We start from the raw sequence: 459,498 nt of genomic DNA, 5'->3' as shown, positions 1-459,498 counted from the left end.
AAGGGAGCCTGCCGCGGATTCAAGGCCCGCTGGACGCGGTGCTCAAGAGAGCATAAACGTCACCGCGTCCGCGGCGTGAATCGCAGCGGTATCGAACACCGGCAGCGGGCTGCTCTCCACGGGTACCAGCAGGCCAATCTCGGTACAGCCGAAAATGACCCCTTCTGCGCCCTGCTCCGCCAGCGCTTCAATCACCTGCAGGTAATAATCGCGGGAGTCGTCGTTAAACGCGCCCAGGCACAGCTCATCAAAAATAATCCGGTTAATACGTTCACGATCGTCAGCGTCCGGAATCAGCGTCTCGATAGCGAACTGCGCCTGCAGGCGCCCACGATAAAAATCCTGCTCCATGGTATAGCGCGTTCCCAGCAGGGCAACCCGCTTTTGGCCTTTGGCGGTAATGGCTCGCCCGGTGGCATCGGCAATATGCAGGAACGGCACCTCACAGCGCGTTTCGATGGCCTGCGCCACTTTATGCATCGTGTTGGTACACAGAACAATCCCTTCCGCGCCCGCCTGCTGCAGGCCAACTGCCGCCTGCGCCAGAATCTCGCCGGCGCGATCCCAGTCCCCTGCGGACTGGCAGGCTTCGATCTCATGGAAATCGACGCTGTGCAGCAGCAGACTCGCCGAATGCAGGCCGCCTAAATGCGCTTTGATACCTTCGTTGATCAAACGGTAATAGGGAATGGTGGATTCCCAGCTCATGCCGCCCAACAGGCCAATCGTTTTCATCATCCGCTCCTGATTATGCTTTGCTCCAGTGAAACAAACTTGTGATCAACTTTCCACTTCTCTTGTCGATCGTTTCTTTCCCGACGATTCTGCGATAAATTAAATGAAACATTGTTTCACTTAACAACAGGACTGCCGGATGTTTATTTTTCATAACGAGACCACCCTTGAAGATCTGGGCAATGGCGTGACCCGTCGTATTCTTGCGCACGGTGGCAATATGATGGCCGTGGAGGTCAATTTCGACAGCGGGGCCATCGGTCCAATGCACAACCACCCCCACGAACAGCTGACCTATGTGCTATCCGGCGAATTTGAGTTCACCATCGGTGAAGAGAAACGGGTGGTGCGCGCCGGAGATACGCTCTACAAAAAGCCGCATATTATGCACGGCTGCATCTGTCTGAAAGCTGGCACCCTGCTGGATACCTTTACTCCCGTTCGTGAGGATTTCCTGTAAACCGCGCTTCCCAGGGGCATATTCGTCATGCCCCTTTTATCCATTCTTACTTGCCGCCAGAATAATTTGTTAAAAAATATGTAACAGTAAAATGATTAGCCTGCCACTCATCTTGCTCATCCCTGCATAAGATCTCATCTTCAGCACTTTCTACAAACCCCTATCAATCCTGGAAAATGCTCGCCATCTCATTTTTTGAAACATCGTTTCGACTTCGATCACACTTCCGCTATGAATCGAATGACTCTGTAATAAATCGCAATAAAATAAAATTAAAACGGCGTTTTATAAAACTGATGCGCCGGACAAGTAAAAACCGAAACATTCAGGCTCAGCAGGGACGCTGCGAGCAAAAACCCATAACAAACACAAGGTTAAAAAGGAAGCCAACGCCAGCTGAGACACCCGATACCGATTCACTTTCTGGCCGCGACTGGGCGCAGAAAACCACGACACCGAATCCGTTTTACAAACTCGTAAGCCAGGTAGGTATGTATGAATGAAAACAAGATGCTGGGATTGGCATGGATATCGCCCTATATCATCGGGCTGATAGTCTTTACCGCTTTTCCCTTTGTTTCATCTTTCTTCCTCAGTTTCACTGAGTACGATTTGATGAGCCCGCCGGTGTTTAACGGCATTGAAAACTATCGCTACATGTTGACCGAAGATGGCCTCTTCTGGAAATCCATGGGCGTGACCTTTGCCTACGTCTTTTTAACGATACCGTTAAAACTGGCCTTCGCACTGGGTATAGCGTTTGTCCTCAACTTTAAGCTGCGCGGTATCGGCTTTTTCCGTACCGCTTATTACATTCCGTCCATTCTCGGTAGCTCGGTAGCGATTGCCGTCCTGTGGCGCGCGCTGTTTGCTATCGACGGCCTGCTGAACAGCTTTATCGGCGTGCTGGGATTCGACCCGGTGAACTGGCTCGGTGAGCCGTCGCTGGCGCTGATGTCCGTCACCCTGCTGCGCGTCTGGCAGTTTGGTTCGGCGATGGTCATCTTCCTCGCCGCGCTGCAAAACGTCCCGCAGTCACAGTATGAAGCGGCGATGATCGACGGCGCGTCTAAGTGGCAGATGTTTATGAAGGTCACCGTGCCGCTGATTACGCCGGTCATCTTCTTCAACTTTATTATGCAGACCACCCAGGCGTTCCAGGAGTTTACCGGTCCGTACGTCATCACCGGCGGCGGCCCAACCTACTCCACCTATCTGTTCTCGCTCTATATCTACGACACCGCCTTTAAGTACTTCGATATGGGGTACGGCGCGGCGCTGGCATGGGTGCTGTTCCTGGTGGTTGCGGTCTTTGCCGCCATCGCCTTTAAGTCATCGAAATATTGGGTGTTCTACTCCGCCGATAAAGGAGGCAAAAATGGCTGATATTCAACAAATCACCCCGGCAACGGAAATTGCGGAGCGTGAAGTTGCCCGCACCCTGCGCCGCGAAAAAGTCAGCCGGACCATCCGTTATGTCATCCTGCTGTTCGTCGGCCTGCTGATGCTCTACCCGCTGGTGTGGATGTTCTCGGCGTCGTTCAAACCGAACCATGAGATTTTCACCACCCTGAGCCTGTGGCCGGCCCACGCGACCTGGGACGGCTTTATTAACGGCTGGAAAACCGGTACCGAGTACAACTTCGGTCACTACATGCTGAACACCTTTAAGTATGTGATCCCGAAAGTCCTGCTGACCATTATCTCCTCGACCATCGTGGCCTACGGCTTTGCCCGCTTCGAAATCCCGTGGAAGAAATTCTGGTTCGCCACGCTCATCACCACCATGCTGCTGCCGAGCACCGTCCTGCTGATCCCGCAGTACCTGATGTTCCGTGAAATGGGCATGCTGAACAGCTATCTGCCGCTATATCTGCCGCTGGCTTTCGCCACCCAGGGATTCTTCGTCTTCATGCTTATCCAGTTCCTGCGCGGCGTACCGCGCGACATGGAAGAGGCGGCGCAGATCGACGGTTGTAACTCCATTCAGGTGCTGTGGTACGTGGTGGTGCCAATCCTGAAACCGGCGATTATCTCGGTGGCGCTGTTCCAGTTTATGTGGTCGATGAACGACTTTATCGGTCCGCTGATTTACGTCTACAGCGTGGATAAATATCCGATCGCACTGGCGCTGAAAATGTCCATCGACGTCACGGAAGGCGCTCCGTGGAACGAAATTCTGGCAATGGCGAGTATCTCCATTCTGCCATCCATCATCGTGTTCTTCCTGGCACAACGCTACTTCGTACAGGGCGTTACCAGCAGCGGAATCAAAGGTTAAGAGGGAAATATCATGGCTGAAGTTATTTTCAACAAACTGGAAAAAGTTTACTCCAACGGCTTCAAAGCGGTACATGCTATCGACCTGAAAATCGCGGACGGCGAGTTTATGGTGATCGTCGGTCCATCCGGCTGTGCGAAATCCACCACCCTGCGTATGCTGGCGGGACTGGAAACCATCAGCGGCGGCGAAGTGCGTATCGGCGAGAAGATCGTCAACAACCTTGCGCCAAAAGCGCGCGGTATTGCGATGGTGTTCCAGAACTATGCGCTCTACCCGCACATGACGGTGCGTGAGAATCTCGCCTTTGGTCTCAAGCTGAGCAAGCTGCCGAAAGACCAGATTGATGCCCAGGTTAACGAAGCGGCCAAAATCCTCGAGCTGGAAGAGCTGCTCGACCGTCTTCCGCGCCAGCTTTCCGGCGGCCAGGCCCAGCGCGTGGCGGTTGGCCGCGCGATTGTCAAAAAACCGGATGTGTTCCTGTTTGATGAGCCGCTCTCTAACCTTGACGCCAAGCTGCGCGCCTCGATGCGTATCCGTATTTCCGATCTGCACAAGCAGCTGAAGAAATCCGGCAAGCCGGCGACCACCGTGTACGTCACCCACGACCAGACCGAAGCGATGACCATGGGCGACCGTATCTGCGTCATGAAGCTCGGGCATATCATGCAGGTCGATACTCCGGACAACCTGTACCACAAACCGAAAAACATGTTCGTTGCCGGCTTTATCGGTGCCCCGGAGATGAACATTCGCCCCAGCAAGCTGGTTGAACAGGCCGGTCGCCTGCACCTGACTATCGGCGATGAGCTGCTGCCGTTAAGCGCGACCCTGCAGGATAAAGTCGGCAGCCATAAAAACCAGCCGCTGTTCTACGGCGTCCGCCCGGAGTTTGTCTCCATCGCCGATGAGCCGTTCGCCGAAGGCGGCTGCTCGGGCGAAATGGTGCGGGTCGAAAACATGGGGCACGAGTTTTTCGTCTACCTGAAAGTCGCCGACTATGAACTGACCGCCCGCGTCCCTTCTGACGAAGCGAAGCCGATGATTGATAAAGGGCTGCATCGCAAGGTGTGGTTCAAATTCGACATGAATAAGTGCCATCTGTTTGATGCCGCCACCGAACAGAACATCTCTCTGTAATCACTGGAGTATTAAAATGAAAAAAGTGCTTTTAAGCGCCGTAATCTCCGCCACTCTGGGCCTTACCGCGTTACCGTCTCTGGCAAAGGATGTCGATCTGCGTATGTCATGGTGGGGCGGCAACGGCCGCCATCAGGTCACCCTGAAAGCGCTGGAGGAGTTTCATAAACAGAATCCGGACATCAACGTTAAAGCCGAATACACCGGCTGGGACGGCCATCTTTCGCGCCTGACCACCCAAATCGCCGGGGGAACCGAGCCGGACGTGATGCAGACAAACTGGAACTGGCTGCCTATCTTCTCGAAGAACGGGGAAGGTTTCTACGATCTGAACAAAATGAAGGATGTCATCGACCTCAGCCAGTTCGACGCCAAAGAGCTGCAGTCCACCACGGTCAATGGCAAACTCAACGGTATCCCGATTTCCGTTACCGCCAGGGTATTCTACTTTAACGACGAAACCTGGAAAAAAGCCGGCGTCGCCTTCCCGAAAACCTGGGATGAGCTGATGGCGGCGGGCAAAACCTTTGAGAGCAAACTGGGTAAGCAGTATTTCCCGGTGGTGCTGGAGCACCAGGATACCCTGGCGCTGCTGAACTCCTACATGATTCAGAAGTACAACCAGCCGGCTATCGACGAGAAAACGAAGAAATTCTCCTACAGCAAAGAACAGTGGGTCGAATTCTTCCAGATGTACAAAAAGCTCATCGACAGCCACGTGATGCCGGACACCAAATACTATGCCTCATTCGGCAAGAGCAACATGTATGAGATGAAACCGTGGATTCAGGGGGAATGGTCGGGGACATACATGTGGAACTCCACCATCAACAAATACTCCGACAACCTGAAGCCGCCGGCGAAGCTGGCGCTGGGCGACTACCCGATGCTACCGGGCGCCACCGATGCCGGCCTGTTCTTTAAACCGGCGCAGATGCTCTCCATCGGCAAATCGACGAAAAACCCGGAAGCGGCGGCGAAAGTGATTAACTTCCTGCTGAACAGCAAAGAGGGCGTGGATACGCTGGGCCTGGAGCGCGGCGTGCCGTTAAGCAAAGTGGCGGTGAAATACCTGACCGAAGACGGCACGATCAAAACCGACGATCCGGCCGTATCCGGGCTGAAGCTGGCGCAGTCGCTGCCGACAAAACTTTCGGTATCGCCTTACTTTGATGACCCGCAGATCGTTGCCCAGTTTGGCACGTCGCTGCAGTACATCGACTACGGGCAGAAAAGCGTCGAAGAGACGGCGGTGGACTTCCAGCGCCAGTCTGACCGCATTTTACGGCGCGCCATGCGCTAAGTGTTTGCCACCTCCCCTGCCCCGCAGCGCCCGCTGCGGGGTATTTTTTGTCAGGAGTGAACCATGAAGGGCAAGATTATCCCGTTGGATTTCCGCACCACGGAAGACAGCGAAACCGGACATCGGGTGATTCGGATGACGCCGCCGCACGTTATCTGCCACCGTAACTACTTCTATCAAAAATGCTTTACCCGGGATGGCAGCAAACTTATTTTCGGCGGCGGATTCGAGGGCCACTGGAACTACTATTTACTCGATATTGCCGCGCAGCAGGCCATTCAACTGACCGACGGGCCTGGAGACAATACCTTCGGTGGTTTTTTATCCGACGATGACCGCACGCTGTGGTACGTGAAAAACAATCAGCAGTTGCGCCGCGTGGATCTGGCTACGCGGGAAGAGCAGGTGGTTTACGAAGTGGATGACGACTGGGTCGCCTATGGTACCTGGGTGGCAAACAGCGATTGCAACAAACTGGTCGGCATCGAGATCAAAAAAAGCGACTGGCAGCCGCTCACCGACTGGAGTAAATTCCGCGCCTTTTATTTTACCCATCCCGAATGCCGCCTGATCAATATCGACCTGCATAGCGGCGAGCGCCGCGTTATCCTGCAGGAGAAACGCTGGCTGGGTCATCCGATTTACCGGCCGTTTGATGACCAGACCATCGCGTTCTGCCACGAAGGACCGCGCGATGCTATCGACGCCAGGATGTGGCTTATCAATACTGACGGCAGCAATATGCGCAACGTTCGCCAGCACCAGCCGGGACAGAGTTTCACCCATGAGTTCTGGGTGCCGGACGGCTCCGCGCTCTATTACGTCGCCCACCGGGAAAACGATCCGCAGCGCTATCTCTACCGTGCCGATCCGACCACGCTGGATAATCGTCGGCTGCTGACCATTCCCCCCTGCTCGCACCTGATGAGCAACCACGACGGCTCACTGGTCGTCGGCGATGGCGCACCGCATCATACCGGCGATATTCAGCTAAACGATCCGTTTATCTGGGTATTTGATGTGCAGTCCGGTACGCAGCAGGCCGTCTGTCGCCACGACTCCAGCTGGAAAGTGCTCGACGGCGATCGCCAGGTTACTCATCCGCATCCGTCATTTTCTCCGGATAACCGCTGGGTGCTATTCACTTCCGATAAAGAAGGGATGCCGGCGCTGTATCTGGCGGAGGTGTAGTCATGCAACATCGCCTCCGGGAAACCCCATCCAGACCAGCCTCTGACGATCTCCCCCGCTGGCGGCTGACGCCTTAGCGGGGCTACGAGTTCACCGCCGTCCGCGGGCCGGTAGCCCGGACAGATGTGCGGCATCGCCTCCGGGAAACCCCATCCAGGCCAGCCTCTGGCGATCTCCCCGCTGGCGGCTGACGCCTTAGCGGGGCTACGAGTTCACCGCCGTCTGCGGGCCGGTAGCCCGAACAGATGTGCGGCATCGCCTCCGGGAAACCTCATCCAGGCCAGCCTCTGGCGATCTCACCGCTGGCGGCTGACGCCTTAGCGGGGGCTACGAGTTCACCACCGTCCGCGGGCCGGTAGCCCGGGCGCGGCGTTTATGCCGCGACCCGGGAGCCCTGTCAGAAGAAATATTTGAAGCGAACGCGGGCACCGTAGCGGTCATCCGTACTGCCGGTTTTCGCCGCCGAAGAGTCCAGCCAGGAGGCATAGGCCCCGAGATAGATATTAAAGTTCGGCATATCCATAATATTCGGCAGTTGCCATGAGGTATGAATGGTGTGAATGTCATAACGTCCCGGCGCCAGAATCGCGCAGTCGCCGTCACATTCCCCGCTCACCCCGGACATATTGAACTGGTCGATTTTGTTATGCGCATAGATATAGCCCAGCTCTACACGATGCCATAATGCGTTGATACCGGCGCTGAAATCTTTCTCATCCGCCGCGTCAAGATAGGCGGTACTCAGATTCACCACCGCGCCATTTTCGGCATCGGTTTTCAGCGTGTTCCAGCTCATGGTCATCCCGTAACCGGTACGATTTGACTGGTCGACCCAGCCGCCATTTTGCTTATCATAACCGTAGGCGTTATTCACCAGGTTGCTCTCCGCCGCAGCCGCCACCGACCAGGCGCCGGACTGCCAGGCCACCACCGGGCGAACATAGGCGACGTTTTTGCGATTATCCAGCGCGTTGCCGTGATAGCTGCGGTTGACGAACAGCGAGCTGCCGTCCTCCACCAGCGTATTCAGCTCAAAATACCAGTTATCCAGCGTTTTGCTGAGCAGAAAGTTGCCGCCGCTGCTGCTACGCCCGCGTCCCTCTTTCATCATATAGATATAGCCGTAGCCGTCGCTGTACAGATCGTTGGCCGTATTACCGGAATACTCAATAAAGGTATCCTGATTCAGCGGGAACATATCATAGGCTTCAAAACGCCCCACTTTAACTTTCCAGTCATCCTGGCGGCCAAAGAAGAATACCGCATCATCGAGATTCATTTTCCCGGTCATATCCGCCAGCGGCTGCACGCTGAAGCCAGCATATTTCCCGTCAGCGCCTTTACGCAGGCCATCAAAGCCCAGCAGAATACGGCCGTTAATATCCCAGCGTTCTTTATCTCCCGGCGCCCAGTTTTTATTAGCACTGGTTTTCACCGACGTCAGGCTACCGGTGCGGCTGGCGCCATCCATATTAAATTCAACGTCGCCATAGAATTTTAATTCGCCATAATCATTAAGCTGTAAAGCCGGTTTAGCCGGTGCAACGCTGGCCACCGTCGCTGGCGTCTGCTGGCCTTTAAGCGTCTTAATTTCCGCCTCCGCGCTGGCCGCCCGCTGTTCGGTCGCCTTGAGCCGCTGCTCCATTTGCGCCAGCCGCTCCTCAAGAGATAACGGCGCCTGCGCATTAGCCAGAGGGGTAAATAAAGACGTCACAATACATCCGACCCAGATCTTTTTCATCGGTAAACCCTTTCTTATTATTTAATTAAATGAAATTTTTTATTTATGGATAAAACCGGCGACGACGATGACAATAATAACCCGCCCATCGCCGCGGACGGGTTATTAACAACATTGAGTTTATTTATTCTAACTGCCAGGCGCCGCCCTCAGATAATAAAGCGGTACCGCTCCAGGCAAATAATGATAATTCCCGGCGGGAAGCGTCCGGATAAATACGGCTACTCAGGCAGGCCTCGCCATCATTGACAAAGACCTCAACCGAGGAGCTATCAAAGAACAGGCGCAGTTTCAGCGGCGCAGCGGCGGTGAGCGGTACGCTGCGTACGCCGCACAGGCCGTACTGCGGATAGTGGCGTTCGAGCACCAGACGCTGCATCTGCGCGTCAACGTAGACGCGTAGACCGTCGCCAAAGCTCAGTCCATATTGTTCGGCGGTGCTGTTGGCGCAGTCCCAGTGCAGGATAACCTCCATCGCGTCGCAGTTTTCCACCATCAGCAACTGCTGATTCTTCACGGTGCTGACCGGCCACGGGAACCAGGCGCGACGCAAACACTCCACCTCTTTCGCCGGACGCATCTGCAGACGGTTGTCCTCACTCAGGCTCAGCTCACGCGGGAGAGAGAGCATTCCTGCCCAGCCGTCCTGCTGTTCCGGCATCGGTGATTCCCACATATCCAGCCAGCCGATGACGATACGACGGCCGTCGGGCGTTTCGAAGCTTTGCGGAGCGTAAAAGTCATGCCCGTGGTCCATTTCAACAAACTGACCTTCACGCGCAAAGCGCTGTCCGGACTGCCAGTCGCCGAGCAGGTAGCCGCTCTGGAATAAATTACGGTTCTCGTAGCCCTGCGCCGCCAGCCCCTGCGGAGAGAACATCAGCACGTGCTTATCGCCGAGGGTGAAGAAGTCCGGGCATTCCCACATATAGCCCATCTTCTCTTCCGCTTCGTCGAGGACCCCTTCCTCATGCCACTGATGCAGATCGTCCGAGCGGTACAGGCGCACCTGACCGGTATCGCCGACGCGGGCGCCGACGATCATGTACCAGCTGTCGCCGACGCGCCACACCTTCGGGTCGCGGAAGTGATGCAGTCCCGGCGGCGTATCCAGTACCATCCCCTGACGCTCAAAGTGAATGCCGTCGCGACTGGTGGCCAGACACTGCACCTGATAGAGATTCTCTTCGTCGCTGGGATCGCCGTGGAATTTATGCCCGGTATAGATCAACGCCAGCGTATCGCCGTCCACCACCGCCGAACCGGAGAAGCAGCCATCTTTATCCTCCGGCCCTTCCGGCGCCAGCGCCACCGGCAGGTGTTCCCAATGGACTAAATCCTTGCTGCGCGCATGACCCCAGTGCATCGGCCCCCACTGCGTGGAGTAAGGATGATGCTGATAAAAGGCGTGATACCAGCCGTCAAACCAGACCAGACCATTGGGATCGTTGATCCAGCCCGCACGGGCGGCGAGATGGTAGCGTGGGTACCAGCGCAGGTTTAACGCCTCGCGTTTCGCCTGCAGTTCCTGTTCAGCGTTAGCAACGGTATACATCATATTCTTCACTCTTTTCATTCAGATAGCGGAGGGTTGCGACATCATCGGATCCGAAGATGAGCGACTGGATCGCAACAAGAAAATGGAGATAAAGGTGGTGCAGAACACCAGCAGTCCCATAATCAGATAGGACTGGGCGAAGCCATATTTCTCGTAGCTGTAGCCCGCAAGCGGCGACAGCACCGTGGCAATGACCGAGCTGGTGCAGGCAAAGCCCACCAGGTACAGCGTGGAAGAGAGGCGTTTATCAAAGTTTAAGCTGTTGTATTTAAAGATGGCGACCAGCAGTACCGGCAGCTCCACCGCATGGAGCAGTTTGGTGATGGAAATCAGCAGCGGCCCTTCCACCAGCCCGGAGGCCACCATACGTAATGCCATGACCATCCCGGCGAAAATCAGGCCGTTTTTCGCGCCAATACGGTTAACCAGCCACGGCGCGCAGAACATCCCGGCCGCTTCGAGGAACACCTGGAAAGAATTCAGGTAGCCGTACATCGCGTTCCCTTCCTGCAAAGTTGCGAACTGCGAGGAAAAGTAGACCGGGAACTGTTGGTCGTAGACGCCGTAAATGCAGGTCCCGACGACAAAAAAGACCAGCGCCCAGAAACGCGGCAGCGTCAGCAGACGCAGCGCATCCTCCAGCGTTACTTTGCCGCCCGAGATCGCTTCCTGCATGGCCTGCGGTGCGGAGGAGACCCGCAGCCGCGCCAGCAGAACAAAGAATACCAGGCCGGAACAGCTGGCGACCGCAAAGTTAAGTTTCGGATTGATGTTAAACAGCAATCCGGCAAAAAAGGTCGCCACCGCCCAACCCAGCGATCCCCACATACGCGCCCGACCAAACTCAAACTGGCTCTGGCGCGCCACGCGTTCGGTATAGGATTCGAGAACCCCGATGCCGCCGTTAAAGGTTAAGCCGATATAGATCCCGCCAAAAATACTGCCGAGCAGCACGTTTATTTTCAGCAGATAACCAAACAGCAGATAGGCCGGCCCGGAGAGAATCAGTAGCACGGTGATATACCACAGCAGGTTTTTACGCAGCCCGAGCTTGTCCTGAATAAAGCCGTAACACACCTGGGCAAACAGCGCTGATACGGAAAGCACGGCGTAGATGATCCCGGTATCCCCCGCCTTGAGCCCGACTTCCTGGTGCAACCAGATAGAGAGCAATGAGCCGGAAGAGGACCAGGTAACAAAAAAGAAAAACAGTAAGGCGCTGAGGAGCGGATAGCTGTGAGAGTGATGGGCTTTCATCATGACATTCTCGTGTAGGGGTAATGCATGCAATGGTAACGTTAACAAAAAACATAAATCATGCCGTTTTACTGAGATACATGATGTTAATCACAAAAGTTAACGTTAACATAACGAGGGTGCGATCGCGATCAAATAATCCGGCCCACGGAGAGAACACGGCATACGATAGAATATCGTATGATCCTTTTACATCAGCAACTTAGTTGTATAGCCTGTTGCATGCGGCAACGGTGGAGTGTGAAATATGGCATCCTTGAAAGATGTGGCAAAACTGGCAAACGTATCTCTGATGACGGTTTCACGGGCGCTGAACAACCCGGAACGTCTGAAACCCGAGACGTTGGCTCGCGTTCAGGCGGCTATCGAACAGACCAACTATGTCCCCGACCTGTCAGCCAAGAAAATCCGCGGCGCGCGCGCCACGCCGAATACCATTGGCGTACTGGCACTGGATACCGTCACCACGCCGTTTTCGGTTGAGATCACGTTATCTATCGAAGAGACCGCCCGCGCGCATGGCTGGAACAGCTTCGTGGTGAATATGTTTTCCGATGATAGTCCGGAAACCATCGTCGATCTGCTGCTCTCCCACCGTCCTGACGGTATCATCTACACCACCATGGGGCTGCGCCAGGTCCCCGTTCCGGCCAAGCTGCTGACGCTCCCCTGCGTCCTCGCCAACTGCGAAAGTCTTAACGACCCGGTCGCCAGCTATATTCCTGATGATGAGCAGGGTCAGTACGCTGCGGTAAAAGCGCTGCTCGCCGCAGGCTACCGTAACCCGCTCTGTTTACATCTCCCGGCCAACCATCTTGCCACCGTGCGCCGCCGCCACGGGCTGGAGCGCGCCTGCCGCGAAGCCGGTATCGATCCGGATACGTTGGTGCACAGCTATATGACCTGGGGCGATCAGCACTATCAAGATATTCCCGCCGTGGTGCAGGCCCATCTCCGCCGGGGGAAACCGTCGTTCGATTCGATTATCTGCGGCAACGATCGTATCGCCTTTATGGTCTATCAGACGCTGCTGGCGCAAGGATTGCGGATTCCGCAGGACGTTGCGGTGCTGGGCTACGATAATATGGTCGGCATTGGCGATCTGTTTTTACCGCCGCTATCGACGGTGCAGCTGCCGCACTATGACATCGGGCGCCTGAGCGCCCTGCATATTATTCACGGTGATAACCATCGGGAAACGGTACGCGTAGCCAGTCCGTGGCTGCCCAGAGCATCCTTGTGATTAATTACCGATATTGCGCAGCTTTTCGCCGGACATCAGTCGGCGCTCAATATGTTCGAGCGTGACGTTTTTGGTTTCCGGAATCAGCCAGAACGTCACGCCGATAAACGCCACGTTCAGCGCGGTGTAGAGCCAGAAGGTCCCCGCTGCGCCAATCGTATCCAGCAGCGTCAGGAAGGTGGCGCCGATAATCATGTTCGACACCCAGTTGGTGGTGGTCGAACAGGTGATGCCAAAGTCGCGGCATTTCAGCGGCTGAATTTCCGAACACAGGATCCACACCACCGGCGCGGCGCTCATCGCATAGCCTGCAATGCACATCATGGTCATGCCGACGGAAAGCCAGGACAGCCCGCTGGAGGCGGTACCGTTATCAAACTGCATCAGGCAGTAGCCCAGCACCAGCGTTCCGATAGCCATCACGCTAAAGCCGATTTTCAGCGCCGGTTTACGCCCCGCTTTATCGACGGTAAAGACCGCGATAAAGGTCGCAAACATAAAGGTCAGGCCCACTACCAGCGTGGCAACCATCTGCTGCTCGGTGGTGGTGAAGCCGGCCATTTTAAAAATACGCGGCGCGTAGTACATGATGATATTCATGCCGGTAAATTGCTGCATCGCCTGTAACAGCATGCCAAGGAAGACCGCGCGGCGGACGTTGCGATTGATCTTAAACAGCGCCCAGCCGCCTTGCTTAAGCTTCAGGCTTTCGCGGATTTCATTGAGCTCATCACGGGCTTTTTCCGAAGTATCGCGCAGCATACGCAGCACCTCTTCCGCTTCGACGTGGCGCCCCTTTTCAGCCAGCCAGCGCGGGCTGTTCGGCAGGAAAATCACCAGAACCATCAGCAGGAGCGCCGGCAGCGCCAGAACGCCCAGCATCGCCCGCCAGTTACCGCTGTAGCTGAATGCGGTGTCGGACAGGAAGGCCATGACGATCCCCAGCGTCACCATCAGCTGATACATACTGATCATCTTGCCGCGCACATTTTCACTCGCCATTTCAGAAAGATACAGCGGCGCGGTATACGAGGCGATCCCCACGGCGATACCGAGAATGATCCTTGCCGCCAGCAGCATTTCGACACTCGCGGCAAACGCCGATCCGACCGACCCGGCCACAAACAGTACCGCCCCCGCCATCAGACTGTATTTACGTCCCAGTCGGAAGGAGAGCCAGCCGTTGAACAGCGCGCCAACCGCCGCCCCAAGCATCATGCTGCTGACCACCCACTCCTGCAGCCGGCTGGATAAGACAAAATGGTCGGTAATAAAGGGCAGCGCCCCGGCAATCACCCCTATATCGAGGCCAAATAGCAATCCAGCCACCGCAGCGGCAATAGAGACAAACTGGTTCATGCGTCGGGTATCACGCTGGCTACGCGCCAGGACCGTCGTGCCGTCACTGATTGAGGTCATTTTTTTCCTGCCTGAGCAAAGTAAGACGTTCAGTGAAAGTACGCGATCGACGCGACAAAGTGTCAGGGAGGAGACGTCAAAGATATGGATTAAATAGCTGGAAGGAGTTGTTTTGTGATGGACATTAAACTTTCTATTATTGCCGTTTCATCAATCACTGTTTATTAACTCCCTTTATTTATTGGTATATAGCTGAAAGCATGACGAAATGATATGGACGATCTTCAAATTAAGAGCCATCTCAATATGGATAATTAATGTTCATTTTTTATCGCTGTTGCGCCGGTTGCCGCATGGTGAAGTGACCTGGCCCACCGCCGCCAGGCATAAAAAAACCCTGCCGTCACAGCAGGGTTTATCGCCTGTCGCCGCGCGAGCTTAGCGCGCCAGCCAGCCGCCATCGACCGCCACGGTGTAGCCGTTAATGTAATCCGATGCGCTGGAGGAGAGAAAGACCACCGGCCCTTTCAGATCGTCCGGTAAGCCCCAGCGCCCTGCCGGAATGCGGTCAAGAATTTCCGCGCTACGCTGTTCATCGGAGCGCAGCTGCTGGGTGTTGTTGGTCGCCATATAGCCCGGCGCAATCGCATTGACGTTGATGTTGTACTTCGCCCACTCGTTCGCCAGCAGACGGGTCACCCCCATCACGCCGCTTTTTGATGCGGTGTAGGACGGTACGCGAATACCGCCCTGGAAAGAGAGCATCGACGCGATGTTAATGATCTTGCCGCCGTTACCCTGGGCAATAAAATGCTTCGCCGCCGCCTGAGACATAAAGAACACGGTCTTGATGTTCAGATCCATCACGTCATCCCAGTCTTTCTCACTGAATTCAAGGGCATCCTGACGGCGAATCAGACCGGCGTTGTTGACCAGAATATCGATATGACCGAATTCGGCAACCGCACGCTCAAGCAGTTGAGGAATACCGTCAATCTGGCGCAAATCGGCGGTCAGGCTCAGGAAACGACGTCCCAGCGCGGTAACACGCTCAATCGTTTCCACCGGCTCAACAATATTAATGCCGACAATATCGCAGCCCGCTTCGGCCAGACCGAGCGCCATACCCTGACCCAGACCGGTATCGCAGCCGGTGACAACAGCCACTTTACCCTGTAGAGAGAATGCATCAAGTATCATACTTTGTTCCTTAATCTTTCAGAGCCCGTACAACACAGGCAAGGTTCTATTTGTCCGATCCGCATCCCTCACGGTTGCTTACGCCAGGGGAAACGCTCTGGGTATTACCCACCTTAAAAATAAAACACAGTTTCGTTTTACTGGTGTCGACATCTTACCCCCGAGGAAAGGTGTTTTCAATTTTTATTAAAACAACGTTTCATATTTTCACCATCTATTTATCAAAAATGCAAAACCGATCACGGAGCGATGTGCAAGAAAAGATATAAAAATAATAAAATACAATGAGTTAATTTAACTTTGAAAAAGGACAGCAAAACGCAAAAAGTGGGCATGAAAACAAAGATCGCCTCGAGATGCCAGGTGACAGAGCGGTAAAACCGCGATCCAGAGCAACATTTTATGGCGAATTGCGCTCGTCATCACAAATAATGAAACGATGTTTTGATAAATTAACACTCATCTTTTAAATCAACCTCACCTGGCTACACGTCCCCTGCAGACAGGCGACATCGCGGGAAGGAAAAGGAGTACATCATGGCTAAAGGCATGCGGGTAAAATTGAATTATGCAGTCAGTCGCGATCCGGATACCGGCGCGGAGATCACCCGCTTAACCCCTCCGGAAGTAACCTGTCATCGTAACTATTTCTATCAGAAGTGTTTTTTTAATGATGGCAGCCACCTGCTGTTCGCCGGCGAGTTTGATGGCCACTGGAACTACTATCTGTTAAATATCGCGACAGCCGAGGCCGTTCAGCTCACCGAAGGCGCCGGCGATAATACCTTCGGCGGTTTTCTCTCACCGGATGACTCCGCGCTCTATTACGTTAAAAACGACCGTACGCTGCTGGAAGTCAACCTTTCAACCCTGCAGGAACGTCAGGTCTACCGCGTCCCGGATGAGTGGGTCGGATACGGTACCTGGGTCGCCAACAGCGACTGCAGCAAACTGGTCGGTATTGAGATTGCGAAAAGCGACTGGACGCCGCTCAACGACTGGCAGATTTTCCACGACTTCTTCCATAAAGGTCCGCACTGCCGTCTGCTGCGCGTCGACCTGCAAAGCGGCGAGAGCCGCGTTATTCATGAAGAGAAAAAATGGCTGGGTCATCCTATCTACCGTCCGTTCGACGACAACACCGTCGCCTTCTGCCATGAAGGGCCGCACGATCTGGTCGACGCCCGGATGTGGATGGTCAACGAAGATGGCAGCCACGTACGGAAAGTCAAAGAGCATGCCGAGGGTGAAAGCTGTACCCACGAATTCTGGGTCCCGAACGGTTCTGCGCTGATTTATGTCTCTTATCTGAAAGGTCAACAGGGACGGACGATTTATCGCTTCGATCCGGATACCGGCATCAATACCGCGCTGATGTCGATGCCCGCCTGCTCGCATCTGATGAGCAATTTCGACGGCACGCTGTTAGTCGGGGATGGCTCTGGTACGCCGGTGGATGTGAAAGATACCAGCGGTTACACCATTGATAATGACCCTTATCTCTATGTCTTTGATGTCGCGAAACAGGCTTACTTCCGCGTTGCCCGGCATGATACCTCCTGGGCGACGGTCGCCAATAGCCGCCAGGTCACCCATCCGCATCCTTCGTTTACGCCGGACGATGGCGCAATCTTGTTCAGCTCGGACAAAGACGGAAAACCGGCTATCTACATCGCGAAACTGCCAGCGCATCCGGAGATGCTGCAGGCGTAATATCCGTATCGTTTTTGAGTGTGTTTCTGTAACTGGCCTTGCCCTCCTTCGCGGAGGGCTTTTTTGTTTCATTACCGCCCGGCGGGGTATCTGAGGCAGGCAAAAGCCGTTTCTGCTCACCTTCTGTTGCACCCGTGCCGGTGAAATTTTCCGCGGCTCCTCTCAACAGCGCGGGCGGCAAACCTGCTTTCGCCAGAATCAGTGCTAAAGGACGCGCTGCCGGACGACAGCAACAGAAAACCCCGGCTAACGGCTCCGGGGTCATGACGGAAGAGGGTTTTATCAGAAGCTGTAAGCCACCCCGACGCGGAAACGGGTCTGGCGATCGCTGCGGTCATTCACCCCAACGTTGCCCACTTCACCATACGGCGCCCAGTTTTTGTCCAGCTTATAGGCCAGCTTCACGTTGTACTCCTGGGAGTAAGGCTTGTTGTCGTTGCGGTTCACCCCCTCGGAGCTGCGGGCATAAACATAGTTCAGCTCGGTACGCCAGTTGCCCATCACAAAACCGGCCCACGCATCGCCACGGTTCACTTTATCGTCTTCTTTGCCGGCGCTCGCCGGGTAGCGGGTATAGTCGTAGCGATAACGGGCCGCCACGTAGAAACCATTATCGAAGCTGTATTGCACCCGCAGATTGGGTTTGTAGATTGAGCGGCTATCGTTGCTCTCAATATTAAACCCCGGCGTCACGGAGAAGTTCTGATTCGCCTTCCACTGCCAGCTAATGGTCTCTTCGTGGCCGTTGCCGACAAAATCTGAATACGGTTGCGAGGTATTATCGCCGCCTGACTTCCACTTTGCCTCAACGGAGAAGCCGAATCCGTTGGCAAAGCGATGGGAGACCGAGACGCGGTCGGCGTTGGTTTTATCTGTTTTACCTCCATCAATGAATTCATGACGCAAATCAACGGTGACAGCGGAAGCGGAAAACGCTGCGGCACAGAGAGAAGCAAGGGCCAGAGATCTTGCAAACATAGGGTACCCCTCAAAATTAAAATTATGTTTCTATTTTATGAAACTGCATTTTATTTTTTAAGGACGTATGTTTTAGTGATCGAGATCGTAATTATTTGTTTCAAAAAACATGGCACAGCAGGACGTGACAAAGCTCAACAAAAAAGGCCTTTATCACCCCTGTTTCGCTGAATTTTGCCGGGATCTGCGGGGAGAAAAGCCAATAAAAAAGCCTCCGCAAGGAGGCTTGAGAAGCAGGTAAAGCAAAGCGGGACTATGCGCGTTCTACCGCCAGCGCAACGCCCTGACCACCGCCGATACAGAGCGTAGCCAACCCTTTGCGGGCATCGCGTTTAATCATCTCGTGCACCAGAGAAACCAGAATACGGCAGCCGGATGCCCCAATAGGATGGCCCAGCGCAATCGCCCCGCCGTTGACATTGACCCGCCGCTCATCCCATTCCAACACTCGTCCCACAGAAATCGCCTGGGCGGCAAATGCCTCATTGGCCTCGATAAGATCGACCTCATCCAGCCGCCAGCCCGCTCTTTCCAGACAGCGGCGCGTCGCGTGTACCGGCGCGATCCCCATCAGGGCCGGATCGACGCCGACGCTGGCAAAAGCGCGGATCCGCGCAAGGATCGGCAGACCGAGCTCCTGCGCTTTCGATTCGCTCATCATCATTACCGCCGCCGCGCCGTCATTGATGCTGGAAGCGTTGCCTGCGGTCACTGAACCCAGCCGATCGAAGGTGGGTAGCAGACTGGCCAGCCCTTCGGCGCTGGCATCGACCCGCGGCTGCTCATCGGTATCAACGGTGCGCGGCGCCCCGTTCAGCTCGGTGGTCACCGGCACAATCTCATCACGAAAGCGCCCTGAATCAATCGCCCGCCGGGCCTTTTGCTGCGAACTCAGCGCCCAGGCATCCTGCAGCTCGCGGCTGATACCATATTCACGCGCCAGGTTTTCCGCCGTGACTCCCATGTGATAGTCGTTGAAAGCATCCCACAAACCATCGTGAACCAGGCTGTCAATCAGCTGGCTGTTACCCAGCTGAGCGCCGGTGCGGCTATCGGTGAGAACGTGCGGCGCCCGGCTCATATTTTCCTGACCGCCGGCAATCACCACGTCGGCTTCACCGCACTGGATTGCCTGCGTCGCCAGATGCAGCGCCTTCAGTCCGGAACCACACACGTCGTTAATCGTAATGGCAGAAACGGTATTCGGCAGACCGCCGCGGATCGCCGATTGACGGGCCGGGTTTTGCCCGGTCCCTGCAGTCAGCACCTGCCCGAGGATCACTTCATCAACACTTTGCGGGTCGATACCGGTACGTTCCACCAGAGCCTTGACCACGAGACTCCCCAACTCTACCGCGGAGTGGCGCGACAACGTTCCCTGAAAACACCCTATCGGGGTGCGCAACGCACCAACGATCACGACATCTTTCATCCTCTACCTCTGCCCTGCCTGTGCGCAAAGAAACAGCAACATAGTAGAGAATTGTTATCAAAAAATTTCGCAATTGTTTAAAAAAAGTGAGGCAAATCACAAAGATTAGCCCCGCGTTGCGGGTTCCTGGCGCTGTAAATGCTGACGCAGCCAGCTCCCGGCTTTCCCCGGTGGCGCCTTCTTATTCCACAGTAAATCAACGGAAATCGCCCGCGGCCAGCCGGGAATGTTCAGCGCCACCAGCGTGCCTGACCCGGCAAACTCTTCAACCAGCGCACAGGGTAAAATGCACCATCCCAGCCCCTGTACCGTCATGCTGAGCAGCAGTAAATAGTTCGGCGCCGACCAGACCTGGCCTTTCGCAGGCTCCAGCGAGCTGGCCAGAAAAGTGCTCAGGCGCAGTTCTCGCCAGCTATGCAGCTCATCCCAGGTGACCCGCCCCTGTGCCGCCAGCGGATGCGCGGGGGCCACGTAGATAGCCATCGCCGTTTGTAACGGCAGCCGGGTGCTGCCAATCTCCGTCGGATAGCTATCCCGGGCCTCAATCAGCCCCACCTGCGCGCGCTCCTTCTGCAACAGGTCAATGACATCCTCATCTTCCCCTATCAGGCATTCAAACTCGGTGTGGGGAAAACGACGATCGAACTGCTGCAGCAGATCCTCCAGCACATCCGGGTGCAACGTGTCGGAGAGAACAAACGTCAGGCGCGCTTCCGTTTCATCAGACAGTGAAATAGCCAGCTCATCCAGCCGATCGCTGGCCGCCAGAATCGCTTTGACGTAACTCAGCACCTGTTCACCCTGCGGCGTCAGCGTGGGATGGCGGGTCGCGCGGTCAAACAGCGCGACGCCCAGATCGGCTTCAAGGTTTGAAATGGCGGTGCTGATGGTGGACTGGCTTTTGCGCAGCCGGCGGGCGGCGGCAGAAAAAGACCCGCAGGCCACGGCTTCAACAAATGCGGTGAGAGCTTCGGGAGAATAGCGCATGAACTATCTACTTTATCGATGGAATCTATCTTTTGTTTATCATATTTATCCATAAAATGCGGAGTAATTTCTCAGAATCTGTTCCCTCCCTGTCGCAGAGGAACCGGTCAGAGCAACGGCTTTTTCGGAGGTAGCAAGCCATGCAACAGAACCAATTTCAGCGTAAGACGCTGACAGAGCGCGTTATCCATGCGGTCAGTTTTGAAGGACTCGCCACATTAATTCTTGCCCCGACCGCCGCCTGGCTGATGCAGCGTTCGGTTCTTGAAATGGGTGGGCTGAGCGTGCTGCTCGCGACGCTGGCCATGGTGTGGAACCTGATTTATAACGCCGCTTTTGACCGCCTGTGGCCGGTATCTCGCGTGGTGCGAACCCTGAAAGTCCGCGCGCTGCACGCCATCGGCTTTGAGTCCGGGTTTATTCTTATCGGGGTCACCGCCGTGGCACTGATTCTCGGGATCCCGGTGATCCAGGCGTTTATGCTGGAAATCGGCTTTATGCTGTTCTTCCTGCCCTACACCATGCTGTTTAACTGGGGATGGGATAACCTGCGCGAACGGGTACTGAAATATCGCCAGCAGCGGATCCTGGCACGCAGCTAACTACACTTCATCGCCGGGGAGGATGCCCGGCGATCCCCTGCCTTATTTGTCATCCGAAAGTATCGCAACGGCGCATTCATTGTTGTGGTAAATTACACTCCTTTTTTTTGGTATTACGGTTGATAAATTCACACAATGTCTAAAATTTGGTCTAAAGAAGAAACTCTTTGGAGTTTTGCCTTATATGGCACTGCCGTAGGCGCTGGCACTCTGTTTTTGCCGATCCAGCTGGGGTCTGCTGGCGCCATTGTTCTGTTCATCACCGCGCTGGTCGCCTGGCCGTTAACCTACTGGCCGCATAAAGCACTGAGTCAGTTCATTCTCTCCGCGAAAGTTGCGCCCGGCGTCGGGATCACCGGGGCGGTTAACCATTACTACGGCAAGAAAGTGGGTAATCTGATCACCGCGCTCTATTTCCTCGCCTTCTTCGTGGTAGTTCTGATTTACGCCGTGGCAATCACCAACTCGCTCGCCGAGCAGCTGGCAAGGCACATGCCGATTACGCCCGCCGTTCGCGCCATGCTAAGTCTGGCCGTGGTCATGGTGTTGAACCTGATCTTTTTGATGGGCCGCCATATCACAATTAAGGTGATGGGTTTTTTGGTGTTCCCGCTGATTGCCTGCTTCCTGTTCTTGTCGATCTATTTAATCGGCGACTGGCAACCTGAGCACCTCACCAGTCAGTTGCAGCTGACCTCACATACGTTCCACCAGATCTGGATCTCGATCCCTGTGATGGTTTTCGCTTTTAGCCATACGCCAATCATTTCAACTTTTGCTATCGATCAGCAGGAGAAATATGGTGATCTGGCTATGGGTAAATGCAAAAAAATCATGAAGGTGGCCTATACCATCATCTGCGCCAGCGTGCTGTTTTTTGTCTTCAGCTGCCTGCTGGCGATACCGGTCTCCTATATTGAAAGCGCACGCAACGAAGGGGTGACCATTCTCTCCGCGCTGTCGATGATGCCAGGCTCCCCGGCATGGCTGGCGATAACAGGTATCGTGGTCGCCGTCGTGGCCATGTCGAAGTCATTTCTCGGCACCTATTTTGGCGTGATTGAAGGCGCCAGCGAAATCGTGAAAACGTCGCTGAATCAGGTCGGCATTCGTAAAAGCCGCGCCTTTAACCGCGCGATGTCGATTCTGCTGGTCTCAACGCTGACGTTCATAGTTTGCTTCATCAATCCAAACGCCATTTCCATGATCTATGCCATCAGCGGTCCGCTGATCGCCATGATCCTGTTCATCATGCCGACGCTGTCGACCTACATTATTCCCGCACTCAAACCCTACCGTTCAGTGGGTAATTTCATCACCCTGGTGGTCGGCCTGCTGTGCGTTTCGGTCATGTTCTTTAGCTAATTTTCCCCTCTGCGGCAGCGGTTATCACCGCCGCCGCACGTTCTGCCAATATTCCTGCCATCCGGACTTCCTCGCCAGGTTTACACTTAGGGTTTGCACACCAGTGGGGAGTCGCCATGTCCAGCGTAAAACTATCCGGAAACGGAACATTAGGTCATCGCCAGGTCTATCGCCTGGGTTACGGGGCCATGCAGTTAGCCGGCCCCGGCGTATTTGGTCCGCCTGCCGATCCGGACGCCGCTATCCGTGTCCTGCGCGCAGCGGTAGAGGCGGGGGTCAATCATATTGATACCTCCGATTTTTACGGTCCGCATATTACTAACCAGCTGATTCGCAAAGCGCTCTACCCTTATGCAGACGATCTCTGCATCGTGACGAAAGTCAGCGCTCGTCGTGATGAAAAGGGCAACTGGCTGCCGGCGATGTCGCCGGAAGAGCTCACCCAGGCGGTGGAAGACAACCTGCGTAATCTGGGGCTCGATGTTCTGGAGATCGTCAATCTGCGCAGCATGCTCGGCACCCACGGTCCGGTAGAAGGCTCACTGGAAGCGCCGCTGACCACGCTGCTTGAACTTAAAGAACGTGGGCTTATTCGCCACATCGGCCTCAGTAACGTCACGGCGAAGCAGGTGGCCGATGCGCAAAAACTGACGCCGGTTGTTTGCGTGCAAAACCAATATAACGTCGCCAATCGCGGAGACGATGCGCTGATTGATGAGCTTGCCGCACAAAATATTGCCTACGTCCCTTTCTTCCCGCTTGGGGGATTTACCCCGCTACAGGCACAGGAACTGAATGATGTTGCCGCCGCGCTGGAGGCGACACCGATGCAGGTTGCGCTCGCCTGGCTGCTGCAACGTTCGCCTAATATTCTGCTGATCCCGGGCACCTCTTCGCTCCAGCATCTGCAGGAAAACCTGGCCGCTGGCGCATTAACCCTGCCTCCTGAAGCCATCGCTACATTAGCGAAATTGCAGAGCTGACGGTCTTCGGTACACCTGTGCGTTTCCTTCCGCACAGGTCCTTGCCGGACGCCCTTTTCCCCTCCTATTATTTGGCTGGAATTAGCCCAACGCTGCTGGCACTATATATCCTACAAATGGGTATATGCTTGCACTAATCTGCACGAAACAACCCTATATACAGCATTGATTTATACTAATTTGACAAGTCCCCTTATTGGGGACTTCTGTCGTTTTTGCCTTCCCCAAAATTCTTTACAACTCTTGATTACAGGAAAAACAACATCTGATTCGACGTTTATACAAATCAATTTAGCGACAAAGATAGCTAATAACATCAAATGCTCATAAAAACATCTGGTTAATGCAATCAGAATGTTGGCATTGCCATAAGAAAAATTAACTACACACAATAAATAATCAACAAGGATTTTACATGACAGAGGGAACAATAAAGACCAGCAGGTATGAAATCATTGCTATTTTCAGGGAGGAACTTCGAAAGCAATCCGAGATAGAAATTTTCTTTAATAACAAAAACATCATGACCCGACTTACCCGGGTCGATTTTGCTGAGTTCCATATCGTCACCCATAGCAAAATCCCCCCTGGGCATAAATATAAATTCATCCTGCATAGTGATTCAGGAAAGATTGAGTTCTGTTCATCGTTAAAGAAAAGTTATAACTCCGACGCGGAACATGGCAATAAAGTCTCTTTTGCCTTACCCGAATGCATTCATGTGGTACAACGACGTCGCGACCCTCGCTTTCGTTTGCATCACCGTTATGACTTTTTTTGTCGAGGTCGACACAGAAATGGCGAAAACTATCTTTTCGATATTAAAGACATTTCAGATGGCGGCTGTGCGCTGATCGCGAAAAACCCGAATCTGAAGTTTCTCACGCATAATTCAATCCTCAAAAATTCAGTTCTGTCTCTGGCTGAGCATGGTGAAATCACTATTGATTTAGCGATAAAAAATGTTGTTGAAGTGACATTTGATGAAGACAGTGAAAGCTATCACCAGGTTTCCTGTCAGTTTAAATTCCGCAACCGCGAAGATAAGACCAGAATAGAGAAAATGCTGCTCGATTTGATTCTGGAAGCTAAGCGAAAAAAGAGAGTCTGACCCCTTGGACAGGATATTTCTGTATACCGATGATAATTTAATCGGTCAATCAATTCATCGGTATCTGGTTGATAACAATAAAAATATCACCATCTTCCGTTATCAGGATATCACTCGGGGGGCAATCGCCCCCCTGTCTGGGATCGTTATTTTCAACGCCATTCATAAGGACTTTTCTGCTGCCGATACGATGTTATTGCTCAACGATATGCGCTGGCGTCTTCTGCACTGCGCCCGGCTAATTCTGGTGGTCAGGAGCGATATTGCCAGCCTGTTCAGAGAACTAATAAACATAGATAACACAATGATTCTTACAGAAAAAACACCACTACACGATTTTTATCGCGCCGTCAGCGCGCCGGCAGACGACGGCGATTTTTCAGTACCGAAGAAGCTCTCCGCCAGAGAGCGCCAGGTGCTGGAGCTGACCCTGACCTGTCACAACAACAAAAAAATTGCCACCCTGCTGAATATTGACCATAAAACCGTACACAGCCACCGGATTCATATCATGCAAAAACTTGGCATGCATAATTCGCGAGCAATGCACAATAAAATAGTCGATATGTATCAATGCTAGAAAAAAAACCGCCCCCAATCGAAACCGGATAATTAATTGAAAAGTTACTTTTAATAAACATTCCAAACTGCAGAAAGGTCACTTATAATAATTTCACCCTGCAGCGATGTTCTGTAAAGTGCCTGACACGAGAAAATGAACGCTAACCTATTTTCTGACTATAACTTATCCCGTGGCGATATCTCTGTTCGTTATGTTTTTCAAAAAATGTTCTCACCGCGGGACACTCTCGTGGCAGTGGAGTGTTTAAGCCGCTTCGATTCTATTCCTGTGGCGCCGGAATTTTTCTTTCGCCATGCCAATGCGGCACTTCGTGAAAGTATTTTCATGGAACAACTGGCATTGATTGAAAAACATCAGGCATGGTTTATTGATAATGGTATTTCCGCGACAATCAATGTTGACGATCATATTCTCGGGATGTTGCGCCAGCCGCAACTCGAAACCTACATTAACCATCTGAAGTGTGTACATTTTGAGGTTACGGAAAATGCCAACAGCCTGCTTAATAACGCCTTAGCCAGCTGGAAAACTCCCCAGACGTCGACACTGTGGCTCGATGACTTTGGTTCTGGTTATGCCGGTATTAATGCTATTCGTGGATACCATTTTGATTATGTCAAAATTGACAAAGATTTTTTCTGGCATCTCATGCAGAAAGAATCCGGGCGGCCGCTGATGGATGCTCTGGTGACATTCCTGTCACGTAATAACCACAATGTCATTATTGAAGGTGTCGAGAGCGAAGCGCATAAAAACTGGCTTAAGGGAATGGAGTGGTTTGCTATTCAGGGTCATTACTGGAAAGAAGTCAGCATTGAACAACTGGTGCAGGAAAGGGTTAGCGCATAAAAATATCGCAATCATGCGGTATTTTTATACGCTAAATAACACGCGCTTAATTATACACGAGTTCCCAGGTTGCCCAGCTGGTCAGCGGGCCGGTTGTCGCTTTTTCCGGGGACGGCGTGACATAGCCGATATAATAAGTAAATACACCGCCATTAACCGATTTTTCAACAAGCGGTACCCGATTTTGTTGCGGATCGGCAGGGACAATTTTATTACTCTTATCCAGCGTATTATTATCATTGGTTGACAGCGCCAGATAGATATTACGCGCCCCATCCGGTAACGTATTCGCCAGATAGCCCGCATTTTCGTTCGCGACTGCATCGATCATAAATCCATCAATCCAGCGCACATTCACCGCGCGAATCTCATTTTTATCCGCCGCGCCGCCATCATGGCGGAGCTGACAATTCGACAACTCAAGAGTGAAGGACTGCGGCTTCATAAATGCGCCGGCCCCGCGGCCGTGGACTTCCGCCAGACTCACCGGCGCCAGCCAGACATTGCCGCTCCCGGCATTATTCGCGCCGTTAAGCGCAACGCTGCAGGAGATATCCGTCACCCGGCCGACAAAATCAACGCGTCCGTTATCATAATTGGTCATAAAACCGTAGGCCGACGAGGCGGCCAGCATCGCGCCAGCAACGGCCAGTCTGATGCATTGCCGGCCATATGTGCCACATCCATATTGCTTCATGCCCGCCTCCTGAATTAATCGTACGTCAGGTTAAAGATCATGTGCGATTCCACCTCGCCGGTACTGGTTGTCGGCAGGTATTGATAAAATCGCGCATGATAAGGTTGCGTAAAGTAACGCGTCTCCTGAGAACGCAACGTGCCTACGCTGTACTTCTTGTTAAATTCCAGCGGTACGCCATCCTTCAGTACCTGAATCCCGACCCCTTTGGCGGCGGAACTCCCGGCTTTTTCATTGAGCAATGCCCCTTGCTTAAGCGTGGTGCTGGTTGCCAGAGTTCCGGAAAAAGAGGTCTGGATATTGGCATATCCCGACTCGCTTAATCCGCCGCTGCACTGCAGCTCAATATTAAAATCCCGACCGCCTGCCGTTGTTCCGACCCCCTGCAGATCGCTACGCTTAATGCTGCCCACATCAACGTTCATATTCTTCCCGCTCAGTACCGTACAGGAAGGTGAGACAACGGTGATCGCATTGGCGCTCAGGTAGGTTTCCAGAATTGGGTTATTCCCCCTTTCCCAGTCATAGGAGGTATATTTCCCCGTTGCCAGCGTACCGCTGCCGGTCACCGCCGCGGTTTTGATCAGCTCAAGAGTAAAGCGCGAGCCTTCCAGAGAGTAGTTGGTCCCTCTGCCGCCGTTCGATGTAAAGGTGCCTGGATAAATAATATTAACCGTGGCACCGCCGCGGCTAAAACGCATGCCAATCCCTGGAACGCTAGTGGAATAGACCTTATTACCCAGATCCCGAACGCCAGTGGCAATAATATCGGCCTTAAAAGTGTTGCTGTTGGTACAGTAATAGCTGACGCCATTTCCCGCCGGCATGGTCCAGTCCTGCTTCGCGATAACCGCACCTACCGGCAGATCCGGTGATACCACTACCCGTCCCATGGCCATATCCAGCCTGACCGTGCTTGCCGCTCTACGCGAACAGTCCGCCCAGACCGTCGAGGTTCCAAGGGCCAGCAGGCCAACCGCCATCATCAATCGTTTACTCAGCGACATACCGTTTCCTTTAATTTTGCCTGGCCCAGATCCACCGCACATTGTCCGCCGCTCCACTTGACGATCGCCTGCTTAACCCCGGCATCGCTGATAAACATCATGCTTCCCTGACCAACAACCCCAATATCCTTACCAGACGGGTCCAGAATGGTGGCGGCAAACGGCAGCGGTTGGCCATTGGCCTGGCGCGCCTGAAGCGTGAGGGTGTTCTGTACCGTGGTATCAAACGAGACTTTCACCACGCTGCCTTCCCACGGAACGACCTGAGCCACAGTCCGCTCAAAGGCGATATCCTCCTGGCTGCCTTTCGGATCGATCTCGACGGCGTTGATCCGGTAAGGTCGCAGATAGGGCAGGATGGCGTAGCCGTTACTGTCGACTCGGGTCCCAGGTGAACCCGGCAACATGGCGCCCGCCGCATCTTTGGCTTCAATCAGCGCCATGGTATTGCCGCTCTCCGGTGAGAACACCACGCCATGACGATGGGCGATCAGCGTCCCGCTGGCGCCCAGCCCGCTCTGCCGGTAGCCTTCGCCCTGGCTGTAGCTGCCGTTAAGCGTGGTCCACGGCGTACGGTAGCTGCCGTTTAAGGCGACATCATGCTGACCACCGGTCGCTGCGGTCGTTGAAATGCCGTAGTTGAGGTTGTTCTCGCTATCCAGCGAACCGTTAACCCCAATCTGCGAGCTGCCGAAATGCGAATTGTTGAAGGTGGTGTTCGACGTCAGGTTGGCGGTGCGGTTCTCGCCAAACCACAGCGGATAGCTGAAGTTCAGCGAGATGCGATCGTCACGACGATGGCCGGAGTTATCGGGCGTATACACGCGCTGCGCGCTGGCTGACCATGAGAGGCGGCCGAACATATTGTTGTAGCTAAGCTGGTACTGCTTCTCGGTGCCCGAACGGTTCCAGTAATCGGCAATCTGGCCACTCAGATAAAAACCGCCCCAGCCGTCCGGCAGGTTCTGGTTAACGGTGAAGGTCATGCCGTTTTTCTGCCGCCACAGGGTATAGTTGTTATTGCGGTTCTTCTCCTGATCGACGGCGTACAGCGCGTCATTCAGGTTATAGTAGCCTTTCGTGGAGTAGCGGTATGCCGCCAGCACGATGCTGGTCTGGGTATCGGTAAACATCCGGTTAAAGGTGGCGCGATAGCTCTGCCCCTTTTCATCCAGGGTATCGCTCTTCAGTCGCGACTGGGTAATGTCAAATGACAGGGCGCCAATACCGGTATTCATCCCGGCCCCCAGCAGAAACGCCTGATAATCATCAAAACCGGTCACGCCGGTATAGCCGGTAAACATGTTGCTCAGGCCACGCTGCCAGGTGGCCTGGTAGAGCATGGGCTTATTGCGCAGCGAATTGTCATCGACTTTACCGGCCGACAGCGCATAGCGGGTCATGCCAGGACGCAGCAGCTGTGCCACCGACGCATACGGCACGCTGAAGACCTGCACCGATCCATCAGCCTCTTTTACCGACACCTCAAGGTCGTTACCGTACCCGGACGGGTAAACATCCTGCAAAGTAAACGGCCCCGGCGGTACCGAGGTCTGATAAATAATATTGTTGCCCTGACGCACCGTCACCAGGGCATTGCTCTGCGCCACGCCGCGAATTTCCGGGGCATAGGAGCGCATTCCGTCCGGGAACATGTTGTCATCGGTCGCCAGGTTGACCCCACGCAGACCGATGGTGTCGAAGAATTCGCCGTTGGTAAATATCTGCCCGCCGCTGACAATCGAGTTGATTTGCGGGATCGGGCGCTGAAGATAGGTTTGATTACTGTTCCAGTGCGCCTTCCCCTGCTGCTGCTGCCAGTCGAGGTTACCGATGTGCTTGAGGAGCCAGCCGTCCCAGGAGAAGCCGGCGTTAACGCCGAGATAGGCGCTGCTGTTGTCGGAGCCGTTGGCGGCAGAGGTATGGCTGGTCCAGGTGTTCGCCATCCAGCCAAGATTCAGCGCCGCAATGCCTTTATCCCAGAACTCCGGGCTGACAAAATTTTTCAGGCGCTGATCTTCGTAGATTTGCGGTACAGAAACTTCCAGCCGCAGCGAGGACTGTATCAGGTTATCTTTAACGTTTTCTTCGTTACGCCACTCCTTCAGACGTCCACAGTAACCTGCCTGCTGACTCAGCTGAGGATTGAGTTTTTCCGCCGCAATACCATAGCGCTCAAGCATTTCACGGGTGTAGCAGATCCCCATGTTGCCGTCTTTATCGCGGGTGACGTTCAGTTCATAGCGCCCTTTCCACTCATTGTTGGTATACACATCGAGCGAATAGGTCCCTTCCGTGATAGCACTGGCGGAGAAGCGAGACAGATCGACCTTTTCCCGGCTACCAACGATAAAACCATCATTAAACTGGTATACCGTTCCCGGGCTTTCCTGTCCGCTGGAAACTGGCGGAAAGCAGAACAGCGCCATCGCTACCGCTGTACTTAATCTTCCCGGGCAGATAGACCTCTGCTTCATGATCGTGTCCCTTATTTAACGGCTACTTTCACTGCCACATCTGCGCCATAGTCATTGATATTATTGATGGTCAGGGTCTCGCCTCGGCTCACGGAGGAAGAGAGGGACACGGTCTGACTGGACTGCGGAGCCAGCATCACCGTTTTGCTGTTCAGGGCTTTACCGCCATCGCGGGAAATACGGCTGACGGTGAGATAAAATGGCGTAGGGTTGCTGATTGACAGGCTGCTACCGCTGGCTGAAAGCGCTAATTTCTCCGGCGCCGCGTCGCGGTTACCCAGTCCGGCAGGACGGTAGATAAACTTAAAGCGCGAACGGATCGCCAACTGGAGGACGTTCTGCCCTTCATTTTTCTGGTTGGCCACCACCGGCGGGATTTCCAGAAGATTCAGCCACCACAGCGTCTCTTTATTTTGTGCCAGTCCGGCGGCGCTACCCAGTTTAATACGTAAAGTCTGGCCGCTCTTTGCATCGACGCGTGAAATCGGGGGCGTAATAATAAACGGCGTGGTAATGGTATCCGGCGTCGCATCGGCATTGCCGTTATCCAGCCAGGCTTGCGCCAGCGCCGGACGGTCTGCGGTATTAGAAAGCTGTACCGTTATTTCTTTTTCATTTCCAGGATAAATAAAGCGGGTGCCGTTGACGATAATATTGTTGGCGTTGGCCGCAACACTAAAAATGAAACAGAAAAAAAGGACAATATGCTTCATGCTGACCTCAGAAGAAAAAAATAAGCGGCAGCAACTGCCGCTTTATCGTTGTTTTAAACCGCCGTTCGCGGCGGTTTTATTTTCTGGCGATAATTACTGGTAAGTAATTTCGTAGGTCGCGTAGCTGTTAACCACACCGGTGGTAACAGAAGCCGGGGTGTTGGTTGCATAGCCAACGTAGTAAGTGAAGCGTGCGCCATCCTGAACTGCGGTTGCGTCGCCTTTCGCTTTCGGCTGAGTGCTCACGCCTGGGATGATTTTGTTGGTCAGCGCAGTCGCGCTATCGGTGGACAGAACCAGCTGAATATCTTTCGCGCCAGAGGCTTCGGTGTTTGCCAGGTAGCCCTGCTGCTCAGTCGTTGCGCCAGCCAGCAGGTTACCACCGGTCCAGTTCACACCCAGTTTGCTCACGTCGTCTTGTTTGTCGCCGTTAGCAGCCTGGCAATCAGAGACGTCAATGGTGAAAGATTTAGGCTTCAGGTAGGTATTAGCCGCCGCTGCTTTAACTTCGGTCAGGGTAACCGGTGACAGGTAAACGTTAGCATCGCTGCCCTGGCCGTTAACGGAAACAGTACAGGATACATCGGTAACTTTACCGAAGAAATTAACCTGGCCACCGCCAACATTCGTATCAGCTGCGTTCGCTGCAGTCATACCGAAAAATGCTGTTGCCATAGCTGCAGAGAGAAGAACCTTTTTCATTGCCATTTCCTTGTCAGAGTGAGTTTTATATCAATAAACCAACAGTAAACCTGCACAAAAGTCAGAAGCGTTATGCGATGCTCACTTGTGCAACTGTGAATAGAAACTTCGACTGACCGGAAGCCGCAATATTTAAGGCGTCAGGACGCGAACTCTGTTTAAAGAATTCGTTAATGCTGTCGGCGTCAAAGAATGCTATTTTTCGCCAACAAATATACATTTGCTTATAACTTGTTACATCGGGCTTACGATAGATTTCAGCTATTGATAACAAATAAACAATAGACAAAAAACAAACATTAAGTTATTTACATCAGAAGGGACAAGGCGCAGGCAATATATTTTGCAGAGGGACTATCATGGCAAATAATACGATTCCATGACTATAGCGAACATTCTGAATAATACTGAGAGGCGGGTTGCTGAAATAACATAAACCGGTTAAAAAATTTCCCCCTGCTATCTGACGTGTAGCTGCCCGCTACAGCTGCAGATGGAAGTGCTGGCGCAGCGCGAGCCTGCCTGTTCGGGTGATACTCACTTCACGAAATCCCGGCGTCAGGGTGAACCAGCCTTTGCGCTGACCATGCTCTAACAATGCGGCCCCGACGGCACCGCCGGGATGAAAACGCCGCTCGCTCCAGTCCAGACAGGCGCAGCATACCCTGCGCCGGTTCCCGGCCGGCAAGGTAATGCCCAAACGGGCAAACTGCGCCTCGCCGCTCGCCGTCAGCGCGCTACCGTCCGGCACAATCCACGCCTCACGCAAGAGAAAAGCATAAATCGCCACCGCCACTTCACCGGCAAGGTGATCGTAGCAGGTTCGCGCCGTACGCAGACCCACCGGGGTCCGGGTGGTCAGCACGATGGCGCTTTTTCCGGCCATCGCCATCATATTTTCCAGCAGTCCGGCAACATCGGCACTCGCCAGCCGGTAATAGCGATGCCGTCCCTGCGCCAGACAAACCAGCAAATGAGAGCTGACCAGACGGCTGAGATGGGCGCTGGCGGTTGAGGCCGAGACCTCGGCCACCGTCGCCAGCTCCGTCGCGGTCCACGCGCGCCCGTCCATTAATGCGCAGAGCATTTTCACCCGTGAAGCATCGGCCATGGCGGACGCCAGCGCGGTGATGGCCACGGCCAACGATTCATCATCCTCAATAACATGAGCGGGTTTTAGCATAACGCCTCACAAGGTGGTGGCCCAGGAACGCGTGGCTTCCTGCGCCAGTGGAAAGTTATCGGTCACCAGAATCAGGCGGTTAGCATGATCGCTGTACTGGGTCAGGATATTCACCCCGCGTTCGGCCAGCGCGTGAGCTATTGCGCCCAGCTCGCCGGGCTGTTCCTGTTTTAATCTGCGAATAAGCGGCAGGTAGACGCCCGCTACCGGGATCCCCGCCTGCTCCAGCACCGTTCTGGCCCGCTCCCCTTCAGCGACCAGAAAATGGGCGTGGCATTGATTGCCGACGGTGAAAATCCCGCCTCCTTCAAGCCCCACGCCATGTTTCCCCAGCGTTTGGCCTAATCGCGACAACTGGCCAGGACGATTTGGCAGAATGACATGAATATCATACATCGCCGTGCCCCTCCTGCATTTCTGAACCCCAGGCGCGAATGACCTGCACAATACGAATCTGGTAAGAGGCAAAAATAGTCGCCTTGCCCTCCTCCTGGGCCGCCTGATGGCAGAGATTGTTTTTCCAGGCCCGCACCGCCTCTTCATCGCGCCACCAGGACAGGGACAGGATCTTGCCCGGCGTGGTCAGACTTTGAAAACGTTCAATGCTAATAAAGCCGTCGAGCGTAGCAAGCAACGGCTTCAGCTCCGCCGCCAGCGCCAGGTAACGGGCCTGTTTTGCCGGGGTGACATCGGCTTCAAAGAGTACCGCAATCATCGTGTCGTCCTTCCTCAATCAACAGTGACGCCACTTTATCGTATCCATAAAGCCCGATACTTCGCCGCTAAACGAAGTATGCCCTGCGCAAAAACAGGGCAAAAGGCCCGCCCACACCTTCACTCAGGCAGTCCGTTGCGACGGTTTTCAAAAAAACGCATGGCAATAGCCATATTTTTTTAATTCATGAGGGTCGCAAGAAAACGATCAACGCATTGTTTTTTAATTAAAAAATAAAGACACCCTTAAAGATTCGTCATCTTACTGCCATAAAAGTGTGATCTAAATCGCACTTTTTGCAACGCTGGTTATAGTTAGCAGGCTTATTATAAACCCATCGAAAGCACAACGCTTTCCACCTAAAAAGTTAAAAGGAAAAACACCATGAAAAACGTAAAATTACTTGCCGCTGCCGGTATGCTCTCTCTGGTTTCTTTCGCCAGCTTCGCTCAGCACCCGGTCAGCGTAACGGCTGATACCCTGGATAGCGCAGAAGCTAAAATTGCGACCATCGCTAAAGATCAAGGCGCGTCTTACCACATTACCGAAGCCTATACCGGTAACCAGGTTCATATGACCGCTGAGCTGTCCAAATAAGAGAATGGTTGCAGAGGGAGCTGCCGGACAGGCCGCCTTACGGCGGCTCGTTTCGCTCCCGATTCACAATAACCATGCTGCAATGTCGGGCCCCTTTATGGGGCTTTTTTTGTTAATGCGCGCTGTATTGACAGTACGCTCAGCAACACCACGATTAACCCCACCAGCGCCCCCCCTTCTATCTTCTGTCCAAGAAAGATCCAGCCCAGAAGCACTGCCGTCACCGGACTCAGCAGGCTGAGTGCTGAGACAGCGACCGATGGGAGACGGCTAATCCCGCGGAACCACAGCCCATAGGCCAGCATCGCACCGGCCACGCAGAGCCACAGATAGCCAACCGCCTGGGTCAACGTCACCCCCTGTAGCGGCGGATCCACCAGCCATGCAACGGGAGCCAGTACCACGCCGCCAATCAGCAATTGCCAGCCGGTCAGCGCCACCACCGGTAGCGAAATCGCCCAGCGGCGAGACAGCCAGGTCCCCAGCGCCATGCTGACCGCGCCTGCAAACGCCGCCATGATCCCCAGCGGATCCAACACCGTATGCGGCGACAGCAGCAGCAGCGCCATGCCGATAATGCCAGTGACTGCCGAGAGCACCGCCACCCACGGCGAGCGCTGCCTGTCGACACACCACGCCAGCATCATGACCAGCAGCGGCTGAATTGCCCCAATCACTGCCGCCAGCCCCCCTGGTAACCGGTAAGCGGCAATAAACAGCAGCGCCTGAAAAGCGCCAATATTGAGGATCCCGGTAGCAATAAGCTTCCACCACTCATTGCGCAGAGGAAAACGGCGGCACCAGATAAGCAGCGCAATCCCTGCGGGCAGCACCCGCAGCAGCGCGGCAATAAAAGGTCTGTCCGGGGGTAAAAACTGGGAGGTGACAATGTAGGTCGTCCCCCAGATAGCCGGAGCCAGGGCGGTCAACAGCAAATCAATAACGGGAGAGCGTGAGAAAAAGGTCATGATTTTATCTTCACATCAAGGTAAATTAGTCGCTAAAGTATGTAACGACAGATGTCTTGATATCAAGATAAGTAGGCACAATTGGACAAATCATCGCAGGCTGATGCCGTCGATCGTATTCTTGAACAGTGGAAACGGGAGCGCCCGGATCTGGACTGCAGCCCGATGGGCCCCATCGGGCGCCTGAAGCGCTGCGCTCTGCTGCTGGAGCCGCGCGTAGAGTCCGCCTTTATCCGTCACGATCTGGTGCGCTGGGAGTTTGACATGCTGGCCACCCTTCGTCGGGCAGGCTCGCCGTTTATCCTCTCCCCGACCCAGCTTTTCTCTACGCTGATGATCACCTCTGGCACCATGACGCATCGGCTTAAGGCGCTGGAAAAACGCGGCTTTATTACCCGTTTACCGGCCCCTGACGATGCGCGGAGCCTGCTGGTCGCCCTGACCGAAGCGGGGCGCGAGCGGATCGATGAGGCTGTGGAAAGCCACGTGGAAAACGAACGCCAGCTGCTGGCCGGACTCTCCACGGAGCAGCGCCAGCAGCTGGATCGGGCGCTGAAGGTCTTTATGCGCCTGCTGGAAGAGCCCTGACAACCGGCAGCAATATAATCGCCGTTGGCGCTCATCGGGATCACGGTCAGAAACAGCACGCAGGCAAAGAGAATCAGAAGGACGCCGCCGGCAGCAGCCATTTCAGGCGACCGTCATCCCAGGCAAACGGGCCGATCGCCCGTTCACGCGGGTAGCGTGCGAGTTGTCATCATTTCTACCATTAAATGAATCTGAATTTCCGCCTGGCGGTAGCGGTGAGCATCGCCGCCAGCCTGCTATATTGTCCGCAGATTGCATTTTGCAATGCCCGTCAAATACGCATACCATCTGCCCATTCTACCGTCGTCGGGCAAGGAGAGGCTTGTGGAACATAATAACGCATCAGCGCAACCAGACAGCCACGAGAGCCGCTTTCATAAAGAAGAGTTCCCCTTCTTCTGGGTGGTCAATGTTTATGCAAAGTATACGCAGCTGATGGAAATCGAATTAAAAAAAATCGACATCGATCTTTCCCGCTTCCGGGTATTGATGCTGGTCCATCAGTACCACAGAGCCAGTATCTCCCGCATCACCGAATACGCCGTCAGTAAAATGCCCACCGTCACCAAAATCGTGGGGCGCCTGCGTGAAGATGGGCTGCTGACGACCCACGTCAGCGCCAGCGATGGTCGGGTCACGGAAGCGGAACTCACCCCCGCAGGCCAGGCAAAGGTCGCCGAGGCCAAAGTACTGAGTCAAAAAGTGTTCGCCCGGGCATTTAAGGGCATTACCCCCGCGCAAGAAAAGAAAATGAACCACGTTCTCTCCCTGCTGCTGCACAACCTCAATGACTGATCGCCCTCTTCCGCAGGCACGCTAATAGCCTTTTTAAATAAAAGGCTATTAGCGTTTTCTCCCCCTACCCTTCGTTTTTCGCACGCTTTTTTATCATTTTTTTAACTTATATTTTGCGGTTTATTTTGTGAGCCCCCTCAAGAGATTAAAATATAGACACTGAAAATATATATAAAAATCAATAAATTAAAATTTTTTATTTGTTTATAAAATGTTCTTATAGCCCAAAATGATGTGAAAAATACGTTACAAATTACTTGAAGTTTCAAGTTTTAATGACAAGATTATCTCAGATTCAATTCAGTCTGTTTTTTATACATTCGTCCTTCACTCGTCATCGTTAAACGGAAAAGTGAACCATGGCTAATGAACATCGTGCAGGCATGACATCCTCCCGTTCCGGGTTTATCTCGCGCTTTACGCTGGGTAGCGGCGCGCTGACGTTTGCCGCCAAAGATACTCTCGATATCGCCGGCTATCCCACTCGTGCCGGTAGCCCGGTGCTGCAAGATGCCCCGGAGGCGACGGCGCATGCGGCGGTGATTCAACAGCTGCTCGATAGCGGTTGTCAGCTGCGAGGGAAAACGACGCTCCATGAGCTGGCCTTTGGCGTTACCGGGATCAACGCCTGGAGCGGAACGCCGATCAACCCGCGCTACCCGGCGCTGATTCCTGGCGGTTCGTCGAGCGGTTCGGCAACCGTGGTGGCCGCCGGAGAGGTCGATTTTGCAATTGGCACCGATACCGGGGGTTCCGTGCGGATGCCTGCCGCCTGCTGCGGCATCGTCGGCCTGAAGCCGACCTGGGGGCGAGTGAGCCGTCAAGGGGTGATGCCGACCGACAGTTCGCTGGACTGCGTGGGATTTTTCAGTCGCGATGTCACCACGTTACGGCAGGTGCTGGCGCGGCTCCCAGGCGAAATCACCCCGGCCGTCAGCGCGTGCCAGACGGCCACGGCCTTTCTCTTCGGCCACGCCACGGCGGACATTGAACAGCTGATTCGCGCCCGTCTGGCGCAGGCGGGAATTTTTCCCGCAGACGCGACGCTGCCGGCATTCGCCGAGGCGCATCAGGCAGGGCTGACGATCATCTCCCAGGAGAACTGGCAGGCGTTTCAGTCTCTCGCTGAGAAGCCCGAACTGGCCGAGGATGTCGCCGTGCGCCTGCGCGCCGGCGCGGAAATCAGTCCGCACCAGCGCCAGGCGGCAGAGCGCATTCGTCAGACCTTTACCGAGGCTGTCGATGCGCAACTCGCCCGCACACCGTTTCTTTTACTGCCGACGCTGCCGGCCTGCCCGCCGACGCTGGAAGAGGCGGTGAATCCACTCAATGTAGTGAACCTGACCCGGCTGGTGCGTCCGTTCAATTTAAGCGGTCATCCGGCGCTGACGCTTCCCGTTGGCGAGTTAAACCAGCGGCCGGTCGCCCTGCAAATAGTTGCCGGGAAAAATAAAGAATATGAATTACTCTGTTTTGCTGAATCTCTGATGGCAAAACTGCAATACCCGTCAGACTCGCAGAGCAAATAAAATAATACATCCTGAATAATCTGCTTTACCGTGCCGCGGCCACTCCATGGCTAAGTGAAATAAATATCGCCCGCGCACCGGCAATCAGCAATATGACGGAGATAAATATTTATTCTATTTAACTGGAAGAGGCACAGTCGCATGTTAAACCCATCTGCAACTCTGCGTGCGGAAAAGACCCCGTACGCCAGTAATAGTGAATTCAGCGCATTGCTCGGCGAATTAAAAAAGCGCAGCGAGGAGTTCGAACAACAACGCTATATCTCTGACGATATTATTTCGCATTTTAAACAGGCTGGAGTTTATCGTGCGCTGGTGCCCGCGCAATATGGCGGCGATGAAATCTCGCCTGCCGAGTTCTGTCAGTTGATTGAGACCATCGCCACCGCCGACGGTTCCGCCGGATGGGTCGCCAGCTTTGGCATGAACCCCTTCTACCTCGGCGGCCTGCCGCTCAGTACGCTGGATGAGATCTATCGCCACGGCCCGGACGTGGTGTTTGCCGGCGCTATTTTTCCCCCGCAGAAAGCCATCGCTCAGGACGGCGGTTTTCAGGTCAGCGGGCGCTGGAGCTTCGCCAGCGGCTGTACCGGCGCCGAACTGATTGGCGTCGGCATTCTGCCTGACGACGGCTCCGCTCGCCCACTGCCGCGTATCGCGGTCCTCCCCGCCGGTCGCTTCACCATCGATCCGGTGTGGAATACCGTCGGTCTGGCGGGGACCGGCAGTCATGATGTGGTGCTCAAGGAGGCGTTTGTCCCCGAGGAGTGGACCTTTATTCGCGGCGGCGAACTCAATCTCGACGGCGCCCTCTACCGCTACCCGGTGCTGTCGCTGGCGACGCAGGTACTCTCGGTGGTAGCGCTGGGCATCGCCCGCGCCGCGCTGTCCGAAATCTATACCATCGCCGAACGTCAGAGTTCGGTCACCGGCGCCCCCTGTCTGGCCGATCGCCAGTTTGCGCAGATGGATATTGCCCACTGTGAAGCGGAGCTGCGCTCGGCCCGCTGCTGGTTTTACGATGCCATCGACGATGTCTGGCAGGTCATTTTACGCGGCGATGAGCCCGATGCAGGGATGATCAACGCCCTGCGCCTGTCATCGACGCACGTGACCCGCGTCTCTTCATCGGTGACCACCCGCGCGCTCAGGCTGGCCGGAATGCCCGGTATTACCATGCGCAGCCCGCTCCAGCGCTACGCCCGCGACACCATGGTCATCACTCAGCACGCCTTTATGGGCGAACTGACCTATATCAACGCCGGAAATATGTTCTTCGGCCACCCGCCGCTGCCCGGCTATTTATAACCCTTTAAGGAGTATGACGATGATCCGCGTTCTGTTTTGTATTGGCGTAAATCAAAACTTTTTCGATGCCACCCCGGAGGTCGGCAAACAGGTCTGGGCCGCGTTTGGCGAGATGATGAAAGGTATCGAACACACTGACGGTATTCAGGTGATCGGCAATATGGATGACGATCGGGTGATGGTCGGGCCGTCTACCGGCTGGCCGTGGACCACCTACGTCCTCGCCGATGCGCATGATTTTGACGCCGTCACCGCCGCCTGCAATCTGTTCCGCAGCATTCAGGTCGGCCCGGGGCCAGACCGGTTGTGGAAATATTGCAAAGTTGAAGCCCGAACCGGGCGCGAATTAATTATTCAGGCGTAACTCATGAATCTGGAAAAGTGTCTGCAGCGTCTGGATAAACTCGAAGCGGCCAATCAGATTCGCAACCTGATGAGTCAATATATGCATTTATGTGACGATTTATCTTATCCGGATATCGCTCAGGAAATTGCGGACTTATTTTGTGAAGATGCTATCTGGGAAGGCCTCGGCAGTTTATACCAAAACAAACTGGGGCGTTATTCCGGGCGAAAAAACATTGCCCAAATGATGGCCCGTTATATTAGCGAGCCCGCACACTTTGCCATCAACGTTCATTATTTAACGTCCGAACATATTGATATTGGTGCGGAGAATGAGGCCATTGGGCGCTGGAAAATGTTGCAGGTTTCCACCTTTCGCGCCGGAGGGTCGCATCTCAACAGCGCAGAGTTGGTGATTCGCTTTAAAAAAGCAGGCGAACGCTGGCTCATAGACCATTTCACCACCCGTAACTTATGGAGTCGCCCGGTGGATTACTGGCACTCGCCGGTGGATTTACCCGTACCCGACGCTACGCGGTCCCCGGAATGATTCAGCGCGCAGCCGATACATCTGCCCACTGAAGCATCACCGAGACTCAGGAGATTAAGCAATGTCTGAATGTATTCCGGTAAAAAATATTGAGAGCGGCTACGACGCCGCCACGCTGGGCGCCCTGGTTCAGTCCGACCGGGTTCATACCTCGCTGTATACCTCCGGCGACATTTTCGCCCTGGAGATTGAGAAGATTTTTAACCAGACCTGGGTCTGGGTCGGGCACGAAAGTGAAGTCCCCGACGCGGGCAGCTTTAAGTCCTCCATGGTCGGAACGCAGCCGGTCATCGTGGTACGCGATCGCAAAGGCAATATCAACGTCCTGCTGAACCGCTGTCGCCACCGCGCCGCCACCGTCTGCGAACACCGCAGCGGCAAAACCAACAGCTTTGTCTGCCCGTATCACGGCTGGGGTTACGGTCTCGACGGTGCCCTGCGCGGCGTACCGCATCCGGAAAGCTATGGCGATACCCTGGAGAAAGAGCAGCTCGGCATGGTGCGCCTACGCAGCGAAAGCTACGCGGGGATGATTTTCGCCACCTTCAACCGACAGATGGAACCGCTGACCGATTTCCTCGGACCGGCCATGAAGTGGATGGATCTGTTTATGAAACAAGGGGCCGGCTACCCGCTGCAGGCCACCACCGCCCACCGCTTCCGCTTCCCCGGCAACTGGAAGATTCAGCTGGAAAATACCACCGATGGCTATCACTTTCCCGTCGTACATAAGTCCTTCCTGAGCTCCGTCGATAAGCAGACGGAAGAGATGCTCAACTTCGTTGACGGCAAAGGTTTTGTCGAAGACCTCGGGAACGGCCACAGCGTGATGGTGATGATCCCGGAACTGATTGACCTTGAAGAGAATCTCGATGCGCCGGTGCCGGATCGCTTCCTTGAACTGGCTCAGGCGCTGCGCGAAGAGGGCCACGAAGAGCAGCAGGTGCGCCGCATCGTCCGCGCAGTGGGCGGCAGCGGCTTCAACCTGAACCTGTTCCCCAACGTTGCCTGCTCGATGGCGTTCTTTCGCGTGCTGCAACCCGTCTCGGTGCAAGAGACCGAAATCCACCACGTGGTGCTGACGATGAAAGATGGCCCGGCGATTGCCAACCAGGCGCGACTGCGGATGCATGAACACTTCCAGGGGCCAATGGGCTTTGGCACGCCGGATGATTCTGAAGCCTGGGAGCGCGTCCAGCGCGGCGGCGGCGCGGGCAACGATCTGTGGATCATGCTCAATCGCGGCCTGCCGGGAGAGACGCGCACCGCCGATGGGCTGCGCAGCGACGTCAGCGCCGAAACCGGCATGCGTGCCGCCTATCAGCAGTGGAAAAAGTACATGACCGCAGAAAACCGGGGGCAAAAATGAGCGCACAACGGACCTTAACCGCCGCCATTCACTTTATTAATCAGGAGGCGGACCTGCTCGACCAGGGCGAATTCCGCGAGTGGCTGGCGCTGTGGCAGCCGCAGGGAATGTACATTATTCCTGTCGATCGGCAGACGACCGATTTCGCCAACGCGCTGAATTACGCCTATGACAACCAGGCCATGCGCGAGAAGCGCGTCCATCGTCTGTACAGCGGCGAGTCGATCTCGACGACGCCCCGCGCACGTACCATCCGCATGACCGGCCGCCACCGCCTGATCGAGGCCAGCGACCAGCGTGTCGAGATCCGCTGCGCCCAGTTTCTGTATGAGTACCGCAAAGGCAAAGAACACCATTACGTCGCCGACCTGAGCTACACCCTGGTGCCGCAGGGCGAGCGCTTTCTTATCGCGCAGAAGGTCATCCGGCTGATTAACGGCGACGATTATCTGCATAGCATTGGCTACATCCTGTGAGGCTGCAATGACAAGAACCGTACTCATAACCGGCGCCGGCAGCGGCCTCGGGCTGACGATTAGCCGCCATCTGTGGCAGCTGGGTTATCAGGTGGCGATGGCGGATATCGCCATCGACGCCGCGGGCGAGGGCGCCCGGCAGATCGATGCCGAGGGGCAGCGCCTGCTGCCCCTGGCGCTGGATATCCGCGAACCCGAACACTTTCACGCTGCGCTGGCGTGGATCGACGAACGATTTGGCGGGCTGGATGTGCTGGTTAACAACGCGGCGCTCACGCTGACCACGCCGATCATGGAGATCTCCGTAGAGGAGTTCGATCGCGTCACCAGCACCAATCTGCGGGGCACCTTTCTCGGCTGTCAGATTGTCGGCCGTTATTTTAGTCAACGCCGACAGGGCAACATTATCAATCTCGCCTCGCTGGCGGGACAAAACGGTGGCACCGCCTCCGGCGCCCATTATGCGGCCTCGAAAGGCGGCATCCTGACGCTGACGAAAGTGTTTGCCCGCGCGCTGAGCGCCGCCGGGGTCAGCGTCAACGCCATTGCCCCCGGCCCGCTCGATTTACCGTCCGTTCATGCGGCGGTGCCGGAAGAAAAAATGCCGGCGCTGCTGGAAATGATCCCGATGAAACGCCTGGGCGATCCGCTGCTGGTCGCCCGCGCGGTAGAACTCCTGGCCGATCCGTCCGCCACCTTTATCACCGGGGCGACCTGGGATATCAACGGCGGCATCTATATGCGTTAAGCCCTGTCAGGGTGGAGAAGAAAGATGGCTGAAACACTGACCGTACGCGTCGCAGAACGCGAAATCCAGGGCACCGATGTGGTGGTCCTGACCCTGACCTCGCTGGACGGCGCGCCCCTGCCGCCATTTAGCGCCGGGGCGCATATCGATCTCTATCTCGGGGAGGAGATCGTCCGCCAGTATTCACTGTGCGGCAGCCCTCATCACCCGCAGCAGTATCGCCTGGGCATTCTCAAGGATCGGACATCGCGCGGGGGATCGCTGGCGGCGCATCGGCTCCAGGTCGGCGCCACGGTGACCATCGGCCCGCCGCGCAATCTGTTTGCGCTTGAGATGGATGCCAGCCACAGCCTGCTGATTGGCGGCGGGATCGGGATTACGCCGATGCTGGCGATGGCGGATACGCTGTTCCGCGCCGGAAAATCTTTCGCTATCCATTATTGCGGGCGGCGCCGCGACGGGATGGCCTTTTTGCACGAGCTGGCGGATTGCCCTTTTAGCGACCGCGTCCATCTGCACATCAGCGAGGAAGGGCAAAAAATCCGTCCTCACGAGGTGCTGGCCCCGCACCACGCCGCCGCTCACGTTTACGTCTGCGGCCCGGAAGGGTTTATGGACGGGATCGCCGATGCGGCGCGCGGCTGCGGTTATCCACCCGAACGACTGCATCAGGAGTTTTTTAACCGGGAAGTGGAAACCGGCGGCGCCAGCTTTACCGTCGATGTCCCCGGGCTGGGCGTCACCGTTACCGTCGGGGAGGACGAAACCATTGTCGCCGCGCTGCAGAAAGCGGGGATCAAGGTCAAAGTCTCCTGCGAACAGGGGGTCTGCGGAACCTGTCTCGCCAATGTGTGCAACGGCGTGCCGGATCACCGCGACGAGTATTTAACCGATGAAGAACGCGAAGATAACGACCAGATTCTGCTGTGCTGTTCGCGGGCCAAAACGCCCCGGTTGGTTATCGAAAGCTTCGAATACGTCAAACTGAAATAACGGATACCGCTATGAACCTGACATCTGATTTCCGTAACGCCATGGCACAGCTGGGCAGCGCCATCACCATTATCACCACCGATGGCCCGGCAGGCCGCTTTGGCTTTACCGCCTCCGCCGTATGCAGCGTCACCGATTCCCCCCCCACGCTGCTGGTCTGTATGAACCGTTCTTCTTTCGCCCATGCCAAATTTAAAGAGAACGGCGTGCTGTGCGTCAACGTGCTCTCTGGTCAGCATCAAAACCTGTCCGCTATCTTCGCCAATAGCCAGCTGCGTTCGGAAGAGCGTTTTTTACACGAGCAGTGGCTGACGCTGGAAACCGGTTCGCCGGTGCTGGCTACTGCCGTCGCCAGCGTCGACTGCACCCTATCCACCAGCCATGAAGTGGGCAGTCACAGCGTGTTTTATTGCGAGGTCAGACAGATTCGTCATCACCAGGCCGGCGACGGGCTGGTGTGGTTCAATCGCCAGTTCCATACCCTTAGCGCGCAGCCGTACCGCTAAGGTTCACCCTGACGAAAAATACCCTATCGCATAATGCCGCCCCATAAGCTTCGGGTTGCATCATGGCGCCAGCTCGTCGGCGCCCTCTTTTCACCTGTACTGGAGTAGATGTGATGTCTGGAACTGCAAGCGATACGCCGGTGAGCACTCCCCAATCAATGCGCAAATTGATTATCGGCTCTTTTCTGGGTAACTCCCTGGAATGGTATGACTTTTTCCTTTACGGCACGGCGGCGGCGCTGGTCTTCGGTCCCCTGTTCTTTCCGGCAACCGATGATCCGCTGCTCGGGGCCTTTCTGGCCTTTTCCGGTTTTGCCATCGGCTTTATCGCCAGGCCGCTGGGCGGCATCGCCTTTGGTCATCTCGGGGATAAATACAGCCGTAAAATGACCCTGATCATCACCCTGACGTTAATGGGCGCCAGTACCTTTCTGATTGGTCTGCTGCCAACCTATGAACACATCGGTATTCTGGCGCCGATCGCCCTGATTACCTTGCGTTTTATCCAGGGCGTCGCCTCCGGCGGCGAATGGGGCGGCGGCGTCCTGATGCTGAGTGAGAATGCCCCGGCGCAGCAAAAAGGCTACTACACCGCCTGGAGCCAGGTGGGGGTGTCCGGCGGATTTGTACTCTCTTCGCTGGCTTTTTATCTGGTGCAACTGCTGCCGCAGGAAGATGTGCTGGCCTGGGCGTGGCGCATCCCTTTCCTGCTGAGCCTGTTTATCTTTCTGGTCGGCGTCTATATCCGGCGCAACATTGAGGAAAATGCCGAGTTTGTCGCCCGAAAAAATGAGTCCACGGAGATACAGCTGCCGGTGCTCAGCGCCTTTAAACATCACCCGAAAGCGATCTTGCAGGCCATTGGTCTGCGGCTGGCGGAAAACGGCGCGGTCTACATCTTTTTCACCTTTTCCGTGGTCTATTGCAAACATATCGGCATTGAGACCAGTCAGGTGATCGCCGCCGTGACCATTGCCATGACGGTGGAGATCGCCACGATTCTCGGCTGGGGCTGGCTGTCGGACCGTATCGGCAGGAAAACGCTCTACTATATTGGCGTGACGGGCATGGCGCTGGTCGCCTTCCCGTTCTTCTGGCTGCTACACATGCATAGCTTCCCGGCGATTTTGCTGGCGATGCTGCTGGCGCTGCCGGTGTGTCACGGGGCGATGATCGCCGCCCAGCCGTGCATGATGGTGGAACTGTTTCCGGTAGAAGTCCGTTATACCGGTCTGGCGCTGGGCCACGAGATTGGCGCCGTTATCTCCGGCGGGATAAGTCCGATGCTGGCGGTCGCATTTTTAATGAAATGGGACAGCTACGTCCCCGTGGCGCTGATGCTGCTGGCCTTTGCATTGCTGGCCCTGGTGGCGCTGTTCAGTATTCGTCAGCCCGCGACGCCGCGCCAACAGCAGCCGGCGCTGTAAACATCCGCGGTTCGGTCCGCAGGGATGCGCGCTGATCCGGCAACCCGAACCGCCGGCTGAGGCTAACGCCTGTCGCCACTCTGATAAATTTAATTTTAAACAAAACAATGGATAAACAGGCACTTATTGCCGAGAGATAAAAAATATATCCACGCCACAATAACGCCTAATTATTATTCATATATCAGTATGTTTGGTTTATCAGAAAGGCAATATTTATGAAAAAACTCATTCTCACTCTGGTTACCGCAGCGCTGTTGCTGCCGACCCTCTCGGCTCAGGCGACTTACCGCAGTGATAACCGTCAGGACTCACGCGACATCCGCCAGGATTCACGCCAGGGCGGACGCGATGCCAAACAGCAGTGCGTCAGAGATAACAATCAAAGCAACGCCAGCTGCCGCCAGGATAAACGCGATAACCGCCGCGATGGCCGCCAGGATGCGCGCGACGAAAAATGGTAAGTTAAGCGCGAACGGGCAGGCGTGGTTACCGCGCCCGCCTTCCCCTGCCCCTTGAGATTCAGCGCAACGCCTCCCCCCTTATCAGCAATGCCGGCCTGCCTGCGGGCGGATCAACGCGTCAGGTTTAAGCTTTCCAGGGGAAAGGGGCGATCCTGGACCACGGTTTTCATCACCAGCGTCGATCGCAAATGCTGCACGCCGGGCATCGCCGAGAGCTTGTCATCATAGAGTTTTTGAAACGCCGGGAGATCCCGGGTGACCACGTGCATCAGATAGTCCGGATCGCCAAACAGCCGCTGAGCCAGCACGATCTGGGGGATCTCTTCAACCGCCTCTTCAAACGCGCTCACCGCTTTTTTATCACCCTCTTTTAAGGTCGCAAACACGATGGCCAGGAAATTAAAGCCCATTTTCAGGGGATCGAGGTTGGCCCGATAGCCGGTAATAACCCCATCCTGCTCTAACGCCCGCAGCCGTCGATGACAGGGAGAGAGGCTCAAATTGACCCGTTCAGCCAGCTCGGTAATCGACAGACGACCATCGGATTGCAGCTCAGCAATAATTTTTCGATCTATGCTATCCATTTGGAAGATTTTCTCTTAAACAGGAGGTTTTAAGCATAACATTGAAAACTTATTTCCCGGAAATCCCGATATTCTTTTCCTCTACAGCACACGGATACGGACGGGAGATCGTTATGCGCAATACCTTGAAACACGGTGGAGAGAGCCGGTCATGGAGATGAGTTTTATCGCCGGGTTCTGGGTTGTCTCCTTCCTGCTGATCATCACCCCCGGTGCCGACTGGGCCTATACCATTAGCGCCGGCATCCACGGACAACGGGTGCTTCCTGCGGTGATCGGACTGATGTCCGGGCATCTGCTGGCGGCCATTATCGTGATCGCCGGGATCGGCGTAGCCGTCACCGGCCACCCGCTGGTGCTGTCGCTGATCACTCTGCTGGGCGCAGCCTATCTGCTGTGGCTGGGGATCGCGATTTTGCGTCACCCCGCCACGCCTGGCGCCGCAACACAGCAGGCCGGAAGCTGGAACCGTTGGGCGCTAAAAGGGTTATGTATTAGCGGGCTGAATCCAAAAGTCTTTCTCTTATTCCTCGCCCTGTTGCCACAATTTACCGATCCTGCAGGCCGCTGGCCGGTCGCGCTGCAAATGTCGGCCCTGGGGAGCATTCACCTGTTGACCTGTACACTGATCTATTTCCTGGTTGGCTACGGGTCAAAAAGGCTATTAACCCACCGGCCAGAGGTGGCAAGAAGAGTCAGCATGACCTCCGGAGCGATGATGGTGGCGATAGCCATCCTGCTATTCTGCAGCCAGCTGAAATAACGCCGCCGACGCCGGATGAACAAAATAGATTCACGCCGGTTTAAGTTATTTGTGCCCTCTCGACAGGGGGCCATCGCTCTGTCTGAATATTTCGCGGCAAGGATTTGAATCTATTCGCCGTGGAAAACATCGTTTCCCTCAGATACCGGGGAAAGACTCCAGATAACTCCAGTAATCCTCATAACCCCCCAAAACACCGGCTTAACAAACAACAAGATAGCCAAAATCCCCAAGCAAAAGGCGTTAAATAACTCCAGTAAACCCCTGACCTCCGCCATTTTCAGCGCGCTACGCTTACGAAATCGCCCTCCGGCCCTGTGCCGAAATTAAGCCCCGTGGTGAGGGGACGCTGGTGTCTCCGGGCTTATTATTACTATTCTCAAACATAATTTTGCAGTATGGTTTAATCGCTGTTGTAGTGATGCGGTGAATGCTACCCAGGCGAGTATATCGTTCTTCGCGTTCTGCGAAGTGCTTCGCGGAATATTCACCAGGCCAGAGCCGAATTCACTTTTGTGAGGAATGGCAGCGGTTAACGGGCATTTAATTATTACCAGACCAGACACAAAAATCATTCAACCTGCGCTGAAGCGACAAGGGAGAACCCGGAGATGATTTATCCATTCCCGGCTGCTGAGAGATCCGCCAATCGTGATAGCTCATGGCAGCGCGGCATGTATCAGGATGTCGATATCCGTTGGGCTAGCGCCAGAGCGATGCCTTGCGCCCCTGTATCCCCGGCGTGCGCAACCAGGAGGAATGAAGGATGATCGGGACATGCTCCCCCCCAGGAACAGCGTCATTGTTTAACAAAAATAGATTTAATTCATTGCATTACATGAAGTCATTGGTTCCAGAGCATGGAGATACTTCATGATTCAACTAAATACCTGCCTTCTGATGACCCGGTTCAGCTTGATACAAGCTGGAGTACGTTACACGTTTTAAAAGCACCTGGCGCGATGGCGAAATATAAGCGAAAAGATGTTCAATCGGACAACAATACTGGCCTGACGACAACGAATAGTTCGTAATGCACGCCTGCAATTAAAAGGGAATATAATGAAGAATAATGCCGATATCAAAAAAAGGAACTTCCTTACTCAGAATGAGATTGAGTCGCTTCTTAAAGCAGCGAACACCGGGGCACATGCTGCCCGAAACTATTGCCTGACCTTACTCTGTTTTATTCATGGATTTCGCGCCAGCGAAATTTGTCGCCTGCAAATCTCTGATATTGATTTACGTTCTAAGTGTATTTACATCCATCGTCTTAAAAAAGGTTTTTCCACTACCCATCCTTTACTCAATAAAGAAATACAGGCATTGAAAAACTGGCTGGATATTCGAAAAGCCTATCCGCATGCCGACAGTGAATGGCTGTTTTTATCGCGCAAAGGTAATCCTCTTTCCCGCCAACAGTTTTACCAGATTATATCCTCCTCCGGAGGCGCCGCCGGATTAACGATTGAAATTCATCCCCATATGCTTCGCCATTCATGCGGATTTGCGCTGGCGAATATGGGTATCGATACCCGCCTTATTCAGGACTACCTTGGCCACCGAAATATCCGCCATACCGTCTGGTATACCGCGAGCAATGCCGGGCGTTTTTACGGCATCTGGGACAATGCAAAAGAGAAGCAGCGTCACAGCATTTTGCAATGACGGTCCAGGCGTCAAAAGGAGTTGACGCCTGATACTCGCGATGGCGTGAAAATGAACAGCTGTCGCTGAACACATTAATAAATATTAACCATGCGTTAGTTACGATTATTGTTCCCACAAGTTCTTACTTCATTCATAATACGTTTCCTGCTGATATCCTTGTAAATATTCAGGATTTCAATTCGTTATTTATTGTTTGGTTAAACCATTCAGCATTATATTTTCCGTCCAAAGCCATCTCTTCATTAACTTTTTTCCCTGTGATTTGATGTACCTGGCGTGAAGCCTTGATGCCGCTATTGTGATATGCCATAAAATCTATAAAAATAAGAATTGTCGTGTAGCTATATTTTAACTATGTGTAAATGTAATGTGACCATCTATTTTTGCAGCGCCAACATCATGGCAACGTGAAGAATGAACTGTATCTGTGCCTTCATATAATACGCCTTTAACACTGCGGATTATTTTTTAACCGTCCTGATAATTGCTTCAGGGCGCTGTCTTTGTGCAAATTAATTTCAGGAGCATTGTATTGTGAATCGACGTCGTTTTCTTACCGCCAAAGAAGTTCAGGCAATGATGCAGGCGGCACGGCAGGGTCCAACCGGAGAGCGGGATTATTGTCTTATCCTGCTGGCCTTTCGTCACGGGATGCGCATCAGCGAACTGCTCGATCTGCACTATCGCGATCTTGACCTCAATGAGGGTCGCATCAACGTCCGTCGGTTGAAGAATGGATTTTCGACCATCCACCCGCTGCGATTCGACGAGCTGGAAGCCATTGCGCGCTGGACCCAGGTTCGCGCCGGCTGGAAGGCGGCACAAAAAACCAATGCGATTTTTATTTCCCTCCGGGGCACTCAGCTTTCCCGCCAGCAGGCCTATCGGATTATTCGTAGCGCCGGCGAAGAGGCCGGAACCGCCACCCATACTCACCCGCATATGCTGCGCCATGCCTGCGGCTATGAACTTGCGGAAAGAGGCACAGATACACGTTTAATTCAGGATTATCTGGGTCATCGCAATATTCGGCATACAGTGCGTTATACCGCCAGCAATGCCGCGCGTTTCGCAGGATTGTGGGAAAGAAATAACCTGCTTGAAGAAAATTCTCACGGCACAAAGAAATGACATATTCATTTGATAAATAAGGATAAATTTAAAAATGAACAAGTCAATTGGGGCCAAACTGTTTATATCATAAAAATGTTTTGCAAACTTTTGCAACCGGCAAGTACATATATTCTCACAAATTAAATTCATCTGATTGATTATTATCACATTTTACCATTAAGAAACTTTACTTATCTCTTCATCCTTTCCGCTTACCCGTCATCTCATCCGCCCTGACCTCGCCCGATGACCGCCCTTCTTCAAAACAAAAAACCAGACAATAACCCCAACAAAAACCAATAAAACAGACCAATACACCAATAAAAATCTCAAAAAACCAAAAAATCAGTCATTTATCTCAATGAGTCAAAATGGCCCCAATTGACTCATCAGTTGGGCGAAAACTGCGCAGAGCCGGCAGTCGAACCATTCGGCTGATATATGGAATGCCTGGAAGGCACGACGACTGCCAATTTCGGTTCGTAATATCGACATTGTTTAAAGGAAAACAGCATGAAAATCAAAACACTGGCTATCGTTGTTCTGTCAGCCCTGTCTCTGAGTTCCGCGGCGGCCCTGGCTGACACCACCACGGTTAATGGCGGCACAGTGCATTTTAAAGGGGAAGTGGTCAACGCGGCCTGTGCCGTTGATGCTGGCTCTATCGATCAGACCGTTCAACTGGGCCAGGTTCGTTCAGCCAAACTCGCTACTGCAGGCAGCACCAGCTCTGCGGTCGGTTTTAACATCCAGCTGGATGATTGCGATACTACCGTCGCAACCAAAGCTTCCGTTGCCTTCTCCGGTACTGCCGTAGACAGCACCAACACCACCGTTCTGGCACTGCAGAACTCTGCGGCCGGTGGCGCGACGAACGTCGGCGTACAGATCCTCGACAGCACCGGGACTCCGCTGGCGCTGGATGGTGCAACCTTCGGTGCAGCAACCACGCTGAACGACGGCACCAACATCATTCCTTTCCAGGCTCGCTACTACGCGACTGGCGCGGCAACAGCAGGTACCGCTAACGCCGACGCGACCTTCAAAGTGCAATACGAATAATTCACTCATCACGCAAGGACGCAGCTCGGGCCAGGATGGCCCGTTATCCACAACAGGACTGGGGTGATAACGATGCAAGGAATGAAATCTGGCCTGCTGTTTTTTTTACTGTCGCCGCTCGCGCTGGCCGGAAACCACTGGAATGTGACGTTACCCGGCGGAAATATGCGCTTTCAGGGCGTCATTATTGCCGAATCCTGCCGCGTTGAAGCAGGAGACCAGCAGTTGACGGTCAACATGGGACAGATCAGCAGCAATCGGTTTCATTCGCCAGGGGAAGATACTGACCCTGTTCCTTTCGATATTCATCTCCAGGATTGCAGCACCGCCGTCAGTCAACGGGTTGGTGTCGCCTTTCATGGCGTCGCCGATGGCAAAAATCCGGACGTGCTCTCGGTTGGCGAAGGCCCCGGCATCGCAACCGGTATCGGCGTCGCGCTGTTCGACAAAGAAGATCGCCTGATTCCGCTCAACAGCCCAGCGGGCGCCTGGTCACGACTGTATACCGGCCCCACCACGCTCCATTTTGTCGCTAAATATCGGGCGACCGGACATCAGGTTACCGGCGGAGCCGCAAATGCTCAGGCCTGGTTCTCTCTGACCTATCAGTAATTAACCAGCAGGCATACCGGATGCAGGACATAACGGTGAGTATAAAAGGGGAAAACGTGAGAAAAACACTGGGGATGACACGCTGCTTACTGGCGGGCTTATTGATGATAGCGACCGCCGGTTTCGTTGCGCGTGCCGAAGCGGGCGTGGCGCTGGGAGCCACCCGAGTTATTTATCCCGCCGGACAAAAACAGGTTCAGCTGGCGGTGACCAACAATGACGACAACAGCACCTATCTGATTCAGTCGTGGGTCGAAAACGCCGACGGTCAAAAAGACGGGCGCTTTGTGATAACCCCACCGCTGTTCGCCATGCAGGGCAAAAAAGAGAATACGCTGCGCATAATCGATGCGACCAACGACAAGCTGCCGCAGGATCGAGAAAGTTTGTTCTGGATGAACGTGAAGGCCATCCCCTCGATGGATAAATCAAAGCTTAGCGATAACACGCTGCAGCTGGCGATTATCAGCCGCATCAAGCTCTACTACCGCCCGGGGAAACTCGCGCTGTCGCCGGATCAGGCGGCGGAGAAGCTGACGTTTCGCCGTAGTGCCAACACGCTGACGCTGATCAATCCCACGCCCTACTACCTGACGGTGACCGAACTCAATGCCGGCACCCGGGTGCTGGAAAATGCGCTGGTCCCACCGATGGGGGAAGCCTCGGTCAAAATCCCGTCCGACGCCGGACGCGACATCACCTACCGGACGATTAACGACTACGGCGCACTGACCCCACGGATGAAGGGCGTACTGCAATAACCACGGGGAAATAGCGTTATCCCCTGAAATATAAAAAGAACTGACAGCCGGGCGACTTCGGACCGGAGGGACTATGTCACATCTGAAATATGGATCGGACCGCCTGGGTGCCCGGCATGCGCGGCGCCGCGCGTCGGGATCGGCTCGCGTATTTGCCCGGTTCCCTTTGGCCCTTTTGCTTGCCATGCAGGCCTTTTCCGCGCAGGCGGAACTTTACTTTAACCCGCGTTTCCTCGCCGATGATCCTGCCGCGGTGGCGGATCTGTCGAGTTTCGAAAAGGGTCAAGAGGTGCCGCCGGGCACCTATCGCGTCGATATCTACCTGAATAACGGCTTTATGACCACCCGCGATGTCACCTTTAAGAGCGGAGAGAACCACCACGGCCTGGCCCCCTGCCTGACCCGCGGCCAGTTGGCCAGCATGGGCGTCAATACCGCCGCAGTGGCCGGTATGAATGCCCTCGCGGCCGATGCCTGCGTGCCGATGGCGGAGATGATCAAAGAGTCGACCAGCCGTTTCGACGTCGGCCAACAGCGCCTGTACCTCACCGTGCCGCAGGCTTTTATGGGCAATCGTGCGCGCGGATATATCCCGCCCGAACTGTGGGATGACGGCATCACCGCCGGGCTGCTGAACTACAACTTTACCGGCAACAATGTCCATAACGATATCGGCGGCAGCAGCAACTATGCCTATTTGAATCTGCAAAGCGGCCTCAACCTCGGCGCCTGGCGCCTGCGCGATAACACCACCTGGAGCTACAGCAGCGGCGGCAGTTCATCGAGCAACGAGAATAAGTGGCAGCACGTCAACAGCTGGCTGGAGAGGGATATTGTCCCCCTACGCTCGCGCCTGACGCTCGGCGACAGCTATACCAACGGCGACGTGTTCGATGGCATCAACTTCCGCGGGGCCCAGTTGGCCTCTGACGACAATATGCTGCCGGATAGTCAGAAGGGGTTTGCTCCGGTGATCCACGGAATTGCCCGTGGCACGGCGCAGGTCTCGATCAAGCAAAACGGCTATGAGATCTATCAAAGTACGGTGCCGCCGGGACCGTTTACGATCGACGATCTCTATGCCGCCGGTAACGGCGGCGATCTGCAGGTCACCATCAAAGAGACCGACGGCACCCGCCAGGTCTTTACCGTGCCGTGGTCAACGGTGCCGGTGCTGCAGCGTGAGGGCCATTCGCGCTTCGCCCTGACGGCGGGGGAATATCGCAGCGGCAACGACCAGCAGGAGAAGCCGAAATTCTTCCAGGGGACGCTGCTGCACGGCCTGGCGGCGGGCTGGACGCTGTACGGCGGCTCCCAGCTTGCCGACCGCTACCGTGCCTTTAACCTCGGCGTCGGCAAAAACATGGGCGAGTTCGGCGCCGTATCGCTGGATGTGACCCAGGCAAACGCCACGCTACCTGACGACAGCAAGCATCAGGGGCAGTCGCTGCGTTTTCTCTATAACAAATCGCTTAACGAAGTCGGCACCAATATTCAGCTGGTCGGCTACCGCTACTCTACGCGGGGCTATTACAGCTTTGCCGATACCACCTATAGCCGGATGAGCGGCTACGACGTCGAGACCCAGGACGGCGTTATCCAGGTGAAGCCCAAATTTACCGACTACTACAACCTCGCCTACAGCAAACGCGGCAAGGTGCAGGTCAGCGTCACCCAGCAGCTGGGACGCACCGCCACGCTCTACCTGAGCGGCAGCCATCAGACCTACTGGTCAACCGGCAAAGCGGACCAGCAGCTGCAGGCCGGGCTGAACGCCGCGGTGGACGATATCAACTGGACGCTGAGCTACAGCCTGACCAAAAACGCCTGGCAGCAGGGGCGCGACCAGATGCTGGCGGTCAACGTCAACATTCCGTTCAGCCACTGGCTGCGCTCGGACAGCAAATCAGTCTGGCGCCACGCCAGCGCCAGCTACAGCATGTCGCACGATCTCGATGGCCGGATGACCAACCTGGCCGGGCTGTACGGCACGCTGCTGGAGGACAATAACCTGAGCTACAGCGTGCAGACCGGTTATGCCGGCGGCGGCAACGGTGGGAGCGGCGGCACCGGATACGCGGCGCTGAACTATCGCGGCGGCTACGGTAACGCCAACGTCGGCTACAGCCGCAGCGATGGCCTGAAACAGTTGTACTACGGCGTGAGCGGCGGCGTGCTGGCTCATGGCAACGGCGTCACCTTGAGCCAGCCGTTGAACGATACGGTGGTGCTGATTAAAGCCCCGGGCGCCGACAACGTGAAAGTGGAAAACCAGACCGGGGTACGTACCGACTGGCGCGGCTATGCGGTGTTGCCGTACGCCACCGAATATCGTGAGAACCGCGTGGCGCTGGACACCAACACGCTGGCGGACAACGTCGACCTGGATGATGCGGTGGTCAGCGTGGTGCCCACGCACGGCGCCATCGTGCGCGCAGATTTCAAAGCGCACGTCGGCATGAAGCTGCTGATGACGCTAACCCGTCATGGCAAGCCGGTCCCGTTTGGCGCCATGGTGACCTCAGCCAATAACCAGAGCGGCAGTATCGTGGCCGATAACGGGCAGGTCTATCTGAGCGGTATGCCGCTGGCCGGCAAAGTGCAGGTGACATGGGGTGAAGGCCCCGATGCCAGCTGCGTGGCCGAGTATCAGCTGCCGCAAGAGAGCCAGCAGCAGGCGCTGAGCCAGCTGTCCGCCGTCTGTCGCTAAGGAAGAAATAATGATGACCAAATCGCTGTATCTGCTGGGGGCCGTGCTGTCGCTGACCATCGCCAACGCTTTCGCGGCCGACAGTACCATTACCATCAGCGGATATGTCCGGGATAACGCCTGCGCGGTGGCGGGCGAGTCGAAAGACTTTACCGTCGACCTGATGGATAACGCCGCTAAGCAGTTCAACACCATCGGCGCGACAACGCCGGTGGTGCCGTTTCGCATCGTGCTGTCGCCCTGCGGCAGCTCGGTGACTGCGGTCAAAGTGGGCTTCACCGGCGTGGCGGATAACGACAACACCAGCTTGCTGAAGCTGGACAGCGGCGCGTCGGCCGCGGCGGGCATGGGGGTGCAGATTCTCAATGGTCAGCAGACGATGCTGCCGCTGAACGCCCCCTCAACGGCAATCGCCTGGACGACGCTGACGCCCGGGCAGACCAATACCCTGAACTTTTATGCGCGGTTGATGGCCACCCAGGTGCCGGTTACCGCCGGGCACGTCAACGCGACAGCGACATTCACGCTGGAATTTCAGTAACCGGAGGTTGAGATGAAATGGATTCCCCGAGAATGGCTTCTGGGGAGCGCGCTGATACTGGCCTGCTCTCCTCTACAGGCGGCCGATATCACGATCACCGTTAACGGCAAAGTGGTCGCCAAACCCTGCACGGTCTCGACCACGAATGCCACCGTCGATCTCGGCGACCTGTATACCTTTAGCCTGGTCTCGGCAGGCGCCGCTTCGGCCTGGCACGGGGTGTCGCTCGATCTGAGCAATTGCCCCGTCGGCACCTCCCGCGTCACCGCCAGCTTTAGCGGCACCGCAGACGCCACCGGGTATTACAAAAACCAGGGCACCGCCGGCAATATCCAGCTGGAGCTGCAGGATGACGGCGGAACGACGTTGAACAACGGCGCCACTAAATCAGTCCAGGTCGATGATTCCACGCAGTCCGCCCGCTTCCCGCTACAGGTCAGAGCCTTGACGGTCAACGGCGGCGCCACCCAGGGAACCATTCAGGCGGTGATTAGCGTCACCTACACCTACGCCTGAATCAGGAGAGTAAGTTGATGAAAAAAATGATTACCCTGTTGACCACGCTGCTGCTGTTGGGCTGGTCGGTTAATGCCTGGTCCTTTGCCTGCAAAACCGCGACCGGGGCGACGATCCCCATCGGCGGCGGCAGCGCGAACGTCTACGTCAACCTGACGCCGGCGGTGAACGTCGGGCAGAACCTGGTGGTCGATCTCTCCACGCAAATCTTCTGCCATAACGACTATCCGCAAACCATTACCGACTACGTGACCCTGCAACGAGGCTCCGCCTATGGCGGGGTGCTGTCGAGCTTTTCCGGCACCGTAAAGTACAACGGTACCTCCTACCCCTTCCCCACCACCACGGAAACCGCGCGGGTCATCTATGATTCAACCACCGATAAACCGTGGCCTACCGTGCTCTATCTGACGCCGGTCAGCACCGCTGGCGGGGTGGCGATCACCTCCGGTTCCCTGATCGCGGTGCTCATTCTTCACCAGACCAACAACTATAACAGCGACTCCTATCAGTTTGTCTGGAACATTTACGCCAACAATGATGTCGTGGTGCCGACCGGCGGCTGCGATGTCTCCGCTCGCGATGTTACGGTAACGCTTCCGGATTACCCTGGCTCTATGGCCGTTCCGGTGACGGTGCACTGCGCGCAAAACCAGAATCTTGGCTACTACCTTTCCGGCACCACCGCCGATACCGCCAATTCGATCTTCAGCAATACCGCTTCGACATCGGCGGCGCAGGGGATTGGCGTACAGATGACGCGTAACGGCAGCATCGTGCCCGCCAACAGCACGGTGTCGCTGGGTACGGTCGGTACTTCGCCGGTCAATCTGGGGCTAACCGCTACCTATGCGCGAACCACGGGTCAGGTGACGGCAGGTAATGTGCAGTCCATTATTGGGGTGACGTTTGTCTACCAGTAATGGCTGCGCGACGCAGGCCTCCCCGCCGGTGGACTATATTCTTTCGCCCTGTGCGATCGCCGCCGAGGGGCTCTCTTCCATGATGGACGACGGCGGTCTGCTGCGGCCCAGGCGCCTGTTCCCTCAGCTTCACGAGGCGCTGTTAATCCCCGATATTGTGACCGTCAGGCGTATCGTGGTTTTTTTACCCGACGATCCGTTCTGGCTGCTGCTCACTCTGCGACAGGCGGGGCTGCTGCTGAAACACAGCGCCGTTCCGCTGCCGATGCTGATCCTCAGCCGCAGCCCGGCCAACTGGCTGTGGCAAACGCTGTTACATCAGGTCGGCAAGCCTCGCCATCTGGCCAGGGTACGGGCCGTGGCCTCTGATTTACCCTGTCGACAGCTGGCGGCACTGCTCAGCCCCGACGCCGGACAAAGCTATCCCCTGCTGGCGCAGCTGGCGTCCCAGGAGAGTGTCATCTGCGCTAAACCGGCCGCCGGCGTGAGCAAACCGGAACTGAGCACCGCGCTGGACTGGCTGCGGGGATTCAGCATCAATCATCAGGCGCAACGTCGGGGGCTTAGCCACAAAACCCTCTACACCCAGAGAAGCTCAGGACTGAAAAAGATGGTGGAACATCATCCCCATCTGGCCAGCCGTTTTCCCGGCAGCCAGACCAAAGGACAGAAAACGAGCGCGGTTGCCGCGCTCTCCGCTTTTGAACGCGAGTTCATCCATGCCATTCACTGCCGGCAAGTTTTTCCTGTGTTTCAGCCCATTACCGATGGCCGCCTGATATTACAGGGCATCGAAGTGCTGTCGCGTTGGCGACGCAATGGCGATGTGCTGTTGCCTGGCGAGTTTCTGCCGCAGATACACTCGGAGTATGCCTGGCTGCTGCTCACGGCATTTGTCCTGCAGGAGGCCGTACAGAATATCAATCAATATCCGGGCGACTATTATTTCGCGGTTAACATCCCGCCGGTCATCGCCAACAACGCCAACATTATCCGGATGATGGAGGCGGCCCGTCAGCAGCTGCAGGAACCGCAGCAGGGGGAGAGGCTGGTACTGGAATTTGCCGAAACTGTCGATCTCAATCGTCACAGTAAAACGGGCGACACGATCGCCCGCTTACAGCAGCAGGGCTTTCGCATCATGCTCGACGACTGCTTTTCGCGTAGCAGCGTCCTGTTTCCGGTCCGCACCGTGCGCTTTAATGAGTACAAGCTGGATATCAGTATCGTGAACGATCTGCAGCGGGATCCCCATGCTCTGGCGCTGATCAAAAGCCTGATCTATTACTGCCAGCTCTCCGGTAGCCGCTGTATTGCCGAAGGGGTCGATAGCCTGGAAAAATTTAATATGCTGAAGGCGTTGGGGATCGATCGCTTTCAGGGCTATCTGATCTCACCGCCGATCACCGGCGATAATCTGGCGGATCTTATTCAGCGTTTTTCGCCGGGGCGCTATCCCACCAGCATTGCCGGGTAAATCCCGCCCATTTTCAGCTCCGTCCTGCATGAAAAACCCCGACTATCCTGGTCGGGATTCTCCGTTAAGCCTCAGCCCCGATGCCGATTGAAACCGCCATTGGGATCGATGGCAGAACCCCTGGATTACGGGGGTAGTCCGCCAGCTCTTGATGAGCAGCAGCGGGCTGTTGGTAGCGGGGCGAGGCTGCTCAGCCGTCTCCGTTTCTCAGTCTGGTTACGTATCAGGCCGCTCACCTTGTGAGATCGACGGCACATTTCAAAGAGGCATTTGACGGCAGAAGCAATGAGTCCGAGGGTAGGTTTGAGCGAGGAGTGGGTATTCAACTTCAAGGGCATTATCTGATTTTTTCTGTGCTAAAGTGTTATCTCCGTTTCCAGTAGCGTACCGTTTCCGATGTAACGATTTTCTCTTTTTAACAGTGCTTATCTTCCGCGTTGCCTGTCGGCTACGTGGGTTTCTGTTATTTAAGATGAGAATCTTTCTGCATGAACACGTTGCTGTTTGCGCTCATTGGCGCACTGCGTAGCCATCGCTGGCTACGCCTGCTTGGTTTTGCCTATATCCTGTCATCGCTGGGCAATGGGCTTACTCAGGTCATTATTTTCGGCCAGCTTTTACACTGGCAGGCTTCTTCTGCAACGCTTACCCTGGTGTATATGCTATCGATGATGCCCAGCTTTGTTGGCAGCATCTGGGGCGAAATGCTGTGTAAGACAACCTCACCACTGCTGATCCTGATTTTTACTGAGATACTTGGTCTGCTTGCGCTTGTTTTTCCATTGTATGGTTTGCTGCATCATAACGTCCCGGCCCTGTTGGTCGTGCAGTGTGCGGAAGCACTGTTCAGCGGCATAAGCTACCCGGCGCTGACGTTATTGTTTAAACGCGGATTACGTCATGATCAACTCCCTGCTGCAACGGCCATGGAAACCATCATTTTTGCCTCACAGGTTTTGTTGGGTACCGGCTTGGGGGTTCTCCTGTTTGACTTGATTACGCCTGTGCATCTACTCGCCATTGATGCCCTCAGTTTTACGGCTTCAGTGGTTCTGCTTATGATGTCCGTTTCTACCTTTCGCGGAGCACAACCGCAACCTGCAGAGGCTACGTCTGGCCGAAAGAAACCGCTCTGGCACGCCATATCTCCCTTGCAAAAAAGAAGCATTATGCTGTTACCCGCACTTGCCGCTGTGGGATCACCAGCAATGGCGCTTTTACCTGCACTGGCACAAGAAATCCGGCCTGAGGATTCAGCCAGACTGGCATTACCGCTACTTTTTGCGCGCAGCCTGGGGCAGCTCTGCGGGCCGTTCATGCTTGATGCCCGTAAATTGCAGCAATTTAGCGCGAATAACGGCATATTGCTTATATGCCTGGGGACATTTATCGGAAGCTATTTTTTATTACCCCTATCCGCCGGATATCCCTGCGTCGGGCTAAGTCTGATCTTCAGTGCGCATATGGCATCGAATATTGTATTTTCTTTGGGTACTTTCGGTATTCTTAGAAACTTCTCGCAAACACACGTAGCGAAAGCCAGTGCGATGGCATGGCGCGGACAGGTACTGACCGCCGCTGTTTCCACCGGTATAACCAGCGTGATAGCGCAATACTTTGGCGCATTTAACGCACTCTACAGTGTTTCGTTGTTCAGTCTGGGAGCGGTCGGCGTTTTGCTCTGGTTGAATCGAATGAGCAACACAAAATAAAGTCAACCTCGCCTTCAAGTTTACGCTAAGTCCAGGTGGCAAAGCGCACGCCTTGCCACTGCCCGAACTCACAAGATATCGCACCTTGTCAGGCGGTAAAAAAAATAAAAGTCCCTGACGGACTTCGCACCAGGCCGGTACGACGATGCTGGCCGGAATATTGGCTTTAAATGGGATAAGACTATGGGTTCACAGGTATCCGCAGCGGATGATTCACTGCTGCGGCACAGGGCGTTCGTCACCTTTTGGCTGGCGCGCACCTGTTCATCGTTCGGTTTTCAAATGTTTTCGGTGGCCGTAAGCTGGCAAATTTATGCCATCACCCATAGCGCGATGGCGCTCGGGATGATCGGTCTGATGCAATTCTTACCCTCGGTCCTGTTGGCTCTCCCTGCGGGACACCTCGCGGATCAGTTCGATCGGCGGCGGATTGTGCTGCTTGGCCAGTTCATTGAATGGGTAGCGTTACTCGGACTGGTCGCGCTGACGTTGCTGCATTGGGCGGACAAGATTGAGATTTGGGGACTGGTCTTTTTAATCTCGGTGGCAAAAGCGCTGGAGTGGCCGGCGATCACCTCGATGCTGCCAGCCCTGGTGCCGCCGCCGATCCTCGCGCGCGCGATGGCGGCCAGTTCCGTCGGAGGGCAGGCGGCGGTCATTATCGGCCCAACGCTTGGCGGTCTGCTGTACGTGGCGGGTCCGGAAGTCGTGTATGGCGTATCTGCGCTGTTCTATCTGTTCTCTATTGTGCTGGTTAGCCAGCTGCGCTACGAGCGGCCGCCGCAACCCCGTCTGCCGATGAATCTCACTAACCTGTTTGCCGGCGTGCATTTTATCCGCGAGCGAAAAGATGTGCTGGGCGTGATCTCGCTCGATCTGTTTGCCGTCCTCCTTGGCGGCGCGACGGCGCTGTTACCGATCTTCGCCCAGGATATTCTCCATACCGGCCCCTGGGGGCTGGGGATGCTGCGCGGCGCGCCCTCGGTCGGCGCGCTGTTGGTCGGCGTCTGGCTCAGTCGCCACAAGCTGGAAAAGAACGTGGGCCTGATCATGTTCGCCTCGGTGGCCGGCTTTGGCCTGGCGACGCTGGTGTTTGCGCTTTCTACTCAGCTGTGGCTTTCCCTGCTGGCGCTGGCCGCGCTGGGCGGGTTTGATATGGTGAGCATGGTGATTCGCGGCGCGCTGGTACAGCTGGATACGCCTGATGATATGCGCGGCCGGGTCAATGCGGTGAACGCCATCTTCATTAATACTTCAAACCAGCTTGGGGAGTTTGAATCTGGTTTGCTGGCAGCGTGGATGGGCGCCGTACCGGCCGCGGCGCTTGGCGGGATTGGCACACTGGTGGTAGTGGCTATATGGATGACCATTTTCCCCCACCTGCGCAAAAGGCAGAAGCTGGAAAATGAAGGGCCGGGCTGACGACAGAAATGCTCCCGGTCGCGACTTCAGACGTCAGGCGGCATGCCGAACCCCTGCTGGCGCAAGAATATTATTCGCCATCATCGCCAATAACAGGCCCCCCGGATGCAGGAGCCCTTCATCATCTAAAATTAAGCACCGGCTTAGACCGGTGCTTTTATTTCAGGCCCGGATATCATCGTACTCGCGGGTATTATCAAACTCATGTTTCGCGAACGGACATAGCGGGATAATTTTACGCTGTTCTCCGCGCATCTTTTCCACCACTTTCGCCACCAGCTGTTTGCCTACACCTTGTCCTTTCAGGCTCTCATCGACATCGGTATGTTCAATAATGCTGAGATGCTCGCCGGTGGGAACAAACACAATTTCCGCGACCTGATTCCCTGCCGCATCGTTGACGTAAAACTTGTTATGGCCTTCCAGTATTTCCATCATTTCCTCACTTATTTCTGGCGATACTTCAGGGCGCCGCTCGGGCAGGTGTCGATCACGCGCACGACGGTGGCAACATCCACTTCATCCGGGATGATCCACGGCTTACGCTTCAGGTTGAAGAGTTTTGCACTACCGCGAACGCAGTTCCCCGAGTGCTGGCAGATGTCCGTGTTGAAGTAGACATCAATCTTCTCGCCGGTGTATGCGCGGTAGCCCGCCTCCAGTAATTCCTTATCCATGACATTGCCTCAGTTATTTTTCTTGTTCAGCAGCTAAGCATAGCCCCGCCGCGGAACGCCAGCTATGGTGAGATCAAAAATCACCTTCATATATGTCATAAGATTTATCGCATTGATGCGAAATAAACGATTTTATATTCACTTTTCCTGCGGGAGCGGCGCTGACGTCCCCATAAAATAGACAGCCCGTCTCTTCCCTTTGCTTTTATTTCCCCGAAAGGGCGATTAAACTCACTCCACAATGGTACGAGCGCTCAGGAATTATCCTTTGAATTATCGAGTGAAGCTGGCACGTCCGGCGCTATTATTCATGTTCTTATTTCTCTCTGGTTGTTCATTATCACCAGCGATTCCGGTATTAGGCGCCGCATTTCCTGGCTGGTTTTTCTGTTTATTGGGCGGCGTGCTGTTACTCATTCCCTGTCATATCCTGATCGTCCGCAAAGGCTGGCAATCACGTTTTTCTCCGCTGGTATTCAGCTACCTGGCTCTGATGTTCCTGTTCGCCACGCTCCTGTGGTTCCTTTTCTTTGTTTACTAAGCCCCTATGACAAACTCCAGCCCAAGCGTATTACGGAAAAAGTGGCCTCTGCTGGCCCTCGTCCTCGCCGCGATCGTGGCGCTTATCCTGGTTATCTGGCAGCTTCAGACCTCGCCGGAAACTAACGACGCCTACGTCTACACCGATACCATCGACGTGGTGCCGGAAGTGAGCGGCCGGATCGTAGAGATGCCCATCCGCGACAACCAGCGGGTGAAAAAAGGCGATCTGCTGTTTCGTCTCGATCCGCGCCCTTATCAGGCGATGCTCGATGACGCCCGGGCCAGGCTGACCACGCTGGATGCGCAAATCATGCTGACCCGGCGCACAATTAAGGCGCAGGAGTACAACGCCCAGTCCGTCGCCGCCGCGGTAGAACGCGCGAAGGCGCTGGTAAAACAGACCACGTCGTCACGCACGCGTCTTGAACCGTTAGTCCCGCAGGGCTTTGCTTCACAAGAAGATCTCGACCAGGCGCGAACCGCCGAAAAAGCCGCCCGCGCGGAACTCGACGCCACTCTGCTGCAAGCGAAACAGGCTTCGGCCGCCGTTACCGGCGTTGATGCCATGGTTGCCCAGCGGGCGGGGATACTGGCGCAGATCGCGCTGGCGGAACTGCACCTGGAATTTACCGAAGTCCGGGCGCCTTTTAACGGCGTGGTGGTGGCGCTGAAAACCACCGTCGGCCAGTACGCCTCGGCGTTAAAACCGGTATTTACCTTAATGGATGACGACCGCTGGTATGTCATCGCCAACTTCCGCGAAACCGATCTTAAAAATGTCCGCCCCGGCGTAGCGGCCAGAGTCACTATCATGACCAATCATGATAAATCGTTCGCCGGCGTAGTCGATTCCGTCGGCTCCGGCGTGCTGCCTGAAGGCGGGAGCGTAATTGAAGGTCTGCCGATTATTCAGAAGAGCATCAACTGGGTTCATGTTTCGCAGCGTTTCCCGGTGAAGATCGCGGTGAAATATCCTGACCCTGAACTCTTCCGTATGGGCGCCTCTGCCAGCGCCGTTCTTCAGCCTCAGTAAGGAGGCGCTATGCAGAACGTCTGGTCATTTTTGCACCGGGAACTCCGCGACGCGCCGGGGCGAGCAAACTACACCCTGCGCCTGACCCTGAGTTGCGCGGTGCTGATCGTCCTGTTTATGACCCTGCAGATCCCTTTTTTAGCCGTGGCGCTGATCGTGGTGTTTTACGTCAGCCAGCCTAATGTGTTGATGATAAAGCTGGTGAGCGTGGTCTTTTTCCTCACCGTCAGCGTGGCGCTGGGCTGCGTGCTGCTGATCATCAAATGGACTTATGACTATCCGCTGATCCGCCTGGTCGCCTCGGTAACGCTGTTTTTCGGCGCCATCTATCTGATGCGGGTGCTGGGCAAGCTGGGGCTGGCCTTTTTCGTGGTCGCCCTGGTCGTTATTTACGCACAGACTTTCCCTTCGATGACCAGCCAAAGTGAGATTCTGGTACGTCTGCTGCTCTGGCTATGGGTGGTCATCAACCTCGCCATCGTGGTCACGCTGCTGGTCAACGCCGGTTTTCAGCAGGCTTTTCCCGGCTATCAGTTCAAAGCGAGGATGGTATTCTTGCTCCGCCAGGTGGCGGTGCTTCTCGCTCGTCCGGACGCCCGTTCTCCGCCGACGTTCAAAGAAATTGCCGAACAGTTCGCCCAGCTTCAGTCTCTGTATCAGCAGGCGACCCGCTCCAGCCCCGAGATAGCCGATAGCCCGCAGGCGTGGCAATCCCTGATGGCCGCCACGCTTCACTGCTATCATCTGGCCGCGCTGCTGCAGCCGGAAGCATCCCCTTCCGCCGGGCGTCTGCAGCTTGCCGCCGCGCTCTCGACGCTGGCGCAGAATCTGGACGTCAGCACGCTTCCGGCAACCCTGCCGGAGGCCAGCGCGCGGGATACGGCGAACGGCGTAATTTTGCAGGAGATGGTCACCACGCTGAGCCGGCTGGCGCGCGGCGAACCGGTGCCGCTGCCGGCGGGCGAAGAGGAAAAAGCCCCCCTGCTGCTGCCTGACGCCTGGTCGAACCCCGCGTATTTGCACTTCGCGCTCAAAACGCTGCTGGCAACGCTACTGTGCTACGTTTTTTATACCGCCGCCGACTGGCAGGGGATCCATACGATTATGCTCAGCTGTGTGATTGTCGCCCAGCCGGGGCTCGGCGCAACGCTGCAGAAAACCTGGCTGCGAACAGGCGGCGCTCTGCTCGCTACCCTGCTGGCGCTGTTAATGATCGTCTTTATTCAGCCGCATACCGAATCACTCGTCGGCCTGCTGGCGATGACTCTGCCGGTAATGGCGCTGTCGGCCTGGATAGCTGCAGGGTCTGAACGCATCGCCTATGCCGGGATTCAGATAGGCTTTACCTTCTCGCTGGCGTTTCTCAGTTGGTTTGGCCCGCTGACCAATTTGACCGAGCTGCGCGATCGCGTCATCGGTATTTTACTCGGCGTGCTGGTCTCTTCGATTGTCCATCTCTACCTGTGGCCGGATAGCGAAGCCCCGCAGCTCAAATCGCGGCTGGCCGATCTCTACCGGCGGATTGCGGATGACCTGCGCGCCAGTCGCGATGAGGTAAAATTAGTGCCGCTGTTTCACGCCCTGAACAGCGCCGAAACGCTGATGCATCGGGTGGCGGCTGAACCGCTGAATGCTTATGCTCACCCGCATCCCGAGGCAAAAACCTGGCCGGTGAAGGCCACCTGGACGCAGGCCCTCGAAATCGTACGCTTCAGCGAAGGGTACCGGCTGTACGCTGCCCCGGGAGATACCTTTCTGCGCCACTGCGCCGGGTCGCTCGAGGCCTATGCCGATGATATCGACCAGCAGCGGGCGCCCGTGCCGTTCGGCGAGCTTCGGCCCGCCCCCGGTAATCCTTTTGGCCCCCCGCTGGTCACCCTGCTGACGACATTACCGAGCTGGTCGTCCGCACCTTCACCGCTTTTGCGACAGGCAGATAAGTCATGACAAAAATGGACACCGCAGCCCGCTTCCTGCGCTACTCACCGCTCGCCTTCGTCCTGACGCTGGTCACCGGCTGCGCGTTAATTCAGGACGATCCGGACCAGGTCACTATCGTGAACCCGCAGCAGGCTGAACTCGCGCAGGTGATTCACCTGGCCAACAGCGGCTGGCCAGCAGCCAGATGGTGGGAGGGTTATCACGATGCCCAGCTTAATATGCTGGTCAACCGTGCGCTGCAAAACTCCCCGACCATGCAGGCCGCCCGGCTGCGGATCGCGCAATCGCAGTCCACCGTAGAACTGGCGCAGTCGGCAATGGGTGTCCAGGCCACCGCCGTGGCGGCCCAGAACCGGCTGCGGGTTACCAACAAGCAGTTCACCTGGCCCTACTCTTACTCGCTGCCGGTCGATAAAAACGGTCCGTGGTACACCCTGAACACCGTCGGCGTCGGTGCCACGCTGAATATTGATTTATGGGGTGCCGATCGCGCCCGCGTTGCCGCCGCCATTGGCGAGAAAAATGCGCGTCAGGCGGAAACGGCGGGAATCGAGCTGGATCTCGCCAGCAGCGTGGCGCAGCTGTACTTTGCCATGCAGGCCACCTTCCAGAAGATGACGTTGTTGAATCAGCTGGAAGAGATTGCCCGTCTCTCTGTGCAGGCCCATGAGCACCGTACCCAGCGCGGCGTTGAGGATAGCGTGGATATCGCCAATGCCCAGGCCGAGCTGCTGGCGGCGCAGCAGCAGGTCATTACGGCAAACGGGACGCTGACGCAGTACCGGGAAACATTGCGGGCGCTGATCGGCGCCGATGCGCACAGCATGCCGGAGATCCACCCGGTCCCCCTGCCGACGCTACAGGAAACGCTGCCCGACTCGCTCTCCTTTGAACTGCTGGCCCGCCGCCCGGATCTCCAGGCGCTGCGCGGCTATGTCACGGCGTCATTAAGCCAGGTCGATGCGGCGAAGGCGGCGTTTTACCCGCACTTTGATATCAAGGCCTTCTGGGGATACAACGCCCTGAGCGTCGGGGATCTGTTTAAATCGTCCTTCCAGCAGATCAACCTGCTGCCGGGGCTGTATCTGCCGATCTTCGACGGCGGCCGGCTGAATGCCAATCTGCAATCGGTCCGTACCGCCAGCAATATTCTGATCAAACAGTACAACCAGGCGGTACTGGATGCCGTGCGCGATGTGGCGATCGGCTCCAGCGAGCTGAACGATCTTAATCAGCAGGTGGTGCTGCAGAAGCTGAAGGTGACGGCCGCCATGGCCACTTCCCGCAGCGCCAGCGCCCACTATCAGCGGGGGCTGGTCAGCTACTATGCGGCTCAGGAAGCGCGTCGGCCCGTCATCGCCCAGCAATTGCTCCTGCTGGATATCGAGGCGCAGCGGCTGAGCAGCGACATTACGCTGATTAAGGCATTAGGCGGAGACTACCGCGGCCCGGCGCTGGAGAATCTGGGGAAAGAGACGCGCTGAGGCGCCCCTTGCGTACCGGCGAGCGGGGTCAGCTGAATAACTGCCACTCGCGCGCCTGGTTCACCGCCTGAATCCGGCCATTGACCTGCAGCTTTTCGTACAGCTGCTTGAGATGCCACTTCACGGTTTCGGCCGTAATTCCCAGGGCCCGCGCGATCTCTTTGTTGGAGTAGCCTTCGGCGATCAGCCCCAGCGTCTGCTGCTCCCGCTCGGTGAGGCGAAGCTGCGCGGGCGCCCGACGGCTGATGGTCGGCAAGATCCCGGCAGCGCTGAATCTGGCGAGATGCTGCGCCAGCGCGTCGCTGAAGACCTCGTCGTGCCCCCCGCGTTGCTGGATAGCCGCCAGTAATGAGGCCATCTCTTCTCCACCATCAAACAGGCTGCGCCACAGTTTCTGCTGAAAAGCGCGACGCAGCGTCGGGATCGCCAGCGTTATCGCCCTCTCCCGTTCCCCGGCGCGCCACAGGGCGACGGCCTGAATAAGCCGCAGGCGTACGGCAAACAGCCACTCGCCGCCGCGCTCCTGCTCAGCGGCCAGCGTATCGAGCTGCCGCGCCGCCGCCAGCGGTTGTCCGCCGGCCATCAGCACCCGGCTCTGACTGAGGGTTAAACAGGCGCTGACCACATCATTTTTCTCCGCGCCGAGGGTCAGCCCCTGAAGGCGAAGAAGCAAACTGTCGGCCGCCGTGCGATCGCCTGCGTGGAGCGCATTGGCAATACGCTCAGCCAGCAGCGGCGCCTGCGCCCGCAGCCATCCACGCTGAACCGCCAGGCCTTCGGCATGCAGCAGCAGCGATGTCATCTCATCCGTCTGACCATGACGTTGCGCCAGCCTCGCCAGCACGATATAGCAGCGGCTAAACCCATCCGGCGGGCAAAAGTCATCGATCATCTCAAGACGTAGCGTCAGCAGAGTGGGGATGCGCTGCACTTCCCCCTGCTCCCAGGCGATTTCGGCCAGAATCGGCGCCAGGGTGGCGCCGCTGCTGGAGTGAGGGCCGGTCTGCTGTTCAGCATACTGGAGCGCCCGCCCAGCCTGCCGCTGCGCTTCGGCCAGATTGCCCTGACGCAGGTATCCCTGGGCCATCACAAACGCCCGGTAGACCTCCACGAACAGGTTGCGGTTCGCCACCCGCACACCCGACACCCGCTGCTGGACATCCAGCGCCTGTTGCGGCCGGGCGTTCGCCAGATGGCAGTAGCTGAGAATATTGCACACCAGGCCATCCACCCAGATATCGCCGCAGGGCACCTCGTGCAGCAGCGGTTCCACGATAGCAATACTCTGGGCAATATTATCGGCGAAAGCTTCGCAGATCGCCCGAACGACGCGGAGCTTCACCCACGAACTGTGGGCCATCGCGCTGCGGTTGGCGACCGCCAGCGACTCAATGGCGTCCAGCAGCTGGCGGGCATCGTGGAAACGAAAGCGGTGCGCGAGCGCCCAGGCGAGGTTCGTTTGCAGCTCGATGCGGGAAGGGTCCAGATTTGCCGGCAGATAGCGGATCCAGCGCACCATCGTCTCGATATCGCCCTCTTCCGCCAGCGACTGCACGCCGGCCTCCGCATGCCCGGCTCCCGTTTTCCCGGCTTCCAGCGCATGGCGAATCGCCTCTGCCCACAGCTGCTGGCCGGCAAACCAGTTACTGGCCTGTTCATGCAGCACGCGGATATCCACTTCCGCACTGTGCTGCAGACGATACAGCAGCGCTTCGCGCATCAGCGGGTGGTAGCGGAACCAGAACCCGTCGGCATCGAGGGCCGAGAGAAACAGATTGTGCCGGGCTATCCATTCCAGCATGGCTTCCCCGTTGCGTTTCCCGGTCACAGCATCGCACAGCGATGGATGCAGGCGGTTGAGTATTGAGGTTTGCAGAAGAAAGTCCAACACCCCGGCGGGCAATGGCGCAAAGATCACCTCTTCCAGATAGCGAAAGAGGGCGCGGGAGGTGGTATTCAGCTTGCCGTCGCTCGGGCAACAATGGGCGCTGCCGCTTGCTAAAGCCGCCATTTTCATACCGGCAACCCACCCTTCCGTGCGGGCAATCAAGCGCGGAATCTCCTGCGGGTCCGGTGCCGGGGAGATCGACGTTGCAAAATAGGTTCTGGCCTCCTCAGCATTAAACCGCAGCGCATGGTCATCGATCTCCACCAGCCGATCCTCCATGTGCAGGCGACTCAGCGCCAGGTGCGGCTGGCTGCGGCTGGCAATAATCAGATGCAGAGACGGCGGCGCATGGTTCAGCAGCCAGTTCAGACCATCATCAATCTCCGGGTGAGCAATATTCTGGTAATCATCGAGGATCAGAGACAGCGAAATCGGATAACGGTGCAGCTGGTTGACGAGCCCGGCGAGAAACAGCCGGAAGTCGTCTCCGGGGGCGCTTTCCGGCAGAGTATTCGCCGCTTGCCAGAGCGGTCGCAGCGCCGCCTGCAGATAGCGCATAAACAGCAAGGGCGTGCTGTCATCTTCGTCAATGCTCAGCCAGGCCAGCGTATCGCCCTGCTGCTGCCGATGCTGATACCACTGGGCCAGCAGCGTGGTTTTGCCGAACCCGGCGGGGGCGCATACCAGCGTCAGCGTGCTGGTGAGCGCGGCGTCCAGCCGCTGCAGCAGACGATCGCGCGGCTGCAATACCCCCGGTGAGCGCGGCGGCGTAAAGCGAGTCGCGATAAGCGGCAAGGTGCGCGCAAGGCGGAACGGTTCTTGATGAACAAACCCGCTCAATGCGTCATCCCTCGGGGGTAATAATTCCATAGCGCCATAACCTCCTCATCCCGTGCATACGCCATTATCCCCCCCCAACCGGGGGGTAGGCCACGTTTATCCATACCTATAAAGTAGTTTTATCCTTTGCCGCCGATGGGCAGTACGCCAGGCCTGCGCCTGCGTGCAGCGAACCTTTTCTCCATCAGGCATCCATCGTTTCTTAATCAGTACAAGGTATGTACAGAAATGGCTATCGAAAATAAAGTTGCATTAGTCACCGGCGCCGGTCAGGGCATTGGCCGCGGTATTGCTTTACGTCTGGCCAAAGAGGGTGCGTCGTTGATGCTTGTCGACGTGAACCCGGAAGGGATTGCGGCGGTCGCCGCCGAAGTTGAAGCGCTGGGCCGTAAGGCCGCCACCTTCGTGGCGAATATTGCTGAACGTGACCAGGTGTATGCCGCCATTGATCGGGCGGAAAAAGAGCTGGGCGGCTTTGATATCATCGTGAACAACGCGGGGATTGCCCAGGTGCAGGCGCTCGCCGACGTGACCCCTGAAGAGGTCGATCGCATCATGCGTATCAACGTTCAGGGGACGCTATGGGGCATTCAGGCCGCGGCGAAAAAATTCATCGACCGTAAGCAAAACGGCAAAATCATTAACGCCTGCTCCATTGCCGGACACGACGGTTTTGCTCTGCTGGGGATCTATTCCGCCACTAAATTTGCCGTTCGCGCCCTGACCCAGGCGGCGGCGAAAGAGTATGCCAGCCGCGGGATCACCGTGAACGCCTACTGCCCGGGGATTGTGGGGACCGGCATGTGGACCGAAATCGATAAGCGTTTTGCCGAAATTACCGGTGCGCCGGTCGGTGAGACCTATAAAAAATATGTGGAAGGGATTGCGCTCGGCCGTGCGGAAACGCCGGACGATGTGGCGAGCCTGGTCTCCTATCTGGCCGGCCCGGATTCCGACTATATTACCGGTCAGTCGATCCTGATCGATGGCGGGATTGTTTACCGTTAATCCTCGACCCGGGTTGTCATTTGTGCCAGCCCGGTCAACCGCCCACTCCGTTTTGTCTCCTCTCTTCTCTTAGCATTCGTAACCGTACTCGCCCTGTGTCAACGCAGCAGCAAAAGTGCTGGATTTAATTTTATACCGATCATAAACTTTTACCAGGTAAAAATTAAATCGCCAGCAGAGACCTGTTGAGGGAGCGCATCAATGAGTACCCGGCAAAAAGCGGAAGGATTGCGTGAGCAAAAAAAGCGCCTTACGCGCCAGCAGCTTTCCAATACCGCCACCGAACTGTTTATCAAGCAGGGCTTTGATAACGTCACCGTAAGCGATATTGCCGCCGCGGCGAAGGTATCGAAAATGACCGTATTTAACTACTTCCCACGCAAGGAAGAGCTCTACTTCGATCGCATCGACGAAATCCACCAGTTACTACAGGACGCCCTGGAACGTCACCGTACGCTGGCGCCGGTGGCGGTGTTCAGGGCCCTGACCCGGGAACTGATTGAGCAGGAGCATCCGCTTATCAGGATCGATCGGCGGGTTGCCGACTTCTGGCAAGGAGTGGCCGCAAGCCCGGCACTGCGGGTATATGCCCTGGAACAGTTTGCCGAACTGACGCAGGCGCTCAGTAACATGCTCGCTGCGCGCCTCTCTGCGCCTGAGCACAATCCCGTTGCCGCTCTGATTGCCAGCATCATCCTGAATAGCTGGCGTATCGCTTTTAGCGACGCACTGCGCCAGCCCGAACATCTTGCCCCCGCCGTTCGCCAGCGCTTTCTGACACTGCTGGAAAACGGATTTCGCGCCGCTGAAGCGGCGGCCCAGGATACGCCCTATGCCTGAGCCACGCGGCAAATACTGAACGCCATTATGAACAGAACCCTTAGCGTTATTTTTATGACCATCTGGCTCGATGCTGTGGGCATCGGGCTGATTTTTCCGATTCTGCCACAGTTGCTCAAAGAGGTGATGCATACCGCGGATATCGCCCATTACATGGGTATCCTGGCGGCGCTGTATGCCCTGATGCAGTTTATCTTCGCCCCGCTGCTTGGCGCGCTAAGCGATAATTTTGGCCGACGGCCGGTGCTGCTGGTCTCCCTGGCCGGAGCGGTGGTTAACTACCTGATAATGGCCTTTGCCAGCCATCTGTGGCTACTGTTGCTCGGGCGGGCCATCGCCGGACTGACCAGCGCGAATATCGCGGTGGCGATGGCATGGCTGACGGACATTACGCCCGCCGGGAAACGCGCCAGCCGTTTTGGGCTATTTAACGCCACGTTTGGCGCAGGCTTTATTATCGGCCCGGTGCTCGGTGGCGTACTGGGAGATTACGGTGTCCGGCTGCCCTTTTTCGTCGCCGCGGTGCTGAACGGCGCGAACGTTCTGCTGGCCCTCTTCGCCTTACAAGAGTCGCGCCAGCCGGCCAGGCAGAAAATGGCGCTTGCCGGGCTTAATCCCCTGCGCCCCATGCGCTGGCTCTTCTCCGTCAAAGGACTGCTGACTATCGCGCTGGTGTTCTTTTTCCTCAGCGCCACCGGCGAGGTCTATGGCATCTGCTGGGCGCTGTGGGGCCAGGATATGTTTCACTGGAACGGTTTATGGATCGGCCTGTCGCTCGCGGCCTTCGGGGTGTGTCAGACCCTGGCGCAGGCATTTTTACCTGGCCCGGCAACCCGTCTGCTGGGAGAGCGCGGGGCGATACTGGGCGGGATAGCCTGCTCCAGCACGGCATTAATAGTCCTGTCGCTGGCCCAGCAGAGCTGGATAGTTTTCGCGGTGATGCCGCTGATTGCCCTCGGCGGTATCGGTACGCCGGCCCTGCAGGCGCTGGCCACCCGCCAGGTACAGGCCGACAACCAGGGGCAGCTTCAGGGGGTGCTGGCGTCAACCGTCAGCCTGGCCTCGATTGTCGCCCCGCTGGTGTTCTCAAGCTTATATTTTGGCTCTCGTGCCTGGTGGCCCGGGGCTATCTGGTTATCGGTAGTGGTTCTCTACGTCTTCGCGGTACCGTTGATCTACCGCTGTACCCGCGCGCCGTCCTGACTGGCCTGGCAACCTCAGACGAAAAAAAAGCTGGCGCATTACGCGCCAGCTTACCGAGTGCCCGTTTCCGTTGCCGTCAGGCGTGGGTAACCGGTTTTTGTGCGGTTTTGTTCTGAGTGTTTTCCAGCATCCGGCGCACCGGTACGATCAGCACGCAGAGTACGGCGGCACAGATCAGCAGCGCAATCGAACAACGCGCGAAGAGATCCGGCAGCATATCCAGCTGGTCAGCTTTTACATGACCGCCGATCAGGCCGGCCGCCAGGTTACCCAGCGCACTGGCGCAGAACCACAGCCCCATCATCTGGCCGCGCATTCTTTCCGGCGCCAGCAGCGTCATGGTTGCCAGGCCAATCGGGCTCAGGCACAGCTCGCCCAGGGTCAGCATCAAAATACTGCCTACCAGCCAGAACGGTGATACGCCGGCCCCGCCGTTGTTCAGCACATTCTGTGCCGCCAGCATCATCAGGCCAAAGCCCGCTGCGGCGCAGAGAATGCCGATGACGAATTTGCTGATGCTGCTCGGACGGACGCCATTACGCGCCATGGCCGGCCATGCCCAGCTAAAGACCGGCGCCAGCAGAATAATAAACAGCGCGTTGATTGACTGGAACCACACCGCCGGGATCTCAAAGCTGCCGATCATACGGTTGGTATAATCATTGGCGAACAGGTTGAAGGAGGTCGGCTTCTGCTCAAATGCCGACCAGAAGAAGGCAGCGGAAACCAGCAGAATAAAGCACACCAGCAGACGGGCACGCTCTTTGCGGCTCAGTCCGGCGAAGGCAAACAGATAGATGAAATAGAGAACGACCGAAGCGGCAATCACGTATACCAGCATGCTGGCAACGGCAACAGGGTTAACCACAATCACCCCCTGCGCAATCAGCGTGATAATCACTGCGGCACCCACCGCCAGCGCCAGTAGCCAGGCGCCCACGCCGTTCTTCTTCGCCACCGGGCTGTTCCAGGTTGAATCGAGGCCCACTTCGCTGTCGTAGCGCTTCATCGCCGGTACCGCGAAGACCCGGAAGATCACCAGCGCCACCAGCATCCCGATGCCACCGATGCCAAAGCCCCAGTGCCAGCCGTGCGATTTAATCAACCAGCCGGAAATCAGCGGCGCGATGAACGACCCCATGTTGATGCCCATGTAGAACAGCGAGAATCCACCGTCACGACGCGCATCGCCTTTCTTGTACAGCGTGCCGACCATAACCGAGATGCAGGTTTTGAACAGACCCGATCCCAGCACGATAAACATCAGCCCGATAAAGAACAGGTTGTCACCCAACACCGCTGACAGGGCAATCGACAGATGGCCCAACGCGATGAGAATCGATCCGTACCAGACCGCCTTTTGCTGGCCCAGCCAGTTATCCGCCAGCCAGCCGCCCGGTAACGCCGCGAGGTACATACTGCCGGCGAAGATACCGACAATCGCCGAGGCATTTTCACGCGCCAGCCCCATGCCGCCGTCGTAAACGGTGGCGGCCATAAACAGTATCAATAAGGGGCGAATACCGTAAAACGAGAATCGCTCCCACATTTCGGTAAAGAACAACGAACCTAGCGGATAAGGATGACCAAAGAAGGTCCGGCTTTCATTTTTATTCACAGAGGAATGCATAACTTCTCCAGATAAGATGCACCGCAGTGCAGAGAGACCGCGGAAAGCGTGTTAGCCATGTTTACACTGGCCAATCATTTACATGAGGCATGATATTTTTTAACTATTTGATAACCAGCTTCTGGTTTTGTCTAGCCCCTCAACCCCATCTTTTAGATGAAAAGTCGACAAACGTCTACTTTTATAGATTTAAACTTGGCTGACAACAAAATGTGATTGACATCTCAAATGATAACAATGAATACAATTATATGTTTATAAACAACATGTTAGACAAACAGATATTCATGCTCATGGCGGATACGCATTGCAGATAAAACGCGATAAAAAGTAGGGTAAATACGAGGTTGGTCTTAACGACAGGAGAAAGTAGCGATAAGTCACGCTCTTGATTATTTAGTCACAGAGTGAGCTCGCACAGGCAACCGATGGCGGGCTGGACAGACGCCAGTATGACGCTGCCGCAGTATCAAACCTTACGCTTTGCACATATGTTCAGGGGGGAGCCAACGATTTCGCAGAGCCTCTGACCCCGAACGGGGCGCTGAAAAAGAGCAGCAAAGTCCGCGGCTAACGCCATTTAATTTCGTCGCGGTTGCCTTTTGCAAGATTACAGTCGTGGCATAGCAGCTGGAGGTTATCCAGGCGTAGCGCCAGATGCGGGTATTTACTGCGGGGCCGAATATGATCGACATGGATGACCACCCCATGTTTTGCCGCTGAACGCCCGCAGGCGCTGCAGGCACCGCCATATTTTTTGAGCGCCTGATAGCGAAGCGCGCGCCACTCTCTGGACTGGTAGAACGCAGCAGAGGCACTCACGTCTTTTTCCTCTGCCGTGGCCTGTTGCCGCCGGTTGATCGACTGAAACAACCCCTCGTCATCTTCATCTTTCGTTGCGCGATTGACGCGACGGTACAGCGGACCTTCGCCTTCCTTGCGCCCCCAGGCATCGCGATCTGGTTTGGCGCTTATGGGTTCCGTTTTGTACAGAGTCCTGGCCAACATTTTCACGCCTTTATACAAAAGCCATATGACACAGGCGATGGCTATAAACGACCCCATTTCTCAATCTCTTCAATAACCTGACGCGGTACAGAATAGCAAATATCCGCACTCAGCGCATGGAGTACTGCCCGCCCTCGTCTGCGGACAGGGCCCGCCGTTCTGTCACGCAAGAGCCCCCAAGCTATGGCCAGTCCCGGTTCTGCAGCACCACCCGATAGCCGTCATTATCGACAAATGTTTTGCCGTTGGTATCCCAGTAGGGATTAAACGAACTCATCGCACGAAAACCCGCCTCCGTCATTCTGGCGCACGCCCGCTGCCAGTCTGCTTTATCGGGGTAATACAGCACGAGCAGGTCTTCATCGGTCGGTGCAGGTTGTCGCGGATGATCGTGGCAGTGGGTAAACTCAATATGCCAGGCCAGCTCCGGACGGCCCACCATGATCCCGCTAAAGCCGGCATGGTCGGTAAAATCAGCAATCCGTTGGAGCTCTAATCCCTGGCTGTACATGGCGCAAGCGCGCGCCAGGTCGGTGACGGGTCTGGCAATACGCATATGGCTGAACATGATAACGGGCCTCCCGCTGGTTAAAATAGGTTTCCGGAATGGACAACGCCGCCCCTACTGTACCCGGGTTTCAGATTGCTATTTGTCGAGAAAAGCCGTTGCCACTGGTCAAACGCTAAAGCGTGCTGAGTTCAAATGGTACAAGATCAACGACGCAGGCCAGGAAGCTGAATACTTCAACATGCTGTTATTTAGTCCCTTCAGAAGTTACCCAAGACGCTTTCCTGAAAGGTGTTGGAGATAAGTACCACTCCTTTTTATCAACAGCTGACGGGAGCGCAAAGGTAGACATAAGTGACGGAGCTATTCACCTGTTTACATGGCTCATAAGGCTACATATCGGGCTTAAATGCGGGTGATCAGTCTGTCGATGAAATGACCATGCCCGGCCAGGCTTTTTCGTTCACGTGTTGCTATCGCGGTGTGACTCTGGAACTGCCGCCGACGTTAAGTTAAACGTTCATCTAGCCGTTAACTTTCCGTGACAACTAACCGTGCATTTTTGAGGGGTGGAACGAGAGACTGACATGCTATAGGAGGTAAGAAACTTGTTTCAAAAACAGCGTCTTATTTAAGATGTGTGACCGCAAGAGAAATTCTGGAGCGGGCGAAGGGAATCGAACCCTCGTATAGAGCTTGGGAAGCTCTCGTTCACTCCATCTCGATATTGTACAGGCCGATGTACCTGATAGCGTGATATTAGAGGATCAATATCATGGCGATCAACAACAATCAGTACCTTTTTCAAAACCGTACAGGCCTTTGGGTGTTTCAAATCTTCGTACCTAAATACATGCGCCACGTCTTCGGACATAAACGCGCCTGGCGCAAATCCACAGGGACAAAGGATATTGTTAAGGCCCGGCAATTCAGAAACCACCTTTTGATTGAATTCAATAAATTGAAAGAACAGCTAAGGCCAGATACCGAAGAGAAACGCATCTCCGGGGCAATTGCAGCGCTTTATCAGGAGGTGAGCACTAATCAGCAGATTGAGGGCAGATTCAGCCAGCCTGTAGACAACAAAAACACTTCCCCTACTCTCTGCCTTATCCGTGATGAATACGCAGAGAGCTATAAGAACCGGCGATCATATTCTACATTGAGCAAATCAGCGCGGGCTGTAGAGATCTTTCTGGCAACCATCCAGGAAACTGACATCAAGATCGATATGATTGGGCGGCGCATGGTGACGCAGTTTATCCGGTCACAACAGGAACAGGTTGCAGGTCAGACGTTACAGAACTGGTTAACGTGTTTAGGGAGCCTCTATGAGTTTGCACTGAGAACCTATGACGCCATCCCTGAGGGAAACCCTTTCCATGGTCATAATCTGGAGGCTCGCAGAACTATTGAGAGCTACGAACCGTTCACCACCAAACAACTGGTAACGCTCGTAGAGAATGCTGAGGATGAATTACAAGGGGTGATCCTGATTGGGCTATACAGTGGAATGAGACTGGACGAAATAGCATCCCTCAAGCGGGACGATATTGTAGAGATAGACGGGATCAGAGTGTTCAGCGTAACAAAATCAAAGACGAAGGCTGGCATAAGGTGCGTTCCTATACATTCTAAAGTGCTTCCCATCGTTGACAGGTGGCTCTCCTTAAAATCTGGTGAGTATCTCCTGCCAACTCCTAACAGAATTCAACGTGCAGACGGTAAAAAGGGGCCGTATTACTCCCAAGCATTCACTAGACTGAGAGACAAGATGATCCCAGAAGCTACAAATCGTCAATGTTATCACAGCCTTAGGGGACATTTTATTACGTGTCTGGACAGGAACGGGGTAGAAGAAACGAGAATCGGCACTATCACAGGTCAGGTTGAGAAAAAGGCTAAAACAGAGGCATTCAGGACATATAGCGCTGGGCCATTAATGAGGGAATTAAAACAAATAATAGAGCTTGTATCATATCCAGAAATAGAAAAGGGGCTTTAAGCCCCTTTCATTCCCCTAAAATGCTTTGGTTAATCTGGAAGTTCTGATCATCAAAAGCCCACTCTATGCGCTTATCAGCGACAGCCTCGACCATCATCCCAAACTCTGGACTAGGATTCACTGTCAGGTTAAAATCCGCTTTTAAATCCGGGATAACAGGTTGATATTGCATGGCTGGCGTAGTAGGCATCATTTGATTATACCAACCACCACTTTGTACCTGATTAGCGTACGAAGAATCTGAACCAGGGCTGACAAGATTTTTAACTTTGCTTGCCATATCGAGGACGCCCGGTGGCAATAACGACTCCCCAACAAATGTTGCACCTTGCTGGAAAATATTCTGTTCCTCTGGTTTATCAGTTCCGAGAAGTTTATTTTTCCATTCTGTGATAATGGACAGTATATCAAGAAGATCTTTAAAACCTTTCACAGTCTGAGCGGTTCCCGTTCCTAAATCCTTCACCAGAGGCACCAATGAACCCATTTCAGAGGAGAGATTTCGAGTATTGATTCCTAGGTCTTCCAGTCCTTTGCTAAAAGATGCCGCAAACTGATCACCTAATGATTCCTTAGCTTGGTTAAATACTGCTGACATCTCAGTCAGATTATTAATAGATTTCTGTTGAGCATCGTTCAGTGCTAAATGGGAATCAACCAGCGTATCCATAGTTTTTATGAGGTTCTGACCACCAGAATCAACGCTATTCAGAACATATGAGGCGTCATTGATTCTTTCCCCCATATTGACAAATTCCTGCGTGGTGATTTTGCCTGCATCTTTGAGACTACGCATAAATACAGCAAACTCAACTGGCGTTTTTAGCGACTGCAACTGTTTGACAGCACCGCTGTTGGAGTAACCCATCCTCTGGCGCATGACGTTGACCAAATCCGAGAACTCACCACCGCCAGTAAAATTGCCGTTTTTATCAGTGCTACCAAAAGATAAATCCCCTTGGCGGTCCTTTAGGTCTTTACTGAGATCGGCGTACTTAGCCCTGGAGATGTCAAAACCTGTCCTTTTCAGAGATTCCTGTCTCAACGCCATATACTCAAGGTCGTTTCCACCAAAACTCTGGATCATCTTCCTTCCTTGGTTCCGTTCAATCGCTCCCTGTAGCGTTCCAGAGATGATTTGATAGGCCTGTTGGGCAGCGTAAGCGCCAGCTACTGGCCCAAGAATTTCACCGGGGATGAATGCGCTTGCCTGGCGACTCAGCCAGCCAGAGGAACCTCTTTTAGGGGGTTGTCCTGATTGTTTAGCCTGCTGGCGCTGATTCCTCGCCAGGGCCTTTTGCTGGCTCATATGGATAGCCATTTGGCTGTTTAAATCACGCAACGAAATTGCACCTGCCTGATACTGTTTAACCATATTCTGCGCGTGTCGTGCTGCCGCCAATCTTTCTATACCATTCAGCCCCTGGAGCCTACCGATGTCGAAAAGAGCCTTGCGTTGAGCCAGCATGGCGTTTTCATTTGTTTTAGCGGTTTTAGCCTGCTGCTGAAGCTGGATTTTAGCCGCTCTGCTCTGGGCTGCCGCCAGCTTTTTTTGCTCATTGGCCTTTGATTTAGCGTCTGCGGCTTGTTGTTTTGCAGCTTGTTTCTGCTGTTGTTGAACCTGTTTCTGCTGCTGCATTTGTGCAGTATACGCCTGTTTTTGAGCCTGCATCTTTGCCTTGGCTATCGTTCCCTCTGTTTTGCTGAAATCCTTTTGCAACTTCCTCATATCGTTTCTAACCTTTTTCAGACTATTTAAATCTGTTCGGTAAACTATTTTATTTACCAGAGTGCTGGCAGTTACTTTACTTCCACTCATGTTTATTTACTCCATAAAGTAAAAAGCCTCAACCCCGTAAAGGGCGAGGCTTTAGATTAATATCATCTTTATTTATTTAATGCTGTTACCAGACTTCTATATTCACCATCGGGGTATTGACGGCATACCCTTGCACTCAGTGTGTATTTGTTCAAGCAAACCTTATTCGCCAATTTTGTAATATTAAAAATGCGAAACATTTCACCGTCTGTAACTTCCAGAGAATACTTATTTCCCTGGGAATCTGTTAGTTCTATTTTTGCCATTTGTATAATCTCCAGAGAAATATTAATAGGATATGGGCTGGTATTTGATGTTGACCAACCCAATATTCAAAAAACAGCACGACTAATGCTGTTGTGAAGATCATTAGCTGGAGATTGAACCAAATACAATTGAATCTGGAATGTTAACCTGTGGCAGGAATGCACTTTCGGTATGGATAGCAGGCCAACCCATACGATCAACATCTGTCATATATTGATGCACGAGACCAGGCTCACGACCTAAACGACTATGACGAACACCAATCCCCGTATGGAGTTTAAATCCGCCGTCAACCATAGGCACAACAGCAAAACCATTTTCACCAATATAGTCAGTCAGTTCGGAATATCCGGTGACGTCGATAACGTTTACAGTGTCCAGTTTCCAGGAACTAAATGCTGGATTCTGAGAAACGATTTTAGTAGCAAAATTATCAGAATCATTAAGGCTCAAAGTGTACACCATATAATCTTTAATAGACTGGTGATATTTAAGAGCTTTAGCAGCATTGCCAGCAGCGAGAATAACCGTTCCCTTACGCTTTTTGGCGAGACCAGAACCTAACTTAACATTGATGATTCGGTTCACTTCGTCTAACTGCTCAAAGACATTAGCTGTATTGGCAACATTCATCACATAGGAAGTTTTAGCACTGCCTGCCAGGAAATCAATATTCCCCTGTCCTGCGTATTGGCTCTCAACTTTGAGACCAAAGAGGGCATCAATCAGATATTGTTCAACAGTGTTAGAAATCTGTGAATACTGACGTTGTGAATACTCAGCCAGAACCATTGCAATATTCTCTTCGTGGTCTGAACCTGGAGCACGTAGCAGTTCGATATCGCGACTTGAAACAGTATTCAGGCTGTTTGTGTAAACCATATCGTAAAGAATACTGGTATAATCAGAGCGCTGGGCGGAGTTCCAGTCCGAGGCGGAAAATGGCATTTTTTCAGGTGCTGTTTCATTTGACTCAACCAGGATTTTATCCAGAAGGATTGAGTTTTTAGTATGATTTTCTTCTTCGAACAATCCAAGATTGGTAATAATCAGGTTAGGTTCGTTGGAATATTCAAACGGTGATGCATATTCGAATGTATTGTTGCGAGTATCAAAAGGCATATTTTTAAATCCTCTTTGTTATAATAGTTATTGGGATTGATTAATCAGGTTGTGCGCAGCGCAACAGTGGCGTAATCAGCAAACGAATGATGCAGAGCCTGGAGTTGTTCAACAACGCTATTGACGTCAACACCATTGGTAATCAGACCTGATTTTTTTAGGATGGTGTGATACGGATTCGCAACAACAATTGCGGTAGAACCAGCTTTAGCAAATTCGACGACGACGTAATCAGCATCGGCAGCAGTGGTGATAATTGCCCCGGTTGAATCTACGACAGAACCAACAGGCAAATCAGCAGGAATAGCGGCATTCAGTTTAACCAGTTCGTCTTGTTTAACACCATCGCTCACGTAAGCTACAACGGTATCACGCACGTATCCACGGCGACCTGAAAAAGTTTCACCATATTTATCAAAAAAAGACATTGTTAGGTCTCCTATTTATTTATTAGTCTGCGGGTTAACTCCGCAGATGAACGAATGTTCACCGACGTTTAGTCGGCTACGTTATTATTTATTAGATGCAATCCGATCCAGATGTTTGAATACTGGATTGATTGTAGATTTATTTAAATCATCGTCCTGTTCTATTACAGGAACATTGGCGTGTTTGGCGAGTTTGATTAGCTCGTTAGCAGTTTCGACGTCATCAACCAACAGAGTAACGGGGATTTTCCCGTCAAACGTTTTGACGCCCTTTGTGATAGTTACCATTTATAAAATCCTTTTGTTTCTTTGCAAAGAATAAAAAGAAAGGCCACTATTTAGGTGGCCTTAAAACATAAGAAGAATAATTGATTAACTCGAATTGAACTTTTGGAGGAACAATTCTCGACGCGCACTATTTAAATGCACATTGAGAATTGCCCCATTATATATTGTGGTGGGTGAACTAGTCCCGGAACAATAATGGGGATTCCCAAGGAAAGTAGACATTAATGCCAAAAAAATGCCTATTTTGGTTCGACGATTTGCGCTCGCCCTTATCCATAGAACCATCAGGGTTAGCTAAAGAATCACTACAAACTTTAACTATTTATTTTAATCAGGAGATGAGGAAGAGAGCCATATTAAATAATGTTCCTCATATATCTATTATATATTAAAAACACATAACCTGTCAATATTTAGAGTCTCTATTTAGAGATATTTTTAATATTTTTTGATTTTATTTCTTTCTCTAAACCACTCTTGCATTGTCTGGCATTTAATATTATCCAGAGTTCCAGTTTTATATTCTCTGTATTCATTTACACTATAACCTAATGTGACTAGGCACTCAGCCATTTTTGCCAGATGGTCAGGTGAGATATCAGGATTTTCGTAAAGCAGGATGCTTAAAATGCTATCTGCGGAATGGGATTCCAGTTCCTCACCTGTTAAAACTCTAATGCTGTTTTCATCATATACCAATGAATCCTCCATTGTGTTCAAACATGCCTCTCAGAGCGCCTGTATCGCATTCTGAGAGACTTTATGATTTAAGTGATAAAGTTAAGGCGAGACTTGTTCAAAAACGTTATGAATAGTTCTGGTGATAACAATCAGTTCCATCAGGTTAATATACAAAGCTGCATCAGCTTCCAGTAACCACTCCAAAAAGTATTCAGGGTGTTCAGGCAATTTATTCATCGCCTCCAGCAACATTTGGTAGTTTGAGTAATATGCTGCTGGGTCAGCGTAGGTATCAGCCATCAAGCTGTGCGCCAGCGTGTAATGCTGTTCTACAAACTGTTCTACAATGTTTTTGTGTTGTTCAAAATCGATCATTTTACCTTCCTTTATTATTATTGTTTTTAGTCGGTGATGCCGTTATTCACAACATCAATAAAATCTACGTCGTATTTTTCGTTAGACAGTTGTTGGAAATACAGCCAGTGGTTGTAATGATGTTCGGAAATAAACCCCAGCGCCTCAAACTGGAGCGGCTCTCTAGAGAACCTGAATCCGGTATAGCGTTGGCGAGGCTTCCAGTTAACACCTGGTATAGAATCGATTATTGATTGTTCGTCTGGTGTTAGTGGTGAAGATTCTTCGTAAAGTTTGATTATTTGTAGAGGTTTTAATTTCTTGGGATTTTTTACTTTTTTCGTTTGATTGTTAAATCCGATTGAAATCGATTCCTCAAATACCACATTTCTTGCTAATGCCAATAAACCTCCTATGATTATGCTGCTTTTTTTAGTTTTAGTTTTATGTTGCTAATGTAACGTGCTTCTAATCCTGTTAGTTGTGCAATCTGTTTTGGTTTTAGTCCCTGCTCAAGATAGTTTTTAACGATTTCCAACGTGCCATCACCTTTAGATTTAATCCTGATCATTTCTATTTTGATCAAAGCATCCTGAAAATAGTGCTTTTTTAGGTATTCGGCACAGCCAACATCAGGAACAATATAAACCTGTTTATTGTTGTTCCCTCTGACACGGACAGAACAGCGGGAAACAAACTGATAAACCTTTTCATAATTCAATGCAGCTTGCCGTTTCTCTTCGAGTTCTGCCCAATCCCAGCCGTTTAGGTCACAATATTTGCGCCAGTGTCCAATGGTTGTCCCATCAAGATTTGCACACCCCAGAAACGCCGCTTTATGCAGGTGCTGGTAATGGTTCAAACCATAGGAGGCCATCGAAACACGCTCACCACTCTCTAACACGTCATCAGCACGTGTGGAATAATAAAAACCGTTGCTGTACTGCTCATCGTTGTTGCTGGTATAGATAAATTTGTCCCTCAGTACTCTGCGTGTCCCGTTCAGGATATCGCTGTAATACTCACTCAGTAGTTTTTTGGTGCATTTCTGGTTAAACACCGGGATCAGTTCAATCCGTTTTGTGTCAGTGTGAACATGGCGCATCAGGTCAGGCTGTAACTCATTCTCAGCCAGCGAGATTTCTGCATTCAGGATGGTTTTAGCAGCGAATACAAACTCACTAATCCCAACGTTAGCGCCTAACACGGTGAATGATTTAGCCCACAGGGCGCTATACAGGATTGGGTTAGCAGTAAATGAGAAAAAATATCTATCCTCTTCCAGGAGCATTCCCTGACCTGTTAGCAGAGAAAATAGAGCCTGTTTTAACAGTTTACTGTTGGCGTGTTCTGAATCGTAATAGGCGAGGAATTTTTCTCTGTCCTCATCACGAACAAAACGTAGACCGTCCCGTTCCTCTAACCATCCGAGAAATGGGAAATTGGAATCACGATATTCCTCATCTTTATAGTCAATCTCAGCCCCGTACCAGGCTGTGGGGATTTCATCTATATAGATGTCAAATAGACGTAATTTCTTCTGCGTCCTTTCATCACGGTATGCATATAAACAAAAATGTAGTAGGCATTCTTGAGTCACAATAACAACGTTTCGCCCAAAATCATTATCCAGCGCGTTTATTAATGATCGTGTTGCGCTCTCGCCCTTATCTACCTGATTATGATATGCAGGGATGCCGAGTTTCTGGAGGTCTGATTGTGTTTGAGAGGCTAAATCGTGAGTTGGGACGGCGATCAGCGCCTTTTTATCAGGATTGTTCTTTATATATTGTTTGAGTTTGTAGCTTTTTCCACTGCCACAGATGGCGTTAACGATTTTTACTGTTAGGGATTGTTCCGTTTTGTTCATTTTTTTCCTCTTCGCTAAGGATTTTTTCAATTAGTTTGTTTACCAATACAGGGATGCTCGTATCCTGTTTTTCTGCCATCTGGTAGAGCTTGCTAAACACTTCAGATTTGAAATTTATATTCACTTTTTTGCTTCCTCTTGTTGACGGTCATAAATCCTCAAAGCCTCTCTGAACAAATCGGCGCGTGCAGTATAGCCACGCTGTTTGGCCATCATGAAGTTTTGGTAGATTTGATATCGGGTAGATGTACCCTCTTGGAGTGATGTTAAAATTTGCTCGATACTAAAGAACTTCAATAAACCTCCTTTTACTACAAAAATAAAAACACCTTGCAGCCTGACGGCTCAAAGTGCGGTGAGTTGAGGCTTTTTCTGTGCCTATGTAATTATTGTATACGATATTCTAACGTTAGTCAATAATTAATTTATTAAAGTAACCCAGAACGCACTATATCAAATTATGATGCTGGCTGTCAACCCTTTGACCTGTTATAAATCTGAAGTTGGGTTTAAGGTTGTGGGCTGGGGAGCCTGGGCGGCTTTAGTTGACGTTATACTCTCCCCTCCGGTAGATCACAGTATCGTTAAAAATGTCATATTTAGTCTAAAGATACTTAAGAGAAAAAGTGACATTTTAAATTAGGAGGGATAGAGAGTATGACTGATTGTTAGTTGATCACGAATGAAATGAGTTAGCAACATAGAATCAGTTATCACAATAATAGTGTTATTGTGGTTATATCAGGAATAGTTAATAGATTGAATGGTCGTATCGTTCAATCATTAGCTATGACGCTATGTGCATATCATCAGGCTATGTTAATGGTTTTATCCGTTGCTATAGCCTGAATGTTCCCGCGACAGTGGGTCGCGTATGATGATCATAGTTAATAGTTTATAAATAACATAAAGTTAATATACTTAAACTTATTAACTATTATGATTAATAACTATACGCTTACCTGTTCGCTATCGCTTCAGCATCGCGTATTATCTTTAATGCATTATATGATTATTAACTATGGTAAACTATGCATTACCTATTATGCTATGGTGATCTATCCATTATACATTTTATAGCATGGTGAATTATGCTTCTCTAAAGAGAATCATAAAGTCAACTAAAGCCGGAAAATCTGAATCTACAGTTCCATAGGGAATGATTCCCTATGGTCTTCATTAAAGAGTTAAATTCAAAGTTAACTTTTAACTATGAAAAGTAAAATGAATCTTCTTTGATATGTGATCATAAGTACAGGTGGAGCAAAACAACTATTGACATGCACATTACCGTAAACCAAATAACGCTTGCTTTAGTTAACGGTCAAGATTGCTAAGAAAACCTTTCTCTTTGCTCTTTTGTTATAATGTAACAATTATAAAAATCTTCATTTTTTGAATAAATTTTTTACTGTATAAATGATCAGCACTTTAGGTGATAATGATTATTATTTGATGGCAACTTTGGTGGGAAATATCATGACGCGATGTCGGTGATGTTGCGTGGAATGAGGGCAATATTACGTGGTGATCAGAGTGGTTAGATTACAATTTAGCAAACAGTAATCTAAGTTTATATGAATAAAACACTTTAAAATCAACTACCTACATGTTGCAACAGTTATCAAACAGGCGGTTGACCTGTTATATGCATAGTGTATGCAGTTCTTATGCAATTAGTTATCTTGCGGCATTATGATATTTTGATATTATTAGCGTGGTAATCAATCGTCAGATTAACTTGCTCAGTGGATCGGAAATAGAGCAAAAAACAACCAATTTAAATAGGGGTTAAATACCCCTTGAATAGGGGTTGAATGCCCTATAAATCCCTTTGATATTTTTAGCCAGTTAGAGGGTAACCCCGTCCCCCGTTTCTAGGTGGGCAGGGCTAAAAGTGGGGGGAGAATAAAACCAAAGTAAAAGCAATCTAACTTTTAAACTAACCACTTGAAAATGATCTAAAAGTGATCAATCATAATCTTCATTATGTAATCTAGATTAGAGGGTGGTAATCATGGCTAAGACATCGGCAGTATCGCCAGAACAGGCTAAACAAATCGAGGGTGTATTGCGTCAGCGTAGCGAAGTCGCGGCGGATGCATGGAAATTGAACCTACAACTGGCGTTACGTATCAGTGATCTGTTATCCGTTAAATATGGTGATGTACAGGGGAAGTTTCTCAGGCTCAAAGAGGGGAAAACAGGGAAACAGCGTGAGTTAGTCCTCAACACAGAGGCGATTAAAGTGCTCAAGCGTCGCCGGAAACAGAATCCAGAAGATATATTCGTCTTCCAGTCAAAATCTAACCGTGTTAAGGGTCAGGAGCCTAAACCAGTTTCACGTGTATTTGTAGCACAGGCCATAAAAGAGGCATCACAGGGGATTGTAGAGCCGGGGATTAGTGTTGCTACCCACTCAGCCAGAAAAACCCGCAGTCGCGCTCTGCTGAAGGCTGGAACGCCCATCGAGGTCATCTCCCGGATGCTAAACCATAGCAGCCCGGCAATTACTATGACCTACCTTGATATCACGCAAGACGAAGTGAATCAGACCTATCAGATGGTGATCTAGGTTCCTCACAGATAATGCGAGCCAATTGTTAACTATATGTTGCATACCTCTACCAAACAGGACTGAGGTCAGCCCCTGCGCTTATGGTGATTGCGCGGCATCACCCGCTTAATTAGTTCTACCGATGAAGAAATCAGCACTCGATCAAATTTTCATTTTTTTTCTGTTTTATTGACTTCTTCTCCAGGCCTGATGCGGCGCGGGTTGGATGATTATTAACCTTCTGAAACCTCAATTTAACGTCAAAATCAACCCTTGTACTCAAAAGATTCCTTAATAAAATATTGCTTATGTAGTAGGTAGACATAATCATGCCACTACATGTAGTGCCCGCGTCTGAATTTTAGACATAAAAAACCGGGTCCATTTTCACAAACCCGGTCTCTGAAGCATGACCGCCATGAGTTTGCAGACTCATAACGATTGTTAGCCTCATCATCATTTTTGACGACTTGATTGTGCCTGGCTTGGTTGGTTGTGTAAACCATAAGTTTTTACGCAAAAGGAATTACCATGCTTATTCAGAAAAAACGTATTAGAAATATCGATAACTACATTACCGCATTTGATGGTAGGGATGTTTTTATCGCACATGCATTACCTGGCCAGCAGAAGGGAGAATCGATTGGGTTTACTGCAAATCAATCTCTAGGTGAAGAAGTTCTCCCTCGCATCGTTGGAGCTGTAACTCGTTTCAATGCGAATGGTAAATCAGTACCGGATAAAACTTTGCCTAAAGAAACTGCTTACCGCCAAGTTTCCTGGACATGGAAAAAATGGGTTGGCAGGGGCCAAACTGAGGAGGTCACTGAAACGAGGGAAATCGAGTATCAGCGTTACCAGAGAGTTTTCACTCCACCTCCTGGCGTCGAATTGAAAATTGTTGAGAATCTAAACGGGGAGAAGTTAGTAATATCTCCTAAATTGACTTTGACAGATGAAAAAAAGAATCTTGTAACACATTGCGTTAACTTGTTTTTAGAGTTATTTGGTCTTTGCGAAGTGGTTGACGAGGAACTCAATACTATTGTCACCACTCAGTCTATAAAACTGAACTGGAGCCTCCTTCCTCAAGGGCAATATCCTTGGAGTACAATAGGCCCTCAGATAATGTCAGCAATCAAACCTCGAGGAAAAGGAAATTCTGCTGTAGTCGAGGGTAGACTTCAACTCATTAACAGCAAACAACCTGATTTTGTCGCTGTAGGAAAGGCTGGCTTTCAAGGTTACGTGATTTTTGGATTCCCCAACCACAATACCTATGTATTAGAAAGTTCACAGTGTAACAATGCAACCTACATTTTTGACAATGATTGGCAACATTTATCGCAATTAACTAAAGCTGAGATTTTAGATGGAAATTTGCATCATGCCAGAGTAATTCACCGTAGAAACTGGACTGCCGAAATTCTCAGATACTTACCTTAACTCTTTTATCGCGGGAGGTATACCTCCCGCAAAAGACCAATTGCAATAAAATGTGGAACGCCAAAGAGGAGAAAGACCTTACTAGCGGTATAAAGACATTTCGCATACGCAGAAGACCCAAAAGGGTACCGCTGCCCGAGTGTGAAGACGTTTAGGTAGGAAAACGTACAGGTATGGCAAACGGTTCAGATGGTTTAATCATTTTATATACGGTACCACACACAGTAAAAGTAAGTTTCTCAGTATCGATCACTCCCTCAACCTCTTTGTAGTCGAGTGGGAATTTCACCTTATTATCGTTAATTTTGTACAAGCCACCTGGGATGTTGGGGCCATGTTCGATTTGCAAATAATCGCCCTTGATTGTCCAGCGTCCTTCTACCTGGTATCCAATCGCGCTACCGTGCTCATTAAAGTAAATGCTCATGATGATTCCTTACTCTTTGAACTCAATTTCTTGATCATCAAACTCTCCATTACGAGAGAGTTTGATTGAAAAGCGCTTGAATGTATTGAAAAAGTCTTCCAAAGTTATTTGGACATTTTCTCTTCTTAACTCGCCAGTTTGTTCCATTATATATGCCTCTACATCAAAGAGATTCCCAGTTCTGAAGAAAGAAATGCCTTTAACTATCTCACCTTCTTTCAGAATCCCTTTAGCTCTCAGGAAGTCACTGAAGCTGTCTTGATCAGCCCTGTCCGCTGCAACAGTGCCTTTGTAGTCGTTATATTGAGTATTTGCTTTAAAGTGTTCTTTTTGCATGTTTTTATGTCCATTGCTGTGTGTAATCAAAGATAGCGTAGCGCAGATTTTGGACAATACAAGCCTTATTGCCCGTTGGTGGTAAGACAACGTGCGGAGCCGTTAGGCGACTTCATCAGGGGTTATGTCAGACAGTGAAATTTATCAGGATGACCATGTACCCGAAGGAGCGAGGCCGAACCGCTGGCAGAGCTTGCATGTGGTGTGCAAGTACCATAACCACCATAAACCTGTTTATTCCCTGCAACGTCATCTCGACGTGTGGCATGTAGGAGCATCGGCAAAAATGCGCTTCACTGAAAGCTTGGGGAATTATGCCGGGTAGACGGCTTTATGTTCATGTTGGACTGTCGCAGTATGAACTTGGAACTACTGCCAGCGTGATGATATGCTCCCCTGTACCACAGACCAATCACGCGACAGGTGCGGGCGTAGTACAATGGGTAGTTTAAGTTGTACCTGTAAAGCAGGGCAACGTAACTGACTGAATAATCTAACTTATTGATTATTCAGGAGAATTGGAGCGGGCGAAGGGAATCGAACCCTCGTATAGAGCTTGGGAAGCTCTCGTTCTACCATTGAACTACGCCCGCTTTAAGGTGCGAGGGCCATTATAGACCTTACGCACCGTCTTACAAGACTGAATCACGCTAACTGCTGATAAAATAACCTCTTAGCACTTTGGCTTACTGCCCTGCGGCGGTAAATAGCGCAGTGGATCGATGGCCGTCGCCCGGTAGCGAATCTGGAAATGCAGGCGCACGGAATCGGCGTCGCTACTGCCCATCGTGGCTATCTGCTGACCAATCTTCACGTTCTGACCGTTATTGACCATCATTTTGTCATTATGGGCATAGGCGCTGATGTAATCCTCGCCGTGTTTAATCATGATCAGATTACCGTAACCGCGGAGCTGATTACCGACGTACACCACTTTACCCGCCCCGGCCGCATAAACCGGCTGGCCGCGCGTGCCGGCAATATCAATCCCCTTATTACCACCATCATTTGATGAATAAGGCAGGATAACTTTACCGCTGGTCGGCCAGCGCCAGCAGCGTTGCCCCACCGGTGGCCAGGAGACCGGCGGCAGCGTGGCCGGCGGCTTGCTGGCCGCGGTGCGCTTACCGGCGCTGCTCTTCCCGGATGCACCGCTCCTGGTGGAGCCCGAGGCCGGATTCAGCTTCAGACGCTGTCCAACCTCAATGGTATACGGTGGGGAGATATTATTCAGTCGGGCCAGATCTTTAATGCTGGTACCGGTCGTCCGGGAAATACGGTACAGCGTATCGCCGCGTTTAACGGTGTAGACGGAACCGGAATCAGATGAACTGGAACATCCTGCAATCACCAGGCTGCTGACCAACATCATCATGATAAAAAAGCGTTTTCTCATCAGGCGTCCTGCACTCAGCACAGCTCTCATCTCGTCACAACGGACGACTATCATACCAGCCCGCGGGCAGATCCCCAATCGATACGCGGGCGTTGTCGGACTCGGGTTCCTCCATCAGCAGCGCCAGAAGCGCGTTTTGGTAATGCCTTTCACGCGGTTATCGGCTACCCTAGTGGCGAGTGCGTGACCAGGCGAGTATATGCCGGGTCATTTTTATTATCAGGAGTTGTCATGACCGGGGAACATGTCATTTTGCTCGATGAGCAAGATAAGCCTGTTGGCAGGCTGGAAAAATATGCCGCCCATACCCTCAATACCCCTTTACACCTCGCCTTTTCCTGCTGGTTATTTAACGACCACGGCCAGCTACTGGTGACGCGTCGTTCACTGGGCAAAAAAGCCTGGCCCGGCGTCTGGACTAACTCCGTCTGCGGACATCCCCAGAGCGGAGAGACCTTTGAACAGGCCGTGACGCGGCGTAGCCGTTTTGAACTGGGCGTTAACATTGCCAACATCGCATCCGTTCATCCGGCGTTTCGTTACCGGGCGGTGGCCCCCAACGGGATTGTCGAAAACGAAGTCTGCCCGGTTTACGCCGCACGCATTATCAGCCCGGTACAGGCTAATAGCGACGAGGTCATGGACTATCAGTGGTGTGAGCTGGAGGATTTACTGCAGGCGTTGGCGCTCACACCGTGGGCCTACAGTCCGTGGATGGTGCTCGAAGCGGCTGATGATAATGCCCGGCTCGCGTTGAGAAACTATGTCGCGCAGCTGCGCTATTAGCCGTATTGCCGGATAGCGGTTCTCCGCCGCCTGTCCGCATCCTCGCGCGCAGCGGGTGCGGAGGTACCAACAAAAAACCCCGGCCTGTAGCCGGGGTTGCGTTTTTAACGGTCGGTCTTATTTAACCGGTCGCATGGCCGGGAACAGGATCACGTCGCGGATGGTGTGGCTGTTGGTAAACAGCATCACCATCCGGTCAATACCGATACCCAGACCCGCAGTCGGCGGCAGACCGTGTTCCAGCGCGGTCACGTAGTCTTCATCGTAGAACATGGCTTCATCGTCACCAGCAGCTTTCGCATTCACCTGGTCCTGGAAGCGCTGCGCCTGATCTTCCGCATCGTTCAGCTCGCTGAAGCCGTTACCGATTTCACGGCCGCCGATAAAGAACTCAAAGCGGTCGGTAATTTCCGGGTTCTGGTCATTACGGCGCGCCAGCGGAGAGACTTCCGCCGGGTATTCGGTGATAAAGGTCGGCTGAATCAGGTGCGCTTCCGCCACTTCTTCAAAGATCTCGGTCACGATACGGCCCAGACCCCAGCTCTTCTCGACGTGAATGCCGATAGACTCTGCAATCGCTTTTGCGGAATCGAAGTTATCCAGATCCGCCATCTCGGTTTCCGGACGGTATTTCTTGATAGCTTCACGCATGGTCAGTTTTTCAAACGGCTTACCGAAGTCGAAGGTCTGATCGCCATAAGGAACCGCGGTGTTGCCCAGAATATCCTGCGCCAGGGTACGGAACAGGGATTCGGTCAGCTCGATCAGATCTTTATAGTCCGCGTACGCCATGTAGAGTTCCATCATGGTGAACTCTGGGTTATGACGTACGGAGATGCCTTCGTTACGGAAGTTACGGTTGATTTCGAACACGCGTTCGAAGCCGCCCACAACCAGACGCTTCAGATACAGTTCCGGCGCGATACGCAGGTACATGTCCATATCCAGCGCGTTGTGATGGGTGATGAACGGACGAGCAGACGCGCCGCCAGGGATCACCTGCATCATCGGGGTTTCGACTTCCATAAAGCCGCGGCCCACCATGAACTGGCGGATACCGGCCAGAATCTGGGAGCGAACCTTAAAGGTCTTGCGGGATTCGTCGTTGGAGATCAGATCCAGGTAGCGCTGACGGTAGCGCGCTTCCTGATCCTGGAGGCCGTGGAATTTGTCCGGCAGCGGGCGCAGGGCTTTGGTCAGCAGACGCAGTTCGGTGCAGTGGATAGACAGCTCGCCGGTTTTGGTTTTGAACAGCTTACCGCGCGCCGCGATGATATCGCCGAGGTCCCATTTTTTGAACTGCTCGTTGTAGACGCCTTCCGGCAGATCGTCACGCGCGACGTACAGCTGAATGCGACCGCCGACATCCTGCAGAGTGACGAAAGAGGCTTTACCCATAATACGGCGGGTCATCATACGACCAGCAACGGAGACTTCAACGTTCAGTGCTTCCAGCTCTTCGTTTTCTTTCGCATCGAAGTCAGCGTGCAGTTGGTCAGAGGTATGGTCACGACGGAAATCGTTCGGGAACGGGATACCCTGCTCACGAAGCTGAGCCAGCTTTTCACGACGGGCTTTCAGTTCATTATTAAGGTCAATTGCCGCGTCAGCGCCCTGTGCTTGTTGTTCAGACATGTTGGTTCCTCATAACCCTGCTTTCAAACTTGCTTCGATAAATTGATCCAGGCTGCCGTCAAGCACGGCCTGAGTATTGCGGGTTTCCACCCCGGTGCGCAGATCTTTAATGCGGGAGTCATCCAGCACGTAAGAACGGATCTGGCTGCCCCAGCCGATGTCGGATTTGGTATCTTCCATCGCCTGCTTCTCGGCATTTTTCTTCTGCATTTCCAGCTCATAAAGCTTGGCTTTCATCTGCTTCATGGCCTGGTCTTTGTTCTTGTGCTGTGAACGGTCGTTCTGGCACTGCGTCACTAAGCCGGTCGGAATGTGGGTGATACGTACCGCGGATTCCGTACGGTTAACGTGCTGACCACCCGCACCGGAGGCGCGGTAAACGTCAATACGCAGGTCCGCCGGATTGATTTCGATATCAATATCGTCATCCACTTCCGGATAGACAAACGCGGAGCTGAAGGAGGTGTGGCGGCGGCCGCCGGAATCGAACGGGCTCTTACGCACCAGGCGGTGGACGCCGGTTTCGGTACGCAGCCAGCCGTAGGCGTAATCGCCGATAATCTTGATGGTCACGGACTTAATGCCCGCCACTTCACCTTCAGACTCTTCAATAATCTCGGTCTTGAAGCCGCGCGCTTCGGCCCAGCGCAGATACATACGCGTCAGCATGCTGGCCCAGTCCTGCGCTTCCGTACCGCCGGAACCGGCCTGAATATCGAGATAGCAATCGGCGCTGTCATACTCGCCGGAGAACATGCGGCGGAACTCAAGCTGCGCCAGCTTCTCTTCCAGCACGTCAAGTTCGGCAACGGCTTCGTTGAAGGTCTCTTCGTCTTCGGCTTCGACAGCCAGCTCCAGCAGTCCGGAAACATCTTCCAGCCCCTGGGACATTTGATCCAACGTCTCAACGATGGCTTCCAGTGAAGAACGCTCTTTACCCAGCGCCTGTGCGCGCTCAGGTTCGTTCCACACGTCCGGCTGTTCCAGCTCGGCGTTTACTTCTTCCAGACGCTCTTTCTTAGCATCGTAGTCAAAGATACCCCCTAAGAACGTCAGAGCGCTCCGTGAGGTCCTGAATGCGGTTTTTTACCGGATTTATTTCAAACATGATCGATTTTCTTTTAATGGATTCGACAAAATGCGGTGATAAGAGCGGAATTGTACCGGATCCCCGCTCTCTTTTATATATACTTCGGCTTTCCGTGAGCCTGTTTGTTGACGGCTTTTTCGTCACACCGGCCAGAGATGGTCGATGATAAGCTGCAGGCTGCGGTTGCCACGGAACTCATTAATATCGAGCTTATAGGCCAACGTCACCTCGCGCACGCCGTTATCCGGCCAAATCGAAGTATCAACGTTGAAGGCAATCCCGTCCAGCAGCGGGCCGCCGCCAACCGGTTCAACCATCACTTTAAGATGCCGCTCGCCCACCAGGCGCTGCTGTAACAGGCGGAAACGACCGTCAAACAGCGGCTCCGGGAACATCTGTCCCCAGGGCCCCGCCTCACGGAGCAGATGGGCAACTTCCATGCTCATCTCAGCAGCTTCCAGCGGGCCGTCAGAGACCACTTCCCCCTGCAACAGCGCCGGATCCAGCCACTCGGTGACCAGTTCGCCGAAACGCTGCTGAAACTCCTCAAAGCGCGCCTCTTCCAGCGACAGTCCCGCCGCCATCGCATGGCCGCCGAACTTGAGAATGAGCCCCGGATGCAGCGTATCAAGGCGCTCGAGCGCATCGCGCATGTGCAAACCCTGGATGGAGCGGCCGGAACCTTTTAACAGTCCGTCGCCGGTTGGGGCGAAGGCGATAACCGGGCGGTGGAAACGCTCTTTAATCCGCGACGCCAGAATCCCGACCACCCCCTGGTGCCACTGCGGATGATACATCGCCAGCCCTCCGGGCAGCGTGTCGCCGCTGCGTTCAAGCTGCTGGCACAGCGTGAGCGCTTCCGCCTGCATCCCTTGCTCAATCTCTTTGCGCGTCTGGTTCAGCGCATCCAGTTCATTGGCCAGCATCCGCGCTTCGCCGACGTTATCGCACAACAGCAGCGCCACGCCGACCGACATATCATCCAGCCGGCCTGCCGCATTCAGCCGCGGTCCGAGGGCAAATCCGAGGTCGCTGGCCGCCAGCTTTTGCGGATCGCGGTTGGCAATCTCCAGCAGCGCTTTGATACCCGGACGGCACTTACCGGCACGGATACGGCTCAGCCCTTGCCAGGTGAGAATGCGGTTATTGGCATCCAGCGGCACGACGTCAGCCACCGTCCCGAGCGCGACCAGATCCAGCAGCTCAGCAAGATTCGGCGGCGTGATGCCCCGTTCTGCAAACCAGTTTTTATCGCGCAGGAACGTGCGCAGCGCCAGCATCAAATAAAACGCCACCCCGACGCCGGCCAGCGATTTCGAGGGGAAATCGCAGTCGCGCAGATTGGGGTTCACAATCGCTTCCGCCGCCGGCAGCGTCTCACCCGGCAGATGGTGATCGGTCACGACCACCGGGATCCCCAATGCGTGGGCACGATCGACGCCGGCATGGGAAGAGATGCCGTTATCCACGGTCATGATCATCTGCGCGCCGCGGGCGTGGGCCTGATCGACCACTTCCGGGCTTAACCCGTAGCCATCTTCAAAACGATTTGGCACCAGATAGGAGACATTGCTGTAGCCCAGCGCACGCAGCGCCAGCACGCTCAGCGCGGTACTGGTGGCGCCATCGGCGTCAAAATCCCCGACCACGACGATATGCCGCTCTTGCCGGAATGCGCCGTAGAGCATCTCAACGGCTTTTTCGATGCCATTCAGCTGCGTCCACGGCAGCATGCCTTTGACGCTGCGCTCCAGCTCCTGGGCATGCAGGACGCCGCGGCTGGCGTATAGCCGCTGCAGCAGCGGCGGCAGGTCGGCGGGGAGCTCAGCCCCTTCAACCACCTCACGGCGGCGTAGTTGTATCTGTGGTTTCACGCGAATTATTTACCGCTTGTCTGTTTTTGATGCTCATCAAGGAAGGCTTTCAGCTCTTTCGGCCCCTGATAGCCCGGAAGCACATAGCCGTTGCTCAGCACCATCGCCGGCGTGCCATTGACGCCGAACTGCACGCCAAGGGTGTAGTGTTTGCTGATATCGAGGTTGCAACTCGCCGTCGGTACGCCTTTGCCGGCCATGGCATCATCCAGCGCTTTGTTACGATCTTTGGCGCACCAGATGGCTTTCATATCCTGCTCGGTCTGGCTTTGCAGCCCCTGACGCGGGAAGGCCAGATAACGCACGGTGATGCCCAGCGCGTTATAGTCGCTCATCTCTTCGTGCAGCTTGTGGCAGTAACCGCAGGTGATGTCGGTGAAAACGGTGATAACGTGTTTTTCCTGCGGCGCTTTATAGATAATCATCTCTTTTTCCAGCGCGTTCAGCTTGCCCACCAGCAGCGCGTTGGTGACGTTTACCGGCTGTGCGCCGCCGACATCATACATCGGCCCCTGGATGACGTGTTTACCGTCATCGGTCACATACAGCACGCCGCTGTCGGTCAGTACGGTGCTCATTCCGGCAACCGGCGATGGCTGAATATCCGTACTCTGTACGCCCAGTTTAGCCAGCGACTGTTTGATAGCCGCGTTATCCGCATGGGCCGCACCGGACAGCGTCGCCGCCAGCAGAGTAAACATCAATAAACCTTTTTTCATACTCAGTCCTTTTATTCAGCACTCACGCCCGCGGGTGGTGCTGTTGATGAAGTTGTCTCAGACGCTCGGTCGCGACATGGGTGTAGATCTGCGTCGTTGAGAGATCGCTGTGTCCCAACAGCATCTGTACCACGCGTAAGTCTGCGCCATGGTTAAGTAAATGCGTGGCAAACGCATGGCGTAAAACGTGCGGGGAGAGCTTCGCGCTATCTATCCCGGCCAGCACGGCATAGTGCTTAATCCGATGCCAGAAGGTCTGGCGCGTCATTTGCTGCGCGCGCTGACTTGGAAAAAGCACATCAGATGCCACGCCGTTCAGCAGCCAGGGGCGCCCGTACTCCAGGTAGTTCTCAACCCACAGCACCGCCTCTTCGCCAAGCGGGACCAGCCGTTCTTTATTGCCTTTGCCCACCACCCGCAGGACGCCCTGGCGCAGGCTGATGTCGCTCATCGTCAGGCCCACCAGTTCCGACACGCGCAGGCCGGTCGCGTACAGCACCTCAAGCATCGCTTTATCGCGGAGTTCCAGAGGCTGCTCGACCAGCGGCGCCTGCAGCAGACGCTCGACCTGAGCTTCACTGAGATCTTTCGGCAGCCGCTGCGGTAGCTTCGGCGACGCCAGCAGCGCGCTGGGGTCATCCGGACGAATTTTCTCCCGATAGAGGTGCTGGAAGAAACGGCGCACGGCGCTCAACAGCCGCGCGGTGCTGGTGGCTTTATAGCCGCCCGTTTGTCTCTCAGCCAGCAGCGCCTGAAGATCCTCGCCGCTCACGCTAACCAGAGACGACTCGCGATGATGCAGCCATTCCACTACCATCGTCAGATCCCGACGGTAGGCGCTCAGCGTATTTTCCGCCAGATTGCGCTCCAGCCACAAGGCATCAAGAAACTGTTCGATTCGTGCGAGATCCTCTTTCACATCGCCCTCTTTGCTCGTTAAAACGGCTTCAGTATACCCAAATAAGTGGCCCGGCTGGGCAAAAACGGCTGTGCTGTTTTTCCCCGACTGGCTGGCCGCACAGCTTAAGTATGCGGCTGACGGCGGCTTTCTGATAAACTAGCCGCAAAATCACCGCATGAATTGAGATGTTTACGCCATGAACATAGGTCTTTTTTACGGCTCCAGTACCTGCTACACCGAGATGGCAGCGGAGAAGATCCGCGATATCATCGGCCCGGAATTAGTGACGCTGCATAATCTGAAAGATGATTCCCCTTCCCTGATGACTCAGTATGACGTGTTGATTCTCGGTATCCCGACGTGGGATTTCGGCGAAATTCAGGAAGACTGGGAAGCCGTCTGGCAACAGCTGGATACACTGGATCTGCAGGATAAAATTGTGGCGCTGTATGGCATGGGTGACCAGCTGGGTTATGGCGAATGGTTCCTTGATGCGCTGGGCATGCTGCACGACAAACTGAGCGCCAAAGGCGTTAAGTTTATCGGTTACTGGCCGACGGAAGGTTACGAATTCACCAGCCAGAAACCGATTATCGCCGATGGCCAGCTGTTTGTTGGCCTGGCACTCGATGAGACGAACCAGTATGACCTGAGCGACGATCGCATCCAGAACTGGTGCGAGCAAATCCTCGGCGAAATGGCTGAACAGTTCGCCTGATTTGCTTAATCCTGTGCCGGTTTTTGTAAAACCAACCGGCGCAGATCTCGCCACTCTTTGGCGTCCATACTGTCTGCAGCGACCCACAGATGCTGGCGGCGACGCGTTTGCATATCCTGCAGGCGCAGCAACATCCCGCTATTAATCACCCACGGCGTGCCGACAATCTCCCATTCCGCTTTTTGCCAACGCAAACGCGAATCGGTCATCAGCTTTATTTCCCCCCGGCAGGCGTGGATCCGCCGCTGGCTGCGCACGCTGTCGAACACCACCAGCGACAGCAGCAATAGCCATAGCGGTGTGTAGCTCAGCGGCCAGGGCATCAGCAGGACAATAGCCGCCACAATGCCGTGCAGCAGCAGCGAGAACCACTGCGAGCGCCAGGAAATGCGTAAATCAGATTGCCACAGGACCACGTTCCCGATTCCGAGTCTGGATTAATTTTACCATCCGTTGCAGTTGTGCATCAGCCGGTTCGCCATGATTCATCAGCCAGTTAAACAGGTCCGGATCGTCGTTTTCTAACAGACGGATAAACAGCTGTTTGTCTTCATCGCTGAGCGTATCGTATTCATACTCGAAAAACGGCATGATGGAGATATCAAGTTCACGCATACCCCTGCGGCATGCCCAGTGGATGCGGGCTTTATTCGTAATGTCCATGTTGTCCTTCCAGCATAAAGAGAGTCTTACGCGCCCTTCAGGTCGCCGAAGGGCTGCCTGAAAAGACGTCGTTGATAGGTTAGTTTAACCCGTTTTTTGCACTTACTTTACAGCAATATCGAGAACAGAGAACGCCATTCCACAAAAACCATATTTAAAATATGGCTTTATCTTTCTCCTTTGTTTCCCCGTTTGTGCTTTCAGGGCACAAATGGCCTGCCAAAAGCGCTTGCATTGCACCATAGCTCTTTTACCATTAGCTATTCACTCTGCGTTAAGCTATTCAGGACATGACTATGGCTTTTACACCTTTTCCTCCGCGTCAGCCTTCTTCTTCCTCTCGTCTGCCGTTAACGCTGATGACGCTGGATGACTGGGCGCTGGCAACGATTACCGGTCAGGATGGCGAGAAGTATCTGCAGGGGCAGATTACCGCCGATGTCAGCGCATTAACCGACGATCGGCATCTGCTTGCCGCGCACTGCGATGCCAAGGGCAAGATGTGGAGCAACCTGCGGGTTTTCCGCCGCGACGGTGGTTTTACCTGGATTGAACGCCGCAGCCTGCGCGATACCCAGCTCGCTGAACTGAAGAAATATGCGGTGTTCTCTAAAGTGACCATTGCCGCCGATGATGAACACGTCCTGCTGGGCGTTGCCGGTTTCCAGGCCCGCGCCGCGCTGGCGCCGCTGTTCAGCGAACTTCCGGGCAGCGACAAACCGCTCGTCACCGACGGCGTGACCAGCCTGCTGTGGTTTGAACATCCGGCGGAGCGCTTTCTGCTGGTGACCGATGTAGCAACCGCCACCCGCGTGGCCGACGCGTTGCGCAGCGACGCGCAGTTGAACAACAGCCAGCAGTGGCTGGCGCTCAACATCGAAGCCGGTCTGCCGGTCATAGACAGCGCCAACAGCGCGCAGTTCATCCCGCAGGCAACAAACCTGCAGGCATTGGGCGGTATCAGCTTTAAGAAAGGCTGCTATACCGGTCAGGAAATGGTCGCCCGGGCGAAATTCCGCGGCGCGAACAAACGCGCGCTGTGGTATCTGGCCGGGAAAGCGAGCCGCGTCCCGGAAGCCGGAGAAGATCTTGAGCTGAAGATGGGTGAAAACTGGCGCCGGACCGGCACCGTGCTGGCCGCCGTGCTGCTGGATGATGGGCAGTTGCTGGTGCAGGTGGTGATGAATAACGATATGGAACCAGACAGCGTATTCCGCGTACGCGATGATGCCGGCACCTTAAGCATCGTTCCGCTGCCCTATTCGCTGGAAGAGAGTTAAGCCTTAGCGCTGCCAGGCTCTCCGGGCGACAACATCCCGGACCGTGCGGCGCTGTAGCTCCGGCATGCGCCGCACCGCCGGGGGATTTCCCGCTGATGCGGCATCTTATTTACACCTGGCCGACGTACAAATAAATGGCCAGGAAGTGACATACGCTGCCGCCCAGCACAAAACCGTGCCAGATCGCATGGTTATAAGGAATGCGCTTGCAGACGTAGAAGATAACCCCCAGCGAATACACCACGCCACCGACCGCCAGCAGCGTTACTCCCCCTGCCGCCAGTTTGATCGCCAGCTGATATACCACAATCAGCGACAGCCAGCCCATCGTCAGATAGGTCACCAGAGAGAGGACCTTAAAGCGGTGCGCAATGGTGAGCTTAAACAAGATCCCCAGCAGCGCCAGGCTCCAGATAACCACCATCAGGCCGCGCGCGAGCGGTGAGTTGAGCCCGACCAGCAGAAAAGGCGTATAGGTTCCCGCAATCAGCAGATAGATGGCGCAGTGATCGAATTTTTTCAGCCACAGCTTAGCTCGCTGATGGGGAATAGCATGATAGAGGGTAGAGGCGAGGAACAGCATAATCATGCTGCCGCCGTACAGACTATAGCTGGTAATCGCCGTTGCGCTGGCGTTGCTGTCTACCGCCTGCACCAACAGGAGGACGAGGCCGACGATGCCAAATACCAGTCCGATACCGTGACTGATACTGTTGGCCACTTCCTCTGCCAAAGAATAACCCTGTGTGATTAATGGTTTGCGAACCATATTTGACTCCGAAAACAAGAACGCTTTCAATGCTCACCTAGGGTAACTGAGAATGATTCCAGTGAACACCTGTTAGCTAAAATAAAAAGATGAATATTTGTAAACACTATAAAATCATAATGTTACATTAAAATTTCAACTAACAGTCGTTCGCTATTTCATCAAAGCCTTTTGAATTCAATAACATAAAACTGGTCTTCGCCAGGATAGATCTCCGCAATCACCTGCCGCAGCTGCGCCAGGGTCATATTCTCCTGTTCGGCGTGGCGTTCCGTGAGCGTATCGAGCGTCACCGTGGACGTCGCCACCACGCTTATCGTGCAAAAATAGCCGTCATCTTCATAGCGGCCAACGCGCAGCACGTCGCCGGTTTTAAAATGCGACTCGGCGGCATTACGAATGGTGATGGTTTTGCGCCCGGCGAGGATGTCGTCCTGAAAGCGCTGAAAAAAGGTTATGTCATTCGGCTGCATGATATAATTCCATCCTGGTCATTATGAATTGTGAGTTATTACTGTGAGTATGTTCTCCCACGCCGCGATCGCCAGTCTCAATAATCTTGAGATGATGGTCTACCACTACGTCATTAAGAATCGTGACAAAGTGATGTATATGACCATCCGCGAGCTGGCAGAAGCCGCCGGGGTCTCCACGACCACCGTCCTGCGCTTTTGTCGCAAACTGCAGTGCGAAGGCTACTCGGAGTTTCGCCTCCGCTTTAAATTATATCTCGAGCAGAACCAGCCTCAACAGGCAAATATCGGCGCCAGTGAAATTATGAGTTTCTTTAAAAGCGTCAACAATGACGAATTTGATAATTTACTCGAGCGCGCCGTCGATATTATTCTCGCATCAGAACGTATTATATTTGTCGGCGCCGGTACCTCCGGGGCGCTGGCAAAATATGGCGCACGGTTTTTCTCCAACGTTGGGAAATTCAGCAACCATATCGACGACCCTTATTTCCCGGTCACCAACGACATGGCGCGTAACGCGCTGGCGATCGTTCTTTCCGTTTCCGGCGAGACCGAAGAGATTCTCCGCTTCGCCAGCCAGTTCAGCCTGCACAACTGCAAGGTGATGTCGGTCACCAGCCATGAGCACTCCCGACTGGCGAAACTGGCGGACTTCAACCTCTCCTGGCACGTCCCGCAAACGCGCATCGGCGGCGTTTATGATATTACCACCCAAATTCCGGTTATTTATATTCTGGAGTCTCTGGGCCGTAAATTAGCGCGTAAACTCGCCTGAAAATAACACCCTGTTTTTTCGATGTAACATATTCCAGCTGAGGGAAATTGTTATATCGTGACATTTATATTCCCTTTGTTAGACTCGCCAACAGATGCTATTTGATGAGACGAGCCAGGATGAAAAAAATTACCTTACCGAAAGACTTCTTATGGGGCGGCGCGGTTGCCGCGCATCAGGTTGAAGGCGGCTGGAATAAAGAGGGCAAAGGCCCAAGCATTTGCGATGTGCTGACCGGCGGCGCTCACGGCGTGCCGCGCGAGATTACTCGCCAGGTGGAAGCGGGTAAGTACTACCCGAACCACGAAGCCATTGATTTCCACGGCCGCTACAAAGAAGACATCAAGCTGTTTGCTGAGATGGGATTCAAGTGCTTCCGTACCTCCATCGCCTGGACCCGTATCTTCCCGCAGGGTGATGAAACTCAGCCAAACGAAGAGGGGCTGAAGTTCTATGACGACATGTTCGATGAGCTGTTGAAGTACAACATCGAACCGGTGATTACTCTCTCCCACTTCGAAATGCCGCTGCATCTGGTGCAGCAGTACGGTGGCTGGACCAACCGCAAAGTGGTCGATTTCTTTGTGCGCTTCGCCGAAGTGGTCTTCGAGCGCTATAAGCACAAAGTGAAATACTGGATGACCTTCAACGAGATCAACAACCAGCGCAACTGGCGCGCCCCGCTGTTCGGCTACTGCTGTTCCGGCGTGGTCTATACCGACTACGAAAACCCGGAAGAGACCATGTACCAGGTACTGCATCACCAGTTCGTTGCCAGCGCGCTGGCGGTGAAAGCGGCGCGGCGGATCAATCCACAGATGCAGGTCGGCTGCATGCTGGCCATGGTGGCGCTCTATCCGTTCTCCTGTAAGCCGGAAGACGTGATGTTCGCCCAGGAGTCCATGCGTGAACGTTATGTCTTTACCGACGTGCAGCTGCGCGGCTACTACCCGACCTACGTCCTCAACGAGTGGGAGCGCCGCGGTTTTAACATCGTTATGGCAGCGGGCGATGAACAGATCCTGCGTGAAGGCACCTGCGATTACCTCGGTTTCAGCTACTACATGACCAACGCGGTCAAAGCGGAAGGCGGCAGCGGCGATGCCATCTCCGGCTTCGAAGGCAGCGTGCCGAACCCGCACGTCAAAGCCTCCGACTGGGGCTGGCAGATTGACCCGGTGGGCCTGCGCTACTCGCTGTGCGAACTGTACGAACGCTATCAGAAACCGCTGTTCATCGTGGAAAACGGCTTCGGCGCCTACGATAAAGTTGAAGAGGACGGCAGCATCAACGACGACTACCGTATCGACTACCTGCGCGCGCATGTGGAAGAGATGATCAAAGCGGTGACTTACGATGGCGTCGAACTGATGGGCTATACCCCGTGGGGCTGTATCGACTGCGTCTCCTTTACCACCGGCCAGTACAGCAAACGCTACGGCTTTATTTACGTGAACAAACATGACGACGGCACCGGCGATATGTCCCGCTCGCGTAAGAAAAGCTTCAACTGGTATAAAGAGGTCATTGCCAGCAACGGCGAAAACCTCTGATTCCCTCTCCGTACCGCCCTCTCTTCGCCAGAGGAGAGGGCAATTGCCGGTCTTACAGACACTTCTTTACAGCTTTAACATTGCTAAAACGCGTTCGCCCGATAAGATAAGCCTCGTGAATCACAGAGGCGAAAATGATTAAGCAACAGCGAAAAGCCATTCTTCTTGTAGCCCTTGCCTGTCTGGTGGTGCTGGTATGCACCGCGCAGCGTATGGCCGGGCTGCATGCGCTGGTCATGAATGCCACCGCCGTGACGCAATCAGCCCAGCAGGGTCAGGATACGGCCGAAGCGCCGGTTACTCCCTGCGAGCTGAGCGCGAAATCACTGCTCGCCGCACCGCCGGTGCTGTTTGAAGGCGCCTTGTTTGCCGTCGCGCTACTGCTTACGCTGCTGGCGGCAATACCGCCGCGCATTGTCCGTCTCTGGCCTCCCCGCGTTATTTCCCCTCCCCGGCTACGGGTGCATTTGCGATTGTGCGTCTTCCGTGAATGAGGATTTCCTGACAGTTCAGGTTAATCAATCATTTACGGAGAAAATTTATGCTTATGGTATTCAGGCGACTGCTGGTCTGCCTGCTTTGGCTATGGCTGCCCGTCAGCCAGGCCGCCGACAGCGGCTGGCTACGCGCCGCCGAGAATCAACACGCCAGCGTCCGGCTGCGCGCACAACACGACGATGGCGGCACAACGCGCCTGCTGCTCGATGTGGCGCTGGAAAAAGGCTGGAAAACCTACTGGCGCTCCCCGGGGGAAGGCGGCATTGCGCCCGCTATCGCCTGGAAAACGCCGCTGGATGTCACCTGGCACTGGCCAACGCCGCAGCGGTTTGACGTCGCGGGGATCACCACCCAGGGCTATCACGGTAACGTCAGCTTTCCGCTGGACATCCGCGGACCGGTACCACAGACCTTAAGCGGCGTGCTGACGCTTTCCACCTGTAGCAATGTCTGCATTCTGACCGACTATCCCTTTGCGCTGGATATGACCGTCCCTGCGGGAGATGGCTTTAGCTATGATTATACCCGCGCGCTGGGCACGCTTCCGCGCCCGGATGGCCTGACGTCCCGGCTGACCTCGTCCTATGGCGGCGGAAAGCTCACGGTGACCGCCGTTCGCGAAGCCGGCTGGCAACAGCCGTCGCTGTTTATCGACAGCGTGGAGAATGTCGATTTCGGTAAACCCACCTTCTCACTGACCGGCGATACGCTGGTCGCACAGATCCCGGTCACCGACAGCTGGGGTGAGGCGGCGCCTGACCTCAGCGGCAAACGTCTGTCGCTGGTCCTTGCCGACAGCGGTCTGGCGCAGGAGAGCGCGTCGATCGTTAGCGAAGGTCTCCCGGCGCAGGCGCCGGCTTTATGGTGGGTATTGCTGATGGCCCTTGCCGGCGGGCTGATTCTTAATGTTATGCCCTGCGTCCTGCCGGTACTGGCCATGAAGCTCGGTTCGCTGGTGCAGACCGGGACGCGCGAACGCGCAACCGTACGCCGGCAGTTTCTGGCCTCGGTTTGTGGCATCGTAGTGTCCTTTCTGGCGCTGGCATTGATGATGACTCTGCTTCGCCTGGGGAATCAGGCGCTGGGCTGGGGTATTCAGTTTCAGAACCCATGGTTTATCGGCGCGATGGCGCTGGTGATGGTGCTGTTCAGCGCCAGCCTGCTGGGGCTGTTTGAGATTCGCCTCTCCTCCGGCGCCAGTACATTTCTGGCTACCCGCGGCGGCAAGGGTCTGATGGGCCATTTCTGGCAGGGCGCCTTCGCCACGCTACTGGCCACGCCGTGCACGGCGCCGTTTCTCGGTACCGCCGTCTCGGTCGCGCTGGTCGCGCCGCTGCCGCTGCTGTGGGGTATTTTCTTCGCCATGGGGGTAGGGATGAGTCTGCCGTGGCTGCTGGTTGCCGCCTGGCCAGGCCTCGCCCGGCATCTGCCGCGCCCTGGACGCTGGATGAACGTCCTGCGCGTGATACTCGGATTGATGATGCTGGGATCGGCCGTATGGCTGCTCGGCCTGCTGACGGTGCATATCGGTCGGATGCCGGTTATCGCCCTGACGGCACTTCTGGCCCTCGCGCTTCTTCTGGCGACGCTCTGGCGCTATCGCTGGCGCACGACGCTGAAAGCAGGCGCGCTGACGTTAGTTGTCGCCGGGGTCGTCGCTTTTCTGTCACCGCCTGACGGTCAGGTGTTGCGACGCGACCGCGTGAACTGGCAGCCGCTGAGCGAACAGGCGATTAGCGATGCGCTGGCAAGCAACAAGCGACTGTTTATCGACGTCACCGCCGACTGGTGCGTCACCTGCAAGGCCAATAAATACAACGTATTGCTGCGCGATGACGTTCAGAGCGCACTCTCTGAACCAGACGTGGTGGCCCTGCGCGGAGACTGGAGTCGCCCGTCGGCCACTATCAGCCGCTTTCTGACCACTCGCGGCAGCGCCGCCGTCCCCTTCAATCAAATTTACGGACCGGGATTAACGCAGGGCCGCGTGCTGTCTCCGCTGCTCAGCCGCGACGAACTCCTCGCCACTCTGTCCGCTGCAAAAGGTCAATAATCATGAAAATCATCGCTGCACTCCTTCTGCTGTGCGTTGCAACCTTCAGCCTTGCCGCTCCGGCAGAACAGCCGGAGGCATCCGCCAACGACCAGTTGGCAAAGCTGCTGTTTAACGATCCTGACAGCCCGCGACTGGGCGCCAAAGCGCCGCGCCTGACTATCGTCTCGTTTACCGATTACAACTGCCCGTATTGCAAGCAGTTCGATCCGATGCTGGAGAAGATCGTTGACGATAACCCTGATGTCCTGCTGATTGTAAAACTGCTGCCGTTTAAGGGGAAAAGTTCGGTCAACGCCGCCAAAGCCGCGCTCTCTACATGGCGCCAGCAGCCGGATAAATTCTGGGCGTTGCATCAGCGGCTGATGGCCAAAAAGGGCTACCACGACGATGCGAGTATTCTCGCCGCACAGCAGAAAACCGCCACCGATGGGGTGAAAACCGATGATAAAACAATGGACTCGCTGAAGATGAACCTGATTTTGTCTCAGGTGCTGAATATTCAGGGCACCCCGGCGACGATTATCGGCGATCAGATGGTCGCTGGCGCGATTCCTTATCAGGAGCTGGAGGGGCTGGTGAAAGAACAGCTGGCAAAAGCCGATGGTCAGTAAATTACGCCGCTGGCTGCGCGAGCTGATTATCCTGCTGCTGCTTGCCGGCGCACTCATCGGGGTGATGGATTATCTGCGTCGGCCGGCGCTACCGCCGAACCTGACGACGACACCGCTGCAGACGCTGGAGGGTAACGTAGTCGATCTGCACGCCATGAGCCAGCAGCGTCCGCTGCTGATCTACGTCTGGGCTACCTGGTGCGGAGTGTGTCGTTATACGACGCCATCCGTAGCGGCGCTGGCAAGCAACGGCGGCAATGTGATGACCGTCGCGCTCCGTTCCGGGGACGATGCCACGCTGTCCAACTGGCTGGCGCATAAGAAAATGGCGCTGCCCACGGTGAACGACCCCGACGGCGGGCTTTCTCGCCAGTGGGGCGTTCAGGTCACGCCAACGCTTATCGTCATCTCTCGCGGCGAGGTTAAGTCGGTAACGACCGGCTGGACCAGCGGTTGGGGAATGCGCCTGCGGCTGTGGCTGGCGTCATAACCCCCGACTGGCGCTGCGCTTAGCCGGGCTACGAGTGCCGTGGGGTAGCGGTTATTTACCGCCGGCCAGCGGCTGTAGCCCGGATAAGGCAGAGCGTTCGCACATCTTATTTGCCGCCCGCCAGCTCCAGGAAACTACCGGTCACGTAGGAGGCTTTGTCGCTCAGCAGCCAGGCGATGGCCTGTGCGACCTCCTCCGGCTGCCCGCCGCGCTGCATCGGCAGCCCCCCTTTCACCCGATCCACGCGTCCGGGCTCACCGCCCGACGCGTGCATCTCGGTATAGATAAAGCCGGGACGCACGCCGTTGACGCGAATTCCCTGCGCCGCCACTTCCAGCGACAGTCCGGTGGTCAGGGTGTCCACCGCCCCTTTCGAGGCGGCATAATCCACATATTCCCCCGGCGCGCCCAGACGCGATGCCGCTGATGAAACATTGACGATCGCCCCACCTTTTCCGCCGTGTCGATATGACATCCGCTTCACCGCCTCCCGGCAACAGAGGAAATAGCCGGTGACATTGGTACTCAGCACCTGATTAATCCGCCCGGCGGTCAGGTGTTCCACGGTGCTTTGCGCAAACAGGATGCCGGCGTTGTTAACCAGCGCGGTCAGCGGTTCCGCAAGACGGTCGATTCCGTCAAACATCGCCATGACCTGCGCCTCATCGCTGATATCGGCCCCCAGCGCAACGGCTTTGCCGCCAAGGACGACAATCTCATTGACCACCGCCATCGCCGCGCTGATGTTGTGATGATAATTGACCACCACGGTATACCCTTCCTGTGCCAACAGCAGCGCCGTCGCCTTACCTATCCCGCGGCTGGCGCCGGTAATCAGTGCTATAGCCATCCTCTTCCCCCAAAAAATAAAGGCGCCGAAGCGCCTTTAAAAGATAGTCCAGTCAGTGAATTACTGGTATTCGCTCATCGGTACGCAGGAGCAGAACAGGTTACGGTCGCCGTAAACATCATCCAGGCGCTTCACCGTCGGCCAGTATTTATTCGCCAGACCTGCCGGGAATACCGCCAGTTCGCGGGTGTACGGATGGTTCCATTCGGCAACCAGCTCGCCCTGCGTGTGCGGAGCGTTAACCAGCGGGTTATCTTCCAGCGGCCACTCGCCCGCTTGCACACGGTCGATTTCACTGCGAATCGCCAGCATGGCATCGATAAAGCGATCCAGCTCGACTTTGCTTTCGGATTCCGTCGGCTCAACCATCAGCGTACCGGCCACCGGGAAGGACATCGTCGGCGCGTGGAAACCGAAGTCGATCAGACGTTTGGCAATATCCAGCTCGCTGATGCCGGTCTCTTCTTTCAGAGGACGAATATCCAGAATACATTCGTGCGCCACGCGACCGTCGCGGCCGGTGTAAAGCACCGGGAACGCCTCTTTCAGACGGGTAGCGATGTAGTTGGCATTCAGAATTGCCACCTGGCTCGCCTGCTTCAGCCCTTCGGCGCCCATCATGCGGATATACATCCAGCTGATTGGCAGAATGGAAGCGCTGCCGAACGGTGCGGCAGAAACCGCGCCCTGACGGGTCAACATCCCTTCGATCTGTACCACGCTGTGGCCCGGAACAAACGGTGCCAGATGCGCTTTGACGCCGATCGGCCCCATACCCGGACCGCCGCCGCCGTGCGGGATGCAGAAGGTTTTGTGCAGGTTAAGGTGCGAGACATCCGCGCCGATAAAGCCCGGAGAGGTAATGCCGACCTGGGCGTTCATGTTAGCGCCGTCGAGGTAAACCTGACCGCCGAACTGATGCACGATTTCGCACACTTCGCGGATCGTCTCTTCGTAAACGCCGTGCGTTGACGGGTAGGTCACCATGATGCAAGAGAGGTTCTCACCCGCCTGCTCCGCCTTGAGGCGCAGATCCGCGAGATCGATGTTGCCGTTTTTATCACAGGCAACCACCACAACCTGCATGCCGGCCATCTGTGCCGACGCCGGGTTGGTACCATGCGCAGAACTTGGGATCAGGCAGATGTCGCGATGGCCTTCATTACGGCTTTCGTGGTAATGGCGAATAGCCAGCAGGCCCGCGTACTCGCCCTGTGCGCCAGAGTTTGGCTGCATGCAGACGGCGTCGTAACCGGTCAGTTTTACCAGCCAGTCGGAGAGCTGGGCGATCATCTGATGGTAGCCTTCCGCCTGTTCCGCCGGGCAGAACGGGTGCAGCTCGGCAAACTCTGGCCAGGTGATCGGGATCATTTCCGCCGCGGCGTTGAGTTTCATGGTGCAGGATCCCAGCGGGATCATCGCCTGATTCAACGCCAGATCTTTACGCTCCAGTGAGTGCATATAGCGCATCATCTCGGTTTCGCTGTGGTAGCGATTGAACACCGGATGCGTCAGGATCGCGTCGTTACGCAGCATGCTTTCCGGGATCGAGCGGCTGTCGAGCGCCACGTCTTTATCCAGGGTATCGATATCCAGGCCGTGGTCGTCGCCAATAATAGCGCGGAACAGGTTCAGCACATCTTCGCGGGTTGTTGCTTCATCAAGGGTGATGCCAACGGCATTATGGATGTCGCTGCGCAGGTTAATTTCCAGCGCTTCGGCGCGTGCCAGCACCGCCGCTTTGTCGACCACTTCCACGCACAGAGTGTCGAAGTAGTGGGCATGGCGCAGCTTGAGCCCTTTTTTCTGCAGCCCGTCGGCCAGAATATCGGTCAGCCGGTGGATGCGGCTGGCGATGCGCTTCAGGCCCTCTGGCCCGTGGAACACCGCGTACAGGCTGGCGATGTTTGCCAGCAATACCTGGGAAGTACAAATATTGGAGTTCGCTTTCTCGCGACGGATATGCTGTTCGCGGGTCTGCATCGCCATACGCAGCGCGGTGTTACCGGCGGCATCTTTTGATACGCCGATAATACGGCCCGGCATCGAGCGTTTAAATTCATCTTTTGCGGCAAAGAAGGCCGCGTGCGGGCCGCCGTAGCCCATCGGCACGCCAAAGCGCTGGGCGGAACCGAAGACGATATCGGCACCCTGTTTGCCCGGTGCAGTCAGCAGAACCAGCGCCATGAAGTCCGCAGCGACGCTGACCACCACTTTGCGTGCTTTCAGCTCGGCGATCAGCTTGCTGTAATCATGAATTTCGCCGGTGGTCCCCACCTGCTGCAGCAGCACGCCGAAAACGTCCTGATGGTCGAGCGCTTTTTCCGCCTCATCAACGATGACGTCAAAGCCAAAGGTTGCAGCGCGGGTGCGCACCACATCCAGGGTCTGCGGATGTACATCGGCGGCAACGAAGAAGCGGTTCGCATTCTTCAGCTTGCTGACGCGTTTGGCCATCGCCATTGCTTCAGCGCCGGCGGTCGCCTCATCCAGCAGTGAAGCGGAGGCGATATCCAGCCCGGTCAGATCGAGGGTCACCTGCTGGAAATTCAGCAGTGATTCCAGGCGACCCTGGGAAACTTCCGGCTGGTAAGGGGTGTAAGCGGTATACCAACCCGGATTTTCCAGCATATTGCGCTGAATAACCGGCGGCAGCTGCACGGCGGTATAACCCATGCCGATGTAAGACTTGAAGCGCTTGTTGCGACCGGCGATCGCCTTCAGTTCCGCCAGCGCGGCGAATTCGGTAGTCGCGTCACCCACCTGAGGGGGTGTCGCCAGCTGAATATCCTGCGGCACAATCTGGCCAATCAGGGCGTTAAGCGAATCGGCGCCGACGGTGTTCAGCATCTCCTGCTGTTGCTGAGCATCCGGACCGATGTGACGTTCAATAAAGGCGCCGCGGTTTTCAAGCTGACCTAAAGTCTGAGTCATGAGCGATGGTTCCTGAAACGTGCAGTGAATCGTATGTGTCTTTACTTACCTGAACAGGCAAAAATCATTCACGCTGCCGGCAGCAGATGCCCGCAGCGTGAAGGGACAAGATATTTACTCGTTTTCCAGCAGCGCCGCATAGGCATCCGCGTCAAGCAGGGCCGCAACCTGCGCTTCATCGCTGGCCTTAATTTTAAAGATCCAGCCGTCCGCGTACGGGTCGCTGTTCACCAGCTCCGGAGAGTCGTTGAGCTCTTCGTTCACCGCCACAATCTCGCCGCTAATCGGGGCATAAATATCCGAAGCTGCTTTTACCGACTCGGCAACCGCACAGTCGTCACCCGCTTCAACGGTTGCGCCAACGTCCGGCAGATCGACGAAAACCATATCGCCAAGCAGTTCCTGGGCATGTTCGGTGATCCCGACGGTGTAGGTGCCGTCAGCTTCTTTGCGCAGCCATTCGTGTTCTTTACTGTATTTCAGTTCTGCTGGTACGTTGCTCATCAATTAATCTCCAAAAAAGGGGAATCACACCACGGCTTTGCCGTTGCGTACAAAAACAGGTTTAGTCACTTTTACCGGCATTTCGCGGTTGCGAATCTGCACAATGGCCGTCTCGCCGATACCGGCCGGTACGCGCGCCAGCGCAATACTGTAGCCCAGCGTCGGGGAGAAGGTGCCGCTGGTGATAATACCTTCTTGCTGATTACCGTCTGCATCGCTAAAGCGCACCGGCAGACCGCCGCGCAGGACGCCTTTCTCGGTCATCACCAGCCCCACCAGCTGCTCGGTACCTTTTTCACGCTGCAGTTCCAGCGCTTCGCGGCCGATGAATGCGCGATCTGCGGGTTCCCAGGCGATGGTCCAGCCCATATTCGCCGCCAGCGGAGAGATGCTTTCATCCATCTCCTGGCCATACAGGTTCATCCCCGCTTCCAGACGCAAGGTATCGCGAGCGCCCAGACCGCACGGCTTCACGCCAGCGTCCAGCAGGCCACGCCAGAAATCAGCAGCCTGCTCATTCGGCATGGCGATTTCGTAACCGGCTTCACCGGTATAACCGGTGGTCGCAATAAACAGATCGCCGGCCTGCACGCCAAAGAACGGTTTCATCCCTTCTACGGCCTGACGCTGTGCGTCGGTGAACAGGGTTGCCGCTTTCGCTTTCGCCTGCGGCCCCTGTACGGCAATCAGCGAAAGATCGTCACGAACGGTCATTTCAAGACCATAGGGTTCAGCCTGCTGGGTAATCCAGGCGAGGTCTTTTTCACGGGTGGCGGAGTTAACAACGAGGCGGAAATAATCTTCGGTAAGGAAATAGACAATCAGGTCATCGATGACGCCGGCGGACGCGGTAAGCATGCCGGTATATAGCGCTTTGCCCGGCACCGTCAGCTTCGCGACATCGTTAGCCAGCAGATAGCGCAGGAACTCCCGAATGCGGCTGCCGTGGAAATCGACGATGGTCATGTGCGAGACATCGAACATACCGGCGTCGCCCCGCACCGCGTGGTGCTCATCAATCTGGGAACCGTAATGTAGCGGCATCATCCAGCCATGGAAGTCCACCATGCGAGCGCCGCACAGCGTGTGTTGTTCATACAACGGAGTCTGTTGAGCCATCTTTTCCTCATCGAATAAAACGGAACCAGCTACTGGGTTGGGCGATGTCATTGGGGCGATTTCGCCCCACGAAATCCGCCGTCGGCGCCATGTCCGGACGCCGACGCAAACGTTCTCTTTTGCCTGAACTTACCACCTAACCCGGCGCTAAACCATAAGCTAAATCAGGACATCACATTAGCTTATGACTAAAAGTCGCCAAAAAGACTACAGAGTTATTGACTGGAAAAAAGCGATTTATGCCACATAAAATTAACATCATGAACTGATAATACCGAGCATGATGGTATTTTATGCGAAAAAAAGGGCCTGTTTTCTGTTTCAAAAAAAGAGAGACATTAATAAAACTAATGCGAAAAAATGGGTGAGATTAGATTATTTCAAATGAGAGGAGAAAACCCGGCGCCGGGGCCGGGAGAGAGAAGTGTGACTCGCTTAACGTAACCAGGCAGGAAGATCGTTTAAGCCCATTGCCTGGCGAATCAACTGCGGTTTGACGCCGGGTAGTGTATCCGCCAGTTTGAGGCCAATATCGCGCAGCAGTTTCTTCGCCGGGTGGCTGCCAGAGAACATTTCGCGGAAGCCCTGCATCCCCGCCAGCATCATCGCAGCGCTGTGCTTGCGACTACGTTCATAGCGACGCAGATACAGGTACTGACCAAAATCTTTGCCCTGCGCATGCAGACGACGGAGTTCATCGATCAGTTCCGCTGCATCCATAAAGCCCAGATTCACCCCCTGGCCGGCCAGCGGGTGAATGGTGTGCGCGGCATCGCCCACCAGCGCCAGGCGATGCGCGGCGAACTGGCGCGCGTAGCGACCGGTCAACGGGAAAGTCTGACGCTCGCTGGCAAGCTGGCACAGGCCAAGCCGGTTATCGAAGGCAATATTCAGCGCCTGATTAAACGCCGCTTCGTCGACCTGCTGCATCCGCTGTGCTTCCTGCGGCGACAGCGACCAGACGATCGAACACAGATGCGGATCGCTCAGCGGCAGAAACGCCAGAATGCCGTCGCCGTGGAACGCCTGACGGGCAATCGCCTGATGCGGCTCTGCGGTACGAATGGTGGCAACCAGCGCATGATGGCGATAGTCCCAGAACGTCAGCGGGATATCCGCTTTGTTGCGCAACCAGGAGTTTGCACCGTCGGCGCCGACCACCAGCCTGGCAGTCAGCATCTTGCCATCCTGCAAGCTGAGAAATGCTTCGTTTTCTCCCCACGCCACCTGCTGCAGCTGCGCCGGGGCCAGCAGCGTGACGTCGGCGCAACGCTGCGCCTTTTGCCACAGCGCATGATGAACGACCGCATTTTCAATAATATGTCCAAGGTGGCTGAAGCCCATACTCTGGTCATCAAAGCTGATGTGGCCAAAGCTGTCCTTATCCCACACTTCCATACCGTGATAACAGCTGGCACGCCGGGCGACAATCTCCGGCCAGACATCCAGCCGGGTAAGCAGTTTTTCGCTGGCGGCGTTAATGGCGGATACCCGCAGCGCCGGCGGCGCATCGGCGTTTAACGGCTGCGGCTCGGCTTGTTCCAGCACCGCAACCCGCAGCCCGCTCCCCTGCAAACCGCAGGCGACCGCCAGACCCACCATGCCACCGCCAACAATGGCAACATCAACACTTTGCACGTTCAACTCCTTAACGAGGAACCCAACCGAGGGTACGCTGCGCCAGCGCGTCGCGCGCCGGGGTAAATAATTCCATCGCCATCAGACCCACGTTACGCCCCGCCACCAGCGGCGCCCAACGATTAGCGAACAGATGCACCAGCCCATCGGTCACGCCGATGGTCGCGGCCTTATCATCCGCTCGCCGCGCCTGATAGTGACAAAGAAGTGAGTAATCGCCGGGATCCTGTCCGTTAGCGCCGGCCTGGGCCAGCGTTTCCGCCAGGCTCATCACATCCCGCAGACCGAGATTAAAGCCCTGCCCGGCGATGGGATGCAGCGTCTGCGCCGCATTACCGACCAGCACCAGGCGATGGGAAACCGGGCGCGTAGCGGTAGTCAACGTCAATGGATAAACGCTGCGCTTCCCGGTATGAGTGATGCGCCCCAGCCGCCAGCCAAATGCCTGCTGCAGCTGCTCGCAAAATTGCGCGTCGGACCACCCCAGAACCTCATCGCGCCGCGACTGCGGGTGACACCATACCAACGAACAGCGTCCGTGTGACATCGGCAGCATGGCCAGCGGACCATGTTCGGTGAAGCGTTCAAAGGCGCGCCCTTCATGGGGCAACGCCGTGCTGACGTTGGCAATAATCGCCAGCTGCTGGTAAGGCTGCTGCTGCCAGCTCATGCCGCAGCGAGCGCCCAGCGTGGAGCGCGAACCATCGGCGGCAACCAGCAGTTGGCCGGCGATCGTCTCGCCGCTGTCCAGGGTGATGCTGACGCCCTCCTCCCACCGGGTGACGTCTTCGACTTTCGCCGGGCAGTGTAAGGTAATGCCCGGCGCTTCGCGCAGTTGCGCAAACAATCGCTGGCCGATATCGTGCAGCTCGACCACCTGCCCCAGCGCCGCCAGTCCGTAGTCCTGCGCATCGAGCGTCACGAATCCCGCATGCCCACGATCGCTGACGTGAACACGCTGAATCGGCGTCGCGCAATCGGCAATGCCTTGCCAGATGCCGGTACGCGCCAGCTGCTGGCAGGTCCCCGCCGCCAGCGCAATCGCACGGGCATCAAACCCCGGATGCTGCGACGAGTCCGGCTGCGCGGCCTCGACCAGATGCACCGGGAGCGCGCCGTGGGTTAAGCGCGAGATAGCTAACGCCAGGGTTGCCCCGGTCATCCCTCCGCCAACGATCAGGATGCTCATGACCGCCGTGCCGCCGCCATCAGCGCCTCAATATCATCAGCTTTTTTCACCACGCCGGCGGTGAGGTTTTCATTGCCGTCTTCGGTGATGACGATATCGTCTTCAATACGCACGCCAATGCCGCGATACTGTGGCGGCACATCGGCGTCGACGGCAATGTAGAGACCCGGCTCAACGGTCAACACCATGCCCGGCTCAAGGAGACGCGAGCGATCGACATCGTAGTGGCCGACATCATGGACATCGAGTCCCAGCCAGTGGCTCAGGCCATGCATAAAGTACGGACGGTGGGCATTGTTTGCCATCAGCTCGTCGACATCCCCTTTCAGGATGCCGAGACGCACCAGACCGGTAATCATAATGCGCACCACTTCCTGGTTAACCTGCTGAATGGAGGTGCCAGGACGGTAAAGCTCCAGCGCGGTTTCCAGCGACTCGAGGACAATATCGTAAATCTCGCGCTGCGCCGGGCTGAATTTACCGTTCACCGGGAAGGTGCGAGTGATATCGCCGGCATAGCCGAGGTATTCGCAGCCGGCGTCAATCAGCACCAAATCGCCATCGCGCAGCTCGGATTCGTTTTCCGTGTAATGGAGAATACAGCCGTTTTCTCCACCGCCCACGATGGTGTTATAGGAGGGGAAACGGGCGCCGTGGCGGCTGAATTCATGCAGAATTTCCCCTTCCAGCTGGTATTCGAACAGGCCCGGACGGCATTTCTGCATTGCGCGGGTATGAGCCAGCGCGGAAATTTCGCCAGCGCGGCGCATCACCTCCAGCTCTTCCGGCGATTTAAACAGGCGCATCTCATGCACCATCGGCCGCCAGTCAATCACCGAACCGGGCGCCTGCAGATTCTGGCGCACGCCTTTACGCAGTTTTTCCAGCGCGTTGAAGACGATTTTGTCAGCATAGGCATATTCGCCCTGGGCAAAATAGATCGCATCAAGGCCGTTAAGCAGCTGGAATAGCTGCTGGTTAATTTCGCTGAACGCCAGAGCGCGGTCGACGCCCAGCTTCGACGGCGCGGCCTCCTGCCCCAGACGACGGCCGAACCAGATCTCTGCGGTCAGATCGCGGACGCGGTTAAACAGCACGCTATGGTTGTGGGTGTCGTCGCTTTTAATCAACACCAGCAGGGCTTCCGGCTCATTAAATCCCGTGAAGTACCAAAAATCGCTGTTCTGCCGGTAGGGGTATTCTGAATCTGCGCTGCGGACCGCTTCCGGTGCGGCGAAAATTAGCGCGGCGCTGCCTGGCTGCATCTGCGCCAGCAATGCCTGGCGACGAGAAAGAAATTCCTGCTGTGTCATGACGCCCCCTCAACAAATTATCGTTAGTGTAATGTTGGCTTGCGAACTTCCGGTGCGGTTGGCTGCTGGCGAGAAAAGGTTTCGTGGCACAGCAGCGCAGCGACGCGCACGTACTCGATAATCTCTTCCAACGACATCTCCAGCTCTTCCTGATCTTCGTCTTCGTCGTACCCCAGTTGCGCAATGTTACGCAGGTCGTCGATGGCTTCACCGGTTTCGTCTTTGATTTTATCCAGTTTAGGCTGCGTAACGCCCAGGCCGAGCAGGAAATGGTTAACCCAACCGGCCAGCGCGTCGGCGCGTTCAAACACGCTTACCGCGTCACCTTCCGGTAAATAGAGCTGGAACAAGAAACCGTCGTCTTCCAGCGAGTCGCTGGTCACGGAATGTATGGTGCGCAGAGACTCGGCCAGCTCGTGACCAAATGCGAGGCCTTCGTTTGTCAGGTCGTGCACCAGCGGCTGCCAGCTGCTGTCTTTATTGCCGCCGCACAGGATCCCACTGATCAAACCGTGCATTTCGGCCGGGGTTAAGCCCACGCCCTGTTGGTTCAGTAACTGGTCTACAGCGTTGTAACCAGGCATTTCGTTCTGTATAGACATGCGCATTCGTCATCGTTGGGAGGAATATTCATGGTATGCTACCACTTTGGACCCTGGTGAACCAGAATAGGGCTTGTACCTTCGCACCAGGGTAGCTATAGTGTCGCCCCTTTGCAGTCCCGGATTCGGGTGTGAAGGCCGCGCAGTCAATCAGCAGGAAGGTGGCATGTCTGCACAACCCGTCGATCTCCAAATTTTTGGCCGTTCACTCCGCGTGAATTGCCCGCCTGAACAAAGGGATGCCTTGAATCAGGCAGCTGATGACCTGAATCAGCGGTTGCAAGATTTAAAAGAACGCACTAGAGTCACAAATACTGAGCAGCTGGTCTTCATCGCCGCGTTGAACATCAGCTATGAGTTGACTCAGGAAAAAGCGAAAACCCGCGATTACGCCTCCAGCATGGAACAGCGTATTCGGATGCTACAGCAGACCATCGAACAAGCGTTGCTTGAGCAAGGTCGCATAAGCGAAAGAACCGGGCCGAAGTTTGAATAACACTTTGCAGTTAACTGTGTTAGAGTAAGCGCAAGAACAAAATTTCTCTGAGATGTTTGCAAGCGGGCCAGTCCCCTGAGCCGATATTTCATACCACAAGAATGTGGCGCTCCATGGTTGGTGAGCATGCTCGGTCCGTCCGAGAAGCCTTAAAACTGTGACGACGCATTCACCTTGAACCAAGGGTTCAAGGGTTACAGCCTGCGGCGGCATCTCGGAGATTCCCTTCTTTTCAGTTCCATCCCTCGTGCTTCCTTTTCGGTTTTTATCACCTTGTGTATTACACTACGCCTACAGGCAACTGACCCACGTATTATCGTGCTCATGCTAAATCAGGCGACCCGTCATGACTCAACTTTCTGACACGCAAACTACCCGACAGCTGATTCGTCAACAGATTCGCCAGCGACGACGCGCGCTGACGGCAGAACAGCAGGCGCAGTTCGCCCGCCAGGGTGCCGATCGCGTGATGGCATATCCGCCCGTCGCGCAGGCGCAAACCGTCGCCCTGTTTCTGTCATTTGATGGCGAACTCGATACCCGACCGCTGATTGATCGGCTGTGGCGGGCCGGCAAGCAGGTTTATCTGCCCGTACTCCACCCGTTCAGCCCGGGAAATCTGCTGTTTTTGCGCTATCACCCGCGCAGCGAACTGGTGACCAACCGGCTGAAAATCGACGAGCCGAAGCTCGATGTACGCGACGTCCTGCCGCTGGGCCGGCTCGATGTCCTGATGGTCCCGCTGGTTGCCTTTGATACCGCCGGACAGCGGCTGGGGATGGGAGGCGGCTTCTACGACCGAACATTACAGAACTGGCAGGATTATTCCCTGCAGCCTGTTGGCTATGCCCACGATTGCCAGCAGGTCGACGCACTGCCCACTGAGCACTGGGATATTCCACTGCCCGCGGTGATTACCCCCTCGGCGCTGTGGCAGTGGCCATAAGCTATGGCGTACCGAGCTTCTTCAGTTGCCGGTTATGCCATCCGCTAAGTAACAAGATCGTCGTCAGCGCCCCCAGCAACGCGCAGAACATATCCGACTGCGTGTCCCACGGATCGCCCTGGGTGCCGAGAAAATCATCCGCCCCTTGCCCCATCGCCAGTGCCGCCCACCATTCGATAAGCTCGTAGGTGGCGCTGATCGCCAGCGCAATGCAGCACACCAGAAACGAGAGCATCTTGCGCCCGCGCACATAGCCGCCGCGCAGCAGAATTTCCCGCGCCGCCAGCGCCGGAACCAACCCCTGGAAAAAGTGGCCAAGCTTATCGTACGGATTACGACTTAAATTCAGCCACGCCTGCACATCAAATCCAATCGGCACTTTCGCATACGTATACATCCCCCCAACCATCAAAATAATGGCATGGAAGAAGATAAGCGTGTAGAGGAGCGGCGTGAGCGGGTAGCGTGAACGCGTCACAAGCAGCAGCGGAACGATGATAATGACCGGCGTCACTTCCATCAGCCAGGTGAGGCTATCGTGGGTGCCCAACCCCGTCCATGCCAGAATCAGCAACAGCAGGAAGACACCGGTATTCTGTAGCGATGTGCTCATCATGTAAAAGGATCCCCGCAGGGATCCTTGCGTCAATCAGAACAGCAGACGGGCGCGAATGGTGCCCGGAATCGCCTTCATGGCCTGCAGCGCCTGCTGGGCCACATCTTCTTCGGCCTCAATATCAATAACCACGTAGCCCATCTGCGGCGTGGTTTGCAGATACTGTGCTGCGATGTTGATGCTCTGCGCGGCAAAGATCTGGTTGATAGCGGTCAGCACGCCGGGACGGTTTTCGTGGATATGCAGCAAACGACGACCGCCGTGCAGCGGCAGAGAAACTTCCGGGAAGTTCACCGCTGAAAGGGTCGAACCGTTATCGGAATACTTCGCCAGCTTACCGGCCACTTCCAGACCGATATTCTCCTGCGCTTCCTGAGTTGAGCCGCCGATGTGCGGCGTCAGGATCACGTTGTCAAACTCGCACAGCGGCGAGCTGAACGGATCGCTGTTGGTCGCTGGTTCGGTCGGGAACACATCAATCGCCGCGCCCGCCAGATGCTTACGTGCCAGGGCATCGCACAGCGCCGGGATATCCACGACCGTACCGCGCGAGGCGTTGATCAACAGCGCGCCGGGTTTCATCAGCGCCAGCTCTTGCGCGCCCATCATATTTTTGGTGGAGGCGTTTTCCGGCACATGCAGACTGACCACATCGCTCATATTCAGCAGGTCGGAGAGGTGCTGGACCTGGGTAGCGTTGCCCAGCGGCAGTTTGCTTTCGATATCATAGAAATAGACGTGCATCCCCAGAGATTCAGCCAGAATACCCAGCTGCGTACCGATGTGTCCGTAACCGATGATCCCCAGTTTTTTGCCACGCGCTTCAAAACTGCCTACCGCCAGCTTGTTCCACACGCCGCGGTGCGCTTTCGCGTTAGCTTCCGGTACGCCGCGCAGCATCAGCAGCAGTTCGCCAATGACCAGCTCGGCAACGGAGCGGGTATTTGAGAACGGCGCATTGAAAACGGGAATCCCGCGTTTCGCTGCCGCGTCTAAATCAACCTGGTTGGTGCCGATGCAGAAACAGCCGACCGCCACCAGTTTTTCCGCGGCGGCGAAGATCTCTTCAGTCAGATGAGTACGGGAACGCAGGCCAATGAAATGGGCATCACGGATCGACGCTTTCAGCTCTTCGCTGTCCAGCGCGCCTTTATGAAATTCGATGTTGGTGTAGCCCGCCGCGCGGAGATTCTCCACCGCTTTTTGATGCACACCTTCAACCAGTAGAAACTTAATCTTGTCTTTTTCCAGTGATACCTTAGCCATTTCCCCGTCCTGTTTTGTCTTATCTGATGTCGTGCTGAACGAAAGTTCTTCTCAGCAACATATCAAAAAAAACTATCGCGGCAATATGAACGTTTGCGTCGACGACCTGAAGAAATATCACGCAGAGGGAAATGGCAGGACAAAACACCAGAAAGAAAAGAAAAGGTAGATTGTTACTAAGCCTGGTTGCATAAATGTGACAGAAGTCACCAAATTTAGCCTGGAGAAAAAATATTTGCGAGGGAGCCATTCGCTCCCCCGATTATATTATTTTACGATGGTTTTTACGCCATCGGCGGTTCCAATCAGTGCCACATCCGCTCCGCGGTTGGCAAACAGGCCGACGGTGACGACGCCAGGAATACCGTTAATTTTGTTTTCCAGAGCGATGGCATCAAGAATTTCCAGGCCGAAGACGTCAAGAATCACGTTACCGTTATCGGTCACCACCCCCTGGCGATACTCCGGACGGCCGCCCAGCTTCACCAGCTCGCGCGCGACAGCGCTACGCGCCATCGGAATGACTTCGACCGGCAGCGGGAATTTGCCCAGAATATCCACCTGCTTGGAGGCATCGGCGATGCAGATAAACTTGTCTGCTACCGAGGCGATAATCTTTTCGCGAGTTAACGCCGCCCCACCGCCTTTGATCATCTGCATATGGCCATTAATCTCGTCGGCGCCATCAACATAGATCCCCAGGCGGTCCACGCTGTTCAGATCGAAAACCGGAATGCCAAGGCTTTTCAGTTTTTCGGTGGAGGCATCAGAGCTGGAGACCGCGCCTTCAATCTGCCCTTTCATGGTGCCCAGCGCATCGATAAAATGCGCGGCCGTGGAGCCCGTACCGACACCGACGATGGTGCCCGGTTGTACATACTGCAATGCCGCCCAGCCTACTGCTTTTTTCAGTTCATCTTGCGTCATGATTATGGTCCGAGATGTGAATACCTGTGGCGCATTATAGAACACCGGGAGGGGAATTGTCCCTGCGACAGGGTCACACAACTGAACAGACCATTTTTCATCTTCATCAAAAACGAATTTATGTCATAGTGCGAGTTAATGAAAAGTGATAGGGGTACGCCAGAATAATGAAACGACCGGACTACAGAACACTACAGGCGCTGGATGCGGTGATAAGAGAACGTGGGTTTGAGCGCGCCGCGCAGAAGCTCTGCATTACACAGTCCGCCGTCTCTCAGCGTATTAAACAGCTGGAAAATATGTTCGGCCAACCGCTGCTGGTGCGTACCGTGCCGCCGCGTCCGACCGAACAAGGGCAGAAACTGCTGGCCCTGCTGCGTCAGGTTGAGCTGCTGGAAGAGGAGTGGCTGGGCGATGAACAGACCGGCTCCACACCGCTGCTGCTGTCGCTGGCGGTCAACGCCGACAGTCTGGCCACCTGGCTGCTGCCCGCGCTGTCTAATGTCCTTTCCGACTCCCCTATCCGCCTCAATCTGCAGGTGGAGGATGAAACCCGTACTCAGGAACGCTTACGTCGCGGTGAAGTGGTCGGCGCGGTGAGTATTCAGCCGCAGGCGTTGCCGAGCTGCCTGGTGGATCAGCTCGGGGCGCTGGACTATCTGTTCGTCGCCTCGAAAGAGTTTGCGCAACGCTATTTCCCTAACGGCGTCACCCGCTCAGCGCTGCTGAAAGCGCCGGTTGTCGCTTTCGATCATCTGGATGATATGCATCAGGCGTTTTTACAGCAGAACTTCGATTTGCCGCCGGGCAGCGTCCCGTGCCATATCGTTAACTCTTCGGAAGCCTTTGTGCAGCTTGCGCGCCAGGGCACGACCTGCTGCATGATCCCGCATCTGCAGATTGAAAAAGAGCTCAACAGCGGCGAGCTTATCGACCTCACGCCGGGGCTGTTTCAGCGGCGGATGCTCTACTGGCATCGCTTCGCGCCGGAAAGCCGAATGATGCGCCGGGTCACCGATGCGCTGATCGATTACGGCCACAAGGTGCTGCGCCAGGACTAAGCGCGGGCAATAAAAAAAACCACTTCATCTGAAGTGGCTTTTTGTTTTATGGCTTACTGTGCCGCATCAGGCTGCTTAGCCGGCGCTGCGGGGGCCGGGGCTGGCTGAGCGGGCTGCAGTTCAAAAACAACATCGACCTGATCGTCAAACTGAATGGTCGCCTGCTCGTAGGTTTCCTGTGCGGAAACCGGGGCCGCATCGGCAGCCTTCATCATGCGTACCATCGGGCTCGGCTGGTAGTTCGACACATGGTAGCGAACGCTATAAACCGGTCCCAGCTTGCTGTGGAAACCTGACGCCAGCTCTTGCGCCTGATGCACCGCGTCATCAATGGCCGCTTTACGCGCTTTGTCTTTATAGGCATCCGGTTGCGCAACGCCCAGCGAAACAGACCGCACTTCATTCAGACCCGCTTTCAGCGCGCCATCCAGCAAACCGTTCAGCTTGTCCAGCTGGCGCAACGTCACTTCGACGGTGCGCACTGCACGATAGCCTTTCAGGATGCTTTTGCCATTCTGATAGTCGTAATCAGGCTGGGTGCGCAGGTTGGCTGAGTTAATATCTTTTTTGGCGATGCCGTTCTTTTCGAGGAAAGAGAGATACTGCGCCACGCGATCGTCGGCCTGCTTTTTCGCCGACGCGGCGTCTTTCGCGGCAACATTCACTTCAATTGCCAGGGTGGCGATATCCGGCACAGCGGCTACGCTGGCGGTCCCCGAAGTCACAATATGCGGGCCATTCGGCAATTCATTTGCCTGTACTGCCATCGCGCTCAATCCGATTGCTGCCGCCAGGGCCATGAGTTTTAACTTCACTGTCGTTTCTCCATCTTACATTGGGTCGCCCGTCTACGGACGCATGTCTGCAAGCTTAACGCGTCCGCGGAGAAAGTCCATCGGACTAAGCCTGGTAAAACAGAGCCTGGACATGCTGGAGACCGTCTTTCGCCAGCTGCAGCGCAATAAACCACATCACCAGGCCGACCAGCACATTAATAATCCGCTGCGCTCGCGCGGTACGTAAGCGTGGCGCCAGCCACGCTGCCAGCAGGGCCAGTCCAAAGAACCACAGGAATGATGCGCTAATGGTGCCTAAGGCAAACCAGCGCTTTGGCTCCACGGCCAGCTGCCCTCCCAGGCTGCCCAGCACGACGAAAGTATCGAGATAGACATGCGGGTTAAGCCAGGTAACCGCCAGCATGGTGACGATAATTTTCCAGCGTCCCTGCTTCATGACTTCCGCACTGGCCAGTTCCAGGTTGCTGCTCAGCGCCGTTCTCAAGGCGCCGAAACCATACCAGAGCAGAAAGGCCACGCCTCCCCAGGTGACCAGCGCCAGCAGCCACGGCGACTGCATCAGCAACGCGCTACCGCCAAAAATACCGGCGCAAATCAGCAGCAGATCGCTCAACGCGCACAGCAACGCGATCATCAAATGATACTGCCGGCGAATCCCCTGATTCATCACAAACGCATTTTGCGGACCGAGCGGCAAAATCATAGCCGCTCCCAGGGCAAGCCCCTGAAAGTAATACGATAACATGGTGTTTTTTCCGGTAGGTCGTTAATGCCGGGGAATATAGCGCGATAAAATCATTAGAGGAAATTGAAAATTTTAATCATTAATAAGTTTAACTAATACAGCAGTAGCAATAAAGGCCAGCATCGCTGGCCTCTGGATCGGCGGCTGAATTACTCCACTTTCTCCTGCGGACGAACCATATGAACATCCATCTGCGGGTACGGGAAGCTGATGCCGTTAGCGTCAAACTCGCGTTTAATACGCTCCAGCACATCCCAGTATACGCTTTGCAGATCGCTGCTCAGACTCCAGACGCGCACCACATAGTTCACCGACGACGCCCCCAGTTCATGCAGACGTACGGTCATTTCGCGATCTTTGAGAATACGATCTTCCGATTCGATAATACGGGTGAGCAGCTGCTTGACCTTATCGATATCGGCATCGTAGGACACGCCGATAATAAATTCGTTGCGCCGCGCCGGCTCACGGGAAAAGTTAATGATATTACCGGCGATAATTTTACCGTTCGGAACCACCACAATTTTACCGTCGGCCGTACGCATGGTCGTAGAGAAAATCTGCACGCTCAGTACCGTACCGGCGACGCCGCCGAGATCGACATACTCACCCGCGCGGAACGGGCGGAACATCACCAGCAGTACGCCAGCGGCCAGGTTAGACAGCGATCCTTGCAGCGCCAGACCTACGGCTAAACCGGCGGCACCGAGGACGGCGATCACCGATGCCGTCTGCACGCCTACGCGGCCTAATGCGGCAATCAGGGTGAACGCGACAACGGCATAGCGTACCAGGGCGGACAGAAAATCGGCAACGGTCGCATCAATCTTACGCGCCAGCATCAGTCGGTTCACCGTATTAGAGATGACCCGTGCCACAATCATACCGACGATAATAATCGCGATAGCGGCAACGATATTGACGGCATAGCTCAGCAGTAATTCCTGATTGCGCACCAGCCAGGAACTGGCGTTGTGTAGGCTATCGCCAACGTTCAACTCTTCCATTTAATCTTCCTTATGAATACCCGTAGGGGGAATAAAAAACCCAACCTGTACAGCGACAGGTTAACTAAGGGTAAACAATATGCACATGATTTGCCAAGTTGATCACAATTCTCAGCGAGATATCGCGTTGTTCAGCCATAAAAAAAGCCCGCTATTCAGCGGGCTTTCTGGCAAGAAACAGACGTTTCTTACAGAACGTCGATCGCGTTCAGCTCTTTAAATGCCTGCTCCAGACGCGTCACCATGGACGTCTGTGCAGCACGCAGCCATACGCGCGGATCGTAGTATTTCTTGTTCGGCTGGTCTTCGCCTTTCGGGTTGCCCAGCTGGCCCTGCAGGTAAGCTTCGTTGGTTTTGTAGTACTGCAGGATACCGTCCCAGGTTGCCCATTGGGTATCGGTATCGATGTTCATTTTGATAACGCCGTAGCTTACGGAGTCTTTGATTTCCTGAGCGGAAGAACCGGAACCGCCGTGGAAGACGAAGTTCAGGCTGTTGTGCGGCAGGTTGTGTTTCTTAGAAACATATTCCTGAGAATCGCGCAGGATGGTCGGAGTCAGCACGACGTTACCCGGCTTGTACACGCCGTGTACGTTACCGAAGGAAGCCGCGATAGTGAAACGCGGGCTGATTTTGCTCAGTTCAGTGTACGCGTAATCAACGTCTTCCGGCTGAGTGTACAGGGCAGAAGCGTCCATGTGGCTGTTGTCCACGCCGTCTTCTTCGCCACCGGTGCAACCCAGTTCGATTTCCAGAGTCATGTCCATTTTGGCCATGCGCGCCAGATATTTAGAGCAGATTTCGATGTTTTCGTGCAGAGACTCTTCAGACAGGTCAATCATGTGAGAAGAGAACAGCGGTTTGCCGGTAGCAGCGAAGTGTTTTTCACCCGCGTCCAGCAGGCCGTCGATCCACGGCAGCAGTTTCTTCGCGCAGTGGTCGGTGTGCAGAATAACCGGCACGCCGTAGTGTGCAGCCATCTGGTGAACGTGATGTGCGCCAGAGATAGCACCCAGGATTGCTGCGCCCTGAGGAACGTCAGTTTTCACGCCTTTGCCCGCGATAAACGCTGCGCCGCCGTTGGAGAACTGAACGATAACCGGAGAACGAACTTTTGCAGCAGCTTCCAGAACGGCGTTGATGGAGTCAGTACCCACACAGTTAACCGCTGGCAGAGCAAAGTTATTTTCTTTAGCTACCTGGAACACTTTCTGAACGTCATCACCAGTGATCACGCCAGGTTTTACGAAATCAAAAATTTTAGACATGTTACGTAGTCCTGTATCTTCGGCCGTTTATGCTCGCCATCATTCGTGCGGCAGTCCTCTGGCTTACCTCGCTTACCCCGGTTACGTAAGAACCTGGCGTTCGCGCTGTCGCCACCTTCCGGCAACACGAATTATTTAGAGCAACAAATTGAATTTTATTTGCAAAACAGGCGGGATTTCCCCGCCTGATCAAACTTACTTCTTAGCGCGCTCTTCAAGCATAGCTACTGCTGGCAGGACTTTACCTTCCACGAATTCGAGGAATGCGCCGCCGCCAGTGGAGATGTAGGAAATTTTGTCCGCAATGCCGAACAGGTCAATCGCTGCCAGAGTGTCACCACCGCCAGCGATGGAGAAACCTTCGCTGTCAGCGATGGCGTTAGCCACGATTTCAGTCCCTTTACGGAAGTTCGGGAATTCGAATACGCCAACCGGACCATTCCACAGAATAGTTTTAGCGTTTTTCAGGATATCAGCCAGTTTCTGTGCAGAAACATCGCCCAGGTCCAGGATCTGCTCGTCATCTTTGATGTCGTTAACAGATTTCAGCGTCGCGGTCGCCGTTTCGGAGAACTCAGTTGCCACGCGAACGTCGGTCGGAACCGGGATATCGCAGGTGGTCAGCAGGCGTTTCGCTTCGTCAACCAGGTCAGCTTCGTACAGGGATTTACCCACGTTGTGGCCCTGAGCGGCAACGAAGGTGTTGGCGATGCCACCACCGACGATCAGCTGGTCAGCGATTTTAGACAGGGAATCCAGAACGGTCAGTTTGGTGGAAACTTTAGAACCACCTACGATGGCAACCATCGGGCGAGCCGGTTCTTTCAGCGCTTTACCCAGCGCGTCCAGTTCGGCGGCCAGCAGCGGGCCTGCGCACGCAACATCGGCGAATTTACCGATACCGTGGGTAGAGGCCTGCGCACGGTGTGCAGTACCGAAGGCGTCCATGACGAACACGTCGCACAGCGCCGCGTATTTTTTGGACAGCGCTTCGTCGTCTTTCTTCTCGCCTTTGTTGAAGCGAACGTTTTCCAGAACAACCAGTTCACCGGCTGCAACTTCAACGCCATCCAGGTAATCTTTAACCAGACGTACCGGGTTAGACAGTTTGTCTTTCAGGTAATTAACAACCGGCAGCAGAGAGAATTCTTCGTTGTACTCGCCTTCGGTCGGACGACCCAGGTGAGAAGTGACCATCACTTTAGCACCCTGTTTCAGCGCCAGCTCAATGGTCGGCAGAGAAGCACGGATACGCGCGTCGCTGGTTACTTTCCCGTCTTTGACTGGTACGTTCAGATCGGCACGGATAAAAACGCGTTTACCAGCCAGATCCAGATCGGTCATCTTAATTACAGACATGGTGAATCCTCTCAATGATTCTTAAAGTTTTGCAGACGCCATACGCTCCATCGCGAACAATGTTGCGCAGGGATGTCTCACCTGAAACCAATAACGGCCATCGCTAACGTCGTGTCGAGCATCCGGTTAGCAAAGCCCCATTCATTATCACACCAGACCAATGTTTTGATCAGATGAGCACCACTGACTCGGGTTTGGGTGCCATCAACGATGGCGCTGTGCGGGTCGTGGTTGAAATCTATCGAGACCAACGGCAATTCCGTATAGTCAACTATACCATGAAATGCACCTTGTGCTGCTTTTTGCAGCAACTGGTTGACTTCATTAGCCTTTACAGGTTTTTTCACCGTCACGCTAAGGTCAATCGCCGTCACATTAATCGTCGGTACGCGGACCGCAATCGCCTCGAAACGATCATTAAACTGCGGGAAAATTCGCGTGATCCCCGCAGAGAGTTTGGTATCAACCGGAATAATCGACTGGCTGGCCGCGCGCGTACGGCGCAGATCCGGATGATAAGCGTCGATCACCTGTTGATCGTGCATGGCGGAGTGGATTGTCGTTACCGTTCCTGACTCAATGCCGTAGGCATCATCTAACAGTTTTATGACCGGGATAATGCAGTTGGTCGTGCAGGAGGCGTTGGAGACAATACGGTGCTCCGTACGCAACTCATCATGGTTCACGCCAAATACAACGGTCGCGTCGAGATCGCTGCTGCCGGGATGGGAAAAGAGCACTTTCTTTGCCCCTGCCCGAATATGGGCTTCGCCATGCTCACGGCTGCCGTAAACACCGGTGCAATCGAGAACAATATCAACCGCCAGCTCCTGCCAGGGCAGCGCCTCAATCGAAGGTTCATGCAGCAGGCGTATGGCATCATCGCCGACATACAGCTGCTCTCTCTCCTGGCGAACATCCCAGGCAAAGCGCCCATGGCTGGTGTCATATTTCAACAAATGCGCGATGCCCGCGGCATCCGCCAGCTCGTTGATTGCCACCACGGTAATTTCCGCACGACGCCCGGATTCATATAAAGCGCGAACCACGTTGCGTCCTATGCGACCGAAGCCATTAATCGCGATGCGTATGGTCATAGGTCTCCTGCAAGGTTGTCCCTGATTTGAGATGGCTGACAGAGTAATCCAGCCACGCCCGAAGGGAAACCTTACCCGTCGCAAACTGCGACTGATTGATTAATTGTCGAACATTTAATCGACTGAAACGCTTCAGCTAGAATAAGCGAATCAGGGAATAAAAGGAATGACTGTCCAGCCAAAGAAGGCAGTTATCTGACGTACGTCACATTTTACCTACTGAGACGGGGGGCAATTATCCCAGTAAGTCGTAATAATCATTACGGCATAACTGGAATAATTTACCTTCACGCAATCCGATACTCACCTGATTCCAGCGTCTCCAGCGTCAGGTCGCCAGGCCGGCTAGTTTCCAGGACCCGACGAACATTCGGTCCGTCGGTACGCTCATAAAATGCCTCAGCATCAGCTCGCGATAATCCACCAGCCAGTTTACGGCCCACCAGTCGTGTACGAAGCGCATTGGCTGGGGCGCGAATAAACAGCGAGTAATCACAAAACGCAGCTAACGCTCGCCATCTTTCGTCATCGCGCAATAACCAGTTTCCTTCCACAATCACAATCGGCGCCGTCACTGTGATGGCCGCCTCTACCGGATCATGCTTTTGCCGGTCATATTGCGGCCAGCATCCTTCCCCTTCCCTTATCTGGCGCAGATTCTGCGCAAGTTTCCCCACATCAAAGGTTTCCGGCGCACCTTTGTAGGCCCGCAGATTATGGGCATCCAGCCAGCTGTTATAATGATGGAAGCCATCCATCGGCAGCGTCTGGATCTCCGGCAAGCAAGGATCATGGCGAGAGAGGTATTCCCAGAAGCTTGTCAGCGTCGATTTACCCGTCCCCGGCGGTGCGCTGAGAAAAACGATCGTTCGTCGCTGCGGGTTAGCGGCGTGTATTTTTGACAGCTGCTGCAATAACGGTTTGTGAACGTTCTGTATCTCATCATCCTGGTAATGTGCTTCAACCTGGAGCCCATTCACCGTTAGTTCGATTTTCACGGCGTTAATTCCTTTAAAATCGCCGTCACTGCCAGCGTCATTGCCGTCTTGACCATTGCGCTAAAGCGCACTTCAGACCACGCAGCAAAGTCAGCAAACTTCATCGACTCCAGCGCACCATAAAGGGTCGCGTTGCGGGTGATACTGTTGACGTTGCTGACAAAATCCCAGGTAATGTCATCGGCAAAACCGGGGATATTATCCTGCTCGTTCAGGTACTGATAAAACTGAGAAAAATGAGTAATGTCGGCATAAAGCCACTTATCCATTTTCCCCAGCGCATAAATCAGACGTAACGCAACGTCGATATCGTCAAGCGGCCCACTCTGGGCGAGTAACGGCTTCACTGCATATTCCACGATCTCTTCATCGTTATTGACGAACAGCGACGGTAGAAAGCGCTTAATGCCCTGGAGCAAAATGTTATGTGCCGTCGTCATAAACGAGAGTAAATTATTTTGAGCATCCAGTTGCTCAAGCACATCGTCTTCTGTCAGCGTCGTCATTCGTTTCTCGATGAATCACCATGAATGCAGGGAGTCTATTATATTACACGTTCGATCCGCGCCGCCGATCAGTAAAGTTTGCGTGCGCACACCATTCGCAACCTGTTGGATCCCTTTAACAAGATCGCCGCCCGTGACCCCCGTCGCGCTGAAGAGGATCTCATTTCCCCCTACCAGTTCGTCGAGCGTATAGATTCGGTTGATCTCAACGCCCATCTCCGCGCAGCGCTGACGTTCCTGGGTTGCAATCAGACGATGATCTGCGCTATCCCCTTTCGCTTCGCAAAAATCGATCAGCTCAGCCTGCATATCGCCCCTCAGCGCTTTAACCGCACAGGCTGAAATAACCCCTTCAGGCGCCCCGCCAATGGTATACATCAGGTCATAGGGATTATCTTGCATACAGGCCAGCACGCTGGCGGCAACATCGCCATCGGGCAGAGCAAAAACCTTGACGCCAAGTCGTGTCGCCTCAGCAATCGCCGGTTGAAGGCGCGGTTTATCCAGCGTCACCATACGCAGTCGCTCCAGCGGTTTGCCCAACGCCTCTGCTACATTACGCAGATTGTCTGCCAACGGCAGCGCCAGATTAATCGCCCCTTTGGCGCAGCGATTAACAACCAGTTTTCTCATGTACATATCTGGGGCGTGTAACAAACTGCCACGGGGTGCAAACGCCATGACGGCCAGGGCGTTGCTTTGCCCCATCGCCACCATTCGGGTTCCTTCGATAGGATCGACGGCGATATCTACCTCAGGCCCGACGCCGTTTCCCACCTCTTCACCAATCCACAGCATCGGGGCTCGATCAATCTCCCCTTCGCCAATGACGATTCGTCCACGGATGCCAATACTGTTCAATGCTTCCCGCATTGCCGTCACGGCCAGACCGTCAATCTTGTTTTTATCGCCGCACCCGGTTTGTGGCCAGGCGGCCAGCGCAGCCTGCTCCGTGATGCGAAATAGCGGCCATGCCAGCGACATCATATCGCCGCCTCCCCGATATCAACGCCAAAGTGCGCCAAAAGGTATTTTTCTGCCTTTTCATTCCAGATACCGTGCGTCTCTTCCACCAGCTGCGCCAGTTCTTTGAATAATGGGTCAGTTTTCCCTTTCTCCGCAAAATCAGCAATGGCAGTCAACGGCATGGTAACGCCGTTATATATAAGCTTTTTACCCCCGGGGATCGCAGGTAAATTCAGTACGGTTTCCGGAACCGCATCAAGGCCGCCAATATGCGTCACCATAAACGACGGTTGCAGCTGGCCGGTTGCACTGAGCGCAATTGCCTCTTTCATATCATCCGTTGAACCACCGGATGTCCCGACAACGTGAGTACTGTTGTAGTGCACGTTATAAAAATTAAACGGCACTTTGAAGTGACTGTCCGTAGGGCCGGCAAAGAAGTTCAGACAACCATCTTCCGCGAGCAAATCATCAGCCATTTCAATGACTGCAGGCACTGCCGCATACACAAAGATATCATCAAAACCTATGTCATTGGTTAACGCACGCAGCATCGCTGTCGGAGAGTCCATGCCGGAAGTATTCACATAGATAAGCTCAATCCCCTTTTCTGCCGCCAGCTCAACCGGCAACAGTTTTTTAGCCTGCGCCAGTCGCGCTTCGTCAATATCGACCACCACCACGCGTGACGGCTGAATACTGCCGTTAATGGCATAATCTATTGCGCCAATACCCATCGGCCCGGCGCAGGCCAGAAGGGCAATGCTTCCCCCCGGCTTAATCCCCATACGATGCTCATAGACGTAAGGCGTCGTATGATAGTTTGCGTTATAGGCGCCAATAATGCAGCACATCGGTTCTGCCAGTGAGGCGGCGGCAAAGTAAGATCCGTGGTAAGGCAAAACGCATCCCAGGTTAATCGCGACCTCCGGGATAATCATATATGTCGCATTGCCGCCAAAATATTCATAGCTGTACCCCGCTGAATAGCCACTTGGCAATCCCATCGCGGGTTGCAAAACAAAACGCTGACCTTTCTTATATTTATCCGTCAGGTTTTTTCCAACCTCAACAATGATACCTGCACATTCATGCCCGGTAATAACCGGATGATTTTCCAGATCGTCCGGTACGCGTTTATGATCGCTCCCTAAGGCTGCCGCTTTCCAGGTGGATAAACAAACGCTATCGGATATTACGCTGACTAATAATTCATTATCTGTAATGGCAGGCAGTTCAAACTCGCGGATACGAATATCCTGCTTGCCATATATGGCAGCAACTTTCGTTTTCATATTCACTCCAATAATAGAATAGGGTTAGTTCGCAGTAATGCGTTTAAATAAATCGTCCAACAGTGGGTCACCAATATAATTTTTAATCAGCACTAATGGCTTGTCACTCACACGTTTAACACGACCTTCAAGACTGGCATGGGTGACAATAATATCGGCATCTTGCGGAACGTTTTCGATGGCGTAATGCGTTACATTAATATTCAATCCCGCTTTTTCCAGACGTTTACGAAACGTGGTTGCCCCCATGGCACTGGAACCCATTCCCGCATCACAAACAAAAGCGACGCGTTTAATATTTTTATAAGAAAACTTACCTTCCTGCTTCATTGCCTTGACGGTTCTGGCTGATTCAGCGAAGCCATCTTCACTTTCTGTTTCGACGTTCTTTTCCATTTTCAGGATTAAAGAGGTAATAACAAAGGTGACAATCGTTCCCGCGGTGACTCCTGCAATAGTTGCGAGGAAAGAACCTTTTGGCGTTAATGCCAGGTAAGCGAATATTGAGCCGGGGCTCGGTCCTGCAACCAACCCACCGTTCAGCAGATAGAATACCCACGTCCCGGTCATTCCCCCGGCAATCATACCAATCAGGGTCAGAGGCTTCATCAACACATATGGGAAATACAGTTCATGAATACCACCGAGGAAGTGGATAATCATAGCGCCTAGCGCAGATTTCTTACTCATCCCCTTGCCAAAGATGGCAAAGCCAAGTAACAAACCTAACCCCGGTCCAGGGTTGGATGCCACCATGAAAAAAATCGATTTTCCCGTTTCTGAAGCTTGCTGCATTCCCAGCGGATAATACACGCCCTGATCGATGGCATTGTTCAGAAAGAGGATTTTTGCAGGCTCATTGATCACGGACAGCAACGGCAGATAACCCGCATGAACCAACGCTTCAATACACTCCTTCACAAAATTATTGGCAATGAGAACCGCTGGACCAATGACTTCAAACCCCAGCAAGCATAAAAGCATCCCCGCAATACCAAGTGAGAAGTTATTGATAACCATCTCGAACCCTGCAGGAATGCGTTTTTCCAGCAGCTGGTCAACATGCTTAATCACCCAACCGCCAAGCGGTCCCATCACCATCGCGCCAAGGAACATCGGGATATCCGCGCCCACAATCACGCCAATAGACCCAATACCTCCCATTACCGCGCCACGTTTCCCCCCCACCAGATGCCCCCCAGTGGAGCCAATCATGACGGGCAGTAAATAGGTAATCATCGGACCGACAATTTTGGCGAAATGCTCATTCGGCATCCAACCGGTAGGAATAAACAATGCGGTTATAAAACCCCAGGCAATAAAAGCGCCGATGTTGGGGATGACCATTGCAGTCAAAAACCCACCAAAAGCCTGGACTTTGGCACGAGCAGACTTGTTTTCCATAATAATATCCTGAAAGGAAACGGTTAATTATGCGTGGGCGATAATATCCGCCAATTGTTTCTCTGATTTAGCCGCTAACAACGCGGTCAGTACTTCCTCTTCACATAATAATTCGCTTAAGGCCTGAATAGCGCCAATGTGTGAATCTGCATTTGCCGCCGACAATCCGATTAATAATCGGACACCTTCATCATCTTCGGCAAATTTAACTTCCTGTTTGAGGAGTGTTAATGACATCCCGGTTTTTAACGCGCCACATTCCGGACGAGCGTGCGGCATGGCGACGCCAGGCGCTAAAATATAATAAGGGCCATTGTTAATCGTTGAATCTTTAATGGCCTGAATATAACCTGAATTGACATAATGATTAGCGAGTAAGGAAGACATAGAAAAGTCAATTGCCTCCTGCCAGTTCTTTGCGGAATTTTTTATTGAGATAGATGCTTCTGGAAAGTAATCAATCAGCCGCATATATTTTCCTTATTTTTAGGGTACGAGTGAGCGTTAAAAACAAAATACTCGAGCGGCAAAATGAAATCAATCGAGGAGAAAAACACATACAGCGCAGGATGCTTTTACATGAAGCCTTTAAAAACAATTAGTTGTTAACAAAAATATAAAAAGCAATACAAATTATGTGACGCGCATTACAAAATTCAAACATTGCTAAATATCATATTTGTGATTCAGATCTACAATATTGGGTTGCACAGACTTAAATAAATTTAATCCCATAAAAAACGGGCCGCCTGAGCGACCCGTTTTCACCTGTAAACGTAATTACAGCAGCGCTTTTGCCTTCGCAACCACGTTGTCGACGGTGAAGCCGAACTCTTCGAACAGCTGCTCTGCCGGCGCAGACTCACCGAAGGTGGTCATGCCAACGATAGCGCCATTCAGGCCCACGTATTTGAACCAGTAGTCGGCGATGCCGGCTTCGACGGCCACGCGAGCAGAGACCGCTTTCGGCAGCACCGATTCACGGTACGCCGCGTCCTGCTTGTCGAACGCGTCGGTGGACGGCATAGAGACCACGCGCGCCTTCACCCCTTCGGCCGTCAGTTTATCCCACGCGGCCACCGCCAGTTCGACTTCAGAACCGGTGGCGATGAAGATAAGCTCCGGCTGACCGGCGCACTCTTTCAGCACGTAGCCACCGCGGGCGATGTTCGCCAGCTGCTCTGCAGTACGATCCTGCTGTGCCAGGTTCTGACGGGAGAGGATCAGCGCGGTCGGGCCGTCATGACGCTCAACGCCGTATTTCCACGCCACCGCCGATTCCACCTGGTCACACGGACGCCATGTGGACATGTTCGGGGTCACGCGCAGGGACGCCACCTGCTCTACCGGCTGGTGCGTCGGGCCATCTTCGCCCAGACCGATGGAGTCGTGGGTGTAGACCATCACCTGACGCTGTTTCATCAGCGCCGCCATACGCACCGCGTTACGCGCATATTCCACGAACATCAGGAAGGTGGAGGTGTACGGCAGGAAACCACCGTGCAGAGAGATCCCGTTGGCGATCGCGGTCATACCGAATTCACGCACGCCGTAATGGATATAGTTACCGGCGGTGTCTTCATTAATCGCTTTAGAACCAGACCACAGGGTCAGGTTGGATGGCGCCAGGTCAGCGGAGCCGCCGAGGAATTCCGGCAGCCACGGGCCAAACGCTTCAATCGCATTCTGCGACGCTTTACGGCTGGCGATTTTCGCCGGGTTAGCCTGCAGCTTAGCGATAAATTCATTGGCTTTAGCGTCGAAGTCAGCCGGCATTTCGCCCTTCATACGACGGGTAAACTCAGCGGCTTCCTGCGGGAAGGCTTTGGCATACGCGGCGAACTTCTCGTTCCAGGCCGCTTCTTTCGCCTGACCGGCTTCTTTGGCATCCCACTGCGCATAGATATCAGACGGGATGTCGAAGGCCGGGTGTTTCCAGCCCAGGGCTTCGCGGGTCAGGGCAATTTCGGCATCGCCCAGCGGCGCGCCGTGGGAATCGTGGGTACCGGCTTTGTTCGGCGAACCGAAACCGATGATGGTTTTGCACATCAGCAGGGACGGCTTGTCGGTGACCGCACGCGCTTCTTCTACCGCGCGTTTGATCGCCTCAGCGTCGTGACCGTCAACGCCGCGCACTACGTGCCAGCCATAGGCTTCGAAACGTTTAGCGGTGTCGTCGGTGAACCAGCCTTCCACATGACCGTCGATGGAGATACCGTTGTCATCATAGAACGCCACCAGTTTGCCCAGCTTCAGGGTACCGGCCAGGGAGCAGACTTCGTGCGAGATCCCTTCCATCATGCAGCCGTCGCCCATGAAAGCGTAGGTGAAGTGGTCAACGATATCGTGGCCCGGACGGTTGAACTGCGCAGCCAGCGTTTTTTCCGCAATAGCCATGCCCACGGCGTTAGCAATCCCCTGGCCCAGCGGACCGGTGGTGGTTTCCACGCCAGCGGTGTAGCCCACTTCCGGGTGGCCCGGAGTCTTAGAGTGCAGCTGACGGAAGTTTTTCAGCTCTTCGATCGGCAGATCATAACCGGTGAGGTGCAGCAGGCTGTAAATCAGCATGGAACCGTGGCCGTTGGACAGCACAAAGCGGTCGCGGTCGGCCCAGGCCGGGTTCTGCGGGTTATGGTTCATGAAATCACGCCACAGGACTTCGGCAATGTCAGCCATACCCATCGGGGCACCCGGGTGGCCGGATTTGGCTTTCTGTACAGCATCCATGCTCAGCGCACGAATAGCGTTAGCAAGCTCTTTACGTGAGGACATTTTGACTCCAGTTCGGACTGTTGAAGGCCATACCCTTAACGACTTGACGAGAGCGCGTTTTGGGCTACGCCAGAAAAAAGTGTCAACAATGTAACCCAAGCGCGAAAGCATGTACATGGAGCATCCTTTTGTGGTTTAAGAAATCTCCGGAACACGTTGTGCTGCCCCGGAATCCTCTCGCCCGCGTCGCGCAATAGTCTTTATAATTTGTACAGGATGCGACAGCCTTATTGTTGCCTTTTTCAGTCAGATCATCGAACGAGTGTGGAAGATAAAAATGAAAATTCGCTCAACTATTCTTGCCCTTGGGATCGCAGCAACCCTCACCGGATGTCAGAACATGGACTCCAACGCCCTTCTCAGTTCGGGCGCCGAAGCTTTTCAGGCCTATTCCCTGAGCGACGCTCAGGTTAAAAGCTTAAGTGACCAGGCTTGCAAAGAGATGGATAGCAAAGCCACCCTCTCGCCGGCCAGCAGCGAATACAGCAAGCGCCTGAGCAAAATCGCCGCCGCGCTGGGCGACAATATCAACGGCCAGCCGGTGAATTACAAAGTGTATGAAACCAAGGACGTCAACGCGTTCGCGATGGCGAATGGCTGCATCCGCGTCTATAGCGGCCTGATGGACATCATGAACGATAACGAAGTTGAAGCGGTCATCGGCCATGAGATGGGCCACGTCGCCCTCGGCCACGTCAAGAAAGGGATGCAGGTCGCGCTCGGCACCAACGCCGTTCGCGCCGCCGCTGCCTCGGCGGGCGGTATCGTCGGCAGCCTGTCGCAATCTCAGCTTGGCGATCTGGGCGAAAAGCTGGTGAACTCGCAGTTCTCCCAGCGCCAGGAGTCCGAAGCGGACGACTACTCCTACGATCTGCTGCGTAAGCGCGGGATTAATCCAGGAGGGCTGGCCACCAGCTTCGAGAAGCTGGCTAAGCTGGAAGCCGGGCGTCAAAGCTCAATGTTTGACGATCACCCGGCCTCCGAAGAACGTGCTCAGCATATCCGCGATCGTATGAAGGCAGACGGCATTAAATAATCTCTCCGTCCCCTCTCTGCGCCGCAGAGAGGGGAAAAGAGCTTAGTACAGCGTCTTCTGCGGCGGCCCGGCAAAACGCAGCGCGCCAATCTGCCCCATCCTGACCTCTACCACCGACGGCCCCGGCGTCGCCAGCGCTTCGGTCATCACCGCGGTGAAATCTTCCGCTCGCTCAACGCTCCACGCCTGTAGACCGATAGCCTGCGCCAGCAGCGTGAAATCCGGCGTGTGCAGCTCGTTGTAATACTGGCGACCGCCGAAATACTTATCCTGAATACCGCGCATCACGCCATAGCCGCCATCGTTCATGATCAGCAGCGTCACGTTGGCCTTTTCCTGCGCCAGCGTCGCCAGCTCTCCGAGGTTCAGGCTCAGACCGCCATCGCCGACCAGGCCGACTATCTTGCGCTGCGGGTTGGCGATCGCCGTGCCGATCGCCATCGGCAGCCCCATACCAATGGCCCCCGCCAGCGAATGCACGTTCATCAGCGGGCCATTTGCACGGAACAGACGACTGCCCCACAGGCTGCCGGAGACGGTGATATCGCGGACCAGAATACCGTCATCAGGCAGCGCCTGTTCGATAGCGTCGTTCAGTTGGGCATAGGCGCCGCACTGTTCACGTAGCCCGTGCTCCGCCAGCGTCACCGCCTCTTTGACCTGTGCGTCCCAGTGACCATTGCCCCATTCACGCCCCTGCGCTTTGGCCGCCAGCGCCGCCAGTAAAGCCGAACAATCGGCGATCAGCGTGTTGTCCATCAGATAGTTACGGCTGGCCGCCGCCGGATCGATATCAATCTGTACGCGTGGCGAAGGCAGTTCAAGCGTCCAGGAGCGCGTTTCGTTACTGCGCAGACGCGAGCCCGCGACCAGGGTGAAATCACATTGCGCCATCAGCGCCTCAACGGAAGGCGAATTATGGAAGGCGCGCAGGCTGGCGCGATGGCTGTCCGGCAGCACGCCGCGCCCGTGGGTACTGGAGATCACGGTGATCCCCGCATCCGCCAGTTTTTTCACCGCCGCCGCGCTACCGATAGCCCCGCCGCCCAGCCACAGCAGCGGCTGTTTCGCCTGCCTGAGCTGCGCCCACAGGGTATCCACCGTTGCCTGAGCGACGGGCGCCGCCGGCGCGATGTTCAGCGGGGCGGTGACCAGCGCCAGGGGAATGCTTGCCCCCTGAATATCAATCGGGATCTCCACCGATACCGGCCCGCACGGCGGCGTCCGCGCTTCCTGAATCGCCTTGTGCAAAATGGCGATCGCCTGATTGGCGTTACTGATGCGATACGCGCGTTTCGAACTGGCTTTCAGGAAGGTCAGCTGATCGCGGGTTTCGTGAATAAAACCGGTATCCGCATCCAGCCAGGTTTTCTCTACCTGACCGGTCAGATGCAGCAGCGGCGTACCGGCATTCATCGCCTCCACCAGCGCCCCGACCGCGTTCCCCGCCCCGGCACCGGTGCTGGTTAGCGCGACTCCGAGGCCGGAAAAGCGACCGTGGGCGTCGGCCATGGTCACCGAACCGGCTTCGCCTCGCGCCGGAACAAAGCGGATGTTGCCGCGTTGGCCAATAGCATCGGCAACCGGCAGGTTATGAATAGAGATGACGCCGTAAATAGCCTCAACGTTGTACTGCTCCAGCGTTCTGGCGATGGCTTCGCCGACGGTTATCATTTCGCTCATTGCTCACCCTTCTCTCAATCGCACCAGTGATTCACGCTATTACCCGTCGCCAGATAAATGCTCTTTTGTTGCATCCAGGCTTTCAGCCCCTGAATACCTTTTTCGCGGCCCAGACCGCTCTCTTTAAAGCCCCCGAACGGGGTCGAAATGGAGAAAACCTTGTAGGTGTTGATCCACACCGTCCCGGCTTCCAGACGCTCGCTTAAGCGCAGGGCACGTCCGCTATCCCGCGTCCAGATCCCCGCCGCCAGGCCATAGACCGAGTCATTGGCTTCGCGGATCAGCTGGGCTTCATCGCGAAAGGGCATCGCCACCAGTACCGGGCCGAAGATCTCTTCCTGACAGACGCGCGCCTGATTCGTCAGCCCTTCGACGATCGTCGGCTGGAAGTAGCTCCCCGCCGCCAGCGCCGGATCGGCCGGAATCTCTCCTCCGCATAGCACCCGCCCGCCTTCGCGTTTCGCCAGTTCGACGTACGCGAGCACGCCGTCACGGTGCTGTTCATTAATCAACGGCCCGATGTGGGTATCGTCGCTGAACGGATGGCCAATCCGCAGTCCGCGCGTCAGCTCCAGCAGCCGCGCCATCAGCTGCGGGTAAACTTTTTCATGCACAAACAGCCGCGAACCGGCGATGCACGCCTGACCGCCGGAGCTGAAAATGCCGTAGCAGATCCCCCGCGCCGCCTGTTCGATATCGGCATCCTCCAGCACGATGGTCGGCGATTTACCGCCCAGCTCCAGCGATGCCGGGATCAGTTTTTCTGCCGCCACGTGCGCCAGATGGCGTCCGGTGCGGGTGCCGCCGGTAAACGAAATTTTGCGCACCAGCGGATGACGCGCCAGGGCGTCGCCAATCACCGATCCTTTCCCCGGCAGCACGCTCAGCAGCCCCGCAGGTAAACCGGCTTGCTCGAAGATCCGCGCCAGTTCCAGCGCCATCAGCGGCGTCGCTTCCGCGGGTTTGAGGATCACCGCATTACCCGCGGCGATCGCCGGCGCCACTTTTTGCATTTCGCTGGCGATCGGCGAGTTCCACGGGGTGATCGCCGCCACCACGCCCAGCGGTTCGTAGCGGCTCAGGGTCAACAGGTCTGCCTGACGCGGAGTCGGCAGCTCCCCTTCCAGCAGCTCGCAGGCGGCGGCGAAATAGCGGGCGCTTGCCGCCGCACTCATCACCAGCCCCCGCGCTTCCGCCAGCGGCTTGCCGTTGTCCCGACTTTGCATTCGCGCCAGTTCATCCAGACGAGATTCAATCAGATCCGCCACCTTATGCAGGATCTTTGCCCGCAGATGCGGCAGCATGTTGCGCCACGTTGGTTCCCGCCAGGCACGCTCGGCGCAGGTTATCGCTTCCTGCAGATCGTCGAGACTGGCCGCCCGCAGCGTCGCATTCACCGTGCCGTCCGCCGGAAAGTAGCTGTGCATCAGATTGCCGCCGCCGTGGCGCCAGTGACCGCCGATAAAGATCGTTAATTCGTCCATTGCCGCCTCTTAGCGTTGCGCCAGTTCACGGCAGGCGCGTACCGCGCTCAGTGCCGCCAGGGTAGATGTTTTAGGATTGTCGGCCAGCGGCAGGCCGCTCAGCTCGAGGCGAAACTCACCGAACGCGCCTTCAACATGTAACGTGTGGGTATTGCGCCGCGTGGCCGGATCGACCATCAGCTGCACCCGCGTGTCGTCCATTCCGATACCGCCCAACGCCACGGTTGCCGCCACGTTGGCATTCGCCGGAAACAGGCGTGCCGCTTCGCGAGCGCTGCCTTCAAAAAAGATTTTCGCCTCGCTGACCGCATTGAGGTCGATGAGCATTTCCGCGTAGCTTCCACGCCAGCTGGCCGGGCTTTTGCGCGACTGATAGGTCACGCGCTCAAGACCGCCCTCTTTTGCCGCCGCCAGTCCGTCAATGCCGGCCACCGCGCCGGAGAGCAGCGTCAGCCTGCCGCCCGCCTGATATAAACGCTGTTCGAGCGCGCTATCGGCCAGCGCGCCGGTAGAGATCACCGCCAGATGCCAGCCGCGGGCGAGAATGGCTTCGCCATACTGCGCAACCGCCTGTTGGCTGGCGCACTCCAGCACCAGATCCGGGGTTTCCGTACAGGATTGCGGATCGTCAAGCACCGTCACCGCATCGCCAAAGCGGGCGCGAATCGTCGCCTGATGGGCTTCCCGGGCGACAATCCAGCCTAACGTGACCTGCGGGGGCAGCCGTTCAATTACCGCTTGCGCCATGGCGCCATAGCCGATAAGCATAATTTTTTTCATGATGGCTCCTTAAAGGTGACGGCAAAAACCGCCGGAGACATCCAGCGCGGCGCCGGTGGTAAACGATGCCAGCGGCGAGGCCAAAAACAGCAGCGCCTGCGCAGGCTCCTGCGGCTTGCCGAGACGCGCCATCGGGATCCCACGTTTACGGGCGATATCCGCCGTCCACTCGGGCCAGCTCTGCTGCTTATCGGCACGATTTTCAAAGCGCCGCTGCCACTGCCCCGACTCCACCATTCCCAGCAAAATCGAGTTGACGCGAATGCCTTTTGCTACCAAATCTTTTGACAGCGTCAGCGTCATGTTGAGCAACGCCGCGCGGGCGGCGGAGGTGGCAATCATGTGCTCTTCCGGCTGTAGCGCCAGCAGTGAATTGACGCAGGTAATCGAGGCGATATCCGACCGCTCCAGCTGCGGCTGAAAGGCCTTCACCGGGTTGATCACGCCAAACAACTTCAGCTCAGCCTCATGCAACCACGCCTCGCGCGGGGTATCGGCAAAGTGCGCCACGTAGCCCTGCCCGGCGTTGTTGATCAACATGTCCGCGCCGCCAAAACGCGCCGCCACCGCATCGGCAAAGGCCTGCACCTCGTCTTCTTTCAGGACGTCGCAGCGGTAAGAGAAAACCTCCGCTCCGGGATACTCGTTCTGCAACGCGGCATGCGCGCTGGCGAGCCGGTCGGGATTGCGGCCGCAGAAAGCGACTTTCGCCCCTTCGCCCAGCAGCAGACGCAGCGTTTCAAAGCCGATCCCTGACGATCCTCCGGTGACTACCGCTACACGGCCTTCAATTTGTGCATTCATCGCGCACCTCTTCCCCTACCCGTAAAAGCTGTTGATTAAAAAAGGTTTCATTATCGAGATAGCTGGCGTGACCCGCGTGCGGAATCGCGGTGTACGGCATGCCGTAGCGTAGCGCCAGACCACGCACCAGCTCTGGTTGAGTGATAGCGTCCTGCTCACCGCACCACACCTCAAACCGGCCGTGATAATCGCCAAGCCAGCGGTGAATATCGTCGTGCGCCAGCATCCACGCCGCGGCCAGATAGCCCTCACGACGCAGCTTGCGCATTCCGGCGGCAACGGTGGCGATATCGGCCTCCGCCGCACAGGGATGCAGCAGCTTCGCCGCCCGGGTTTGCGCCAGCCGCTCTGCTCCTGACGCCATTTGCTGCTGGCGACTGCGCCAGACTTTTTCCCGCTGTTCCGCCTCCGCCTGGCCGTACCCCTGTGCGGCATCGGCTAACACCAGATAGCGCACGCGGCGGGGATATTTCGCCGCAAAGGCGCTGGCCACCAGCGCACCGAGCGAATGCCCCACCACGACCGCCTGCTCAACGCCGGCGTGGTCCAGCATGCGCGCCAGCGCATCGGCATAATCACCCGCATTCGCCTGCGCAACCGGCAGCATCGGGCTTTCGCCATAACCGGGCATATCCCAGGCCAGCACACGATAGCCGGACAGCGCCATCTGTTTATGCCAGGAAGCCGCGCCGGAGCTGATGCCATGTAACAGCACCAGCGGCGTGCCGTGCCCTTGTTCACGAAAACCCGTCATACCGCCTCCTTAATTACGTTTTACTTTCGACAGGGGGTGATCTTCCGGATAGGTCGGAATATTCGGCTTCCTGGTGCCCAGCATCACGCACATCAGCGCCTCTTCCTCACCGTGGTTAAACAGCCCGCGGTAGATGCCCGCCGGGACGGAGATCAGATCGCGCTCGCGCAGCACGGTTTCGGTATAGCTGTCGCCATCCTGAATCATCAGCGTTATCTGCCCTTTGAGCATGAAGAACACCTCCTCCACATCATCATGCAGATGCAGCGGCCCCTCACATTTCGCCGGCAGCACCATGGTGGAGAAGGTGAAGTTTTCCGCTGCCACGGTATTGGTATCGCTCGCCACGCCGGTGGCGCCGGTGCCGATATAGCGCATCTGGGCGCGACGGTATTTCGGGTCGAAATCAGCCTGGAATTTCAGCGCGTTCCAGTCATATTTCCGTCCCTCAAAGCGCGCGATACGCGACTCTACCCACTCTTCCATCGTCAGATGTTCAGGTTTGATACCCGGTTTTGCAGTCACGGTTGAATCAGTCATCGTTTTCTCCTCAGTAACGTCTCAGCAGCGGCAGTAACAGGACGCAGCCCACTGCCGCCATCACCGCCAGAAAAATCAGCCCGGAATCCATGCTGTGGGTGAAGGCGATCAGCGCCCCCATCACCGCCGGCGACAGGGCGCCTGCAAAGTTCCCCAGCCCGTTGAAAATGCCCCCCGCCGTGGCGCTGACCCGGGGATGGGTCGCCTTGGCCAGCAGGGCGAAAATATTGGGTGCGCCGGTGCCCCACATAAAGGTGCTGAAACTCATCGCCGCAATGACCGTCAGCGGGGTGGCGAAGTGCATCACCGCCGCCAGGCCAACCGCCGCCCCGGCCAGCGAGACAAAGCAGGCGGCGGCGCGTTTATCAAGACGATCGGAGAGCCAGGCGCCAATTATTTCGCCCAGCAGCATGGCGATAAACGGCATCGACGACAGCCAACCGGCATGCTCCAGATGGATCCCTTTACCTTTAATCAGATAGCCCGGCAGCCAGCCGTTGATGCCCCACAGATAGGCCAGAAAGGCGATGTTAAACACGCAAATCATCCAGAAATGCGCGCTGACGAACAGCTCCCGCCGCGCGGCGCGGCGCGCCTCCTGGGATACCTTTTCGCCGGACGCTTTGCTCTCCAGCTGCACCCCGCGCAGGCCGATGCGCACGAAAATCAGCACCGGCACCGTCAGCATCGCCATCACAAAGAAGGTGCTCTGCCAGCCAAAGGTATTGAGCAGCCAAATCGACAGCGGAAAACCAATTGCTGCGCCGACCGGTGTTCCGAGCAGCCACAGCATGGTGGCCCGCGCCTGAAGCCGCTGCGGGAAGGTGTGGCGGACGATGGCGAACGCCAGCGGAAACAGCGGCCCTTCGGCGATGCCGAGCAGAATGCGCAAGGTGACCATCACCGTGTAGTTATGGGTGAAGCCCATCATCACCATTAAAACGCACCACACCATCATCATGCCGGTGAGCAGGCGCAGCGGCGCGATGCGATCGCCCAATCCGCTGAGCAGCACCGAGGAAAAACCGTAGCTCAGCAGGAAGGCACTCATCAGAATGCCCAACCGCGTGGTATCAAAATCCATCCCCATCGCCTGCTGGAAATGGCTATCGGAAAACAAGGCGGCAATGCTGATTTTGTCGAAGAACGCCAGCAGTACGCAGGCCAGCAGCGACAGCGGAATTGCCCAGCGGACCGCCTTTTCAGGCGTATGGACGCCCTCACCGCCTGCCTCAAGCGGCGCGGTGTTTGTCTCTAATGTGGTCATCTCTCCCCCTTAAGGGTGCGCGGGTCTTATCGCAATGACATCAGCGAAAAGGCCAGGTCATCGAGCGGTACGGCGGAAAGATCTCTCCCCGCAGCCATCCAGCGTTTCGCCAGCTTGACGGTGCGAGCGTCGTTAAACGCCACCAGCTGAGTCAGGCGACCGTCAGCGTCGATCGAGAAAAATAGCGCTCCCTGCGGATCCCGGCGCGTCACCGTCCGACTGCCTGGCTGCGGAATGCCGAGGATCTGAATATTGTCGGCATATTGATCCGACCACAGCCATGGCGCGTCGGCGTAGCCGGCCGCCTGCGGGTTCAGCATCGCTTTCGCCGTCGCCACCGCCTGGTTCTGGGCAAAGGCCCACGACTGGATGCACAGGCCATACTGGTGATGCTGCGCCACATCTCCGGCCGCAAAGATCGCCGGGTCGCTGGTCTGTCCCAGGGCGTTGACAACGATCCCGCGATCGACAACCAGTCCCGCGTCCCGCGCCAGTTCGAGGTTGAGATCGACGCCGATCCCTACCACCACCGCATCAAAGGTTTCCCGCTGACCGTCGCAGTGAATAACCGGCAGACCGCCATCATCTTCCAGCTCCAGCGCACCGCAGCCGTGACGAATATCGACGCCCCGATCGCGATGGATCCGTGCCAGTTCCTGCGACACTTCCGCGCTTACCGAACGCATGCACAGCAGCGGCTGCTGTTCAAATAAGGTGACCGCGACGCCGCTTTTTCGCGCCGAGGCGGCAATCTCAAGACCAATCCAGCCGCCGCCGACAATCGCCAGCCGCGCGGTGGTCGCCAGCCGTTGCTTCAGGCGCTGCGCGTCCTGCCAGTGGCGCAGCGTGTAAACCTGCGGCTGTTTCGCCCAGGCTTCGCCGGGCAGGCGGGCACGACCGCCGGTGGCGATCAGCAGCTGGTCATAGCCGAGCTGTTCGCCGTTGCTCAGATGAACGCTTTTGCTCTGGCGATCGATGGCCTCAGCGCGCAGCGGGCGGAACCAGCGCAGGTTTAACGCCTGCTGCACCTCTTCGCTGAACAGACGCGGCAGCGGCGCATCGGCCTCCAGCAGCGTCGCTTTTGACAGCGGCGGACGCTCGTAAAAATCCCACTCTTCTTCCGCCACCACGCAAATCTCACCGTCGTAGCCTTCGTCACGCAGGGTTTTCGCCGCCCAGCCGCCCGCCTGGCCACCGCCGATAATGACTATTCGCGCCGTCATACCGCCTCCGGCTTTTTCTGCTGGCGGCGGGTATCGTGGTCGATCCCCCCTTCCACCGCCCACTCGGTAAAGGAGACCAGCGAGTGTTCCAGCTCGCGCGGGCGCCAGTTCTCCGTCAGGAAATCATCGTTGGTGTAGTACTCAAAAGCGCCGCCGGTCGGGCTGTTGACGTACCAGAAATAGGCGGAAGAGACCGGGTGACGGCCGGGACCAATAAAGGTGCTCCACGCGTTTTTATTCATCGCAATGCCGCCGCCAATCACTTCATGGATATCGCGCACGGTAAAGGCCACGTGGTTCAGGCCGCGCTTGCGGTTGGGCAGCTGCAATAAAAAGAGGTTGTGGTGGCCACCGCGTACGCCGCAGCGCAGGAATACCGCACGATTGATGTAGCGATCGGAAACCTGGAAACCGAGCACCTCACGATAGAAGGCCTCGACCGCCGCCAGCTCTTCGACGAAGAACACCACGTGGCCTACGTTGATCGGCTGCGCGCCGTCATACACCGGGCTTGGCGTATCAATCCGCCGCATATCGCCCCACTGGTTAATCGGCTCAACGTTCAGCGTCACCGCGACTTGTTGAGTGACCTGCACCCGCAGCGTCATGCCGTTGGGATCCTGGCACTCGAGGGCACCGTCAATCTCACGAAAGGCGGGCTGGCGGGACAATTTGGGCCGCAGAGCATCCAGCGCCGCCCGATCCGCCACGCCCCAGGTCATACGGCGTAGGGTGTTACCCGCTTCAAAGGCCGGCGGCAGATCCGGGCTATGGATCGGGTTCAGCTCCACCCGCGCGCCGCTTAAGGTGGTAAAACGCTGGCCGCTGGCGTCGCCCGCCAGGCCAAAATCACGCATAAACCTGGCGCAATGAGTCAGGTCGTCGACGCCAAATTCCAGCTTTTCAATTCCGGTTACGCTCATCGTTGGTAGCCTCTTTACCGTTCTGTCGCCCTGATTTGGGCGTAAAACATCCCCGACGCACGCAAGCGCCTGATGTTAAGTTATTGATTTAACTGGCTTGTGACAGGTAGCCTAAAAAGCCAGAAATTTTGTCCGCCGCCAGGCTGACGTCGCTTTGCAGCCGTTCCCGATCGCTTTGCGGGATCTCATCCGACGGCACCAGAATACTGACCACCGCCGCTACCCGACCGCTGCGATCGTAGACCGGGTAGACGATGGAAGAGATGCCGTGGCGGTAGAAAGATTCGCCAATCACATAGCCACGCGCTTTATCCTGCTGCACCATCTGCCATAGCGCTTCGCGATCGTGAAGTTGCCCCGGCGTATTGCCCGGCAGCCGTTCATCGGGAAACAGCTGCTCAAACTCGCCGCGCGAGACATCGGTCAGCAGCATGCGGCCCAGCGAGGTGCAGTGAACCGGCAGGCGGGTACCGATACTGACCTGATTGATCCGTGAACCGGCGGCGCTGACGCGGGCAATGTAAATAATGTCCCGACCGTCGCGGATCGCCAGATGACTGCTGCACTGACTGGTATCACGCAGCTGCTCGATCACCGGCTGGCCAACCTGCGCCACATCCAGCGACGCAATATATTCAAAGCCCAGACGCAGGACATTCATCCCCAGCGAGAAGGTATTGGTACGCGCGTTGCGCTCCAGAAACCCCATATACTCCAGCGTTTGCACCACGCGATAGGCGGTTGCTTTCGGCATATCCACCAGCCGATGCAGCTCGGCAAAGGTCAGATCGCGATGTTGCTCGCCAAATGCCAGCAGCAGCTGCAGTCCCCGCTCCAGCCCCGGCACCAGGTATTTCACTTCCTGAACGTTTGCCATACCGCCTCGCCTCTTTAGTTAAAAACAAATCCGCCGTTGACCGGAATCAGCTGCCCGGTAATAAACCGCGACAGGTCGCTTAACAGCCACACCACGCTGCCGGTGACATCTTCCGGCTGCTGGGCGCCGCTTAACGCGCGCCCGTTTTCGTACAGCTGATGACGCTCGGCAGGCACATATTCCGTCGCTTCAACCCGGGTCAGACCGGGGGCGATCGCGTTGATCCGAATACGCTTTTCGCCCAGTTCGCGGGCCATCGAGCGCGTCATGGCGATCACCGCCCCTTTGCTGGCGACATAGGCCATCAGCCGGGGGGCGCCCCACAGCGCGGTATCGGAGGCGACGTTGACGATCCCGGCCCCTTCACGCAACAGCGGTACCGCCGCCCGGGTCACCAGCCAGGTGCCTTTGACGTTTACCGACATCACCCGATCCCACAGATCCGGATCGTAATCGATCATATTTTTACCGCCGACGCCGGTGGCCATCGCCGCGTTATTGACCAGGCCGTCGATCTTTCCTCGTTCGCCGATCGCGAGGAACGCCTCCTCGATGGATGAGGCATCGGCCAGATCGATAGTCTGTGATTCAATGCGATAACCCTGCTCGCGCAGACGATGCGCGCTCTCCGCCAGTTCGCCCTGCAGGATGTCGCACATCACGACGTCAGCGCCCTGCTCCGCGCAGGCTTTGGCAAAATGAAAGCCCAGGCCGCGTGCCGCGCCGGTAATCACCATACGTTTGCCGGTTAACAGCCCGTTCATCAGGCCGCTCCCTGCTGCTCTTCCCGAGCTGCCAGCTGCTCTTTCGCCGCTTTTTGCATCATCCGGCGCAGACGAGAAAGGCCGACGTCATGCTGATACAGGTATTCGTGATCGCGGGCGTTCGGCGCCAGGCTTTCGAGCACCACGCGATCCTGCTCCAGCACTTCCCAGTGCAGTTTTTCCAGACGGTTGCGATACATAAAGCGCCACAGATCGCGCTGCCAGCCCTGCACGCCGCGAATACGCCAGAAGAAGACCCGGCAGTTGTCGTTATCTTCCGGCACCACCATGCCGACGATCCAGAAGTGGCCGCCCGGCCCAAAACGCTTCTGGTACGGGATAGACAGGCGCATCCAGTAAGCGCCGCTGTTGCCCAGCTCGACCCAGTCGAAGTTGACGCCGCTCTGGCCTTTTTTCTCAAAGATAAAGCCGGTTTTCGTTGGCTGCAGCACCATGTCGGCTTTGCGATCGCCTTCCGCCATTGAGTGCGAAGAGGAGTGCAGGTAGGTGCCGTGCATCGGGTCCATGACATTTTCCAGCGCATACTGATAGTTGCATTTCCACGCTGCGGTGCAGAGGAAGTTGCTGTATTTGTCGCTATCGGCCAGCTCTTCCGGGAAGGTGAGCGGTTCGGGCTGCTGGTCGGCCGTGGCCGCAAACCACAGGAATATCGCGCCATGCGCTTCCTGAACGTGGTAGCTGCGCACGCACTGCTGGCCCACCAGCGGACATTTGTCGACCGCCGGAACATCTTTCACTTCGCCGTTACCTGCCACTTCCACGCCGTGATACCAGCAGGCGATACGATCGCCGAGATTCCAGCCCATCGACAGACGAGCACCACGGTGCGGGCAGCGGTCTTCCAGCGCCTGCAGCTCTCCGTCCTTGTTACGCCACACCACAATTTGTTCGCCGAGACGGGTAATGCCCACCGGAGCGGACTGCACTTCCCAGCTCGCCAGAACCGGATACCACAGGCCACGTAAACCTTTATCGAGATAGTTTTGTACCGTTGTCGTCATCGCCGTGCCCTCAGTATCCGTTTACCTGCAAAAATACCCGAAAGCTCTCTTCGCTCCAGGCATCGCCTTGCCGATCGTGCATCTTCAGGGTATTCAGCCCGTCCACCAGCTGCGTCAGGCTCTCCGCCCCCTGCTCGAAAAGCGTTTCAAGGGTCGCGATAAGTTCCAGCTCCCAGCTTTCCGCAACGCGACTGCGGGTTTGCCAGATAAGGTTGTGATAATCGCCAGGCTTATGGATGTTGCCGTTCCCGCCTTCCGCAGGCGGCGTAAACTGGCGGCTTTCCGGCAGCGCCGGGTTAAAGTCCAGGGATTCGCTCATGCCACGTTCTCCTCGATAAAGGTAATCTGGATCTGATTGTCGTATACCCGCACCGGATAACGATTAAGGTTGCGCCCGCCGGGACCATGCAGACACTGGCCGGTTTTCACGTCGAATACCGCTTCATGCAGCGGGCATTCAACTTTGCCGTCTTCCACAAACCCCTGGCTTAACAGCGCATAGGCATGTGGACACACGTCTTCCAGCGCGTAGTACTCACCATCAATCAGATAAATACCGATTTCTTTACCGTCGATGTTGCCGCTATAAGGGAAATCTTCCTGTACCTGCTCTGCGTCACATACGCCTATCCAGCTCATCACGATCCTCCAGGCTTTTGTTTCATATATGAAACTCTGTTTCTTATTTAATACGGTCAATATAAAAGCGTTCAATCTTTCGTCAAGCGGCAATGTGAAGAATTTGTTAACCAGGGGCTGTTTAATTATCTAAGTGTGCAATTGATCACGAAAAAAAGTGGCAATATGAAATTGTGATATTTAAAGAGTGATATGAAATTAAATTAAGCTGTCGCTAAAAACCTCGTTAATAGCTATTGACTTTCGTTCTCAATGATCATTAAAAATGATAAAGGCAGCGCGCCATCAAGTTTCACTGGTGAAACAAAAGATTAAATTATTCATTTAAATCAACGAGTTTCACTAATGAACCATTTTACACCCGTGATTATCACTGCGATTTAAAAATAACAAGAACGATCCATCAATGAGCGAGGAAGAAGAATAACAATGACCGCAAAATGGCAGGGAACAATCGCATTATTGTTACTTATCATTATTTCTTACATTGACCGGGTAAATATTTCGGTCATGATTCTTAACCCCGATTTCGCCGCCCACTTTCATTTAAATGAAAACAGAATGTTACAGGGAATGCTGATGACCTGCTTTCTTCTGGGTTATGGATTCTCGGCGTTATTATTAACACCAGTTATAGAAAGTAAGCTGCATTACCGACAGGGATTGTTAAGCAGCGTGGTGATATGGGCGCTGGTCTGCGCCATCTCGCCGCTGCTGGGCTCACTAATGGGGATGCTGCTGGCCCGGATTATCCTTGGGATCGCGGAAGGTCCGCTGTTTTCCCTTAAAACGCGCTTTATTAGCGATAACTTCTCTGCCGAAGAGATCGGCAAGCCGAACGCCGTCACCGCCCTGGGGGTCTCGTTGGGGCTGGCGGTGGGCTTTCCGCTGGTGACTTTTTTAGTCGAGCACCAGGGGTGGATGGGATCGTTTTACAGCCTGGCGGGACTCAACCTGGTACTCGGCGGCGGAGCTATCTGGCGCTTTTTGCCGGCGCCGGCAGCCCCGGTAAACAGCGCGCGTCCCGGCTTGCAGCGGACCTTTCTGCTGGCCTGGCATACGCCGCTTCTCGGCTGGATCCTGCTGGTTGAGATTGCCACTCTCAGCTATCTGTGGGGCAGCAGCGCCTGGCTGCCGGCCTGGCTACGTGATGAACACCACTTTTCGCTGCAGGCCACCGGTTTGCTGGCCGCGATCCCATTTCTGCTCAGCCTCGGTTCAAAATTTCTCGGCGGCGTGCTGCTCGATAAGTTACGCCCGGAACAGGCGCCGCTGCTGTTTATCATCGGCGGCGCGCTGACCGCCTGCTCGGTCGTGGCGCTGATGCTTAGCCAGCAGCCGGCCCTGCTGGCGCTGTTCATGCTGTCGGCCAATATCTTCTGGGGATTGCAGGGGGCGGCGATACCGGCGGTAGTACAGCATCATGCGCCGCGCCAGGCGGTGGGCAGCGCTTACGGCATTATTAACGGCGTGGGTAACATCTGTGCGGCATTTATTCCGCTGCTGATGGGAATGGTGATGAAGTCGGCGGGATCGGTGAGTTCAGGATTTTCCGTGCTGGTGGCCTCGCAGGTGATAACGCTGCTGGCCGGGGGAATGCTGCTGCTGCGCATGCGTCGCGCAGCAGCAGTGAGCGCGTAAGGTTTATTCGCCTTTTTTCGCCGCCTGGATGTAGAGCATTTCCAGCGCCAGGGTCGCCGCTGCCAGGGCGGTGATCTCGGACTGATCGTAAGACGGAGCCACTTCCACCACGTCCATCCCGACGATGTTCAGATCCTTCAGACCGCGTACCAGCTTGATCGCGCGATCGGAGGTCAGACCGCCGATCACCGGCGTACCGGTGCCCGGGGCAAACGCCGGATCCAGGCAGTCGATGTCGAAGGTCAGGTACACCGGCATATCGCCGACGATCTGCTTCACCTGGGCGATGATGTCATCGACGGTGCGATCGTTCACCTGGCCGGCATCCAGGACGGTAAAGCCGTTATCCTTGTCGAACTCAGTACGAATACCGATCTGCACAGAGTGGTTCGGATCGATCAGCCCTTCTTTCGGCGCGGTGAAGAACATGGTGCCATGGTCGAATTCGCAGCCGTTGGCGTAGGTGTCGGTATGGGCATCAAAGTGCACCAGCGCCATTTTACCGAAATGCTTCGCGTGGGCGCGCAGCAGCGGCAGGGTCACGAAGTGGTCGCCGCCGAAGGAGAGCATACGCTTACCGGCCGCCAGCAGTCTTTCCGCATGCGCCTGCAGCTTCTCGCTCATCTCACGCGCGTCGCCGAAGGCGTAAACCAGATCGCCGCAGTCAACCACGTTCAGGCGCTCGCGCATGTCGAAGTTCCATGGGAAGCGGTTATGTTCCCACGCCAGGTTGGTAGAGACCTGACGGATCGCCGCCGGGCCATGACGGCCGCCCGCGCGCCCGGAAGTCGCCATATCGAAAGGTACGCCGGTAATGACCCAGTCAGCATCGCTGTCGTACGGCTGGAAATTCAGCGGCAGACGCAGAAAACCAAACGCGTTAGATACCAGGGAGTTATCGTATTGATGACCTAAGGTGCTCATGGGTATGACCTCTTTTTACAGTCGGTGTATGTAACTACAGATATAAAAAAACCCTTCCGCGTCGTTAGGCCCGACGAGGAAGGGTTTGAATAGGGTTGCTGCTTATATAGGCGAATTATCGCCGTTAATGTCTACGGGTTCAAGAGAGTATAGCAAATACCGAACCGTAGCTTGTTGCTGCCGGATGACGCTTCGTCTTATCCGGCCAGCGTCCGTAGGCCCGGCAAGCGCAGCGCCGCCGGGCAACAACGGTTACTCGTCTTCCAGATAAGTATATCCGTACAGCCCCGCTTCAAACTCTTCGAGGAACTGCTGCTGCAGCGCTTCGTCGAGACCGGAGTTTTTCACCTGATCGCGGAACTGGGTCAGCAGCGTGTTCGGATCGAGCTGCACATATTGCAGCATATCCGCCACGGTATCCCCTTCGTCGGAGAGCTCAACCTCAACGCTGCCGTCAGGGAAGACGAATACGTCCACCGCTTCGGTATCGCCGAACAGGTTGTGCATATTCCCGAGGATCTCCTGATAGGCGCCAACCATAAAGAAGCCCAGCATCGGCGGATTTTCAGGATCGTATTCCGGCATCGGCATGGTGGTGGCAATCCCGTCGCCATCCACATAGTGGTCAATCGCGCCATCGGAATCGCAGGTGATATCCAGCAGCACCGCGCGGCGTTCAGGCACCATGTTCAGCCCTTCCAGCGGCATCACCGGAAACAGCTGATCGATACCCCATGCATCCGGCATCGACTGGAACAGCGAGAAGTTGACGTAAATCTTATCCGCCATCCGTTCCTGCAGTTCGTCGATAATCGGTCGATGCGCACGGTTGCTCGGGTCGAGCTGTTTCTGTACTTCATGGCACATGTTCAGATACAGCTGTTCTGCCCAGGCGCGCTCCTGAAGATTGAAGGTACCGGACGAGTAGCCGATATGAATATCGTGGAGATCCATCTGGCTGTCGTGCAGCCATTCACGCAGCGAGCGGCGGTTGCCGGTCTCGTGCATCTCCTGCCAGGTTTCCCACATACTCTGCAGCGGACGCGCCGCGTCTTGCGCAGGCGGGGTCGCTTCGGTGTATTCGTTACGTTCAACGCCGATGATGTTGGAGACCAGCACGGTGTGGTGAGCGGTCACCGCGCGCCCGGATTCGGTAATCACCGTCGGGTGCGGCAGGCCGTTCTCTTCACAGGCATCGCCAATCGCCCAGATAATGTTGTTAGCATACTCGTTCAGGCCGTAGTTCACCGAACAGTCAGACTGTGAGCGGGTACCTTCATAGTCCACGCCGAGACCGCCGCCGACATCGAAGCACTGAATATTAACGCCGAGCTTATGCAGCTCAACATAGAAACGCGACGATTCACGCACGCCGGTGGCGATATCGCGAATGTTGGCCATCTGCGAGCCGAGGTGGAAGTGCAGGAGCTGCAGGCTTTCCAGATGCCCTGCCGCACGCAGAATCTCAACCAGCTGCAGAACCTGCGTTGCCGCCAGGCCGAACTTCGATTTTTCACCGCCGGAAGACTGCCATTTACCGGAGCCCTGCGAGGCCAGACGCGCACGCACGCCAAGGCGCGGCACGACATTCAGGCGCTCGGCTTCTTCCAGCACAATGGCGATTTCCGACATTTTTTCGATGACCAGATAGACCTTGTGGCCCATCTTTTCGCCGACCAGCGCCAGACGGATATACTCGCGGTCTTTGTAGCCGTTACAAACAATCACGCTGCGGGTCATACCGGCGTGCGCCAGTACCGCCATCAGCTCCGCCTTGGAACCGGCTTCCAGACCCAGCGGTTCACCGGAATGGATCAACGACTCAATCACGCGGCGGTGCTGGTTAACCTTGATCGGATAGACCAGGAAGTAGTCGCCGTTATAGCCATAGGACTCACGCGCGCGTTTAAACGCGGCGTTAATCGAACGCAGGCGGTGTTGCAGAATCTGCGGGAAGCAGAACAGTGCCGGCAGGCGCTGCCCCTGCGCTTCGCGTGCTTTCACTAATTCTGCAAGGTCAACGCGCGCTTCCGGGACGTCAGGATCCGGGCAAACGCTGATATGGCCCAGTTCGTTAACGTCGTAGTAGTTATTACCCCACCAGGCAATATTGTAAGTACGTAGCATTTTGCTGGCTTCCTGGGAGCTCATCGCAACCTCCTGCATGGAACGTAGTACGCCGTGTTCGCCTGCTGACGAAGGCGAAACTGAAGAAATGTCGTCAGACATAGCGAACCTCAAATTGTAATATTGACTACTATCGCAGTCCGAAGACGCGATAACAACCCATGAACAGTCCTAAACCCCAGCAGATAGTGCTGGCTTTGCGACTGCGCGACCGGTTTCTTATTCATATCATAGTAAAACACATACCCGAACGTAGTATGACAGTCCGGAGAAACCACGAGAAAACCCTTGCGACAGCAAGAGCGCCCTTGTTCAGTTTTCAGATAGCCTGCCGGCCCTGGAATCCTGAGAAGCGCCGAGACGGGTAGAACATCGGCTGATTTGCATGAAAGAGATGCAGATTGCGGGATAGCGACGCGCGACGGAACGACGCGACGAGTCGGATGAAAAACGTGGGTTCATTATCTGATATCACCTCCACACTGCCCCGATACGGGCCAGCGATAAGCCAAAGCTAGACATACCACAGCAGGTGCCAAAACACCGCTGCAGATTTCTGTAAAAACAGACTGCTTAACCCGGCTGGAAGTGGCGTCACGAGATGGGCTTCGTGCGCTTTTTTAATGAGCCGCGCGCGGCGTTTTATACCGATAAGCCGGCTAAAATGCAAAATAAAAATGGGCGAGTTGCCGCGAATGGCAGGAAAAATTGCCACCCTCTATTTTTCGTCAATGCGATCTGCATCAAAAAAGGCTGGAAATGGGATTAAGATTTGACCTAAAATAGCCATCCAGAAGTTAATCCGTCTATACTGATTAACACTCAGACTGCTCGTGTCACTACCTGCAAGTTTTGGTAGAATCATCTACCACAGCTAATCCACACAACAGTATGAGCTACACGAATACTCCACAGGTAAAATAAAACATGGCAAAACACCTCTTTACGTCCGAGTCCGTATCAGAAGGGCATCCAGACAAAATTGCTGACCAAATCTCCGACGCCGTGCTGGATGCGATTCTCGAACAGGATCCGAAAGCGCGTGTCGCGTGTGAAACTTATGTCAAAACTGGCATGGTGCTGGTCGGCGGTGAAATCACCACCAGCGCATGGGTTGATATCGAAGAGATTACCCGTAACACGGTTCGTGAAATTGGCTACGTGCATTCCGATATGGGCTTTGATGCCAACTCCTGTGCCGTACTGAGCGCCATTGGCAAACAGTCCCCGGATATCAATCAGGGCGTTGACCGCGCCGATCCGCTGGAGCAAGGGGCGGGCGACCAGGGCCTGATGTTTGGCTATGCCACTAACGAAACCGACGTCCTGATGCCGGCGCCGATCACCTATGCTCACCGTCTGGTGCAGCGTCAGGCTGAAGTGCGCAAAAACGGCACGCTGCCATGGCTACGTCCGGATGCGAAAAGCCAGGTGACCTTCCAGTACGACGACGGCAAAATCGTCGGTATCGATGCCGTGGTTCTGTCTACTCAGCACGCGGAAGACATCGATCAGAAATCCCTGCAGGAAGCGGTGATGGAAGAGATCATCAAGCCGGTTCTGCCGACTGAATGGCTGAGCAGCGCGACCAAATTCTTCATCAACCCGACCGGTCGTTTTGTTATCGGCGGCCCGATGGGCGACTGCGGTCTGACCGGCCGTAAAATCATCGTGGATACCTACGGCGGCATGGCTCGTCACGGCGGCGGCGCGTTCTCTGGTAAAGATCCTTCTAAAGTTGACCGTTCCGCAGCCTATGCCGCACGCTATGTCGCGAAAAACATCGTTGCGGCAGGCCTGGCTGACCGTTGTGAGATTCAGGTCTCCTACGCTATCGGCGTGGCAGAGCCGACCTCCATTATGGTGGAAACCTTCGGTACCGAAAAAGTGCCGTCCGAGCAGCTGACTCTGCTGGTGCGTGAATTCTTCGACCTGCGTCCTTACGGCCTGATCCAGATGCTGGATCTGCTGCACCCGATCTACAAAGAGACGGCGGCATACGGTCACTTTGGTCGTGAACATTTCCCGTGGGAAAAAACCGACAAAGCCGCTCTGCTGCGTGAAGCTGCCGGCCTGAAATAATCCCGACGTTTTTCTCCTGCCATGGCCAGCCTCGCGCTGGCCTTTTTGTTTTCCCCCCTTCCACACTTTCCCCCTTACGCCCGCCACTCCCGCATTGCCGCCGAACCTTTCCACCATTCAATGAAAGCGATTACATTAGAGCTGTAGCCAGAAATCATGCACGATAATGAGTTAGTGAAACAATTTTTCACCATATTGCATTATGTTTCAGGGTTATCTGATTATCGCTTTCCTCAGGAGGTTTTATAATCACCTATCTATTTGAAATTAATCTATTTTAATAGATTACGTTTCTTTACCTTAGTGTAACCGATTACACAGCCGTGACTGATATCACGTTTTTTTGCGATAGACTCCCCTACCCTAAGCATCGACAGAATCAATAACTCAACTGGAGGGCGTTATGCCTGACAACAAAAAACAAGGGCGCTCGAACAAAACGATGACGTTCTTTGTCTGTTTCCTCGCCGCACTGGCAGGTCTGCTTTTCGGCCTTGATATCGGTGTTATTGCGGGTGCCTTACCCTTTATTGCCAACGAGTTCCAGATTAGCGCTCACACTCAGGAGTGGGTGGTAAGCTCCATGATGTTCGGCGCTGCGGTCGGCGCCGTCGGCAGCGGCTGGCTCTCCTTCCGTCTCGGTCGGAAAAAGAGCCTGATGATCGGCGCGATCCTGTTCGTCGCCGGTTCGCTGTTCTCTGCTGCCGCCCCGAACGTTGAAGTGCTGCTCGTCTCCCGCGTGCTGCTCGGCCTGGCCGTTGGCGTCGCGTCGTACACCGCTCCGCTGTACCTGTCGGAAATTGCACCCGAAAAAATCCGCGGCAGCATGATCTCCATGTACCAGCTGATGATCACTATCGGGATCCTCGGCGCCTATCTGTCGGACACCGCCTTCAGCTACAGCGGCGCATGGCGCTGGATGCTGGGCGTGATTATCATCCCGGCAATTCTGCTGCTGATTGGCGTTATCTTTCTGCCGGATAGCCCGCGCTGGTTTGCAGCCAAACGCCGCTTTGTTGATGCGGAACGCGTACTGATGCGCCTGCGTGATACCAGCGCCGAAGCCAAACGTGAACTGGATGAGATTCGTGAAAGCCTGAAGATCAAGCAGTCTGGCTGGGAACTGTTTAAAGAAAACAGCAACTTCCGCCGTGCCGTATTCCTCGGCATCCTGCTGCAGGTGATGCAACAGTTCACCGGGATGAACGTCATCATGTATTACGCGCCGAAGATTTTTGAACTGGCGGGTTATACCAACACCACCGAACAGATGTGGGGGACCGTGATCGTCGGTCTGACCAACGTGCTGGCGACCTTCATCGCTATCGGGCTGGTTGACCGCTGGGGCCGTAAACCGACGCTGATCCTTGGCTTTATCGTCATGGCCACCGGCATGGGCGTTCTGGGCACCATGATGCACGTGGGTATTCACTCAGCCACCGCCCAGTACTTCTCCGTGCTGATGCTGCTGATGTTTATCGTTGGCTTCGCCATGAGCGCCGGCCCGCTGATCTGGGTACTGTGCTCCGAAATTCAGCCGCTCAAAGGCCGCGATTTCGGCATCACCTGCTCTACGGCAACCAACTGGATTGCCAATATGATCGTCGGCGCCACCTTCCTGACCATGCTTAACTCGCTGGGCAGCGCCAACACCTTCTGGGTCTACGGCGGTCTGAACGTCCTGTTCATCCTCCTTACCCTGTGGCTTATCCCGGAAACCAAAAACGTGTCGCTGGAACACATCGAACGTAACCTGATGAAAGGCCGCCCGCTGCGCGAAATCGGCGCTCGCGACTGACCGTTAACGCTTCCTCCTCTCGCGGGAGGAAGCGTCTGCCTCTTGCTCTCCCCTTCACGGCGCACTATCCTCTGGCGCTATGAAAACGCCCCGAATTCCCATCGCCATTCAGCAGGCCATTATGCGCAGCCTGCGGGAAAAGCTCGCCCAGGCCAACCTCAGGCTTGGCCGTCAGTACCCGGAACCGAGCCTGGTCTATCAGCAGCGCGGCACCTCCGCCGGTACCGCATGGCTGGAAAAGAACGAAATTCGCCTCAACCCGGTACTGCTGCTGGAAAACCAGCAGGCCTTTATCGATGAGGTCGTCCCGCATGAACTGGCGCACCTGCTGGTGTGGAAACACTTCGGCCGCGTGGCGCCGCACGGCAAAGAGTGGAAATGGATGATGGAGAGCGTGCTCGGCGTCGCCGCCCGCCGCACCCATCGTTTCGAACTCGACTCCGTTCGCCAGAACACCTTTCCCTACCGCTGCCAGTGCCAGCAGCATCAGCTTACCGTCCGTCGCCACAACCGCGTCGTGCGGGGAGAAGCGACTTACCGCTGCGTTCGCTGCGGCGATCTGCTGGTCGCTGAAGAGTAAATATCGGGTACAACTGGAAATTTTCTGATCTGACTGATTGCATCTGACAATCGCATTCGCTACGTTGCGGGCTCGTTTTGACACGGAGTTCACGATGTCCCGTATTTATATTTTTGCCGCGGCGTTTCTGACCGCCGCCTGTAGCGGCCAGGTCGCGGCCGAAGGAATCAACAGTTTCTCCCAGGCGAAAGCCGCCGGGGTAAAGGTCAATGCCGATGTCCCCGGCGATTTCTACTGCGGCTGTAAAATTGACTGGCAGGGGAAAAAAGGCGTTATCGATCTGGAGTCCTGCGGTTATAAAGTGCGTAAAAATGAAAACCGCGCCAGTCGGGTCGAGTGGGAACACGTCGTTCCAGCCTGGCAGTTTGGCCACCAGCGCCAGTGCTGGCAGGACGGCGGACGGAAAAACTGCGCCAAAGATCCGGTCTATCGCAAGATGGAAAGCGATATGCACAACCTGCAGCCGGCGGTGGGCGAAGTTAACGGCGACCGCGCCAACTTTATGTATGGCCAGTGGAACGGCGGCGAAGGCCAGTACGGCCAGTGCGCCATGAAGGTCGACTTTAAGGATAAGGTTGCCGAGCCGCCCGCTCGCGCCCGCGGTTCTATCGCCCGCACCTACTTCTATATGCGCGATACTTATCAGTTGACCCTCTCCCGCCAGCAAACCCAGCTTTTTACCGCCTGGGATAAGATGTATCCGGTCACCTCCTGGGAGTGCGAACGCGACGAGCGCATCGCTAAAGTACAGGGCAACCACAATCCGTACGTCCAGCAAGCTTGCCAGGCGCAAAAGAGCTAACCTACACTAGCGGCAATTGTTAATTTGCAGGTGCCGCTTTCCCCCGACATGGAAAAGCGGCACCTGCGCGAAGAACGGAATAGCCAGCATGCGCATCCCTCGCATCCACCACCCGGAACCTGTTACCGTAGGTAGTCAAATCGCCCTCTCTGACGATGCCGCCAATCACGTTGGCCGCGTATTACGTATGGGCAAAGGCCAGGCAATCCAGCTTTTTGACGGCAGCAATCAGGTTTTCGATGCCGTGATCGCCGAAGCCGGAAAGAAAAACGTGTTAGTTGACGTGCTCGGCAGCGAGACCGACGATCGCGAATCCCCTCTGCATATTCATCTGGGCCAGGTGATGTCGCGCGGCGAAAAGATGGAGTTCACCATCCAGAAATCGATTGAACTCGGTGTAAGCCTCATAACGCCACTGTTTTCCGAGCGCTGCGGCGTTAAACTGGATGCCGAACGTTTGCAGAAGAAGATCCAGCAGTGGCAAAAAATCGCCATCGCCGCCTGCGAGCAGAGCGGCCGCAACGTGGTGCCGGAGATTCGCCCGGCGATGCAGCTGGAGGCCTGGTGTGCTGAGCAGGATAATGGCCTGAAGCTCAATCTGCACCCGCGCGCCAGCGCCAGTATCAACACGCTGCCGTTGCCGGTTGAACGCGTTCGTTTGCTGATTGGCCCGGAAGGCGGCCTGTCAGCGGAAGAGATTGCGATGACCGCTCGCTACCAGTTTACTGATATTCTGTTGGGACCGCGCGTTCTGCGTACAGAGACAACTGCGCTCACTGCCATTACCGCCCTGCAGGTGCGTTTTGGCGACTTAGGTTGAAGCGTTAACGGAGAATAACCATGATCAAGCTCGGCATCGTGATGGACCCCATCGCAACCATCAACATCAAGAAAGACACCAGCTTCGCTATGTTGCTGGAAGCGCAGCGTCGCGGCTATGAACTCCATTATATGGAGATGAACGACCTGTACTTAATCAACGGGGAAGCCCGCGCCCGCACGCGCAAGCTCAGCGTGGAGCAGAATTACGATAAGTGGTATGAGTTTACCGGTGAGCAGGATCTGCCGCTGGCGGATCTCGACGTCATTCTGATGCGTAAGGATCCGCCGTTCGATACCGAGTTTATTTACGCGACCTATATTCTTGAACGTGCCGAAGATAAAGGCACGCTGATCGTCAATAAGCCGCAGAGCCTGCGCGACTGTAACGAGAAGCTGTTTACCGCCTGGTTTGCCGACCTGACTCCGGAAACGCTGGTGACCCGCAATAAGGCCCAGCTGAAAGCCTTCTGGGAAAAACACGGCGACATTATTCTGAAACCTCTGGACGGCATGGGCGGTACCTCTATTTTCCGCGTGAAAGAGGGCGATCCTAACCTGCCGGTCATTGCGGAAACCCTGACCGAGCTGGGCAGCCGTTACTGCATGGCGCAGAACTACCTGCCGGCAATTAAAGATGGCGATAAGCGCGTGCTGGTTGTCGACGGTGAGCCGGTGCCTTATTGCCTGGCGCGTATCCCACAGGGTGGTGAAACCCGCGGTAACCTCGCTGCCGGTGGCCGCGGCGAAGCACGTCCGCTGAGCGATAGCGACTGGGCCATTGCGCGCCGCGTCGGGCCAACGCTGAAAGCTAAAGGGCTGATCTTCGTCGGTCTGGATATCATCGGCGATCGTCTGACGGAAATTAACGTCACCAGCCCAACCTGCGTGCGTGAAATTGAAGCGGCGTTCCCGATCTCCATCACCGGTATGCTGATGGACGCTATCGAGAAGCGCCTCGGAAAATAGGATCATTCAGGCTAACGACCCGTATCGTTAGTCTGCAAAATCTTCTGATTCAACGAAAGATTTCAGGCTACAGGCAGGCGATGACGCAGCGAGTGCCCGGGAGCCTAGTCCGCTATGTGACCGGGTTGAGCGAGGAAATCAACGCCCCTGTCGCCTGAAAGATACGCCGCGAGATTCAACGAAAGATTTCAGGCTACAGGCAGGCGATGACACAGCGAGTACCCGGGAGCCTAGTCCGCTATGTGACCGAGTGGAGCGAGGAAATCAACGCCCCTGTCGACTGAAGGATACGCCGCGAGATTCAACGAAAGATTTCAGGCTACAGGCAGGCGATGACGCAGCGAGTACCCGGGAGCCTAGTCCACTATGTGACCGGGTTGAGCGAGGAAATCAACGCCCCTGTCGCCTGAAAGATACGCCGCGAGATTCAACGACAGATTTCAGGCTACAGGCAGGCGATGACGCAGCGAGTACCCGGGAGCATAGTCCACTATGTGACCGGGTTGAGCGAGGAAATCAACGCCCCTGTCGACTGAAGGATACGCCGCGAGATTCAACGACAGATTTCAGGCTACAGGCAGGCGATGACGCAGCGAGTACCCGGGAGCATAGTCCACTATGTGACCGGGTTGAGCGAGGAAATCAACGCCCCTGTCGCCTGAAAGATAAAGTTGAATCGACAGGTCCTTGCTTTACCCGCATACTGGGTGCTGCTTTTTGAACCAGGAACAGAACCTCTGACAATGAATTTACAGCATCACTTTCTGATTGCCATGCCTGCTCTTCAGGATCCGATATTCCGCCGCTCCGTGGTCTATATCTGCGAATACAACGACGATGGCGCCATGGGCATTATCATCAATAAGCCGCTGGAAAACTTGCAGATTGACGGAATTCTGGAAAAGTTAAACATTGTCGCTGAACCGCGCAATCCGGAGATTCGTCTGGATAAGCCGGTGATGCTCGGCGGGCCGCTGGCGGAAGATCGCGGTTTTATTCTGCATTCACCGCCTTCTGATTTTTCCTCCAGCATTCGCATCTCCGATAACACGGTGATCACCACTTCCCGCGACGTACTTGAAACGCTCGGCACGGACAAGCAGCCGGCTAACGTGCTGGTCGCCCTGGGCTATTCCTCCTGGGAAAAGGGTCAGCTGGAGCAAGAAATCCTTGATAACGCCTGGCTGACGGCCCCGGCGGACCAGAATATTTTGTTTAAAACGCCTATTGCCGACCGTTGGCGCGAGGCGGCAAAACTTATCGGTATCGACATTGTGACGATGCCCGGCATAGCGGGGCACGCGTAATGAGTGGAACTCTGCTGGGTTTTGATTTCGGTACCAAAAGTATCGGCGTGGCGGTCGGCCAACGCATCACCGGTACCGCCCGCCCTCTTCCTGCGCTGAAGGCGCAGGATGGTAAACCGGACTGGAACGTTATCGAAAAGCTGCTTAAAGAGTGGCAACCAGAGGCCGTCATCGTCGGCCTGCCGCTGAATATGGACGGGACTGAGCAACCGCTCACCGCGCGCGCGCGTAACTTCGCCAATAAAATTCACGGCCGCTTTGGGGTGAAAATCACTCTGCACGACGAGCGTTTGAGCACGGTAGAAGCCCGTGCCGGGCTATTTGAGCACGGCGGATTCCGCGCCCTGAACAAAGGCAGCATTGATTCTGCCTCCGCGGTGATTATCCTGGAAAGCTACTTCGAGCAGGGCTTCTGATCCCGAAGCCATGATGATGGCGCCCTCTTCTGCGAAGTGGCGCCATCGCTCTTTCGCCTGTCTTAATGCCTAGTGACGTAAATGCTCATTGGCCCAGCTGACTGCCTGGGTGCGGTTTTTGACGCTCAGCTTACGGAAAACATTGTACAGATGTGTACGTACCGTGTTTTCACTGATAAACAGCGCGCGAGCAATATCCATATTGGTTGCACCGCAGCGTAATTCATTGAGAATTTCACATTCACGCTCGGTGAGCGGCGAACTCTCCGTCGGGATCGATGTATGATCCGCGGCATACATCGCCGGGTGCATCACGCTCAATTCAGCCGTCTGTTCGCCATTAAGTACGGCCTTAACGCCCTCAATTAAACGCGATTCATCATCGTCATGGCGGAAAACGCCATACAGCGCTGGCCACTGCGCCATTTCATAAAGCTCATATTTTTGTGCGCTGTTGATAATCAGCAGCCGCGGGTTTTCCGCGCAAGATCGAATAATATCTCGCCACAGTCCGTTGAGCTTTTTATTCGACACGGCGATATCAAATAATATTACCGACTCTTTCGGCAGACGCTGAGTTAGCGGTTTGTTAATATTATGGAGCGTCACCCTGACCGACAATGTATTGGTCAGGTAATTGGCAAATGCCTGACTCTGAATTGACGGATGAGTAATAAAAACGATCTGACGGGAAGAAGATAAATTACCTGAAAAATTAATCACTTAAAACTCTCCTTAGCAAGCACCCACCATCATGGCGGTTAAATGAATTAAACCTAAAATTACAAATAATTAATAAATTTACATTTCAAAACAATATTTCACAAGAAACGTCCTGTTTCCATAAACAGCATAAGTCGAAGAGATGAAAAGTGTCAAAAGATAATCTTATTTTTTCTTTATTCTGCGAGGGAAATGCCGTTCGCCCTTTCACAGCCGTCATTAATTTGACGTAGTCATTTATGGCTAAATTATATTCAGCCATAATAACCACAAACATTAATAAAACATTACGATAACAACACTCAGATATGAAAACTGAAGATTAAAACAGCGCTTATAACAGACCCGCTGCCACACGCTGTTGAAAACTTTGCGTAAAAGTCAGCATTCCGGCTTGTTGACCGGTTTGCATGACCCCCGGCAATTGATGAGTTTTCCCCTCGCGAATCAAATTTGCTACCGCCGGGGTATTCACCAAAAGCTCGTATAGCGCAACTCTTCCCTCTGACGCTGTCGGCAGTAATTTTTGTGCCAGCACCGCACATAAACTTCCCGCTAGCTGGCTACGTATTTGTTCTTTTTCCTGCGCAGGGAAGACATCCACCAGACGCTCAATCGCCTGAGCCGCGCCGCGGGTATGCAGCGTGGCCATCACCAGATGGCCGGTCTCCGCAGCGGTCAGCGCCAGGCGGATCGTTTCGCTGTCGCGCAGCTCACCCAGCAGAATCACATCGGGATCCTGGCGCAGCGCCCCCCGCAGCCCCGTGGAAAAAGAGGGACAGTCGCGTCCGATTTCACGTTGTTGAATCAGACATCGCTTGCTGTGATGGATAAACTCCACCGGATCTTCAAGCGTCAGAATATGCCCTTCACGCTGCTGGTTGAGATGATTGACCATCGCCGCGAGGGTGGTCGACTTACCGCTGCCGGTGGCTCCGGTCACCAGAATCAAACCGCTTTCTTCATTCAGCAGTTCCGTCAGCGCCGCAGGAACACGCAGCGCCTCAATCCGGGGACAGCTTTCCGGCAACAGGCGCAGCGCTAATGAAATACCCCGAGCGTGAGAAAATGCGCTGGCGCGAAGGCGCGGTCCGCCGTCGGGGGTTAAGGCAAAATCCACCTGTCCGTTGGCCTGCCAGTGCGCGCGCTGTTTCTCATCGAGCCACCCGTCAAGCCATTTCCCGATATCCGGCGTGTGAAATGGCGCCGGCTCAAGCTTTCCCTGTCGACGCCAGCGCGCTGCCGAGGTATTGCACAGGTGTAGATCGGAGACATTATGCTTTACACTAAGGGCCACGATTTCTTCCAGCTCCATAACACATCCTCGGAATATGAACGATATTGCGCATAACCTGGCACAGGTCCGGGACAAAATCTCAGACGCTGCCGCGCGCTGCGGCCGCGATCCAGAAGAAATTACGTTGCTTGCAGTGAGTAAAACGAAGCCTGCGAGTGCGATTGAAGAAGCGATAGCCGCAGGCCAGGTGGCTTTTGGCGAAAACTACGTCCAGGAAGGGGTGGAAAAAATCCGCTACTTCCAGGAAGCAGGCGCCTCTTCGCTGCAGTGGCACTTTATCGGGCCGCTGCAGTCCAACAAAAGTCGTCTGGTGGCGGAACACTTTGACTGGTGCCACACCGTCGATCGTCTGAAAATCGCCACGCGGCTCAGCGAGCAGCGCCCTTCGCATCTTCCGCCGCTTAATGTATTGATTCAAATAAACATTAGTGACGAACAGAGCAAGTCGGGCATTCTGCTGCAGGCGCTGGATGCGCTGGCAGCGGAGATTGCCGCCCTGCCCAATCTGCGGCTGCGCGGATTAATGGCCATTCCGGCACCTGAGTCAGAATATGTAAGGCAGTTTGCCGTGGCCCAACAAATGGCGGTAGCATTTGCGCGATTGAAAACGCAATACCCTACGGTCGATACGTTGTCTTTGGGCATGTCGGATGATATGGAAGCCGCAATCGCGGCGGGAAGCACGATGGTGCGCATCGGTACCGCAATTTTCGGTGCGCGCGACTACAGCAAAAATTAAGGAATCTGAGGAACGCCATGAAGACGTTGACTTTCCTGCTGGCAACGGTCATTGAACTCTACACCATGATCATGTTGCTACGCGTCTGGATGCAGTGGGCACGCTGCGATTTTTACAACCCGTTTTCGCAGTTTATCGTTAAGGTCACCCAGCCTGTCGTCGGGCCGCTGCGACGCATTATCCCGGCCATGGGCCCCATCGACAGCTCCTCGCTGCTGATCGCCTTTATTCTCTGCGTCGTGAAAGCCATCGTGCTGTTTATGGTGGTCACCTTCCAGCCGATTATCTGGATCTCCGCGCTGCTGATTCTGATTAAGACCGTCGGCCTGCTGATATTCTGGGTGCTGCTGCTGATGGCGATCATGAGCTGGGTAAGCCAGGGCCGTAGTCCGGTGGAATTCGTTCTGATGCAGCTGGCCGACCCGCTGCTGCGCCCGATTCGCAGAATGCTGCCGTCGATGGGCGGTATCGATTTCTCGCCGATGGTGCTGGTGCTGCTGCTGTACGTGGTCAATATGGGCATCGCCGAACTGCTGCAGGCGACGGGTAACGTTCTGCTTCCGGGGCTGTGGATGGCGCTATGAGTGCCGTCGAAGCCTGCGCTGACGGGCTGGTGCTGCGGCTGTATATTCAGCCCAAGGCCAGCCGTGATAGCATCGTTGGTTTACATGGCGACGAACTGAAAGTCGCCATTACCGCTCCCCCCGTAGATGGCCAGGCTAACGCCCATCTGGTTAAATTCCTCGCCAAACAGTTTCGTGTCGCGAAAAGCCAGGTGCTGCTTGAAAAAGGCGAGCTTGGCCGCCACAAACAGATAAAAATCATCAACCCGCAACAGATCCCGACTGCGGTCGCGGCGCTGACAAAATAGACAGGATTAATGATGCAAAAAGTTGTTCTCGCCACCGGTAACGCCGGGAAGGTTCGCGAGCTGGCCTCGCTGCTGGAAGATTTTGGACTGGATATCGTTGCTCAAACCGAGCTGGGCGTGGATTCCGCCGAGGAAACCGGACTGACCTTTATCGAAAATGCGATTCTGAAAGCCCGCCATGCCGCGCAGATAACCGGCTTACCGGCGATTGCCGACGACTCCGGTATCGCGGTAGACGCGTTGGGCGGCGCACCGGGTATCTATTCAGCTCGTTACTCCGGAGAAGACGCTACCGACCAGCAGAACCTGGAAAAACTGCTCGATGCCCTGAAGGACGTCCCGGACGACCAGCGTCAGGCGCAATTCCACTGCGTGCTGGTCTATCTGCGGCATGCGGCCGACCCGACGCCGGTTGTTTGTCACGGCAGCTGGCCTGGGGTCATTACCCGTCAGGCGGCGGGCAACGGTGGCTTCGGCTACGACCCGATTTTCTATGTTCCGTCCGCAGGCAAAACCGCGGCGGAACTCAGCCGTGAAGAAAAAAGCGCGATTTCCCACCGCGGGCGCGCGTTAAAACTGTTACTGGAAGCGTTACGTAATGGCTAATTTGCCGCCTCTGAGCCTGTATATTCATATCCCATGGTGTGTGCAAAAATGTCCGTACTGCGATTTTAACTCGCATGCGCTAAAGGGCGAGGTGCCGCACGATGATTATGTGCAGCATCTGCTGACCGACCTGCGGACCGATGCGGACTACGCCCAGGGACGCGAAATCGGCACGATTTTCATTGGCGGGGGAACGCCGAGCCTGCTCTCCGGGCCGGCTATGCAAACCCTGCTCGACGGCGTACGCGACTGCCTGCCGCTGGCCGCCGGTGCGGAAGTCACCATGGAAGCCAACCCAGGCACCGTGGAAGCCGATCGCTTCGTAGAATACCAGCGTGCGGGCGTGAATCGCATCTCCATCGGCGTGCAAAGCTTTAGCGAACCTAAACTGCAGCGCCTGGGGCGTATTCACGGCCCGGATGAGGCAAAGCGCGCGGCGCATCTGGCAACGGGGCTTGGCCTTCGTAGCTTTAACCTCGATTTGATGCACGGCCTGCCGGACCAGACGCTGGACGAGGCGCTGTACGACCTGCGTCAGGCGATCGAACTCAATCCGCCGCATCTCTCCTGGTATCAGCTGACTATTGAGCCGAATACTCTGTTTGGCTCCCGTCCGCCGGTGCTGCCGGATGACGACGCCCTGTGGGATATCTTTGAGCAGGGACATCGTTTGTTGACGGCGGCAGGTTATCAGCAGTATGAGACATCGGCCTATGCTAAACCGGGTTATCAGTGTCAGCACAACCTGAACTACTGGCGCTTTGGCGACTACCTTGGCATCGGCTGCGGTGCGCACGGGAAAATTACCTTCCCGGACGGGCGCATTTTACGTACGGCAAAAACGCGCCATCCGCGGGGTTACATGGAAGGCCGCTACCTCGAACGTCAGCATGACGTGGAGGCCGCCGACAAACCCTTCGAATTCTTTATGAACCGCTTCCGTCTGCTGGAAGCGGCACCGCGCAGTGAATTCAGCCGCTACACCGGTCTGGAAGAGCACGTGATCCGGCCGCAAATTGATGCCGCCATCGCCCAGGGCTACCTGGCTGAAGATGAGCGCTGCTGGCAGATAACCGAGCACGGCAAGCTGTTTTTAAACTCGCTGCTGGAGCTGTTTCTCAGCGAAGATTAATCCCCCCCGGGCGGTCCTCGACCGCCCGCTGTTGCTCTTTTCCCCCACTTCTCCGTCCGTTTTGTTGTCCCCGTGTCGGTCAAATCACCTGATCACTTTTTATGCAATTCTTTGCAGCCAATCACAAATCCGCATCGACTTTTTTCCATTTCTTGACTCCGTTTTAGTGCAGTGGTAATCCTGCTTCATCGGTTGAGCAAATGTAAAACCGAAGTATCCTACATGTGAATTATTAGTAACTCTTATTAAAAAAGTCTGTATGACGTCGGCTCCGGCTGGCGGGCTCAAACCTATAAAAAAGAGGGTAATATAATGAATTACCGTAATATTTTTATCGCACTCGCAACAATATCCGGCGGTATTTCCGCGTCGGCACAAGCGGCCGAATCCGCCACCGTAGCATTTCTCATGCCCGACCAGGCCTCCACGCGTTATGAGCAGCATGATTTCCCCGGATTCAAAGCGGAAATGAGCAAGCTGTGCGCAGAATGTAAGGTCATTTATCAAAACGCTAACGCCAGCGCGACGCTGCAACAGCAGCAGTTCAATTCGGTCATTGCCCAGGGGGCGAAGATTATCGTTCTCGATCCGGTTGACTCCTCCGCGGCCGCCGCCCTGGTCGAAAATGCCCAGGCCCAGGATGTTAAAGTGATCGCTTACGATCGCCCTATCCCCGATAAGCCAGCTGATTTTTACGTCTCGTTTGATAACGAAGGTATCGGCTATGCGATTTCACAATCGCTGGTTAATCATCTGCAAGAGAGCGGCGTGCCAAAAGGGGCCGGCGTCCTGCAAATTAACGGCTCGCCGACCGATGCCGCCGCAGGGCTTATCCGCGATGGTATTCATCGTGGGCTGAAAGCATCGGGTTACGCCACCCTCGCGGAGTTTGATACCCCGGAATGGGCGCCGCCTAAAGCGCAGGAGTGGGCCGCCGGGCAGATAACCCGCTTCGGGGACAAAATTAAAGGCGTCGTCGCGGCCAATGACGGCACCGGCGGCGGTGCCATTGCCGCCTTTAAAGCCGCCGGCGTACAGCCGGTTCCGCCGGTCACCGGGAACGACGCGACAATTGCCGCGCTGCAGCTCATCATCGCCGGCGACCAGTACAACACCATCTCCAAACCGTCAGAAATCGTTGCCGCAGCCGCGGCGAAAGTGGCCGTGGAACTCATTCAGGGTAAGAAACCGCAGGCGAGCACCACGCTGTACAACACGCCTTCTCAGCTGTTTACCCCGGCAGTCATCACCGCCAAAAATATCAAAGCGGAAATTTTCGATAAAAAGATCCAGACCTACGCTCAGGTGTGTACCGGTGAATACGCCGCAGCCTGCCAGAAATTAGGTATTGAGAAGTAATGCTGCCCCTGCGTCCGTCGTCGCCGACGGGCGTAGTTTCACCATCATTGAGGTCTTTTTTATGTCGCAACAATCAGACATCGTCGCCGGCACCAGGCAACCTGTTTTAAAACTGAGTCATGTCTCCAAACACTTCGGCGCGGTCTCCGCTCTGACGGATATCGAGCTGGAGGTTCATGCCGGCGAAGTGGTCGCGCTGGTGGGCGATAACGGCGCGGGAAAATCCACGCTGGTGAAAATTCTCGCCGGCGTACACCAGCCCACGACCGGCACCATTGAGTTTGACGGTAAGGCCATCACTCTCGACAGCCCAGGCAAGGCGCTGGAATACGGTATCGCTACGGTCTTTCAGGATTTAGCGCTGTGCGAAAATCTCGATGTCGTCGCAAACCTGTTTTTAGGCCACGAGATTTCGCCGCTGCAGCTGGACGAAGTGGCGATGGAGGTACGGGCCTGGACGTTATTGCAGGAGCTGGCGGCCAGAATCCCGTCGGTGCGCGAGCCGATTGCCTCGCTTTCCGGCGGCCAGCGCCAGACGGTGGCGATCGCCCGTTCGCTGCTGATGAACCCCAAAATCATCATGCTTGATGAGCCTACCGCCGCGCTCGGCGTGGCCCAGACGGCGGAAGTGCTCAATTTGATTGAGCGCGTTCGCGAGCGCGGCCTCGGCGTCATCATCATCAGCCATAACATGGAAGACGTCCGTGCGGTGGCCGATCGCATCGTGGTGCTGCGGCTCGGGCGCAATAAAGGCATCTTTACCCCCGACGCCTCAAACCAGGATCTGGTGGCGGCCATTACCGGCGCAACAGAGAATGCCGTTTCACGTCGCGTCGAACGAAAATCACAGTCTAGCGCTTCCGGAGTGATTTAATTTTATGAACAGCAAGACAGCATCCCGCCCCGCACTGGATCGCAGCGATGAGCGCGTCCAGCACAACGACGGCCTGTTCGGCGTGGTACGTGCGCAGATCAATCGTATCAAAACCGGCGATCTGGGGACCGCGCCGGTCATCGCCGGGCTGATCGTGATCTCCCTGGTTTTCACCTGGCTCAACCCGGTCTATATCGCGCCCAATAACCTGGTTAACCTGCTTTTTGACTGCGCTACCGTTGGATTTATCTCACTGGGGATCGTCTGCGTACTGATGCTCGGCGAAATCGATCTTTCGGTGGGCTCAATGAGCGGACTCTCTTCGGCGATTGTTGGCGTGCTGTGGGTTAATGCCGGCTGGCCGGTTGCCGCGGCGATTGCCGTCGCGCTGCTGTGCGGTATCGCCGTCGGGCTGCTTTACGCCCTGCTGTATAACCGCGTCGGCATGCCAAGCTTCGTAGCGACGCTCGCCGGCCTGCTGGCGCTGCTCGGGCTGCAGCTGTATATCCTCGGTCCCAGCGGCAGCATTAACCTGCCCTACGCCTCTCCGCTGGTGCGGTTTGGTCAGCTACTGGTGATGCCGGGCTGGTTCTCTCATCTTATGGCGCTGCTGCCCGGGCTGGCGATCCTGGTATTTGGCCTCAAAACGCGTACGCGCCGCCTGGCGGCGAACCTGTCGGCGGAAGCCGTCAGCTCACTGTTATTGCGCGCGATTCTGCTGACGGTAATCTTTGAAGCCGCCGTGTTCTATCTTAATCTCGGGCGCGGCGTACCGTGGATTTTCGGCCTGTTCGTCGCGTTGGTGATGATGCTCAACTATGCGCTCAAGCGGACGCAATGGGGGCGCTCGATGTTTGCCGTCGGCGGCAACCGCGAAGCCGCGCGCCGTTCAGGGATCAACGTGCGGGCTATTTACGTCAGCGCCTTTGTACTCTGTAGCACCCTCGCCACCTTCGGCGGCATTCTGGCCGCTTCCCGGCTGGCCTCGGCGAGCCAGCAGGCCGGGACCGGTGACGTGAATCTGAACGCCATTGCGGCGGCGGTCATCGGCGGTACCAGTCTGTTCGGCGGGCGCGGCAGCGCCTGGTCCGCTCTGCTGGGGATCATCGTGATTCAGTCGATTTCGAATGGTCTGACGCTGTTGAATCTGCCGTCATCGCTACGCTACATCATTACCGGCTGCGTGCTGGCGATTGCGGTGATTATTGACTCGCTGGCCCGTCGTTCCCGCGTATCGCACGGACGTGCCTGAGAAGGATGAACGCGGTGTGCCCCGGTGAAGGCCGCGGCACACCGCAGAGAGCGTTATTTCAGGGAGCTCACCAGCGCCTTGCGGCTGTCTTCAAGGGAGACGACCCGGCTACAAACGTCTTTGCCAAATTTCTGGAAATCCGCTTCCTGGTTTTTCCACTCTTCCTGAATTGCCGTTTGCAGGCCGCCGAGGCTGCCGAGGATCCCCTGCAGCGGATTGCCCCCGCCTTTCAGCACCGCCTTTGCGCCCATCTCGTTGATGCTGTCCTGCAGAATGCCGCCCATCGCCTGATTAACCAGCTGCTGGCCGTCGGCGCGCACCTGATCGATCGCTTTGTAATGGAAAGTCAGGCCGTCGCTGCGACGTTCAATAATGCGGTTCATCTGGGTTTTCAGCTGCGCGTCAAGTTTGGTCAGACGATCATGCATACTGCTGCTGGCGCCAACCTGCTCGGTAATGATTTTATCCAGCGCCTGACGCCCTTTTTCGACTCGCGAACGCGCGCCGTCATCAATCCATGGCAGGCTGCTGCGCAGGCCGGCCTGATAGTCCTGGGCCTGCTCACGCTGGGCCGCAGACAGAGAATACTGTTTTCCGTTATAGGTCAGATTGCCGTCCGGTTTAATCACCAGATCGCCGTTCTCCCCGGTTACCTGCACCTGATGCGGGCTGAGGATCACGTCGTCACGCGGCGTGACGCTACATTGGTAGTCCGCGTGCGCGGACAGAGCGGTAACGGACAGCGCCACCGCCAGCAGCGTTTTGCGCATCATAAAACTCCCTTAAGACAAAACGGGTCGGCAATTGCCGACCCTTGTCAAACTTAGTCCCACCAGACGTCAAAAAGTTCGCTGGTGCGCACATCGGCAAGCCCGCGATCTTCCAGCCACTTACGCACGATAGCCTGATGCTCCTCGGTACATTTACCGATTTCCTGCAGGCAGATTAGCCCTTCCCAGGAGAGGTAACCGCTGCCGTCAAACGCCAGTTTGTTCGGCTCGATCACTTCCTCAATCAGGTCATTCACGGTGCGATCGATATGCTCTTCAGTGCTCCCTTCCGGAAAACGCCATGCGACGGAAAAACCGATTTCCTGAAACTCGTCGATATGCATTTTTTTACGCAGACGACGGCTACGATTCTTTGCCATTATTTCACCCTCTCGAACATTAAGTCCCATACGCCGTGGCCAAGACGATGGCCACGCTGTTCAAATTTGGTTACCGGACGCGATTCCGGGCGCGGTACATAATCGTTGCTTTCTGACAGGTTACGATACCCTTCCAGCGATGACATCACTTCCAGCATATGCTCAGCATACGGCTCCCAGTCGGTCGCCATGTGGAAGACGCCGCCCAGTTTAAGCTTGCTTTTCACCAGCTCAGCAAAAGGCGCCTGCACGATACGGCGTTTATTATGACGCGCTTTATGCCACGGGTCAGGGAAAAACAGCTGCACCATGTTGAGAGAATTATCCGGAATCATGGTGTGGAGCACCTCGACCGCATCGTGACACATCACGCGCAGGTTGTGTACACCCTCTTCTTCGGCGGAGGCCAGGCAGGCACCGACGCCCGGTGAGTGAACTTCGATACCGAGGAAATTCTGCTCAGGCTTCGCTTGCGCCATCGCCACCAGCGAAGCGCCCATGCCGAATCCGATCTCCAGCGTAGTCGGCGCGTTGCGACCAAACAGCGCGGCGAAGTCGAGCGGCGCATCGTTGAACTCAACGCCCATCACCGGCCAAATGTTATCCAGCGCATGCTGCTGCCCTTTGGTCAGGCGGCCCTGGCGGCGGACGAAGCTACGAATACGGCGCAGCGGGCGGCCGTTTTCATCGAATTCCGGAGATATGACGTCGTTTTTCATAAAAGTTAGGTCTGCTTGTGAGAGTGTTCGGAAAACGGGCATTATCCAAAGTTACCCGACGGATGCAAGGGTTTACAGCCTGTCGCCCTTATGCTGCAATCTGCCACCCTGATATCGCGATTCCGGAGCTGTAGCTTTGACTTTTCTCGCCGCGCAATTTTCAGCCCAGGTGCTGGACTGGTACGACAAATACGGGCGTAAAACCCTGCCATGGCAAATGGATAAAACGCCTTACAAAGTATGGCTCTCCGAGGTGATGTTGCAACAAACGCAGGTCGCTACGGTGATTCCCTATTTCGAACGCTTTATGGCCCGCTTCCCGACGGTTACCGATCTGGCCGCGGCGCCGCTGGATGAAGTGCTGCATCTGTGGACCGGACTGGGCTATTACGCCCGCGCGCGCAATTTACATAAGGCGGCGCAGCAGGTGGCGAGCCTGCACGGCGGCGAATTCCCGCAAACCTTTGACGAAGTGGCGGCGCTGCCCGGCGTCGGGCGTTCCACGGCCGGCGCAATTTTATCCCTCTCCCTTGGCAAGCATTACCCCATTCTCGATGGCAACGTGAAGCGCGTGCTGGCCCGCTGCTATGCGGTCAACGGCTGGCCAGGGAAAAAAGAGGTTGAGAAACGATTATGGCAGATCAGCGAAGAGGTCACGCCGGCAAAAGGGGTCGAGCGCTTTAACCAGGCGATGATGGATCTCGGGGCGATGGTCTGCACCCGCTCGAAACCCAAATGCGAGCTCTGTCCGTTAAGTAACGGCTGCATCGCTTACGCAAATCATTCATGGGCACAATATCCTGGCAAAAAACCAAAGCAGACCATTCCGCAGCGAACGGGCTATTTCCTGCTGATGCAGCACGGCAACGAAGTGTTACTTTCCCAGCGTCCGCCGATCGGCTTATGGGGCGGATTATTCTGTTTTCCGCAGTTTGAAGAGGAGGCCGCACTGCGCAAATGGCTGGCTCAGCGTGGGATAAAGGATGATGATCTGACGCAGCTGACCGCGTTCCGCCACACTTTCAGCCATTTCCATCTGGATATTGTGCCGATGTGGCTTAGCATAGATTCATCTGGCGCATGCATGGATGAAGGCAGCACACTCTGGTATAACTTAGCGCAGCCGCCGTCGGTTGGACTGGCGGCTCCCGTGGAGCGCTTGTTGCAACAGTTGAAGGCCGGGGCTCTTGCATAGCTTTCTGGCGAATAAAGAGGATGACTAATGAGCAGAACGATTTTTTGTACTTTCCTGCAGCGTGAAGCGGATGGCCAGGATTTCCAGCTGTATCCGGGTGAGTTAGGCAAACGCATCTATAACGAGATTTCGAAAGAGGCGTGGGCTCAGTGGCAGCACAAGCAAACCATGTTAATCAACGAGCAAAAGCTCAACATGATGAACGTGGAACATCGCAAGCTGCTGGAACAGGAGATGATCCAGTTCCTGTTTGAAGGGAAAGATGTGCACATTGAAGGCTACACGCCGCCTGAAAAAAAGTAAGAGTCCTCTGACTCTTAAGCACAACAAACACAACGCACACTCCCGGAATGATGAAAAAATATTTAGCGCTAGCGCTCATTGCGCCTTTGCTCGTTTCGTGTTCCAGCTCAAATAAAAAGGGCGATGGGTATAACGAAGCCTGGGTTAAGGACACCAACGGCTTCGATATTCTGATGGGTCAGTTCGCCCATAACATCGAAAATATTTGGGGTTATAACGAAGTTCTGCTCGCCGGGCCGAAAGACTACGTTAAGTACACCGATCAGTATCAGACCCGTAGCCACATCAACTTTGATGAGGGCACCATCACCGTCGAGACCATCGCCGGTACCGATCCGACCGGCCGTTTACGCCAGACCATCATTAAGACGCTGCTGATGGGCGACGATCCGGGGTCAATCGACCTCTATTCCGACGCCGATGATATCCAGATTTCGAAAGAGCCGTTCCTTTACGGACAGGTGGTGGATAACCACGGCGATCCGATTCGCTGGGAGTGGCGGGCCTCGCGCTATGCCGATTATCTGTTGCAAACGCGGCTGAAAAGCCGCAGCAACGGCCTGCGGATGATCTATAGCATTACCATTAATCTGGTGCCGAACCACCTCGACAAACGTGCGCATAAGTACATCGGCTACGTTCGCCAGTCGGCGCGGAAGTATGGCGTCGATGAGTCGCTGATTCTGGCGATTATGCAGACCGAATCCTCTTTTAACCCGTACGCCGTGAGCCATGCTGATGCGCTGGGTCTGATGCAGGTTGTGCAGCACAGCGCCGGGAAAGATGTCTTCCGTGCGCAGGGGAAATCGGGGCTGCCAAGCCGCAGCTATCTGTTCGATCCGGCGAATAACATTGATACCGGCACCGCCTATCTGGCGATGCTGAATAATGTGTATCTGTCAGGTATCGATAACCCGACCTCGCGCCGCTATGCCGTGATCACCGCGTATAACGGCGGCGCCGGCAGCGTATTGCGCGTCTTCTCCAGCGATAAGGTCCAGGCGGCCAATATTATCAACAGCATGACGCCGGGGGATGTCTATTCCACCCTCACCAACCGTCACCCGTCGGCGGAATCGCGCCGCTATCTTTATAAGGTGAATACGGCGCAGAAGTCCTACCGCCGGAAATAAGGTTATCTCCTCGCCCGCCCCTTTCCCGAGCAGAGAGGGTCGGGTTTTCCCGCTTCACCTCGCCTTTCCCATAGGAAAATGTTATTTGCATCACAATCTAATCTGCAAATTAATGGGGATTGCATTTTTTTGCGGAAGGTAACAAAACATCGCGGCGTTAACTGATAGAATTTCATCAAATTGAAACCCTGAATGTAATTATCACAACACATCCCCCGCTTACTCGTGAGGAAAATAACATGAACCTTAAGCTGCAGCTTAAAATATTGTCGTTTCTGCAGTTCTGCCTGTGGGGTAGTTGGCTGACTACACTTGGCTCCTATATGTTTGTGACGCTCAAGTTCGACGGTGCGTCTATCGGCGCCGTTTACAGCTCGCTCGGCATTGCGGCAGTTCTGATGCCAACGCTGCTGGGTATCGTGGCGGATAAATGGATCAGCGCGAAGTGGGTTTACGCGCTGTGCCATCTGGTGGGGGCAGGTACGCTGTTTATGGCGGCCCAGGTCACCACGCCTGGGGAGATGTTCTTTGTGATTCTGCTTAACTCGCTGGCCTATATGCCAACATTGGGCTTAATCAACACGATTTCCTACTACCGTCTGAAATCCGCCGGTCTGGATATTGTGACCGATTTCCCACCGATTCGTATCTGGGGCACCATCGGCTTTATCATGGCGATGTGGGGCGTCAGCTTCGCGGGCTTCGAGCTGAGCCACATGCAGCTTTACATCGGTGCGGCGCTCTCCGTTGTCCTCGCGCTGTTCACCCTGACGCTGCCGCACGTTCCGGTCTCCAATCAGCAGAAAAACCAGAGCTGGAGCAGCATGCTTGGCCTCGATGCCTTTGCCCTGTTCAAAAACAAGCGGATGGCGATTTTCTTTATTTTCTCCATGCTGTTAGGCGCAGAGCTGCAAATCACCAACATGTTCGGCAATACCTTCCTGCACAGCTTCGATAATAACCCGCTGTTCTCCGGGAGCTTTATCGTTGAGCACGCGTCGGTGATGATGTCGATTTCCCAGATCTCCGAAACCCTGTTCATTCTGACTATTCCGTTCTTCCTGAGCCGCTATGGCATCAAGAACGTGATGATTATCAGTATTTTCGCCTGGATGCTGCGCTTCGGTCTCTTCGCCTATGGCGATCCGACCCCGTTCGGCACCGTGCTGCTGGTTCTGTCGATGATTGTTTACGGCTGCGCCTTCGACTTCTTCAACATCTCCGGCTCGGTGTTTGTTGAGAAAGAGGTGAGACCTGAAATCCGCGCCAGCGCCCAGGGGATGTTCCTGATGATGACCAACGGCTTCGGCTGTATCCTCGGCGGCGTAGTGAGCGGGAAAGTGGTGGAGATGTATACCACCAACGGCATCACCGACTGGCAGCCTGTCTGGCTGATCTTTGCTGCCTACTCGCTGGTTCTGGCCATCGCCTTCATCGCGCTGTTTAAATACAAACACGTGCGTGTACCGGCCGGCGCGCAGACCACCCCCGCGCATTAACCGATTGTTCCCTCCCCTCTCTTCGGGGGGAGGGAAATTAACCGCACTTCGCTAAAACCCACGCCACCGACAGTAAATCCGCGCTCCCTCCCGGGCTTAAATGACGCTTTATCAGCGCCCGGTCCATCTCCAGCAAACGCCGGCGATCCCAGCCGTTTGCCAGCAGCGTTCGCGCATAGCTCTGCACATATCGCAGCCCATGAATACCGCCGCGCGACACCAGATTACTGTCCGGATTCACCGCCATCAGGCGCAGGAGCAAATCATGCAGCTGGCGGCCGTTCCACTGAGGCAAGACGCGACGTACCGTCGCAAAACCACTTTCCGCCTCACCGCGGGCGCCGGTTAAACCCAGCTGCCGGAACTGACGTTCGCCTGCGGTTGCTGCCGCGCTGCGGCCAGCCAGCTCGCGCGCCACCAGCCCCCGGCACAGAATTCCCACTTCGCGACAGAGGTTTGACGCGGTCACCTCCCGCACCCTTCCGGCGGCAAAACAGAGTAGCCCGAGAGCAAATATCCCCCCTTTATGAGTATTCACGCCACCGGTTGCGGCATACATTGCCTGCTCGCAGGCAATGCCCATCGGGCGTAGCAGGCGCAACTGCTCGTCTGCCGGTTGGTCTGCGTAGTCACTCCCCAGCGCGGTAAAGCGGGAGAGCCACGGCGCAATCGCGGTAATACTGCGAACAAACAGAGCGTGGTCCATATCGTGATGAGCCCCGTTGTTGAGTCGGTCCACCAGTCCCGGCTTAGGGGTCAGCTCCAGCTCCTGCCACAGGGCCTCTTCCGCCAGACGAGGGACCTCAATGGCGCAAAATTTAGTCGCGGGCAAACCAGTCATTGATAATCTTCTCCACACTTCCCACCACCTGCCCGACCGGATGCTTGCGCGAGCGAGAGCAGACATGCGCCGGCTCATCACACACCAGGCAGCGGCGCATGTGCAGGCCAAGCGACAGGCGGCCAACGTGGCCATCCTGCGGGCAGATCACATCCAGGTCCCACAGCCTGCCGAGCGGATGGCTCTGCTCCAACGCCACGCAGTGGGCCTTGATCTCCGGCGCATTGTGCGCCACGGACCACATCGCCTCAGGCCCCGTCGGGAGCCACAGTATCTGGCGATCCCGCACCGGCCAGCGGTTCTCCCACAGCAGCTGGTCGCACATCTGTAGCGCCACGCCCATCGTATTGCGGTAGCGGAGACTATTTTTTACCGTTCCCGGTGTCACCAGGGTCAGCGAAATAATCGGCTGTTGATAACGTTTTAGCCAGTCAGCCTGGCGCGCCGCGCGGCATTCTTTCGCCGCCAGCCACGCCTCAAGGCTGACACCCGCCGCCACGGGTGTCGCAGTGTTCATGTTGCTACTCCTTAACCTGGCGCACGGTATCAATCACCCGCCCGTCGCGGTAGCGAATGACGCCGACGATTTTGTCGGTGAATTCAATGGGTTTGGGGATCCCGCTTAGCGAGATAGCCCGCGCATACAGCGCGTCGATATCGACGATGTTCATCCCGGCGGCAATCAGGCGCGCGCGGATCTCCGGTCGCGCCGGATTCACCGCAATCCCGTGATCGGTGACCAGCACATCGATGCTTTCTCCCGGCGTCAGTCGCGTCGTCACCCGCTTGACTACCGTGGGAATGCGGCTGCGCAGCAGCGGGGCGACGACAATCGTCAGGTTTGCCGCTGCCGCCACATCACAGTGACCACCGGACGCCCCGCGCATCACGCCGTCGGAACCGGTAATCACGTTAACGTTGAAATCGACGTCGATTTCCAGCGCGCTGAGAATAGCCACGTCCAGCTGGTCGCAGCTCGCCGCCTTGCTGCCCGGGTTGGCATAAACGTTGGTGGAGATCTCCACGTGATTGGGATTGCGCGCCAGCGAAGCGGCCGCCTGACCGTCAAAGCACTGGGTATCGAGCAGCTTTTCAATCAGCCCCTTCTCATGCAGATCCACCAGACTGCCGGTAATCCCACCCAGCGCAAAGCGGGCTTTCACGCCGCTGCGCTCCATCTTCTCTTCCATAAAGCGGGTGCAGGCGGTAGCCGCCGCTCCGGAGCCGGTCTGCATCGAAAAACCGGCTCTGAAGTAACCGGAGTGCTCAATCACATCTGCCGCATAGCGGGCGATCATCAGTTCACGCGGGTTACTGGTGACGCGCGCCGCACCGACGCTGATCTTCGCCGGGTCGCCCACGCTATCAACCTGTACGATGTAATCCACCTGATCCTGCATCAGGCTCGCCGGCATATTGGGGAATGGCACCAGTTCTTCAGTCAGCAGCACCACCCGCCGGGCAAAGTGCGCATCGACCATCGCATAGCCGAGCGAACCGCAGCAGGAGCGCCCGTGGGTCCCGTTGGCATTGCCGAACTCATCGCTGCACGGCACACCGAGAAACGCGACGTCAATGTTCAGTTCGCCATCCTGTAGTAATTTCACCCGCCCGCCGTGGGAATGGATTTGCACCGGCTCATCCATCACTCCGTGGGAGATAGCCTCCGCCAGTTTCCCGCGCATCCCTGAGGTATAAATGCGGCGAATCACTCCGTTCTGGATATGTTCGATAAGGGCATCGTTGCAGGTCATCAGTGAGCTGGAAGCCAACGTCAGGCCTTTAAAACCCATTTGCGCAAGCTTCGCCACTACGCTGTTAATCACCCGATCGCCTTCACGGAAGGCATGGTGAAAGGAGATAGTCATTCCGTCCTGCAGGCCGCTGCGCGCCACCGCCTCTTCGAGGGATGCACACAGCTTACGACGATGCTTTTCCTCCACGTCGGCCAGCCAGGGCGTAGCGCTGAGGGCAGAATCAAACGGTTTTAAATCCCGCAGATGAGGGAAGGTCGCATGGAGAAGTTCTGTCTGGTTCATTGTTTTATCCTTAACGGCGCACGCCGGAGGCGGCCGCGCGTTCCAGCACTCTCTGTGCGTGGTTAATAATCGGGGCATCGACCATTTTGCCGTTGAGCGAGACCACGCCCAGGCCATTGCGTTCCCCCTCCTGCGCGGCTTCAATCACTAACTGCGCGTGTTCGACCTCCTGCCGGGTTGGCGCATACGCATTGTGCAGCAGGTCAATCTGACGCGGGTTAATCAACGATTTGCCGTTAAAGCCCATTTTGCGGATCAACTCGACTTCGCGCAGGAATCCGGCTTCGTCGTTCACATCTGACCACACCACGTCGAAGGCATCGATACCGGCTGCCCGGGCGGCATGCAGTACCGCGCAGCGGGCGTAGAACAGTTCGGTACCGTCGCTGCGCTCGGTCTGCATATCCATCACATAATCAAAGGCCGCCAGCGCAATCCCAATCAGCCGCGGGGAACGGCGGGCAATGGCCACGGCGTTAATGACGCCAACGGCCGACTCAATCGCCGCCATGATGCGGGTGGACCCCACTTCACGCCCGCAGTCGCGCTCGATACGCACCAGGTGGCTTTCCAGTTCGTCGATATCTTCCGGAGTATCGGTTTTCGGCAATCGGATCACGTCCACGCCAGCCCGCACGGCGGCTTCCAGATCCAGCAAGCCAAACGGCGTGCTCAGCGGGTTAATGCGCACCACGGTTTCGATATCCTGATACATCGGGTGCTGGAGCGCATGCCAGACCAGCAGCCGCGCGCTGTCTTTCTCACGCAGCGCCACCGCGTCCTCAAGATCGAACATGATCGAATCGGGACGGTAAATAAAGGCGGTAGAGAGCATGGCTGCGTTAGCGCCCGGCAGGAATAACATGCTACGACGGAGCCTGTTCATCACAGTGTCCTCCAGTCGATATGCGGTTCATCGACGGCGCGCAGCACCGCGCTTTGCAATCGCGCACGAATGACGCAATCCAGCGCGCCTTTGTCTTCGATGATAATCAATCCCTGCCGCACCGCCATCGCGCGCAGCGTTTCCTCAACCACCTGACGAATCTGCTCGCCAAACTGCTTCATCACTTCACTGTGGATGACAATCTCCAGCTCGCCGTCGGCGGGGGCGATTTTCACCATCAGGTCGCTGGACTCCTGCGTACCGGCCAGCGCCTCCCTTACAATTTTCATGTTCGTTTCCTGATAGTTAAGCGACTTCCGCGCTGTAGTGCGCTTCGAGATGCGCGAAAGTGGATTCCGGGACAATGTCCCGAATACGAGAATACTGTTCTGTCTTAAGTAAACGACGGACTTCCGAGGCCGAAATGGCGCTGCCCCCGGCCTTGATACGGGCCACCTCCTCAACGTGGATGTGGCCAGCCAGCAGTTCATGCAGCGTCTGGTTGTACTGACGGGTGATATCGCAAAACGGCTCGGAGCCGATAAAACGATGGGTAATGCCGAGAGACGGCGCGATGTAGTCGCGAAAGATCAGCACGTCGATTTCGCTCCACGCCTGCTGCACTTTTCCGCTCTCTTTCAGGAAGTAGGCCGGAAAAGTGGCGCGCGAGATGATGTACTGCGAGCCCTCGTGCACGGAGACATTCGACAGATGTGCCACTCCGGCCCGTACCATCTCCAGACGCGCGGTGAACGGAAAGAAAGAGGCGTCTTCACGTACCACAAACAGATGCAGCCAGTCGCAGCGTGCCGCCGCGTGTTCCACCAGATGACGGTGGCCAAGCGTGAACGGATTAGCGTTCATGACAATCGCGCCGATATCCTGGCCGGGCCGGCGCTCCTGGCGCAGCGAACGGCAGTAGCGCGTAATGCCCTGCGGCGTGTTTTCCATCAATACCGCGTTCTTGCCACTGCGGGCGACAGGCCAGAAGCCGCTGCGGGCAAAGCGCTCCTCGTTGCAGGGCCGGGTGCAAAGGAAGAGATGAAAATGGCCGCGCGCGAGGGCGACGTTTTCCACTTCCGCCAGCAGCCGCGCGCTAAGGTTCACACCGCGCAGCTGCTCATCGACCGCCACGCATTTGATAACGTTGGCGGCCAGCCCCGCGCAGCCCACCAGCTGCCTTCCGGACCAGGCCTCAACAAACAGCGTGATATCGTTGTCCATCCCCAGACCGCTGTCCGTCAGCAGGTAACGAATCTGGCTCAGACGTTCCGGGTGTTGGGCCACTTCCGTGAAGCGAAAGTCGATAGCGGGTTGCGAGTCCATCATCACGCCCTACTCAGTGTGCCGTCGTCAGCGTGCTGGCTGGCGCTTCCATGATCACATTGCTGAGATGGCCAATATGCTCAATCTCAACCTCAATGCGATCGCCCTCCTGCATAAACAGCGGCGGGTTACGCTTTTTCCCCACCCCGCCCGGCGATCCGGTGATGATCACATCGCCCGGGCTTAAGCGGGTGAAGGTGCTGATGTACTCGATAAGTTCCGCCACCTTGTGGATCATGCTGCTGGTGTTGTCATCCTGAACCATCCGGCCGTTCAGCCAGGTGCGGATCGTCAGCTGATGCGGATCCGGGATCTCATCCGCGGTCGCCATCCACGGGCCGAATGCGCCGGTCTGCCGCCAGTTTTTCCCCGCGGTAAACCAGCTGTGCTGCCAGTCGCGCGCGGAGCCATCCATGTAGCAGCTGTAGCCGGCAACGTGGCGCAGCGCCTCCTCGCGACGGATGTTTTCGCCGCCTTTGCCGATAATCACCGCCAGTTCGCCTTCGTAGTCAAATTCGCTGGAATGGCGCGGTTTCAGCACCGGCGCGTTGTGCGCCGTCTGCGAATCCGGGAAACGAACAAACAGCGTCGGCGCCGGATTGTGCTGGTCGAACTCTTTGCGCTTTTCGGCATAGTTCATGCCGACGCAGAGGATTTTTTCCGGCTGCTCAATCACCGGCAGGAAGGTGACGGCGCTCATCGGCACATCGACCGCATCGTTGAGATAGCGGCCGGCTTCCGCCAGCCCGTTGCCCTGCAGCAGCGCCTTGAGGTCACCGTAGCGATCGCCGAGGCGACGACCTAAATCGATCATCCCTTCCGCCTTGACGATGCCAAAGCTACGGGAACCCTGATAGATAAAGCTTGCGAGTTTCATGATGTTTTCCTGAAAACTTAAACGAGGAAGTTGCCGAGAACCAACAGCGAGATGGAGACGTTGATCGCCCCGCCGATGCGGGTGGCAATCTGGGCGAATGGCATCAGGCTCATACGGTTGCCGGCGGTCAGAATCGCCACATCGCCGGTGCCGCCCTGTCCGCTCTGGCAGCAGGAGACGATGGCGACATCAATCGGATGCATGCCAATCTTTTTGCCGACGAAGAAACCGGTCGCCACCAGCGCAGAGACGGTGCTGATAATCACCAGCAGGTTGCTGACGGTGAAAGCGGCGACCAGTTCGTGCCATGGGGTGATCGCTACGCCAACGGCAAACAGGATGGGATAGGTCACAGAGGTCTGGAAGAATTTGTAGACCACCTGAGAACCTTCAAGAATGCGCGGGGAGACGCCGTTAAACAGCTTCACCAGCACCGCCATAAACAGCATGCCAACCGGTGCAGGCAGACCAATCAGCTTGTGGCCCAGCATCCCCAGCATATACAGCAGTACCGCCAGCAGCGCGCCGGAAGCGATGGTGGTGACGTCGACTTTGCCGGAGAAGGCAGGCTGTGAGGCCGTTTCGTCGGTATTCGCGCGGTTTGGCATCAGCTGGCCTTCACCGGTCAGGTGCGGATAGCGTTTGCCGAGTTGGTTCAGACAGCCGGAGATGATAATGGCGGTAAGGCCGCCCAGCATCACCATCGGCAGGACGCGTCCCAGCGCCACGCCCTGATCCATATGCAGCAACGTCGCATAGCCGATCGACAGCGGGATCGCCCCTTCACCCACGCCGCCCGCCATGATCGGCAGAATGATAAAGAAGAAGATCTGGAATGGTTCGAGGCCGAGCGCCAGCCCCACCCCCATGCCGACGATCATGCCGACGATTTCCCCGCACAGCATCGGGAAGAAGATGCGCAGGAAGCCCTGGATCAGCACGGTGCGGTTCATGCTCATGATGCTGCCGACAATAATGCAGCAGATATAGAGATAGAGGATGTTGGTGGATTTGTAGAATTTGGTGGTGGACTCCACCACCACGTCCGGCAGCAGGCCGTAATAAACCAGCGCGGAGGGGATGAACGTCGCGCAAATCGCCGCCGCGCCGAGCTTGCCGACAATCGGCAGACGCTTGCCGAATTCACCGCAGGCAAAACCAAAAAAAGCCAGCGTGGCAACCATCACCACGATATCGCTCGGTAACTTCCCCCCCAGACAATCGATGGCGATCAGCAGCCCGGCAAGAACAAACAGCGGTAAAGGAATAATCCCCACTTTCCAGCTATCCATAATATGCCACCAGCGCTCTTTGAGCGAAGGTTTATGAATATCAATTGGGTCCTGGGTAACAGAGAAAGAATCGTCAGTTGTGCTCATAATTAAGCCCCTTGGTTATTTTGTGCAGGCAGCTTAATGTGCCCGAAGCAGACTTAATGTGAGGCTCAGCATATTAAAACCGAAACTTTAATGGACGCTATGGTTTTAATGGTTTCTTTTATTTAATGTGATTCACAGTTTATTTATTAGCGTGGTTTTTATGGTTTATTTTCTAAAACGAACAAACAAATAACATTTATTAACCTAAATTTAAGATCTGTGGCGACAGCAATATTTTTCTCATGCAGAGCGCTTGTGCAAAGGATCACAAGTTTCCGGCAAAGCAGATGTCAGCCGGAAAAAAGATGATATATTAGCCACTTCCCTTGATACCCAGCGTGATAGCGATGAAAGTTTCATTTCAAATAAAGCTGTTCATTTCACTGACGGCCTTTTTCTCAGTGCTCTTCGTGCTGTTAGGAGGCTATTATTATATTGATGTCGAAAAACAGCTGTATATGGAAATGAGCACGCGGGCAAAAATACAAGCAGAAGAGATCGCCATCATCCCTGTATTACGTGAAAATGTCGCCCGCAAGGATATTAGCGCAATCACTAATTTTATGCATAAAATAGCGGCGCGCAGTGATGCCAGTTTTATTGTCGTCGGCGATAATCAGGGCCGTCATTTGTTTCATTCGGCCTTCGCCGACCGGGTCGGCACTCTGCTCGTCGGCGGTGATAATGAGGAGGTGCTGAAGGGCAAAACCACCACCACCATTCGCCAGGGGGGTTTAGGGATTTCCCTACGCAGCAAAGCACCAATCTTCAGCGATGACGGTCAGGTGGTGGGGATTGTCTCCGTGGGCTACCTCACCAGCTACCTCGACACCATTACCGTCAGTAAAGCCGTCAATATTCTGCTCGCTGCCATTTTGCTGCTCGTTGCCCTGTTCGTGTTCTCGTGGTTTTTTACCCGCAGCATTAAGAAGCAGATTTTCTCGCTGGAGCCGCGTGAAATCGGCCTGCTGGTGCGCCAGCAAAAAGCGATGATGGAGTCGATCTACGAAGGGGTGATCGCTATCGATGACCATCTGCGGATCGAGGTGATCAACCAGGCTGCGCGGAAGCTGCTGGGCCTGAACCAGCCCGCCCGACAGCTGCGCGGACAGCCGATCGGCCAGGTGATCGCCCCCGTCCCTTTCTTCTCACCGCAAACGATGCTGCAACGGGACACGCATGATGAGATCTGTCGGTTCAACGATCTGACGGTGATCGCCAGCCGCGTACGGATCATGCTGGAGGATTCGCTGCAGGGCTGGGTGATAACCTTCCGCGATCGCAATGAGATAGACACCCTCAGCGCTCAGCTCAGCCAGGTGAAACGCTACGTCGACAATCTGCGCATCATGCGCCATGAGCAGCTCAACCGCATGACCACGCTCTCCGGCCTGCTGCATATGGGGCGTTATGAGGAAGCCATTGGCTATATTCAGGCCCAGTCAGAACACGCCCAGGAGCTGCTGGACTTTATCTCGTCGCGCTTTCATTCGCCAACGCTGTGCGGTCTGCTGTTAGGCAAGGCCTCCCGCGCCCGCGAAAAAGGGGTGCAACTCAGCTTCGATCCGGCCTGCCGGATGGCGAGCCCCTTCGCTCCGCTTGCCGAAGCAGAGCTGATTTCGATTATCGGCAACCTGCTGGATAACGCCATTGAAGCGACGCAGCGCGCGCCGCTGCCGCACGAGGCGGTAGAGGTGCTGATTAAGCTCAACACCCGTGAGCTGATTATTGAAGTCGCCGACCGCGGCGTCGGCATTACACCGGCCTTGCGCGAGAGGATATTTGAGCGCGGCATCACCACCAAAACCTGCGGCGACCACGGTATCGGACTGTACCTGATCGACAGCTATGTCAGCCAGGCTGGCGGAACGATCGAGGTCGCCGACAATATGCCCCGCGGCGCGATTTTTTCACTGTTTATTCCCGCCACGGGAAGCGCCTGGCGCCCGGAACAGGAACTGGAAGAGACCGACTATGCAACATGAACTTATCGATGTACTGATCGTGGAAGACGAGCACGCGTTGGCGCAGCTGCATGCGGAGCTGATTGGCAAACATCCGGGCCTGCGGCTGGTGGGCATTGCGTCATCCCTGGCCGACGCGCAGACGCAAATTGAGAGTAAGCGGCCGCAGCTGGTGCTGCTGGATAATTACCTGCCGGACGGGAAAGGCATTACGCTTATCGGTAATGCGCTGCTGGCACGTACCCCCTGTTCTGTCATTTTTATCACCGCCGCCAGCGATATGGATACCTGTAGCCTGGCGATCCGCAACGGCGCGTTCGACTACATCCTCAAGCCGGTATCGTGGAAGCGTCTTAACCAGTCACTTGAGCGCTTTATGCAGTTCGCTGAACAGCAGCGGGTGTGGAAGATCGTCGATCAGCAAAACGTGGATTCCCTGTATCAACTGCAGGCGAAAAACTACCGTCAGGATAACGGCAGCAAAGGCATAGAGGGGAATACGCTGGCGCGGGTACAAAATCTCTTTAGCCACCATACGCTGCGCTGCTTTTCGGTGGACGAAGTCGCGAGCGCGACGGGACTGAGCAAAACCACCGCCCGCCGCTATCTGGAACACTGCGTGGAGAGCGGTTTTCTCAGCGTGGAGATGCAATACGGTAAGATTGGCCATCCGCGCAGAATGTACCGACATAGCGCGGGCTGAGCCACCGCATCCCCTCTCCCGACACACTGCGGGAGAGGGGTCGCTATTAAGAAAGGCGCATAGCCGCCTGGTTCAGCACATAGCCGTACAGCCGCTTGATGCCGTCAGAATCCGTTTCGCTATATACCCCCTGCAGCTCGGGTGAAAAACCGGGCAGCATGTTGACGCCCTCTTCCAGCGCCAGGAAATAGCGCAGTACCGCCCCGCCCCAAACTTCTCCCGGTACCACGCACAGCACGCCCGGCGGATACGGCAGCGCCCCTTCCGCGGCGACCCGGCCTTCGGCCTCGCTTAACCGCACCAGCTCAACGTTGCCGCGAATAAACTCGCGGTTTGCATCCTGGGGGTTCATCACCACGCGCGGGAAGCTCTGCTTGCGGAACATCTCTTTTTGCAGATCCTTCACGTCAAAGCTGACATACAGATCATGCATCTCCTGGCACAGCTCGCGGAGGGTATAATCGCGATAGCGAACCGGATATTTGTTATAGATAGTCGGCAGTACATCGGCCAGCGGCGTGTCGGCTTCGATATGCTGTTCAAACTGCTCCAGCATCGCCACCAGGCGGGCCATTTTTTCCGCACTCTCGGCCGGCGTGAGCAGGAACAGGATCGAATTCAGGTCGCACTTCTCCGGCACAATGCCGTTCTCACGCAGGTAGTGCGCCAGAATGGTCGCCGGAATACCGAACCCGGTATATTCGCCGCTTTCGGCGTCAATACCCGGGGTAGTCAGCAATAGCTTACAGGGATCGACAAAGTACTGCTCGCTGGCATAACCCGCGAAACCGTGCCAGCTGGCGCCCGGTTCAAAGCTGAAGAAACGCCGCTCGCGGGCAATCGTCTCGGTAGGATAATCCTGCCATGGGCGACCCGCCACAGCCGGCGGAATAAACGGCTGTATCATTTTGCAGCGGGCGATAATCGCCTTGCGCGCTTCAATGCCCTGCACCACGCACTCTGCCCACAGCCGGCGACCGCTCTCTCCTTCATGGATTTTGGCGTTCACATCCAGCGCCGCAAACAGCGGGTAAAACGGACTGGTGGAGGCATGTAGCATAAAGGCGTTATTCAGCCGCTTATGCGGGCAGAATCGCGCCTGGCCGCGCAGGTGATTATCTTTTTTGTGGATCTGCGACGTTTGCGAGAACCCCGCCTGCTGCTTATGCACCGATTGGGTTACAAAAATGCCCGGATCGTTTTCATTCAATTCCAGCAGCAGCGGGGAGCAGTCGGCCATCATCGGAATAAACTGTTCATAGCCTACCCACGCGGAATCAAACAGAATGTAGTCGCACAGGCCGCCGATTTTATCCACCACCTGACGGGCGTTGTAGACCGTCCCGTCGTAGGTGCCCAGCTGAATGACCGCCAGACGGAACGGACGTGGCGCGTCGGCTTTTTCCGGCGCCACTTCCCGAATCAGATTACGCAGGTAGTGTTCATCAAAGCAGTGGTCATCGATGCCGCCGATAAAGCCAAACGGATTTCGCGACGCTTCGAGATAGACCGGCGTGGCCCCCGCCTGAATCAGCGCGCCGTGGTGGTTGGATTTATGGTTATTGCGGTCGAACAACACCAGGTCACCGCGCGTCAGCAGCGCGTTGCTGACCACTTTATTCGCCGCCGAGGTGCCGTTGAGGACAAAATAGGTTTTGTCGGCATTGAAAACCTTCGCCGCGAACTTCTGCGCATGCTTCGCCGAGCCTTCGTGGATCAGCAGATCCCCAAGCTTCACATCGGCATTGCACATATCGGCGCGAAAGACGTTTTCGCCAAAGAAGTCAAAAAACTGGCGGCCCGCCGGGTGTTTTTTAAAGAAAGCACCGTGCTGATGCCCCGGACAGGCAAAGGTGCTGTTGTCCATCTCGACGTACTGCGTCAGGGTATTGAAGAACGGCGGGAGCAGGTTCTCTTCATAGCTGCAGGCAGCGGCTTCCAGTTCGAGCCACTCCTGCTCCTTCCCGCCGATGATCGCCGTCACGCCGTCTGGCTTTGCCATGTCGCTATCGGTCAGCAGATAGACCGGCAGGTTAAAGCCGCTGCGTTTAAGCAGAGAGAGGATGCCGCTGCGGCTGTCCGCTGCGGTAATGACGACTGCCGCCACATCGGTAAAATCAGTACTGTCCAGCGCCACCACGCGACGGTGGGTAGAGAGATGAGAGACCAGCGCGTGGCTGGCGGCAATGTGCATTGATTTCATTAGCGCGAATACCCGTTTCCGGAGAGTAAAAGGCTTCAGGCAAGGCGTTGATGCCTTGCCCAACGAAATGTCAGGGTCCGACTGGATTCCAGCTCCGACCGCCAGACATCAGTAAAAGCAGACCGGGTCCGATCTTACTGTTGTCCTGCAGTGAGCATGCGCTGCCTTCACCGCATGGGGGGCAGGGAATCAGAATGCAGAGTAGCAAGATGAGACGGCTTACGCATCTGCGCGCAGCGGCAATGATGATGTACGGATGGGGTGATCATCGGCGGCCTCATCGCTGAAGAGAAGAAAATTCGCGCAATAATGTCACCTTTGACATACCTGCGCAAGATGAAATCTGTATGCAAACTGGCGACGTATTTGCAGGTCTTTACCCTGCTTTCGGGTCATAATGATGCCGTTGTCAGGGATAATGAACAGGAGCACTGCTATGGTGACAGGACCTTTTATTAATGCCGGCGCGGTCCTTTTAGGCGGCGTACTGGGCGCGCTGTTAAGCCAACGATTGCCGGAGCGAATTCGGACATCGATGACCTCTATTTTCGGTCTGGCCTCATTGGGAATTGGTATTCTGCTGGTAGTGAAATGCGCCAACCTGCCGGTGATGGTGCTCTCCACGCTGGTCGGCACTCTGCTTGGCGAAGCCTGCAATATGGAAAAAGGCATCAATACTCTGGTCAGCAAGCTTCAGCAGTGGCTCACGCCAGCGGGCAAAAAAAAGGCGCAGTTGAATACGTCGTTTATTCAGAGCTATGTCGCCATTATTGTCCTGTTCTGCGCCAGCGGTACCGGGATTTTCGGCGCCATGCGCGAAGGGATGACCGGCGATGCCAGCATTCTGATCGCCAAAGCCTTTCTCGACTTTTTCACCGCCACGATTTTCGCCTGCACGCTGGGATTTGCCGTTTCAGCTATTTGCGTCCCGATGCTGCTCATCCAGCTCACGCTGGCGGCCTGTGCATCGCTGATCATGCCGCTCACCACGCCGATGATGATGGCCGATTTCAGCGCCGTCGGCGGCATGCTGCTGCTGGCGACTGGCCTGCGTATCTGCGGAATTAAGATGTTTGCGGTGGTTAACATGCTACCAGCCCTGCTCCTGGCGATGCCGATTTCAGCGGCCTGGACGCTTTTTTTCACCTGAAAACGGGTGCTTTTAATTCAAACTGGTGATAGATTGTGCAGTCTGCATCGATTTAAATAAATTTCGTTGACGAAGCGAGGCGAATCGGTTTTAATGCGCCCCGTTGCCCGGATAGCTCAGTCGGTAGAGCAGGGGATTGAAAATCCCCGTGTCCTTGGTTCGATTCCGAGTCCGGGCACCACTTATTTAAAGAAACCAGCCTGATGGCTGGTTTTTTGCTTTCTGCAGCACGGACTCTTCATCGAACTTCGTTCGATTATTCGCGGCGCGCCGCTCACCCCTTCGGGGCCAGCGCGACAAGCGCGCTGTTCAACGCCTGCGGCGTTAGTCCGAGTCCGGGCACCACTTATTTAAAGAAACCAGCCTGAAGGCTGGTTTTTTGCTTTCTGCAACACGGACTCTTCATCGAACTTCGTTCGATTATTCGCGGCACGCCGCTCACCCCTCCGGGGCCAGCGCGACAAGCGCGCTGTTCAACGCCTGCGGCGTTAGTCCGAGTCCGGGCACCACTTATTTAAAGAAACCAGCCTAAGGGCTGGTTTTTTGCTTTCTGCAACACGGACTCTTCATCGAACTTCGTTCGATTATTCGAGGCACGCCGCACGCCGCTCACCCCTTCGGGGCCAGCGCGACAAGCGCGCTGTTCAACGCCCCAGCGGGCCCTCCCGAATCATTTGTGATGCGTAAATGAATGCCCCGCTCTCCTGATTAATGCAGTTTATACACGCCCGCCTGCCATGGGCTTAAGGCGATAGAGGTACTTCCCTGCGGCGTATCGTTATGCTGATTAGTCTCGATAACAACCTGCTCGATGGCATCACTGGACGGCAGGAGATAGCGAACAGGCTGCTCTTTAAAGTTCACTACGACCAGATAGCGCTCCCTGCCCAGGATTCGCGTACAGGCATAGACAGTATTATCCTGGGCATTGAGATCCTGATAGGCGCCATACACCAGCGCCGGAATTTTATGACGCAGCTGAATCATTTTTTTATAGTCATTCAGCACCGAATCTCCCTGGGCCGACTCGCGCTCGGCATTGATTTGCACATAGTTTGGATTGATGTGAAACCAGGGCTTGCCGCTAGTGAAACCAGCGTTAGGACCATCATTCCACTGGAAAGGGGTTCTGCTGTTATCGCAGCTGGTCAGGCGCACGTTATCGAGGAACAATGAAATCACGCACGTCAATCTGTATAAGGATTTACTGAAGCGTCGGGATATTGCCTTACCCGATAATCATTTTACCCATCTGTATGACTGGCAAGGGCTTGCGGGATATAACGCTTTCATGCCTGGCGGCGTGAACCGGCAGCACTACTACAAATCGCCTGGCGTGATGGCGATGACTGAATTACTCGATCCCCCCCAGTATCAAAAACTGGTCGCCGGTTGCCTGCGTATTGGCATGACAGAACGCGATGTGCATTATTATGCTGAACACATCACGGTTGATATCGGGCACGCCGATGGATGGCTGAATAACGTTATCGTACCGACAGGTAAAAGACATCCGGCAGCGATGGAGGAAGTGTACTTCGGCGCCGCGCTGCGACTGCAAACCTGCAACGATTACTACGATCGCCTGCTGGAGACGTTACGCGCACTTGAAATACCCAACACGGTACGATGATCAGAGCGTCCCGCCTTCGGAATAAATAAGAGCTTTCGCCGCACTCCAGGCCGTCATTCCCGGGGGGATCTCCCGGCACTCAGATGACTCAGCCTGCTGGGCGGCGATTGCGCCATCGATCAGCATGACCATCATCATCGCCACCCGTTCCGCCGGCTCCGGTTTTAATACGCTCACCAGAATGTCGCGAAAAAACTGGTAAAGGCGTGATTTAAACGTCGAGCAGGTCATCCGGATGGACTGGGAAGAAGTGCCATATTCGAAGAGTGCGCGGGTGAACATGCAGCCATGAAAATCCTCGCACTTAAACCAGTTGTTGTAGTATTCAAAGACGGCAAACAGCTTCTCCCGCGCCGAGGATTTATCCGCAATAATGTTCTGCAGATCCTGCATAAACTCGTATTCTTTCAGCTGTAAAATAGCGAGGATGAGCGCTTCTTTATCCGGATAGTAGCGGTAGAACGTCATTTTAGAGATGCCCGCATTTTCCGAAATTCGGTCGATGCTTGGCGACAGGTACCCTTCCCGGTTAAACAGGGACATGGAATGACGGATAATTTCCGCTTGTTTTGGCTTCATACGTCGTTTTCCTGTTAAAGGATGCAATATTAGCTTTATACTGAAAATCTTAAGCGATAAACATTCAATTGATACACTGCTTTGCACTGCGCAAAGACAGGAGGCGGCAAGTAACCACGCCGCCGCAGTCTCTGACCCCAACCTCTCCCCGCGTTAATGAAGCATTCATCGACGAAAAACACGTTGCCGAATGCCTGCACCCGATGCAAAAAGAGCACAGGTACTCAGCCATCTCCCCGCAGTCGCGCTTGCGCTGTGCGCCCGTTCCTGGACTGTTGTCACGGTACTGCTTTGCTCAACAACGAGATAAATTCTGACGTCTGCAACACGAACCGCATCCCCCTACCGACAAGATGATGAGCAAAGAGGGCTTCCCGCAGGCAAAGGGAAACGATGCGCCCTGATTTCGCACCTCACTCAACCAACCGTCAGCTCTATGACCTTAACTGCAAAGGTATGCCGTTCCGGGGGGAGAATCCCCTGCTGTTTCATAGCCGGTATCAGAATCTCACTGCGCTCAATCTGCGCACAATTCACCGGAGAAAAACCGCGGCGTTAACAGCATAAAATATCGTCAATGGAAATATAATACCTCAACGCCAAACATAATTATAATGATTCTCTCTTTACCAGGCTAATTGTTCATCTTCAGCTGAATCCGCCCGACCCGTTTCGACACAAGATTGATCCTTCTCACGCTATTATTTTAACGGCCGTCAACGGTTTTGCTGACCCGTTCCTTCCGGTATTCCCCGGAGGGGAATAAATCAGACGAAAAGATGACGCTGTAATTGACCTATTCTAATACAATAATTAGAATATTTTCGCACATCCACTTTCAGTGTTTGTTGAGGGATAATACCGATGAATATAAAGGGGTTAAAACATAGAGCAGTAACAGAGGAAGACATTGCCATAATATGCAACTTTATCAAAAACCCCACAGAACTATTCTATTTCTTCCCAAAAGCAGAGTTCCCTCTTACCGTCTCTCAATTGCGAGAAGCGATTACCCAGCGCCAGGACTCAACCGTTTTTGTTATTAATGAAGTCCCCGTAGGTTTTGCAAATGTCTACCGCTGGGAACAGGGAGGGTGCTGTTCTATAGGAAACGTAATTATTTCTCCTGAGTTCCGAGGACAGGGAGTATGCCGCTATCTAATAGCGACAATGTGTTCAATTGCTCGCGAGAAGTATCAGGCATCAGAGATTGCCGTCTCCTGTTTTAATCAAAATACAAGCGGGTTACTGGTTTACACGGCTCTTGGATTCACACCTTCCGCAATTGAAAAAAGAAAGGATAAATCAGGGAATAATGTGGCACTGATTCATCTCCACTTGACTGTATAAACTATTCGCCGCGCCAGCTCCCACCGAAGACAGGCATGCCGATGAATAGCTGAAAGCCCCGAAGAAACCCAAAGCTACTGACTCTGCTTTATTTAAAAAACACCACCTCTAAAATTATATCACTGGCCCTTGAAATCCCCACTCACCACTCTGAAACTAAAACAATAAACATTAAAAATAAAACCCCATCTAAAACAAAATCCTTATAGCAATAAAAATCATAACCAGGAAAGACACCTTCACCATTACAGAACCAGATTTATGTTTTCCGACAGCGGATTATTTGAACATCGGTAAAAGAAGTGATTTTCAGCTCTGCCATATGCGAAGCCATGACTAACGGAGAAGTCTATGGGCTGACAAGATTTTCTCGCCCATGTATGACTGATGCGGACCTGGCGTGATCGAATGACGTAACCCAACCTCAGAGGCAGAGAAAACATCGATGCGGCGATACCTCTGGTACCGGGCTCTGCCTACCCCCTGGCGAGCATGACCCTTTCCTGGCAATAACCTGTCTGGCCGCGATGGGGGGCGGATACAAACGACGGGCCTTATCGCTAAAGCCCGGGACATCTGCCCGGGCCAGTTTTTGCTTACCTCAGCGCGCCTGATAACCGGCGACCGCCCCCTGCGCTACCAGCGGTAATAGATATGCTCCGCATGCTCACGGGCCGCCGCCTCATCGCCCTGCAGACGCGCCGCCACCGTCAAGGAAAAATCAAACACCTTCCCGAGCCCCCGACCGCTAATCAGATTGCCGTCCTCCACCACATCGGCGTCAACATATACGCCGTCGGTCACCTGCCGCCAGAGCTCGCCGGAACAGACATAGCGGCGGCCTTTCAGCAGACCGTTGCCCCCCAGCACGCGCGCCGCGGCGGAACAAATCGGACACAGGTATTTACCCAGCTCATCGTGGCGGCGTACAAAGGCGATCACCTGCTCGCTTTGGGCCAGAAAGACGCTCCCTTCAGGCCCGCCCGGCAGGACCACCGCGTCAAAAGTCTGCTCCATGCTTTCCGCCAGCGTACTGTCCGCCATCATCGGAATAGCGTGATAGCTAACCACCTCGCGCGTCTGCGCGCAGGCAATCGTCTGCACGTGGATCTTCAAGCGCCGTAAAACATCGATTGCGACAATCGCTTCCCCTTCTTCGAAGCCCGGGGCCAATAAGACCGCTACCGTTTTCATGTTCTCTCTCTCCATTTCGCCATTACCACCACGAGTACCAGGTCTGGCGCAGACGTATCAGTGCTTCAAGATAGAAGTAGTCACCCCAGCTGCAGCACTGATCCACCCCTTTTCCACTGCCCATGTGATAAACCGAGTGCTTGAGCAGCCCTTCGGTCGGGTCATCGTCGGTCGCCAGATAGTTATCGGTCAGCGACTGGACGATACGCAACGCCATCTCCTCGTAATGCAGGCGATGCTGATCGAGCGCCGGCAGCGCATTGACCAGCTCCAGCAGACCGCAGGCGGTAATCGCCGCCGCCGAGCTGTCGCGTACCGCGTCGGTACCGAGCAAGGCCAGATCCCAGTGGCACACATCATCTTCCGGCAGGCGGTTGAGGAAGTAGTGGGCCAGGCTGCGCGACAGCTCCACCATACTTTTATCACCGGTATAGCGATAGCTGAGCAGGAAGCCGTAGATGCCCCATGCCTGGCCGCGGGACCAGCAGGAGGTGTCGCTATAGCCCTGATGGGTGTTGCCAAAACGCGGCTCGCCGCTGTTCACGTCAATGTAGTAGGTATGGTAGGTCGAGGCGTCTTCACGCACGATATAGCGCGCCGCCTGTTGCGCATGAGCCGTGGCCGCCTGCGCATAGCGCGGGTCCCCGGTCTGCTCGCTGGCCCAGTAGAGCAGCGGCAGATTCATATTGCAGTCGATGATCATCCGCCCCTGCTGTTCCGGGTCGTTCAGATCCCCCCAGGCCTGAATAATTCTGGCCGTCGGGTTGAAGCGCTCCATCAGCGTTTCCGCGGCCAGCAGCGCGCTCTGGCGGGCGGCCTCATTGCCGGTGAGTCGCCATGCGCTGACGCAGGAGAGTGTATAGAGAAACCCCAGATCGTGGGTCGCCGTATCGATACGCTCCTCGATGCGCCGGGCAAAAGAGGGCAGATAGCGCTCTGCCGCCTCGCGATAGGCGGGATTACCGCTCATTTCCCACGCCAGCCACAGCTGACCCGGCCAGAAGCTGGTCGTCCACTCGACGTTTTCAGAACGCGGCCAGATGCCGTTTTCACAGGCCTCGCCCGGGAATTTATCGCCAAAAGCGACAATGTTTTTATCGAGCTTGCGGGTCACGCGGGCCAGCGCATCATCGAGCTTCTGGCGCAGCGCCAGCCGGTCGACCTGATACAGCTCGACGGGGCGGAGGGCTTCGGTAATCACCTTTTTGGACATAACAACTCCTGAATTAATGTTTGGCCGGTTCAACCGGGGTGGCGTCCAGCGCCGGGGAAAAAGGTCGCGATGCGTCCCACGTCGAGCGACAGCGCGAGAGCGTAAAAGCGGAGATAAGGGTAAACAGCAGAGCGCAGCTGCCCATCAGCAGATAAGTATGCTCAAAGCCGATTTTGTCGTAGAGGTAGCCCGCCGGCGGCGCCACCACAATAGAACCGACGTAGATCATCGCCTGATAGCCCAGCAGGTACATCGTGGCGTTGACTCTGCGGTCAAAGTGCTCGGCGATGTATTTAAAGACCGAAATCAGCAACAGCGCGATTTCGACGCCATAAAACGGTTTGATAATCGAGATGATCACCGGATCGCTGGTCAAGCCTGAGGCGATCAGCCTGGCCCCGACAACGCAGCCGCAGAACAGCAGCCCCCGCTTTGCGCCGTAGTGATTCACCAGTAGCGGAATGAACATCATCATCACGAATTCCATACCGGACTGCACGGTGCTGAGATAGCCGTACCAGGCATTCCCCTGCTCTTTGGTGGCAAAAAAGGAGACGAAGTAGCGCGGAAACTGCTGCTCAGCAATAAACATCATCCATGCGACACCGGCGACATACAGGCTGAACATCCAGAATTTACGGCTTTTCAGTAACTGCATCACGTCGCTAAAAACGATTTTGTTCGCCGAAATCACGCTGTTGTTACGCAACTGCTCATCGCCGATCTTCAGGCTGATTAATACCAGCAGCATCAGGAGCGACGTGCTGCTGCTCAACAGAAAGTTGGCCAGCGGCGTGAAGTTGAACAGCAGCCCGGAAACGGAAGCGGCCATCGCCCAGCCGAGCGATCCCCACATGCGAATACGGCCGAACTCCAGGCCGTACAGCCGGCTAAAGCGATCGGCATACGATTCCGACGCTGCGACGCCCGCATACCAGCCAAGACTTAAATAGAGCGCGCCAAGGATGATGCCGATCGTCGTGTGGCTTTGCAGCAGAGGTTGATAGACGAAGGCAAAGAACGGCGCCATCAGGGCCGACACGGCGCAGACAAAATAGAGCAGCCATTTGCTCATGCCGATCTTGTCCATGATGTAGCCGTAAACCGGCTTCAGGATCACCGCGAACACGCCGTTGATGGCGAAAACGCTGCCGATGGTGATGCTATCGAGGCCGACTTTCTGGCTCAGCCACAGCGCATAGAGGCCAAAGCTTGAAGACCAGGTAAAAAAGTAGAGAAAGATAAAGGTGCTCATTTTGTACTGTGCGCCACGCACAGAGGATGAAGTGGTCATAGGACGTTCTCCGGGGACAGCGTAAGATGTTTTTCTTCCTGTGCCGTCACGAAGCGTACAGCATCATCGCTGATGAAGGCCTGTGGACAACCCTGCGGTGCAAAGGTGTCGGGATTCCCCGCCCAGACCGCACTTAACAACAGATGTGTTCCTGGTGCTAAATCACCGCGTAACACCGGAACCGCCGCGCGTTCGGCAAACAGCAGGTTGCTGTTAGGCGGCGTCAGTACCGCCTCGCCGCAGCGCCTTTGCGGGCTCAGGCAGAGAATGGCCGACGTATCGGCAGGGGTGATGATCCGGCAGCCGCCCTCCCCGTCCTGCACCTCAGGCAGGGGGCGGTTCGGCACGCTGAATCCCCCTTCGGCCGTATCAAGCGCGCGGGCCGTGCGGATACGATGTACGCGCAGCTGCCAGTCGCCCATCGCGATAAGCCAGGTCTCAATCGCCACATCGCGCCACGGCAGCCAGCGACTGTAAATCATGCCATCGGCAGTCGTCACCGCGTCACAGTCGCGCCGCCCGCGCCAGTAATCATCTTTCTCACAAAGCAGCAGCATGGAGTCAGGCGCAGCGTGGCTTAATCCATAGCGTCCGCGCTCAATCGTGAATCCGTAGCGCGTGGAGTAGGCAAACTTGCAATATTTCGCTTCGGTATTGACGAAGTTATTCCGCTCAAGCTGGCCGGAGGTGAGCATCCACAGATGATCGGTCTGATGCACCAGCACCTGATCGGCGTGCTTGATGCTGTGCTGCGCGGCGAGCGGCGGCAGCGGCAGCTCCGGCGCCAGCCAGAAGGGATCATCCTCACCCATCGCCAGAACCAGCATGGTTTTCAGGGCCCAGTAGGGAGAGCCCGGCGCATTGTAATCCTCGGCCATAATCAGATTCGGGTAGCTATAGCCCACGCTCAGCACGCCATCACGATCGAACAGCGGTTGCTTCAGCCACCAGCGGAGATGGCGCAGGACGATGCCCTTTATCACCCCCGGGGAGAATGCCTCCAGTCCGGCAAAAGCCGCCGCGCTCCAGAAGGCCGCCTGAGCAAAACGGTAAGTCAGGCTGCGACCAAACGGCACGGCCGCCCCGTCGTCGGCAAAAAAATGGATAAAGTCGGCGGAAAACAGCAGCGCCCGATGACGCAGTTCAGCACAGCGCTGCGGGTCGATATCGGCCATCAGCTTCGCGTAAATCAGCCCGTAGAAGTGGAAGCCCATCGAAATGTAATAGTCCCGCGGCCTGTCCGGGCCATCGGAATACCAGCCGTCGCCCAGGTAGTAGCGTTCCATGGCGTTAAAATGCGCTTCCCGCACCTGAGGATTGGTCGGCATCCCGGCGTGATGAAAACCGACCTGTACCAGAATGGGAAAGAAGTGCCAGTTATTGTCCGGGATCGCCTGCGCCTCGCTCTGCTGCAACCAGCGCCAGAGATGGGCTTTCTCCTGCTCGTTGAAATGCGTCAGCACGCTATCGCTCGCCAGCGCTAACAGCAGGCCGTAGGCGGCCATCTCCACGATGCGCTGATCGTAGGGGTTCACTTCTCCCCAGTAATCGGCATGCCGCGGGTTGGTTCCGTTTTTAATGGCCTGCAGGTAGAAAGAAAACTGTTGCGGCTCGCTGCCGCCTGCCAGCAGCGGCGTCACGCCCCATAGCAGGCGCGAGAAGGTTTCCATACTCGCCACGCGTTGCCCGTAATGGGCGGTGAAATTCGCCAGATCGACACGGCTGGCATCATTTTTAAAATTGGGCGACACGGCATTCAGCAGCTCATTGACCAGCTGCCGGAGGTCGTTGCCGGTTCTTAAAGGATTGGTCAGATGAATATTTTCAGGTTGCAAAAGGTCCTCCCGTCATGACACGAGAATTAGATAAGTTATTGTTATTTCGATTTTATAAAATTATTTATACGTCAACGGGAGGAAGAATAGTCGCTTTTATTTGTGCGGCTAAGTGAGCACAATCACAAAATTAAACCGCCATTTCATTTTTGCTGGATATTTCACGCTGCCGGGGGGATAAATTGCAAATGATGGCGTAAAAACTTAAATCTGTTGTCCTGGAGGAAAAATGAGTGAATCACAGCGGCTGGAACGCATCACACTCGATAGCCGGGCGATCTCTTTTAACCGATTGCGCTCAACCAGCGCGATTTACTACCACTGGCACCAGTGCGTCGAATTCCTCTATATCTCCAGCGGCTATGGCATTGTGGTGGTAGATAACCAGCACTACACCGCTCGCCCGGGGCGCCTGTTTATTTTTCCTCCGTTTCGCCTGCACAAAGTGCAGGTCGACCACAGCGAGAAAAATCCCTATCACCGCACCACGATGCATATTGAACAGTCGGTAGTCGAAAGCATTATGGGGGGGTTTTCGCGCCATCAGGCCCAGTTTGCCGCGCTTGCCGCCAGCAACGCGCCAGCACAAATTTACGACCTCAGCGAACACGGCCCTTTCATGGAGAGAATTCTGACCCAATTTGACGGGCTGTATCACGGCGGGCAGATCGCCACCAGCGAGGTGGCCTTTCTGGTGATGCAGATAATGGGCTTTCTCCCCGCGCTACCCGAGCCATGTATTCCCCGACAGCAGACGGTCGCGTCGCGGATTATGAGCTGGGTGGAGGCTCACTACGCCAACAAATTTTCGCTGGATGAACTCGCCCAGGCGCTGGGCCTGTCGCGCAGTTACACCTCGCGCATATTCCGCCAGCAAACGGGCGGCAGCATCCACGAGTATCTGCTGACGCGCCGAATAAAGCGCAGTTGCGATCTCCTGCGCAGCACCAGCGTCAGTATGGATGAGATTGCGGCCGAAGTCGGATTTCGCGAAGTGACCTACTTTATTACCTGCTTCAGGAAGATGATGGGCCAGACGCCGCTGCAGTACCGCAAGGCGAGTCTGGCCAGAAACAGCGTGCTAACGTAGCCCGCGGGGCTATTTCGAGACGTCCGCGCCGAAATAGTGCCTGGAAATTCGCTGATAGGTGCCGTCGGCGCGAATATCGGCGATGGCGGCATCGATCGCCTGGCGCAGCTCCGGTTCCCCTTTGCGGATCAACACCGCTTCTTGTTCAGCATCGGTTCTTTCCGCCACAATTTTCACCGGCGCGTCGGGCTTGTGCTTTTTGAAATCGAGGAACGAGAGGTTGCTGTTGATGGTCGCATCCGCGCGCCCCTGTGATACCAGGGCGATTGACTGATCAAAGCCATCCGTCCCCACCACCTCCGCGCCATTTTCACGGGCAATTTGCGCGTAGTTGCTGGTCAGCGTGTGGGCGGACTTTTTGCCCTTCAAATCCGCAAAGGTGTGAATATCCTGATTGTTGTTATTCACGATGAGGACCGCTTTCGGGGTGATATAGGGGACCGAAAAATCATATTTCGCCTGACGCTCCGGCGTAATCGAGACCTGATTAATCACCGCGTCGTAGCGATTAGCATCCAGCCCGGCCACCAGACCGTCCCACTTGCCCTCAACAAACTCCGCTTTCACCCCAATCCGGCGGGCAATTTCACGCGCGATATCGACATCAAACCCCACCAGCTTGCCGGAAGTATCATGGTAGGTAAAAGGCGGGAAGGTCCCTTCGGTACCGACTTTAAATACTCCTGCTGATTTTATCTTCGCCAGGTTTTCCCCGGCACAGGCCGCGTGCGTCACGCTCAGTTGAATGGCGGTAGCCAGCAATGCGGTCATCAATACTTTCATCATTTACTCCTTTATCTGGATTGCCGGGTTATTTTTTAAATTTCCCAGGAGTCGGGAAACGTCTCGGTCAGCGTGGAAATAAAAAGCTGCGTACGCGTTTTCTTTGCCCGGGTAAAAATGTCCCGCGAGGTCCCGCTCTCCACAATCTGACCGGACTCGAGGAACACCACCTGTCTGGCAATATTTGCCGCCAGCCGAAGATCGTGGGTCGCCATCAGCATCGTCGTTCCCTCGTGCGCCAGCTGGCGCAAAACGGCGATCACCTCCTGAGCCAGTTCAGGATCCAGCGCCGAGGTCGGCTCATCGCAGAGCAGCACTTTCGGCGAGGGGGCCATCGCCCGGGCAATGGCGACCCGCTGCTGCTGGCCACCGGAGAGCATCGCCGGCCAGGCATGGCGCTTGTGCGCCAGGCCGACTTTAGCAAGCAGCTCTTCCGCCCGTGCCCTTGCCCGTTCGCGGGGCCATTTCTGCACCACCATCAGCCCCTGCATAATATTTTCCAGCACCGACAGATGCGGAAATAACTGGAAGTTCTGAAAGACCATGCCGGTTTGCTGGCAAATACGCCGAACGTCTTTTCTTTTTGGCGTCGCGGCGGGAGAAAAAATAATCTCCTCATTACCAATCGTTAATTTCCCGACCTGCGCGATTTCCAGTAAATTAATGCAGCGTAATAATGTACTTTTACCGCTGCCCGATGGGCCAATCAGCGCCGTCACGCTCCCCTCAGGAATCGTTAGCGAAATATCATGCAGCACCTTCTGGCGGGCGAAACTCTTTTCAAGTCCGGACAGCGTTATCATGATGTTCTTCCTTTGCCACCGTATTTCTTTCTAAACGTAATTCCAGCCGGGACTGTAAATATGATAAAACCGAACAAATTAATAAATAGAGCAGAGCCGCTTCGCTATACAGAATAAGCGGCTGATAGGTGACGGCGGCAATACGTTGAGCGGCTAAAAACAGTTCCGGAACGGTAATGACCGAGGCCAGCGAGGTATCCTTAACTAATGAAATAAAGGTGTTCGACAGCGGCGGCACCGCCACTCTCGCCGCCTGCGGCAGAATAATATAACGCAGCGATTGCCCCCAGCTCATGCCAATAGAGTGCGCGGCCTCCCACTGCCCTTTGGCGACCGACAGCAGCGTCGCCCTGATCACCTCCGAGGTAAAGGCGCCGACGTTCAGGGTAAAGCCGATAACCGCGGCCGGAAAGGCGTCAAGGGTGATCCCGACGCTGGGCAGGGCATAAAAAATCAGGAACAGCTGCACCAGCAAAGGCGTACCGCGGATAATCCAGACATAAAAACGCACCACGTTTTTCAACGGTGCCGGGCCATATAAACGAATCAGCGCGACAATAAACCCCAGCAGCAGCCCGAGGAAAAATGAAATTAAGGTTATGGGAATAGTAAAAACCAGCCCGGCATAGAGCATCGGCCAAAACGAGCTTATTGCTAATGAAATAAATTCCGGCACATATCACCTTTCTGCAAATCATCATTATTTATTACTGTTCTTTCCGGGGAACAGCTTATTAAAGGAGCTTACCATGCAGAACACCGCATCAGCATGTATCAATACTGGCATTAAATAGCCGACTTTGTGCTTTGCGCGGGCCGACCGCTACTCGTTGTTGCCGTGCCTACGGCGCGTCGCTGACGCGACCAATGAATTTGCGCAGCTGGCGAAAAAATAATAATCACCAACCATAAAAATCTCCTGCAGCCTATGGAATATTTTCGCCAATCCTTTGCCGAAATAAAGATAAGCGTCGCCAGGAAAGGGATAATCCGGTGAAAAATACGGCAAAAAAGGGCTTATCTGGAAATCAACACACCCAGGCGGCTAACAGGCTTTCCCTCCGGATGGCTAAAAAGCATCTTATATTCCATTTCGCTCTTAATAGCGGACAAATATTCTTTAAATTACCAATTTTGCAGACCTACCATTCAAATATCTCGATACGAATGGGCAAATAGTTATGTCAGTCTTTCACTCCATTAGCGACCTGATTGGTCACACTCCCCTGCTTCAACTGCATAAGCTGGATACCGGCCCCTGCAGCCTGTTTTTAAAGCTGGAAAACCAGAACCCCGGCGGGTCGATTAAAGACCGCGTTGCGCTGTCGATGATCAACGAGGCGGAACGGCTGGGGAAATTAAAACCCGGCGGTACCCTTATTGAAGCGACGGCGGGTAACACCGGGCTGGGGCTGGCGCTGATCGCCGCGCAAAAAAATTACGCCCTGACGCTGGTGGTTCCCGATAAAATGAGCCGGGAGAAAATTTTCCATCTCCGCGCCCTGGGAGCCAAAGTGCTCCTCACCCGCTCGGATGTGAATAAGGGCCACCCGGCCTATTATCAGGATTATGCGCGCCGCCTGGCGGAGGAAACACCGGGCGCTTTCTATATTGACCAGTTCAATAACGAAGCCAACCCGCTGGCGCACGCCACCACTACCGCGCCCGAAATATACGATCAGCTCGACGGGGATATCGACGCCATCGTCGTCGGCGTCGGCTCCGGCGGCACCCTCGGCGGCCTGCAGGCCTGGTTTGCCAGACACTCGCCAAAAACCGAATTTATTCTTGCCGACCCGGCGGGATCGATCCTTGCCGACCAGGTTGAAACCGGGCGCTACGGTGCAACAGGCTCCTGGCTGGTCGAAGGGATTGGCGAAGACTTCATTCCACCGCTGGCCCATCTGGACGGCGTCCGAACGGCCTATCGCATCAGCGATAGCGAAGCGTTCGCGACCGCCCGCCAGCTCTTACAAAGCGAGGGCGTGCTTGCCGGTTCGTCAACCGGCACCTTACTGAGTGCCGCGCTGCGCTACTGCCGGGCGCAGACCACCGCGAAACGAGTGCTCACCTTCGCCTGCGACAGCGGCAACAAATACCTCTCCAAAATGTTTAACGACGACTGGATGCGCCAGCAGGGCCTGTTGAGCCGGCCGACGCGCGGCGATTTAAGCGATTTTATCGCCCTGCGCCACGATGAGGGAGCCACCGTTACCGCCGCCCCGGATGACACCCTCGCCGCCATTCTCGCGCGCATGCGTCTGTATGACATTTCACAGCTGCCGGTACTGGAAAACGGCCGCGTCGTCGGCATCGTCGACGAGTGGGATCTGATCAGCCACGTCGGGGGCGACAGCCGGCGCTTTTCACTGCCCGTTGGCGAGGCGATGACCCGCAACGTAGAAACGCTGGATAAACACGCGCCGGAAAGCGCATTGAAAGCCATTTTCGATCGCGGCCTGGTGGCCGTTATCGCTGACAACGAACGCTTTTTGGGTCTCATCACCCGCAGCGACGTGCTGACGACCTGGCGCAACCGACTTGAACACTAAGGACGAAAGATGAAAAATTTGCATACGTTGAGCGTACATAGCGGCATCTTTAACGACGGGCACGGCGCCGTTATGCCGCCGATTTACGCCACTTCCACCTTTGCCCAACCCGCGCCGGGGCAACATACCGGCTATGAATACTCGCGCAGCGGCAACCCGACCCGCCACGCGCTGGAGACGGCGATTGCCGAGCTGGAGAGCGGCGCCCGCGGCTACGCGTTTGCATCAGGGCTGGCGGCGATTTCCACCGTCCTCGAGCTGCTGGATAAAGACAGCCATCTGGTGGCCGTCGATGATGTCTACGGCGGCACCTGGCGGCTGCTCGAAAATGTCCGCCGTCACAGCGCGGGGCTGCGGGTCAGCTGGGTCAAGCCCGACGATCTGGCCGGCATTGAAGCGGCCATTCAGCCGGATACGCGCATGATCTGGGTCGAAACCCCGACCAACCCGCTGCTGAAGCTGGCGGATCTCAGCGCCATCGCGGCGATTGCCCGTCGGCACAATATTATCAGCGTCACCGATAACACCTTTGCCTCGCCGGTCATCCACCGTCCCCTCGAGCTGGGCTTCGATATCGTGGTCCATTCGGCGACCAAGTACCTGAACGGCCACTCCGACGTTGTCGCCGGGCTGGCGGTCGTCGGTGACAATCGCGATCTGGCGGAGAAGCTGGGCTATCTGCAAAATGCGGTGGGCGGCGTACTTGACCCGTTCAGCAGCTTCCTGACGCTACGCGGTATCCGGACACTCGCGCTGCGTATGGAGCGTCACAGCAGCAATGCGCTGGCCCTCGCCGAATGGCTTGAACAGCAGCCGCAGGTGGAAAAAGTCTGGTTCCCGTGGCTGGCATCGCACCCCCACCATCAGCTGGCGCGCCGGCAGATGGCCCTGCCCGGCGGGATGATTTCCGTGGTGGTGAAAGGCGATGATACCTATGCGCAGCAGGTCATCAGCAGGCTGAAGCTGTTTACGCTGGCAGAGAGTCTGGGGGGCGTGGAGAGCCTGGTCAGCCAACCGTTCAGCATGACCCATGCTTCGATTCCGCTGGAACAACGGCTGGCCAATGGCATCACGCCTCAGTTGATCCGTCTCTCCGTCGGGATTGAAGATCCGCAGGATCTGATCGCCGACTGGCAGCACGCTTTAGGCGACTGAACAAAAAAATCCGCCGCCGGAATCATGCTGGCCACCGCAGGCCAGCAGATTTTTCACGGCGTATTGGGGATTTGCCTGAGACATGCCGATGTCGGTCACAGTGGTTTGGGAGAAGGAACGTTTTCTGGCGCGGGTTCTGCGGAACGTGCCAACGTGGCCTGACAGGCCGCACGCAGGTGCGCCAGCTTTCGCCAGGCGGCCTTAAAATAGCCGTCTCGCTGACCGCCGTTCATAAATAGCGTTTTCCCTCTTTCAGCACATGCTCTACGAAGCGGGTCAGCTTCGGCAGCGGGCGAAGATCCTGACGCCAGAGTAAATGTACCGGACGCGGATGGGGGGTATAGGCCTCCAGCACCCGCACCAGTTTGCCGCTGGCCAGCGCCTCGCTCAGTAAAACCTCCGGCTGGAGCAGCAGCCCGGCTCCGGCTATCGCCGCCATGCGCAGGCCGTAACCATCATTGCAGCGCAGAATCGCATCGCGCTTCCAGCGCACCGTGTCTTGCGCGCCCGGCAATGTCCACTCATTGCGCGCCGTCCACACCGTATGGGACAGACAACGATGATCGACCAAATCCGCCGGTACGACTGGCGTACCGTGACGAGCCAGGTAAGCGGGCGCGGCGCAAATCACCATCCGATAAGGACAGAGATATTTCGCCACCAGATCGGTGTGGTGAATATCACCAATACGGATCGCCAGATCGAAGCCCTCATCGACGAGATCGATCATCCGGTTAGTCAGATCCAGTTCGATGCGAACATCCGGCCACGCCTGTAAAAACGAGGCGGTCAGCGGCGCAATCACGCAGGCGCCAAAAGAGGTCGGCGCGCTGATGCGCAGCGTCCCGGCCGGCGCCAGTCGCAATCGTTCGACCGAGCTTTCGGCAATCGCGACCTGTTCAAGTACCCGTTTGGCCTCTTCATAATAGACGCGCCCGGCATCAGTCAAACTCTGGCGCCGGGTGTTGCGCTCAAGCAGTCGGGTGCCAAGCTCTCGCTCCGTCAGGGCGATATATTTACCGACCATGACCGCCGACATCTCCAGCCGCGATGCCGCGTCGGTAAAACTGCCGCACTCCACCACGGCAATAAACGTCTCCATTCCGCGTAGCTTATCCATATTACAAACCTCTGGTTAGTAATCATCTAACTTTTAGCCAGTTTATCCGATAACTGTTTCATTAAAGAATAGAGGCTCACAACCGATCAGGAGTCAGCCATGAAAATCGTCGTTATTGGTGCCAGCGGTACCGTCGGGCGCGCCGTCGCCGAAGAACTGAGCCGTCAACATCAGGTCATTCGCGTAGGTCGCACTCAGGGCGATCTTCAGGTGGATATCACCTCTCAGCCGAGCGTCGAAGCTCTCTTTGAAAAAGTCGGCCGGGTCGATGCGATTGTCTCGGCTACCGGCAATCTGTTCTTTGGCCCGCTGGCGTCCATGACGGACCGGGATTTCAACCAGGGCCTGCAGGACAAACTGCTGGGGCAAATCCGCCTGGCGCTAACCGGGCAGCATTATCTCAATGAAGGCGGTTCGATTACGCTTATCAGCGGCATTGTGGCCCATGAACCGATTGCCCAGGGCGTCAACGCCACAACGGTGAATGCCGGGCTGGAGGGCTTTGTCCGCGCCGCCGCCTGCGAACTGCCGCGTGGGATCCGTATCAACCTGATAAGCCCCACCGTACTGGCGGAGTCGCTCGCCGCTTATGACGGTTTCTTCCCCGGCTTCACCAGCGTCCCCGCTGCCGCCGTTGCTCAGGCCTATCGCCGCAGCGTGGAAGGGATACAGAGCGGCCGGGTGTACACCGTCGGCTACTGACCGCTGAGAGCACAGACAGCCTCTGCCCGGTCAGAGGCTGTTATCCCCGGCACAATAGCGGGGGACGACAGCCGTTTCCAGCCGCGATATTCGCGACAAAATAAAGAGAAAAGAGAGTACCAGGTGTTGTAAATATTGATCTGCTGCACACTCCCGATAAATGCATTTCATTGTGAAGCGCCACGCACAATTTATTGCCCTGGGCCATCCTTTCAACACCTCAATCACTGTATACCATGGTGTAACAGACTGATTTTCAGAGTGTAAGTGCTATTCCCTCATAAATATCATTGCTTAATACCGGGATGATCGCTTTTCCACATATTTAGCAGGCCTTTCTCATTCGACTGTACAACCAATCATTCCAGGCAATGGCCATCGCTACGGAGTTTTATCTGTCTGAAAATAACCTTCCAGCGGGTTAATTATTAAATCTCAATTAAAGCAGCATAAATCGCTAAAAAATAGATTTAACGGTTTATTCAGCGCGTTGATTCAGGATCGAGGACGCAGGTAAAGCATTTTTTTTATATCGACGTTCGACATTTTTAATAATTTCTAAAATGATGCGAGATTGTGACAATAGTAAACGAAATGTTATGATGAGTAGATTAGCTGTACTCCTCATTGGAATATCCATCTAACGCTGATTTAGCCCTACAGTGATGAGAGAGCACCATGACTAAACCTCAATCCGTTCATGTTGAAAACCTCGAAAGTAATACCATAAGACCTATTCCTCTTAATATGCGACACGGTAAACCTGGCGATCTTTTTACCATTTGGTTCGGCTCGAATATCATGTTATTAACCGTGATCACCGGTGCCATGTCGGTGACCATTTTCCACCTTTCTTTTTTCTGGTCCGTGATTGCCCTGCTGATCGGCAGCCTGGTTGGCGGTCTTTTTATGGCATTACATTCGGCGCAGGGTCCGAGGCTCGGCGTGCCGCAAATGGTGCAAACTAAGGGACAGTTTGGCTCCTACGGGTCGGTACTGGTGGTATCGATCGTGGTATTAATGTATATCGGATTTACCGCCTCCAGCCTGGTATTAGGCGGGCAGTCAATGCACGCTATCTATAAGCCGATGAACGCCGACGTCGGGATTATTATCGTCGGGGCGCTCAGTTTATTCGCCACCATCTTTGGCTATAAAATCATCCACTCCTACGCCAGAATTATGTCGTGGATTTCCGGTATTGTACTGGCCGCCACATTTCTGTGGATCGTGTTTGTACATGGCCTGCCGGTTGATTTCCTCGATCGCGGCGGCTTTAACAAAGTTGGCTTCCTCGGCGCGGTATCCATAGCGGCGCTGTGGCAACTGGCCTATGCCCCCTATGTCTCTGACTATTCACGCTATATGCCCTACAGCACCAACGATAAAAGCGTTTTTTATGCCAGCTATTTTGGCTGCATTTTAGGCTCCTACCTGCCGATGGTCCTCGGCGTGCTGGTGGCTATCTGTATTAGTAATGATGATATTATTCAAGGCATTATAGATCTGACCGGTGGAATGGGCACCCTGGTCATTGTGGTACTGGCACTGGGGATCGCCGCCACGAACTCCATGATGTTGTACTGCGGGGTTCTCTGCACCTTGACCCTGGGCCAGACTTTTATTGATGGCTGGTCGCCGATGGCCCGCGCCAGAATAATTACCGCCATCCTGACGATGATTCTCGAAATATCGCTGGCGATCTATGGTCAGGAAAACTTTTTATTAATCTACACCAACTTTATCACCGTGCTGTTATACGTGCTGGTGCCGTGGACGGCGATTAATCTGGTGGATTACTATCTGGTCGCTCATGGCGAATATGAAGTTGAGTCCTTTTTTAAACGCGATGGCGGAATCTACGGTTATTTTAATACCACGGCTATTTTCTGTTATTTACTGGGAATCGCCGTGGAGGTGCCGTTTATGTCGACGGCGATCTAAAGCGGACCTGTTGCGCTGTCATTTGGCGGCGCTGACTTATCATGGATTATTGGTTTGCTGGTTGTTTCTCCTGTCTATTATTACCTCTCCAGAGCGAAGACGGTCAAGAAGATGGCCTTTGTGAAAGAGAAAATTTAAAGCCACAGATTCCCTCAGTAATCATTTAGCTCCGGACAGATTCCGGAGCTTTTTTTATTGCTGGCGGGCAACAGGAAACGACCGCGGAGAATTAAAGAACGGCCTGAGCGAAAATAGAGAGCGGAAAAAATGCGGGAACAGAGAATGACGGAAATGCGCCCGGCCCCGGGCGCAAAAGATTCAGGAGGCCGCCATCCAGCGGCGCAGGTTATCCAGCATCGCCAGACATTGATCCAGCTGCGTCAGGGCAATAAATTCATCCGGCTTGTGCCCCTGCTCCATACTTCCCGGCCCACAAATCAAGGTTGCCACACCCGCTTCGTCAAACAGCCCGCCTTCGGTGCCAAAGGCGACGGTGGAGAACGTATCATTTCCCGCCCATTGCGCCAGCCAACCGGCAAAGGCCGACTGCGGATCGCTCAGCAGGCCGGGATACTGGCTGAGCGGCTGAAAGCGGATCGTTGCCTCCTCCGCCACCGCGCGCATCGCCTGCTCCAGTTCATCTTCGGCATACGCCTGCAGCCCGGAGAGCGTCTCAGCGAGCGACACATCCGGCAAATGGCGGATTTCAAAATCGAACTGGCAGCGTTCAGGCACAATATTGAGCGCCGCGCCGCCCGTAATCAGCCCCACCTGTACGGTGCTGTACGGCGGGTCGAAGCGCGCATCCTGCCTGAGCGCCAGCTTTTCACCCAATACGCCTAAGCGGGTAATCAGCTTCGCCGCATACTCGATGGCATTCACGCCATCGGGAGCATAGGCCGAATGGCAGGCCTTACCGTGAATATGGCAGCGCATGGCTAGTTTGCCTTTATGGCCGTAGACCGGGCGCATCTCCGTCGGCTCACCGATAATGCACAGCGCAGGCTTATCCTTTGAGGCTTTGAGATGGTTCACCAGACTGCGGACGCCGAGACATCCCACCTCCTCATCATAGGAAAAGGCCAGATGCAGAGGCATGTTTAACGGTTGTGCGAGGAAAGCGGGAACAGAGGCCAGCACGCAGGCAATAAAGCCCTTCATGTCGGTGCTGCCGCGCCCGTAGCACAGGCCATCGCGGAGGGTAAGTGCAAAAGGAGGGACCGTCCAGCGCTGGCCGTCAACCGGCACCACATCGGTATGGCCGGAGAGCATTACCCCCCCTGGCCCCGGCGGCCCCAGGCGGGCGTAAAGATTGGCTTTTTTGCCGTCGTCATCGTAGAACAGCCGGCATTCAATGCCAAAACCGCTCAGAAAGCGGTTTATGTAATCGATCATCTCGAGATTGGATTCGCGACTGGTGGTATCAAAAGCCAGTAGCGTTGCCAGTATCGACTGCAGCTCATTATTCATCGCCCGGTACTCCGTAACTGGGGGCCTCCCGCGGGTCGAGCGCGCGCGTGATATAGGCCTGCATCTGCGGCTCATAGGCCTGCCAGAGCGCGGCCAGCTCGCCGATGGGATCGTCCTCGCTCCAGTCAATGCGCAAATCCACCAGCGGCCACGAATAATCATCCACGACCTTCACCGCCGCAGAGTGGACCGGACCGGCCTCACCGCCGCAGGCCAGACCGGCCTGTAGCGCGGCCAGCAGGCGCAGCGCCATTTCGCCTTCGCTCTGCTGAAACCCCGCCACCATCGCCTCAATAACCGCCGTGCTGGCCAGCATATTTCCAGCGGCAATACAGTTTTCTCCTTCGGCAACATGATAGATACCGAGGGTTTTATCGCCGCTGAAGGCGGCGGTTTGTCCATTGGCGTCGATGGCGATAATCTGCCGGTAGCGGCTGAAATCATCCTCCGCCAGCGCCCTGCGCAACGCGATATCCGGCGCTAGTCCCTGTTCCAGCTGCGCTAACGCCAGCTGACCCAGCGCCGGTAAGGTGATGTTCTGACTGGATACCGCCCCCACCCCGGCCTGTAGCCAGGGACAGCGGGCGCCGACGGCAATGCTGGAGGAGCTGAGCGCAATCCCAAACTGCCCGCTTTCCGGGCAATATGCTGCGATAGAAAAGGTCATCGTCGCTCCTTACTTCACGAAATCATCGGGAATGACGGCAATCACATCGATCTCCATCAGCCATTGCGGCTGCGCCAGCGCGGAAATCACCAGCCCCGTGGAGATCGGGAAAACCCCCTTCAGCCATTTCCCCACCTCCTGATACACCGGCTCACGATAACGCGGGTCAATGATATAGGTCGTGGTTTTCACGATGTGCGACAGGTCGCTTCCGGCCTCTTCCAGCAGCTGTTTGACGTTTTTCATCGCCTGCTCGGCCTGAGCCTGCGGGTCGCCCAAACCGACCAGGTTACCGGCAAAATCGGTTCCCACCTGACCGCGCACGTAGACGGTATTCCCGGCGCGAACCGCCTGGCATAAATCGTTATCCAGGCTCTGATTGGGGTAAGTCTCTTTAGTATTAAACATGCGAATACGGGTATGCGTTGGCATCTTTTTTATCCTGTTTAGTGGGCGAACGTTCAGCGCCGATCGGCGGCCTGGTACTGGCTGTACTTACGCTGGGTGGCAATATGGTCAGCAATGTGTTTCGCGTCATGCCAGACGCCCCAGATGAAGGTAGATCCCCGGCGTGACAGCCACGGCAGTCCGAGAAAATAGACCCCGGGTTCACTGGAGACGCCGCGTTGATGCTGCGGACGGCGTTGCTCATTAAAAGCATTCACGTTGAGCCAGCTGTAATCCACGGCGTAGCCGGTCGCCCAGATAATGGTGGTGATCCCCGCCTCCGCGAGATTCAGAGAGAGGATCGGCGAAGTCATACACGACGGGTCAGGTAAAAACTCGCGGGCAGCAGGTTCTTCCGGCAGATCCAGACCATTGGCCGCAATGTAGGCATCTGCGGCATCCAGCAGCGCCAGGTAGTTCTCATCTCCGCGTCGGATGTTGTCGCACAGGTCCGGCTGAAAGGTCGCCGTCCCGGATTCAAAGGCTTTCGTCAGCCCGACCAGGGTGATGCCACGATGCGCCAGCTCGCGGAAGTCCACGGTGTGCCCGCCATGAGCGCCGCTGACGGCGATAGTGACATGCTCTTTGCCCGGGGCGCTGGCGGGGGCATCCCACATGCCCAGCACTCCCAACCACCAGCAGAAGTCCCGGTTGCGATATGCGCGCGGCGGGCGGTCGTGTGCGCCGACGGATAAATAGACCCGACGGCCGGCACGCTGAAGCTCGTCGGCAATCTGCACGCCGGAAGAACCCGCGCCAACGACCAGCACGGCGCCCTCAGGAAGCTGCTGCGGGTTGTAGTATCGGGCGGAGTGGATTTGATGAATGCTGCCCTCTTGCGGCGCAATCGGTGGAATGACCGGTTTTTGAAACGGCCCGGTCGCGGCAACAATACGCTGGGCCTCAATGACGCCCTCCGTGGTCTCAATGGTAAACCCCGGTCGCCCGCTGTTGCGCACCGCGCTTTTGACTTCAACGCCGGTACGCACCGGCAGATTGAAGGCCCTGACGTAATCTTCAAAGTATTCCGCCACATCGTCTTTGGGAATGAAGCTGTCGGGATTTCCCCCTTTAAATTCCATCCCCGGAAAACGGTCATGCCACGCCGGACCATTTGCCACCAGCGAGTCCCAGCGCCCGGTTCGCCAGGCTTCGGCGATGCGGTTTTTCTCGATAACCAGATGTGAGATCCCCAGCGTTGTCAGATGCTCACTCATGGCAATACCGGCCTGACCCCCGCCAACAATCAACGTATCAATGTTCGTTTTTTCTACGGTCATAAATGTGTCCTTCGAATGGTGTTCAATCGCCAGGAATAAACCACTGCGCAGGACCGAGGTTAATAAACCGTAACAAGCAGGTAAATTATTATAAATTTAGAACCTGAGAATAAAATAGTGATGCAGAACGCAGTATCTTGAATCTACTGAATAAAAATATTATTTCTAGCAGATTACCGATAAAAGATAATCCGGCGAGCGCCTGATTATTCATAAAAAATAAATCGCAAGCCATCAAGCCTATTAAAAATATATTCAGAGGCTCGTTTTTTTATATTTAACATCACCGGCAGAGACTGATACGGCCCGCAACAGGGCGAGCCGTCTCTTATTCTCCGCTGAATTTACGCCACCCGCGCATCAATGTCCGCCGGGCTGAGCACCGCATGGCGACAATATTCCATAAACAGTTTAGTCGGTTTGGTCGGCTCGCTACTGCGCAGGTGCGCCATCACCAGCGTCGAGTTCGCCATCTCGTCCTGAATTTCCACGCAGCGCACCTGCTGGCCATCGTAGGTCATGTCGGAAACCGGACGGGTTACCAGCACGGAAAAACCCAGCCCCTGGCCGACCATACAGCGCACCATCTCAATAGACGGCGAGCTATAGGCAACCTGAGGGTTATACCCTTTATCTTTGAAAATACTGATGAAATAGTTTCGACTTGGCACCACGTCCAACAGAACCATCGGCAGGTTATTGAGCTCGGAGAGTTTCACCGTCGCCCGCTGCGCCAGCGGATGATGTGCCGGCAGCAGGGCATAAGGCTTCTGCGGCGCATTGAGGCTTTCGGTGTGAATCGCGCTATCCAGCTCAAGATCATAGAGAAACGCCAGATCGAAACGACCGCGGTGCAGACCGTGAGTAATTTCATGCTGCTCCCCATCGCAAATTTTGAGGGTGATATCGGGATAGATTTTTTTAAATCCGGCGATCAGCGAAGGTAAATAGAGCGGCGCCGCCGTTTCAAAACAGCCTAATGAAATAATGCCGGAGACCAGTTCATTATCCGCTTTTGAATTTTGCTCAAACTGATACGAAAGCCGCAGCAGCTCTTTCGCTTTTTCATAAAAGCGTTGTCCGCTGGGGGTCAGCGAAACCCCTTGCGCATGGTGGCGAATAAAGAACTGCTGTTCAAACATATCTTCCAGGGTTTTAACCGCAATGGAAATTGACGGCTGGGCGATATGTAACTGTCTGGAGGCTTCCGCAATACTCTCTGCTTCGACAACGGCAACAAAGTATTTGAGCTGCTTCAGGGTGAAATGGGGCATGGGACACCTTATTTTTTATTCTCAGAGAGATAAGCTAAATAGCTTTAAACGATGCTCCCCGTCGCCGGCAACCCCGCCAGCGGAAAAAGATCAACAATCCGACTCGGGTCGTATTTTTACAGAAAATTAACAGACAAAGCGCAGGAAAGCTGCGAGCCAACGACAAGCATGCGGCATCAGATCGCAAGGAATGAGGGTCATTCATCTTTTTTTCATTGCCTGTTATTAAATCAAACAATATTTAATGTATTTAAAAGGCAGCGGGTGCTGTGCTCATAAAAGCGAAGCATAAAAATAATATCCTTTTAAATACAAAACATTAAAAATTCATCCGCGTAAATTTTATGAATACCGTCACAGAAATAACCGCCCCTCACGCCCCGGAGAATTATCCCCTTTCCGGGACTAGCTACGTTTTTTATAGAGGTTAGCTAGATTTTTAGTCCTTTCTCGTCGCTGCCCCCTCCTGCATCATGAATCAATAGCAACAAATCAATAACAAATAAGCAACACATCAAGGGAGAGGCGCATGTCTGGTATGTCTGATCGAAATTTTTGGCAGGACAAACTGCGGGAGCAACACTTTATCAGCCACGCGATCGTTGATGGTCGTCCCTACCTCGCCATCAGCCGTAAAGTCTGTCCGGCCGTCAACCCGGCGACCAATAACGTGCTCGCCGGGGTGACGGCGCTGCAAGCAGACGATATTGATATTGCAGTAAAATCATCCCGCGCCAGCTTCGCCTCCGGCGTGTGGTCCGCTCTGGCGCCGCAGGAACGCAAAACCGTACTGCTCAGGCTCTCCGCGCTGATTCTCGAACACCGTGAAGAGCTGGCGCTGCTTGAAAGTGCCAGCATGGGCAAACCGGTCAACGATGCGCTGCATGTTGATATTCCCGGCGCGGCGCACGTCCTGGCCTGGTACGCTGAAAGCGTCGATAAAATTTACGCCGAGGTCGCCCCCACGCGTAACGGGTCGCTCGCCACCCTCACTCGTGAAGCGGTCGGCGTGGTGGCGGCAATCGTACCGTGGAACTTTCCGCTCGATCTGGCCTGCTGGAAACTCGGGCCGGCGCTGGCCGCCGGGAACAGCGTGATCCTCAAACCCTCAGAAAACTCGCCTTTTTCGGCACTGCGCCTGGGTGAACTGGCGCTCGAAGCGGGTCTCCCGCCAGGCGTGCTGAACGTGGTGACCGGTCCCGGCACCGAAACGGGCGCCGCGCTTGGGCTGCATAACGATATTGATGTCATCACCTTTACCGGTTCGACCGCCGTCGGCAAGGCCTTCATGACCTACTCCGCGCAGTCAAACCTGAAACAGGTCTGGCTGGAGTGCGGCGGTAAAAGCGCCAATATCGTCTTTGCTGACTGCCAGGATCTCGACCTGGCGGCGGAGAAAGCCGCTTTCGGTATCTGTTTTAACCAGGGCGAAGTCTGTTCCGCCAACTCACGGCTGCTGGTAGAACGCGCGATTTATGCCGACTTTATCACCCGGGTAGAGGCCAAAATGAAAGCCTGGGCACCGTCTCACCCCTTTGATCCGGCAGCCAAAATGGGCGCGATGGTCAGCGCGGCGCATGCGCAAAAGGTCATACGCGCGATCCGTTCTGCCGAACAGGCCGGCGCACGCGTGCTGACCGGCGGCCGTGAGGTCGAGATTGAAGGGATCGCCAACTACGTTCAGCCCACGCTGCTGGATGGGGTGCACGAAGAGATGTCGCTGTGGAAAGATGAAATTTTCGGCCCGGTGCTTGCCGCTATCCCTTTTGATGATGAACAGCAGGCCATCGAGCTGGCTAATAACCATATTTATGCCCTCGCCGCGTCGATCTGGACAGACGATCTGCACCGCGCGCACCGCGTAGCCGGACGGCTTAACGCCGGCACGGTATCGGTCAATACCGTGGATGCGCTGGACGTCACCGTGCCGTTTGGCGGCAATAAACAGTCTGGTTTTGGTCGGGATTTGTCGCTGCATGCCTTCGACAAATTCACCACCCTTAAAACGACCTGGTTCCAGTTTCGCTAGCAGGCAACGGCCTTGCCTTGCCCTGATTCCGCTTACAGGAGAGATAACATGACTTACCCGATTCACCCGACGCGATCCACCACCGAGTATCAAAGCGGGGATGCCGCACACCATATCCACGCGTTTCTCGACCAGAAAGCGCTGAACGCTGAAGGACCGCGCGTCATGGTACGCGGCGAAGGCCTGTACCTGTGGGACAATGACGGCAACAAGTATCTGGACGGTATGTCAGGACTGTGGTGTACCCAGCTGGGCTACAGCCGCCAGGATCTGGCGGATGCCGCGGCGGCGCAGTTCGCGAAGCTGCCCTATTACAATATGTTCTTCCACACCACGCACCCGACGGTGATTGAGCTGTCCGAACTCCTTTTCAGCCTGCTGCCCGGGCACTACAGCCACGCCATTTACACCAACTCCGGTTCTGAATCGAATGAAGTGCTGATCCGCACCGTGCGTCGCTACTGGCAGATTCTCGATAAGCCGCAGAAAAAGGTGATGATTGGCCGCTGGAACGGCTACCACGGCTCTACCCTCGCCGCCACCGCGCTCGGGGGCATGAAAGCCATGCATGCCATGGGGGGGATGATTCCCGACGTGGCGCATATTGATGAGCCCTACTGGTATATGCACGGCGGCAACCTGACGCCGCAGGAGTTTGGCCTGCGCTGCGCCCGCCAGCTGGAAGAGAAGATCCTGGAGCTCGGCGCGGAGAACGTCGCGGGCTTTATCGCCGAACCGTTCCAGGGGGCGGGCGGGATGATCTTCCCGCCGGAGAGCTACTGGCCGGAGATTCAACGCATTTGCCGCAAATACGACGTGCTGCTGTGCGCCGATGAGGTGATTGGCGGCTTTGGCAGAACCGGCGAATGGTTTGCGCACCAGTATTTTGGCTTTGAGCCGGATACGCTCTCCATCGCCAAAGGGCTGACCTCCGGCTATGTTCCGATGGGCGGCCTGGTGCTGAGCAAACGGATGGCCGAGGTGCTGGTTGAGAAAGGCGGCGTCTTTGCCCACGGTCTGACCTATTCCGGCCACCCCGTCGCTGCGGCCGTCGCCATTGCCAACCTTAAAGCACTGCGCGATGAAAACCGGGTCACCACCGTACGTGACGATACCGGCCCGTATCTGCAAAAAACGCTGCGTGAAGTGTTTAGCCACCACCCGATGATTGGCGAAATCCAGGGCACAGGCCTCGTGGCCGCTCTGCAGTTCGCCGAAGATAAGTCGACCCGCAAACGCTTTGCGAATGAAAACGATCTGGCCTGGCGCTGCCGGACTATCGGCTTTGAAGAGGGGGTCATTATCCGCTCTACGCTGGGGCGTATGATTATGGCTCCCGCGCTGATTGCCAGCCACAGCGAACTGGATGAGCTGGTCGAGAAGACCAAACGCGCTATCGACCGGACCGCAAAAGAGAGCGGTCTGTTATAGCTCTTTTACCGTTAGCGCATAACCGCGCTAACGGGACCTGTCCCGCTCGCCCGGAGGTAAAAAAGACCTCCGGGATGTCATCCCGTTTGCGCAGCAGGTACACTACGCCCCCTGTTTCCTCTCCCTGACTAATCCATGCTGAAGAAATTACCGCTTATTATTCCGCTGCTGGCGCTCATCGCGCTGCTTGTCTGGTGGTTTACGCCCCGCTACTCCGAAGAAGAGATGGCCTGGTACCGTTCGGTTTTCTGTGTCATCGACCACCGGGATAGCCAGGCGTTTCTTCGCGATATGGAAAATATTGTCGAAGGCGGCAATGCCGATTACGCGCTGCACAAAAACCACTATATCCCGGCACTTGGCGAACGTATGCGTCAGACCTGGCTGCAGCTCAGCCAACAAGAACAAGAGAGTATTGGTCAGGATCAGCCGCGCTGCCGCCAGCTGATGAGCGAAAAACAGCGTTAACGCTGCTTTTGAAATCACAGGCCAGACGGCAATGGGCGGCACCCTGTCCCGCAATGGTATTCTGCCCGCGCTGTCCCTTTAAAAAATAAGGAAAACAGATCTTACCGGTGGCGATAAAAAAGAGTTGATCTGATATGCACAAGCTCTTACTTTGCTAACCAGTTTTCACACGAGATAAGACGATGCCGACAATAACAGCAAGTAGTATGCAAGAAGCGAAAGAGTTAATTCACTGCGGGAAATACAGGGAAATCGTGCTGAATTTTGATATTGATGCTGATGATTTCTTCACGCTCGCCACCTCCCAGTCCGCGACGAAAGTCACGATGATCAACAGAAACAATCACTCACCGGTAAAAGCAGAAAAATAATAAAAAACCTCTGAGGTATTCTTTATGTGGCTATTTATTGGCACACTCGGCGTTGCATTTCTCTCCTCACTGATGCTGATTTGGCTCGATGACCGCATCGCCGAAAACGATTAAACCAGATTAACACTCCGTGCCGCCCGGCGGCGCGGAGTTATTTATATAGCTACAGCGATTTCGCCAGACGTTCAACGGCCGTCATCAGCCCTTCTTCCGAGACCGTAGAGTAGGACAGACGCAGCGTACGGGTATCCGGATTATCGTGATAGAACGCTTCGCCAGGGACAAACACCACGCCGTTTGCCAGCGTTTTCTTCATCCATTCCATGGTATCGAACGAATAGCGGAAGCGAGCCCACAGGAACATCCCGCCTTTTGGTCGGCTGAAGGCAATGTGCTCCCCGAGTCGCGACTCCAGCGCATCCGCCAGCGCCACACACTTCTTACGATAATCCTCACGGATCAGCGCGATCTGGTTATCCAGGCGATTCATCGCCAGATATTCCGCCGTGATCACCTGCGACAGCATGTTGGTATGCAGATCCGCCGCCTGCTTGACGATCACCGTCTGCTGCGCCAGCCAGTCCGGCATCACAATCCAGCCGATACGCATCCCCGGAGCGAGAATTTTGGAGAAGGTGGAGGTGTAGACCACCTGATCTTCACAGCCCAGCTCAACCGCGTGCTGATACAGCGGACGGCGGACTTCATCGGTAAAGCTGATTTCGCCATAGGGGTCGTCTTCGATGATGACAAAATCATGCTGCTTCGCCAGTTCCACCAGACGGCGGCGGCGATCTTCGCTCAGGGTTTTTCCGCCGGGGTTGCCGAAGGTGGGCACCAGATAAACCGCTTTGACGCGGGTCGTTTCCAGCAGGTCGGCCAGCTGTTCGACCAGCATCCCGTTATCATCAGTATCCACGCTGAGAATATTGGCCTGCGCTAACTGGAATACCTGCAGCGCCGCCAGGTAGGTCGGGCGCTCAACCACCACCGCATCGCCCGGATCGAGCAGCGTACGGGCGACAATATCCAACGATTGCTGAGAACCGGAGGTGATATAAACATGGCTGGCCTGGCAGTCAACGCCGCGCGCCTGACACAGTTCGCTCACGGCCTGACGCAGCGGCGGGTAGCCTTCGGTCAAACCATACTGAAATGCATCGTTAAAGCGCCCGCTCATCACCTGTTGCACAGCCAGATTCAGACCTTCGGTATCAAACAGCTCCGGAGCCGGAATCCCGCCGCCCAGTGAGATAACGCCGGGCAGTTTACTGTGCTTAAGAAGTTCGCGGACGGCGGAGGGCTTGAGTTCACCCGCGCGGGCGGCGAGTCGCCTGTCGTGCATATTATTTTCCTTTTCTGTCTTGTTGTTGTCTTTGTGACTTATCGTGTTTGCAGGATTTGTTGCCCGGACAGGTCATTTACGGCGCTGTCCGGGCTGCCGGCTACCGGCCGTCGCTGTCTTTCAGCACAATTAACGGTTCGATATCACTCTCTTTTTTGACTACCAGCGAATCATCGCCGCGCAGACAAGTACCGCCGTAGTTGCCGCCGACGGTAAACGTACACACCTGAATGTATTTACCATCCACTTTCGGCAGGCACCAGAGCTGCTGGTAAATATTTTTACGATCGACAAACTGCCCGCTGGTTTTATCCAGCACTTCGTCTTTCGGACCAATCAAATCAATGTTGCTGCCGCAGCGGCCAGAGATAGGTTTCACCGCGTAACCGGTTTTCGCCAGCTCATCGTTGACCACAAAATCGGTATCCAGCAGATAGCGGTGGTTCGGGAACAGCGACCACAGTACCGGCAGAATGGCCTTGTTACCGGGGATCACCGTCCACAGCGGTTCGAAGACCAGCACTTCCGGACGCAGCAGCACGTCGATCAGCCGCACGGCGTTTTGCGGATGTCCGGTACGGATCGGCACGGCGGCGTACTCATCGGCGCTGACTTCACGCACCTGCTCGATGGCGGTTTCCCAGGCCCAGGTTTTCCAGACGCAGTTCACCAGACGCCCGTCGCCGTCGATCAGCTGCCCGGCGGCATCCCAGTGCAGCTCATCAAGGCCAAAGAGGATCTTACTTTCGAACCCCGCCTGCGTGAGCGAGCGCTGGATAAACAGCGCGTGGTAGTTCTCCTCCAGATCCTTGTCCTGCATGATATGCACGAAAGGACGGGCGCGGCTGTGTTTCCAGGCGCCCGCCAGCTCATCAAGCAGATTTTCCGCCGGGTTGTGTCCGCTGCCGTAGTAGCCCTGCTTCAGCCACTGTTCGAGGATCAGCCCGCCTTCGGTATGACAAGAGGCGGAGTCGGCGTTGTATTCATAGACTTTCAGCCCGCGCTCATCCATACAGAAATCCATGCGGCCGGTAATCATATGATGACGGCGTCGCTGCCACGAGAGGCGCAGGCGCGGCCAGAGAATTTTAGGGATATCAAACAGCGCCAGCAGATTGTCATCTTTCATCACCTTATCGGTGGCGTGCAGGTACATCAAATGCAGCTCGTTGGTCGCTTTGATTAGCTCCTGCTCGGCGCTTTCGGTAATGGTGAAGTACTGATAGGGATCTTGATTGATGAAGTGACCGTTGGCGGCCACGTAGGCTTTCTGCAGCGAATCTTTCTCGTTCAGCCAGTTACCGCGGAACTGGCCTTTATTCGGCAATCTCGCGCCCTGAATCGCCATCGCTTCACCCGGCAGCACCGGCTGCGGCAGGCTGTGCTCGGTATCGGCGGTCTGAATCATCCAGCCTAATATTTCCGTATCGGCAAAGGTATCTTTGATGGTGTAGAAACCGTCTTTCACTTCCAGCGTTAATTCGCGGGTCCATTGCTGGCCCTGCGGCAGCGGAGCGTGAATCACGTTTTGCTCGGCGATGCGGACCTTATTGCCGACCAGCTGCGTAATCACCGCAACATGGCCGGTATGCTTGAACTCACCGCCCTTTTGCCAAATCAGCAGCGAACCGGCCATCGGCGGACGGCGGGCGCCGTTTGCGAAAGCCTGCAGCGGCAGAATATTGTCATTGACCACTTCACGCAGAAAACGCAGGGAGAAGATTTCATAGGCCATGCCGACATCGGTAAAGACAAAGCCGTAGGTGAGAAACAAAAAGCGGCGCGCGAATTCAACGCACTGCCATTTATGCCCCATATACTCACTGCCGATGTAGCTGCGGAACGTCGCGTCATCCGGATAGTCGCGCGGATTTAAACTGCTGTAATTCGATGAATAAATTGCTACGCCCCCCGGCGCGTAGCCTAACAATGTACCAAAAGGGGCATCACTACTTGTCGATCCTTTGCTCATTAGCCTGACCTCAAATTAATGCAGCCCGGGCAGTTGGCGGAACAAAACTCCCTCTTCTTATCCTGCCACAGGCACTTACCAGACAGAGGTGAAATGATGATACCACTCATTGGATTCAGCGATCGTGCCCTGCGGGAAAATAACCCGGCGCCTTTGGGTAAAAGTGATATCGTTATTTGTAATATCTCCCCGTAATACTTCAGGTTGCATTGCCGTTGACAACAGCCCGGGTGATTCAGGGAATCATAACGAAGAATGAGACAACGTCAGGAGTTGATTATGAGCGCACAACCGCATCTGCAGGCTCAACCGCTGGTCTGGGGCCACGGCCCACGTACTTTTGAGGTTTTCCTTGAGCCAACCTGCCCGTTTTCCGTCCGGGCATTCAATAAGCTCGACGAGCTACTGGACGAAGTCGGCGCGGATAATGTGACCATCAAGATTCGTCTGCAGTCGCAGCCATGGCATCTTTTCTCCGGCGTCATCGTGCGCTGCATTCTTGCCGCCTCGACGCTCCCGCACGGCAGAGAGCAGGCGCACAGGGTGTTAAAAGCCGTCGCCGACCATCGCGAAGAGTTTGAATTTACCGACCATTGCAGCGGACCGAATATGGAGACCACGCCGCAGCAGATTATCCAGCGCATTGAGCGCTATAGCCAGGTTCTGCTCTCTACGGCCTTCGCCCGCCCTGAGCTGCAGGCTGAAATTAAATGGCATTGCAAATACGCGCGACAGAACGGTATTCATGTCTCGCCTACCTTTATGGTCAACGGTCTGGTGCAGCCGGACCTTGGCAGCAGCGACGATATCAGCGTATGGGCCGCGCGGATTATGGCCTGAGTCCCCCTCGCCCCGGTTGCGCGACGCTGACCGGGGCCAATAAGCCTCACACGGTTAAACCTGCTTAGCATCTCCTGCTACACTCCCTCAACGGCTCACTAAAAAGGCAGGTCCTCATGTCAGAGAATAACTACCAACCACCTAAAGTGTGGGAGTGGAAGCAAAACAACGGCGGCGCGTTCGCCAACATCAACCGTCCCGTCTCCGGCGCAACCCATGAAAAAGCGCTACCGGTCGGCTCACATCCGCTGCAGCTCTACTCCCTGGGCACGCCAAACGGCCAGAAGGTGACCATCCTGCTGGAAGAACTGCTGGCGCTCGGCGTGAGCGGCGCGGAATACGATGCCTGGCTGATTCGCATTGGCGAAGGCGATCAGTTCTCCAGCGGTTTTGTTGAGGTGAACCCCAACTCAAAAATTCCCGCCCTGAGCGACCACTCCACCACCCCGCCGACGCGCGTATTTGAGTCCGGCAGCATCCTGCTGTACCTCGCTGAGAAGTTTGGTTTCTTCCTGCCTAAAGATCCCGCCGGGCGGACCGAAACCCTTAACTGGCTGTTCTGGTTACAGGGCGCAGCCCCGTTCCTCGGCGGCGGTTTTGGCCACTTCTTTAACTATGCGCCGGTGAAAATCGAGTATGCGATTGACCGCTTCACGATGGAAGCCAAACGTCAGCTCGACGTGCTGGATAAGCAGCTCGCCCGCAACCGCTATGTTTCCGGGGAAGAGTACACGATCGCTGATATGGCTATCTGGCCGTGGTACGGCAATGTGGTGCTGGGCGGGGTGTATAACGCCGCTGAATTCCTTGACGCCGGCAGCTATAAAAACGTCCTGCGCTGGGCGCAGGACATCGGTAATCGTCCGGCAGTCAAACGCGGGCGTATCGTCAACCGGACCAACGGCCCGCTTAACGAGCAGCTGCATGAACGCCACAGCGCCAGCGACTTCGATACCCTGACCGAAGACAAACGCCAGGCATAACGCCTCACCTACCGGAGGCCTCGGCCTTCGGTAGTTAACTTTCCAGCCGGTATCCCGCCATAAAGTAACGCATTGCGGTACAGGAATGTCCTTCCCTGAAGAAGTCCATGACCATGTTTCTGTCCAGGCCATAACGGCGGGTGAGGATCCCGGCCTCCCAGGCGCTAAGCTGACGATCGCCGGTTTGTTCAAACATCCGCTGAGAATAACCGAGGACAAACCCACGTTTATAATCCGCGCAAAAACCGGCTGCGTTGCTGGCGCTTTCAGCCTGAGAAGCCTTCAACCCCGCCATTAAACCTTTGCCAAAATGGTTATCCATCGCTTTCACCCCCCAATCGTTATATATAAAATTATATAGCGATTTTTTGAGCGAGTGCCAGCGCTATTTCCGCCCTATTTAGCCGAGATATTTGGCAAACCACGCCAGCGTTCGCTGCCAGGCAAGTTCAGCGGCGGCCCGGTCGTAACGCGGCGTGGAATCGTTGTGAAAACCGTGGTTCACCTGAGGATAGATATAGGCCTCGAACACTTTATGCTGCGCCTTCAGCGCCTGTTCATAGGCGGGCCAACCGTCCGTGATGGGCTTATCCAGCTCCGCATAGTGCAGCAGCAGCGGCGCACGGATTTTTTCGACATCCGCGATCGGCGGCTGGCGGCCATAAAACGGCACCGCGCAGGCCAGTTCCGGGATCGCCACGGCAGCAGCATTGCACACACCGCCGCCGTAACAAAAACCGGTTATTCCCACTTTGCCGCTCGCCTGCGGATGCTTTTCCATAAAGGCGACGGCGGCAAAAAAGTCGTTCATCAGCTTCTGCGGATCGACTTTCTGCTGGAGCTCGCGCCCTTCGTCATCATTGCCGGGATAGCCGCCCACCGAACTCAGGCCATCCGGTGCCAGCGCGATGTAACCGGCTTTGGCCACTCGCCGGGCGACATCTTCGATATAGGGATTCAGCCCGCGATTCTCATGCACGACGATCACCGACGCCGGTTTTACGGTGGGTTTCGTCGGCATCACCAGATAGCCGCGCACCTCTCCGTGCCCTTCGGGCGAAGGATAGCGAATATATTCCGCATGAATATCCGGGTCGGTAAACGAGACCTGCCCGGCAAGCGCATAGTTGGGTTTCAGCAGATTAAACAGTGCCAGGGCGGTCATGCCACCGACGGCGTACTTCCCGGCCATCTGTAAAAACTCCCTCTTGCTGATTTTGCCGTGTGCGTAATAGTCGTAGTACTCCAGCAGCTCTTGCGGAAAATCTTTCGCCGTCAGTCGCGTCATCATCTCTTCTCCGGAAATTAACCCCTTTTAAGCAAAGCATAAGCTCGCGGTGACGCCAGCAATCTTACGCATTGTGATCCAGCAAACGCTGCCGGCGTGCCATACCAGTTAAAATGGAAACGACGTTTTAATTTATAAGGAGAGATCATGTCCTGGTTAGCTGACGCCACCCGCTACGATCGCATGCAGTACCGCTACTGCGGTAAAAGCGGCCTGCAATTGCCCCTCTTGTCGCTGGGACTGTGGCACAACTTTAGCCACGGTCACGCGCTGGATGACCAACGCGCCCTGCTGCGCAAGGCCTTTGACCTGGGCATTACCCATTTCGATCTGGCGAATAACTACGGGCCGCCGCCCGGCAGCGCGGAGGAAAATTTTGGCCGCCTGCTGCGCGAGGATTTTGCCGCCTATCGCGACGAGCTGATTGTGGCGACGAAAGCAGGCTACTCCATGTGGCCAGGCCCCTATGGCAACGGTAGTTCGCGAAAATATCTGCTCGCCAGCCTCGATCAGAGCCTGCAGCGGATGGGACTGGATTACGTCGATATTTTCTATTCGCATCGCGTCGATGAAAATACGCCGATGGAAGAGACTGCCGCAGCGCTGGCGCAGGCGGTACAGAGCGGTAAAGCCTTGTATGTCGGCATCTCCTCCTATTCGCCGGAACGTACGCAGCAAATGGCCGCCCTTTTGCGCGACTGGAATATCCCGCTGCTTATTCACCAGCCGTCTTATAACCTGCTCAACCGCTGGGTCGACACCAGCGGACTGCTGGATACGCTGGAGGAGAACGGCGTCGGCTGCATCGCCTTTACACCGCTGGCGCAGGGCCTGCTGACCGGTAAATATCTCCAGCAGATCCCGGAGGGTTCGCGGATGTTCTACGAAGGCAAAAGAGCGCGCGGCCTGACGGAAAATATGCTCAGTGAGTCAAATCTGAACAGTCTGCGTTTATTGCAGGAGATGGCCCACCGCCGCGGGCAGAGCATGGCGCAGATGGCGCTGAGCTGGCTGCTGAAAGACCGCCGTGTGACCTCGGTGCTGATTGGCGCCAGCCGCCCGCAGCAGCTGGAGGAGAACGTACAGGCGCTGAAAAATCTGACGTTTAGCGCAGAAGAGCTGGCGCAGATTGACCAGCACGTCGCGGATGGTCAGCTCAATTTATGGCAAACCTCGTCGGATAAATAAGTCACCAGCCCGGCGGCTCTGCCCCACCGGGCTGGTGTATCAGTGCTTAACCTTGGTCAGACGATCGAGATAGCCCATCACAAACGCCGACAGCACAAAGGTCAGATGGATAATGACGTACCACATCAGCTTGTTGTCCGGTACGTTTTTCGCGTCCATAAACACCCGCAGCAGATGGATAGAGGAGATGGCGACAATCGACGCCGCCACTTTATTTTTCAGGGAGGTGGCATCCATTTTACCCAGCCAGCTGAGCTTTTCTTTACCTTCATTGATATCCAGCTGGGAGACAAAATTTTCGTAGCCGGAGAACATCACCATCACCAGCAGGCCGCCCACCAGCGTCATATCGACCAGCGACAGCAGCGTCAGAATCAGCTCCGACTCGCCCACGCTAAAGATGTGCGGCAGTACGTGGAAAATCTCCTGAAAAAATTTGATCGACAGCGCAATCAGCCCGAGCGAAAGACCAAAATAAACCGGCGCCAACAACCAGCGTGAGGCATACATAGCATTTTCCAGAAAGCGTTCCATAAGATCCTGTGAGTTAACAAAAAACGTTCGGCATTATATCGCAACCCGCCATGGCGATTGCAACCTCCCGCCGCTGCGTATCAGGCATAAAAAAGGCTGGCGCATGGCCAGCCTGAGGAGCGTCGTCGGGAGGGTTATTTCGCTTTTACGGTTTCTTCACCCACCAGACCAATCTTCAGATAACCCGCCTGGTGCAGGGTATCCATGACCTTCATCATCGTCTCATAATCCACGGTTTTGTCCGCGCGGAAGAAGACGGTGGTGTCTTTCTTCCCTTCAGTCAGCGTATCCAGCGCGCCGATCATGCTCTCTTCTGTAATGGCATCGTTGCCGAGGAACATCGTTTTATCCGCTTTCACCGACAGATAAATCGGCTTTTCCGGACGCGGCTGCGGCTGACTTGAGGAGGCCGGAAGGTTGACCTTCACATCCACGGTCGCCAGCGGCGCCGCCACCATAAAGATGATCAACAGCACCAGCATGACGTCAATAAACGGCGTGACGTTAATGTCATGCATTTCGCCGTTATCATCGAGGTTTTCGTTAAAATGCATTGCCATAAAGCATTAACCTACTCGTAATTTTTGCGCGGTACGGACCGGTTTTACGCCGCTGGCGCTCAGATCCAGGTCACGGCTTTGCAGCAGCAGCACCTGCGCGGCGACATCGCCGAGCGACGCTTTGTAGCTGCCGATCATACGGGCAAAAATGTTATAGATAACCACGGCAGGAATCGCCGCAAACAGGCCGATGGCGGTCGCCAGCAGCGCTTCAGCGATGCCCGGTGCAACTACCGCAAGGTTAGTCGTCTGCGTCTGCGCAATGCCGATAAAGCTGTTCATGATACCCCAGACGGTACCAAACAGGCCGACGAACGGGGAAATCGCCCCGATGGTCGCCAGATAGCCGTTGCCGCGGCCCATATAACGGCCGACGAACGCCACGCGACGCTCAAGGCGGAAACCGGTACGCTCTTTAATCCCTTCGTTATCTTCGACGCCTTCAGAGAGCACCAGCTCGTTCTGCGCTTCGTTGATAAGCTGGGTGCTTAAGCTTTTCGGGTGGAAACTGTTTGCGATATCGCTGGCCTGATCGAGGGAACGAGCATCGCTGAGCTGCTGCTGTTCGCGCTTGAGGCGGCGCTTACTGGAGAGGATTTCAGCACCTTTGCCGAAAAAGATAGCCCAAGTGACTATCGACGCCAAAATCAGGCCAATCATCACGACCTTAACGACAATATCGGCATGATGATACATACCCCAAACGGACAGGTCCGCCTGCATCAAATTATTACCCACGCTGAATCTCCAGGACGTCAATCACAAAATCTGAGCACAATAATATCAAAAAAGCATCGAATTGATAGTGGTTCTCATTAGTATTTACACTGTGCAGCAAATCACGTTTAGATTCCTTGCGCTTACGCAGTAAAAAAGTGGCCGACCGCGGATTTCGCAAAATTTTTGCCCGTATCGGCCATTCCCCGGTACAGCTTGAGTCATTCATGCTAGTTTAGACGTCCAGACGTATAAAACCAGGTAAAAAAAACATGGCTGATAAACATCTTGATACCGCGCTGGTCAATGCCGGGCGCAGTAAAAAATATACTCAGGGCTCGGTCAACAGCGTGATTCAGCGGGCTTCATCGCTGGTGTTCGAGACTGTCGAAGCCAAAAAACACGCCACCCGCAACCGGGCAAAAGGCGAGCTGTTTTACGGCCGTCGCGGGACATTGACCCACTTTTCGCTACAGGAAGCCATGTGCGAACTGGAAGGTGGCGCCGGATGCGCGCTGTTTCCCTGCGGCGCCGCAGCCGTTGCCAATACCATTCTGGCCTTCGTCGAACAGGGCGACCATGTCCTGATGACCAACACCGCGTATGAGCCCAGCCAGGACTTTTGCACTAAAATCCTCGCGAAGCTCGGCGTAACCACCAGCTGGTTCGATCCGCTGATTGGCGCCGATATCGCCCGCCAGATTCAGCCGAACACCCGAGTGGTGTTCCTGGAGTCACCCGGTTCTATCACCATGGAAGTGCACGACGTTCCGGCAATCGTTGCGGCCGTACGCCGCGTTGCCCCGCAGGCGATTATCATGATCGACAACACCTGGGCCGCCGGCGTGCTGTTTAAAGCGCTGGATTTTGGCGTCGATATCTCCATCCAGGCCGGGACGAAATACCTGATAGGCCACTCTGATGCGATGGTCGGCACCGCGGTATCCAACGCGCGCTGTTGGGATCAGCTGCGGGAAAATGCCTACCTGATGGGACAAATGGTCGATGCGGATACCGCCTATATGACCAGCCGCGGCCTGCGCACCCTGGGCGTCCGCCTGCGTCAGCATCACGAAAGCAGCCTGCGTATCGCCGAATGGCTGGCGCAACATCCGCAGGTCGCGCGCGTCAACCACCCTGCGCTACCGGGCAGCAAGGGCCATGAGTTCTGGAAGCGCGATTTTACCGGCAGCAGCGGCCTGTTCTCTTTTGTCCTCAATAAGCGCCTGACCGACGCCGGGCTTGCTGCATATCTCGACAACTTCAGCTTGTTCAGCATGGCCTACTCCTGGGGCGGCTTTGAATCGCTGATTCTGGCTAATCAGCCGGAACAAATCGCCTCAATTCGTCCGGAAGCTGAAGTCGATTTCAGCGGCACGCTGATTCGCGTCCATATCGGTTTAGAAAATGTTGACGATCTGCTGGCGGATTTAGCGGCAGGCTTCTCCCGTATCGTGTAAAGTGACAGCGAGTGGCAACAATAGCGGACGTTCTGCGTAAGGCGGCCGCTGTTGTTGCGCCCGAGATCAAGGTGTTCGGGGCTCTTCAGGAGTACACTAATCAAAAATACGGTACCACTTAGGAAAGTCCATGGTTGTCATTCAAGAGATTGTCGCCGCCCTGTGGCAACATGATTTTGCCGCGCTGGCAAACCCCCAGGTCGTGGGCGTTGTATATCTGGTCATGTTCATGACATTGTTTCTGGAAAACGGTCTGCTACCCGCTTCATTTTTACCCGGGGACAGCCTGCTGCTGCTCGCCGGCGCGCTCATAGCCAAAGGCGTCATGGACTTTGTGCCGACTCTTGCCATCCTTACCGCCGCTGCCAGCCTTGGCTGCTGGCTGAGCTATCTGCAAGGGCGCTGGCTTGGCAATACCGAAACCGTCAAAGGCTGGCTCGCCCATCTGCCGCAGAAGTACCATCAGCGCGCGACCTGTATGTTTGATAAACATGGTCTTCTGGCGCTGCTGGCCGGTCGTTTCCTCGCCTTCGTGCGCACCCTGCTGCCAACGATGGCCGGCATTTCCGGGCTCTCCAACCGCCGCTTTCAGTTCTTCAACTGGCTCAGCGCGCTGCTGTGGGTCGGCGTGGTTACCGGTCTGGGCTATGCGCTCAGCATGATCCCGTTCGTGAAGCGACATGAAGACCAGGTCATGACCTGCCTGATGATTCTGCCAATCGCGCTGCTGGTGGCCGGGCTGGTGGGTACCGTGGTCGTGGTTATCAAGAAAAAATTCTGTAACGCCTGACAGAACCTTCCCGGGAGCGGCGCTGCCCGCCTTCCCGGGAATGAAACCCGGCCCTTCTCCGTCACAGTCCCTGAATCATTCTGATCCGCGCCGCATCTTCTCCCGGCGTCATGCCAAAGTAGCGTTTAAACTCACGGCTGAACTGCGACGCGCTCTCGTAGCCGACGCGCATCGCCGCGGCACTGGCTTTCATCCCGTCATGAATCATCAGCATCCGCGCCTTATGTAAGCGATAGCTTTTGAGATACTGCAGTGGCGAGGTGCTGGTCACCGATTTGAAATTATGATGAAACGCCGAGACGCTCATATTGGCTTCCGCCGCCAGCTGATCGACGCTGAGGTTTTCGGTGTACTGGCTTTCAATGCGCTTCAGAACACGGCTAATCAGGCTAAAGTGGGTTTGTCGGCTGACCAGCGCCAGCAGCGCCCCGCCGCATGGCCCGGTGAGCACGTGATAGAGGATCTCGCGGATAATCTGTTTGCCGAGGATACGCGCATCCAGCGGACGTTCCATCACATCCAGCAGCCTTTCCGCCGCGCACAGGATCTCCTCCGATAAGGCTGCCGAGTTGATGCCGCTGGAGGCCATCGCCGGCTGAAACAGCTCATCCTCGCCTATGTCCATCAGCAGCTCCTGCAGCTGGAGAATATCCACATTCAGGCGCAATCCCGCCAGCGGCACCTCTGGCGTCGCGAAGGTCTCGCACTCAAACGGCAGCGGTACCGTCAACAGCAGATATTCATTGGTGTCATAGCGAAAAGTCCGCTCATTGATGTAGCCAATTTTATGACCCGAAAAGAGAAAAACAATGCCTGGCTGGTACATCACCGGCGTACGGGTACCCGGCTGCGTACCGTACAACAGACGAATATCTGGCAGCAGCAAGCTAAGATTTTCTTCGTTATCTTTCAGTGCATTAACCTTTTCCGTCAACAGCTGGCATATCTCGGCGCGGTTCATTTTCGGTGCTTCTCCAGACGTTTTTTCACCTCTGCATTGTGCGCATATTTCTGCCTTTTCTCCAGCTCAGTGGAGAAATGGGCAAGACAACGGCAGGAATGTGCATTGAGAGGAACCGGCGACAGGACCACAATGACCGTCATCTGGCCGAGGCATCCTCTCAGTCGGCAGTTTTCTTTTTTTGAGGGCACGAATAATGAACAATTTCGATCTACATACCCCAACCCGCATCCTGTTTGGTAAAGGCGCCATCGATAACCTGCGCGATCAAATTCCGGCGGATGCCCGGATTCTGGTGACCTACGGCGGCGGCAGCGTGAAGAAAACCGGCGTGCTCGATCAGGTCCTCAACGCCCTGAACGGCTTCGACGTTCTGGAGTTTGGCGGGATTGAACCAAACCCCTCTTACGAAACGCTGATGAACGCGGTGAAAATCGCCCGTGAACAAAACGTCACCTTCCTGCTCGCCGTCGGCGGTGGTTCGGTACTGGATGGCACGAAATTCATCGCCGCTGCGGCGCACTATGACGAAAACGTCGATCCGTGGGAAATTCTCGAAACCTACGGCAGCCACGTGAAAAGTGCGATCCCGATGGGCTCCGTGCTGACGCTGCCGGCAACCGGTTCCGAATCCAATAAAGGTGCCGTGGTTTCACGTAAAACCACCGGCGACAAACGCGCCTTCATGTCTGCTCATGTCCAGCCGGTGTTTGCGATCCTCGATCCGGTTTACACCTATACCCTGCCGCCGCGTCAGGTGGCCAACGGCGTGGTTGACGCATTTGTCCATACCGTTGAGCAGTACGTTACCTATCCGGTTGATGGCAAAATTCAGGATCGCTTTGCCGAAGGCATTCTGCTGACCCTGATTGAAGAGGGTCCGAAAGCGCTGAAGGAGCCGGAAAATTACGACGTTCGCGCCAATATTATGTGGGCCGCGACCCAGGCGTTAAACGGCCTGATCGGCGCTGGCGTTCCCCAGGACTGGGCAACGCACATGCTGGGTCACGAGTTGACCGCGATGCATGGCCTCGATCATGCCCAGACGCTGGCCATCGTGCTGCCAGTATTGTGGAATGAAAAACGCGATACTAAACGCGCGAAACTGCTGCAATATGCCGCTCGCGTCTGGAATATTACCGAGGGTTCTGAAGACGAACGTATCGATGCCGCTATCGCCGCGACGCGTAACTTCTTCGAACAGCTTGGCGTACCGACCCGTCTTTCCGACTACGGTCTGGACGGTAGCTCTATCCCGGCGTTACTGGCTAAACTGGAAGAACACGGCATGACGGCGCTGGGTGAAAATCAGGATATCACCCTTGAGGTCAGCCGTCGGATTTACGAGGCCGCACGCTAAGTTTCCCTTTATCCCTCTCTTCTTCTTGCCGCGAACTTGCGGGAAGGAGAAGAGTTTTACTACCGTTTTTAGCTATTTCGTCCAGACTTAATGCTACCCCTTAGCGGAATGTACACCGCTGAGTTTCATTAACAGGAGGAAGGCATGACACATCCAACCGTTATAAAACTGCACGACGGCAACCTGATGCCACAACTGGGTCTCGGCGTGTGGAAAGCAGGCAACGAGGAAGTCGTCTCCGCCATTCATAAGGCGCTGGAAGTCGGTTATCGCTCTGTTGACACCGCCGCCGCATACCAAAATGAGACCGGTGTCGGCAATGCGTTGCGCAGCGCAGGCATCCCCCGCGATGAGCTGTTTATCACCACTAAACTGTGGAACGACGACCAAAAACGCCCTCGTGAAGCGCTGCAAGAGAGCCTGCGCAAGCTGCAGCTCGATTATGTCGATCTCTATCTTATGCACTGGCCGGTTCCGGCAATTGACCACTACGTTGACGCCTGGAAAGGCATGGTTGAGCTGCAAAAAGAGGGGCTGGTCAAAAGCATCGGCGTCTGTAACTTCCAGGTGCATCATCTCCAGCGGCTGCTGGATGAAACCGGCGTCGTGCCGGTGATAAACCAGGTAGAGCTTCATCCTTTACTCCAGCAACGTCAGCTTCATGCCTGGAACGCCACGCATAAAATTCAGACGGAATCCTGGAGTCCACTGGCGCAAGGGGGAGAAGGCGTTTTCGATCGAAAAATCGTTCACCAACTCGCGGATAAATACGGTAAAACGCCCGCGCAGATTGTTATCCGCTGGCACCTGGACAACGGGCTGGTGGTGATTCCGAAATCGGTAACGCCGGCACGTATTGCGGAGAACTTCAACGTCTGGGATTTCCGTCTCGATAAAGACGAACTGGGTGAGATGGCAAAACTGGACCAGAACAAACGTCTGGGGCCGGATCCGGATCAGTTCGGCGGATAGAACGTAAACAGGCCGGATGGCGCTAACGCCGATCCGGCCTGTGGTTCACCGTTTTTACCGGCCCGCTAAGCGCCACCGGGCCATACAACAGACTTAACGGCTGGCAACCTTGCCACGTTTTACGGGCTTCTTCGCCGTCTCCCCGGCGTTCGAACGCTGATGCACAATGGGCGTATGTTTGGTTAACGCCGGGCGGGTGTTGCGGTTCTGACGACGCGCTTCGCGCATCTCATCCAGCGTTGGTGCAGGAACCAGACAGTCACGGCGCGATCCAATCAGATGCTTCTTGCCCATGCTCTCCAGCGCCTGACGAATCAGCGGCCAGTTCGCCGGATCGTGGTAACGCAGCAGCGCTTTATGCAGACGGCGCTGTTTGTCGCCTTTCGGCACCACAACCTCTTCACTCTTATAGCCAATCTTACCCAGCGGATTCTTGCCGGTGTAATACATGGTGGTCGAGTTGGCCAGCGGCGACGGATAGAAGTTCTGCACCTGGTCGAGACGGAAACGGTTTTTTTTCAGCCACAGGGCCAGGTTCACCATATCTTCGTCGCGAGTGCCCGGGTGCGCAGAGATAAAGTACGGAATCAGGTACTGCTCTTTACCCGCCTGCTTCGAATAGGTATCGAACAGCTCTTTAAAGCGGTCATAGCTTCCCATACCCGGCTTCATCATTTTTGACAGCGGGCCTTCTTCCGTATGTTCCGGGGCAATCTTCAGATAGCCGCCAACGTGGTGAGTCGCCAGCTCTTTGATATAGCGCGGATCCTCGACGGCGATGTCATAGCGCACGCCAGAGGCGATAAGGATTTTTTTAATCCCTTTCAGATCGCGGGCGCGACGATACAGATTGATCGTTGGCTCATGGTTGGTATCCATGTGCGGGCAGATATCCGGATAGACGCAGGATAAACGGCGACAGGTTTGTTCCGCACGCGGCGACTTGCAGCGCAGCATATACATGTTGGCTGTCGGACCGCCAAGATCGGAGATAACACCAGTAAAGCCGGGAACTGTGTCGCGAATCGCTTCGATCTCGTTGATGATCGAATCTTCGGAACGGCTCTGAATGATGCGACCTTCATGCTCGGTGATGGAACAGAAAGAACAGCCGCCGAAACAGCCGCGCATAATGTTTATCGAGAAACGAATCATTTCGTAAGCCGGAATACGGCTGTCGCCATATGCCGGGTGCGGGACGCGCTTATACGGCAGCGCAAAAACGCTGTCCATCTCTTCCGTCGACAGCGGGATCGCCGGTGGGTTAACCCAGATATAACGCTCGCCGTGCTTTTGCATCAACGCGCGCGCGCAGCCCGGGTTGGTCTCATGATGCAGAATACGTGACGCGTGGGCGTACAGCACCTTGTCCCCTTTCACCTTCTCAAAGGAAGGCAGCAGGACATAGGTTTTTTCCCACGGCTTCGGACGCGGCGGTTGAACGGTGACGCGTTTGGCTTCTTGTTTTGGCGGCGCGACGGTTTTGTTATCCGCGCACGGCAGGTCTTCGCCATACGGGTGCGGGATCGGGTCAATTTTACCCGGAGTATCCAGACGGGTAGAGTCCACGCCGCTCCAGCCCGGCAGCGCTTCTTTGACCATAATGGCGGTATTACGCACGTCGCGAATTTGGCCAATCGGCTCACCGGCAGCCAGACGATGCGCTACTTCAACCAGCGGACGCTCGCCGTTGCCGAACATCAGCATATCGGCCTTCGAGTCCACCAGCACCGAACGGCGCACGGTATCAGACCAGTAATCATAATGCGCGGTACGACGCAGGCTGGCCTCGATCCCCCCGAGGATAACCGGGACATCCTTCCACGCTTCTTTACAGCGCTGGGTATAGACCAGCGTGGCGCGGTCAGGACGTTTACCGGCAACATTGCCCGCGGTATAAGCATCATCGTGGCGCAGCTTACGGTCAGCGGTGTAGCGGTTGATCATCGAGTCCATATTGCCGGCGGTGACCCCGAAGAACAGATTCGGTTTGCCGAGGCGCATAAAGTCATTTTTATTGTTCCAGTCAGGCTGGGAAATAATCCCGACGCGGAATCCCTGCGCTTCCAGCATGCGTCCGCAGATCGCCATTCCGAAGCTTGGATGGTCGACATACGCATCGCCGGTGACCAGGATAATGTCGCAGCTATCCCAGCCAAGTTGATCCATCTCTTCGCGTGACATTGGTAAAAATGGCGCCGGGCCAAAGCAGGCGGCCCAGTACTGCGGCCAGGAAAAAAGGTCACGATCCGGTTGGATCAGGGATATTGCGCTCATATTGCTTCCGGAAAAAATGATAAAAAAATAATCAAAGGGCGGCGATTATAAGCCGGATCGATGATGGAAATGAAGGGAGATTTTCTTATACCCTGACCGTGATTCAGTCAGGGTATGAGGCATTACGGCGCCGGATTGACCAGCATCTGGCCAATTGAACCCCGGTCGGCAAGCTCCAGCGTCTGGCTCAGGAACTGGAACGGGAAATGCGGCCAGGAAGGCTGCGCGTAGTACACCAGGAGTTCCACCTGCCCGTCGACCCAGACGGTATCTTTCCAGCCGCGATCCTCCGGGAACGGTGCGGACCCGTTCACGTTACGCACCTGGAACATCACCCCTTCGATATGGAACGACTGCGGCCGATCGGCGCGCACCGTCCAGCGCTCCCAGGTGCCCTGCTGGGCGGTGATATCAATGCGCTGCGGATCCCACAGATTACCGTTAATGCCCGGATCGTCGCCCAGAGAGATATCCCGTGAGCGAAGCGGCGTGCCGGACAAGAACTCCGTCGGCAGCAAACGCACCGGCAGACTATCGGTGACCAGCGGCAGCAGTCCCGTTGGACGCAACGTTAATAGCAGCGTAGAAATCAGGATACTCGACGGTTCGAAGAAGCCACGGATACGATCAACGATGCTCGCCGCTTCGCCGCAGGTAATCGACACCTCATCGCCGTTGGTCATATCCACCAGAATTTCTCGCCGCTCGCCGGGGGCCAGCGACAGCTGTTTCAGCGACACCGGCGCGGGTAAAAAGCCCTGGTCGCCGGAGATGACATGTATCAGCCGGCCATCGCTCATCTGCAGCTGATAGCGGCGGGAGTTAGAGGCGTTCAGCAGACGCAGGCGCACCCAGCCGCGCGACACTTCGACATACGGACTCTGTACGCCGTTTACCAGCAGCGTATCGCCGACAAAACCGCCGCTGCCGGGCTCGCTGTATTCCGGCGAACCGAAATTATCCAGCCGCTTGTCCTGAATAATCACCGGGAAGTCATCCACGCCATAGTGATTAGGAACCGGGAGGTTTTTGCTGATTTCATCTTCCACCAGCCACATACCCGCCAGACCGTTATAGACCTGTCTGGCCATATGGTTCGGGGTATTCGCCTGATACCACAGCGTGGCGGCACTCTGGCGAATCGGCAGCACCGGCGCCCAGTCAGCGTTCGGCGACATCATTCGCGCCGCGCCGCCAATCAGCGGACCGGGAACCTGCAGGCCCCGAATGGTCATGGCGACGTTTTCCGTCAGGCGGTTGCTGTAAATGAGCTTAACATCATCGCCATTCCACACGCGGATCGTCGGCCCGAGATAGCGGCCGTTCACACCCCATACCGAGGCGCGCGTTCCCGGGGTAAATGACCAGTGCGCCCGCTGCAGAGTTAAAAACAGCGGCTGACCGCGGCGGGATTCCAGCAGCGGTGGAACCGGCAAGGCTGGCTGCTGGCCGGCGGCATGTGCGTTCAGCGGCACGGCTCCCGCGCACAGCGCTACGCCTGAAGCCTTAATAAACTGACGCCGACTGAGTGACATATTAACTCCATGGAATACTAACTCATCAAAAAGGGAATTCGTTTCCCGCTAGCCCTGTGCTCGCGCTATCGCGGCAGTTCCTGGTTTATTTCTTTGCCGCCGCTTCGCGCTCAGCAACTTCGCGATCCAGCTCTTCAATCTTCGCCGCCATCAGCTCGCGGCAGTGCGTTGCCAGCGCACGTACGCCCTCTTTACCAAACTGGCTGGTATCGACCGGCGGCAGCATTTCGACAATCACCAAACCATTGTTCAGGCGATTGAGGTTAATTTTATTCGATGTATTGGAAACGCACACCGGAATAATCGGTACGCCAGCGGCAATAGCCGCGTGGAAAGCGCCGGTTTTAAAGGGGAGCAAACCGCGGCCGCGGCTGCGCGTACCTTCCGGGAACATCCAGAAAGAGATTTTGCGTTTTTTAAACGTATTGACGACCTGCGAGATAGTGCCATGCGCTTTCGCCCGGTTATTTCGGTCAATCAGCAGGTTCCCCGTCAACCAGTAGAGCAGACCAAAAAACGGGATCCACACCAGGCTCTTTTTACCCACGGTCACGGTCGGCGGCTGTACGATATTTGATGCCGTCACCATATCATAGTTGTTCTGATGGTTAGCGATGTAGATCGCATTGCCATAGCTCTCTGCATCAGCAGGCTTACGCGTTTCTACCTTCAGGCCGAATAGCGGAGAGAGTCGGCCAAACAGATGCCCGAAGGTGGCCACGTGTTTAGGATTACGCGGGCTGAACAAGCAGTAAATACAGCCAAATATGCACACAAAGAGACAATAAATAACAACAACAATTAGTCGAAAAATAAATAGCATAGCTACCTCTAAAACCCAAACCGCTTAGAATGATACCCGTTAAACTTCAGCTCGTATGCGCGCGAACGGCAATATCGCCCGGTACATCGTGACCGCACGTGCACGACACGCCTGACACGCTCGCCGTGGCATTTAAGCGCCGCTCACGTGTATAGGGTACTGACTCGCTGTTTAGCAGATTGCAGGCGTCGGGGGTCATTTGCTGGCCGCCCCGACGTATCTTGAATGATTTTGCGCCTATTGTTAATCGCAACACCTGAATAAACAACGATTTTGCGGCAAATTTTAGCCTCCCCTACCGGATAGCAGGGGAGGCTCATCTTACTCTTCGCTATCGCCCGCCGACGATGCCCGACGCGGTGAATCGATTTCCACACGATCGATTTTCTGCAGTCCGCGCATCAGCGAGCCGCGACGACCGCGCTCACCGGTGACTTTTTGCAGCTCTTCGGGACGCAGTTTAATCTTGCGCTTCCCGACGTGGATAGTCAGCGTGCTCTGCGGCGGCAGCACGAACAAGTGCGCCAGGCCATCCTGACCGGAAGCCGCTTCCGCCGACGGAATATTGATAATCTTATTCCCCTTACCTTTCGACAGCTGCGGTAAGTCGCTGACCGGGAACATCAGCATGCGTCCGGCAGCGGTGATCGCCAGCAGCATGTCTGAATCATCTTCAATCACCAGCGGCGCCATGACGCGCGCGTTATCTGGCAACGTAATCAGCGCCTTGCCTGCGCGGTTGCGCGCTACCAGATCGTTAAAGGTACAGACGAAACCGTAGCCGGCGTCGGAGGCCATCAGCAGCTTGCGATCGTCGCTTTCCATCAGCATATGTTCAACGCTGGCGCCCGGCGGTAGCGTCAGTTTGCCGGTAATCGGCTCGCCCTGACCGCGTGCCGACGGCAGCGTAATAGGATCGATGGCGTAGCTACGCCCGGTGGTATCAATAAACACCACCGGCTGGTTGCTCTTGCCTTTCGACGACGCCTTCCAGCTATCGCCCGCTTTATAGCTCAGGCCCTGCGCGTCAATATCGTGGCCTTTGGCGCTTCGCACCCAGCCCATTTGCGACAGTACGATGGTCACCGGTTCAGACGGCAGCATGTCGTGCTCGCTCATCGCTTTTGCTTCTTCGCGCTCGCGCAGCGGTGAACGACGATCGTCGCCGAAGGTTTCGGCATCGGCCTGCAGCTCTTTCTTCAGCAGGTTGTTCATCTTCCGTTCAGAGGCCAGAATCGCCTGCAGCTGATCGCGCTCTTTTTCCAGATCGCTCTGCTCGCCGCGGATCTTCATCTCTTCCAGTCGGGCGAGGTGACGCAGTTTCAGCTCAAGGATCGCTTCCGCCTGGGTTTCGCTGATGCCAAAACGCGACATCAGGACCGGCTTCGGTTCATCCTCGTGGCGGATAATTTCAATCACTTCATCGATGTTGAGGAACGCGACCAGCAAACCTTCGAGGATGTGCAGACGCTTGAGCACTTTCTCCAGGCGGTAGTTCAGACGACGACGCACGGTGTCACGGCGGAAGGTCAGCCACTCCGCGAGGATCTCCAGCAGGTTTTTCACCGCCGGACGGTTGTCGAGGCCGATCATGTTCAGGTTGATGCGATAGCTTTTTTCAAGATCGGTGGTCGCGAACAGATGATTCATCACCTGTTCCATATCCACGCGATTCGAACGCGGGACGATCACCAGGCGAGTCGGGTTTTCGTGGTCCGACTCATCGCGCAGATCGTCAACCATCGGCAGCTTTTTGTTGCGCATCTGAGCGGCAATTTGCTCCAGCACGCGGGCGCCGGAAACCTGATGCGGCAACGCCGTAATCACGACCGCGCCGTCCTCTTTTTTCCATACCGCGCGCATCCGCACCGAACCGCGGCCGTTCTGGTAGATTTTGCGGATCTCCGCGCGTGGAGTAATGATTTCGGCTTCGGTCGGGTAGTCGGGTCCGTGAACGATATCCAGCAGTTCGTCGAGCGAGGTCTGCGGTTTTTCGATCAGGGTAATCGCCGCCTGCGCCACTTCACGCAGGTTGTGCGGAGGAATATCGGTTGCCATACCGACGGCGATGCCGGTAGTGCCGTTCAGCAGAATATTCGGCAGACGCGCAGGCAGCATTTTCGGCTCCTGCATCGTCCCGTCGAAGTTCGGCACCCAGTCGACGGTTCCCTGCCCCAGTTCGCCCAGCAGCAGTTCCGCATACTTCGACAAACGGGATTCGGTATAACGCATCGCGGCGAAGGATTTAGGATCGTCCGGCGCCCCCCAGTTCCCCTGCCCATCCACCAGCGGGTAGCGGTAGGAGAATGGCTGCGCCATCAGCACCATAGCTTCATAGCATGCGCTATCGCCGTGCGGGTGATATTTACCCAGCACATCACCCACGGTGCGGGCGGACTTTTTGAACTTCGCGCTGGCGTTCAGCCCCAGCTCAGACATCGCATAAACGATGCGACGCTGGACCGGCTTCAGACCATCGCCAATAAACGGCAACGCCCTGTCCATGATGACGTACATGGAATAGTTCAGGTAAGCATTTTCCGTAAATTCATGCAGCGCAAGGCGCTCTGCCATATCGCTCATTAATCGTGAATCCTCAATCTGCGTACCGACCGTGCGGGCGGCAAAACTACCGGCGATAATACCCGATCTCACGCCCTGAGTCACAGGCCGTGAGATCGGCTGAGGATTCCGCTGGCGCTAATCAGCGTAACGGCAGATAAATATCGGTCTGTAGCTCGTGTTCGCCGACTTCATGGACAAAGTTGAGGTAACGAAAAAACAGCGGAAAATCGCGTGGCGTTTCACCCGACGTCGGTAGCCAGTCGCGGTAGAGAGACCAGATGCTTTGCGCGAGCGTATCCAGAGAGCCGTGGTGGCACGCCACTGCGCATCGCCCGCCCGGAATAGTGCCATTCACCACGCCAAAGGTGTTTTCCGCTATCGGTTCACTGACCGACCCGCAGATATCAAAACGGAAATCGTCAGCGGGGGTGGTCGCGGGATCGTCCCACGACACGCCCCAGGTCGCGCTGGTGGCGATCGGCGATAACCCGCTCGCCTTGCGCCAGGCAATAAACTGCGCCGCCGTAGCATTGACCAAATCAGGACTGCCGCGGTGGCGCAACATCGCCACCTGCGTCTCAGGGAACTGGACTATTTTAACCACCATCGGATGTTGCTCCTGTAACGTATGTTTCGGAACGCGTCGGTGCCACTCCTGCCAGTCCGGCTGTTGACGGAACTGGCTGGGGCTTTGAGCGAACGCGGCACGGAAAGCACGACTGAACGATTCCGGATTCTGAAAGCCGGCATCAAGGGCAATATCGATGATTTTATCCTGCGGCCTGAACGCCAGTCGCCAGCAAGCGCGGCGCAGACGTAGCCACTGGATATAGCGATATAGCGGTATGCCGCTACAGGCAGTGAATTGCCGGTGAAAGTGATACGGCGAGCTGTGCGCGATCGCGCTCAGCGTCTCCAGCGACAGGGGTTCATCGAGATGACGCTCAATGTATAAACACACTCGCTGGAAACGCCCGGCGTACGCCGGGCTGGTTCTGGTCTCGTTCATCGTCTCCTCCTGCGGACATACTCTGGCAGAGCGAGGATAGCGATTCCTGACCGATCTTGCGCGATGTCGAGATTACGGCGCGACTTTAGTGATTTGCTTCACATCGATTTCAACCGAGTTCCAGTCTTTGTCGACCTCCCCCTGGATCTCAACGGTGTCCTGCGGTGTGACGGTCAGGCCGTTCCAGCGCTTATGGTCAATATCCACATTCACCGTCCCGGAAGCATCCTGGAATTTATACAGATCGTCGGAAATCCGCTGCACGATTTTACCGCGCAGGGTCACCCAGGTGTCATCACGCAAGGATTTGGCGTTTTCCACCGTCGTTACGCTCCCGCTCGGGCCAATAAAACCGCCTTTTTGCGTAGACGTCTGGCTGGTTTGCGTCGCGCCTGGTCCGTTAAAACCACCTTGTTCAGCAGCCAGCACCGGCATAGAAATTAAAGCGACGATCGCGGTCATTGCAGCCATTTTCTTCATAAGATGTTCTCCCTTATCTGGTTATATGACCATGATTACATCAGGCAAAACTTAACGACTTCTTAAGCAGAAAAAAGAAATTTTATTACTGTACAGCGCCTGCCGCAACGCGGTTTACTGCGCGTACACATGACAGCCACAGGAGCGGCCAATGCGCATTTTACTGGTGGAAGACGACAAGCTCATCGGCGATGGCATTAAAGTCGGGCTGACGAAAATGGGCTTCAGCATCGACTGGTTTACCCGTGGCGAAGAGGGCAAAGCCGCGCTCTATACGGCGCCCTATGACGCGGCGATCCTCGACCTGACGCTGCCCGGTATCGACGGGCTGGATATCCTGCGCGAATGGCGCCATCAGGGCCGCCACGAGCCGGTACTGATCCTCACGGCCCGCGATGCGCTCAGCCAGCGGGTTGAAGGGCTGCGCCTCGGCGCCGATGACTATCTGTGTAAACCTTTCGCGCTGATTGAAGTTGCCGCTCGTCTGGAGGCCCTGATTCGTCGCGCCCACGGCCAGAGCAGCAGCGAGCTGCGCCATGGCCACGTTGCGCTCGATCCCATTGGCCTGACCGTGACGGTGAACGGCGACAACCTGGCGCTGAAACCAAAAGAGTTCGCCTTGCTGGAGCTGCTGATGCGCAATGCCGGACGCGTTCTGCCGCGCAAGCTCATTGAAGAGAAACTCTATACCTGGGACGACGATGTCTCCAGCAACGCGGTCGAGGTGCACGTTCATCACCTGCGCCGCAAGCTCGGCAGTGAATTTATTCGTACCGTTCACGGTATCGGCTATACCCTCGGTGATGCATGAAACGACTTAGCCTGCGCGTCCGCCTGACGCTCCTTTTTTTCCTGCTGACCAGTGCTGCCTGGGGTATCGCCTGTTTGATTGCCTGGCAACAAACCACGGAAAAGCTGGATAAGCTCTTTGATACCCAACAGCTGCTGTTTGCCCGCCGACTGAGCGCCATGAATTTCGACGAGCTGCATACGCTCACGGCGCCGGTGCGGACAAAAAAGAAGATCAAACACGGCCACCTCGATGACGACGCGCTGGCGTTCGCGATTTTCACGGCCGACGGCAAGCGTCTGCTTCACGACGGCGAAAATGGTCAGGACATCCCGTGGCAAAATCGTCGGGAAGGCTTCAGCGATGGCTATCTGAATAACGATGATGATGAATGGCGCTTCCTGCAGTTAACCACCGGCGATGGCCGCTACCGTATTGTCGTGGGTCAGGAGTGGGACTACCGGCGGGAAATGGCGCTGGATATCGTCACCTCCCAGCTGACCCCCTGGCTGGTGGCGCTGCCGCTGATGTTCCTGCTGCTGATTGTGCTGCTGAGCCGGGAGCTGGCGCCGTTAAAACAGCTGACCAGAACGCTGCGTCTGCGCGCGCCGGACTCGGCTGAATCGCTTAACGTCGACAAGGTGCCCAGTGAAGTCCGGCCGCTGGTCGATGCCCTGAATCAGCTGTTTGCCCGTACCCATGACACCATGATACGCGAGCGCCGGTTTACCTCCGATGCCGCACACGAGCTGCGCAGCCCGCTTGCGGCCCTGAAGGTGCAGACCGAAGTCGCGCAGCTGTCAATGGACGACCCGCAGGGGCGGGAGAAAGCGCTGGCGCAGCTGCATGAAGGGATTGACCGCGCAACCCGGCTGGTAGACCAGCTTTTAACGTTGTCGCGTCTCGATTCTCTGGCGCAGCTTGATGATGTGCATACGATTGCCATCGATGAGCTACTGCAATCGTCGGTCATGGAGATGTACCACTCTGCGCAGCAGGCAGGCATTGAGCTTCGCCTGCATCTGAACGCAACTCAGGTCATGCAGCCAGGCCAGCCGCTGCTGCTGAGTCTGCTGGTGCGTAATCTACTGGATAACGCCGTACGCTACAGCCCTCCCGGCAGCCAGGTCGATATCACTCTTGATGCACGTGAGTTTTCCGTACGCGATAATGGCCCGGGCGTCAGCCCCGAAGCGCTGGCGCGGATCGGCGAACGATTCTATCGCCCTCCCGGTCAGGATGAGCCCGGTAGCGGGCTGGGATTATCTATCGTCCGCCGCATTGCCGCGCTGCACCGGATGACGGTAGACTTCAGCAACGCGCCCGGAGGCGGTTTCGCGGCGCGCGTGCGCTGGTAGCAATTATTGCAATTAACGCAAAAGACTTTGCACATTTTGCTCATTTTACCGCCCCGCCTCGCGGGGTAAAATCAGTGACAAACTCGAAACCTGAAGGGTAAAAAATGAGCAACATCCTGATTATCAACGGCGCGAAGAAATTCGCCCATTCAAACGGCCAGTTGAATGACACCCTGACCGAGGTCGCGGATGGTTATCTGCGCGACGCCGGGCATGATGTTAAAATCGTTCGTGCGGAAAGCGATTACGACGTCCAGCAGGAAGTACAGAATTTCCTCTGGGCCGACGTGGTTATCTGGCAAATGCCGGGCTGGTGGATGGGCGCGCCGTGGACCGTGAAGAAATATATTGATGACGTCTTCACCGAAGGGCATGGCTCGCTGTATGCCAGCGACGGGCGCACCCGCTCCGACGCCAGCAAGAAATATGGTTCCGGCGGCTTGATTCAGGGCAAGCAGTACATGCTCTCCCTGACCTGGAACGCACCGATGGATGCCTTTACCGATAAAGATCAGTTCTTCCACGGCGTGGGCGTTGACGGCGTTTATCTGCCGTTCCATAAAGCCAACCAGTTCCTCGGCATGACCCCTCTGCCGACCTTTATCGCCAACGACGTCATTAAAATGCCGGATGTTCCGCGTGACATAGCAGAATATCGCAAGCATCTGGCGCAGATTTTTGGTTAACTAAAGGTCTACATACAGAAGGAGTTGAGTTAATCATGTTAACAGTGATCGCAGAAATTCGTACACGTCCGGGCCAACATCATCGCCAGGCGGTACTTGATCAGTTTGCAAAACTTGTTCCGGTGGTTTTACAGGAAGAGGGCTGCCACGGCTATGCGCCGCTGGTTGACCACGCTGCCGGCGTGAGTTTCCAGAGCACTTCCCCGGATTCGATCGTCATGGTTGAACAGTGGGAAAGCGTTGCCCACCTTGAAGCGCATCTGCAAACTCCGCACATGAAAGCCTACGCTGAAGCGGTGAAAGGCGACGTGCTGGAGACCAGTATCCGTATTCTGCAGTCCGGCATTTAAGCCTGCGCGCGAAGAAAAAATAAGAAGTGAGTCAGAACTGGCGGAGCGCCAGTTCTGCTTAAACAGTAGGTCAGGCTTCCAGATCCGCCATATCCCCTTTCTCCTGCAGCCAGTTACGACGGTCTTCCGAACGTTTCTTGGCTAACAGCATATCCATCATCGCCGTGGTCTGCTGCTCATCCTCATCACTGATAATCAGCTGAACCAGACGGCGGGTATTCGGGTCAAGCGTGGTTTCACGCAGCTGCATCGGGTTCATCTCACCCAGCCCTTTAAAGCGCTGTACGTTCGGTTTGCCCTTCTTACGTTTGAGCTGCTCCAGCACGCCAGCTTTCTCTTCTTCCGTCAGCGCGTAGTAAACCTCTTTGCCGAGATCGATACGGTACAAAGGCGGCAGCGCAACGTGGACGTGCCCGTGTTTCACCAGCGTGCGGAAATGCTTCACAAACAGCGCGCACAGCAGCGTGGCAATGTGCAGGCCGTCGGAGTCCGCATCCGCGAGAATACAAATCTTGCCGTAGCGCAGCTGACTTAAGTCGTCGCTATCCGGATCGATGCCGATAGCCACCGAAATGTCGTGGACCTCTTGCGACGCCAGCACTTCATCAGATGAGACTTCCCAGGTATTCAGGATTTTACCCTTCAGCGGCATAATCGCCTGATATTCCCGGTCGCGCGCCTGCTTGGCAGAGCCGCCCGCCGAGTCCCCTTCGACCAGGAACAGCTCGGTACGGTTCAGATCCTGGGCGGTACAGTCTGCCAGCTTGCCCGGCAGCGCGGGGCCGCTGGTCAGCTTTTTACGCACCACTTTTTTCGCCGCGCGCATCCGGCGCTGAGCGCTGGAAATGGCCATCTCGGCGAGCAGCTCCGCCGCCTGCACGTTCTGATTCAGCCACAGGCTGAAGGCATCTTTCACCACGCCGGAGACAAATGCCGCGCACTGACGCGAAGAGAGACGTTCTTTAGTCTGACCGGCAAACTGCGGATCCTGCATTTTCACCGACAGCACGTAGGCACAGCGATCCCAGATATCTTCCGCAGACAGCTTCACGCCGCGCGGCAGGATATTGCGATATTCACAGAACTCGCGCATCGCTTCGAGCAGACCCTGGCGCAGGCCGTTAACGTGGGTACCGCCCTGCATGGTCGGGATCAGGTTAACGTAGCTTTCGGTCAGCAGTTCCCCGCCTTCCGGTAGCCACAGCAGCGCCCAGTCGACCGCTTCGGTTTCGCCGGAGAAGTTACCGACGAACGGTTTTTCCGGCAGCAGCGGCAGGCCGTTCACCGCTTCACACAGATAATCGGTCAGGCCGTCCTGGTAACACCAGCGCTGTTCGCTGTTGTTTACCTGGTCACGGAAGACAATCTCGACCCCAGGGCAGAGTACGGCTTTGGCTTTGAGTACGTGCGTCAGGCGCGAGACGGAAAAGCGCGGACTATCAAAGAAGCTCTCATCCGGCCAGAAATGCACGCTGGTTCCGGTATTGCGTTTACCGCAGGTACCGGTGACGTGGAGATCTTCAACTTTATCGCCGTTCTCGAAGGCGATGCTGTGGATCTGGCCATCGCGGCGCACGTTCACTTCCACGCGCTTTGACAAGGCGTTGACCACCGAAATACCCACCCCGTGCAGGCCACCCGAGAACTGGTAGTTCTTGCTGGAGAATTTGCCGCCCGCATGCAGCCGGCACAGGATCAGCTCAACCGCCGGAACCCCTTCTTCCGGGTGGATATCAACCGGCATCCCGCGCCCATCGTCAATCACTTCCAGCGATTGATCGGCATGAAGAATGACCTCCACGCGTTTGGCATGGCCAGCCAGTGCTTCATCCACACTGTTATCAATAACTTCCTGACCGAGATGGTTAGGACGTGTTGTGTCAGTGTACATCCCCGGACGGCGGCGAACCGGCTCTAGCCCGGTGAGTACCTCAATGGCATCAGCGTTATATGAAGATTGCGTCATGGTGTGTATTCGTAGGTCATCCTGGGCCGCTTAACGCAGACCCAGAAAATCGATAATCTGAGTGAAATGATCTTCAAAGCCGACAAATGCGTGATTGCCGCCCTCCTCTACCGTCTGCCGGCATGAGGCGTAGTAAGCAACGGCCTGGCGGTAATCAAGCACTTCATCGCCCGTTTGCTGCAGCAGCCAGATTAAATCAGGCGCTTCCAGCGGGTCGATTTGCATGACTTTGAGATCGTAAATATGGCGTGACTCTAGCACATATTGCTGCCCCGTGTACGGATTCTCATTGGGGCCAAGGAAATTGTTCAGCAGTTCAAACGGGCGTACCGCCGGGTTAACCACCACCGTCGGCAGCATAAAACACTGCGATAGCCAGGTGGCATAGTAGCCACCCAGCGAGGAGCCTACCACCCCCAGCGGTTCCCCGCCGCGTTCCAGCACAATGGCTTCCAGCATCTCCGCCGCTTCTGCCGGATAGGCGGGTAGCTCAGGCACCACCATCGTAATCTCGGGAAAGGTCTGCGTCAGCCAGTCCTTCAACGCCGTCGCTTTTGCCGATCGCGGTGAGCTGTTAAAACCATGCAGATAAAGGAGCGTAGCCATCAGTATCCTTCTGAAGCGATATCCGGGTGAAACTTCACGCCGTTAAGGCGACAAACTTCCGTGGTCAAGGTACCGTCGGCGTGCAGTTCCAGCCAGCGCCAGCCGGGAGAAATGGTATCCAGGGTAAAATTGGCGCAATGCGGCTTAAACTGTACACAGGTCGAGGGAGTTGCCATCATCCGCCGCCCGTTCCAGTTGAGGTCCAGTTCCTGGTGAATATGGCCACAGAGTAAATGCCTTACGCGCGGAAAAGCGGCCAGCGCACGATCCAGGGCCCCGGCATTACGCAGGCTGTGTTGATCCAACCAGCTACAACCCGAAGGGAGCGGATGATGATGCAACAGCAGCAGCGTATAACGCTCAGGCTCTTCCGCCAGCCTCTGCTCCAGCCACTCAAGCTGAAAGTCGCTCAGCTCGCCGTGGGGAACGCCAAACACCTGGCTGTCCAACAGCAATATTTGCCAATGATCGCCCAGCAAAACCCTTTTGGCCGGGGAAATACCTGATTCCTGCAGCGTGCTGTACATCGCCGGCTGGAAGTCATGATTGCCCGGCAACCAGACGCAGGGCGCGGCAAAACTCGCGATACCTTCAGCAAAGTGCTGGTAGGCCGCGGCTGAATGGTCCTGCGCCAGATCGCCTGTTGCTACTATAAGATCGCATGGACGCTGTGAGGCATGGATGGCATCCAGCACAGCCTGGTAGCTTTCCCAGGTATTGATACCTAACAGCGTTTCATGTTTTTCAGCAAACAGGTGAGTATCAGTAATTTGTAATATCCTGACTCTGGTCTCACCAGCCAGAGGCAGATTCAACAGGCTTTCCAAATGGTGTCCTTAGGTTTCACGACGCTAACAAACCGGAATCGCCATCGCTCCATGTGCTAAACAGTATCTCAGCCAGTCCGCCAGGAACTGATTAATTTGATGCTTTTCGTCGCGTTGATGCAACTTTTTATTAGGATAATCATACTTTGCTTTGAAGCGAAAGATCTGCTGAGTCGAACACACTTCAGCGACCATCGCATCATGATACAGACGTACCGTCATTGACGGTAAACTCCAGTAACTTACCGCCGGAACCGTCTGCTCAATTGACACTAATGTAGTGTAGCGGGTCGACTCGACGATAGTTAATCGATATTGCGCATTGCCCACCTGATAGCCCGCGACATCGCCGGCTGCATCGGTTCGAGGCAACAAGCGGCGCAACTGAGCAAAATTGGTTTCACACAGGCGCATCATTTCCGGGAAGTCAGGTGTATAACGCTTCATTTTGTCCACTCATTACGTAAATTGTGATAATGCAATTGCAGCCATTGCAGGGCGATGACAGAGGCCGCGTTGTCGATTTTCCCCTCTTCAACCCACTGATAAGCCTGCTCCCGGCTTACCACATGCACCCGGATGTCTTCATTTTCATCCGCCAGACCGTGAATCCCCTTTGCCGTCGTTGCATCGACTTCACCGACCAGAATCGACAGCCTTTCGCTGGTGCCGCCCGGGCTTGCCAGGTAGCTCAGGACCGGTTTTGTCCGCCCGACGATCAGCCCGGCTTCTTCTACCGCTTCGCGGCGGGCAACGTCCTCGGGGGTCTCGCCGTCTTCAATCATACCGGCGACCATTTCAAGCAGCCACGGGCTCTCGCTAGTATCATACGCGGCGATGCGGATTTGCTCGACCAGCACCACTTCATCACGTATCGGGTCAAAGGGTAGCAAGACTGCGGCATGCCCGCGCTCAAAAATTTCGCGCGTCACCTCGCCGCTCATCCCACCGTTAAACAGGCGATGGCGAAAACGGTATAAATCCAGCGAAAAAAAACCACGATAAAGCGTTTCGCGTGCAATAATTTCTACATCGTTTTTAGAGAAGGTAATTCCTTGCTGATTGGGCTTGCTCATTGTCTCTGTCCTGCGCATCCGAAAGTAAGGATTTATAAGCCGTTTGGCTATCGTTTTACAGTCTGTATGTTAGATTGGTGCAAATTACCGCCGGATGGCACGTAACGCCAACTTTTTACCGCGGCAGACTCGATACAATCAGCAAATATATTTAGAATTTGGGCAGCGCTTTATGCTTCACAACAAGGAATGCAAATGAAGAAACTTTTCCCCATCCTCATCGGTCTGGGCCTGACTGGCTTCAGCGCCATGAGCCAGGCAGAAAACCTGATGCAGGTTTATCAGCAGGCGCGCGTCAGCAACCCTGACCTGCGTAAATCAGCAGCCGATCGTGATGCTGCATTCGAGAAGATCAATGAAGCACGTAGCCCGTTACTGCCTCAGCTTGGTCTGGGCGCAGATTATACTTACACCAATGGCTATCGCGACAGCAACGGCGTGAACTCGAACGTCACCAGCGGCTCGCTGCAGTTAACGCAGACCCTGTTTGATATGTCGAAGTGGCGCGCCCTGACGCTGCAGGAAAAAGCGGCCGGTATTCAGGATGTCACCTATCAGACCGATCAGCAAACGCTGATTCTGAACACCGCGACAGCCTACTTTAATGTCCTCAGCGCGATTGATACGCTTTCCTATACCGAAGCGCAAAAGCAGGCAATCTACCGCCAGTTGGATCAGACCACACAGCGCTTTAACGTTGGCCTTGTGGCAATCACCGACGTGCAGAACGCCCGTTCACAGTACGATTCAGTGCTGGCAAACGAAGTAACCGCGCGCAACAACCTCGACAACGCGGTAGAAGCGCTGCGCCAGGTCACCGGCAACTACTATCCGGAGCTGGCATCGCTGAACGTAGACGGCTTTAAAACCAACAAACCGCAGACGGTAAATGCGCTGCTGAAGGAAGCGGAAAACCGTAACCTGTCGCTGCTGCAGGCGCGTCTGAACCAGGATCTCGCCCGCGAACAGATTCGTCAGGCGCAGGACGGCCATCTGCCGACCCTGGATTTAACCGCCTCGACCGGGGTCTCAAACACCTCCTACAGCGGTTCCAAAACCCACAACAGCACCCAATATAACGACAACGATGCCGGACAGAACAAAATCGGTCTGAGCTTCTCGCTGCCGCTGTATCAGGGCGGGATGGTTAACTCGCAGGTGAAACAGGCGCAGTACAACTTCGTTGGCGCCAGCGAACAGCTGGAAAGCTCGCATCGCAGCGTGGTTCAGACCGTTCGTTCTTCCTTTAATAACATCAATGCCTCTATCAGCAGCATCAATGCCTACAAACAGGCGGTGGTCTCTGCGCAGAGCTCCCTTGATGCCATGGAAGCCGGCTATTCCGTGGGGACGCGTACCATCGTCGACGTCCTGGATGCCACCACCACCCTGTACAACGCGAAGCAGCAGCTCTCCAGCGCACGTTATAACTACCTGATTAACCAGCTGAACATTAAATCTGCGCTCGGTACTCTGAACGAGCAGGATCTGGTTGCGCTGAACAACACGCTGGGCAAACCGGTCTCAACATCACCAGATAGCGTCGCACCGGAAACCCCGCAGCAGGATGCTAACGCTGATGGCTACAGCAGCAATGCAGCCCCGGCGGCAACACCGGCTTCGACCCGCACCACGAAAACCAGCGGCGCGAATCCTTTCCGCCAGTAATCGTCGTTGCGTCATGGCGCTTCGCTTAACGAATTCAGCTAAGCGAAGCGCTAAACGTAAGGCAACGTAAAGATCCCCTCCTTTCCCTCCCTCTTCGCTTCATTTTCCACCACTCATCCTCTATCCTGAGCGTTAACAAACCGCAATACCACTGGGTCCTGGAAGACAAATATGAAACGGACAAAAAATATCAATCATGCCTCGTTCCGTAAAAGCTGGAGCGCGCGCCATCTGACGCCGGTCGCCCTTGCCGTTACGGCCGTATTTATGCTTGCCGGTTGTGAAAAAACCGACGAGACGGTTTCTCTGTACCAAAACGCCGATGACTGCTCTGCAGCCAACCCGGGAAAAAGCGCTGAATGCACCACCGCTTTCAACAACGCACAGAAGGAAGCGGTACGTACCGCGCCGAAATATGCCACGCGTGAAGATTGCGTCGCTGAATTCGGCGAAGGCCAGTGCCAGCAAACGCCGGCTCAGGCAGGCGTCGCGCCAGAAAACCAGGCGCAGGCACAAAGCAGCGGCAGCTTCTGGATGCCGTTGATGGCAGGCTACATGATGGGCCGTATGATGGGTGGCGGCATGGGTGCACAGCAGCCGCTGTTCAGCTCGAAAAACCCGGCCAGCCCAGCTTATGGCCAGTACACCGATGCCGGCGGTAAGAGCTACGGCGCCGCACAGCCGGGCCGGACGATGAACGTACCGAAAACGGCGATGGCGCCAAAACCCGCCACCACCAGCACCGTCACCCGCGGCGGCTTTGGTGAATCGGTCGCGAAGCAATCTGCTATGCAGCGCAGCGCGGCAGGCACCAGTTCGACTAAACGCTCAATGGGCGGCTAAATCACATGGAAAGAATCAGCATCACGGAGCGCCCGGACTGGCGTGAGAAGGCGACCGAATACGGCTTCAACTTTCATACCATGTATGGCGAGCCGTACTGGAGCGAAGAAGCCTATTACAAACTGACGCTGGCGCAGGTTGAAAAGCTTGAAGAGGTCACCGCCGGGCTGCACCAGATGTGTCTGCAGGCGGTGGAAAAAGTCGTCGCCAGCGATGAACTGATGGCGAAGTTCCGCATTCCGAAACACACCTGGGGCTTCGTTCGCCAGTCGTGGAAAACCAACCAGCCGTCGCTCTACTCGCGTCTCGATCTGGCATGGGACGGCGTGGGCGAGCCGAAGCTGCTGGAGAACAACGCCGACACCCCGACCTCGCTGTATGAAGCCGCCTTTTTCCAGTGGATTTGGCTGGAAGATCAGATCAACGCCGGCCAGCTGCCAGCAGGCAGCGACCAGTTCAACAGCCTGCAGGAAAAGCTGATCGAGCGTTTTTCCGAGCTGCGCGAACAGTTTGGCTTCCAGCTGCTGCATATGGCCTGCTGTCGCGATACCGAAGAAGATCGCGGTACCGTTCAGTATCTGCAGGACTGTGCCGCAGAAGCGGGTGTGGCCACCGAGTTTCTGTATATCGAAGATATCGGCCTGGGTGAAAAAGGTCAGTTTACCGACCTGCAGGATCAGGTGATTGGCAACCTGTTCAAGCTCTACCCGTGGGAGTATATGCTGCGCGAGATGTTCTCCACCAAACTGGAAGACGCGGGCGTACGCTGGCTCGAACCGGCGTGGAAGAGCATCATCTCGAACAAAGCTCTGCTTCCGCTGCTGTGGGAGATGTTCCCGAACCACCCTAACCTGCTGGCGGCTTACTTCAGCGAAGATGCGCATCCGGAGATGGAGAAGTACGTCATTAAGCCGATCTTCTCCCGTGAAGGGGCTAACGTATCGATCGTGGAAAACGGCAAAGTGCTGGAAGCGGTTGAGGGTCCATACGGAGAAGAAGGCACCATCGTGCAGGAGTTCTATCCGCTGCCGAAGTTTGGCGACAGCTATACGCTGATCGGCAGCTGGCTCATCAACGATCGGCCAGCCGGGATCGGCGTACGCGAGGATCGGGCGCTGATCACCCAGGATCTGTCGCGTTTCTATCCGCACATTTTCGTCGAATAAGATTTGCCCCGGCAGCGCTGACGCCTGCCGGGGTTTTTCCGCTATCTTCTACGCCCCAATCAGCACCGACAGCATGCTCAGCGATCCCATCTCCATCCCTTCCACCGGAATAGATATCGGCTCTTCGCCGTCCCAGGTACCCAGAACGTAGAGCAGCGGCAGGAAGTGCTCCGCCGTCGGATTAGAAAGCGATCCGCCCTCATGCGCCAGATAGTTCACCAGCGGATGCTCTGCAGCCGGTCCCTTCCAGCTCAGGTTGGTTTTGACGTAGTCATTAAATGATTCCGCCCACGGGTAAGGCGTGCTCTCGCCATGCCAGCGTGCCGTTCTCAGGTTATGCACCACGTTACCGCTCGCCACCAGCATGATGCCTTCATCACGTAGCGCGGTCAGCTTGCGCCCCATCTCCAGATGCCAGGCTGCCGGTTTGGTGCTGTCGATGCTCAACTGCACCATCGGGATGTCCGCATCGGGATACATTTTTATCAGCACGCCCCATGATCCATGATCGAAGCCCCAGGCTTCTTTATCCAGGGTCACAGGCACCGGCGCCAGCAGCTCAACCAGACGCTGCGCCAGTTCAGGTGAACCAGGAGCCGGGTAATGCGTATCGTACAGCGCCTGCGGGAAGCCGCCAAAATCGTGGATCGTCTTCGGCGTTTCCATGGCCGTTACCCCGGTACCGCGAGTAAACCAGTGCGCAGAAACCACAACGATAGCTTTTGGCCGCGGCAATGTTTCGCCCAGCTGCCGCCAGGCGCGGGTATAGATGTTATCTTCCAGCACGTTCATCGGGCTGCCGTGGCCTAAAAACAACGCTGGCATTCGGGTACGGGACATGGTGATATCCTTAAACAGAGGAATTGTGATGCCTTCACATTACGCGTTTTTGCGTCAGGATAAACTCAGATAAGCATGATGATGATCGTCAGAAAATTTGAATGTAATTCGCTGTAAAGGGTCGCATCTCCCTCTCGTCGTGAGCTGATAATCTGGATATCATTAATGATAATCATTATCAAAGGAAATGAATAATGTCGTCACCCTTAATATTGACGCTGCTGGCGGGTAGCGCCACATTCATCGGGGCTATTTTTGGCGTGCTGGGCCAGAAGCCATCCAACCGGCTGCTGGGATTCTCCCTGGGCTTTGCCGCGGGCATCATGCTGCTTATCTCACTGATGGAGATGCTGCCCGCTGCGCTGAACGCGGAGGGCATGTCGCCGCTGCTCGGTTACGGTATGTTTGTCATCGGCCTGCTGGGCTACTTTGCGCTCGACCGTATGCTGCCCCACGCGCATCCACAGGATCTCATGTCGCCAGGTATGCCGCGTCCGCGTAACCTCCGCCGAACCGCAATGTTATTGACTCTGGGCATCAGCCTGCACAACTTCCCGGAAGGGATCGCCACCTTTGTAACGGCCAGTAATAACCTTGAGCTGGGCATGGGCGTCGCGCTGGCGGTCGCTTTACACAATATTCCCGAGGGGCTGGCGGTGGCCGGCCCGGTTTATGCCGCCACCGGTTCACGGTATAAGGCCGTACTCTGGGCCGGGCTTTCCGGTATGGCGGAGATTCTCGGCGGCCTGCTGGCCTGGCTGATCCTCGGAAGCCTGGTGTCACCCGTCATGATGGGCGCCATCATGGCAGCCGTTGCCGGGATCATGGTGGCGCTGTCGGTCGATGAGCTAATGCCGCTGGCAAAAGAGATCGATCCGCAGAGCAACCCAAGCTATGGCGTACTGTGCGGCATGTCGGTGATGGGATTAAGTCTGGTTGCGCTGCAGGCAATGGGCATTGGCTGATGGCAAAAACAACAAAGCCCACGCAGAGGTGGGCTTTGCTATGACGCGGGGCCAGAATCAGCTGGCTTTGCGCTCATGTTCGCGGCGATAGGCCACCAGATCTTCAATGGTCACCACGGCCATATTATGCTTCTGCGCGAACGCAATGCACTCCGGCGCGCGCGCCATCGTACCATCGTCGTTGGTCAGTTCACACAGCACGCCAGCCGGCTTAAAGCCCGCCAGCGTCACCAGATCGATGGTCGCTTCAGTATGACCACCGCGGGTCAGCACGCCGCCCGGCTGCGCACGCAGCGGGAAGACATGGCCTGGACGGTTGAGATCAGAAGGTTTAGCGCCGTCGGCAATGGCCGCGCGCACGGTGGTCACGCGGTCAGCGGCGGAAACACCGGTGGTGACGCCTGCTGCAGCTTCGATGGTCACGGTAAAGCCGGTGCCGTATGCGCTGGTGTTGTTTTCCACCATCATCGGCAGGTCAAGCTGCTTACGGCGTTCATCGGTCAGGCACAGGCAGACAATGCCGCTGCCGTGGCGAATGGTCAGCGCCATCTGCTCAACGGTCATGGTTTCGGCGGCGAAAATCATGTCGCCTTCGTTTTCACGGTCTTCATCATCAAGCACCATCACACCGCGGCCTTCGCGCAGTGCATTTAAAGCGTGTTCCACACGTTCAAAAGCGGTACCAAAAGAGGAAAGGAGCGTCTGATTCATGGTAAATAAACCTCATTAAAATTATGGTTACCAGAATCAGGGCAGTCTTAGGAGCGCCGGTTTAGCGGCAAAAGTCAACGCAAGCGGATCGAAACCCGACTGAGCCGTTACTCTCTCCCATCCGGACTTTAACCGTCGGCCCCGGAATTACACCGGATCTGCTGACCTTTCTGCTTTCACAGAAAGCGCTCGCGGGCTTTCAACGCTATGGTTGATTTACCGCCGGTGGGGAATTTCGCCCCGCCCTGAGAATAAGCGAGATCACTATAACGCTATTGATTATCATCGGCAATGCATAAGCTTCAAACATTTCTGGTTTATAGGTAGCGTCGATCGCACTACAATGAGCGATAAATCGACCAGAGCAGGAAACCACCATGATTGACCCGAAAAAAATTGAACAAATCGCCCGCCAGGTCCATGAATCGATGCCGAAAGGCCTTCGCGATCTTGGGGAAGATGTCGAGAAAAAGATCCGTCAGGTACTCCAGTCGCAGCTGACCCGCCTGGATTTGGTCAGTCGCGAAGAGTTTGATGTGCAGACGCAGGTGCTGCTGCGCACCCGCGAAAAATTGGCGCTGCTGGAGCAGCGAATCAGCGATCTGGAAAGCCGCGCGGCCGCCCCGACCGTCGAAGAAAAGCAGTAAAAAAACAACGGGCCGTCAGGCCCGTTGTTGTATCAGTGTTCCAGCTCTGGCTCCGACGCCGCCTCTTCACTGACCTGACGGCAGTAGAGCTCATACCGTTGGCAAAACCATTCACGCTGAGCTTCATCCATATTGCCGACAATGGCCTGCAGATCAACGGCATGACCTTGCGCATACATTCTGGCGAAACTCAGGGCCAGAAAATCAAAGTTCTTCATTGAATACAGTTCGTGATGATTCATCCGCATACTCCTTCAGCCGTGTGTGTTCTGATTGGTCATATGCTTTCTACTGACTTCAGTATTTATACTTACGCTAACGCTTTCTGTACGAAAAATGCGCTCAGATCGCCTGTTTATTGCGCTGAATCATCTCTGTCATCAATAAATAAAAAAAGCCGGCGATCTTACGATCGTCGGCTTTCTTTGTCGGGCGTTATCCGGGGTTCTTCAGCCGCACGATACACAGCCCCGATCTCCCAGAACGCCCGCCCGGCGTCACAAATTACTTCCCGCTGTCTTTCTGGATCTTCTTAATGATGTTGGTCGTAGAGCAACCATCTTCAAAGTTCAGCACCAGAACGTCGCCGCCGTTCGCCCAGACTTCCTCGCTACCCGCGATATCTTCCGGCTTATAGTCGCCGCCTTTGACCAACAGGTCCGGCAGAATGCCGGCGATGAGGCGCTGCGGCGTATCCTCTTCAAATGAGACGACCCAGTCGACGGCTTCCAGCGCGCCGAGCACAATCATGCGCTGCTCCAGCGGGTTAACCGGACGAGACTCGCCTTTCAGACGTTTGGTCGACGCATCGCTGTTGACCGCAACGATCAGCCGATCGCCGAGCTTACGCGCATTAGCCAGATAAGAAACGTGGCCCGCATGCAGAATGTCAAACACGCCGTTGGTCATCACCACTTTCTCGCCGCGCTTACGCGCCGCCGCAACGGCCTGTTTCAGCTCGTCTTCGTTCATCACGCCGAACCCGGTCTCCGCGCGCCCGCGCACGGCGTTTTCCAGCTCGATAGGTGACACGGTGGATGTCCCCAGCTTGCCGACCACCACGCCAGCCGCCGCGTTGGCAAAGTAGCACGCCTCTTCCAGAGTGTTGCCGGAGGCGAGCGTCGCCGCCAGCACGCCAATCACCGTATCGCCGGCACCGGTGACGTCATACACTTCTTGCGCCTGAGTCGGCATATGCAGCGGCGGACGGCCCGGCTGCAACAACGTCATCCCCTGCTCGGAGCGGGTCACCAACAGTGCGGAGAGTTCGAAATCCGCAATAATTTTCAGGCCGCGTTCGACAATGTCGGCTTCGTCTTTGCACTTGCCTGCTACGGCTTCGAATTCGGAGAGGTTCGGCGTCAGCAGCGTGGCGCCGCGATAGCGTTCAAAATCGGTGCCTTTCGGATCAATCAGCACCGGTACGCCAGCATCGCGCGCCAGCTTAATCATGGTCTGCACGCTAGCCAGCGCGCCTTTTGCATAATCGGACAACACCAGCGCCCCGATGGTACCCAGCGCCTGCTGAATACGGTCATGCATCGGCTGCGGATCGACGCCGGAGAATCCCTCTTCGAAATCCAGGCGAATCAGCTGCTGGTTGCGCGACAGCACGCGCAGCTTGGTGATGGTCGGGTGAGTCGGCACGGAGACGAAATCGCACTTCACGTTGACATCCGCCAGCGCCTTACTGAGCGCACGCGCGGCGTCATCAATTCCGGTCAGGCCGACCAGACGGGAAGTCGCACCGAGAGAGGCGATGTTCATCGCCACGTTTGCCGCACCGCCGGGACGCTCTTCGATATTTTCCACCTTGACCACCGGTACCGGGGCTTCGGGGGAAATACGGCTGGTGGGACCATACCAGTAGCGGTCCAGCATGACATCGCCAACCACCAACACTCCTGCACGTTCAAACTCCGGCAGCGTTACTTTCATGACTCTCTCCTGCGAGATACAAACTTTGCGCGCGATAATAGCACACCCGGTTTTTTAGTTAAGCCATCAACCACTTCTGCCAGTTGGCGCTCACCTGCTGACGTTCATGGGTAAAGGCGTCCGGGGCGACGTTCCCCGGCTGTTCCTGCAAGGCCAGATGATGCAGCGCATCGCGCAGCGTGGTGTACGCATGGGTCAACGCCCGCGCTTCTTCATCATCCATAATGTCGTTTTGCGCCAGCAGTTCCAGAATGCGCACGTTATCAGACCAGCGCGTCAGCTTCGGTTTATCGTGCGCATAGCGTAGGACCAGATACTGGGTAATAAATTCAATGTCGGTAATGCCCCCGGCATCGGCTTTAATATCAAAGCGATCCCGGTGCTTATTGCCGAGATGCGCGCGCATCTTCTCCCGCATTTCCCGTACTTCGGTCTGCAGCGTCTCCCCTTCACGCGGGGTGCTGAGAATATCGCGCCGGATAGTATCAAAACGCACCTGCAGCTCAGGATCGCCATAGACCACGCGGGCGCGCACCAGGGCCTGATGTTCCCAGGTCCAGGCTTCATTTTTCTGATAATCGGCAAACGCATCGGTCGTGGTGACCAGCATACCCGCGGCGCCGGAGGGACGTAAGCGAGCATCCACTTCGTACAGAATCCCCGAGGACGTGCGGGTGCTGAAGAGGTGCATAATGCGCTGAGCCAGGCGCAGATAGAACTGGCGCCCGTCGATTTCGCGCTCCCCGTCGGTCATCACCTCCATCGGACAGTCATGCAGGAACACCAGGTCAAGGTCAGAACTGTAGCCCAGCTCCCAGCCCCCCAGTTTACCGTAGCCGACGACCGCAAAACCACGCCCCTGACGGTCATGCAGGTGCGTCGGCTGGCCATAACGCGCCACCATCTGCATCCACGCCTGCTGGACCACCGCATCAATCATCGCTTCGGCCAACCAGGTTAAGTGATCGCTCACTTTCATCACCGGCAGCGTACCGGCGATATCGGCAGCGGCAATATGCAGCAGCTGTGCCTGCTTAAACTGGCGCAGCGCCTCCAGCTGCTGCTCTTCGTCCTCTTCCGGCACGCGCAGCAGATACTGGCGCAGCTCATCGCGATAGGCATCGGTCGCCGTCGGTTGATAGAGGGTATTGGGATCCAGCAGTTCATCCAGCAGCAGCGGATGGCGCGCCAGCTGACTGGCAACCATCGGCGAGGCGGCGCAGAGGCTAATCAGATGTTTCAACGCGCCGGGAAACTCGCTGAGCAATTCCAGATAGGTGGTTCGGGTGACGATACCGGTCAACAGCGGCGTAATCCGCGCCAACGGCACCGGCGCATCGGCCCGCGAGCACACCTCGCTGAGCAGATGCGGCATCAGTTGATCCAGCACCTGGCGCCCGCGCGGGCCGATAGTGCGTTTATCCAGCTCTTTACGGAAATCGGCAATCAGCGCCAGCACGCTGCGACGGTCGTCATCCGCAAGATGGGCCAGCGCCGGGCTGGCGTCATCCTCTTCCAGCGCATCCTGCCACAGCTCGCGCCAGTACTCCTCCAGCTGCTCATCCGGTGATTGCGTTTCATCATCGCCAATCAGCTCGTTGAACACCCGCCGTACGCTGGCCATTTTCTCTTCCAGCTGCGCGGTCAGCGTTTCCCAGTCATCAACATGCATCCCCCACGCCAGGCGAGCGCGATTAAGCGCATCCTGTGGCAGAGTTTGCGTCTGCTCGTCATTGATGCTTTGCAGCAGGTTTTCCAGGCGACGTAAGAACAGGTAGGCATCACGCAACCGGGCGGCATCGCCTTCCGGCAGCAGGTGCAGCTCATCGATCGCCGCCAGCGTCGGAAGCAGCGCCCGCAGCTGGAGCGCCGGTTCGCGTCCGCCGCGGATCAGCTGGAAGACCTGTACGATAAATTCGATTTCGCGGATCCCGCCCGCACCGAGCTTGATATTGTCCTTCAGCCCGCGACGACGAACTTCACGGGCAATCATCCCCTTCATGTTACGCAGCGACTGGATCACGCTGAAGTCGATGTAGCGACGGAAGACGAACGGCCGCAGCATGGCGCGCAGTTCGTTGGCGTAGGTGCCTTCGTTATCGCCCATGATCCGCGCTTTGACCATCGCGTAGCGCTCCCAGTCGCGCCCTTGTTCCTGATAGTAATCTTCCAGCGCGGCAAAGCTCAGCACCAGCGGCCCGCTGTCGCCGAAGGGACGCAGGCGCATATCAACGCGATAAACAAAGCCATCCTGCGTCGGCTGATCGAGAACTTTAATCAGCCGCTGGCCGAGGCGGGTAAAGAACTGTCCGTTATCCAGCTCGCGGCGCCCGCCGCGGGTTGAGCCATGTTCTGGCCAGGCAAAAATCAGATCGATGTCCGACGAGAAATTGAGTTCGCCTCCGCCCAGTTTCCCCATCCCGAGGATCAGCAGCGGCTGCGCTTTACCTTCGGCACTGGAAGGGGTTCCCCACTCGTTACAGCAGGCGCTGTATAGCCAGTCGCGGGCGGCGACAATCAGCGTCTCCGCCAGCGCGCTTAGCTGCTGCAAACTGCTCTCTTCACTGACCAGCGACAGCGCCTGTGCCCAGGCGATGCGCACCATGATCCGGCGGCGAAACAGGCGCAGCTCACGCATTAGCGCCGCTTCGTCGTTGACCCCGGCCAGGGCGGCCTGTAGCCAGTCGGCATAGTGACGCCACTCCTGCGCCTCGGGGGGCGAGTTTTCAAGCTCGGCCAGCCACTGCGGCTGCGCCACCAGACTCTGCTGGACGAAATCGCTGAACGCCATCACCGACTGCGCCTGCGGACTTAGTGTGGATAATGGAAAATCCGCCGGCAGTCGGTCTACAACCGTCTGCCAGTGCTGCTGTAACTGTGAAGAAAGCGGCATTATAGGGGTCTCCCTGGCCTGAAATTATCGTTTTCCACTATGCAGCCAGAATGGCTCCGCGGCCAGCGCCTGGCGGCGGAAATATTCAATGACGCTACGATCTTTGTGCTCAATAGCACGACGGACCTCCAGCCAGTTCTCCAGCCAGGAGGCAGCAGCATCGGCATAGGCGCCGGCAAGCAGCTGAATACAGTCAATGTCGCGGGCCAGACGCGGCAGCTGGCCGTCGTAATCGTCCCCCAGCGTCTGCTGAAACGCATTTTTTAACTCCGCCGCCGCCCGTGAAAGCTGGATATCGGCGAAACGTTTAAAAGAGCCGGCGATCTTCTTCTGCGCGTTCTCATTTAAAAAGGCGCGCCAGCTGCGGCTCACCAGCCATTCGGTCAAGGCGAGCTTCGCGCCGACTGCGGCAATGCTGAACAGCGCCGACGGATCCTTGCCGGCCTCCGTCAGGACAGCTTCCGCTTCAGCGAGCTGTTCGCGCAACTGCGCGGTGGCCTTACGCGGCACGATGCCGCCAAACAGCACCAGCGCATGACGTACCCGGGCGATGGCGCGGAGGATTTCTCCTTTTGCCATCGGATTACCGCGGCTCCAGACCTCATCATGATAGAGCCAGTGCGCCAGCGCGTTTTCCAGCGACGCCTCCAGCCCCTGTTCTACGCTGGCTTTTGGCGCCACCTGCAGAACGCCGAATGGCTGCACCGGGCGCGCTTCATTACCCTGGGCAAGATGGTAGCCGCGCGCCGCTTTGCTGAGACTTCCCTGGCGCAGCACGCCGGTTTCCAGCAGACGACGGGCGAGCGCCAGCACATCCTCCGTCTTGCCAGAGAGCAGTTCCAGCTCCAGCTCGCAAATCGCCTCCTGATGCTCAGGGGTTTTCACCTCCCCGCGATCGAGCGCGATTTCAATCTGACTCTCTCCTTCGCTGAGCACCCATTTCTCACGTTCAAAATCGGTACTGAACAACGGCTGTACGTTTTGCGCCAGCTCCGTGGGCAGTTCGCCCTGCGGCCAGACCTCGGCAGGAAGGCGTTCCAGCGCCAGTTCCGGGCTTTCCAGCGGGATGTTGAATTCCGGACGCTGATGCAATCCGCCCACCACGCGCCCGGCGATTTTCAGGGTCATTTCATACCGACCGCGATCGCCACGGATGCGCAGCCCCATATCGTGACGGCGCAGCCAGTTATCCGCCGTTTCATAGTAAATATTGAGCAATTGACCCGCAGGCGTGTGCTGGGCATTAAGCGCGTTAAGGTGCTGGCGCAATGTTTCCACGCCGCTGTCGGAGACGATAAATTTTAATTCGATTTCTTGAGCCATGACTGAATTCTTCCGCTTCTTTGCGCTGCCGGGAAAATACGGCGAACTATCGCCGATATTTTTTGTCAGTAGATAGTATTTTGCGGCGATTCTCCATGCAATGCGCATTTTGCCGGGCCACCTCCCGGATGTTTCCGATTGTGGCAGAAAACTTTGCGTCGCTATGGCGATGCCACTACTATCGTTCAACTTTTTATGATCAAACGATGACCTGATGCCAAAATTACGCCTTATCACTTTTACTTTGCTGGCGCTCAGCGCCGCCACGGCGGTTCATGCAGAAGAAAAACGCTATGTTTCTGATGAACTGAACACCTGGGTTCGCACGGGGCCGGGCGATAATTATCGTCTTCAGGGCACCATTAACGCCGGGGAAGAAGTTTCTCTGCTGCAGACCAATGACAGCACCGGTTATGCCCAGATCCGCGACGGCAACGGCCGTACCGCCTGGATTCCGCTGAAAGAGCTGAGCACCGAGCCCAGCCTGCGCACCCGCGTGCCGGATCTGGAAAATCAGGTGAAAACCCTGACCGACAAGCTGAATAACATCGACACCACCTGGAATCAGCGCACCGCCGACATGCAGAAAAAGGTCGCCGGCAGCGATACCGTTATCAACGCGCTGAAAGACGAAAACCAAAAGCTGAAAAACGAGCTGGTTGTCGCCCAGAAAAAGGTGAATGCCGCGAATCTGCAGCTGGATGATAAGCAGCGCACCATTATCATGCAGTGGTTTATGTACGGCGGCGGCGTGCTTGGCGTCGGACTGCTGCTCGGTCTGGTGCTGCCGCATCTGGTCCCGAGCCGTAAACGTAAAGACCGGTGGATGAACTAATTCGTCTTCTCTGCCAGACTTACGTATCATCTTGAGCAAAGTGGATACGGGAGAGTCAGGCGTGAAGATTTATCTGGTCGGTGGTGCAGTTCGGGATGCGTTATTAGGGCTACCGGTCAAAGACAGAGATTGGGTCGTGGTGGGTGCCACGCCTGAGCAGTTGCTTGATGCGGGCTACCAGCAGGTAGGCCGCGATTTCCCCGTATTTCTGCACCCGAAAAGCCGGGAAGAGTATGCTCTGGCACGTACTGAGCGTAAATCGGGTTCCGGCTACACCGGTTTTACCTGCTATGCCGCCCCGGACGTCACGCTGGAACAGGATCTGCTGCGCCGCGATCTGACGGTCAATGCGCTGGCTCAAGATACCGATGGCCTGATTATCGATCCCTACGGCGGCCAGGCCGATTTGCGTCTGCGCCTGCTGCGCCACGTCTCACCCGCCTTCAGCGAAGACCCGCTGCGCGTTCTGCGCGTGGCGCGCTTCGCCGCCCGCTATGCCCACCTGGGCTTTCGTATTGCCGACGAAACCATGGCGCTGATGCGTGCTATGGCCGACGCCGGCGAACTGGCGCATCTGACGCCGGAACGCGTCTGGAAGGAGACGGAAAACGCCCTTGGCACCCGTAATCCCCAGGTCTTTTTCCAGACCTTGCGCGACTGCCACGCGCTCGGCGTGCTGTTCCCGGAAATTGACGCGCTGTACGGCGTTCCGGCACCGGCTAAATGGCACCCGGAAATCGACACCGGTGTACATACGCTGATGACCCTGACGATGGCGGCAATGCTGTCGCCGGAAATTGACGTTCGCTTTGCAACGCTATGCCACGATCTCGGCAAAGGGCTGACGCCAAAAGCGCTCTGGCCGCGCCACCACGGCCACGGCCCGGCAGGCGTCAGGCTGGTCGAGCAGCTTTGCGCCCGTCTGCGCGTACCGAACGACATTCGCGATCTGGCGAAGCTGGTCGCCGAATTCCACGACCTGATTCATACCCTGCCGATACTGCAGCCCAAAACGCTGGTCAAACTGTTTGATAATATCGACGCCTGGCGTAAACCGCACCGGGTCATGCAAATCGCCTTAACCAGTGAAGCGGATGTGCGCGGACGTACCGGATTCGAAGCCCGCGATTATCCGCAGGGACGCCTGCTGCTTGAAGCCTGGGAGATAGCCCAATCGGTCTCTACAAAAGAGGTGGTTGCTCAGGGCTTTAAAGGGCCGGAGATTCGTGAGGAGCTGACGCGGCGCCGCATTCTGGCCGTCGCGAAGTGGAAGGAAGAGCGCTGCCCTCAGCCTTGCGACTGAGGGCCCGGTTTTACCGGCGCTTCAAACTCAGAAGAAGATAACGTAAACCACTGCCGCGACGACAAAACGGTAGATGGCAAACGGGATAAACGAGATACGTTTAATCAGCTGCAGGAAGGTTTTAATCGCGATCAGCGCCACGATGAACGCCATAATAAAGCCGACGGCAAACATCGGAATATCGCTGGCGTTGAGGAAACCGATGCTTTTATACACATCCAGCACGGTCGCCCCCATCATCATCGGCACCGCCAGCAGGAAGGAGAACTCTGACGCCGCATAGCGGCTTACGCCCATCAGCATCCCACCGGAAATAGTCGCACCGGAGCGAGAGAAGCCGGGCCACAGCGCCAGGCACTGGAAGCAGCCGATGATAAATGCCTGACGATAGGTCATATCATCAATGCCGACGGCACGCGGCTGTTTTGGCTTCAGCACTTCCGCCGCGATCAGCAGCAAGCCACCCACGATCAGCGCATACATGACGTTGACCGGGTTGAACAACGATTTGATGGTATCGTGGAACAACAGGCCCAGCACCACCGCCGGAACCATCCCGAGTAAAATATGAATCAGCGATAAACGGCCGCTTCCCTGGCCTTCATGTTCCGGTGGTTTACCGAAATGAATACCGATCAGACCAAACAGACGACGCCAGAACATGACGACAACAGCAAGAATAGAACCTAACTGAATGACCACCTCAAAAGTATTTGCCGTCTCGCCTTCAAAACCCAGAAGATGGCCGACAATAATCATATGGCCAGTACTGGAAACAGGTAAAAATTCCGTTAACCCTTCAACCACACCCAATATTGCCGCCACCAGCAGCGAGTGTATATCGCTCATCCAATAAACCCTTTAAAAGTAAAATGAAAAAACCAGATACGCTGAACCATTCCATCAGGTGATATTGATGCGGCCAGTCTGGAGACGGACGGCGCAGGAAACCGGAGCGTACACGGAGTACGCGTAAATTTCGAGTGCTGTCCTGACCCTGAGCGGCAATTAAATATCCCGATAGCCGGATCCTGTGACCGGTATAAACTCAATTTGTTTAACGAGTATGACCTGAAAAGTTTTGTTTCAGATTAAGGCTACGTCCGACTGCGCTCGATAATCACGCCCACGTTTGCCGCCCGGGCAACGGCGCCCGGTTTGCTGACTTTAATCCGCACCCACGGCGAGGGAAATTTTTCCAGCAGCAGATCGGCAATCTCTTCCGCGACGCGTTCAACCAGCGCAAAACGCCCGCCTTCAACGTGACCAATAACCAGCTCGCTGATATCAGCATAGCTGAGGCAATCATTGACATCATCACTGCTTGCCGCTTTGCGGTTGTCCCACGCCATTTCGATATCGAACACCAGCTTCTGTTCAATGGTTTGTTCCCAGTCGTAAACACCGATAGTGGTGATTACCGAAAGTTGCTCTATAAATACAATATCCATCACGACCTGCCTGCTTTTTGGCTAAACCGGATACCACTTCCGGCGAATTATGCGTATTATCCACAGATGCAAAGACATCCCCTAAATAATTCGCATTGCAGGAAAGCAGCGGCGCAGCAAGCGTTCTGGCTCAATGCACGCTCCGATGACGGCACGAAAGAAGTGCGCCAGCGCATCAGCGACGCGAAGGAGAGCGGGGACAAAATGACATTTTCAAAATGGAACAGCTGATGAGTGCAATCGCGCCTGGACTGGTTATCCTTGCCTACCTCTGCGGCTCAATTTCCAGCGCCATTCTGGTGTGTCGTCTCGCTGGCCTGCCCGACCCTCGCGATAGCGGTTCCGGCAATCCTGGGGCGACAAACGTACTACGAATTGGCGGCAAGGGAGCAGCCGTAACGGTTCTTATTTTTGATGTGCTCAAAGGCATGCTGCCCGTCTGGGGTGCCTGGGCGCTCGGCCTGACGCCTTTCTGGCTGGGCCTGGTCGCCATTGCGGCCTGCGTAGGCCATATCTGGCCGGTATTCTTTAACTTCCGCGGTGGTAAAGGCGTGGCGACCGCTTTCGGCGCAATCGCCCCCATCGGCTGGGATTTGACCGGCGTGATGGCGGGTACCTGGCTGCTGACCATCCTGCTCAGCGGCTATTCGTCGCTGGGGGCTATTGTCAGCGCGCTGATTGCCCCCTTCTACGTCTGGTGGTTCAAACCGCAGTATACCTTCCCGGTCTCTATGCTCTCCTGCCTGATTCTGCTGCGCCATCACGACAATATTCAGCGTCTGTGGCGCCGCCAGGAAACCAAAATCTGGTCCCGGCTGAAAAAGAACAAAAAAACGCCTGAGCAGAAATAATCTTGCGCCCGGTGGCTCACGCCGGGCCCCCTTTATCCCGACATTCTCTCTGAATTGCCCTTTTTGGCAGCCAATCATTCTGAACCCACCGCTCAGCAAAAGATAATCATTTCACAACAATCACTTAGCTATGTCTTATAACCAAAAATAATTTATCCCTGCCTGCCACGATGTTTACTCTGAATCCTTTATAAAACAGCACAGAACAACATCATGACAGACGTAATCAACGCGGATCCGGTCGCAGCAGCGGGCGCAATAATGCGCGTATCGTCATGGGTATCGCCCTCGGCGGTATTTTTCTTGATGCCTACGATCTGGGCTCCCTGGCCTTCGGCCTGAAAGATATTACCCGCGAGTTCAATCTGACCCCTGCCGGTACCGGAATGGTGGCGTCGGCCATCACCTTCGGGGCAATCGTCGGCGCGCTGCTGGGCGGCTACCTGACGGATAAAATCGGCCGCTACCGCGTCTTTATGGCCGATATGCTGTTTTTTGTGGTGGCCGCGATCGCCTGCGCGCTGGCCCCCAACGAATATGTGCTGACCGGCGCCCGTTTTGTCATGGGCCTCGGCGTCGGTATCGATCTGCCGGTGGCGATGGCCTTCCTGAGCGAGTTCTCAAAGCTTAAGGGGCCGGGCAACAAAGCGGCCAGCGTCGCCATGTGGTGCCCGACGTGGTATGCCGCCATCAGCATCTCGTATCTGCTGGTGCTCTTGTTCTACGCCGTGCTGCCAGAAAGCCACAGCGACTGGCTGTGGCGGCTGATTCTGGGCTTCGGCGCGGTACCTGCGCTGGTGATTATCGCCATTCGCAGCCGCTATATGAGCGAATCACCGGTGTGGGCCGCCAATCAGGGCAACCTGCGCGACGCCGCCGCCATTCTCCGCAAGGCCTATAACATCAACGCCCACGTGGCGCAGGACGCGCTGGATAACCCGACGCCGGTGGTGAAAAAAGCGCAGTGGAGCAACTATTTCCGTCTGTTCCAGGGCGTCTATCTGCGGCGAACCACCCTCGCCACGCTGCTGTCGGTGGTCTCTTCCTTTGCCTATAACGCCGTCGCCTTCGGCCTGCCGGTGATCATCTCCAGCTTCTTTGTTCAGTCGATGCTGACCACGATTGTGATCTCGCTGGCGCTGAATCTGCTCTTCGCCTTTGTCGGCGGTCTGCTGGCGGTTCGGCTGGTGCCGCGTTTAGGGGCCTGGAAGATGTCGCTGGCGGGCTACAGCTGCCAGCTGGCGGCACTGCTGGGGCTGGCGCTGATCGGCCGTCCGCACGGCGCGGGCGAAGGCATCGCGGCCGTGGCGATGCTGGCGCTGTTCCTGTTCGGCCAGGGGTTTGGCCCCGGCGCCCACACCATGACCTTTGCCTCGTTGAGCTATCCGACCTCACTGCGCGGCGTCGGCGTTGGCCTGAATCAGACCCTGATGCGCAGCAGCTCAACCCTGTCGCTGTTCCTCTTCCCGCTGCTGGTTGCGGCCCTGGATACCCAGGTCTTTTGGATTATCGCCGCCGCGCCGCTGATTGGCCTGCTGTCGCTGCTCGCTATTCGCTGGGAACCGTCGGGTTATGACATTGACGCCGAGGATTATCAGGCGTAATAATCTTTTCGCTAAACGGCCGCCGCTCAGGCGGCTGTTTTCTTGTTTTTAATTCATAAGCTTTTCATATGATCGAGATACTTTCGCGCCGATCAATACTCATCGCTGCTGTTTTATCTTGATTTTGCAGGGGCGTAACAACATTGCACAGCACCGTGTTACCAGAGAATAAAAAAGGCTGGCAGGCTACGCTGGACCTTCATTTTCAACATCGCGGCGGCAAAACGGTACTCACCTCCGCCCGTCATGTCGGTCCGCTCACCGTCCAGCGTCCCTTTTACCCCGAAGACGATACCTGTCATCTCTATTTACTCCACCCGCCGGGCGGGATCGTTGGAGGCGACGAGCTAACGATTCGCGCCGCTCTCGATAGCGGCTGCCACACGTTAATCACCATGCCCGGCGCCAGTAAATTTTACCGCAGCAGCGGCGCGCAGGCCCATTTACATCAGCGCCTGACGCTGGCGGAACGCTCGACGCTGGAGTGGCTGCCGCAGGACGCTATTTTCTTTCCGGGCGCCCGGGCCAGTCTGCACACCGCCTTTCATCTTTGCGCCTCCAGCACGCTGCTGGCCTGGGATCTGCTGTGCCTTGGCCGCCCGGTCATCGGCGAAAACTTTAGCCATGGCACCCTCAGCAACCGTCTTGAAGTATGGATGGATGATGCTCCGCTGCTGATCGAACGCCTGCACCTGGCCGACGGGCGTCTGGCCAGCGTGGCGCAATACCCGTGGGTCGGTACTCTGCTGTTCTATCCCGCCAGCGAAGCCCTGCTTGACGGCGTGCGGGAACGACTCACAACGCTAGGAAATTATGCCGGCGCCACGCTGACTGACGGCCTGCTGACGGTGCGCTTTTTAAGTGACGATAACTTACTTTGCCAGCGGGCGATGCGTGATATCTGGCGCTTTATGCGCCCGCATCTGACCGGAAAGTCCCCGGTCCTTCCCCGAATCTGGTTGACCTGAGAGAACGCTATGGAACTGACCCCCAGAGAGAAAGACAAGCTGCTGTTGTTTACCGCCGCGCTGGTGGCGGAACGTCGCCTGGCCCGCGGCCTGAAGCTGAACTACCCGGAAGCCGTGGCCTTAATCAGCGCCTTTATTATGGAGGGCGCCCGCGACGGTAAAAGCGTGGCGGCGCTGATGGAAGAAGGCCGCCACGTGTTAAGCCGCGAGCAGGTCATGGAAGGCGTACCCGAAATGATCCCCGACATCCAGGTCGAGGCCACCTTCCCGGATGGCTCGAAGCTGGTCACCGTCCACAACCCGATTATCTGAGGTTTCGCGATGATCCCAGGTGAATACAAGGTGCAACCCGGCCAGATAGCTCTGAACGTTGGCCGCGCCACCCACAGCATTATCGTTGAGAATCATGGCGACCGGCCGATTCAGGTTGGCTCGCATTACCATTTTGCCGAGGTCAACCCGGCGCTGAAATTTGATCGGGCGCAGGCCACCGGCTACCGCCTGAACATCGCCGCTGGCACCGCGGTCCGCTTTGAGCCGGGGCAAAAACGTGAAGTGGAGCTGGTCGCACTCGCCGGTCGTCGCGCGGTATACGGCTTTCGCGGCGAGGTGATGGGGAATCTGGAGGCAAACAATGAGTGATATTTCACGTCAGGCCTATGCCGACATGTTTGGCCCCACCACCGGCGATAAAGTGCGCCTGGCGGACACCGAACTGTGGATCGAGGTCGAAGACGATCTCACCACCTACGGCGAAGAGGTCAAGTTCGGCGGCGGCAAGGTCATCCGTGACGGTATGGGCCAGGGGCAAATGCTCGCTGACGACTGTGTCGATCTGGTGCTGACCAATGCGCTGATCGTCGATCACTGGGGGATCGTTAAAGCCGATATCGGCATCAAAGACGGGCGGATCCTGGCGATCGGCAAAGCGGGCAATCCCGATATCCAGACTGGCGTCAATATCCCCATTGGCGCGGCGACGGAAGTGATTGCCGCCGAAGGCAAAATAGTCACCGCCGGCGGCGTCGATACCCATATCCACTGGATCTGTCCGCAGCAGGCGGAAGAGGCGCTGGTCTCCGGCGTCACCACCATGGTCGGCGGCGGCACCGGCCCGGCCGCGGGGACGCATGCCACCACCTGCACGCCGGGTCCGTGGTACATCTCGCGGATGCTGCAGGCGGCAGACAGTCTGCCGGTGAATATCGGTCTGCTGGGCAAAGGCAACGGCTCGAACCCGGACGCGCTACGCGAACAGGTCGCGGCAGGCGTTATCGGCCTGAAAATTCATGAAGACTGGGGCGCCACGCCGGCAGCCATCAACTGCGCGCTGACGGTTGCCGACGAAATGGATATTCAGGTGGCGCTGCACAGCGATACCCTGAACGAATCCGGCTTTGTGGAAGATACGCTGGCGGCGATCGCCGGGCGAACCATCCACACGTTTCATACCGAAGGGGCCGGCGGCGGCCATGCGCCGGATATTATTACCGCCTGCGCACACCCCAATATTTTGCCCTCTTCAACCAACCCGACGCTGCCCTATACCGTCAACACCATCGACGAACATCTGGATATGCTGATGGTCTGCCACCATCTCGATCCGGATATCGCCGAAGACGTGGCGTTTGCCGAATCGCGTATCCGCCGGGAAACCATCGCGGCAGAAGATGTTCTGCACGATCTCGGCGCCTTCTCGCTGACATCGTCTGATTCGCAGGCGATGGGCCGCGTCGGCGAAGTCGTTCTGCGTACCTGGCAGGTCGCGCATCGAATGAAGGTCCAGCGCGGGCCGCTGGCGGAAGAACGCGGCGATAACGACAACTTCCGCGTGAAGCGCTATATCGCCAAGTACACCATTAATCCGGCGCTGACCCACGGTATCGCCCATGAAGTCGGATCGATTGAAGTCGGCAAGCTGGCGGATCTCGTGCTGTGGTCCCCGGCGTTTTTCGGCGTTAAGCCCGCCACGGTGATCAAGGGCGGGATGATCGCCATTGCACCGATGGGCGACATCAACGCCTCGATTCCGACGCCGCAGCCGGTGCACTACCGCCCGATGTTCGGCGCGCTGGGCAGCGCTCGCCATCACTGTCGCCTCACCTTCCTGCCGCAGGCGGCGGTCGACAGCGGCGTGGCGCAGCGTCTGAATCTGCAGAGCGCCACGGCGGTAGTGAAAGGCTGCCGGACGGTACAAAAGACCGACATGATCCATAACGGCCTGCAGCCCAATATCACCGTCGACGCGCAAACCTATGAAGTGCGTATCGATGGCGAGCTGATTACCAGCGAACCGGCAGATGTCCTGCCGATGGCGCAACGTTATTTTCTGTTTTAAGGAGTCCGGATGCTCTATCTGACCCAACGAGTGGATTCACCTGGCAAACTGACCGCCAGCCTTACGCTACCGATCGATGTACGGGTGAAAAGTCGTATCAAAGTCACCCTCAACGACGGTCGCGAAGCCGGTTTGTTGTTACCGCGCGGCCTGCTGCTACGCGGTGGGGATGTGCTCAGCAATGAAGACGGCAGCGAATTTGTGCAAATTATCGCCGCAGATGAAGGCGTGTCCGTGGTGCATTGTGACGATCAGTTCACGCTGGCGAAAGCCTGCTATCACCTCGGTAACCGCCACGTTCCGCTGCAAATCATGCCCGGAGAGCTGCGCTATCACCACGACCATGTGCTGGACGATATGCTGCGCCAGTTCGGCCTGGAGGTCACTTTCGCCCATCTGCCTTTTGAACCGGAAGCCGGCGCCTACGCCAGCGAAAGCCACGGCCATAGCCATAGCCACGGTCATAGTCACGATCATGGCCACGATCATCATCACGAGCACAGTCACTAAATGCCAACGTCGGAAAAACGCCTGCGGTTGATGCAGCTGGCCAGCAGCAACCTCCCGGTCGGCGGCTATAGCTGGTCGCAAGGGCTGGAGTGGGCGGTGGAAGCGGGCTGGGTGCCCGATGCCGCCGCTTTTGAACGCTGGCAGCTGCAGCAGATGGAACAGAGCTTTTTTACCGTCGATCTTCCTCTGTTCGCCCGGCTGTATCGGGCATGCGAAAACGACGATCTGCCGTCAGCACAGCGCTGGACCGCCTGGCTGCTCGCCTGTCGTGAGACCCGCGAACTGCGTGAAGAAGAGCGTAATCGCGGCGCGGCCTTTGCCCGCCTGCTGGCCGACTGGCAGCCGGATTGCCCGCCGGCGTGGCGCGTTTTGTGTCGGCAAAGTCAGCTCGCCGGCATGGCGTGGCTCGGCGTACGTTGGCAAATCGCACTTCCCGACCTGGCGCTGAGCCTTGGCTACAGCTGGATCGAGAGCGCGGTCATGGCCGGCGTTAAGCTGGTTCCTTTCGGCCAGCAGGCTGCCCAGCAGCTGATTTTACGCCTGTGCGATCGCTACGCGGCGGATATGACCTGCGCCCTTGCGGCGCCGGATAGCGCGATAGGTTCATCCACGCCGCTGGCCGCCATTGCTTCCGCCCGGCATGAAACCCAGTATTCCCGATTATTCCGTTCCTAGGAGAGAGTATGCATAACTACAAACACCCGCTGCGCGTCGGCGTCGGCGGCCCGGTCGGTTCCGGGAAAACGGCCCTGCTGGAAGCGCTGTGTAAAGCCATGCGTGACAGCTGGCAGTTAGCCGTCGTCACCAACGACATCTACACCAAAGAAGATCAGCGTATTCTCACCGAAGCGGGCGCGCTGGCGCCGGAGCGCATCGTCGGCGTCGAAACCGGCGGATGTCCACATACCGCGATCCGCGAAGACGCGTCGATGAACCTGGCGGCGGTAGAAGCGCTGAGCGAAAAGTTCGGCAACCTCGATCTGATCTTCGTTGAAAGCGGCGGCGATAACCTGAGCGCCACCTTCAGTCCGGAGCTGGCGGACCTGACCATCTACGTCATTGACGTTGCGGAAGGGGAAAAGATCCCGCGCAAAGGCGGACCGGGGATCACGAAGTCGGACTTCCTGGTGATCAACAAAACCGACCTTGCACCGTATGTGGGCGCATCGCTGGAGGTGATGGAGCGCGATACGATGCGTATGCGCGGCGACCGCCCGTGGACCTTTACCAACCTGAAAAGCGGCGATGGCCTGAACAACATCATCGCCTTCCTTGTCGACAAAGGCATGCTGCGCTAAGCGTCCCTGCACCATCCGGGCGCACCTGCGTCCGGATGGTGCACATCCTGCCCCCTCTTTATTCATCCCCGCCCCGCCAGCGCCCGCCGCAGCTGTTCTACGAAGTGGCATAAGGTTTGCTAATTCCTGTCATGCCTGATCATTAAGGAATGACTATGTCATCACTGGATATTAAAACTGAGTTACCTGCCCAGACCGGGACATCCGGCTCCAGAGAAACCCTGGAAGACTATACACTCCGCTATGCTCCGCTGAGCTTCCGCCGCTGGGGACCCGGCGTCGTCGCCGTGACCGCGCTGGGCGGTATCGCCTATCTGGCGGACTTCTCCATCGGCGCCAGCATCGGCATGGCATGGGGCACCACCAACGCGATTTACGCCATCCTGCTGGCGGCGCTGGTGATCTTCCTCACCGGGATCCCGCTGGCGATTACCGCCGCCCGCTATAACATCGATCTCGACTTAATCACCCGCAGCGCCGGATTCGGCTATTTTGGTTCGGTCATCACCAGCATTATCTTCGCAGGCTTCACCTTTATCTTCTTCGCCCTTGAAGGCTCGATTATGGCCCAGGGGCTGCTGGTTGGATTAGGGATCCCGCTGTGGATGGGCTATCTCATCGCCACCCTGATGGTGCTGCCGCTGGTCGTTTACGGTATGAAAGCACTGACCCGCCTGCAGGTGTGGACCACGCCGCTGTGGCTGGTGCTGATGGTGGTGCCGGTGGCCTGGCTGATTGCCAAAGACCCGGCGCTGGTGGACGGCTTTATGCACTTCGCCGGCAAGAATAACGCGGCGCAGGTTGATTTAACTGCCATTATGCTCGGCGCCGGCGTCTGCCTGTCGCTGATTATGCAGATCGGCGAGCAGATCGATTACCTGCGCTTTATGCCGCCAAAAACGGCAGAGAACAGCAAAAGCTGGTGGCTGGCGGTCTTTTCCGCAGGCCCAGGCTGGGTGATCTTAGGCGCAATTAAACAGATCATCGGCGCCTTCCTCGGCTTCTATCTGCTGACCCGCTTCCCGGCGGTGCACAATACCGAACCGGTACAGCAGTTCGTCAGCGTCTTTGATAACCTGGTACCCGGCTGGCTGGCGTTAACCCTGGCCGTCGTGCTGGTGGTCATTTCACAGATTAAAATCAACGTCACCAACGCCTATTCTGGCTCGCTGGCGTGGACCAGCGCCTGGACGCGCACCACCAAACGCTATCCGGGGCGGATTATCTTCGTCATCGTCAACCTCGCCATCGCGCTGGCGCTGATGGAGGGCGATATGTTCAGCGCGCTGTCGTGGATTCTTGGTTTCTACTCTAACTTTGCCATTGCCTGGGTGGTGGTGGTTGCCACCGATATCACCGTCAACAAAGGCCTGCTCAGGCTCGCCCCGGCGCAGCCAGAATATCGTCGCGGAATGATCTATAACGTTAACCCGGTGGGCGTGGTTTCGTTTGCTCTGGCGGCCGGGCTCTCCATCTGCGCCTTCTTCGGTCTGCTCGGCGCCACGCTGGCGCCCTTCTCGCCGCTGATTGCGCTGGTCGTGGCGCTGGTGATGACACCGCTGATGGGTATCCTCACCGGCGGGCGCTACTACATCAAGCAGTACGATGACGGGATTAGCGAGCCGCGCTACGACGCGCAGGGCAATGCGTCCATCACCGTTTACCAGTGCGTCAGCTGTGAAGAAGAGTACGAACGTCCGGACGTCATGCACTCGCACAAACATCAGGGCGCGATTTGCTCGCTGTGTAAAAGTATGGAGTAAAGCAGAAAGGCAGGCCGACAGAATGTCGGCCTGTGATGCAGATTACGCCGCCGGCAGTTCAGCGAGCGGCCAGCGCGGACGGACGGTCACGCCGAGATCCGGCTTAGCGCCGGTACGCAGGCGAACCATCCCGGCATAGGCGATCATCGCGCCGTTATCGGTGCAGAACTCCGGACGCGCATAGAACACTTCGCCGCCACGCTTTGCCATCATCTCCGCCAGCTTCGCGCGCAGCGTGCGGTTGGCGCTCACGCCACCGGCCATCACCAGGCGTTTAAAGCCGGTCTGCTCCAGCGCGCGACGACACTTAATCATCAGCGTATCCACCACCGCATCTTCAAACGCGCGGGCGATATCTGCACGGGTCTGCTCATCGTCATCGTTATTGCGAATGGTGTTAGCCGCAAAGGTTTTCAGGCCGGAGAAGCTGAAATCCAGACCGGGACGGTCGGTCATCGGACGGGGGAAAACAAATCGTCCTTCTTTGCCCTGAGCCGCCATCTTAGACAGCATCGGGCCGCCGGGATAATCGAGCCCCAGCAGCTTCGCGGTTTTATCAAACGCTTCTCCGGCCGCATCATCGATAGACTCGCCGAGCAGCTCGTACTGACCAATACCGGTGACGCTAATCAGCTGGGTATGGCCGCCAGAGACCAGCAGCGCCACAAACGGGAATGCGGGGGGATTATCTTCCAGCATCGGCGCCAGCAGATGCCCTTCCATATGGTGCACCGGAACCGCTGGCACGTTCCAGGCAAACGCCAGTGACCGCCCTACCGTTGCGCCGACCAGCAGCGCGCCGACCAGGCCGGGACCTGCGGTATAGGCCACGGCATCGATCTCTTTTGCCGTCAGCCCGGCCTCTTTCAACGCCGCCTGAATCAGCGGAACGGTTTTACGCACGTGGTCGCGCGAAGCCAGCTCAGGCACCACCCCGCCGTAGTCAGCATGTAATTTCACCTGACTATACAATTGATTGGCTAGCAGGCCTTTTTCGTCGTCATAAATGGCGATGCCGGTTTCATCGCAGGATGTTTCAATACCCAGTACACGCATGTCTTGTTTTACCTCGCTCTAATACCGCGCAGTTTAGGACCAATGCGGGTTGATGTATACCCTCAGCGTGCCTGGTTGGCGCAGCGAGGCAACCGGGGCGCCCCGAAAACCCGCCCGGCCGCACGTTGCCCGCCATGCGGCGCCAGAAAGGCCTGCAGGCGGCGAAGATAAAACTTTGTTCGCCCCAGGAACAACCCTCGTGTATACTCCTCACCCTTATAAAAGTCCTTTCAAAAAAGGCAGCGGTGCTTTACAAAGCAGCAGCAATTGCAGTAAAATTCCGCACCATTTTGAAATAAGCTGGCGTTGATGCCAGCAGCAAACCGAATTAATCAAAGGTGAGAGGCACATGCCGGTAATTAAAGTACGTGAAAACGAGCCGTTCGACGTAGCTCTGCGTCGCTTCAAGCGTTCCTGTGAGAAAGCAGGTGTTCTGGCGGAAGTTCGTCGTCGTGAGTTCTATGAAAAACCGACTACCGAACGTAAGCGCGCTAAAGCTTCTGCAGTGAAACGTCACGCGAAGAAACTGGCTCGCGAAAACGCACGCCGCACTCGTCTGTACTAATCTGTTGAGGGCCAACGCCCTCAATTCAGACTGAGTTGTTGTTGTAAGGCCGTGCTTCCGGAAGGAATGCGCGGCTTATTTTCGTTTATGCATTAGCAGATACACCGCATCATGAAAGAACGTATTCAGCATAGGCTGAGGCCGTCTGGTGATCGTGTGTATAGTTTACGGGGCCTATGGCTGGACGAATCCCACGCGTATTTATCAATGATCTGCTGGCGCGCACCGACATCGTCGATCTCATCGACGCGCGGGTAAAGCTCAAAAAGCAGGGCAAGAACTACCACGCGTGCTGTCCATTCCATAACGAAAAAACCCCCTCTTTTACCGTCAACGGTGAAAAACAGTTTTATCACTGCTTTGGTTGCGGTGCGCACGGCAACGCCGTCGACTTCCTGATGAACTACGACAAACTCGAGTTCGTGGAGACGGTCGAAGAGCTGGCCGCCATGCACAACCTCGAAGTGCCATACGAAGCAGGCAACGGACCGAGTCAAATAGAGCGCCATCAGCGGCAAAGTCTCTATCAATTGATGGACGGTCTGAATGCGTTTTATCAACAGTCTCTGCTGCAACCCGCCGCCGACCCTGCGCGCCAGTATCTGGCGAAACGTGGCTTAAGCAGCGAGGTCATTGCGCGCTTCGCGATTGGCTACGCCCCACCCGGTTGGGATAACGTCTTAAAACGTTTTGGCGGCAATCAAGAAAACCGCCAGTCGCTTATCGATGCCGGCATGCTGGTGACGAACGATAAGGGGCGCAGTTACGACCGCTTCCGCGAACGGGTGATGTTCCCTATCCGCGATAAGCGAGGCCGGGTGATTGGTTTTGGTGGTCGCGTGCTGGGTGATGCCCTGCCGAAATACCTTAACTCTCCGGAAACCGATATTTTCCATAAGGGCCGTCAGCTGTACGGCCTGTATGAAGCGCAGCAGGATAACGCCGAACCACCGCGTTTGCTGGTTGTCGAAGGCTATATGGACGTCGTGGCACTGGCGCAGTACGACATCAACTACGCCGTCGCGTCGCTGGGGACCTCGACCACCGCCGACCATATTCAGCTTTTGTTCCGGGCGACCAATCAGGTCATCTGCTGTTACGACGGCGACCGGGCTGGCCGCGATGCCGCCTGGCGGGCCCTGGAAACGGCGCTGCCGTACATGACCGATGGTCGTCAGCTACGCTTTATGTTTCTGCCCGACGGCGAAGACCCGGATACGCTGGTGCGTAAAGAGGGGAAAGCGGCGTTTGAAGCGCGGATGGAGCAGGCTCAGCCGCTCTCCACGTTTTTGTTCAACAGCCTGCTGCCGCAGGTCGATTTGAGCACCCCGGACGGGCGCGCGCAGCTCAGTACCTTAGCGCTGCCGCTCATCACCCAGGTACCGGGCGAAACGCTGCGCATTTATTTGCGTCAGGAGCTGGGCAACAAGCTGGGGATTTTAGATGACGCTCAGCTTGAACGTTTAATGCCAAAACAGACAGAAAGTGGAGCTCCACGCCCCGCGCCGCAGCTAAAACGCACGACCATGCGTATACTGATAGGACTGCTGGTGCAAAACCCGGATTTGGCGCCGCTGGTTCCGCCTTTAGAGGGCCTGGATCAGCGCAAAATGCCCGGGCTTGGCCTGTTCAGCGAACTGGTCAAAACCTGTTTGTCTCAGCCAGGTCTGACCACCGGGCAACTTTTAGAACAGTATCGCGGTACAAATGAGGCCGCAACCCTTGAAAAACTGTCGATGTGGGACGATATAGCAGATAAAGATATCGCGGAAAAAACCTTCACCGACGCGCTCAACCATATGTTTGATTCACTGCTCGAACTGCGGCAAGAAGAGTTGATAGCTCGCGACCGCACGCACGGTTTAAGCAGTGAAGAACGCCGGGAACTCTGGACCATCAGTCAGGAGCTGGCAAAAAAATGAATTGCACGGCTTAAGTGCCGAATATCGTTCGGGAAGCCCCCGACAGCCGCGCTGAGGCGCAGCGGCAATAATATAAGTACGCCCTCGCTTTAAATGTTGGCAGTTTGTCTGTCGACACCAATCAAACGAATTAAGTGTGGATACCGTCTTATGGAGCAAAACCCGCAGTCACAGCTGAAGCTTCTTGTCCAACGTGGTAAGGAGCAAGGCTATCTGACCTATGCCGAGGTCAATGACCATCTGCCGGAAGATATCGTCGACTCCGATCAGATCGAAGACATCATCCAAATGATCAATGACATGGGCATTCAGGTGATGGAAGAAGCACCGGATGCCGATGATCTGCTGCTGGCTGAAAACAGCAACAACACCGACGAAGATGCAGAAGAAGCTGCTGCACAGGTGTTGTCCAGTGTTGAATCTGAAATCGGACGTACAACCGATCCGGTGCGCATGTACATGCGCGAAATGGGTACCGTAGAACTGCTGACGCGTGAAGGCGAAATCGACATCGCCAAACGTATTGAAGATGGGATCAACCAGGTTCAGTGCTCCGTTGCTGAATATCCGGAAGCCATTACCTATCTGCTGGAGCAGTACGACCGCGTTGAAGCTGAAGAAGCGCGCCTGTCCGATCTGATCACCGGTTTCGTCGATCCTAACGCCGAAGAAGACCTGGCGCCAACCGCGACACACGTCGGCTCTGAACTCTCTCAGGAAGAGATGGATGACGACGAAGACGAAGATGAAGAAGAAGACGACGACAGCAGCGATGACGACAACAGCATCGACCCTGAGCTGGCGCGCGAGAAATTCGCTGAGCTGCGCACGCAGTACGAGCTGACCCGCGATACCATCAAAGCGAAAGGTCGTAGCCACGCCGCAGCGCAGGAAGAAATTCTCAAGCTGTCCGAAGTGTTCAAACAGTTCCGCCTGGTACCGAAACAGTTCGATTACCTGGTCGGCAGCATGCGTAGCATGATGGATCGCGTCCGTACTCAGGAACGCATCATCATGAAACTGTGCGTCGAACAGTGCAAAATGCCGAAGAAGAACTTCATCACCCTGTTCACCGGCAACGAAACCAGCGAGACCTGGTTCAACGCTGCGATCGCCATGAACAAGCCGTGGTCTGAAAAACTGCACGACGTCAAAGAAGACGTTCAGCGCGGCCTGCAGAAGCTGCAGCAGATTGAAGAAGAGACCGGCCTGACTATCGAGCAGGTTAAAGATATCAACCGTCGTATGTCCATCGGTGAAGCCAAAGCCCGCCGTGCGAAGAAAGAGATGGTTGAAGCGAACTTGCGTCTGGTTATCTCTATCGCCAAGAAATACACCAACCGTGGCCTGCAGTTCCTGGATCTGATCCAGGAAGGTAACATTGGTCTGATGAAAGCGGTTGATAAGTTCGAATATCGTCGCGGCTACAAGTTCTCCACCTACGCAACCTGGTGGATCCGTCAGGCCATCACCCGTTCTATCGCGGATCAGGCGCGCACCATCCGTATTCCGGTGCATATGATTGAGACTATCAACAAACTCAACCGTATCTCCCGCCAGATGCTGCAGGAAATGGGTCGCGAGCCGACGCCGGAAGAGCTGGCTGAACGCATGCTGATGCCAGAAGATAAAATTCGTAAAGTGCTGAAAATTGCCAAAGAGCCTATCTCCATGGAAACGCCGATCGGCGACGATGAAGATTCGCATCTGGGTGATTTCATCGAGGATACCACCCTCGAGCTGCCGCTGGACTCCGCAACCACGGAAAGCCTGCGTGCCGCCACTCACGACGTGCTGGCAGGCCTGACCGCTCGTGAAGCCAAGGTCCTGCGTATGCGTTTCGGTATCGATATGAATACCGACCACACGCTGGAAGAAGTCGGTAAACAGTTCGACGTTACCCGTGAACGTATCCGTCAGATCGAAGCGAAGGCGCTGCGCAAGCTGCGTCACCCGAGCCGTTCTGAAGTGCTGCGTAGCTTCCTCGACGATTAATCGTTGCCGGAAATAAAAAAGCTCCCTGCGGGGAGCTTTTTTTTGTCTTCAATTCACCCTGTTGCCGTCCGAGAGAGCCAGCGACGCGACTCACCGCAGGCTATCGACCTCGCGATGCCAGCGCATCATCCAGTTCACGATACGCTTCCACCAGCTTATCCAGCGTCGCCCGGTTCAACCCGCTAGGGTTTGGCAGCACCCACACTTCCGTATCGCCGATGGTCACCTGCTGTTTGCCCCAGCGCGCGCCGCGCACCTGAAACGCTTTCTCAAAGGCCTGTTTACCGAGAATCGCCAGCGCCCGCGGCTGATACTGTTCAATTTTCAACACCAGCTCCCGCCCGCCGCTGCGTAGCTCCTGCAAGGCGACTTCGCTGGCCTGAACCGTCGGGCGCTCCACCAGCATAGTAATCCCGCAGCGCGTATCGAGCAGCTGCAGCTCCTCTTCCGGCTTCAGCAGACGGTCGGTAAAACCGGCCTGATAAATCACCTTCCAGAAGCGATTGCCCGGATGCGCGAAATGAAAACCGGTATGGGCAGAGGACTTCCCCGGATTGATGCCGCAGAAGACCACCCGCAGGTCCGGCGCCAGAATATCGTTAATCATCTTTCCACCCGTTCAATACCTAAAAGGCGATTATAAAGGATTGAAAATGCATTGTTTATAAAAACAGCAGCCGTGCGTTTTGCGCTGGATTGCGTCTGCCAGTTACTTTATAATCCCTCGCCACGGCCCCTTAGCTCAGTGGTTAGAGCAGGCGACTCATAATCGCTTGGTCGCTGGTTCAAGTCCAGCAGGGGCCACCAGATAAAACAAGGACTTAGATAAGAAATTATCTAAGTCCTTTTTCTTTGCATTGCATTTGAGCCAGGTCCCGTTTGGGCTTCAGACTTAAATCTCGTTTTTTACCCTGAAGGTTCACCAGAACACTTTCGTTGCAGATAGCCAGCACTTGCTTTAGCCATTCACCGGGGATGCCAACCCAAAACGGCCGTGACTGGCTGTTACCACAATGTTCACTTTCCCCCCTGAAGGGATGAATCAACATACATTCCACATGACTTTCAGCCAGACAGCCAGCCGGTTCTGTGCGAGAAAACGCACTCAATTCAGAAAAGCGGGAGAGGTATTGTTGCTCAAACGTCGTCATCAGCGGCGGAATTCTGTCCGCCGCTGTAAACTGAAAGCCATCTTAGTCAGATTGACGTTACGGAACCGGCCTGCCCAGTCGTAGACACGACCTGGCCGTTGGCGATGCCACTTGCGAATATGCTCAAAAGCTAAAGTTGCCGGAAGATGATGGCGGATAAAGTGAAAAATACAGCATCATGTTCAGCCAGCGGCAAATACATCGCTTAGCGCGGCAATCTCAAATTATGCTGAATATTCATCGGCTGCAAAAATATAAGGAGCGACGTTAGCAACGTTGCTCCTTTTTTATACCATCCTGCAGGATATCGTCTTCAGAATCATTTTTTAAAAACGTGCCGCTTACACCAGCTCCCGGAGCTGCTCCCGCATATAGGAAGAGAAGTACTCTGGATTTTTAATTACGAGACGGTTGCCAGCGGCGATTTTTTCCGCCCATCCAGCGACTTTATTGGTGAACCCGGAATTCCATCCCTCCCGTTCGCCTCGCAGGATCACGTCTTCGGCGCTAGCCGGAACGCCTAACTCATGGAGATATTTTAAAATGCCCTTAGCCGTACTTTCATCCATTGAATGCGGAGCCGACGCCGATGTGTTCATTCCACCAATAAAATCTAATGCTTTATCTATCGCTGTTGGCATGCTCTTATCCTTAAAATTAACCATGTGATGAACATGTTTATAATATGGACCCAAGTCTGCGGGGATATCAAAGAGATCGTTGCCTTTCTTTGATTCAGACCTCAGTCAAACGTTTGCATGGCGTTTTTCTGCCCAATAAGTCCGGCGCAGCCCGCATAAACCGCCCCGTCATCGGTGACCAACAGCAAATCCCCGCTTAGCTCGGGAAAAAACAGCAATTGCGCCCGCCAAATTGCGGAGAGCGCAGGAAAGCAGCAAACTAGTCGTGGTTTTTGCGCTTGAACTGGCTGGCATCGATATCGTACTGCTTCATTTTGCGCCACAGCGTCGTGCGCCCGATATTGAGCAGATGGGACATCTCCTGCACCCGGCCGCTGGTGACGCGGGCGGCATGGATAATGGCCTCTTTTTCAATGGCGCTGAAGGTCAGGCTGGCGGGTAACAGGGACGAGGCGGTATCGCCGCCCGGCCGCTCGGAGAAGAGATATTCCGGCAGATTGCTCAGGCGGATATGGCCGTTATCGCTGCTGATGGCGATATTTTCAATAATGCTGTTTAACTCAAAATCATTGCCCGGCCAGGAGTAGTTCACCAGCTGCGCCAGGGCATCGTCGTCCACTTTCAGGCGTGATGAAAAGCGTTTCTCCAGGCTACGCAGGCGGTTGTGCACCAGCGAGGAAATGCTGTTGCGCCGCGACCTCAGCGGCGGAATGACGATCTCAAACGAGTGCAGCGCGTAATAGAGCTGGCGACTAAAGCGGTTCTGCTCCACCAGATTAGCCAGATCAACGGTGGTGGTGGCAATCACCTTAACGTCCACCGGGATCAGGCGCCGGGCATCGAGGCGGGTTAATACCCCTTGCTTAATCACCTGCAGCAGCGCGGACTGCAGCTCCGGCGCCAGGTACTCTATTTTTTCCAGAAACAGAGTGCCGCCGCTGGCCAGCTCCAGGCGGCTCAGACGCCCGTTTTCGTCATCGGTGGGCGCGCTGCCCATAAAATCCTGCCCCAGCACGCTGTCGGCATACAGCTGACAGTTGACGGCAATATAAGGGCCGCCCGCCCGTTCGCTTTCATTATGAATGGCCTGGGCGACCAGCTCCTTACCCACCCCTTCTTCCCCACAGAGCAGGACCGGAAAACCGCCCCGCGCCGCCTGACGGCCAAAATGAATCAGCCGTCGCGTTTCCGGATCGTCCGAGGACATCTGCGCAAACGTGTGGCTCACTTTCCCTAACTGGCTGGTCATCAGCTGGCGCATCTGCTCTACCGGGTGGAGCAGTAAAATAAAGCTGTTGCCCTGCTCTTCGACGATGGGCTTGAGGGTAATCACGGCATCGATAAACTGATGCTGGCTCTCAAACGTCACTTCCGCATGGTTCAGCGCGCGCGCGTGCTTAATGGCCCGGCGCAGCAGCGCCGGCAGCGTCACCAGTTCATTAATATTTTTCCCCTGGCTGGTCTGGGCATCAAGATGCAAGAGCGTCGCGGCCTGCACATTAAGAAACTGCAATACCCCCTGCTCATTCCACGCCATCACGCCGTCATCCATACTCTCCAGCAGGCCATACATCTGGTTGAGATGGCGGTTAGATTCGGCCAGCAGGCTGTCGGTCAACAGCGAGTTGCCCACCTCCCGGGCGATAGCCAGCGTCAGAGACAAATCAGAGGAGGCCTGCTGTTCTATCAAACAGCACAGCGAGATGGAGCCAAACAGGCGACCGTGGTTATCAAACACCGGCGTGGAGCTAAATGACCACCCGTGCAGGGCCTGTTTAAAGTGTTGATCGCCGGTGGTTTTCACCGGTTGCCCCAGCATCGAGGCCAGCGAGAGCGCGCAGCTGCCGATAATGCTTTCCGCGCAGTAGCTGCCGTCAAGAAAACCGAGTTCGGCGAGCTGCGCCAGCGTCTGCGGATCGCCGCAGCGACTGAGAATACAGGCGGACTCATCGAGGATAAACAACGCGCAGGGTCGGCTATCCATAAACTCCCAGGCATCTTCCAGCGCGGCCTGGCCGATGGTCAGCAGCGCGGTTTTACGTCGGCAGATCGATTCGAAGGTCAGCCCCTGCGCCTGATGCGGCGCCTGCCAGGTCTCCCTTGGCATAAACCGGCTGCAACGCTGCCATGACTGACTGATAACGGAAGATACTGTTTTTCCGGAGTCCTGAGTCTGCGCCGCCATTTCCTTTTCCGCTGTTTAAAATAGATAACCCCTCCGGCAGAGACTGTCGGAGGGGAGAATACGCTTCACCCTGCAAAAGCAGGTCAGCGAGACGTTAACGCGCCAGCCACTGCTGACCGAGCAAATCGGCCGTCAGGATCGCGGCGTAAACGCTGTCTGCCGTCACCGGGAATGGCATGTTATGGATCGTTTCACCTTCCGCGCAGGTCGCTTGCGCTACCGCCTGAATTTTCCCTTCAATGCCCTCTTTGACGCCCATTTGCGCCAGGGTCACCGGCAGACCGACTTTCTGGCAGAAACCCAGCACCGTTTCAATCTCTTCCATCGGGCTGTTTTGCAGCACCAGCTGCGCCAGGGTGCCAAACGCCACTTTTTCGCCGTGGTACAGATGATGGCACTCTTCCAGAATAGTGAAGCCGTTATGAATGGCGTGCGCCGCGGCAAGCCCGCTGCTTTCAAAGCCAATTCCGCTGAGGTAGGTATTGGCTTCGACAATGCGCTCCAGCGCATCCGTCACTACGCCAGCCTGCGCTGCCAGGCGCGCTTTTTCGCCTTCGGCCAGCAGCGTATCATAGCACAGGCGGGCGAGGCTCAACGCCGCCGCCGTGGACTGTCCGCCGGCCATACTGGTCGCTCTGGCATCAAAGCAGGCCTTCGCTTCAAACCAGGTCGAGAGCGCATCGCCCATCCCGGCCACCAGCAGGCGCACCGGCGCTTTGGCAATAATTGCCGTATCCATCACCACCATATCCGGGTTTTTCGGATAGATCAGATACTCTTCAAACTCACCGGCTTCGGTGTAGATAACCGACAGCGCGCTGGTTGGCGCATCGGTAGAGGCAATCGTCGGGATCACCACCACCGGCAGCTTCTGGTAGAAGCCAATGGCTTTAGCGGTATCGAGCGTCTTCCCGCCGCCAATCCCTACCACGCCGCGGCAGCCGTGCTGCTGCAGAATGGCAATCAGACGGTTGATCTCCGCGTGGCTGCATTCACCGTTAAAACGGGCCGCGTGGCAGCTTAAACCGTGGTTATGCAAACCATTGAGTACTTTGTCCCCCGCCAGCTTCATCACGAAGTCATCGGCAATCACAAAAAAACTGTCCGCCAGATTTTTGGCATACTGACCAAAAAGCGTGGATGCGTCAGGACCCTGAAGATATTTGGCCGGAGATTGAATAACTTTTAGCATTCCTTTCACCCTCAAATAAGTGCATGTTTTACATGATGAGCCCTGGCGTCATCCTGTTCAGCCTGCGGTTGATGGCAGAAACGGGATCGTGGCCTGAGCGATGCAAACACTGTAGGGCGAGCGGTGAACAAAAAAATTTTTCCCGTTTTTGTTCTGATATGAAACAGAGAATATTTTTTACCGTTCCATATTGGAACATCAATTGCCGTAAAACGCCGGGATTGCGATCCCGATCCGTCCATTCGCCGTCATGCTACACAAAAAAACGGATAATCTGCCAACACTGTTGCCCCTGACAGCAGAAAACAAATCAAAAAAGGATCCGTTGCCCCGGCTACCGCAGAAGAACGCAGGGCGAAAAAACAGCCTTAGCTCGCATTTTTCTCTTTTCATCGGCGATAACGTTTCATAACGGAACAAAAATAAATAACCACGTTCCGTTATGAAACTCGTTTTCGCGACATTTTTTTTTCCGTTAACTCAGCCAGAATCATAACGTCGCCGGGTCGTTCTTCACGCCAGACGATACCCCTACACGATGACCGCCTCCGCGGGTAGAGAGGCCGCATCGCATCACTCCGACGGAGCATAAATAATGAAAAAATTGATTAACCGTGTCGAAGATGTACTGAGTGAACAACTGCTTGGCCTCGCCAGAGCCCATCCTGAATTGACGCTGCATCAGGACCCGGTGTATGTCACCCGCGCCGATGCGCCGGTTGCCGGGAAAGTGGCACTGCTCTCCGGCGGCGGCAGCGGACACGAGCCGATGCACTGCGGCTATATTGGCAAAGGTATGCTTGCCGGCGCCTGTCCGGGCGAGATTTTCACCTCCCCGACCCCGGATAAAATGTTCGAGTGCGCGATGAATATCGACGGCGGCGAAGGCGTGCTGCTGATCATCAAAAACTACACCGGGGATATCCTCAATTTCGAAACCGCGACCGAACTACTGCACGAAAGCGGCGTTAAGGTGACCACCGTCGTCATCGATGACGACGTGGCGGTCAAAGACAGCCTCTACACCGCCGGACGCCGCGGCGTCGCCAACACCGTCCTGATTGAGAAGCTGGTCGGCGCGGCCGCCGAACGCGGCGATTCACTGGAAGCCTGCGCTGAGCTGGGTCGCAAGCTTAACAACCTCGGCCACTCCATCGGGGTGGCGCTAGGCGCCTGTACCGTGCCGGCCGCCGGACAGCCATCGTTTGAATTACAGGATAATGAGATGGAATTCGGCGTCGGGATCCACGGCGAGCCGGGTATCAATCGTCGCCCCTTCAGCTCTCTTGACCGCACCGTTGATGAGATGTTCGACACCCTGCTGGAGAACGGCACCTACAGCCGCACGCTGCGTCAGTGGGATACCGTCAAAGGAAGCTGGCAGGACGTCACGCAAAGCAAACAGGCGCTACAGAAGGGCGACCGCGTCATCGCGCTGGTCAATAACCTTGGCGCCACCCCGCTGTCGGAACTGTACGGCGTATACAACCGTCTGGCCACGCGCTGCGAGGAGAGTGGCATCACCATCGAGCGCAACCTCATCGGCAGCTACTGCACCTCGCTGGATATGGTGGGTTTCTCCCTCACGCTACTGAAAGTCGATGACGACACGCTGGCGTTATGGGACGCCCCCGTTCATACCCCGGCGCTGAACTGGGGCCATTAAGGAGCACGACATGTCACTGAACAGAACGCAAATCGTTAACTGGCTCTATCGCTGCGGCGACATTTTTACCAAAGAGAAAGATTTTCTGACCGGCCTGGATAAAGAGATTGGCGATGCCGACCACGGTCTGAATATGTATCGCGGCTTCAGCAAGGTGGTGGAAAAACTGCCGTCCATTGCCGATAAAGATATCGGTTTTATTCTTAAGAACACCGGAATGACGCTGCTCTCCAACGTCGGCGGTGCCAGCGGCCCGCTGTTCGGCACCTTCTTTATTCGCGCAGCCCAGGTGACGCAGGCTCACCAGAGTCTGACCCTCGAAGAGCTGTACCAGATGATGCGCGAAGGGGCGGACGGCGTGGTCAACCGGGGGAAAGCGGAACCCGGAGATAAAACCATGTGCGACGTCTGGCTACCGGTCGTCGAGTCACTGCGCCAGTCCAGCGAACAGCACCTGTCGGTTCAGCACGCGCTGGATGCCGCCGCGACACAAGCAGAGGAAGCCGCCCGCTCTACCATCACCATGCAGGCCCGCAAAGGCCGCGCCAGCTACCTCGGCGAACGCAGCATCGGGCATCAGGATCCGGGCGCAACCTCGGTGATGTTCATGATTCAGGAGCTGGCTGCCGCAGCCAAAGAGTAAGGATAACGCGATGGTAAACCTGGTGATTGTTTCTCATAGCGCCCGACTGGGCGAAGGTGTCGGAGAACTGGCCCGGCAGATGTTAACTGGCGACGGCTGTAAGCTGGCGATCGCCGCAGGTATTGACGATCCTGAAAACCCGATCGGCACCGATCCCATTAAGGTGATGGAGGCCATTGAATCCGTCGCCGATACCGACCACGTGCTGGTGATGATGGATATCGGCAGCGCCCTGCTCAGCGCGGAAACCGCGTTAGATCTCCTCGATCCGGCGATCGCGGCGAAGGTTCGCCTGTGCGCCGCGCCGCTGGTCGAAGGCACTCTGGCGGCAACGGTCAGCGCCGCCACCGGATCGGATATCGATAAAGTGATCGCCGACGCCATGAACGCCCTGGAAGCTAAGCGCGTACAGCTGGGGTTACCATCGCTCGCACAGAACGGCCCCGAGGCCACGCCGCTGGCCGACGATCTGAGCGGCGAGTCCGTCTCCGTGGTCATTAAAAACCATAACGGCTTACACGTTCGTCCGGCATCGCGGCTGGTGGCCGCGTTATCCGGATTCAATGCCGATCTGGTGCTGGAGAAAGGCGGCAAATGCGTCTCACCGGACAGCATTAACCAGATTGCCCTGTTGCAGGTACGCTGCAACGATACATTAAGGCTGCTGGCCCGCGGGCCAGATGCCGAAGCGGCGCTGGCGGCATTTCAGGCGCTGGCGGCGGAGAACTTTGGCGAGCAGCCGGACGCCGCGCCAGCGCTCTTTGCCCCGACCGCCGCGCGCGTTCAGGGCAAAGCGCTCCGCTATCCGCTGCCTGCCCCCCGGCCAGTCCAACAAACCGGCGCCGACATCGCCAACGAACAGCGGCGCCTGCAGCAGGCGATCGGCCAGACGCTGGACGATCTCAATGCGCTGACCACTCTGGCGGAAGAGCGCTATTCTGCCGATATCGCGGCCATTTTCTCCGGCCACCACACGCTGCTCGACGACCCGGATCTCTATGAAGCCGCCTGCGATATCCTGCGCCAGGAACAATGCAATGCGGAGTGGGCGTGGTATCAGGTGCTGGCCGATCTCAGCCAGCAGTACCGCCAGTTGAACGATGCCTATCTGCAGGCGCGCTATATTGATATCGACGATCTGCTTCACCGGACTTTGCGCCATCTGCAAGGCAGCAGCGAAGAGCCGCTGGCGGTGCATGAGCCGACGATTATCATCGCCGACGATCTCTTTCCTTCCACTGTCTTGCAGCTGGATCCTCGCCTGGTCAAGGGGATTTGTCTGCGGGAAGGGAGCGAGGCATCCCATGGCGCGATCATCGCCCGTCAGGCCGGGATCGTCTGCCTGTGTCAGCAGGGAGACGCTCTGCAGCAGATAGGCGATGGTGAATCCCTTACCCTGGATGTCGCCGGAAAACGCGTTATCCGCACGTAGCTGCCCATTTGTCACTCTCTGTACGCCATTCTTCACGCCGGAGGCTCCGCCTCCGGGGATTCTGTTTTCGCTCAACCACCAGGAACCGTTATGTCTCAATTCTTTTTTAATCAGCGCACCCGCCTCGTCGACGATGTTATTGAAGGAACGATCGTTGCCAGCCCGTGGAACAACCTGGCGCGTCTGGAGAGCGACCCGGCGATTCGCGTGGTCGTTCGTCGCGATCTCAACAAAAGCAACGTCGCCGTCATCTCCGGCGGCGGCTCCGGCCATGAGCCGGCCCACGTCGGGTTTATCGGCAAAGGGATGCTCACCGCCGCGGTGTGCGGCGATATTTTTGCTTCCCCGAGCGTGGATGCGGTGCTGACCGCCATTCAGGCGGTGACCGGCGAAGCGGGCTGTCTGCTGATTGTCAAAAACTATACCGGCGATCGCCTTAACTTTGGTCTCGCCGCAGAGAAAGCACGTCGCCTGGGTTACAACGTCGAAATGCTGATTGTCGGCGACGATATTTCGTTGCCGGATAACAAGCATCCGCGCGGGATTGCCGGGACTATCCTGGTGCATAAAGTGGCCGGTTATTTTGCCGAACGTGGCTACAATCTTGCCACCGTGCTGCGCGAAGCCCGGTATGCGGCGGACAAGACCCGCACGCTGGGCCTCGCGCTCTCCAGTTGTCATCTGCCGCAGGAGGCTGAAACGGCGCCACGCCACCATCCCGATCGGGCAGAACTGGGCATGGGCATCCATGGTGAACCCGGCGCCTCGGTCATCGCCACTCAGAACAGCGCGCAGATTGTCCGCCTGATGGTGGAGAAACTGACCGCCGCCCTGCCGCAAACCGGCCGCCTGGCGGTGATGCTTAACAACCTCGGCGGCGTGTCGGTGGCGGAAATGGCGATTCTGACCCGTGAGCTGGCCGACACGCCGCTCCATCAGCGGATCGACTGGCTGATTGGCCCGGCGTCGCTGGTGACGGCGCTGGATATGAAAGGTTTCTCGATAACCGCCATCGTACTGGAGGAGAGCATTGAAAAGGCGCTGCTTTCCGCTGTGGAAACAGCCAGCTGGCAGGCGCCGGTACAGCCGCGGGCCATCGAGGTGATGCCCTCTTCTCTGCGTAGCACCCGCGTGGCGTTCCAGCCTTCGGACAATCACGACGTGGCGGGCTATGTCGGGCGGATAACCAGTACCCTGTCTGACCTGGAGACGCACCTGAATGCGCTGGATGCCAAAGTCGGCGATGGCGATACCGGCTCCACCTTTGCCGCAGGCGCGCGCGATATTGCCGACCTGCTGCGGCGCCAGCAGCTGCCGCTGGGCGATCTCGCGACCCTGTTCGCCCTGATCGGTGAACGTCTGACCGTGGTGATGGGGGGTTCCAGCGGCGTGCTGATGTCGATCTTCTTTACCGCCGCCGGGCAGAAGCTGGAACAAGGCGCCGGCGTCGCGGAAGCGTTAAACGCCGGTCTGGCGCAAATGAAGTTTTACGGCGGGGCGGATGAGGGCGATCGCACGATGATTGATGCGCTACAGCCGGCGCTGGCGTCGCTGCTTGTCGCACCGATGGATTTACAGGCGGCGTTTGCCGCGGCGGAAGCGGGCGCCGAACGCACCTGCCACGCCAGCAAAGCTAACGCCGGGCGCGCGTCGTACCTTAACAGCGACAGCCTGCTGGGCAATATGGATCCGGGCGCCCACGCGGTAGCGCAGGTCTTCAAAACGCTGGCGGAACACCGCTAAGGCTGCGCCCTCAGCAGCGGAATATCCCGGCAACGCGACGCTGAGCCGGGCGAGAGAACGGAATAGCCGCTATCCCGGGCAACGTGCTGACGCCGTAGCCCGGGAATCAGGCTATTTACTGTGCCAGTAGGCCTGGGAACGCACCAGCTGAGGGTCAATTTGGTCATTTTCAAACCGCCCGAGCAGCGATTTCACCACCGCGCCTTCACCGGTCACCCAGATAAAATAATCTTCCGTGGGCACGCTCACCTGCGCCAGACGTTCAGCCACGACCGATGAATGATGGCCGACGATCCACTCAATATTAAAGCCCTGCAAATCTGCCAGATAATCTTTATACGATGCGTCGCCGATCGTCACCAGCGCCGTAACCTGCGGGCGCACGGGCAGGCGGCTGAGGCCCAGCAGACGGCGGCGTAGCGCAGGCATACCGGATTCATCGCAGACATACAGCTGCCAGGCATAATCCTCCGGCACCACCAGCGAACCGCGCGGACCACCAATCACCAGCTTATCGCCGACGTTTGCCGCCAGCGCCCAGCTGCTGGCGATACCGCCGTCGTGGATGAAGAAGTCATAGGCCAGTTCATGACGTTCGGCATCATACAGCGGCGTGTAGTCTCGGGTTGCCGGACGGACGCCGTCGCCCCAGTTAATGCCCTCTTCCGTCACCTGCGGCGGCGTAAACGCGGCGCCGGCTTCCGGGAAAAAGAGTTTGGTATGGTCGTCAAAACCCTGGGAGACAAAACCTTCCAGCGCCTCTCCGCCCAGCACAATGCGCTGGAAGGCGGCGCCGACGCGCTCAACGCGCAGCACGGTTAACTCGCGAAAACGCAGCTCATTGCGAACGCGTTTCGGGTACTGAGGTTCTTTCGTTTTTATCATTGTCATTCGCCTTCGTGAGATTTATAGATATATCTAAACTTTACCCAAATGATAATGATTGCCATTAAAAAAGAATGCAAGTTTTTTTTGATATAGCCGTCGCAAAAAGCAATAAAGTACAAATGACAAAATAAAATCATTTAAAATCAATTAATTATTAAAATATTTAGATTCATGCTTGCTAAGCTTTATTTTTTAGATATAAATTAGATATATCAAAACATACAGGAGCAAACTATGCGACATCATCATGAAGAAGGTCGTGGGCCACGTGGCCACCACGGTGAACACAGCGAACGCGGGGAGCATGGCCGCCGGGGTGGCGGCGGTGGCGGACGCCGTCAGCGTTTCTTTGGCCACGGCGAACTGCGTCTGGTGATCCTCGACATCCTCACCCGCAACGCCAGCCACGGCTACGAGTTGATTAAAGAGATAGAAAACCTGACCCAGGGCAACTACAGCCCAAGTCCGGGCGTGATCTATCCAACCCTCGATCTCCTTCAGGATCAGGGTCTTATCAGCGTCGAAGAGGAAAATGGCCGCAAAAAAATCGCCATAACCGCAGAGGGCAGCCTTCTGCATGCCGAGAATCAGGAACAGCTCGGCCATATTCAGGAACGTTTGCAGGCCCGTATGGTCGGCTGTGAACTGCGGAAAAACCCGCAAATGAAGCGGGCGCTGGAGAACTTTAAAGCCGTTCTGGATTTAAAAGTTAATCAGCAGGCCATTAGCGAGACCCAGTTGAAACAGATTGTCGCCGTCATTGACCGCGCGGCCATGGAGATTTCCCAGCTCGATTAATCTCTTCGGGGGGATGCCTGTCCCCCCTCTGCCCCCATATTGGGCAATCTGCACCACCAGGCGGCACGCGGTGGAATGCCTCCAGACGGGTAGCGTCCCCCGCTCAGGAGTAAAACATGCCAAAAATATCGCCGTGAGATTAAATTTCGTGCAAATGCGCTTTCGCGCTGCGTTTATCCCGATTTTCAGCTGCCGTGCCGAAGTGGCGTAATCCCTGCAATACTTAATGCAGTATCATGTGATACGCCCGTCCCAGGAGCTCACTTTGAACAGGTTACCTTCCAGCGCATCGGCTCTGGCCTGCAGCGCACACGCACTGAATCTCATTGAGAAGCGAACGCTTGATCATGAGGAGATGAAAGCACTTAACCAGGAGGTCAGGGAATATTTTAAAGAGCATGTGAATCCCGGTTTTTTAGAGTACCGAAAATCGGTTACCGCTGGCGGGGATTACGGAGCCGTAGAGTGGCAAGCGGGAGGGTTAAATACGCTTGTCGACACTCAGGGACAAGAGTTTGTCGATTGCCTGGGTGGCTTTGGAATTTTTAATGTAGGGCACCGTAATCCAGTTGTGATTTCCGCCGTCGAGCATCAGCTCGCTAAACAACCTCTTCATAGTCAGGAACTGCTTGACCCGCTGCGGGCCATGCTGGCAAAAACGCTGGCCGCGTTAACCCCCGGCAAGCTGAAATACAGCTTCTTCTGTAACAGCGGTACAGAGTCGGTCGAAGCGGCGCTGAAGCTCGCTAAAGCCTACCAGTCGCCGCGCGGTAAATTTACGTTTGTGGCCACCAGCGGCGCTTTCCATGGTAAGTCGCTGGGCGCGCTATCGGCCACCGCGAAATCGACATTCCGTAAGCCTTTTATGCCGCTACTCCCAGGGTTCCGTCACGTGCCGTTCGGCGATATCAACGCGATGCGTACTCTGCTGAGCGAGTGTAAAAAAACCGGTGATGATGTCGCGGCGGTGATCCTTGAGCCGATCCAGGGTGAAGGAGGCGTGATCCTGCCGCCGCAGGGCTACCTGCCCGCGGTGCGTAAGCTGTGCGATGAGTTTGGCGCGCTGCTGATCCTCGACGAAGTGCAAACCGGCATGGGGCGCACCGGCAAAATGTTTGCCTGCGAGCACGAAAACGTTCAGCCGGACATTCTGTGCCTCGCCAAAGCGCTCGGCGGCGGCGTGATGCCAATTGGCGCAACGGTGGCGACCGAAGAGGTGTTCTCGGTGCTGTTCGACAACCCGTTCCTGCACACCACCACCTTCGGCGGTAATCCGCTGGCCTGTGCTGCGGCGCTGGCCACGATCAACGTCCTGCTGACGCAGAATCTGCCGGCCCAGGCGGAGCAGAAAGGTGAGCTGTTGCTGAACGGCTTCCATCAACTGTCCCGCGAATACCCGGATCTGGTGAATGAAGTTCGCGGTAAAGGGATGCTGATGGCGATTGAGTTCGTGGATAACGAAATCGGCTACAACTTCGCCAGCGAGATGTTCCGCCAGCGGGTGCTGGTGGCCGGAACGTTGAATAATGCCAAAACCATTCGTATTGAACCGCCGCTGACGCTGACGATTGAGCAGTGTGAACAGGTCATCAAAGCGGCGAGTAAAGCGCTGGCGGCCCTGCGGGTATCTGTGGAGCAAGCCTGAAGATAGTCAACAAAAGCCCGGCGAAAACGATGTTCGCCGGGCTTTTTTACGCCTGCCATTCCGTCATACCGGCCAGACCAATGCCGTACTGCCCGACTTTCACCTTCATGTCATATGCCGTTTGCCTATACGGTTAATATGTCGCACGCTCATTCCATGAGTCTGTATAGACAATATTGCCATCGCAATGCTTCCAGGTAATTTTTTCATAGCGCATAAGCACCGTTTCAAGATGCGTTCCGGTATCTGCCCCTGGGTATAAATCCGGCGTGATTGATGTCAGCTTTACATTTTCAAGAATAATATTGAAGTACTCCTGCTCTAACCCGGCCTCAATAATCTGATACAGTTTGAACATCGCAGATTGCAAAGTTCTCCCGGTACTTAACGCCCGGTAAAGCATGGGAGTGACACGGTCAAATTCCTTCTGAAACATAATCGGCATATGAATACGCGTGCCGGTCAACTTTCCGGTATTGCCGTCAATCGGAATATTGACGTTATGGGTAAACGATTTCAGCTCGATAGCCCCTTCACGACCTGATACCAGCGACGGACCGACCATCGGTGAACCATTTTCATCCGTTAACCATAAATAGGCTGGATTAGACATAAAAATCCTTTTCGTAGAAATTATTTATCGTACTTATCGAATCGTTCCGTAAATTTAGGCAATATAATGATCAGTACTATCATTGAAAAAATGGTTAAAGCAAACCAGTAAGTCGGAAAAAATTCAAGATAAAAAAATCCAAACCCAATGTAGCAGACCAGAATAAGTCCTTCGTTAAAAATAAGTGACAGTAAAGTTTTAAACATGATACTTACTCTTTATGGCGTTATAACACTCATCGAAATCCTGATAAAATTTTATCTTAACATTTTTGATAACTTCGGATAGAACAGGTTCAAGGAAGTAATAAAGCATTTCTAGTTCTGCGTTGTAGAGTATCGCGAAGTATTTTGGATCCAGTGTTTTCAGCCTACGGGCAGCAAGGGCACATTTCTGATCGGTCCCGAATATCTGGAACATCCAAACAACACCTGGAACCCGTGCAGCGAGCCTTTCAACAACCGCACGAGACACTAAATCTGACATAGATAATGCCTCGGCCAGGGTAACAGCAAGACCCAACTGCACTGCTCTACTTTCTGGCATTCGGGCAACCACCCTTGTAGCTGTTGAATCAACAGAACGCACAATACCCTTTGAATTTCCGTTTTCCGTATCGTCTATGACCATTTGAAAGTAGAGATAGAATATATGGACTATCACGTCACGGTACCGATAGATGGAGCGAATGGAATACATCATCCTTTTTTCTTCGGAGTATAATTGCCCGCAAACATCATGATATCTGGGGATAAGACAAGAAGAATACCAACTTACCCGCTCAACCCCGGAGTAAATATCAGAACCAATGCCCTTCATTGCTTTCCATGTGGAGATTACGCCCTGTTGTCCATACACCGCTAGCTGCCTGTCGCTCTGCAACTTCATTTTTAAATAGTCCGAGGCTTTCATCGAGTATCCTTACTACCAGCATGGTCAACCCCGAATGTATGCAAAAAGAACAAACAACTCAAATAAAACAAACCAAAAACCTTTATTTATTTTGTACCAAACCGCCGGGAGCGCTAATTCATATTTAAATATACAGTTCCTTGCAGAATATATTAATACATTGAATACATCGTGAAGATAATGCACTCACCGTCCGGCTTATCATTGGGGCTAACCCTACCCACAATACAAAAGAAAGTTTAAAGCACTCCCCTCTCGCCAGAAACATGGCCTGCGATAATCCGCTCGCCGCAGAGATCCCGCAGGCCAGGGGCAAGGCTATTCCGGCAATAACCCCACGAAACTGCGTTTCTTACGCGGCTCCGACATCATCTGGTCGAGCTTTTCCACGCAGGCCAGGTAGTGCGGGGTTTTCTTATGCGCCAGCACCGCCTCATCATCTTTATAAGCTTCGTAGATAAAAAAACGGGTCTTCACTTCCGGGTCCTGCAGCACGTCAAATCGCAGGTTGCCAGGCTCTTTTAGCGCCCCTTCATGGTTAGCCCGAAAGACGTCGAGAAACTCCGCCACCCGCTCTGGCCTGATATTAATCTCCACCAGCGTCACATTCATTTTTGCTCTCCCTGTTTCTCTTCCTGCCAGAACTGATACGCCTCGCGGGCGCTCATATTCTCATGGACCACTTTTTTCACCGCCTTTAACATCGCCCGCGGCGCGCTGGACTGGAAGATATTGCGCCCCATATCGACGCCGGATGCCCCCTGGTCAAGTGCCCGCCAGCACATCTCCAGCGCTTCATGTTCCGGCAGCTTTTTGCCCCCGGCGATCACAATTGGCACCGGGCAGCTGGCGGTGACTTTTTCAAACCCCTCATCGACAAAGTAGGTTTTGACAAACTGCGCCCCCATCTCGGCAGCAATGCGGCTGGCAAGCGAGAAGTAGCGGGCGTCGCGGGTCATCTCTTTCCCCACGCCGGTCACCGCCAGCACCGGCATACCGTAGCGGTTGCCCGCATCCACCAGCTTAATGATGTTATTGATCGACTGGTGTTCGTATTCGCTGCCGATATAGACCTGCGCCGCCACCGCGCAGACGTTGAGGCGCAGAGCATCTTCCATCGCCACGGCAACGCACTCGTTGGAGAGTTCGCTGAGAATAGAATTGCCGCCGGAGGCGCGTAGCACCACCGGCTTGTTGGTGGCCGCCGGGACCTGGCTGCGTAGCACCCCGCGGGTACACATCAGCACGTCGGTCTCCTCAAACAGCGGCGCAATAGAGAGATCGATACGTTCAAGCCCGGTGGTCGGCCCCTGAAAGTAGCCGTGATCGAAAGCCAGCATGACCGTGCGGTTGCTCTGCGGATTAAAGATACGCGCCAGCCGGGACTGCATTCCCCACTCCAGCGAACCACAGCCTTTCAACGTATAGAGCGTATTCTTCTGCGGCCGGTCAAAGCCGAAGTCTTTTCCCTCTTTGATATCGTCTAAATCTGCCATCTCGTCCTCCATCAGAAGTCGTAGTGATTGATGTTCTCTTTGGTGAACACCACGCGCTCTGGCAGCAGTACGATACCGTTGCCTTGCGCTTCATACTGGTAGCCCTGCACGCTGTTTGGCTCAACCTTCAGCGTCCCGATGTCTTTGATATCCACGCTATCGCCAACGTTAAGATCGCCTTTTTTTAGCAGCCGATCGGCGACGTTCACCGCAATTTTCCCCTGCTGTACCACATCCCACAGGCCGAAGGCTTTGACCGTGCCGCGCTCGACATAGGGGCGCATCACATTCGGCGTGCTGAAACCGACAATCGCCACGCCCTGGCGCTTGAGGTTCTCTGCCGCCTGCGCGGCGGCCGGCAGCGCGTTGGCGTCAGGGGCGATAATGGCGTCGAGATCCGGATACGCTTTTAAGATCCCCTCGGCGGTTTGCAGCGATTTGGTGGCGTCGTTATAGCCAAACTGCGTCGTCACCACCTCCCACTGCGGATGCTCTTTTTCGATTTTGGCTTTCGCCTGTTTCACCCACTGGTTCTGGTCGGTCACCGTCGGGCTGGAGTAGAAAAATGCCACTTTGGCGGCGGGCTTCGTCACCTGTTTTTCCGCCATCTCCACCAGCAGGCCGCCGAGCTGCTGCGGAGTGCCCTGGTTGATGTAGATGCTGCGGCACTCGGGTTTAGTATCGGAGTCCCAGGTCAGGACCTTCACGCCGCGCTGCATCGCCCGCTTCAGCGCCGGACACAGGCCATCCGGCGACACTGCCGAGACGATAATCGCGTTGTAACCCTGATTGACGAAGTTGTTGATCAGCTGCACCTGGCCGGACACGCTTGGTTCGGTCGGGCCGTCGTAGGTGACGTCCACGCCAAGCGCTTTGCCTGCTTCTTTCGCGCCGTTGCCGCCGCTGGTAAAGAAGCCCACGCCGACCAGCTTAGGAATAAAGGCGATGCGATCCGCCGCCTGAGCCACCGCGACACTCATGGCCAGCGCCAGGGCACTGATTTGCAGGATATGTTTTGCTTTCATCTTGTTATGCTCCGATTGTTTTAAACCGTCATACTTCAAGTTGCATGTGCGTTGGCTACCTTCGTTCACCCCGCAGCACCCGGGAACGCATAAACTTGCCGCCTTCTGGCAAAGTGAATGATGTCTATGCGCGAGAAAGACGCCGCCAGGCCGTGCGTAGCCATTCGCGGTGCAGGCTCAGCGAACGCCCCATCACCACCACCACCAACAGTGCCCCTGACAACGCGCTCGACACCTGGTTGGGGATGCCGACCATCTGTAAACCCTGTTGCAGATACCCCACCAGCAGCGCCGCCAGCGCCGTACCGAGTATCGAACCCGACCCGCCATAGATATTCGCTCCACCGAGCACGGCAGCGGTCAGCGCCGGCATCAGCAGGTCGCGGCCTAAATCCGAACGCGCCGAACCGAAATAGGAGACCAGAATCAAGGCGGCAATTGCCGAGGCCACGCCCACCAGGCCATACAGTACGTAGGGCATACCGTTGACCGACAGTGCGGCATAGCGTGCTGCTCTGGGGTTTTGTCCAAGTAAAAAGAGGTGGCGGCCAAAACGCCCGCGATGGGTCAGCAGCCAGAAGAAAAAGGTGATGATGGCAAACATCACCAGCGGCAGCGGTAGGCCCAATAGCGTCAGGTTGGCAAAAGCCGTAAAGCTATCGGGAAAGCCGCCAATCCCTTCATAGCCCGTCGCCCCGGCCATTCCCGAAAGCAGCAGCGCCCCGCCGCCGTAGAGATACAGCGTGCCGAGAGTAATCACCAGCGGGCTGATGCCGGTGTAGTGAATCAACGCGGCATTCACCAGGCCGCACAGTAGCCCAATGGCAAGGGTGAGCGGGATCGCCAGCGCCAGCGGCCAACCCGCCTGCATCATCACCCCCAGCGCGATGGCGCACAGGCCAATGGTGGAGCCGAGGGAAATATCAATACCGCCGCTGATGATCACCAGAGTCAGCGGCAGTGCGACGATGCCAATACAGATAAAGTCGCTGGTGCTAAACAGCAGCATGTTGATATCCAGCATCCGCGGATTGATCGCCCCAAACAGCAGAATCTCCAGCACCAGTAATGCCAGCAGCGCGCTTTCCCAGTTGAGTTTCATCTACGCCACCTCTTTGTTTTTACGTTTTTCGAACGGGGTGACGTGCTTTCCCCCTTTATTGCCGGGCTGAAAACGGCTGTACTTCAGCGCCCGCTGATGCCGCGCCAGCGCCTGACGCAGTCGCCCGTCGAGTACCAGTACGCCCAGCAGAACGAGGCCGGCAATAAAGTCGTTCCACCATGCCGGCAGCCGCAGCAGCACCAGTACGGTATCGATTTGAGTGAGGAAAAAGGCGCCGAGAAAAGCGCCGACGAGGGTTCCGGTCCCGCCGAGCAGCGAGATCCCGCCCAGTACGCAGGCGGCGATGGCTTTCATCTCCAGCCCGCTACCGGTCTGGTTGGGGACAAAGCCAATCTGCGCGGCAAAGACGATCCCGGCGCAGGCTGCCAGCATGCCGTTGAGCGTAAAGGCCAGCATCCGCGTGCGGTTGACCGCGACGCCCAGCTGACGCGCGGCGGCCAGGTTATCGCCCACGGCGTAAAAATCGCGGCCAAAGGCGGTGCGAGCCAGCAGCCAGGTCCCGCTCAGCAGTAGCGCCAGCACCAGCCAGCCCAGCGGCGATACGCCGATAAAGAACGGTTCAGAAAGCGACTTCAGGCTATCGGGCAGCCCCTCGATCCACTTGCCTCCGGTCCACAGCAGCATCATTCCGCGATACAGCCCCAGGGTGCCGAGCGTCGCGACAATCGCCGGAATGCGTAGGCCAACCACCAGCAGGCCGTTAAAGGCCCCCGCCAGTGCGCCAATCGCCAGCGCAAAGACAATCGCCGCCGTCAGACCATAGCCGCCGTTGAGCGCGGCGCCGACCGCAATCGCGCTCAGGCCGACGGTCGAGCCGACGGAGACGTCAATATTGCGGGTCAGCATGACCAGCGTCGCCCCCAGCGCCAGCAGACAGAGGATTTGCGAACTGGCAAAAATCATCGCCAGAATTTGCAGGTTGAACCAGGCGGGGTTGAGCGCAATCAGCAGCGCAAACAGCGCCAGAATCGCCAGCAACGCGCTCAGCTCGCGGTTTCTGAGTAACGTTTTCATGACTGCCCTCCAAAGGCCAGGGTCATCATGCGATCGACGGTGACCGCCTGCCGGAGCAGTTCCCCGCTCTGCCGGCCCTGGTGCATAACCACCACCCGGTCGGCCAGCCCGACAAACTCATCCAGATCGCTTGATATCATCAGCACCGCCACGTTTTGCGCGGCGACGCTTTTCAGCAGTTGATAGATGTCGGCGCGGGCGGAAACATCCACGCCGCGCGTCGGTTCATCGACAATCAGCAGCAGCGGATTGGCTTCCAGACAGCGAGCCAGCAGCACCTTTTGCTGATTGCCGCCGGATAGCGTGCGCACGGTCTGATCGCTGTGATTGAGTTTGATGCCCAGCGCCCGATGGTAGCGCTCCACTACCGCCGCTTCGCGCTGGCGCTGCTGCCACCACGACGGCTGGTTAAACATCACCGTGTTCCAGCGCACCGGGGCATCGAGAAACAGCCCGGAGACCTGCCGATCTTCCGGCAGATACACCAGCCCGCTGGCGAGCCGCGCGCGCGTGCTGTCGCGACTGATATCGCGGTTTTCCAGCCATATCCGGCCAGCTCGCGGCGGACGCAGACCGTAGAGCGTCTCGGCAAATTCGGTGCGCCCGGATCCCACCAGCCCGGCGAGACCAACGATCTCTCCGGCATGGATCTCCAGACTGAGATCGATAAAACCTTCTCCGGTCAGATCGTCCACCCGTAGCACCGGGAAATCCTGCGGCTGGGTACGGCGATTCCCCGGCAGCGCCAACCATAGCTTCTGGGTATCGCTGAGATCGTGTCCACGAAGGGCGGGGGTCATGGCATTGATTAGCTGCGCGTCGCTGTAGCTCGCCGTGTCGCCGCTCAGCACCACCGCCCCGTCGCGCATGACCGAGATATGGCTGGCGATCTGACGGATCTCCGGCAGCTTATGCGAGATAAACACGATACCGACGCCGAGATCCTGCAGAGCGCGGATCTGACGAAACAGCCGATCCGTCTCCCCGGGGGTTAACGAGGCGGTGGGTTCATCGAGGATCAGGATCTGCGCATCGCGCATCAGACCGCGCAGGATCTCCACCATCTGCTGATCCGCCACTTCCAGCGTCCCGGCCACCGCCTCCAGATTGAGCTGACAGTTCAGTTGCCGCAGCGTCTCCTGTAAACGCGCGTCGTTATCGGCGCGTTTCGGCAGGCGAAAGAGAATATTTTCCCGTACCGTCAGGTTAGGAAACAGCAGCGGTTCCTGGGGAACAAGGTAAACGCCCAGTTGATGAGCCAGAGCCGGGTTGAGACGCGCAAAAGCGCGGCCGCCAAGAGTGAGTTCACCGTCGTCGGGCGTTTCCACCCCGGCGATAATCTTCATCAGCGTCGATTTTCCCGCGCCATTACCGCCCATCAGCGCATGCACCTGGCCAGAAAAGAGCGTGAAATCAATGCCCTTCAACACGGCGATGCCGGAGAACTGTTTGCGAATCTGACGGGCTTCAAGCAGTGGCTTCATCATCGCGCCTCGTATGAACAAATGATTTTTTAATTTAATAATGTTCAAAAGCGTAGACGGTGAACTATATTTACAACCGTGCAAAGATCACAGTTTCATGCTTTAGATCGTTGGAAAAAACCTGCAAACAATGAAAGATCGGTTTTGCCGGACGGCTCACACTTTCCGACCGCGCAATAGCGAACATATGATCTAAATTTTTATAAGAGTTCACTTTATGAGCGAAAAACGCATTACGGAAGAGAACCGCTACGCAGGCCTGGCGTTAGCCGAAGAGGAGCTGGTGGCGCGGGTCGCCTGGTGTTACTACCACGATGGATTGACGCAGAACGATATTGGCGAGCGCCTGGGGCTGCCGCGGTTAAAGATCTCCCGCCTGCTGGAGAAAGGTCGCCAGTCCGGGGTGATCCGCGTGCAGATCAACTCCCGCTATGAAGGGTGTCTGGCGCTGGAAACCGAGCTGCAACAGCGTTTTGACCTGAAGATTGCCCGCGTGCTGCCGGCGCTCAATACGCCACCGATGAATACGCGGCTGGGGATCGGCGCGGCGCAATCGCTGATGGGGGTACTGGAACCAGGACAGCTGCTGGCGGTGGGGTTTGGCGAAGCCACCATGAGCTGTCTGCAGCACCTGAGCGGGTTTATCAGTTCGCAGCAGGTGCGGCTGGTGACGCTTTCCGGCGGCGTGGGCCCCTATATGACCGGTATCGGCCAGCTGGACGCCGCCTGTCGCGTCAGCATCATTCCGGCGCCGCTGCGGGTCTCTTCGGCCGATGTGGCTGAAATTCTGCGTCGGGAGTCGAGCGTCCGGGATGTGATTCTGGCGGCCACCGCGGCGGATGCGGCGGTCGTGGGGATCGGCGCCATCGACCAGCGCCGCGACGCAACCATCCTGCGCTCCGGCTACATCAGCGAAGGCGAACAGTTGATGTATGCGCGTAAAGGCGCGGTGGGCGACATTTTAGGTTATTTCCTGCAGGCCGACGGCAGGCGGGTTGAGGATCTGGAGATTCACCGGGAATTACTCGGCGTCACCCTCGACGAGCTGGCGCAGCTGCCGACCATTGTCGGCGTTGCCGGTGGAACGGAAAAAGCGCAGGCGATTTATGCCGCCCTGACGGGCAAACGCATCAATGGCCTGGTAACGGAAGAGACAACAGCACGCGCGGTGCTCACGCTGGCCTCCTGATGGCCCTGCGCCGCGCAACAACCGCGAGGCGCATGTCATGAGTTACCTGTTAGCGTTAGATGCCGGGACCGGCAGTATTCGGGCGGTGATTTTCGATCTCAGCGGCCACCAGGTCGCGGTCGGTCAGGCGGAATGGAAGCACCTGAGCGTGGAAAATGTTCCCGGCTCGATGGAGTTTGACCTCACCACCAACTGGCTGCTGGCCTGCCAGTGTATCCGCCAGGCGCTGGCAAACGCACACCTTCAGGCGGCCGATATTCAGTCCGTCGCCTGCTGTTCCATGCGCGAAGGGATTGTGCTTTACGACCGCAACGGCGAGGCTATCTGGGCCTGCGCCAACGTCGATGCCCGCGCCAGCCGCGAAGTCGCGGAGCTTAAAGAGATCCATGATTATCATTTTGAATCGGAAGTCTATGATGTCTCAGGCCAGACGCTGGCACTCAGCGCCATGCCGCGGCTGCTGTGGCTGGCCCATCATCGCCCGGATATTTACCGTCAGGCTGCCACCATCACCATGATTAGCGACTGGCTGGCGGCAAAACTCTCCGGTGAACTGGCCGTCGACCCCTCCAATGCCGGTACCACCGGGATGCTCGACCTGTTCAGCCGCGACTGGCGCCCGGCGCTGCTCGATATGGCCGGGCTGCGTGCGGATCTGCTCTCGCCGGTTAAAGAGACCGGCACTCCGCTCGGTGCGGTGACCGAGACGGCAGCGCGGCAGTGCGGACTACGTGCCGGCACGCCGGTGATCATGGGCGGTGGCGATGTCCAGCTCGGCTGCCTGGGTCTGGGGGTGGTACGCGCCGGCCAAAGCGCGGTGCTGGGGGGCACCTTCTGGCAACAGGTGGTGAATCTGCCGGAGGTCCGTACCGATCCGCAGATGAATATTCGCATCAACCCGCACGTCATTCCCGGCATGGCGCAGGCCGAATCGATCAGCTTCTTCACCGGCCTGACCATGCGCTGGTTCCGCGATGCTTTTTGCGCCGAAGAGAAGCTGGTCGCCGAGCGCCTGGGAGTGGATGCCTATGCTCTGCTCGAAGAGATGGCCAGCCGCGTACCGCCAGGTTCCCACGGCGTGATGCCGATCTTCTCCGATGCCATGCATTTCAAGCAGTGGTATCACGCCGCGCCGTCGTTTATTAACCTCTCCATCGACCCGGAGAAATGCAATAAAGCCACTCTGTTCCGCGCACTGGAGGAGAACGCGGCGATTGTCTCTGCCTGTAACCTGGCGCAAATCTCCCGCTTCTCCGGCGTGACGTTCGACAGCCTGGTGTTTGCCGGAGGCGGATCGAAAGGGGCATTATGGAGCCAGATTCTCAGCGATGTCACCGGCCTGCCGGTGCGGGTCCCGGCGGTGCGCGAAGCCACGGCGCTGGGCTGCGCGATCGCCGCCGGAACCGGCGCCGGCTTGTACAGCGATATGGCCGGCACAGGTGAGAAGCTGGTGAGCTGGCATCGGGTGTTTACCCCCAATCCGGCACATCGCGAACTGTACCAGGGGATGATGGAGAAATGGCAATCGGTCTATGCCGACCAGCTGGGGCTGGTCGACAGCGGTCTGACCACCTCGATGTGGCAGGCGCCAGGCCTTGAGCGGCGCCCACCTGTCGTTCCGGCGCCCTGACCTCCAGCGAGCGTCTGCCGCTGGCACAAAAACCCCCTCTTCCCTTCGAGGAGGGGAACTCCCCGTCACCGTTATTTGAATCCCATCACAATCACCGCACGCCCTTTTTCACTTTTCGCTGACGACGGCTAAATTAGTAACTCATCCGACCACATAACAATAATGTTACATATAAGAGACTGGAAGCCATTATGAGCCACTACCCGTCGTTATTCGCCCCGCTCGACCTGGGGTTTACCCAGCTGAAAAACCGCGTGCTGATGGGTTCCATGCACACCGGGTTGGAAGAACATGCCGACGGCGCGCAACGGCTGGCGGCTTTTTACGCCGAACGCGCGCGTCACGGCGTGGCGCTGATTGTCACCGGCGGGATTGCGCCGACGGCATCCGGCGTCACAATGGCGGGCGGCGCGGTGCTCGACGATGCCCGCCATCTGGCGCAGCATCGGCACATTACCGATGCGGTCCACCGGGAAGGCGGCAAAATCGCCCTGCAAATTTTGCATACCGGCCGCTACAGCTATCAGCCGCGGCCGGTGGCCCCGTCAGCACTGCAGGCGCCGATTAACCGCTTTGCTCCGCACGCGCTCAGCCATGATGAGATCCTGCAGCTGATCGATGATTTTGCCCGCTGCGCGCAGCTGGCCCGGGAGGCCGGCTACGACGGTGTCGAAGTGATGGGCTCTGAAGGTTATTTGATTAACGAATTCCTCGCCGCGCGTACCAACCAGCGTGATGACCCGTGGGGCGGCGATTACGCCCGCCGCATGCGCTTTGCCGTAGAAGTGGTGCGTGCGGTACGCGAACGGGCTGGCCATGACTTTATTATTATCTACCGCCTGTCGATGCTCGACCTGGTCAACGACGGCAGTACGCTGCCGGAAGTGATTGAGCTGGCACAGGCCATCGAGGCGGCAGGCGCAACCATCATCAACACCGGTATCGGCTGGCACGAAGCGCGTATTCCAACCATTGCGACGCCGGTACCGCGCGGCGCCTTCAGTTGGGTCACCCGGAAGCTGAAAGGCGCGGTGTCGATCCCCCTGGTCACCACTAACCGCATCAACGATCCTGATGTCGCGGATGCGATCCTCGCCCGCGGCGACGCCGATATGGTGTCAATGGCGCGCCCGTTTCTGGCCGACGGCGAGTTCCTTTCCAAAGCCCAAAGCGGGCGCGCCGATGAGATCAATACCTGTATCGGCTGTAACCAGGCCTGCCTGGATCAGATCTTCGCCGGTAAAGTGACCTCTTGTCTGGTCAATCCGCGAGCCTGCCACGAAACCCTGATGCCGGTTATGCCTGCTGCCGCGCCAAAGCGCCTGGCCGTTGTGGGAGCAGGCCCCGCCGGCCTGGCCTTTGCCGTCAATGCCGCCGCGCGCGGCCACTCTGTCACCCTGTTTGATGCGCAGCAGGAGATTGGCGGGCAGTTTAATATCGCCAAACAGATCCCCGGCAAAGAGGAGTTTTACGAAACGCTGCGCTACTACCGGCGCATGCTGGATCTGCATGGCGTCAATCTGCAGCTGGGCCAACTGGTCACGGCGGATCGTTTGCTGGAATTTGACGAAACGATCCTCGCCACCGGGATCGCCCCGCGCATGCCAGCGATCGCCGGAATTACCCATCCGAAGGTGATGAGCTACCTCGACGTACTGCGCGACAAGGCGCCGGTGGGTCAGCGCGTCGCGATTATCGGCTGCGGCGGGATCGGCTTTGATACCGCGATGTACCTGAGCCAGCCTGGCGTTGCCACCAGCCAGAACATCGACGCGTTCTGCAGGGAATGGGGTATTGATACAACTCTGCAGAGCGCAGGCGGACTGCGTCCGGAAGGACCGCAGCTGGAGAAAAGCCCGCGGCGCATCGTGATGCTCCAGCGCAAGGCCAGCAAACCCGGCGATGGGTTAGGAAAAACCACCGGCTGGATCCACCGGGCTACGCTGCTGGCCCGCGGCGTCAAAATGATCCCGGGAGTCAGCTATCAGAAGATCGACGATGAGGGATTACATGTCACGATCGGCGGCGAGGGCCAGATATTGCATGTTGATCAGGTGATTATCTGCGCCGGTCAGGAGCCGAAGCGCGAGCTGGCGGATCCGCTACGCGCGGCAGGGAAAGTCGTACATCAGATTGGCGGGTGCGATGTCGCGATGGAGCTGGATGCTCGCCGCGCCATCGCTCAGGGTACGAAACTGGCGCTGGAGATTTAACGGGGGCGCTGCGCTTGCCCGGGCTACGTGTTCAGGCTACATGATATGAGTAGCCCGGCTAAGGCGAAGGCCGCCAGCCGGGGTGTCCTGGCAGTCTGCGATTAGCGCAGCTTACGTACCTTCACCGCTTTCAACACCACAAATTTATTGTTGGTGGCGACGGTGGCGCAGTTACCGAAAATTTTCTTCAGCTTGTGGAAATAATCCAGATGGCGGTTGGCCACAATGTACAGCTCACCGTTGATCTTCAGGCAGCGGCGCGCGTGGTGAAACATCTCCCAGGCGATATTATCGGTTAACGCGTGTTTCTGGTGGAACGGCGGGTTGCACAACACGGCGTTGAAGCGGAAAGGCTCAACGCCGGACAGCGCGTTGTTAATCATAAACTCGCAGCGATCCAGCGCCTCGGGCATGTTGGTTTCCACGTTCAGACGACTGGAGGCGACGGCCATCGGCGACTCATCGACGAACACCACGTTAGCCTGCGGGTTCTTCTCCAGCAGCGTCAGGCCAATCACCCCGTTGCCACAGCCCAGATCGACAATCTCGCCTTCAAGATCCGACGGCAGGTGTTCGATAAAGAAACGCGCGCCAATATCCAGCCCGGTGCGGGAGAATACATTCGCGTGGTTGTGAATGGTCCAGTCGGTCCCTTCCAGCTTCCAGCTCAGCGTCTGCGGCGCATCGGCAAGCGCCGGTTCGCTGAACGTACAGTTGATCAGGCGGGCTTTCTTCCAGGCCAGGGTGGTGGTGGTCGGCCCCAGCACTTTCTCGAACAATTCCAGTGTGGAAGTATGGATATCACGTGCCTTTGCGCCGGCGATAATACGGGTTTGCGGCGTCACGACCTGGCGTAGCGCGCGCAGCTGCTGCTCGAGCAACGCCAGCGTTTTCGGAACTTTAATCAGGACAACGCCTGGCGCCGACGGATACTCTGCGGTGCTGTCGAGAAACTTGACGCTGGATTCCGCGATATCGTTATGGCGTAAATTCTCACGCGTCGCGAGCTCGGTGAGGTAAGAGTCACCGATGCTAAACGGCGTATGCTCCGCCAGCGCGCAGCTCAGTGCGCCAAAGGTATCGTTGAAAATCAGGACCGGGCCGTTAATCTCCGTGTCATCCAACTGCTGCAGCAGATATTCATCCGCCGCTTCCCACGCCAGCAGCGGGTTAACGTCATCCGTTTCCGGAAAACGTTTTAGTGTCAGTGAACGGAAACCGTTGTCTAAGTGGCTCATCGGCCCTCCTGAGTGGTAAAATTTCGGCGTTATCCCTGAAAGGGTGCGTGAGTATACCCTTTTTATACACAAAATCATTCAAGATGCGCCGATGCAGCCTGAAGGAGGATGTGAAGATCTTTTATCTGGAGCTGTCATGAGTCAACTTACTTACCTGCAGGGCTATCCGGAGAATTTGCTTTCCCAGGTGCGCACATTGATTGCCGAGCAGCGCCTGGGGGCGGTTTTGCAAAAGCGCTATCCGGAAGGCCACGACGTCAATAACGATAAGGCGCTGTATCAGTACACGCAGGATCTGAAAACCCGCTATTTACGCGGCGCGGCGCCGGTCAACAAGGTGATGTACGACAGTAAGATCCACGTCTTGAATAATGCGCTCGGCCTGCATACCGCGATTTCGCGGGTCCAGGGCGGTAAGCTGAAAGCAAAAGCCGAAATCAGGGTGGCCACGGTGTTCCGCGAAGCGCCTGAGGCGTTTTTACGCATGATTGTGGTGCATGAGCTGGCGCACCTTAAGGAGAAGGAGCATAACAAAGCCTTCTATCAACTCTGTTGCTATATGGAGCCGCAGTACCACCAGCTGGAGTTCGATACCCGTCTGTGGCTAACGCATCTTTCGTTAAATCGTTCTGCGTAGTCGCGCACTGGTTTTGTCATGATGGCATGTTAGAGTGACCAAAGGTCCCCTTTAACGGAGTTCGTCAACGTTTATGATACGTTTCGCTGTTGTTGGCACAAACTGGATAACAAAACAGTTTGTCGATGCCGCCCATGAAACTGGCAAGTATAAACTCACCGCAATTTACTCTCGCAGCCTTGAACAAGCGCAGGCCTTTGCGAGCGATTATCCCGTCGACCAGCTGTTTACGTCGCTGGACGATCTGGCGCAAAGCGATGCCATCGATGCGGTTTACATTGCCAGCCCGAACTCCCTGCACTTCCCGCAAACGCAGCTGTTCCTGAGCCATAAAAAGCACGTGATTTGCGAAAAACCGCTGGCCTCAAACCTGCGGGAAGTCGAAGACGCTATTCGTATCGCTCGCGAAAATCAGGTGGTGCTGTTCGAAGCCTTCAAAACCGCCAGCCTGCCAAATTTTCTGCTGCTGCAGCAGTCGCTCGGCAAGGTAGGCAAACTGCATAAAGCGTTTATCAACTACTGCCAGTACTCCTCCCGCTATCAGCGCTATCTCGACGGTGAGAACCCGAACACCTTTAACCCGGCCTTCTCGAACGGCTCGATTATGGATATCGGCTTCTATTGTCTGGCCTCGGCGGTGGCGCTGTGGGGCGAACCGCGCGCGGTTCACGCCAGCGCCAGCCTGCTGGACAGCGGCGTTGATGCCCAGGGTACCGTGATCCTGAACTACGCCGATTTTGACGTCACCCTGCACCACTCCAAAGTGAGCGACTCTACGCTGCCAAGCGAAATTCAGGGTGAAGCCGGCGCGCTGGTTATCGAAAAAATCTCCGAGTGCCAGAAGCTCTCTTTCATCCCACGCGGTGGGAAGGCTCAGGATCTGACGCAGCCGCAGCATATCAATACTATGCTGTATGAGGCGGAGGAGTTTGCGCATCTGGTGGAGAACAACCAGGTTGTTCACCCGGGGCTGGAAGTCAGCCGTATTACGGCCAGACTGCTGAGCGAAATTCGTCGTCAGACCGGCGTCGTATTCCCGGCCGATGGCCCGCAGGTGGCGTAAAAGAGTGTAAAGAGGCCGTCAGCAACCATTGACGCCCTTTATGACTTGTCATATTTTGTTACCTGCAAAGGGGAGTAACTTCCTTGCCGGTGGATCGTCATTACGATGCGTGCAAAACCGCATCCGGTCGCCGGGCAATAATAAAAGGTCCTGCCGTCATCGCGCGGTTCTTTTATTGTTGTAAGTGAGACCTTGCCGGAAGGCGAGGTCTATGCATAAACACGCAGCGGCTGCCGTCTTCCGACGTCAGCCGTTTTGTTTTTATGTAAGGAATTAAGTAATGAATACTGTCGGCACACCGTTGTTATGGGGCGGATTCGCCGTGGTCGTGGTGATCATGCTAGCCATCGATCTGCTTCTTCAGGGACGACGTGGTGCGCATGGCATGACCATGAAACAGGCCGCGGGTTGGTCAATTCTCTGGGTAACGCTCTCCCTTCTCTTTAACGCCGTTTTCTGGTGGTACCTGGCACAAACCGAAGGCCGTGCCGTTGCCGATCCGCAGGCGCTGGCTTTCCTCACCGGCTATCTGATTGAAAAAGCGCTGGCCGTGGACAATGTCTTTGTCTGGCTGATGCTGTTCAGCTACTTCTCCGTCCCGCCTGCGCTGCAGCGCCGGGTACTGGTTTACGGCGTACTGGGTGCGATCGTGCTGCGTACGGTGATGATCTTTACCGGAAGCTGGCTGATCTCCCAGTTTGAGTGGCTACTCTATCTCTTCGGTGCTTTCCTGCTGTTTACCGGCGTGAAGATGGCGCTGGCGAAAGAGGATGACTCCGGCATCGGCGACAAACCGCTGGTACGCTGGATCCGCAGCCACCTGCGGATGACCGATAAGATTGAAGGCGAGCGCTTCTTTACACGGCAAAACGGCGTTCTGTTCGCCACGCCGCTGCTGTTGGTGCTGATCCTGGTCGAACTGAGCGACGTGATTTTTGCGGTCGATAGTATCCCGGCAATCTTCGCCGTAACCACCGATCCGTTTATCGTGCTGACGTCGAACCTGTTCGCGATTCTCGGCCTGCGCGCCATGTACTTCCTGCTGGCCGGCGTCGCGGAGCGCTTCTCCATGCTGAAATATGGCCTGTCGATCATTCTGGTCTTTATCGGTATCAAGATGCTGATCGTCGACTTCTACCATATCCCGATTGGCGCCTCGCTCGGCGTGGTTGGCGGTATTCTGGCGCTGACGCTGCTGATTAACGCCTGGGTCAATAAGCAACACGACAAGAAGAAATTACAGCACTAAGCCTTAAATAACCGGGTGGAAGCCACTTTCACCCGGTCAGCAACGCCCGCCGCGTATTATTTCTCACCATGTCACAAAAACGTTAAGACATAGTTAAAAAATAAGATCTCAGCTAAATAAGCAGCATTTTACCCTTCCTACATGGCGCACTTTCCGTATACTCGACCAGGCAAACATTTATTTACATCCGGACATAAACGTAACAAATAATACGTACATGGGACGGGTAGCAACATCACAACAAGGAATCATTATGACGACACAAACTCCCCCATCGGGCCTGCTACAGCGCCTGGCTCAGGGCAGCCTGGTCAAACAAATTTTAATCGGTCTGGTGCTTGGCGTGCTGCTGGCGCTGGTTTCGAAACCGGCGGCGATCGCCGTTGGCCTGCTCGGTACGCTGTTCGTCGGCGCGCTGAAAGCCGTAGCGCCAGTGCTGGTGCTGATGCTGGTGATGGCCTCCATCGCTAACCACCAGCAGGGGCAAAAAACCAGCATCCGTCCGATTCTGTTCCTGTATCTGCTGGGGACGTTCAGCGCCGCATTAACCGCCGTGGTGTTCAGCTTTGTCTTCCCTTCCACGCTGCACCTGAGCTCCGCGGCCGGCGATATTACGCCGCCATCGGGGATTGTCGAAGTGCTGCGCGGGCTGCTGATGAGCATGGTTTCAAACCCTGTTGACGCCCTGCTCAATGCCAACTATATCGGGATTCTGGTGTGGGCCGTGGGTCTGGGCTTTGCGCTGCGTCACGGTAATGAGACGACAAAAAACCTGATCAACGATGTCTCTCATGCGGTGACCTTTATCGTGAAACTGGTCATTCGGTTTGCGCCGCTGGGTATTTTCGGCCTGGTCTCCTCCACCCTGGCGACCACCGGTTTTGAAACCCTGTGGGGCTACGCGCAGCTGCTGATGGTGCTGGTGGGCTGTATGCTGCTGGTGGCGCTGGTGATTAACCCGCTGCTGGTGTTCTGGAAAATCCGCCGCAACCCCTATCCGCTGGTGCTGACCTGCCTGCGCGAAAGCGGCGTGTATGCCTTCTTTACCCGCAGCTCCGCCGCCAATATTCCGGTAAATATGGCGCTGAGTGAAAAGCTGAATCTCGATCGCGATACCTATTCGGTGTCGATCCCGCTGGGCGCCACCATCAACATGGCCGGGGCCGCCATCACCATTACGGTGCTGACGCTGGCTGCCGTAAATACCCTGGGCATTCCGGTGGATCTGCCTACCGCGCTGCTGTTGAGCGTCGTGGCGTCGCTGTGCGCCTGCGGTGCTTCCGGCGTGGCGGGCGGCTCCCTGCTGCTGATCCCGCTGGCCTGCAATATGTTCGGTATCCCCAATGATATCGCCATGCAAGTGGTTGCCGTCGGCTTTATCATCGGCGTGCTGCAGGACTCCTGTGAGACGGCGTTGAACTCCTCCACCGACGTGCTATTTACCGCCGCCGCCTGTATGGCGGAAGACGAGCAGCTGGCGAAAAACGCGCTGCGCGATTAATCCCGACCTTCCCCTCCGCTATTATGCGGAGGGGTTCTCTTTCAGCTCCGCCTCTTCTCTTTTAAACGGATCGATACCGCGTTTTTGCATGCGCCAGAAACGAATAATATTCAGGCCATTGACGATCAGGAAGCTGCCTTCAATCAACGTGCCACCAATCGACCCCAGCCAAAAGTTATGCGTGACCCAGCACGCCGTAGAACACCACATCACGCAGCGGGTGGTCAGCCCTTTACAGCGAAACAGGGCCCAGGTGCTGGCGACGGTCCCTGCCACCGGCAACAATTCCATCGCATGCTGGAGTTTTCCGAGGCCGAGAATCAGCGTCAGGGCAATAAATATCACCATGATCCACAGATTGCGGGTACGCAGCGAAATCAGCGTGCGCACGGCGTTAAGCCCGGCACTCATGCCCGCAGGCAGCGCTCCCATCAGAATAAAATGCAGGCCGATAATGCCGCTGTACAGCGCCAGCTGCTGTTTAAAGCGCCGCTCATCGCGATTGATAAAGGTGGTGATTCCAATCAGAAAGGCGATGACACCTACGCCCTGGGCAAGCCAATACGCAGTCATGAAAGATCCTTGTCAAAACAGTTAAAAACAAACGGCGCCCTCTCCCCGAGTGCGCCGTTTTTTATCCACGCGACAAAAGCTCCATCATTCTCGCACACCGATCAGGCGGTCGATCCGCCCGGGGTTGTGATGAGCCAGGATGAGGATCATTACAACGTGACGCCGCTTTTGAAGATCGCCAGTTCACGGAAATCATTGCGCTCATTGCAGGTCGGTTTGCCATTGATGATATCAACGAGGGTATCGACAAACTCTTCCAGCAGCTGAGGCATCGCTTTACCGTGAATCAGTTGACCGGCGTCAAAATCGATCCAGTGTTTCTTTTTCGCCGCCAGTTCGCTGTTGGTGGAGATTTTGACCGTCGGCACAAAACCGCCGTACGGCGTGCCGCGACCGGTGCTGAACAGCACCATATGACAGCCCGCACCGGCCAGCGCGCTGGTTGCCACCGCATCGTTGCCCGGTGCGCTCAGCAGATTGAGACCATGCACTTTTAAACGTTCGCCATAGCGCAGGACGTCCACTACCTCGCTGGAGCCCGCTTTCTGCGTGCAGCCCAGCGATTTATCTTCCAGCGTCGTGATCCCGCCCGCTTTGTTGCCCGGCGACGGATTCTCGTAAATCGGCTGGTTATGCGCAATGAAGTACTGTTTAAAGTCATTCACCATGGTCACCAGCTTGTCGAAGGTCTTTTCATCGCGGCAGTGGCTCATCAGCAGCTGCTCAGCGCCGAACATTTCCGGCACTTCCGTCAGCACGGTGGTGCCACCGTTGGCGATCAGGTAATCCGAGAAACGACCCAGCATCGGGTTGGCGGTAATCCCCGAAAGGCCGTCCGATCCGCCGCACTCGAGGCCAAACTTCAGCTCGCTCAGTTTGCCTGGCTCACGTTTGTCGTGACGCATCACCTCATAAAGCTGATGCAGATGCTCAAGTCCCGCTTCCACCTCATCGTCCTGCTTCTGGCAGATCATAAAGTGTACGCGCTGAGGATCGAACTCACCGAGGGTTTCACGGAACGCGTCGACCTGGTTGTTCTCACAGCCCAGGCCAATCACCAGCACCGCCCCGGCGTTCGGGTGACGCACCATGTTTTGCAACATGGTGCGGGTATTGATGTGATCATCACCCAGCTGCGAACAGCCATAAGTGTGACTGAAGAGAAAGACGCCATCGGTGCCTTCCGCTTCGTTGGTCTCTTTCAAAAACCGGTTCTGAATCTGACGGGCGATACCATTGACACAGCCGACGGTCGGCAGGATCCACAGTTCATTACGCACCCCGACCTCCCCGTTCGCACGACGATAAAGCTGCACGTCGCGGTCGGCCGGCTGCGCCGATGGCTCGGCAAGTTCCGGTTGATAGCGATACTCGTCAAGGTCGCTCAGGTTGGTACGCGTATTATGGGCATGAATATGTTCCCCTGGCGCAATATCCGCCAGCGCGTGGCCGATGGGCAGACCATACTTGATGACGTTTTCTCCCTTCGCAATCGCGCGTAGTGCGAACTTATGACCACGAACAACGTCCTGGCTTAAGGTGACCGCATCATCATCAATGGTGACCTGGGTACCCGCCGCCATATCTGCTAACGCGACAGCAACGTTATCCTGCGAATGGATTTTAATGTATTGCATAGCAACCGACCTCTGGTCTTAATTCAGTTCAATCGCGAAGTAATCACGCGCATTGTTAAAGCAGATATTTTTCACCATCTCGCCCAGCAGCTGAATATCCGCCGGCGCTTCACCCGCGGCAACCCAGCGACCGATCATCTGGCACAGGATGCGACGGAAATACTCATGGCGGGTGTAGGACAAGAAGCTGCGGCTGTCGGTCAGCATGCCGACGAAACGGCTGAGCAAACCAAGCTGAGCCAACTGGGTCATCTGACGCTCCATGCCGTCTTTCTGATCGTTAAACCACCAGCCGGAACCGAACTGCATCTTGCCCGGCATCCCTTCGCCCTGGAAGTTACCGATCATTGTGCCCAGCACTTCGTTATCGCGCGGATTCAGGCAGTAAAGAATGGTTTTCGGCAGCAGGTTTTCTTCATTCTGCTTGCTCAGCAGACGGGACAGCTCTTCGGCCATCGGGCGATCGTTGATGGAATCAAAGCCAACATCCGGCCCTAACAGCTTGAACTGACGCTGGTTATTGTTACGCAGCGCGCCAATGTGATACTGCTGGACCCAACCACGACGGGCATACTCTGCGCCGAGGAACACCAGTACCGCGGTTTTGAACTGCGCCACTTCGTGTTCGCTCAGGGTCGAGCCGGCCAGACGACGCGCCAGGATAGTATCAAGTTCTGCTTCGCTGGATTCGGCAAACAGCACGACATCCAGCGCATGGTCGGAGACTTTACAGCCGTGCGCGGCGAAGTGATCCAGGCGCTTGACCAGCGCAGCCTGCAGATCGGCAAAGCGACGGATGTCGGTATCCGAGACTTCGCCGAGCTTCGCCATATAGTCGTTAAACGTCGCCTGCTCAATGTTAAACGCTTTATCCGGACGCCAGCTTGGCAGCACTTTGGTCGTGAAGGTCGCGTCTTTCGCCACCGCCGCATGGTGTTCCAGCGAATCGATCGGATCGTCAGTGGTGCCGACCATTTTCACCTTCATCTGCGTCATGATACCGCGAGCGGAGAAGCGATCCTGGGCCAGCAGATCGTTACACTGATTCCAGATTTCATCCGCGGTGGACGGAGACAGCAGCTTACCCGTAATCCCAAACGGGCGGCGCAGCTCCAGATGCGTCCAGTGATAGAGCGGATTGCCGATCGTATGCGGTACGGTAGCCGCCCATGCGTCAAACTTCTCGCGGTCCGAGGCATCGCCGGTACACAGGCGTTCAGCCACGCCATTGGTGCGCATCGCGCGCCATTTGTAATGGTCACCTTTCAGCCAGATGTCATACAGGTTTTTAAAGCGATAATTTTCGGCAATCTGCTGCGGCGGAAGGTGGCAGTGATAGTCGAAAATCGGCTGGTCTTTGGCGTAGTCGTGGTACAAACGGCGGGCAAACTCGGTATCAAGCAGAAAATCTTCGGTCATAAACGCTGTCATTTTCATTTCCTCTTCGCCCCATCGAGGAGCCTTTCAGATGATTGACTATCATGCTGACAAAGTTATCACACCAATTTCTACAGGCCGAAATCTTTTTCGTGAGTTAGATCAATAAACGCTGACAAAAAAAGTACCCTTTCTGGAGTAAACCCTCGTGCAAGCCGCGCCAGCACTGGCTTTGCTCGCGAGAAATAATACCCCCATAAACTTTCCCACTTTTGTGACAGTACTCAACTTTTAAAGTTGTATGACAAGTTATCTTTCTGCCGTCGCAACATATAAACCGTTGGAATGTATTCGCGATGATTCATTACATCGCATTGACCGGTACGGATACCGAATTAAGCAACACACATTGATGGCAAGGTTCGGGCCATATGGGTTTTCCCTCCTGAGCCCTCCGTTTCTCCTTCTCAATCCCTGTGCAGGGTTTGAAGATGGCCGCACTCGCTGCGGAGATATAACAAACGATGAGGTTTTACATGCGTAAAATTAAAGGGTTACGTTGGTACATGATCGCACTGGTGACAATGGGCACCGTGCTGGGTTACCTGACGCGTAACACTGTGGCTGCGGCTGCGCCGACTCTGATGGAAGAGTTACACATCTCCACCCAACAGTATTCCTATATCATCGCAGCCTATTCAGCTGCTTATACCGTCATGCAGCCGGTGGCAGGCTATGTCCTTGACGTGCTGGGGACGAAGATCGGTTATGCCTTCTTCGCGATCGCCTGGGCTGTTTTCTGTGGTTCAACGGCGCTGGCGGGCAGCTGGGGTGGATTAGCGCTGGCTCGTGGCGCGGTCGGCGCGGCGGAAGCGGCGATGATCCCGGCAGGCCTGAAGGCCAGCTCCGAATGGTTCCCGGCAAAAGAACGTTCTATTGCCGTGGGTTACTTCAACGTGGGCTCTTCAATCGGCGCGATGATCGCCCCGCCGCTGGTCGTCTGGGCAATTGTGATGCACAGCTGGCAGATGGCGTTCATTATCTCCGGTGTCTTGAGCTTTATCTGGGCAATGGCGTGGCTGGTCTTCTATAAACACCCTCGTGACCAGAAAAAATTAACCACCGAAGAACGCGACTACATCATCGGCGGCCAGGAATCGCATCACCAGACCAACAACAGTAAGAAAATGTCTCCGTGGCAGATTCTGCGCAACCGTCAGTTCTGGGGCATCGCGCTGCCGCGTTTTCTTGCCGAGCCAGCATGGGGGACCTTCAATGCCTGGATCCCGCTGTTCATGTTTAAAGTCTATGGCTTTAACCTGAAAGAAATCGCGATGTTTGCGTGGATGCCGATGCTGTTTGCTGACCTGGGTTGCATCATCGGGGGCTATCTGCCGCCGTTGTTCCAGCGCTGGTTCGGGGTTAACCTGATTGTGTCGCGTAAAATGGTCGTGACCATGGGCGCACTGCTGATGATTGGCCCGGGGATGATCGGCCTGTTTACCAGCCCGTTTGTGGCTATCGCCCTGCTGTGCGTCGGCGGCTTTGCTCACCAGGCACTGTCCGGTGCGCTGATTACGCTCTCTTCCGACGTATTTGGCCGTAACGAAGTGGCTACGGCAAACGGCCTGACCGGTATGGCAGCCTGGATGGCGAGTACCATGTTCGCCCTGGTGGTCGGCGCTCTGGCGGATACCATCGGTTTCAGCCCGCTGTTCGCCGTGCTGGCGGTCTTCGATCTGCTGGGCGCCCTTGTCATCTGGACCGTACTGAAGAACAAGTCTGCCGATGACGACACCCCGCCGCTCAAAACGACTAAGCCGGTGACGCAAAGCTAGTCCTGATACGGTTAGATCTGTTTACAAAGCCGCCTTATCGAAGGCGGCTTTTTCATGTCTGACGGTGGTGAGATGCGCGTAAAAGTGGTATAACAAATCCAATATTGTCGCCATCTTCCGGGAGCGAATATGGAAATCACAGAACCGCGTCGTTTGTATCAGCAGCTTGCTGCCGAGCTGAAGGCGCGTATTGAACAAGGTGTTTACCTTGTGGGCGATAAGCTGCCTGCAGAGCGGTTTATCGCCGATGAAAAGAGCGTCAGCCGCACCGTGGTTCGCGAAGCCATTATTATGCTGGAAGTGGAAGGCTATGTGGAGGTGCGTAAGGGCTCTGGCATCCACGTCATCTCCAACCATCCGAAGCATCAGCAGGTGGTTGATGAAACGCTGGAGTTCGCCAGCTACGGTCCCTTTGAACTGCTGCAGGCGCGTCAGCTGATTGAAAGCAATATTGCCGAGTTCGCCGCCACCCAGGTGACCAAGCAGGACATCATGAAGCTGATGGAGATCCAGGAGAAGGCGCGTAAAGAGAAATGCTTCCGCGATTCGGAATGGGATCTCCAGTTTCACGTCCAGGTAGCCCTGGCGACGCAAAATACGGCATTAGCCGCTATTGTTGAAAAAATGTGGACCCAGCGCGTGCATAACCCGTACTGGAAAAAGCTCCATGACCATATCGACCTGCGCACCGTGGATAACTGGTGTGACGATCATGACCAAATTCTGAAGGCGCTGATTCGCAAAGATCCGCACGCGGCAAAACTGGCCATGTGGCAGCATCTGGAGAACACTAAGCTGATGTTATTCAACGAGACCAGCGACGATTTTGAATTCAATGCCGACCGCTATCTGTTTGCAGAAAATCCGGTCGTTCATCTCGATACCGCCGCCAACGGCGCAAAATAAGCGGTTATCTTCCTTTCAGGCAGGCTATCAGCGCCTGCCCGCAAACCCGCCTGGGTAAGCAAACATATATAGTGTCAGCCTGTGTAAAGAGACTCGCCACCCGCCACTGCAATCAGCAAAATCAACGAGCAACTGACTGCAATTTTTCTGACGTAAACTCAGTGCTTTTGTTACAATTAGATGCATTTTGACGTTCTGAAGTGGGCTTGCATTGATTTCACTTTTAACAGGGAACCGTTCAGAACGCACCAACAGCGACCATAATCTCATAAGAATCTATGTCGCAATACACACTGCGTTCAGACATACCGTTAACCGATGTACCAGGAATCGTGAATGGAACTATTAACCCAATTGTTGAATGCTTTATGGAGCCAGGATTACGAGACCCTCGCGAATCCCTCCATGATTGGCATGCTTTATTTTGTCTTATTTATGATTTTGTTCCTTGAAAACGGCCTGCTTCCCGCCGCCTTTTTACCCGGCGACAGCCTGCTGGTGCTGGTCGGCGTTCTGATAGCCAAAGGTGCAATGGGTTTTCCGGAAACCCTGCTTCTGCTGACGACGGCAGCCAGCCTGGGTTGTTGGCTCAGCTACATTCAGGGCCGCTGGCTCGGTAATACGCGGATTGTGCAAAACTGGCTTTCACATTTGCCCTCCCACTACCACCAGCGCGCACACCACCTGTTTCATAAGCACGGGCTCTCCGCCTTGTTGATGGGCCGCTTTATTGCCTTCGTTCGTACGCTGCTGCCGACCATTGCCGGACTTTCGGGTCTGAACAATGCCCGCTTCCAGTTCTTTAACTGGATGAGCGGCCTGCTGTGGGTTCTGATTCTGACCACCCTCGGTTACTTGCTGGGTAAAACCCCGGTATTCCTCAAATATGAGGATCAGCTGATGTCCTGCCTGATGCTGCTGCCGGTTGTGCTGCTGGTGTTTGGCTTAATCGGCTCGTTAGTTGTCCTGTGGAAGAAAAAATACAGAAGCCGGAGCTGATAATGGCCATAAAAAGCCTCTCCCGACGCCGGATTAGCTGGCTGCTGGGCGGTTCTGTTTTTTTGTGCGCGCTGTTCTGGCTATGGCTGGCGGTGCAGCAACAGGAATCAACCCTGACTATTCATCCTGTCTCTCAGGGCGTTGGCATGCCCGACGGTTTTTCCGTCTGGCATCATCTCGACGCAAACGGCATTCGTTTTAAAAGTATCACCCCGCAAAAAGACGGCCTGCTGATCAAATTTGATTCCAGCGCCCAGGGTATCGCCGCGAAAGAAGTGCTGGGCCGCGCCCTGCCGCATGGTTATATTATTGCTTTGCTGGAGGAAGAGAATACCCCGACAGCATGGCTCTCCCGTCTGCGCGATACCCCACACAGATTGGGATAAGTAGCCAAAATTCTGAATATTTTCACGCAGTTTGGTGGTTTCCCGTTTTCCTGACTATGCTTAAGACTGCGGGAGCCACCGGGCTGACGTTTATCGACTGGATCGGGCATATCTCCCGGGTATGCCCTCACACAATGGAAGGTAGCATCCATGAAATACCGCATCGCTTTGATTCTGGTTTTGACTTCGCTGAGCTCCAGCGCCTTTGCCATCTCCCCCTGTCAGGAAAAAGAGCAGGATATCCAGCGGGAGATTAGCTATGCCGAAAAACATCACAACCAGAACCGGATTGATGGTTTGAACAAAGCGCTTCGTGAAGTCAGAGCGAACTGCAGCGACGGTAAGCTCAAAGCCGAACATCAGCAAAAAATCGCGAAACAACGCGAGGAAATTACCGAGCGTCAGCGCGATTTGAAGGAAGCTGAGCAGAAAGGCGATGCCGATAAAATCAGCAAGCGCCAACGCAAGCTTGATGAAGCGCAGCACGAGCTGAAAACGCTTGAGTCGCGTGATTACTGATAAGCCACACTTTACATGGACCCACTCTACAGGAGAGAAAGATGCCTAAAGACAACGTTGCAGACGATCTGCGTGCAGAACTGAAGACTCTGGCTGATACCCTGGAAGAAGTGCTTAACTCCTCCACGGATAAGTCAAAAGAAGAAATTGGCAAACTGCGTAGCAAAGCAGAGAGCGCACTGAAAGAGAGCCGCGTCCGGCTGGGTGAAACCAGCGATGCCATCGTCAGACAAACGCGTGAAACTGCCGCCCGCGCCGACGAGTACGTCCGCGAAAATCCGTGGACCGGTGTAGGTATTGGCGCAGCCGTCGGGCTGGTGCTGGGTGTCCTGCTGACGCGTCGTTAATTATGGCGGATTCTCAACACACGCAGGGGCCGGGCAAGAGCGTTTTCGGGATCGGCCAGCGGATCATTACGCTGCTGGTTGAAATGGTGGAAACGCGCCTGCGCCTGGTGGTCGTGGAGCTGGAGGAAGAGAAGGCGAACCTCTTCCAGCTATTTTTGATGCTGGGGCTGACGCTGCTGTTTGCCGCCTTTGGCCTGATGAGCCTGCTGGTTCTGATTATCTGGGCCATCGATCCCCAGTATCGGCTGTACGTGATGATTGCGACCACCGCTGTGCTGCTCCTCAGCTCGTTAATCGGCGGTATCTGGACGCTGCGTAAAGCCCGCCGTTCGACTTTACTGCGCTTGACGCGCAAAGAGCTGGCTGAAGACCGCGCTCTGCTGGAGGACGAACGCCTATGAGCAGCAAACAGCAACGCGAGCAGCAGAAAACGCTGCTGTTGCGCCAGATCCAACAGCAGCGGCTGGATTTAATCGCCAGCCGTCGCGACTGGCTCGAAGCGACCGCCCCGTTCGACCGCGGCTGGCAGACCCTCCAGCACCTTCGCTCCTGGGCAATGGTCGGCAGCGGTATCATGGCAGTATGGTCCGTTCGCCACCCGCGCTTCTTACTGCGCTGGACTAAACGCGGCTTCGGTCTCTGGAGCGCCTGGCGCATGGCAAAACGCCTGCTGCGCCAGACATCATCCTTCTAAACGCCCTGCCCACCACACGTCCATTATCCCTGTTTTCCTTGTTCCGGGGCGTCAACGCCTCGTGACTGGTGCCGCTCTTGGTCACCACTCCAGCCGGTGACGACGGTGTTCATCCCTGCTCGTCGCCCTCCTCACGTCGCGTTTACTGATCGCGATCACTCAGAATCTTTGATGAAGATCTACAGTTTTCCTTGCTAACAATTCCTTTCGCGCCTCGCTAATATTCTCTCCATCGACAGCAACCCCGCGTAACTACGCAGGATTGCACCAAAAAACAAAATCGCCGCCCTTTGGGTTTTCTGGAGTAAGAAATGAAAAAATTAGAAGATGTTGGTGTACTGGTAGCACGCATTCTGATGCCAATCCTGTTTATCACTGCAGGTTGGGGAAAAATCACCGGTTATGCGGGTACTCAACAATATATGGAAGCCATGGGCGTACCGGGCGCATTACTGCCGTTAACCATCCTGCTGGAGTTCGGCGGCGGTCTGGCGATTCTGTTCGGTTTCCTGACACGTACCACCGCGCTGTTCACCGCAGGCTTCACCCTGCTGACCGCGTTCCTGTTCCACAGCAACTTTGCTGAAGGCGTGAACTCGCTGATGTTCATGAAAAACCTGACCATCGCAGGCGGTTTCCTGCTGCTGGCCATCACCGGTCCGGGCGCATTCAGCATCGACCGCGTGCTGAATAAAAAGTGGTAAGCACACTATACTGAGTGAACAACAAAGCGAGGAGACATCTCCTCGCTTTTGCTATCTGAAGTCTGAAGGAGGAAAAAATGGGACAATTAATCGACGGCGTCTGGCACGATACCTGGTATGACACCAAATCCACCGGAGGGCGTTTCAAGCGTTCTGTTTCTGCCTTCCGCAACTGGCTGACCGCCGATGGCGCACCGGGCCCCTCTGGCGACGGCGGCTTTGCTGCAGAAAAAGATCGCTATCATCTGTACGTATCCCTCGCCTGCCCGTGGGCGCACCGCACGTTAATCCTGCGCAAGCTCAAAGGTCTGGATCCTTTTCTTTCCGTCTCGGTGGTTCACCCTCTGATGCTGGAAAACGGCTGGACTTTCGACGACGATTTTCCCGCTGCGACCGGCGATACGCTGTATCAACATGAATTCCTCTATCAGCTCTACCTGCACGCCGATCCGCACTACACCGGGCGCGTCACGGTGCCGGTTCTGTGGGATAAAAAGCAGCATACGATCGTCAGTAATGAGTCGGCTGAAATCATCCGCATGTTCAATACGGCTTTTGACGGCCTCGGCGCTACCGCCGGCGATTACTACCCACCTGCGCTGCGCGAAAATATCGATGCGCTTAACGGTTGGATCTACGACAACGTCAATAACGGCGTCTATAAAGCCGGGTTCGCCACCAGCCAGCAGGCCTATGATGAGGCGGTCGATGCGGTGTTCACCTCGCTGGAGCGCCTGGAGCAAATTCTGAGCCAGCATCGCTATCTGACGGGCAGCCAGCTGACCGAGGCCGATATTCGTCTGTGGACTACCCTCGTGCGTTTCGACCCGGTCTACGTAACCCACTTTAAGTGCGACAAACGCCGTATCAGCGATTACCCCAATCTGTATGGTTTCCTGCGCGATATCTACCAGATACCGGGTATTGCGGAGACGGTGAATTTTGCCCACATCCGCAACCACTACTATCGCAGCCATAAAACGATTAACCCAACCGGGATTATTTCCGTCGGACCTCATCAGGATCTCAGCGAGCCGCACGGCCGGGACCTTCTGTTCCGCTAACCTGCCGGGCGCCATTCCCGGCGCCCGATATTTTCAGATCCGGCATATTTACCCGTCTGCTATTCGCGTCTATTCTTATTACGATCGCTTTAAAAACAAGTGATTGACCGTTAATCGAGGCGTAAAAATGGACTGGTATTTAAAGGTACTGAGAAACTATATTGGATTTGGCGGCCGCGCACGCCGTAAAGAGTACTGGATGTTTATTCTGGTCAACATCATCCTGACCGGCGTATTGAGCATCATCGATAAAATGCTGGGATGGCAGCGCGCAGGAGGTGAAGGCATCCTGACGACGATTTATGGCGTGTTGGTCTTTTTACCGTGGTGGGCGGTGCAGTTTCGCCGTTTACACGATACGGATCGCTCGGCGTGGTGGCTGTTGCTGATGCTGATTCCGGTGATTGGCTGGCTGATCATTCTGCTCTTCAATTGCCAGAACGGCACGCCTGGAAACAACCGTTTCGGGCCGGATCCCAAACCCCTGTCATCGTGAATGATGCGCTCCTCCCGCGGAAGGAGCGCATAGCGGATTTACTTCCCGGCAAACAGCTTAGGGATCTCGCGCAGACACCATGATTTCGCTTCGCCCATACTGTCGCGGCGCCACGCCATAATGATGTCGATTTCATTGGTATATTCCGGGCTGACAACCCGTAAGCGCCCTTCGGCAATGTCTTTCTCGACCAGAGGATAGGGCATCGTCGCCACCCCCAGTCCCGCCAGCAGAGCCTGACGTTTATCCTCAATGGTACTGACCGTTAAGCGCGGCTGTTTGTCGAGCAGTTGCACCGTCAGAACCGGACGCTCACGGGCGGTATCTGCCACCGCCACGCCGCGATATTTTACCCGCGTCACCTCGGAAAGCGGCTCCGGCTCCTGGTGAATAGGGTGATCCGGCGCAGCGACATAGACGTTCAGCACCGAATAGAGTTTGCGGGAGTTGATCTCCGATGAGGAACGAAAATGCATATCAGGGGCGACAACGATATCCGCACGTCCCTGTTCCAGCCGTTCCCACGCGCCGGCCAGCACTTCGGTAAGCACCGACAGCTGGGTATTCGATTTGGTCGCCAGCTTCTCAATCAGCGGAAAGAAGTCCAGGGTCGGTACCAGGGCTTCGGTCACGATGGTCAGATGCGTTTCCCAGCCGCGCGAAAGCGCTTCGGCATCGGTGGTGAGCTTATCGGCCGCTTCCAGCAGCACGCGCCCGCGTTCCAGCAGCATCCGCCCAACGTTGGTGAATTTTGTCCGATGACCTGAGCGGTCAAACAGCACCACATCCAGCTCCTCTTCCAGCTTTTGCATGGTGTAGCTGAGGGCTGAGGGCACCCGTCCGAGTTCGTCGGCCGCAGCAGCAAAGCTCCCACGCCTGTCGATAGCGTCCATTACGCGTAACGCTTCCAGCGTTAATGCTCTCTCTTTGGCCATAGCACTCTCATTCAGGAAATTTGAATATACCGGGCAGAATATCTGGCTAACAATACAGCGTCCATACCTTTACCATTGATTTAGTGTAAAGAGAGGTCAAGAAAATGATTACTACCCGAACAGCCAAACAATGCGGACAAGCAGATTTCGGCTGGCTGCAGGCCCGCTACACCTTTTCCTTTGGACACTACTTTGACCCTAAACTGTTAGGCTACGCCTCTTTGCGCGTGCTCAACCAGGAAGTTCTGGCACCCGGCGCGTCGTTTCAACCGCGTACCTACCCGAAAGTCGATATCCTGAACCTGATTCTGGAAGGGGAAGCGGAATATCGTGACAGTGACGGCAACCATGTGCAGGCAAAGGCCGGTGAAGCGCTGCTGATATCCACTCAACCAGGGGTGAGTTATAGCGAGCACAATTTGAGTAAAGAGGGTTCGCTGACGCGGATGCAGCTGTGGCTGGATGCCTGCCCGCAGCGGGAAAATCCGCTACTGCAGAAGATGGCTATCGCGGATAGCGGGCAACAGCTGCTCGCTTCGCCTGACGGCGCGCACAACAGTTTACAGCTGCGTCAGCAGGTCTGGATCCACCATCTCGATCTCGCCAAAGGCGAGCAGGTTGATGTCCAGCTGCACGGGCCGCGCGCTTACCTGCAATCGATTCATGGAACGGTGCATGCCGTTGCCCATGAAGAAGAAAAACAGGCCCTGACCTGCGGTGACGGGGCATTTATTCGTGACGAAGCTAACATTACCCTCGTTGCCGACACGCCTTTGCGCGCTTTACTGATAGATTTACCGGTGTAATAACGGGAGTTATGGAGTCTGTCAGTGAGTAAGCATAAGAAGAAAGCAAAGAAAACCGTGTCGTCGCCCGAGCCGCTGTTAACGGAGCCAACGCAGGCCGTAAGTTTTGGCTATGAAGAGATGCTAAGCGAACTGGAAGCAATTGTTTCAGAAGCCGAAATTCGGATTCAGGACGAAGAAAACGCCGCCTGAACGGCCACCGTCAGAAATAGCAAAACGCCCATGCAGATTGCGCTATATGGGCGTTTTTGCATGATTGAAGCTGACCGCTAAGCCGCGTTCTTTTCATCGAGAACGGAGTGGACAGTCATTCATCTGCTCTTTCCTCCCGGAACCGGAAAGTAAAAACCCCCGCCATTTCTGGCGAGGGTTCTCTGAAGAAGTTGAAGCTGACCGATAAGCCGCTTTCTTTTCATCGAGTACGGAGTGGACAGTCATTCATCTGCTCTTTCCTCCCGGAACCGGAAAGTAAAAACCCCCGCCATTTCTGGCGAGGGTTCTCTGAAAAAGTTGAAGCTGGCCAATAAGCCGCTTTCTTTTCATCGAGTACGGAGTGGACAGTCATTCATCTGCTCTTTCCTCCCGGAACCGGAAAGTAAAAACCCCCGCCATTTCTGACGAGGGTTCTCTGAATGAGTTGAAGCTGCCCAATAAGCCGCTTTCTTTTCATCGAGTACGGAGTGGACAGTCATTCATCTGCTCTTTCCTCCCGGAACCGGAAAGTAAAAACCCCCGCCATTTCTGGCGAGGGTTCTCTGAATGAGTTGAAGCTGGCCAATAAGCCGCGTTCTTTTCATCGAGAACGGAGTGGACAGTCATTCATCTGCTCTTTCCTCCCGGAACCGGAAAGTAAAAACCCCCGCCATTGCTGGCGAGGGTTCTCTGAAGAAGTTGAAGCTGACCGATAAGCCGGGTTCTGTCGTGGACAGTCATTCATCTAGGCCAGCAATCGCTCACTGGCTCAAGCAGCCTACCCGGGTTCAGTACGGGCCGTACCTTGTGAACCCCTATTTGGCCTTGCTCCGGGTGGAGTTTACCGTGCCGCGAACTGTTACCAGTCGCGCGGTGCGCTCTTACCGCACCCTTTCACCCTTACCTGATCCCGCTTGCGCGGGCCATCGGCGGTTTGCTCTCTGTTGCACTGGTCGTGGGTTTCCCCCCCAGGCGTTACCTGGCACCCTGCCCTATGGAGCCCGGACTTTCCTCCCCTCCGCCCGTCTCCCCCGAGGAGGACGACGACGAAGCGGCGACTGTCTGGTCAGCTTCGGCGCGAAGTATAAAAGGTTTACCGCCGGTTGTCATCCTTCCATCACAATCCCGACCTGCAAAGTCGCAGCAACATTCCGTGAAGCGCGATAAATATTGTCCGAAGCGCCGCGGAAGGCCTCTTCCAGGCTCGTGATAGTGGTCAACACGCTGAACACCGCATCGATACCATACTGATGCACCACGCCGACATCGCGGGTCAGACTACCAGCAATACCAATCACCGGCTTATGGTACTTTTTCGCCACGCTGGCAACGCCGACCGGGACCTTACCGCTAATGCTTTGACTGTCGAGCCTTCCTTCACCGGTCACCACCAGAGAACAGTCAAGAATATGCTCTTCCAGATTCAGCGCCTGGGTCACAATCTCGATACCGCTACGTAGTTCCGCATTCAGAAATGCCATCAGCGCCGCCCCCATGCCACCTGCGGCACCGGCTCCGGCGACCTCTTTGACATCGACACGCAGAGTTCGCTTAATCACATCCGCATAGTGCTCAAGATTACGATCCAGCTCGAGAATCATCGCTTCCGTCGCCCCTTTTTGCGGGCCGAAAATCCACGACGCGCCCGTCTCGCCAGTCAGTGGATTAGAGACATCGCAGGCCACGCGAATTGAACACTCCTGCAACCGAACATCCAATGCAGACAGGTCGATCGAGTTCAGGCAAGCAAGGCTGCCGCCGCCGTCACCAATATCAACGCCGTTCGCATCATGAAGCCGCGCGCCCAGCGCCTGCACCATCCCCGCGCCACCGTCGTTGGTCGCACTGCCACCAATGCCAATAATGATATTTCTCGCCCCATGCTCCAGCGCCTGCAAAATCAGCTCACCGGTGCCACGCGAGGTCGTCAACAGCGGATTGCGCTGCGCGGGAGGCACCAGCCCCAGCCCGCTGGCCGCCGCCATTTCAATAAACGCGGTTTGCCCATCCCCGGAAAGCCCCCAGCAGGCATCAACCGGCACGCCCAGCGGCCCCGTCACACAAGCGCTCATTTTGGTTCCCTGCGTCGCGGCGATCATCGCCTCAACGGTACCTTCTCCGCCATCGGCGAGGGGGACCTTTACATAGAGCGCATCGGGGAAAATCTCCCGAAAACCTTTTTCTATAGCCTGTGCAACCTCAGTAGCCGAGAGGCTTTCTTTATAAGAGTCTGGGGCGATTACGATTTTCATAGTTATTAGCCTGACAGTGCCGCGCAAGGCAAGAATGACAGGGCGCCATCCGCGCCCTTCTTGTTAGCGAGTGACTTCCACTTTCGCCAGTTTCTCGTAGTAACACGCAAGCGCGCTGTGGTCGGCGGTACCCAGGCCGTCAGCGCGCAGCGCCTGCATCATCTCCATCACCGCCGCGGTCAGCGGCAGCTGCGCCCCCACGCCGTGGGACGTATCCAGCGCATTCGCCAGATCTTTGATATGCAAATCGATACGGAAGCCCGGTTTAAAGTTGCGATCCATCACCATGGGCGCTTTGGCATCCAGCACGGTGCTGCCGGCCAGACCGCCGCGGATTGCCTGATACACCAGATCGGGATTCACGCCTGCTTTGGTCGCCAGGGTCAATGCTTCAGACATCGCCGCGATATTCAGCGCCACGATCACCTGGTTGGCCAGCTTGGTCACGTTGCCCGCGCCGATATCGCCGGTATGCACGACAGAGCCCGCCATCGCTTTCAGCAGGTCATAATATTGTTCAAAAATCGCTTTATCACCACCAACCATGACGGACAGAGTCCCGTCAATGGCCTTCGGCTCGCCGCCGCTTACCGGCGCATCCAGCATATTTACGCCTTTCGCCTTTAACGCATCGCTGATTTCACGGCTCGCCAGCGGTGCAATAGAGCTCATATCAATCAGCACGGTGCCCGGTTTCGCCCCTTCAATAATGCCGCCTTCGCCCAGCGCCACCTCTTTCACATGCGGAGAGTTCGGCAGCATGGTGATGATCACCTCACACTGCTCAGCTATCGCTTTCGCCGAAGCGGCGGTTTCAGCGCCTGCGGCAATCACTTCTGCGATGGCTTCCGGATTACGATCGGCAACCACCAGCGAGTAACCCGCTTTGAGGAGGTTTTTACTCATGGGTTTACCCATGATGCCAAGGCCAATAAAACCAACTTTCATTGTCATGTCTTTATCTCTCTTGTTGCGGTGGCGGTTATTTCTTAAAGGAATCAGCCAGTTTCTGCGTGGCGGAGCGGAATACGCCCAGATCGCTGCCGACGGCGACAAAGGTTGCGCCCCATTCCAGATAGCGACGCGCATCCGCTTCTACCGGCGCCAGAATACCGCTCGGCTTGCCATGCTTTTTCGCGCTTGCAAAAATGTGCTGGATAGCCTGCTGGACCTGCGGGTGAGAGGCGTTGCCCAGATGTCCCAGCGCGGCGGCCAGATCGCTTGGGCCGACAAAAATACCGTCAACGCCCGCAGTCGCAGCGATCGCATCAACGTTATCCACCCCCTGCTGGCTTTCAATTTGTACCAGGATGGTGATGTTTTGGTTCGACTGCGCGAAGTAATCCGGCACCGTGCCAAACATATTGGCGCGGTGCGACACGGAAACGCCGCGAATGCCTTCTGGCGGGTAGCGGGTGGCGGCGACAGCGTTAATCGCTTCTTCTTCGCTTTCCACGAACGGGATCAAAAAGTTATAGAAACCAATATCCAGCAGGCGCTTAATGATCACCGGTTCGTTGGTCGGTACGCGCACAACCGGCGCGCTGGCGCTGCCTTTCAGCGCCATCAGCTGGGGGATAAAGGTGGAGATATCGTTCGGCGCATGTTCGCCGTCCAGCACCAGCCAGTCGAAACCGGCCAGGCCTAACACTTCAGTCGTGATAGGGCTGGCCAGGGCGGACCAGCAGCCAATTTGAATCTGATGCGCCGCCAGGGCCGCCTTAAATTTATTCGGGAAGATATCGTTATTCATCACTTATACCTTGTCACTTAACCGTTAATTATTTCTGCAGTTCCACAAATTGAATGTTGCCGATGATAAACGGATAGTAAATCATTGCCATCAGGCCAAACATCCGATGAAGATTAGCGCTGCGTTAAATGAGAGCATTGCACTTCATTTATTTATTTTTGGTGTCTCTCTTAATTATTTATAAACCGAGATCAGAAGCACTCGATTTACTCATCCGGTGCATAGCAAGCATGACTCAGTATAATCAGCTGACGGCCAGAGAACACCGTGCAAAAAACCCATAAAATGGAATGAATAATCATTAAAATTGTGCATCCGCCATAATCAGTGGGCGCTGATGCACAGTTCCAGCGTTTTCCCTTTGCCGCAATTTTGCTCCCGCAACAATGAGTGACAGGGATCACACATCTAAATCAAAACAGCTGACATTCTTTGCCGAGGAAATTCGTTCATCAGAAACTGAATAGCCGTTTTATTTTATTATTCGCACCTTGCTGGAGAATACTGGACAATGGCCGACATTGAAATCAGGCAGGAATCGCCGACGGCGTTTTATATAAAAGTACACGAAACGGATAATGTAGCGATTATTGTTAACGATCGCGGTTTAAAAGCCGGAACGCGTTTCCCTGACGGACTGGCGCTCATCGAACATATCCCGCAAGGTCACAAAGTAGCATTGGTTGATATTCCCATACATGGTGAAATCATCCGCTATGGCGAAGTCATTGGCTACGCGGTGCGCGACATCCCGCAGGGCAGCTGGATTGACGAATCGCTGGTCGAACTGCCGAAAGCGCCGCCGCTGAACACGCTACCGCTGGCAAACAAAGTTCCGGAGCCTCTGCCTGCGCTGACCGGCTACACCTTTGAAGGGTATCGCAACGCCGATGGCAGCGTCGGCACCAGAAACCTGCTCGGTATCACTACCAGCGTGCACTGCGTCGCGGGCGTCGTCGATTATGTGGTGAAAATTATTGAACGAGACCTGCTGCCGAAATACCCGAATGTCGACGGCGTGGTCGGTCTCAACCACCTGTATGGCTGCGGCGTGGCAATCAACGCCCCGGCCGCCGTGATCCCTATCCGCACGATCCATAACCTCGCGCTAAATCCCAATTTCGGCGGTGAAGTCATGGTGGTTGGGCTCGGCTGTGAAAAGCTCCAGCCGGAGCGCCTGCTCCAGGGCACCGAAGATGTCCAGCCCATTGCCGTCGACAGCGCCAGTATCATCCGCCTGCAGGATGAACAGCATGTTGGGTTCCAGTCAATGGTTGACGATATTTTGCAGGTCGCAGAACGGCATCTGGCAAAACTGAATGCCCGCCAGCGTGAAACCTGTCCGGCTTCTGAACTGGTGGTGGGCATGCAGTGCGGCGGCAGCGATGCCTTTTCCGGCGTGACCGCCAACCCGGCGGTGGGCTACGCTTCCGACCTGTTGGTCCGCTGCGGAGCGACCGTCATGTTCTCTGAGGTCACTGAGGTTCGCGATGCTATCCATCTGCTGACGCCGCGGGCGATCAACGAGGAAGTGGGCAAGCGTCTGCTCGAAGAGATGGCCTGGTACGATAACTACCTCGATTCAGGTCAGACCGATCGCAGCGCCAATCCCTCCCCCGGGAATAAGAAGGGCGGCCTGGCGAACGTGGTGGAAAAGGCGCTGGGTTCGATCGCCAAATCCGGCAAGAGCGCGATTGCCGAGGTCCTCTCACCGGGCCAGCGCCCAACCAAACGCGGCCTGATCTTCGCGGCTACCCCGGCCAGCGACTTCGTCTGCGGCACTCAGCAGGTTGCTTCAGGGATCACGGTTCAGGTGTTTACAACCGGGCGCGGCACGCCGTATGGTCTGGTCGCCGTGCCGGTCATCAAGATGGCAACCCGCACCGAGCTGGCAAACCGCTGGTATGACTTAATGGATATCAACGCCGGAACTATCGCCACCGGTGAAGAGACGATTGAAGAGGTTGGCCAGAAGCTGTTTGGGTTTATTCTTGATGTCGCCAGCGGCCGTAAGAAAACCTTCTCCGATCGGTGGGGCCTGTATAATCAGCTGGTGGTGTTTAACCCGGCGCCGGTGACCTGATTGCCGGTCAGGCGGCGCGACGCCAGCCGCCTGACCGCAGCCCCTCTCCCCCACAGGAAGGGGGTCTATGCCACGTTCTGGCGCTTCACCAGTCGCACATCAATCCCGCTCTTACGCAGCCCTTCCAGACTTTCCGTCGGAATGCCTTCATCGACGATGATCATATCAATTCGTTGCGTATCGATAATCTTATGCAGGCTCGAACGGTTAAATTTGGTGGAATCGGTGACGACGATAATGCGTTCCGCCACTTCACACATCCGCCGGTTCAGGCGTGCCTCATCTTCATTATGGGTGCTCACGCCGCGATCGAGGTCGATGGCGTCGACGCCGAGAAAAAGCATATCGAAGTGGTAATTCAGCAAAGACTGTTCGGCCTGATCGCCATAAAACGACTGCGACTGGCGGCGCAGATGTCCACCGGTCATTAACAGCTCCACCCCTTCGGCATCCAGCAGCGCATTCGCCACATTCATCCCGTTGGTCATCGCAATAATATCCGTATGCTGATGTAGCATACGGGCGATTTCATAGGTGGTAGTCCCGGAGTCGAGAATAATACGATGCCCCGGTTGAATCAGTTCTACCGCTGCCCGCGCGATGCTGCGCTTCACTGCGGTATTGAGCGAACTTTTATCTTCCACCGACGGTTCGGCAGCCGGCATTGTTCCATCGCAGATCAGCGCGCCACCGTAGGCGCGAACCGCAATCCCCTGCTTTTCAAGGAAGGCCAGATCGTTGCGAATCGTCACCGTCGAGACACCGTATAAAAGAGAAAGATCGTTTACCTGCACGCTTCCCTGCTGCCGTAAGCGCTGGATAATCTGCTCACGCCTTTCACTGGTGCCGATGATGCGCTTATCTGCAGAAGAGTCGGTACCGCTCATAAGTATTCCTTTCATCAAATCTTTCGTTTCATTTCGTTTGGTCTATTAACACCTTTCTTTTAACGGAATGCAAGCCCCATAACGCCAGAGAGCAGCGCAACGTCCACCGCTGAAACCTTTCATTATGTTTCTTTTGTGAAACAGATCGGAAAACCATTATCTTTCGTTTTATTTTTACATCACCATGATGCAGTATTAAATGAAACAAAACGAAAGATTAATCTCATTACCATCCGAAATGGAGAGGAAAGTGAAACATCTGACAAAAATGGTGGCCCAGCATAAACAAGGTGGAGGCAACGGTATTTATGCCGTCTGTTCCGCCCATCCCCTGGTACTTGAGGCCGCCATTCATTACGCCCGGGCGCAGCAGACCCCGTTACTGATTGAAGCCACATCCAATCAGGTCGATCAGTTCGGCGGTTATACCGGCATGACGCCGGCCGATTTCCGCGGTTTTGTCCACCAGCTTGCCGACTCGCTCGATTTTCCCCAATCACAGCTGATCCTCGGCGGCGATCACCTTGGGCCCAACCGCTGGCAAACCCTGCCCGCGGCCCAGGCGATGGCGAATGCCGATGATTTAATAAAAAGCTACGTCGCCGCCGGTTTTAAAAAGATCCACCTCGATTGCAGTATGTCCTGCGAAGGTGATCCGGTGCCGTTAACCGATGACATCGTCGCTGAACGCGCCGCGCGGCTGGCTCAGGTGGCGGAAGAGACCTGCCGTGAACGTTTCGGCAAACCTGACCTGGTCTACGTCATCGGCACCGAAGTCCCCGTCCCGGGCGGGGCTCATGAAACCCTGACCGAGCTACAGGTCACGACGCCTGATGCGGCGCGTGCGACGCTGGAAGCACATCGGCAGGCCTTTGAGCAACGCGGGCTGACCCACATCCGGCCACGCATCATCGGGTTAGTAGTACAGCCCGGCGTCGAATTCGACCACACGCATATTATCGACTATCAACCGCAGCGAGCGGAAGCGCTTAGCGCCATGGTTGAAGACTATGACGCGCTGGTCTTCGAAGCCCACTCTACCGATTACCAGACGCCGCAGGCGCTGCGGCGTCTGGTTAAAGATCACTTTGCCATTTTGAAGGTTGGCCCGGCGCTCACCTTCGCCCTGCGTGAAGCACTGTTCTCACTGGCGGCAATAGAGGAAGAGTTGCTGCCTGCGAAGGCCTGCTCCGGGCTGCGTCAGGTGCTGGAAAACGTGATGCTCGACCGCCCGGAATACTGGCAAAACCACTATCACGGCGATGGTCATGCGCGACGTCTGGCGCGAGGCTACAGCTATTCAGACCGCGTGCGCTACTACTGGCCGGATCGGCAAATCGATGAGGCCTTTGCACGCCTGGTGCGTAATCTCGCGGACTGGCCGCTCCCGCTGCCGCTCCTCAGTCAGTATATGCCGCTGCAGTACCTCAAAGTTCGCGAGGGCGATCTCAAGGCGGAACCGCGAGAACTCATCCTCGATCACATTCAGGACATACTGCAGCAGTACCACGCCGCCTGTGTGGGCGTTACGTCCCATAACGCATAACAACGAAGAGGAAAACGCGATGCCAAACATTGTCTTAAGCCGTATTGATGAACGTTTGATCCACGGTCAGGTGGGTGTCCAGTGGGTCGGATTTGCGGGAGCAAACCTGGTACTGGTGGCCAATGATGAGGTTGCTGAAGACCCGGTACAGCAAAACCTGATGGAAATGGTCCTGGCAGAAGGGATCGCCGTACGCTTCTGGTCACTGCAAAAGGTCATCGACAATATCCACCGCGCCGCCGATCGACAAAAGATTCTGCTGGTCTGCAAAACACCAGCCGATTTCCTACGCCTTGTCGAAGGCGGAGTTCCCGTCACACGTATCAACGTAGGAAATATGCACTACGCCAATGGCAAACAACACATTGCCAAAACGGTTTCTGTAGACGCTGGCGATATTGCGGCGTTTAACGGTCTGAAGGCCGCCGGGGTGGAATGCTTTGTTCAGGGCGTTCCGACAGAACCCGCTTTGGATCTCTTTAAACTACTCTGAGGGATTCATAATGGAAATCAGTCTGTTGCAGGCATCTGCGTTGGGCATTCTGGCCTTTATTGCGGGCCTGGATATGTTCAATGGTTTAACACATATGCACCGTCCGGTGGTGCTCGGCCCGCTGGTTGGCCTGATTCTGGGCGATCTGCATACCGGCATTTTAACCGGCGGTACGCTGGAACTGGTCTGGATGGGGCTGGCCCCGCTGGCCGGTGCTCAGCCGCCAAACGTGATTATCGGTACCATCGTCGGCACCACCTTTGCCATTACCACCGGCGTGAAACCTGACGTTGCCGTCGGTGTCGCCGTGCCCTTCGCCGTCGCAGTACAAATGGGGATCACCTTCCTGTTCTCGGTGATGTCAGGGGTGATGTCTCGCTGCGACCGGATGGCCGCGAATGCTGATACCCGCGGTATTGAACGGGTTAACTATCTGGCGCTGCTGGCTCTGGGGATTTTCTATTTTCTCTGCGCTTTCCTGCCGATCTATTTCGGCGCGGAACATGCGAAAACGGCCATTGATGTCCTGCCTGCGCGCCTGATCGACGGTCTCGGCGTGGCTGGCGGCATTATGCCTGCTATCGGCTTCGCTGTTCTGCTGAAAATCATGATGAAAAACGTCTATATCCCCTATTTTATCATCGGTTTTGTCGCCGCTGCCTGGCTGAAGCTGCCGGTGCTGGCCATTGCCGCCGCGGCGCTGGCAATGGCACTCATAGACCTGCTGCGTAAATCTCCTGAACCGACTGCATCTGCGGCACAGAAAGAGGAATTCGAAGATGGCATCTAATCAAACCACTCTGCCAGGCGTCTCCGCTCCTGAAGAGACGTTGCTTTCCGGCGTGAATGAAAACGTCTACGAAGACCAGAGTCTCGGTGCGGAGCTGACGAAAAAAGACATTAACCGTGTCGCCTGGCGGTCCATGCTTTTACAGGCCTCGTTCAACTATGAGCGTATGCAGGCTTCAGGCTGGCTGTACGGTCTGCTGCCCGCGTTGAAAAAGATCCATACCAATCAACGCGACCTGGCACGCGCCATGAAAGGGCATATGGGATTCTTCAACACCCACCCTTTCCTGGTGACTTTTGTTATCGGCATCATTCTCGCCATGGAACGTTCCAAGCAGGATGTAAACAGCATTCAGAGCACCAAAATTGCCGTGGGTGCCCCGCTCGGCGGGATTGGCGATGCCATGTTCTGGCTGACGCTACTGCCCATCTGCGGCGGGATTGGGGCCAGCCTCGCGTTACAAGGATCTATCCTCGGCGCGGTGGTGTTTATTGTGCTGTTTAACGTGGTACATCTCGGATTGCGTTTTGGTCTTGCACACTACGCGTACCGTATGGGCGTAGCGGCGATCCCGTTGATTAAAGCCAATACCAAAAAAGTCGGACACGCGGCGTCTATTGTTGGCATGACGGTAATTGGCGCGCTGGTGGCCACCTATGTCCGCCTCAGCACCACGCTGGAGATCACCGCGGGTGATGCAGTCGTGAAGCTGCAAACCGATGTCATCGATAAGCTGATGCCAGCGTTTCTTCCACTGGTTTATACCCTGACTATGTTCTGGCTGGTGCGCCGCGGCTGGAGCCCGTTGCGCCTCATCGCGCTCACCGTTGTGCTGGGCGTTGTGGGTAAATTCTGTCACTTCCTGTAAAGACAAAGAGGTATTCGATGTTAGGCATTATTTTAACGGGGCATGGCGGCTTTGCCAGCGGTATGGCAATGGCGATGAAGCAAATTCTGGGTGAACAATCGCAGTTTATTGCCATCGACTTTCCAGAAACCTCAACCACGGCCCTGCTGACTGCGCAGCTTGAGCAGGCCGTCAACGCACTGGATGCTCAGGACGATATCGTTTTTCTGACCGACCTCCTGGGGGGGACCCCCTTTCGCGTAGCCTCGACGCTGGCAATGCAAAAACCCGGGCGCGAGGTGATTACCGGCACTAATTTGCAGCTGCTGCTTGAAATGGTGCTGGAACGCGAAGGGCTGAACAGCGAGGCGTTTCGCCTGCAGGCGCTGGAATGCGGGCATCGCGGGTTAACCAGTCTGGTCGATGAACTGGCGCGCTGTCGCGAAGAGAAACCTGTTGAGGAAGGAATATGACGCAAATTCTGCGTGCCAGACGCTTGCTAACCGAGCAGGGCTGGCTTGCCGATCATCAGCTTCGTATGGAAGCTGGCGTTATCACCGCCATCGAGCCCGTTCCCATTGGCGTCACCGCTCGCGATGCCGATCTGCTTTGCCCGGCCTACATCGATACGCATGTCCACGGCGGCGAGGGTATTGATGTGATGGACGAGGCACCGGAAGCACTCGACAGGCTGGCGATGTATAAAATTCGTGAAGGAGTGGGAGCCTGGCTCCCCACTACCGTCACCGCGCCGTTGCAGACCATCCAGCGTGCGCTGGAACGTATAGCCCGGCGTACGCTTTCCGGCGGCCCCGGCGCCCTGGTATTGGGGAGCTATCTTGAAGGCCCCTATTTCACGCCAGAGAATAAAGGTGCTCATCCGCCTGAGTTGTTCCGCGAACTGGATATCGCCGAGCTGGATACGCTGATTGCTCGCTCCCGGCAAACGCTGCGGGTCGTGGCCCTGGCGCCGGAAAAACCGGATGCCATACGGGCTATTCGCCATCTTAAACAGCAGGGTATCCGCGTCATGCTCGGCCATAGCGCTGCTACCTATGCACAGACCCGAGCGGCCTTTACCGCAGGCGCTGATGGGCTGGTGCATTGCTACAACGGCATGAGCGGATTACATCATCGGGAGCCTGGCATGGTCGGCGCCGGATTAACCACCCGGCAGGCATGGCTGGAACTTATCGCCGATGGCCATCATGTTCATCCTGCCGCCATGCAGCTGTGTTGCAGCTGCGCCAGAGAGAGGCTGGTCCTGATCACCGATGCGATGCAGGCAGCCGGCATGCCGGATGGCCACTATTCGTTGTGCGGCGAAGAGGTAGAAATGCGCAAGGGCATCGTACGCACCGCTTCCGGCGGCCTCGCGGGCAGCACACTCTCTCTTGATGCCGCCGTTCGCAACATGGTTGAACAAGCGGGGGCCACGCCGGAGCAGGCAATTCATATGGCATCGCTCCACCCTGCTCGTCTGTTGGGTATCGACGATCGGCTGGGATCGCTGCGTCCGGGAAAATACGCGAACGTTATTGCACTGGACGACCGCCTGCATCTGCAAAAGATCTGGATTCAGGGACAGGCGCTCCCCCTTTAAATCTTTCGTTATGTATCACATTGGCCTTTGGCGTTGTACCGAAAGGCCTTTTCTTTCCTTTCTGAAATAACGGCAATCTGATAATAAAAACAGATAATCTATTGTTTATCAGTCACATAAAAACATAAAAACTTCAAAGATCACAGTTTTCGTTTTATTTCTAACTTCCTCCATTGAACTTTCGATTTCTTTCCTATAGATTTTATCTAACTGATTACATGAATAAGTGAAACGAAACGAAAGATAGCGACATTTTTGCCAGCGTCTGATGTGGAATTCACACGACTAAGGACTAAGTTATGCCTGAAACCTATACCGCCGCCTTTGCCTCGACCGGCACCTGGACTGAAGCAGAGATTCGTCAACAGCCCTCCTGCTGGCTTCGCTCACTCAACAACATCGACAATCATCGTGCAACGATCGACAGCTTCCTCGCCCCGCTGCTGCGCAAAAACGATCTGCGGATCGTCCTGACTGGCGCAGGCACCTCCGCCTTTATCGGCGAGATCATCGCGCCCTGGCTGTCGCGCCATAGCGGAAAAAATATCAGCGCTATCCCGACGACTGACCTGGTCACCAACCCCATGGACTATTTTAACGCCGCACATCCGCTGCTGCTGGTCTCCTTTGCCCGCTCCGGCAATAGCCCGGAGAGCGTCGCCGCCGTTGAGCTGGCCAATCAGTTCGTAGCGGAATGCTACCACCTGTCGATTACCTGTAATGAAGCCGGCAGCCTGTACCAAAATGCGGTGAGCAGCGATAACGCCTTTGCGCTATTGATGCCGGCAGAAACACATGATCGCGGCTTCGCAATGACCAGCAGTATCACCACCATGATGGCAAGCTGCCTTGCGGTATTCGCGCCGCAGACGATCAACAGCAATACCTTCCGTGACGTAGCGGATCGTTGCCAAAAGATTCTCACGTCGCTGGGTGATTTTAGCGATGGGGTGTTTGGTTATGAGCCGTGGAAACGAATCGTCTATCTTGGCAGCGGTGGATTACAGGGCGCGGCTCGTGAATCGGCCCTCAAGGTCCTGGAGCTGACCGCCGGCAAGCTGGCGGCGTTTTATGACTCTCCAGCCGGCTTCCGCCACGGGCCTAAATCGCTGGTGGATAATGAAACGCTGGTTGTGGTGATGGTGTCCAGCCATCCCTATACCCGCCAGTACGATCTCGATCTACTGGCCGAACTGCGTCGCGACAACCAGGCCATGCGCGTGGTGGCGATAGCGGCCGAAAACGACGCCGCCGTCGAAGCCGGCCCACACATCCTGTTACCGCCGTCTTCCCGCACCTTTAGCGATGTCGAGCAGGCATTCTGCTTCCTGATGTATGCCCAGACGTTTGCGCTCGCACAATCTATCCGCGTTGGTAATACCCCGGATACCCCTTCCGCCAGCGGCACGGTTAACCGCGTGGTGCAAGGTGTTGTCATTCACCCCTGGAATGCTTGAGAGGAACGCATCATGAGTATCATTTCGACGAAATATCTCCTGCTGGATGCCCAGGCAAAAGGCTATGCGGTCCCGGCATTCAACATTCATAACGCCGAGACGATCCAGGCGATCCTCGAAGTCTGCAGCGAAATGCGATCGCCAGTGATCCTTGCAGGAACGCCGGGCACGTTTAAGCACATCGCGCTGGAGGAGATCTATGCGCTATGCAGCGCTTACTCCACCACCTACGACATGCCTCTGGCGCTGCATCTCGATCATCATGAATCGCTGGAAGATATTACCCGTAAAGTGAATGCCGGCGTTCGTAGCGCCATGATCGATGGTAGCCATTTCCCGTTTGCTGAGAATGTCCGGCTGGTGAAATCGGTCGTGGATTTTTGCCATGCCCGTGATTGCAGCGTCGAAGCAGAGCTCGGACGCCTGGGCGGCGTGGAAGATGATATGAGCGTTGATGCTGAAAGCGCTTTTCTGACCGATCCGCAGGAGGCAAAGCGTTTTGTTGAATTGACCGGAGTCGACAGTCTCGCGGTGGCAATCGGCACCGCCCACGGGCTCTATAGCAAAACGCCAAAAATTGACTTCCAGCGTCTGGCGGAAATCCGTGAGGTCGTGGACGTTCCCCTGGTGCTGCACGGCGCAAGCGACGTACCTGACGATTACGTTCGCCGCACCATCGAACTGGGGGTATGTAAAGTCAACGTCGCCACCGAGCTAAAAATCGCCTTTGCCGCGGCGGTCAAAAAATGGTTCGCCGACAACCCGCAGGGTAACGATCCTCGCTACTACATGCGCGTCGGTATGGATGCCATGAAAGAGGTGGTCAGACACAAAATCACCGTCTGCGGCTCAGCCAGCCGTCTGCTGCTCCCCGCTGAAGCCTGATAGCTTTCTCAGGCGGCCCTGCCCCCCAGCGTTATTCACGACAGGATAACGCTGACGACCGCTGATAAAACGAAAATAAAGGACCTCTGCCCCATGAAAAAAGCGCTCAATGTTTCGTTGCTCGCCCTGTTTATGTCACCGGGCGCCTTCGCAGCGAACTATGCACTGAATAACGACAATATGGCTTTCTCATTCGATGATGCCAGCTCGGCTGTTGTCGTTAAAGATACGCATTCCGGCCATCAGTTGTCGCCTCAGGAACCATTCTTTCTGACGCTACCAGATGAGACCGTCATCCATACGGCTGATTTTAAAATCAGCCGCGTTGAGAAAAAAGAGAATACGCTGGTAGTGACGTACATCCATCCCGATTTCAACGTGACCATGACGCTGAATTTGCTGAAAGACAAGTACGCCAGTATCAATTACACCATTGCCGCGGTTGGCAAAGCGCGGAATGTCGCGAAAATCACCTTCTTCCCGACCAAAAAACAGGCACAGGCGCCTTACGTGGATGGCGCTATTAACAGTTCACCGATTATTGCCGATACGTTTTTCATGTTGCCGAATAAACCTGTCGTCAATACTTATGCCTATGAAGGCACCACCAACCTTAACGTTGAACTTAAAACGCCCGTTCAGCCAGAAACGCCGGTGAGCTACACCACCTGGTTTGGCACCGTGGCAGAAACCAGCCAGCTGCGCCGCAGCGTCAACCAGTTTATCGATGCCGTTCGCCCACGGCCTTATAAACCCTACCTCCACTACAATAGCTGGATGGACATCGGCTTCTTTACCACCTACACCGAGCAGGACGTGCTGGGACGTATGGATGAATGGAATAAAGCGTTTATTACCGGCCGCGGCGTACCTCTCGATGCCTTCCTGCTGGATGATGGCTGGGACGATCGTACCGGTAGGTGGCTATTTGGCCCGGCATTCAGTCAGGGTTTCGGTAAGGTCAGGGAGAAAGCGGACAGCCTGCATAGTTCCGTCGGTTTATGGCTCTCACCGTGGGGAGGCTACAATAAACCGCGCGATATTCGCGTCTCTCATGCCAAAGAGTATGGTTTTGAAACGGTCGACGGTAAATTTGCGCTCTCCGGGCCTCGTTATTTCAAGAACTTCAATGAACAGATCGCCAGTCTGATTAAGAACGAACACATCACCTCCTTCAAACTGGACGGCATGGGCAACGCCAACTCACATATTAAGGGTAGCCCGTTTGCTTCCGATTTTGATGCCTCCATCGCCCTGCTACACAACATGCGTAGCGCAAACCCGAACCTGTTTATCAACCTGACGACCGGCACCGATGCCAGCCCGTCATGGCTGTTCTATGCCGATTCGATCTGGCGCCAGGGCGATGATATCAATCTGTACGGTCCCGGAACGCCGGTACAGCAGTGGATGACCTATCGCGACGCGGAAACCTGGCGCTCAATCGTGAGAAAGGGGCCGTTATTCCCACTTAATTCCTTGATGTACCATGGCATTGTCAGTGCAGAAAATGCCTACTACGGACTGGAAAAAGTGCAGACCGACGGCGATTTTGCCGATCAGGTGTGGAGCTATTTCGCGACGGGGACCCAGCTACAAGAGCTGTACATCACGCCGTCCATGTTGAACAAAGCCAAGTGGGACGTTCTGGCAGAGGCCGCTAAATGGTCGCGTGAAAATGCCCACGTGCTGGTGGACACACACTGGGTCGGCGGCGATCCGACGGCGCTTGAGGTATATGGCTGGGCATCCTGGAGCAAAGACAAGGCGATACTGGGACTGCGTAACCCTTCTGATAAACCGCAAAGTTACTACCTGAATCTGACAAAGGACTTTGAAATTCCTCAAGGCGAAGCAACCCGGTTCACCCTGACCGCTCGCTACGGCAGTAACCCAACGGTTCCGGAGCATTATCAGGACGCCGTGGTGATTACGCTACAGCCGCTACAAACGCTGGTTTTTGAAGCCACGCCGATCAAATAAGATCAATGGCCCGGTGTTCCCGGGCCTGTCTCTTATCCCTGCTGCTCCAGCGCATATTTATACAGCGCATTTTTCTTCACGCCGTGAATTTCAGCGGCCAGCGCGGCGGCTTTTTTCAGCGGCAGCTCCGCCTGCAGCAGGGCCAGCGTACGCAGCGCGTCTGCGGGCAGGGCCTCTTCCTGCGCTTTAAATCCTTCGACGATCAGTACCATCTCGCCTTTACGCCGGTTCTCATCCTCTTTCACCCACGCCAGCAGCTCGCCAATTGGCGCACCGTGAATGGATTCCCAGGTTTTGGTCAGCTCGCGCGCCAGCACCACATAGCGGGACTCTCCCAGCACCGTGCAGATATCTTCCAGGCTTTCCAGTAAACGGTGGGTTGATTCGTAAAAGATAATCGTACGCGGCTCTTCTTCCAGCGCCTTCAGCGTATCGCGACGCCCTTTTGATTTTGCCGGCAGGAACCCTTCGTAGCAGAAACGATCGGAAGGCAGGCCTGCCGCGCTGAGCGCAGCAATGGCGGCACAGGGGCCCGGAAGCGGCACCACGCGGATATTTGCCTCGCGACAGGCCCGTACCAGGTGATAGCCCGGATCGTTGATCAGCGGAGTCCCGGCGTCAGACACCAGCGCAATGTTCTGCCCGTCTTTTAATTTCGCCAGAAGTGTTTCAGCTTTTTGCTGTTCATTATGGTCGTGCAGCGCAAATAAACGGGCGTTAATCGCAAAATGCTGGAGCAGCAAACCGGTGTGGCGGGTGTCTTCCGCGGCAACTAAATCAACGGCTTGTAACACTTCCAGGGCACGCTGCGTGATATCAGACAGATTTCCGATCGGAGTGGGCACAATATAGAGCTGCCCCTGAGAATTATCTGCTGATTCGTGTTGTTTCATTGTCTCGTCCGTATTGCCGAATTAATATTGAGCATTGAGCCAAAAAAATATCACTGGATACATATGGTACCGTCAACATTTCTTCGTTCTAAACCCGCGCGTTGTCTGCCCGTACTGCTGGCTGCTTTGATCTTCGCTGGCTGCGGCACCCATACCCCGGATCAAAGCACGGCGTTTTTACAGGGTACGGCACAGGCAGATTCCAGTTACTACCTACAGCAAATGCAGCAAAGCTCGAATGATAGCAAGACCAACTGGCAATTACTCGCCATTCGTGCACTGTTACAGGAAGGCAAAAAGCAGCAGGCCATCGACCTGTTCAACCAGCTGCCGTCTAATCTCAACGGTACCCAGGCCCGCGAGCAATCTCTGCTGGCCGTCGAAGTGAAGCTGGCGCAGAACGATTTCCAGGGCGCTCAGGCGCTGCTGGCGAAGCTCGATCCCGCCAGTTTTGAGCACAATCAGCAGCCGCGATACTGGCAGGCGCAGATTGATGCCAGCCAGGGCCGCCCGTCAATTACGCTGCTGCGTACCCTGATCGCCCAGCAGCCGCTGCTGAGTCAGGCGAAACAACAGCAGCAGAATATCGACGCGACCTGGAAAGCGCTCACCTCAATGACCCAGGATCAGGCTAACGCGCTGATCATCAATGCCGATGAAAACGTCCTGCAGGGATGGCTGGATCTGCAACGCATGTGGTTTGACAACCGTAACGATCCCACCCTACTCAAAGCCGGCGTGAAAGACTGGCAAACCCGCTATCCGCAGAACCCTGGCGCGAAAATGCTGCCAACGGCGCTGGTGAATATGCAAAATTATAAACCGGCTTCAACCAATAAGATCGCGCTCCTGCTGCCGCTCAACGGCCAGGCCGCGGTCTTCGGCCGTACCATCCAGCAAGGCTTTGAAGCGGCGAAAAATGGCGCGCCGACCGTCGCCGGAAGCGCCGTTCCTGCCCAGGTTGCGCAGGCCGCCAATGTCGCCAGTAGCGACGTCGTGAGCCCTTCGCAGGCGGAAGTGGGCGACCTGACCTCAGCCAATACCGCGCCGGTCCCTGTTCAGGCGCCAGCGGCCGATCGGGCTCCGGTGACGGCAGCGGCCGCCACTCAGGCCGCTGCTGCGCCGGAGCAGTCAGCCACCAGCGACGCCGCCGCGACGACCGCACAACCTGCGGTCAGCGCACCGCAGGCCCAGCCGGTTGCCACCACCCCGGCCAATCCTTCGGCTGAACTGAAAATTTACGACACCACCACGCAACCAATGAGTCAGCTGCTCGCGCAGGTACAGCAGGATGGCGCCACCCTCGTCGTCGGCCCGCTGCTCAAAGATAACGTCGAGGAGGTCATCAAGAGCAACACCTCGCTCAACGTGCTGGCGCTGAACCAGCCGGAGAAAGTCGAAAATCGCGCCAATATTTGCTATTTCGCCCTCTCGCCGGAAGATGAAGCCCGTGACGCGGCGCGCCATATTCACGATCAGGGCAAACAAACGCCGCTGCTGCTGGCGCCTCGCGGCGCGCTCGGCGATCGCGTGGTGAACGCCTTTGCCAACGAGTGGTTAAAACTGGGTGGCGGAACCGTTCTGCAGCAGCGCTTTGGTTCAGCTTCTGAGCTGAAATCCAGCGTCAACAGCGGTATCTCTCTGAGCGGAACGCCCGTTTCTACGCTGCCGTCAGCGTCTGACAGCAGCCTCGGCAACCCGGAAGATGTCCCGGTCAGCAGTAGCGGTGGCGTCGACGCCGCCTGGATCCTGGCGACGCCGGAACAGATTGCCTATATCAAACCGATGATCGCCCTGCGCAACGGCAGCCAGAGCAATGTCACCCTGTACGCCAGCTCCCGTAGCGCCCAGGGCACTGCCGGCCCAGATTTCCGCCTGGAGATGGAAGGTTTGCAGTATAGTGAGATCCCGATGCTGGCCGGCAGCAACCCGGCGCTGATGCAGCAGGCGCTCTCCGCCGTGCGCAACGATTATTCACTGGCTCGCCTGTATGCAATGGGCGCGGATGCCTGGTCGCTGGCTAACCATTTCGCCCAGATGCGCCAGACGCCGGGCTTCGAGCTGAACGGTAACACCGGCGATCTGACGGCCACGCAGGACTGCGTGATCAACAGGAAATTGTCATGGCTCAAGTACCAACACGGACAGATCGTCGCAGCCAACTAACCAAACAGACCGGAGATGCCTGGGAAAACCAGGCTCGCCGGTGGCTGGAAAGCCGGGGGCTGCATTTTATCGCCGCCAACGCCCGTGAGCGGGGCGGTGAAATTGACCTCATCATGCGCGATGGCGCGGTAACCGTTTTTGTGGAAGTGCGCTATCGGCGCAGCGCAAGCTACGGGGATGCCGCCTCCAGCGTCACGCAAAAAAAACAACAAAGACTCCTCCAGGCTGCTCGCCTGTGGCTCTCCCGGCAGAATGGGAGCTTTGACACTGTGGATTGCCGTTTCGATGTGGTAGCCTTCACCGGAAACGACATCCAATGGCTGAGAAACGCCTTTGGCGAATAGCGTAAATGAATTAAGGGATCCCGTGCTCGATAGAATTAAAGCCTGCTTTACTGAAAGCATTCAAACCCAAATTGCAGCAGCGGAAGCTCTCCCGGATGCCATCTCCCGTGCGGCCTTGACCCTGGTACAGTCGCTGCTTAATGGCAACAAAATCCTCTGTTGTGGCAATGGCACCTCTGCCGCCAACGCACAGCATTTTGCTGCCAGCATGATTAATCGTTTTGAAACAGAGCGTCCTGGTTTACCCGCCATTGCACTAAATACCGATAATGTGGTCTTAACCGCAATTGCCAACGATCGCCTGCACGACGAAATCTACGCCAAGCAGGTTCGCGCGTTAGGCCATGCAGGTGATGTTCTGCTGGCCATTTCCACGCGCGGCAATAGTCGGGACATCGTGAAAGCCGTTGAAGCTGCCGTCACCCGCGATATGACCATCGTCGCACTCACCGGCTACGACGGCGGTGAGCTGGCTGGCCTGCTGGGCCAGCAGGATGTCGAAATCCGCATTCCGTCTCATCGCAGCGCGCGAATTCAGGAAATGCATATGCTCACCGTTAACTGCCTGTGCGATTTGATTGATAACACGCTTTTTCCACACCAGGACGATTAAGGAGAACACATGAAGGCTCTCTCGCCCCTCGCCATCATTCTTTCTGCGCTACTGCTACAAGGATGCGTTGCCGCAGCGGTAGTCGGAACGGCAGCTGTCGGCACCAAAGCCGCCACGGACCCGCGTACGGTAGGTACTCAGGTTGATGACAGTACGCTGGAACTGCGCGTCAACAGCGCGCTGTCGAAAGACGAGCAAATTAAGAAACAGGCCCGGATTAACGTTACCGCCTATCAGGGCAAAGTCCTGCTGACCGGTCAGTCTCCGGTGGCGGATCTCTCCGCGCGCGCGAAACAAATTGCGATGGGCGTCGAAGGGACAACGGAAGTCTTTAACGAAGTACGTCAGGGCCAGCCGATTGGTTTAGGTACCGCCTCTTCCGATACCTGGATTACCACAAAAGTACGCTCCCAGCTGCTGGGCACCGATCAGGTCAAATCGTCAAACGTCAAAGTAACGACCGAGAATGGCGAAGTGTTCCTGATGGGTCTGGTCACGGACCGTGAAGGCCGTGCGGCGGCAGATATCGCCAGCCGGGTCAGCGGCGTGTCGCGCGTGACCACCGCCTTTACCTATATCAAGTAAGTAGCAAAAATAGTCCCGGCTCGCGCAATGCTGAGCCGGGTGACTAACCGGGCAAGGCGGTAGCCGCAGCCCGGGATTTCATCAAAGTAACGCCAGTCCGCCAACCACCGCACCACATAGCGCCACCAGCCCACCGGTCAGCCACAGCGCTTTCGCCGGAAAAGCCTTACGCAACATAATCAACGACGGCACGCTGACCGCAGGCAACGTGATGAGCAGCGCCAGCGCCGGGGCAAACCCCATTCCCGCCAGCATCATGGTCTGGACGATAGGGATCTCCGCCGCGGTAGGGATGACAAACAGACAGCCGGCTATCGCCATCGCCACCACCCAGAACAGGGTATTCCCCACCACGCCATCGGCATGCGGGAACAGCCAGACGCGCGCCGCCCCCAGCACCAGGACCGCCAGAATATAGACCGGGATAGTATTCCAGAACAGGGTCCAGAGCGCCCTCAGCCAGCGGGATAAAAAAGGTCCCTGCGCGGTATCATCGACAGCCGGAAGATCTGACGGTTGCGTTGCCGCCTCTTTGACCCATTTTTGCACCAGCGTCGCCACGATCAACACCGTTGCCAGCCCGGCAACCAGGCGAATCAACGCAAACTGCCAGCCCAGCACAAACCCCATAAACACCAGCGTTGCCGGATTCAGCAACGGGTTGCCCATCCAGAACGCCAGTGCGCCGCCCATCGATACCTGCTGCTTACGCATTCCCGCCGCAACCGGTGCGGCGCAGCAAGTACACATCATACCGGGCAGAGAAAACAGCACGCCTGAGAGCGTACCGCGAAATCGAGACTGGCCCAACGTACGCAGCAGCCAGTCGCGCGGGATCAGCACCTGAATCAGCGAACCAAGCAGGACGCCCAGCACCGCCGCTTTCCAGACCGCCAGGAAGTAGACCGCCGCGTAGTCCCATGCCGCTTTGAACGGATTGGCATCGGCCTGGGCGAGGATCGATTTACCGATACTGTGCGTTTCTGCGGCCGTAAACGCCTTGCCATAGTAAGGCTGCCATTTGACGAACCACAGGCCAACGATGACAACGAGAAAAAAGAGCGCGGGCTTCCACCATTGAAACGGTGATGCCGCCTGAGATGAAGACTGACCAGCCATAGCATTCCCCAGGAAAGATGTGGTGATGTGAAGCGCAGAATACTACGCTTCGCTGGCCGCAATTTCACGCAGTTTTGCCGATGGCAGAATCGTCACGCCTTCCCGGCCTGGGGTCAGCGCTTCGCTAAGCATCGCCTGCGCCACCTCATGGGCATGGATAGATTTCCAGTTTCCCGGCAGCAGTCGGAACAATGGCGCCAGCACCGCTTCATTGGCCCTTTTTTGCTCTCGATCGCCCAGCAGCATCGACGGTCGCAAAATCGTCAGACGCGTCCACGGCTGCGCGCGCAGCGCCTCTTCCATTTCGCCTTTAACGCGGTTGTAGAAGAACATCGAATGCGGATTGGCCCCCATCGCGCTGACCACCAGCATGTGCTTTGCGCCCAGCCGTAGCCCGGTGAGCGCCGTATCCACCACCAGCCGGTAGTCAGCCTGAATGAAGGCGGCTTTACTGCCCGCGTCTCGCAACGTGGTCCCCAGGCAGCAAAACACGATATCGACGGGGTCAACAACCTGCGCCAGCGCATCACTCAACTGAGGCGCATGAGGATTCAGCACGCCCCCGGCATCCGCCAGCGGGCGGCGGGTCGCTGCGGTTATCGCCGCAATGCCCGGCGCCTGGATCAGCATTCGAAGTAAGTGCCCACCAACTAATCCGGTAGCCCCTGTTATTAGCACCTGGCTCATTATGCCCCCTGAAAAATCAGCCCTTCAGCGGCGGACGCCGCGGTAACAAGAGTATGTGGGAAAGATGGGACTCTGCACGTCCGTTACGGGCTTTCACTCGCTATCGGAATGACGTAGCCAGTGTAACTTGGTGCCGAACCCCAGCGTGTTATCGGTGAACTTGAGCTCATCCGGACGGATTTCCCAGACCGGCGCCCGCAGCATCCTGGCGATCGGAAAGCGGTTGACGTACCGCGCACGCATCACCGCTTCCTCATCACCTGAAAGACGACGAATTTCACCTTTGAACTGGACGCCGCGAATACGGGCAACGGTTTTCGGCTGGCCATTTACGGTGCCGGCGACCTTTGCGCGCTGGCCGGTCATCTGCCCGTGGCGGGTATTGTCATCACTGAGGAGATAGAAGGCGACGTTTTGCGAGTCATACACATAGAACGCATTGGCGCACCACAGCTCTTCCTCGCTGGCAACGCACCAGGTAATCACATGCTGTTTGCCAAGCCAGCGGCTGATAGCAGCGAGCGTATCCATCTTTACTCTCCGGTATGTTATGGTGCATCTACCTTAACATACCGATATTTCTACCGTGCGCTGGTTTCTCTATTTGATACGTACCGCCGATAATCGCCTTTACACCGGGATTACTACCGATGTTGCGCGCCGTTTTTGTCAGCATCAGGATGGCAAGGGAGCAAAAGCATTGCGAGGAAAAGGCGAACTGCAGCTGGCGTTCAGCCAGGAAGTTGGTGAACACTCACTTGCACTACGAGTGGAGTATCGCATCAAGCAGCTAACGAAGCGCCAGAAAGAGCGCCTCGTTGCCGGAGATGGTTCTTTTGAGACTCTGCTGGAGAGCCTCAGAGACGGTTAAAGCGATCGCTGTACTCTACCAGCCCATGCACCCCTTCCAGCGCGTCATCGGCCAACGGGCGCACCTGGAACGCCTCGGCGGTATCCGCCCAGCGGCAACGCAGATCGAAGCGGGCTGCCGGCTCAAAGCCGAGGCGGCCGTAGAAGGCCGGATCGCCCAGTGTCACCACTGCGGCATAGCTAAACTCATTCAATGAATCCAGCCCTTCGTAGACCAGCTGGCTGCCGATTCCCTGGCCGCGATAATTTTCATCTACCGCCAGCGGCGCCAGCCCAACCCACTGCAGTTCTTCGCCTTCAACGGAGACCGGGCTGAAGGCGGCATAGCCAATAACCTGCCCTTCATCATCTGTCGCCACCACGCCCAGCGTGATCAGACCGTCTTCACGTAAATCGTGCACCAGCTGCGCTTCGGCATCGCTGCCAAACGTACGGCGCAATAACGCGTCGATTCCCGGTGCATCAATCCCAATTTCAACTCGAATCAGCATGCCTCACCTACCGATGTCTGTTCAGGTTTCCGCGGGCCGTTCAGCCCCGCTTCAACAAAGTCAGCCAGCTGCAGCAGCATCACGCGCAGCGCTTTTGGCATCTGCTCCAGCTCAATGGCATCCATCAGGTTTTTTACATACAGCCCCAGCTCAGTATCACCTTCGATGACCAGCCGACGCTGGAAGAACAACGTATCCGGATCCTGCTTACGCGCGGCGATCATCAGCAGATCGCTGGCATCGGCGCTGAAGCTCACATCCGCTTCGGCCGTAGAGCTGACCACCAGACGCCCTTCGCTCACCGAGGTATACCACAGCAGACCGATATCACGCACATTAATACTTAACCAGCGGCCTTCGAGAAAATCCAGTTCGCCATCTTCCAGAGCCTGACGAAACTGCCAGCTTAATACCTGCTCCAGCACCTGGCGCTTGAGGGCAAAAGGCGCCAGCTTAACCGGCACGCTCATCAAAGACGGGCCAAAGTGGACCAGCCGGGAACGCAATTTATCCAACACAAGCCTTACTCCATGAAAGCAATAGTTCCGCTATTGTGCCATATCAAATAAACGACATAGCGGCGTAAATCAACAAAATCACAACGACGGATACCTATTATTGGCGCCGTCAATACGCTTTTAACTGCCTCAAATCAAAAATTGTCACCAGAAGGTTAACTAAAATCCCTGCTCATTAACCCTATCAGCGTCCCTACGGGCCGCATTTTTCAGGAAAAATTATGGAGCTGCTCTGCCCAGCCGGCAACCTTCCGGCACTTAAGGCGGCCATCGAAAACGGTGCCGATGCCGTCTATATCGGGCTGAAAGATGACACTAACGCCCGCCACTTTGCCGGCCTTAATTTCACCGAAAAGAAACTGCAGGAAGCCGTTAGCTTTGTGCATCAGCACCGTCGTAAGCTGCATATCGCGATCAATACCTTTGCACATCCTGACGGTTATGCCCGCTGGCAGCGCGCGGTAGACATGGCGGCACAGCTGGGCGCGGATGCCTTAATCCTTGCCGATATCGCCATGCTGGAATACGCCGCGGAGCGTTATCCGCATATTGAACGCCACGTTTCGGTACAGGCGTCGGCAACCAACGAAGAGGCAGTGCGTTTCTATCACCGCAATTTCGATGTCGCCCGCGTTGTGCTACCGCGCGTGCTCTCGATTCATCAGGTAAAACAGCTGGCTCGCACGACGCCGGTTCCGCTGGAGGTCTTCGCCTTCGGTAGCCTGTGCATCATGGCAGAAGGCCGCTGCTACCTCTCTTCCTACCTGACCGGCGAATCGCCGAATACCGTCGGCGCCTGCTCACCTGCGCGCTTTGTCCGCTGGCAACAAACGCCGCAGGGTCTGGAATCACGCCTCAACGAAGTGCTGATCGATCGCTATCAGGATGGCGAAAATGCCGGTTACCCGACGCTGTGCAAGGGCCGCTATCTGGTCGATGGCGAGCGCTATCATGCGCTGGAAGAGCCAACCAGCCTGAATACGCTGGAGCTACTGCCGGAACTGATGGCGGCCAATATTGCGTCGGTGAAAATTGAAGGTCGTCAGCGCAGCCCCGCCTATGTCACCCAGGTGGCGAAAGTCTGGCGCCAGGCGATCGATCGCTGCAAAGCCGATCCGCAAAACTTTATTCCGCAATCCGCATGGATGGAGACGCTCGGTGCCATGTCCGAAGGGACACAAACCACCCTTGGCGCCTACCACCGTAAATGGCAGTGAGAAAAGTAATGAAATATTCATTAGGGCCGGTGCTTTACTACTGGTCGAAAGAGACGCTGGAAGATTTTTACCAGCAGGCCGCACGTTCCAGTGCCGATACTATCTATCTGGGCGAAGCCGTATGCAGCAAACGCCGCGCCACCAAAGTGGGCGACTGGCTGGAGATGGCGAAAGCGCTGGCGGGCAGCGGTAAGCAGGTGGTGCTCTCCACGCTTGCGCTGGTGCAGGCCTCTTCCGAACTCAATGAGCTGAAGCGCTATGTCGATAACGGCGAATTTCTGATCGAAGCCAGCGACCTTGGCGTCGTCAATATGTGCGCAGAGCGCAAACTGCCTTTCGTCGCCGGACATGCGCTCAACTGCTATAACGCCGTCACCCTGCGTCTGCTGCATAAACAAGGAATGATGCGCTGGTGCATGCCGGTTGAGCTGTCTCGCGACTGGCTGGTGAACCTGCTCGCCCAGTGCGAAGAGCTCGGTCTGCGCGATCAGTTCGAAGTGGAAGTCCTGAGCTACGGCCACCTGCCGCTGGCCTACTCTGCCCGCTGCTTTACCGCACGTTCCGAAGATCGCCCGAAAGATGAATGCGAGACCTGCTGCATCAAGTACCCGAACGGGCGCAGCGTGCTGTCCCAGGAAAATCAGCAGGTGTTTGTCCTGAACGGTATTCAGACCATGAGCGGCTATGTCTATAACCTCGGCAACGAACTGGCGTCGATGCAGGGGCTGGTCGATATGGTGCGCCTGTCACCGCTGGGCAACGATACCTTTGCTATGCTCGATGCTTTCCGCGCCAATGAAAACGGCGCCTCGCCGCTGCCGCTGATCGCCAACAGTGACTGTAACGGTTACTGGAAACGACTGGCCGGGCTGGAACTGCAGTCCTGAAAATAGCTCGCTTTGTTAACAGCATGCTTCGTCTTTTCATGCAGTATGAAAGCTGCAGCTTTTCTGGCTGGCGCTCGCTGAATGCGCCAGGCTGGAAGAAGACCTTCAATCTGATGACGATGCTGTAACAAAGTGAGCCTTTATGACTGACAAATCTATTCCGTTCTCGGTGCTCGATCTGGCACCGATCCCCGAGGGTTCTTGCGCCAAAACGGCCTTCTCGCACTCTCTGGATCTCGCTAGCCTGGCTGAAAAACGCGGCTATCACCGCTATTGGCTGGCGGAACATCACAACATGGTTGGCATTGCCAGCGCCGCAACATCGGTGCTTATCGGTTATCTGGCAGCGAATACCACGACGCTGCATCTGGGATCCGGTGGCGTGATGTTACCCAACCATTCACCGCTGGTGATCGCCGAACAGTTCGGTACGCTCAATACCTTATATCCCGGGCGTATCGACCTGGGGCTTGGCCGTGCGCCGGGCAGCGACCAGCGTACGATGATGGCGCTCCGCCGTCATATGGGCGGGGATGTTGATAACTTCCCGCGCGATGTCGCCGAACTGGTGGACTGGTTTGATGCCCGCGATCCCAATCCGCACGTGCGCCCGGTTCCCGGTTACGGAGAGAAAATCCCGGTGTGGCTGTTAGGCTCCAGTCTGTACAGCGCGCAGCTGGCGGCGCAGCTTGGCCTGCCCTTTGCCTTCGCTTCGCACTTCGCGCCGGATATGTTATTCCAGGCGCTGCATCTCTACCGCACCCAGTTCAAACCGTCCGAACGCTTAGCGAAACCGTACGCCATGGTATGTATTAATATCATCGCCGCCGATAGCAACCGTGATGCCGAATTCCTGTTCACCTCGATGCAACAGGCATTCGTGAAACTGCGTCGCGGCGAAACCGGTCAGCTGCCGCCGCCGGTGGAAAATATGCATCAACTGTGGTCTGCCTCAGAACAGTATGGAGTCCAGCAGGCGCTCAGCATGTCGCTGGTTGGGGATAAAGCCAAAGTCCGCCACGGGCTGGAATCCATTTTGCGGGAAACCCAGGCCGATGAGCTGATGGTGAACGGCCAGATCTTCGATCATCAGGCGCGCTTGCATTCGTTTGATTTAGCGATGCAGGTGAAAGAGGAGTTGCTGGGGTAGTTTTTTGCCGGATGACGGCGGCGCCTTATCCGGCCTGCTCATCCCCTGCAAGCCCGGTCAGCCTTGCGCCACCGGACATTGTGGCTTCGAGTTGGCGGGGGCGTTTTTGCCGGATGACGGCGGCGCCTTATCCGCCCTGCTCATTCCCTGTAGGCCCGGTCAGCCTTGCGCCACCGGGCATTGTGGCTTCGAGTTGGCGGGGGCGCTTTTGTCGGATGACGGCGGCGCCTTATCCGCCCTGCTCATTCCCTATAGGCCCGGTCAGTTTCGCGCCACCGGGCATGCTGTTTACTGGTAAACAGGCAACAGATTAAAGCTCGATAAGAAATGCACGATAATGTTACCGGCGCCAAACAGCAGAATCAGCACAATCATCGGCGTTCCACCCCAGACACGAAACTGTGGGCTGCCGAAGCGCTTGCGCGATGCGCGGGCCAGCAGCGCCGGGACAATCGCCGCCCAGATGGTTGCGGCCAGACCGGCATAGCCGATGGCATACAGGAAACCATTGGGCTGCAGCAGGCCGCCGATGATCGGTGGAACAAAGGTCAGGAGCGCGGTCTTAAAACGGCCGAGAGCAGAATCATCAAAACCAAACAGGTCCGCCAGGTAGTCAAACAGGCCCAGGGTTACCCCAAGGAAAGAGCTGGCAACGGCGAAGTTCGAGAACACCACCAGTAACAGATCCAGACTACGGCTGTTGAGCACCCCGCTCAATGCCTGTACCAGCACATCAATATTGCCGCCCTTCTGCGCGATACCGATAAACTCAGGGCGTGGAATGTTGCCCATCGTCACCAGTAACCAGACGACATACAGCCCCAGAGCCAGCAGCGTGCCGTAAACCAGGCAACGGGTTATGGTCCGGGGATCTTTGCCATAATACTTCATCAGACTCGGTACGTTACCGTGATAGCCAAAGGAGGCCAGGCAAAACGGGAGGGTCATCAACAGGTACGGCGTGTAGGATGCATTCTTTTCGGCGACGTTAAACAGTGTCGTCGGCTCAACGTGACCCAGCAGACTTCCGAAGGTCAGGAAGAAGGTAATAACCTTGGCTCCCAGTACGATTGCCGTCATTCGGCTCACCGCTTTGGTACTCAACCAGACGATAAAAGCCACCAGCAGCGCAAAGCCAAAGCCCGCTGCCCGCGCCGGCACATGCAATGAAAGCTCTGAGAAGGTATGGTGCAGTATGGAGCCGCTGGCCGAGATATAGGCGTAGGTCAGAATATAGAGCACAAAAGCGATCGACAGACCGTTGACCAGATTCCAGCCTTTCCCCAGCAGATCTTTGGTGATGGTGTCGAAGCTGGAGCCAATACGGTAGTTCAGGTTCGCTTCCAGAATCATCAGTCCGGAATGGAGCATGCAAAACCAGGTAAAGATCAGCGCAGCCAGCGACCAGAAGAACCACGCACCGGACATGACCACCGGCAGCGAAAACATGCCTGCGCCAATGATGGTCCCGCCGATTATCACCACGCCGCCAAATAAGGACGGTCGGGTTGCCGTAGTGGTAAGTGTCGCCATTTGCCGAAATCTCCAGTCATTCATGCTTTTCGTTGTTAACGCGCAGCACTGTACCAGTACACGAGTACAAAAGAAATAAAAAAAGCCCCAATCATCACGATCGGGGCTGTATTATTTACTTTACGCTAGCGGAGTGCGCTAATTACGCATCGCCACCGAAACGACGACGACCAGCGGAATCATCACGGCGCGGAGCCGCAGCTGCATCATCACGACGCGGAGCACGAGCACCGTCACGACGTTCGCCGCTGAAACGACGACCATCACCACGGCCGCCTTCACGACGCTCACCACCACCGAAGTTGCGGCCGCCTTCACGACGTTCGCCACCGAATGCGCGACCGCCTTCACGGCGCTCACCACCGCCACGACGCTCGCCGCCACGGTCCGGACGCGGCTGAGCATCGCCCAGCAGCTGCATGTTCATCGGCTTGTTCAGGATGCGAGTACGAGTGAAGTGCTGCAGAACTTCGCCCGGCATGCCTTTCGGCAGTTCGATCGTGGAGTGGGTACCGAACAGCTTGATGTTACCGATGTAACGGCTGCTGATGTCGCCTTCGTTAGCGATAGCGCCAACGATATGACGAACTTCAACGCCATCATCGCGGCCCACTTCAATGCGATACAGTTCCATATCGCCCACGTCGCGACGTTCGCGCTTAGGACGATCTTCACCGCTACGCTCCGGACGGTCGCCACGCGGACCACGGTCGTTGCGGTCGCCACGGCGCTCGAAACGATCGTCACGGTCGCGGAATTCACGCTTAGGACGCATCGGTGCATCCGGCGGCAGAATCAGCGGACGTTCGCCCTGAGCCATTTTCAGCAGGGCTGCGGCCAGGGTTTCGATATCCAGCTCTTCACCTTCAGCAGACGGCTGGATTTTCGCCAGCAGCGCACGGTACTGATCCAGATCGCTGCTTTCCAGCTGCTGCTGAACTTTGGCGGCAAATTTTTCCAGACGGCGTTTGCCCAGCAGTTCTGCGTTCGGCAGTTCGACTTCCGGGATCGTCAGCTTCATGGTGCGTTCGATGTTACGCAGCAGGCGGCGTTCACGGTTCTCAACGAACAGCAGCGCGCGGCCAGCACGACCCGCACGACCGGTACGGCCGATACGGTGAACGTAAGACTCGGAGTCCATCGGGATATCATAGTTAACAACCAGGCTGATACGCTCAACGTCAAGGCCACGAGCCGCAACGTCGGTCGCAATCAGGATATCCAGACGACCATCTTTCAGACGCTCCAGAGTCTGCTCACGCAGCGCCTGGTTCATGTCGCCGTTCAGCGCGGCGCTGTTGTAGCCGCTACGCTCCAGCGCTTCAGCCACTTCGAGGGTCGCGTTTTTGGTACGAACGAAGATAATCGCCGCATCAAAATCTTCCGCTTCCAGGAAACGCACCAGCGCTTCATTTTTACGCATACCGTAAGCAGTCCAGTAGCTCTGGCTGATGTCCGGGCGAGTCGTGACGCTGGACTGGATGCGCACTTCCTGCGGCTCTTTCATAAAGCGGCGGGTAATGCGACGGATCGCTTCCGGCATGGTGGCAGAGAACAGAGCGGTCTGATGACCTTCCGGGATCTGCGCCATAATCGTTTCTACGTCTTCGATGAAGCCCATACGCAACATTTCGTCAGCTTCATCCAGTACCAGACCGCTCAGTTTAGAGAGATCAAGAGTACCGCGCTTCAGGTGGTCCAGCAGACGACCTGGGGTACCCACAACGATTTGTGGTCCCTGGCGCAGAGCACGCAGCTGCACGTCATAACGCTGGCCGCCGTAAAGGGCTACCACGTTTACGCCGCGCATATGTTTAGAGAAGTCCGTCATTGCTTCAGCAACCTGTACCGCCAGTTCGCGGGTCGGCGCCAGCACCAGAATTTGCGGTGCTTTCAGCTCAGGATCAAGATTGTTCAGCAGCGGTAAAGAGAACGCTGCGGTTTTACCGCTACCCGTCTGGGCCATACCCAGAACGTCGCGGCCGCCCAGAAGATGCGGAATGCACTCAGCCTGGATCGGAGATGGTTTTTCGTAACCCAGATCGTTAAGCGCTTCAAGGATGGGAGCCTTCAGGCCCAGATCTGCAAAAGTGGTTTCGAATTCAGCCATGTAGTACGTGTGCCTCAAAATTAATGGCGGCCAGTCTACATAACTCAACGTGAAAATTTAGAGTAATTTTCATTGAAAAGTGTGAACCGGCTCAAAGTAGGTGTATTAACGAACAACAACGCCCTCACCCGTTAAGGTGATGGCAAACAAAAAAATGGGCTGATGTGTTCGTCAGCTATTGCTGGTCCGATTCTGCCAGGTCATCTTGCTCCTGGCCCAAGAGCGATAATTCCAACAATGCGTATCGGTGCTCAACGTAGTTGTGAACGTTGTTTGCGACCGCCAGTTTGAACAGTGCCGTAGCGCTGTCCTTGTCCCCCAGACTTAGGTAGTACTTACCTAAATAGAAGTTGGTTTCACTGAGATGCTCAGCGAGCGAGGTGTTATCCGTTGCGTCTGCCTTCAAACGGTCCATCAACGTTTTTTCGTTGATGTCGCTAAGGTAGAACTCGACAATGTTCCATCCCCATTGTTCTTTATCCGATTTGTCGAAGCGCTGTTTCAGTGCTTCAAGCGCCTGCTTCTCGTCGAGTTTACGCTCAGCGAGGTAAAGCCACAGGCTACGGAAAGGATCATTGGGATCGTCTTGATAAAACGCCAGCAGATCATCTTGCGCTAACTTAGCGCGACCGCCGTAATACAGGGCGATACCGCGATTCAAGTGCGCGTAGTTGTAAGTTGGATCAAGCTCAAGTACAGAATCAAACGCTTCATAGGCAGCATCAAAATTGCCTGCCTGCGTTAAATAAATGCCTAAGTAATTGAATACTTCAGGCATATCAGGTCGGATTGCCAACGCTTGTGAAAAATCATTTCGCGCTAATGCCCTCAGACCGAGACTATCATACAACACTCCGCGCTCATATAAAAGCTGTGCGCGTTCGTCATCGGTTAAAGCCCGACTGGCAAGAATTTGTTCCATGCGCGCCAGAATCACTTCTTGCTGCAAAGTCGGTTGCAATGGCACCGCGAGGACTGCGTCCTTACGCCAGGCAGAGTTGCTGCATCCTGCCAGCGTGAGAGCTGTCGCCACGAAACACCAGCGCAAAAAAGGCTTCATTTCCCACTCCCGAAGACAACGATTGGATGAACGTCCAGTTCCCCGGCTGCAAACAGGGCGTCCTGCCCGTAATACGCCCTCCGCCAACGCGGAGGGCAAACGGCAACCTTACTCGCCTTGCTCAGCAACCGGAGCTTCCGGTGCAGCGGCAGGCTGTGTCTGTTCAGCTGCTTCTTTAATGCTCAGACGAACGCGGCCCTGACGGTCAACTTCCAGAACTTTAACCGGCACTTCCTGACCCATCTGCAGGTAATCGGTCACTTTCTCTACGCGCTTGTCAGCGATCTGAGAAATGTGGACCAGACCTTCTTTACCGCCGCCGATGGCAACAAATGCGCCAAAGTCAACGATACGGGTCACTTTACCATTGTAAACACGGCCAACTTCGATCTCAGCGGTGATCTCTTCGATACGACGGATAGCGTGTTGCGCTTTGTCGCCATCGGTTGCTGCGATCTTCACGGTACCGTCATCTTCGATTTCGATGGTAGTACCGGTCTCTTCAGTCAGCGCACGAATCACGGAGCCGCCTTTACCGATCACGTCTTTGATCTTGTCCGGGCTGATCTTGATGGTGTGGATACGCGGTGCGAATTCGGAGATATCGCCGCGCGGCGCGTTAATCGCCTGCTCCATTACGCCCAGGATGTGCAGACGAGCACCTTTCGCCTGGTTCAGTGCAACCTGCATGATCTCTTTGGTGATGCCTTCAATTTTGATATCCATCTGCAGCGCAGAGATACCGTCGCGGGAACCCGCCACTTTGAAGTCCATATCACCCAGGTGGTCTTCGTCACCCAGAATGTCAGACAGAACGACGTAGTTGTCGCCTTCTTTCACCAGACCCATTGCGATACCCGCAACGGCAGCTTTCACCGGCACACCAGCATCCATCAGCGCCAGAGAAGCACCGCACACGGAAGCCATGGAGGAAGAACCGTTAGATTCGGTGATTTCAGATACCACGCGAACGGTGTACGGGAATTCTTCCGTGGTCGGCATAACGGCCAGTACGCCGCGCTTAGCCAGACGACCGTGACCGATTTCACGACGCTTCGGTGAACCCACCATGCCAGTCTCGCCGACAGAGTACGGAGGGAAGTTGTAGTGGAACAGGAAGGAGTCAGTACGCTCGCCCATCAGTTCGTCAATGTTCTGCGCATCACGTGCGGTACCCAGAGTGGCAGTCACCAGCGCCTGAGTTTCGCCACGGGTGAACAGTGCGGAACCGTGAGTACGCGGCAGTACGCCAGTACGAACATCCAGACCACGAATCATATCTTTTTCACGGCCATCGATACGCGGCTCGCCTGCCAGTACGCGGCTACGCACGGCATTTTTCTCGATAGCGTGCAGGATTTCACCCAGTTCGTTAGCGTCCAGGGTTTCGTCTTCAGCAATCAGCGTCGCGATGGTTTCCGCTTTGATCACGTCAATCTGAGCGTAACGCTCTTGTTTATCAGTGATACGGTAAGCATCGCTCAGACGCGCTTCGGCCAGGGCAGCAACGCGCGCATTCAGCGCTTCGTTGACGGCTTCCGGCTGCCAGTCCCAGTGCGGTTTACCCGCTTCTTTAACCAGGTCGTTGATGTTCTGAATAACAATCTGCTGCTGCTCGTGGCCAAAGACCACCGCACCCAGCATCTGGTCTTCGCTCAGCAGTTCAGCTTCAGATTCCACCATCAGGACTGCCGCTTCGGTACCGGCAACAACCAGATCCAGCTTACTTTCTTTCAGCTCATCCTGAGTCGGGTTCAGAACGTACTGGTCATTGATATAACCAACGCGAGCAGAACCGATAGGACCGTTGAACGGAATACCTGACAGGGACAGCGCTGCGGAAGCACCAATCATCGCCACGATATCCGGGTTAACCTGTGGGTTAACGGAAACAACGGTAGCGATAACCTGAACTTCGTTGACGAAGCCTTCCGGGAACAGCGGACGAACCGGGCGGTCAATCAGACGCGCGATCAGGGTTTCGCCTTCGCTTGGACGACCTTCACGACGGAAGAAACCACCCGGGATTTTACCTGCTGCGTAAGTACGCTCTTGATAGTTAACGGTCAGCGGGAAGAAGTCCTGACCTGGCTTCGCTTTTTTCTGACCAACAACGGTAACGAATACCGCAGTGTCATCCATGCTAACCATGACAGCAGCAGTGGCCTGACGAGCCATCATGCCGGTTTCCAGCGTTACGGTATGTTGGCCGTACTGGAATTTACGAACGATCGGATTTAGCAAAATTCTATCCTTTATATCAATAGGTGACGCGATATCCACGACATAGCGTCAGTTGACCCGATCTCCTGCATCCTCGCGACTAATGACAACCTTTACCCGCCCCTGCGGATCAAGCCTCTCATTAGCCGCGCGAACCTCTGCACGAAGATCATTAATAGCAACAATACATGAGTTTTTAGTGAATTGCTGCCGCCTGGTCGAAAAAAGGGGCCCTGAGGCCCCTTTTTCTGAAACTCGCAGAATTAGCGACGCAGACCCAGACGCTCGATCAGCGAAGAGTAACGTGCAACATCTTTACGTTTCAGGTAGTCGAGCAGTTTACGACGCTGGGAAACCATGCGCAGCAGACCACGACGGCTGTGGTGATCTTTTTTATGCTCGGAGAAGTGACCCTGCAGATGGTTAATCTGTGCAGTCAGCAGTGCAACCTGAACTTCGGTAGAACCGCTGTCGTTTTCGCCACGACCAAACTCAGAAACGATTTTTGCTTTAGCTTCAACGCTTAGAGACATTTTAAAACTCCAGATTTAAAAGAAAGAAAGGGTGCCGATCTCTAATTCAGCGACCCCTGATGCAACGCCCGAAAATGTTAAAACACTTTTGCGGACGTTAAGCGGCGATATTCTACCCGCAGCCGGCTTTTATCGCAAGAACAGCACTCAAGCCGGGTATTCGACAACCAGACGACGCGGCGCCACGCGGCCTTCATCGTCAATCTCACCCATACCGAGAAACTTACCGTCTTCACCTTCAGTGACCCGCACCAGGCCCTGTAGCGGGGCTCCTGTTGTACGGACCGGATTGCCATTCTTAAAGTAAACCGCCGATGTTTCGGGAATATTAACCAGCGGATAATCTGACGCCGGGCTGTCCATAGGCATCAGCAGCGGATCGAGCAGCTGCGCGGCGGGAATATCCTGTGCCGCCGCCTGTTCAACCAGCGCCTGTAGCTGCTCCAGCGTCACCATCCGCTCAACCGGATATTTGCTGACGGCCAGACGGCGCAGATAAATAACGTGGGCGCCACAGCCCAGTTTCTCACCCAGATCGTCGATAATCGTCCGGATATAGGTGCCTTTGGAGCAATGAATTTCCAGCTCCAGCTCATCCCCTTCGTGGCGGATAAACAGCAGCTCATAGACGTTAATCGGCCGGGCTTCACGCGGAACGTCAATCCCCTGACGGGCATATTCGTAGAGCTTTTTCCCCTGGTATTTCAGCGCCGAATACATCGACGGTACCTGTTGGGTTTCGCCGCGGAAACTGTCCAGCGCCGCCGCCAGCTGTTCGTCGCGGAAGGTCAGCGGGCGCTCTTCCACCACCTGGCCATCGGCATCAGAGGTGTCGGTACGCTGTCCGAGCTTCGCAATCACACGATAACGCTTATCGGAATCCAGCAGATACTGGGAAAACTTGGTGGCTTCCCCGAGGCAAATCGGCAGCATGCCGGTTGCCAGCGGATCCAGCGCCCCGGTGTGCCCTGCGCGGTTCGCATTATAGATACGTTTGACTTTCTGCAGTACATCGTTGCTGGACGCGCCCTGAGGTTTATCCAGCAACAGCACGCCATGCACATCGCGACCGCGACGACGAGGACGACTCATCAGTCCTCCTTGCTGTCGTCCGGGTTCACACGACGCTCATCGTCATGCTTCACCACGCTGGTCACCAGGTTAGACATACGCATCCCTTCAACCAACGAGTTGTCGTAGAAGAAGGTCAGTTCCGGCACGATACGCAGCCGCATTGCTTTCCCCAGCAGGGAACGGATAAAGCCGGATGCTTCCTGCAATGCTTTGATGCCGGCTTTCACCGCGGCTTCGTCTTTGTCGTTCAGAAAGGTCACGAAGACTTTGGCATAAGCCAGATCGCGAGACATTTCAACGCCAGAAACGGTGGTCATCATGCCCAGACGCGGGTCTTTAATTTCGCGTTGCAGGATGATAGCAATCTCTTTTTGCATCTCCTGAGCCACGCGCTGCGGGCGACCAAATTCTTTCGCCATAATAAATTCTCCAGATAAAGACAAAAAAGGGGCCATAAGCCCCTTTTTAGAATTATTGCCGGGTGGCGCTATGCTAACCCGGCCAACGCTAGTCAATCGTCTAAGGATTTGGGGGCAACACAGGCGGCAGGCTCATCAATCCCCGGGAGCATAGATAACGATGCGACCGGGGTGAACGAGCGCAGCCAACGCAGTGGCGGCCCAAAAGTCGACGAAGATTACGCGATGGTACGCTGAATCTCGATGATCTCGAACACTTCGATCATATCGCCAACGCGAACGTCGTTGTAGTTCTTCACGCCGATACCACATTCCATGCCGTTACGGACTTCGTTAACGTCATCTTTGAAGCGGCGCAGGGATTCCAGCTCGCCTTCATAGATAACCACGTTGTCGCGCAGTACGCGGATTGGGTTATGACGTTTAATCGTCCCTTCGGTAACCATACAGCCCGCGATAGCGCCGAATTTCGGCGATTTAAAGACATCGCGCACTTCAGCCAGACCGATGATCTGCTGTTTCAGTTCCGGAGAGAGCATACCGCTCATCGCCGCTTTCACTTCGTCGATCAGGTTATAGATGACGGAGTAGTAGCGCAGATCCAGGCTTTCCGCTTCGATAACTTTACGCGCTGATGCATCGGCACGTACGTTGAAGCCTACCAGGATAGCGTTGGATGCCGCAGCCAGGGTCGCGTCGGTTTCGGTGATCCCACCTACGCCAGAGCCGATGATCTTCACTTTGACTTCGTCGGTAGACAGTTTCAGTAAAGAGTCGGAGATCGCTTCCACGGAACCCTGAACGTCCGCTTTCAGTACGACGTTCACTTCGTGAACTTCGCCTTCAGTCATGTTAGCGAACATGTTCTCAAGTTTAGATTTCTGCTGACGCGCCAGTTTGACTTCACGGAATTTGCCCTGACGATACAACGCAACTTCACGCGCTTTCTTCTCGTCACGAACCACGGTCACTTCATCACCCGCAGCCGGAACACCGGACAGACCGAGGATTTCCACCGGAATGGACGGACCCGCTTCCAGAACTTCCTGACCCAGTTCGTTACGCATCGCACGAACGCGACCGTATTCGAAGCCGCACAGAACGATGTCGCCCTTGTGCAGAGTACCTTCGCGAACCAGAACGGTTGCCACCGGACCACGACCTTTATCCAGGAAGGATTCGATAACCGCACCGCTGGCCATACCGTTACGTACCGCTTTCAGCTCCAGAACTTCAGCCTGCAGCAGGATAGCATTCAACAGGTCATCAATACCGGTACCCGCTTTCGCAGAAACAGGGATGAACTGAGATTCGCCGCCCCACTCTTCCGGCATAACGCCGTACTGAGACAGTTCGTTTTTAACGCGATCCATATCCGCTTCAGGTTTGTCGATCTTGTTGACCGCAACCACTACCGGCACCTGAGCCGCTTTTGCGTGCTGGATAGCTTCGATAGTCTGTGGCATCACGCCATCGTCGGCAGCGACAACCAGAACAACGATATCCGTTGCCTGCGCACCACGAGCACGCATTGAGGTAAACGCGGCGTGGCCCGGGGTATCCAGGAAGGTGATCATCCCGTTTTCAGTTTCAACGTGGTATGCACCGATGTGCTGGGTAATACCACCCGCTTCGCCGGATGCCACTTTGGTTGAACGAATATAGTCCAGCAGAGAGGTTTTACCGTGGTCAACGTGACCCATGATGGTCACAACCGGTGCACGGGCTTCTGCCGCCGCGCCGGTATCACGGTCGCTCATTACCGCTTCTTCCAGTTCGTTCTCACGACGCAGGATAACTTTGTGGCCCATCTCTTCGGCAACCAGCTGTGCGGTTTCCTGGTCGATGACCTGGTTGATGGTCGCCATCGCGCCCAGCTTCATCATCGCTTTGATGACCTGAGAGCCTTTGACCGCCATCTTGTTAGCCAGCTCGCCAACGGTGATGGTTTCACCGATGATAACGTCACGGTTTACAGCCTGCGCAGGCTTCTGGAAGCCCTGTTGCAGAGAAGAACCTTTACGCTTGCCGCCTTTGCCGCCACGAACGGCTGCACGGGCTTCTTCACGATCGGCTTTGGATTCGGCGTGTTTGTTGCCTTTCTTCGGACGCGCAGCTTTGCTGTTGCGACCGCGGCCACGACCGCCTTCAACTTCGCGATCGTTATCATCTTCAGCCTGACGGGCGTGCTGAGACGTCGTCACGTGATAATCGCTGGTTTCTTCTGGAGCTTCTGGTGTTTCGGTCCAGTTCTTTTCGTTTTCTGCAGCCATACGGCGTGCTTCGTCCGCTACGCGGCGCGCTTCTTCTTCAAGCTTGCGACGTGCTTCTTCTTCCGCTTTACGTTTCAGCTCTGCTGCTTCGTTTTCACGGCGGATCTTTTCAGCCTGGGCGCTTTTTGTCATGTCGTCGGTTTGTTGATTGCTCACTTTGTCTTTTTCCGCAGCTTCACGTTTCGCTTTCTCAGCGACTTCACGTTTAGCTTGTTCTGCGGCCTCACGTTCAGCTTTTAATTGCGCCTCTCGCTTGGCAGCTTCTTCTGCCTCGCGATGGGCTTGCTCTTCCGCTTCACGCTGCGCCTGCTCTTCCGCGGCAAGGCGTTCTGCCTCTTGCGGATCGCGTTTCACAAAGGTGCGCTTCTTGCGGACTTCGATTTGTACCGATTTACTTTTACCACCGGTACCTGGAATATTTAACGTGCTGCGCGTTTTGCGCTGCAGCGTCAGCTTGTCGGGCGCCGAACCGTGTTCACGGTTCAGGTGCGTCAACAAGGTCTGCTTCTCTTGCGCCGTCACAGAATCATCAGCCGATTTGCGAATCCCTGCATCAGCAAATTGCTGTATCAGGCGATCCACAGAGGTCTGAATCTCTGAGGCCAGCGCTTTAATGGTCACATCTGTCATGCTGTTCCTTCCTGCTACAGTTTATTACGCTTCGTCGCCGAACCAACAAATATTACGGGCGGCCATGATGAGCTCTCCGGCTTTTTCGTCGGTCAACCCTTCGATATCAGCCAGATCATCAATGCCCTGCTCGGCGAGATCTTCCAGCGTACAAACACCACGGGCAGCCAGTTTGAAAGCCATCAAACGTTCTAAACCTTCCAGATTTAACAAATCATCGGCAGGTTTAGTATCTCCCAGGCTTTCTTCCTGAGCCAGCGCCAACGTGGTCAGCGCATTTTTCGCACGCTCACGAAGTGCTTCAACGGTGGCTTCATCCAGACCGTCGATTTCCAGCAGTTCTTTCACCGGCACATAGGCCAGTTCTTCCAACGTCGCGAAACCTTCTTCAACCAGCAGCGTGGCGAAATCTTCATCAATATCAAGATATTTCGTGAAGGTATCGATAGCCGCGTGGGCTTCAGCCTGATGCTTCGCCTGCAGGTCGTCAACGGTCATCACGTTGAGTTCCCAGCCGCTCAGCTGTGAGGCCAGACGGACGTTTTGACCGTTACGGCCAATCGCCTGCGCCAGATTGCCCGCTTCAACCGCGATATCCATGGTGTGCTTATCTTCATCCACCACGATAGAGGCGACGTCAGCCGGTGCCATCGCGTTAATCACGAATTGCGCCGGGTTATCATCCCACAGGACGATATCGATACGCTCGCCGCCCAGCTCGGTTGAAACCGCCTGAACGCGTGCGCCACGCATACCTACGCAAGCGCCAACCGGGTCGATACGCTTATCGTTGGTTTTCACCGCAATCTTGGCACGAGAGCCCGGATCGCGAGCGGCGGCTTTGATTTCGAGAACTTCTTCGCCGATTTCCGGTACTTCAATACGGAACAATTCAACCAGCATTTCCGGCTTAGAACGGGTCACGAACAGCTGAGCGCCGCGCGCTTCCGGACGAACCGCATACAGGACACCGCGGATACGGTCACCCGGACGGAAGTTCTCACGCGGCAACATATCTTCACGCAGGATCACGGCTTCAGCATTGCTGCCCAGATCCAGAGTGATGTTGTCGCGGTTTACTTTCTTCACCACGCCGGTGATGATTTCACCTTCGTGCTCGCGGAACTGATCGACAACCATAGCGCGTTCAGCTTCACGCACTTTCTGTACGATAACCTGTTTCGCGGTCTGCGTAGTGATACGGTCGAAGGTGACGGATTCAATCTGGTCCTCAACGTAGTCACCAGGATTCATGCTTTCGTCTTCGTAGCGCGCCGCTTCCAGCGTAATTTCGCGCGTCGGCTGGGTCACTTCTTCAACGACCAGCCAACGACGGAAGGTGTCGAAATCACCGCTTTTACGGTCGATTTCTACGCGAACGTCGATCTCTTGTTCATATTTTTTCTTGGTTGCCGTTGCCAGAGCACTTTCCAGCGCTTCGAAAATCTTTTCGCGCGGCAGCGCCTTTTCGTTGGAAACGGCTTCAACAACAGCCAAAATTTCTTTGTTCATCGGGGCCTTTCACCTCAATCCAGACTGTTAAAAGTGGGGAACCAGGTTCGCCTTCTGGATGTTACTCAGCGCGAACACTTCATCTTTGCCTTCGACGGTTACCGTGATCATTTCACCGTCTACCGCTTTGATAATGCCCTGCCATTTGCGACGGTTCTGTACCGCCATACGCAATACCAGCGCGACTTCCTCACCGGAAAAACGCTCATAGTGTTCGGCGGTAAACATCGGGCGATCGAGACCAGGTGAAGATACTTCCAGGTTGTAAGCTACGGTGATTGGATCTTCGACATCCATGACAGCGCTGACCTGGTGGCTCACATCAGCACAATCATCAACATTGATGCCATCATCACTATCAATATAGATGCGCAGTGTGGATGTGCGACCGCGAATGAATTCGATGCCGACCAGCTCAAAGCCAAGCGCTTCAACCGGCGCCGTGAGCATCTCTGTTAATTTTTGCTCTAATGTGGACAAACCCACCCCCAAGACATAAAAAAAGGGCGTATAGCCCAGTTATTCTGAAGTCAGATAACAAAAAACCCCGATAAATCGGGGTTTTAGATAACTGAACCCTGCGATCGCAACTGCGATCTGGAACACCTTCCAGGAGAATTCTTTCAAATTCGGATACGAAGGACCAGGTCCTCACAGTATATTTGAAAAAGTACTCAATGGGAAAGTGGTTGCGGGGGCCGGATTTGAACCGACGACCTTCGGGTTATGAGCCCGACGAGCTACCAGGCTGCTCCACCCCGCGCCTGAAACGTGGCATATTTTACTCTTATTGAGCAAAAGACGCAAATACTGCTGGGATTTGGTACCGAGGACGGGACATAAAATCGTGGTAAAGTTTATTGATAAACTCTATATTTTGTCAACCTGTATTTCGTCTCTCCCTGTTCTCGTTTGTGCTGTCATCTCGCTATTTTTTAGCAAAAAAGCAATGAAGCACTTCCTGTCATCCGCAAAAGATGATTAAATGAAAACTCACAATTAATGCATAAACATGCAATAAGAACTTGTTCCATTTGACGCCATTGCTACCGTATATTTGGGTACGGGAAGCGCGCAGTCGCCAGAGCAGCGTCAAAGCTCGTGAAGATTATGCACTTTGTCCGCAGAAAAAACGGCAGGCAGAATAGTCAAATGGGACAGGTTCTACGACTTGATAAACCGAACTCACAACAGTCTATCTAGCAGGGTTTTATTTTATGACGACGATTCTTAAGCATCTCCCGGTTGGTCAACGTATTGGTATCGCTTTCTCTGGTGGTCTGGATACCAGCGCCGCACTGCTGTGGATGCGCAAAAAAGGCGCAGTTCCTTATGCCTATACTGCAAACCTGGGCCAGCCTGACGAAGAAGATTACGATGCAATCCCTCGTCGCGCCAAAGAGTACGGTGCAGAAGGCGCTCGTCTGATCGACTGCCGTAAACAGCTGGTCGCAGAAGGTATCGCCGCGATTCAGTGCGGTGCTTTCCACAATACTACTGGCGGTCTGACCTACTTTAACACCACCCCGCTGGGCCGCGCGGTGACCGGCACCATGCTGGTTGCAGCGATGAAAGAAGATGGCGTAAACATCTGGGGCGACGGCAGCACTTACAAAGGCAACGATATCGAGCGTTTCTACCGCTATGGTCTGCTGACCAATGCCGAGCTGAAAATTTACAAACCGTGGCTGGATAGCGACTTTATCGATGAGCTGGGCGGCCGTCAGGAAATGTCCGAATTCATGATTTCCTGCGGCTTTGACTACAAAATGTCCGTTGAAAAAGCCTACTCCACCGACTCCAATATGCTGGGCGCAACGCACGAAGCGAAAGATCTGGAATTCCTCAACTCCAGCATGAAAATCGTTAACCCGATCATGGGCGTCAAGTTCTGGGACGAAAGCGTCAAAATCCCGGCCGAGGAAGTGACTATCCGTTTTGAGCAGGGTCATCCGGTGGCGTTGAACGGTAAAACCTTCAGCGATGACGTCGAGCTGATGCTGGAAGCGAACCGCATCGGCGGCCGTCATGGTCTGGGCATGAGCGATCAGATCGAGAACCGTATCATCGAAGCGAAGAGCCGCGGTATTTATGAAGCCCCGGGGATGGCGCTGCTGCATATTGCTTATGAGCGTCTGCTGACCGGTATTCACAACGAAGATACCATCGAGCAGTACCATGCCCATGGTCGCCAGCTGGGCCGCCTGCTGTATCAGGGCCGTTGGTTTGATTCCCAGGCTCTGATGCTGCGCGATGCGCTGCAGCGTTGGGTGGCCAGCGCCATTACCGGCGAGGTGACGCTGGAGCTCCGTCGCGGCAACGACTACTCCATCCTGAACACCGTCTCCGATAATCTGACCTACAAAGCCGAACGTCTGACGATGGAAAAAGGCGACTCCATGTTCTCGGCGGAGGACCGTATTGGTCAACTGACCATGCGTAATCTGGATATTACCGATACCCGTGACAAGCTGTTTGGTTACGCGCAATCGGGCCTGCTGAGCGCCTCTTCGGCTACCGGCCTGCCGCAGGTAGAAAACCTGGAAAACAGAGAAAAATAATCTGTTTTCAACTACGCTTTCAGCCGACGTTAATCCGTCGGCTTTTTTTTGGTCAACACTCAACGCCAGAAAAATCTTAGCCTGTTAATTTTACCTGTCGCAATTTCTTATAATTACTGTCTATAATCACCCGAATACATTTATCCTTGACCCCGTGAGGATCGCGATGAATATTAATCCCCCGGTCAGGCCAAACCAGGCGATCAACCGCCTTCTGGAAACGCTCGAACCGTATGCTACACCAATGAATGTCGTTGCCAGAAAAAGGCTGACGCCGAACTATAAAGGTAAAGCGCAGCTCTATCTTTTAAAAAAAGGTGAGCTGTCCATCATTCGTTCATCTGATAAATTATTGATCGTTACCGTCTATGAACCTCATCTGTTTGGCGTCGCCGAGATACTTCAGCCAAGCCATAGCCACGCTCTGCGTGCTGAGGTCGCCTCCGAGGTTCTGCGTATCGACAGCGAGCATGCCATCAAACTGTTCCGCGAGCATAACCTGTGGGAAGAGGTGACCCGCCTGCTGGCATACCATACTTCCTATCTGGTGTACCGGGACGATCTGGTGTTGCAGCAACGTACCTACTCGGTGATTCGCAATCATCTGCTGGAGATGCTGCTGTTGCCGCAAGAGACGCGCCTGCGGGTCTCCATCCTCGAATATATTCAGGACCGCACCCATCTTTCACGCAGCAGTATTCTCAATGTGCTGTCGGCGTTAAAAAAAGGGGGATATATTGAGTTCGCCCGCGGCGGTTATTTACAAAGCGTAAGCTCACTTCCTGAAAAATTCTAATCATCCATCGTACTATTTATCGCTTATCTATTGTTGTCGGCGCCGGGTCGACTGAAGAATTTAAATTTAAACAAACAAATGATAACGACAAGCGATAAATAATTTTATTCTGGGCTCCTGTATTTATCACACTGATTGTGTGTTGAAAACTGAACAACAAGCTCAGGAATGAAGATGGTTCTCCTTATGCCGTTCACCGTCAATGCCTGCTTCGTGCGCAGGTTGGTCTCCTTGTGTCCCGGTGCACGGTACGACAATACCTGTTTCTGCAGCTGGCACTATGACTCTCTTCTTTGACCGCAATTAATCAGCCTGGTGGCCGATGCGTTGGGAAGAGATGTCTGATGTGAGGATTAACCCTCATCTGGCTGCAGGCGTTTATGCCCCTTCAGGCACGAGGATGGGGGGAAATCAGGTGTTTCAGCTGTCCCTGAAACGCCTGATGGATGGGCCGTCCGTCAGCAGAGGGGGGCTATCCGTATGTCACACCAGACTGGGCTGGTCGTGCGATGTTTTAGCACGCCAGCAACGCTGCCAATAATCAGCAAAGCGTAAGTGTCGATACCTCTACCGCAATCGTGGCAATGGTTTCGCGCTTCAGTAAATAACGATTAAACCCAAAAACCCGTTAAATTTTTGCCCGAACGCCCGTATCGGGCATTTTTTTACCTGAAGGAATTCAACAATGAGCATGATCACTCCGAAATCAGTTCTGTTAGTTGCCGCTCTCGGTGCCAGCAGCGCCGCCTGCGCATCGGTAAACTTACACGGAGAGGCGGGGGAAGAGTTCACTAACCTTTCCGCCAGCTTCGGTGCAGAAGAACCGGGTATGACCTTTAACGGCAACTGGGCACACAGCGATAATGACGGCGACGTCGCCGGGTTAGGCATGGGCTATAACTTTAACCTCGGTCCGTTTCTCCTGACGCTGGGAGGCAAAGCGCTCTATCTGAATCCGCAAGATAGCGATGAGGGTTACGCCGTCGCACTGGGCGGCGGTGCACAGCTCCCACTGGGCCAATACTTTACGCTTTTCGGTGAAACCTATTATTCTCCGGACTCCATGTCCAGCGGCGTCGATGACTACGTGGAAGCTAACGCCGGCGTGCGGATTAACGTGATTAAATCGCTGAATATTGAAGCCGGATATCGCTATATTGATATGGCGGGGAAAGACGCCCATCATGACAACACGTTGGCTGATGGCGCTTATGCAGGTTTCAACTTCCGTTTCTGATGCAAAAGGGGATTGCCGCCGGCAATCCCTCATTCATTTATGCCGCCACAGGAACGCCTTTCAGCAAGCGGTTGATCACCTGTAGTCCTGCAATGTTGTTCTCTTTACGATAAACCTCATTCATCGCTGACATCTGTTCCAGTTTGGTCAGAGCGCTGTAGACGTGGAACGCCTCGCTGTCTTTATCAAATATATCTTTTTTAGAGACATCCTGCAGGTAGTTGTCTTTTAACGACCGGCTCAGGTTGCCGATAATCGCGCTATTATCCTGGAAACAACTGACCACCGCCTGAGCACTCTGCCCTGAAGGCTGCGCGCCACTCTGCAATACCGGCACCGTTAAGGTATTAATGGTGTCAACGGTATCCCCCGACGGCGTAGCACTGCATCCGGACAAACACAGGGCGCCGGCAATGATAAACGACCTGATTTTTTTCATGGCGTCACTTCACCTCTTCTGAATAGATGAGCGCGACTTTAGCGATTGCGGTGGGTTCAAGACCAGTGAAGAGTTATTTATAAATAAATAAGCGCCTGTCGAAGGCAAAAAAAAAGACGCTTTTCAGCGTCTTTTTTTCGGAATATTGGTACCGAGGACGGGACTTGAACCCGTAAGCCCAATCGGGCACTACCACCTCAAGGTAGCGTGTCTACCAATTCCACCACCTCGGCACGGATATAACTATTAGTGCGGGATATCGCTGCTCGGCTGTGCAGGAGCTGTTGGCTGAGTCTGCTCGGTTTTCGGCGCGCTCAGATTATCCCACTCACTTCCTTTATTGGTCTTGTTGCTGTTGATATTGCCCAGCACCAGACTGATGATGAAGAACAACGCTGCCAGAATACCAGTCATGCGGGTCATGAAGTTACCAGAACCGCTGGATCCAAACAACGTGCCGGAAGCGCCTGCTCCGAAGGAGGCTCCCATATCAGCGCCTTTACCTTGCTGCAGCATGATCAGACCAACGAGGCCAATCGCTACAATAAGGAAAACAACTAAAAGAGCTTCTTGCATAATCAACCTGTTCCTTGCGGATTCGCCGCATACCAATTGCTTCAACCAATAAAGCGGGAGGTTTTAATGTTTCCCACTGAAGCGGGTGTGAATACTAACCAAAGCGAATGACCTTCGCAAGGGCAATTTCGGTGCATTGTATCAACTGCGGAAAAAAACAGCAAAAAACGATTTTTTGGCGAAGAAAAAGGCGGCAAGCGCCGCCTTTTTAAACACTTAGCACCCTGTCAGCCCGCATGATTATTTCACATTGCCTGGCGCTGACGGCAGCACTGCGCAGACGAGAAAATAAATAACCGGCTTAATCAGGCGTTTTTCACCGCATCGGCGATACGATGCGCGAACTCATGTACCTGCTCTTCATGCTCGCCTTCGACCATGACGCGAATAAGTGGCTCAGTACCCGATTTGCGCAGCAGCACACGACCACGATTGCCCAATGCCGCTTCCACTTCAGCCATCACCGCTTTCACGTTTTCATGTTCCAGCGGGTTACCACTGCCTTCAGTGAAACGGACGTTGACCAGAATTTGTGGGAACATTTTCATGCCGCTACACAGGTCATGCAGACTCATGTGGTTACGCACCATCGCTGCCACAACCTGCAGGCTGGCGACGATACCGTCACCGGTGGTGGTTTTATCCAGCAGGATAACGTGGCCGGAGTTTTCCGCCCCGATACGCCAGCCTTTCTCCTGTAGCTTCTCGAGGACATAGCGGTCACCCACTTTAGCCCGGGCAAACGGAATGCCCAGCTGCTTGAGCGCCAGCTCCAGCCCCATGTTACTCATTAACGTTCCCACCGCGCCGCCGCGCAGCTGGCCCTGCCGCAGACCTTCCCGGGCGATGATATACAGAATCTGATCGCCATCGACCTTATTACCTTCATGGTCGACCATAATGACGCGGTCGCCATCGCCATCATAGGCGATACCCAGATCGGCTTTTTCGGCCAGCACGCGCGCCTGCAGGGCGCGTACGTCGGTTGCCCCGACCTCTTCGTTGATGTTGAGCCCGTTCGGCTCACAACCCATCGCGATCACCTGAGCACCCAACTCGCGGAACACATTCGGGGCGATGTGATAGGTCGCGCCATGGGCGCAGTCGACAACCACTTTGAGCGCATTCAGGCTCAGTTCGTTCGGGAAGGTGCCTTTGCAGAATTCAATATAACGCCCCGCGGCATCCACGATGCGGCTGGCTTTCCCCAGCTCAGCAGAATCAACGCAGGTGAGCTCTTTTTCCATTTCCGCTTCAATCGCCTCTTCTACGTTATCCGGCAGCTTGGTGCCTTCAATAGAGAAGAATTTGATCCCGTTGTCATAAAACGGGTTATGCGAAGCTGAAATGACAATCCCGGCCTCAGCACGGAAGGCTCGCGTCAGGTAAGCCACCGCCGGAGTGGGCATCGGGCCGGTAAAAGAAGCGGAAAGCCCCGCAGCAGCCAGTCCTGCCTCCAGCGCCGATTCCAGCATATAGCCAGAGATACGGGTATCTTTACCAATAATGATTTTGCGTGAACCGTGACGCGCCAGCACCTTGCCCGCGGCCCAGCCCAGTTTGAGCACGAATTCCGGGGTGATGGGCGCATCGCCTACGCGGCCACGGATACCATCGGTGCCAAAATATTTGCGGTTACTCATAACGTTTATTTTCCTTTGTGCTCAGGGTGGCTTCCACCACGCGTAGCGCTTCTACCGTTTCTTTGACGTCATGGACGCGAATAATCTGCGCGCCCTGCATCGCTGCAATCACTGCACACGCCAGGCTACCGCTGAGGCGTTCCGCCGGCCCGACGTTAAGCAGTTGGCCAACCATCGACTTACGCGACATGCCGACCAGCAGCGGGAGACCGAACTGGTGGAACTCGCCGAGTCGGGCAAGTAGCTCATAATTATGGGCAAGATTTTTACCGAAACCGAATCCCGGGTCGAGCAACAATTTCTCTTTTGCGATACCGGCCTGCTCACAGCGCACGATATGCTCGGTGAAAAAGCGCGCGACGTCGGCAAAAACATCATCGTACTTCGGCGCTTCCTGCATCGTTTTTGGCTGTCCCTGCATATGCATCAGACACACCGGTAGCCCGGTTTGCGCCGCGGCTTCCAGCGCCCCAGGCTCGGTCAGCGAACGGATATCGTTAATAATATGTGCGCCTGCCCGTGCGGACTCACGGATCACTTCTGGCTTCGACGTGTCTACCGAAATCCAGACTTCAAAACGCTGGGCAACCGCCTCCACAACCGGAATCACGCGCGCCAGCTCTTCCTCGACGCTCACATCCAACGCTCCCGGACGGGTCGATTCGCCGCCGATATCGATGATAGTCGCTCCCGCGTTTATCATCAGATTGGCATGCTTAACCGCCTCCACGAGCGAGTTATGTGTGCCGCCATCAGAGAATGAATCTGGCGTCACGTTAAGGATACCCATTACGTGAGGATGGGAGAGGTCGAGGGTTGAGCCCTGGGCTACGAGTTTCATCGCGAAATCCATGAATCCGGAAGGTTAATAAAAAGAAAAACCCCGGAGCGGCTGGCGCCCCGGGGTTTCAATAGACATAACAACATCAATAGCGGCTAACTTATTTGTCGCCCAGTTGCTCTGACATGGTGTTACCCGGGTTCGGCGTACGCGGTTCATCGACCGGACGCGGCGCACTCGGGGTGCCATTGTTGCCAGAATTATTGGTGCCGTTCGGATCTTCCCATCCCGCAGGTGGGCGAACTTCGCGACGAGCCATCAGGTCATCAATCTGCGGTGCGTCAATGGTCTCATATTTCATGAGCGCATCTTTCATCGAATGCAGGATGTCCATGTTGTCATTCAGAATCTGACGAGCACGGTTGTAGTTGCGTTCAACCAGCGATTTCACTTCCTGGTCGATGATACGTGCTGTCTCATCGGACATATGTTTCGCTTTCGCGACGCTACGACCGAGGAACACTTCGCCCTCTTCCTCTGCATACAGCAGCGGACCGAGTTTGTCAGAGAAGCCCCACTGCGTCACCATGTTACGCGCCAGGTTGGTCGCGACTTTAATGTCGTTCGACGCCCCGGTAGAAACATGTTCTACGCCGTAGATAATCTCTTCCGCCAGACGACCGCCGTACAGGGTCGAAATCTGACTTTCCAGCTTCTGACGGCTGGCGCTGATAGCATCGCCTTCCGGCAGGAAGAAGGTCACACCCAACGCACGACCGCGCGGAATAATCGTCACTTTATGCACCGGATCGTGCTCCGGTACCAGGCGGCCGATAATCGCGTGGCCCGCTTCGTGGTAAGCGGTGGATTCTTTCTGCGCTTCGGTCATCACCATGGAGCGACGTTCCGCACCCATCATGATTTTGTCTTTCGCTTTTTCGAACTCGACCATCGATACCACGCGTTTGTTGCCACGGGCAGCAAACAGAGCGGCTTCGTTGACCAGGTTCGCCAGGTCAGCACCCGAGAAGCCCGGGGTACCACGCGCAATGATTGCCGCGTCGATATCCGGCGACAGCGGTACGCGACGCATATGAACTTTCAGAATCTGTTCACGACCGCGGACATCCGGCAGCCCCACGACAACCTGACGGTCGAAACGGCCTGGACGCAGCAGCGCCGGGTCAAGTACGTCCGGACGGTTGGTCGCCGCGATAACGATAATGCCTTCGTTACCTTCGAAGCCATCCATCTCAACCAGCATCTGGTTAAGCGTCTGTTCACGTTCATCGTGACCACCGCCCAGACCAGCGCCACGCTGGCGACCGACGGCGTCGATTTCATCGATGAAGATAATGCACGGTGCCGCTTTCTTGGCCTGTTCGAACATGTCACGCACGCGAGATGCGCCCACGCCAACGAACATTTCTACGAAGTCAGAACCGGAAATGGTGAAGAACGGTACTTTCGCTTCGCCGGCGATAGCTTTTGCCAGCAGCGTTTTACCGGTACCCGGAGGGCCGACCATCAGGACGCCTTTCGGGATTTTACCGCCCAGCTTCTGGAAGCGGCTCGGTTCACGCAGGTATTCAACCAGTTCACCCACTTCCTCTTTCGCCTCGTCGCAACCGGCAACATCAGCAAAAGTGGTTTTGATCTGGTCTTCCGTCAGCATACGGGCTTTGCTTTTGCCGAAGGACATCGCGCCCTTTCCGCCGCCGCCCTGCATTTGACGCATGAAGAAGATCCAGACACCGATCAGCAAGAGCATCGGGAACCAGGAAATAAAGATGGAAGCCAGCAGGCTAGGTTCTTCCGGCGGTTCGCCAACCACTTTGACGTTTTTCGTCAACAGGTTATCGAGCAGCTTCGGATCGTTGACCGGAATGTAAGTCGTGTAACGGTTACTATCTTTCTTGGTAACGTTGATCTCACGTCCGTTGATACGCGCTTCGCGAACCTGGTCCTGGTTGACCTCTTGCAGGAAGGTTGAATAATCCACCTTACGGCCATTAGACTCGCTGGGCCCAAAGCTCTGGAATACTGACATCAGCACAACGGCAATGACCAGCCAGAGTATTAGGTTTTTCGCCATGTCACTCAAGGGATTAACCTCTTATTACAACTGTGTTAAAAACAGCGTCAGGATACTCTATATCCAGCGTCTTTCAAACTTTCGTTTGAAATCTACCGGTTATGGTTTACGCCCGGTCGCTACAATGTACACTTCACGCGAACGTGCGCGAGAAGAGTCCGGCTTACGAACTTTGACCTTCGTAAACAGGGAGCGAATTTCTCTTAGATACTCATCGAAGCCTTCGCCCTGGAACACCTTCACTACAAAACTACCACCCGGCGCTAATACATCACGAGCCATTCCAAGCGCCAGCTCCACCAAATACATGGCCCGGGGAATATCCACCGCCGGTGTTCCACACATGTTTGGTGCCATATCGGACATGACAACCTGCACTTTACTGTCACCTACGCGTTCAAGTAACGCTTTCAGAACTAATTCATCACGAAAGTCGCCCTGAAGGAAGTCCACACCAACGATTGGATCCATAGGTAAAAGATCGCAAGCGATGATGCGGCCGCTGTTTCCGATCTGCGTAACCGCATATTGCGACCAGCCACCGGGTGCAGCGCCGAGGTCAACAATGGTCATCCCCGGTTTAAAAATCTTGTCACTTTGCTGTATTTCATCAAGTTTAAACCAGGCACGGGAACGTAACCCCTTTTTCTGTGCCTGTTGAACATATTTATCGCTAAAGTGTTCCTGAAGCCAGCGGCTTGAGCTGGCAGAACGCTTTTTACCTGTCATTTAACATTCCCGTTTCGGGTTCATCATACTTTGCGACGTAAAAATCGACACGGTAGTTTGGCGATATATGGGAGATGGCGGTAGAATGAACCGTTTTCAATCCCAACGTAAGCAAAAAAATACGATGAATCTGAGTACTAAACAAAAACAGCACCTGAAAGGTCTGGCACATCCGCTCAAGCCGGTAGTTATGCTTGGCAACAATGGTTTGACCGAAGGGGTACTGGCCGAGATCGAACAAGCGTTAGAGCACCATGAGCTCATCAAGGTGAAAATCGCATCGGAAGACCGCGAAACTAAAACCTTGATCGTGGAAGCTATCGTGCGCGAAACCGGCGCCTGTAACGTACAGGTCATCGGTAAAACGCTGGTCCTGTATCGCCCAACTAAAGAGCGTAAAATCTCGCTGCCACGCTAAGAATATCCTGAATCTCGACACAACTTTGTGTAAAACGAGGGATTTCTACGGGTAGACGAGCAAAATGCCATGCTCCGGACGTTGATAAAAGGCCGCTATGCGGCCTTTTTCCTTTCTTTACAATCCATCAACATGGTAGCGGGAAATACGGATTAAAGGTACTCGACCTTGATAATTTCGTATTCTACTTCACCGCCTGGTGTGCGGATTGTCACTACATCGTCCTGTTCTTTACCGATCAAACCACGGGCAATCGGTGAATTCACAGAGATCAGATTTTGCTTAAAATCAGCTTCATCATCACCCACGATGCGGTAAGTCTGTTCTTCATCGGTATCGAGGTTCAGGACCTTTACGGTTGCACCAAAAATCACCCGCCCGTTGTTCGGCATTTTGGTGATATCGATAACCTGTGCATTGGACAGCTTAGCTTCAATATCCTTAATGCGGCCTTCGCAGAAACCTTGCTGCTCGCGGGCTGCGTGGTACTCAGCGTTCTCTTTCAGATCGCCATGTTCGCGCGCATCGGCAATAGCAGCGATGATTTCAGGACGACGAACGGACTTCAGAAAATCCAGTTCTTCGCGAAGTTTTTCAGCACCACGTAAGGTCATCGGAATAGCTTGCATTTGTTATACCTCTTTATCATTCCTTCATAGAACGGACGCCGCCGTTCCGCCACCAGTCAGGCATTGAGCAGGACAGGAGCAAAAAGAAAACCGACCCGGAAAACATTCCCCAGGTCAGCAGCAATTTTCAATTTGATACGTATTTTACCCTGAAGTTCACTATGGGTCATCGTTTACTTTACAGGGTGTTGCACCGTAGTATGACGACCTGGTTTCAGGTTGTTAGCGCGAGATTATGCGATTTCCCAGATTTATCATCGGATTGACCGCCGGTATAGCGTTTAGCGCTCAGGCGGCGAACATTGACGAATATATCACCCAGCTGCCTGCGGGTGCTAACCTCGCCTTCATGGCGCAGAAGGTTGGCTCCCCGACGCCGGAGATAGATTTCCACAGCCAGCAGATGGCACTCCCCGCCAGTACCCAGAAGGTGATCACTGCGCTGGCCGCTCTGCTGCAGCTCGGGCCGAACTTTCGTTTTACCACCACGCTGGAAACCAAAGGCAGCCTTGATGGCGGCGTGCTAAAAGGCGACCTGATTGCCCGTTTTGGCGGCGATCCCACGCTGAAACGTCAGGATATTCGCAATATGGTGGCGACGCTAAAAAAAGCGGGCGTCCAGCGGATCGAGGGGAACGTCTTGATTGATACCTCGGTCTTCGCCAGCCACGACAAAGCGCCGGGCTGGCCGTGGAACGACATGACCCAATGCTTTAGCGCCCCGCCTGCGGCCGCTATCGTCGATCGTAACTGTTTTTCTGTCTCACTTTATAGCGCGCAAAAACCTGGCGATCTGGCCTTTATTCGCGTCGCGTCGTACTACCCGGTGACGATGTTTAGCCAGGTGAGAACGCTGGCCCGCGGCTCCGCGGAGGCCCAGTACTGCGAACTCGACGTGGTGACCGGCGACCTGAACCGCTATACCCTGACGGGTTGCCTGCCACAGCGTAGTGAGCCCTTACCGCTGGCTTTCGCCATTCAGGATGGCGCAAGCTATGCTGGCGTGATCCTGAAGTCCGAACTGACCCAGGCAGGGATTACCTATAGCGGTACGCTGCTGCGCCAGACTCTGGCGAACGATCCGGGAACCGTGCTGGCTACGACGCAATCAGCTCCGCTGCACGACCTCCTGCGGATCATGTTAAAAAAATCAGACAACATGATCGCGGACACCGTCTTTCGCACCATTGGTCACGCTCGTCTTGGGGTACCAGGTACCTGGCGTGCCGGTTCGGATGCGGTGCGCCAGATCCTGCGTCAACAGGCCGGCATTGATCTCGGTAATACGATTATTGCCGACGGTTCCGGTCTGTCGCGGCATAACCTGATTGCTCCGGCAACCATGATGCAGGTGCTGCAATATATCGCCCAGCACGATAATGAACTCAACTTCATCTCCATGCTGCCGCTGGCTGGCCACGATGGCTCGCTGCAGTATCGTGCAGGCCTGAATCAGGCAGGGGTCGATGGTAAAGTGTCGGCCAAAACGGGTTCTCTGCAGGGCGTTTACAACCTCGCAGGTTTCATCACCGCCGCCAGCGGGCAAAAAATCGCCTTCGTACAATACTTATCAGGCTATGCGGTACCGCCTGCGGATCAGCGCAACCGCCGGATCCCGCTGGTACGCTTCGAGAGTCGATTGTATAAGGATTTGTACCAGAACAACTAATACAAAGGGCCGCATCAAATGCGGCCCTTTTTAGTGCGTTCTGCACCGCTTTCCGGCATATCCGGGCAGCAGTCCTGCCGTCGCCCCGATCGGCAATGTACCGGGGCGCTCCAGCAACTTAACGCTTATAGATGAACTCGACGCCTTCTTCGTCGTCTTCGTCCCAGTCGTCATCCCAGTCTTCGTCGTCTTCAACTTCAACTTCGGCTTCTTCAAGCTGCTGACGGTGGTAGTCGTCCCACATAAACTCGACTTTTTCAGGCGCTTTCTCTTCCTGTGCATGAACGATTGGGTTCTCGATGATAAAGGTCATCACGTCCCAGCACAGATCTTTCACGCCCTGCTGGCTTGCCGCGGAGATCAGGTAGAACTTATCTTCCCAGCCCAGCGCATCGGCAATGGCTTTCGCCTTCGCTTCAGCTTCCGCTTTATCCATCAGGTCAATCTTATTGAAGACCAACCAACGTGGTTTTTCAGCCAGCTTCTCGCTGTATTTTTCCAGTTCACCGATGATAATGCGCGCATTCTCAACCGGATCGGAACCGTCGATCGGCTCGATATCGATGAGGTGCAGCAGCACGCGGCAGCGTTCAAGGTGTTTCAGGAAGCGAATACCCAGACCTGCACCTTCCGCGGCGCCTTCGATAAGCCCAGGAATATCCGCAACAACGAAGCTCTTCTCGTTATCCATACGCACAACGCCAAGGCTCGGCACCAGCGTGGTAAACGGATAATCAGCCACTTTCGGCTTCGCCGCAGAAACGGCGCGGATGAAGGTGGATTTACCGGCATTCGGCATACCCAGCATCCCGACGTCTGCCAGCAGCATCAGCTCCAGCTGCAGATCGCGCTTGTCACCCGGCGTCCCCATCGTTTTCTGACGCGGAGTACGGTTGACGGACGATTTGAAACGGGTGTTGCCCAGACCGTGCCAGCCGCCTTTAGCGACCATCAGACGCTGACCATGCTTAGTCATATCGCCCATGACTTCGCCGGTCCCTTGATCGATAACGCGGGTCCCTACAGGCACTTTGACCGACACGTCTTTACCACGTTTACCGGTACAGTCGCGACTCTGGCCATTCTGTCCACGCTCAGCGCGGAAGGATTTTTCAAAACGGTAATCGATCAGGGTGTTCAGGTTTTCGTCCGCTTCCAGCCAGACATCACCACCATCACCACCGTCGCCGCCGTCCGGGCCGCCTCTCGGGATATATTTTTCACGGCGGAAGCTAACGCAACCATTGCCGCCATCACCTGCTACGACCAGGATTGTTGCTTCATCAACAAACTTCATTTTACTCTCCGAAAATCATTCGCCTGAGCGGGGCAGCGGTACAACCGCTTCACGCTTACGTAAGCCACCCCAAAGACGGTGGCCTATGGCGGAATACATCGCGCCCGCAACCACGACAAACGCACCGAGATAACCTAACAGGTTTAACATCGGTCTGGCGAAAACATCGGGCCAGGCCAGTGATAATAAATCTGAAAAAAGCAGCGTAAACAATGGCGTTAAGGTAATCAACGCGCTCACCTGAGCTGCCTGCCAGCGCGCCATGGCTTCCGCCAGCGCACCGTAGCCTACCAGGGTATTTAACCCGCAGAAAATCAGGCACGCCAGTTGCCAGTTGCTTAACGCCAGAACTTGTGAGAGCGTCGCCAACGGCAGCAACGCTATCGTACATAAAGTGTACAGCAAAAAGAGGATTTGCTGTGACGCCAGGCGGCGTAATAACACCTTTTGCGCGACGCCGTAGCTGACCCAAACCGCAGCCGCTGCAACGCCAAAAATTACCCCCCACGTGTAATCCGTCAGGCGGGTAAAAATCTCAATCAGGCTGGTGTTAAAGAACATCACCAGCCCGCAAATCAACATCAGTGCTCCCACGACCTGGGTACCACGCATTTTCTCCTTAAGGATCAATACGCTGGCCACCATCATACCGACCGGAGATAGCTGTCCGATCACCTGAGAAGCCGTGGGACTAAGATATTGCAGGGAAGAGCTGAACAGAATGAAGTTACCAAACAGGCCGCCCGTCGCAATGGCCAGTAGAACCAGCCAGCGCGGTTTGCGAAAGAGGCGCAGCGGCGGCAGTTTACCTCTGATAGCGAGGATTGTGCCAAGGCCGATACTTGCCATCAAAAAGCGATAAAACACCACCGTCGGCGGCGCCATCACTTCAAGAACCTGCTTCATGGCAATGGGCAACGCTCCCCAGCACATCGCGGTGGTGAGGGCCAAAAGAATGCCAATGCCGGCCTGCTGCTTCATACCCGTTTTCCCTGCAGAAAAATATCCGGGATTCTAATGTAAAAAGCCCCGCAACACGTTGCGGGGCTTTAATCCGTTACCGGACCACGAAAAACTTACTCAGCAACGATGCTGATGTATTTACGGTTGTTCGGGCCTTTAACTTCAAATTTCACTTTACCGTCTGCTTTAGCAAACAGAGTGTGGTCACGACCGCAACCTACGTTGGTGCCTGCGTGGAATTTGGTGCCACGCTGACGAACGATGATGCTACCCGCCAGAACGGATTCGCCACCGAAACGCTTAACGCCCAGGCGTTTAGCTTCTGAGTCGCGACCGTTACGAGTTGAGCCGCCAGCCTTTTTATGTGCCATTTAAATCTCTCCTCAGGTCTTAGGCGCTGATGCCAGTAATTTTCACATCAGTGAACCACTGACGATGGCCCTGCTGCTTACGGTAGTGTTTACGACGACGAAACTTAACGATTTTAACTTTCTCGCCACGACCGTGAGCAACAACTTCAGCTTTGATTACGCCGCCCTCAACGAAAGGAACGCCGATCTTGATTTCTTCACCGTTTGCGATCATCAGCACTTCAGCGAACTCAACAGCTTCGCCAGTTGCGATGTCCAGCTTTTCCAGGCGAATGGTCTGACCTTCGCTTACTCGGTGTTGTTTACCACCACTTTGGAAAACCGCGTACATATAAAACTCCGCTTCCGCGCACCTCTTCGTGTGATTCAGAGTGCGCTATAAATATTCACAATAGGGCGCGAATATTACGCAAAACGCGAGCCTTTGACAAGAGCGATTAGCGATCAACGCAGAAAAAAAACACAACTTTCACGCTAACGTTTATCTATGGCAATTTTTCAGTACAATCATAGCTTCGTTTAATTCTATCTTAATCCTTCTGTGAACCCACCTGGATTCGCGGTAACAGGACATGTGGCCCGGCTTTTGCGATGAATTTAGAAAAAATCAATGAGTTAACCGCGCAGGATATGGCGGGTGTCAATGCGACAATCCTTGAGCAACTTGACTCAGATGTTCAGCTTATCAATCAATTAGGCTATTACATCGTTAGCGGAGGCGGTAAACGTATTCGTCCGATGATTGCGGTTCTTGCCGCCCGGGCAGTGGGTTACCAGGGCGACGCGCATGTCACTATTGCCGCACTGATCGAATTTATTCATACCGCCACCTTGTTGCATGATGATGTCGTTGATGAATCCGATATGCGCCGCGGCAAGGCGACGGCAAACGCCGCTTTTGGCAACGCAGCCAGCGTGCTGGTTGGTGATTTTATCTATACCCGCTCTTTCCAGATGATGACCAGCCTCGGCTCGTTAAAAGTGCTGGAAGTGATGTCTAAAGCCGTTAACGTCATTGCTGAAGGCGAAGTGCTGCAGTTGATGAACGTCAACGACCCGGACATCACTGAAGAAAACTATATGCGGGTAATTTACAGCAAAACAGCCCGTCTGTTTGAAGCCGCCGCACAGTGTTCCGGCATCCTGGCCGGTTGTACCGCAGAACAGGAGCAAGCGCTTCAGGACTATGGTCGTTATCTCGGCACGGCATTCCAGCTGATCGACGATTTACTGGACTACAGCTCTGATGGTGAGCGTCTCGGCAAAAACGTGGGTGATGACCTGAACGAAGGCAAACCGACGTTACCGTTATTGCATGCCATGCGTCATGGCACTCCAGAGCAGTCAGCGATGATTCGCGGAGCGATTGAGCAAGGCAACGGGCGTCACCTTCTCGACGCGGTTCTCGAGACGATGGCGACCTGCGGCTCACTGGAGTGGACCCGTAAACGCGCGGAAGAGGAAGCGGACAAAGCCATTGCGGTGCTTCAGGTCTTACCGGATTCCCCATGGCGTGAAGCGCTTATCGGTCTTGCCCATATTGCGGTACAACGCGACCACTGATTCCCCCTCCCCTGTTCCCGCGACGGCGCGGGAACAGGCCATAAAGTTCCAGTAAAATTCATGCCTCGCCTTATTTCCTGGTATATTCCGAATATCAAGACACCTTACAAGAACTTGTTAGAACTTAATTAAACCTGGGAGTATAGTCATTCCGTTGCTCATATATCAGGCAAGCGGGATCATCACCACCAGGAGAATTTATGGAAAAGTTCATCGACTGGCATCCGGCAGATATCATTGCTGGATTGCGCAAAAAAGGGACGTCGCTGGCAGCGGAGTCGCGGCGTAACGGCTTGAGTTCTTCAACGCTGGCGAATGCATTGACCCGGCCATGGCCAAAAGGCGAGCTGATTATTGCTCATGCGCTGGATACCAAGCCGTGGATTATCTGGCCCTCACGCTATCATGACCCGGTAACGCATCAGTTTATCGACAGAACGCAAATGATACGCCAGAAGAAAGAGAGCGAATGAAAGCGGTTCGCTGAGTGCAACAGGACGGAATAAAAAACAGCCCCCGGACACACGTCAAGGGGCTGTTATCACTACAGAGTTACTCGCCTTTTACGCGTTCGATATTTGCGCCCAGCGCCTGCAGTTTATCTTCGATGCGCTCGTATCCACGATCGATGTGGTAGATACGATCGACAATCGTGGTGCCTTCCGCGATACAGCCGGCCAGGACCAGGCTTGCTGACGCTCGCAGGTCAGTCGCCATCACCTGTGCACCGGAGAGCTGCGCCACGCCGTGGCATATCGCCGTATTGCTTTCGATCTCCGCGTGTGCACCCATACGGATCAGTTCCGGAATGTGCATGAAACGGTTTTCAAAGATCGTTTCGGTAATCACGCCGGTCCCTTCCGCAACCAGGTTCAGCAGCGTGAACTGCGCCTGCATGTCGGTCGGGAACCCCGGGTGTGGCGCGGTGCGTACATTGACGGCTTTCGGACGATTGCCGTGCATATCCAGGCTAATCCAGTCTTCGCCGGTTTCGATATCAGCGCCCGCATCGCGCAGCTTGGCCAGTACGGCATCCAGGGTATCAGGCTGTGCGTTGCGGCAAACAATTTTACCGCCGGAGATTGCCGCAGCGACCAGGAAAGTACCGGTTTCGATACGGTCAGGCAGAACGCGGTATACGCCGCCACCCAGACGCGCTACGCCTTCGATGGTGATGCGGTCAGTCCCCTGACCTTTAATTTTCGCGCCCAGCGTGTTGAGGAAGTTCGCCGTATCGACGATTTCCGGCTCGCGAGCGGCGTTTTCAATAACGGTGGTGCCCTCCGCCAGCGTCGCGGCACTCATAATGGTCACGGTCGCGCCGACGCTGACCTTATCCATCACAATATGCGCGCCTTTAAGACGTCCGTTAACCGACGCCTTCACATAACCTTCTTCCAGTTTGATCTCTGCGCCCAGCTGCTCAAGGCCGATAATATGCAAATCGACCGGACGCGCACCGATAGCACAACCGCCCGGCAGTGAAACCTGTCCCTGACCAAAGCGCGCCACCAGCGGGCCCAGCGCCCAGATAGAAGCACGCATTGTTTTGACCAGATCGTACGGCGCGCAGAAGACGTCGACCGGACCCGCATCGATCCAGACTGACCCATTGCGTTTCACTTTGGCGCCGAGCTGGCTCAGCAGTTTCATCGTGGTATCGATGTCTTTCAGTTTTGGTACGTTCTGGATCTCAATCGGCTCATCTGCCAGCAGTGCAGCAAAGAGGATCGGCAGGGCGGCATTTTTTGCACCGGAGATGGTGACTTCCCCCTGGAGGCGTGTCGGCCCCTGAACACGGAATTTATCCATTGATTCTGTTCTCTGTTAAGAATTCACATACGCTGCGGGGAACATCCCTGCAGCTTAAAAGCCGTTGAGTTTGCGGTCCCGGGCCCATTCTTGCGGGGTAAATGCTTTGATCGACAGAGCATGAATGCGGTTGTCGGCAATGTATTCCATCAGCGGAGCGTAGACTGCCTGCTGTTTTTTTACCCGGCTCATGCCGTCAAACATCTCACCCACAGCAATAACCTGAAAGTGACTGCCATCGCCAGAGACGTGGACTTCCTGAAGGGAGAGTGCGTTCATCAGCACGGTCTGAATTTCATGATTTTCCATGGGTTCAAATTTTATCTGGTAGTGAAAATAGCCCAACATCTTAGAGGAAAGTGGCGCGGTCTTAAATAAGCAAAAAGCCCCATCGAAGATATTGATGGGGCTTTCAGGATAACCTCAGCAGTAACGCACTGAAAAACTATGGGATCATATCGGCGGGAAGGTTGTAAAGACTGACTAAAGTTTGCAGGTTGTCGCTCTTGCCAATCAGTTTCGCTTCCCGGCCCTGGTGGCGAATTAACGCCACAAAGTGCATCAGCAGCGCCAGGCCGGCGGTATCCACCCGGGTCAGCGCGCTCAGGTCGATAGTCGATACGCCATCGGTCGCTTGTGCACGGGCTTCCCAGAGCGGGACCAGCAGATCCTGGTCCAGCTCCCCGTGCAGCGCCAGTCGCTCGCCGTCGCGAGTCCAGCTCAGCTGCCCGGTCATTATTTTTTCTGTTCCAGAGTGATCGGCTGCGCGGAGATCGCTTTCAGTTGCGCGGTCAGGCCATCAACGCCTTTGGTGCGCAGCAGGTCGCTCCACTCGTTTTGTTTGGTGGTGATCATGCTCACCCCTTCGGCAATCATATCGTAAGCCTGCCAGTTACCGGTCTGGGTGTTTTTACGCCACTGGAAATCCAGGCGCACCGGAGGGCGGCCATTGGGATCGATGATCGTCACGCGAATAGGGATGATAGTTGCATCGCCCAGCGGTTGTTCCGGAGCAATTTGATAGGTTTGACCATGGTACATAGCCAGCGCCTGGCCGTAGGCCTGCTTCAGGTATTCACGGAAGGCGACAAAGTAGGCTTCGCGCTGCGCCGGGGTCGCATCTTTGTAATACCGGCCCAGAACCAGCGCGCCGGCATACTTCACCTGGACATACGGCATCAGCTCCTGGTCAACGATATCACGCAGATAGTTTGGGTTAGCCTGAATCTTCGACTGTTCATTTTTAAGACGATCGAAGGTCTTCTGCGCCGCTTCGTTCATCAGCTTATAGGGATTGGACTGATCCGCCGCCGTAGCAGCCGTCAAGGGAGCAATCACCAGCATGGCGATCATCATTAAACGTTTAAACATAGGGTGTCTCTCCTGAAATTAATGCGTCGTGGCGGCCGGTGGCGTCGCGCTAGTATGACTATCTGTCGCTGCCGAATCATCGCCAGAATTCTTATTGTCACTGCCCTTACTGCTATAAAGGAACTGACCAATCAGGTCTTCCAGAACCATGGCAGACTTGGTGTCCTGAATAGTGCTGCCATCTTTAAGGATAGACGTCCCCAGTTCCGGATCGTCGAAACCGATATTCAGCGCCAGATACTGTTCTCCCAGCAGACCTGAGGTACGAATAGCCAGCGAGCTGGAATCAGGAATATGGTTGTAGCTCTCATCAATATCGAGCGCGACCCGCGGCAGGTAGGTTTTCGGGTCAAGAGTAATATCCGCCACCCGGCCCACGACCACGCCGCCAATGCGGACCGGAGAACGCGCCTTCAGCCCACCAATATTGTCAAAGGTGGCATAGATACGATACGTCGGCTCGGTACGTAAAGAGGTTACGTTGGCGGCTTTGAGACAGACAAACAGCGCAGCCAGCAACGCAACCAGTAAGAACACACCTACCCAGATTTCACTTTTTTTCGTTTGCATGAACTCAATTCCCAAACATCAGCGCAGTCAGCACAAAATCCAGCCCCAGAACCGCCAGCGACGAATGCACCACGGTACGCGTCGTTGCCCGGCTAATCCCGGCGGAAGTGGGGATAGCGTCATAACCATTAAATAACGCAACCCATGTCACCGTAATGGCAAACACCAGACTCTTAATCAGGCAGTTAACCAGGTCCATTCGCCAGTCAACGGCATTTTGCATCGCGGTCCAGAAGAAGCCACTGTCGATACCCTTCCAGCTTACGCCCACCAGCGAACCGCCCCAGATACCCACGGCGACAAAAATAATGGTCAACAGCGGTAGCGAGATAACCCCGGCCCAGAAGCGAGGTGAAATCACGCGACGCAGCGGATCGACCGCCATCATTTCCATGCTGGAGAGCTGTTCGGTCGCGCGCATCAGGCCAATTTCCGCGGTCAGCGCTGAACCCGCACGCCCGGCAAACAGCAGCGCAGCGACCACCGGACCCAGTTCGCGCAGCAGGGATAGCGCCACCAGCATGCCTAAACTGGTTTCCGCACTATAGGTGGTGAGCACCAGATAGCCCTGCAGCCCCAGAACCATGCCGATAAACAGCCCCGACACGATGATAATCAGCATCGATAGCACGCCAACGTTGTAGAGCTGGCGAACCAGCAGCGGCGCATGCTTACGAAATTCCGGCTTGCCCACCACCGCATTGAAAAGCATTAATCCGGCACGCCCGAAAGCCGCGGTCGTTTTAATTCCCCGGTGTCCGAGTGATGCCAGCACGTTTAGCAGCATCAGTTGCTCGCTCCCTTGCCTAATAAATCATGCTGATAGTCACCGGCCGGATAGCGGAACGGTACCGGACCATCGGCAATACCATCAATGAACTGGCGAACCCGAGGGTCGCCGTTTTCACGCAGCGACTGCGCGCTGCCGTGAGCCACGATTTTTTTGTCCGCCACGATATACGCGTAATCAGCAATGCTCAGCACTTCTGGCACGTCGTGTGACACCACGATACAGGTCACGCCCAGCGTGCTGTTGAGTTCTGAAATCAGCTTGACCAGCACCCCCATGGTAATGGGATCCTGTCCGACAAACGGTTCGTCGAACATAATCAGGTCCGGCTCCAGCGCGATGGCTCTGGCCAGGGCGGCGCGACGCGCCATCCCGCCTGAGAGTTCAGAGGGCATCAATTTCGCCGCTCCGCGCAGCCCGACCGCTTCAAGCTTCATCATGACGGTCGTATGCAGTAGCGCCTCCGGCAAACGCGTATGTTCACGTAGCGGATAGGCTACGTTATTGAACACGTTCATATCGGTGAACAGGGCTCCGGACTGGAACAGCATGCTCATCCGCTTACGCACGGTATACAGGCGCGAGCGTGACATCTGCGGCACGTTTTCACCATCGAACAGAATCTCACCTTTATCCGGCGGGATCTGCCCGCCGATCAGGCGCAGCAGCGTCGTTTTACCGATCCCCGATGGTCCCATAATCGCCGTGATCTTACCGCGCGGCACTGACAGCGAGATATCGTCAAAGATGACGCGATCGCCGCGAGAGAAGCGGATACCGCGTACTTCGACCAAATTCGCCAGAGTTTGGCTCATAAAATCATCCTTACTAAACATCCCTCGGGCTAAGCATGGCGCGTACCTTCGCCACAAACCCAACATTTTTACAGAATCTTACCTGCCTGGGTTAGCGAAAGCTGGCATTTGTTTTACTTTTGACAAACATAAAGTCAAAATTAAGAATTCGTTACGCTGCAGATGGACCGGTACAGCGAATCGACGATTATACCTGAAGAAAGGACTTTAGATGCTCTTAGCGACGGCTCTGTTAATAATTGGTTTACTGCTGGTAGTCTACAGCGCCGATCGTCTGGTCTACGCCGCTTCAATACTTTGCCGCATGATAGGGATCCCCCCGCTCATTATCGGGATGACGGTGGTCAGTATCGGCACCAGCCTGCCGGAGATCATCGTTTCCGCCGCCGCGTCTCTGCACGGACAGACCGATCTGGCGATCGGCACGGCGCTCGGATCCAATATTACCAATATATTATTAATACTCGGCCTCGCTGCCTTGTTGCGTCCATTTACCGTGCATTCTGATATCCTGCGCCGCGAGTTACCGCTAATGTTGCTGGTCAGTTTGCTGGCAAGCTTTGTGCTGTACGATGGGCAGCTGTCCCGAATGGACGGTCTTTTCTTACTGGCGCTCGCCCTGCTGTGGCTGCTGTTTACGATTAAAATCGCCCGGCTGGCGGAACGTCAGGGCAGCGATAGCCTGACCCGGGAACAGATGGCAGAGCTTCCACGAGAAGGTTCGCTTCCCGTGGCCCTGCTCTGGCTGGGCGTAGCCATGATTGTGATGCCTATGGCAACCAGAATGGTCGTGGATAATGCTACCGTACTGGCAAACTACTTCGCTATCAGCGAGCTCACCGTCGGCTTAACGGTGGTGGCGATCGGCACCAGCCTGCCGGAACTGGCAACGACGATTGCCGGGGCACGAAAAGGGGAAGACGATATCGCTATCGGGAATATTATAGGCGCCAATATCCTGAATATCGCCCTGGTTCTCGGATTACCCGCACTGATCGCCCCGGGAGCGTTCGCACCGGAGGCCTTTACGCGCGACTACACCGTGATGCTGTTCGTCAGCGTGATATTCGCCCTGCTATGCTGGCGTCGCAAATGGCAACCCGGTCGCCTGGTCGGTGCGCTGCTGGTCGGCGGTTTTGTGGTTTGGTTGGCGATGCTGTACTGGGCAGCACCGCTCTTCGTTGAATGAATCGGGATAACACTATGTCGCAAATAGATTTGCCAACGGATTTTGACTTTCAACGGGTAGGACGCGAGGTCCTGGAAATTGAACGTGAAGGTCTGGCTCAACTCGATCAGTACATTAATGAAGATTTCACCCATGCCTGCGAGAAGATCTTCCGCTGCGCGGGTAAAGTCGTGGTGATGGGGATGGGCAAATCCGGCCATATCGGGCGTAAAATGGCGGCGACGTTTGCCAGCACCGGTACACCGTCATTTTTCGTTCACCCTGGCGAAGCGGCCCACGGCGATTTAGGCATGGTGACGCCGAAAGATGTGGTTATCGCGCTCTCGAACTCCGGCGAGTCGAACGAGATCCTGGCGCTGATTCCGGTGCTCAAACGCCAGCAGGTTCCCCTTATCTGCATCACCAGCCGCCCGGAAAGCAGCATGGCGCGCGCGGCGGACATCCACCTTTGCGTGAAGGTACTGAAAGAAGCCTGCCCGTTAGGGCTGGCGCCCACCTCCAGCACCACCGCCGCGCTGGTGATGGGCGATGCGCTGGCGGTTGCTCTGCTGGAAGCGCGCGGCTTTACCGCTGAAGATTTTGCGCTGTCGCACCCTGGCGGCGCACTGGGCCGTAAGCTGTTGCTGCGGGTCAATGATATTATGCATACCGGTGATGAAATCCCGCACGTCAATGTGCAGGCCACCTTGCGTGATGCGCTGCTGGAAATCACGCGTAAAAATTTAGGCATGACGGCTATCTGTGATGATGACATGAACATCATCGGTATTTTCACCGATGGCGACCTGCGCCGGGTATTTGATACCGGTGTCGATATGCGTAATGCCCGTATCGCTGACGTCATGACGCCGGGCGGCATTCGCATTCGCCCCGGTATTCTTGCCGTCGATGCGCTGAACCTGATGCAATCTCGCCATATCACCTGTGTGTTAGTTGCCGATGGCGACCGCCTGTTGGGTGTGGTACATATGCACGATCTCCTGCGCGCAGGCGTAGTGTAAGTAAGGATAAAATAATGAATAATGCTGATGCTCTGCAGGAAACCTGCTACGGGCCAGTAAGCCCTGAGTTTATCGATCGGGCGGCGAAGATCCGTTTATTGATTCTCGACGTAGACGGCGTGCTGTCCGACGGTCTTATCTACATGGGCAACAGCGGTGAAGAGCTGAAGGCGTTTAATGTTCGCGACGGTTACGGGATTCGCTGCGCGCTGACCTCAGGTATTGAAGTCGCGATTATTACCGGACGAAAAGCTAAACTGGTAGAAGATCGTTGTCAGACGCTGGGCATTACGCACCTGTATCAGGGGCAGTCCGATAAACTGCTGGCATTTCGCGAATTATTGAGCAAGCTGGCCGTTCGTCCGGACGAAGTGGCCTACATCGGCGATGATCTTATCGACTGGCCGGTGATGGCCGAGGTCGGCTTAAGCGTGGCAGTGGCGGATGCGCACCCGCTACTGATACCGCGAGCGGATTATGTTACCCGCATCGACGGTGGACGCGGGGCGGTACGCGAAGTCTGCGATTTGTTACTATTGGCGCAGGGCAAGCTGGATGAGGCCAAAGGGCAATCAATATGAGTAAAACCAGACGTTGGGTTATCATTTTACTATCGCTGGTCGCGCTTATTCTGATCGGCCTGAATCTGGCGGGTACGGACGATACCATTCAGCAAGAGATCGGTCCTGATGACCCGACCTATACCAGTGAACATACCGACACCGTTGTTTACAGCCCGGAAGGGGCGCTTAACTACCGCTTAATCGCCGAGCATGTGGAGTATTTTTCCGCCCAGGAAGTATCGTGGTTCACCAAACCGGTGATGACCACGTTTGATACCAACAAGGTACCCACCTGGTCTATCAAAGCGGATAAAGCCAAACTGACTAAAGATCGCATGCTGTATCTTTACGGAAACGTCGAGGTGGACGCGCTGAGCGCGGACTCTCAATTGCGCAAAATTACGACGGATAACGCCCAGATAAACCTGGTGACGCAAGATGTTACCTCTGATGACATGGTGACGTTGTACGGGACGACATTTAATTCCAGCGGCCTGAAAATGCGCGGAAATTTACGCAGCAAAACTGCCGAGCTGATTGAAAAGGTTAGAACCTCTTATGAAATTCAGAACAAACAAACTCAGCCTTAAGGTTGCGCTCGCCAGCGCCTTACTGGCCGCCAGCCTGCCGGCACTGGCAAAAACCGGCGATACCGATCAACCGATTCACATCGAATCCGATCAGCAGTCACTGGATATGCAGGGTAATGTCGTTACCTTCACCGGTAATGTCGTCGTCACCCAGGGAACCATTAAAATCAACGCCGATAAGGTGGTGGTGACCCGTCCTGGCGGTGAAAAAGGTAAAGAAGTGATCGACGGTTACGGTAATCCGGCAACCTTCTACCAGATGCAGGACAACGGCAAGCCGGTGAAAGGCCGCGCGCAGAAAATGCACTATGAATTGCAGAATGATTTTGTGGTGCTGACCGGCAACGCGCACCTGGATCAGCTCGACAGTAACATCCAGGGCGACAAAATCACCTATCTGGTGAAAGAGCAGAAAATGCAGGCGTTCAGCAATAAAGGCGGACGCGTGACGACGGTTCTGGTTCCTTCGCAGCTGCAAGACAAAAGCACCAACCAGCAAAAGAAGGGTAACTAATTCGTTATGGCAACATTAACCGCAAAGAATCTCGCCAAGGCGTATAAAGGCCGCCGCGTGGTGGAAGATGTCAGTCTGACCGTCAACTCTGGCGAGATCGTTGGCCTCCTCGGGCCGAACGGCGCCGGTAAAACCACGACCTTCTACATGGTGGTCGGCATTGTACCGCGCGACGCTGGCAACATTATCATCGACGATGAAGATATCAGCCTGCTGCCGCTGCATGCCCGCGCGCGTCGGGGTATCGGCTATCTGCCGCAGGAAGCCTCCATTTTCCGCCGCCTGAGCGTGTACGATAATTTAATGGCGGTGTTGCAGATTCGTGACGATCTCAGCAGCGAGCAGCGTGAAGACCGCGCGAAAGAGCTGATGGAAGAATTTCACATCGAGCATCTGCGCGACAGCCTCGGTCAGGCGCTGTCCGGCGGTGAACGCCGCCGCGTTGAAATCGCCCGCGCGCTGGCCGCTAATCCGAAATTCATTCTGCTGGATGAGCCTTTTGCCGGGGTTGACCCCATTTCCGTTATTGATATCAAACGCATTATCGAGCATCTGCGCGACAGTGGTCTTGGCGTGCTGATCACCGACCATAACGTCAGGGAGACGCTGGCCGTCTGCGAACGCGCCTATATCGTCAGCCAGGGTCATCTGATCGCCCACGGCACCCCGCAGCAAATCCTTGAAGACGAGCAGGTTAAGCGCGTGTATCTTGGGGAAGACTTCAGACTCTGATAGGGTAGAGGTTACAGACGTTTTAGCCGGAGATATTAGCCCTGAATATGAAGCAAGGTTTGCAATTAAGGCTAAGCCAACAGCTTGCCATGACGCCACAACTGCAACAGGCTATTCGCTTGCTGCAGCTGTCCACGTTAGAACTCCAGCAAGAACTCCAGCAGGCGCTGGAGAGTAATCCGCTGCTTGAGCAAACCGATCTTCACGAAGAGGTAGAAACCAAAGAGGTCGAGGACCGCGAATCGCTGGACACCGTCGACGCTCTTGAACAAAAAGATATGCCGGAAGAGCTGCCGCTCGACGCCAGCTGGGATGAAATCTACACCGCTGGCACTCCGTCCGGAAACGGCGTTGACTACCAGGACGACGAACTGCCTGTCTATCAAGGCGAAACGACCCAAAGCCTGCAGGATTACCTGATGTGGCAGGTTGAACTGACGCCGTTTACCGACACCGACCGCGCCATCGCCACGTCGATTGTCGATGCCGTTGATGACACCGGCTATCTCACCATTCGGCTGGAAGATATTGTCGAGAGTATCGACGATGACGAAATTGGTCTCGAAGAAGTTGAAGCGGTGCTAAAGCGTATTCAGCGCTTTGACCCGGTCGGCGTCGCGGCAAAAGATCTGCGCGACTGTCTGCTGGTTCAGCTTTCCCAATATGCCAAAGAGACGCCGTGGCTGGAAGAAGCCCGACTGATCATCAGCGATCATCTCGATCTGCTCGCCAACCATGATTTCCGCTCCCTGATGCGCGTCACCCGACTGAAAGAAGAGGTGCTGAAAGAAGCCGTTAATCTCATCCAGTCCCTCGATCCGCGCCCCGGTCAGTCGATCCAGACCAGCGAACCGGAATACGTCATTCCCGACGTACTGGTACGTAAGGTCAGCGGTCGCTGGGTAGTGGAGCTTAACTCCGACAGCATCCCACGCCTGAAGATTAATCAGCATTACGCGGCCATGGGCAACAGCGCGCGCAATGATGCAGACAGCCAGTTTATCCGCAGCAACCTGCAGGAAGCTCGCTGGCTGATCAAGAGTCTGGAAAGCCGCAATGATACGCTGCTGCGCGTCAGCCGCTGCATCGTCGAACAGCAGCAGGCCTTCTTCGATCAGGGTGAAGAGTTCATGAAACCGATGGTGCTGGCGGATATTGCTCAGGCCGTCGAAATGCATGAATCCACCATTTCACGCGTTACCACCCAAAAATATCTGCACAGTCCGCGCGGTATTTTTGAGCTGAAATATTTCTTTTCCAGCCACGTGAATACGGAAGGCGGCGGCGAGGCATCGTCGACGGCCATTCGTGCGCTGGTGAAGAAGTTAATCGCCGCGGAGAATCCCGCGAAGCCGTTGAGTGACAGTAAGCTGACCACCATCCTGTCCGAACAGGGTATCATGGTGGCACGTCGTACCGTCGCTAAGTACCGAGAGTCTTTATCCATTCCGCCATCTAACCAGCGTAAACAACTGGTTTGATACAACCGATAAGGAAGACACTATGCAGCTCAACATTACAGGACACAACGTCGAGATCACCCCTGCACTGCGTGAATTCGTTAATGCGAAGTTCAGCAAGCTGGAGCAGTTTTTCGACAGGATCAATCAGGTCTATATTGTGTTAAAAGTAGAGAAGGTGACGCAAATTGCGGATGCCAATCTGCATGTCAACGGTGGCGAAATCCATGCCAGTGCGGAAGGGCAGGTTATGTATGCCGCTATCGATGGACTCATCGATAAGCTGGCAAGACAGTTAACAAAACATAAAGATAAACTAAAACAACACTAATTGTCCGGGCGCCGCCCTTGCCTGCTGCCGGCTTTCATCGGCGGCAGGCGAGGGGCGCGCTCAGGTGAAATTATGATGAACAACGATTCGGCTCTACAACTGAGCAACGTCCTTAACCAGGAATGTACCCGTAGCCAGGTTCACTGCCAGAGCAAAAAGCGCGCGCTGGAAATCATCAGTGAACTGGCAGCAAAACAGTTAGGTTTGCCACCGCAGGTGGTGTTTGAGGCGATCCTTACCCGCGAGAAAATGGGCAGTACCGGGATTGGCAACGGGATTGCCATTCCGCACGGCAAACTCGAAGAGGATACGCTGCGCGCCGTCGGCGTGTTTGTCCAGCTGGAGACTCCGATCGCCTTTGATGCCATCGACAACCAGCCGGTCGATCTGCTGTTTGCGCTTCTGGTCCCGGCTGACCAGACCAAAACCCATCTGCATACGCTGTCGCTGGTCGCAAAACGACTGGCGGATAAAACGATTTGCCGCCGCCTGCGTGCGGCGCAAAGCGATGAAGAGCTGTATGAGATCATCACCGAAGCAGGAAGCAACGATGACGTATAACGGCCGTCGCCCCCTACCCTTTATCGTACTGAGGAGAAACGGTACATGGTACTGATGATCGTCAGCGGCCGCTCAGGCTCGGGGAAATCCGTCGCTCTGCGGGCGCTGGAAGATATGGGCTTCTACTGCGTAGATAACCTGCCGGTAGTGCTGTTGCCTGAGCTGGCGAGATCGCTGGCCGACAGAAACATCTCTGCCGCCGTCAGCATTGACGTGCGTAACATGCCGGAATCGCCAGAGATCTTTGAACAGGCGATGAAAAATCTGCCTGAGGCATTTTCCCCTCAGCTGCTGTTCCTTGATGCTGACCGCAATACGCTGATCCGCCGCTACAGCGACACCCGTCGTCTGCATCCGCTATCAAGCAAAAATCTGTCGCTGGAAAGCGCGATTGACGAAGAGAGCGCCCTGCTGGAGCCGCTGCGTTCCCGCGCCGACCTGATCGTCGATACTTCAGAGATGTCGGTACATGAGCTGGCGGAAATGCTCCGTACCCGTCTGCTCGGCAAGCGCGAACGTGAGCTGACCATGGTCTTTGAATCCTTTGGCTTTAAGCACGGTATTCCGATTGATGCCGATTACGTCTTTGACGTACGCTTCCTGCCAAACCCGCACTGGGATCCGAAACTGCGTCCAATGACCGGTCTGGATAAACCGGTGGCCGCCTTCCTTGACCGGCACACGGAAGTTCACAATTTTATTTACCAGACCCGCAGCTATCTTGAGCTATGGTTACCGATGCTGGAAACCAATAATCGCAGCTATCTGACGGTGGCGATTGGTTGTACCGGCGGTAAACACCGTTCGGTCTACATTGCCGAACAGCTGGCTGATTACTTCCGCTCACGCGGTAAGAACGTGCAGTCTCGCCATCGGACGCTGGAAAAACGCAAATCATGACCGTAAAGCAGATCGTTGAAATCACCAATAAGCTGGGGATGCATGCCCGCCCGGCGATGAAGTTGTTTGAGCTGATGCAGAATTATGATGCGGAAGTCCTGCTGCGCAACGACGAGGGGACGGAAGCGGAAGCCAATAGCGTCATTGCCCTGCTGATGCTCGACTCAGCCAAAGGTCGGCAAATCGAGATTGAAGCCAACGGTCCGCAGGAAGTCGAGGCGCTGGCAGCGGTTATCGCGCTGTTCAACGCCGGTTTTGACGAAGACTAAGCATTCCCGCCTCTTCCCCGGCTGTACAACGCTGACCGGGGCTATTGTTTCTGTCGTGACCTCACTTCAGCTTGTTCGCCTGCATAAATCCTTCTCCGCCTAACTGACGCATCTGACGCAGGATCCACGCCTGCCGACTGCGGACATAGCCGGACGGCGCATCGGCGCGAAAGCGAATCGGGTTGGGCAATACTGCGGCCAGGAGCGCCGCTTCAGAAGCGGTTAACTTGCTCGCAGGCTTGTGAAAGTAGCGTCGGGATGCCGCTTCGACACCGAACGTCCCTTCCCCAAATTCCGCGATATTCAGGTAGACGGTCAGAATCCGTTTTTTACTCCATACCGTCTCAATCCCTACCGTTAACCCTGCCTCCAGCCCTTTGCGCAACCAGCTGCGGCCATCCCACAAGAACAGGTTCTTCGCCGTTTGCTGCGAGAGCGTGGAGGCGCCGCGCACGCGGTTTTCCTGACGTTCATTGTGCGCCAGCGCTTTCTCTATCGCTGATACATCAAAACCCCAGTGTTCGGGGAATTTTTGATCCTCCGCAGCGATTGCCGCCAGCCCCATCCACGGCGAGATCTCGTCCATCCCGACCCAGTCGGAATGGGCGACATAATGAAAATCACCGCTCAGCCATGCGCCGATTTGTCGCTCGAGCATAACGGCTGAAAACGGCACCGGCAGTATGCTAAACAGCGCGATGCCGCCTCCCCAAAAGGCTGTCGCAATCAGCAGAATGCGCAATAAAAAGCGTTTAATCATTCGCAACGGGGCCGAACGCACGCTCATTCAGTCAGAACCAGCACGCGAGCCACCAGCTTCTCAATCCCGCTTGCCGCTTCCGCAATGTTCTGCGCCAGCATCCAGGCCGGGGTCGTCACCACCTTATGCTCTTCATCGACGACGATATCATCGACCGGGCAAGGAACGTGTTCTGCCCCCATCTCTTCCACCACCTCAGCGGTATCAAGATCGGTGCCGATGGTTATCCGCAGCGGGATCGGGAAAATTTTTGGCAGCAGCGCCGGGGCGATACACATAAAGCCCAGGGGCTTGCCCGCTTCATGCATCGCCAGCGTCAACGCCTTCAGGTCGCTATCGATCAGGCATTCGGCCCCTTGCGAGGCAAAATTGCTGAGGTTCTTCGCCGCGCCAAATCCGCCAGGGACAATCAGCGCATCCAGATCTTCCGCCCGGGCCGCCGCCAGAGGCTGAATATCGCCACGGGCAATACGCGCGGCCTCAACCAGAACGTTGCGGCTTTCGGCCATCGGCTCACCGGTCAGGTGGTTGATCACGTCCGTTTGCGCTTTATCCGGGGCGAAACAGAGGGCCTGTGCGCCGCTACGGGCGATCGCCAACAGGGTAATGACCGCTTCATGGATCTCCGTTCCGTCATAGACGCCACAGCCGCTCAATACCACGCCAATCTTTTTCATACTGCCAGCTCCTTAGTGCAACTTGCTGAAACCAGTCAAAAATTTTGATTTACACGCATTGCTTCACATATTTTACTGATTCACGTAACAAATTATTTAAGGTTTGCTATCTTAATGAGCGAGCAAACCAAATCCTCAGGTTGCGCTACGTAAAAATATCTCTAAAAATTCTGGCGCAACGACCAGTTCCCTGGTGTTGGCGCAGTATTCGCGCACCCCGGTTTATCCGGGGTCATTTTTTATGTGCCGCAACCCATGCCTTCAGCACGGCCACATCGTTCTGCCACTCGGATTTCATCTCTTCCACCCATTCACCAACGTTATCCGACCACGCCGGCAAGTCCGGAGTCTGAATCTGCTGTCCAAGCTGTTGAATATGCCGCAGGCCAATAGACCCCGCCGCGCCTTTAATTTTATGCCCTTCATCGACGATCCCTTTCTGGTCGCGAGCGGTCAGATTAGACTCCAGTACCGCCATATAGCCCGGCATCATCTTCTCAAAAACCGCAAGGCCATCGTTGATAAGCTTTGGCCCCACCAGCTCGATATACTGCTCAAGCATTGGGATATCCAGCACGGATGCCGATTTACTCACATCCACGGTCGGCATTTCGCACTCATCCTCTTCCGGCGAATCCCAGAATTTTTTAATCATAGCCGTAAGCGCCGGCACCGATAGCGGTTTACTCAGGACGTCGTCCATGCCGGCATCGAGATACTCTTTTTTATTTTTCAGGACGTTGGCGGTCAGGGCAACCAGAGGCGGTAGCTCGTCGGCGGCAAAGTGCTGCTTAAGATGACGAGAAATATCCAGACCCGTCATATCCGGCAGCTGGATATCCAGCAGCACCAGGTCGTACTCGCCCGGTTCAAACATCTCCAGCGCGGCCTTACCGGTCATCGCCACATCGACGCTGTTGCCCAGCTTCTCCAGCACCGAGCGCGCCACAATCACGTTGAGCTCGATATCCTCGACCAGCAGCACGTTCAGCGCCGGCAGGGGCATCTCATCTTCAGTCAGCATATCTTCCACTTCTTCCGCCACCGCCGGCGCATGCACGGTCAGCGTAAACGTGGCCCCCTGGCCCGGCTGGCTGGAGACGTTAATGTCGCCGCCCATATTGCGAGCCAGACGACGCGATACGGCAAGACCGATCCCGGTGCCTGTCGCAGGCTTGCCACCGTGGCTGTCTTTCACCTGATAATACATCGCGAAGATCTTATCCTGCTCGGCTTCGGGAATGCCGATGCCGGAATCTTCCACTTCAAAATGCAGGATATCGCCTTCATCGTAACGAACGCGAACGGTGACGTTGCCACCTTGCGGGGTGAATTTCACGGCGTTACTGATGAGGTTCCACAGAATCTGCCGCAGACGCGTCCCGTCGGTCACCACTTTATGCGGCAGCGGCAGCGTCGGATCCAGGACAAAGCGCAGCCCTTTCTGTTGCGCCTGCAGGCCGGAGAGGTTTTCCAGATCGGCCAGGAAACCGGTGAAATCGACCTGCTGATTATCCAACTGGACTTTGCGCCGTTCCATTTTATCCATGTCGATAATATCGTTGAAAATATTCCCCAACGTGACGGCGGAAACATGGATAGTTTTGAGGTATTTTTCCTGCTCACCGGTCAGCTCGGTATCCAGCAGGATACGACTCAGCCCGACGATGCCGTTAAGCGGCGTGCGCAGTTCGTGGCTGATCGTTGAGATAAAGGTGGTCTTATCGCGGCTGGCGCGCTCCAGCGCATCCTGGTAGCGCTTACGTTCGGTAATATCGCGGCCAAAGCCCATCAGTCCACGGCGCTTGCCGACGCGGTCATAGTAAGGAACCTTGCGGATTTCAAAGCAGGCTTTACGCCCGTCCGGATAATCCAGCCACTGCTCGTAGGTCAGCGACACATTATGGCGGAAGACTTTTTCGTCAGTCTCCAGCACTTTAACCGCCGCCTCTTCGTTATAGACATCCTGAGGTTTCAGGTGGATAAGCTGCTTTTCACTTTTCCCGGTCAGTAGTTCCATCGCCCGGTTACAGCCAGAAAACTCTTTGTCTTCATTGCGATAGAATACCAGGTCCGGTGAGGCATCAAGGAAAGAACGGAGGAAGGAGGATTGCTGTTCCAGCTGAATTTGCGTCTCTTCACGCTCTTTCATCTCAATCTTCAGCTGTTCCAGCGTCGTCTCGCGTTCGGCTTCCGCCTTTTCACGCTCGCCAATCTCCTGATTGAGCTGCGCGATATTATCTTTGAGCTGCACGTTAAGCTGCAGGTCGCGCTCGCGCATCTCCTCCAGTTTTTCCACCAGCCGGGAGAGACGCTGCCGCGACTCTTCCAGTTGCTCCACCACCACCGACAAAAAGTAGACTGCCCAGGGGGTTATCAGCAGACCAAAGAAGATAGAGCGGATAACGTCGATGCTCTCAACCTGGCCATGCAGAACCATCGTGACGGCCATCTGTACCACAATCGCCAGCACCACCAGGGCAAGGGCCAACAGCATGGAAAAACGCACCAGACCCAGCTTCATCATCAGGTCGACATAGTACTGCGCCAGCATACGGATTTGCTTCATAAGGGATTCCTTCGCGACAACTCCGCACAATAATACCCAATTCTGAGCAATACGCTGTAAGTTGTGCAAAAAATGCGGGCGCCCTTACTCTAAAGCTGCGCGCGGCACCCAGGCTTGTCCCAGCGCCGAGCCCTGCACGCCATGTTGGTTGAGATAGCGGTCGAGTTCAACCATCCCGGTCCAGCGATTCTCACACCACAGGGGGGCCAGCAGCGTCGGCCGCCGGGCGCTGGCGGAAATGCGGTGATAGATAACCTCAGGTGGCGTGTGGCGAATCATCTCCCCGGCAATTATCGTATACTCATCCAGCGCAATCGCCTGCAACCGCCCCGCCTGCCAGGCTTTGGCCATCGTACTGCCGGTGACGATATGCAGCGGATGCAGTTTGATACCATCCACGCCGGTATCCACAACCTGTTCCAGCGTTTGCAGGCAATGGCTCTGCGCCTCGCCCGGGAGCCCGACTATCAAATGCGCGCAGACCTTCAGCCCGCGCTCACGCGCCAGCCGGGTCGTACGCTGATAACAGGCAAAATCATGCCCACGATTAATCCGCTGCAGCGTTTTGTCATGCGCCGTCTGTAAGCCTAGCTCCAGCCACACTTCGTAACCCTGTTCCCGATAGCCGCTGAGCAGATCCAGTACCGCCTCCGGGACGCAGTCAGGACGAGTGCCCACGCACAGTCCAACGATATTGGCCTGACTCACCGCCTGCTGATACATCGAGCGCAGTACCTGAACTTCGGCAAAGGTGCTGGTGTAAGCCTGAAAATAAGCGAGATAGCGCTTTGCGCGATTAACCCTCTGCGCCTGATGTGCCAGCTGTTCAGCAATAGAGTGGTGCTGCTGCTCTTCGTCAGCAAAAGAGGCAACGTTGCAGAACGTGCAGCCTCCGCGGCCGATGGTGCCATCGCGATTCGGGCAGCTAAACCCGCCATGCAGCGTCAGTTTATGAACCTTTTCGCCATAGCGCCGCGAAAGATCCCCACCAAACATATTGACTAATTTCTGTAACTGCATAATCTGATAGACCGGCCTGAAGAAAGGGGCCAAGCCTGCCATTTTTAGCCACCGACGGCGATGACCTGGATCAATCGTCAGCGCGGCCGCTCAGCTCATTGCATAAACACTCAAGATAACTGCAATTTCATTCACTCACTCTGTGATGACTTTTCCTTATACTTAACCTCAGGTTTGCCATTATCTTCATCAGGGCAAAAAACAGTGTTATTTACCGCCTTCAAGGTAACAGGCAGATAAATACTCTGCGATAAATAGGCAGTTCAGCACAGATCGATAATGTTACGCTATCGATATAGTGAGACAGATCACACTAGATTATGCTTTCCGCTACGTTTCAGCGCCGCTTAAAACACAACTATTATCTTAATTATCATAATGTTAAACCCTGTATAGCACATTTTTGTATAAATAAGATTGCCATTTGACGTAAGTGCGGATTCCCGATAAGTTGGGAATCCGCTGGAAGCTTTCTGGATGAGCACTCTGCTCATCATATTTATGCAGTAATTGAGATTCCCTCTTACAGCAAGTCCTCAAACTTGCGTACCGATGCGAAAAGGATTTAAAGAGGGCGAATGCGAGGTGCAAACCCCGTCGCCATGCTCTTTCTGTGCCCGTGCGCAATCGGTATCGGAGGGTGTCCCGTAGAGCCTGGGGAGGTTCACTGATATGTTGTACGATAAATCCCTTGAGAGGGATAACTGTGGTTTCGGCCTGATCGCCCACATAGAAGGCGAACCTAGCCACAAGGTAGTGCGTACCGCTATACACGCACTGGCCCGAATGCAGCACCGCGGCGCGATCCTTGCCGATGGTAAAACCGGCGACGGTTGTGGCTTGCTGCTGCAAAAACCTGACCGTTTCTTCCGTATCGTTGCGGAAGAGCGCGGCTGGCGTTTAGCCAAAAATTACGCCGTCGGGATGTTGTTCCTTAATAAAGATCCTGAACTGGCGGCTACGGCACGCCGCATCGTTGAAGAAGAACTACAACGTGAAACCCTGTCCATCGTCGGCTGGCGCGAAGTGCCGACCAACGAAGGGGTTCTCGGTGAAATCGCCCTCTCCTCGCTGCCCCGTATTGAACAAATTTTTGTTAACGCCCCGGCAGGCTGGCGCCCGCGCGATATGGAACGTCGTTTGTTCATCGCCCGTCGCCGCATTGAAAAGCGTCTGCAGGAAGATAAAGATTTCTACGTTTGCAGCCTGTCGAATCTGGTGAACATTTACAAAGGTCTGTGTATGCCGGCTGACCTGCCGCGCTTCTACCTGGACCTCGCGGACCTGCGTCTGGAGTCGGCAATCTGCCTGTTCCACCAGCGCTTCTCCACCAACACCGTACCGCGCTGGCCGCTGGCACAGCCGTTCCGCTACCTGGCGCACAACGGCGAAATCAACACTATCACCGGCAACCGCCAGTGGGCGCGCGCGCGTACCTACAAGTTCCAGACGCCATTAATTCCGGACCTGCACGATGCGGCACCGTTCGTGAACGAAACCGGCTCCGACTCCAGCTCCATGGATAACATGCTTGAGCTGCTGCTGGCCGGCGGGATGGATATCGTGCGCGCCATGCGTCTGCTCGTACCGCCAGCCTGGCAGAACAACCCGGATATGGATCCGGAGCTGCGCGCCTTCTTTGATTTTAACTCCATGCATATGGAGCCGTGGGATGGCCCGGCGGGCATCGTGATGTCCGACGGCCGCTATGCCGCCTGTAACCTCGATCGTAACGGCCTGCGCCCGGCGCGCTACGTCATCACCAAAGACAAGCTGATCACCTGCGCTTCAGAAGTCGGGATTTGGGATTACCAGCCTGACGAAGTCGTCGAAAAAGGCCGCGTTGGCCCGGGCGAACTGATGGTTATCGATACCCGCGGCGGACGTATTCTGCACTCTGCGGAAACCGATGATGACCTGAAAAGCCGCCACCCTTACAAAGAGTGGATGGAGAAAAACGTCCGTCGCCTGGTGCCGTTCGAAGATCTGCCTGACGAAGAGGTTGGCAGCCGTCAGCTGGATGATGACACCCTCGCCAGCTTCCAGAAACAGTTTAACTACAGCGCAGAAGAGCTGGACTCCGTCCTGCGCGTTCTGGGCGAAAACGGCCAGGAAGCGGTCGGTTCAATGGGCGATGATACCCCGTTTGCCGTGCTCTCCAGCCAGCCGCGTATCATTTACGACTACTTCCGTCAGCAGTTCGCGCAGGTTACCAACCCGCCGATCGACCCGCTGCGTGAAGCCCACGTGATGTCGCTGGCCACCAGCATCGGCCGTGAAATGAACGTCTTCTGCGAAGCGGAAGGCCAGGCGCACCGCCTGAGCTTCAAATCGCCGATCCTGCTGTACTCCGATTTCAAACAGCTCACCACCATGGAAGAGGAACACTATCGCGCCGATACGCTGGATATCACCTTTAACGCCGCGGAAACCTCGCTGGCCGACACGGTGAAGGCGCTGTGTGATAAAGCCGAACAGATGGTGCGTAACGGTACCGTTCTGCTGGTGCTCTCCGATCGTAATATCGCCAAAGATCGTCTGCCGGTTCCGGCGCCGATGGCGGTAGGCGCGATTCAAACCCGCCTGGTGGATAAGAGCCTGCGCTGCGATGCCAACATTATCGTTGAAACCGCCAGCGCCCGTGACCCGCACCACTTCGCGGTGCTGCTGGGCTTCGGCGCCACGGCTATCTATCCGTACCTGGCCTATGAAACGCTGGCGAAGCTGGTCGATAACAAGGCCATTGAGAAAGACTACCGTACAGTGATGCTGAACTACCGTAACGGCATCAACAAAGGCCTGTACAAGATCATGTCTAAGATGGGCATCTCGACCATCGCCTCCTACCGCTGCTCGAAGCTGTTCGAAGCGGTTGGCCTGCATCGTGAGGTTTCCGACCTGTGCTTCCTCGGCGTTGTCAGCCGCATCGGCGGCGCGGGCTTTGATGACTTCCAGCAGGATCTGCTGAATCTGTCTAAACGCGCCTGGCTGGTCCGTAAGCCGTTGGATCAGGGCGGTCTGCTGAAATATGTTCACGGCGGTGAATATCACGCCTACAACCCGGACGTAGTCCGCACGCTGCAGCAGGCGGTTCAGAGCGGTGAATACCACGACTATCAGCAATATGCGAACCTGGTAAATGAACGCCCGGCCGCAACGCTGCGCGATCTGCTGGCGCTGAATCCTGGCGATGACGCCATCAGCATCGACCACGTTGAATCGGCCAAAGAGCTGTTCAAACGCTTCGATACCGCCGCCATGTCTATCGGTGCGTTAAGCCCGGAAGCTCATGAATCGCTGGCGGAAGCGATGAACAGCATCGGCGGCTTCTCTAACTCCGGCGAAGGCGGCGAAGACCCGGCGCGCTATGGCACCAACAAAGTGTCGCGTATTAAACAGGTCGCTTCCGGTCGCTTCGGCGTCACTCCGGCTTACCTGGTCAACGCCGACGTTATCCAGATTAAAGTTGCTCAGGGCGCGAAGCCGGGCGAAGGCGGGCAGCTGCCGGGTGACAAAGTCACGCCGTACATTGCCAAACTGCGCTATTCGGTCCCGGGCGTGACCCTGATTTCACCGCCGCCGCACCACGATATTTACTCTATCGAGGATCTGGCGCAGCTGATTTTCGACCTGAAACAGGTCAACCCGAAAGCGATGATCTCCGTGAAGCTGGTTTCCGAACCGGGCGTCGGCACCATCGCCACCGGCGTGGCCAAAGCCTATGCCGATCTTATCACCATCGCCGGTTACGACGGTGGTACGGGGGCCAGCCCGCTCTCCTCCGTGAAATACGCCGGTTGTCCGTGGGAACTGGGTCTGGTGGAAACCCAACAGGCGCTGGTGGCTAACGGTCTGCGTCACAAGATCCGTCTGCAGGTGGATGGCGGCCTGAAAACCGGCCTCGACATCATCAAGGCGGCGATTCTTGGCGCAGAAAGCTTCGGCTTCGGCACGGGCCCGATGGTCGCGCTCGGCTGTAAATATCTGCGTATCTGCCACCTGAACAACTGCGCAACCGGTGTAGCCACTCAGGATGACAAACTGCGTAAGAACCACTATCACGGCCTGCCGTTCAAAGTGACCAACTACTTTGAATTCATCGCCCGCGAAACCCGCGAGCTGATGGCTGAGCTTGGCGTGAAGCGTCTGGTGGATCTGATTGGCCGTACCGACCTGCTGAAAGTGCTGGATGGCTTTACCGCGAAGCAGCAGAAGCTGGATCTGAGCAAACTGCTGGAAACCGCCGAGCCGCATCCGGGGAAAGCGCTGTACTGCACCGAAAGCAACCCGCCGTTTGATAACGGCGTGCTGAACGCGCAGCTGCTGCAGCAGGCAAAACCATTCGTGGACAGCAAGCAGAGCAAAACCTTCTGGTTCGATATCCGTAATACCGATCGTTCCGTTGGCGCGTCGTTGTCCGGCTATATCGCCCAGACCCACGGCGATCAGGGGCTGGCGGCAGACCCGATTACCGCGCACTTCAGCGGTACCGCAGGCCAGAGCTTCGGCGTGTGGAACGCCGGCGGCGTAGAACTGCATCTGACCGGTGACGCGAACGACTACGTGGGTAAAGGGATGGCAGGCGGTCTGCTGTCAATCCGTCCTCCGGTGGGCTCCGCCTTCCGCAGTCACGAAGCGAGCATCATCGGTAACACCTGTCTGTACGGCGCGACCGGCGGTCGTCTGTACGCAGCAGGCCGCGCAGGCGAACGTTTTGCGGTGCGTAACTCCGGTGCCATTACCGTGGTAGAAGGCATCGGTGATAACGGCTGCGAATACATGACCGGCGGCATCGTCTGCGTACTGGGTAAAACCGGCGTCAACTTTGGCGCAGGGATGACCGGCGGCTTTGCTTACGTCCTGGATGAAGACGGCGATTTCCGTAAACGTGTGAACCCGGAACTGGTGGAAGTGTTGGGCGTTGACTCTCTCGCTATCCATGAAGAGCACCTGCGTGGTCTGATTACCGAACACGTGCAGCTTACCGGTTCGTCTCGTGGCGAAGAGATCCTGGCCAACTGGCCGGCTTTTGCCGCGAAATTCGCGCTGGTTAAACCAAAGTCCAGCGATGTTAAAGCACTGTTGGGTCACCGTAGTCGTAGCGCAGCAGAGCTGCGTGTGCAGGCGCAGTAAGGAATTCAGATGAGCCAGAACGTATACCAGTTTATCGACTTACAGCGCGTTGATCCGCCAAAGAAACCGCTGAAGATCCGTAAAATTGAATTTGTAGAAATTTACGAGCCGTTTTCAGAAGGCCAGGCCAAAGCCCAGGCAGACCGCTGCCTGTCCTGCGGCAACCCGTACTGCGAATGGAAATGTCCGGTCCATAACTACATCCCGAACTGGCTGAAGCTGGCCAATGAGGGGCGTATTTTTGAAGCGGCAGAACTGTCGCATCAGACCAACACCCTGCCGGAAGTCTGCGGGCGCGTCTGCCCGCAGGACCGTCTGTGCGAAGGCTCCTGTACGCTGAACGACGAGTTCGGCGCGGTGACTATCGGCAACATCGAACGCTATATCAACGATAAAGCGTTCGAGATGGGCTGGCGCCCGGACCTCTCCGGCGTGAAACCAACCGGTAAAACGGTGGCGATCGTCGGTGCTGGTCCGGCAGGACTGGCCTGCGCAGACGTCCTGACCCGCAACGGCGTCAAAGCCGTGGTATTCGATCGCCATCCGGAAATCGGAGGCCTGCTGACCTTCGGTATCCCGGCGTTTAAGCTGGAAAAAGAGGTGATGACCCGCCGCCGTGAAATTTTCACCGGCATGGGGATTGAGTTCAAACTCAATATCGAAGTGGGCCGTGACGTTCAGCTTGACGATCTGCTGAAAGATTACGACGCCGTGTTCCTCGGCGTGGGGACCTATCAGTCCATGCGTGGCGGGCTGGAAAACGAAGACGCGAATGGTGTCTTTGATGCGCTGCCGTTCCTGATTGCCAACACCAAGCAGACCATGGGCTTTGGCGAAACGGCAAGCGAGCCTTACGTCAATATGGAAGGCAAACGCGTGGTGGTTCTCGGCGGTGGCGACACCGCGATGGACTGCGTGCGTACTTCCGTACGTCAGGGCGCGACTCACGTTATTTGCGCCTACCGTCGCGACGAAGAAAACATGCCGGGCTCCAAACGCGAAGTGAAAAACGCGCGTGAAGAGGGCGTCGAGTTCCAGTTCAACGTTCAGCCTCTGGGCGTAGAAGTGAATGCTAACGGCAAAGTGTGCGGCGTGAAAATGGCGCGTACCGAGATGGGCCAGCCGGATGCCAAGGGGCGTCGTCGTGCGGAGATCGTCGCAGGCTCCGAGCACGTGGTCCCGGCAGATGCGGTGGTGATGGCGTTTGGTTTCCGCCCGCACAGCATGGAGTGGCTGGCGAAGCACGACGTTGAGCTGGATTCTCAGGGCCGTATTATTGCGCCGGAAGGCCATGAAAACGCATTCCAGACCAGTAACCCGAAAATCTTTGCCGGCGGCGATATCGTGCGCGGTTCCGATCTGGTGGTGACGGCGATTGCCGAAGGTCGTAAAGCGGCTGACGGGATTCTGAACTACCTGGAAGTGTAATCAATAAACCCGGATAAACTGTCTGTCCGGGTCTCTGACAGAGCCCGCTGGCGCAAGCCCGCGGGCTTTTTTATCATGCCAGCAGAGCGGCTCGGACCTTAATGACCACTTTTTTAATCCCGGCGCTGTCCCCGACCTGGCAACCGGGTTTGTGTGGTTCATCGGGCATGAAAACCGCAAACATATCCGGATGCAATGTCAGTACCTGTTCCCCGCGTATCCGACGACAAAGCTGATAATCCTCGTCAGGATGCGCTTCTTCGCACTCACAGGCCGACCCCGCCACGCCATAAAAGATCCGTTCTTCCCCCGCCAGTAAAATCTGGATATCGATAAACTGGCTATGCAGTTCGGCTTTTTTCTCTTCCGGCACACCGCTATGAAACTGCATGACGTTCATCAATACATTGTCGCCCTGCAGCTCATAGCGCCCGGGGGCGATAGTGTGCAGATCGTGGGCCTGCGCCAGGGCGATAGCCCGGACCAGAACCGCCGGAAGACCGGCATGCGAAGGCTGCCGTAGATGACCCAGAATCATATCTTTCCTCCCTGTGCCCATAATGCCGCCCCTAACAGGCCCGCATCATGCCGATAGTAAGCTTCCCGCAGTGGAACATGATAGACCGCAGGTTCTTGTGACAAGTACTTCTCAACCCGCGGCAGGTAGCCGCCTGCAAGACCGATACTGCCGCCGATCACAACGCAGGCGCAGTCCGTAACGGCCTTCAGGTCAGCAATCAGTCGGGCCAGCGTACGTGCCGATCGCTGAATCAATATCTCCGCCTGCGGGTGTCCCTCGCTCGCCAGAGCAAATATCGCTTTTGCATCCAGCCCGCTGAGCTCACCGCCGGCCGCCGCCGCGATGCCGCGCCCGGAAGCGATAGCCTCGACACAGCCTTTCCGGCCGCAGCCGCAGAGTGGTCCATCAGGATCCGCCAGCGTATGGCCACAATGACCGGCCAGACCTCCGCGACCGGTCAGCAGCCTGCCCTGGCTGACGATCCCCCCGCCAACGCCGGTTGAAACGGTCAAAAAGAGCATCTCGCTGACTTTCTCCGGCAGCGCATGATATTCCGCCCATGCTGCGGCCTGAGCATCATTGAGGGCAATACCGGGCAACGCCGTGAGGTCGGATAAACACGCCTGCAGGGGAAAATGCGCCAGTCCTCCCAGATTTTCTGGATTGATGGCCGTCAGAATGCCGTCCCGAATGATGCCGGTGGAGGCGATAGCAAAACGATCCGCGCGCGCCGAGAGAGGGGCCACCAGCGCCGCCAGCGCGGCAGCTAATGCCGCCGGCGTCTGACTGGCTGGCGTGGGGACTTCACGTCGCTCCAGGAGGGTCAATCGGCTGTCTATCAGTGCGGCGGCTAGCTTGGTGCCGCCAATATCAATCGCCAGCGTCGTCATTGCACCGCCTTTTTCAGCGCCGTATTGTACCACTCGCAAATGTGTTCCAGCCGCGTAATGGCGGAGCCTACGGTCACCGCCCAGGCGCCGTGACGCATGGCCTCTGCCGCCTGCGCTGGCGTGTTGTAGCGCCCTTCGGCAATCACCCGACAGCCCGCTGCGTGTAGCGCCTGTACCAGCGCCAAATCAGGCTCTTCCGGCGTGTGCGCCGTGGTATACCCCGACAGGGTGGTGCCGATAATTTCCGTACCGAGCTGCTGACAGAACACCCCATCTGCCACGGATGAACAGTCGGCCATTGCCAGCTTGTGCTGCTGATGGATACGGGCCAGCAGGGCTTCCACCGCCACCGGGCGCGGCCGACGGGTACCATCGAAAGCAATAATATCCGCCCCCGCCTGCGCCAGAGCATCAACATCCTCTAAAAATGGGGTAATGCGTACCGGCGAATCATCGAGGTCACGTTTGAGAATACCGATAATGGGTACGGTCACCCTTGCGCGGGTCGCACGCAGATTCTCAACGCCTTCGATACGCAATGCCACCGCCCCGGCCTGTTCGGCCGCCAGCGCCATCGCCGCGACAATCGCCGGCGTATCCAGCGGGCTACCGGGGACCGGCTGACAGGAGACAATTAACCCGCCGCTGGCGTGGATGCGGTTATCCAGTTGTTCAAGCAAAGACATAATAACTCCCTGAGTATGCTCAATGCCCGGCCCGAGGGCCGGGCGCAGATTACCTGGTTTTCATTAATTCACTTTTACCGGCACCGAACGGCACTGCGCCGCTCAGGGGCCTGCCATCAATCGCATCGTGAGTTCGCACCGCTTCCGGGCGGATCCAGCGCTGAACACGCGAGGGCATATCCAGTCCGATAAGCAGGATCACCACAAAGGTCAGGCCGAAAGAGAGCGATCCCAGCGTCGTGCCCAGATCCATCCGCTGCGCGATCAGCGCACCGAGAATCGGCGCGATCGCCCCACCTAAGGCCCCGACGTTATAGGTAAAACCCAGGCCCGCAGCACGCTGATCGGTATCGAAATAGCCGCCGATCAATTTAGGCAAGATCCCGGAGATCCCCTGCCCAAGCATCTGCTGGAAGAACAGTAACAGTCCCAACACCCACACGTTGGTGCCGCCGATAGCAAAGACGGGAATAATCAACAGCTGGGAAGCCAGCAGGCTACAGACATAGGCTTTGCGCGTTCCCAGCCAGTCACCGAGAAAACCGCCGACGCAACAGCCGACCGCCGCACCAAAACCGCTGAAGAACAGCACCTTCGCCACGGTCGTATGATCGTAAGCGAGCTCCGTTTTAAGATAGGTGGGCAAAAGCGCCTGGATAGGCCATGAATAGAGAAAGGCGAACAGGACGACTACCATCAGCGTCACGCCCGTTGGCCAGCGTTTACCGCTGCTTTGCACCATAAAGCTGATAAAGATCGTGGTGCAGAGCAGCCCCAGTGCGACCACGATTCCGGCATTGTTGAGCTCGCCGGCGAAACAGAACCACAGCGCCGTCGCCGCCACAATGGTCAGGAAAATATTGATCGCCCGGTGTTTACCGCAGTAGAGGATATCCACCATGGTCCGCACCGGCGCCTTACCCTGATGCTTCTCTTTCCAGTCTTCGGCTTCCGGGATGTTTTTCCGCAGCCACAGCGCAAAAATAATCGGCACGATGCCAATGAAAAAGAGCGCACGCCATCCCCAGACCGGTACCACCAGGCTGTAGATTTGCGCGGCAATCACCGCCCCAACGGAAAAGCCGGAGATCAGAAAACCACTGGCCTTGTTACGCAGCTGCTTTGGCCAGCTTTCAATGACATAGGTCGCACTGGATCCATATTCCCCCGCCATCCCCATGCCAATCACCAGACGGGCGATAAACAGGGTGGTAAAACCAGTGGCAAAGCCGCAGGCCAGCGTGCCGACGGAAAAGAGAATAATACTGGTGACCATGGCCAGCCGCCGTCCGTAACGATCGCCCATTGCGCCCAGCATCAGGCCGCCAAACCAGCGAGAAATGAAGGCGGCTGAGATCAGACTCGCCGCCTCTACGGTTGTCAGACCAAAGTCAGCCTGGATTTCTGTCAACACCAGGGCAATCAGGACAAAATCAAAACCATCAAGCAAATATCCCAGCCAGGCGGCGGAGAAAGCCCGCCACTGCGCCCGGTTGAGATGGCGATACCACGGGATGTTCTCGGTCGTTGCGATCATTTTACTCTCCCGCGATGGGTCAGACCCACGCTTGGTTTGCCATACCAGATGTCGCTATCACCGCACCCGATATAGACCGTGTTGTGACCCGGACCGGGCGCATAGCGCCTCCATCCGGGAATATCCCCGCTCGCACAATGCGGCGGGGAAACCGCTAACCTCAAGCCAGCCGCGCTTTCTCCTGCTGCAGCTGTTGCGCCAGCGCTTTCAGCTCCGGCAAGAACTGCTCAGCAACCGGAGCGAACGGTTTGCGACATAGCGGTTCAGCGACCACATCCATGTAGTGCAGCACGGTTTTCAGCCCCCGGAATACGCCGGTTTTAATCAGCAGATCGATCGCCTTGTTGCATTCACACTGCAGCCTTTGCGCTTCCGCTATATCGCCCGCCCGCAGCGCTTTCACGATCCCCTGATAGCGCCAGCCCATAATGTTATAGGTGCTACCGATCCCGCCATCGGCGCCGGCCAGCAAGCCAGAAGCAAAAATCTCGTCATAGCCGTTGTAAAGCACCAGATCCGGATGCGCCCGGCGGATCTGCTCCATCTGGTAAAGATCGCCTGAGGTCTGCTTCAATGCCCCCACGCCCGGCAGCCTCACCAGCGTATTGATCTGATCCAGGGAGAGCTTCACGCCGCTCAGTGCCGGGATGTTGTAGACCACCATCGGTAAGCCATTGGCTGAATCAATAATGGCCTGGTAGTGGGCGCAGTGCTCTTCAAAGCTGAAGGGATAGTAGAACGGCGTGACGGCGGACACGGCATCATAGCCATAGCTCTCCGCAGCTTCAGCCAGTCGCTGGCTCTCCAGCGTGCTGACGCAGCCAACATGGGCAATCAGCGTCATTTTTCCCTTCGCTTCTTCCGCTACGATCTCCAGCACTTGCTGACGTTCTGCACTACTTTGCACAAAAGCTTCACCGGTCGAACCGCCAACGTACAACCCGTCGATTCCCTGACTCAAATTGAAACGTACCAGCCGGCGCAGACTCTCTTTATCCAGCTTTTGTTCCCCGTCAAACGGCGTAAGCAGCGCTGCCATGACTCCACGTAAATTAACCGCCATATCTCACCTCGTATGCTATTTGTTATGATTAACTGTGTACCTTTATACCTGTTATACCAGACGAATTGCGCGACGACCTCATAGGGAACGCTTATTATGCGATCGGCTTCACTAAACGAGGATCCAGACGATCGGTCTTGTTACTTACGTGATTGTTTTTTCTGGCCGAAGGCGTGCCAGGTGGCGGAAACGCTATTGAGGTGGGTCTGCAGGGCGCGATCGGCCTCATCAGGATCATGGCGGCGGATCGCATCAACGATGTCGATATGTTGTTGATAGCTTACGTTATTATGTTCGTGAAGCTCGTGCTCCGGGACGGTAGGGCGTGCGGCGATGAGCCAGTCCAGCAGGGCGACATGGATAGCCAGGAAGATAGGATTACCGGGAATTTCCGCCAGCACGCGGTGAAATTCAACGTCTGAACGGATAAACAGCGCGTTATCATCCAGCGACTGGCTGTTGATCTTCAGCGCCTGCTCCAGCTTTGCAACCTGCTCGTCGCTGGCGTGCTCCGCTGCATAGCGGACCAGGCTGGACTCGAAAAACAGACGCAGCTGTTCAAAATGCGCGATCCCACCGGGGTGAGAGAGAAAATCCTTCGCCATCCCCGAAAGTTCGCCAATGATGGTGTCGGCAGAAGGCCGGGAGACGCGGGCGCGTTCACCGTTGTTAATCTGCACCAGTCCTTTACGCTTTAACGCGGCCAGAGCTTCGCGCACAGAAGGTCGCCCGACGTTGAAAAAAGTCATCAGCTCACGTTCAGAAGGTAGCTGCTCGCCTTCGGCAAACTCACGGCGGCGAATCATATTCTCGAGCTCTTCTTCTACCATCTCCGACAGCTTTTTGCGCGCCAGAGGGCGGCGGTGCAGGCTGTTACCGATGGGGGTGGATGCTTCTTCTGTCTGAGGATCAAATGCGCTCATAGGGACCATGTGTGATGTGTGACAGCAAGTGACGACCGAACCATCTTAACACAAGAATGCCATGCTGGCGGCGTAGATAACAGAACAGGCCCCGAAGGGCCTGCAATATGAAATCCACGACCTGCTGGATTATTTCACGACGCGCAGCGCCGGACGCCCACCGCGCGGCGGCGGCGGCGTATCATCCGGGTCATCATCATGATGATCCGGCTTATCGCCGTCGATCACCGACATGACCGTCTCGCTTTCATTGCTTACCGATGCATCGTCATCATTCAGAGTGCTGACCTCTTCATCGTAAGCCGCTTCAGGCTCGAACATGGTACCCGCGCCGTTTTCACGAGCATAGATAGCCAGTACGGCAGCCATAGGCACGGAAACGTTACGCGGGACACCGCCGAAGCGCGCGTTGAAGCGTACTTCGTCATTAGCCAGTTCCAGATTACCCACGGCGCGCGGAGCAATATTCAGAACGATTTGCCCGTCGCGCGCATACTCCATCGGAACCTGTACGTTTGGCAGTGTCACATCCACAACCAGGTGTGGAGTCAGCTGGTTATCCAGCAGCCACTCATAGAACGCCCGCAGTAGGTACGGGCGACGCGGCGTTAGCTGCGATACATCCATCGGTTAGCCCCGACCGAGACGCATTTCACGCTCGGCTTCAGTTAAAGAAGCGAGGAAGGAATCACGTTCAAAGACGCGAGTCATATAGCCCTTGAGCTCTTTCGCGCCGGCACCAATAACTTCAACACCGAGAACCGGCAAACGCCACAGCAGCGGCGCCAGATAGCAATCAACCAGGCTGAACTCATCGCTCAGGAAGTAAGGTTTCTGAGTGAAGACAGGCGCGATCGCCTGCAGCTCTTCACGCAGCTGTTTACGTGCGGTATCCGCTTGCGCGGCGGTACCGGTCTGAATGGTGTTCATCAACGAATACCAGTCTTTCTCGATACGCTGCATGTACAGACGACTTTCTCCACGCGCTACCGGATAGACCGGCATTAACGGTGGATGCGGGAAACGCTCATCCAGATATTCCATAATGATGCGGGATTCCCACAGAGTGAGCTCACGATCCACCAGCGTAGGTACGCTTTGATTCGGGTTGAGGTCAATCAGATCCTGAGGTGGGTTGTCCTTCTCCACGTGCTCTATCTCAAAACTAACACCTTTTTCTGCCAGCACGATGCGGACTTGGTGGCTATAGATGTCAGTAGGACCAGAAAACAGCGTCATTACCGAACGTTTGTTGGCAGCGACAGCCATGAAAACCTCCAGGTATATTCAGAATTTTTGTACTGCTACCAGCCACGCGTGGCCAGCCAGATGTAAAAACCCCATTCGCGTGAAGCCATTATTGTTTATGCCTAAAAAACAAAAAATGAACAATCACCAGCATTTGGGCAGAAAATTGGATGATAGTTTACCAGATCTTGAAGGCATTGTGGTGAGGGGATTCTGGAAATGCTGAAAAAGTGGTAAGAACAGGCGATTTCCTTGTGGATAACCGCAGGTTTATGCATAAAAAAACCCGCCGAAGCGGGTTTTTTCGCAAATTGTTCTGCATAAGCAGAAAACAATTAACGTTTGGAGAACTGAGGACGACGACGTGCTTTACGCAGACCGACTTTCTTACGTTCAACCTGACGAGCATCACGGGTAACGAAGCCAGCTTTACGCAGTTCGCCACGCAGGGACTCATCATACTCCATCAGAGCGCGGGTGATACCGTGACGGATCGCACCAGCCTGACCAGAGATACCACCACCTTTAACGGTGATGTACAGATCCAGTTTCTCAACCATATCGACCAGTTCCAGCGGCTGACGAACTACCATGCGGGCAGTTTCACGACCGAAGTACTGTTCCAGAGAACGCTGGTTGATAACGATTTTGCCGCTGCCTGGTTTGATGAAAACGCGAGCTGCGGAACTTTTGCGGCGACCAGTGCCGTAATATTGATTTTCAGCCATTGCCTATAATCCCGATTAGATGTCAAGAACTTGCGGTTGCTGTGCCGCGTGGTTGTGCTCGTTACCCGCGTAAACTTTCAGTTTACGGTACATAGCACGACCCAGCGGGCCTTTTGGCAACATGCCTTTAACCGCGATTTCAATCACACGCTCAGGACGGCGAGCAATCATCTCTTCAAAGGTCGCTTCTTTGATACCACCGATGTGGCCGGTGTGATGGTAATACATTTTGTCTTCGCGCTTGTTGCCGGTTACAGCAACTTTTTCTGCGTTCAGAACGATGATGTAATCACCAGTATCGACGTGCGGAGTGTATTCCGCTTTGTGCTTACCGCGCAGGCGACGAGCCAGTTCAGAAGCCAGACGGCCCAGAGTTTTACCGGTCGCGTCAACAACATACCAGTCGCGCTTTACGGTTTCTGGTTTAGCTGTAAAAGTTTTCATTAAAAGCTTACCCAAATAATAAGTTACACGTTGGTGAACACCCAAACGTTTAGTCAGTTGAGGTTCACACGACATTGTCCAGCAAACCTACCCCTTCGAATAGCCTATGCCGGCACTATAGAAAGTTTTGGGAAAAAAACCTTCTTGTAACGTGGGGTCGCAAGATTATAGAGAAGTCGGGGCCAAAGATCGACCCCTTTATGTGATTTGCACCTGCTTTTTTCGGCGGCGCGTTGCCGTGCGATATCCTTGCGTCCTGGCAACAGGATGCGCGGGGGAAAGCCCGCCAGTTAAGGCATATGCGGGCGTTTCAAATACTCTTCGCTTTGCATTTCCTGCAGGCGCGATAAGCAGCGCTGAAACTCAAACTTCAGTCGCTCTCCCTGATAAATGTCATACAGCGGCACCGCGGCGCTGACAACCAGCTTAACGTGCCGCTCGTAGAACTCGTCCACCAGGGCGATAAACCGCCGGGCTTCGCTCTCCAGCTGCGTCGTCATCACCGGTACATCAAATAACATGACGGTATGGAACAGGCGCGAAAGCGCGATGTAATCGTGCTGGCTGCGCGCGTCCACGCACAATGTGGCAAACGAGGCCGCCAGCGTCTGGTTTTCGACGCCTAATGTCGGGAGCGGTCGATGGTTAATTTCCAGCGTCGGCGTCTGCTCGCGTTTCGCACCCGCTAATGCCAGCCATAGTTTATCCATCTGCTGCTGTGTCTGCGCATCGAGCGGCGACAGCCAAAGGTGGGCCTGCGTCAGCGTGCGCAGGCGGTAATCAATGCCCGCGTCCACATTCATAATGTCGCAATGCTGTTTAATCGCATCGATCGCGGGCAGGAAGCGGGCGCGCTGCAGGCCGTTGCGATAGAGCTCATCTGGCGGGATGTTCGAGGTGGCCACCAGCGTGATGCCACGTGCGAACAGGGCTTTCATCAGGCCGCCCAGCAGCATGGCGTCAGTAATATCGGAGACAAAAAACTCATCGAAACAGAGAACGTCGGTTTCCGCCTTGAAGCGGTCGGCGAGGATTTCCAGCGGGTCGCTGTGCCCCTGCAGGGCCACCAGCTCTTCATGGACGCGCAGCATGAAGCGATGGAAGTGCAGGCGCTGCTTACGATCGCCAGGCAGGCTATGATAAAAAAGGTCCATCAGCCAGGTTTTCCCTCGCCCGACGCCCCCCCACATATAGAGGCCACGTACGGCAGCCGTCTCGACGGCAGGTTCACGCTTACCCAGCAGCTTGCCGAATTTTGCCCGCAGGCCGCTGCTTTGCGGCGCCGGAACGGGTTTATTCTGCAGTTCATGATAGATAGTATCGAGGCGGCTTACCGCTTCTTGCTGGACGTCGTCAGGTTGATGGCTGCCCTCTTTGAGAGCTAAAAGGTAACGCGATGTTGGGGACAGGCTTTGCATGATCTAATTGTTATTCCTTGAAAACCGTAATGCTGAAGCTCACGATTGACGAAAAAAAGGCCGTTCTACACTACGCGATGATACGCCAGGATTCCACTTCTGTGGAATTAGCGGTTATAGTGGCACTATCGGGCGCAGGCGGAGAGCCTTACAGCCACCCTACGGAACCACAAAACAACGGGAGATGTACATGACCTGGGAATATGCGCTAATTGGGCTAGTTGTCGGTATCATCATCGGTGCCGTCGCCATGCGTTTTGGCAACCGCAAATTACGTCAACAACAGGCGCTGCAGTTCGAACTGGAAAAGAATAAAACAGAGCTTGAAGAGTATCGTGAAGAGCTGGTCAGTCATTTTGCCCGCAGCGCTGAACTGCTGGATAACATGGCCGATGATTATCGCCAGCTGTATCAGCACATGGCAAAAAGCTCCAGCAGTCTGCTGCCGGATACCATGGCGGACGCAAACCCGTTCCGCAATCGTCTGGCGGAATCAGAAGCCGGCAACGATCAGGCACCGGTCCAGATGCCGCGCGATTATTCTGAAGGCGCATCCGGCCTGCTGCGCGGTGGTGCAAAACGCGACTGATTTATCCCTGCCAGCAAAAATATTATCCGGGCGCACTCCCTGCGCCCGCCTCAACCCCACATCCCAGCTATTATTTAATCATTGACCGCATTGTTAGCCGGTTGAAAATTCAATAACATCAGGCCATTCGGGACGTTTTTCCATACACCTCAGGTTACGAGAGCCAGCAACTAATGAAGAAACAGACTTTGCTGTTGAGTGCGTTAGCGTTAAGCATCGGGTTATCGTTGTCGGTTTTACCTACGGCGACGGCATCGTTACCCACGCAGGTACCCGGTCAGGGGGCTTTGCCAAGCCTTGCGCCGATGCTGGAAAAAGTGCTGCCCGCGGTCGTGAGCGTCCAGGTTGAAGGGACCGCCGCCCCCACGCAAAACATGCCGGAAGAGTTGAAAAAGTTCTTTGGCGACAATGCGCCGCAGGAGCAGGCTCAGCCTTTTGAAGGCCTGGGCTCCGGGGTAATCATCGATGCCGCCAAAGGCTATGTATTAACTAATAATCACGTGATCAGCCAGGCACAGAAAATCAGTGTTCAGCTCAACGATGGGCGCGAATTTGATGCGAAGCTGGTCGGCAGCGACGATCAGAGCGATATCGCCCTGCTGCAATTACAAAACCCCAGCCATCTGACGCAAATCGCGATCGCCGATTCCGATAAACTTCGCGTTGGCGATTTCGCCGTGGCCGTCGGTAATCCATTTGGCCTCGGGCAGACCGCCACATCCGGCATTATTTCCGCACTCGGTCGCAGCGGTCTGAACCTTGAAGGGCTGGAGAACTTTATCCAGACCGATGCCTCTATTAACCGAGGTAATTCCGGCGGCGCGCTGCTGAACCTGAACGGCGAGTTGATTGGTATCAACACCGCGATTCTGGCGCCAGGCGGCGGCAGCGTCGGCATTGGCTTTGCCATTCCGAGTAATATGGCGCAAACCCTCGCTCAACAGCTGATCCAGTTTGGCGAAATCAAACGCGGCCTGCTGGGAATTAAGGGCATGGAAATGAGCGCGGATATTGCTAAAGCGATGAATATCGACGCTCAGCGCGGGGCCTTCGTCAGCGAAGTCTTACCGAATTCAGGTTCGGCGAAAGCCGGGATTAAGTCCGGCGACGTGATTGTCAGCATGAACGGTAAACCGCTGAGCAGCTTTGCCGAGCTGCGTTCGCGAATTGCCACGACCGAGCCGGGCACCAAAGTGAAGCTGGGCCTGCTGCGCGACGGGAAACCGCTGGATGTCGAAGTCACTCTGGATAAGAGCACCTCGTCTACCGCCAGCGCCGATCTCATCATCCCTGCGCTTCAGGGGGCATCGCTGAGCGACGGTCAGATGAAAGACGGCACTAAAGGCGTCGCCGTCGACAACGTCGATAAAGGAAGCCCGGCGGCGCAGGTTGGCCTGCACAAGGACGATATTATTATCGGCCTGAACCGCGAGCGCGTGCGCTCTATTGCCGAACTACGTAAAGTGCTGGAGAGCAAGCCGGCGGTCATCGCCCTGAACGTCATTCGCGGTAACGAAAGCATCTATCTGCTGCTGCGATAACACGCATTTCCGGACATCGCCCGCAGTGCGATGTCCGGATAACTCGTGTTATGCTGCGCATGTCCATCCATCAACGATACCGGTATCATGCCTGGAAAGTTTTTACGTTCTGTACTCATTGGTTTGATCGTCGGAGGCCTGCTTCTGGCCGTAATGCCTTCGCTGCGTCAATGGCATCTGTCGACAACAACCCAGTACGATAGCGCGGACGAGTCGCCCGCCAGCTATAATTCTGCCGTTCGCCGCGCTGCCCCTGCGGTGGTCAACGTCTATAATCGCGCGCTGAACGGTACCAGCCATAATCAGCTGACTCTGGGCTCCGGCGTTATCATGGACCAGCGTGGTTACATCCTGACCAACAAACACGTCATTAATGATGCGGATCAGATTATTGTCGCCCTGCAGGATGGTCGTGTTTTTGAAGCGTTACTGGTTGGCTCTGACACCCTGACTGACCTGGCGGTATTAAAAATTAACGCCAATGCCGGCCTGCCGGTCATCCCTATCAACCCGAAACGAGTGCCGCATATCGGCGATGTCGTCCTTGCGATTGGTAACCCTTACAACCTCGGTCAGACGATTACTCAAGGGATTATCAGCGCTACCGGTCGTATCGGCCTGAACCCTACCGGACGGCAAAATTTCCTGCAAACCGATGCATCAATCAACCACGGCAACTCCGGTGGCGCGCTGGTGAACTCGCTGGGCGAACTGATGGGTATCAACACGCTGTCATTTGATAAAAGTAATGATGGTGAAACGCCGGAAGGGATCGGCTTTGCGATTCCCTTCCAGCTGGCAACCAAGATCATGGATAAGCTGATCCGCGATGGCCGCGTGATCCGCGGTTATATCGGTATTAGCGGCCGCGAGATTGCGCCGCTGCATGCTCAGGGCGGCGGCATCGATCAGCTGCAGGGGATTGTGGTTAATGACGTTGCTCCGGATGGTCCGGCGGCTCAGGCCGGTATCCGCGCCAACGACGTGATCATTTCGGTGAATGACAAACCGGCGGTTTCCGCCCTCGAAACCATGGACCAGGTCGCGGAAATCCGCCCAGGCTCCGAAATTCCGGTGGTTATCATGCGCGATGACAAAAAAATCACTCTGCATATCGCCGTTCAGGAATATCCGGCGACCAACTGACCGACATAAAAAAACCGGAGCCGCGGCTCCGGTTTTTTTATCGCATCGCCATTTTATTTATTGACGAAATCTTCGCCCAGGGCGATATCTTTCTTCAGCGTATCGAGCATGCCTTCCAGCGCCTGTTGCTCAAAGGCGCTGAGCTTACCGAACGACTGACGCTCTTCGATGCCGTTTTTGCCCAGCAGTAACGGCTGTGAGAAGAAACGCGCGTACTGGCCATCGCCTTCAACATAAGCGCATTCGACCACGCCTTTCTCGCCCTGCATCGCACGCACTAAGGAAAGACCAAAGCGGGCGGCCGCTTGCCCCATAGAAAGCGTGGCAGAACCACCACCGGCTTTGGCTTCAACGACTTCGGTGCCGGCGTTCTGGATGCGTTTAGTCAGATCGGCAACTTCTTGCTCACTGAAGCTCTCGCCAGCAATCTGCGACAATAACGGCAGGATGGTCACGCCGGAGTGGCCGCCAATAACCGGCACTTCAACGTCGGATGCGGATTTACCTTTCAGCTCAGCCACAAAGGTATTTGAACGGATGATGTCCAGCGTGGTAACGCCAAACAGTTTGTTCTTATCGTACACGCCCGCTTTTTTCAGCACCTCTGCCGCAATAGCCACCGTCGTGTTCACCGGGTTAGTAATGATACCGATGCAGGCTTGCGGGCAGGTTTTCGCTATCTGCTGTACCAGGTTCTTCACGATACCAGCGTTAACGTTAAATAAATCGGAGCGATCCATGCCTGGCTTACGGGCTACGCCAGCGGAAATCAGCACCACATCAGCCCCAACAAGCGCCGGAGTTGCGTCTTCACCGGAGAAACCTTTGATTTTTACATCGGTAGGGATATGGCTAAGATCAACCGCCACGCCCGGCGTGACCGGAGCAATGTCGTACAACGAGAGTTCTGAACCTGAAGGCAGTTGGGTCTTAAGTAGTAGGGCAAGCGCCTGGCCGATTCCACCAGCGGCGCCGAGGACTGCAACTTTCATCCTAAACTCCTTATTATGGTTAATATAGTCTTTCGTTACTCCGTCGCCTGGACCTTAATTCACAAGATGAACAATTACAATAAGTATGGTTGAAGAATGCGTTCTGGTGCGCAGCGATGCATCCGCTTCGCATTTTCATCCCTGAGACTGACCATCCAGCAAAACGTAGTACCGGATCGACTGTTGGTTACAATACACCCAGCTCACTCGGCAAAACAACATCATTCTCATAACATTTAGTTTACTTTTACAGCGATTTACGCGCTGTGATGAAGGCATGTTCCTTAGCAGGGTTATTTGCTAAAATATGCCCCCTTCATAACATTATTTACTTTATCCCCCTGCGGATTATTTGCATAAAAATTCATTACTATGCATAATGATGTTGTTTTTACCACCATAATTTGGGTGACTTATGCGAAGTTCGGCAAAACAAGAAGAACTGGTTAAAGCGTTTAAACTGCTGCTTAAAGAAGAAAAGTTCAGCTCTCAAGGTGAAATCGTCCAGGCGCTGCAGGAAGAAGGTTTCGATAATATCAACCAATCGAAAGTCTCCCGCATGTTGACAAAATTTGGCGCGGTTCGTACCCGTAACGCCAAAATGGAGATGGTCTATTGCCTGCCTGCCGAGCTTGGCGTTCCGACGACCTCCAGCCCGCTGAAAAATCTCGTGTTGGATATCGACTATAACGATGCCGTCGTGGTTATCCATACCAGCCCGGGCGCAGCGCAGCTGATTGCTCGCCTGCTGGACTCTCTCGGCAAAGCGGAAGGGATTCTCGGCAGCATTGCCGGCGATGACACCATCTTTACGACCCCGGCCAGAGGCTTCACCGTCAAAGATCTGTACGACGCCATTCTCGTTCTGTTTGAACAGGAACTCTGAGAGCCTCCCCTCTGGTTCCCACCAGAGGGTCTTTTCAAAAATATTGCATTTCTTTAACATTTAGTGTGGTTTTCGGCCTCTATACATACTTTTACCGAATGAACTCGCCGGAAGCGCACAAAATATCAAAACACCCTATCTATATGATTTTAATCGCTATATCAAACCTGAATGGCGAGTAAATGACATTTCTAATTCTTATATGTTATAAAAACGACAATTCTTTGTAATTATTTACTCATACAACCATTAGCAGGGTATTAATATTTTTGGTGATTAGTGTATACTTGATTTTGTGATGAGGGTCACGAAACGAAGAGCCCTCAATAATAAGATTCGACGAGGTGAACATCATGAAAATCAAAACAACTGTCGCTGCACTAAGCATCCTGTCTGTTCTGTCATTTGGCGCTTTCGCCGCTGACTCTATCAACAGCGATCAGGCACAAGGCCGTCAGTCAATCGGTACCATTTCCGTCGGCGCGGTGAGTTCTTCCCCGATGGATATGCATGAAATGCTGAACAAAAAAGCTCAGGAAGAAGGTGCATCTTCTTATCGCATCATCGAAGCCCGTACCGGTGACCACTGGCACGCTACGGCAGAGCTTTATAAATAAGACGTAATGATTGTCGGTTACGAACTCAATACGAATAATTTCCAGCGGCCCAGGCCCATATAAAGCCTCCCGCCGCTGCAACAAATGGTTGGAGTAAAGATTATGAAACGTTCAATGATCATCGCATCCCTGGGCCTGGCTTCCGTTCTCTCCTTCGGCGCGAGTGCCGCCGTACATCAGGTCAACGCGGAACAAGCTCAAAACCTGCAGTCGATGGGCACCATCTCTGTTTCTCAGGTAGGCAGCGCCCCGATGGATATGCGCCATGAACTGGCGGCTAAAGCCGAAAAAGAAGGCGCCAGCAGCTACCGTATTATTGAAGCCCGTACCGGCGATAGCTGGCACGCTACAGCTGAGTTGTACAAATAAACCCTCGTCGTCTTGTCCGACGACTTGCCCCCGCCCGTCGGGGGCTTTTTTATGCCTGCCTGGCGTTAAACCGTAGCTCCCCTTCCAGCTCTTCTTCCGCTTCATCAAACAGCAATATCAAGGCGCCAAAGCGCCGACGCTGCTTATCGCTTAAGTGAATAAACTCAATCTCCAGCGGCAGCGGCAGCAGACCGCCGGTTACGGCTTCCCACAGTGAGTCCAGATTGTTCACCTGCTCGCGGTTGAGCGAGAAGCTCTGTGAAAACTCACGATAGAAATCCTGCTGATCGGCTATATCATCAAAATCAAATGTATAGATAGTCATCGCCCACACCCTGTCAACATCGCGCTATTGCCACCCGCCAATACTGCCCATACTTGCACGCGCCGGGGTTCTTTCCCTGCTTCCCTGAACGAAACGCGAATATCCCCGACGATTAAGTATAGTGATAAAAAAACCGACGCTTCAGCGTCGGTTTCAGGGAGTTAGTGATTGGTGAAGGCGTACTGGTATTTTCGCAACATCTCCACCAGCCGCCGGACCGGTTCGGTCACCTGCGGCGATGCCTCCCAGGCCTGCAGTTTTTCCTGATAAACGTCCAGCTCTTCAAGCAGACGGGCGAAATAGCGACGCCGCTTATCATCGTTGCTGGCGGATATCATATGGTCCGCGGTGCGTCGCAGCTGGCGATGGAATGCCGAGAGATCTTCGTTGACCGGTACCGGAGCGTCCCGCAAACGTTGATGGGCAATAATCAGCGTCAATGCGAGGCGGAAACGGGCAATGTCATCGGGAAACTTATTCAACAGTAAGAACAGCTGCTGATAAAGCGCGGGAAGATGGTTCTCTTTGCGACGAGCGGTGTTGGTGGTCAGCGATGAGACCGCCGCCGAAACAAACTGATTCAGCAGCACGCGCCCGGTACGCTCCCGAGAGTTATCCCGCACCAGCAGAATCACCATCAGCGCCAGGAAACAGCCGACGATTTGTCCCAGCGCACTATCGAGAAACTGGCTGAACTGAAACTGCATTGGGTTGTCCAGCACCAGAATATTGATGGTGCCTGCCAACGCCCCCATCGATCCCAGCCGGCGCTTCTGGACTTCAATCCCAATGAAGAATGCCATCACCGCCAGGCTGATGCACAGCAACAGCATGCTTTGCTGCGTCGCGGGCATAATCACGAGGAAAAACAGCGCCCCCAGCGGCAGGGCTACCAGCATCCCGTAGAGGAAATCGAGCGCCACCATCCGCGGGTTCGGTAGGCGCATCGCCAGCGCGGTCACCACGGCGATCATCACCATCGCCCCGCTGCCGGAGGTCCAGCCGGTCCACAGCCAGAACAACGTACCGAGGATGCAGGAGATGGAGGTGCGCCAGAAGTTGACCATCGCATGATGACGCTCGGCGGACCCCGCTTTGATCACCACTTCATCCTGCAGCACTTCATCTTCAATCCGGCTGATTTTGGTATTGCCGACCACGCCGCGTTTCAACAGCAGATAGCGCGTCGCCGCCCCCACCCAGCTGTAGATCGTCACCGGCGTGTTGTGCTCCCCTTTCCAGGTCAGAAAGCGGCGCATTCTCTTCAGCTGTCGGTGGACGTCCTGTACGGTGTCAACCGGCTCGGCAAACAGCTCGCGATAATCATCGGTCACCATTTCCGGGCGTGAATTCTGGATTAAATAGGTTTCACAGGCCTGAGTAATCAGCGTCAGGGAGATGGTGTTAATGGCCTTCAGGCGGCGGTTAACCTTTGCCCACCGCGACGACTCCATAATCAGGTTGCCGCGCATGCCTTCCAGGGCGTTAGTCCGGCGTACCAGCGCCCCCCATGCTTTGTCGACCACCTCGCTGTCGCCATGCGCCACACAAAGTTGCATCAGGCGGTACTGTTCTACCAGCAGGTTATCCAGCTCAAGATCGATCTCTTTCTTAATCGAGCGCGGGGAAAATAGCAGATCCGCCATGATGGCGCTGACAATCCCCACCACAATCTCGCTGCAACGCTCAACGGCAAACTGCGGCGCCAGCATCGGATCGGTATGAATGGTGATAATAATGATCAGCGCCGTATAGCCTGCCAGCCCCCACGCGTAGGAGTTTTCGACGCGAACCAGCGAGGAGATCCAGGTGCAGAAACCCGCCCACAGACAGCACACCAGCATCATCAGCAGCGGCGCGCGAATCATCAGAATGATTATCGCCAGCGCGGCAATACAGCCGATAAACGTCCCGACGATACGCAGCATCCCGCGATAGCGGATGGCGCCAGAATAGGGTTCTCCCCCGGCGGCGAATGCCGGACCGGCGGCAACAATAGCCGCCGTCAGCACCGCCCAGCGCGGGGTTTCCAGTTGAAAGTGGAAGCCGACGAATAACGCCAGCACCACCGCACACGCTAATTTAATGGCGAAGCGGAGGTGCCGGGGAGCAATGGTGAAGATCCCCATGGCGATTAACCAAACTCACGCAGGCGCATCGCCAGTTTCTGGAAGAAGTTCACCTGGGTCGTATCGCGGTCTTCTTTACCGGTAATCACCACCGTCGCGGTTGTCCCCGCTGGCCACAGATTGCCCTGCTGCTTATCGAGTCGAATACGGACCGGCACACGCTGCGCCAGGCGAACCCACTCAAGGTTAGAATCCACGGAAGCCATCCCTTTAGCGTCGCTGCTGCTGCTGGCGTTGGTCACCCCGGCGGCAATGCTGTCCACCGTACCTTTAATCGAGCGGCTGCTTCCCAGCGGGGTGATTTCCGCACGGTAGCCCTGACGAACCCCTTCCAGTTTGGTCTCTTCGAGGTAGGCCACCACGTAAAAGGTGTCTTGCTTAACCAGCGCCACGGCTGTGGAGCCACGGGTAATAAATTCGCCGCTGTATACGTTGAGGTTGGTCACCCAGCCATCGGCCGGCGCGCGGATAACCGTGCGTTCAAGATCGAGCTTCGCCAGATCGCGGGTTGCCATCGCTTTTGCCAGCTGATGCTCCACCGTTTGTAAGACGTTGTTGGCCTGGTCTATTTCCTCACGGGACATCGCCTGTATGCCAAGCCGGTTACGACGCCCGGCCTCGGTACGCTTTTCCTGCGCCAGGGTCTGGTAGTAAGCGACATCGGCCTGAGCCTCTTCGAGGGCTTTCTGATAACGCGGCTGATCGATCACGAACAAAACCTGGTCTTTCTTAACCAGCTGGTTATCCTTGACGTTGACCTGCGTAATCAGTCCTGACACATCCGGCGCGATCGCCACGATATCGGCGCTAAAGCGTGCGTCACGCGTCCAGGGCGATGCGGTGTAATAGACCCATGCGCGAAAAATCGCGACAAATGCGAGGATAACCAGTATCACAGTGATTGCGGTACGGAAGATATTTCTTGTTAGTGTTTTCACATCGACCTCAAACGAACAAACGCGATATCAGATAAAAAAGGCAGCAATATAACGCGGTATTAAACAGTGCAGGGTGCCAGACAAAATCATAGATGCCGGTGGGAACCAGCAGCCGATGTACCAACCAGAAAATGGCCAGCGATATTAGCAACTCAAAGAAGATCGGCGGAAATGACAAGCCGAAAATCACGATGACAGGAAACAGACTCATGATGACCTTGATAAGAAGCGTACAGGTGATATGCGTGAAGCGTTTATTATGTAGCTAACAATATAGTAACGTAACAATTGCAGCATGATCTATATTATGTGATCTAAATCACTTTTAAGTCAGAGTGAACAATGGAACGATTAAAACGCATGTCCGTTTTTGCCAAAGTGGTTGAACTGGGTTCATTTACCGCCACGGCACACCAGCTCCAGATGAGCGTTTCATCCATCAGCCAGACTGTCTCCAGACTGGAAGATGAACTCCAGGTGAAACTGCTTAACCGCAGCACCCGCAGCCTTGGCTTAACGGAAGCCGGCAAGATCTATTACCAGGGCTGCCGACGAATGCTGTTCGAAGCGCAGGACGTCCATGAGCAACTGTACGCGTTTAACAATACGCCCATCGGTACGCTGCGCGTCGGCTGCTCTTCAACTATGGCACAAAATGTCCTCGCCCACATAACCGCTGGAATGCTGAAAGAGTACCCGGGTTTATCCGTCAACCTGGTCACCGGAATTCCGGCGCCGGATCTGATTGCTGACGGGCTGGATGTGGTGATCCGCGTCGGGGCATTGCAGGATTCCAGCCTCTTTTCACGCCGGCTTGGCTCGATGCCGATGGTGCTCTGCGCAGCAAAAAGCTACCTGCAGCAGGCGGGGATCCCGGAAAAACCGGCCGATCTCGCCAGCCATTCGTGGCTGGAGTACAGTGTGCGCCCTGATAATGAATTTGAAATTATCGCCCCGGAAGGGATCTCAACCAAACTGATCCCCCAGGGCCGCTTTCTCACCAACGATCCCATGACGCTGGTCCGCTGGCTGACCGCAGGGGTCGGGGTGGCTTACGTTCCGCTGATGTGGGCGATCGAAGAGATCAACCGCGGTGAGCTGGAGATCCTGCTGCCAAGCTACCAGTCAGATCCGCGTCCGGTGTACGCGCTGTATACCGAAAAAGACAAGCTACCGCTGAAGGTTCAGGTCTGTATTAATTCACTGACGGAGTATTTCGTCGAGGTGGCAAAAATTTACCAGGGGATGCACGGCCGGGGAATTGCCCGCTAGCGACGCGACACAAACGGCAGCGATGTCCGGTGCAGGCTGCGCCTCCGCAAAATGCGGAAGCGCATTCAGAATACTCAGGCGGTTCCGCCAACGGTAAGGTTATCGACTTTCAGCGTCGGTTGGCCAACGCCTACCGGCACGCTCTGGCCCTCTTTACCGCACACGCCGACACCGCTATCAAGCTTCAGATCGTTACCGACCATGGAAATCTGCTGCATCGCTTCAATACCGGAACCGATCAGGGTCGCCCCCTTCACTGCTTTCGTGACCTTCCCTTTTTCGATCAGGTAGGCTTCTGAAGTGGAGAACACAAACTTACCTGAGGTGATATCGACCTGACCACCGCCGAAGTTAGGGGCATAGATACCGTAATCAACCGATTCGATAATCTCCTGCGGCGTCGATTTACCTGCCAGCATGTAGGTGTTGGTCATCCGCGGCATCGGCAGATGGGCGTATGACTCACGACGGCCGTTACCGGTCGGCGCAACGCCCATCAAACGCGCATTGAGTTTGTCCTGCATATAACCTTTCAGGATACCGTTCTCAATCAGCACGTTGTATTGGCCCGGCGTCCCTTCGTCATCAACGGCCAGCGAGCCGCGGCGATTGGCAATGGTGCCATCATCCACCACGGTGCACAGTTCGGAAGCCACCAGTTCCCCCATATGGCCGCTGAACACCGAGGTACCGCGACGGTTGAAATCGCCTTCCAGACCGTGTCCTACCGCTTCATGCAGCAATACCCCAGGCCAACCGGCCCCCAGCACCACCGGCAGCATGCCCGCCGGGGCGGCAACGGCAGATAAATTCACCAGCGCCATCCGCACCGCTTCTTTCGCCCAGGCATCGGCACGGACTTCACCGTCTTCGGCAGCCAGGAAATAGTCATAGCCAAAACGACCGCCGCCGCCGCTGGAGCCGCGTTCGCGTTTACCGTCGTCTTCCACCAGCACGCTGACCGACAGACGCACCAGCGGACGAACGTCCGCCGCTAACGTCCCATCGGTCGCCGCGACCAGAATCAATTCATACACGCCGCTCAGGCTGGCGGACACTTCCTGCACGCGTTTATCAGCGGCGCGAGCCGCTTTATCGACGCGGCGCAGGATATCCAGTTTCTCTTCGCGGCTCATACTTTGCAGCGGATCGATGCTGGTATACAGCGCGCTGTATTCTACCGCCCCCAGGGTACGCACTTTGCCGTCGCCGCTGTCGCGCACGATGGTACGAGCCGCCTGCGCGCTCTGCTCCAGCGCCAGTCGACTGATTTGGTCGGCATAAGCAAAACCCGTTTTCTCGCCGCTGACCGCACGAACGCCGACGCCCTGGTCAATATTGTACGAACCATCTTTAATGATGCTGTCTTCCAGAACCCAGGATTCGTGATAGCTCGACTGAAAATAGAGATCGCCGTAATCCAGACGGCGCTCGGCCAACTGGCCAAGAATGGCAAAAAGATCCTGATGATTCAGGCCATTTGCTAACAGTAATTGTTCACTTACCAGGTTCAGACTCATCGTTATGCTACTCGTTTGTTGCCGCCGGTCAGGCGGAAATAAAAAACGCTATCCATTGAGAGTGCGGTAATTCCCCGCAATCGTCAAATCATTGCTTTTTGTCACTGCGCGCCTGGCGCAGGACTTCATTGATCTGCGGCTGATCGATAGGGCCAGTGATGCGATAACGCAGGATAGATACTTTGTTCCACAGCGGCCCCAGCACTTTACTGGCGGCAAACACCGCGGCGCCGACTATCGGGTTTATCACAAACGCTGTCGCAACGCCGACGGTCGCCGAAATTTCCGGGGCCACGACGGCCTGCATATCCAGCCGGCGGCGTACCAGGTCGACCGAGCCTTTCATCGCGATATCCGCCTCGAGGCCATCCACCAGCGTATCATCCGTATTCAGCACGCCATCTTTAATCCATGCCGTGCTGTTGATCGAATCAAAATAGAAGCCTTCGCTGAAGGTATCGCTAAAGTCGAAACGCAGCTTTCGCAGCAGCGCATCGACGCTCAGCAGACGCAACAGCTGCCCGGCATGACCGGTGCTGATGTCGGTAAATTCGCCTTTCCCGAGATGGCTTTTCAGCACCCCATTGAGCGATGCCACGTCCGGCTGCCACGGCGGTGCACGCCAGTGCAAATCGTAATCGACATCGAACGACGACCCTTTCACCGGCGTCGAAATACCGAAAAAGCTGGCGAAGGCATCCGTTTTATTCCCATGGAGTTTACCTTTCAGCGACGTCCGCACGCCGCCCGGGGCATTGACCCATACGCCGTCGGAAGTCAGACGGCCAAAACCGGTATCCACCAGCCCGTTAGCCAGCGTCAGGGTATCGCCTTTAATTGAGAAATCACCGTCGATGCGCCCGTATTTTTGCCCCCATAGCCAGCACTCTGCGCAGCGCAGCTGGAGATCCGGCCAACCGCGAAAATCAAGGCGGTTACTGGCAAGCGGGTTCGTCCCGCTGGACGCCTCACCACTCTTCTGAGCGGCAGCCGGGTTGTAATACAGGTAGCGAATGGCGGCCTGCCAGGGGGCATTTTGCCGCATTGTCAAAGAGGCGTTAATTTCGCGCCCCTGGGCTTCAACCTTCGAGCCACCGGCATTCGGTTGACTCACCAGGCTCACGTTGTTCCAGCTTTGGCCAGCAAACGTCAGCGACGGCGTGCGCAACGTGATACGTTCCGGGAAGAGAATATTGCTGCTGACTTCATTGACTGCGCCGCCCTGGAAAAGCGCCAGCCACTCCGCGCCATCCATCGCCGGCATATTCAGCTCAACGCCGGCCTGATCCGGCAGCGGAGAAATGGCTTTGCTATCAGAGGTTAAAATCGCCCGATCCAGCGTCAGCTTACGGTTCAACAGCCAGCGGCTGTTTAAATGATTTTTCGCACCAATAGCGCCGGTCAACTCGAAGCTGTTTAACCCGCCTTCAACATTAATTTTCACCGGCAGCGGCTCACCCGCTGTTTTATCGACCGGAGAAGGTAAGTCACTGCTTACATTTTTCAGATCGCCGTTAATATCAACCTTATAGCTCGCATTCCCATGGTACGGCAGCTCAATTGCCACCTTACCGTCCCACGGCACGCTACCGCTAACGGCATCATTGACCGCTTTTGGCAGGAGACCGGTACGCGATGGCTGCCAGCTGGCGTTCATGCCAACGTTGACCAGGAAGGCCTTAGGTCCCTCGGTGGTGGAAAAATCGAGATTCAACGGCTGATTAAACCAGCTGGCTTTCAGGGTCTCGCTTTTCAGATCGCCATTTGTAAAGCTGAACTTACCGGTCAGATCCTTCAGCGTTGTATCAATCGGTTTGATAAACAGGCTGTTATTCACCAGATTGACATCGCCTTTGGCGGTGGTCAGCTCGCCATCCAGCGGAATATCAAGATGTAAGCGAGCGCTCACATTCCCATCCAGTTGTAGTTCATCCAGTGCCGAACCCAGCGTCTCTTTCAGCGGCGTCTCGTTAAAATAGGGTCCGACATCTTTCCCTGGACCGTTGATATCGGCATCAATAAGCAGTTTTTCCCGCGAATAATCCGGGATAACCGCATCAAGGTTACTGGCGGTGACGTTCCCCAACATGACCTTATCGGCCTTCATCCACAAACCGTTATTGATAAAATCGAGGTTGATATCCAGCCCGGTTAATGCCGGCCAGTCGGGTTGAAAGGCAAAGGTGGCGTTGGTTAATGGCACCGAAACCTGGAACTGGCCTTCGTTATGCAGATACGGGAACAGGTGCGGGTTACCGCCGTAAACCAGGGTGGCGTTGGTTGCCTGCCCGCCTTTTATCGCGCCGCTGAGATAATCCACCAGCTCTTTGCCCATCAGGTTTTCTGGAAAATAGCGCCATGCCTGACCACCGTCATTGGTGCTGATCCCCGCCAGAATCCCCAGCCACGGCTCATCACCCTGCGGCTGTAAATAGCGGAACCCTCCCCGCGCACGTACTCCGGTTGCCTGCACGTCAATGTTGCGCCCGTCAAGCATAAAGCCTTTGTCATTCTTCACCCAACTGAGGGTGGCATCACCTTTGGCAATTTCCAGCGGGGCGCGGAAGACCGTGGCATAAGGCATTTTGGCTTCGCTCATACTGGCGTGCAGCGAGCCGTTCTCCACGCTTCCGGCAGCGCTACCGGAGAAATGTTCGGCCCCCGGCAGCAGCTTCCACTGTTTCCAGGAGAGATCGCTCCAGCTTGCCTGAAAACGGGATTTTTCCGCTGCCTGCAGCGGGATATCCAGCGCCAGCAGATCGATTTTGCCGGCAGGTTGCGTGGTACGCCAGACCTCGCCCAGCTCAGGGGCCAGCTTATCGGCAATCGGTTGCAGCCCGGTCAGGCCATTGAGATCGAGGTGACTGGCGCGGACACGCAGCTCATCGCTGCGCGAGTGGTTATCACCGCCGACATCCTGGGCCGGGATCCACGCCATCGCCAGCGCGCCGCGCGGCCAGGCTTTGCCGTCGATCGAGATCCGGGTATCCGGGATGTCGAAGCCCCAGCCCTGCTTCTCGCGGAAGATATGGGCCGTCAGATTATCCACCGTCAATCGATGGGGCTGACCATCACCCTGCCAGCTGGCGCCGCCCTTCTTCAACCAGACGTCACCGCTGGCGATATCGCCTTTGTCGATAGTCATCCAGCCTTCGAGGCTAAAGCGCGCTGTTTGCAACGCAATATTGTCCTGCATCCAGCGGCCCAGCCACGGCTTCACGTCAATATCATCCGCCTGCAGCCATACGCGCCCTTTGTTCAGCAGGCCATTTTCATCACGCAGATCCATACGTACCTGCATCACCCCATGCTGGCCGTTCAGACTGGAGAGACTCAGTTGCCCTTCTGCACGATGGCGGTTATTCGTATTCAGCCAGGTGAGCTGCGGAACAGCTAATTCCGCACGTTGCCCGGAAATGGTCACGAAACTCAAATGGCTATCGCGCAGAATAAAGTGGTCGAACTGGCGCAGGAAGAGATCGCCAATATGGTCGGTTTTCAGACTCTCGCCGCCATCATTGGTCTGGATTGGCGAATTGGTATGGATTTTCAACTGCCAGAAGGTGAGGTCGCGGAATTGCCAGCGCATGTGCAGCAGACTTTGCCAGACATCCAGCGCCAGAGTGACCCGTTTAACCGAGAGCTGGCCGCCGTCTTTCAGACCCGCGGAGACATCGCGCACGTCGAGCGTCGGGCCAAAGTTTTCCCAGCGGGCCGTTAGCTGTGAAGCATTGACCGGCGAGCCTGAAAGCGCAGAGATTTTTTCCAGCAGCTGCGGGCGCCATGCGTCCAGCTGCGGCAGAACGAGACGCAGGCCGCTCACCAGCAGTGCGACGACAACTGTCAATGTTGCCGCGGTGAGCAGTAATATCCCGGGCAGTCGCCTCACGCCTCTCTCCTTGTCAGACTTTTACACGTCATCCGTCTATTTGCCTCCGCGTCGGCGGCGTTGACTTCCGGGATAAGCCGTCGTTCGGCCATACTCCCGGGTGCCAGAGCAGAAGCAAACCAGATGATTACATCATAACGACATCGAACTGCTCTTGATTATAGAGCGGTTCAATTTGTACTTTGACCTGTTTGCCGACAAAGATTTCGACTTCCGCCAGCGCGTGCGACTCTTCCCCTTTCAGGGTTTCCGCAACCGCAGGAGAAGCATAGACCAGGAAACGATCGGAATCGTAGGCATGATGCACACGCACAATCTCACGCATGATTTCATAGCACACCGTTTCCACCGATTTCACCGTACCGCGTCCGTGGCAGGTAGGGCAATCCTTACACAACACGTGCTCAACGCTTTCACGAGTCCGCTTACGGGTCATCTCTACCAGACCAAGCTGGGAGAAGCCGTTAATACTGGTTTTGACCCGATCTTTACTCAGCGCCTGTTCCAGTGAATGCAACACCCGGCGGCGGTGATCTTCATTATTCATATCAATGAAATCAATAATGATAATCCCGCCCAGATTGCGCAGACGCAGCTGGCGGGCAATCGCCTGAGTCGCCTCAATATTGGTATTAAAAATCGTATCGTCGAGATTGCGATGACCGACAAATGCCCCGGTATTGATATCAACGGTGGTCATCGCTTCGGTTTGATCGATAACCAGATAGCCGCCGGATTTCAGCTCCACCTTACGCTCCAGCGCGCGCTGAATTTCGTTCTCCACGTCAAAGAGATCGAAAATCGGCTGACGGCCGCTGTAATGCTCCAGCTTGCTGGTCATTTCCGGCATATATTCGGCGGTAAACTCCACCAGCGATTCATACGTCAGGCGGGAATCGACGCGTATACGGTCCAGATGCTCATCGGCAAAATCACGCAGCACGCGCTGAGCCAGCGCCAGTTCACCGTACAGCTGATAACGGGTCTGCTGACGTTTTTTGCGCTCCATGACCTTCGTCCATACGCGCTTGAGGTAAGCCGCATCGGCGGCTAACTCCTGTTCATGCACCCCTTCCGCGGCGGTACGGATGATAAAACCGCCCTGCTCATCGCAGTAGTCGGCCACCACCTTCTTTAACCGCTCGCGTTCAGCTTCACTCTCGATACGCTGTGACACGCCGACGTGAGAAGCCCCCGGCATAAAGACCAGATAGCGGGAAGGCAGCGTAATGTCCGTCGTCAGGCGGGCGCCTTTGGTGCCGAGCGGATCTTTCACCACCTGAACCATCAGGTCCTGGCCCTGACGAACCAGTTCGGAAATATCGCGCACCGTAAACTGCTTTTGTTCTTCCCCGGCAACGCATTCGGTATGCGGCATAATATCTGACGCGTGCAGAAATGCGGCCTTATCCAGGCCAATATCTACAAAAGCCGCCTGCATCCCCGGCAGTACACGACTGACACGACCTTTGTAGATATTGCCTACGATTCCGCGCCGCGCTTCACGCTCAATATGAATTTCCTGCAGAATACCGCCATCAATGTACGCAACGCGCGTCTCCGATGGCGTTACGTTAACTAACAATTCAGCCGTCATCTTTATCCCTTTTCTTCACGCAGTGAGTTAAAGTTACTCAGCAACTCATACGTTTCTACCAGCGGTAAGCCGACCACGGCGTGATAGCTGCCATTAATCTTCCTGACGAAACAGCCACCCAACCCTTGAATACCGTATGCACCTGCTTTGTCCAGAGGTTCGCCGCTGGCCACATAGCTGGCAATATCCTGATCTGAAAGCAGGCGGAAGGTGACTTCCGTCACCACCAGGCAATCCAGCGTCAGCTGCTTATCCGCCAGCGCCACGGCCGTCATGACCTGATGCGTCTTACCGGAGAGCATGCGCAGCATCTCGGCGGCGTGCGCGGCATCGCGCGGTTTTTCCAGCACTTCGCCGTTCAGGATAACAATGGTATCGGCCCCCAGCACCGGCAGATCGCGCGGGGCCAGTGCGACCCCCGCCTGCGCTTTTTCACGCGCCAGACGCGCAACATAATGCCCGGCGCTCTCCTGTGGCAGGCGTCGTTCTTCAATACCGGGAACCAGACGTTCAAAAGATAACCCCAGTTGCGTCAGCAGTTCTTGTCGACGCGGAGAGCCTGAAGCGAGATACAGAGTCGTCATATCAACCTTATTGCACCGCAAATTGCTGACGGACTTTCCGCATCAGCAGGAATAACCATGGCCAGAGCACACCGTTTACTACACTACTCCAGAACACTTCCGGACGGAAAGAGACGTTGATCACTAAAAACTCTGCCCAGAAAACAACGATATCCACAGCAAGGGATAACATCATCACCACCAGCGCCTGCTGCCAGAGCGCCAGATTGCGAAACAGCTGATATTTCAGCGCCACCAGATAAGCGATGATACTTAACGATAGCGCGCGAACGCCGAGTGTCGACCCGCTGATCAGATCAAGGATCGCCCCCATGACGAAACCGGTGCCTACGTTCACCCGATGCGGTAAGGCGAGGATCCAGTAAAGCAGGATCAGGAATACCCAGTTTGGCCGGAAGACGGTCAGGTCCGCCGGCCAGGGCATGACCTGCAGCAATAGCGCGATAAGAAACGAGAGCCAGATAACCCAGCGTCCCTGGCTTCGATAACTTGCCACTATTGCCCCCCTGCAGGCAGAGGTTGCGAAGGCGGCGTCATGCCGGTTGCCGGCGCAGGCATTTGCGGCCCCATGGCATCTGGTGCCGGCAGAACCTGCGGCATCATCTGCATCAGACGTTCATTGGCAACGCGGTGCACCTCTTCCGGCGTCATCGGGTTGGCCCCGTTACGATCGGCTCCCCACAGCAGCAGGAGATAGCGCAGACGCTGCAGACCCGCCGTTGGGCGCGCCTGAATGACCGTATACGCACGCTGCGTGTCGAGCTTCACCGAGGAAACCACGCCGACCGGATAGCCTTCAGGGAAGCGGCCACCGAGACCGGAGGTCACCAGCACATCGCCGACGCGAATATCGGTGTTCGCCGGCAGGTGCTCCAGCTGCAAATCGTCAGTGCACCCGTTACCCGCCGCAATCACGCGAATATCATTGCGCAGAACCTGAATCGGCAACGCATGCGTCGCGTCGCAGATGAGCAGCACGCGGCTGGTTAACTTCGCCACCGCAACGACCTGACCAACCACGCCTTTGTCGCTGATCACCGGCTGGCCTTCGTATACGCCGTTAACGCTGCCCTTATCGATAACAACCTGATCGCTATAAGGATCGTTAACCGTAGAGATGACCTGAGTCACCATTTTTTGCTCATCCTGGCGCAGCGGCGAGCCCAGCAGCTCGCGCAGACGCGCGTTCTCCTGTTTATACTGACCCAGCATCAGCAAATCGCTGTTCTTCAGCAGCAGTTCCTGACGCAGCGCGCGGTTTTCCAGTTCGAGCTGATCGCGGGTTGCCAGCGTTTGCGATACGCTGTCCAGCAATTCCCGGGGACCATTTGAGATAAAGTAGAAAGGGCTGACGGCAGTGTCCATGTACGTTCTAATCTGACTGAACGTACCCAGGCGGCTGTCGGCGATAATCACGCCAAGCGCCACCAAAACCGCCAGGATAAGGCGAATCTGTAGCGACGGGCCACGGCTAAAAATTGGCTTCATAGGCTATGCGTATTCTCGTGTCAGTTAAGACCAAGGGTAGCTTTTGAGGCTACCCTGGACCTTCGGCTGACTACTCTTCGCTGAACAAGTCGCCGCCGTGCATGTCGATCATTTCCAGCGCTTTACCGCCGCCACGTGCGACGCAAGTCAGTGGATCTTCTGCAACTACGACAGGAATACCTGTCTCTTCCATCAACAGACGGTCGAGGTTGCGCAGCAGGGCGCCACCGCCAGTCAGAACCATACCACGCTCGGAGATATCGGAAGCCAGCTCCGGCGGACACTGTTCCAGCGCGACCATGACCGCGCTGACGATACCGGTCAGCGGTTCCTGCAGCGCTTCGAGAATTTCGTTCGAGTTCAGGGTAAAGCCGCGTGGCACGCCTTCTGCCAGGTTACGGCCGCGAACTTCGATTTCACGCACTTCATCGCCCGGATACGCCGAACCGATTTCATGCTTAATACGTTCAGCCGTCGCTTCACCGATCAGGGATCCGTAGTTACGACGCACATAATTAATCACGGCTTCATCGAAACGGTCACCACCGATACGAACGGAAGAGGAGTAAACCACGCCGTTCAGGGAGATAACCGCCACTTCGGTAGTACCGCCACCAATATCCACCACCATAGAACCGGTCGCTTCGGAAACCGGTAAGCCCGCGCCAATCGCAGCCGCCATCGGCTCTTCAATCAGGAAGACTTCACGAGCGCCAGCGCCCTGAGCAGATTCACGAATCGCACGACGCTCAACCTGGGTTGCACCGACCGGTACGCACACCAGAACACGCGGGCTTGGACGCATGAAGCTATTGCTATGCACCTGTTTAATAAAGTGTTGGAGCATTTTTTCGGTGACGAAGAAGTCGGCGATAACGCCGTCTTTCATCGGGCGAATCGCCGCGATATTGCCCGGTGTACGCCCGAGCATCTGCTTCGCTTCATGACCAACAGCAGCGACGCTTTTCGGCGAGCCGGCACGATCCTGACGAATGGCCACAACGGAAGGCTCATTCAATACGATGCCTTGTCCTTTTACATAAATCAGGGTATTCGCGGTACCCAGGTCAATGGACAGGTCATTGGAAAACATGCCACGAAATTTTTTTAACATACTAAGGGATAATCCTGAAAGCTGGGGCGGAAAACAAAATCCGCTTACTTTACCAACCACACGCAGCAGCGACAAGGCGCAAAAATCATCTGCTACGGTGAAAATTAGTGCAGCGCATTTCCTTCGTTACAAATTTACCGGGTCCATTCAGTGGCGAAATCGTCAACAGCGCTCCGCGCCTGAATCTGTAACCCGTCAAAGGTCATTTACTGGCATTTACATTGCGATAATCCGGCAGGTAGACAAGCACACCCCCTTCACTATGGCGCGCGTTATTCTACGTGAAATCACGCTAAACGGCAGATCAAACCGAGTATCTTTGCGAATATTTTTTCACATTTGTGTCAAGTGGCTGTGAGGCGGCAAAAAATTCCCCCTGACCACCCGTGACACCGCACTGAGACAGCACCTGCCATTCACTGCGACTGCGGACGCCGGTTGCAAAAACCTGGACCGGCATGCCCTTACAGGCCTCCACCAGGCTTTGAACCAGCAGCTGGTTCTCACTGCGCTTTTCGATATTGCGCGACAGTCCCTGGTGCAGCTTAATCACTTCGACATCCAACTGCTTGATCCAACTGGTTCCAACCAGCGTTAATCCGGCCTGCACGACGGCAACGCGAATACCCAGGGCATTGACCAGGCGCATTACCGGTTGTAAGCGGCCGATATATTGACAAACATCTGCCTCTGCAAGTTCAAAAATAATCCGTCGACGTTGCGATTTTTCACTCTGCATCAAAGTATCACGCAGCCAGCGCTGAAATCTCGGGCGGATCAATGATTCCACCGTCACCTGCAGCGCGAGGTTTTCCTCCGGCCAAAAACTTAAAAATGGCAGTAAGCGCGTGATCTGCAGGCGGTCGTACTCTTCCGCCAGACCAAACTGTTGCACCATTGGCATATATTCTGCCGCGCTCACCTCTTCCTTACCGTCGTACAACCGCGACATCAGTTCACGATGATGGACGCGTCCATCGCGGGTAACGGCCGGCTTCTGGTACAGTCGCGGCCCGCCGCGGCTGAGCATTTGTTCAATCAGCGTACGCCAGCGGACGTTACCGCGCCCTTTCTCCGGTAACGAGTCATCGTAGACTGCCCAGCTATTGCTGCCCTGTAGCACCGCATTGCGCGTCGCAGCCTCGGCGCGTTCCATCACCTGGGCGGTCGTCTGCCCACTGCGGAAAGCGCAAAGACCGATATGCATCATGTCATCGCGGTCAAGAATCCGCGTCGGCGGCAGTGCATCCACCGCTTTTAACAGCAACCCGGCGATGCTATCGGCCTCTTTTAAGGTACGGTGAGGAAGGAGTACGGCAAAATCACTGCGGTGGTAGCGCGCCAGCAGCGCCCCGGGATAGCGCATAATAAAAGTCGACAGCAGGTTGATGAGCGTGAAGTAGTGTTCTTCGGCGGCGGCTCGTCCCCAGTTATCACGTAACAGATCGAACTCCGGCAGGCGGATCATCATCACGATACCGTGCGAACCCACTTTTTCCTGATCTTCCAGCAAAGTTGCCAGCTGATTATCAAAGAACAGACGATTATTCAGCCCGGTTTTCGAGTCTTGCGCCGCATAAGAACGAATCAACGTATCCATACGACTACGCTGATCGCTGGCAAACTGCAGCTCGGAAAGCAGCATATCCAGCGCGCTGCTGGTGCTTGCCGGCCACTCATGTACCGACCCACGTACCTGCGGCCCGCGTTCGCCGTTGAGGATCCGCGCAGCACGTACCTCCAGCAGCTCCTGGCCTGCAAGCTGACGGCGAATCCAGCGCACGGAGAAAAAGATAACCAGAACCATAAGGCCGATAGCTGTCGATAAGGGTCCGGTGATGTGTAGCGAGCGGAAATAATTCACCATCGGGTCGAGGTAGACCACGTGAATCGTCATACCGGGGTGTTTTAACGACGGTACCGTTATTTCACGATACTGATTCTTACTCCCCGGCGGACGATAGCTGTCGCTACGCGAGTGACCGTACACCGGCTTGCCGTTAAGCAGAAAATCGACCTGCACAATCTCCACCGGCGTCATCAACTCATCCATTTGCGGTTCGAGCTTATCGAACGAGGATGAGATCAGGCGGTTATCCAGCATCGTCGCCACAGCCTGGACGCGATTCTCCATCTTCAGCTGGATACCGTTATAAAAACTCAGCGAAGCACCTATAAGCGTGACAAAGATGGTCAGGCTGGTGAGCAGCGTGACAAATGCTGAGAACTTCGTCGTTAATCGCATCCCTGTGTTAACTCCGCGAGTGAATGACCGCCCGATAGATTTTCAGGCACGTGTACTAGCGCTTTACCTAAAGTAAGCGCTAACTTTCTAAAGCGCGAGGCATACTATCAAAGCTGGCGTTTCTGGCAATTTATTGCGTTATATCGGCGTAATAATGTCGATAGCGAGTATAGTCTGCAGAAAATTTTTTCCAATCTTTGTACAAATAAGGACCCGCATATGCAGGCTTTAATATTAGAACAGCAGGATGGTAAAACAATCTCCTCGGTGCAAACCATCGACGCCGACCAGCTGCCGCCGGGCGATGTCACCGTCGATATTCACTGGTCCAGCCTTAACTATAAAGATGCGCTGGCGATCACCGGCAAGGGAAAAATCATCCGCAACTTTCCGATGATTCCTGGCATCGATTTCGCCGGTACCGTTCATTCAAGCGAAGATCCGCGCTTCCACAGCGGCCAGAAAGTGCTGCTGACCGGCTGGGGCGTCGGTGAAAACCACTGGGGCGGTCTGGCCGAACGTGCGCGGGTGAAAGGCGACTGGCTGGTCGCGATGCCGGAAGGTCTTGATGGCCGTAAAGCGATGGCGATCGGTACCGCCGGCTTCACCGCTATGCTGTGCGTCATGGCGTTGGAGGATGCCGGCATCCGTCCGCAGGATGGTGAAATCATTGTCACCGGCGCCAGCGGCGGCGTCGGCAGTACTGCCATTGCGCTGCTACATCAGCTCGGCTATTCGGTCGTCGCAGTCTCTGGCCGCGAAAGTACCCATGAATATCTGAAAAGCCTCGGCGCACAGCGCATTCTCGGTCGCGAAGAGTTTGCCGAAACCCGTCCGCTGGAAAAACAGCTGTGGGCTGGCGCGATTGATACCGTCGGGGACAAGGTGCTGGCGAAGGTGCTGGCGCAGATGAACTATGGCGGCTGCGTCGCCGCCTGTGGTCTGGCCGGGGGCTTCGCGCTGCCAACGACGGTGATGCCGTTTATTCTGCGCAATGTTCGCCTGCAGGGCGTCGATTCCGTCATGACGCCGCCCGCGCGTCGCGCTGAAGCCTGGCAACGTCTGGTGCGTGATCTGCCGGAATCCTTCTATTCTGCGAGCGCCACGGAAATTACGCTCGCAGAGGCCCCGGCATTCGCCGCTAAGATCATGAACAATCAGATCCAGGGGCGGACGCTGGTGAAGATCGCCTAATCTGCAATTTTTCGTGACATATTCGCGATAAATCGCCGCCTCCGTCATGCTTAGGAAAAAGCATGCCGGAGGATGTCATGAAAGCCAAAAAACTCACGGAAGCCGATGTAACGGCAGAGTCCGTATTTATGCTACAGCGCCGCCAGGTTCTGAAGTCACTCGGGATCACCGCAACGGCCCTTTCTCTTTCCCCCACGGCGCGGGCCGATCTCCTGGACTGGTTTAAAGGTCACGACCGCCCGCCGGCCCCGGCAGGTAAAGCGCTGACGTTTAATAAACCCGCGGAGTGGCAAAGCTCGCTCGCCCTGACGCCGGAAGATAAAGTCACCGGCTATAACAACTTCTATGAATTTGGTCTTGATAAAGCTGACCCCGCGGCCAATGCCGGCAGCCTGCGTACCGATCCCTGGACCCTCACGATTGGCGGAGAAGTGGCCAAACCGCTGACGCTCGATCATGACGACCTGACCCGGCGCTTTCCGCTGGAAGAGCGTATTTACCGGATGCGCTGCGTGGAGGCCTGGTCAATGGTGGTGCCCTGGGTCGGCTTCCCGCTACATAAACTGCTGGCGCTGGTTGAACCCACCAGCAACGCCCGTTTTGTCGCCTTTAAAACTCTGTATGCACCGGACCAGATGCCGGGGCAAAAAGATCGCTTTATCGGCGGGGGGCTGGCTTATCCTTATGTAGAAGGTCTGCGGCTGGATGAAGCCATGCACCCTCTGACGCTGCTGAGCGTCGGCGTTTACGGTAAAGCGCTGCCGCCGCAAAATGGTGCCCCTGTCCGGCTGACCGTCCCATGGAAATACGGTTTTAAAGGTATCAAGTCCATCGTCAGTATCGAGCTGACGCGCGAGCAGCCCCCCACCACCTGGAATCTCGCCGGGCCGGAAGAGTATGGCTTCTACGCTAACGTCAATCCGCACGTCGATCATCCGCGCTGGTCGCAGGCCACAGAGCGTGTTATTGGCTCTGGCGGCGTGCTTGATGTTAAACGCCAGCCGACGCTGCTGTTTAACGGCTATGCTGACGAGGTGGCATCGCTCTATCGGGGACTGAATCTGCGGGAGTATTACTAGTGCGTCTGAACGTAAAACAGATTACCTGGCTGAAGGGGGTACTCCATCTGGCCGGCTTCTTACCCTTTATCTGGCTCTTCTGGGCCGGACAACAGGGCTACTTTAGCGCCGACCCGGCAAAAGATATCCAGCATTTTACCGGTAGGATGGCTCTTAAATTTTTGCTTGCGACCTTGCTCGTCTCACCGCTCGCGCGCTACGCTAAACAACCTTTGTTGATTCGTACCCGGCGTTTACTCGGGTTGTGGTGCTTTGCCTGGGCAACGCTGCATCTCACCAGCTACACGCTGCTGGAGTTAGGTATCAACAATCTGGCGCTGCTGGGCTCGGAGTTAGTCAGCAGACCTTACCTGACTTTGGGTTTTATCAGCTGGTTGATTTTGCTGGCGCTGGCCGCCACCTCAACACAAGCGCTGCAGAGAAAACTGGGTCGCCGATGGCAAACTTTGCACAACTTCGTCTATCTGGTGGCAATCCTTGCCCCCATTCACTACCTGTGGTCGGTGAAGATTTTATCTCCGCAGCCGGTGATTTATGCCGTGCTGGCCGCATTGCTTTTAGCATGGCGTTACAAGAAGTTCCGTCAGTGGTGGCGATAATCATCGGATATGTGCAGTTTCCCGCAGATCTTTTATCAACCGCGACGCTTTGAACGATAGCGGTTGATAATCTTCCCTGATAAGACCAGTATTTAGCTGCCAAATGCTACGAAATCGTTATAATGTGCGACTTTGGTTTTCCTGACGGGGTTTTCGGGCCCTGAAAAGGTGACAAGCGCGCTTCGAAGGTATATTTTGTTTTTTACCCGAGAATGGCAGGAGATAGCCACACAATGGCTGACAAGTTTCGCATTTTGCTTTTAAACGGACCCAACCTTAACATGCTCGGCACTCGTGAGCCTGAGAAGTATGGCACCCTTAAGCTTTCTGAGATTGTTAACCGTCTGGAATCAGAAGCTTCGGCTCTGAACGTGGCGCTGGATCACCTGCAGTCCAATGCGGAGTTCGCGCTAATCGACCGAATTCATCAGGCTAAAGACACTGTGGACTATATCCTGATTAATCCGGCCGCGTTTACGCACACCAGCGTGGCTATCCGCGATGCATTACTTGCGGTCAGTATCCCGTTTATCGAGATTCACCTGAGCAACGTACATGCACGCGAACCGTTCCGTCACCACTCCTATCTATCGGATATCGCCTCGGGCGTCATCTGCGGACTCGGTGCGGACGGCTATTCATACGCTTTACAGACGGCGGTAAAACGCCTGTCACAATCACACTAAACAAAGAGTACGGAACCCACTCATGGATATTCGTAAGATTAAAAAGCTGATCGAGCTGGTTGAAGAATCAGGCATCTCCGAACTGGAAATTTCTGAAGGCGAAGAGTCTGTACGCATCAGCCGTGCCGCGCCAAATGCGGGCTACCCGGTCATGCAGCAGGCTTATGCCGCGCCGATGATGCAGGCTCAGGCACCGGTTGCAGCAGCACCGGCCGCCGCTCAGGCAGACGCGCCGGCGAAAGCTGAAATCAGCGGTCACATCGTACGTTCCCCGATGGTCGGTACTTTCTACCGCACCCCGAGCCCGGACGCCAAAGCGTTCGTGGAAGTCGGTCAGAAAGTTAACGTGGGCGACACCCTGTGCATCGTAGAAGCGATGAAAATGATGAACCAGATCGAAGCCGATAAATCCGGCGTGGTGAAAGCCATTCTGATCGAAAGCGGCCAACCGGTAGAATTTGATGAGCCGCTGGTAGTCATCGAGTAACGAGGCGAACATGCTGGATAAAATTGTTATCGCCAACCGAGGCGAGATTGCACTGCGTATCCTGCGTGCCTGTAAAGAACTGGGCATCAAGACCGTCGCTGTGCATTCCACTGCGGATCGCGATTTAAAACACGTACTGTTAGCGGATGAGACGGTCTGTATTGGCCCGGCTCCGTCCGTAAAAAGCTATCTGAATATCCCGGCAATCATCAGCGCAGCGGAAATTACCGGCGCGGTGGCCATCCATCCGGGTTATGGCTTCCTGTCCGAAAACGCCAACTTTGCTGAGCAGGTTGAACGTTCAGGCTTCATCTTCATCGGCCCGAAAGCCGACACCATTCGTCTGATGGGCGATAAAGTGTCCGCGATCACCGCGATGAAGAAAGCGGGCGTACCAACCGTTCCGGGTTCTGACGGCCCGCTGGGCGACGATATGGATGCTAACCGCGCTCATGCAAAACGCATCGGCTATCCGGTTATCATCAAAGCCTCCGGCGGCGGCGGCGGACGCGGTATGCGCGTGGTACGCAGCGATGCTGAACTGGCCCAGTCCATCTCCATGACCAAAGCTGAAGCCAAAGCTGCATTCAGCAACGACATGGTATACATGGAAAAATACCTGGAAAATCCGCGTCACATCGAGATCCAGGTACTGGCTGACGGCCAGGGCAACGCTATCTATCTGGCGGAACGCGACTGCTCCATGCAGCGTCGTCACCAGAAAGTGGTCGAAGAAGCGCCGGCGCCGGGCATTACCCCGGAACTGCGTCGCTACATCGGCGAACGCTGCTCTAAAGCGTGTGTCGACATCGGCTATCGCGGCGCAGGCACCTTTGAGTTCCTGTTTGAAAACGGTGAGTTCTACTTCATTGAAATGAACACCCGTATTCAGGTTGAGCATCCGGTAACCGAAATGATTACCGGCGTTGACCTGATCAAAGAACAGCTGCGTATCGCTGCTGGCCAGCCGCTCTCCATCAAGCAAGAAGAAGTCCAGGTTCGTGGCCATGCGGTGGAATGCCGTATCAACGCCGAAGACCCGAACACCTTCCTGCCGAGCCCGGGTAAAATTACCCGCTTCCACGCGCCAGGCGGTTTCGGCGTACGCTGGGAGTCTCATATCTACGCAGGCTACACCGTACCTCCGTACTATGACTCAATGATTGGTAAGCTGATTTGTTACGGCGAAAACCGTGATGTCGCGATTTCACGCATGAAAAATGCGCTGCAGGAGCTGATCATCGACGGCATCAAAACCAACGTCGATCTGCAGATTCGCATTATGAATGACGAGCATTTCCAGCATGGTGGAACCAACATCCACTATCTGGAGAAAAAACTCGGTTTACAGGAAAAATAATCCTGTATTCGCAGCAAAAGGCCGGATTATCCGGCCTTTTTTCTTTTTCTCTCCCCTTGCCAGCCCCTTAAGGTACAATCCCCGCTTTAAATTGACCCCGGGAGCCTTATGGACGCGCGTTTTGTTCAGGCCCACAAAGAAGCCCGCTGGGCGTTGTGGCTTACCCTCCTCTATCTTGCAGCATGGTTAGCAAGTGCTTACATTCCTGGTTCTCAGCAGGGCTTTACCGGCCTGCCGCGCTGGTTTGAAATGGCTTGTCTGTTGATCCCGCTGATTTTCATTCTGCTGTGCTGGGCGATGGTGAAGTTTATCTACCGCGATATTCCGCTGGAGGATGATGATGCAGCCTGAAGTGATCCTGCCGCTTATTGCCTACCTGCTGGTGGTGTTTGGCCTGTCGATTTATGCGATGCGCAAGCGCTCGACCGGGGCATTCCTTAACGAGTATTTTCTCGGCAGCCGTTCTATGGGCGGCTTCGTGCTGGCCATGACCCTGACGGCCACCTACATCAGCGCCAGTTCGTTCATAGGCGGCCCGGGTGCGGCATATAAATACGGGCTCGGATGGGTACTGCTGGCGATGATCCAGCTGCCTGCCGTGTGGCTGTCGCTAGGGGTACTGGGGAAAAAATTCGCTATTCTGGCCCGCCGGTATAACGCGGTAACGCTCAACGATATGCTGTTCGCCCGCTATCAGAGCCGTCTGCTGGTATGGCTGGCGAGCCTCAGCCTGCTGGTTGCGTTTATCGGTGCGATGACCGTGCAGTTTATCGGCGGCGCGCGACTGCTGGAAACCGCCGCAGGCATCCCTTACGAAACCGGTTTGCTGATTTTCGGTATCAGTATCGCGCTCTACACCGCTTTCGGCGGCTTCCGCGCCAGCGTGTTGAATGATGCGATGCAGGGTCTGGTGATGCTGATAGGCACCATCGTGCTGCTCGTCGGTATCGTTCATGCTGCGGGTGGCCTGAGCATGGCGGTGCAGACCCTGGAGCATATCGATCCGAAGCTGGTTTCTCCCCAGGGAGCGGACGATATTCTGTCACCGACTTTTATGACCTCTTTCTGGGTCCTGGTCTGCTTTGGCGTTATCGGTCTACCGCATACGGCGGTGCGCTGTATCTCCTATAAAGACAGTAAGGCGGTGCACCGCGGGATTATTCTCGGCACCATCGTGGTCGCTATCCTGATGTTTGGCATGCATCTCGCCGGAGCGCTGGGTCGCGCGGTGATCCCGGATCTGACCATCCCGGATCTGGTCATCCCGACGCTGATGGTGAAAGTACTGCCGCCGTTTGCCGCCGGGATCTTCCTTGCCGCGCCAATGGCGGCGATCATGTCGACGATCAATGCGCAGTTATTGCAGAGTTCCGCTACGATCATTAAGGATTTATACCTGAACCTGCACCCGGAACAGCTGGATAACGAGAAACGCCTGAAGCGGATGTCGGCGATGATCACGCTGATCCTCGGCGCGCTGCTGTTGCTGGCCGCATGGCGTCCGCCAGAGATGATCATCTGGCTGAACCTGCTCGCCTTTGGCGGGCTGGAAGCGGTCTTCCTGTGGCCACTGGTTCTGGGCCTGTACTGGGAGCGCGCCAACGCGGCGGGAGCCCTGAGCGCGATGATCGTCGGCGGCGTGCTGTATGCCGTGCTCGCCACCCTGAAAATTCAGTACCTGGGCTTTCATCCTATCGTGCCCTCGCTGCTGCTAAGTTTGCTGGCTTTTGTGGTGGGCAACCGTTTTGGTCAGCCCGTTCCACCAGCCCCTGTTATGACTACTGACAAATAAAGAGTTTTGCTATGCCATGGATCCAATTGAAACTGAATACCACCGGCGCACATGCTGAAGACCTCAGCGACGCGCTAATGGAGGCCGGCGCGGTCTCCATCACTTTCCAGGATACCCACGATACGCCGGTATTCGAGCCGCTGCCGGGTGAAACTCGCCTGTGGGGAGACACCGATGTTATCGGCCTGTTCGATGCTGAAAGCGATATGCATGACGTGGTGGCTATCCTAGAGCAGCATCCGCTGCTGGGCGCCGGTTTCACCCATAAAATCGAGCAGCTGGAAGATAAAGACTGGGAACGTGAATGGATGGACAATTTCCACCCAATGCGTTTCGGCGAACGGCTGTGGATTTGCCCAAGCTGGCGCGAAGTACCGGATGCAAACGCAGTCAACGTGATGCTCGACCCGGGCCTGGCGTTTGGTACCGGCACGCACCCGACCACCTCGCTCTGTCTGCAATGGCTGGACGGACTGGATCTGACGGGTAAAACGATTATCGATTTCGGCTGCGGTTCGGGCATTCTGGCGATTGCGGCGCTGAAGCTGGGTGCCGCAAAAGCTGTCGGTATTGATATCGACCCGCAGGCAATTCAGGCCAGCCGTGATAATGCCGAGCGTAACGGTGTCTCCGATCGTCTGGAGCTCTATTTACCGCAGGATCAGCCAGAAGCGCTCAGCGCCGATGTGGTGGTCGCCAACATCCTGGCAGGGCCATTACGTGAGCTGGCCCCGTTAATCAGCGTGCTGCCCGTTTCAGGCGGTTTGCTGGGCCTTTCCGGTATTCTCGCCAGCCAGGCGGAAAGCGTCTGCGAAGCCTATGCCGATCGCTTTGCCCTCGACCCGGTGGTGGAGAAAGAAGAGTGGTGTCGGATCACCGGCCGCAGAAAGTAACTCTGGAATGCGGCCTGCGGGCCGCTTTTTTGTTTCCAGTAACCGCTGAATGACGTCAAGAAATGGGAGCCAGATCGCATTACGATGCGCTTTTTTGACTACAAAAACAGCGTTTTATGCCGTTAACAGTGCCCTTTTTCTAAGAAAAATCGAGAAGTTTTGCGATTTTATAAATGGACACAAATTATCCACCACCGATTAAGGTGATGATTAATATGATAATTTATCCATCTCTTTTCTATCGATGTGGGATTCATTGATCTGTGACAGAGGATTGCTCAAAGTTTGGCCTTTCATCTCGTGCAAAAAATGCGTAATATACGCCGCCTTGCAGTCACAGTATGGTCATTTCTTAACTCATGCGCATCGGACACTATCAGCTCAGAAATCGCCTGATCGCAGCGCCTATGGCTGGCATTACTGACAGACCATTCAGGACGCTGTGCTACGAGATGGGAGCAGGTTTAACCGTTTCCGAGATGATGTCCTCCAACCCGCAGGTTTGGGAGAGCGACAAATCCCGTTTACGGATGGTGCACGTGGATGAGCCCGGTATTCGTACCGTGCAAATCGCCGGTAGCGTACCGGAAGAGATGGCCGCAGCCGCCCGTATTAACGTGGAAAGCGGTGCCCAGATTATTGATATTAATATGGGGTGCCCGGCGAAAAAGGTGAATCGCAAGCTCGCAGGTTCAGCCCTCTTGCAGTATCCCGATCAGGTGAAGTTAATCCTGACGGCGGTCGTCAAGGCAGTGGACGTTCCCGTGACACTCAAGATTCGCACCGGTTGGGAGCCGGAACACCGTAACTGTGTAGAAATTGCCCAACTGGCTGAAGAGTGTGGCATTCAGGCTCTGACTATTCACGGACGCACCCGCGCCTGTTTGTTTAACGGAGACGCTGAATACGACAGTATTCGGGCAGTTAAGCAGAAAGTTTCCATTCCGGTTATCGCGAATGGTGACATTACTGACCCGCTTAAAGCCAGAGCTGTGCTCGACTATACGGGGGCTGATGCCCTTATGATAGGCCGCGCAGCTCAGGGAAGACCCTGGATCTTTCGGGAAATCCAGCATTATCTGGACACTGGGGAGCTGCTGCCCCCGCTGCCATTGGCAGAGGTTAAGCGTTTGCTTTGCGCGCATGTTCGGGAATTGCATGACTTTTATGGCCAGGCAAAAGGGTACCGAATTGCACGTAAACACGTCTCCTGGTATCTACAGGAGCACGCCCCAAATGACCAGTTTCGGCGCACATTCAACGCCATAGAGGATGCCAGCGATCAGCTGGAGGCGTTGGAGGCATACTTCGAAAATTTTGCGTAAACAGAAATAAAGAGCTGACAGAACTATGTTCGAACAACGCGTAAATTCTGACGTACTGACCGTTTCTACCGTTAACTCTCAGGATCAGGTAACTCAAAAACCCCTGCGTGACTCGGTTAAACAGGCACTGAAGAACTATTTTGCTCAACTGAATGGTCAGGATGTGAATGACCTGTATGAGCTAGTACTGGCTGAAGTTGAACAGCCCCTGTTGGACATGGTGATGCAATACACCCGTGGTAACCAGACCCGTGCGGCCCTGATGATGGGCATCAACCGCGGTACTCTGCGTAAGAAACTGAAAAAATACGGCATGAACTGATACTAATCAGTTAATTGCTTGTTATAAAAGGCGCTCTTCGGCATGGGGAAGCGCCTTTTTATTATCTGACATATCGAATTTCTCCGGCTGCCAGGGCGGATATCGGTATTTCGCATCGCTGAAGTGCAGATCACTGCGCAGCAGCATGACTCTGCAATGCCACTTTGCCAAAGAGAGTAATCTCAAATCCGGGCAGCCGTTTTATCAAATCACACCTGCCAGACCGTATACCCGAACGTAATAGAAAATAAAGCGAAAGCAAAGTCGCTGCGTATCTCTCTCCTGTCTGCGCGTTAAGCACTATCGCAACTTAATATATCAGCCGCGGGGGAATGAGACTCCTGTGCCTGCCTCCTGGCCATTATTGAACTCGCCAGGGCTACCAGTTTTAACTTTAAGCTTATCAATCGGGTGACCAGACTCATAGCGTACTGACACAGTACCTGCAATCAAATCCGGACCCGCCACCGCCAGTGCGCATACGATCAAACGGGCTTGAGAACACACCCCATCTCCGGTTCGATATGCACCTGGAAAAGACCTTGCTCTCAGATTGCGACAAAACCCTCTCTGATGCACCAGGAGCGCATTGATGGCCTGCCTCAATGGAGATTTCATCTGGGCCCTGGCATCCTGTTGTAGTGGCTTCTGTGGCTGCATACCTGGGGCGGCATTTGGCCCTGATGTTAAGCCACGACCAATAAGCGGGATAGAAAATACCGCCAACATAAGTAAGCACTTCGTTTACACGCAGGTTTCGCTTCACACTTTTTCGCCCGGCAACCAATATACGGATATGTTAGAAATCAATTTGTTATATTATCGGCCGACTAATAATATGGCTCTTACTTCTCTTTCGTTATTTTATTCTGCATATTTTCCTCATAATCCCAGTGCGATCTCCACGATATTTACCCTGAACATAAATTGATATTATTTCGGCCGCTGACCTTGATATTGTCGATGGTAAAATAGGCTATTCCGTCATATATCGACAGCGGTACAACCCGACGGATTATTCAGAGGCCTACCATGAACAAATTTATTTTAGTGACGCTGCTGACGACGCTGCTCGCCGGCTGTGCCCACGACTCCCCCTGCGTACCGGTCTATGATTCTCAGGGGCGATTAGTCCATACTAATACCTGTATGAAAGGGACCACTCAGGATAACTGGGAGACAGCAGGCGCCATTGCAGGAGGTGCCGCAGCCGTTGCAGGCCTGACACTGGGTATTGTGGCCCTGACCCGCTAATTTTTATCCTGGAAGCATGCAGAAACTGCAGCTAAAACAAAGGGCCCAGTCGAAGACTGAGCCCTTTTTAGTTTAATTGCCGTTCGTTTATCAGAATATTTGTGGCGACTATACTGGCCTGGCCGGGAGATATCTCGCTACTGTACAGTATCTCCGCGTGGTGCTGAAAATCAGAAAAGCAAAAAGGCCCAGTCTTTCGACTGAGCCTTCTGCTTTATTTGATGCCTGGCAATTCCCTACTCTCACATGGGGAGACCCCACACTACCATCGGCGCTACGGCGTTTCACTTCTGAGTTCGGCATGGGGTCAGGTGGGACCACCGCGCTCTCGTCGCCAGGCAAATTCTTTCTAAGTGCCGAACTTTAACCTAAAAACTGGTGCTGATACCCAGAGTCGAACTGGGGACCTCACCCTTACCAAGGGTGCGCTCTACCAACTGAGCCATATCAGCACGCTA

At 55.5% G+C, this 459,498-nt stretch carries 443 protein-coding genes, 6 tRNA genes, 1 rRNA gene, 2 other RNA genes, 7 pseudogenes and 1 riboswitch (1 of these 460 only partly in view); of the genes and pseudogenes, 218 read left to right on the top strand and 241 right to left on the bottom strand.

The window, feature by feature from the left end; translation table 11 throughout:
• On the top strand, positions 1-56 hold the end of the coding sequence (locus tag AC007G_RS06780) for a LysR family transcriptional regulator (protein WP_032690881.1). It extends 871 nt beyond the left edge of the window; 56 of the gene's 927 nt are visible here — the last part of the coding sequence; its start codon lies off the left edge, out of view; its stop codon occupies positions 54-56.
• Here AC007G_RS06780 and AC007G_RS06775 read toward each other — a convergent pair.
• Entirely contained in the window at positions 43-735 is a 693-nt protein-coding gene (locus AC007G_RS06775) for an aspartate/glutamate racemase (RefSeq protein WP_032690880.1), read from the bottom strand. The genes AC007G_RS06780 and AC007G_RS06775 overlap by 14 nt on opposite strands.
• 139 nt (positions 736-874) lie before the next feature.
• On the opposite strand from AC007G_RS06775, the gene AC007G_RS06770 reads away from it, so the two are divergent.
• The 6 genes from AC007G_RS06770 to AC007G_RS06745 all read left to right on the top strand — a co-directional run bounded on the left by AC007G_RS06770 (position 875) and on the right by AC007G_RS06745 (position 7,110).
• Positions 875-1,195 (top strand): cupin domain-containing protein, encoded by a 321-nt coding sequence (locus AC007G_RS06770; RefSeq protein ID WP_032690879.1) that lies wholly within the window; start codon positions 875-877, stop codon positions 1,193-1,195.
• 495 nt (positions 1,196-1,690) lie between these two features.
• On the top strand, positions 1,691-2,581 hold the full coding sequence (locus AC007G_RS06765; protein WP_004115132.1) for a carbohydrate ABC transporter permease: 891 nt from the start codon (positions 1,691-1,693) through the stop codon (positions 2,579-2,581).
• Positions 2,574-3,476, top strand: coding sequence for a carbohydrate ABC transporter permease (locus AC007G_RS06760; protein ID WP_032690878.1), 903 nt, complete (start codon positions 2,574-2,576; stop codon positions 3,474-3,476). Before AC007G_RS06765 ends, AC007G_RS06760 begins: the two co-directional genes overlap by 8 nt.
• Before the next feature lie 12 nt (positions 3,477-3,488).
• Positions 3,489-4,616 (top strand): ABC transporter ATP-binding protein, encoded by a 1,128-nt coding sequence (locus AC007G_RS06755; RefSeq protein WP_032690877.1) that lies wholly within the window; start codon positions 3,489-3,491, stop codon positions 4,614-4,616.
• A gap of 16 nt (positions 4,617-4,632) precedes the next feature.
• Complete coding sequence (locus AC007G_RS06750) at positions 4,633-5,919, top strand: ABC transporter substrate-binding protein (protein WP_142629847.1); 1,287 nt, start codon at positions 4,633-4,635, stop codon at positions 5,917-5,919.
• A gap of 63 nt (positions 5,920-5,982) precedes the next feature.
• Complete coding sequence (locus AC007G_RS06745; RefSeq protein ID WP_142629849.1) at positions 5,983-7,110, top strand: oligogalacturonate lyase family protein; 1,128 nt, start codon at positions 5,983-5,985, stop codon at positions 7,108-7,110.
• 397 nt (positions 7,111-7,507) lie between these two features.
• Here the strand turns inward: AC007G_RS06745 and AC007G_RS06740 are convergent, their stop codons facing one another.
• From AC007G_RS06740 to AC007G_RS06730, 3 genes are all read right to left on the bottom strand, one after another.
• Positions 7,508-8,851, bottom strand: coding sequence for a carbohydrate porin (locus AC007G_RS06740; RefSeq protein WP_032690874.1), 1,344 nt, complete (start codon positions 8,849-8,851; stop codon positions 7,508-7,510).
• Between the two features lie 124 nt (positions 8,852-8,975).
• Positions 8,976-10,409 (bottom strand): glycoside hydrolase family 32 protein, encoded by a 1,434-nt coding sequence (locus AC007G_RS06735; RefSeq protein WP_032698857.1) that lies wholly within the window; start codon positions 10,407-10,409, stop codon positions 8,976-8,978.
• An 18-nt stretch (positions 10,410-10,427) separates the two neighbouring features.
• Positions 10,428-11,669 carry an MFS transporter gene (locus tag AC007G_RS06730; RefSeq protein WP_004867177.1) on the bottom strand — a complete coding sequence of 414 codons (1,242 nt, stop codon included), beginning with the start codon at positions 11,667-11,669 and terminating at the stop codon, positions 10,428-10,430.
• Between the two features lie 244 nt (positions 11,670-11,913).
• On the opposite strand from AC007G_RS06730, the gene AC007G_RS06725 reads away from it, so the two are divergent.
• Positions 11,914-12,909: a LacI family DNA-binding transcriptional regulator gene (locus AC007G_RS06725; protein WP_032696717.1), complete on the top strand. Its 996-nt coding sequence runs from the start codon at positions 11,914-11,916 to the stop codon at positions 12,907-12,909.
• On the opposite strand, the gene araE is transcribed toward AC007G_RS06725, so the two are convergent.
• Both araE and kduD read right to left on the bottom strand, forming a co-directional pair.
• Positions 12,910-14,328, bottom strand: a complete 1,419-nt coding sequence (gene araE / locus AC007G_RS06720; RefSeq protein WP_032696716.1) for an arabinose-proton symporter AraE — start codon at positions 14,326-14,328, stop codon at positions 12,910-12,912.
• Between the two features lie 378 nt (positions 14,329-14,706).
• Complete coding sequence (gene kduD, locus AC007G_RS06715; protein WP_004867185.1) at positions 14,707-15,468, bottom strand: 2-dehydro-3-deoxy-D-gluconate 5-dehydrogenase KduD; 762 nt, start codon at positions 15,466-15,468, stop codon at positions 14,707-14,709.
• A gap of 537 nt (positions 15,469-16,005) precedes the next feature.
• On the opposite strand from kduD, the gene AC007G_RS06710 reads away from it, so the two are divergent.
• Positions 16,006-17,181 carry an oligogalacturonate lyase family protein gene (locus AC007G_RS06710; RefSeq protein ID WP_085396863.1) on the top strand — a complete coding sequence of 392 codons (1,176 nt, stop codon included), beginning with the start codon at positions 16,006-16,008 and terminating at the stop codon, positions 17,179-17,181.
• Positions 17,182-17,463: 282 nt separating this feature from the next.
• Here the strand turns inward: AC007G_RS06710 and AC007G_RS06705 are convergent, their stop codons facing one another.
• From AC007G_RS06705 to AC007G_RS06695, 3 genes are all read right to left on the bottom strand, one after another.
• Entirely contained in the window at positions 17,464-18,159 is a 696-nt protein-coding gene (locus AC007G_RS06705) for an oligogalacturonate-specific porin KdgM family protein (protein ID WP_032690868.1), read from the bottom strand.
• Positions 18,160-18,412: 253 nt separating this feature from the next.
• On the bottom strand, positions 18,413-19,591 hold the full coding sequence (locus tag AC007G_RS06700) for an acetyl-CoA C-acetyltransferase (protein WP_004867193.1): 1,179 nt from the start codon (positions 19,589-19,591) through the stop codon (positions 18,413-18,415).
• A 105-nt stretch (positions 19,592-19,696) separates the two neighbouring features.
• Positions 19,697-20,578, bottom strand: a complete 882-nt coding sequence (locus AC007G_RS06695) for a LysR family transcriptional regulator (protein WP_032690867.1) — start codon at positions 20,576-20,578, stop codon at positions 19,697-19,699.
• Between the two features lie 140 nt (positions 20,579-20,718).
• On the opposite strand from AC007G_RS06695, the gene AC007G_RS06690 reads away from it, so the two are divergent.
• The 6 genes from AC007G_RS06690 to mrkJ all read left to right on the top strand — a co-directional run bounded on the left by AC007G_RS06690 (position 20,719) and on the right by mrkJ (position 26,071).
• Positions 20,719-21,180 (top strand): multidrug/biocide efflux PACE transporter, encoded by a 462-nt coding sequence (locus AC007G_RS06690; RefSeq protein ID WP_142629851.1) that lies wholly within the window; start codon positions 20,719-20,721, stop codon positions 21,178-21,180.
• 135 nt (positions 21,181-21,315) lie between these two features.
• The gene (locus AC007G_RS06685) at positions 21,316-22,545 is read left to right on the top strand and encodes an amino acid permease (protein WP_142629853.1); all 1,230 of its coding nucleotides are present in this window, start codon (positions 21,316-21,318) and stop codon (positions 22,543-22,545) included.
• 116 nt (positions 22,546-22,661) lie between these two features.
• Positions 22,662-23,528, top strand: coding sequence for an aldo/keto reductase family oxidoreductase (locus AC007G_RS06680; RefSeq protein WP_032690864.1), 867 nt, complete (start codon positions 22,662-22,664; stop codon positions 23,526-23,528).
• 415 nt (positions 23,529-23,943) lie between these two features.
• A complete protein-coding gene (locus tag AC007G_RS06675) occupies positions 23,944-24,639 on the top strand; it encodes a flagellar brake protein (protein ID WP_032698851.1) in 696 nt (231 codons plus the stop codon).
• A gap of 4 nt (positions 24,640-24,643) precedes the next feature.
• The gene (locus AC007G_RS06670; RefSeq protein ID WP_047663446.1) at positions 24,644-25,219 is read left to right on the top strand and encodes a helix-turn-helix transcriptional regulator; all 576 of its coding nucleotides are present in this window, start codon (positions 24,644-24,646) and stop codon (positions 25,217-25,219) included.
• 135 nt (positions 25,220-25,354) lie between these two features.
• Complete coding sequence (gene mrkJ / locus AC007G_RS06665; RefSeq protein ID WP_032696714.1) at positions 25,355-26,071, top strand: cyclic-di-GMP phosphodiesterase MrkJ; 717 nt, start codon at positions 25,355-25,357, stop codon at positions 26,069-26,071.
• 46 nt (positions 26,072-26,117) lie between these two features.
• On the opposite strand, the gene AC007G_RS06660 is transcribed toward mrkJ, so the two are convergent.
• The 8 genes from AC007G_RS06660 to AC007G_RS06625 all read right to left on the bottom strand — a co-directional run bounded on the left by AC007G_RS06660 (position 26,118) and on the right by AC007G_RS06625 (position 33,565).
• On the bottom strand, positions 26,118-26,705 hold the full coding sequence (locus AC007G_RS06660) for a fimbrial protein (protein ID WP_077267060.1): 588 nt from the start codon (positions 26,703-26,705) through the stop codon (positions 26,118-26,120).
• A 77-nt stretch (positions 26,706-26,782) separates the two neighbouring features.
• Positions 26,783-27,775 (bottom strand): fimbrial protein, encoded by a 993-nt coding sequence (locus tag AC007G_RS06655; protein ID WP_032690860.1) that lies wholly within the window; start codon positions 27,773-27,775, stop codon positions 26,783-26,785.
• On the bottom strand, positions 27,766-30,252 hold the full coding sequence (locus tag AC007G_RS06650; protein WP_032696713.1) for a fimbria/pilus outer membrane usher protein: 2,487 nt from the start codon (positions 30,250-30,252) through the stop codon (positions 27,766-27,768). Before AC007G_RS06650 ends, AC007G_RS06655 begins: the two co-directional genes overlap by 10 nt.
• An 11-nt stretch (positions 30,253-30,263) precedes the next feature.
• Positions 30,264-30,965 carry a fimbrial biogenesis chaperone gene (locus tag AC007G_RS06645; protein ID WP_032690859.1) on the bottom strand — a complete coding sequence of 234 codons (702 nt, stop codon included), beginning with the start codon at positions 30,963-30,965 and terminating at the stop codon, positions 30,264-30,266.
• A 93-nt stretch (positions 30,966-31,058) separates the two neighbouring features.
• On the bottom strand, positions 31,059-31,667 hold the full coding sequence (locus AC007G_RS06640; RefSeq protein ID WP_004867230.1) for a fimbrial protein: 609 nt from the start codon (positions 31,665-31,667) through the stop codon (positions 31,059-31,061).
• A gap of 481 nt (positions 31,668-32,148) precedes the next feature.
• On the bottom strand, positions 32,149-32,850 hold the full coding sequence (locus tag AC007G_RS06635) for an ArsR/SmtB family transcription factor (RefSeq protein WP_032690858.1): 702 nt from the start codon (positions 32,848-32,850) through the stop codon (positions 32,149-32,151).
• 6 nt (positions 32,851-32,856) lie between these two features.
• Positions 32,857-33,246 (bottom strand): amino acid-binding protein, encoded by a 390-nt coding sequence (locus tag AC007G_RS06630; protein ID WP_032698846.1) that lies wholly within the window; start codon positions 33,244-33,246, stop codon positions 32,857-32,859.
• Positions 33,239-33,565 (bottom strand): antibiotic biosynthesis monooxygenase family protein, encoded by a 327-nt coding sequence (locus AC007G_RS06625; protein WP_032690856.1) that lies wholly within the window; start codon positions 33,563-33,565, stop codon positions 33,239-33,241. The genes AC007G_RS06630 and AC007G_RS06625 overlap by 8 nt, the downstream gene beginning before the upstream one ends.
• 384 nt (positions 33,566-33,949) lie before the next feature.
• On the opposite strand from AC007G_RS06625, the gene AC007G_RS06620 reads away from it, so the two are divergent.
• The gene (locus AC007G_RS06620; RefSeq protein ID WP_015585822.1) at positions 33,950-34,162 is read left to right on the top strand and encodes a YdgH/BhsA/McbA-like domain containing protein; all 213 of its coding nucleotides are present in this window, start codon (positions 33,950-33,952) and stop codon (positions 34,160-34,162) included.
• A 95-nt stretch (positions 34,163-34,257) separates the two neighbouring features.
• Here the strand turns inward: AC007G_RS06620 and AC007G_RS06615 are convergent, their stop codons facing one another.
• Positions 34,258-35,130: an EamA family transporter gene (locus tag AC007G_RS06615; protein WP_032690855.1), complete on the bottom strand. Its 873-nt coding sequence runs from the start codon at positions 35,128-35,130 to the stop codon at positions 34,258-34,260.
• Positions 35,131-35,211: 81 nt separating this feature from the next.
• On the opposite strand from AC007G_RS06615, the gene AC007G_RS06610 reads away from it, so the two are divergent.
• Positions 35,212-35,718 (top strand): MarR family winged helix-turn-helix transcriptional regulator, encoded by a 507-nt coding sequence (locus AC007G_RS06610; RefSeq protein WP_032698845.1) that lies wholly within the window; start codon positions 35,212-35,214, stop codon positions 35,716-35,718.
• Here the strand turns inward: AC007G_RS06610 and AC007G_RS06605 are convergent.
• Positions 35,718-35,810, bottom strand: a pseudogene (locus AC007G_RS06605) (hypothetical protein); the annotation flags it as partial. The gene AC007G_RS06610 and the pseudogene AC007G_RS06605 sit on opposite strands and share 1 nt — an antisense overlap.
• Before the next feature lie 232 nt (positions 35,811-36,042).
• Here AC007G_RS06605 and AC007G_RS06600 point away from each other — a divergent pair.
• From AC007G_RS06600 to AC007G_RS06545, 12 genes are all read left to right on the top strand, one after another.
• Positions 36,043-36,513 (top strand): MarR family winged helix-turn-helix transcriptional regulator, encoded by a 471-nt coding sequence (locus AC007G_RS06600; protein ID WP_032698841.1) that lies wholly within the window; start codon positions 36,043-36,045, stop codon positions 36,511-36,513.
• 359 nt (positions 36,514-36,872) lie between these two features.
• Positions 36,873-38,042, top strand: coding sequence for an amidase (locus AC007G_RS06595; RefSeq protein WP_142629858.1), 1,170 nt, complete (start codon positions 36,873-36,875; stop codon positions 38,040-38,042).
• A gap of 141 nt (positions 38,043-38,183) precedes the next feature.
• Positions 38,184-39,350, top strand: a complete 1,167-nt coding sequence (locus AC007G_RS06590) for an acyl-CoA dehydrogenase family protein (RefSeq protein ID WP_032696708.1) — start codon at positions 38,184-38,186, stop codon at positions 39,348-39,350.
• 19 nt (positions 39,351-39,369) lie between these two features.
• Positions 39,370-39,714, top strand: coding sequence for an IacB protein (locus tag AC007G_RS06585; protein WP_077267059.1), 345 nt, complete (start codon positions 39,370-39,372; stop codon positions 39,712-39,714).
• 3 nt (positions 39,715-39,717) lie between these two features.
• Entirely contained in the window at positions 39,718-40,245 is a 528-nt protein-coding gene (locus tag AC007G_RS06580; protein WP_046853485.1) for a nuclear transport factor 2 family protein, read from the top strand.
• A 61-nt stretch (positions 40,246-40,306) separates the two neighbouring features.
• Positions 40,307-41,614, top strand: a complete 1,308-nt coding sequence (locus tag AC007G_RS06575) for an aromatic ring-hydroxylating oxygenase subunit alpha (protein ID WP_032698838.1) — start codon at positions 40,307-40,309, stop codon at positions 41,612-41,614.
• Complete coding sequence (locus tag AC007G_RS06570) at positions 41,611-42,090, top strand: aromatic-ring-hydroxylating dioxygenase subunit beta (protein ID WP_032698837.1); 480 nt, start codon at positions 41,611-41,613, stop codon at positions 42,088-42,090. The genes AC007G_RS06575 and AC007G_RS06570 overlap by 4 nt, the downstream gene beginning before the upstream one ends.
• A gap of 7 nt (positions 42,091-42,097) precedes the next feature.
• The gene (locus AC007G_RS06565) at positions 42,098-42,838 is read left to right on the top strand and encodes an SDR family NAD(P)-dependent oxidoreductase (RefSeq protein WP_032698836.1); all 741 of its coding nucleotides are present in this window, start codon (positions 42,098-42,100) and stop codon (positions 42,836-42,838) included.
• Between the two features lie 24 nt (positions 42,839-42,862).
• The gene (locus tag AC007G_RS06560; protein ID WP_142629860.1) at positions 42,863-43,831 is read left to right on the top strand and encodes a PDR/VanB family oxidoreductase; all 969 of its coding nucleotides are present in this window, start codon (positions 42,863-42,865) and stop codon (positions 43,829-43,831) included.
• A gap of 11 nt (positions 43,832-43,842) precedes the next feature.
• Positions 43,843-44,337, top strand: coding sequence for a flavin reductase (locus tag AC007G_RS06555; RefSeq protein WP_032696699.1), 495 nt, complete (start codon positions 43,843-43,845; stop codon positions 44,335-44,337).
• A gap of 158 nt (positions 44,338-44,495) precedes the next feature.
• Entirely contained in the window at positions 44,496-45,764 is a 1,269-nt protein-coding gene (locus AC007G_RS06550; RefSeq protein ID WP_064793932.1) for an MFS transporter, read from the top strand.
• A 218-nt stretch (positions 45,765-45,982) separates the two neighbouring features.
• Positions 45,983-46,228 (top strand): hypothetical protein, encoded by a 246-nt coding sequence (locus tag AC007G_RS06545; RefSeq protein WP_032696696.1) that lies wholly within the window; start codon positions 45,983-45,985, stop codon positions 46,226-46,228.
• A gap of 110 nt (positions 46,229-46,338) precedes the next feature.
• On the opposite strand, the gene AC007G_RS06540 is transcribed toward AC007G_RS06545, so the two are convergent.
• On the bottom strand, positions 46,339-46,812 hold the full coding sequence (locus tag AC007G_RS06540; protein ID WP_032696695.1) for an Lrp/AsnC family transcriptional regulator: 474 nt from the start codon (positions 46,810-46,812) through the stop codon (positions 46,339-46,341).
• Between the two features lie 151 nt (positions 46,813-46,963).
• Here AC007G_RS06540 and AC007G_RS06535 point away from each other — a divergent pair, with 151 nt between their 5' ends.
• From AC007G_RS06535 to AC007G_RS06475, 13 genes are all read left to right on the top strand, one after another.
• Positions 46,964-47,575 (top strand): LysE family translocator, encoded by a 612-nt coding sequence (locus AC007G_RS06535; RefSeq protein WP_032698833.1) that lies wholly within the window; start codon positions 46,964-46,966, stop codon positions 47,573-47,575.
• Between the two features lie 1,062 nt (positions 47,576-48,637).
• Positions 48,638-49,243, top strand: a complete 606-nt coding sequence (locus AC007G_RS06530; protein WP_049267194.1) for a tyrosine-type DNA invertase — start codon at positions 48,638-48,640, stop codon at positions 49,241-49,243.
• 537 nt (positions 49,244-49,780) lie between these two features.
• Positions 49,781-50,377 carry a type 1 fimbria switch DNA invertase FimE gene (gene fimE, locus AC007G_RS06525; protein ID WP_032690843.1) on the top strand — a complete coding sequence of 199 codons (597 nt, stop codon included), beginning with the start codon at positions 49,781-49,783 and terminating at the stop codon, positions 50,375-50,377.
• 495 nt (positions 50,378-50,872) lie between these two features.
• Entirely contained in the window at positions 50,873-51,421 is a 549-nt protein-coding gene (fimA, locus tag AC007G_RS06520) for a type 1 fimbrial major subunit FimA (protein ID WP_032690842.1), read from the top strand.
• Between the two features lie 72 nt (positions 51,422-51,493).
• Entirely contained in the window at positions 51,494-52,033 is a 540-nt protein-coding gene (gene fimI, locus AC007G_RS06515; protein ID WP_032690841.1) for a type 1 fimbrial minor subunit FimI, read from the top strand.
• 35 nt (positions 52,034-52,068) lie between these two features.
• Positions 52,069-52,794 carry a fimbria/pilus periplasmic chaperone gene (locus AC007G_RS06510; protein WP_032690913.1) on the top strand — a complete coding sequence of 242 codons (726 nt, stop codon included), beginning with the start codon at positions 52,069-52,071 and terminating at the stop codon, positions 52,792-52,794.
• Between the two features lie 73 nt (positions 52,795-52,867).
• Positions 52,868-55,504: a fimbrial biogenesis usher protein gene (locus AC007G_RS06505; protein ID WP_032698831.1), complete on the top strand. Its 2,637-nt coding sequence runs from the start codon at positions 52,868-52,870 to the stop codon at positions 55,502-55,504.
• 10 nt (positions 55,505-55,514) lie between these two features.
• Positions 55,515-56,045, top strand: a complete 531-nt coding sequence (gene fimF / locus AC007G_RS06500; protein WP_032690839.1) for a type 1 fimbrial adaptor subunit FimF — start codon at positions 55,515-55,517, stop codon at positions 56,043-56,045.
• Between the two features lie 12 nt (positions 56,046-56,057).
• Entirely contained in the window at positions 56,058-56,561 is a 504-nt protein-coding gene (fimG, locus tag AC007G_RS06495) for a type 1 fimbrial minor subunit FimG (protein ID WP_479466572.1), read from the top strand.
• Positions 56,562-56,578: 17 nt separating this feature from the next.
• Positions 56,579-57,484, top strand: a complete 906-nt coding sequence (locus AC007G_RS06490) for a fimbrial protein (RefSeq protein WP_032690837.1) — start codon at positions 56,579-56,581, stop codon at positions 57,482-57,484.
• Positions 57,485-57,512: 28 nt separating this feature from the next.
• Complete coding sequence (locus tag AC007G_RS06485) at positions 57,513-58,961, top strand: EAL domain-containing protein (RefSeq protein WP_142629951.1); 1,449 nt, start codon at positions 57,513-57,515, stop codon at positions 58,959-58,961.
• A 488-nt stretch (positions 58,962-59,449) separates the two neighbouring features.
• Positions 59,450-60,673 carry an MFS transporter gene (locus tag AC007G_RS06480; RefSeq protein WP_142629861.1) on the top strand — a complete coding sequence of 408 codons (1,224 nt, stop codon included), beginning with the start codon at positions 59,450-59,452 and terminating at the stop codon, positions 60,671-60,673.
• Between the two features lie 183 nt (positions 60,674-60,856).
• Positions 60,857-62,095 carry an MFS transporter gene (locus AC007G_RS06475; RefSeq protein WP_142629863.1) on the top strand — a complete coding sequence of 413 codons (1,239 nt, stop codon included), beginning with the start codon at positions 60,857-60,859 and terminating at the stop codon, positions 62,093-62,095.
• 162 nt (positions 62,096-62,257) lie between these two features.
• Here the strand turns inward: AC007G_RS06475 and AC007G_RS06470 are convergent, their stop codons facing one another.
• Together AC007G_RS06470 and yjdI are read right to left on the bottom strand one after the other, a co-directional pair.
• A complete protein-coding gene (locus AC007G_RS06470; protein WP_004867312.1) occupies positions 62,258-62,530 on the bottom strand; it encodes a GNAT family N-acetyltransferase in 273 nt (90 codons plus the stop codon).
• A gap of 11 nt (positions 62,531-62,541) precedes the next feature.
• Complete coding sequence (gene yjdI / locus AC007G_RS06465) at positions 62,542-62,772, bottom strand: 4Fe-4S mono-cluster protein YjdI (RefSeq protein ID WP_015585797.1); 231 nt, start codon at positions 62,770-62,772, stop codon at positions 62,542-62,544.
• 310 nt (positions 62,773-63,082) lie between these two features.
• On the opposite strand from yjdI, the gene AC007G_RS06460 reads away from it, so the two are divergent.
• From AC007G_RS06460 to AC007G_RS06445, 4 genes are read left to right on the top strand one after another with little or no spacing between them, the layout of a single operon-like run.
• Positions 63,083-63,313 (top strand): YtcA family lipoprotein, encoded by a 231-nt coding sequence (locus tag AC007G_RS06460; protein ID WP_369974010.1) that lies wholly within the window; start codon positions 63,083-63,085, stop codon positions 63,311-63,313.
• Positions 63,314-63,319: 6 nt separating this feature from the next.
• Entirely contained in the window at positions 63,320-64,348 is a 1,029-nt protein-coding gene (mdtN, locus tag AC007G_RS06455; protein ID WP_142629865.1) for a multidrug transporter subunit MdtN, read from the top strand.
• Positions 64,349-64,357: 9 nt separating this feature from the next.
• A complete protein-coding gene (locus AC007G_RS06450) occupies positions 64,358-66,295 on the top strand; it encodes an FUSC family protein (protein ID WP_085396868.1) in 1,938 nt (645 codons plus the stop codon).
• 5 nt (positions 66,296-66,300) lie between these two features.
• On the top strand, positions 66,301-67,773 hold the full coding sequence (locus AC007G_RS06445) for an MdtP family multidrug efflux transporter outer membrane subunit (protein ID WP_185935620.1): 1,473 nt from the start codon (positions 66,301-66,303) through the stop codon (positions 67,771-67,773).
• Positions 67,774-67,801: 28 nt separating this feature from the next.
• On the opposite strand, the gene AC007G_RS06440 is transcribed toward AC007G_RS06445, so the two are convergent.
• Positions 67,802-70,531, bottom strand: coding sequence for a winged helix-turn-helix domain-containing protein (locus AC007G_RS06440; protein WP_047663458.1), 2,730 nt, complete (start codon positions 70,529-70,531; stop codon positions 67,802-67,804).
• Positions 70,532-70,729: 198 nt separating this feature from the next.
• Between AC007G_RS06440 and AC007G_RS06435 the strand changes: the two genes are divergently transcribed.
• The 3 genes from AC007G_RS06435 (at position 70,730) to AC007G_RS06425 (ending at position 73,552) form a co-directional block, all read left to right on the top strand.
• Complete coding sequence (locus AC007G_RS06435; protein WP_032690828.1) at positions 70,730-71,509, top strand: acetoin reductase; 780 nt, start codon at positions 70,730-70,732, stop codon at positions 71,507-71,509.
• Positions 71,510-71,710: 201 nt separating this feature from the next.
• Complete coding sequence (locus tag AC007G_RS06430) at positions 71,711-72,349, top strand: TetR/AcrR family transcriptional regulator (protein ID WP_049266593.1); 639 nt, start codon at positions 71,711-71,713, stop codon at positions 72,347-72,349.
• 27 nt (positions 72,350-72,376) lie between these two features.
• Positions 72,377-73,552, top strand: a complete 1,176-nt coding sequence (locus AC007G_RS06425) for a TCR/Tet family MFS transporter (RefSeq protein WP_479466571.1) — start codon at positions 72,377-72,379, stop codon at positions 73,550-73,552.
• Positions 73,553-73,628: 76 nt separating this feature from the next.
• On the opposite strand, the gene AC007G_RS06420 is transcribed toward AC007G_RS06425, so the two are convergent.
• From AC007G_RS06420 to AC007G_RS06410, 3 genes are all read right to left on the bottom strand, one after another.
• Positions 73,629-75,182 carry a peptide MFS transporter gene (locus AC007G_RS06420; protein WP_032690824.1) on the bottom strand — a complete coding sequence of 518 codons (1,554 nt, stop codon included), beginning with the start codon at positions 75,180-75,182 and terminating at the stop codon, positions 73,629-73,631.
• A 570-nt stretch (positions 75,183-75,752) separates the two neighbouring features.
• The gene (locus AC007G_RS06415) at positions 75,753-76,190 is read right to left on the bottom strand and encodes an HNH endonuclease (protein ID WP_223306633.1); all 438 of its coding nucleotides are present in this window, start codon (positions 76,188-76,190) and stop codon (positions 75,753-75,755) included.
• A 181-nt stretch (positions 76,191-76,371) separates the two neighbouring features.
• A complete protein-coding gene (locus AC007G_RS06410) occupies positions 76,372-76,758 on the bottom strand; it encodes a VOC family protein (RefSeq protein WP_032698821.1) in 387 nt (128 codons plus the stop codon).
• A 91-nt stretch (positions 76,759-76,849) separates the two neighbouring features.
• Here AC007G_RS06410 and AC007G_RS06405 point away from each other — a divergent pair.
• Together AC007G_RS06405 and AC007G_RS06400 are read left to right on the top strand one after the other, a co-directional pair.
• Positions 76,850-76,948, top strand: a pseudogene (locus tag AC007G_RS06405) (type VI secretion system tube protein Hcp); the annotation flags it as partial.
• 525 nt (positions 76,949-77,473) lie between these two features.
• Positions 77,474-78,703 carry a tyrosine-type recombinase/integrase gene (locus AC007G_RS06400; RefSeq protein ID WP_479466570.1) on the top strand — a complete coding sequence of 410 codons (1,230 nt, stop codon included), beginning with the start codon at positions 77,474-77,476 and terminating at the stop codon, positions 78,701-78,703.
• A gap of 7 nt (positions 78,704-78,710) precedes the next feature.
• Here the strand turns inward: AC007G_RS06400 and AC007G_RS06395 are convergent, their stop codons facing one another.
• The 10 genes from AC007G_RS06395 to AC007G_RS06350 form a co-directional block, all read right to left on the bottom strand.
• A complete protein-coding gene (locus AC007G_RS06395; RefSeq protein WP_479466569.1) occupies positions 78,711-80,522 on the bottom strand; it encodes a hypothetical protein in 1,812 nt (603 codons plus the stop codon).
• A 68-nt stretch (positions 80,523-80,590) separates the two neighbouring features.
• Positions 80,591-80,788, bottom strand: coding sequence for a hypothetical protein (locus AC007G_RS06390; RefSeq protein ID WP_479466568.1), 198 nt, complete (start codon positions 80,786-80,788; stop codon positions 80,591-80,593).
• Positions 80,789-80,891: 103 nt separating this feature from the next.
• Positions 80,892-81,911 carry a major capsid protein gene (locus AC007G_RS06385; protein ID WP_479466567.1) on the bottom strand — a complete coding sequence of 340 codons (1,020 nt, stop codon included), beginning with the start codon at positions 81,909-81,911 and terminating at the stop codon, positions 80,892-80,894.
• Between the two features lie 44 nt (positions 81,912-81,955).
• Positions 81,956-82,339 carry a hypothetical protein gene (locus AC007G_RS06380; RefSeq protein ID WP_219677563.1) on the bottom strand — a complete coding sequence of 128 codons (384 nt, stop codon included), beginning with the start codon at positions 82,337-82,339 and terminating at the stop codon, positions 81,956-81,958.
• 84 nt (positions 82,340-82,423) lie between these two features.
• Positions 82,424-82,627: a hypothetical protein gene (locus tag AC007G_RS06375; RefSeq protein ID WP_479466566.1), complete on the bottom strand. Its 204-nt coding sequence runs from the start codon at positions 82,625-82,627 to the stop codon at positions 82,424-82,426.
• A 438-nt stretch (positions 82,628-83,065) separates the two neighbouring features.
• Positions 83,066-83,347: a hypothetical protein gene (locus AC007G_RS06370; protein ID WP_479466565.1), complete on the bottom strand. Its 282-nt coding sequence runs from the start codon at positions 83,345-83,347 to the stop codon at positions 83,066-83,068.
• A 60-nt stretch (positions 83,348-83,407) separates the two neighbouring features.
• A complete protein-coding gene (locus AC007G_RS06365; protein ID WP_479466564.1) occupies positions 83,408-83,683 on the bottom strand; it encodes a hypothetical protein in 276 nt (91 codons plus the stop codon).
• Positions 83,684-83,709: 26 nt separating this feature from the next.
• Entirely contained in the window at positions 83,710-84,066 is a 357-nt protein-coding gene (locus AC007G_RS06360) for a hypothetical protein (RefSeq protein WP_479466563.1), read from the bottom strand.
• Between the two features lie 14 nt (positions 84,067-84,080).
• Positions 84,081-85,532 (bottom strand): DEAD/DEAH box helicase, encoded by a 1,452-nt coding sequence (locus AC007G_RS06355; protein ID WP_479466562.1) that lies wholly within the window; start codon positions 85,530-85,532, stop codon positions 84,081-84,083.
• A complete protein-coding gene (locus tag AC007G_RS06350; RefSeq protein WP_479466561.1) occupies positions 85,492-85,656 on the bottom strand; it encodes a hypothetical protein in 165 nt (54 codons plus the stop codon). The genes AC007G_RS06355 and AC007G_RS06350 overlap by 41 nt, the downstream gene beginning before the upstream one ends.
• A 1,893-nt stretch (positions 85,657-87,549) precedes the next feature.
• On the opposite strand from AC007G_RS06350, the gene AC007G_RS06345 reads away from it, so the two are divergent.
• Entirely contained in the window at positions 87,550-88,107 is a 558-nt protein-coding gene (locus AC007G_RS06345) for a tyrosine-type recombinase/integrase (RefSeq protein ID WP_479466560.1), read from the top strand.
• A gap of 513 nt (positions 88,108-88,620) precedes the next feature.
• A complete protein-coding gene (locus AC007G_RS06340) occupies positions 88,621-89,535 on the top strand; it encodes a hypothetical protein (protein WP_058843049.1) in 915 nt (304 codons plus the stop codon).
• Between the two features lie 151 nt (positions 89,536-89,686).
• On the opposite strand, the gene AC007G_RS06335 is transcribed toward AC007G_RS06340, so the two are convergent.
• The 4 genes from AC007G_RS06335 to actS form a co-directional block, all read right to left on the bottom strand.
• Positions 89,687-89,962, bottom strand: coding sequence for a hypothetical protein (locus tag AC007G_RS06335; protein WP_033549158.1), 276 nt, complete (start codon positions 89,960-89,962; stop codon positions 89,687-89,689).
• Positions 89,963-89,971: 9 nt separating this feature from the next.
• Positions 89,972-90,298 carry a hypothetical protein gene (locus AC007G_RS06330; protein ID WP_032248075.1) on the bottom strand — a complete coding sequence of 109 codons (327 nt, stop codon included), beginning with the start codon at positions 90,296-90,298 and terminating at the stop codon, positions 89,972-89,974.
• 519 nt (positions 90,299-90,817) lie between these two features.
• Positions 90,818-90,891 (bottom strand) — tRNA-Gly (locus AC007G_RS06325).
• A gap of 80 nt (positions 90,892-90,971) precedes the next feature.
• The gene (gene actS / locus AC007G_RS06320) at positions 90,972-91,694 is read right to left on the bottom strand and encodes an amidase activator ActS (protein WP_046853475.1); all 723 of its coding nucleotides are present in this window, start codon (positions 91,692-91,694) and stop codon (positions 90,972-90,974) included.
• Between the two features lie 231 nt (positions 91,695-91,925).
• On the opposite strand from actS, the gene idi reads away from it, so the two are divergent.
• Complete coding sequence (gene idi / locus AC007G_RS06315; RefSeq protein WP_032690820.1) at positions 91,926-92,480, top strand: isopentenyl-diphosphate Delta-isomerase; 555 nt, start codon at positions 91,926-91,928, stop codon at positions 92,478-92,480.
• 117 nt (positions 92,481-92,597) lie between these two features.
• Here the strand turns inward: idi and lysS are convergent, their stop codons facing one another.
• From lysS to xerD, 5 genes are all read right to left on the bottom strand, one after another.
• Positions 92,598-94,115, bottom strand: coding sequence for a lysine--tRNA ligase (gene lysS / locus AC007G_RS06310; protein WP_004867343.1), 1,518 nt, complete (start codon positions 94,113-94,115; stop codon positions 92,598-92,600).
• A gap of 9 nt (positions 94,116-94,124) precedes the next feature.
• Positions 94,125-95,223, bottom strand: a protein-coding gene (gene prfB, locus AC007G_RS06305; RefSeq protein ID WP_099001586.1) for a peptide chain release factor 2 whose coding sequence is annotated in 2 segments (ribosomal slippage) — positions 94,125-95,147 and positions 95,149-95,223 — 1,098 coding nt in all. Because the reading frame shifts where the segments join, the coding sequence is not laid out codon by codon here.
• Between the two features lie 122 nt (positions 95,224-95,345).
• A complete protein-coding gene (gene recJ, locus AC007G_RS06300) occupies positions 95,346-97,079 on the bottom strand; it encodes a single-stranded-DNA-specific exonuclease RecJ (protein ID WP_032696678.1) in 1,734 nt (577 codons plus the stop codon).
• A gap of 5 nt (positions 97,080-97,084) precedes the next feature.
• Complete coding sequence (gene dsbC, locus AC007G_RS06295; RefSeq protein ID WP_032690818.1) at positions 97,085-97,798, bottom strand: bifunctional protein-disulfide isomerase/oxidoreductase DsbC; 714 nt, start codon at positions 97,796-97,798, stop codon at positions 97,085-97,087.
• Between the two features lie 22 nt (positions 97,799-97,820).
• A complete protein-coding gene (xerD, locus tag AC007G_RS06290; RefSeq protein WP_032690817.1) occupies positions 97,821-98,717 on the bottom strand; it encodes a site-specific tyrosine recombinase XerD in 897 nt (298 codons plus the stop codon).
• 178 nt (positions 98,718-98,895) lie between these two features.
• Between xerD and fldB the strand changes: the two genes are divergently transcribed.
• Positions 98,896-99,417 (top strand): flavodoxin FldB, encoded by a 522-nt coding sequence (gene fldB / locus AC007G_RS06285; RefSeq protein WP_032690816.1) that lies wholly within the window; start codon positions 98,896-98,898, stop codon positions 99,415-99,417.
• A gap of 5 nt (positions 99,418-99,422) precedes the next feature.
• On the opposite strand, the gene AC007G_RS06280 is transcribed toward fldB, so the two are convergent.
• Together AC007G_RS06280 and sdhE are read right to left on the bottom strand one after the other, a co-directional pair.
• Positions 99,423-99,833: a protein YgfX gene (locus AC007G_RS06280; protein ID WP_032690815.1), complete on the bottom strand. Its 411-nt coding sequence runs from the start codon at positions 99,831-99,833 to the stop codon at positions 99,423-99,425.
• Positions 99,814-100,080, bottom strand: coding sequence for an FAD assembly factor SdhE (gene sdhE, locus AC007G_RS06275; RefSeq protein WP_004867358.1), 267 nt, complete (start codon positions 100,078-100,080; stop codon positions 99,814-99,816). Before sdhE ends, AC007G_RS06280 begins: the two co-directional genes overlap by 20 nt.
• Before the next feature lie 296 nt (positions 100,081-100,376).
• On the opposite strand from sdhE, the gene ygfZ reads away from it, so the two are divergent.
• Positions 100,377-101,360, top strand: coding sequence for a tRNA-modifying protein YgfZ (gene ygfZ / locus AC007G_RS06270; protein ID WP_032690814.1), 984 nt, complete (start codon positions 100,377-100,379; stop codon positions 101,358-101,360).
• 109 nt (positions 101,361-101,469) lie between these two features.
• On the opposite strand, the gene trhA is transcribed toward ygfZ, so the two are convergent.
• Both trhA and yqfB read right to left on the bottom strand, forming a co-directional pair.
• Positions 101,470-102,129: a PAQR family membrane homeostasis protein TrhA gene (trhA, locus tag AC007G_RS06265; protein ID WP_004867362.1), complete on the bottom strand. Its 660-nt coding sequence runs from the start codon at positions 102,127-102,129 to the stop codon at positions 101,470-101,472.
• Between the two features lie 161 nt (positions 102,130-102,290).
• A complete protein-coding gene (gene yqfB, locus AC007G_RS06260; protein WP_004867365.1) occupies positions 102,291-102,602 on the bottom strand; it encodes a N(4)-acetylcytidine aminohydrolase in 312 nt (103 codons plus the stop codon).
• 49 nt (positions 102,603-102,651) lie between these two features.
• Between yqfB and AC007G_RS06255 the strand changes: the two genes are divergently transcribed.
• The 6 genes from AC007G_RS06255 (at position 102,652) to AC007G_RS06230 (ending at position 108,588) form a co-directional block, all read left to right on the top strand.
• Positions 102,652-103,380, top strand: a complete 729-nt coding sequence (locus AC007G_RS06255) for a MurR/RpiR family transcriptional regulator (protein ID WP_032690813.1) — start codon at positions 102,652-102,654, stop codon at positions 103,378-103,380.
• A gap of 119 nt (positions 103,381-103,499) precedes the next feature.
• Positions 103,500-104,933, top strand: a complete 1,434-nt coding sequence (locus tag AC007G_RS06250) for a 6-phospho-beta-glucosidase (RefSeq protein WP_032690812.1) — start codon at positions 103,500-103,502, stop codon at positions 104,931-104,933.
• A gap of 134 nt (positions 104,934-105,067) precedes the next feature.
• Positions 105,068-105,427 (top strand): hypothetical protein, encoded by a 360-nt coding sequence (locus tag AC007G_RS06245; protein WP_032696676.1) that lies wholly within the window; start codon positions 105,068-105,070, stop codon positions 105,425-105,427.
• A 47-nt stretch (positions 105,428-105,474) separates the two neighbouring features.
• Positions 105,475-107,484 (top strand): protein-disulfide reductase DsbD family protein, encoded by a 2,010-nt coding sequence (locus AC007G_RS06240; RefSeq protein WP_142629870.1) that lies wholly within the window; start codon positions 105,475-105,477, stop codon positions 107,482-107,484.
• Positions 107,485-107,486: 2 nt separating this feature from the next.
• Positions 107,487-108,098: a DsbA family protein gene (locus AC007G_RS06235; RefSeq protein WP_142629872.1), complete on the top strand. Its 612-nt coding sequence runs from the start codon at positions 107,487-107,489 to the stop codon at positions 108,096-108,098.
• Positions 108,088-108,588 carry a protein disulfide oxidoreductase gene (locus AC007G_RS06230; RefSeq protein ID WP_479466559.1) on the top strand — a complete coding sequence of 167 codons (501 nt, stop codon included), beginning with the start codon at positions 108,088-108,090 and terminating at the stop codon, positions 108,586-108,588. Before AC007G_RS06235 ends, AC007G_RS06230 begins: the two co-directional genes overlap by 11 nt.
• Positions 108,589-108,694: 106 nt before the next feature.
• Here the strand turns inward: AC007G_RS06230 and AC007G_RS06225 are convergent, their stop codons facing one another.
• The 8 genes from AC007G_RS06225 to AC007G_RS06190 all read right to left on the bottom strand — a co-directional run bounded on the left by AC007G_RS06225 (position 108,695) and on the right by AC007G_RS06190 (position 118,737).
• Entirely contained in the window at positions 108,695-109,438 is a 744-nt protein-coding gene (locus tag AC007G_RS06225) for an SDR family oxidoreductase (protein WP_142629876.1), read from the bottom strand.
• A gap of 60 nt (positions 109,439-109,498) precedes the next feature.
• The gene (gcvP, locus tag AC007G_RS06220) at positions 109,499-112,372 is read right to left on the bottom strand and encodes an aminomethyl-transferring glycine dehydrogenase (RefSeq protein ID WP_032690806.1); all 2,874 of its coding nucleotides are present in this window, start codon (positions 112,370-112,372) and stop codon (positions 109,499-109,501) included.
• Positions 112,373-112,486: 114 nt separating this feature from the next.
• A complete protein-coding gene (gene gcvH, locus AC007G_RS06215; protein WP_004867393.1) occupies positions 112,487-112,876 on the bottom strand; it encodes a glycine cleavage system protein GcvH in 390 nt (129 codons plus the stop codon).
• A 24-nt stretch (positions 112,877-112,900) separates the two neighbouring features.
• Positions 112,901-113,995 carry a glycine cleavage system aminomethyltransferase GcvT gene (gene gcvT / locus AC007G_RS06210; RefSeq protein WP_032696673.1) on the bottom strand — a complete coding sequence of 365 codons (1,095 nt, stop codon included), beginning with the start codon at positions 113,993-113,995 and terminating at the stop codon, positions 112,901-112,903.
• A 435-nt stretch (positions 113,996-114,430) separates the two neighbouring features.
• Positions 114,431-115,633 (bottom strand): FAD-dependent 2-octaprenylphenol hydroxylase, encoded by a 1,203-nt coding sequence (ubiI, locus tag AC007G_RS06205; protein WP_032690804.1) that lies wholly within the window; start codon positions 115,631-115,633, stop codon positions 114,431-114,433.
• 10 nt (positions 115,634-115,643) lie between these two features.
• On the bottom strand, positions 115,644-116,822 hold the full coding sequence (gene ubiH / locus AC007G_RS06200; RefSeq protein WP_032690803.1) for a 2-octaprenyl-6-methoxyphenyl hydroxylase: 1,179 nt from the start codon (positions 116,820-116,822) through the stop codon (positions 115,644-115,646).
• Entirely contained in the window at positions 116,819-118,135 is a 1,317-nt protein-coding gene (gene pepP / locus AC007G_RS06195) for a Xaa-Pro aminopeptidase (RefSeq protein WP_046853469.1), read from the bottom strand. The genes ubiH and pepP overlap by 4 nt, the downstream gene beginning before the upstream one ends.
• A 23-nt stretch (positions 118,136-118,158) precedes the next feature.
• On the bottom strand, positions 118,159-118,737 hold the full coding sequence (locus AC007G_RS06190) for a YecA/YgfB family protein (RefSeq protein WP_015585772.1): 579 nt from the start codon (positions 118,735-118,737) through the stop codon (positions 118,159-118,161).
• A 166-nt stretch (positions 118,738-118,903) separates the two neighbouring features.
• On the opposite strand from AC007G_RS06190, the gene zapA reads away from it, so the two are divergent.
• The 3 genes from zapA to AC007G_RS06175 all read left to right on the top strand — a co-directional run bounded on the left by zapA (position 118,904) and on the right by AC007G_RS06175 (position 120,179).
• Entirely contained in the window at positions 118,904-119,233 is a 330-nt protein-coding gene (gene zapA, locus AC007G_RS06185) for a cell division protein ZapA (RefSeq protein ID WP_004867406.1), read from the top strand.
• A 41-nt stretch (positions 119,234-119,274) separates the two neighbouring features.
• A non-coding RNA gene (ssrS, locus tag AC007G_RS06180) (6S RNA) lies at positions 119,275-119,458 on the top strand.
• Positions 119,459-119,579: 121 nt separating this feature from the next.
• Positions 119,580-120,179 (top strand): 5-formyltetrahydrofolate cyclo-ligase, encoded by a 600-nt coding sequence (locus AC007G_RS06175; RefSeq protein ID WP_032696670.1) that lies wholly within the window; start codon positions 119,580-119,582, stop codon positions 120,177-120,179.
• A 1-nt stretch (position 120,180) separates the two neighbouring features.
• On the opposite strand, the gene AC007G_RS06170 is transcribed toward AC007G_RS06175, so the two are convergent.
• From AC007G_RS06170 to rpiA, 3 genes are all read right to left on the bottom strand, one after another.
• Complete coding sequence (locus tag AC007G_RS06170; RefSeq protein WP_032690801.1) at positions 120,181-120,795, bottom strand: DUF2238 domain-containing protein; 615 nt, start codon at positions 120,793-120,795, stop codon at positions 120,181-120,183.
• 33 nt (positions 120,796-120,828) lie between these two features.
• Positions 120,829-122,061 (bottom strand): phosphoglycerate dehydrogenase, encoded by a 1,233-nt coding sequence (serA, locus tag AC007G_RS06165; protein ID WP_032690800.1) that lies wholly within the window; start codon positions 122,059-122,061, stop codon positions 120,829-120,831.
• 267 nt (positions 122,062-122,328) lie between these two features.
• Positions 122,329-122,988 carry a ribose-5-phosphate isomerase RpiA gene (rpiA, locus tag AC007G_RS06160; RefSeq protein ID WP_004867416.1) on the bottom strand — a complete coding sequence of 220 codons (660 nt, stop codon included), beginning with the start codon at positions 122,986-122,988 and terminating at the stop codon, positions 122,329-122,331.
• A 167-nt stretch (positions 122,989-123,155) separates the two neighbouring features.
• On the opposite strand from rpiA, the gene argP reads away from it, so the two are divergent.
• Complete coding sequence (gene argP, locus AC007G_RS06155) at positions 123,156-124,049, top strand: DNA-binding transcriptional regulator ArgP (protein WP_004867418.1); 894 nt, start codon at positions 123,156-123,158, stop codon at positions 124,047-124,049.
• A gap of 53 nt (positions 124,050-124,102) precedes the next feature.
• Here argP and AC007G_RS06150 read toward each other — a convergent pair whose 3' ends face one another.
• From AC007G_RS06150 to tkt, 13 genes are all read right to left on the bottom strand, one after another.
• On the bottom strand, positions 124,103-124,864 hold the full coding sequence (locus AC007G_RS06150; protein WP_015585769.1) for an oxidative stress defense protein: 762 nt from the start codon (positions 124,862-124,864) through the stop codon (positions 124,103-124,105).
• A gap of 85 nt (positions 124,865-124,949) precedes the next feature.
• Positions 124,950-125,591, bottom strand: a complete 642-nt coding sequence (gene argO, locus AC007G_RS06145; protein WP_032690799.1) for an arginine exporter ArgO — start codon at positions 125,589-125,591, stop codon at positions 124,950-124,952.
• Positions 125,592-125,740: 149 nt separating this feature from the next.
• Positions 125,741-126,598: a small-conductance mechanosensitive channel MscS gene (gene mscS / locus AC007G_RS06140; protein WP_032698022.1), complete on the bottom strand. Its 858-nt coding sequence runs from the start codon at positions 126,596-126,598 to the stop codon at positions 125,741-125,743.
• A gap of 188 nt (positions 126,599-126,786) precedes the next feature.
• Complete coding sequence (fbaA, locus tag AC007G_RS06135) at positions 126,787-127,866, bottom strand: class II fructose-bisphosphate aldolase (protein WP_004867428.1); 1,080 nt, start codon at positions 127,864-127,866, stop codon at positions 126,787-126,789.
• Positions 127,867-128,061: 195 nt separating this feature from the next.
• Positions 128,062-129,225 carry a phosphoglycerate kinase gene (gene pgk / locus AC007G_RS06130; protein ID WP_032690798.1) on the bottom strand — a complete coding sequence of 388 codons (1,164 nt, stop codon included), beginning with the start codon at positions 129,223-129,225 and terminating at the stop codon, positions 128,062-128,064.
• A 77-nt stretch (positions 129,226-129,302) separates the two neighbouring features.
• Entirely contained in the window at positions 129,303-130,322 is a 1,020-nt protein-coding gene (epd, locus tag AC007G_RS06125; RefSeq protein WP_015585767.1) for an erythrose-4-phosphate dehydrogenase, read from the bottom strand.
• 287 nt (positions 130,323-130,609) lie between these two features.
• Positions 130,610-131,320, bottom strand: coding sequence for a nucleoside/nucleotide kinase family protein (locus tag AC007G_RS06120; RefSeq protein ID WP_479466558.1), 711 nt, complete (start codon positions 131,318-131,320; stop codon positions 130,610-130,612).
• Positions 131,317-131,826 carry an MltR family transcriptional regulator gene (locus AC007G_RS06115; RefSeq protein WP_016154381.1) on the bottom strand — a complete coding sequence of 170 codons (510 nt, stop codon included), beginning with the start codon at positions 131,824-131,826 and terminating at the stop codon, positions 131,317-131,319. Before AC007G_RS06115 ends, AC007G_RS06120 begins: the two co-directional genes overlap by 4 nt.
• Before the next feature lie 15 nt (positions 131,827-131,841).
• A complete protein-coding gene (gene glpX / locus AC007G_RS06110) occupies positions 131,842-132,813 on the bottom strand; it encodes a class II fructose-bisphosphatase (RefSeq protein ID WP_032698809.1) in 972 nt (323 codons plus the stop codon).
• Complete coding sequence (locus AC007G_RS06105) at positions 132,810-134,087, bottom strand: zinc-binding dehydrogenase (RefSeq protein ID WP_032698808.1); 1,278 nt, start codon at positions 134,085-134,087, stop codon at positions 132,810-132,812. Before AC007G_RS06105 ends, glpX begins: the two co-directional genes overlap by 4 nt.
• 24 nt (positions 134,088-134,111) lie before the next feature.
• Positions 134,112-135,491 (bottom strand): PTS mannitol transporter subunit IIBC, encoded by a 1,380-nt coding sequence (locus AC007G_RS06100; RefSeq protein ID WP_479466557.1) that lies wholly within the window; start codon positions 135,489-135,491, stop codon positions 134,112-134,114.
• A gap of 27 nt (positions 135,492-135,518) precedes the next feature.
• A complete protein-coding gene (gene cmtB / locus AC007G_RS06095; protein ID WP_032698028.1) occupies positions 135,519-135,962 on the bottom strand; it encodes a PTS mannitol transporter subunit IIA in 444 nt (147 codons plus the stop codon).
• Between the two features lie 309 nt (positions 135,963-136,271).
• Positions 136,272-138,263 (bottom strand): transketolase, encoded by a 1,992-nt coding sequence (gene tkt, locus AC007G_RS06090; RefSeq protein WP_142629880.1) that lies wholly within the window; start codon positions 138,261-138,263, stop codon positions 136,272-136,274.
• A gap of 277 nt (positions 138,264-138,540) precedes the next feature.
• On the opposite strand from tkt, the gene loiP reads away from it, so the two are divergent.
• Positions 138,541-139,299: a metalloprotease LoiP gene (gene loiP, locus AC007G_RS06085; RefSeq protein WP_032690789.1), complete on the top strand. Its 759-nt coding sequence runs from the start codon at positions 138,541-138,543 to the stop codon at positions 139,297-139,299.
• Between the two features lie 42 nt (positions 139,300-139,341).
• Here the strand turns inward: loiP and AC007G_RS06080 are convergent, their stop codons facing one another.
• The 14 genes from AC007G_RS06080 to AC007G_RS06015 all read right to left on the bottom strand — a co-directional run bounded on the left by AC007G_RS06080 (position 139,342) and on the right by AC007G_RS06015 (position 152,059).
• Positions 139,342-140,982, bottom strand: coding sequence for a thiamine pyrophosphate-binding protein (locus AC007G_RS06080; RefSeq protein ID WP_112150262.1), 1,641 nt, complete (start codon positions 140,980-140,982; stop codon positions 139,342-139,344).
• Between the two features lie 14 nt (positions 140,983-140,996).
• The gene (locus AC007G_RS06075; protein ID WP_032698804.1) at positions 140,997-142,466 is read right to left on the bottom strand and encodes an aldehyde dehydrogenase; all 1,470 of its coding nucleotides are present in this window, start codon (positions 142,464-142,466) and stop codon (positions 140,997-140,999) included.
• 9 nt (positions 142,467-142,475) lie between these two features.
• On the bottom strand, positions 142,476-143,246 hold the full coding sequence (locus AC007G_RS06070) for an aspartate dehydrogenase (RefSeq protein WP_047663466.1): 771 nt from the start codon (positions 143,244-143,246) through the stop codon (positions 142,476-142,478).
• Between the two features lie 9 nt (positions 143,247-143,255).
• Positions 143,256-144,050, bottom strand: coding sequence for an SDR family oxidoreductase (locus tag AC007G_RS06065; protein ID WP_064385116.1), 795 nt, complete (start codon positions 144,048-144,050; stop codon positions 143,256-143,258).
• A complete protein-coding gene (locus AC007G_RS06060; RefSeq protein WP_032690784.1) occupies positions 144,034-144,804 on the bottom strand; it encodes an alpha/beta fold hydrolase in 771 nt (256 codons plus the stop codon). Before AC007G_RS06060 ends, AC007G_RS06065 begins: the two co-directional genes overlap by 17 nt.
• Before the next feature lie 9 nt (positions 144,805-144,813).
• The gene (locus AC007G_RS06055) at positions 144,814-145,344 is read right to left on the bottom strand and encodes a cupin domain-containing protein (RefSeq protein ID WP_032690783.1); all 531 of its coding nucleotides are present in this window, start codon (positions 145,342-145,344) and stop codon (positions 144,814-144,816) included.
• 10 nt (positions 145,345-145,354) lie between these two features.
• Positions 145,355-146,611 carry an MFS transporter gene (locus tag AC007G_RS06050; protein WP_032690782.1) on the bottom strand — a complete coding sequence of 419 codons (1,257 nt, stop codon included), beginning with the start codon at positions 146,609-146,611 and terminating at the stop codon, positions 145,355-145,357.
• A 26-nt stretch (positions 146,612-146,637) separates the two neighbouring features.
• Complete coding sequence (locus AC007G_RS06045) at positions 146,638-147,834, bottom strand: NAD(P)/FAD-dependent oxidoreductase (protein ID WP_142629884.1); 1,197 nt, start codon at positions 147,832-147,834, stop codon at positions 146,638-146,640.
• On the bottom strand, positions 147,831-148,757 hold the full coding sequence (locus tag AC007G_RS06040) for a VOC family protein (RefSeq protein WP_032697624.1): 927 nt from the start codon (positions 148,755-148,757) through the stop codon (positions 147,831-147,833). The genes AC007G_RS06045 and AC007G_RS06040 overlap by 4 nt, the downstream gene beginning before the upstream one ends.
• An 88-nt stretch (positions 148,758-148,845) precedes the next feature.
• Positions 148,846-149,634 carry an IclR family transcriptional regulator gene (locus tag AC007G_RS06035; RefSeq protein ID WP_004867460.1) on the bottom strand — a complete coding sequence of 263 codons (789 nt, stop codon included), beginning with the start codon at positions 149,632-149,634 and terminating at the stop codon, positions 148,846-148,848.
• A gap of 14 nt (positions 149,635-149,648) precedes the next feature.
• Positions 149,649-150,398, bottom strand: coding sequence for an SDR family oxidoreductase (locus AC007G_RS06030; protein ID WP_032690779.1), 750 nt, complete (start codon positions 150,396-150,398; stop codon positions 149,649-149,651).
• Positions 150,398-151,420 (bottom strand): aromatic ring-hydroxylating oxygenase subunit alpha, encoded by a 1,023-nt coding sequence (locus AC007G_RS06025; RefSeq protein ID WP_032697622.1) that lies wholly within the window; start codon positions 151,418-151,420, stop codon positions 150,398-150,400. Before AC007G_RS06025 ends, AC007G_RS06030 begins: the two co-directional genes overlap by 1 nt.
• 10 nt (positions 151,421-151,430) lie before the next feature.
• On the bottom strand, positions 151,431-151,739 hold the full coding sequence (locus AC007G_RS06020; RefSeq protein ID WP_032690777.1) for a recombinase-like helix-turn-helix domain-containing protein: 309 nt from the start codon (positions 151,737-151,739) through the stop codon (positions 151,431-151,433).
• Positions 151,736-152,059 carry a Rieske (2Fe-2S) protein gene (locus AC007G_RS06015; RefSeq protein ID WP_004151769.1) on the bottom strand — a complete coding sequence of 108 codons (324 nt, stop codon included), beginning with the start codon at positions 152,057-152,059 and terminating at the stop codon, positions 151,736-151,738. The genes AC007G_RS06020 and AC007G_RS06015 overlap by 4 nt, the downstream gene beginning before the upstream one ends.
• A gap of 429 nt (positions 152,060-152,488) precedes the next feature.
• On the opposite strand from AC007G_RS06015, the gene AC007G_RS06010 reads away from it, so the two are divergent.
• On the top strand, positions 152,489-153,700 hold the full coding sequence (locus tag AC007G_RS06010) for an MFS transporter (protein ID WP_032690776.1): 1,212 nt from the start codon (positions 152,489-152,491) through the stop codon (positions 153,698-153,700).
• Positions 153,701-153,703: 3 nt separating this feature from the next.
• Here the strand turns inward: AC007G_RS06010 and speB are convergent, their stop codons facing one another.
• From speB to AC007G_RS05990, 4 genes are all read right to left on the bottom strand, one after another.
• Entirely contained in the window at positions 153,704-154,624 is a 921-nt protein-coding gene (gene speB, locus AC007G_RS06005; RefSeq protein WP_032690775.1) for an agmatinase, read from the bottom strand.
• A 252-nt stretch (positions 154,625-154,876) separates the two neighbouring features.
• A complete protein-coding gene (gene speA / locus AC007G_RS06000; protein ID WP_004867474.1) occupies positions 154,877-156,853 on the bottom strand; it encodes a biosynthetic arginine decarboxylase in 1,977 nt (658 codons plus the stop codon).
• A gap of 8 nt (positions 156,854-156,861) precedes the next feature.
• Entirely contained in the window at positions 156,862-156,978 is a 117-nt protein-coding gene (yqgB, locus tag AC007G_RS05995; protein ID WP_015585756.1) for an acid stress response protein YqgB, read from the bottom strand.
• A gap of 85 nt (positions 156,979-157,063) precedes the next feature.
• Positions 157,064-157,213, bottom strand: a complete 150-nt coding sequence (locus AC007G_RS05990) for a hypothetical protein (RefSeq protein WP_418324751.1) — start codon at positions 157,211-157,213, stop codon at positions 157,064-157,066.
• A gap of 465 nt (positions 157,214-157,678) precedes the next feature.
• Here AC007G_RS05990 and metK point away from each other — a divergent pair, with 465 nt between their 5' ends.
• From metK to ruvX, 8 genes are all read left to right on the top strand, one after another.
• On the top strand, positions 157,679-158,833 hold the full coding sequence (gene metK / locus AC007G_RS05985) for a methionine adenosyltransferase (RefSeq protein WP_032690773.1): 1,155 nt from the start codon (positions 157,679-157,681) through the stop codon (positions 158,831-158,833).
• Between the two features lie 403 nt (positions 158,834-159,236).
• Positions 159,237-160,631: a sugar porter family MFS transporter gene (locus AC007G_RS05980; RefSeq protein ID WP_032690772.1), complete on the top strand. Its 1,395-nt coding sequence runs from the start codon at positions 159,237-159,239 to the stop codon at positions 160,629-160,631.
• A gap of 79 nt (positions 160,632-160,710) precedes the next feature.
• A complete protein-coding gene (locus AC007G_RS05975) occupies positions 160,711-161,211 on the top strand; it encodes a SprT family zinc-dependent metalloprotease (RefSeq protein WP_032690771.1) in 501 nt (166 codons plus the stop codon).
• 94 nt (positions 161,212-161,305) lie between these two features.
• Complete coding sequence (endA, locus tag AC007G_RS05970) at positions 161,306-162,013, top strand: deoxyribonuclease I (RefSeq protein WP_032697619.1); 708 nt, start codon at positions 161,306-161,308, stop codon at positions 162,011-162,013.
• Positions 162,014-162,101: 88 nt separating this feature from the next.
• Positions 162,102-162,833, top strand: a complete 732-nt coding sequence (gene rsmE, locus AC007G_RS05965) for a 16S rRNA (uracil(1498)-N(3))-methyltransferase (RefSeq protein ID WP_142629888.1) — start codon at positions 162,102-162,104, stop codon at positions 162,831-162,833.
• Between the two features lie 20 nt (positions 162,834-162,853).
• Positions 162,854-163,801: a glutathione synthase gene (gene gshB, locus AC007G_RS05960; protein ID WP_032697616.1), complete on the top strand. Its 948-nt coding sequence runs from the start codon at positions 162,854-162,856 to the stop codon at positions 163,799-163,801.
• 743 nt (positions 163,802-164,544) lie between these two features.
• Positions 164,545-165,108, top strand: a complete 564-nt coding sequence (locus AC007G_RS05955; protein ID WP_015585751.1) for a YqgE/AlgH family protein — start codon at positions 164,545-164,547, stop codon at positions 165,106-165,108.
• The gene (gene ruvX, locus AC007G_RS05950; RefSeq protein WP_004867490.1) at positions 165,108-165,524 is read left to right on the top strand and encodes a Holliday junction resolvase RuvX; all 417 of its coding nucleotides are present in this window, start codon (positions 165,108-165,110) and stop codon (positions 165,522-165,524) included. Before AC007G_RS05955 ends, ruvX begins: the two co-directional genes overlap by 1 nt.
• A 69-nt stretch (positions 165,525-165,593) precedes the next feature.
• Here ruvX and AC007G_RS05945 read toward each other — a convergent pair whose 3' ends face one another.
• Positions 165,594-166,247 (bottom strand): LuxR C-terminal-related transcriptional regulator, encoded by a 654-nt coding sequence (locus tag AC007G_RS05945; RefSeq protein WP_032698802.1) that lies wholly within the window; start codon positions 166,245-166,247, stop codon positions 165,594-165,596.
• A gap of 334 nt (positions 166,248-166,581) precedes the next feature.
• A complete protein-coding gene (locus AC007G_RS05940) occupies positions 166,582-167,562 on the bottom strand; it encodes a type IV pilus twitching motility protein PilT (RefSeq protein WP_479466556.1) in 981 nt (326 codons plus the stop codon).
• A 16-nt stretch (positions 167,563-167,578) separates the two neighbouring features.
• Here AC007G_RS05940 and AC007G_RS05935 point away from each other — a divergent pair, with 16 nt between their 5' ends.
• From AC007G_RS05935 to AC007G_RS05900, 8 genes are all read left to right on the top strand, one after another.
• Complete coding sequence (locus AC007G_RS05935; RefSeq protein WP_032697613.1) at positions 167,579-168,283, top strand: YggS family pyridoxal phosphate-dependent enzyme; 705 nt, start codon at positions 167,579-167,581, stop codon at positions 168,281-168,283.
• 17 nt (positions 168,284-168,300) lie between these two features.
• Positions 168,301-168,867: a YggT family protein gene (locus AC007G_RS05930; protein ID WP_032697611.1), complete on the top strand. Its 567-nt coding sequence runs from the start codon at positions 168,301-168,303 to the stop codon at positions 168,865-168,867.
• Positions 168,864-169,154, top strand: a complete 291-nt coding sequence (gene yggU, locus AC007G_RS05925) for a DUF167 family protein YggU (protein WP_032690761.1) — start codon at positions 168,864-168,866, stop codon at positions 169,152-169,154. Before AC007G_RS05930 ends, yggU begins: the two co-directional genes overlap by 4 nt.
• A gap of 12 nt (positions 169,155-169,166) precedes the next feature.
• Positions 169,167-169,760, top strand: a complete 594-nt coding sequence (locus AC007G_RS05920) for an XTP/dITP diphosphatase (RefSeq protein ID WP_032690759.1) — start codon at positions 169,167-169,169, stop codon at positions 169,758-169,760.
• Positions 169,753-170,892: a radical SAM family heme chaperone HemW gene (gene hemW / locus AC007G_RS05915; RefSeq protein WP_142629890.1), complete on the top strand. Its 1,140-nt coding sequence runs from the start codon at positions 169,753-169,755 to the stop codon at positions 170,890-170,892. Before AC007G_RS05920 ends, hemW begins: the two co-directional genes overlap by 8 nt.
• Before the next feature lie 312 nt (positions 170,893-171,204).
• On the top strand, positions 171,205-172,251 hold the full coding sequence (locus tag AC007G_RS05910; protein WP_032697609.1) for an ABC transporter substrate-binding protein: 1,047 nt from the start codon (positions 171,205-171,207) through the stop codon (positions 172,249-172,251).
• A gap of 61 nt (positions 172,252-172,312) precedes the next feature.
• Positions 172,313-173,125, top strand: coding sequence for an ATP-binding cassette domain-containing protein (locus tag AC007G_RS05905; RefSeq protein WP_032690796.1), 813 nt, complete (start codon positions 172,313-172,315; stop codon positions 173,123-173,125).
• Between the two features lie 4 nt (positions 173,126-173,129).
• Positions 173,130-174,377, top strand: coding sequence for a sugar ABC transporter permease (locus AC007G_RS05900; protein ID WP_032690756.1), 1,248 nt, complete (start codon positions 173,130-173,132; stop codon positions 174,375-174,377).
• 53 nt (positions 174,378-174,430) lie between these two features.
• Here AC007G_RS05900 and AC007G_RS05895 read toward each other — a convergent pair whose 3' ends face one another.
• Genes AC007G_RS05895 through trmB form a run of 3 tightly spaced genes read right to left on the bottom strand, consistent with a single transcriptional unit; the run spans position 174,431 to position 176,246 of the window.
• Positions 174,431-175,150: a YggN family protein gene (locus AC007G_RS05895; RefSeq protein ID WP_032690755.1), complete on the bottom strand. Its 720-nt coding sequence runs from the start codon at positions 175,148-175,150 to the stop codon at positions 174,431-174,433.
• A 50-nt stretch (positions 175,151-175,200) separates the two neighbouring features.
• Positions 175,201-175,527, bottom strand: a complete 327-nt coding sequence (locus AC007G_RS05890; RefSeq protein ID WP_032690754.1) for a YggL family protein — start codon at positions 175,525-175,527, stop codon at positions 175,201-175,203.
• Positions 175,527-176,246, bottom strand: a complete 720-nt coding sequence (gene trmB, locus AC007G_RS05885; RefSeq protein WP_032690753.1) for a tRNA (guanosine(46)-N7)-methyltransferase TrmB — start codon at positions 176,244-176,246, stop codon at positions 175,527-175,529. The genes AC007G_RS05890 and trmB overlap by 1 nt, the downstream gene beginning before the upstream one ends.
• Before the next feature lie 136 nt (positions 176,247-176,382).
• Here trmB and mutY point away from each other — a divergent pair, with 136 nt between their 5' ends.
• The 4 genes from mutY (at position 176,383) to AC007G_RS05865 (ending at position 180,376) form a co-directional block, all read left to right on the top strand.
• Positions 176,383-177,441: an A/G-specific adenine glycosylase gene (gene mutY / locus AC007G_RS05880; protein ID WP_085396835.1), complete on the top strand. Its 1,059-nt coding sequence runs from the start codon at positions 176,383-176,385 to the stop codon at positions 177,439-177,441.
• 27 nt (positions 177,442-177,468) lie between these two features.
• Positions 177,469-177,744 carry an oxidative damage protection protein gene (locus AC007G_RS05875; RefSeq protein WP_004867532.1) on the top strand — a complete coding sequence of 92 codons (276 nt, stop codon included), beginning with the start codon at positions 177,469-177,471 and terminating at the stop codon, positions 177,742-177,744.
• Positions 177,745-177,794: 50 nt separating this feature from the next.
• Positions 177,795-178,877: a membrane-bound lytic murein transglycosylase MltC gene (gene mltC, locus AC007G_RS05870; protein WP_015585742.1), complete on the top strand. Its 1,083-nt coding sequence runs from the start codon at positions 177,795-177,797 to the stop codon at positions 178,875-178,877.
• 239 nt (positions 178,878-179,116) lie between these two features.
• Entirely contained in the window at positions 179,117-180,376 is a 1,260-nt protein-coding gene (locus AC007G_RS05865; protein WP_032690751.1) for a nucleoside permease, read from the top strand.
• A gap of 37 nt (positions 180,377-180,413) precedes the next feature.
• On the opposite strand, the gene citG is transcribed toward AC007G_RS05865, so the two are convergent.
• Genes citG through AC007G_RS05825 form a run of 8 tightly spaced genes read right to left on the bottom strand, consistent with a single transcriptional unit; the run spans position 180,414 to position 187,724 of the window.
• Complete coding sequence (citG, locus tag AC007G_RS05860; protein ID WP_064793590.1) at positions 180,414-181,217, bottom strand: triphosphoribosyl-dephospho-CoA synthase CitG; 804 nt, start codon at positions 181,215-181,217, stop codon at positions 180,414-180,416.
• Positions 181,195-181,734 (bottom strand): citrate lyase holo-[acyl-carrier protein] synthase, encoded by a 540-nt coding sequence (citX, locus tag AC007G_RS05855; protein ID WP_032697602.1) that lies wholly within the window; start codon positions 181,732-181,734, stop codon positions 181,195-181,197. The genes citG and citX overlap by 23 nt, the downstream gene beginning before the upstream one ends.
• A gap of 4 nt (positions 181,735-181,738) precedes the next feature.
• Positions 181,739-183,256, bottom strand: coding sequence for a citrate lyase subunit alpha (gene citF / locus AC007G_RS05850; RefSeq protein WP_032697601.1), 1,518 nt, complete (start codon positions 183,254-183,256; stop codon positions 181,739-181,741).
• 10 nt (positions 183,257-183,266) lie between these two features.
• Positions 183,267-184,142 (bottom strand): citrate (pro-3S)-lyase subunit beta, encoded by an 876-nt coding sequence (citE, locus tag AC007G_RS05845; RefSeq protein ID WP_004867558.1) that lies wholly within the window; start codon positions 184,140-184,142, stop codon positions 183,267-183,269.
• Entirely contained in the window at positions 184,142-184,432 is a 291-nt protein-coding gene (gene citD / locus AC007G_RS05840; protein ID WP_032697600.1) for a citrate lyase acyl carrier protein, read from the bottom strand. Before citD ends, citE begins: the two co-directional genes overlap by 1 nt.
• A 16-nt stretch (positions 184,433-184,448) precedes the next feature.
• Positions 184,449-185,468 carry a [citrate (pro-3S)-lyase] ligase gene (gene citC, locus AC007G_RS05835; protein WP_142629953.1) on the bottom strand — a complete coding sequence of 340 codons (1,020 nt, stop codon included), beginning with the start codon at positions 185,466-185,468 and terminating at the stop codon, positions 184,449-184,451.
• Between the two features lie 13 nt (positions 185,469-185,481).
• A complete protein-coding gene (locus AC007G_RS05830) occupies positions 185,482-186,345 on the bottom strand; it encodes a fumarylacetoacetate hydrolase family protein (protein WP_032690745.1) in 864 nt (287 codons plus the stop codon).
• Between the two features lie 17 nt (positions 186,346-186,362).
• Positions 186,363-187,724, bottom strand: coding sequence for a 2-hydroxycarboxylate transporter family protein (locus AC007G_RS05825; RefSeq protein ID WP_032690744.1), 1,362 nt, complete (start codon positions 187,722-187,724; stop codon positions 186,363-186,365).
• 347 nt (positions 187,725-188,071) lie between these two features.
• On the opposite strand from AC007G_RS05825, the gene AC007G_RS05820 reads away from it, so the two are divergent.
• Both AC007G_RS05820 and AC007G_RS05815 read left to right on the top strand, forming a co-directional pair.
• Entirely contained in the window at positions 188,072-189,709 is a 1,638-nt protein-coding gene (locus AC007G_RS05820) for an ATP-binding protein (protein WP_142629892.1), read from the top strand.
• A complete protein-coding gene (locus AC007G_RS05815; protein WP_032690742.1) occupies positions 189,699-190,391 on the top strand; it encodes a response regulator in 693 nt (230 codons plus the stop codon). Before AC007G_RS05820 ends, AC007G_RS05815 begins: the two co-directional genes overlap by 11 nt.
• A 46-nt stretch (positions 190,392-190,437) precedes the next feature.
• Here the strand turns inward: AC007G_RS05815 and AC007G_RS05810 are convergent, their stop codons facing one another.
• A complete protein-coding gene (locus AC007G_RS05810) occupies positions 190,438-192,594 on the bottom strand; it encodes an ornithine decarboxylase (RefSeq protein ID WP_032690740.1) in 2,157 nt (718 codons plus the stop codon).
• Between the two features lie 436 nt (positions 192,595-193,030).
• Here AC007G_RS05810 and AC007G_RS05805 point away from each other — a divergent pair, with 436 nt between their 5' ends.
• Complete coding sequence (locus AC007G_RS05805) at positions 193,031-193,744, top strand: DUF554 domain-containing protein (RefSeq protein WP_032690739.1); 714 nt, start codon at positions 193,031-193,033, stop codon at positions 193,742-193,744.
• Between the two features lie 105 nt (positions 193,745-193,849).
• Positions 193,850-193,925: transfer RNA gene (locus tag AC007G_RS05800), tRNA-Phe, on the top strand.
• A gap of 527 nt (positions 193,926-194,452) precedes the next feature.
• On the opposite strand, the gene AC007G_RS05795 is transcribed toward AC007G_RS05800, so the two are convergent.
• Positions 194,453-194,902: an alpha-amylase family glycosyl hydrolase gene (locus AC007G_RS05795; RefSeq protein WP_447121636.1), complete on the bottom strand. Its 450-nt coding sequence runs from the start codon at positions 194,900-194,902 to the stop codon at positions 194,453-194,455.
• 10 nt (positions 194,903-194,912) lie between these two features.
• Here AC007G_RS05795 and AC007G_RS05790 point away from each other — a divergent pair.
• Positions 194,913-195,377: pseudogene (locus AC007G_RS05790) on the top strand (iron-containing redox enzyme family protein); the annotation flags it as partial.
• Here the strand turns inward: AC007G_RS05790 and AC007G_RS05785 are convergent.
• Positions 195,378-195,956 carry a TetR/AcrR family transcriptional regulator gene (locus AC007G_RS05785; RefSeq protein WP_094898464.1) on the bottom strand — a complete coding sequence of 193 codons (579 nt, stop codon included), beginning with the start codon at positions 195,954-195,956 and terminating at the stop codon, positions 195,378-195,380.
• A gap of 864 nt (positions 195,957-196,820) precedes the next feature.
• Between AC007G_RS05785 and AC007G_RS05780 the strand changes: the two genes are divergently transcribed.
• Positions 196,821-197,306 (top strand): GNAT family N-acetyltransferase, encoded by a 486-nt coding sequence (locus AC007G_RS05780; protein WP_132467412.1) that lies wholly within the window; start codon positions 196,821-196,823, stop codon positions 197,304-197,306.
• Positions 197,307-197,942: 636 nt separating this feature from the next.
• Here the strand turns inward: AC007G_RS05780 and AC007G_RS05775 are convergent.
• Genes AC007G_RS05775 through AC007G_RS05760 form a run of 4 tightly spaced genes read right to left on the bottom strand, consistent with a single transcriptional unit; the run spans position 197,943 to position 202,842 of the window.
• Complete coding sequence (locus tag AC007G_RS05775; protein ID WP_136893864.1) at positions 197,943-198,500, bottom strand: DJ-1/PfpI family protein; 558 nt, start codon at positions 198,498-198,500, stop codon at positions 197,943-197,945.
• A gap of 22 nt (positions 198,501-198,522) precedes the next feature.
• Positions 198,523-199,713 (bottom strand): glycoside hydrolase family 88 protein, encoded by a 1,191-nt coding sequence (locus AC007G_RS05770; RefSeq protein ID WP_142629894.1) that lies wholly within the window; start codon positions 199,711-199,713, stop codon positions 198,523-198,525.
• 13 nt (positions 199,714-199,726) lie between these two features.
• Entirely contained in the window at positions 199,727-201,007 is a 1,281-nt protein-coding gene (locus AC007G_RS05765) for an oligosaccharide MFS transporter (RefSeq protein ID WP_032698786.1), read from the bottom strand.
• On the bottom strand, positions 201,004-202,842 hold the full coding sequence (locus AC007G_RS05760; RefSeq protein WP_335289766.1) for a DUF2264 domain-containing protein: 1,839 nt from the start codon (positions 202,840-202,842) through the stop codon (positions 201,004-201,006). Before AC007G_RS05760 ends, AC007G_RS05765 begins: the two co-directional genes overlap by 4 nt.
• Positions 202,843-203,071: 229 nt before the next feature.
• On the opposite strand from AC007G_RS05760, the gene AC007G_RS05755 reads away from it, so the two are divergent.
• Positions 203,072-203,932 carry an AraC family transcriptional regulator gene (locus tag AC007G_RS05755; protein ID WP_335289767.1) on the top strand — a complete coding sequence of 287 codons (861 nt, stop codon included), beginning with the start codon at positions 203,072-203,074 and terminating at the stop codon, positions 203,930-203,932.
• A gap of 9 nt (positions 203,933-203,941) precedes the next feature.
• Here the strand turns inward: AC007G_RS05755 and AC007G_RS05750 are convergent, their stop codons facing one another.
• Genes AC007G_RS05750 through AC007G_RS05740 form a run of 3 tightly spaced genes read right to left on the bottom strand, consistent with a single transcriptional unit; the run spans position 203,942 to position 206,152 of the window.
• On the bottom strand, positions 203,942-204,715 hold the full coding sequence (locus AC007G_RS05750; RefSeq protein WP_032690722.1) for an amino acid ABC transporter substrate-binding protein: 774 nt from the start codon (positions 204,713-204,715) through the stop codon (positions 203,942-203,944).
• Between the two features lie 35 nt (positions 204,716-204,750).
• Complete coding sequence (locus AC007G_RS05745; protein WP_479466555.1) at positions 204,751-205,518, bottom strand: amino acid ABC transporter ATP-binding protein; 768 nt, start codon at positions 205,516-205,518, stop codon at positions 204,751-204,753.
• Complete coding sequence (locus AC007G_RS05740) at positions 205,496-206,152, bottom strand: amino acid ABC transporter permease (protein ID WP_049268324.1); 657 nt, start codon at positions 206,150-206,152, stop codon at positions 205,496-205,498. The genes AC007G_RS05745 and AC007G_RS05740 overlap by 23 nt, the downstream gene beginning before the upstream one ends.
• A 541-nt stretch (positions 206,153-206,693) precedes the next feature.
• On the opposite strand from AC007G_RS05740, the gene AC007G_RS05735 reads away from it, so the two are divergent.
• Positions 206,694-208,070: a pyridoxal-phosphate dependent enzyme gene (locus AC007G_RS05735; protein WP_162180068.1), complete on the top strand. Its 1,377-nt coding sequence runs from the start codon at positions 206,694-206,696 to the stop codon at positions 208,068-208,070.
• A 9-nt stretch (positions 208,071-208,079) separates the two neighbouring features.
• Positions 208,080-209,225 (top strand): trans-sulfuration enzyme family protein, encoded by a 1,146-nt coding sequence (locus tag AC007G_RS05730; protein WP_032690718.1) that lies wholly within the window; start codon positions 208,080-208,082, stop codon positions 209,223-209,225.
• 229 nt (positions 209,226-209,454) lie between these two features.
• Here AC007G_RS05730 and AC007G_RS05725 read toward each other — a convergent pair whose 3' ends face one another.
• Positions 209,455-210,345, bottom strand: a complete 891-nt coding sequence (locus tag AC007G_RS05725) for a LysR family transcriptional regulator (RefSeq protein WP_046853448.1) — start codon at positions 210,343-210,345, stop codon at positions 209,455-209,457.
• A gap of 99 nt (positions 210,346-210,444) precedes the next feature.
• Between AC007G_RS05725 and AC007G_RS05720 the strand changes: the two genes are divergently transcribed.
• Together AC007G_RS05720 and AC007G_RS05715 are read left to right on the top strand one after the other, a co-directional pair.
• Positions 210,445-211,047, top strand: coding sequence for a short chain dehydrogenase (locus AC007G_RS05720; protein ID WP_032698778.1), 603 nt, complete (start codon positions 210,445-210,447; stop codon positions 211,045-211,047).
• Positions 211,048-211,725: 678 nt separating this feature from the next.
• The gene (locus tag AC007G_RS05715; RefSeq protein ID WP_479466554.1) at positions 211,726-212,991 is read left to right on the top strand and encodes a purine-cytosine permease family protein; all 1,266 of its coding nucleotides are present in this window, start codon (positions 211,726-211,728) and stop codon (positions 212,989-212,991) included.
• Between the two features lie 318 nt (positions 212,992-213,309).
• On the opposite strand, the gene argE is transcribed toward AC007G_RS05715, so the two are convergent.
• The 5 genes from argE to AC007G_RS05690 form a co-directional block, all read right to left on the bottom strand.
• The gene (gene argE, locus AC007G_RS05710) at positions 213,310-214,461 is read right to left on the bottom strand and encodes an acetylornithine deacetylase (protein ID WP_032697569.1); all 1,152 of its coding nucleotides are present in this window, start codon (positions 214,459-214,461) and stop codon (positions 213,310-213,312) included.
• Positions 214,454-215,128: a DUF1028 domain-containing protein gene (locus AC007G_RS05705; protein ID WP_032690712.1), complete on the bottom strand. Its 675-nt coding sequence runs from the start codon at positions 215,126-215,128 to the stop codon at positions 214,454-214,456. The genes argE and AC007G_RS05705 overlap by 8 nt, the downstream gene beginning before the upstream one ends.
• A gap of 9 nt (positions 215,129-215,137) precedes the next feature.
• Positions 215,138-215,560 (bottom strand): RidA family protein, encoded by a 423-nt coding sequence (locus AC007G_RS05700; RefSeq protein WP_004867660.1) that lies wholly within the window; start codon positions 215,558-215,560, stop codon positions 215,138-215,140.
• Between the two features lie 29 nt (positions 215,561-215,589).
• Positions 215,590-216,855, bottom strand: coding sequence for a flavin-containing monooxygenase (locus AC007G_RS05695; RefSeq protein ID WP_032698775.1), 1,266 nt, complete (start codon positions 216,853-216,855; stop codon positions 215,590-215,592).
• Between the two features lie 344 nt (positions 216,856-217,199).
• On the bottom strand, positions 217,200-218,129 hold the full coding sequence (locus tag AC007G_RS05690) for a LysR family transcriptional regulator (protein WP_032690710.1): 930 nt from the start codon (positions 218,127-218,129) through the stop codon (positions 217,200-217,202).
• A 538-nt stretch (positions 218,130-218,667) separates the two neighbouring features.
• On the opposite strand from AC007G_RS05690, the gene AC007G_RS05685 reads away from it, so the two are divergent.
• From AC007G_RS05685 to AC007G_RS05670, 4 genes are all read left to right on the top strand, one after another.
• Entirely contained in the window at positions 218,668-220,158 is a 1,491-nt protein-coding gene (locus AC007G_RS05685) for an aldehyde dehydrogenase (protein ID WP_144274276.1), read from the top strand.
• 48 nt (positions 220,159-220,206) lie between these two features.
• Positions 220,207-221,589, top strand: coding sequence for an aspartate aminotransferase family protein (locus AC007G_RS05680; protein ID WP_046853446.1), 1,383 nt, complete (start codon positions 220,207-220,209; stop codon positions 221,587-221,589).
• A gap of 135 nt (positions 221,590-221,724) precedes the next feature.
• Complete coding sequence (locus AC007G_RS05675) at positions 221,725-222,057, top strand: hypothetical protein (RefSeq protein WP_032690708.1); 333 nt, start codon at positions 221,725-221,727, stop codon at positions 222,055-222,057.
• A gap of 182 nt (positions 222,058-222,239) precedes the next feature.
• Positions 222,240-222,428, top strand: a complete 189-nt coding sequence (locus tag AC007G_RS05670) for a hypothetical protein (RefSeq protein WP_032690707.1) — start codon at positions 222,240-222,242, stop codon at positions 222,426-222,428.
• 163 nt (positions 222,429-222,591) lie between these two features.
• Here AC007G_RS05670 and AC007G_RS05665 read toward each other — a convergent pair whose 3' ends face one another.
• The 3 genes from AC007G_RS05665 to AC007G_RS05655 all read right to left on the bottom strand — a co-directional run bounded on the left by AC007G_RS05665 (position 222,592) and on the right by AC007G_RS05655 (position 225,955).
• Positions 222,592-223,773, bottom strand: coding sequence for an aminotransferase-like domain-containing protein (locus tag AC007G_RS05665; RefSeq protein ID WP_032690706.1), 1,182 nt, complete (start codon positions 223,771-223,773; stop codon positions 222,592-222,594).
• Positions 223,774-223,873: 100 nt separating this feature from the next.
• The gene (gene gss / locus AC007G_RS05660) at positions 223,874-225,745 is read right to left on the bottom strand and encodes a bifunctional glutathionylspermidine amidase/synthase (RefSeq protein WP_032690705.1); all 1,872 of its coding nucleotides are present in this window, start codon (positions 225,743-225,745) and stop codon (positions 223,874-223,876) included.
• Positions 225,746-225,820: 75 nt separating this feature from the next.
• Entirely contained in the window at positions 225,821-225,955 is a 135-nt protein-coding gene (locus AC007G_RS05655) for a hypothetical protein (protein ID WP_306417341.1), read from the bottom strand.
• Positions 225,956-226,024: 69 nt separating this feature from the next.
• Here AC007G_RS05655 and AC007G_RS05650 point away from each other — a divergent pair, with 69 nt between their 5' ends.
• Entirely contained in the window at positions 226,025-226,585 is a 561-nt protein-coding gene (locus AC007G_RS05650) for a DsbA family protein (RefSeq protein WP_004867687.1), read from the top strand.
• 116 nt (positions 226,586-226,701) lie between these two features.
• Entirely contained in the window at positions 226,702-227,568 is an 867-nt protein-coding gene (yghU, locus tag AC007G_RS05645) for a glutathione-dependent disulfide-bond oxidoreductase (protein ID WP_032690704.1), read from the top strand.
• Positions 227,569-227,602: 34 nt separating this feature from the next.
• On the opposite strand, the gene AC007G_RS05640 is transcribed toward yghU, so the two are convergent.
• Both AC007G_RS05640 and yghX read right to left on the bottom strand, forming a co-directional pair.
• Positions 227,603-227,890, bottom strand: a complete 288-nt coding sequence (locus tag AC007G_RS05640; RefSeq protein ID WP_032690703.1) for a DUF2623 family protein — start codon at positions 227,888-227,890, stop codon at positions 227,603-227,605.
• Between the two features lie 78 nt (positions 227,891-227,968).
• Positions 227,969-228,856, bottom strand: a complete 888-nt coding sequence (yghX, locus tag AC007G_RS05635; RefSeq protein ID WP_032690791.1) for a YghX family hydrolase — start codon at positions 228,854-228,856, stop codon at positions 227,969-227,971.
• A 147-nt stretch (positions 228,857-229,003) separates the two neighbouring features.
• On the opposite strand from yghX, the gene mgrA reads away from it, so the two are divergent.
• Positions 229,004-230,044 (top strand): L-glyceraldehyde 3-phosphate reductase, encoded by a 1,041-nt coding sequence (gene mgrA / locus AC007G_RS05630; protein WP_180888858.1) that lies wholly within the window; start codon positions 229,004-229,006, stop codon positions 230,042-230,044.
• Positions 230,045-230,083: 39 nt separating this feature from the next.
• Here the strand turns inward: mgrA and AC007G_RS05625 are convergent, their stop codons facing one another.
• From AC007G_RS05625 to exbB, 3 genes are all read right to left on the bottom strand, one after another.
• Entirely contained in the window at positions 230,084-230,578 is a 495-nt protein-coding gene (locus AC007G_RS05625; RefSeq protein ID WP_032690698.1) for a TIGR00645 family protein, read from the bottom strand.
• A gap of 134 nt (positions 230,579-230,712) precedes the next feature.
• Positions 230,713-231,138, bottom strand: coding sequence for a TonB system transport protein ExbD (gene exbD, locus AC007G_RS05620; protein ID WP_032690697.1), 426 nt, complete (start codon positions 231,136-231,138; stop codon positions 230,713-230,715).
• A gap of 6 nt (positions 231,139-231,144) precedes the next feature.
• On the bottom strand, positions 231,145-231,876 hold the full coding sequence (exbB, locus tag AC007G_RS05615; protein ID WP_032690696.1) for a tol-pal system-associated acyl-CoA thioesterase: 732 nt from the start codon (positions 231,874-231,876) through the stop codon (positions 231,145-231,147).
• Between the two features lie 251 nt (positions 231,877-232,127).
• On the opposite strand from exbB, the gene metC reads away from it, so the two are divergent.
• Entirely contained in the window at positions 232,128-233,315 is a 1,188-nt protein-coding gene (gene metC / locus AC007G_RS05610; RefSeq protein WP_032698770.1) for a cystathionine beta-lyase, read from the top strand.
• 130 nt (positions 233,316-233,445) lie between these two features.
• Entirely contained in the window at positions 233,446-234,105 is a 660-nt protein-coding gene (gene yghB / locus AC007G_RS05605; protein WP_032690694.1) for a DedA family general envelope maintenance protein YghB, read from the top strand.
• 61 nt (positions 234,106-234,166) lie between these two features.
• Here the strand turns inward: yghB and AC007G_RS05600 are convergent, their stop codons facing one another.
• A complete protein-coding gene (locus tag AC007G_RS05600; RefSeq protein WP_032690693.1) occupies positions 234,167-235,066 on the bottom strand; it encodes an AraC family transcriptional regulator in 900 nt (299 codons plus the stop codon).
• Positions 235,067-235,262: 196 nt separating this feature from the next.
• On the opposite strand from AC007G_RS05600, the gene yqhD reads away from it, so the two are divergent.
• Together yqhD and dkgA are read left to right on the top strand one after the other, a co-directional pair.
• The gene (gene yqhD, locus AC007G_RS05595; protein WP_032690692.1) at positions 235,263-236,426 is read left to right on the top strand and encodes an alcohol dehydrogenase; all 1,164 of its coding nucleotides are present in this window, start codon (positions 235,263-235,265) and stop codon (positions 236,424-236,426) included.
• 144 nt (positions 236,427-236,570) lie between these two features.
• Entirely contained in the window at positions 236,571-237,398 is an 828-nt protein-coding gene (gene dkgA / locus AC007G_RS05590) for a 2,5-didehydrogluconate reductase DkgA (RefSeq protein WP_032697561.1), read from the top strand.
• Positions 237,399-237,512: 114 nt separating this feature from the next.
• On the opposite strand, the pseudogene AC007G_RS05585 reads toward dkgA, so the two are convergent.
• The 6 genes and pseudogenes from AC007G_RS05585 to AC007G_RS05560 all read right to left on the bottom strand — a co-directional run.
• Positions 237,513-239,764: pseudogene (locus AC007G_RS05585) on the bottom strand (YgiQ family radical SAM protein); the annotation flags it as partial.
• Positions 239,765-239,797: 33 nt separating this feature from the next.
• Positions 239,798-241,210, bottom strand: a complete 1,413-nt coding sequence (gene ftsP, locus AC007G_RS05580) for a cell division protein FtsP (RefSeq protein ID WP_032690690.1) — start codon at positions 241,208-241,210, stop codon at positions 239,798-239,800.
• An 85-nt stretch (positions 241,211-241,295) separates the two neighbouring features.
• Entirely contained in the window at positions 241,296-242,033 is a 738-nt protein-coding gene (gene plsC / locus AC007G_RS05575; RefSeq protein ID WP_004867743.1) for a 1-acylglycerol-3-phosphate O-acyltransferase, read from the bottom strand.
• A gap of 321 nt (positions 242,034-242,354) precedes the next feature.
• A complete protein-coding gene (gene parC / locus AC007G_RS05570; RefSeq protein WP_142629911.1) occupies positions 242,355-244,616 on the bottom strand; it encodes a DNA topoisomerase IV subunit A in 2,262 nt (753 codons plus the stop codon).
• A 121-nt stretch (positions 244,617-244,737) separates the two neighbouring features.
• On the bottom strand, positions 244,738-245,607 hold the full coding sequence (locus AC007G_RS05565; RefSeq protein WP_142629913.1) for an AraC family transcriptional regulator: 870 nt from the start codon (positions 245,605-245,607) through the stop codon (positions 244,738-244,740).
• 72 nt (positions 245,608-245,679) lie between these two features.
• Entirely contained in the window at positions 245,680-246,087 is a 408-nt protein-coding gene (locus tag AC007G_RS05560) for a YgiW/YdeI family stress tolerance OB fold protein (RefSeq protein WP_032690687.1), read from the bottom strand.
• A gap of 151 nt (positions 246,088-246,238) precedes the next feature.
• Between AC007G_RS05560 and qseB the strand changes: the two genes are divergently transcribed.
• The 4 genes from qseB to AC007G_RS05540 all read left to right on the top strand — a co-directional run bounded on the left by qseB (position 246,239) and on the right by AC007G_RS05540 (position 249,271).
• Positions 246,239-246,898 (top strand): quorum sensing response regulator transcription factor QseB, encoded by a 660-nt coding sequence (qseB, locus tag AC007G_RS05555; protein WP_032690686.1) that lies wholly within the window; start codon positions 246,239-246,241, stop codon positions 246,896-246,898.
• Positions 246,895-248,235 (top strand): quorum sensing histidine kinase QseC, encoded by a 1,341-nt coding sequence (gene qseC, locus AC007G_RS05550; protein ID WP_032698766.1) that lies wholly within the window; start codon positions 246,895-246,897, stop codon positions 248,233-248,235. Before qseB ends, qseC begins: the two co-directional genes overlap by 4 nt.
• A 104-nt stretch (positions 248,236-248,339) precedes the next feature.
• Positions 248,340-248,921: an NAD(P)H-dependent oxidoreductase gene (locus AC007G_RS05545; protein ID WP_032690684.1), complete on the top strand. Its 582-nt coding sequence runs from the start codon at positions 248,340-248,342 to the stop codon at positions 248,919-248,921.
• Positions 248,922-248,956: 35 nt separating this feature from the next.
• Complete coding sequence (locus AC007G_RS05540) at positions 248,957-249,271, top strand: putative quinol monooxygenase (protein WP_004867760.1); 315 nt, start codon at positions 248,957-248,959, stop codon at positions 249,269-249,271.
• Between the two features lie 70 nt (positions 249,272-249,341).
• Here AC007G_RS05540 and parE read toward each other — a convergent pair whose 3' ends face one another.
• The 5 genes from parE to nudF are packed head-to-tail and all read right to left on the bottom strand — an operon-like array spanning position 249,342 to position 253,746.
• The gene (parE, locus tag AC007G_RS05535) at positions 249,342-251,237 is read right to left on the bottom strand and encodes a DNA topoisomerase IV subunit B (RefSeq protein ID WP_032690683.1); all 1,896 of its coding nucleotides are present in this window, start codon (positions 251,235-251,237) and stop codon (positions 249,342-249,344) included.
• A gap of 30 nt (positions 251,238-251,267) precedes the next feature.
• Complete coding sequence (yqiA, locus tag AC007G_RS05530; RefSeq protein WP_004867764.1) at positions 251,268-251,843, bottom strand: esterase YqiA; 576 nt, start codon at positions 251,841-251,843, stop codon at positions 251,268-251,270.
• On the bottom strand, positions 251,843-252,670 hold the full coding sequence (gene cpdA, locus AC007G_RS05525) for a 3',5'-cyclic-AMP phosphodiesterase (RefSeq protein WP_032697553.1): 828 nt from the start codon (positions 252,668-252,670) through the stop codon (positions 251,843-251,845). The genes yqiA and cpdA overlap by 1 nt, the downstream gene beginning before the upstream one ends.
• 24 nt (positions 252,671-252,694) lie before the next feature.
• A complete protein-coding gene (locus AC007G_RS05520) occupies positions 252,695-253,117 on the bottom strand; it encodes a DUF1249 family protein (RefSeq protein WP_004867771.1) in 423 nt (140 codons plus the stop codon).
• On the bottom strand, positions 253,114-253,746 hold the full coding sequence (gene nudF, locus AC007G_RS05515; RefSeq protein ID WP_032690681.1) for an ADP-ribose diphosphatase: 633 nt from the start codon (positions 253,744-253,746) through the stop codon (positions 253,114-253,116). The genes AC007G_RS05520 and nudF overlap by 4 nt, the downstream gene beginning before the upstream one ends.
• A 195-nt stretch (positions 253,747-253,941) precedes the next feature.
• Between nudF and tolC the strand changes: the two genes are divergently transcribed.
• From tolC to AC007G_RS05500, 3 genes are all read left to right on the top strand, one after another.
• Positions 253,942-255,414: an outer membrane channel protein TolC gene (gene tolC / locus AC007G_RS05510; RefSeq protein ID WP_032690679.1), complete on the top strand. Its 1,473-nt coding sequence runs from the start codon at positions 253,942-253,944 to the stop codon at positions 255,412-255,414.
• 171 nt (positions 255,415-255,585) lie between these two features.
• Positions 255,586-256,257, top strand: coding sequence for a DUF1190 family protein (locus AC007G_RS05505; protein WP_004867777.1), 672 nt, complete (start codon positions 255,586-255,588; stop codon positions 256,255-256,257).
• Positions 256,258-256,262: 5 nt separating this feature from the next.
• Positions 256,263-257,423 carry a glutathionylspermidine synthase family protein gene (locus AC007G_RS05500; RefSeq protein ID WP_032690677.1) on the top strand — a complete coding sequence of 387 codons (1,161 nt, stop codon included), beginning with the start codon at positions 256,263-256,265 and terminating at the stop codon, positions 257,421-257,423.
• 48 nt (positions 257,424-257,471) lie between these two features.
• Here AC007G_RS05500 and ygiD read toward each other — a convergent pair whose 3' ends face one another.
• Positions 257,472-258,263, bottom strand: coding sequence for a 4,5-DOPA-extradiol-dioxygenase (gene ygiD, locus AC007G_RS05495; RefSeq protein WP_032690676.1), 792 nt, complete (start codon positions 258,261-258,263; stop codon positions 257,472-257,474).
• Between the two features lie 194 nt (positions 258,264-258,457).
• Between ygiD and zupT the strand changes: the two genes are divergently transcribed.
• On the top strand, positions 258,458-259,228 hold the full coding sequence (gene zupT, locus AC007G_RS05490) for a zinc transporter ZupT (protein WP_032697551.1): 771 nt from the start codon (positions 258,458-258,460) through the stop codon (positions 259,226-259,228).
• A 57-nt stretch (positions 259,229-259,285) separates the two neighbouring features.
• On the opposite strand, the gene ribB is transcribed toward zupT, so the two are convergent.
• The gene (ribB, locus tag AC007G_RS05485; protein ID WP_032690674.1) at positions 259,286-259,939 is read right to left on the bottom strand and encodes a 3,4-dihydroxy-2-butanone-4-phosphate synthase; all 654 of its coding nucleotides are present in this window, start codon (positions 259,937-259,939) and stop codon (positions 259,286-259,288) included.
• A 105-nt stretch (positions 259,940-260,044) separates the two neighbouring features.
• Positions 260,045-260,196: riboswitch (FMN riboswitch) on the bottom strand.
• A gap of 120 nt (positions 260,197-260,316) precedes the next feature.
• Here ribB and ubiK point away from each other — a divergent pair.
• Entirely contained in the window at positions 260,317-260,586 is a 270-nt protein-coding gene (gene ubiK, locus AC007G_RS05480) for a ubiquinone biosynthesis accessory factor UbiK (protein ID WP_004867791.1), read from the top strand.
• 32 nt (positions 260,587-260,618) lie between these two features.
• Here ubiK and glgS read toward each other — a convergent pair whose 3' ends face one another.
• The 4 genes from glgS to AC007G_RS05460 form a co-directional block, all read right to left on the bottom strand.
• Entirely contained in the window at positions 260,619-260,828 is a 210-nt protein-coding gene (gene glgS, locus AC007G_RS05475) for a cell surface composition regulator GlgS (RefSeq protein ID WP_046853439.1), read from the bottom strand.
• A gap of 262 nt (positions 260,829-261,090) precedes the next feature.
• A complete protein-coding gene (gene hldE / locus AC007G_RS05470; protein ID WP_015585701.1) occupies positions 261,091-262,524 on the bottom strand; it encodes a bifunctional D-glycero-beta-D-manno-heptose-7-phosphate kinase/D-glycero-beta-D-manno-heptose 1-phosphate adenylyltransferase HldE in 1,434 nt (477 codons plus the stop codon).
• Between the two features lie 58 nt (positions 262,525-262,582).
• Entirely contained in the window at positions 262,583-265,420 is a 2,838-nt protein-coding gene (gene glnE / locus AC007G_RS05465) for a bifunctional [glutamate--ammonia ligase]-adenylyl-L-tyrosine phosphorylase/[glutamate--ammonia-ligase] adenylyltransferase (RefSeq protein ID WP_185935621.1), read from the bottom strand.
• Between the two features lie 21 nt (positions 265,421-265,441).
• On the bottom strand, positions 265,442-266,740 hold the full coding sequence (locus AC007G_RS05460) for a CYTH domain-containing protein (protein WP_099001550.1): 1,299 nt from the start codon (positions 266,738-266,740) through the stop codon (positions 265,442-265,444).
• A 214-nt stretch (positions 266,741-266,954) separates the two neighbouring features.
• Here AC007G_RS05460 and AC007G_RS05455 point away from each other — a divergent pair, with 214 nt between their 5' ends.
• Together AC007G_RS05455 and AC007G_RS05450 are read left to right on the top strand one after the other, a co-directional pair.
• Positions 266,955-267,575, top strand: coding sequence for a TIGR04211 family SH3 domain-containing protein (locus tag AC007G_RS05455; protein ID WP_004867804.1), 621 nt, complete (start codon positions 266,955-266,957; stop codon positions 267,573-267,575).
• A gap of 61 nt (positions 267,576-267,636) precedes the next feature.
• Complete coding sequence (locus tag AC007G_RS05450; protein WP_032690670.1) at positions 267,637-268,878, top strand: multifunctional CCA addition/repair protein; 1,242 nt, start codon at positions 267,637-267,639, stop codon at positions 268,876-268,878.
• 27 nt (positions 268,879-268,905) lie between these two features.
• On the opposite strand, the gene bacA is transcribed toward AC007G_RS05450, so the two are convergent.
• Complete coding sequence (gene bacA / locus AC007G_RS05445) at positions 268,906-269,727, bottom strand: undecaprenyl-diphosphate phosphatase (protein ID WP_004867807.1); 822 nt, start codon at positions 269,725-269,727, stop codon at positions 268,906-268,908.
• Positions 269,728-269,935: 208 nt separating this feature from the next.
• Positions 269,936-270,329: pseudogene (gene folB / locus AC007G_RS05440) on the bottom strand (bifunctional dihydroneopterin aldolase/7,8-dihydroneopterin epimerase).
• Positions 270,330-270,559: 230 nt separating this feature from the next.
• Here folB and plsY point away from each other — a divergent pair.
• Both plsY and AC007G_RS05430 read left to right on the top strand, forming a co-directional pair.
• Positions 270,560-271,180, top strand: a complete 621-nt coding sequence (gene plsY / locus AC007G_RS05435) for a glycerol-3-phosphate 1-O-acyltransferase PlsY (protein WP_032697633.1) — start codon at positions 270,560-270,562, stop codon at positions 271,178-271,180.
• Positions 271,181-271,425: 245 nt separating this feature from the next.
• Positions 271,426-272,784 (top strand): annotated as a pseudogene (locus tag AC007G_RS05430) (MFS transporter); the annotation flags it as partial.
• Between the two features lie 67 nt (positions 272,785-272,851).
• Here the strand turns inward: AC007G_RS05430 and AC007G_RS05425 are convergent.
• Positions 272,852-272,938, bottom strand: a pseudogene (locus tag AC007G_RS05425) (short-chain dehydrogenase); the annotation flags it as partial.
• Here AC007G_RS05425 and AC007G_RS05420 point away from each other — a divergent pair.
• The 8 genes from AC007G_RS05420 (at position 272,928) to AC007G_RS05385 (ending at position 279,661) form a co-directional block, all read left to right on the top strand.
• Positions 272,928-273,752, top strand: coding sequence for an urease accessory protein UreD (locus AC007G_RS05420; RefSeq protein WP_032690667.1), 825 nt, complete (start codon positions 272,928-272,930; stop codon positions 273,750-273,752). The pseudogene AC007G_RS05425 and the gene AC007G_RS05420 sit on opposite strands and share 11 nt — an antisense overlap.
• Before the next feature lie 9 nt (positions 273,753-273,761).
• Entirely contained in the window at positions 273,762-274,064 is a 303-nt protein-coding gene (locus AC007G_RS05415) for an urease subunit gamma (protein ID WP_004867816.1), read from the top strand.
• Positions 274,065-274,073: 9 nt separating this feature from the next.
• The gene (locus AC007G_RS05410) at positions 274,074-274,394 is read left to right on the top strand and encodes an urease subunit beta (protein WP_046853437.1); all 321 of its coding nucleotides are present in this window, start codon (positions 274,074-274,076) and stop codon (positions 274,392-274,394) included.
• Positions 274,387-276,090 (top strand): urease subunit alpha, encoded by a 1,704-nt coding sequence (gene ureC / locus AC007G_RS05405; protein WP_479466553.1) that lies wholly within the window; start codon positions 274,387-274,389, stop codon positions 276,088-276,090. The genes AC007G_RS05410 and ureC overlap by 8 nt, the downstream gene beginning before the upstream one ends.
• Before the next feature lie 9 nt (positions 276,091-276,099).
• Positions 276,100-276,600 (top strand): urease accessory protein UreE, encoded by a 501-nt coding sequence (gene ureE / locus AC007G_RS05400; protein ID WP_142629917.1) that lies wholly within the window; start codon positions 276,100-276,102, stop codon positions 276,598-276,600.
• Entirely contained in the window at positions 276,601-277,275 is a 675-nt protein-coding gene (locus AC007G_RS05395) for an urease accessory protein UreF (RefSeq protein WP_046853435.1), read from the top strand.
• An 8-nt stretch (positions 277,276-277,283) separates the two neighbouring features.
• Positions 277,284-277,898 carry an urease accessory protein UreG gene (gene ureG, locus AC007G_RS05390; protein WP_032690662.1) on the top strand — a complete coding sequence of 205 codons (615 nt, stop codon included), beginning with the start codon at positions 277,284-277,286 and terminating at the stop codon, positions 277,896-277,898.
• A gap of 155 nt (positions 277,899-278,053) precedes the next feature.
• Complete coding sequence (locus tag AC007G_RS05385; RefSeq protein ID WP_032690661.1) at positions 278,054-279,661, top strand: purine-cytosine permease family protein; 1,608 nt, start codon at positions 278,054-278,056, stop codon at positions 279,659-279,661.
• Positions 279,662-279,703: 42 nt separating this feature from the next.
• On the opposite strand, the gene tsaD is transcribed toward AC007G_RS05385, so the two are convergent.
• Positions 279,704-280,717 carry a tRNA (adenosine(37)-N6)-threonylcarbamoyltransferase complex transferase subunit TsaD gene (gene tsaD / locus AC007G_RS05380; RefSeq protein ID WP_004867835.1) on the bottom strand — a complete coding sequence of 338 codons (1,014 nt, stop codon included), beginning with the start codon at positions 280,715-280,717 and terminating at the stop codon, positions 279,704-279,706.
• A gap of 349 nt (positions 280,718-281,066) precedes the next feature.
• Between tsaD and rpsU the strand changes: the two genes are divergently transcribed.
• The 3 genes from rpsU to rpoD all read left to right on the top strand — a co-directional run bounded on the left by rpsU (position 281,067) and on the right by rpoD (position 285,199).
• Positions 281,067-281,282 (top strand): 30S ribosomal protein S21, encoded by a 216-nt coding sequence (gene rpsU / locus AC007G_RS05375; RefSeq protein ID WP_001144069.1) that lies wholly within the window; start codon positions 281,067-281,069, stop codon positions 281,280-281,282.
• A 176-nt stretch (positions 281,283-281,458) separates the two neighbouring features.
• Positions 281,459-283,204, top strand: a complete 1,746-nt coding sequence (dnaG, locus tag AC007G_RS05370; RefSeq protein WP_032690660.1) for a DNA primase — start codon at positions 281,459-281,461, stop codon at positions 283,202-283,204.
• A 150-nt stretch (positions 283,205-283,354) separates the two neighbouring features.
• Positions 283,355-285,199, top strand: a complete 1,845-nt coding sequence (gene rpoD / locus AC007G_RS05365; RefSeq protein WP_032690659.1) for an RNA polymerase sigma factor RpoD — start codon at positions 283,355-283,357, stop codon at positions 285,197-285,199.
• A gap of 100 nt (positions 285,200-285,299) precedes the next feature.
• Here rpoD and mug read toward each other — a convergent pair whose 3' ends face one another.
• Positions 285,300-285,806, bottom strand: a complete 507-nt coding sequence (mug, locus tag AC007G_RS05360) for a G/U mismatch-specific DNA glycosylase (protein ID WP_004867844.1) — start codon at positions 285,804-285,806, stop codon at positions 285,300-285,302.
• 124 nt (positions 285,807-285,930) lie between these two features.
• On the opposite strand from mug, the gene AC007G_RS05355 reads away from it, so the two are divergent.
• A tRNA-Ile gene (locus AC007G_RS05355) sits at positions 285,931-286,006 on the top strand.
• Positions 286,007-286,032: 26 nt separating this feature from the next.
• Here the strand turns inward: AC007G_RS05355 and AC007G_RS05350 are convergent.
• The 4 genes from AC007G_RS05350 to AC007G_RS05335 all read right to left on the bottom strand — a co-directional run bounded on the left by AC007G_RS05350 (position 286,033) and on the right by AC007G_RS05335 (position 290,368).
• The gene (locus tag AC007G_RS05350; protein WP_142629918.1) at positions 286,033-286,350 is read right to left on the bottom strand and encodes a hypothetical protein; all 318 of its coding nucleotides are present in this window, start codon (positions 286,348-286,350) and stop codon (positions 286,033-286,035) included.
• Between the two features lie 341 nt (positions 286,351-286,691).
• A complete protein-coding gene (locus AC007G_RS05345) occupies positions 286,692-287,015 on the bottom strand; it encodes a DUF1889 family protein (RefSeq protein ID WP_072000068.1) in 324 nt (107 codons plus the stop codon).
• Positions 287,016-287,250: 235 nt separating this feature from the next.
• Entirely contained in the window at positions 287,251-289,176 is a 1,926-nt protein-coding gene (gene dhaR / locus AC007G_RS05340; RefSeq protein ID WP_142629920.1) for a dihydroxyacetone kinase operon transcriptional regulator DhaR, read from the bottom strand.
• 94 nt (positions 289,177-289,270) lie between these two features.
• Positions 289,271-290,368, bottom strand: a complete 1,098-nt coding sequence (locus AC007G_RS05335) for a glycerol dehydrogenase (RefSeq protein WP_032690654.1) — start codon at positions 290,366-290,368, stop codon at positions 289,271-289,273.
• 595 nt (positions 290,369-290,963) lie between these two features.
• Between AC007G_RS05335 and dhaK the strand changes: the two genes are divergently transcribed.
• The 4 genes from dhaK (at position 290,964) to AC007G_RS05315 (ending at position 295,852) form a co-directional block, all read left to right on the top strand.
• On the top strand, positions 290,964-292,034 hold the full coding sequence (gene dhaK / locus AC007G_RS05330; RefSeq protein ID WP_085396797.1) for a dihydroxyacetone kinase subunit DhaK: 1,071 nt from the start codon (positions 290,964-290,966) through the stop codon (positions 292,032-292,034).
• A 10-nt stretch (positions 292,035-292,044) separates the two neighbouring features.
• Positions 292,045-292,677 (top strand): dihydroxyacetone kinase subunit DhaL, encoded by a 633-nt coding sequence (gene dhaL / locus AC007G_RS05325; protein WP_032690652.1) that lies wholly within the window; start codon positions 292,045-292,047, stop codon positions 292,675-292,677.
• Positions 292,678-292,687: 10 nt separating this feature from the next.
• Positions 292,688-294,109 carry a dihydroxyacetone kinase phosphoryl donor subunit DhaM gene (dhaM, locus tag AC007G_RS05320; protein WP_099001546.1) on the top strand — a complete coding sequence of 474 codons (1,422 nt, stop codon included), beginning with the start codon at positions 292,688-292,690 and terminating at the stop codon, positions 294,107-294,109.
• A gap of 90 nt (positions 294,110-294,199) precedes the next feature.
• Entirely contained in the window at positions 294,200-295,852 is a 1,653-nt protein-coding gene (locus AC007G_RS05315; RefSeq protein WP_032697479.1) for a glycerone kinase, read from the top strand.
• 111 nt (positions 295,853-295,963) lie between these two features.
• Here the strand turns inward: AC007G_RS05315 and AC007G_RS05310 are convergent, their stop codons facing one another.
• Positions 295,964-296,737 (bottom strand): siderophore-interacting protein, encoded by a 774-nt coding sequence (locus AC007G_RS05310; protein WP_032690649.1) that lies wholly within the window; start codon positions 296,735-296,737, stop codon positions 295,964-295,966.
• Positions 296,738-296,974: 237 nt separating this feature from the next.
• Here AC007G_RS05310 and AC007G_RS05305 point away from each other — a divergent pair, with 237 nt between their 5' ends.
• Both AC007G_RS05305 and ygjG read left to right on the top strand, forming a co-directional pair.
• Positions 296,975-297,538, top strand: coding sequence for a PadR family transcriptional regulator (locus AC007G_RS05305; protein WP_032690648.1), 564 nt, complete (start codon positions 296,975-296,977; stop codon positions 297,536-297,538).
• Between the two features lie 265 nt (positions 297,539-297,803).
• On the top strand, positions 297,804-299,183 hold the full coding sequence (gene ygjG, locus AC007G_RS05300; protein WP_032690647.1) for a putrescine aminotransferase: 1,380 nt from the start codon (positions 297,804-297,806) through the stop codon (positions 299,181-299,183).
• A 133-nt stretch (positions 299,184-299,316) separates the two neighbouring features.
• Here ygjG and AC007G_RS05295 read toward each other — a convergent pair whose 3' ends face one another.
• The 8 genes from AC007G_RS05295 to lsrA form a co-directional block, all read right to left on the bottom strand.
• Positions 299,317-299,796: an Hcp family type VI secretion system effector gene (locus AC007G_RS05295; RefSeq protein ID WP_032690646.1), complete on the bottom strand. Its 480-nt coding sequence runs from the start codon at positions 299,794-299,796 to the stop codon at positions 299,317-299,319.
• A 198-nt stretch (positions 299,797-299,994) separates the two neighbouring features.
• Positions 299,995-300,708, bottom strand: a complete 714-nt coding sequence (locus tag AC007G_RS05290; protein ID WP_132467824.1) for a hypothetical protein — start codon at positions 300,706-300,708, stop codon at positions 299,995-299,997.
• A 318-nt stretch (positions 300,709-301,026) separates the two neighbouring features.
• Entirely contained in the window at positions 301,027-301,320 is a 294-nt protein-coding gene (gene lsrG, locus AC007G_RS05285) for a (4S)-4-hydroxy-5-phosphonooxypentane-2,3-dione isomerase (protein WP_032690643.1), read from the bottom strand.
• Positions 301,317-302,204: a 3-hydroxy-5-phosphonooxypentane-2,4-dione thiolase gene (gene lsrF, locus AC007G_RS05280; protein ID WP_004867885.1), complete on the bottom strand. Its 888-nt coding sequence runs from the start codon at positions 302,202-302,204 to the stop codon at positions 301,317-301,319. The genes lsrG and lsrF overlap by 4 nt, the downstream gene beginning before the upstream one ends.
• A gap of 11 nt (positions 302,205-302,215) precedes the next feature.
• Entirely contained in the window at positions 302,216-303,229 is a 1,014-nt protein-coding gene (gene lsrB / locus AC007G_RS05275; RefSeq protein ID WP_131056636.1) for an autoinducer 2 ABC transporter substrate-binding protein LsrB, read from the bottom strand.
• 124 nt (positions 303,230-303,353) lie between these two features.
• Positions 303,354-304,331 carry an autoinducer 2 ABC transporter permease LsrD gene (gene lsrD, locus AC007G_RS05270; protein ID WP_032690641.1) on the bottom strand — a complete coding sequence of 326 codons (978 nt, stop codon included), beginning with the start codon at positions 304,329-304,331 and terminating at the stop codon, positions 303,354-303,356.
• Positions 304,332-305,366, bottom strand: coding sequence for an autoinducer 2 ABC transporter permease LsrC (gene lsrC / locus AC007G_RS05265; RefSeq protein ID WP_004867893.1), 1,035 nt, complete (start codon positions 305,364-305,366; stop codon positions 304,332-304,334).
• Positions 305,363-306,850 carry an autoinducer 2 ABC transporter ATP-binding protein LsrA gene (gene lsrA, locus AC007G_RS05260; protein WP_032690640.1) on the bottom strand — a complete coding sequence of 496 codons (1,488 nt, stop codon included), beginning with the start codon at positions 306,848-306,850 and terminating at the stop codon, positions 305,363-305,365. Before lsrA ends, lsrC begins: the two co-directional genes overlap by 4 nt.
• A gap of 217 nt (positions 306,851-307,067) precedes the next feature.
• Here lsrA and lsrR point away from each other — a divergent pair, with 217 nt between their 5' ends.
• The 3 genes from lsrR to AC007G_RS05245 all read left to right on the top strand — a co-directional run bounded on the left by lsrR (position 307,068) and on the right by AC007G_RS05245 (position 311,882).
• Complete coding sequence (lsrR, locus tag AC007G_RS05255; protein ID WP_032690639.1) at positions 307,068-308,039, top strand: transcriptional regulator LsrR; 972 nt, start codon at positions 307,068-307,070, stop codon at positions 308,037-308,039.
• Positions 308,040-308,076: 37 nt separating this feature from the next.
• The gene (gene lsrK / locus AC007G_RS05250; RefSeq protein WP_032697471.1) at positions 308,077-309,669 is read left to right on the top strand and encodes an autoinducer-2 kinase; all 1,593 of its coding nucleotides are present in this window, start codon (positions 308,077-308,079) and stop codon (positions 309,667-309,669) included.
• Positions 309,670-309,860: 191 nt separating this feature from the next.
• Positions 309,861-311,882, top strand: a complete 2,022-nt coding sequence (locus AC007G_RS05245; protein WP_085396790.1) for an NADPH-dependent 2,4-dienoyl-CoA reductase — start codon at positions 309,861-309,863, stop codon at positions 311,880-311,882.
• Positions 311,883-311,983: 101 nt separating this feature from the next.
• On the opposite strand, the gene rlmG is transcribed toward AC007G_RS05245, so the two are convergent.
• Positions 311,984-313,120: a 23S rRNA (guanine(1835)-N(2))-methyltransferase RlmG gene (gene rlmG / locus AC007G_RS05240; RefSeq protein ID WP_032690635.1), complete on the bottom strand. Its 1,137-nt coding sequence runs from the start codon at positions 313,118-313,120 to the stop codon at positions 311,984-311,986.
• A gap of 136 nt (positions 313,121-313,256) precedes the next feature.
• Between rlmG and AC007G_RS05235 the strand changes: the two genes are divergently transcribed.
• From AC007G_RS05235 to sstT, 4 genes are all read left to right on the top strand, one after another.
• Positions 313,257-313,757, top strand: a complete 501-nt coding sequence (locus tag AC007G_RS05235; protein WP_032690634.1) for a M48 metallopeptidase family protein — start codon at positions 313,257-313,259, stop codon at positions 313,755-313,757.
• A 73-nt stretch (positions 313,758-313,830) separates the two neighbouring features.
• The gene (locus AC007G_RS05230; RefSeq protein WP_032690633.1) at positions 313,831-314,820 is read left to right on the top strand and encodes a Gfo/Idh/MocA family protein; all 990 of its coding nucleotides are present in this window, start codon (positions 313,831-313,833) and stop codon (positions 314,818-314,820) included.
• A gap of 280 nt (positions 314,821-315,100) precedes the next feature.
• The gene (locus AC007G_RS05225; protein WP_032690632.1) at positions 315,101-316,069 is read left to right on the top strand and encodes a TerC family protein; all 969 of its coding nucleotides are present in this window, start codon (positions 315,101-315,103) and stop codon (positions 316,067-316,069) included.
• A gap of 253 nt (positions 316,070-316,322) precedes the next feature.
• The gene (gene sstT / locus AC007G_RS05220; RefSeq protein ID WP_032697468.1) at positions 316,323-317,570 is read left to right on the top strand and encodes a serine/threonine transporter SstT; all 1,248 of its coding nucleotides are present in this window, start codon (positions 316,323-316,325) and stop codon (positions 317,568-317,570) included.
• A 21-nt stretch (positions 317,571-317,591) separates the two neighbouring features.
• Here the strand turns inward: sstT and AC007G_RS05215 are convergent, their stop codons facing one another.
• The 3 genes from AC007G_RS05215 to uxaC all read right to left on the bottom strand — a co-directional run bounded on the left by AC007G_RS05215 (position 317,592) and on the right by uxaC (position 321,211).
• Positions 317,592-318,143: a YgjV family protein gene (locus tag AC007G_RS05215; RefSeq protein WP_032697466.1), complete on the bottom strand. Its 552-nt coding sequence runs from the start codon at positions 318,141-318,143 to the stop codon at positions 317,592-317,594.
• A gap of 149 nt (positions 318,144-318,292) precedes the next feature.
• A complete protein-coding gene (locus AC007G_RS05210) occupies positions 318,293-319,780 on the bottom strand; it encodes a UxaA family hydrolase (protein WP_032690629.1) in 1,488 nt (495 codons plus the stop codon).
• Between the two features lie 18 nt (positions 319,781-319,798).
• On the bottom strand, positions 319,799-321,211 hold the full coding sequence (uxaC, locus tag AC007G_RS05205; protein ID WP_046853427.1) for a glucuronate isomerase: 1,413 nt from the start codon (positions 321,209-321,211) through the stop codon (positions 319,799-319,801).
• A 482-nt stretch (positions 321,212-321,693) separates the two neighbouring features.
• On the opposite strand from uxaC, the gene AC007G_RS05200 reads away from it, so the two are divergent.
• The 11 genes from AC007G_RS05200 (at position 321,694) to AC007G_RS05150 (ending at position 329,110) form a co-directional block, all read left to right on the top strand.
• On the top strand, positions 321,694-322,995 hold the full coding sequence (locus AC007G_RS05200; RefSeq protein ID WP_032690627.1) for an MFS transporter: 1,302 nt from the start codon (positions 321,694-321,696) through the stop codon (positions 322,993-322,995).
• A 129-nt stretch (positions 322,996-323,124) separates the two neighbouring features.
• Positions 323,125-323,901 carry a transcriptional regulator ExuR gene (exuR, locus tag AC007G_RS05195; protein ID WP_032690626.1) on the top strand — a complete coding sequence of 259 codons (777 nt, stop codon included), beginning with the start codon at positions 323,125-323,127 and terminating at the stop codon, positions 323,899-323,901.
• A 336-nt stretch (positions 323,902-324,237) separates the two neighbouring features.
• Complete coding sequence (yqjA, locus tag AC007G_RS05190; protein ID WP_032690625.1) at positions 324,238-324,900, top strand: DedA family general envelope maintenance protein YqjA; 663 nt, start codon at positions 324,238-324,240, stop codon at positions 324,898-324,900.
• 2 nt (positions 324,901-324,902) lie between these two features.
• Positions 324,903-325,286, top strand: coding sequence for an EnvZ/OmpR regulon moderator MzrA (mzrA, locus tag AC007G_RS05185; RefSeq protein WP_032690624.1), 384 nt, complete (start codon positions 324,903-324,905; stop codon positions 325,284-325,286).
• Positions 325,287-325,436: 150 nt separating this feature from the next.
• Positions 325,437-325,805, top strand: a complete 369-nt coding sequence (locus AC007G_RS05180) for a DUF1090 domain-containing protein (RefSeq protein WP_032690623.1) — start codon at positions 325,437-325,439, stop codon at positions 325,803-325,805.
• A gap of 41 nt (positions 325,806-325,846) precedes the next feature.
• A complete protein-coding gene (locus AC007G_RS05175; RefSeq protein WP_004867946.1) occupies positions 325,847-326,152 on the top strand; it encodes an ElaB/YgaM/YqjD family protein in 306 nt (101 codons plus the stop codon).
• Between the two features lie 2 nt (positions 326,153-326,154).
• The gene (locus AC007G_RS05170) at positions 326,155-326,553 is read left to right on the top strand and encodes a phage holin family protein (protein ID WP_046853425.1); all 399 of its coding nucleotides are present in this window, start codon (positions 326,155-326,157) and stop codon (positions 326,551-326,553) included.
• Entirely contained in the window at positions 326,550-326,846 is a 297-nt protein-coding gene (locus AC007G_RS05165; protein WP_032690622.1) for a YqjK-like family protein, read from the top strand. The genes AC007G_RS05170 and AC007G_RS05165 overlap by 4 nt, the downstream gene beginning before the upstream one ends.
• Positions 326,847-327,157: 311 nt before the next feature.
• On the top strand, positions 327,158-327,550 hold the full coding sequence (locus AC007G_RS05160; RefSeq protein ID WP_004867955.1) for a DoxX family protein: 393 nt from the start codon (positions 327,158-327,160) through the stop codon (positions 327,548-327,550).
• Between the two features lie 77 nt (positions 327,551-327,627).
• Positions 327,628-328,614 carry a glutathione S-transferase family protein gene (locus AC007G_RS05155; protein ID WP_032690621.1) on the top strand — a complete coding sequence of 329 codons (987 nt, stop codon included), beginning with the start codon at positions 327,628-327,630 and terminating at the stop codon, positions 328,612-328,614.
• A 127-nt stretch (positions 328,615-328,741) separates the two neighbouring features.
• Positions 328,742-329,110, top strand: coding sequence for a DUF805 domain-containing protein (locus tag AC007G_RS05150; RefSeq protein ID WP_032690620.1), 369 nt, complete (start codon positions 328,742-328,744; stop codon positions 329,108-329,110).
• Between the two features lie 38 nt (positions 329,111-329,148).
• Here AC007G_RS05150 and AC007G_RS05145 read toward each other — a convergent pair whose 3' ends face one another.
• Positions 329,149-330,045, bottom strand: a complete 897-nt coding sequence (locus AC007G_RS05145; RefSeq protein WP_142629925.1) for a LysR family transcriptional regulator — start codon at positions 330,043-330,045, stop codon at positions 329,149-329,151.
• A 104-nt stretch (positions 330,046-330,149) separates the two neighbouring features.
• Between AC007G_RS05145 and AC007G_RS05140 the strand changes: the two genes are divergently transcribed.
• Both AC007G_RS05140 and AC007G_RS05135 read left to right on the top strand, forming a co-directional pair.
• The gene (locus AC007G_RS05140) at positions 330,150-330,851 is read left to right on the top strand and encodes a pirin family protein (RefSeq protein ID WP_046853423.1); all 702 of its coding nucleotides are present in this window, start codon (positions 330,150-330,152) and stop codon (positions 330,849-330,851) included.
• A 57-nt stretch (positions 330,852-330,908) separates the two neighbouring features.
• A complete protein-coding gene (locus tag AC007G_RS05135; protein WP_370594274.1) occupies positions 330,909-331,043 on the top strand; it encodes a hypothetical protein in 135 nt (44 codons plus the stop codon).
• A gap of 697 nt (positions 331,044-331,740) precedes the next feature.
• On the opposite strand, the gene rnpB is transcribed toward AC007G_RS05135, so the two are convergent.
• From rnpB to garL, 4 genes are all read right to left on the bottom strand, one after another.
• Positions 331,741-332,117, bottom strand: an RNA gene (rnpB, locus tag AC007G_RS05130) — RNase P RNA component class A.
• A gap of 32 nt (positions 332,118-332,149) precedes the next feature.
• Entirely contained in the window at positions 332,150-333,295 is a 1,146-nt protein-coding gene (garK, locus tag AC007G_RS05125) for a glycerate 2-kinase (RefSeq protein ID WP_032690617.1), read from the bottom strand.
• A 63-nt stretch (positions 333,296-333,358) separates the two neighbouring features.
• Positions 333,359-334,249, bottom strand: coding sequence for a 2-hydroxy-3-oxopropionate reductase (gene garR / locus AC007G_RS05120; RefSeq protein WP_032690616.1), 891 nt, complete (start codon positions 334,247-334,249; stop codon positions 333,359-333,361).
• A gap of 28 nt (positions 334,250-334,277) precedes the next feature.
• Entirely contained in the window at positions 334,278-335,048 is a 771-nt protein-coding gene (garL, locus tag AC007G_RS05115; RefSeq protein WP_032690615.1) for a 2-dehydro-3-deoxyglucarate aldolase, read from the bottom strand.
• A gap of 511 nt (positions 335,049-335,559) precedes the next feature.
• Here garL and garD point away from each other — a divergent pair.
• Positions 335,560-337,131, top strand: coding sequence for a galactarate dehydratase (gene garD / locus AC007G_RS05110; RefSeq protein WP_142629927.1), 1,572 nt, complete (start codon positions 335,560-335,562; stop codon positions 337,129-337,131).
• A 65-nt stretch (positions 337,132-337,196) separates the two neighbouring features.
• On the opposite strand, the gene AC007G_RS05105 is transcribed toward garD, so the two are convergent.
• Entirely contained in the window at positions 337,197-338,018 is an 822-nt protein-coding gene (locus AC007G_RS05105; protein WP_142629929.1) for a DeoR family transcriptional regulator, read from the bottom strand.
• Between the two features lie 238 nt (positions 338,019-338,256).
• Here AC007G_RS05105 and kbaZ point away from each other — a divergent pair, with 238 nt between their 5' ends.
• The 9 genes from kbaZ to AC007G_RS05060 all read left to right on the top strand — a co-directional run bounded on the left by kbaZ (position 338,257) and on the right by AC007G_RS05060 (position 347,622).
• A complete protein-coding gene (gene kbaZ, locus AC007G_RS05100) occupies positions 338,257-339,564 on the top strand; it encodes a tagatose-bisphosphate aldolase subunit KbaZ (protein ID WP_142629955.1) in 1,308 nt (435 codons plus the stop codon).
• 19 nt (positions 339,565-339,583) lie between these two features.
• A complete protein-coding gene (gene agaV / locus AC007G_RS05095; RefSeq protein ID WP_032697453.1) occupies positions 339,584-340,057 on the top strand; it encodes a PTS N-acetylgalactosamine transporter subunit IIB in 474 nt (157 codons plus the stop codon).
• Positions 340,058-340,067: 10 nt separating this feature from the next.
• On the top strand, positions 340,068-340,847 hold the full coding sequence (gene agaW, locus AC007G_RS05090; RefSeq protein WP_032697452.1) for a PTS N-acetylgalactosamine transporter subunit IIC: 780 nt from the start codon (positions 340,068-340,070) through the stop codon (positions 340,845-340,847).
• Positions 340,837-341,715, top strand: a complete 879-nt coding sequence (agaE, locus tag AC007G_RS05085) for a PTS N-acetylgalactosamine transporter subunit IID (RefSeq protein WP_015585675.1) — start codon at positions 340,837-340,839, stop codon at positions 341,713-341,715. The genes agaW and agaE overlap by 11 nt, the downstream gene beginning before the upstream one ends.
• 17 nt (positions 341,716-341,732) lie before the next feature.
• Complete coding sequence (agaF, locus tag AC007G_RS05080; RefSeq protein WP_032697451.1) at positions 341,733-342,167, top strand: PTS galactosamine/N-acetylgalactosamine transporter subunit IIA; 435 nt, start codon at positions 341,733-341,735, stop codon at positions 342,165-342,167.
• On the top strand, positions 342,164-343,297 hold the full coding sequence (gene nagA, locus AC007G_RS05075) for an N-acetylglucosamine-6-phosphate deacetylase (protein WP_134934897.1): 1,134 nt from the start codon (positions 342,164-342,166) through the stop codon (positions 343,295-343,297). Before agaF ends, nagA begins: the two co-directional genes overlap by 4 nt.
• 299 nt (positions 343,298-343,596) lie before the next feature.
• Positions 343,597-344,754 carry an SIS domain-containing protein gene (locus AC007G_RS05070; protein WP_032697449.1) on the top strand — a complete coding sequence of 386 codons (1,158 nt, stop codon included), beginning with the start codon at positions 343,597-343,599 and terminating at the stop codon, positions 344,752-344,754.
• Positions 344,755-344,766: 12 nt separating this feature from the next.
• On the top strand, positions 344,767-345,639 hold the full coding sequence (gene kbaY, locus AC007G_RS05065; protein ID WP_032697448.1) for a tagatose-bisphosphate aldolase subunit KbaY: 873 nt from the start codon (positions 344,767-344,769) through the stop codon (positions 345,637-345,639).
• Positions 345,640-345,732: 93 nt separating this feature from the next.
• Complete coding sequence (locus AC007G_RS05060; protein ID WP_032698742.1) at positions 345,733-347,622, top strand: alpha-galactosidase; 1,890 nt, start codon at positions 345,733-345,735, stop codon at positions 347,620-347,622.
• A 32-nt stretch (positions 347,623-347,654) separates the two neighbouring features.
• On the opposite strand, the gene rsmI is transcribed toward AC007G_RS05060, so the two are convergent.
• Positions 347,655-348,515: a 16S rRNA (cytidine(1402)-2'-O)-methyltransferase gene (gene rsmI / locus AC007G_RS05055; protein ID WP_032698740.1), complete on the bottom strand. Its 861-nt coding sequence runs from the start codon at positions 348,513-348,515 to the stop codon at positions 347,655-347,657.
• Positions 348,516-348,578: 63 nt separating this feature from the next.
• Between rsmI and AC007G_RS05050 the strand changes: the two genes are divergently transcribed.
• From AC007G_RS05050 to dolP, 4 genes are read left to right on the top strand one after another with little or no spacing between them, the layout of a single operon-like run.
• Positions 348,579-350,681, top strand: coding sequence for a penicillin-binding protein activator (locus AC007G_RS05050; RefSeq protein WP_142629933.1), 2,103 nt, complete (start codon positions 348,579-348,581; stop codon positions 350,679-350,681).
• Complete coding sequence (locus AC007G_RS05045; RefSeq protein ID WP_004868021.1) at positions 350,639-351,025, top strand: YraN family protein; 387 nt, start codon at positions 350,639-350,641, stop codon at positions 351,023-351,025. Before AC007G_RS05050 ends, AC007G_RS05045 begins: the two co-directional genes overlap by 43 nt.
• Before the next feature lie 22 nt (positions 351,026-351,047).
• Positions 351,048-351,638 (top strand): DnaA initiator-associating protein DiaA, encoded by a 591-nt coding sequence (gene diaA, locus AC007G_RS05040; RefSeq protein WP_004868024.1) that lies wholly within the window; start codon positions 351,048-351,050, stop codon positions 351,636-351,638.
• 9 nt (positions 351,639-351,647) lie between these two features.
• Complete coding sequence (gene dolP / locus AC007G_RS05035; RefSeq protein ID WP_032690598.1) at positions 351,648-352,223, top strand: division/outer membrane stress-associated lipid-binding lipoprotein; 576 nt, start codon at positions 351,648-351,650, stop codon at positions 352,221-352,223.
• Between the two features lie 81 nt (positions 352,224-352,304).
• On the opposite strand, the gene AC007G_RS05030 is transcribed toward dolP, so the two are convergent.
• From AC007G_RS05030 to AC007G_RS05020, 3 genes are all read right to left on the bottom strand, one after another.
• Positions 352,305-353,342, bottom strand: a complete 1,038-nt coding sequence (locus AC007G_RS05030; RefSeq protein WP_032690597.1) for a permease — start codon at positions 353,340-353,342, stop codon at positions 352,305-352,307.
• A 42-nt stretch (positions 353,343-353,384) separates the two neighbouring features.
• Positions 353,385-354,029, bottom strand: a complete 645-nt coding sequence (locus AC007G_RS05025) for an NAD(P)H-binding protein (RefSeq protein WP_142629935.1) — start codon at positions 354,027-354,029, stop codon at positions 353,385-353,387.
• Between the two features lie 93 nt (positions 354,030-354,122).
• A complete protein-coding gene (locus AC007G_RS05020; RefSeq protein WP_032690595.1) occupies positions 354,123-354,560 on the bottom strand; it encodes a YhbP family protein in 438 nt (145 codons plus the stop codon).
• A gap of 46 nt (positions 354,561-354,606) precedes the next feature.
• Here AC007G_RS05020 and AC007G_RS05015 point away from each other — a divergent pair, with 46 nt between their 5' ends.
• On the top strand, positions 354,607-354,900 hold the full coding sequence (locus AC007G_RS05015; protein ID WP_180889097.1) for a GIY-YIG nuclease family protein: 294 nt from the start codon (positions 354,607-354,609) through the stop codon (positions 354,898-354,900).
• Here AC007G_RS05015 and AC007G_RS05010 read toward each other — a convergent pair.
• Both AC007G_RS05010 and ubiT read right to left on the bottom strand, forming a co-directional pair.
• On the bottom strand, positions 354,887-355,390 hold the full coding sequence (locus AC007G_RS05010; RefSeq protein ID WP_032690593.1) for a GNAT family N-acetyltransferase: 504 nt from the start codon (positions 355,388-355,390) through the stop codon (positions 354,887-354,889). The genes AC007G_RS05015 and AC007G_RS05010 overlap by 14 nt on opposite strands.
• A complete protein-coding gene (gene ubiT / locus AC007G_RS05005) occupies positions 355,384-355,908 on the bottom strand; it encodes a ubiquinone anaerobic biosynthesis accessory factor UbiT (protein WP_032690592.1) in 525 nt (174 codons plus the stop codon). Before ubiT ends, AC007G_RS05010 begins: the two co-directional genes overlap by 7 nt.
• Positions 355,909-356,129: 221 nt before the next feature.
• Here ubiT and ubiU point away from each other — a divergent pair, with 221 nt between their 5' ends.
• The 3 genes from ubiU to AC007G_RS04990 all read left to right on the top strand — a co-directional run bounded on the left by ubiU (position 356,130) and on the right by AC007G_RS04990 (position 359,162).
• Positions 356,130-357,125 (top strand): ubiquinone anaerobic biosynthesis protein UbiU, encoded by a 996-nt coding sequence (gene ubiU / locus AC007G_RS05000; protein ID WP_004868047.1) that lies wholly within the window; start codon positions 356,130-356,132, stop codon positions 357,123-357,125.
• Between the two features lie 8 nt (positions 357,126-357,133).
• Positions 357,134-358,012 carry a U32 family peptidase gene (locus AC007G_RS04995; RefSeq protein WP_142629937.1) on the top strand — a complete coding sequence of 293 codons (879 nt, stop codon included), beginning with the start codon at positions 357,134-357,136 and terminating at the stop codon, positions 358,010-358,012.
• A gap of 142 nt (positions 358,013-358,154) precedes the next feature.
• Positions 358,155-359,162 (top strand): luciferase-like monooxygenase, encoded by a 1,008-nt coding sequence (locus AC007G_RS04990; RefSeq protein ID WP_142629939.1) that lies wholly within the window; start codon positions 358,155-358,157, stop codon positions 359,160-359,162.
• Positions 359,163-359,450: 288 nt separating this feature from the next.
• Here the strand turns inward: AC007G_RS04990 and mtr are convergent, their stop codons facing one another.
• From mtr to AC007G_RS04930, 12 genes are all read right to left on the bottom strand, one after another.
• Entirely contained in the window at positions 359,451-360,695 is a 1,245-nt protein-coding gene (gene mtr, locus AC007G_RS04985) for a tryptophan permease (RefSeq protein ID WP_032690586.1), read from the bottom strand.
• Between the two features lie 142 nt (positions 360,696-360,837).
• Positions 360,838-362,805: a DEAD/DEAH family ATP-dependent RNA helicase gene (locus AC007G_RS04980; RefSeq protein WP_004868054.1), complete on the bottom strand. Its 1,968-nt coding sequence runs from the start codon at positions 362,803-362,805 to the stop codon at positions 360,838-360,840.
• Positions 362,798-362,878: a protein YrbN gene (gene yrbN / locus AC007G_RS04975; RefSeq protein ID WP_099001532.1), complete on the bottom strand. Its 81-nt coding sequence runs from the start codon at positions 362,876-362,878 to the stop codon at positions 362,798-362,800. The genes AC007G_RS04980 and yrbN overlap by 8 nt, the downstream gene beginning before the upstream one ends.
• A gap of 102 nt (positions 362,879-362,980) precedes the next feature.
• Entirely contained in the window at positions 362,981-363,865 is an 885-nt protein-coding gene (gene nlpI, locus AC007G_RS04970) for a lipoprotein NlpI (RefSeq protein WP_004868058.1), read from the bottom strand.
• 108 nt (positions 363,866-363,973) lie between these two features.
• Complete coding sequence (gene pnp, locus AC007G_RS04965) at positions 363,974-366,109, bottom strand: polyribonucleotide nucleotidyltransferase (RefSeq protein ID WP_479466552.1); 2,136 nt, start codon at positions 366,107-366,109, stop codon at positions 363,974-363,976.
• Positions 366,110-366,351: 242 nt separating this feature from the next.
• The gene (gene rpsO, locus AC007G_RS04960; RefSeq protein ID WP_004868066.1) at positions 366,352-366,621 is read right to left on the bottom strand and encodes a 30S ribosomal protein S15; all 270 of its coding nucleotides are present in this window, start codon (positions 366,619-366,621) and stop codon (positions 366,352-366,354) included.
• 147 nt (positions 366,622-366,768) lie between these two features.
• Positions 366,769-367,713, bottom strand: coding sequence for a tRNA pseudouridine(55) synthase TruB (truB, locus tag AC007G_RS04955; protein WP_142629941.1), 945 nt, complete (start codon positions 367,711-367,713; stop codon positions 366,769-366,771).
• Positions 367,713-368,114, bottom strand: a complete 402-nt coding sequence (gene rbfA, locus AC007G_RS04950) for a 30S ribosome-binding factor RbfA (protein ID WP_004106092.1) — start codon at positions 368,112-368,114, stop codon at positions 367,713-367,715. The genes truB and rbfA overlap by 1 nt, the downstream gene beginning before the upstream one ends.
• Before the next feature lie 218 nt (positions 368,115-368,332).
• A complete protein-coding gene (gene infB, locus AC007G_RS04945) occupies positions 368,333-371,017 on the bottom strand; it encodes a translation initiation factor IF-2 (RefSeq protein WP_004868071.1) in 2,685 nt (894 codons plus the stop codon).
• A gap of 24 nt (positions 371,018-371,041) precedes the next feature.
• Positions 371,042-372,529 carry a transcription termination factor NusA gene (gene nusA / locus AC007G_RS04940; RefSeq protein ID WP_032690584.1) on the bottom strand — a complete coding sequence of 496 codons (1,488 nt, stop codon included), beginning with the start codon at positions 372,527-372,529 and terminating at the stop codon, positions 371,042-371,044.
• 27 nt (positions 372,530-372,556) lie between these two features.
• Positions 372,557-373,009 carry a ribosome maturation factor RimP gene (gene rimP, locus AC007G_RS04935; RefSeq protein ID WP_004868075.1) on the bottom strand — a complete coding sequence of 151 codons (453 nt, stop codon included), beginning with the start codon at positions 373,007-373,009 and terminating at the stop codon, positions 372,557-372,559.
• Between the two features lie 206 nt (positions 373,010-373,215).
• Positions 373,216-373,292: transfer RNA gene (locus AC007G_RS04930), tRNA-Met, on the bottom strand.
• 454 nt (positions 373,293-373,746) lie between these two features.
• Between AC007G_RS04930 and argG the strand changes: the two genes are divergently transcribed.
• From argG to AC007G_RS04915, 3 genes are all read left to right on the top strand, one after another.
• On the top strand, positions 373,747-375,090 hold the full coding sequence (gene argG / locus AC007G_RS04925; protein WP_032697437.1) for an argininosuccinate synthase: 1,344 nt from the start codon (positions 373,747-373,749) through the stop codon (positions 375,088-375,090).
• 166 nt (positions 375,091-375,256) lie between these two features.
• The gene (locus AC007G_RS04920) at positions 375,257-375,886 is read left to right on the top strand and encodes a winged helix-turn-helix transcriptional regulator (protein ID WP_032690581.1); all 630 of its coding nucleotides are present in this window, start codon (positions 375,257-375,259) and stop codon (positions 375,884-375,886) included.
• 685 nt (positions 375,887-376,571) lie between these two features.
• On the top strand, positions 376,572-377,123 hold the full coding sequence (locus tag AC007G_RS04915; protein ID WP_004868084.1) for a YfaZ family outer membrane protein: 552 nt from the start codon (positions 376,572-376,574) through the stop codon (positions 377,121-377,123).
• Positions 377,124-377,160: 37 nt separating this feature from the next.
• Here AC007G_RS04915 and AC007G_RS04910 read toward each other — a convergent pair whose 3' ends face one another.
• The 7 genes from AC007G_RS04910 to rlmE all read right to left on the bottom strand — a co-directional run bounded on the left by AC007G_RS04910 (position 377,161) and on the right by rlmE (position 383,386).
• Positions 377,161-377,562 carry a hypothetical protein gene (locus tag AC007G_RS04910; protein WP_032690580.1) on the bottom strand — a complete coding sequence of 134 codons (402 nt, stop codon included), beginning with the start codon at positions 377,560-377,562 and terminating at the stop codon, positions 377,161-377,163.
• A 146-nt stretch (positions 377,563-377,708) separates the two neighbouring features.
• Positions 377,709-377,795: transfer RNA gene (locus tag AC007G_RS04905), tRNA-Leu, on the bottom strand.
• A 13-nt stretch (positions 377,796-377,808) separates the two neighbouring features.
• On the bottom strand, positions 377,809-378,138 hold the full coding sequence (gene secG / locus AC007G_RS04900) for a preprotein translocase subunit SecG (protein ID WP_004868090.1): 330 nt from the start codon (positions 378,136-378,138) through the stop codon (positions 377,809-377,811).
• 305 nt (positions 378,139-378,443) lie between these two features.
• Complete coding sequence (glmM, locus tag AC007G_RS04895; RefSeq protein WP_032690579.1) at positions 378,444-379,781, bottom strand: phosphoglucosamine mutase; 1,338 nt, start codon at positions 379,779-379,781, stop codon at positions 378,444-378,446.
• Positions 379,774-380,622 (bottom strand): dihydropteroate synthase, encoded by an 849-nt coding sequence (gene folP / locus AC007G_RS04890; protein ID WP_032690578.1) that lies wholly within the window; start codon positions 380,620-380,622, stop codon positions 379,774-379,776. The genes glmM and folP overlap by 8 nt, the downstream gene beginning before the upstream one ends.
• 100 nt (positions 380,623-380,722) lie before the next feature.
• Positions 380,723-382,657, bottom strand: coding sequence for an ATP-dependent zinc metalloprotease FtsH (gene ftsH, locus AC007G_RS04885; protein ID WP_015585660.1), 1,935 nt, complete (start codon positions 382,655-382,657; stop codon positions 380,723-380,725).
• A 99-nt stretch (positions 382,658-382,756) separates the two neighbouring features.
• A complete protein-coding gene (gene rlmE, locus AC007G_RS04880; protein WP_004106110.1) occupies positions 382,757-383,386 on the bottom strand; it encodes a 23S rRNA (uridine(2552)-2'-O)-methyltransferase RlmE in 630 nt (209 codons plus the stop codon).
• Between the two features lie 124 nt (positions 383,387-383,510).
• On the opposite strand from rlmE, the gene yhbY reads away from it, so the two are divergent.
• Positions 383,511-383,804 carry a ribosome assembly RNA-binding protein YhbY gene (gene yhbY / locus AC007G_RS04875; RefSeq protein WP_004139797.1) on the top strand — a complete coding sequence of 98 codons (294 nt, stop codon included), beginning with the start codon at positions 383,511-383,513 and terminating at the stop codon, positions 383,802-383,804.
• A 152-nt stretch (positions 383,805-383,956) separates the two neighbouring features.
• Here the strand turns inward: yhbY and greA are convergent, their stop codons facing one another.
• Positions 383,957-384,433 (bottom strand): transcription elongation factor GreA, encoded by a 477-nt coding sequence (greA, locus tag AC007G_RS04870; RefSeq protein ID WP_004868107.1) that lies wholly within the window; start codon positions 384,431-384,433, stop codon positions 383,957-383,959.
• Between the two features lie 235 nt (positions 384,434-384,668).
• Between greA and dacB the strand changes: the two genes are divergently transcribed.
• Entirely contained in the window at positions 384,669-386,102 is a 1,434-nt protein-coding gene (dacB, locus tag AC007G_RS04865) for a serine-type D-Ala-D-Ala carboxypeptidase (RefSeq protein ID WP_032690577.1), read from the top strand.
• A gap of 118 nt (positions 386,103-386,220) precedes the next feature.
• On the opposite strand, the gene cgtA is transcribed toward dacB, so the two are convergent.
• The 4 genes from cgtA to rplU all read right to left on the bottom strand — a co-directional run bounded on the left by cgtA (position 386,221) and on the right by rplU (position 389,064).
• Positions 386,221-387,399 carry an Obg family GTPase CgtA gene (gene cgtA, locus AC007G_RS04860; RefSeq protein ID WP_032690576.1) on the bottom strand — a complete coding sequence of 393 codons (1,179 nt, stop codon included), beginning with the start codon at positions 387,397-387,399 and terminating at the stop codon, positions 386,221-386,223.
• Positions 387,400-387,414: 15 nt separating this feature from the next.
• The gene (locus tag AC007G_RS04855) at positions 387,415-388,380 is read right to left on the bottom strand and encodes a DMT family transporter (protein ID WP_032697435.1); all 966 of its coding nucleotides are present in this window, start codon (positions 388,378-388,380) and stop codon (positions 387,415-387,417) included.
• Between the two features lie 95 nt (positions 388,381-388,475).
• Entirely contained in the window at positions 388,476-388,733 is a 258-nt protein-coding gene (rpmA, locus tag AC007G_RS04850; protein WP_003861831.1) for a 50S ribosomal protein L27, read from the bottom strand.
• Between the two features lie 19 nt (positions 388,734-388,752).
• On the bottom strand, positions 388,753-389,064 hold the full coding sequence (gene rplU, locus AC007G_RS04845; RefSeq protein WP_004106123.1) for a 50S ribosomal protein L21: 312 nt from the start codon (positions 389,062-389,064) through the stop codon (positions 388,753-388,755).
• A 260-nt stretch (positions 389,065-389,324) separates the two neighbouring features.
• Here rplU and ispB point away from each other — a divergent pair, with 260 nt between their 5' ends.
• Both ispB and sfsB read left to right on the top strand, forming a co-directional pair.
• Complete coding sequence (gene ispB, locus AC007G_RS04840; RefSeq protein ID WP_032690575.1) at positions 389,325-390,296, top strand: octaprenyl diphosphate synthase; 972 nt, start codon at positions 389,325-389,327, stop codon at positions 390,294-390,296.
• A 200-nt stretch (positions 390,297-390,496) separates the two neighbouring features.
• The gene (sfsB, locus tag AC007G_RS04835) at positions 390,497-390,769 is read left to right on the top strand and encodes a DNA-binding transcriptional regulator SfsB (RefSeq protein ID WP_032690574.1); all 273 of its coding nucleotides are present in this window, start codon (positions 390,497-390,499) and stop codon (positions 390,767-390,769) included.
• Between the two features lie 79 nt (positions 390,770-390,848).
• Here sfsB and murA read toward each other — a convergent pair whose 3' ends face one another.
• The 7 genes from murA to mlaF form a co-directional block, all read right to left on the bottom strand.
• A complete protein-coding gene (murA, locus tag AC007G_RS04830) occupies positions 390,849-392,108 on the bottom strand; it encodes a UDP-N-acetylglucosamine 1-carboxyvinyltransferase (RefSeq protein WP_032690573.1) in 1,260 nt (419 codons plus the stop codon).
• Positions 392,109-392,162: 54 nt separating this feature from the next.
• A complete protein-coding gene (gene ibaG / locus AC007G_RS04825) occupies positions 392,163-392,417 on the bottom strand; it encodes a BolA family iron metabolism protein IbaG (protein ID WP_015585657.1) in 255 nt (84 codons plus the stop codon).
• A gap of 136 nt (positions 392,418-392,553) precedes the next feature.
• Positions 392,554-392,844 carry a lipid asymmetry maintenance protein MlaB gene (gene mlaB, locus AC007G_RS04820; protein ID WP_032690572.1) on the bottom strand — a complete coding sequence of 97 codons (291 nt, stop codon included), beginning with the start codon at positions 392,842-392,844 and terminating at the stop codon, positions 392,554-392,556.
• Positions 392,844-393,479, bottom strand: coding sequence for a phospholipid-binding protein MlaC (gene mlaC / locus AC007G_RS04815; RefSeq protein ID WP_032690571.1), 636 nt, complete (start codon positions 393,477-393,479; stop codon positions 392,844-392,846). The genes mlaB and mlaC overlap by 1 nt, the downstream gene beginning before the upstream one ends.
• 18 nt (positions 393,480-393,497) lie before the next feature.
• Positions 393,498-394,049 (bottom strand): outer membrane lipid asymmetry maintenance protein MlaD, encoded by a 552-nt coding sequence (mlaD, locus tag AC007G_RS04810; protein ID WP_032690570.1) that lies wholly within the window; start codon positions 394,047-394,049, stop codon positions 393,498-393,500.
• A gap of 4 nt (positions 394,050-394,053) precedes the next feature.
• The gene (gene mlaE / locus AC007G_RS04805) at positions 394,054-394,836 is read right to left on the bottom strand and encodes a lipid asymmetry maintenance ABC transporter permease subunit MlaE (RefSeq protein WP_032690569.1); all 783 of its coding nucleotides are present in this window, start codon (positions 394,834-394,836) and stop codon (positions 394,054-394,056) included.
• Positions 394,836-395,654, bottom strand: coding sequence for a phospholipid ABC transporter ATP-binding protein MlaF (mlaF, locus tag AC007G_RS04800; RefSeq protein WP_004868142.1), 819 nt, complete (start codon positions 395,652-395,654; stop codon positions 394,836-394,838). Before mlaF ends, mlaE begins: the two co-directional genes overlap by 1 nt.
• Positions 395,655-395,865: 211 nt before the next feature.
• Between mlaF and AC007G_RS04795 the strand changes: the two genes are divergently transcribed.
• The 11 genes from AC007G_RS04795 (at position 395,866) to npr (ending at position 403,764) form a co-directional block, all read left to right on the top strand.
• On the top strand, positions 395,866-396,843 hold the full coding sequence (locus AC007G_RS04795) for a calcium/sodium antiporter (RefSeq protein ID WP_032690568.1): 978 nt from the start codon (positions 395,866-395,868) through the stop codon (positions 396,841-396,843).
• The gene (kdsD, locus tag AC007G_RS04790; RefSeq protein ID WP_369804298.1) at positions 396,840-397,844 is read left to right on the top strand and encodes an arabinose-5-phosphate isomerase KdsD; all 1,005 of its coding nucleotides are present in this window, start codon (positions 396,840-396,842) and stop codon (positions 397,842-397,844) included. The genes AC007G_RS04795 and kdsD overlap by 4 nt, the downstream gene beginning before the upstream one ends.
• A 14-nt stretch (positions 397,845-397,858) precedes the next feature.
• Entirely contained in the window at positions 397,859-398,425 is a 567-nt protein-coding gene (gene kdsC, locus AC007G_RS04785; RefSeq protein WP_032690566.1) for a 3-deoxy-manno-octulosonate-8-phosphatase KdsC, read from the top strand.
• Positions 398,422-398,997 (top strand): LPS export ABC transporter periplasmic protein LptC, encoded by a 576-nt coding sequence (gene lptC, locus AC007G_RS04780; RefSeq protein ID WP_032690565.1) that lies wholly within the window; start codon positions 398,422-398,424, stop codon positions 398,995-398,997. Before kdsC ends, lptC begins: the two co-directional genes overlap by 4 nt.
• Positions 398,966-399,511 carry a lipopolysaccharide ABC transporter substrate-binding protein LptA gene (gene lptA, locus AC007G_RS04775; protein ID WP_032697434.1) on the top strand — a complete coding sequence of 182 codons (546 nt, stop codon included), beginning with the start codon at positions 398,966-398,968 and terminating at the stop codon, positions 399,509-399,511. The genes lptC and lptA overlap by 32 nt, the downstream gene beginning before the upstream one ends.
• Before the next feature lie 6 nt (positions 399,512-399,517).
• A complete protein-coding gene (gene lptB, locus AC007G_RS04770) occupies positions 399,518-400,243 on the top strand; it encodes an LPS export ABC transporter ATP-binding protein (RefSeq protein WP_004206203.1) in 726 nt (241 codons plus the stop codon).
• A 47-nt stretch (positions 400,244-400,290) separates the two neighbouring features.
• The gene (gene rpoN / locus AC007G_RS04765; protein WP_032690563.1) at positions 400,291-401,724 is read left to right on the top strand and encodes an RNA polymerase factor sigma-54; all 1,434 of its coding nucleotides are present in this window, start codon (positions 400,291-400,293) and stop codon (positions 401,722-401,724) included.
• A 22-nt stretch (positions 401,725-401,746) separates the two neighbouring features.
• The gene (hpf, locus tag AC007G_RS04760) at positions 401,747-402,034 is read left to right on the top strand and encodes a ribosome hibernation promoting factor (RefSeq protein ID WP_479466551.1); all 288 of its coding nucleotides are present in this window, start codon (positions 401,747-401,749) and stop codon (positions 402,032-402,034) included.
• Positions 402,035-402,106: 72 nt separating this feature from the next.
• Positions 402,107-402,595: a PTS IIA-like nitrogen regulatory protein PtsN gene (ptsN, locus tag AC007G_RS04755; RefSeq protein ID WP_015585655.1), complete on the top strand. Its 489-nt coding sequence runs from the start codon at positions 402,107-402,109 to the stop codon at positions 402,593-402,595.
• Positions 402,596-402,640: 45 nt separating this feature from the next.
• A complete protein-coding gene (gene rapZ / locus AC007G_RS04750; RefSeq protein WP_004868172.1) occupies positions 402,641-403,495 on the top strand; it encodes an RNase adapter RapZ in 855 nt (284 codons plus the stop codon).
• Positions 403,492-403,764: a PTS phosphocarrier protein NPr gene (npr, locus tag AC007G_RS04745; protein WP_004868176.1), complete on the top strand. Its 273-nt coding sequence runs from the start codon at positions 403,492-403,494 to the stop codon at positions 403,762-403,764. Before rapZ ends, npr begins: the two co-directional genes overlap by 4 nt.
• Before the next feature lie 61 nt (positions 403,765-403,825).
• On the opposite strand, the gene mtgA is transcribed toward npr, so the two are convergent.
• The 4 genes from mtgA to mnmL form a co-directional block, all read right to left on the bottom strand.
• Positions 403,826-404,551 carry a monofunctional biosynthetic peptidoglycan transglycosylase gene (gene mtgA, locus AC007G_RS04740; RefSeq protein ID WP_032690562.1) on the bottom strand — a complete coding sequence of 242 codons (726 nt, stop codon included), beginning with the start codon at positions 404,549-404,551 and terminating at the stop codon, positions 403,826-403,828.
• Positions 404,548-405,201 (bottom strand): isoprenoid biosynthesis glyoxalase ElbB, encoded by a 654-nt coding sequence (gene elbB, locus AC007G_RS04735; RefSeq protein ID WP_032690561.1) that lies wholly within the window; start codon positions 405,199-405,201, stop codon positions 404,548-404,550. The genes mtgA and elbB overlap by 4 nt, the downstream gene beginning before the upstream one ends.
• Before the next feature lie 232 nt (positions 405,202-405,433).
• Entirely contained in the window at positions 405,434-407,770 is a 2,337-nt protein-coding gene (gene arcB / locus AC007G_RS04730) for an aerobic respiration two-component sensor histidine kinase ArcB (RefSeq protein WP_142629945.1), read from the bottom strand.
• Positions 407,771-407,854: 84 nt separating this feature from the next.
• The gene (gene mnmL / locus AC007G_RS04725) at positions 407,855-408,790 is read right to left on the bottom strand and encodes a tRNA modification radical SAM protein MnmL/YtqA (protein ID WP_049266998.1); all 936 of its coding nucleotides are present in this window, start codon (positions 408,788-408,790) and stop codon (positions 407,855-407,857) included.
• 672 nt (positions 408,791-409,462) lie between these two features.
• On the opposite strand from mnmL, the gene gltB reads away from it, so the two are divergent.
• The gene (gene gltB / locus AC007G_RS04720) at positions 409,463-413,923 is read left to right on the top strand and encodes a glutamate synthase large subunit (RefSeq protein WP_049266964.1); all 4,461 of its coding nucleotides are present in this window, start codon (positions 409,463-409,465) and stop codon (positions 413,921-413,923) included.
• Between the two features lie 9 nt (positions 413,924-413,932).
• Complete coding sequence (locus AC007G_RS04715) at positions 413,933-415,351, top strand: glutamate synthase small subunit (RefSeq protein WP_032697430.1); 1,419 nt, start codon at positions 413,933-413,935, stop codon at positions 415,349-415,351.
• A 73-nt stretch (positions 415,352-415,424) separates the two neighbouring features.
• Here the strand turns inward: AC007G_RS04715 and nanQ are convergent, their stop codons facing one another.
• The 11 genes from nanQ to zapE all read right to left on the bottom strand — a co-directional run bounded on the left by nanQ (position 415,425) and on the right by zapE (position 424,808).
• Positions 415,425-415,889 (bottom strand): N-acetylneuraminate anomerase, encoded by a 465-nt coding sequence (gene nanQ, locus AC007G_RS04710; RefSeq protein WP_032690556.1) that lies wholly within the window; start codon positions 415,887-415,889, stop codon positions 415,425-415,427.
• Complete coding sequence (gene nanK, locus AC007G_RS04705; RefSeq protein ID WP_099001529.1) at positions 415,886-416,761, bottom strand: N-acetylmannosamine kinase; 876 nt, start codon at positions 416,759-416,761, stop codon at positions 415,886-415,888. The genes nanQ and nanK overlap by 4 nt, the downstream gene beginning before the upstream one ends.
• A complete protein-coding gene (locus AC007G_RS04700) occupies positions 416,758-417,447 on the bottom strand; it encodes an N-acetylmannosamine-6-phosphate 2-epimerase (RefSeq protein ID WP_032690554.1) in 690 nt (229 codons plus the stop codon). Before AC007G_RS04700 ends, nanK begins: the two co-directional genes overlap by 4 nt.
• Before the next feature lie 49 nt (positions 417,448-417,496).
• The gene (locus AC007G_RS04695) at positions 417,497-418,984 is read right to left on the bottom strand and encodes an MFS transporter (RefSeq protein ID WP_032698721.1); all 1,488 of its coding nucleotides are present in this window, start codon (positions 418,982-418,984) and stop codon (positions 417,497-417,499) included.
• A gap of 160 nt (positions 418,985-419,144) precedes the next feature.
• Positions 419,145-420,047 carry an N-acetylneuraminate lyase gene (gene nanA, locus AC007G_RS04690; protein ID WP_032690552.1) on the bottom strand — a complete coding sequence of 301 codons (903 nt, stop codon included), beginning with the start codon at positions 420,045-420,047 and terminating at the stop codon, positions 419,145-419,147.
• A 140-nt stretch (positions 420,048-420,187) separates the two neighbouring features.
• Complete coding sequence (nanR, locus tag AC007G_RS04685; protein WP_015585646.1) at positions 420,188-420,979, bottom strand: transcriptional regulator NanR; 792 nt, start codon at positions 420,977-420,979, stop codon at positions 420,188-420,190.
• Positions 420,980-421,099: 120 nt separating this feature from the next.
• The gene (gene sspB / locus AC007G_RS04680) at positions 421,100-421,597 is read right to left on the bottom strand and encodes a ClpXP protease specificity-enhancing factor (protein WP_032690551.1); all 498 of its coding nucleotides are present in this window, start codon (positions 421,595-421,597) and stop codon (positions 421,100-421,102) included.
• A gap of 3 nt (positions 421,598-421,600) precedes the next feature.
• Complete coding sequence (gene sspA, locus AC007G_RS04675; RefSeq protein WP_004868218.1) at positions 421,601-422,239, bottom strand: stringent starvation protein SspA; 639 nt, start codon at positions 422,237-422,239, stop codon at positions 421,601-421,603.
• Positions 422,240-422,553: 314 nt separating this feature from the next.
• The gene (gene rpsI, locus AC007G_RS04670) at positions 422,554-422,946 is read right to left on the bottom strand and encodes a 30S ribosomal protein S9 (protein WP_003025138.1); all 393 of its coding nucleotides are present in this window, start codon (positions 422,944-422,946) and stop codon (positions 422,554-422,556) included.
• 15 nt (positions 422,947-422,961) lie between these two features.
• On the bottom strand, positions 422,962-423,390 hold the full coding sequence (gene rplM / locus AC007G_RS04665) for a 50S ribosomal protein L13 (protein WP_004868222.1): 429 nt from the start codon (positions 423,388-423,390) through the stop codon (positions 422,962-422,964).
• Between the two features lie 290 nt (positions 423,391-423,680).
• Positions 423,681-424,808 (bottom strand): cell division protein ZapE, encoded by a 1,128-nt coding sequence (zapE, locus tag AC007G_RS04660; RefSeq protein WP_032690550.1) that lies wholly within the window; start codon positions 424,806-424,808, stop codon positions 423,681-423,683.
• 190 nt (positions 424,809-424,998) lie between these two features.
• Here zapE and zapG point away from each other — a divergent pair, with 190 nt between their 5' ends.
• From zapG to degS, 3 genes are all read left to right on the top strand, one after another.
• Entirely contained in the window at positions 424,999-425,397 is a 399-nt protein-coding gene (gene zapG / locus AC007G_RS04655) for a Z-ring associated protein ZapG (protein ID WP_004868227.1), read from the top strand.
• Between the two features lie 173 nt (positions 425,398-425,570).
• A complete protein-coding gene (gene degQ / locus AC007G_RS04650; protein WP_032690549.1) occupies positions 425,571-426,938 on the top strand; it encodes a serine endoprotease DegQ in 1,368 nt (455 codons plus the stop codon).
• A gap of 87 nt (positions 426,939-427,025) precedes the next feature.
• Positions 427,026-428,084, top strand: coding sequence for an outer membrane-stress sensor serine endopeptidase DegS (degS, locus tag AC007G_RS04645; RefSeq protein ID WP_032690699.1), 1,059 nt, complete (start codon positions 427,026-427,028; stop codon positions 428,082-428,084).
• 53 nt (positions 428,085-428,137) lie between these two features.
• On the opposite strand, the gene mdh is transcribed toward degS, so the two are convergent.
• On the bottom strand, positions 428,138-429,076 hold the full coding sequence (gene mdh, locus AC007G_RS04640; RefSeq protein ID WP_099001528.1) for a malate dehydrogenase: 939 nt from the start codon (positions 429,074-429,076) through the stop codon (positions 428,138-428,140).
• Positions 429,077-429,491: 415 nt separating this feature from the next.
• Here mdh and argR point away from each other — a divergent pair, with 415 nt between their 5' ends.
• The 3 genes from argR (at position 429,492) to yhcN-B (ending at position 430,948) form a co-directional block, all read left to right on the top strand.
• Entirely contained in the window at positions 429,492-429,962 is a 471-nt protein-coding gene (gene argR, locus AC007G_RS04635; RefSeq protein ID WP_004868245.1) for a transcriptional regulator ArgR, read from the top strand.
• A 353-nt stretch (positions 429,963-430,315) separates the two neighbouring features.
• Positions 430,316-430,579, top strand: coding sequence for a peroxide/acid stress response protein YhcN (gene yhcN / locus AC007G_RS04630; RefSeq protein ID WP_004868247.1), 264 nt, complete (start codon positions 430,316-430,318; stop codon positions 430,577-430,579).
• A 102-nt stretch (positions 430,580-430,681) separates the two neighbouring features.
• Complete coding sequence (yhcN-B, locus tag AC007G_RS04625) at positions 430,682-430,948, top strand: DUF1471 family stress response protein YhcN-B (RefSeq protein ID WP_004868249.1); 267 nt, start codon at positions 430,682-430,684, stop codon at positions 430,946-430,948.
• Positions 430,949-430,997: 49 nt separating this feature from the next.
• Here yhcN-B and AC007G_RS04620 read toward each other — a convergent pair whose 3' ends face one another.
• From AC007G_RS04620 to aaeX, 4 genes are all read right to left on the bottom strand, one after another.
• The gene (locus tag AC007G_RS04620; protein ID WP_032690548.1) at positions 430,998-431,273 is read right to left on the bottom strand and encodes a barstar family protein; all 276 of its coding nucleotides are present in this window, start codon (positions 431,271-431,273) and stop codon (positions 430,998-431,000) included.
• 161 nt (positions 431,274-431,434) lie between these two features.
• Positions 431,435-433,402, bottom strand: coding sequence for a p-hydroxybenzoic acid efflux pump subunit AaeB (aaeB, locus tag AC007G_RS04615; RefSeq protein ID WP_032690547.1), 1,968 nt, complete (start codon positions 433,400-433,402; stop codon positions 431,435-431,437).
• Between the two features lie 5 nt (positions 433,403-433,407).
• Positions 433,408-434,340, bottom strand: a complete 933-nt coding sequence (gene aaeA / locus AC007G_RS04610; protein WP_032690546.1) for a p-hydroxybenzoic acid efflux pump subunit AaeA — start codon at positions 434,338-434,340, stop codon at positions 433,408-433,410.
• A 7-nt stretch (positions 434,341-434,347) separates the two neighbouring features.
• Positions 434,348-434,551, bottom strand: a complete 204-nt coding sequence (aaeX, locus tag AC007G_RS04605) for a p-hydroxybenzoic acid efflux pump operon protein AaeX (protein ID WP_004868260.1) — start codon at positions 434,549-434,551, stop codon at positions 434,348-434,350.
• Between the two features lie 131 nt (positions 434,552-434,682).
• Between aaeX and aaeR the strand changes: the two genes are divergently transcribed.
• Positions 434,683-435,612: an HTH-type transcriptional activator AaeR gene (aaeR, locus tag AC007G_RS04600; protein WP_479466550.1), complete on the top strand. Its 930-nt coding sequence runs from the start codon at positions 434,683-434,685 to the stop codon at positions 435,610-435,612.
• 74 nt (positions 435,613-435,686) lie between these two features.
• Here aaeR and tldD read toward each other — a convergent pair whose 3' ends face one another.
• The 8 genes from tldD to csrD all read right to left on the bottom strand — a co-directional run bounded on the left by tldD (position 435,687) and on the right by csrD (position 448,049).
• Entirely contained in the window at positions 435,687-437,132 is a 1,446-nt protein-coding gene (tldD, locus tag AC007G_RS04595) for a metalloprotease TldD (protein ID WP_142629947.1), read from the bottom strand.
• Between the two features lie 88 nt (positions 437,133-437,220).
• Complete coding sequence (gene yhdP, locus AC007G_RS04590) at positions 437,221-441,021, bottom strand: AsmA2 domain-containing protein YhdP (RefSeq protein WP_142629949.1); 3,801 nt, start codon at positions 441,019-441,021, stop codon at positions 437,221-437,223.
• A 127-nt stretch (positions 441,022-441,148) separates the two neighbouring features.
• Positions 441,149-442,618 (bottom strand): ribonuclease G, encoded by a 1,470-nt coding sequence (gene rng, locus AC007G_RS04585; RefSeq protein ID WP_032690542.1) that lies wholly within the window; start codon positions 442,616-442,618, stop codon positions 441,149-441,151.
• Positions 442,619-442,620: 2 nt separating this feature from the next.
• The gene (locus tag AC007G_RS04580) at positions 442,621-443,202 is read right to left on the bottom strand and encodes a Maf family protein (protein WP_032690541.1); all 582 of its coding nucleotides are present in this window, start codon (positions 443,200-443,202) and stop codon (positions 442,621-442,623) included.
• Positions 443,203-443,209: 7 nt separating this feature from the next.
• A complete protein-coding gene (gene mreD / locus AC007G_RS04575; RefSeq protein WP_004868276.1) occupies positions 443,210-443,698 on the bottom strand; it encodes a rod shape-determining protein MreD in 489 nt (162 codons plus the stop codon).
• Positions 443,698-444,690 carry a rod shape-determining protein MreC gene (gene mreC / locus AC007G_RS04570; RefSeq protein WP_032690540.1) on the bottom strand — a complete coding sequence of 331 codons (993 nt, stop codon included), beginning with the start codon at positions 444,688-444,690 and terminating at the stop codon, positions 443,698-443,700. The genes mreD and mreC overlap by 1 nt, the downstream gene beginning before the upstream one ends.
• A gap of 70 nt (positions 444,691-444,760) precedes the next feature.
• Positions 444,761-445,804 (bottom strand): rod shape-determining protein MreB, encoded by a 1,044-nt coding sequence (gene mreB, locus AC007G_RS04565; RefSeq protein ID WP_002918653.1) that lies wholly within the window; start codon positions 445,802-445,804, stop codon positions 444,761-444,763.
• Positions 445,805-446,108: 304 nt separating this feature from the next.
• A complete protein-coding gene (gene csrD, locus AC007G_RS04560; RefSeq protein WP_032690539.1) occupies positions 446,109-448,049 on the bottom strand; it encodes an RNase E specificity factor CsrD in 1,941 nt (646 codons plus the stop codon).
• A gap of 219 nt (positions 448,050-448,268) precedes the next feature.
• Between csrD and acuI the strand changes: the two genes are divergently transcribed.
• The 12 genes from acuI (at position 448,269) to AC007G_RS04500 (ending at position 459,040) form a co-directional block, all read left to right on the top strand.
• Positions 448,269-449,243, top strand: coding sequence for an acrylyl-CoA reductase (NADPH) (gene acuI / locus AC007G_RS04555; RefSeq protein WP_032690538.1), 975 nt, complete (start codon positions 448,269-448,271; stop codon positions 449,241-449,243).
• A 77-nt stretch (positions 449,244-449,320) separates the two neighbouring features.
• Positions 449,321-450,322 carry a protein-methionine-sulfoxide reductase catalytic subunit MsrP gene (msrP, locus tag AC007G_RS04550; protein ID WP_032697416.1) on the top strand — a complete coding sequence of 334 codons (1,002 nt, stop codon included), beginning with the start codon at positions 449,321-449,323 and terminating at the stop codon, positions 450,320-450,322.
• Positions 450,322-450,921 (top strand): protein-methionine-sulfoxide reductase heme-binding subunit MsrQ, encoded by a 600-nt coding sequence (gene msrQ / locus AC007G_RS04545; RefSeq protein ID WP_032697415.1) that lies wholly within the window; start codon positions 450,322-450,324, stop codon positions 450,919-450,921. Before msrP ends, msrQ begins: the two co-directional genes overlap by 1 nt.
• A 233-nt stretch (positions 450,922-451,154) precedes the next feature.
• On the top strand, positions 451,155-451,607 hold the full coding sequence (gene aroQ / locus AC007G_RS04540) for a type II 3-dehydroquinate dehydratase (protein WP_004868300.1): 453 nt from the start codon (positions 451,155-451,157) through the stop codon (positions 451,605-451,607).
• A 22-nt stretch (positions 451,608-451,629) separates the two neighbouring features.
• Positions 451,630-452,094, top strand: a complete 465-nt coding sequence (gene accB / locus AC007G_RS04535) for an acetyl-CoA carboxylase biotin carboxyl carrier protein (protein WP_032690535.1) — start codon at positions 451,630-451,632, stop codon at positions 452,092-452,094.
• Positions 452,095-452,104: 10 nt separating this feature from the next.
• Positions 452,105-453,454: an acetyl-CoA carboxylase biotin carboxylase subunit gene (gene accC / locus AC007G_RS04530; RefSeq protein ID WP_004868303.1), complete on the top strand. Its 1,350-nt coding sequence runs from the start codon at positions 452,105-452,107 to the stop codon at positions 453,452-453,454.
• A gap of 108 nt (positions 453,455-453,562) precedes the next feature.
• Complete coding sequence (locus AC007G_RS04525; RefSeq protein ID WP_004868304.1) at positions 453,563-453,805, top strand: YhdT family protein; 243 nt, start codon at positions 453,563-453,565, stop codon at positions 453,803-453,805.
• On the top strand, positions 453,795-455,246 hold the full coding sequence (gene panF / locus AC007G_RS04520) for a sodium/pantothenate symporter (RefSeq protein WP_032690534.1): 1,452 nt from the start codon (positions 453,795-453,797) through the stop codon (positions 455,244-455,246). The genes AC007G_RS04525 and panF overlap by 11 nt, the downstream gene beginning before the upstream one ends.
• A gap of 11 nt (positions 455,247-455,257) precedes the next feature.
• Positions 455,258-456,139 (top strand): 50S ribosomal protein L11 methyltransferase, encoded by an 882-nt coding sequence (prmA, locus tag AC007G_RS04515; RefSeq protein WP_032690533.1) that lies wholly within the window; start codon positions 455,258-455,260, stop codon positions 456,137-456,139.
• 359 nt (positions 456,140-456,498) lie between these two features.
• Positions 456,499-457,464 carry a tRNA dihydrouridine synthase DusB gene (gene dusB / locus AC007G_RS04510; protein WP_032690532.1) on the top strand — a complete coding sequence of 322 codons (966 nt, stop codon included), beginning with the start codon at positions 456,499-456,501 and terminating at the stop codon, positions 457,462-457,464.
• A gap of 25 nt (positions 457,465-457,489) precedes the next feature.
• The gene (gene fis / locus AC007G_RS04505) at positions 457,490-457,786 is read left to right on the top strand and encodes a DNA-binding transcriptional regulator Fis (protein WP_000462905.1); all 297 of its coding nucleotides are present in this window, start codon (positions 457,490-457,492) and stop codon (positions 457,784-457,786) included.
• A 1,032-nt stretch (positions 457,787-458,818) separates the two neighbouring features.
• Positions 458,819-459,040, top strand: coding sequence for a hypothetical protein (locus AC007G_RS04500; RefSeq protein WP_032690531.1), 222 nt, complete (start codon positions 458,819-458,821; stop codon positions 459,038-459,040).
• Between the two features lie 223 nt (positions 459,041-459,263).
• Here the strand turns inward: AC007G_RS04500 and rrf are convergent.
• Together rrf and AC007G_RS04490 are read right to left on the bottom strand one after the other, a co-directional pair.
• A 5S ribosomal RNA gene (rrf, locus tag AC007G_RS04495) occupies positions 459,264-459,379 on the bottom strand.
• A 37-nt stretch (positions 459,380-459,416) separates the two neighbouring features.
• Positions 459,417-459,492: transfer RNA gene (locus AC007G_RS04490), tRNA-Thr, on the bottom strand.
• Positions 459,493-459,498: the final 6 nt, after the last annotated feature.

The organism is Klebsiella sp. CSG-1 (assembly GCF_056521145.1).
The sequence above is the reverse complement of the archived record's forward strand: the minus strand, read 5'-3'. Positions and strand labels throughout refer to the sequence as shown.

Bases quoted from the DNA above. Each gene is read 5' to 3' on its own strand.
- AC007G_RS06775 (WP_032690880.1), bottom strand. From the start codon at position 735: ATGAAAACGATTGGCCTGTTGGGCGGCATGAGCTGGGAATCCACCATT.
- AC007G_RS06770 (WP_032690879.1), top strand. From the start codon at position 875: ATGTTTATTTTTCATAACGAGACCACCCTTGAAGATCTGGGCAATGGC.
- AC007G_RS06765 (WP_004115132.1), top strand. From the start codon at position 1,691: ATGAATGAAAACAAGATGCTGGGATTGGCATGGATATCGCCCTATATC.
- AC007G_RS06760 (WP_032690878.1), top strand. From the start codon at position 2,574: ATGGCTGATATTCAACAAATCACCCCGGCAACGGAAATTGCGGAGCGT.
- AC007G_RS06755 (WP_032690877.1), top strand. From the start codon at position 3,489: ATGGCTGAAGTTATTTTCAACAAACTGGAAAAAGTTTACTCCAACGGC.
- AC007G_RS06750 (WP_142629847.1), top strand. From the start codon at position 4,633: ATGAAAAAAGTGCTTTTAAGCGCCGTAATCTCCGCCACTCTGGGCCTT.
- AC007G_RS06745 (WP_142629849.1), top strand. From the start codon at position 5,983: ATGAAGGGCAAGATTATCCCGTTGGATTTCCGCACCACGGAAGACAGC.
- AC007G_RS06740 (WP_032690874.1), bottom strand. From the start codon at position 8,851: ATGAAAAAGATCTGGGTCGGATGTATTGTGACGTCTTTATTTACCCCT.
- AC007G_RS06735 (WP_032698857.1), bottom strand. From the start codon at position 10,409: ATGATGTATACCGTTGCTAACGCTGAACAGGAACTGCAGGCGAAACGC.
- AC007G_RS06730 (WP_004867177.1), bottom strand. From the start codon at position 11,669: ATGATGAAAGCCCATCACTCTCACAGCTATCCGCTCCTCAGCGCCTTA.
- AC007G_RS06725 (WP_032696717.1), top strand. From the start codon at position 11,914: ATGGCATCCTTGAAAGATGTGGCAAAACTGGCAAACGTATCTCTGATG.
- araE (WP_032696716.1), bottom strand. From the start codon at position 14,328: ATGACCTCAATCAGTGACGGCACGACGGTCCTGGCGCGTAGCCAGCGT.
- kduD (WP_004867185.1), bottom strand. From the start codon at position 15,468: ATGATACTTGATGCATTCTCTCTACAGGGTAAAGTGGCTGTTGTCACC.
- AC007G_RS06710 (WP_085396863.1), top strand. From the start codon at position 16,006: ATGGCTAAAGGCATGCGGGTAAAATTGAATTATGCAGTCAGTCGCGAT.
- AC007G_RS06705 (WP_032690868.1), bottom strand. From the start codon at position 18,159: ATGTTTGCAAGATCTCTGGCCCTTGCTTCTCTCTGTGCCGCAGCGTTT.
- AC007G_RS06700 (WP_004867193.1), bottom strand. From the start codon at position 19,591: ATGAAAGATGTCGTGATCGTTGGTGCGTTGCGCACCCCGATAGGGTGT.
- AC007G_RS06695 (WP_032690867.1), bottom strand. From the start codon at position 20,578: ATGCGCTATTCTCCCGAAGCTCTCACCGCATTTGTTGAAGCCGTGGCC.
- AC007G_RS06690 (WP_142629851.1), top strand. From the start codon at position 20,719: ATGCAACAGAACCAATTTCAGCGTAAGACGCTGACAGAGCGCGTTATC.
- AC007G_RS06685 (WP_142629853.1), top strand. From the start codon at position 21,316: ATGTCTAAAATTTGGTCTAAAGAAGAAACTCTTTGGAGTTTTGCCTTA.
- AC007G_RS06680 (WP_032690864.1), top strand. From the start codon at position 22,662: ATGTCCAGCGTAAAACTATCCGGAAACGGAACATTAGGTCATCGCCAG.
- AC007G_RS06675 (WP_032698851.1), top strand. From the start codon at position 23,944: ATGACAGAGGGAACAATAAAGACCAGCAGGTATGAAATCATTGCTATT.
- mrkJ (WP_032696714.1), top strand. From the start codon at position 25,355: ATGAACGCTAACCTATTTTCTGACTATAACTTATCCCGTGGCGATATC.
- AC007G_RS06660 (WP_077267060.1), bottom strand. From the start codon at position 26,705: ATGCTGGCCGCCTCGTCGGCCTACGGTTTTATGACCAATTATGATAAC.
- AC007G_RS06655 (WP_032690860.1), bottom strand. From the start codon at position 27,775: ATGTCGCTGAGTAAACGATTGATGATGGCGGTTGGCCTGCTGGCCCTT.
- AC007G_RS06650 (WP_032696713.1), bottom strand. From the start codon at position 30,252: ATGAAGCAGAGGTCTATCTGCCCGGGAAGATTAAGTACAGCGGTAGCG.
- AC007G_RS06645 (WP_032690859.1), bottom strand. From the start codon at position 30,965: ATGAAGCATATTGTCCTTTTTTTCTGTTTCATTTTTAGTGTTGCGGCC.
- AC007G_RS06640 (WP_004867230.1), bottom strand. From the start codon at position 31,667: ATGAAAAAGGTTCTTCTCTCTGCAGCTATGGCAACAGCATTTTTCGGT.
- AC007G_RS06635 (WP_032690858.1), bottom strand. From the start codon at position 32,850: ATGCTAAAACCCGCTCATGTTATTGAGGATGATGAATCGTTGGCCGTG.
- AC007G_RS06630 (WP_032698846.1), bottom strand. From the start codon at position 33,246: ATGTATGATATTCATGTCATTCTGCCAAATCGTCCTGGCCAGTTGTCG.
- AC007G_RS06625 (WP_032690856.1), bottom strand. From the start codon at position 33,565: ATGATTGCGGTACTCTTTGAAGCCGATGTCACCCCGGCAAAACAGGCC.
- AC007G_RS06620 (WP_015585822.1), top strand. From the start codon at position 33,950: ATGAAAAACGTAAAATTACTTGCCGCTGCCGGTATGCTCTCTCTGGTT.
- AC007G_RS06615 (WP_032690855.1), bottom strand. From the start codon at position 35,130: ATGACCTTTTTCTCACGCTCTCCCGTTATTGATTTGCTGTTGACCGCC.
- AC007G_RS06595 (WP_142629858.1), top strand. From the start codon at position 36,873: ATGGCTAATGAACATCGTGCAGGCATGACATCCTCCCGTTCCGGGTTT.
- AC007G_RS06590 (WP_032696708.1), top strand. From the start codon at position 38,184: ATGTTAAACCCATCTGCAACTCTGCGTGCGGAAAAGACCCCGTACGCC.
- AC007G_RS06585 (WP_077267059.1), top strand. From the start codon at position 39,370: ATGATCCGCGTTCTGTTTTGTATTGGCGTAAATCAAAACTTTTTCGAT.
- AC007G_RS06580 (WP_046853485.1), top strand. From the start codon at position 39,718: ATGAATCTGGAAAAGTGTCTGCAGCGTCTGGATAAACTCGAAGCGGCC.
- AC007G_RS06575 (WP_032698838.1), top strand. From the start codon at position 40,307: ATGTCTGAATGTATTCCGGTAAAAAATATTGAGAGCGGCTACGACGCC.
- AC007G_RS06570 (WP_032698837.1), top strand. From the start codon at position 41,611: ATGAGCGCACAACGGACCTTAACCGCCGCCATTCACTTTATTAATCAG.
- AC007G_RS06565 (WP_032698836.1), top strand. From the start codon at position 42,098: ATGACAAGAACCGTACTCATAACCGGCGCCGGCAGCGGCCTCGGGCTG.
- AC007G_RS06560 (WP_142629860.1), top strand. From the start codon at position 42,863: ATGGCTGAAACACTGACCGTACGCGTCGCAGAACGCGAAATCCAGGGC.
- AC007G_RS06555 (WP_032696699.1), top strand. From the start codon at position 43,843: ATGAACCTGACATCTGATTTCCGTAACGCCATGGCACAGCTGGGCAGC.
- AC007G_RS06550 (WP_064793932.1), top strand. From the start codon at position 44,496: ATGCGCAAATTGATTATCGGCTCTTTTCTGGGTAACTCCCTGGAATGG.
- AC007G_RS06545 (WP_032696696.1), top strand. From the start codon at position 45,983: ATGAAAAAACTCATTCTCACTCTGGTTACCGCAGCGCTGTTGCTGCCG.
- AC007G_RS06540 (WP_032696695.1), bottom strand. From the start codon at position 46,812: ATGGATAGCATAGATCGAAAAATTATTGCTGAGCTGCAATCCGATGGT.
- AC007G_RS06535 (WP_032698833.1), top strand. From the start codon at position 46,964: ATGGAGATGAGTTTTATCGCCGGGTTCTGGGTTGTCTCCTTCCTGCTG.
- AC007G_RS06530 (WP_049267194.1), top strand. From the start codon at position 48,638: ATGAAGAATAATGCCGATATCAAAAAAAGGAACTTCCTTACTCAGAAT.
- fimA (WP_032690842.1), top strand. From the start codon at position 50,873: ATGAAAATCAAAACACTGGCTATCGTTGTTCTGTCAGCCCTGTCTCTG.
- fimI (WP_032690841.1), top strand. From the start codon at position 51,494: ATGCAAGGAATGAAATCTGGCCTGCTGTTTTTTTTACTGTCGCCGCTC.
- AC007G_RS06505 (WP_032698831.1), top strand. From the start codon at position 52,868: ATGTCACATCTGAAATATGGATCGGACCGCCTGGGTGCCCGGCATGCG.
- fimF (WP_032690839.1), top strand. From the start codon at position 55,515: ATGATGACCAAATCGCTGTATCTGCTGGGGGCCGTGCTGTCGCTGACC.
- fimG (WP_479466572.1), top strand. From the start codon at position 56,058: ATGAAATGGATTCCCCGAGAATGGCTTCTGGGGAGCGCGCTGATACTG.
- AC007G_RS06490 (WP_032690837.1), top strand. From the start codon at position 56,579: ATGAAAAAAATGATTACCCTGTTGACCACGCTGCTGCTGTTGGGCTGG.
- AC007G_RS06480 (WP_142629861.1), top strand. From the start codon at position 59,450: ATGAACACGTTGCTGTTTGCGCTCATTGGCGCACTGCGTAGCCATCGC.
- AC007G_RS06475 (WP_142629863.1), top strand. From the start codon at position 60,857: ATGGGTTCACAGGTATCCGCAGCGGATGATTCACTGCTGCGGCACAGG.
- AC007G_RS06470 (WP_004867312.1), bottom strand. From the start codon at position 62,530: ATGGAAATACTGGAAGGCCATAACAAGTTTTACGTCAACGATGCGGCA.
- yjdI (WP_015585797.1), bottom strand. From the start codon at position 62,772: ATGGATAAGGAATTACTGGAGGCGGGCTACCGCGCATACACCGGCGAG.
- AC007G_RS06460 (WP_369974010.1), top strand. From the start codon at position 63,083: ATGTTCTTATTTCTCTCTGGTTGTTCATTATCACCAGCGATTCCGGTA.
- mdtN (WP_142629865.1), top strand. From the start codon at position 63,320: ATGACAAACTCCAGCCCAAGCGTATTACGGAAAAAGTGGCCTCTGCTG.
- AC007G_RS06450 (WP_085396868.1), top strand. From the start codon at position 64,358: ATGCAGAACGTCTGGTCATTTTTGCACCGGGAACTCCGCGACGCGCCG.
- AC007G_RS06445 (WP_185935620.1), top strand. From the start codon at position 66,301: ATGGACACCGCAGCCCGCTTCCTGCGCTACTCACCGCTCGCCTTCGTC.
- AC007G_RS06440 (WP_047663458.1), bottom strand. From the start codon at position 70,531: ATGGAATTATTACCCCCGAGGGATGACGCATTGAGCGGGTTTGTTCAT.
- AC007G_RS06435 (WP_032690828.1), top strand. From the start codon at position 70,730: ATGGCTATCGAAAATAAAGTTGCATTAGTCACCGGCGCCGGTCAGGGC.
- AC007G_RS06430 (WP_049266593.1), top strand. From the start codon at position 71,711: ATGAGTACCCGGCAAAAAGCGGAAGGATTGCGTGAGCAAAAAAAGCGC.
- AC007G_RS06425 (WP_479466571.1), top strand. From the start codon at position 72,377: ATGAACAGAACCCTTAGCGTTATTTTTATGACCATCTGGCTCGATGCT.
- AC007G_RS06420 (WP_032690824.1), bottom strand. From the start codon at position 75,182: ATGCATTCCTCTGTGAATAAAAATGAAAGCCGGACCTTCTTTGGTCAT.
- AC007G_RS06415 (WP_223306633.1), bottom strand. From the start codon at position 76,190: ATGTTGGCCAGGACTCTGTACAAAACGGAACCCATAAGCGCCAAACCA.
- AC007G_RS06410 (WP_032698821.1), bottom strand. From the start codon at position 76,758: ATGTTCAGCCATATGCGTATTGCCAGACCCGTCACCGACCTGGCGCGC.
- AC007G_RS06400 (WP_479466570.1), top strand. From the start codon at position 77,474: ATGGCGATCAACAACAATCAGTACCTTTTTCAAAACCGTACAGGCCTT.
- AC007G_RS06395 (WP_479466569.1), bottom strand. From the start codon at position 80,522: ATGAGTGGAAGTAAAGTAACTGCCAGCACTCTGGTAAATAAAATAGTT.
- AC007G_RS06390 (WP_479466568.1), bottom strand. From the start codon at position 80,788: ATGGCAAAAATAGAACTAACAGATTCCCAGGGAAATAAGTATTCTCTG.
- AC007G_RS06385 (WP_479466567.1), bottom strand. From the start codon at position 81,911: ATGCCTTTTGATACTCGCAACAATACATTCGAATATGCATCACCGTTT.
- AC007G_RS06380 (WP_219677563.1), bottom strand. From the start codon at position 82,339: ATGTCTTTTTTTGATAAATATGGTGAAACTTTTTCAGGTCGCCGTGGA.
- AC007G_RS06375 (WP_479466566.1), bottom strand. From the start codon at position 82,627: ATGGTAACTATCACAAAGGGCGTCAAAACGTTTGACGGGAAAATCCCC.
- AC007G_RS06365 (WP_479466564.1), bottom strand. From the start codon at position 83,683: ATGATCGATTTTGAACAACACAAAAACATTGTAGAACAGTTTGTAGAA.
- AC007G_RS06355 (WP_479466562.1), bottom strand. From the start codon at position 85,532: ATGAACAAAACGGAACAATCCCTAACAGTAAAAATCGTTAACGCCATC.
- AC007G_RS06345 (WP_479466560.1), top strand. From the start codon at position 87,550: ATGGCTAAGACATCGGCAGTATCGCCAGAACAGGCTAAACAAATCGAG.
- AC007G_RS06340 (WP_058843049.1), top strand. From the start codon at position 88,621: ATGCTTATTCAGAAAAAACGTATTAGAAATATCGATAACTACATTACC.
- AC007G_RS06335 (WP_033549158.1), bottom strand. From the start codon at position 89,962: ATGAGCATTTACTTTAATGAGCACGGTAGCGCGATTGGATACCAGGTA.
- AC007G_RS06330 (WP_032248075.1), bottom strand. From the start codon at position 90,298: ATGCAAAAAGAACACTTTAAAGCAAATACTCAATATAACGACTACAAA.
- actS (WP_046853475.1), bottom strand. From the start codon at position 91,694: ATGAGAAAACGCTTTTTTATCATGATGATGTTGGTCAGCAGCCTGGTG.
- idi (WP_032690820.1), top strand. From the start codon at position 91,926: ATGACCGGGGAACATGTCATTTTGCTCGATGAGCAAGATAAGCCTGTT.
- lysS (WP_004867343.1), bottom strand. From the start codon at position 94,115: ATGTCTGAACAACAAGCACAGGGCGCTGACGCGGCAATTGACCTTAAT.
- dsbC (WP_032690818.1), bottom strand. From the start codon at position 97,798: ATGAAAAAAGGTTTATTGATGTTTACTCTGCTGGCGGCGACGCTGTCC.
- fldB (WP_032690816.1), top strand. From the start codon at position 98,896: ATGAACATAGGTCTTTTTTACGGCTCCAGTACCTGCTACACCGAGATG.
- sdhE (WP_004867358.1), bottom strand. From the start codon at position 100,080: ATGGACATTACGAATAAAGCCCGCATCCACTGGGCATGCCGCAGGGGT.
- ygfZ (WP_032690814.1), top strand. From the start codon at position 100,377: ATGGCTTTTACACCTTTTCCTCCGCGTCAGCCTTCTTCTTCCTCTCGT.
- trhA (WP_004867362.1), bottom strand. From the start codon at position 102,129: ATGGTTCGCAAACCATTAATCACACAGGGTTATTCTTTGGCAGAGGAA.
- yqfB (WP_004867365.1), bottom strand. From the start codon at position 102,602: ATGCAGCCGAATGACATAACCTTTTTTCAGCGCTTTCAGGACGACATC.
- AC007G_RS06255 (WP_032690813.1), top strand. From the start codon at position 102,652: ATGTTCTCCCACGCCGCGATCGCCAGTCTCAATAATCTTGAGATGATG.
- AC007G_RS06250 (WP_032690812.1), top strand. From the start codon at position 103,500: ATGAAAAAAATTACCTTACCGAAAGACTTCTTATGGGGCGGCGCGGTT.
- AC007G_RS06245 (WP_032696676.1), top strand. From the start codon at position 105,068: ATGATTAAGCAACAGCGAAAAGCCATTCTTCTTGTAGCCCTTGCCTGT.
- AC007G_RS06240 (WP_142629870.1), top strand. From the start codon at position 105,475: ATGCTTATGGTATTCAGGCGACTGCTGGTCTGCCTGCTTTGGCTATGG.
- AC007G_RS06235 (WP_142629872.1), top strand. From the start codon at position 107,487: ATGAAAATCATCGCTGCACTCCTTCTGCTGTGCGTTGCAACCTTCAGC.
- AC007G_RS06230 (WP_479466559.1), top strand. From the start codon at position 108,088: ATGGTCAGTAAATTACGCCGCTGGCTGCGCGAGCTGATTATCCTGCTG.
- AC007G_RS06225 (WP_142629876.1), bottom strand. From the start codon at position 109,438: ATGGCTATAGCACTGATTACCGGCGCCAGCCGCGGGATAGGTAAGGCG.
- gcvP (WP_032690806.1), bottom strand. From the start codon at position 112,372: ATGACTCAGACTTTAGGTCAGCTTGAAAACCGCGGCGCCTTTATTGAA.
- gcvH (WP_004867393.1), bottom strand. From the start codon at position 112,876: ATGAGCAACGTACCAGCAGAACTGAAATACAGTAAAGAACACGAATGG.
- gcvT (WP_032696673.1), bottom strand. From the start codon at position 113,995: ATGGCTCAACAGACTCCGTTGTATGAACAACACACGCTGTGCGGCGCT.
- ubiH (WP_032690803.1), bottom strand. From the start codon at position 116,822: ATGAGCATCCTGATCGTTGGCGGAGGGATGACCGGGGCAACCCTGGCG.
- pepP (WP_046853469.1), bottom strand. From the start codon at position 118,135: ATGACACAGCAGGAATTTCTTTCTCGTCGCCAGGCATTGCTGGCGCAG.
- AC007G_RS06190 (WP_015585772.1), bottom strand. From the start codon at position 118,737: ATGTCTATACAGAACGAAATGCCTGGTTACAACGCTGTAGACCAGTTA.
- zapA (WP_004867406.1), top strand. From the start codon at position 118,904: ATGTCTGCACAACCCGTCGATCTCCAAATTTTTGGCCGTTCACTCCGC.
- AC007G_RS06175 (WP_032696670.1), top strand. From the start codon at position 119,580: ATGACTCAACTTTCTGACACGCAAACTACCCGACAGCTGATTCGTCAA.
- AC007G_RS06170 (WP_032690801.1), bottom strand. From the start codon at position 120,795: ATGATGAGCACATCGCTACAGAATACCGGTGTCTTCCTGCTGTTGCTG.
- serA (WP_032690800.1), bottom strand. From the start codon at position 122,061: ATGGCTAAGGTATCACTGGAAAAAGACAAGATTAAGTTTCTACTGGTT.
- rpiA (WP_004867416.1), bottom strand. From the start codon at position 122,988: ATGACGCAAGATGAACTGAAAAAAGCAGTAGGCTGGGCGGCATTGCAG.
- argP (WP_004867418.1), top strand. From the start codon at position 123,156: ATGAAACGACCGGACTACAGAACACTACAGGCGCTGGATGCGGTGATA.
- argO (WP_032690799.1), bottom strand. From the start codon at position 125,591: ATGTTATCGTATTACTTTCAGGGGCTTGCCCTGGGAGCGGCTATGATT.
- mscS (WP_032698022.1), bottom strand. From the start codon at position 126,598: ATGGAAGAGTTGAACGTTGGCGATAGCCTACACAACGCCAGTTCCTGG.
- fbaA (WP_004867428.1), bottom strand. From the start codon at position 127,866: ATGTCTAAAATTTTTGATTTCGTAAAACCTGGCGTGATCACTGGTGAT.
- pgk (WP_032690798.1), bottom strand. From the start codon at position 129,225: ATGTCTGTAATTAAGATGACCGATCTGGATCTGGCTGGTAAACGCGTT.
- epd (WP_015585767.1), bottom strand. From the start codon at position 130,322: ATGACCATACGCATCGCGATTAATGGCTTCGGTCGCATAGGACGCAAC.
- AC007G_RS06115 (WP_016154381.1), bottom strand. From the start codon at position 131,826: ATGACGACGCTGACAGAAGACGATGTGCTTGAGCAACTGGATGCTCAA.
- glpX (WP_032698809.1), bottom strand. From the start codon at position 132,813: ATGATGTCGCTGGCATGGCCGCTATTTCGCATCACGGAGCAGGCTGCG.
- AC007G_RS06105 (WP_032698808.1), bottom strand. From the start codon at position 134,087: ATGAAAACGAAAGTTGCTGCCATATATGGCAAGCAGGATATTCGTATC.
- AC007G_RS06100 (WP_479466557.1), bottom strand. From the start codon at position 135,491: ATGGAAAACAAGTCTGCTCGTGCCAAAGTCCAGGCTTTTGGTGGGTTT.
- cmtB (WP_032698028.1), bottom strand. From the start codon at position 135,962: ATGCGGCTGATTGATTACTTTCCAGAAGCATCTATCTCAATAAAAAAT.
- tkt (WP_142629880.1), bottom strand. From the start codon at position 138,263: ATGTCCTCACGTAAAGAGCTTGCTAACGCTATTCGTGCGCTGAGCATG.
- loiP (WP_032690789.1), top strand. From the start codon at position 138,541: ATGAAAATTCGCTCAACTATTCTTGCCCTTGGGATCGCAGCAACCCTC.
- AC007G_RS06080 (WP_112150262.1), bottom strand. From the start codon at position 140,982: ATGAGCGAAATGATAACCGTCGGCGAAGCCATCGCCAGAACGCTGGAG.
- AC007G_RS06075 (WP_032698804.1), bottom strand. From the start codon at position 142,466: ATGGACGAATTAACGATCTTTATCGGCGGTCACTGGCGCCACGGCGGC.
- AC007G_RS06070 (WP_047663466.1), bottom strand. From the start codon at position 143,246: ATGAAAAAAATTATGCTTATCGGCTATGGCGCCATGGCGCAAGCGGTA.
- AC007G_RS06065 (WP_064385116.1), bottom strand. From the start codon at position 144,050: ATGAATGCACAAATTGAAGGCCGTGTAGCGGTAGTCACCGGAGGATCG.
- AC007G_RS06060 (WP_032690784.1), bottom strand. From the start codon at position 144,804: ATGACGGGTTTTCGTGAACAAGGGCACGGCACGCCGCTGGTGCTGTTA.
- AC007G_RS06055 (WP_032690783.1), bottom strand. From the start codon at position 145,344: ATGACTGATTCAACCGTGACTGCAAAACCGGGTATCAAACCTGAACAT.
- AC007G_RS06050 (WP_032690782.1), bottom strand. From the start codon at position 146,611: ATGACCACATTAGAGACAAACACCGCGCCGCTTGAGGCAGGCGGTGAG.
- AC007G_RS06045 (WP_142629884.1), bottom strand. From the start codon at position 147,834: ATGACGGCGCGAATAGTCATTATCGGCGGTGGCCAGGCGGGCGGCTGG.
- AC007G_RS06040 (WP_032697624.1), bottom strand. From the start codon at position 148,757: ATGAGCGTAACCGGAATTGAAAAGCTGGAATTTGGCGTCGACGACCTG.
- AC007G_RS06035 (WP_004867460.1), bottom strand. From the start codon at position 149,634: ATGGCAAACGTTCAGGAAGTGAAATACCTGGTGCCGGGGCTGGAGCGG.
- AC007G_RS06030 (WP_032690779.1), bottom strand. From the start codon at position 150,398: ATGAACGGGCTGTTAACCGGCAAACGTATGGTGATTACCGGCGCGGCA.
- AC007G_RS06025 (WP_032697622.1), bottom strand. From the start codon at position 151,420: ATGACGACAACGGTACAAAACTATCTCGATAAAGGTTTACGTGGCCTG.
- AC007G_RS06020 (WP_032690777.1), bottom strand. From the start codon at position 151,739: ATGAGCGAATCCCTGGACTTTAACCCGGCGCTGCCGGAAAGCCGCCAG.
- AC007G_RS06015 (WP_004151769.1), bottom strand. From the start codon at position 152,059: ATGAGCTGGATAGGCGTATGTGACGCAGAGCAGGTACAGGAAGATTTC.
- AC007G_RS06010 (WP_032690776.1), top strand. From the start codon at position 152,489: ATGACCGCAAAATGGCAGGGAACAATCGCATTATTGTTACTTATCATT.
- speB (WP_032690775.1), bottom strand. From the start codon at position 154,624: ATGAGCACCTTAGGTCATCAATACGATAACTCCCTGGTATCTAACGCG.
- speA (WP_004867474.1), bottom strand. From the start codon at position 156,853: ATGTCTGACGACATTTCTTCAGTTTCGCCTTCGTCAGCAGGCGAACAC.
- yqgB (WP_015585756.1), bottom strand. From the start codon at position 156,978: ATGAATAAGAAACCGGTCGCGCAGTCGCAAAGCCAGCACTATCTGCTG.
- AC007G_RS05990 (WP_418324751.1), bottom strand. From the start codon at position 157,213: ATGAACCCACGTTTTTCATCCGACTCGTCGCGTCGTTCCGTCGCGCGT.
- metK (WP_032690773.1), top strand. From the start codon at position 157,679: ATGGCAAAACACCTCTTTACGTCCGAGTCCGTATCAGAAGGGCATCCA.
- AC007G_RS05980 (WP_032690772.1), top strand. From the start codon at position 159,237: ATGCCTGACAACAAAAAACAAGGGCGCTCGAACAAAACGATGACGTTC.
- AC007G_RS05975 (WP_032690771.1), top strand. From the start codon at position 160,711: ATGAAAACGCCCCGAATTCCCATCGCCATTCAGCAGGCCATTATGCGC.
- endA (WP_032697619.1), top strand. From the start codon at position 161,306: ATGTCCCGTATTTATATTTTTGCCGCGGCGTTTCTGACCGCCGCCTGT.
- rsmE (WP_142629888.1), top strand. From the start codon at position 162,102: ATGCGCATCCCTCGCATCCACCACCCGGAACCTGTTACCGTAGGTAGT.
- gshB (WP_032697616.1), top strand. From the start codon at position 162,854: ATGATCAAGCTCGGCATCGTGATGGACCCCATCGCAACCATCAACATC.
- AC007G_RS05955 (WP_015585751.1), top strand. From the start codon at position 164,545: ATGAATTTACAGCATCACTTTCTGATTGCCATGCCTGCTCTTCAGGAT.
- ruvX (WP_004867490.1), top strand. From the start codon at position 165,108: ATGAGTGGAACTCTGCTGGGTTTTGATTTCGGTACCAAAAGTATCGGC.
- AC007G_RS05940 (WP_479466556.1), bottom strand. From the start codon at position 167,562: ATGGAGCTGGAAGAAATCGTGGCCCTTAGTGTAAAGCATAATGTCTCC.
- AC007G_RS05935 (WP_032697613.1), top strand. From the start codon at position 167,579: ATGAACGATATTGCGCATAACCTGGCACAGGTCCGGGACAAAATCTCA.
- AC007G_RS05930 (WP_032697611.1), top strand. From the start codon at position 168,301: ATGAAGACGTTGACTTTCCTGCTGGCAACGGTCATTGAACTCTACACC.
- yggU (WP_032690761.1), top strand. From the start codon at position 168,864: ATGAGTGCCGTCGAAGCCTGCGCTGACGGGCTGGTGCTGCGGCTGTAT.
- AC007G_RS05920 (WP_032690759.1), top strand. From the start codon at position 169,167: ATGCAAAAAGTTGTTCTCGCCACCGGTAACGCCGGGAAGGTTCGCGAG.
- hemW (WP_142629890.1), top strand. From the start codon at position 169,753: ATGGCTAATTTGCCGCCTCTGAGCCTGTATATTCATATCCCATGGTGT.
- AC007G_RS05910 (WP_032697609.1), top strand. From the start codon at position 171,205: ATGAATTACCGTAATATTTTTATCGCACTCGCAACAATATCCGGCGGT.
- AC007G_RS05905 (WP_032690796.1), top strand. From the start codon at position 172,313: ATGTCGCAACAATCAGACATCGTCGCCGGCACCAGGCAACCTGTTTTA.
- AC007G_RS05900 (WP_032690756.1), top strand. From the start codon at position 173,130: ATGAACAGCAAGACAGCATCCCGCCCCGCACTGGATCGCAGCGATGAG.
- AC007G_RS05895 (WP_032690755.1), bottom strand. From the start codon at position 175,150: ATGATGCGCAAAACGCTGCTGGCGGTGGCGCTGTCCGTTACCGCTCTG.
- AC007G_RS05890 (WP_032690754.1), bottom strand. From the start codon at position 175,527: ATGGCAAAGAATCGTAGCCGTCGTCTGCGTAAAAAAATGCATATCGAC.
- trmB (WP_032690753.1), bottom strand. From the start codon at position 176,246: ATGAAAAACGACGTCATATCTCCGGAATTCGATGAAAACGGCCGCCCG.
- AC007G_RS05875 (WP_004867532.1), top strand. From the start codon at position 177,469: ATGAGCAGAACGATTTTTTGTACTTTCCTGCAGCGTGAAGCGGATGGC.
- mltC (WP_015585742.1), top strand. From the start codon at position 177,795: ATGAAAAAATATTTAGCGCTAGCGCTCATTGCGCCTTTGCTCGTTTCG.
- AC007G_RS05865 (WP_032690751.1), top strand. From the start codon at position 179,117: ATGAACCTTAAGCTGCAGCTTAAAATATTGTCGTTTCTGCAGTTCTGC.
- citG (WP_064793590.1), bottom strand. From the start codon at position 181,217: ATGACTGGTTTGCCCGCGACTAAATTTTGCGCCATTGAGGTCCCTCGT.
- citX (WP_032697602.1), bottom strand. From the start codon at position 181,734: ATGAACACTGCGACACCCGTGGCGGCGGGTGTCAGCCTTGAGGCGTGG.
- citF (WP_032697601.1), bottom strand. From the start codon at position 183,256: ATGAACCAGACAGAACTTCTCCATGCGACCTTCCCTCATCTGCGGGAT.
- citE (WP_004867558.1), bottom strand. From the start codon at position 184,142: ATGAACAGGCTCCGTCGTAGCATGTTATTCCTGCCGGGCGCTAACGCA.
- citD (WP_032697600.1), bottom strand. From the start codon at position 184,432: ATGAAAATTGTAAGGGAGGCGCTGGCCGGTACGCAGGAGTCCAGCGAC.
- citC (WP_142629953.1), bottom strand. From the start codon at position 185,468: ATGGACTCGCAACCCGCTATCGACTTTCGCTTCACGGAAGTGGCCCAA.
- AC007G_RS05830 (WP_032690745.1), bottom strand. From the start codon at position 186,345: ATGAAACTCGCAAGCTTTATCTATCAGGGTTCCCGTAGCTTTGGCATC.
- AC007G_RS05825 (WP_032690744.1), bottom strand. From the start codon at position 187,724: ATGAGCACAACTGACGATTCTTTCTCTGTTACCCAGGACCCAATTGAT.
- AC007G_RS05820 (WP_142629892.1), top strand. From the start codon at position 188,072: ATGAAAGTTTCATTTCAAATAAAGCTGTTCATTTCACTGACGGCCTTT.
- AC007G_RS05815 (WP_032690742.1), top strand. From the start codon at position 189,699: ATGCAACATGAACTTATCGATGTACTGATCGTGGAAGACGAGCACGCG.
- AC007G_RS05810 (WP_032690740.1), bottom strand. From the start codon at position 192,594: ATGAAATCAATGCACATTGCCGCCAGCCACGCGCTGGTCTCTCATCTC.
- AC007G_RS05805 (WP_032690739.1), top strand. From the start codon at position 193,031: ATGGTGACAGGACCTTTTATTAATGCCGGCGCGGTCCTTTTAGGCGGC.
- AC007G_RS05785 (WP_094898464.1), bottom strand. From the start codon at position 195,956: ATGAAGCCAAAACAAGCGGAAATTATCCGTCATTCCATGTCCCTGTTT.
- AC007G_RS05780 (WP_132467412.1), top strand. From the start codon at position 196,821: ATGAATATAAAGGGGTTAAAACATAGAGCAGTAACAGAGGAAGACATT.
- AC007G_RS05775 (WP_136893864.1), bottom strand. From the start codon at position 198,500: ATGAAAACGGTAGCGGTCTTATTGGCCCCGGGCTTCGAAGAAGGGGAA.
- AC007G_RS05770 (WP_142629894.1), bottom strand. From the start codon at position 199,713: ATGTCCAAAAAGGTGATTACCGAAGCCCTCCGCCCCGTCGAGCTGTAT.
- AC007G_RS05765 (WP_032698786.1), bottom strand. From the start codon at position 201,007: ATGACCACTTCATCCTCTGTGCGTGGCGCACAGTACAAAATGAGCACC.
- AC007G_RS05755 (WP_335289767.1), top strand. From the start codon at position 203,072: ATGAGTGAATCACAGCGGCTGGAACGCATCACACTCGATAGCCGGGCG.
- AC007G_RS05750 (WP_032690722.1), bottom strand. From the start codon at position 204,715: ATGAAAGTATTGATGACCGCATTGCTGGCTACCGCCATTCAACTGAGC.
- AC007G_RS05745 (WP_479466555.1), bottom strand. From the start codon at position 205,518: ATGATAACGCTGTCCGGACTTGAAAAGAGTTTCGCCCGCCAGAAGGTG.
- AC007G_RS05740 (WP_049268324.1), bottom strand. From the start codon at position 206,152: ATGCTCTATGCCGGGCTGGTTTTTACTATTCCCATAACCTTAATTTCA.
- AC007G_RS05730 (WP_032690718.1), top strand. From the start codon at position 208,080: ATGAAAAATTTGCATACGTTGAGCGTACATAGCGGCATCTTTAACGAC.
- AC007G_RS05725 (WP_046853448.1), bottom strand. From the start codon at position 210,345: ATGGATAAGCTACGCGGAATGGAGACGTTTATTGCCGTGGTGGAGTGC.
- AC007G_RS05720 (WP_032698778.1), top strand. From the start codon at position 210,445: ATGAAAATCGTCGTTATTGGTGCCAGCGGTACCGTCGGGCGCGCCGTC.
- AC007G_RS05715 (WP_479466554.1), top strand. From the start codon at position 211,726: ATGACTAAACCTCAATCCGTTCATGTTGAAAACCTCGAAAGTAATACC.
- argE (WP_032697569.1), bottom strand. From the start codon at position 214,461: ATGAATAATGAGCTGCAGTCGATACTGGCAACGCTACTGGCTTTTGAT.
- AC007G_RS05705 (WP_032690712.1), bottom strand. From the start codon at position 215,128: ATGACCTTTTCTATCGCAGCATATTGCCCGGAAAGCGGGCAGTTTGGG.
- AC007G_RS05700 (WP_004867660.1), bottom strand. From the start codon at position 215,560: ATGCCAACGCATACCCGTATTCGCATGTTTAATACTAAAGAGACTTAC.
- AC007G_RS05695 (WP_032698775.1), bottom strand. From the start codon at position 216,855: ATGACCGTAGAAAAAACGAACATTGATACGTTGATTGTTGGCGGGGGT.
- AC007G_RS05690 (WP_032690710.1), bottom strand. From the start codon at position 218,129: ATGCCCCATTTCACCCTGAAGCAGCTCAAATACTTTGTTGCCGTTGTC.
- AC007G_RS05685 (WP_144274276.1), top strand. From the start codon at position 218,668: ATGTCTGATCGAAATTTTTGGCAGGACAAACTGCGGGAGCAACACTTT.
- AC007G_RS05680 (WP_046853446.1), top strand. From the start codon at position 220,207: ATGACTTACCCGATTCACCCGACGCGATCCACCACCGAGTATCAAAGC.
- AC007G_RS05675 (WP_032690708.1), top strand. From the start codon at position 221,725: ATGCTGAAGAAATTACCGCTTATTATTCCGCTGCTGGCGCTCATCGCG.
- AC007G_RS05670 (WP_032690707.1), top strand. From the start codon at position 222,240: ATGCCGACAATAACAGCAAGTAGTATGCAAGAAGCGAAAGAGTTAATT.
- AC007G_RS05665 (WP_032690706.1), bottom strand. From the start codon at position 223,773: ATGCACGACAGGCGACTCGCCGCCCGCGCGGGTGAACTCAAGCCCTCC.
- gss (WP_032690705.1), bottom strand. From the start codon at position 225,745: ATGAGCAAAGGATCGACAAGTAGTGATGCCCCTTTTGGTACATTGTTA.
- AC007G_RS05655 (WP_306417341.1), bottom strand. From the start codon at position 225,955: ATGCAACCTGAAGTATTACGGGGAGATATTACAAATAACGATATCACT.
- AC007G_RS05650 (WP_004867687.1), top strand. From the start codon at position 226,025: ATGAGCGCACAACCGCATCTGCAGGCTCAACCGCTGGTCTGGGGCCAC.
- yghU (WP_032690704.1), top strand. From the start codon at position 226,702: ATGTCAGAGAATAACTACCAACCACCTAAAGTGTGGGAGTGGAAGCAA.
- AC007G_RS05640 (WP_032690703.1), bottom strand. From the start codon at position 227,890: ATGGATAACCATTTTGGCAAAGGTTTAATGGCGGGGTTGAAGGCTTCT.
- yghX (WP_032690791.1), bottom strand. From the start codon at position 228,856: ATGACGCGACTGACGGCGAAAGATTTTCCGCAAGAGCTGCTGGAGTAC.
- mgrA (WP_180888858.1), top strand. From the start codon at position 229,004: ATGTCCTGGTTAGCTGACGCCACCCGCTACGATCGCATGCAGTACCGC.
- AC007G_RS05625 (WP_032690698.1), bottom strand. From the start codon at position 230,578: ATGGAACGCTTTCTGGAAAATGCTATGTATGCCTCACGCTGGTTGTTG.
- exbD (WP_032690697.1), bottom strand. From the start codon at position 231,138: ATGGCAATGCATTTTAACGAAAACCTCGATGATAACGGCGAAATGCAT.
- metC (WP_032698770.1), top strand. From the start codon at position 232,128: ATGGCTGATAAACATCTTGATACCGCGCTGGTCAATGCCGGGCGCAGT.
- yghB (WP_032690694.1), top strand. From the start codon at position 233,446: ATGGTTGTCATTCAAGAGATTGTCGCCGCCCTGTGGCAACATGATTTT.
- AC007G_RS05600 (WP_032690693.1), bottom strand. From the start codon at position 235,066: ATGAACCGCGCCGAGATATGCCAGCTGTTGACGGAAAAGGTTAATGCA.
- yqhD (WP_032690692.1), top strand. From the start codon at position 235,263: ATGAACAATTTCGATCTACATACCCCAACCCGCATCCTGTTTGGTAAA.
- dkgA (WP_032697561.1), top strand. From the start codon at position 236,571: ATGACACATCCAACCGTTATAAAACTGCACGACGGCAACCTGATGCCA.
- ftsP (WP_032690690.1), bottom strand. From the start codon at position 241,210: ATGTCACTCAGTCGGCGTCAGTTTATTAAGGCTTCAGGCGTAGCGCTG.
- plsC (WP_004867743.1), bottom strand. From the start codon at position 242,033: ATGCTATTTATTTTTCGACTAATTGTTGTTGTTATTTATTGTCTCTTT.
- parC (WP_142629911.1), bottom strand. From the start codon at position 244,616: ATGAGCGATATGGCAGAGCGCCTTGCGCTGCATGAATTTACGGAAAAT.
- AC007G_RS05565 (WP_142629913.1), bottom strand. From the start codon at position 245,607: ATGAACGAGACCAGAACCAGCCCGGCGTACGCCGGGCGTTTCCAGCGA.
- AC007G_RS05560 (WP_032690687.1), bottom strand. From the start codon at position 246,087: ATGAAGAAAATGGCTGCAATGACCGCGATCGTCGCTTTAATTTCTATG.
- qseB (WP_032690686.1), top strand. From the start codon at position 246,239: ATGCGCATTTTACTGGTGGAAGACGACAAGCTCATCGGCGATGGCATT.
- qseC (WP_032698766.1), top strand. From the start codon at position 246,895: ATGAAACGACTTAGCCTGCGCGTCCGCCTGACGCTCCTTTTTTTCCTG.
- AC007G_RS05545 (WP_032690684.1), top strand. From the start codon at position 248,340: ATGAGCAACATCCTGATTATCAACGGCGCGAAGAAATTCGCCCATTCA.
- AC007G_RS05540 (WP_004867760.1), top strand. From the start codon at position 248,957: ATGTTAACAGTGATCGCAGAAATTCGTACACGTCCGGGCCAACATCAT.
- parE (WP_032690683.1), bottom strand. From the start codon at position 251,237: ATGACGCAATCTTCATATAACGCTGATGCCATTGAGGTACTCACCGGG.
- yqiA (WP_004867764.1), bottom strand. From the start codon at position 251,843: ATGGCTACGCTCCTTTATCTGCATGGTTTTAACAGCTCACCGCGATCG.
- AC007G_RS05520 (WP_004867771.1), bottom strand. From the start codon at position 253,117: ATGAAGCGTTATACACCTGACTTCCCGGAAATGATGCGCCTGTGTGAA.
- nudF (WP_032690681.1), bottom strand. From the start codon at position 253,746: ATGAGCAAGCCCAATCAGCAAGGAATTACCTTCTCTAAAAACGATGTA.
- tolC (WP_032690679.1), top strand. From the start codon at position 253,942: ATGAAGAAACTTTTCCCCATCCTCATCGGTCTGGGCCTGACTGGCTTC.
- AC007G_RS05505 (WP_004867777.1), top strand. From the start codon at position 255,586: ATGAAACGGACAAAAAATATCAATCATGCCTCGTTCCGTAAAAGCTGG.
- AC007G_RS05500 (WP_032690677.1), top strand. From the start codon at position 256,263: ATGGAAAGAATCAGCATCACGGAGCGCCCGGACTGGCGTGAGAAGGCG.
- ygiD (WP_032690676.1), bottom strand. From the start codon at position 258,263: ATGTCCCGTACCCGAATGCCAGCGTTGTTTTTAGGCCACGGCAGCCCG.
- zupT (WP_032697551.1), top strand. From the start codon at position 258,458: ATGTCGTCACCCTTAATATTGACGCTGCTGGCGGGTAGCGCCACATTC.
- ribB (WP_032690674.1), bottom strand. From the start codon at position 259,939: ATGAATCAGACGCTCCTTTCCTCTTTTGGTACCGCTTTTGAACGTGTG.
- ubiK (WP_004867791.1), top strand. From the start codon at position 260,317: ATGATTGACCCGAAAAAAATTGAACAAATCGCCCGCCAGGTCCATGAA.
- glgS (WP_046853439.1), bottom strand. From the start codon at position 260,828: ATGAATCATCACGAACTGTATTCAATGAAGAACTTTGATTTTCTGGCC.
- hldE (WP_015585701.1), bottom strand. From the start codon at position 262,524: ATGAAAGTAACGCTGCCGGAGTTTGAACGTGCAGGAGTGTTGGTGGTT.
- AC007G_RS05460 (WP_099001550.1), bottom strand. From the start codon at position 266,740: ATGGCTCAAGAAATCGAATTAAAATTTATCGTCTCCGACAGCGGCGTG.
- AC007G_RS05455 (WP_004867804.1), top strand. From the start codon at position 266,955: ATGCCAAAATTACGCCTTATCACTTTTACTTTGCTGGCGCTCAGCGCC.
- bacA (WP_004867807.1), bottom strand. From the start codon at position 269,727: ATGAGCGATATACACTCGCTGCTGGTGGCGGCAATATTGGGTGTGGTT.
- plsY (WP_032697633.1), top strand. From the start codon at position 270,560: ATGAGTGCAATCGCGCCTGGACTGGTTATCCTTGCCTACCTCTGCGGC.
- AC007G_RS05415 (WP_004867816.1), top strand. From the start codon at position 273,762: ATGGAACTGACCCCCAGAGAGAAAGACAAGCTGCTGTTGTTTACCGCC.
- AC007G_RS05410 (WP_046853437.1), top strand. From the start codon at position 274,074: ATGATCCCAGGTGAATACAAGGTGCAACCCGGCCAGATAGCTCTGAAC.
- ureC (WP_479466553.1), top strand. From the start codon at position 274,387: ATGAGTGATATTTCACGTCAGGCCTATGCCGACATGTTTGGCCCCACC.
- ureE (WP_142629917.1), top strand. From the start codon at position 276,100: ATGCTCTATCTGACCCAACGAGTGGATTCACCTGGCAAACTGACCGCC.
- AC007G_RS05395 (WP_046853435.1), top strand. From the start codon at position 276,601: ATGCCAACGTCGGAAAAACGCCTGCGGTTGATGCAGCTGGCCAGCAGC.
- ureG (WP_032690662.1), top strand. From the start codon at position 277,284: ATGCATAACTACAAACACCCGCTGCGCGTCGGCGTCGGCGGCCCGGTC.
- AC007G_RS05385 (WP_032690661.1), top strand. From the start codon at position 278,054: ATGTCATCACTGGATATTAAAACTGAGTTACCTGCCCAGACCGGGACA.
- tsaD (WP_004867835.1), bottom strand. From the start codon at position 280,717: ATGCGTGTACTGGGTATTGAAACATCCTGCGATGAAACCGGCATCGCC.
- rpsU (WP_001144069.1), top strand. From the start codon at position 281,067: ATGCCGGTAATTAAAGTACGTGAAAACGAGCCGTTCGACGTAGCTCTG.
- dnaG (WP_032690660.1), top strand. From the start codon at position 281,459: ATGGCTGGACGAATCCCACGCGTATTTATCAATGATCTGCTGGCGCGC.
- rpoD (WP_032690659.1), top strand. From the start codon at position 283,355: ATGGAGCAAAACCCGCAGTCACAGCTGAAGCTTCTTGTCCAACGTGGT.
- mug (WP_004867844.1), bottom strand. From the start codon at position 285,806: ATGATTAACGATATTCTGGCGCCGGACCTGCGGGTGGTCTTCTGCGGC.
- AC007G_RS05350 (WP_142629918.1), bottom strand. From the start codon at position 286,350: ATGACGACGTTTGAGCAACAATACCTCTCCCGCTTTTCTGAATTGAGT.
- AC007G_RS05345 (WP_072000068.1), bottom strand. From the start codon at position 287,015: ATGGTTAATTTTAAGGATAAGAGCATGCCAACAGCGATAGATAAAGCA.
- dhaR (WP_142629920.1), bottom strand. From the start codon at position 289,176: ATGGCGGCGCAGACTCAGGACTCCGGAAAAACAGTATCTTCCGTTATC.
- AC007G_RS05335 (WP_032690654.1), bottom strand. From the start codon at position 290,368: ATGCTAAAAGTTATTCAATCTCCGGCCAAATATCTTCAGGGTCCTGAC.
- dhaK (WP_085396797.1), top strand. From the start codon at position 290,964: ATGAAAAAATTGATTAACCGTGTCGAAGATGTACTGAGTGAACAACTG.
- dhaL (WP_032690652.1), top strand. From the start codon at position 292,045: ATGTCACTGAACAGAACGCAAATCGTTAACTGGCTCTATCGCTGCGGC.
- dhaM (WP_099001546.1), top strand. From the start codon at position 292,688: ATGGTAAACCTGGTGATTGTTTCTCATAGCGCCCGACTGGGCGAAGGT.
- AC007G_RS05315 (WP_032697479.1), top strand. From the start codon at position 294,200: ATGTCTCAATTCTTTTTTAATCAGCGCACCCGCCTCGTCGACGATGTT.
- AC007G_RS05310 (WP_032690649.1), bottom strand. From the start codon at position 296,737: ATGATAAAAACGAAAGAACCTCAGTACCCGAAACGCGTTCGCAATGAG.
- AC007G_RS05305 (WP_032690648.1), top strand. From the start codon at position 296,975: ATGCGACATCATCATGAAGAAGGTCGTGGGCCACGTGGCCACCACGGT.
- AC007G_RS05295 (WP_032690646.1), bottom strand. From the start codon at position 299,796: ATGTCTAATCCAGCCTATTTATGGTTAACGGATGAAAATGGTTCACCG.
- AC007G_RS05290 (WP_132467824.1), bottom strand. From the start codon at position 300,708: ATGAAAGCCTCGGACTATTTAAAAATGAAGTTGCAGAGCGACAGGCAG.
- lsrG (WP_032690643.1), bottom strand. From the start codon at position 301,320: ATGAATGTGACGCTGGTGGAGATTAATATCAGGCCAGAGCGGGTGGCG.
- lsrF (WP_004867885.1), bottom strand. From the start codon at position 302,204: ATGGCAGATTTAGACGATATCAAAGAGGGAAAAGACTTCGGCTTTGAC.
- lsrB (WP_131056636.1), bottom strand. From the start codon at position 303,229: ATGAAAGCAAAACATATCCTGCAAATCAGTGCCCTGGCGCTGGCCATG.
- lsrD (WP_032690641.1), bottom strand. From the start codon at position 304,331: ATGAAACTCAACTGGGAAAGCGCGCTGCTGGCATTACTGGTGCTGGAG.
- lsrC (WP_004867893.1), bottom strand. From the start codon at position 305,366: ATGAAAACGTTACTCAGAAACCGCGAGCTGAGCGCGTTGCTGGCGATT.
- lsrA (WP_032690640.1), bottom strand. From the start codon at position 306,850: ATGAAGCCACTGCTTGAAGCCCGTCAGATTCGCAAACAGTTCTCCGGC.
- lsrR (WP_032690639.1), top strand. From the start codon at position 307,068: ATGAGCGAAAAACGCATTACGGAAGAGAACCGCTACGCAGGCCTGGCG.
- lsrK (WP_032697471.1), top strand. From the start codon at position 308,077: ATGAGTTACCTGTTAGCGTTAGATGCCGGGACCGGCAGTATTCGGGCG.
- AC007G_RS05245 (WP_085396790.1), top strand. From the start codon at position 309,861: ATGAGCCACTACCCGTCGTTATTCGCCCCGCTCGACCTGGGGTTTACC.
- rlmG (WP_032690635.1), bottom strand. From the start codon at position 313,120: ATGAGCCACTTAGACAACGGTTTCCGTTCACTGACACTAAAACGTTTT.
- AC007G_RS05235 (WP_032690634.1), top strand. From the start codon at position 313,257: ATGAGTCAACTTACTTACCTGCAGGGCTATCCGGAGAATTTGCTTTCC.
- AC007G_RS05230 (WP_032690633.1), top strand. From the start codon at position 313,831: ATGATACGTTTCGCTGTTGTTGGCACAAACTGGATAACAAAACAGTTT.
- AC007G_RS05225 (WP_032690632.1), top strand. From the start codon at position 315,101: ATGAATACTGTCGGCACACCGTTGTTATGGGGCGGATTCGCCGTGGTC.
- sstT (WP_032697468.1), top strand. From the start codon at position 316,323: ATGACGACACAAACTCCCCCATCGGGCCTGCTACAGCGCCTGGCTCAG.
- AC007G_RS05215 (WP_032697466.1), bottom strand. From the start codon at position 318,143: ATGACTGCGTATTGGCTTGCCCAGGGCGTAGGTGTCATCGCCTTTCTG.
- AC007G_RS05210 (WP_032690629.1), bottom strand. From the start codon at position 319,780: ATGCAATACATTAAAATCCATTCGCAGGATAACGTTGCTGTCGCGTTA.
- uxaC (WP_046853427.1), bottom strand. From the start codon at position 321,211: ATGACAGCGTTTATGACCGAAGATTTTCTGCTTGATACCGAGTTTGCC.
- AC007G_RS05200 (WP_032690627.1), top strand. From the start codon at position 321,694: ATGCGTAAAATTAAAGGGTTACGTTGGTACATGATCGCACTGGTGACA.
- exuR (WP_032690626.1), top strand. From the start codon at position 323,125: ATGGAAATCACAGAACCGCGTCGTTTGTATCAGCAGCTTGCTGCCGAG.
- yqjA (WP_032690625.1), top strand. From the start codon at position 324,238: ATGGAACTATTAACCCAATTGTTGAATGCTTTATGGAGCCAGGATTAC.
- mzrA (WP_032690624.1), top strand. From the start codon at position 324,903: ATGGCCATAAAAAGCCTCTCCCGACGCCGGATTAGCTGGCTGCTGGGC.
- AC007G_RS05180 (WP_032690623.1), top strand. From the start codon at position 325,437: ATGAAATACCGCATCGCTTTGATTCTGGTTTTGACTTCGCTGAGCTCC.
- AC007G_RS05175 (WP_004867946.1), top strand. From the start codon at position 325,847: ATGCCTAAAGACAACGTTGCAGACGATCTGCGTGCAGAACTGAAGACT.
- AC007G_RS05170 (WP_046853425.1), top strand. From the start codon at position 326,155: ATGGCGGATTCTCAACACACGCAGGGGCCGGGCAAGAGCGTTTTCGGG.
- AC007G_RS05165 (WP_032690622.1), top strand. From the start codon at position 326,550: ATGAGCAGCAAACAGCAACGCGAGCAGCAGAAAACGCTGCTGTTGCGC.
- AC007G_RS05160 (WP_004867955.1), top strand. From the start codon at position 327,158: ATGAAAAAATTAGAAGATGTTGGTGTACTGGTAGCACGCATTCTGATG.
- AC007G_RS05155 (WP_032690621.1), top strand. From the start codon at position 327,628: ATGGGACAATTAATCGACGGCGTCTGGCACGATACCTGGTATGACACC.
- AC007G_RS05150 (WP_032690620.1), top strand. From the start codon at position 328,742: ATGGACTGGTATTTAAAGGTACTGAGAAACTATATTGGATTTGGCGGC.
- AC007G_RS05145 (WP_142629925.1), bottom strand. From the start codon at position 330,045: ATGGCCAAAGAGAGAGCATTAACGCTGGAAGCGTTACGCGTAATGGAC.
- AC007G_RS05140 (WP_046853423.1), top strand. From the start codon at position 330,150: ATGATTACTACCCGAACAGCCAAACAATGCGGACAAGCAGATTTCGGC.
- garK (WP_032690617.1), bottom strand. From the start codon at position 333,295: ATGAAAATCGTAATCGCCCCAGACTCTTATAAAGAAAGCCTCTCGGCT.
- garR (WP_032690616.1), bottom strand. From the start codon at position 334,249: ATGACAATGAAAGTTGGTTTTATTGGCCTTGGCATCATGGGTAAACCC.
- garL (WP_032690615.1), bottom strand. From the start codon at position 335,048: ATGAATAACGATATCTTCCCGAATAAATTTAAGGCGGCCCTGGCGGCG.
- garD (WP_142629927.1), top strand. From the start codon at position 335,560: ATGGCCGACATTGAAATCAGGCAGGAATCGCCGACGGCGTTTTATATA.
- AC007G_RS05105 (WP_142629929.1), bottom strand. From the start codon at position 338,018: ATGAGCGGTACCGACTCTTCTGCAGATAAGCGCATCATCGGCACCAGT.
- kbaZ (WP_142629955.1), top strand. From the start codon at position 338,257: ATGGAGAGGAAAGTGAAACATCTGACAAAAATGGTGGCCCAGCATAAA.
- agaV (WP_032697453.1), top strand. From the start codon at position 339,584: ATGCCAAACATTGTCTTAAGCCGTATTGATGAACGTTTGATCCACGGT.
- agaW (WP_032697452.1), top strand. From the start codon at position 340,068: ATGGAAATCAGTCTGTTGCAGGCATCTGCGTTGGGCATTCTGGCCTTT.
- agaE (WP_015585675.1), top strand. From the start codon at position 340,837: ATGGCATCTAATCAAACCACTCTGCCAGGCGTCTCCGCTCCTGAAGAG.
- agaF (WP_032697451.1), top strand. From the start codon at position 341,733: ATGTTAGGCATTATTTTAACGGGGCATGGCGGCTTTGCCAGCGGTATG.
- nagA (WP_134934897.1), top strand. From the start codon at position 342,164: ATGACGCAAATTCTGCGTGCCAGACGCTTGCTAACCGAGCAGGGCTGG.
- AC007G_RS05070 (WP_032697449.1), top strand. From the start codon at position 343,597: ATGCCTGAAACCTATACCGCCGCCTTTGCCTCGACCGGCACCTGGACT.
- kbaY (WP_032697448.1), top strand. From the start codon at position 344,767: ATGAGTATCATTTCGACGAAATATCTCCTGCTGGATGCCCAGGCAAAA.
- AC007G_RS05060 (WP_032698742.1), top strand. From the start codon at position 345,733: ATGAAAAAAGCGCTCAATGTTTCGTTGCTCGCCCTGTTTATGTCACCG.
- rsmI (WP_032698740.1), bottom strand. From the start codon at position 348,515: ATGAAACAACACGAATCAGCAGATAATTCTCAGGGGCAGCTCTATATT.
- AC007G_RS05050 (WP_142629933.1), top strand. From the start codon at position 348,579: ATGGTACCGTCAACATTTCTTCGTTCTAAACCCGCGCGTTGTCTGCCC.
- AC007G_RS05045 (WP_004868021.1), top strand. From the start codon at position 350,639: ATGGCTCAAGTACCAACACGGACAGATCGTCGCAGCCAACTAACCAAA.
- dolP (WP_032690598.1), top strand. From the start codon at position 351,648: ATGAAGGCTCTCTCGCCCCTCGCCATCATTCTTTCTGCGCTACTGCTA.
- AC007G_RS05030 (WP_032690597.1), bottom strand. From the start codon at position 353,342: ATGGCTGGTCAGTCTTCATCTCAGGCGGCATCACCGTTTCAATGGTGG.
- AC007G_RS05025 (WP_142629935.1), bottom strand. From the start codon at position 354,029: ATGAGCCAGGTGCTAATAACAGGGGCTACCGGATTAGTTGGTGGGCAC.
- AC007G_RS05020 (WP_032690595.1), bottom strand. From the start codon at position 354,560: ATGGATACGCTCGCTGCTATCAGCCGCTGGCTTGGCAAACAGCATGTG.
- AC007G_RS05010 (WP_032690593.1), bottom strand. From the start codon at position 355,390: ATGCTGATTCGAGTTGAAATTGGGATTGATGCACCGGGAATCGACGCG.
- ubiU (WP_004868047.1), top strand. From the start codon at position 356,130: ATGGAGCTGCTCTGCCCAGCCGGCAACCTTCCGGCACTTAAGGCGGCC.
- AC007G_RS04995 (WP_142629937.1), top strand. From the start codon at position 357,134: ATGAAATATTCATTAGGGCCGGTGCTTTACTACTGGTCGAAAGAGACG.
- AC007G_RS04990 (WP_142629939.1), top strand. From the start codon at position 358,155: ATGACTGACAAATCTATTCCGTTCTCGGTGCTCGATCTGGCACCGATC.
- mtr (WP_032690586.1), bottom strand. From the start codon at position 360,695: ATGGCGACACTTACCACTACGGCAACCCGACCGTCCTTATTTGGCGGC.
- AC007G_RS04980 (WP_004868054.1), bottom strand. From the start codon at position 362,805: ATGGCTGAATTCGAAACCACTTTTGCAGATCTGGGCCTGAAGGCTCCC.
- yrbN (WP_099001532.1), bottom strand. From the start codon at position 362,878: ATGAAAATTACTCTAAATTTTCACGTTGAGTTATGTAGACTGGCCGCC.
- nlpI (WP_004868058.1), bottom strand. From the start codon at position 363,865: ATGAAGCCTTTTTTGCGCTGGTGTTTCGTGGCGACAGCTCTCACGCTG.
- rpsO (WP_004868066.1), bottom strand. From the start codon at position 366,621: ATGTCTCTAAGCGTTGAAGCTAAAGCAAAAATCGTTTCTGAGTTTGGT.
- truB (WP_142629941.1), bottom strand. From the start codon at position 367,713: ATGAGTCGTCCTCGTCGTCGCGGTCGCGATGTGCATGGCGTGCTGTTG.
- rbfA (WP_004106092.1), bottom strand. From the start codon at position 368,114: ATGGCGAAAGAATTTGGTCGCCCGCAGCGCGTGGCTCAGGAGATGCAA.
- infB (WP_004868071.1), bottom strand. From the start codon at position 371,017: ATGACAGATGTGACCATTAAAGCGCTGGCCTCAGAGATTCAGACCTCT.
- nusA (WP_032690584.1), bottom strand. From the start codon at position 372,529: ATGAACAAAGAAATTTTGGCTGTTGTTGAAGCCGTTTCCAACGAAAAG.
- argG (WP_032697437.1), top strand. From the start codon at position 373,747: ATGACGACGATTCTTAAGCATCTCCCGGTTGGTCAACGTATTGGTATC.
- AC007G_RS04920 (WP_032690581.1), top strand. From the start codon at position 375,257: ATGAATATTAATCCCCCGGTCAGGCCAAACCAGGCGATCAACCGCCTT.
- AC007G_RS04915 (WP_004868084.1), top strand. From the start codon at position 376,572: ATGAGCATGATCACTCCGAAATCAGTTCTGTTAGTTGCCGCTCTCGGT.
- AC007G_RS04910 (WP_032690580.1), bottom strand. From the start codon at position 377,562: ATGAAAAAAATCAGGTCGTTTATCATTGCCGGCGCCCTGTGTTTGTCC.
- secG (WP_004868090.1), bottom strand. From the start codon at position 378,138: ATGCAAGAAGCTCTTTTAGTTGTTTTCCTTATTGTAGCGATTGGCCTC.
- glmM (WP_032690579.1), bottom strand. From the start codon at position 379,781: ATGAGTAACCGCAAATATTTTGGCACCGATGGTATCCGTGGCCGCGTA.
- folP (WP_032690578.1), bottom strand. From the start codon at position 380,622: ATGAAACTCGTAGCCCAGGGCTCAACCCTCGACCTCTCCCATCCTCAC.
- ftsH (WP_015585660.1), bottom strand. From the start codon at position 382,657: ATGGCGAAAAACCTAATACTCTGGCTGGTCATTGCCGTTGTGCTGATG.
- rlmE (WP_004106110.1), bottom strand. From the start codon at position 383,386: ATGACAGGTAAAAAGCGTTCTGCCAGCTCAAGCCGCTGGCTTCAGGAA.
- yhbY (WP_004139797.1), top strand. From the start codon at position 383,511: ATGAATCTGAGTACTAAACAAAAACAGCACCTGAAAGGTCTGGCACAT.
- greA (WP_004868107.1), bottom strand. From the start codon at position 384,433: ATGCAAGCTATTCCGATGACCTTACGTGGTGCTGAAAAACTTCGCGAA.
- dacB (WP_032690577.1), top strand. From the start codon at position 384,669: ATGCGATTTCCCAGATTTATCATCGGATTGACCGCCGGTATAGCGTTT.
- cgtA (WP_032690576.1), bottom strand. From the start codon at position 387,399: ATGAAGTTTGTTGATGAAGCAACAATCCTGGTCGTAGCAGGTGATGGC.
- AC007G_RS04855 (WP_032697435.1), bottom strand. From the start codon at position 388,380: ATGAAGCAGCAGGCCGGCATTGGCATTCTTTTGGCCCTCACCACCGCG.
- rpmA (WP_003861831.1), bottom strand. From the start codon at position 388,733: ATGGCACATAAAAAGGCTGGCGGCTCAACTCGTAACGGTCGCGACTCA.
- rplU (WP_004106123.1), bottom strand. From the start codon at position 389,064: ATGTACGCGGTTTTCCAAAGTGGTGGTAAACAACACCGAGTAAGCGAA.
- ispB (WP_032690575.1), top strand. From the start codon at position 389,325: ATGAATTTAGAAAAAATCAATGAGTTAACCGCGCAGGATATGGCGGGT.
- sfsB (WP_032690574.1), top strand. From the start codon at position 390,497: ATGGAAAAGTTCATCGACTGGCATCCGGCAGATATCATTGCTGGATTG.
- murA (WP_032690573.1), bottom strand. From the start codon at position 392,108: ATGGATAAATTCCGTGTTCAGGGGCCGACACGCCTCCAGGGGGAAGTC.
- ibaG (WP_015585657.1), bottom strand. From the start codon at position 392,417: ATGGAAAATCATGAAATTCAGACCGTGCTGATGAACGCACTCTCCCTT.
- mlaB (WP_032690572.1), bottom strand. From the start codon at position 392,844: ATGACCGGGCAGCTGAGCTGGACTCGCGACGGCGAGCGACTGGCGCTG.
- mlaC (WP_032690571.1), bottom strand. From the start codon at position 393,479: ATGTTTAAACGTTTAATGATGATCGCCATGCTGGTGATTGCTCCCTTG.
- mlaD (WP_032690570.1), bottom strand. From the start codon at position 394,049: ATGCAAACGAAAAAAAGTGAAATCTGGGTAGGTGTGTTCTTACTGGTT.
- mlaE (WP_032690569.1), bottom strand. From the start codon at position 394,836: ATGCTGCTAAACGTGCTGGCATCACTCGGACACCGGGGAATTAAAACG.
- mlaF (WP_004868142.1), bottom strand. From the start codon at position 395,654: ATGAGCCAAACTCTGGCGAATTTGGTCGAAGTACGCGGTATCCGCTTC.
- AC007G_RS04795 (WP_032690568.1), top strand. From the start codon at position 395,866: ATGCTCTTAGCGACGGCTCTGTTAATAATTGGTTTACTGCTGGTAGTC.
- kdsD (WP_369804298.1), top strand. From the start codon at position 396,840: ATGAATCGGGATAACACTATGTCGCAAATAGATTTGCCAACGGATTTT.
- kdsC (WP_032690566.1), top strand. From the start codon at position 397,859: ATGAATAATGCTGATGCTCTGCAGGAAACCTGCTACGGGCCAGTAAGC.
- lptC (WP_032690565.1), top strand. From the start codon at position 398,422: ATGAGTAAAACCAGACGTTGGGTTATCATTTTACTATCGCTGGTCGCG.
- lptA (WP_032697434.1), top strand. From the start codon at position 398,966: ATGAAATTCAGAACAAACAAACTCAGCCTTAAGGTTGCGCTCGCCAGC.
- lptB (WP_004206203.1), top strand. From the start codon at position 399,518: ATGGCAACATTAACCGCAAAGAATCTCGCCAAGGCGTATAAAGGCCGC.
- rpoN (WP_032690563.1), top strand. From the start codon at position 400,291: ATGAAGCAAGGTTTGCAATTAAGGCTAAGCCAACAGCTTGCCATGACG.
- hpf (WP_479466551.1), top strand. From the start codon at position 401,747: ATGCAGCTCAACATTACAGGACACAACGTCGAGATCACCCCTGCACTG.
- ptsN (WP_015585655.1), top strand. From the start codon at position 402,107: ATGATGAACAACGATTCGGCTCTACAACTGAGCAACGTCCTTAACCAG.
- rapZ (WP_004868172.1), top strand. From the start codon at position 402,641: ATGGTACTGATGATCGTCAGCGGCCGCTCAGGCTCGGGGAAATCCGTC.
- npr (WP_004868176.1), top strand. From the start codon at position 403,492: ATGACCGTAAAGCAGATCGTTGAAATCACCAATAAGCTGGGGATGCAT.
- mtgA (WP_032690562.1), bottom strand. From the start codon at position 404,551: ATGAGCGTGCGTTCGGCCCCGTTGCGAATGATTAAACGCTTTTTATTG.
- elbB (WP_032690561.1), bottom strand. From the start codon at position 405,201: ATGAAAAAGATTGGCGTGGTATTGAGCGGCTGTGGCGTCTATGACGGA.
- arcB (WP_142629945.1), bottom strand. From the start codon at position 407,770: ATGAAGCAAATCCGTATGCTGGCGCAGTACTATGTCGACCTGATGATG.
- mnmL (WP_049266998.1), bottom strand. From the start codon at position 408,790: ATGCAGTTACAGAAATTAGTCAATATGTTTGGTGGGGATCTTTCGCGG.
- gltB (WP_049266964.1), top strand. From the start codon at position 409,463: ATGTTGTACGATAAATCCCTTGAGAGGGATAACTGTGGTTTCGGCCTG.
- AC007G_RS04715 (WP_032697430.1), top strand. From the start codon at position 413,933: ATGAGCCAGAACGTATACCAGTTTATCGACTTACAGCGCGTTGATCCG.
- nanQ (WP_032690556.1), bottom strand. From the start codon at position 415,889: ATGATTCTGGGTCATCTACGGCAGCCTTCGCATGCCGGTCTTCCGGCG.
- nanK (WP_099001529.1), bottom strand. From the start codon at position 416,761: ATGACGACGCTGGCGATTGATATTGGCGGCACCAAGCTAGCCGCCGCA.
- AC007G_RS04700 (WP_032690554.1), bottom strand. From the start codon at position 417,447: ATGTCTTTGCTTGAACAACTGGATAACCGCATCCACGCCAGCGGCGGG.
- AC007G_RS04695 (WP_032698721.1), bottom strand. From the start codon at position 418,984: ATGATCGCAACGACCGAGAACATCCCGTGGTATCGCCATCTCAACCGG.
- nanA (WP_032690552.1), bottom strand. From the start codon at position 420,047: ATGGCGGTTAATTTACGTGGAGTCATGGCAGCGCTGCTTACGCCGTTT.
- nanR (WP_015585646.1), bottom strand. From the start codon at position 420,979: ATGGTCCCTATGAGCGCATTTGATCCTCAGACAGAAGAAGCATCCACC.
- sspB (WP_032690551.1), bottom strand. From the start codon at position 421,597: ATGGATGTATCGCAGCTAACGCCGCGTCGCCCGTACCTACTGCGGGCG.
- sspA (WP_004868218.1), bottom strand. From the start codon at position 422,239: ATGGCTGTCGCTGCCAACAAACGTTCGGTAATGACGCTGTTTTCTGGT.
- rpsI (WP_003025138.1), bottom strand. From the start codon at position 422,946: ATGGCTGAAAATCAATATTACGGCACTGGTCGCCGCAAAAGTTCCGCA.
- rplM (WP_004868222.1), bottom strand. From the start codon at position 423,390: ATGAAAACTTTTACAGCTAAACCAGAAACCGTAAAGCGCGACTGGTAT.
- zapE (WP_032690550.1), bottom strand. From the start codon at position 424,808: ATGCAAAGCCTGTCCCCAACATCGCGTTACCTTTTAGCTCTCAAAGAG.
- zapG (WP_004868227.1), top strand. From the start codon at position 424,999: ATGACCTGGGAATATGCGCTAATTGGGCTAGTTGTCGGTATCATCATC.
- degQ (WP_032690549.1), top strand. From the start codon at position 425,571: ATGAAGAAACAGACTTTGCTGTTGAGTGCGTTAGCGTTAAGCATCGGG.
- degS (WP_032690699.1), top strand. From the start codon at position 427,026: ATGCCTGGAAAGTTTTTACGTTCTGTACTCATTGGTTTGATCGTCGGA.
- mdh (WP_099001528.1), bottom strand. From the start codon at position 429,076: ATGAAAGTTGCAGTCCTCGGCGCCGCTGGTGGAATCGGCCAGGCGCTT.
- argR (WP_004868245.1), top strand. From the start codon at position 429,492: ATGCGAAGTTCGGCAAAACAAGAAGAACTGGTTAAAGCGTTTAAACTG.
- yhcN (WP_004868247.1), top strand. From the start codon at position 430,316: ATGAAAATCAAAACAACTGTCGCTGCACTAAGCATCCTGTCTGTTCTG.
- yhcN-B (WP_004868249.1), top strand. From the start codon at position 430,682: ATGAAACGTTCAATGATCATCGCATCCCTGGGCCTGGCTTCCGTTCTC.
- AC007G_RS04620 (WP_032690548.1), bottom strand. From the start codon at position 431,273: ATGACTATCTATACATTTGATTTTGATGATATAGCCGATCAGCAGGAT.
- aaeB (WP_032690547.1), bottom strand. From the start codon at position 433,402: ATGGGGATCTTCACCATTGCTCCCCGGCACCTCCGCTTCGCCATTAAA.
- aaeX (WP_004868260.1), bottom strand. From the start codon at position 434,551: ATGAGTCTGTTTCCTGTCATCGTGATTTTCGGCTTGTCATTTCCGCCG.
- aaeR (WP_479466550.1), top strand. From the start codon at position 434,683: ATGGAACGATTAAAACGCATGTCCGTTTTTGCCAAAGTGGTTGAACTG.
- tldD (WP_142629947.1), bottom strand. From the start codon at position 437,132: ATGAGTCTGAACCTGGTAAGTGAACAATTACTGTTAGCAAATGGCCTG.
- rng (WP_032690542.1), bottom strand. From the start codon at position 442,618: ATGACGGCTGAATTGTTAGTTAACGTAACGCCATCGGAGACGCGCGTT.
- AC007G_RS04580 (WP_032690541.1), bottom strand. From the start codon at position 443,202: ATGACGACTCTGTATCTCGCTTCAGGCTCTCCGCGTCGACAAGAACTG.
- mreC (WP_032690540.1), bottom strand. From the start codon at position 444,690: ATGAAGCCAATTTTTAGCCGTGGCCCGTCGCTACAGATTCGCCTTATC.
- mreB (WP_002918653.1), bottom strand. From the start codon at position 445,804: ATGTTAAAAAAATTTCGTGGCATGTTTTCCAATGACCTGTCCATTGAC.
- csrD (WP_032690539.1), bottom strand. From the start codon at position 448,049: ATGCGATTAACGACGAAGTTCTCAGCATTTGTCACGCTGCTCACCAGC.
- acuI (WP_032690538.1), top strand. From the start codon at position 448,269: ATGCAGGCTTTAATATTAGAACAGCAGGATGGTAAAACAATCTCCTCG.
- msrP (WP_032697416.1), top strand. From the start codon at position 449,321: ATGAAAGCCAAAAAACTCACGGAAGCCGATGTAACGGCAGAGTCCGTA.
- aroQ (WP_004868300.1), top strand. From the start codon at position 451,155: ATGGCTGACAAGTTTCGCATTTTGCTTTTAAACGGACCCAACCTTAAC.
- accB (WP_032690535.1), top strand. From the start codon at position 451,630: ATGGATATTCGTAAGATTAAAAAGCTGATCGAGCTGGTTGAAGAATCA.
- accC (WP_004868303.1), top strand. From the start codon at position 452,105: ATGCTGGATAAAATTGTTATCGCCAACCGAGGCGAGATTGCACTGCGT.
- AC007G_RS04525 (WP_004868304.1), top strand. From the start codon at position 453,563: ATGGACGCGCGTTTTGTTCAGGCCCACAAAGAAGCCCGCTGGGCGTTG.
- panF (WP_032690534.1), top strand. From the start codon at position 453,795: ATGCAGCCTGAAGTGATCCTGCCGCTTATTGCCTACCTGCTGGTGGTG.
- prmA (WP_032690533.1), top strand. From the start codon at position 455,258: ATGCCATGGATCCAATTGAAACTGAATACCACCGGCGCACATGCTGAA.
- dusB (WP_032690532.1), top strand. From the start codon at position 456,499: ATGCGCATCGGACACTATCAGCTCAGAAATCGCCTGATCGCAGCGCCT.
- fis (WP_000462905.1), top strand. From the start codon at position 457,490: ATGTTCGAACAACGCGTAAATTCTGACGTACTGACCGTTTCTACCGTT.
- AC007G_RS04500 (WP_032690531.1), top strand. From the start codon at position 458,819: ATGAACAAATTTATTTTAGTGACGCTGCTGACGACGCTGCTCGCCGGC.